This window comes from Cohnella sp. AR92, from assembly GCF_003990975.1.
Taxonomy (GTDB): Bacteria; Bacillota; Bacilli; order Paenibacillales; family Paenibacillaceae; genus Cohnella.
Window position 1 is genome coordinate 1 of sequence record NZ_RZJR01000002.1, and the last position, 461,373, is coordinate 461,373.

Sequence of the window (461,373 nt, forward strand, 5' to 3'; positions counted from 1 at the left end):
TTGTGGAAGATTCCCTACTGCTGCCTCCCGTAGGAGTCTGGGCCGTGTCTCAGTCCCAGTGTGGCCGTTCACCCTCTCAGGTCGGCTACGCATCGTCGCCTTGGTAGGCCGTTACCCCACCAACTAGCTAATGCGCCGCAGGCCCATCCATAAGCCACAGCTTGCACCGTGTTTCCCAGAACCGGGATGCCCCAGTTCTGCGTATCCGGTCTTAGCATTCGTTTCCGAATGTTATCCCGGTCTTATGGGCAGGTTGCCTACGTGTTACTCACCCGTCCGCCGCTAACCTTCTTGAGTAGCAAGCTACTCAAGAAGATCCGCTCGACTTGCATGTATTAGGCACGCCGCCAGCGTTCGTCCTGAGCCAGGATCAAACTCTCCATAAAGGTAAACCTTTTTGAAGAACCTTGAAGGCTCGTTCTGTACTGCTGGTTTGTCTCGCAGAACCGAAGTTCCGCTCGACGATTTATTTCCATTTACGCTCGATGTTCAGTTTTCAAGGAACAAGTTTGTTTCGTTTCTTTCGCGGCCACCGCTCAGCGGCGACTCAAATAATATACCATAGACATTCGACTAAGCGCAACCCCTTTTCGGAAACTTTTTTATCTCTTTTTACTCACTATAAGAAAAGAGCATATATAGCGAAACCGGCCGCCGCCCTGAAAGGCGACAGCCGGTCTCCGATACCGCTGTTACTCAGCGGCGGAATCGCGCATATGCGGGAACAGCAGCACGTCGCGGATGGACGGCGCGTCCGTCAGGAGCATGATCAGACGGTCGATGCCGATGCCAAGGCCGCCGGTCGGCGGCAAGCCGTATTCGAGCGAGCGAATGAAGTCCTCGTCAAGGTCTTGCGCTTCGTCGTTGCCTGCAGCCTTCTCCACCATCTGGGCTTCGAAGCGCTCGCGTTGGTCGATCGGATCGTTCAGCTCGGAGAACGCGTTGGCATGCTCGCGCGCCACGATAAACAGCTCGAACCGATCGGTGAAGCGAGGATCCTCGCTGCTCTTCTTCGCCAACGGAGAGATATCGACAGGATGTCCCGTGACGAATGTCGGCTGAATCAGCGTATGTTCGACGAAAGTCTCGAAGAACGCATTCACGACGTGGCCATAAGTCATGTGCGGCTCGATCGGAACCTTGTGCTCCTTCGCCAGTTGACGGGCTTCCTCGTCGGAAGTCACCTTCGTGAAGTCGACTCCGACCGCCTTCTCGACGAGCGAAGTCATCGATTCGCGGCGCCATGGCGTCGACAGGTCGACCTCTTGGCCTTGGTAGGTAATCTTCGTCGTGCCGAGTACCTCTTGGGCCAGATGGACGATCAGGTTCTCGGTCAACTGCATGATATCCTTGTAATCCGCATAAGCCTCATACAGTTCAAGCAGCGTGAACTCCGGGTTGTGACGAGTCGAGATGCCTTCGTTCCGATAAACGCGGCCGATCTCGTACACCTTCTCCATTCCGCCGACGATCAAGCGCTTCAGGTGAAGCTCGATCGCGATACGCATGTACAGCTGCATGTCCAGAGCGTTGTGGTGCGTGATGAACGGCTTGGCGGCCGCGCCGCCCGCAATCGCATGAAGGGTAGGCGTCTCGACTTCCAGGTAGCCGAGCCCGTCCAAGTAACGGCGCATCGATTGAATGATCTTCGAGCGCGTGATGAACGTCTTCTGAACTTCCGGATTGACGATCAGGTCGACATACCGCTGACGGTAGCGAGTCTCGACGTCCTTGAGTCCATGGAACTTGTCCGGCAGCGGAAGCAGCGACTTGGTCAGAACCTCGAGATCGTCCACCTTAATGGAAGTCTCGCCGGTCCTCGTCTTGAATACGACTCCGGTAACCCCGATGATGTCGCCGATATCCAGAATGCCGAACGCCTTGTACTTATCCTCCGGAACGGAGTCCGCGCGAACGTAGATTTGAATTCTGCCGGTAAGATCCTGAATATGCGCGAACGAAGCCTTGCCCATCGAGCGCTTCTGCATGATACGGCCGGCCATGCGAACCGGAATCGGATTCTCGTCCAGTTCCTCGGCGGACAGCTCCGAGTATTGGGCCAGAATCGGGCCCGCTTCGTGCGTACGCTCGAACTTGGTGCCGAACGGATCGATGCCCAGCTTGCGGAGCTCGTCCAGTTTGTTGCGGCGAATCTGCAGCAGTTCGCTGAGTTCGGCCGTTTCGGTCTGATTCACTTGATCCATGATGGTGATTCCCTCCAACCTAAATAACCTAGCCATGCTTCCATTGTACTACGGATAACCCTGCTTGATCGTGCAAAAAAGCTTCCGGAGGAAGCTTTTTTAATCATCTCGAATTATAAGTTGCCTTCTTATTCGTTCCTAGATGATCCTTGCACGTCACTCGAAGGTGCAGCCGGGGAGTCGGCGCCGCTCCGTATTACTTCTTAATATCGACGATTTTGTATTGAATGATGCCCGCTGGAACGTTGACTTCGACAACTGCGCCCTTCTTCTTGCCGATGATCGTTTTACCTACCGGGCTCTCATTGGAGATTTTATTCTGAAGGGGATCGGATTCCGCCGTGCCGACGATGGTATACTCCACCACGTCACCGAATTCCAGGTCCTCCACGACGACGGTAGACCCGATGCTTACCGTATCCAGGTCGATCTCGTCGTTATTAATGATTCTGGCGTTGCGCAGCATCTTCTCGAGAGTGATGATGCGGCCCTCGATGAAGGCTTGTTCGTTCTTCGCGTCCTCGTATTCCGAGTTCTCGCTGATATCTCCATAGCCGATCGCAACTTTAATCCGTTCGGCTACCTCGCGGCGCTTCACCGATTTAAGATTCTCCAGCTCTTCTTCGAGCCGTTTAAGACCATCTGGTGTCAAAAGGACTTCTTTGTCGCTCATCTCACCGATCTCCTGTCAAAGGTATGATTTCCGTGCGGGAGCACGGATTGGCTGCAACTCCTATTGCGTAGAGGCTGCTGCCGCAACCATGCAATCCGTTGCTACTCAATATATGGCGCTTAACCGTTGACATGACACTTGATTGTACGGACAACAATAAGTCGCGGGTCGCGAATATTGTTAACGATTATATTTCAACCCCACTAAAATGTCAATTAGCGGAAAAGCCGCCAAACGCGGATTTAAGTAGTCTTAATGGACTACGGCTTCCCCTTGCTCAAGGCCATTGGCCGCTTCCGCCGCCAGCGCCTCCACATACTCGTCGAGTCTCTTCGAGACAGCCGCGCGGGTCGTCATCTCCATGATCTCGTTCTTGACTTTGACCGCGTCCGGCAACCCCTTCATGTACCAGGCCAGATGCTTGCGCATCTCGCGCACGGCTTGGCCTTCGCCCTTCAGGTCAATCAAGCGGTCCATGTGCAGCATGGCGATCCGCATCTTCTCGCCGGCATCCGGCTCCGGCAGCATCTCGCCCGTGGTCAGGTAATGAACGGTCCGGTAGAGCATCCACGGATTGCCGAGCGCGCCGCGGCCGATCATGACGCCGTCCACTCCCGTATGCTTGAGCATGCGCTCCGCATCCTCCGGAGAGAAGACGTCGCCGTTGCCGATAACCGGAATCGATACCGACTCCTTGACTTCTTTGATAATATCCCAGTTCGCTTTGCCGGTGTACAGCTGCTCTCGGGTTCTGCCGTGCACGCTGACGGCGGATCCGCCTGCCCGCTCGACGGCGCGGGCATTCTTGATTGCATAGATATGCTCGTCGTCCCAACCGATTCTCATCTTCACGGTGACAGGCTTCTTCGCGGCATCGACCGCATAGGAGACCATCTCATAGATCTTGTTCGGATCCAGCAGCCATCTCGCGCCGGCGTCGCATTTCGTGACTTTAGGCACGGGGCAGCCCATGTTGATGTCGATAATATCGGCATTCGTGTTCTTGTCCACGAATTTGACGGCTTCGACCAAGGATTCCTTATCCCCGCCGAAAATCTGCAAGCTAAGCGGCTTCTCCCGTTCGTCGACGAAGAGCATCTCCAGCGTACGTTTGTTCCCGTGGAGAATCGCCTTGTCGCTGACCATCTCCGCGCACACAAGCCCGCAGCCGAATTCCTTGGCAATTAATCGGAAAGCCGGGTTGCAGACGCCGGCCATAGGCGCCAGTACCACGTTATTCTTCATCTCGATGTCGCCGATCTTCAGCATGGCGGCAACTCCTTCCTCATGGAGCCTCCGTATCCCAGAGCTTCCATGATCGTATTCCATCTTTCCGTCTAGCCTCGTCCGTCACGAGCGCTTCCCAAGGGAAGGCTCCGCTCTCCGGAAGCCAGACATCTTGAAGAGGGACAAGCACGAACGAGCGTTCATGCATGCGAGGATGCGGAAGCGTCAGCTCTCCGGAATCCATCTCCACCCCTTCGTACCGCAACAGGTCCAGATCGACTGCCCTCGGCCCCCATCGGATCGTTCGGACTCGCCCGAGCTCGTTCTCGATCTCCAGCAGCCGATGCAACAACTGCAGGGGGGAGAGCTTTGTTCGGAGCGAGACGGCCATATTCAGGAACGCAGGCTGATCCGTGTACCCGACGGGATCGGTCTCATAGAAGTCGGATACCCGGACGAGCTCGGTCCCATCGGAATTCCCAAGTCGACGGATCGCTTCCCTGAGCGTCGCTTCTCTATCTCCAAGATTGGCGCCAAGCGCCGCATAAGCCACCTGTCTCACGAGCTCAACCCTCTGCGGGAACGACGTTGCCGTCCGCATCCCGAGTTCTTCGAAGCTCCACCGTCACCCCGTCGAAGGTAATCGCGAAGGGCGGGTTCGGCTTTGTTACCGAGACGGTCGCTTCAACGATACTAGTATACGTAGCGAGAACCGCGCTTGCAATGTTTCCGGCAAGAGCCTCGATGAGCTTTACTGGCTGGCCTTCCACAATCTTCTTCACGAGCGCGTAAATGTCGACGTAGCTGACCGTATCCTCCACGTCGTCGCTGGCTGCCGCGCGTGATAGATCCATGCGCAGATCGAGGTCGACGTAGAACTTCTGTCCGAGCTTATTCTCCTCCGGGAATACCCCGTGGTACCCGAAGAACTCCATCCTCTTGAGAATCATCCGATCCATTCTATTCGTCCTCCTTCGCCGCTTGCCTATACGCGATGGCATCGGTCATTCGAGCGGTTCGAACCGCTTGCTTCACGTCATGGACCCGCACGATCTGGCAGCCCTGCATGATGCCGATAGCCGTCGTCGCGTTTGTCCCTTCCACGACATCGTCCGCGGGAAGCCCCAGAGCCGTGCGGATAAAAAGCTTCCGAGAAGTCGCGAGGAGCACCGGATAGCCGAGAGCGGAGATCTTGTCGAGGTGTCCCATCAGTTCCAGGTTCTCCTCATAATCCTTGGCGAAGCCCATGCCGGGATCGAGCCAGATATTCTCGGGCGCTACGCCCGCCGCCCTCGCCCGATCCAAGCTGCCTCGCAGATCGGACAGCACGTCCGACACGTAATCCGTATAATCCCGTTCGCGGCGATTGTGCATCAGGATGACCGGACAGCCGTATTCCGCAGCAACGTCCGCCATCCGGGAATCGTTCTTGAAGCCCCAGATATCGTTCAGGATATGCGCTCCCGCTTCCAGCGCCGCGCGCGCCGTCTCCGGCTTGTACGTGTCGACGCTGATCGGCAGCTTCACGCTCTCCCGAACGGCGCGGATCACCGGAACGATGCGGCGGATCTCCTCTTCGGCCGACACCGGCTCATGGCCCGGACGGGTCGATTCTCCGCCGATGTCGATCAGATCGGCGCCTTCGTCCGCCATCTGTTTGGCCCGTTCGACGGCCGCGTCCAGATTCATGTAGCTGCCCCCGTCGGAGAAGGAATCCGGCGTGATGTTCAGAATCCCCATGACGAGCGTGCGCTTGCCTAGCTCCAGCTTCAAATCTGCGGCAAGATGATACGTTCTCTTGTGAAAAGCAGGTCTCATGCTTCAATCGTTCCTTTCCTTGCGGCCAATCGGTATTCCATCATTAGCTTAGAGGTCCATTTGCCCGGCTTTTCCTCCGTACCTCCGGACAGTCTTCCCCCATCCGCTGCCTCCAGACGGGAGACCGGAACGATCTCCTGTATGGAGCTGGTGACGAAGACCTCCTCCGCCAGCAGAAGTTCATCCCAGGCATAAGCCCCTTCCTCTACGCTCAGACCATACTCAGCGGCCAAGCCCATCACGTATCTTCTCGTTATTCCCGCGAGCGGACCGCAAGCCAAGGAGGGCGTATACAGGGTATCGTTCCGAATCCAGAACACGTTGCTGACCATCCCCTCCACGATATAGCCGGCCGTATTCAGGAATAACCCTTCCGTGCCGGGTTCCGCTCCGCCCGCCGACAGCTCCCGCTTCGCGAGAATATTATTCATATAATGGAAGGATTTCAATCGGGCGTCCGCCTCCGGCTCGCTCCTGCGCAGGGTAAGCAAGCGCAGGGCCTTGCCGCGGCGCGCTTCCGGCTCGTCCGCCGCCTGAGGCTTCGCGTACACGATCTCCCGCGGCTTCGAATAAGGCTCCGTCGGCAGTCCAACCGCGCCGTTGCCCGCGGAGACGGACCAACGAATATAAGCGTCCTGCTCTTGCAGGCCATTCGCTTCGATCAGCCTCTCAACCGAACGCTTCATATGAGAGAGATCCGGCCGATATTCGATTCCGAGAGAGGCGCAGCCTTCCGCCAATCTCTCGGCATGCCATTCCAGCAGCCACGGCTTCCCGCCGTAGGTACGGAAGGTTTCGAACAGGCCCATTCCATAGAGGAAGCCGTGATCGTAGACGGAGATCACGGCTTCCTCGCTGTTCATCAGTTGTCCATCGAGCAGCAGCTTCATGCTCTCATGCCCGATTTGTAGGCCAGGAAGTTGCGAAGGAGGGCGAGTCCGTTATCCGTCATGATCGATTCGGGATGGAATTGGACGCCTTCGACGACATACTCCTTATGCCGAAGCCCCATGATCTCCCCGTCTTCGCTCTCCGCGCTGATCTCCAGGCAATCCGGCAGCGTCTCTCTCTTAACGACGAGAGAGTGGTATCTCGTCGCGGTAAACGGAGATTCGATTCCCGCGAATACCGACTTGCCATCATGCGCGATCTCCGAGGTCTTGCCGTGCATCAGGCGCTCGGCGCGCACGACGTCGCCTCCGAACGCTTGTCCGATCGATTGGTGGCCCAGGCAGACGCCGAAGATGGGGATCTCCCCTTTGAACCGATCGATAAGGCTGAGGCTTACTCCCGCCTCGTTCGGCGTGCACGGTCCGGGGGAGATCAGAATATGATCCGGCTTAAGCGCGGCAATCCCATCCAGATCAATCTCGTCGTTGCGGTACACCTTGATCTCTTCACCAAGCTCCCCCAGGTATTGCACCAGGTTATAGGTGAACGAATCATAGTTATCAATAACCAGAATCATGACGAATCCTCCTCGCGAATCAACCGGGTTCGGCGCTTCCCGCCTCTTCTTGCCTTTTCTCTCCGTACTGCACAGCCTTCCAGAGCGCCTTCGCCTTGTTCAGGCATTCATGGAACTCCCGCTCCGGATCCGAATCGATGACGATGCCTGCTCCTGCTTGAATATGACAGACGCCATCCTGGACAGCTATGGTTCTAATAATAATATTAAATTCCATATTCCCGGCATAGTCAATCCATCCGAGAGAACCGGTGTAAGGCCCTCTCCGAACCGGCTCCAGCTCTTCGATGATCTCCATCGTTCGAATCTTAGGCGCCCCCGTGATCGTTCCTCCCGGGAAGGTCGCCCCGATCAGGTCGAACGCATCCTTGCCGGGAGCCAGGGTCCCTTCGACTTGCGACACCAGATGCATCACATGGGAATAGCGTTCGATCGTAAGGAGTTCGGGGACATGGACGGTGCCGTATTCCGCCACCCTGCCCAGATCGTTGCGCTCCAAGTCCACGAGCATGATGTGCTCGGCTCGTTCCTTCTCGCTGGCCAACAGCTCTTCCGCGAGCCCCCGGTCTTCGTCTTCGGACCTCCCGCGCCTTCTTGTCCCGGCGATCGGCCTGGCGCTCATCTTGTTCCCGTCCAGCTTCACGAGCAGCTCCGGCGAAGCCGACACCAGTTGAAAATCGGGAAAATGCAAGTAGCCCATATAGGGAGAAGGATTGACGAGCCTCAGCCACTCATACAGCTCGGCAGGCTTCGTGCGTACCGGGCGGCTCTGGCGAAGCGAGAGATTCACCTGGAAGACGTCGCCTTGCGAGATATACCTCTGCACGGCGCGGACCGCTTCCTTGAACTGCTCCTTGGTCATCGCCGTCCGGATACCCGCATACGCCTCGATATCCATCTGCAGATCGTCTTCGGCCAGCATTTTCCTCATCGACGCTCTCTCGTCTTGGGCTCCCTCTTCCTTAGCTATCGCATGGAAGGCATCCCACTCCGCCTTCATCTTATCCACAAGCGAGGAGGCTTCCTCATAGAGCTTGTCCAGCTCCGGAGGATAACTCCATGCCGTTTCGGGGATAGGAAGATGAATGGCGCAGAAGAGCTCCGACCGCTCATGGTCGAGGATCCACACCTCGTTCAAGAGGAGGAAGGCATAGTCGGGAAGCCGCAGGTCGTCCGAAGCCAGCTCCGGCAAGCGCTCCAGGGAACGCGCGACATCGTAGCCGAGGAAGCCGGCCGCCCCGCCCGCGAACGGCGGAGCGCCCTCCGCCTTGGGAGCCCGATGATCTCCGATCCAATGACGAAGAACCGAGAGAGGCTTGCCGTTCAGGTTCTCCGTCCTCGCGGCTTCCCGCTTGGGGTAGAACGCCACGCCTGCCTCTCCGCGCCCCCTCACGATGGAATCGGGCCGAATGGCCAGGTAGGTGTATCTTCCTCCCTTGCCGCTCTCCAGAACGATAGCGTGCTCGTCCGCCGCCTCCCAAGCCCGACGCCAGAGAAGAATGCGATCCTCTCCGCGCTCAAGCGGATAACGCTTGATCATCGGAAGGCATGTATATGCCTGATTCCGCGGGACGCTGCGATTATGCTCTCCCCAGCTTCGCCAATGCTCCAACAATGTGACCCTGTATTCCACGCTCGTCCTCCGCTCCATGCCTTTGCCGTTCATAAGGATTGAACTCATTATACCTTATCTTGCCTAGAGCACAACGCCGGGAAAAGGAGCTTTCAGCGATCAGCCCACATTGTCCCCATAGTTATCCACAACTTGTTCACATTATTCACAACCGATTGTTCACATTCTCCTAACAGCGCAAAAATCCCGGTCCGCATCAGCTGCGTACCGGGATTCGGCAGAGTAGTGCACTTATTAGAAAAGATTAGTTCTCGAAATTGAACAGCGGGGTGCTCAGGTAGCGTTCGCCGTTGGACGGAACGATAGCGACAACGCGCTTGCCCGCGCCCAGTTCCTTGGCAACCTTCAGCGCCGCGTAGATAGCCGCGCCGGAGGAGATGCCGACCAGAAGGCCTTCCTTCTTGGCGACCGTGCGAGCGGTCTCGAAGGCTTCTTCGTTCTCGACCGTAAGGACTTGGTCATAGACCTCTCGGTTCAGGATGTCCGGTACGAAGTTCGCGCCGATCCCTTGAATCTTGTGAGGTCCTGGCTTGCCGCCGGACAGAATCGGGGATGCAGCCGGTTCGACCGCAACGATCTTGATGTTCGGGAAGTTCTTCTTCAGAACTTCGCCGGCGCCGGAGATCGTACCGCCCGTGCCGATGCCGGCAACGAACGCGTCCAGCTTGCCGTCGAACGAATTGATCGCTTCCACGATCTCCGGACCCGTCGTCTCGCGGTGGATCTTCAGGTTCGCAGGGTTCTTGAATTGCTGCGGCAGGAAGTAGCCAGGGTTCTCCGCGGCCAGTTCTTCCGCTTTCTTGACGGCGCCGTTCATGCCTTCGGATCCCGGAGTCAGAACGAGTTCCGCGCCGTAAGCGCGAAGCAGGTTGCGACGCTCCAAGCTCATCGTCTCCGGCATGACGAGAATCGCGCGGTAGCCCTTCGCCGCCGCGACGAGCGCCAGGCCGATGCCCGTGTTGCCGCTGGTCGGTTCAACGATCGTATCGCCAGGCTTAAGCTTGCCTTCTTGCTCGGCTACCTCGATCATGCTGATGGCGATCCGGTCCTTTACGCTGGAGCCCGGGTTCTGGTATTCAAGCTTAACGTAGATCTCGGCGCTGCCTTCCGGAACGATGCGGTTCAACCGCACAAGCGGCGTATCGCCGATCAGATCCGTGACGTTCTGCACAATTCTTGCCATGACAGAATTCCCTCCCAGATATGGTGCGGCCAGACGCCGCCCCGCTGCATTATTCCGACTAATTCCCTCGGTATTTATACTACGTTCATCTTAACAAACGCATGGATGGATTGTCAATAGCTGGTCATGCCATTTCGGCCGATTTTGAAGAGGATTCCACCATTCTGGAAAAAAGAGATCAGAAACATCGCTGTTCCTGATCTCCCTAAATTATGACTTCAAGCTCGAGTCCAGAATCTGCGCTCCGTACTTGGCCAGAAGCTGGTTCTCCAGGTCGGACAACGAGATGGAATTCCCCAGCGCCAGCTCGCGATGCGCTTGCTTGCGAGCCTCCTCGGAATCCATCGCCTGAACGACGTTCTTGCCGGTCAACTGAATGAGCTCGATCCCGTTCTCCGTCTCGATCGGCCCGGCGGACTGGCCGATCTCCAGGTTCTCAGCCGTTTGAATCACTTCGGGAGCCACGAACGGATCGTTCGTCTGAACCCAGCCGAGATCGCCCCCGGCGTCCGACGTGAACTCATCGGTGGAATATTCCATCGCGAGCGACTTGAACTCTTCGCCGGCTTCAAGCTTGCCCAGAATACGCTTGGCAAGCTCGCTGTTCGGCACCGCGATGTGAGAGATTCTCAGCTCCGTTCGAGGCCCGAATTCCTCTTCGTGCTCTTCGATATACCGGCTGATCTCTTCGTCGGATACCTTCACCGGCAGAATGGCCAACTGCTCCAGCTTCAGCCGATAGACGACGTCGCCGCGAACCTCCTCCGGGCTCATGCCCAGCTGCTCCCGCATGGAATCGTAGAACTGATCTTCGCTGTCGTACCCTTGGCTCATTCGGCGAAGCTCTGCGGCAATATCGTCTTCCGTAACCTCGATCCCCTGGTCAGCCGCTTCTTGTTCCACCGCTATTCGCAGCATAAGCGTGCGAAGAGTCTGCGCACCGTAGTTGGCCAGCAGTCGATCGATCAGTTGCTGTCGCGTGATCGATGTGCCGCCTATGGCGGCAACCGCTTGATCCAGCCCGTCCGACCCGCCGGAAGCCGCCGTGTTCGTCGCGGCGGGATCCGACGGGGCGGAAGAAGCGTTCCCCTCCGTACAGCCGGCCACTAAGCACATCAGTGTCCAGGAGAGCGCCAGCAGAACGATCGGTCCCATGCGCCGATTCGTCCACCGCATCGTTAGAACATCGCTTTCTTCAGAAGCTCTTCCAGTTCGGCAGCCTCGAAGCGATAATCCTCATTGCAGAAGTGACACTTCACTTCCGCTTGCCCATCCTCGTCGATCAGCTTCTGAAGCTCCTCTTGTCCAAGGCTGATCAGCGTTCTCTCTACTCTGTCCCGAGTGCAGAAGCACTCGAATACCGGTTCAATCGTCTCGTGAATCGTCAGATCGTCTCCGACCAGAAGCTTCAGGATACCGACGGCATCCTTCCCTTGATCCAGCAGCGTCGTTACGTGAGGCATCGATCCTACCGCTTGCTCCAGACGAGCCACTTGGTCGTCCTCGATGCCCGGCATCACCTGAACGATAAAGCCTCCGGCATGCAGAACCGAGTTGTCGGTATCGACCAGGACGCCTAGACCGACGGCAGACGGAGTCTGCTCGGACGCGGCGAAGTAATAGGTGAAATCCTCGGCCAATTCTCCCGAGACGAGAGGGATGCTTCCGCGGTACGGCTCCTTAAGCCCAAGATCCTTCGTGATGTTCAGGTAACCCGTCGTGCCTACAGCCCCGGCTACATCCAGCTTGCCTTGGGCATTGCTTGGCAGATGAACGTGAGGATAATCCACGTATCCTCTCACTTGTCCGCCCGCCGTCGCGTTCACGACGATCTGACCGATCGGCCCGTCTCCTTTGACCTGGACGGTCAGCTTCTCTTCTCCTTTAAGCATGGCCCCCATCATGGCGGCAGCAGTAGCCGTTCTTCCGAGAGCGGCCGTCGCCGTCGGATAGGTGTCGTGGCGGCGCTGCAGCTCGCTGACAAGCGCGGTCGTGCGAGCGGCGAATACCCGAATCGTTCCGTTCCATGCTGTGCCTCGCACCAATTCGTCCTTCAATGCCCTCGGACTCCTTCCATCTTCTATTTTATTTAGGCTTCCTCCGAAGCGCGTACGTTCCGTTCATAGATAATCCGAAGGCCTTCAAGCGTCAGCATCGGATCGACCGCGTCGATTCTCTCCGTCTCCGAAGCAATCATCTCCGCCAGGCCGCCTGTTGCCACCACCTTAGGCGTTATTCCGTATTCCTTGCGGATGCGATTGACGATCCCGTCCACTTGGCCCGCATAGCCGAAAATAATGCCCGACTGCATCGCGGCGACCGTATTTTTGCCAATGACGTGACGCGGTTTCGAAAGTTCGATTCTCGGCAGCTTGGACGCTCTCTGATAGAGAGCTTCGGCGGAGATTCCGATTCCCGGCATGATGACTCCGCCTTGATAGGTGCCCGTCGGATCGATGTAATCGAAGGTCGTCGCCGTGCCGAAGTCAACCACGACAAGCGGGGAGCCGTACTTCTCGATCCCGGCCACCGCGTTGACGATGCGGTCCGCGCCGATCTCCTTCGGATTCTCGTAGCGGATGTTCAGGCCCGTCTTGATTCCCGGCCCGACGACTAGAGCCTCTTGTCCCGCGTATTTCTGGAACAACCGTTCAAGCGTCGGCATCAGAGGCGGCACGACGCAAGACAGGATGACGCCTTCTATCTCCTCGGAAGACACGCCGGCGATCCGGAACAGATTGGTCAGCATGATGCCGTACTCGTCCACCGTGGATGACCGGTTCGTGCTGAGCCTCCAATGCTCCTTCAACGTTCGGCCTTCATACAAGCCGAGCACGATATTGGTATTGCCGACATCGACAACAAGAATCACTGGGCTGCCCCCTTCTTCTCGTTTAGATCCAGACTGATATCGAGCGCCTGGAACGAATGAGTCAAGCCGCCGACGGAGATGACGTTCACGCCGCTCGCCGCGATCTCGCGAACCTTCTCCGCGCGCACGCCTCCGGATGCTTCCAAGAGGACATGCGGAACGAGCTCCCGCACTCGAACCGCCGCGTCCTTCATCGCAGCCGGGCTCATATTATCGAACATAATAATATCCGCGCCGGCTCTCGCCGCCTCCAAAGCTTGCCCGAGAGATTCGGCTTCTACCTCTACCTTCATCGTATGAGGCACTCGGGCTTTGGCTGCCGCAACCGCCTGGGGAATTCCCCCCGCCGCCTTAATGTGATTATCCTTGATCATGACGGCGTCATACAGGCCGAACCGGTGGTTATAGCCTCCCCCGATTCTTACCGCATACTTCTCCAAAGCGCGATGCCCCGGAGTCGTCTTGCGGGTATCCACGATGCGAACCGGGAAGCCTTCCGCCGCATCGACGTAGACGCGGGTCACGGAAGCGATCCCCGAGAGGCGCTGCAGCAGGTTGAGCGCAAGCCGTTCTCCCGTCAGGATGCTGTGCGAGGAGCCTTCCACGACGGCCAGAACCGTTCCTTGCTCCGCCTTATCCCCGTCGCTTACCTTGGCGTCGAAGGTCAGGGTCGGATCCACGGTCTCGAACACCATTCGGGCCAATGGAATGCCGGCGATGATTCCGGATGCCTTCGCATGAATGATCGCTTTGGACTGCTGGCCCTCCGGCACGGTCGCCATCGTCGTGACGTCTCCGTTGCCGATATCCTCCGCGAGCCAGGCTCGAATCTGCCCGCGCACCGCTTCTTTGGCCGGACCGCCGATTCTCCAATCGCTCTCCCGTTCAAACATTGCCCAGCACCTCCTCGCTGATCTCTTTATCTCGTTCCAATATCGTATGCTTCTGCCAGTTGGCGTCATCGCGGTTCGGGAAGTCCTCCCGGTAGTGAGCTCCGCGGCTCTCTTCTCTCGATAACGCGGCCGACGTTGTCAGCAAGGCGCAGGTCAGAAGATTGGCGAATTCCAGCTCCTCCCGGATCTGCAGGGCGGACCGGAATACCGGAACCTGTCGCTTAAGCTCTTCCAGCCCTTTCTCGAGCCCCTTGGCATCCCGGCGGAGTCCGGCATAACGCACCATGACCTTCTGAAGCTTCAAGCGGCGCTCGATGAACGTTCCCATCGGAGGAACGCTGCGGCTCCCTGCGGCATCGATATGCAGTTCTTTCTTAAGAGGAGGCAATTCGTTAATTCTATCCACAATCCGGTGTCCGAATACGAGCGCCTCCGACAAGGAATTGCTCGCCAGACGGTTCGCCCCGTGCACGCCGGTAGACGACACCTCTCCGCAGGCGAACAAGCGCTTGATATTGGTCTCCCCATGAAGGTCGGTTCTTACGCCGCCCATCGTATAGTGAGCTGCCGGAGCAACGGGAATCCAGTCCGTCGTCATGTCCAAGCCATAGCTTAAGCAGGTCTCGTATATCGTCGGAAAACGATGCTTGATCAGCTCGGGGGTCTCATGAGTAATGTCGATGTAAACGAAAGTCGAATTGGTCTCTTCCATCTCGTCGACGATCGCCCTGGCGACCACATCGCGCGGAGCGAGCTCCAGCTGAGGATGGTACTTCTCCATGAAGCGTTCACCGCGTATATTCCGCAGGTAAGCCCCTTCCCCGCGAACGGCCTCGGAGACGAGAAACCGCGGAGCGCCCGGATAACAGAGCGCGGTCGGGTGGAACTGGATGAATTCCATGTCCCGGATGACCGCTCCGGCGCGGTATGCCATGGCGATCCCGTCCCCGGTCGCGACATCGGGATTGGTCGTATACCGATACAGCTGGCCGGTTCCGCCGCTGCATAGAATGACCGCTTTGCCTCGAACCACGACCCTCGAGCCGTCCGGCTTCTGAACGAGCGCGCCGCAGCATTCGCCGTCTTCCGTCAGCAGATCCAGTACGAAATGATCCTCCCACAGCTCGATCTCCGGGGCAGCCTTCGCTTTCATCGCGAGAGCCCGCACGATCTCATAACCGGTTGCGTCGCCATTGGCATGCAGAATCCGGCGCTGGCTGTGCGCCCCTTCCTTCGTGAGAGCAAGCTGGCCGTCTTCCTCATCGAAGATCGTCCCCAGGTTGATCAGCTCTTGCACGCCGTTGGGACCTTCGTGCACTAGCACGTCGACCGACTCCGGATCGCAAAGTCCCACTCCCGCGATCAGAGTGTCCTGGCGATGGAACTCCGGAGAATCGTCCTCCGAGATGACGGCCGCGATGCCGCCCTGGGCATAACGGGTGTTGCTGTCGAACAGCGACTTCTTCGTGATCATGAGAACGCGATTGTTCTTGCTGGCCTTAATCGCGGTGTACAAGCCGGCGATGCCGGCGCCGATAACGACGACGTCTGTCTCTACGGTAGGCAATTCGTCGATATTAAAATCGACAATATAACGTGGAATCATAATAAGGACTCCTAATCAAGCAAAAACGCCTACGGCGTCTTGCATGACGCCGTAGAAGCTTTGCGTTGGTATCAGATGGGATAAGGCGTTCCTAAATGCTACTTTACTAGCAGCATCCGCTCGAGCGACAGTCGGGCTTTATCGGCTACGTCCTGCGGCACGTGAATCTGAGGCTGCATCGTTTCGAGCGCGCGGACGACCTTCTTCAAGTTGTTCACCTTCATGTTCGGGCAGACCAGGAACTTGGACGCGAAGTGGAACGTCTTGTCCGGGCTGTCGAGACGAAGCTGGTAGCCGGTGCCGTCCTCGGTGCCGACGATGAATTCCTTCTGCTTTGATTCGCGGCAATACTTGAGAATTCCCGTCGTGCTTCCGACGAAGTCGGCCATGGCGACGACGTCCGGGCGGCATTCGGGATGAACGACGAATTCCGCGTTCGGGTGCTTGGCGCGCATCTCGACGACGTCCTTCACCGTGAGCATGTCGTGCGTGTTGCAATACCCTTCCCAGATGATCATCTTCTTGTCGGTCTGCTGCTGAACATAGTGACCGAGATTCTTGTCCGGGCACCAGATAATCTCATCCGCGTCCACGGAGTTAACGACCTGTACCGCGTTCGCCGACGTGCAGCAGATATCGGTCTCGGCCTTCACATCCGCCGAAGAGTTGATGTAAGTGACGACCTTCGCATTCGGATGCTTGGCCTTGAGCTCGCGAAGGCCGATCGGGTTCACCATGTCGGCCATCGGACAGCCGGCGCGCTCATCCGGCACGAGCACGGTCTTGTTCGGAGCCAGAATCTTGGCGCTCTCCCCCATGAAGTGCACACCGCAGAACACGATTACGTCCGCATCCGTCGCCGCCGCCTTCTGCGCGAGCAGGAACGAGTCCCCTCGGAAGTCGGCTACCTCTTGAATTTCGTCTCTCTGATAGTAGTGAGCGAGAATGATGGCATTGCGTTCTTTCTTGAGCTGCAGCAACCGCTCCTTCAGCTCGCGGTTCTGCTCTGCTTTTCTTTCCAGAGCCAGTGCTTCCATGTGTGTTAACCCCTCTCCCAAGGCCTATTGGCAATCTCTTGCCCTCTGGTACCCCAATATCGTTACGCTGCAACTTGCGTCAACTTTGTGAATATATGCACAAATAAAGTGGCAAAACGGGCGTCAGACAGCGTTGTTTATCACTAAATTTACACTTGCGCAGAGACGGTGTCAATTGATCTTGTCTAAAAAAAGCGGCGTTATCTCATTCCTCTATCTGCTAGCGCAAAGGAACGCGCAAAGGAAAAACCCCCCGTTCCTTCTGCAAGGAACGGAGGGCTGTGTTGTGAGTCATGATTAGGTCTCGTCGGACCCTTCCCCATCGCGGCGTTGATCCGGTACCGGAGGAACCGGTTCGTCGTCCCGCGTCTGGATGCGGACCCGAACATTGCCAAGCGTATCGACGGTCGGTTCCAGCGTCGTCGGCTCGGAGGAATCGGAGTTCGAACCCTCGCCGCCGCCTTCGATGGAGCCCTTGTCGAGCAGGCGCTTGATTTGTTCCAGCTCGAGGGTCTCTTCCTCGAGCAAGGTCTTCGCGATCAAGTGAACCTCTTCGGTCTTCTCGATCAGAAGCTTCTTAGCTCTGTCGTAGCAGTCGTTGATAATGCGCTGCATCTCTTGATCGATCTCGTAAGCGATCGTATCGGAGTAGTTCTGCTCGTGGCCGAGATCGCGGCCGAGGAACACTTGTCCTTGCGAGCTGCCGAACTGCATCGGTCCGAGCTTGTCGCTCATTCCGTATTCCATGATCATGCTGCGAACGATCCCCGTCGCTTGCTTGAAGTCGCTGTAAGCGCCGGTGCCGATCTCGCCGATGAAGAGCTCTTCCGCTACGCGGCCGGCGAGCAATCCCGTTACCTTGTCGAGAAGCTCTTGCTTCGTCACGAGGGTGCGGTCTTCCTTCGGCAGCATGATGACATATCCGCCGGCGCGGCCGCGCGGAATGATCGTGACCTTATGCACCATGTCGGCATGCTCCAGGAAGTAGCCGACGATCGTATGACCGGTCTCGTGGTAAGCGACGATTCTCTTCTCTCGATCGCTGATCACGCGGCTCTTCTTCTCGGTACCGACGATGACGCGGTCGATCGCTTCGTCGACTTCCTGCATCGCGATATCCTTCTTGTTCTTGCGGGCTGCCAGCAGCGCCGCCTCGTTCAGAAGGTTCTCCAGATCGGCGCCGGTGAAGCCGGTCGTGCGTCTGGCGATCGTATCGAGCTTGACGTCCTTGTTGATCGGCTTGTTGCGAGCATGAACCTTCAGCACCGCTTCGCGGCCCTTCACGTCCGGACGGTCGACCGTGATCTGACGGTCGAAGCGGCCCGGGCGAAGGAGCGCAGGGTCGAGAATGTCCGGGCGGTTCGTTGCGGCAACGATGATGATGCCTTCGTTCGCGCCGAAGCCGTCCATCTCGACGAGCAATTGGTTCAGCGTCTGCTCGCGCTCGTCGTGTCCGCCGCCGAGGCCTGCGCCCCGTTGACGGCCGACCGCGTCGATCTCATCGATGAAGATAATGCAAGGAGCGTTCTTCTTCGCGTTCTCGAACAAGTCGCGAACGCGGGAAGCGCCCACCCCGACGAACATCTCGACGAAGTCCGAGCCGGAGATGCTGAAGAACGGTACGCCTGCTTCGCCGGCTACGGCGCGAGCGAGCAGCGTCTTACCGGTACCCGGAGGACCGACAAGCAGAACGCCCTTCGGAATGCGTGCTCCAAGAGCGGCGAACTTGCGAGGATCCTTGAGGAACTCGACCACCTCGACCAGTTCCTGCTTCTCCTCGTCCGCCCCGGCCACGTCCTCGAACGTAACCCGTTTTTTCTCTTCATTATAAAGTCTCGCTTTGCTCTTGCCGAAGTTCATGACCTTGCCGCCGCCGCCCTGCGCCTGATTGATCAGGAAGAAGAACAGGATGAACATGATCACGAACGGAATGATCGAAGTCAGGAACGTCAGCCAGAAGCTCTGGCCTTTCATCTTCTGGAACTTCACTTGGGCGCCGTGATCAACGGCCGTACTCGTCAGATCCTGAATCGCATAGTCAGCCAGAGGGAACCGTCCGCCAAACGAAGAGCTGTTAGAGTCGGCAGGTTTTTCTTTATAATGACCTGTGATCAGGTAAGAACCGTTGTCGACACGAAGAGTCAGGTCCTTAACGTTGTCTTGGCGCACGATGGCTACAAGCTGGTTGTAATTCAATTCCTCCGTTGTCTCGCCTTTGCTGATAAAGAGCTGTACGAGACCTACGGTCACCAAGAATATGAGCAAATAAAAGCCTGTGTTGCGGATGATCCGATTCATCCCTGACCTCCTCTCGACACGCTTACATCATTTTACCATAGCCTGTCTTGGCACCACAATAGAAGCGGCCGACGTTCAGAATCCTGTCACGGCCGAATCAATTCGTGTAAATCTCTGGCTTAAGAACGCCGACAAACGGAAGATTGCGGTACTTCTCCGAGTAATCAAGGCCGTAGCCGACCACGAACGCGTCCGGAATGGTGAAGCCGGTATAGTCCGCGTTCAGGTCGACCGTTCTGCGGCCCGGCTTATCGAACAGGGCGACGACATGCACGGATTTCGCGTTTCTGCGCTCCAGTACGTCGATCAGATAGCTCAGCGTCAGTCCGCTGTCGATGATGTCCTCGACGATAAGAACGTCGCGCCCTTCGACCGAAGTGTCCAGATCCTTGACGATTCTCACCTCTCCGGAAGAGCGGGTGGAGTTGCCATAGCTCGAGACGGCCATGAAGTCCAGGGCGATCGGCACGGAGATATTCTTAGCCAAGTCCGCCATAAAAATAAAGGCGCCTTTCAGTACGCAAATAACAAGGGGGTTGCGCCCTTGGTAATCGCGGCTGATGGCGGCACCCAATTCCTTTACTTTCGCTTGAATCGTTTCTTCCGAGTAGAGCACTTCTTGAATGTCATTCAGCAATGCGAGGACCTCCCGATCCGATTAATACACGGTATGATAGCAAATCTTCGTTCATGTCGCCATACGGGCGATTAATTCTCCATCTCGATGGAGATCCGCAGCAGCTTCGATTCCTTCCCCTTCTCCGGAAGGGCATGCCTGGAGCGCCTGACCCCCGGGATCCACAGGATGTTCCCCCGGGCATCGGCCAAGAGCGGCACCGCATCCCGCAGGGATCTTGGAATCTTAGCGTCAACGAACATATCTTGCACTTTTTTGGAGCCGTTTAATCCGCTTGGCTCGAATCGGTCTCCCGGCCTCCGGTTGCGCACGGTTAAGGGCAGAAGAAGCTCCGATTCGTCAAAATAGGCTTCTCCGAGGTACTCCGACGGAGAACGGCATGCCGCGATCTCCCGGTGAAAACGAAGCACGGCTCGCGCTTCGGGAATCCGCAACGGCGAATCCGGCTCGCGAACCTGATATTCGAAGTCTCCGGGCGCCTGCGGCCGCGGCCCCATGTAGACTCGGTCGTATTCCCGGACGAGAACCCAGCCGTTCCCCATATCGAGCCTGCCGGTCGCCGCTTGCTCCGAGGCTATCGCGGCAACGGCCTCTGTCACCCCGTCGTAATCGAGGATCTGGGCCTGCGGCTTAGCGTAGTTTAATATTAGTTTAATCAATCTGCGTTGTAAAGCAACGTGGAGGCCGCAGAACCGCCTCCGGTCAAGCGTCCAGCCCTCCCCTGCGCGAGTGACCGACTCCGCGAAAGCCTGTAGGGCTTCCCTCTCCATATAATCGTTATCGACGGCCGCCGTCTCGGACAAGCGAAGCAGAGCTTCCTTGATCTTCGGGTTATACCCTTCGAGAAAGGGCAGCACATCCAGACGAACGGCGTTGCGAAAGTACTTCTTCTTCAGGTTGCTGCTATCCACCGCATATAGAATGCCATTGCGAGACGCATACTTGAGAAGTTCACATTTGGGTATACGCAAGAGCGGCCGAATCAGTTCCAATTCCTTTTCGCTGCGCGAATAGGCAATTCCTGCCAGCCCCTGCAGACCCGTGCCCCTAAGGATTCTCATCAGCACGGTCTCCGCCTGGTCGTCGGCGTGATGGGCGAGCGCGATATAAGCGGCTTCGTGCTTGCGCGCGGCCTCGACCAAGAACCCGTACCTGCGTTCCCGGGACGCTTCCTGCGGATTCATCCCCGACTGCTCGATGTAAGCCGGCATATCGATCGCCGACGATTCGAAGGGGATTCCCCAATCCCGCGCCGTTCGCCGGACAAGCTCCTCCTCCGCATCGGATTCTTCTCCGCGGAACCGGTGATTCACGTGAACGGCAATGACGGAGAAGCCTTCCTTCTCCGAGAGGAGCTTCAAGAGATGAAGCAGGGCCATGGAGTCGGGGCCTCCCGACACGGCCGCCGCGACGGCCGCTCCCGGGCTTCGCCACTTCTCTCCCCGCGTCCAAGCCTCGAACCGGAGCAGAAGCTCATCCATTGTCACCATAGCCCCTTTCCATTACTTTCAATTAAATAACCAAATCGCCATCAAGGACAGGCATAACAGGATAGAAAGCGCGAAGACGCCGGCCATCCACCTCGGTACCAGAGGCGGGGAGGGCGCCTTCGCGCTCTGCACGCCATGCACGGCCGTTCGCCAGGCTTCCGCCGCTTCTTGGGTCGACTCGAACCGGCCGTGCAGCGCTCTCTCGAACCACCCCGTCATCGGCTTCAGGTTCGGATTCGTCTTGACCAGCGCCATCAACTCGCCGGGATCCCGATTCTGCGGCAGCAGCGTTCGGGTCAGATGAAGGAGACGCTTCTCGTCCAGCACGTGGATCCAGAGCACCGCCACGCTGAACCAATCGTAAGACGGATCGGCCGTCCGGCTTCCCGCCGTCCAATAGCCGCGGTCGTAGATCTCGGTGAATTGCCTGACGGCGCGTCCGCTAGCGGTCATCCCGCCGTAATCCACCAGAGCGATCTTCCCATAATCGCTGACGAGGATGTTGTCGTTCTTGACGTCTCCGAAGATCCATCCCGCATCGTGAAGCTCGGCCAGTCTCTTCAGCAGCCGATAGCCGACAATCCCGTACCATTCGGCCCCATGCTTGCGCAAGTAAGTTCGAACGGGGGTTCCCGGCACATACTGCATGACATAGAAAGGCAGCGTGGTTCCGTTCAGAACCGCGTCGTCCACGTCCAGCAAGAACGGAGGCCGCTTCTCGCGATGGTCGAGCGACGCGAGAACGTTGGCCTCCGCCTGCAGATCGGATGCATCCCTGCCTAGCTTGACCGCGCAGAACGACCGGCCGAACGAGGCCAAGTACACCTGTCCGTTCGACCCGACTCCCAGCAGCCTCTCCAGCCTATATTTTCGTCCATTCCATTTGCCCTTCAGGATTGTTCCCGGCGACAGCTGCTTCTCAGACGACGTAGTCACTCCGCATCCCGTCCGTATCCTCTAGCTTCATAAGCGAAGCTGGTTGTCCATCTTCTGTCCTGATCTTACCACAAGTCTCGCGGAAATACTCGATTACGCGCACGAGCGCCGGCCCCGTAGGAGTCGTTCCCTTCATGCGCAGACGGCCGAAGAGCGAGCCGATACGATCGGTCGAAGCCGTCCATGGCGAATCCAGCACGCACATCTCCTGGTCCCCCGGGAAGTGGAATACGGCCGCAAGGCTGTCCCCGGAGCGAGCCTGAAGGCTGAGCGACAAATCCCGGATCGCTTCTTCTACGGCAAGCAGCTTAGGCTTCATGCTGGCGCTCGCATCGATCAATAGAGCGACGCGAAGCGGCGCCGTCTCTCCCATCTCTTCCATAACCTGAACAACTTCCGCGCGCTTAGGCGGCGGGAGCGATTCGACGGAAGAGACCCCGAATACCTCCCTCAGCTCTTGATTGACCGCTTGGCGAATCGTGCCGACGACGGTCTGGCGCGTCATCATCTGCACCGTCTGGGACAGCTGCTTCGAAGAGACGATCCGGCTCATCCCGCCTCCGGCTCTAGCAATCTCCGCGATCTCCGAAGCTCCATATTCGCCAATGCTGCCGTCGTCGATCACTCCCGCCACGTTCACGATAATTCCTTCCTCGTACGCCTGAGCCGCCGCCACGACAGGGCTCGCCCCAACATTGGAGCCTCCGTCGGTAATCAGCAGAATCTGATTCATCAGCCAACACCTCTTTCTCTCCTTTTCTATTAAATCAGTGTCGCCAAGAGAGAAGAGAATTAACCATGATGTCCGCCGAGACCTCTTTTTCCAAGCCGTTGTCACAAAACTTTCGCGTCCGTTGTCTCTATTATCGAACGTTAAAATTCATCCGCGCAGGAGGTATTCGATATGAATACGAGAATGAACCATATGGAAGTCAAACCGGGAGCGTTCAAGACGCTTCTCGCGCTCGAGAGCTTCGCCCATGGCCAAGGAATCGCGCCGGAGCTTTACGAATTGATCAAGATTCGGGCTTCGGAGATCAACGGCTGCGCCTATTGCCTGAACATGCACGTCAAAGACATGATGAAGCTGTCCGGCAGCCTGGAGAGAACGACGCTCGTCTCCGTGTGGAGAGAGGCAACCTGCTATACCGATGCGGAAAAGGCGGCTCTGGAGCTGACCGAGGCGGTTACGAGGATTAGCGAAGCCGGAGTTCCCGACGACCTTTACTCCCGCGTCCGGGAATACTATGACGAGGCGGAGTACATCGATCTGATCATGGCGATCAACGCGATCAATTGCTGGAATCGGATCGCCGTGTCGACGGCAATGTATCCGGAGTGCTTCTGATTTAGAGAATATTTTTATTCGGAAGGGACGAATCGAGAATGGAGAGGCTGGAAGCAAGCATGGCAGACGAAGGGCGCGAGGCGCGGATCGTCAGGTGGTACGGAACGCTGCGCGCGTATTTGTTCTCCATCGCCTATCGAATGCTCGGCTCGGCGACCGACGCCGAGGACGCCATCCAGGACGTATTCGTCAAGCTGCAGAGAATGGAGGACGTGGAGCTCGGGCAGATTCGGCAAGAGAGAGCCTATCTGGCGAAGCTTCTCGTCAACCGCTGCCTGAACTTCCTCAAGTCGGCGGGAAGAAGAAAAGAGGATTACGTGGGAGAATGGCTGCCGCTTCCGATCGTCGATCGGACGGCGCCTTCTCCCGAGGATGCAGCGGAGCGCAAGGAGGACATCTCCTATGCGCTCCTTGTGCTGCTCGAGAAGCTGAACCCGGTCGAGAGGGCGGCGTTCGTCCTGCGGGAGACGATGGACTGCGATTACGCGGAGATCGCCGCCCTGCTCGACAAGAGCGAAGCCAACTGCCGCCAGCTCGTCAGCCGCTCGAAGCGCAAGCTCGAGGCGGAACGCAGGCTGGAAGCGGAGCGCTGCGGAGCGCGCGGGAACGGGAATCAAGAGCTCCCCGCCCCGATTCGCGCGAATCGGCCGCAAGAGCTGGAGCTTGTCCGGCGCTTCCTCGACGCCTTCTCGCGCGGTCAGCCTGAAGAGCTTGCCTCCCTGCTGATGGAGGACACGGTCCTGCTGATGGACGGAGGCGGCCGGGTCCATGCCGCCATCAACCCGATCTATGGCAGGAAGCGCGCCCTCGCCCTGCTCAAAGCCATGTATTCGGTCTCGCTGGCCGGCGCCCGCTTCGAATTCGTCGAAACAAGGGAAGCCGGTCCCGCCATTGCCGCATGGCAGGGAGACCGGTTCGCCGCGATCCTTATGTTCGAATGGGCGCAGGAAGCGCCGAAGACGGGCGAAGAACCGCAGCTTCGCCATCTCTATACCATCTATAACCCCGATAAGCTGAAGCTCCTTCGGCCCGATGTCGCGCCTAAAGCATCCGAAGCACCCGATTCATCGGATACTTCCGGCGTTCAGTCGTAGAACCCCTTTTCCTTGGCATACCGGCCCCAATGAGGTCGCCTTCCGTCGATGTCGGAGAAGCCGTACTCCTCGGACAGGTCCCAGGAGGTCAGAGCTTTCCCGGACTTCTCCGACACGGACGGATCGACGGCGAGCGAAGCGATCGCGCGGCCGACCAGATAAGGCGTCTCCGACATGATAAAGTTCGGATCGAGCTTCGCGCCATCCTCCCAATTCGCCTCGGTCACGCCGAAGTGATCCAGCATCGCTTCGGACCTCAGGAATCCCGGCGTCACGGCGACCGCGGACACTCCGGTGCCCTTCAGGTCGGCCGCCATCGCTTCGGCCAGATGGATGGCCGATACCTTCGCCAGGCTATAGTAGAGATTGCCTCGATACCGGTAATCCCAGCCGTCCGTGACTTCCACGATGAGTCCGCTGCCCTTCGCGATCAGAAGAGGCGCGGCATAGTAGCTCGTGATCATGTGCGTGCTTACGGAACGGTTCTGAATCAGAAGCCCGTTGTTCAAGTCGTGCTCCCAGAACTTCTTGTCCCAGTCCGACAGAGGATCGCCGCCCCAGATATCGTTCACCAGAAGATCGAGGCGGCCTTCCTGTTCCTTCGCTACCCGCCCGAACAGCCGCTTCACCTGCGCTTCGTCCGTATGGTCGACCCGGACCGCGATTCCGACGCCTCCCTTGGCCGTAACCCGCTCCGCCGTCTCCTCGATCGTCTCGGATCTTCCCATGTCGGACAAGCTTCCTCTTATGCTCCGCCCCGTGCAATAGACCGTCGCCCCCGCTTCGCCCAGCGATTCGGCAATCGCGCGGCCCGCTCCGCGAGTCGCTCCCGCCACCACGGCCACTCGCCCTTCCAATGCTCTCGTCTTCATCTCGCATCTCCTTCCGTGATTCAACTCTATAGAATGAATCCAATCTTCATTCAGCATAACCTCTCAAATACGACATCCACTGTCCTATTCGGAATGCTACAATGAGGGAAAGATTCGGATTAAGACCGGAATCAGGGGGAATAAGAGATGAGAGCCGACCGTCTTCTGTCTATCCTGCTTGTCCTTCAGACAAAGGGACGCGCGACGGCGCGCGAGCTCGCTCGGCAGCTGGAGGTATCGGAGCGCACGATCCAGAGGGACATGGATGCCCTCTGCGTCAGCGGGATTCCGCTCCTTGCGGAACGCGGCGCCGGAGGCGGATGGTCGCTGCCGGACGGCTATCGGACTCGGCTGACGGGTCTTACCTCGGAGGAGATCCAAGCGCTGCTGCTGCTGCAGTCGTCCAGCGCCGTCCGGGAGCTGGCTCTGGAGGGACCGAGCAGCTCGGCCCTGGCCAAGCTGTTGTCCGCGCTGCCAGCCGCCAAACGATCGGAAGCGGAGATTATTCGCGAGAGGCTCCATATCGATCTTCAGGGCTGGCATGAGCCGCGCGCCCTTACCCCGCTGCTGCCGATCGTTCAGCAAGCCGTCTGGGAAGGGAGAGCGCTGCGGATCCGGTATGATTCCTCGATGGATAGCAAGCGGGAACGGGATCGGACTGTCTTCCCTTGGGGGCTCGTAGCGAAGCGGAATACCTGGTACTTCGTCGCCGCGGAGGAGGCCGACAGCTCCGCGAAGGAGCTGCGCACCTTCCGCGTCTCCCGCCTCTTGGAGGCGGAGCTCCTCTCTGAGCGGTTCGAAGTCCCCTCCGGCTTCGACCTAGCGGACTGGTGGGGGCGCTCGACCGCAAGCTTCAAGGAGTCTCTGCCGTGGGTCCCTGCCGTCGTCCGAATCGGCAAGGAGAAGTGGAAACGATTCTCCGAGGAAAGGTACGTGCGGGTGAAGAGCATCGCGAACGCGGAAGAGGAGTGGATAGAAGCCGAGGTCGACTTCCACACGCTTGATTCCGCTCATGACCTCCTGCTTGGATACGGGTCCTCAGCCATCGCCCTCCAGCCGCCGGAGCTGAGGGAAGCCATTCAGATCACCCTTGCCGCGCTCGTTCGAACGTATAAGGATCTGCAAACAGACTGAACAGACCGCGAATGGGCGGTCTGTCGGCCAGATCTATTCTTGAAGCAGGCAGAGACGCCCGAGTTGCCGCCTCTTCATCAGACGGCCGCTTCCTGACCCTCTCCTCTCTACTTACGAGCCGTTATGCCGGCTCCTCGTCGCCGATCGGCTGCAGCCGGCCGAATGCCGGGCGCCAATACTCGATTAGCGGACCGTCCGCTCCGTGCACCGGGTCGGTGTCCGGCAGAGGCACTTGCGCGATCTCCGCTATCGCAAGCTTCCTCTCTCCGCTCTCGGACGTCCATAAATTCCATTTCGCTCCGCAAGGATACGCCCCGACCACCCGGAAGTCGGCGCTCGCCGAGATCCTCTTATGGCCTGTTCCCGCAGGGAGCGCCAGCACGTCGCCGGCCCTGATCTCCACGTCGTGCCCGCTCTCGCCGCCAAGCCGCAGGATTGCGGACCCTTGGACGACTCCGAGCGCTTCGTGAACGTTCGTGTGAAAATGATGGTAGTCGTATACGCCTCCGGTCCAGCTATTGCGCCATTCATGCCGATTGAATACGCCCTCTATTCGACTCGTATTGCGCTTGAAGGCTCCCTCGTACAAGATCACCGGCAGCACAGGGTTGTTCGGTGCCGTTATATCCTCTTTAAAACTCATAATAATAACATCCCTCATGCTCATCGGATCTCCCTCCTGTGCGCTAACGCCCTCCTTATATGGAAAATAGGCGGCTCCGCTTGCCTTGATGCGGATAAATAAGGATTCCTCCCTGACAAAATTGTATTACGGCCCTCGGGTCAGAATGCTTCCTTGCCGGCTTTTTATCCCAAGAAACTGTTGCTGCCTGTTCCAAGGCAATCGGCGCCTATGAATCCGCTCTCCGGCCTGTCGTTCGATCCAAGGATGCCTCCGTTCCGCGATACCCGCGATTCCCCGCACTCCCCGTCCGCCGTCCCGAATCCCTGTGAGAGGGCTATGAGAAGACCGTTGATCCCAACTCGATAAAAGACTTCTCCAGCGCTCGTCCATATGCAAGCCCCGCGGCTTGTACACGTTCCTTACCCTAAGCCCGTCCGCCCGCTTTCTCCATGGCTGCATCTTAGCTCACCGTCCTTGGCCGCTCTTGGCGATTGATGCCCGGCCAGCGGAAGGATGCCCATTCCGGCTGGTGACGGGTAATGCGGGTGGCGATCACGGTCATATCGTCGCGGATTCCGCCCCCCGGGTATTGGCGAAGCGCCGTATCCAGCAACCGGTCGGCCAGCTCTTGTGGGTCGTCGGTCGCGATCTCCTGTAGCACTCTCTTGACCCACAGCTCCTTATTGATGGCATGTCCCGGCGCGTCCAGGATTCCGTCCGTCATCATGATCAAGGTGTCGCCCGGCTGCAGGTCCACCTGCAGCACGTCGATCTCGATGTCCTGCAGAATGCCGATCGGCAGATTGCCGGCAGTGACCGGAATAATCTCCTTGCCGCGCTTGATGAAGCTCGGCGATGACCCGATCTTGAGCATCGTCGCTTGGGCAGTGTGAAGATCGATGAGCGCCAGGTCTACCGTCGCGAACATCTCTTCGGGAGAACGCAGCAGCAGAACGGAATTCACCGACTTCACCGCCAATCGTTCGTTGATGCCGGATTGCAGAAGCTGCTCCAGCATATGAAGCGCCGCGCTGCTCTCCATCCTCGCCCTCGAACCGTTCCCCATGCCGTCGCTCAGCGACACGGCGAACTTGCCGCTGCCGAGCTCGATCATGCTGAAGCTGTCTCCCGATAGCCAGCCCCCGTCTTTGGCCGCTCCGGCCACGCCCGTCTCCACCTCGAACGCCTTCGCCGAAGCGAACGTCACCGTTGTCCGGCTGCCTCCAGAAGGGTCGGTCCGTTCGCTCGTCACGGAGATGCTCTCCCCCAAGATGTCGCTGAGCAGCGGAGCGATGATCTTGCGGCTCTCGTCATAGCCGGGCCGGAACGAATGGACGAGCTCGATCTCGATATGTCCCTCCTCCAGGCTGATAATGTCGACGCTGATAATGTTAAGGCCCAGCCGGTCCAGCTCTTCCCGAATCTGCTCGTCATGGCGGACCAGCTCCTTCGCCTCCCGGCGAATCTCCTTGACCAGATCGTCCATGACCTGCGACACGCCGGACAACTGCTCGGCCACGAGCAGTCGGCTGTCCTGCAGCTGCTTGTGCCAATGCAGATCGTGACGGTACAGGTCATACTGCCGCTTCAACACCTCCAATACCTGCGGAGTCTTCACGCAGTGCCGGGTCCAGGATTTCGGAATCTTCGAGGGCGACATATCCGGTTCGGCCTCGATCGCGCCCATCATATCGGTCATGAGCTTGTACGTCTGGAAGAACTGGTTGTCCCAGCATTGGCCGAACCGGTGGCAGTTCTTGCAGTTGTTCTCGTGCACCGCGCTGACGAAGTGATCGAAATCCTGATCCTGGCGGGCCGCGTCTCCGGCGAAGGTGATCTGCCGGAAGCTTCGGGAGAGCTGCCGGAAGACCTCCGAGAACCGCTCGACCCGCTCGGCGGTCAGGTCCCGCACTTTCTTCGCGTAATCCTGCTGATTGCTTGCATAATCTGCGGTACCCGGTACATATCTTGCTATATATTGAACGAGCATGCGCGGAGTCGCGAGCAGCAGGGCGGACGCGGCGACGGTCGCCCATACCGATAACATGGTGTCCTCCGCTCGGCCCGAGTATAGCGCGAGCATGGATGTGCCCAGCAGCATGCCGAACACGGTTGCGGCCTTGCCCCCTTCCCGGATCAGGCCGGCCAGCAAGCCTCCGAAGGCGAGCAGCCCGATCTGTCCGACAAGGCTGAGGTCGGAGAGGCTCAAGACGATTCCCGCCACGACCCCGGTTACGCAGCCCATGAGCGGACCCCCGGCCAGGGCGAACACGAGCACGATGTACCGGGAGAAAACCTGATCGACCCCGACGCCGTAAGCCGTCCAGCCGACGAGTCCCGTCATGGCGGAGGCAAGCAGGATTAGGGCGCCGACCCATTCCTCATGCCGCAGGCCGTTCCGCCGGTTCTTCTTGGAGAAGGCCGGTATGGCGTGCAGCAGCAGCAGGGTCAGCACGGCCGACAGAGCCGCCTCCACCGCCGTCAGCGCGTATGGAAGCCATTCCTTCGAGCCGATCATGACGGTGTGGAACAAGCGGACAAGCAAGGTGGCGGTGAACACCACGACCGGAGCATGGGTGATCTCGGCCCGCTCATACGCTTCCAACCCTCGATAGAGCAAATACACGATGGCCAGCTCCGCGCAGATGACGGCCGTCGACGGATCGGTCGACCAGAAGCTTCCCGCTATCGCGGCCAGCGCCGCCCAAGATGCGTACTCCCTTCGCTTATAGAGGACGACGGCGTAGAAAGCGACGGCGAAGGGAGCCATTCCTTCCAGCATGACGGCTCTTCCCAGCAGGAAGCCGATCAACATGACGCCCAGAAGCCATCTCTTCTGGCTGAACCATTCCATCCAAGCAGCCCCGGTGCCTCTCCAACCCCTTGCTTCGGGGATCTCTCTTCTCTGATTCACCGGTTCTCGTTTTTTTATCCCGAACCAGCTTCTTCTTCTCCTGCCTTTCCCTTCGGCAGGATCTGGCTGCGGACGGGGGACAAACGGAACCACGGACGGCTTGACCATGAAAGCGCACCTCTTCTTCCTTGTTTTGAGTGTGCCTCTTATTATAGGAGCGCCCTTTATGAAAGTTTGTCAGAAGACGTTGGCTGTCCATAAGTTTTTTCCGACAGGTCCCGGCGGATCCGGACGACGCTATTCGGGATCGGCCGCGAACCCTTGCCCGCCAAGGGATAGCCACTCTTTTGCCCTCGTTCGGGGCGGCCTGCCTGACGATTAATCCGCCCGCATTATGTCCGATTCCGACAGCAGAACCCGCACCGCCCCGTTCCCGCGCGCCGATTACGATGCCGGAAGAGCGCGAATGCTCGTCCCCTCCGAATGATCTATTTTTATAAACATGGCGTTCCCAAGCCCCGGCAGGCACAAAAAAAATCCGAGCCCCGCAATGGGCCCGGATGGTGAATCGATCTATATCGAAGGGATACGCGGATTAGGAACGGCGTCCGCCGCGTCCACCCCTCTTGGATTCGGTATTCTTCTTATAGCTGGACAATCTCTCTTCGCTGTCCTTAAGGAACCTGGATAGCTTGTCGTCGAAGGTCGCTCGACCGGCGCCACTCGGTTTGAATGGACGACCGCCTCGATCTCCGCGCGGTCCACGTGGGGGCTGCTGCTGCTGCAGTTCCGGAGGCTTATCCACCGCTTGACGAATGGATAGACCGATCTTGCCGTCCTTGTCCACGTTAATTACTTTGACAGTGACGACGTCATTAATCTTCAGATGCTCATGAACGTCCTTGACATAGCTGTCGGCGATTTCGGAGATATGAACGAGACCAGTAACGCCTCCCGATAAATCTACGAATGCCCCGAAATGCGTAATGCCAGTGACCTTACCCTCCAATTTGGAGCCCACTTCAATGGCCATAAAAACCGATGTTCCTCCCTGAACATAAGTGTGCCGAGCAGATTATAAGTCCGGCTATGCCGATTATAACCGATCGAGAAAAGCAAGGTCAACAGACGTTAGCCCCGGTAAACCTTGACTAGCCGCCCTAATCCGGCCTTACGGCGAGGAATCGCCCATCTGGATCGATTTCTCTCCGGGCAGCCCCATCCCTTGTTCCTTGCGCGCGATCTGACCGATGTACTCCGGGTCTTTGAGCCGCACGATCTCTTGCTTGAGGGCCGTGTTCTTCGCTTGCGTGTCGGACAGCTGCTTCTTCGCTTGGTTCAGCTGCGCATTCCGATCGGAAGCTTGGTTGTATTGCATGAATAACGTGTAGACCGCCCAGCTCATGAACAAGACGACCACGATCAAGAGAAGCTTGAGCCTTCGACGCGCGCCTGCGGATACATTCGATGCGGAAGCCGCTGCCGTATTCGATGCCACTATCCAAGCTACCCCCTCTTGTCCATGTCTGTTCCACGTTATGCTCAGATGCCTATTTTCCGATGTTAGTGCTCCTAGTATAGCATAATTTACTAGTCGAAAATATCCTTCTTGCGTCGCAGTTCCCGGACGAATGTTGTCGATATTAGGGCTTGCGCTTGAACACTTCCCGAATCTGCCTCCATTTGTCGCCCGCTCTGCGCGCTAACCGTACGACAGGCTCCAGCTTCTTGCGGATAGGATTCCATGCGCGGCCCCCCAGTTTGGCGAAGGGCTTGCCGAGCAGCTTGCCCGCCAACCGGAAGATCCACAAGAGCAGCGCGGCAATCACGATAAAGAGCGTCTCCAGAATGCGGGCCAGCAGACGGACGATCCACAGGAACGGCACGATGAGGAGGATGCGGACGGTACGCCATATCGCTTGCAGCACGTTCTGTCCTACGCGGAACAGGAGACGGATCGCCTTGATCACGGTCGAACTGAACAGCCCGAAGTATCCGGTTACTCCGATTCCCAGCCCAAGAAAGACATAGAGCCGAACCTCTCCGTGGTTGCGCTGCAGAAGCTCGTGGAACACGAAGAGAGTAGCCAGGAACCAGTAAACGACATCGAAGCCGGGAATCATCCATCGGCTTACCGAGAACCGGTGGCAGGCTACCCGGTACGCATCGAAGAACACGCCCATGGCGAGTCCGCATAGAAGCATGGCGCCGATCGTATTCCAATGGACAGCCGCATTCACTTGAACAACTTCCCGAACAGCCCCTTGGACTTCACGGCCGTATTCCCGTCCAAGTAAGCCAAGGAGTGAATGAGCCCTTCGATCGTAACCATTCCCTGCTCCAGGCTCAGATTCTTCATGTGGAGGTTCTGCCCTCTCACCGTCAGGAATCCGCATTCGGTCTCCAGCAGAAACTCTTCGTTGTCGAAGCTCTCGACGTTGCTCACGCCGGTAATATCCATAATCTTGCGGTTAAGCATCCGGATCTCCTGCCGCTTCGCGTTCTTCCCTTGCTCCATGGCACGTCCCCTCCTTATGAGACTAGCTTATGGACAGGAACCGCGAATTAGAACGAGAGAGTTGCCGGGAGAGGAAGCCGCCAGTCGCCGGCCGGCAGAACGGCCCTATTCGGCACTGCCGATATGCTTCAACGCCTCTCTGGCGCTTAACCCGGACAGCGTCGTCCCCGCGACGAAGCTCCGAACCGCCGCCGCGTCGGTCTTCGCGTACTCCCGCAGCGCCCAGCCGATCGCCTTGCGAATGAAGAACTCCTTCTCGTGCGCGCACTCGCGGATGAGAGCGAAGAGCCATTCGGCGTCCGTTCTCTCTTTGTAGGTTAATTGGAAGAGAAGGGCCGTTCTCCGGAGCCACTTATTGTCCGATGAGATCCAGGACGGAACGGTTCGCCGCGCCAGCTCCGGATCGTTCCGAAACAGCTGGCCGACCAGCTTGGAGGCGATTATATCCACCGTATCCCACCAGGACTTCGACACGATCAGCTTCTCATAGAGAGAGAGAAACTCGGGAACGGCCTGCTTCCTCTTTTTCTCAAGCAGGACGATCGCCGTATACTGGAATTCCCTCTCGGGAAGCTCCCAAAGCTCGGACGAGACTCGGATCAGCTCGTTGCCGGACGGAGCGCCATTCTCGGATAGAAAGTCGCGGGTGAGGGCCATCCGGACCGGCTGCTTCAAGCCGAGGAAAGGATATTGGTCTCTCATATAGGCTTCCATCGCAGAAGCAGCCTCGGGGTTGGCATGACCCCGGAAGCATTGTTGAAGCCGGTCAACGTATAAGGATGTCTCTGCAGCGTCGACGGCGAAAAGGTTGTTGTTGGCGGCGTTGGCGGTGGTGTTGCTGGTGCTAGTTTCGGTGGTGCTGGCGGCGGTGGCGCTGGGCTCGATGGATTCGGATGCATTCGGCTTCCTTCTCGGCATGGCGTTCTCCTCCTAAGCGTTGAAGACACTTAGCCCCGGCCCGTCTACAAATTCCGATCCTTAGCCGGGTTGCGGCTCCTTCATACGACGCGCGTATCGAACCAAGTCCTCTTTTTGAATATAGGCGATTTTTCGAGTTTAATGAGCTCAGATTTATGAAAATCAGAGATTGTATTCGAAAAATCATATAGAAAAAGACTACTAATCCAAAAAGAGCATGATTGTATGTGATATTTCATATACAATGCTTCAACTAGCCGATTTCTGATGAATTGTATTCGAAAAATCGAATACATTCCCCTGCTAGCCGCTTGCCCCCCTCGCTCCTAGTCTAAAGAGGTTGCCGCCGCCCGTCCCGATAAAAAACCAGCTAATGTTTGTCAAGCTTTGACGTCTTGGTCTTAGGAAAAAACCTTGTTATAATTCTGTACATGCCAAATAACCTCCGTTGGCTCGGAGGATGTTGGTTAAATATGGATTATGCGGTGTAGGGCGTGCCCTTCTTCAAGATGGCGTATATGTGATGCAATAGCTTGTTGGCGCAAGCAATCACCGTCACCTTGTAGGGCTTGCCCTCTTGTCTTTTCTTATCGTAGTACGCTCGTAGCCTTTCGTTCGTACTTCCTCTTATACCGCATTGTACAGCCAAATACAGTGCGCGTCGTAGCCGTTTAGAGCCGCGTTTGGTGATGCGAGTGCTGGACGCTACGAATTGACCTGAACTATGCACACTCGGATCCAGCCCTGCGTAGGCAACTAACTGTTTTGGATCTTCAAACTGCTTTGCATCCCCAATCTCCGCTATTAGCGAAGCAGCTAGCTTATCCCCGATGCCTGGAATCGTCTTTAGCAACTCCACTTCCGGAATCTCCTTCGCCTCTTCTTGGATTCTCATCTCCAGTCGGGTCAACTGTTCTTGTTGAGCAAGCAGGATCTCCACCATAAACAACAATGCTGCCCTTTGAGCGGCGCTTTGCTTCTGAGGGAGCCGCAGGTTTTGGATTTGCCCTACTTTCGATTGAATCCATGCTTTCCCGTGCGAACTGCCTGCTGTTTCGCGCACTACTTCCTCCGTTACGACAGCCCCCTGAAGCATATGAAGGAGCACACGCAACGAAGTCTTGGAAAACAGGTCATGAAACACGCCTTCATATGCCGGGCAAACTTGATCCAATAACGCTCTCGCGTTCAATTTCGACTGCACGAATTGAGCCGTCATAAACTCATGCTGCCTCGTCAAGTGTTGCATCTCTGTTATTCGATCTTCCCAACTTCGGTGAGGCTTTACATCGCCACGATAGTACATCTCAGCCAAATGCCAGGCGTCTGCCGCATCCGTTTTAACTTTGCGTAACTGTGCGCTTTTTGAGCGTTTGGACAACAAGGGATTTAGGATAAAATRCTCAATATTCATCTGCTGCAAATAGGCTACAACCACCCGATGGTAATGTCCGGTTGCTTCCAAAATAACAACGGGCTTGATATCTGTTTGCTCTTCTAACTGACGAATGATATGGTCTAGCCTTTCAAGTCCACCGGCATGTCGAATGGTTTCCGGTTTCCCGTACGCCTCACCACGCTTCGTGAACGCTTGTAATACGCTAAATCCTTTAGCAACATCCAATCCGATAACCGGTTCCATGTCAGCTCCTCCTGATGTGAATCTAGCCGGCAATCCCACGATGGTTCCAAACCCATAGCTTCGCTTGTGATACGAGGTCAATTGCCCCAACCAGCTCAAACATGGTCATTGGAGGTAGTGGGAGAACAGTTTTTAGTACGGGATCGATGTCCCTAAAAGCCCGACGTTCTCCCGGCTACCGCCATCATAGAACGACCACAAAAATAGGCCAACCAGAAATCTCTGGCTGACCTAATAATACGAAAAAGCATGCCAGCAAGGCATGCTTGTCCAATCGAAATCATCGCCCGAGTGTAACGAGCCTATCTTCTCTTGCGGTTATTCTTGATTAGGGTCATTCTCCGGGAATGCCTCAGCCAAGAATAATAGGTCTTCAGGTCCCTAAGCTCCATCGTCTCCGACATCCGGCCCAGGAACGTCACGACGATCATCTTATGGAGAGGATTGCCGAGCAGGTCGACATCTTTCTCCGACACAGCGAACTCGGCGACAAAAATCAGGTCGTCGTCGATCGTGTAGACGTCTTGCTCATTGCGGTAGTAGGAGACGATTCTTCCTTCCTTCAAGCAATCCCACAAATATTGGGCGATATCCGCATAGCCCGTCTTCATGGATTCCACCCGGTCCAGCCATCGGGAGCGAGCATGGTTCGTAATAATGATGTCAACAATCTTCTTGTCGCCTAGAGGAATGTGGAATGGTTCATATGTACCCCAACGCTCCGTTTGCTTGTCTTTCACCGGGTCCCCTCCCTCCCGAGAATAAGCCTAAAGGACTATGTCGATTGTACAAATATAGGAATATAAGAACATTCTACATCACTTTTTCCCGTCGATTCAACAAAAAAATAAATAGCGACCATTCAAGTAATATTCTGGAAATTCATCGTATTCTTGTGTTCCCAGGTAGTAGCCTCCAGCAGTTCCTCGAGCGCGATTCGCAGCTTCCCGAAGCCCGGCTCCCACTCCGCCGAATCCTTCCCCAGCTCTCGAATATTCTCGATTAAAGTCGATTCCAGCTCCTTGGCGGCCGCGAATACCGAGTTCGCCGACAGATTCCCCGAGATCCCCTTAAGCGTATGAAGCATTCGAAGCGCATCTTCCCACTGCCGCTCCTCCAGCTTGCTTCCCAGCCGTTCGGAGAACCCACTATATTCCATGCTAAAGGAACGCAACATATGTCTTAAAATTTGTTCTTTGCCATTGACCCGGATCAAAGCGTCGTCCCAATCGATCTGTCTGGCATGCCTTGTCCAGCGGTCTACCATCGCGAACAGGGCGTCGGACTCGATAGGCTTGGTCAGGAAATCGTTCATTCCGACGCTCAGGCATCGCTGGCGATCCTCCGCGCGGGTATTGGCCGTCATCGCGATAATCGGCAGTCTCCACGTATTCAGCGTGCTGCGAAGCCTCATCGTTGCTTCGTAGCCGTCCAAGCCCGGCATATGAATATCCATGAGCACGAGATCGTAGTTGATCTCTCCCACCATAGCGATAGCCGACAAGCCGTTCGAAGCCACATCCACCTCATAGCCGGCCCCGCTTAACAGCTCATAGGCGATCTGCTGATTGATCAGATGATCCTCGACAAGAAGGATCTTGGGCTTGTCCCCGGGCTCGCGCTTTCTCGGCGCCGACTTATAGGAGTCTTCGGCCTGCTTGCGTTCGGCTTCGATCTCCCTCTTGAAGCTGTCCATGACATCGCGGAGCGCGCGGCGATTGATCGGCTTGATCAGCGTCCGCTCCGGACGGTCGGTCTCGTCCATCCGCAGCCATTCGTTGTGCCCGAGCGGCGTCGTCATCGAGACGATCCGGGCGGTGCCGGCGAGCCGTCTCAGCCGCAGCCAAGTCTCTTCCCCGTACATGTCCGGCATCTCCATGTTGCAGAAAATATAATCGTAGGACGGATTCGCTGTCAAGTCTCTGCTTAATGCCTCAAGCGCGATTTTCCAACTGTCCGCGAACTCCACTTCGGCTTGATAGGAATGCAGCATGCTGCGCAAGGAATCCTGCATCAAGCCGGGCCTCTCGATGCATAGGATTCGCACGGATTCGGCAAGGATCGGCCGGGCCGGTTCTTCCGCCTGCCCGTCGTCTTCTTCCTTCGCGAGCGGGAAGGACAGAACGAAGGAGAATCGGCTTCCTTCCCCTATCCGGCTCTCGACCTCCAAGCGGCCGCCCATCAGCGTAATGATCTCGTCGGAGATTACGAGGCCAAGACCGGTTCCCCCGTACTTGCGGCTGATCGAGCCGTCCGCCTGGACGAAAGGCTGGAACAGATTGGAGAGCTGTTCCTCCGTGATGCCGATTCCCGTGTCCGTAACGGCGAACTCCAACATGACTCGACGATCCTGCAGCTCAAGAAGTTCGACTCGAAAATGAATATATCCTTTGTTCGTGAACTTTATCGCGTTGTTAAGCAGATTGAGCAGCACCTGTTCCAGCCGGAACGGGTCGCCGACGATCCTCCGCGGGAGGGTCTCCGGGATGTCGAAGATCATCTCCAGCTGCCTTGTTCCCAAGAAGTAGCTCAGGGTATCCCCAAGCTTGCGGAACAGCTCGTCCGGCTCGAAGGCGATTCGATCCAGCTCGAACTTGCCCGCTTCGATCTTGGAATAATCGAGAATATCGTTGACGATCCCGAGCAGCACCTCGGAGGAGCTGATGATCTTCTCCATATAATCAAGCTGGTCTTCCGTAAGGGAGGTGCGCTTCATTAATTGGGACAAGCCGACGATTCCGTTGATCGGGGTGCGAATCTCGTGCGTCATCCGGGCGAGGAACAAGCTCTTGAACGCATTCGCTTCCTCGGCCTGCTCCTTCGCCTTGAGCATCTCCGTTTGAATTCTCTTCTCGTTGGTAATATCGCGGAAAAGGCCGATGTAGCCGGTGACGCTTCCCGAGTTGTCCATGATCTTGCTAATGCTGATCAAGACCGGCAGGTTACTGCCGTTCTTGTGACGGTAGATCCTCTCGTCCGTATAGAAATTTCGTCCGCCGATCATGGCGTCTAACAGTTCGGTGGTGGGAGGCACCGTCCTGCCCAGCCTCCCCGAGATCCTCTTGGCTTTCGCCTCGAGATCTTCGACGGAAGAAAGGGTAAGCGGGGTTGCCTTGCCCACGACTTCTTCGGCGGAATAGCCGAGCAGACGCTCCGCGGTCGCGTTGAATTGGGTGATCACGTACTTCGTGTCCGTCACGATGACCCCGTATTCATTCTGCAGGGTGATCGCCTTCAGCGGATCGAAAGAATTGCGGAGCTGCGCCACCATCGTGTTCACGGATTCCGACAGCGCTCCGATCTCGTCTTCCACTTCGATCGGCAGAGGAGCAACGTGGAGATTGCCGGCGGCGACCTCCTCCGTCGTCTTCAGGATATCCTGGATTCGCCGGAAAGGAGGCGAGATCATCAAGAACAGCAAGAAGGACAGAGCCAGCTCCGTCACGAGAGTGATCGCGATAGTGCGAAGGAGCAGATCGTGCAGCGGCTTGAACAGCTTGTCCGTCGACACGTGGTGCGTCAAGCTCCAGTCCGTCCCCGGAACCTTATAGGCGAATACCATGCCCGAGGGAACGTCTAGGCGGGCGCTGTTCTTGCCGCTCAGCAGCGCGACGACCCGCTGCCGCTGCTCGGGCGTCAACGAATCCGACTTCATAGGGGCGTTAATCGTTTCCCCGGACGCATCGAGCAAGGCATACTCGGCGAAGGGAGCGCCGCCTGCATCCGCGATCAGACTGTCCCTCGTGATCTCCGCCAGTAGGTCGTCCAAGCGGAAGGACAGCCATAGAACGCCCTGCACCTTATTCCTGGAATCCTTAACCGGCTGGAACACGTTGATCCGCTTGCTGCCGTCCGCCGCGGGAGGTGCCTTCGATTCCATGAAGCCCGTTAGCCCGAGCTGTGCCTTGCGGAAGAGGGGGTCATCCGACACGTCGAGCGTCCTTCCGTCCGACAGCTTCATTCGCCCGGACAAGTCGCCGTACCCGATGGAATCGATGAGGCCGCCCATTCGGTTCCGCTCCTCGCGGAGGAAGAGCATCCGTTCGAATTCTCCACCGAATCGAACGGTATTGTTCTGCGCGTCGGCTTCGATCAGCTTCAGGAACGAGCGAAGGAGGAGTCCGAGCGCGTCCGCCCGCGTCGCCACCCGAATGCCGGCATTCTCTACCTGGTTGGAGCGGATCGTGGATTCCGCGGATTGATAATAGACCAAACCGCTGGCAAGCGAGGTGACGAGCGTCGTCGCGAGGAGCAGGAGCCAGGTTCGCAGACGCAAAGATTGCAGCATGATCGGCTCTCCCTTCATATAACGTAGCGGCAGGACATGAACAAAGCCCCCTCCGGCCCGACGCGGCCGCTTCCGGGCAGCGATCGAACGATGACGAGGGGGTTAACGGTATCTTATTCCAAATTAAGCTTATAGCCGACTCCCCAGACCGTCTTGATGAACTGGGGTTCCTTCGGGTTCGCTTCCAGCTTCTTGCGCAGATTCGTGATGTGCACGTCGATGGCCCGATCGTTCACGTAGGAATCGATTCCCCGGAGTGTATTGATCAGCTCGTCCCGCGTAAAGACCCTTCCGGGGTATTGGAACAGCAGCCTCATGAGCTCGAACTCCGAGAAAGTCGTATCGATAGGCTGCCCCTGTACGAGAAGAAGTCTCTTCTGCAGGTCCAGGGCGATTCCGTGATCCGGTCTTGCCGGTTCCGCGGCGACGGCAGCCGCAACGGACGCGCGGGCATCGCGGATTTCCGACTCCGCCGCGGTTCCCATGGAAGGCTTGTACCGTCTGACGGCCACTCCGATTCTCGCTTTGAGCTCTTGCATGCTGAACGGCTTGACCATATAATCGTCCGCCCCCGCGTTCAGAGCCCGAACTCTCTCGTTTACCTTCGAATTCATGGAGATTATGATGATCGGCGTATCCGAATAAGCCCTTACTTGCTCGCATAAATCTATTCCATCCATATCGGGAAGCATCAAATCCAACAAGATGACATCGGGGTCGAAGCTTTCGATCGCTTCTATGCCCTCTTGGCCTGTCTCAACTCGGCATACGGAGAACTCCTCATCTGTCAAATACATGGATATCATCTCTCCGATGATCTTCTCATCCTCAATGACAAGAATCTTGGTCAAGAGCAGCACCTCATTAAGCGATTTGTTTCGATTCTTAAAAATTTGCTAACATTTCTCTCATATTTATTATATCGGCAGCGGAAAATGATGTCTACAATGCTCGTTTTATGTATTTCGCTGAGAATATCAGGCTTTAGTCCCATAATTGTTAACAAACTGTGAAGAAACTTCCCTAAAAGAAGCCAAGTATGGAAAGAGACCCTCGCCCGTGGTCAGGCGAGGGTCTCTCTTGTTGGCGTTCCCAGGTAGGAATGAGGCCGGCTTAGAGTCCGTAGAAGCGAGTCTTGTCCGGCACGTTGCGTTCGTATTCCGTCTTGATATCGTTGCGGTAGGAATGCTCGATCTTCTTGACATAGGGCAGCCGCTGAAGGTTCTTCAAGGTCTCCTCCGCCACGTCCGAGTTCACGTAGAGAACGGCGTAGTGCATCTTCCGCGACAGATAGTGAAGAGTGCCGTATTTATCCAGGCCTCTGGCCGCTTTCCAATCGCTGTACCAGACGATGTAGCCTGTCCGGTCGCCGAACATTCTCGTCACGCCGATCTCCGGCGCTTGAGCCGCTTCCTGCTGGACAGGCTCCGTCTCCTGCGCCAATTGAACGTTCTCCTCCGTCATCCGCATCCGCCTCCGCCGCAGGAGCAGGCTCCCCCGCTTCCGCAGCCTTTGGGATTCGGATCGTTGTCCGGCACCTTGATGCTGTCGGAAACGGAACGGGCAATCAATAAGGCTACGTCATGCAGCAGATTATCGACCGACTGCTCCGCTAATTTGAACTTCCTGACCGGTTCGATCTCGTCGAGCCTGGCCTGCACTTCGTAGACCCGCTCCAACGCTTCGTTGTAGCTCGGGTGGAACCGGCCGAACCGTTCGCATTCCGCGAACAGCTCCTTGGCCTTGGCGAATTCGCGAGAAAGCTCCTTTACTCGCTCATCGCTGTCCACCTGGTCTTTGTAATAATGGTATTCCGCCGTTAAAGCGGATTGCTTGATTAATTCTCCCAGCTCATAGGCGCGGGTGTAGAGCGTCGCCATGTCAGCGGCTTCGCTTTCCATAAAGCCATCTGGCGCCAAGGCTTCCGGGAGTTTGTCGGATATTCCGAGCATGGTTGCACCCCCACCTTCTTGCATTGATCGTCAAGGCCGTTCCAGCCTGCGATGCTCCATTTCATCATACCATAACAAGAGTTTCGGTCAACGGTCAAAAGTTGCTTCTACGCAAGCGGCAGCGGCAGCTCCAGACGAATCTCCTTTAAGGCGTCTAGGGAGAGGGAGATCATCTCGTCTCCATCTCCGGTTGGCCGGCCTGGCTCCCCCGCCTGCATCCGGATCCGGCCGGCGATGGTCCAGCTCCCATCTCCCTGCTCCACGCGTTCCGGAAGGAAGGAATAGCCCGGCGGCCCTTCGGGGCCGATCCTTAAGGAAGTTCGCCATGCGAGCGCCTGCTCCGCCATGTCCTTCCGGGTGGAGACGTGGTAGCTTCTGGAATGCGTCAACCAGGCGGCCGGAATAGATGCCAAGCCGGGGAACAATTCTTCCCGCCGGGGCAAGAAGCCGTCGAGCTCGTATTCATCGAGCGGATCGGTTCGATGGAGCCGAAGGAATGGCGGCTCTTCCGTTCGCTCGCCATGCTTGCTGACGCGCGCCGCCGCTCCCGGCTCTTCTACCGGATGAGAACGCCCGCTCAGCCAATCCTCCAGCGCGTTCCGGACGATGGAGGAGACCGGCTCTCCCGTCGCTTGCCCGAGCATCGACGCAAGCCGCTCCAGAGTATAGCCGAACCGCAGCGCCCGCTCGCATGAAGCTCGCGTCAGCCTGTACGTGCTTACCGTATCCAGCGAGATCCGCTCTCCCGTCTCCTCCAGACGCCATCGGATGCCAAAGCCGACCTCGGGAGGAACGATGATCTCCAGGTCGGACTGCAAGTAGACGGCCGCCGTCTCGTCGACAGGACGATCGGCCCGGCCCGGCCTCTTCGGCTGGAGAGAAGGATCGATTGTCCACCTCAGGGCGCGTTCCTCTCCGATCATGCCTTGCTCCAGCCAGCCAAGATCGGTTGCCGCTTGTACCCAGGCGTCCCAAGCCGGCTTGCCGGGATTCGGTCCCGGGATGCGGAAGGAGGAACGGACCTGATTCTCCGAGTACCATCGGAACGGTTCCAGACGGCTTAAACAGATGGCGGCATAATAAAGTTGAGAATCCGCCGACGCATACCGTTCGGCGATGATTCGGTGAAGAAGCGAATCCAGACTCTCCATGGAACCATCGAACCAGTCCAGGCCCGCTCCGTCTCCCGCTTCGATCGAAGACGGGGTTCGATATAGGATGCCCAATTCAAGCCCAAGCTCGATCGCCAGCGCCAACGGGGCCGGCAATAAACTTTCCGCTTCCGGCGGCAGATCGAAGAAAGAACGCAATTCGCCGGCATCGAGACTTATCTCTTCCGCCAACCTACTGGAATGCGTTTTATAAGGAAGACCCTTCGCCGTTAGAGGAAATCCTCGCAAGCGAATGTTCGACCACGTATGAAGCATCCTCCAGGACAGCGGCAGACGCCCCTCGCCCCGGGTAACCTTCAATCGTTCTTCTTCCTCCTGCGTGAACGGGATAAGCTCTTCGTTGAAGAGCAAGGAATGCCATAAGGCAATTCGGTCGGCGGGAATGAAAAGCAGGCGGTCCCCCCAGGATTTGACGGCCCCGAACAGAATCCCATCCGTCCGCAGACGCAGCAGGGCAATCCGAATCTCGGCCCCGGTCCATGCCGGATACAGCTCTTGGCCCGCGGCCGCTTCCGCTTCGGCCTCGCCGAACGGCCGCGCGGCGAACCGCCGCAGCAAGCACCGCAGCAACTCCAGGACGACGGGGGAGGCATTCGCGACCCAGCTTCCCGCCCAGACCTGATCGAAAGCGCTGGCCAAGGGACGCCCGTCCTCCAGTCGGCCGGCAACGAGAGGATGGCCCGAGAGGAGGCTGCGCAGGCCGTCCGGCAGCCTTGCCATAGTCTCGTCGAACTTCACCGATGAGCCTCCTCTTTCCCGTCCGGAGCTTGCTGCTCCATCCAATCGATCTCGTACTCGTATCCTTGCTCTAGTAGGAAACGCTGGCGGCGGCGGGCGAATTCCACTTCGTCCGTCTCGTCGCTGATCAGGGAATAGAAATAAACGCCGGTGCCTTCCCGCTTCGGGCGGAGAATTCGCCCGAGCCGCTGCGCTTCCTCCTGGCGGGAACCGAAGCTGCCCGAGATCTGGATGGCAATGGCCGCGTCGGGCAGATCGATCGCGAAGTTGGCCACCTTCGAAACGGCCAGGACGCTGATCTCTCCGCTGTTGAACCGATCGAACAGCCGCTGCCTCTCAGGCTGGGGAGTGCTCCCCGTGATGACGGGCAGGCTTAATCCCCGGGCTACCGAATTCAATTGGTTCAGGTACTGGCCGATGATAAGCGTAGGCTGCTCGGGATGCCGGTTCAGCAGCCTGCGTACCGCCTCCAGCTTGAGCGGATTCTCCCCGGCGATCCGATGCTTCTGCCGCTTAGGGGCTTCCCGATATTCGGCAACCGCTTCCGGCGCGAGAGGAACTCTGACTTCCAGACAGGACGGCTTCGCGATCCAGCCCTGCTGCTCCATGCTGCGCCACGGCGCGTCGTAGCGCTTCGGTCCGATCAGGGCGAATACGTCGCTTTCTCTCCCGTCCTCCCTCACCAGGGTAGCCGTCAGGCCCAATCGGCGAGTCGCCTGCAGATCGGCCGTCATCCGGAATACCGGAGCCGGAAGGAGATGAACCTCGTCATATATGATCAGGCCCCAATTCCGGTCGACGAACAGCTTCCAATGCGGATACGATCCGTTCTTCGTCTGGCGATGGGTCAGGATCTGATACGTTGCTACCGTAACGGGCTTAACCGCCTTCCTGTCGCCCGTATACTCGCCGATCTCCTCTTCCTTCAAGGAGGTATGGCGCAGCAGCTCGCGAATCCATTGGGACACCGATACCGCGTTCGAGGTCAGGATCAAAGTCTCGCATTGAAGCTTGGCCAAAGCCCCCATGCCCACCCAAGTCTTCCCCGCGCCGCAAGGAAGGACAACGACGCCGCTCCCTCCGGATTGGTTGTTATCCGAGGCGAACGCGTTCACCGCTTCGGCTTGATAGTCCCGCAGACAGACGGGACGGCCGGACTCGTCGCGCTCCAGAAGCGAGACGGGAAGCGCTTCGCCGCTGCGATAGCCCGCCTCGTCCACCACCGGATAGCCGAGCGCGATCAGCTCGCGCTTCAGCCATCCTCTCGCTTCTTGTTTTATCCGGACGGATTGAGGGTCCGGCTGCCCCAGCCAGCAAGCCACCAGGCTGCGATGGCGCATCAGCTCCTTCAGCAGAGCAGGATCGCTTGCGGATAGCTCGAGCTCCGTCCCGTTCGGCCTGAGCTTCAAGCTGCCGTAACGGTTCATGAACAGGCGGATCTCCTTCTCCAGAAGGGACGGGACGCCATAGCGGGCCAGCGAAGACAGCTGCTTCATGACGGAATCCGCCGTCCACCCCGAAGCGGCCGCGTTCCACAGCGAGACGGAAGTGACGCGATACGTGTGCCACTCGCCGGGGCGTTTTTTTAACTCGGCTATCTCTCTTAGCAATTCGCGTGCGGCTTCGCCTTCCGGATGATGATCCTGAAGCATGATCGTCCCGTCGGATTGAATGAGCAGGGGGCGGAATGCCGAAGGCAAGGGCATAGAGGGGATCCTCCTTCGAGAAAGGGTTGTTCTGTCCCCATGATGTCCATTTTCCGCTCGGTTAAGCCGTGCCGGCCGGGACGACGGACGAGACGATAAAAAATCCTCCCCCGAGGGCCCATAAGGCCCCCAAGGGAGGATCAACCGCCAGACGATGCTATTGGATAAACGGAGAAGACGGGGTCTCCGAGCTGGAGATGGAGCTTAACGCCTCTCCGGCTTCATGCACGAATATCTCCCTCATCGCGAGATCGCCCAGCGATACGATGCCGACCAGCTCGCCGTTCTCGACAACCGGAAGCCGGCGAATCTGCTCGGCCGCCATGATCGTTCCGGCCTCGTCTACGGACAGGTGCGGCGAGATCGTCTTCACGTCCTTCGACATCACCGTCGTCACGGACTCCGAACCCGGATTCTTCTCCGCGTAGCCCCGCAGGACCAAATCCCGGTCGGTAATGACTCCTATCAGCTTGCGCCCTTCCAGAACCGGAACGAAGCCGATGTCGTTGTCCCTCATCAGTACCGCGCATTCGAAGATGTTGTCTTTGGACGTGACGGTTTGGCAATCCTTGCTCATAATATCGGAAACTTTGCGCACGGTCGTCCGAGCCCCTTCCCTTATTAGAACGTAACTACGGCTCTAGTATGGCTGAAGGAGCGCGGAGGCATTCGAGTCCCTCTCAGGAATTCAGGTCCGCCGCCGAATCGTCCGCTACGGCGATCAGCATGCGGGCGGCATTCAGCATCGCGCGTTCGTCGATATCGAACTTCGGATGATGGTGCGGATAAGAACTTCCGTCCGCGGCGCCGGCCCCGACGAAGAAGTAACAGCCCGGTACCTTCTGCAGGTAATAGGAGAAGTCCTCTCCGGCCATGACCGGTTCCACCCTCTTCGCCTCTCCGGCGTTGCCCAGCGAATCGGCGACCCGCAGCACCCTCTCGGCTTCGCTGTCGGTATTGACGACCGGCGGATAGCCGAAGACGAATTGGAAGCTCGTCTCCGTCCCGTGCATATCGGAGATGTACCGCACGACTTCCTCCAGCCGGTTGCGCACGAACATCCGGGTCTCTTCGTTGAACGAGCGCACCGTTCCCGCGAGCAGGCAGCGTTCGGCGATCACGTTGTTCGCGGTACCCGCCTGCATGCGCCCGACGGAGATGACGGCGGATTGCAGCGGATCGACGTTGCGGGAGACGATCGTCTGGATCGCGGTTACCATATGCGCTCCGGCTACGACGGCGTCCACGCTCTGGTGCGGCAGCCCTCCATGGCCTCCCTTGCCTTTTACGACGATCTCGAATTCGTCCGGCGACGCCATGAACGGCCCCGGCCTGGTGGCGATTACGCCGTAAGGGAACGGCGACCAGAGATGGACGCCGTAGATCGCGTCGACGCCCTCGAGCGCTCCGTCTTCGATCATGCCGAGCGCGCCTCCCGGCAATACCTCTTCGGCCGGCTGGAACAGGAACACCCTCGTGCCGACCGTCTCTTCCTTGCGTTGGCTGTAATAATAGGCCACCGCCAGCATCTCCGCCATATGCCCGTCATGGCCGCAAGCATGCATCACGCCGGGAACGGTGGACGCGTACTCGACCGTCTTCTCGTCCTGGATCGCCAGCGCGTCGATATCCGTCCGCAGCGCGATCGTTCGGCCGGGACGCCCGCCTTCCAAGCGAGCGACGATTCCCGTTCCGGCGACTCCTCTTCTGACTTGTAAGCCCCATGCTTCGAGCTTCTCGGCGATCCAGTCGGATGTCCGATGCTCCTTGAACGACAATTCGGGGTGGCGATGCAAGTACCGGCGCCATTCAATCATCTCGCCATGCAGCGACTGCATCGTGTCTTCTCTGTTCATCACGGCGTCGCACCTCTCTCGCATTCCTATTTGCATCTATTGTAACAGAAAATCGCGCTCCCCTGAACTCCCGCACGAGGATTCTCCGCCGCTTCCTCCTTTCGATCGACAGAAGCGCTTGCAGAAGCCCATTAAACCGTCTATGATGGAGGGTACATAAGCTTGTTTGCATTTTCCAAAGGAGGAACCTTTATGATTCTCGAAAATACGGGATTGCCTGGAATGAAGAGCGACCTCGCTCATTTGGATCAATCTGGTGAGAAGCTGGGCTTCGTCCGCTGGCAGTGGGAATACCGCCGCGCGACGTATGACTTGAAGCTCGTGGATTCCGCCAGCAGCAATGAATACTTCCTTCGCATCAACACCCGCGCCGTCGAAGGCAAGCTTGAGAATCCGGACGCCATTCTGCAGATCGAGCATGTCTACATCGGCCGCGCGACGTTCCCGCACAGCCTTGAATACGAGAGCCCGGTACCTCCGGCGGTCCTTGACGTTGCCAGCAAGCGAGTTCAGGAATTGAAGCAATTGCTGAGCTAAGCGACCGGACACAGGCAATGAGAAATTCGACGGGAGGCTCCAAAGGCGCTCCAGACTTTTTGTTGTTGATCTTAACGCTACTGCTGGTCGGGTTCGGACTCGTCATGGTGTTCAGCGCCAGCTCCAGCATGACCGTCGTATCCAAGAAATTTGGGTACGACGCTTTGTATTTTACCAAGCGCCAATTCATGTGGGCCGGCTTGGGAACGCTTCTGATGCTCGTTCTCATGAACATTCCTTACACCAAGTACAAGAAGTGGTTCGCGCCGTTTCTTTTCCTGACGACCTTGATGCTGATGATCGTCCCCTTCGTCGCCTCGGATATCAACGGCGCGCACAGCTGGCTTGGCATCGGCGGGCTGGGCATCCAGCCGACCGAGTTCGCGAAGATCGCGGTCATTCTGTACCTGGCGGCGATCATTACCAAGAAAGACGACAAGTTCCGCGAGTTCAAGCGCGGCCTGCTTCCCGTCATGATCGTCATCGGCTTTCTCTGCGGCCTGATCATGCTCCAGCCCGATCTCGGCTCGTGCGTCATCCTTATCCTGTGCGCGGGCAGCATCATCGTGGCCGGCGGCGCCAACCTCAAGCAGCTTGCGATGTCCGCGGCGATCATAATCGGGATCTTCGCCTTGGGGTTCAGCGTGTATCTGCTTACGCATCCGAACTTCGAAGGCGGCTACCGCCTGGCGCGCTTCACCGCTTTCCGGGATCCGTTCGCGGCCAAGGAAGGCTACGGCCTGCAGCTGCTGCGGTCTTTGGAAGCGTTCGGGCACGGCGGACTGACCGGCGCGGGACTTGGCAACAGCGTCCAGAAGCTCTTTTACCTGCCTTATTCTTATAATGATTTTATTTTCTCCGTCATCGCCGAAGAGCTTGGATTTATCGGAACCTCATTATTCCTTCTCTTCTTCGTCCTGTTCCTGTGGCGGGCGCTGATCGTCGCCCTTCGCTGCCCGGACAACTTCGGAACCCTGGTCGGCATCGGCATGGTCTCGCTCATCGGCCTGCAAGCCCTTATCAACATGGGCGGCGTAAGCGGCGCCATCCCGATCACGGGCGTCACGCTTCCGTTCATCAGCTACGGCGGCTCCTCGCTCCTTGCGCTGATGATGGGCATGGGAGTCCTGCTCAGCATCTCCCGGGAATACAACCGCGAGACGCGCGAACCGGCAAGACAAGCCTCCGAACCCAGACAACCGACCCGTTACCAGACGGCTAGGCGATAACGAAAACAAGACGCCTACCCAGCCATTCGGCCGGGAGGCGTCTTGTTTCTGTTGCGCGATCAGCTTCACTCACTTGACCCGATGAACGTCTTCGGCTTCGGCTTCGTCCTTGAAGGCGACCCCTTCGACCTTGACGTTCACTTCGACCACCCGAAGTCCGGTCATATTCTGAACGGCTTCGCGCACGTTATCCTGAAGCCTCATGCCGACTTCGTGAATCGGAATGCCGTACTGGACAACGACTCGAAGATCGATCGCTGCCTCGACCTGTCCGACCTCGACCGAGACTCCCTTCTGGACGTTGCGGCCGCTCAGGCGCTTAGCCAAGCCTTCCGAGATTCCTCCCGACATGGCGGCTACCCCTGGAGTTTCCAGCGCGGCCAAGCCCGCTATCGTGGCGACGACATCGTCGGAGATTCGTACCAAACCTTGCTGCAGCTCATCTGTCATCGGCGGCTCACTCTCCCGAGTATAATATGTATTTATTGTAATGGAATAAGGTTCCGCAAGCAACTCTAGGACATTCCTAACTTGATAGACTTCTACATGTTTTTACTTGAGCATTCCGAATAGGATATAGTAATATTAACCAGAATAACATCAACTTAGGTGCAGTAGAGGTGTCGACAATTGAAGAAGCTTTTCTTTCCCCTGTTGGGGATCACGTTCGTCCTTAGCGCGGTCGCCCATTATGCGAATTGGAACACCACCTTCCAATTCATCGTCGCGGCGATCTGCGTCATTTTCGTCGCCGGTTTCCTCGGACAAGCGACCGAATCGGTCGCCCATTACGCCGGGCAGCGGCTCGGCGGCTTCCTGAATGCCACCTTCGGCAATGCGGCGGAGCTCATCATCGCTATCTTCCTTGTCAAAGAAGGCTTGTTCGATATGGTCAAAGCCAGCTTGACCGGCTCGATCATCGGCAATCTGCTGCTCGTCCTTGGCGCAAGCGCGCTTACGGGCGGATTGAAGTACAAAGAGCAGAAGTTCAACATTCATCTGGCCGGCCAGAATTCGACCCTGATGCTGCTGGCCGTCGTCGCGCTCTTCATTCCGGCCGTATTCGTGAAGTCCGAGCATCTGTCATCCCACGATACGATGACGCTTAGCCTGACGATCGCAGGAGTGCTGATCGTCGCTTACGTCGGTTGGCTGATCTATTCCATGATTACTCACAAGAGCATGCTGGAGGACCATTCCGATACGAGCACGGGCCATGGCGAAGAACCGAAGTGGTCCAAAGGCCGCGCCATTCTCTATCTGATTCTCGCTACGGTCATGGTAGCCTTCGTCAGCGAATGGCTGGTCGGGTCGGTCGAGGTATTCTCCGAGAAGTTCGGCTTCTCCGAGCTGTTCGTCGGCGCCTTCATCGTCGCCATCATCGGGAACGCCGCCGAGCATAGCGCGGCGATCATGCTGGCCATGAAGAACAAGATCGGCGCCGCCGTCGAGATCGCGGTCGGAAGCAGCCTGCAGATCGCCCTCTTCGTCGCCCCCGTGCTGATCTTCGTCAGCCTTTTCTTCGACCAGCACATGAACATCCTGTTCTCGACGATCGAGATCGCGGCGATCGCAGTCGCGGTATTGATTACCTCCTCCGTCTCCCGGGACGGACAGACGACCTGGTACGAAGGCAAGCTGCTGCTGCTCGTCTATGTCGTGCTGGGAGTGGCGTTCTTCTTCGTCTAAGCGAATAACGCCCTGCCGCAAAGCAAAAAGCCTTGGCCTGCAACCCGCAGCCAAGGCTTTATTCTTGTTCCGATCCGTTTCTGTATGTCCGAGAAAGACTTCGTACGATCTATTGCGCCATTGCCTCGTAGAGCAGCGCCAGGTTGCGCTCCAGCTGCATGACCAGCTGCTTGCCAGCGCCTTCATCTAAAAGTCCCGCCCGCACCGCAAAATCAACCGCTCTTGAGAAGCCGTACATCTGAGTGTCCAGTACTTCTTCATACAGCGGGCATTTGCGGGTCGCCAGATTCTCCATCTGAATGGCGATCAGTTTCTCGATTTTGTCCGCATCTTCCTGCAGGAGGCGAAGCGCCTTCTGGTTCAGGTGCACCATGACATCCGATGAAGCCATTCTAACTCCCCCTGTGCCCTAGCTTGCTAAGTATAGCTATCTCCTTCATATTAGACGAAAATAGCCCAGAGCACAAGGACAGGAACCTCTTTCTAGCCCGATCGCTTGCGATAATTGCAGGATTCCGGGAGAAAAACGCGGCATAAGCACCCAAGCTATCGCCGACTTACCATTTATTGGCGGAAACCGAACGTTTCCAAACTCTCCAGCCCAGGCCGGCCAGAAGGAAGAAGACGGCCGCCAATGCCGCATCCTTGTTCACCATGCCAGCGATATCCCGCCAATGCTCCCCGAGCAGTCTCCCGACGAGCAGGAACACGCTTGTCCATAACAAGGCGCCTACCGCCGTGTAGAAGAGGAACGTGCCGTAGGGCCTTTTGCCCGCGCCGTACAGCAATGCCGTCGCATGGCGTACCCCGGGGACGAAGAACCCTAACAACAAAAGCGGATCTCCCCACTTCTCCATCCGCAGGCGAAGCCGTTCCAGCCTGCCGCCGCCCAGCATTCGGCCGACAAAGCCGCCGAACAGGCTCGGCCCTACCTTGCGTCCGAGCCAATAGCTGATCGACATGCCGGTGACGCTTCCTCCGATCGCCGCGATCATCGTCAGGAACAGATGCATCTCCCCGGTAGAGATCAAATAGCCGGAAGCGGTGAGCAGCACTTCGTCCGGAAGCGGCACTCCGACGATGCCAAGCGACATGGCCAGAAACAAGCCTCCGTAAGAATATTGGAACACGAGATTGATCAATGGGTCGGTGATGGTCACGGATGGTTCCCCCGCTCGTGAGATCTGGTTGAAAATGGTAATCGTCAATGGGATAAAACCCCCGTCCATGGCGGACGGGGGCGTTCGTATCATGCCGCATCTTATGCGATTCCCGGCCTCTCAGCCCGTGGGCTGCCGGATCGTTCGTTAGTCTACGACCGTTACGTTAAGGTTGTGCTTAGCGAATACGGTAGACAGCTCCGCCTTGGCTTCTTCCGCATCCGGACCATGAACGTGAAGTTCATACGCATGTCCGCCGACCAAGGTCGTGAAGAGACCGAGAATGCTCTTCACATCGATATACTTGTTCTCGGCTTGAAGCACGATGGAGGAACGATATTTGTTGGCAGTTTGAGATAATTCCACGATTGCTGCGTTATTGTTGGACATGGAAATCCCTCCAGATAATAGGGTGGTCAATTACTTCCCTCATCATACCTTGACTTGCCCAGCCACGCAAGTAGGAAAACGCTTTATTTTAGCGCTTCCGGGTTCAATCCTTCAAGTTCCGGAATCACGAAGATGCCGTCCTTGCGAATCAGCACGTCGTCGAAATAAACTTCGCCGCCGCCGTATTCCGGGCGTTGAATGAGAACGAGGTCCCAGTGGACCGAAGAGCGGTTGCCGTTGTCGCAATCTTCATAGGCTTGGCCCGGCGTGAAGTGCAAGCTGCCCGCGATCTTCTCGTCGAATAGGATGTCCTTCATCGGATGAAGGATATGCGGATTGAAGCCGAGGCTGAACTCCCCGATGTAACGGGCGCCTTCATCGCTGTCCAGCACCGCGTTCAGGCGCTCGGTATCGTTCGCCGTCGCTTCCACGATCTTGCCGTTCTCGAAGCGGAACTTGATGTTCTCGAAGGTAAAGCCGTTATAGAGGCTCGGCGTGTTGTAAGCGATCGTGCCGTTCACGGAATCGCGAATCGGGCAGGAGTACACTTCGCCGTCCGGGATATTGCGTTCGCCGGAGCATTTCTTCGCGCCGATTCCCTTGATCGAGAAGGTCAGGTCGGTACCCGGCGCGACGATGCGCACCTTATCCGTCCGCTTCATCAGATCTTGGAGCGGATCCATGGCCTTGTCCATCTTGCCGTAATCCAGGTTGCATACGTCGAAGTAGAAGTCCTCGAACGCTTCGGTGCTCATGTTCGCCGATTGAGCCATCGAGTCGTTCGGATAGCGGAGAACGACCCACTTCGTGCGCTTGACGCGTTGTTCCATATGGACGGGATGGCGATAGACGCGGTCGTACAGCTTCAGCTTCTCGGCCGGAACGTCGCCCAGATCGTTGAGGTTGTTGCCCGCGCGGATGCCTATGTAGCCCTGCATGCGCTCCATGCGGTTCAGATCGTATTCCGCCATCGTCTTCAATTGCTCTTCCGTCGCGTTCTTCAGGAGAGTGCGGGTCACCGTCTTGTCTTCGATCTCGACGAACGGATGTCCGCCCCGCTTCGTAATTTCTTCGATGAGGCATTTGACAAGCTCTCTCTCCGAACCGATCATATCGATCAGGACATTGTCTCCCGGTTGGACGTTTACCGAATAGCCCGCCAGATTGGCGGCCAGTTTCTGCAAGCGCGAATCGCGCATGAGTCATTCCTCCTAGCATGGTTGTTGCCCGTTCAAGGCTTACTTGGTTGTGGAACCGTTCTTCATTGTATCACTGTCTCGGCCCGGTTGAAAATTCGTCTCCGAAATTCTCTTCTCCGTATAAGAGTTGCCGGATAACGTGTAGGTGAGCAACGACTCCTCGCTAAGCGACTTCGGGAACCAGGTGCGCGGATCGGCTTTCCATCGGCACACCGTGGATACGCTCAGCGTGCCCAACGCTTCGTCCAGTACCCGATTCGCTTGCTCTAGCTTGCTCTTGGCCTGCTCGCCGGCATCCTCGCGCCGTTCCGAGATCAAGCGGCCGGTCTCTAAGGCCACCGTGCTCATCTGGCTCCGCAGCTCCTTCTTGATGCGATCGCGCGCTACGTCCGGATCCAGCTTCATCTCGAGTTCCACCTCGTCGGAGCTTCTCGACACATACTTCAAGTCGGAGCTGCCGGCCTCGATCGCCGATACGAGAGTAAGCGGATGGTTCCAATATGAGGAGGAGGAGGCCGTCGCCGCGGTGCCTTCCCAAACGAGAGCGGACGGCTTATGGCCCGACACCTCGCCGCGGAAGCCGGTTTGGCTCTCCAATCGGCCGCTCGGGTCGTAGGCGGACAGTCGGCCGTCGAAGCCGAATCGGTCCGTGCCGGACAGCGCCGACGCGGACAAGGCGAAAGCCGCCGTAGGGGACAGATTCCCCGCGGCGCAGCCGTTCAAGGCAACGATTCCGATAGCGCATGCCGCCACGCCGACCAATCGGCGCGCAAGCTTCCCTAAATCGCTCATCCGCTTCAACTCCGTTTTCCCCATAGGCTCTTCCAACGGACGCGGACCTATTCAACTCTATCGCATCAAAAAAGCTCCCCCCGGGAAGCATCCTCGAGGAAAGCTTTATTAAACGATAGTTGGTCTTGTCAACCGACCGCCACATTGTTCCGGCCTTTATGCTTCGCCACGTAGAGCGCCATGTCCGCCCGATAGAACAGCGTCTCTACGCTGATCTTGTCATCGGAAGCCGTCCATTCCGAGAGGCCGCAGGAGACCGTCACCTTCGGATTGGTCTCTTCCTCGACCCTCGTTCGAATCCGCTCCGCTACTCTCATCGTCTGCTCCATCGTCAGCTTGGGAAGATAGATCGCGAGCTCCTCGCCGCCCCAGCGGGCCGCGATGTCGCTGTCGCGGATAGCCGAACGGATAATCGAGCTGACCTGGATCAGGATCGCGTCGCCGATCTGGTGACCGAACGTATCGTTTACTTTCTTGAAGTGATCGATGTCGACGAGGATCAGCGTCCCGTAGGCGTCCTGCAGCTGCTTGCGGTAGATCCGTTCGTTCAGGTAATGCCGCGCGTACAAGCCGGTTAAATTATCGGTAATGACCATCCGGCGGACTTCGGCGTGCAGCGACGAATTGGACACCGCAAGCCCGATGTGCGCGGAGAGCACCTGAAGCAGCTTGTAATTGTCATAGGAGAAGTGATTCGGTAGCGAGTGCGTCATCATGACCGCTCCGATCACTTCGCCGTTCAAGAGCAGCGGAGCCGCCAGGAGCGAACGGGAGTGCGTCGCGTCCAACAGATGAGAAGAGACCGGCGTGGCGGAATGGTAATCCGACAGAATGACCGGTTCCTTCGTCGTCAGCATGACACCGCAGAAGCCGTAATCCTTATCGAACAGTTCGTTCTTCAGGTTCGGCACGTTCGTCGACATCACGATGAAGCGGTCGTTGGCGCGATCGAGCTGCAGGATAAAGCAATAGTCCGCCTTAAAAATCGAGAGCAGCTCGGCCGTGGCGAATTGCATCGTGTCCGAAAGCCTCAAGCTGCTGTTAAGCCGATGGGTAAGCTCGTTGATCAGGCGAAGCTCCCCGATCAGCGTATTCGCCTGCTCGTGCAGCTTAGCCTTCTCGAATGCGCTGCCCGCTCCTTCGCTCAGCATCTGCACGAAGCTCAGATCGCTGTCGTCGAAGCTGCTCGCGGACACGTCCAGCAGGAGGACGCCGTAGACGCCTTGCTTGCCGGTGAGGGGAAGCGCCAGCCGCCTGCGCGAGCCTTCCGTCTCTTCCCGGATCTCGCCGTCCATGAACGCCTTCCAGCAGATGTCCATCTCCTGCTGGTGGAACGCCAGCGGCTTCACCTTCTCGTTCGTGCTGCTATAGTCCTGAGAGAGGAACAGGTCGGTCCGGCTCATCGGGTAGACCTTCTCCAGGATATCGATCACTTCCGAGAGCACGCTCTCGACATCGATGTGATCGTACATACGCCGAAGAGCGTCGGAGAGAATCTCCCGACGGTGTTCTTCCTTGTGCTGGGCGGCGTTCGTTTGAAGAAGATCCTTCACGAACAGCAATTCGAATCTATTATAGAGGCAGCTGCGGTAATGCAGCGCCGCCGCTTGCAGCAATTTGAGCTCTCCCGCCTGCGCTGCCCCCGCCGGAAGCAGACAAGCCATGATCGCGCAGGGCAGGCCGGTCGATCTCGTGAAGATCGGCACCGCCAGCGAATCGAAGCCTCGCAGCTGCGCCGATTCATGGTCTTCCGACTTCAGCAGCGTCGGCCGGCAGCTTCGGATCGCTTCGCTTACGGCGTTGACGCCCAGGGAAGGCTCCGTCCAATCGGACGGATAAGGGCTAGCGTTCTCGCTCCGCTGCTTCGCGACCTTCGTTCCATCCGGGTGAATCAAGGCAATCGGATATCCGGAATGCCATGGAAAACCTTCAATCTGACCCTGCCAATCGCTGAAGCTAATGGCGAGCAAGGAATGGATATAAGGGAGATCGGCCTCCGCCAGATCCTGCCTTTGTACCCAAAGCGGAAGCTCGTTAGGAGTTCGGGATGGGGGATTGACTGTATGATTTTGTCGAGTGGGAATTTGATTGTCATCGGTATGAACCATCCCTATCACCCTCCTACCAACTTCTCGCTGCTATATTTACCTTAACTATACAATGAAAGCAGGAATTTTGCACTATATCTGCACGAAAATAGAGGGTCTATAGACGGAATTAAGGTTTAGGCAGTAATGCTTCTTTCCTGAAAACGGTTTCCAGTTCTGGTTGCCGGACTCCCCCTATCCTTTCAACTCCATCTTGACTTCATCTTGTGGAATCGTATAATATAACTTGTTGAATATTGGGCAAACGGTTTGTGTCACCCTCACGGGTGCTCCACCGGCGGGCTGCGGCTGAACATCCCTGCCGGAACTACCTCGAGTGGTTCGGAGACACCCGGCGCAACGATCCCACTTTTCAAAATAACTTTCTTTTTGAAAAAGGAGTCTGCACACACATGGCACGTTATACAGGACCCAAGTTTAAGCTTTCCCGCCGTCTCGGCATTTCCCTTACCGGTAACGGCAAGGATCTGAAGCGTCCGTTCCCTCCGGGACAACACGGCGCTAACCAACGCCGCAAAGTCAGCGGCTACGGCCAACAGCTTCTCGAGAAGCAAAAGCTGCGCCACATGTACGGCATGAACGAGAAGCAATTCCGCAACTTGTTCGACCGCGCATCCAAGATCAAGGGTATCACAGGCGAGAACTTCATGTTCCTGCTCGAGAGCCGTCTTGACAACCTCGTTTACCGTCTTGGCTGGGCGAACTCCCGTCCGGGCGCTCGTCAGTTGGTCTCCCACGGCCACGTGACGGTCAACGGCCAGAAGGTCAACATCGCTTCTTACACGGTTCAACCGGGCGATGTCATCGGTCTGCGCGAACGCAGCCGCGGCCTCAAGGCAATCAAGGAAGCTTCCGAAGCTCGCCATCACATTCCGACGTACCTGGATTACAACGCTGCGTCCATGGAAGGCAAGTATGTTCGTCTTCCTAGCCGCGACGAGCTGTCCCAAGAGATCGACGAGAAGCAAATCGTCGAATTCTACAACCGCTAATCCCTTGTACGCGCAAAAACACCGGATCCGCCTCGCGGCGATCCGGTGTTTTTTGGTTTGCCATGCATTTCCCAAGATTATTCGTCGGTCGATTCCGTCTTCGCTGGAGTCGCGGGCGTCGGCTGCACGGCCGGAGCCGGCGGCTTCTCGATTGTCTGTACGGGGTGACCCTGAGGACGGGCGCGGTTCGTCAGCCCTTGAACGAGCTTGTTCAGGTCGATGCCGGATACGTTCTTCAGCATCTCCGGCGCAGTGGCCATCAGCGAGGTCACGTAGTTGCTGACGCGCGCGGCTCCTTCCCCGTGGCCCGTATCGACGACGGTCAGCTTGTCGATCGACGAGATCGGCCCCGCGACCTTGCCGGCCAGCTCAGGCAGCATCTTCGCGACGATGTCCAGAATGGCCGCTTCCCCGAAGCTCTCGAACGCTTCGGCCAGCTTCTCCTTCGCTTCCGCTTCCGCAAGACCCCTCAGACGGATGATATCCGCCTCGGCCGTCCCTTTGGCCCGCTCCGCGTCGGCGATCGCCAAGCCTTCCAGCCGCTTCTGCTCCGCACTGGCGCGGGCTTCCGCTTCGATCTTGTACTGCAGGGCGTCCGCCTCTAGAATGCGCCTTGCCTTGTCGGCTTCCGCCGCCTGCTCGACCGCATAGCGTTCCGCGTCCGCCTTCTTCTTCACCTCGGAGTCGTATTGCTTCTCCCGGCGAAGGATTTCCTTCGCTTCCAGATCGATCTCCCGTTCCTTCCGGACGAGTTCGACCTTCATCTGTTCTTCCACGACGCTCTGCTTGGAGCGGGCTTCCTGAATGGAGTAAGACTGGTCGGCTTCGGCCTTCGCCTTATCCTGCTCCTTCTTGAAGGACGCCACCTTCAGCTCCTTCTCCTTCGAAGCTTCGGCGATGTTCGTATCCCGCAGAAGCTCCGCTTTCTGCCCTTCTTCTTCCGCCAGCGCTTTCTGGATGCGGGAATCCCGAATCGCTTGCGCTTCGGCGATGTCCGCGTCTCTCTTCACCGCGGCGATCCGCGGCTTGCCGAGCGCTTCGAGGTAACCGTGCTTGTCGCGCACGTCCTTGATCGTGAAGGACACGATCAACAGCCCCATCTTCTTCAGGTCCCTAGCGGCGACGCCCTGGACTTCCTGGGCGAACTTATCGCGGTTCCGGTATACTTCCTCCACCGTCATCGTTCCGAGAATCGCCCGCAGGTGGCCTTCCAGTACTTCTTGGGCTTCGCTTTTGAGCGATTCCGTCGGCTTGCCGAGGAACTGCTCGGCGGCTGTCGCCACGTCCTCGACGGACCCGCCGATCTTGATGATGGCCACCGCGTCGGTCATGACGGGAACGCCTTGCTCGGTATAAACTTCCGGCGTCGTCACGTCCAGCTTGTGCGAGAGCAGCGACAGCTTCTCCGCCTGTTGGAAGATCGGCAGAATGAACGCTCCTCCGCCGCGCACGATCTTTATTTTCCGCCCGGTGTCGTCCACGGCGACGTTCTTGTTCCCCAGGAAGGATCCCGTTACGATCATCGCCTCGTCAGGGGATACGGTCTTGTAACGCGCCCAGAAAGCGAGACCGAGAATCACCAACACGGCCACGACGCCAATGGGTATGTACAAATATTCAGGAACGTTGCTCAAGCTTCTCCCTGCCCTTCTCTTCTATTAATAAGTGCAAAATCTCAATCCATGCGCGAGACGTAAAGCGTTCCTTCTTTGACCTCTACCACGACGACCCGCGTGCCCGCAGGCACTTCCTCCCGGTCGAAGCTGGCCGCTACGTGATTGGAGTAGCTTACTCCCGCCTTCACCAGCACTTCCCCGTAACCGGAGGACGGCAGCGGCGTCAACACCTCCGCGATCATCCCCGTCAGCTCCTGCATGGAATAGCCGGTGGAATTCTCGCTGTTTCTCATCGGTCTAACGTAGATAAAGTACATTCCGGTCGCGATTGCCGCGGCTCCCAGAATGGCCAAGACATAGATCCCCGCCCCGGAGAGCGAAGAGTAGTGATGAAGCAGCAGTCCCATCCCGCCGAAGACGGTAATTCCGCCCGACAGCACGACCGGCTGGAACAAGTGGTGGAAATCGATCGAGAACATGCCGCCGACCGCATCTCCCAAGCCGTCGCCGAAGATCAGCGTGATCAGAGCGACGAGCGCGCCGAACAGCAGACAACACCAGAATAAAACATCCACAGGACTTCCCTCCTTGTACGCAACTTTCTGGCGAAACTCGGCGTCTCATCAATAATACGCTTTCCGGCGGGTTGAAGTTTCTGCTTTACCGCCTAAAATTTAGGTCAATCCGATAAGATCATGCATCCCTTCCGAACCGGAGCAACGAATCGAGGAAGTCAAACGCTGGACAAATATGCTATAATGATTCTGTTTGTTTAAGGAGGCCTCATATGAACGAAACTCATCCAACCCCCAAGTCGCCCGGCGGCCGAGGGTCGGCCTGGTGGCTTGCAGCCCGGCTGTTTATCTATACGATCCTGTGGCTGCTGCTGTTCGGCTTGCTGTCGGGGCTCGTAGCGGTAGGCGCGGCAGGAGGTTATATAGCGGCACTGGTAAAGGACGATCCGGTCCGCTCGCAGAAGCTCATCGAAGAGAAAATCAACGAGAATGCCGTTACCGGCTTTGTGTATTTCCGGGATAACACGCTGGTCGGGCAGCTCCGGACGGAAGAAGACCGCCGTCCCGTCACGTACAACGAGATTCCCAAGTCGGTCATCAACGCCGTCGTGTCGATCGAGGACCGCAACTTCTTCACGCACCCCGGCGTGGATATGAACGGCTTGCTGCGCGCGGTCAAGCAGCAGGTGCTGAACGAGGACGTCCAGACGGGCGGCAGCACGCTGACCCAGCAGCTGGCGCGCCAGGTGTTCCTGACCTTGGACAAGACGACCAGCCGCAAGGCGAAGGAGATCTTCCTCTCCCTTAGGCTCGAGCAGTTCCTGAGCAAGGAAGAGATCATCACCGCGTACCTGAATAAGATCAACTACGGCAACGGATCCTCCGGCTACAACCTGTACGGGATCAAGTCCGCGGCCAAAGGAATTTTCGGGCTCGACCTGAGCCAGATCAATCTCGCTCAAGCGGCTTATCTGGCCGGCCTGCCGCAGCGGCCGTCCGCTTACTCCGCTTTCACCAGCAAAGGCGAATTCAACGAAGCCAACTTCAATCGCGCGTTAAACCGCCAGAAGCTGGTTCTCGAGAAGATGCTGGAGTACGGCAATATCACCCAGGCTGAGTATAACGAGGCATCGGCGTTCGACGTCTACGCATCGCTGGCCAAGCCGACGCAGAAGGCGTACAACACGTATCCTTATTTAATGCTCGAAGCCGAGAGACAGGCCGCTCGCCTCCTCGTTCTGAAGGAGAACCCGACGCTGACGGCGGCGGACCTGGACAAGAAAGAGAACAGCAACCTGATCGAAGACGCTCGTGCCCAGCTTCTCCGCGGAGGGTACAAGGTCACCACGACGATCGACAAGAAGGTTTACGACCTTATGCACGACGTCGCGGAGAACCCGGACAACTTCTCTCCGGACAGCTCCGTCAAGGGCGTGGAGCAGACCGCGGCCGTCATGATGGATCACAAGACCGGCGCCATTCTCGGAATGATCGAAGGCCGCGACTTCCACATCGAGCAGATGAACTTCGCGACTCAGATGACCCGTCAGCCGGGGTCGGCGATGAAGCCGATCGCCGCCTATCTTCCGGCCTTGGAGAAGGGCCTTATCCAGCCGGCTTCCGTGCTGGACGACGCTCCGATCATCCTGAACAACGGCGGCAAGAGCAAGCACATTCCGAAGAACTCGAACGACAAGTATGCCGGTCTCGTCACGGCGAGAACGGCGCTTAATAAGTCGCTTAACATCCCGGCGCTCAAGATCTTCCTGGATAAGGTAACCATCCCGGAAGCATGGAGCTTCGCTCGCGGGCTCGGAATCACCACGCTCGTCGATGCGGACAATCAAGCGCAGACCGGCGTCATCGGCGGCCTTACCTACGGCACGAGCGTCGAGGAGCTGACGAACGCTTACGGCGCCATCGCCAACAAAGGCGTCTTCAACGACGCTTACATGATCGAAGAGATTCGCGACGTGAACAACAATATCGTCTACAAGCATGAAGCGGCGCCTAAACGCGTCGTCAGCGAGCAATCCGCTTACCTGATGACCGACATGCTGCGCACCGTCGTCACGGAAGGAACCGCGACGATGGTCAAAGCGAACTTCAAGAATTACGGCAAGATCCCGATCGTCGGCAAGACGGGCACCACCTCGAACTATTCGGACGTGTGGTTCGAAGGCTTCACGCCGGACATTACGCTTGGCGTCTGGGTCGGTTACGAGAAGCCGATCTACACGTTGTCCGGAGACGGCAGGAACCGCGCGAAGAAGATCTGGGCCAGCGTCATGAACTCCGTCACGGAGGCCAAGCCGGAGCTGTTCCCGACCGCGAAGTTCGAGAAGCCGGACGGCCTCGTGTCCATGACCGTTTCCAGCGTCAGCGGCAAGCTTCCGACCGAGCTCACCCGGGCTGCCGGCAAGCTGACGACGGATCTCTTCAACAAGAAGTACCTTCCGAAGGAAGAGGACGACGCTCTGGTGAAGGTCAAGTACATTACCTACAACGGCGTGAATTATCTTCCTCAAGAAGGAACGCCGGAGGATCTGCTTCGCGAATCGATCATGATCAAGCGCGAGAAGCCTCTGGACGAACTGATGGAGCAAATCCAGCAAGCGCTCGGAAGCGTCGCCGCCGACAAGCGCAAGTCGCTCGCGTTCTATCTGCCGGCGGACTCGAAGGACAGCGCTCCTTCCAAGATCGATCCTCGCGTCGAGGACGGGGCGATTCCATCCGCTCCGGGCAACGTGATCGCGGAGACGCTGGATGGCGGCAAGGTGCGCATCACCTTCACGCCGAGCCCGCAAGCCGACGTCGCCGGATACCGCCTGTACCGTTCGGTCAACGGAGGCGCGTTCCAGAAGGTCGAAGCGTCGGTGTTCGCGGGAGACGAAGCGAAGTTCGTCAACTATGTCTCCGCAAGCAACTCGTATGAGTATTATGTGACGGCCGTCGACGTCGCCAGCAAGGAATCGCCGCGCAGCACGGTCGTATCGGGCGGATCGGATAACGGTTCCGGAGGCGGCATGGTGGATCCGAGCCTTCCGTTCCCAGGCGATAATTCCGGTACGGGCGGCGGATCTTCCGGAGAGACGTCCGGAGGCTCCAATGAGGGTAACCCTTCCGTTCCGGCCAGCCCAACCGCTCCTACGGGCCTTCAGGCCCAGAAGACGGATCTCGGCGTTACGCTGGACTGGTCGTCCAACCCGGCCGGAGAGAAAGTCACGAAGTATGAAGTCTGGTACGCCGCGAGCGAGAACGGGCGCTACAAGCTGCTCGCGACGACGGAGATGACGCACTTCGAGTACGTCACGCTTTCTCCGGGCGGTTGGTACCGCGTTACGGCCGTCAATGGCAGCGGTTCGTCCGATCCGTCTTCGACCGTATCGATTCAATAGCAAAGCCCAAAAAGGCTGATGATCCGGAACAACTCCGTTCATCAGCCTTTTCTCCTGCCTATAAGGAAAGGGCGGAGCCGCGCTACCCGGCGGCTCCGCCCTCTTTCGTCCTTAATCTTCGATCGTCGACAGATCGCCTGTCGGGAGGTTGAGCTCCCATGCTTTGAGCACGCGTCTCATGATCTTGCCGCTTCGCGTCTTCGGCAGCTTGTCGCGGAACTCGATCTCGCGCGGCGCCGCGTGCGCGGATAAGCCGACCTTCACGAACTTGGAGATGTCCGCCTTCAGCTCGTCCGAAGGCTCAAAGCCTTCGCGAAGCGAGATGAACGCCTTGATGATCTCGCCGCGCAGCGGATCCGGCTTGCCGATGACGCCCGCTTCCGCGACGGCCGGATGCTCGACAAGCTTGCTCTCCACTTCGAACGGCCCGACGCGCTCGCCGGACGTGTTGATCACGTCGTCGATTCGGCCTTGGAACCAGAAGTAGCCCTCTTCATCCTTGTAAGCCGAGTCGCCGGACACGTACCAGCCCGGAATCCGGAAGTACTCTTCGTACTTCGCCGGGTTGTTCCAGATCTTGCGCATCATGGACGGCCAAGGAGTCTTCACCGCAAGGTTGCCCATCCGGAACGGAGGCAGCTCGTTGCCTTGATCGTCGATAATCGATGCCTCGATGCCGGGCACCGGACGCCCCATCGAACCCGGCTTGATCTCCATGCCGGGATAATTGCAGATCAGCTGGCCGCCGGTCTCGGTCATCCACCAGGTATCGTGGATGCGCTGGCCGTATACCTTAAGCCCCCACCGCACGACCTCCGGATTGAGCGGCTCGCCGACGCTGAGCACATGCCTGACGCTGGAGAGATCGAACGGCTTGACCGCATCGTCTCCGGCGCCCATCAGCATGCGGAACGCCGTCGGAGCGCTGTACCATACCGTTACCTTGTATTTCTGAAGGGTGTTGTACCAGTCTTGAGGACTGAAGCGGCCGCCGCGGACGACGTTCGTCACCCCGTTGAGCCAAGGGGCGAATACGCCGTACGACGTTCCCGTTACCCAGCCCGGATCGGCGGTACACCAGTATACGTCGCCTTCCTTCAGATCAAGGACGACTCTTCCCGTATAGTAATGTTGGATCATTGCATTCTGAACGTGATAGACGCCCTTCGGCTTGCCCGTCGAACCGGACGTGTAGTGCAGGATCAGCCCGTCCTCGCGCGTCAGCCATTCGATATTGGCTTCGCCCGAGGCATCCGCCATCGCCTTCTTGTAATCGACGATGCCGTTCCCCTCTTGAACATCGTCGCCAAAGACGATCAGATGCTTCAACTCCGGCAGCTCATCTCTCTGAATTCGCGGCAGAAGCACCGAGGACGTCAGGATCGCGACCGCTCCGCTGTCCTGCAGCCGATCCTTGACGGCCGTCTCCATGAACGCTTCGAACAAAGGACCGACGACGGCTCCGACCTTCAGCGCGCCGAGAAGGCCGAAGTACAGCTCCGGCGAACGAGCCATGAAGATGAAAATACGATCGCCTTTGCCCACGCCGAGCTTGCGCAGCACGTTCGCGAAGCGGTTGGACGCTTCCGCCATCTGCGCGTACGTATAGCTCTCATCGCGTTGGCTGTCGCTATAATGCAAGGCGATCCGGTCTCCCTTGCCGTTCTCGACGTGACGATCGATTGCCTCGTAGGCCATGTTGACCTTGCCTGTCTGAGACCAAGAGAAGTTCGCTTCTACGTCCTCCCACTTGAAGTTGCGAAGAGCCTCCTCGTAGGACCCCATGTTGGAAGAAGCAGCCGTTACCGCAAGTTTCTCCTCATGCTGCAATGTCATGTCCTTTCACCATCCCGTTCATTAGCCAGAATAATCATACAAGTATACGCTTACAAAGTTTCGAGAATCGCTCGACTACGTCATTATATCACAGGGATTCCCGATTGGGCACATCGAAACAAGGAGATTATCGGACGAAGAGGGGCATAATCGGCGAAATGGTGTATAATGGCATCATTCAAAGGAGCGATCGCCATGGAGCATATCAAGCGCTATCATCGCCATGTCCGCCAAGGCCGGCACGGTCCGATCGTCATCGAAGGCCCGATTCCTCCCGAACGGCTGCGCGGCTATCATCTCCATTCCGCCCTGGACGCCTTCCGGCGTCCGAAGGAGCAGCATGCGGCGCTGATCGAGATCTCGGAGCTTCCGGAAGGACGGATCATTGCGGCGGTAGACGGCGATACCGTCGTCGGTTACGTGACATTCCATTATCCGGACGAGCTCGAACGCTGGTCAGAAGGCGGCATGGACGACCTGATCGAGCTGGGAGCCATCGAAGTCGCGGACGATTATCGGGGACAAGGCCTCAGCAAAGCGTTGCTGGCAACGGCTTTCGAAGACCGCCAACTGGACAACGCCATCGTCTACACTACCGAGTATTACTGGCATTGGGACCTGGAGAACAGCGGCCTTAGCGTATGGCAGTACCGGGAGATGATGGAGAATCTGATGAAGACCGTCGGCATGGTCTGGTTCGCGACGGACGATCCGGAGATCTGCGCGCACCCCGCCAACTGCCTGATGGTCCGCGTCGGACCGGAGGTGCCTTTGTCGTCCGCGGAGAAGTTTGACAAGGTGCGGTTCCGGCAGCGGTTTATGTATTGATAGTCCCGTTAATTGACCGATTCCCGAAAGGAAGAGATTGCGTTGACATTGCACGCTTCCGGTCCGCTCTGGATCGATTGCTCCAGTTCAAAGCGTTACCGCTTTCATGATGATCATCCCTTCCATCCCATCCGGCTGCGACTGACGGAAGAGCTGCTGGCCGCTTGCGGCGCGCTGAACGAAAGCCACCTGCTCAAGCCCGGTCTTGCCGTTCCTATGGAGGAGCTCCGCGGAATCCACAGGGCCGATTACTTGCAGATCGTACAGGAGCTTAGCGAGGACGAGCCGTCGCAGGAAGCGATCGATCAAGCCGCCCGCTACGGCCTCGAGGCGGACGGCGACACGCCTTACTTCCCGGGGATGCACGAAGCTTCCGCAGCGGTCGTCCAAGGCTCTCTGGCCGCGGCAGAGGCCGTCATGTCCGGGCGGACGCAGCACGCCCTCCATCTCGGTGGAGGACTGCATCACGCTTTCCCGGACCGCGCCTCCGGTTTCTGCGTCTATAACGACGCGGCGGCGGCGATTCGCTGGATGAACAAGCGCTATGGAGCCAAGGTGCTTTATATAGACACCGACGTCCACCACGGCGACGGCGTTCAATGGTGCTTCTATACCGATCCCGACGTCTTCACCTTCTCGATCCACGAGACGGGCAAGTTCCTGTTCCCCGGCACCGGATTCGCAAGCGAGCGAGGCGCCAGCTCCGGCTACGGGACTTGCCTGAACGTCCCCCTGGAGCCTTATACCGAGGACGAATCCTGGCTGGCTTGCTTCTCCGAGTCGCTTGAGCGCATCCTGAAGTCGTTCAAGCCGGACGTTATCGTCAGCCAGCACGGGTGCGATGCTCACGCGCTGGATCCTCTCGCGCATATTCATTGCAGCATGAAAATCTATCGGGAGATCCCGAAGCTGATCCACCGCTTGGCGCATGAGTATACGGAGGGACGCTGGGTCGCGATCGGCGGCGGAGGCTATGAGCACTGGCAGGTCGTGCCCCGCGCATGGGCCCTGCTCTGGCTGGAGATGAGCGACCATCCCTTGCTCGCTCAGATCGACGCCTCTCCCCTGGGAGGCCCGCTTCCCGCCTCTTGGCCGCAGACTGCCTCGACTAGGCGCCCTTCTCCTTCCGAGCTGCCCGCCAATTGGTTGGACGATTCAAGCTCCTGGACGCCGATGCCGCGCCGATCGGAGATTACCGCGAAGAACAAGGAGGTGCTGGAGGTCGCTCTCCAGCACCTGGGTTAACGAGAACGGCCGACTCCGGATCTTCCCGGAATCGGCCGTTTTACATCGGATTATCGACTCCCTTAAGCCGAGAAAGAAAACCTCCGAGCGGAGGTTTAAGGTAGAGTGTAGAATCGGGAGAATGAATCGAGGGAGATTTGCGATCCTTAAATACGCTTTAACATCTCGTTCACGATCTTATAGGAATTGTTGGACGCCGCGACCGTGAATTCCGCGAAGTTGACGGAAGCCGATCCATCCGCCTTATCCGACATCGAGCGGATAATGACGAAGCCGACGCCGTTCATCGCGCACACCTGCGCGACCGCCGCTCCTTCCATCTCGGTGCACGCCCCGCCGAATGTCTCATACAGTTCCTTGACTTTCTCTCTGTCCGCGATGAATTGGTCGCCGGAGAGCACTTTGCCAAGCTTCACCCGTCCAGGCAGCACGGTCTCTCCCGCTTGCTCGGCGATCTCGCTCAGCTTCTCGTCCGACTTCCATTCCGACGTCTCCTGGTACGGAATGACCCCGCGCGGATAACCGAGGGCCGTCACGTCCACGTCGTGCTGCAAGCAGCTGGTGGAGATAACGATATCCCCGATGTTCAGCTCGGGATCGACCGCGCCGGCAACTCCGGTGAAAATGACCGACTTCACGCTGAAGCGGTCAATAAGCACCTGGGTATACACGGCCGCATTGACCTTGCCCACGCCGGATTTGCACAGGACCACCGGCTTATTGTTCAAGCTGCCGGAGAAAAAAACGATCCCCGAACGGTTCATTTCCACCCGGTCTTTCATCTGGCCGTAAAGCAAGTCGATCTCTTCCTGCATCGCGCCTATAATGCCAATCATGTCAAAACCTCCTTAATGGGGACAAAATGCCCTGACGCAGGCTGACAGTCCTCCTGCGCAGGGCATTCTCTCGTTATGGAATAGGTTGTCGCGCTTCGATTCCTTATACCGATGCGACGGACTGGCGAACGATCAACTCGTGAGGAAGAACAACCTTGGCATTCTCCACGGCTTCCTTCTTCATAAGCTTCGTCAGCAAACGCATCGCGACTGCGCCGATGTCGTACATGGGCTGAGCGACCGTCGTCAGCTGCGGGCGCACCATCGATGCCATGCGGATGTTGTCGACGGAGATCACGGAGATATCGGCCGGAACCTTCAGACCCGCATCCTGAACGGCGTGAATGGCGCCGATTGCCATCTCGTCGTTAGCGGCGAAGATCGCCGACGGGCGTTCGGAGAGCCCCAGGAAATATTGGGCTGCTTCCATGCCGGATTCATACTTGTAATTGCCGATGCGAACGAGCTCGTCGTCCACCGGCAGTCCAGCCTGCTCCAGCGCGCGCTTGTAGCCTTGGTAACGGGCATAGCCGTTGGCCGGATCCTGCAGCGTACCGCTGATCATCGCGATGCGGCGATGGCCTTCGGAGAGAAGCTGCTTCACGGCGTCGTACGCGGCGGCCTCATGGTCGATGTCGACGGAAGGGATCGTTCCCTTCTCGTCCGTCGTCGCGCACAGGACAATCGGCACATTCGACGTGTTGAACGCCTGGATGTGTTCGTCGGTCACCGCGCCGCCCATGAAGAGGAGTCCGTCCACTTGCTTCTCGAGCAAGGTGTTGATGACGCGAATCTCCTTGTCTTTGCGCTTGTCCGCGTTGCACAAAATAATATTGTAGTGGTACATGTTCGCGATGTCTTCGATCCCTCTCGCGACTTCCGCGAAGATGGCGTTGGAGATATCGGGAATGACCACGCCTACCGTCGTCGTCTTCTTGCTGGCCAGACCGCGCGCGACCGCATTCGGACGATAGCCGAGACGTTCGATGGCTTCGAACACTTTCTTTCTGGTCTGGGGCTTCACGTTCGGATTGTTGTTGACGACACGGGATACCGTTGCCATCGACACGCCGGCTTCGCGAGCCACATCATATATGGTTACCGTCACGTTACTCGCTCCAATGCTATGAACAACCATTACCCGGCTTGTCCATGGGATAATAAGGTAATAATACGACAATTCCGTAGGTTTCGCAACGCTTACAGCGCTTTAGAACCGAAATATCGACGTTAATTCCGCTCGGGAAGGCGACTTGCGGATCCTTCCGAAGAATCGAAACGATAATGCTGCTTTTCCGAAGGGCGGACTTTCGTTTCTCGATGCTTGCCAGTTGCGTGATTTCAGCCGGGTCCTCGCCTCCATGAAAATAAATTCGATTATTTTCATTGTAGCGGAAATGCCGTCGAATCGCAAAAGAAATAACGGGGCATCGGCCCCGTTTGGTAAAATTACGATATGTATTGTGCGCTAAGCTGAGACAACCGGCTTCTGAGCTCCATCTGCCACGTTTCGTCCCTCAAGGAAGAGGCCACGAGCAGCAGATCCAGAAGCTCATTCGTTCGCTCTTCGATCCTGCGCGCCACCGACGCGGCTTGGATCGGCTCCTTTTGGGCGATCAAGCCCGCAAGAACTCCAGCCCATTCGTGCTTCTCGTCGAAGAAGATCGTCTGCGGTTCGGGCGCGGCTCCCATCCGTCCGACAAGCTGCCCAAGGTCTTCTTTGACCCCGGGGAACACTTCGTTATGAGAGCAGTAATCGCAGGAAAAGACAGGCACGTTCGCAATGCTGACCTTGTGGACGTAAATCACGGTGCGCAAAATCAACTTCATGGTATGACCGCAAGTACAACGTTTCTGCAACAGCGCTCTCTCCTCAATCAACAGAAATGGAAGTTCGGGAAGGCGCCGATCGTAGGCGCCGCCTCGACCATTCTATTCGACCCCCTCGCCGCGGATTCCTTCTTTAGAAGCGACTGTAAATAATGGAACAAGCTCTTAGCGGCAGCGCTTGTCCGGCTGGCGTAGTGTCAAGAAGCGTCATTTGTTAAAATGGGAGAGCAAACAGGAATCGCATGCATGGGTAGAGGAGAAGGAGGTTCCCGTATATGGAACAAAAGAAGAACGTAGTTTGCCTCGTGGACGATGAATTCGAGGATCTGGAGCTCTGGTATCCTGTCTATCGCGCGCGGGAGGAAGGCGCCTCCGTCGTCTTCGCCGGTCCGGAGAAAGGACGCAAGCATATCGGCAAATACGGCGTGCCCGCCGTCGCCGACCTGTCTTACGAAGAGCTGGACGCGAACCGCTTCGACGGCTTGCTCGTGCCGGGTGGCTGGGCTCCCGACAAGATACGGCGCGACAGCCGCGTTCTGGAGTTCGTGCGCCGGATGGATGAAGCCGGCAAGCCGATCGGCCAGATCTGCCACGCCGGATGGGTGCTGATCTCGGCGAAGATTCTGAAGGGGCGCAAGGTGACCTCGACGCCGGGCATCCGGGACGACATGGAGAACGCGGGCGCGGAATGGTTCGACGAAGCCGTCGTCATCGACCGCAACCTGATCTCCTCCCGCCGTCCGCCCGATCTTCCCGAGTACGCCAAAGCGTTCTGCGACGCTCTTTATGAACGGCGATAAGCAGAAGCTGCAAGGAAAAAGAAGGGAACGAGCAGGCACAATCGTGTCCGCCGTTCCCTTCTTTTCTTGAATCAGATCCCCGGAACGATGTTGCCGTGAGCGATGGCTTCTTCCGCGTGGAACCTCTCCAGCCGATCCCGAATCTCCTTCGCGGTCCGATACCGGAAGATCTCTTCCATCAGGAATCGGCTCTCCTGCGCATTCGTCCGCAGCATCGTCTCCTTGACCGGCAGGATCGATTGCGCCGATATGCTGAGCTCGTGAATGCCAAGCCCGAGCCAGATCGGCATCGAGCGGACGTCCCCCGCCATCTCGCCGCAGATATTGACTTGAACGCCGTGCCGCTTCGCCGCGGCGACAACGGTCTTAAGCATTCTCAACACTGCCGGATGGAACGGATCGTACATGTGGCCGATATGCTCGTTCATGCGGTCGACTGCCAGCGTGAACTGGATCAGGTCGTTCGTGCCGATGCTGAAGAAGGACACTTCTTCGGCGAGCAGCTCGGCAATCGCCACCGCCGCGGGCACTTCGATCATGATTCCGGTACGGATGTTCTCCGCGCAAGCGACACCCTCCGCTCGCAGCTCTTTCTTCGCTTCCTGCAGAATGGCATTGGCCTCCCTCACTTCTTCGACGGAAGTAATGAGCGGATACATGACCTGCACGTTGCCGAAGGCCGAGGCCCGCAGAATGGCCCGAAGCTGTACCTTGAACAGGTCTTTGCGGTCCAAGCTGAAGCGAATCGCGCGATAGCCGAGAAACGGATTGTCTTCCTCGGGCATCTCGAAGTAATCAAGCTGTTTATCGCCGCCGATATCGAGCGTTCGGATGATCAGCGGTTTGCCTTGAAGCTTCTCCGCCGCTTGCCGGTAGACCTCGAACTGCTCCTCTTCGGTCGGGAAGCGGCTTCTGTCCATGTACAGGAATTCCGTGCGGAATAGTCCTACTCCTTGCGCGCCGTTACGGATGGCGGCATCGAGCTCCTTGATCGAGCTGATGTTGGCCGCGAGCTCGATCGACATCCCGTCCGGAGTCACCGACGGCACCAAGGCCAGCTGCTGCAGCCTCTCCCGCGTCTCAGTCTCCCTCTTGCGCAGCTCCGAGTAGCGGATAACGGTCTCCGCGTTCGGATTGATGTGAACGTAGCCCGCCCGTCCGTCCACGATGAGCAGGTCGCCCGTCTCGATCGGAGCCGGAAGCTTGCCTTCCACTCCCATGACCAGCGGAATGCCGAATGCCCGGGACATGATCGCGGAATGCGAGGACGGGCTTCCGGCCATCGTCACGATGCCGAGCACCATCTCCGGCTTCAGGTGGATCAGCTGGGAAGGCGTCAATTCCTTTGCCACCAGGATGAACGGCTGCGTGTCCGTCGGCAGCGAGATCTCCGGAACGCCAAGCAGATGCTTCAGCAGGCGATTGCCGACATCCTTGATATCGAGCGCCCGCTCTTTCATATATTCGTCATCCAACAGGTCGAACATCGTGACGAAGTGATCGATCGCTTCCTTGACCGCCACCTCCGCCGCTTTGTACTGCCTCTGGATGATCCCTTTGATCTCGTTCATGAACACGGGGTCGTCGAGAATGGCCAGATGCGCTTCGAAGATTCCCGATTCCCCCGCTCCCACCGTCTCATCCATCTCAAGTTTCAACTTGTGAATTTCGTACTTCGAGCGTTTGACCCCTTCGTACAGCCTTTCGAACTCCAGTGCCAGATCGCCGACGCCAATCATCTGTTCGGGCAGCTCCCACTCCCAGTTCGGAAGAACGAACGCTTTCCCGATTGCTATGCCGTCTGAAGCGGGCAATCCTTGAATCATTGTTCTCCCCCCTTGTCCTCTCTCTCTTTAACGACAACCGACATGACCGCGGCCTGCCCCTTCTTCACGGCGGTAAAAGGAGCAAAACGCCAAGACTTCACGATATCCGAATTGGTGATCACCATCGGGGTCGCGAGCGAACGCGCCTTGCTCTTGAGCGTCTGCAGGTGGAACCGGATAAGCGGCTGTCCCGGGCTGACCTCGTCGCCTTCTTGGACAAGCGCGGTGAACGTGTCCTTGAGCTGGGAGGTATCGATCCCGATATGGAGCAGAACCTCCAGCCCTTCCTTGGTCAGGATTCCGATCGCATGCTTGGTCGGATACAGGTGAATGATCTTCCCGCCCACGGGCGCCACCAATTCGCCTTTATCCGGGATGAAGGCCACCCCTCTGCCGACGAGACGCTGGGAGAAAATAGGGTCGTCCACTTCCTCCAGAGGCATCATTCGGCCTTGAACCGGAGAATGGAACTGAACCTGGTGAACGTCCAATTGCATGAGCTTGAAGATCTCTTCGCGGATGAGCTCCGAGAACGTGCCGAAGACGACCTGGACGTTGCCTCCGCCCAAGTGGATAACGCCGGCGGCGCCCAGATTCCGCAGCGAGTTCGCGTCGACTCGTCGGTCCTCCTCCAAAGTCAGCCGCAGTCTCGTGATGCAGGCTTCCAGCCGAACGATGTTCTCCTTGCCGCCGAGCGCTTGCAGGATAAGCGGAGCACGGTACGGAATGTCCCCCGCCCAATCGTCCAGCCTCGTCGAGTCCTCGCGTCCCGGCGTCGATAGCTGGAACTTGCGAATGCACCAGCGGAAAAGGATATAGTAGAGGACTCCTACCGCAAGGCCCAGCGGGATGATCATCCAGCCTTTCTGCGAAAGCGGGAGGTTGATGACGTATTCGAGCGCTCCCGCCGAGAAGCTGAAGCCGTCCCGGATGCCAAGCTCGTACGTCAGCCACATGACCCCGCCCGAGATGAGAGAATGAAGAATGAACAAGTAAGGGGCAACGAACAGAAACGCGAATTCTACCGGCTCCGTAACCCCCGTCAGGAAGGCGGTCAGCGCCGCTATCCTAAACTGCTTGCTGATCTTCGGCTTCAGATCCTCGCGAGCCTCGTGAATGATCGCGAACGCAATGGCGGGCAGCGCGAACATGATGATCGGGTACAGCCCCGCCATGTATGCCCCCGCCGTCGGATCCCCGGCGAAGAAGCGAGGAAGATCGCCGAAGTACACGTTCCCTTCCGGCGACTGGTATTCTCCTACTTGGAACCAGAAGATATGGTTAACCAAATGATGAAGGCCGAAGGCCACTAATATTCGATGGAGGAAGCCGTACAGGAACACGCCGAAGCCGCCGGCGGAGCCGACGACGGTGCCCGATTCGGCGATCAGGTCCGCGATCGAATGGCCGGCGCGGATCATGGCCCATGCGAATAGGAGCGAGAAGGCCGCCATGAAGATCGGAACGAAACGGGAGCCGCCGAAAAATTGCAGCGACTCCGGGAGCTTCAACGCCTTGAACTTCTCGCTCGCCCATCCGGACACGACGCCGATCACCGCTCCGGCGAACATGGACGGCTGAACCCCGTCCGGATCATACGTATTCGTAATCGCCGCGAATATGACCATTCCCGTCAGCGACGCCATGCCGGCGAACACCGATTGGTTCGACATGCTGAGCGCGATGCCGACCGCGAACACATAGGGAACGTATTGGAAAATCTGCATGCCGGCCGCCAGAAGCATATCGGAGGCTTCGCCCATGCCGAACGAATCCCATGGAAGCCGGGACAGAAGAATAAAGATGGCAGCTGCGGGCAGTACCGTCATCGGCAGCATGAATGCCCGGCCAAGCCTTTGAAGATAGCCCACACCGAACATGAGCCCGAACCCCTCCTTTCTCTTGATGGTACGTCTTAGGGGCTGTTTTTGTCAAAAGAAAACCGTTAGAGCCCTGCCTTACTTAAATGCGCAGAACACCGCGAAGTCGTAAAATTTATAAACGCAATCGGCTTCCGAATAACCCGCTTGCTTCAGCCATTTCACTTGATCCCAGGCATTCGCGTTCCGGTCCAGCTTTCTTCTTGCCCGCGATGCCTCGATGGCGGACTCGGCAAGCCCGCTCGCCGCGATGCTCGCTTCCCATCGGCTGCGATACAGCTCATCGAAGAAAACAGACTCTCCCGCCGCTTGATCCGCGTTTACGAAGCCGCCGCCGTCGTTCGTGATCCCGTGCAGCTTGGCGAACAAGTTCCGCTTCTCTTCGTCGGACAAATGGTGGATCGACAGCGAGGAGACGATCCAATCGAACTTCTCCTCGAACGGATGCTTCGAGTAGTCGCCCATCACGTAGCGGATATTCGCGTCCGTTCCCTTGAACCTCTCGCGAGCCTGTTCCAGCATTTTCTCGCTGAAATCAATCAGCGTGTAGGTCGCGTCCGGCAAGCGCGGAAGCAGGAAGGAGGTCAAGAGGCCGGTACCCGCTCCGACATCCAAGATGGAAAGCGGCTTGCCGGACGACGGGACCAAGGACGCCGCCGTCCCGTAGAAATCGTCGAAGCATGGGATCAGCTGCTTTCTCTCGCGATCGTAGTCTTTGGCTGCGGCATCGAATTGCGTTCTCACCTTATCGTTCATGGCTATTCTTCCCTTCCGTGAGGATTATTTCCCTCAGTGTAACAACCCGGCGGAAGAACGGGAAATATATAAAAACTAACTTCTTAATAGATGCAGACTATAGGAGGATTCAAGAAGAAACGCGGACGCCCCCTGTCCTAGCCGGGAAGCTCGCCGCGCTCTTCAAGTTCGATCTGTCTTACTTGCCGTTCGGCAGCAGAATCGAGTCTTCTACTTTGATGCAACGGTCCATGATAACCTTAAGGCCGCCTCGCCCCGCGATCTCGGCCGCTTCTTCGTTCTCGATGCCGAGCTGCAGCCACAGCGCCTTGGCGCCGATCTCGACCGCCGCTTCGGCGATGGGAGGCGTATGCTCCGGACGACGGAAAACATTGACGATGTCGACCTTCTCCGGAATATCCTGAAGCCTGGCGTAACACTTCTGCCCGAGAATGCTGGCTGCTTTCGGATTCACCGGGATGATCCGGTAGCCTTTCTTCTGCATGGCCTCGGAGACCATGTAAGAAACCTTGGAAGGATCGTCTGACAACCCGACGACCGCTATGATGCCGGCTTGCCGGAGAATCTCCTTGATCTCGTCCCTGGATGGATTCGTGAATGCCATTCGCTTCATCCTCCTATCGCCTAATTCGGCATGAGAGCTTATTTTACCCATTCGACCTGAGCGCCAAGCGACGCCAGATGATCGAAGAAGTTCGGGTAGGACTTCGCAACGTGATGAGCTTCCTTGATGCGGATCGGCTGCTTCGAGCGCAATCCTGCGATCGTCAGCGCCATAATGACCCGGTGATCGTAATGGGCGTCGATCTCGACTCCGCCTTCAAGACCTTCCGGCCGGCCGTGGACGATAATCTCGTCCCGCTTCTCTTCCACGTTCGCTCCGGCTTTGCGCAGCTCGTTCAAATAATCGGTGATGCGGTCGCATTCCTTGTATCGCAGATTCTCGACGTTATAGAAACGCGAGGTTCCTTCCGCGAACACGGCAGCCGCGACCATCGCGAGAACGCCGTCCGTGAACTCGTCTCCGTCGAATTCCCCCGCGACGAGCTTGCCGTTCCCTTGCACATGGACGATGCCGTTCTCGTGCGTCAGGTTCACGTTCATGCTGCGAAGCACGTCGACGACGGCGCGCTCGCCCTGCTTGCTGTCTTCGAGCAAGCGATGTACCGTCACGTCGGAATCGGTAACCGCGGCGGCGGCCAGAATAGCGGCCGAACCCGGATAGTCGCCTTGCACCGTGTAAGTCTGGGCCAGGTATTTCTGGCGTCCCGGTACCTTGTAATGCATGAGATCGTCGGAGGCCTCGACGACGATGCCCGCTTGGCGCATGACCTCGAGCGTCTGTCCGATGACGACCTTCGACTTCAGATCGTTCAGAACCTCGATCTCGCTGTCCTCATCCAGCAGCGGAGCCAGGAACAAGAGAGAGCTCAGGAACTGGGAGCTGACGCTTCCGGACACTTGAATCTTGCCGCCGCGCGGGTTGCCGCCGCGGATCGTGATCGGGAGGCGTCCGTTGTGGTGCTCGACTTCGACGCCCATGCTCTGCAGCGCGACGATCAGGTCGTCATGCGGCCGCTTGCCGAGCGACTGCGGATACGTATTGACGAAGGTGACTTCCGGAAGGAACGATGCAATGGACATCAGGAAACGAAGCACGGCGCCTGCATTGCCTACATTGAGTTGTTTGGCCGGGAAGGGATGTCGTCCGAAGCCCGTGATGACGATCTTCTCATCGTCTTCCTCGATCAGAGCTCCCAGATCGCGAATGCAACGGCGAATCGCATCGCTATCTTCGCTGTGAGCCGGATAGCGGATGGTGCTCGTGCCCTCTGCCAGCGCAGCGACGAGCAGGTAACGCGTCGTGTAATTTTTCGAAGACAATGCTTGAATCTCGCCTTGCAGCTTGCCTGTAGGAGTAACGATCATATCCATTGCGGTAAACGCTCCTTATCCTTGTATAAGAATATAAAGAATAGCTTTATCCATTAGCCGCCTTGCCTATTATCCATCCGAGAGCGAATGCCAGCCAGCCTCCCAGATAAGTCGCCGCCGCGTACTTCGCCAATGTTCGATAACGGCCTTCCGCTTTCATCGTCGCTTTCTGCACGTTCAGCGTCGAGTAGGTGGTCAAGCCGCCCATCACGCCGGGACCAAGCAGCGCGTACAGCTCAGGCCGCACCGCCTTCCATTCCGCGCCGGCCAGAATGCCGATGAAGAACGAACCGGCAAGATTCACCGTCAACGTTGCCGCATGCGGCTTGGCGCGGCGAGCGACCGCCCGCTTGCTTGCCCCGTATCGAAGAAGCGCGCCTACGCTTCCGCCCAGACCGGCCAGACATAGCGCCGTTAAGGAATTCAAGAGCCCCACCGCCTTCCGGCATGCAGGCCCGCCGAGGCGAGCAGCGCGCCTCCCAAAGAGCTGACGAGCAGATAAACAACCGCCGCCGCGTAAGCTTCATTCCTCCACAGCTCCCACAGCTGGGCATTAAAGGCGCTGAACGTCGTGAAGGCTCCCAGAAAACCGGTTCCGAGCGCTTCCCTCCACCATGGGGCAATCCGCTTGATCGCGCACCAGCCGAACAACGTTCCCAGCAGAAGGGAACCGACCAGATTGATCCCCATCGTGGCCCAAGGAAAGCTGGAGCCGCCTCCGTCCGGTATACCCAGCGTAATCCCGTAACGCGAGGCTGCTCCCAGGAAGCCGAAGAAGGCGACGACGAACCATTCTCCCATCTTGCTCAACCTCTCTATGCAGCCATTTGACAGTCGCGTCGGCGTTTCATTATGATTAATCCAGATAGCAGATGAAGGAGTGTTGCCGGAATGAGCTCATACGAAACGACGACAGTAGAACAATTGAAAGCGCGGCTCGAAGCCGGCGAGAAGCTTCACCTTATCGATGTCAGGGAAGACGATGAAGTCGCTTACGGCATGATCGAAGGCGCCCGTCATATCGCGATGGGAGAGATCCCCGACCGTCTAGGCGAGATCCCCCGCGACGAAGAAGTCATCTTCATCTGCCGCAGCGGCAACCGCAGCGGAAGAGTATGCGAATACTTGGCTGCTCAAGGCTTCACCAAGCAGGTCAACATGCTTGGCGGCATGCTGGCTTGGGACAATCAATAAAGCCAAGCTCGTTCGTCGGCCGGATTGCGAATCCCGCCGGCTTCTCCGAGAGGTGTCGATCGTCGCGTTAGCGAGCCCGCATGTCCGCTTTAACGCTCCTGGCAGCGCGTCGATACCCTCTTATTTACATCCCCTGACCCCGCATCCCGCTTTCCTCATTCGCTCCAATTATAATAGCACAATGACTTCCAGGTATAAATGCGGCTTTCTCTCCGTAAGGTGGTATCAGAACCTCTTTCGAAGCAGGTGATGGACAAGATGAAGACGCCTATTGCCGGGATACCCGATCCCCTAGCTGGCCCTCTTCCGTTAACGATCAGACGCATGCTCGACCCTTCGCATCCTCTCTGCCGGGAGGACATCATCTGGACGCTCGATTATATTAAAACAAAAGTGGCCGATGGAGCTCCCGAATGGACGGGGCTCGATCGGCCACGACTGCTTGCGCTATTCACCGCCTACGCCGGATTGGCCATGCATCTGCTGCACCGGCAAAGCTTAGGCGGCGAAGACGCAGAGCATCTGCGTGCCCTTCTTAGGGACACGCTCCCCTGAATTACGCTTCCATCCAGTTGTGGTGGAACGTGCCTTCCTTATCCAGGCGCTTGAACGTATGGGCGCCGAAGTAATCGCGTTGAGCTTGCAGCAGGTTAGCCGGCAGGCGCTCGGAGCGATAGCTGTCGTAATACGCGAGCGCGCTCGCGAACGAAGGCACCGGAATGCCGTAACGTACCGCCGTCGCCACAACGTCGCGCCATGCGTCTTGATAAGACTCGACAACGCCCTTGAAGTATTCGTCCAGAAGCAGGTTGCGAAGGCCCGGATCGCGATCGTAAGCATCCTTGATGTTCTGCAGGAAGCGAGCCCGGATGATGCAGCCGCCGCGGAAGATCATCGCGATGTTGCCGTATTGCAGGTTCCAGTTGTATTCGTCGGAAGCGGCGCGCATCTGCGCGAAGCCTTGCGCATAGGAGCAAATCTTGCTCGCGAACAGCGCCTTGCGCACCTTCTCGATGAATTCCTTCTTGTCCCCATCGAACGCCGTCGTCTTCGGTCCCTTGAGAACCTTGCTTGCCGCTACGCGCTCTTCCTTCATGGCGGACAGGAAGCGGGAGAAGACGGATTCGGTGATGATGGACAGCGGCACGCCCAGATCAAGAGCGCTTTGGCTCGTCCACTTGCCGGTGCCCTTCTGGCCGGCGGAGTCGAGGATAACGTCGACCATTGCCTTGCCCGTCTCCGGATCCTTCTTGGAGAAGATGTCGGTCGTGATCTCGATCAGGTAGCTGTCGAGCTCGCCCTTGTTCCATTCGCCGAAAATCTCGTGAAGCTCGTCCGTCGAAACGCCCAGGACGTCCTTCATCAGCTGGTACGCTTCGCAGATCAACTGCATATCGCCGTACTCGATGCCGTTATGAACCATCTTGACGTAGTGGCCGGCGCCGTCCGGTCCGATGTACGTGCAGCAAGGATCGCCGTTAACCTTCGCGGAGATGCCCGTCAGGATCGGCTCGACGAGCTTGTAAGCCGCTTCCGGACCGCCCGGCATGATCGAAGGTCCCTTAAGGGCTCCTTCTTCGCCGCCGGATACGCCCGTTCCGATAAAGTTGAACCCCTGCTCCGTCAGCTCGCGGCTGCGGCGTTGGGTGTCCGGGAAGTAGGCGTTGCCTCCGTCGATGATGATATCTCCCTTGTCCAGGTGCGGAATGAGCGATTGGATCGTCGCGTCCGTGCCGGAGCCGGCTTGAACCATGATCAGGATCTTGCGCGGCACTTCCAGGGATTGAACGAATTCTTCGACGGAGTAGGTAGGCACGAGGTTCTTGCCTTTGCCTTCCGTGTTGATCAGATCGTCCGTCTTCTCGCGGGAGCGGTTGAATACGGCTACCGTATATCCGCGGCTTTCAATGTTCAAGGCAAGGTTGCGTCCCATGACGGCCATGCCGACAACTCCAATGTTTGCTTTTGACATTTTTCGCTTCATCCTTTGGAACGAGTTTTTTAACGAGGCAGGATCGATTAGCTTTCGTCTAATATCCCCTGTATCGTCTACGCAAAAGCTTCCCCGCCGACGAGGGTCGTCGAAGTCGTTTTTGCTCGCAATATGCCTATTGTACTCTATTTTGCCAGCATAAGAAAACCTTCTTTTTCGATTAGTCGACTGTCGCGAACCGCGTCAGACCGGGCCGAAAAAGAAAAAGCGCTTTCTTTGCTTACCGGTCAAAGCCGATCCCTCTCAGGAATGCCCTGGCCAGCGTAACATGCCCTATCATGCTCGGATGGACGCGGTCCCATGCGATCGCGGCCGGATACAGATGCTCGAGCACCCGATCGAACTCCGCTTGCGTGTCCACGAACGCCGTCCCATGCTTTTCCGCGATGCTCTTGACCGCCTCTCCGTACAAGTCCATCGTCGCTCTCATCGCGTCGGATCGGTTCGGCTCCAGGTAGAAGGGAGTCATCAGCACGATACCTTTGACCTGCGGCTTCGTCGTCTCGACGAGCCGATCCAGCTTCCTCTTGTACTCGTCCAGATAAACGTGCGACTCCGTTATGTAAGGCTGGTCGAATTGTCTCCACACGTCGTTCGTCCCGATCATGATCGACAGCCAGTCCGGCTTCTGGTCCAGGACGTCCGTCTGCCAGCGCGCCTCCAGGTCTCGGACCGTGTTGCCGCTAATGCCCATATTGACGACCCGGATCCCCAGCTCCGGATACGCGGATTGCAGCAAACCGTCGACAACGGCGACATATCCTTTGCCGTATGGACTGAACAGTCCTTCCCCGACAGGCCTCTGGCGTTCGCAATCCGTGATCGAGTCTCCGATAAACAGCAGCTTTTCCCGTTGCTTAAGCTTCACTTGGGCTCTCCCCCTCCTCTTCCGGACAGCTTACATTATATCGAATCCGGTAGGTTCTTCAATAGATCCGGATCTTGCGTCTTCTCGGTCCCCGGAATGTTGTCCTTCGTAGAATGCTAATGGCACCCGATATCCCTTTCGCTCAGCCTCAAACCTCCCATTACATGTAGGGTTTCTAACTTTTATTCCCTTTCCGCCAGGGTGCCGCTATCCCCTTTGATCAGCAAAATTTTCTTGATCAGGAGGTGCCGATTTACCATTTTTTTTGTTGAAAATAGAACACGTGTTCGCTATAATTTGAGTAGAAACGAATGTTCGAACAGAGGCGGCGATCCCATGTCAGTTCCGGCATACGACTCCTTCAGTAAAGAATATTCCTCGGAAGAGACTTGCATCCAAGCGCTATTCGCTGCCAGATGGCCTTCGGGATTCCGTTGTCCGGCTTGCGGCTACAGCGAATTCTATACCGTTTCCACCCGCAGGCTGCCTTTGTATCAATGCGCATCTCCGTGCTGCCGCCATCAAACCTCGATTACAGCCGGTACGATCATGGAAGGGAGCCGTACCCCGCTCACGCGATGGTTTCAAGCACTATTCTGGCTCAGCCAGCCTTCCGGAATCAGTTCTCTCGGCCTGTCGCAGCTTCTTGACGTCACTTACAAAACCGCCTGGCTTATGACTCACAAGATCCGCCATGCGATGAAGCAGGAAGTCGAGCAGCAGCCTCTTACCGGCGAAGTCAGAGTGGAAAGATTCTATTACGGAACTCCGATGTACCTGGACGCGCAGCAGCCGCTTCTTCTTGGGGGCAGCCAAGACGATAGCGGCGATCCGATAGCCATCAAGATTCATCAACCGAACCCGGATCACGTTGACGTAAAGACTTTAAGCATTCAGAGAATAGGCGTGGAGGAGTTTATCGCCAACCATACCCATGCTCATTCTGTCGACGTTAAGAAGCTTTACGAGAAATCGCTGCCCGGCTTTAGCCGAATCAAATTCCGAGTATCGGCCTGGCTTAACCTAACGTTCCGCGGAATCGGCCCCAAGCATCTGCAAGCCTATTTGCATGAGTACGTTTTTCGTTGGAATAAGCAGGGATCCGGCCTCCGCTCCGTATTTGGTCAAACCCTTCAATGGTGCGTCTCGACGAAGGTTCTCATAGGCAAAGAACTGACTCGCCATAAACCGGTGCTTCCGAGGCCGTGGCACGCGTTCAAGAGCAAATCCGCCTGGAAAGGCCGGCATCTGTCCAATTGGTTCGACTCCTGAGGAGGACGCCTTCCGCTTCCCTGGTTTGCTGAGTGAAGGGGATAGCGGGTGCCTTAGCTCATTTCGGGAGAGAGCACTTCCATTCCTAGATTAAAAAAGCGCCCCGAAGGGCGCCGCGATTCACTCATCCAAGCGTTAAGGTGCCTAGAGCTCTAAGAGAAGCATCTCCTTGCGCATGCTCTCCAGCCGAATCTTGCTGTTCTCGACCTCTTCGGACTGGCCTAGCTGCAGCGCCTCATGGAGAACAGCGAGCTCATAATCGATCTCAAGACGAAGAACTCCTGCCCGCAGCTCGGCTCTCTTCGACTTGAAAGCTTGCACCATATCTTCAACGGTTATCTGAGGACGTTTCTGAAAAATGATTCGATGTTCCATGCCTGACACCTCCACGAGACGAATGATTTCTCCAAACATGATGTTCTCGATCAGAATCTGGCGGTCGCGAAATCTCTTGACGATAGCATGACCGCGCGAATCGTTGATCAGCTTCTCGATCCACGTCGCCAGCTTCTCGTCTCTGACGACATAGTCCCCGACCATCTTGTAACGGTTCAAGGAACGCTGGAATCGAAGCTTAAGCAGTTTGCGACCCGTCCGAACAGAGATGAGGAATTGATGCTCGTTCTCGTTCCAATACAAGGAGTACCCTTCCGAGATCAGTTCACGAATCAAATTCTGCAGTTGTCTGCGATCGAAACGAAGCTCCAGGTTGCAATATTCCACCTCATGGCTTCGATTCACGGCCATCCCCCCTCCTGCACAAATCGCATGGCTTGAGCGTTGACCGAATGTTCAGAATATTTAATCTTACCTTTATCTTATACTCCATCTTATGTTCTGGCAACTTGGTTTCTTGACTATTTTCCAGTATAGTGAGGGAAAGCTTTTTTTGAAAAACGAATGAGGTGATTCCATCATGGCAACAATCGCAACCGCCGGCTTCACAGGCTTCGGGGACACCGACTTCGATTCCATGTCGGTTCCCGGGCTCGAAGGTCGAATGGAGGCAATTATCGCGAACGTTAGGCCGAAGCTCCATGCCATCGGCGATTCGCTCACACCGGTGATCGGCAAACTGACCGGACAGGATACATATGCTCATGTGGCCAAACATGCCAGACGTTCGGTCAATCCTCCGGCCGACACTTGGGTAGCTTGGTCTCCCAGCGCAAGAGGCTACAAAGCGTTCCCGCACTTCCAGATTGGAATATGGTCTACCCATCTGTTCATGCAATTCGCCATTATCTATGAATGCCCGAATAAAACCGCTTTCGCCGAGAAAGCGAAAAGAGAGTTAGCTTCCATTCGGGCTTCGATACCGCCTTCTTATATCTGGTCCAAGGACCACATGGTTCCGACGGGCTCGGTTCATTCGGACCTGTCGGACGACGAGCTGGCCGCTCTGTTCGAGAGGCTCGGAAGCATGAAAGCCGCCGAGTTGACGTGCGGCATTCATATCCAGAGAGGCGATCCCCTGCTCTCGAACGGCGAGAAGCTCTTGAACAAAGCCGAATCCGTCTTCGAAACGCTGCTCCCCCTTTACAGAATGGCGCAAGCCTAGAAAGATACAAAGAAGCCCCCGGACCCTATCAGGTCCGGGGGCTTGCTTGTTAGGCCGCAACCGATTGAGACTTCTCTATCCGTTGCCGCTTGGACTTGCGGAAGAACAGAAGCTCGTAGATGCAAGGCACAAGAATCAAGGTGAGCAAGGTAGCGACGACCAGGCCGCCGATGACGACGATGGCGAGGCTCTGGGAGACGATGCTGCTCGATTCGGAGCTGCCGAACACGAGAGGAAGCATGGCGCATACCGTTGCGATAGCCGTCATCAGGATCGGCCGCATCCGGGTGCCGGCTGCCTCCAGAAGCGCTTCGCGAATCGTCATCTTCTCTTCGTTCTGCTTCACGCGGTCGATCAAGACGATCGCGTTGGTGACGACGATGCCGATGAGCATGACGACTCCGAAGATCGCCGTGAAGTCCGGCGAGACTCCCGTTACGATCAAGCCGAGCACGGCGCCGATCGGAACGAACAGAATCGAAGCCAGGATAGCGAGCGGCGCGCGCAGGGTCTTGAAGGTGAACACCATGATCAGGTAGACGATACCGATGGAGACGATCATCATCATGAACAGGCTGGCGAAATCATCCGATTGGTCGGCAGAAGCGCCGCCGATGTTCAGTTTGACTCCTTCCGGAGTCTTCAAGGCATTCAATTCTTTCTTGATGTTCGCGCCGACGGTCGAAAGCTGGCTCGGCTCTACGGTCGCGGTGACTCGGATATAGGTTTTGCCATCCTTGTGGAAGTATTTGGTCGGCGACTCCGCCTTCTCCCACTGAGCAACATCGGAGACCGGCTTCATCCCTCTGTCCGTCGCAACGCTGAGCTTGGAGAGATCGTCAGCGGAGTTCACCTTAAGAACGGGCTCCAGGATTACGTTTAGGGATTGACCTTCAGACTGAATGGCGCCGATCGGAACCGGATTGAGCATTCCTTGAAGCTGGTTGGAGATATCGGCGGACTTCGCCTCCGTCGGATTGACTCTCAGCGTATAAGAGGTCGTCTTCTCGTCTTGATTGCTCTCGACTTTGATAACGTCCTTAATCGGTTTGATCTTGGCGATCACATCGTTTGCGGTGGCCGCCAATTTTTCCTCGTTGTTCCCCGTAATATCCACGAACACCTGAGTTGAGCTTCCGCCGCCGAAGAACGAGCTTGCGCCCACCGTCAGCTCCGCTCCCGGATATTGATCCTTCTGGCCATTGACCGCCTCGATGATCTTGTCGGCGTACTTCCCATCTTTAAGCTTAACCATAAAGGATACCAACGTCGGCGAATTCACATCGCCAAATTGCACGGTGTCGGCGCTGTTGCCCATTCTCATGTAAACCCATTCGCGACCGTTCTGCTGAAGAAGGAACTGTTCAAGCTTCTTGCCGTTCTCCAACACTTGATCAATCGGGGTATCCGGCTTATATCCGAGCGACACATCCACGCTCAAGGCGCTCGAGTTGTCGACCGCTCCCTTCGGCAGGCTGATGTAGGTGCCAATGGAGCCGATTAGAAGAACAAACGCGATCAGCAACGGAATCCACTTGTGCTTTAGATTCCAGTGAAGGAACTTCATGAAACGCTCGGACGGCTTGTGCTCTTTGATTCTGGAGCCCTTCAGCACGCCAGAGCTCATCAGCGGGATAACCGTCAGAGCCACGGCAAGCGAAGACAGCAGCGAGTAAGTGACGGTTAAGGCGAACGGCAGCAGAAAATCTTGCATGGAGCCGCGAAGCAAGCCCATCGGCAGGAACACGGCGACGGTTGTAAGTGTCGATGCCGTAATCGCTCGCGACACCTCGCGAGTAGCGTCGATAATAAGGCCGACGGAGAACGATTCCTTCTGAAGTCTACGGAAGATGTTCTCGATAACGACGATGCTGTCATCCACGAGTCGGCCTACCGCAACGGCTACGCCGCCAAGCGTCAGCACGTTAAGGGAGATGCCGGACAGATCAAGCAGGTACAGAGTCAAGGCAAGCGACAGAGGGATCGATACGATCGTGACGAGGGTCGCTCGGATGTTCCGCATGAACAGCAGGATGACCAACGTCGCGAATAACGCGCCCATCAGCACCTCTCTCATCATGCTGTTTACCGAGTGGACGATCTCATCCGATGTATTCATCAGCATCTGGAGAGAAGCTTGCTTATTCTCTTTGTTCCAATCGTCGATGATCTTCTGGGCATCCTTGCCTACGCTGACGGCATTGGCATTCGCCGCCTTCGAGATAATGATGCTGAGAGCATCCTTGCCGTCAATTCGAGAGATGGTCTCCGTATCGTTAGCAAGTGTAACTTCGGCAACTTCGCCCAACGTAACGCCGTCAGCGACTGGAAGCTTCTTCAAAGTCTCGATGTCCGACAGGTTTGAAGCGACGCCGAGGTTGACGATGGTTCCATTCAATGTCGTCTGTCCGACCGACGAAGAGCCGCTGCGGCCTTGAAGGACCCCGTAAAGCGCTTGTAAAGGCACACCCTTCTCGGTTAGCTTAGCCGTATCCGGAACCACGTGGACAGACGATTTGGATTTGCCCCCCAGTTGCACAGTGCCGGCGCCATCGATCGAACGGAATCGATCCACGAGCTCGCTCTCGGTCGATTCACGGTCCGCGTTGCTCACTCCGTCCGCGAACGTCAGAGCAATATAAGTGACCGGAATCATTGAAGTGTTCAATTGAACGACATAGGGAGGAGAAACACGGTCCGGCAACGGCACAGCGTTAACCGCCTTCTCCACATCCGCTTTGGCCTCCTTCATGTTCGTCTTGGATTCTAAATCCAAGTTGATCTGAGAGAAGTTATCTCCGGATGTCGAGAAAATATTTTTCTTGCCCTTGATTCCCGCCAACGCTTGTTCCAACGGGGTCGTTACTTGGCTAGCCATAGTCGCCGCGTCATAGCCTTGCCCGGTGACGACGACCGTTACCTGAGGGTTATCCGCCTCCGGCATCAATTCCATCGGCAGCTTGAAGTAACTAAACACGCCGAGGCCTAGCACCATGACGACGAGAAGAATAATCGCCGCCTTGTTGCGAAACGCTCCTTGAATAATCGGTTTCACGGTCCGAAAACCCCTTCCACTCCATGTTCTGTATTGGTCATCCTAATCATAATTGGGAGCTGCCAAACTGAAAAACGTCTCCGGACCGGACTTCATCCTAGACTCAGGTCTGAGATGAAATCGGGCTGAAGACGTTCGATGACCGGATGCCTACCTCCTTTATTAGATCAAATTCACAACATACAGCGTCCCGTTCGCGCCTCCGAAGCCGCCTGCGGCCTGTCCGTCGCCCCCCCACTCGCTGCTTGGAACCTCCGTTCCGTACTCTTGAATCCAACGGGTCACTTCCGAGCTGCCGCCTCCGCGGCCGTTGGCGTTGATCAGGAAGTACTTCACTTGTCTGTCCTCGATAAGCTTCTTAAGTTTGTCTACCGTCAGAATCGGGTCGTTGCCCGAGAATCCTCCCATTGCCATCACCGCTTCGCCGGTTTGAAGGATATACGTCTCCGCCGTATCGACGGACGTCGTGCCGAACAGGAACTTCTCTCCTTCGTTGTTCTCTTGAAGATAGCGGACAAGCGCCTCGTTGGCGACGCTTATCCGGTCTCCTCCGCGAGAGCCCTCGATTCCCGCTTCCGGCAGATTGCTGCTCTGGCCGTAGATGATCGGGGTCGCGGACCAATAAAGCGGCGCCGCAAGAAGGACAACGAATGCCGCCAGAGATGCCCGGTAGGCGGCTCTCTCCCGAAGCAATCTGGCGCATAGAAACAAGGTCGGCACGAGTCCGCCCATTCCGAGAAGCACCGGCCAGATTCTTCCCAAGCGATCCGCGTAGGGATTCAGCATGTAGAATTGCAGCGCCGTCGTTCCGGCGATCGCGATCGGGAGAAGCCACTGTCTCCAGTCCGATCCGGATCGGTAGGACGTCCACAGCTCCGTCAAGCCCGCTCCGGCCAAGGCCGCAATCGGCGGGGTCAGCATCACGAGGTAATATTGATGGAAAAAGCCGGCGATGCTGAAGAAGCCCATCACCGGAAGCAGCCACGCCAACCAGAACACGGTTTCCTTGTGCTTAGCCGTGAACGGCTTGCGTCGACGAATGCCGGCGAGGATGCCGACCGCCGAGAGCCCGGCGAAGGGGATGAGCCAGCTCGCCTGCCCGGAGAGCTCGGTCTGGAACAAGCGGAACGGGCCTTTGTCCCCGGTGCCGAATAAACCGCCACCGCCGCCTCCCGGACCGCCGAAGCCGAACGCACCGCCGGGGGCGAATCCCCGCCCCCCGCCGATAGAGAAGCCGCCGGCGGATCCGCGGGCAAGGCGATTGTTGCCGTCCGTTCCCTGTCCGCTGCTCCTTGAATCGGAGAAGCTTGAATTGGAGGAAGTTCTGTCAGAGGCTCCGCTTCCGCTATCCGATGTTTGCCTGCTTAAGAATCCTGCGCCGGCCACTCCTCTCTCGCCGATGCCTCTGTCCCCGGTCAGCCTAGAAACCCCGTTGTAGCCGAATGCCAGCTCCAGCACGGAATTCGTCTGGCTGCTGCCGATATATGGCCGGCTATCCGCCGGAATGCTGTCCACGATGACCGCCCAGGATAAGGAGACGACCAGCAGCGCGACCGTCGCTCCCGACAGCACGGCCAGCTTCTGCTTTCGCTTCGCGCGGAAGGCGATCAGGTAATAGATATAGAAAGCGGGAAGCACCATGTAAGCTTCCATCATCTTCTCATTGAAGCCGACTCCGACGACGGCGAAGGCGCCGACCATCCAGCCCCAGCGGCCCGTGCGCGCTCCCTTGAACAGCATCCAGACGCCGGCCAACAGGGTGAACACGAGCATGCTGTCGATGTTGTTCGTGCGGGAGACGGAAGCCGCAACCGGCATGCACGCCATGGCCAAGGAGGCGATTCGTGCCGCGGTACGGCCGAAGGACGGCTTGACGAGCAGATAGACGAACCCTACCGAGCCCACTCCGGCTAGCGCTTGAGGCAAGATGACGCTCCAGCCGTGCAGGCCGAACAGCTTGGCGCTGAGCGTCTGGATCCAGAACGCGAACGGAGGCTTGTCGACGGTGACGAAGCCTCCCGGGTCCAGCGAAGCATAGAAAAAGTTATGCCAGCTCTGCAGCATGCTGGATACCGCCGCCGTGTAGTAGGCATTCCCATACTCGTCGTTCCAGATGCCGTAGCCATTCAAGAACGCGGCCAGCAGAGCCGCGATCGCCAGCGCCCAATCCGCTCCGATCTTGCGGCGACATTCCGCATTCCCGGGTTCTCCCGCCTGAACAACGTCCATCGCTTCTTTCGCCTCGGTCGAAGCCAACCCTCATCCCCTCCAGCCACTCGGTTCCAAGCTCTAAGGTTTTTCCCCAGCTTAACGACCGAATCTTAAAGCCACCTGAAAAAGCCATGAGGGATGAGTTAACTTTATCCAACATAGGCTACGTATGCGTAAGCGCAAAAAAGCAAGGAACCTGCCGAACGGCAGCACGGTTCCTTGCCTAATGTTTTACTTCTTGGCATCCTGGCCGAACGTTATCCTTGCGCTTGAATATGCGCGCGGTCCGCGCTACGGAAACGGGCCAGAAGGCCGAGCGCGGCGAGCGACAGCGCGCCCGAGAGGACGAACGGCATCCACTCCGTCACGTCGAGGAGAGCGGTTCCGAGAAGCGGCCCCACGATCCGTCCCAAGCTGTCCATCGAGGAGCTCAAGCCGGAGGCCACGCCTTGCTCGACCGTCGTCTTCTGAGTGATCAGCGACGTCACGCAAGGGCGAATGAGCGAGTTGCCGATGCCGAAGATGCACAGGTACACGGTAGCCATGCCCCAATTGTTCGCGGTCAGCAGCAGGAAAAAGCCGACGGCGGAGATCACGAGTCCCGCCGCGATGTAGAAGCTCTCCTGCCCCTTCTTGACCCGGCGTCGCACAACTCCGCCTTGAATAAGCGCTCCCGCCAAGCCGCAGAAGAAGAACATCATCCCGACCTGGCGCGGGGTAACGTCGAATCGGCTCATGCCGTACAACTGCATCGTCGATTCGAGAATGGCCAACGAGAAGGTAACGAAGAAAGCGAGCACGTACAGGTTCTTGAGCGGCCCTTGGAACGCGGTCCAGCGGGATACCCTGGGCCTGCTGCGAATCTCGGCGCGACGCTCGGGAGGAAGCGATTCCGTCAGCTTCGCCCATGCGGCCAGGAATGTGATGAAGGCCAAACCCGAAGCCGCGTAGAACGGAGCCGACAGCGAGACCTCGCTCAGCACGCCTCCGACGAACGGCCCGAAGGTGAAGCCGAGACCGATGCTCATGCCCACGACGGCCATTCCCTTCGTCCGTTCTTCGGCGGTCGTGATGTCCGCTACATAAGCCACGATGCAGGCGGTAACCGCCCCGGAGAACAAGCCGCCGAGGAGGCGGGAGACGTACATGAGAACCAGGTTATCGCCAGCCAAGCCGAACAGAAGGAAACTGAGGCAGAAGCCGAGAATGCCGGTCATGATGATCGGCCTGCGCCCGACCCTGCCCGACAAGCCGCCCCACACCGGAGACAAGAGGAACGAGACGAGCGAGTAGAGCGCGAGCATCAGGCCGGTGTGCCAATTGGCCGACTCCGGGGCGATGTCGGAGACGGCTTGCGGAAGCACGGGAATAATGATGCCGAAGCCGATAAACGTCGTAATGAGCATAAGGGATACGATCGCGAGTTTGCTGCGCAAGAATGATTCTCTCCTTATTAACCGTGAGTTGACATGGTTTACATTCAAATATGGTAGCATAATCCTGGACGCGTTCCAAATGGATGGAGGAGATTCGCCTCAGAACCCGTTATTGCATTCCCCCCCATTTTTGCTATACTCATGCTTGTTCAGTTTACCGTACGTTACGGCATGGAAAGGTAGGAGCTTATCATTGAATCATTCCCGCACTCCCTTATTCGACGCCCTGCGTCGCCATGCGGAGCAACATCCGATACAATTCCACATCCCCGGCCACAAGACAGGCTCAGGCATGGATCCGGAGTTCCGCGAATTCATCGGTCAGAACGTGCTCGATGTCGATCTCATCAACATCGCGCCGCTTGACGACCTTCACCAGCCGGTCAGCGTCATTCTCGAAGCGCAGAAGCTAGCCGCGGATGCGTTCGGCGCGGATGCGACCTTCTTCTCCGTTCAAGGAACGAGCACCGCGATCATGACGATGATCATGTCGGTGTGCGGCCAAGGCGATAAAATCATCGTCCCGCGCAACGTGCATAAGTCGATCCTATCCGCCATTATTTTCTCCGGGGCACGGCCCGTCTTCCTGTCCCCGGCCCGAGACCGCAATCTTGGCATCGACCACGGGATTACGACCCGATCGGTTCGCCGCGCCCTGGAGCGCCATCCGGATGCCGCCGCCGTGCTGGTCATCAACCCGACTTACTTCGGCGTGTGCGCGAACCTGAAGGAGATCGTCGATCTCGTGCACGAATACGACATTCCGGTGCTCGTGGATGAAGCGCACGGCGCGCTGATTCACTTCTCCGACAAGCTCCCGCTCTCCGCCATGAAAGCCGGCGCCGATATGGCCGCGACCAGCGTCCACAAGCTGGGCGGCTCGATGACGCAGAGCTCCATCCTGAACATTCGGTCCGGCCTGGTCAACATCCAACGGGCGCAGACGATCTTCAGCATGCTCACCACGACCTCGACCTCCTACCCGCTGCTCGCCTCGCTCGACACGGCGCGCAGGCAGCTGGCGCTGCACGGCGAGGAATTGGTCGACCGGGCGCTGGAGCTTGCCGAGAAGGCTCGTTCGGCGGTTAACCAGATCGAGGGCTTATACTGCTTCGGCGAAGAGCTTCTGGGCGAAGAAGCCACCTTCGACTACGACCCGACTAAGGTTACCATTCACGTCCGCCATCTGGGCATGACCGGCTACGACGCGGAGAACTGGCTGCGGGAGAAGTACAACATCGAAGTCGAGATGAGCGACATGTACAACATCCTCTGCCTGGTGACGCCGGGCGACGACGAGCAGTCGATCGGCGTGCTGATCGAAGCGCTCACTCGCATGGCCGACGAGTTCCTCCATACCCGCGAGGTGAAGGAATTGGACGTGCGCATTCCGGAGATTCCCCATCTCTCGCTGACTCCGCGGGACGCCTTCTACGGCGAGACGGAGATCGTGCCGCTGTCCGAATCGGCCGGGCGCATCATCGCCGAATTCATCTACGTCTACCCGCCGGGAATCCCGATTCTTCTGCCGGGAGAGGTCATCTCGCAGGAGAATATCGACTACATTGTCGAGCACCTGGAGGTCGGCCTGCCGGTCAAAGGCCCGGAGGATCGCACCGTTCGCAATATCAAGGTCATCGTAGAAGAAACCGCAATTTCGTAAAAAAGAGAACCTAGCAAAGCCCCCGCAGACGCAGCCGACTCGGCTCGTTCGATCGGGGGCTCTTCCGTTCTGGCATCCATTGCCAGGAGGAGCGCTTTAATGCTATCATCTGGATCAAGGGGTGAAGCCGATGAGCCAGAGCGCATTCATCAAGCTTGTCCAAGGATCCGCCGCTTCCACGGTAACCGTAGAAGACATCAAGAGCAGTCTTCGGCATTACCTGGAGCAGACCGAATTGACCGGCCAACAGCTTGGCTGGAGCTATGCGGAAGCCGCGTTCCCCTACACCTTCGAGAGCAGAGCAGGAGAAGAGGACCGCTGGTTCTATCTGAAGGGCAAGAATCCGAAGTACCGCTTTATTCTGTTCGGAACCGCTTCATCTCCGGAAGGGCCGGAAGCCGAAGCTCCCGCTTGCATCCAGGTCGTTCTGCCGGAACAATCCACCCATGGAGACAAGGCCAAGGCGAACGAATACTGCAAGTGGCTGGGCAAGAAGCTCCAGGCGGAGGTCAAGCTGTTCAACGGCCGCACGATCTACTACAACCCGCGCAAGGGCTAGATAAACGCAGCAAGGGCTGATCATCGTCCCTACGGACGTCGATCAGCCCTTCGCTTATTCGCGGGAAATTGCCCGAGAGGATTAGCCCTCTTCTTGAGCGACCAATTCCTCGTATACCTTCATGACTCGTTCCCATTCCGCATCGTCTTCGATGTTCACGAGAACTTCGTCTTCCCCGTCTTCTTCTATGCGGAAGATGACGCCGTCGTCTTCCGGATCATTGCGGTCAAGCAGAACCGCATAGGCTTGATCGCCGCTCTCGAAAGTATACACAAGCACCATCTCATGTTCGTTGCCGTCTTCGTCCGTTACGATAAATACGGCTTCTTCGTCGTGCTCGTGGTTGCAGTTTTCGTCATGAACATGATCGCTCATGGTGAAACCCCCGTTCAGTCAATTGATTTTGCCTACCTCCGTATCCTAACATTTCCTAGTCACCCGGTCAAACGAAAGCGCCCGCTCTGCAAGAGAGTAGGCGCCTGTTCGATTATTTGGCAATAACGGTCTTCTCCGATACGAGCTGCATCGACGAGCTGTCCGTCGGCTTCATCCAGAAACGAACGGTATACTTGCCGCTATATTTGAATTCGTAAGAAATCTCGTCGGAGGTGAACCAGAAGTTGTCCTTATCGCTCGGGAAGTCGTTGTCGCTGCTCGTGCGGCCGTCAATCCACGTGCTGTCGCCGTAAGGGTCGGTAATCGTCACCTTGAAGCTGGAGATGCTCGTCTGGAGATTGTCCACCTGAGCGAACACCTGGAAGTTGAAGCTCTTCTGCTTGGTCACCGAGCCGAACGGCTTGGAGCCCATCATCAGAAACATATGAACGTTAGGCTTATAAATGGATATCTTCTTCGTGCTGTCATCGTAGACAACAATGCCTTGAACCAGGTCTCCAAGCGACTTGGCGGAGACGTATGCGTCCTTGCCGACGATGGCCGTATCGGCATCGGTTACTTCTTGCTTGTTGAAAATGACTTTGACCTTCTGACTGATGGTGTCTGCGAACACGCCCGTGCCGAACGAAAAAGTCAGCACCACGGTCAGGATTAGAAACTTGCGGAAATTCATCCTCAATTCCCTCCGTCGCCCATTTCCTTGTATGCAATTGGTTATACCAAGGGCCGCGGGAAAAGTTGCGGGGAGTTTAAAAAAATTTTAATTTTTCACGAATGCGGCTACGGGCCTGGCCGCCGGAGGCAGCGAAAGGACGCAGGGCACCCCGCAGCCGATCGCTCCGGGAGTAGACATCCGCTTCAAATAATCCATCCCGCGGTGGCAAGGAGTCTTGCACGCGGCGCAGACGTCCGAAGTGACGATTCGCATCTGCGGCCGTTGGCTGTCCGCGGATGTTTTCTTTTTCTTAACGACTTTCTTGCCGGCCGCCGGCTTGTTCATATCGCATTCCCCTCGGTTGAACGAATCTTACTTCCACAGGGTATGCGAAGAGTAGCCCAGGGGTGCTTATTAAGGGCAGTTCTCTCCTGGATAAGGAAGGAATGCTTTTGCAAGGGCAAGAAATATGCTACATTTATGAATAATCATGTCAGGTTTCTACTATTGCGTCTTAGCGGAACCGGGAGGCTGCAGATGGATATTCAGATGATCGGGACAGGCAGCGCGTTCGCCAAAACGTATTACAACAACAACGCCCTTCTTCATTCCGAAGGCCGCACTTTGCTCATAGACTGCGGCATCACCGCCCCAATCGCTCTTCATGAGATGGGGATTCCTATGGATAAGATTGACGGGGTTCTCGTCTCCCATATCCACGGCGACCATATCGGAGGGCTCGAGGAGCTCGCTTTCCAGAACCTCTATGTCTACAATAGAAGGAGAATTCCGCTCTTCATCGCGGAGGACCTTGTCGATCCCTTGTGGAACCGCTCCCTTCGCGGCGCCATGGAGCAAGGCGAATTCCGCCGGCTGTCGGATTATTTCGACGTGAGGACGCTGTCCGCGGGCGTGCCGGAAGAGATCTTGCCCGGTCTTCAAGCCGAGCTGCTCCTGACCGATCATGTGCCGAATAAGAATAGCTATTCCTTCTTGTTTAACGATACGTTCTTCTATTCCGCGGATATGGTGTTCAGTCCCGAGCTGCTGGAACATCTCGTTCGGGATAAGGGCGTCGAGACGATCTTCCACGACTGCCAGCTGCACGAGCCGGGAATGGTTCACGCCTCGCTCCCCGAGCTGTTGACGCTTCCCGAAGACATTCAGTCCCGCATTCGCCTGATGCACTATGGGGACGACCGGAATCGTTTCGAGGGGAAAACCGGGCTGATGAGCTTCGTGGAGCAGCGCCGGGTCTATCCGCTTTGACAGCAATTCGATATGGCTCCTTCCTTCATCCGCGTATATAATGAGAGGACCGTGCTTGGAAAGGTGTTGAAACCGATTGGTCGCGACTTACGTCATTGCAGGCATCATTGCGGTACTATTGATTGTTATGATCTTCTGGGTTACCGGCAAAGCCTACTCCCGCAAATGGGATGAATAAACCGAACAAGCTCCGCGGCGGCGCTAACCGCTTGCGGAGCTTGTTCATGTTCCAGCGCTTTACCATCTGCCCGAATACGAGGGGGAGATCTGGACGTCGGAGGATCGGGAATAGACGTCCCCGATGACGCCATGAGAGCGGTTCCCATAAACATTGGCGATCACATTCTTCTCCCCCGTATCGGAGAAGCGCTGCTGACAAGCGCTAAGGCTAATCACCGCAACGACCGACAGCGCCGCAGCGCCAATTCTCAACCCGAAGCTTCCTTTTCCCGTCTGCATGCATTGGCGCTCCTTGGACATGTTGGAATACAGCCCCATGTTGCCCTTGAACGCGGTCGGTTATTCGCTCCTGCTCCCTCCTAATTCCCATTCTGCTCCCGCTCCTCTTCCCAATCCCGCTTCTGCCAGGTGATTCGCTTGTCGTATCCGATCGTATCCTTCGTTACCAGGGTCCTGACCACCGCGAGCACGATGCCGATCAGAACGAACAACCCGATGAGCCATATCAATAGATACACCGGTTCGTTTTTCATAACCGCTGCCTCCCGTACAGATGTCGTTGTTCATATGTACGCAGGCCATGTCTCTTTCATCCCTTCCAATGCGGAGTTCGGGCGAAAAATTTGGCGTCTATTGTGCAAAAAAAGAACGGCGTTATCTAGTTGACTTCAAGCCTCAGGCTTGGTATTATTCTACTTGTCCGCTTGAGACGTGATCTGGTAGCTCAGCTGGGAGAGCACTACCTTGACAGGGTAGGGGTCACAGGTTCGATCCCTGTCCAGATCACCATCCATCAAACGCAACGAGCCCTTGATCCTTCAAGGGCTCTTCTTTTTTTGCCTGCTCAACGTTTAGTTCGCGCTCCCTTGACCCACAATGGTTGTTGAAGGAGTGGATCAACATGAAACCAAGCAAATTCAACCTCATGAAGCGTCGCTTGCTGGCTGCCGCTCTCGTGATGGCGCTGCCCCTGTCCTCCGTCTCCGTCGCTGCAGCGGCCGACGATGCGGCCGTTCCGCCCGCCTCGCTCCACGAGCGCCATGCTCCGCATGATCTGGAGACGCTTGGCGCCCTTGGCCAGGACGGCAGCAACTCGCTTCTGAAGCTGCTCAAGCTGGATGAAGCGACCTTGCGTTCGCGCCTGAACGCCGGCGAATCGCTTGCCGATATCGCGAAATCGCAAGGCGTGGAGAAGCAGAAAGTCATCGACCTGCTGGTCAAGATGCAGAAAGAACGCGTCGCCGAAGCCGTCAAATCGGGACGCATTACCGCCGACCAGGCTAAGCAAATCAACGAGCGAATCGTTGAACACACGACCCGCATCGTCGAAAGCAACGGCGGAGCTTGGCATGGCCGAGGCCATCAGCATCACTCCAAGCGCCTGGACGAAACGGCCCAAGTGCTCGGCATGAGCTCGGATTCGCTGCTTCAAGAGCTGAAGAACGGCAAGACGATCGCGCAGATCGCCAAGGAAAAGGGAATCTCCGAGGATGCTCTGGTCACCAAGCTGCTCGACAAGGAACGCGCGCGCATCAAAGAGCGCATCCATCGGGTCTGGGGCAAGGCCAACCAAACCAAAAGCGAACAAAAATAAAAAGAGCAATAAATTTGCGAAAACCCTCTTTACTTCTCCGCGAACAGCCGCTATAATAGGTCAAGTCGTCACATTACTTGATCTGGTAGCTCAGCTGGGAGAGCACTACCTTGACAGGGTAGGGGTCACAGGTTCGATCCCTGTCCAGATCACCATCCATAACATCGATAAGCCCTTGGGATCCAAGGGCTTTTTTTATTGCATATGCGTCGTTATGCCGGAGTTCAGGATCGGAACCGAAATCCTTGAGCGCAGTCGTGCAACCTTTTCCGCCCTATCGCGTCTGAGAGGGTAATCGGTTGGATAAATAAAGGATAGAACCTGAAGGAGGAAGTAGAATGGCCATGAAACCTAGGAAGACGGCGAGCGCGATCGCGGCCGTCGCCCTCTCCTGCGTCCTGCTCAGCGGCTCCGCGTTCGCGTTTAGCGATATCGAGGGAGATCCGGGCTCCAAGCAGATCTTGGACCTCCGCGACCGCGGAATCGTGCAGGGAGTCGGCAACAACGCCTTCAAGCCGCAAGCTCCGGTAAACGGAGCGACGGCCTTGACGCTTATCGTCAAAGGATTGGGGCTTAATATCGACAACAAACGGTTCTTCAAAGAGCCGAAGGCCAGCGACTACTTCAGCATCGTGAAGGACAACGCGCCGTATGCCATGACGTTCATCATCGCCAAGGAGAACGGACTCGATATTCCCAAGGATATCGATCCGGCGAAGAAGATCACCCGGGAGCAATTCGCGCACTGGCTGTTCCAAGCGATCTCTACCAAGGGAGATTACGCCTACACCGAGCAATACATGCTCCGCGGGGATGAGGACAAGGTGACTCCGGCCTTCTCCGGCAGCATCCAGAAGCTGCTGATCGCCGGCATCGCCCAGTTGGATAAGAAGCAGAACTTCCGCCCGCAGGACACGATCACCCGCAGCGAAGCGGCGATTCTTCTCGACAACGCGATCCAATTCGTGGAGAAAACGCCGACGGTCGAAACGGAGACGCCTCCCGCTTCCGTGTTGAGCGATGTGAAACTGACTTCCGGCGCGTATTCCAGCGACATCACGAAAGTGACGCTGACCGCCACGGCCCCTCATCCCGGCTACGGCTTCGAGGTAGCCAGCATCGAGTTCCAGGGAGGCAACGCGATCGTGAATTACCGCGCGCTTCCTCCCGATCCCGATAAGATGTACGCCCAGGTGCTGACCGAAGTAACGGCCGTCGCGTACATTCCGGCAAGCTATAAGCCCGTGCTCGGAACGGATGAATGGAATTCGTCGGTCTCCTCCCCTCCATCGGAAGGCGGAGCGAGCGGCTCGACCGGCTTCCCGATCTACGAATAACCATCGAATATTCGCCAACGAGAAAGGCAGTCCCCAGAGCTAGGTAACCCGGCTCTTAGGACTGCCTTTTCTCATTATTCATCAGGAGAGCGCCGGAACGCTCCAATCGATCTCCTGCTGCCCGTTCTCGCGCAGGAACGCGTTCGCCTTCGAGAACGGCTTGCTTCCGAAGAAGCCGTTGTGCGCCGACAGCGGACTCGGATGCGCCGAAGCGAGCACCAGATGGCGGGAGCGGTCGATAAACGCCGCCTTCTCTTGCGCATTCCGCCCCCAAAGGATAAATACCAGCGGGCGTTCTCTCTCGTTGAGCGCGGCGATCACCGCGGTCGTGAACGTCTCCCAGCCAAGCTTCTTGTGGGAGTTGGGGAGTCCGTCCCGGACCGTCAGCACCGCGTTCAGCAGCAGCACGCCTTGCTTCGCCCAGTGCTCCAGGAAGCCGTGGTTCGGAATCGGGTGGCCCAGGTCGCTCAGAATCTCCTTATAGATGTTCTGAAGCGACGGCGGGGTGCGGACCCCCGGAAGCACCGAGAAGCTGAGCCCGTGGGCTTGTCCGGGTCCGTGGTACGGATCCTGCCCCAGGATGACGACCTTCGTCTCCTCGTAGGAGGTCAGGTGCAGCGCCTGGTAAATGTGGTTCATGTTCGGGTGAATCGTCTGTTCGCGGTATTCTTGGGCCAACTGGCTGCGAAGCTGCTTGTAGTAAGGCTTCTCCAGCTCCGGCTGCAGCAGCGGCTCCCAATCGTTACGGAAAATTGCAGTCATAAGGCGAGGTTCCTCCAGCGATAAAAAAGGTTTACAATAGCAATAGTTATCTTCATTATAACAATCAATAGGCAATCGATCATAGGGAGAAAAGAGGGAACCTCGAATGGGCAGCATTTATCTGTACAACAACCGTTTCTTGTCGGCGGAGGAAGTGGCGATCTCGCCGGAAGACAGGGGCTATTATTACGGCGACGGCATCTACGAGGTATTCCGCGTCTACAACGGCCGACTCTTCGAACCCGGTCTTCACTTCGACCGGCTTGAACGCACGGCGGCCGGCCTGCGTCTGAATCTTCCGATGGACCGCTCCGCTCTCCTGGAGAAGCTGGAGGAGCTTGTCCTCCGCAATCGCCTGAACGAAGGAACCCTCTATATTCAGTTCACTCGCGGAGCCGCTCCTCGTTCCCTTCCGTTCCCCAAGGAAGCCGAGCCTTCGCTCATGGCCTATACGACCGAGGTCGCGCGCCCCGTCGCCGCCATGGAAGCCGGCATCCGCGCCAAGACGGTCGAGGACATCCGGTGGCTGCACTGCGACTACAAGACGCTTAATCTGCTCCCTAACGTCCTCGCCAAGCAAGAGGCGGTCGAGGCGGGAACGGACGACGCCATCCTGCATCGCGGCGGCACCGTCACCGAATGCAGCGCCTCCAACATCATGATCGTCCGCGACGGAGTTATCCTGACGCATCCGGCCGACAACCTCATCCTGCACGGCGTCACGCGCGCCGTCGTGCTGCGCCTCGCCCATGCGGCCGAGCTCGCCGTCCTCGAGCGCCCCTTCACGCTCGAGGAGCTGCTCGGCGCGGATGAGGCGTTCATCACCGGCACGACGGTCGAGGTCACTCCCGTCGTCTCCGTCGATGGCCAAGCGATCGGCTCCGGCGCCGCCGGTCCCGTCACCCGCAGGCTGCAGCGGGACTTTGCCGCCGCCATCGGCCTCTAGAGTAGGCGCAACAAGCGAATCCCCCCTGACAGAGCGGTTGTCGTTAGCCGCTCTGTCAGGGGGGATTTTTCCACCTATTCGCGTTTACGGTCGGGGATTAGGATCAGTCCACTTCTATGCTGAACACGACGTAACGGTTGAGATTGTCTTTGTTCTTCTCTTCCTTATCGACCACCCGATAATCGTCCGGCGATTCATCATTCACAACGAAGTAAGAGCGCTCATTGTCGCGGTACAGTTTCTTGGCCAAATCGATCGCATATTGCTTCGTCATCGTGGTTCCCCCACCTTAATCAGGTTAACTTACGTTTTTCTAATTCCACGTAATGGGGACAAATTCCTCTCATTATTCTCATGCCAATATATGACATTGCTTCAGGTCTTAGCTTCAGGCCCACGTTCTCCGCTCGTTAATCTCCAGCTTCCGCTTGAAAGCCTGCTCCAGATCGATGTCCAGCTTGTTCGCCAGATCGAAAATATTCCAGACGACGTCGTACATCTCATAGCCCAGGTTGTCCCTCTTCTCCCTATCCGGATGGAAAGAGACCGTCAGGACTTCCTTCGCGAGCTCTCCGACCTCCGTCATCAAATACAGGACTCGCTGCTCGATCGTGCTGGTATCGAATCCTTTCTCCTTGCTGAATTCCCGTACATAACGTTGAAATTCCGCTGCGTTCATTCTCCCGATTCCTCGCTTTCGATAAGGCTAGCTCTCTTAGATTGTACAGTCGAGATTGCGAGGGTCAATACACTTATTGAATATCGGTCACTTCCCACGTGTTCCCGGCCTTCCTGACCCCCATCGTCAGCCTTCTGCCCAGATGAATATCAACCGGCGACGGGAAGCTGTCGACCCTCGGCTGCTGGTCCTCGTAGGTATAGACCCTGACCGCATATCGGGAGTCCGAATCCGCGCTCTGGATCTCCAGCGACACGACGATTTCGCCTTGCCGCAGAATGGGCTTGCCGATATAGGTATTCGCGTCCAGGAAGCTCTTCATCTCCTCCAGCACCTGGCGCTGCTCCTCATTCGAGAAGGTCATTACCGGCAGAACGGGCTTGAGCTGATTCAGCAATCCGTCGTATTCCTTCAGGTAATTCTCAAGGTTACTCTTCAGCCCGTCGATCACCTCAGCGGAATCGGTTGGCTCTGCAGTCGCTTGACTGAACTCATGAGCGCCGGTATTTCTCTCGTTCTCGTTCTTCTCATCGACGCACCACCGGACAATCCCGACGATCAGAACGGCGCACAGCAAATAGGCGGCGATTCTATAGCTCAAGCTTGTCACTCTCCTAGGTTATCTTCCCAAACGTTACTCTATGTCCGTCGGCTGGTTCTACCTTTCTTCCGAGCTTTCCCAGAAGGAACCTAGCAAGCCTTTCTCATACCCCTTGGCCACGGCCCCGATCCGCGACTTGACGCCGAGTTTCTGATGGATGGACGTCAGGTGGTACTCCACCGTCCTCTGGCTGATGAACAGCTCGGCCGCGATTTCCTTGTTCGTCTTCTCCTCCGCGACCCTTCGAAGGACTTCCCGCTCCATCCGCGTTAATGGCTCCGATTCCGCGCGCCACATCTTCTCCGCTACGAGCGCATGGCCCAGCATGCTCTGTTTGATTGCGTTAATAATCTGCGGGTAGGGGCTTTGCTTGGATAAATACGCATGAACGCCTATCTCATAAGCTTTCTTATAAAATTCGTCATACATGTAACCGGACAACGCGATTATTTTCAAAGAGTGCCCATGCTTCTCCTTTAGCGTCTTCCCCAATTCGAAACCGTTCATTCGCGGCATCGCGATATCCATAACGAGAACATCGGGCGGGTTGTTGTCGATCTCCGCAAGCAGCTCCAACGGATCCCCGAAAGTGCGCAGCACTTCGATATCCGGATCCTGCTCCAGCCGCCTCTTCAACCCATCCAGGACAAGAGGATGGTCATCGAGCAGAATAACGCTAATTCGGGACTGCATAAGCGCGTTCCTCCGTTTCTAGCGGCAGCATCAATTGGACGGATGTTCCCTGGCCGGGCAGCGAATCAATATCCGTCTCCCCGCCTAACTGTCGGATTTGACTATGCAAGGATTGGATTCCGAACCGCTTACCTCCTGTCGGCAATGGCTCGAGTACGCTCGAAACATCGAAGCCGCATCCATTATCCCGAACCCCGCAATAGAGATATCGTTCGTCGTTCCATAAGCGAATCGTCAATCGGGTCGCTCCGGAATGCTTATACGCATTGTTCACCAACTCCCGTACGGCCCGGAACAGGTTCGCCCGGATCAGCTCGTTGCGAGGCTCCCCCTGCCCCAGTTCATAGACGAGCTCGGCTTCGATCCCTACCTTCGCTCTCTGCTTCTCGCTGCGAATCAGCCACTCGATAGCCGGCTTCAAGTCCCCATGATCGAGGATCGGCGGATGAAGATCGTCGCAGAGAGAACGGATGTCGCTCTGAGATTCGTAGATGCATTTTAACCATAGCGCCACTCGTTCCTTGTCCGGCTTCCCGGTATCGATCAGCTCTTCCAAGTCCCGGGAGATAAAGATCAAGTTCTGCAGAAGCCGATCGTGCAGAAAATAAGAAGTTCGAACCCGTTCGGCCTCCTGAGCTTCAAGCAGCGACCTATCAATCCTTCTCTCACGGTAATCGCAAGTTCCGCCAATGCTCATCATATGGACGACGATCAACTCGGCGATTTCGCTCAATCCCTGCCTATCCGCCTCAGACAATTCGGAAGCGCCGGTCCCGATCCCGATATAGCCGAACGTCTCTCTGCCGTCCGATGGGTTCTTCAGCTCCAGTAAGCGATCGAAGCCATGGGAGGAGGCCCATTTCTTCCCTTCCCGCGGCGCCATAATGCCCGATTCTCGAAGCTCTTGTCCAATCGGCTTGTATTTGCCCGTCCCGTGAATAAGGGCAGCCGGGCCATCCTGCCAGATGAGGCATACGTCGCGATCGCCTAACCGCTTGCTGACCCCTTCCGCAAGAAGGGCAAGGAGCTTGCGAGCGTTCCGCTTATCCTCCAAGACAGCGAACAGCGCTCGTCTCTGCCGTTCCAGCTTCTCTCCATGGAGATCCGTCTTGCTCGGATAACGCAGCAAGCCTCTCCGATAGAGGAGCGTAATCGCAAGAAAACCAATAAACGGTAGGTAAAGCGGCAAAGGCCGGACTCTGGCCGATAGAACGAACAAGATGAACACAGCGATGCCGTATAAAACATGCACCGTCAGCCTTGGAAAAGAAAGGCGCATATCGAGCAAACTCCGTTTGACGAGGATATAGGTAAAGAACAGAGAGAGGGGAACAACGGCAATCAGAGCAACCTTCATTGGAAGAATAAATGGCTCATGGAGAAGGATAGGGATCGCATAGAGAAAGGTGTACGGAAGCAAGCTGAGAATCAGGCCCGCGAAGAGAAGGCGAAGCTGACTGCGCTCGATTCGGTCGATTATTCCCCAGCTTCGCCCGGTTATGCCCGCGAGCAGCAGAACGGTCCCCAGCAAAGCCATATTCAGCACATCGGATATCCACTTGGAAACCTCGACTTCAGCAAGAATTAAAGAGGCAATGATAATCGTAAAGGCGATTGTTCCGACCAAATAGACCCTCTTAAGCTTCTTAAACCGGAGAACGGAGGTTCGAAAGAGAAACTGCAAATAGAACGAGAGCAGCAGATACGGAAGCCAAATCGAGCAAAAGGTAAGCAGAAGCAGCGACAGACTGCCTCCCGGGGAATAAATACTGAGGATGACAAGGGCAAGAATATAATTCAAGTTGAAAAAGGAGCGGATGACGACGGACTCCGGCTGTTTTCTGAGGGCATAAATCGCTAAACCCAGAAGCGCAGCCTCCATGGCTAGCGAGAGCGCGGTCCCGGACGATCGGCTGAAGACAGGACGTAAATCGGCGAGCCGGCCGTCAGGCTTGGCGACCGATAAGGAGTCCGCTTTGCGCAGACGGTAGGCTTCGCCTTCAGAGGTCAATTCCGCTTTCGGATCAAGGGCTCGGATACGATCTCCGGGTTGAAGGCGCCAATCGGCGGCAAGACCGCCTTCATCCACCTCTTCTATCAACCAGCTGCCATCCGGCAAGGGCTGCAGGACAACCCCGATATACGGGGATAGAAAAGAATGAATATGGATATAAGCGGCAAGCAAGAAGTATAAAACGAGAGCCGCATAGATGCGCCATCCGTATTTACTCCTTGCGACAAGGCGGAAATCGATAGCCATCGCGTTAGATCACCCCGACCAAGTATAACATTCTTTTGACGGAAAATGGATATCGGCCATGCTCCGGAGAAGCACGGCCGAGCGATTGATAGTCAGAAAGAATGGTTAGGGATAACGGTACAGCATGGCGGCTGCCTCTTGCCGGAGCATGGGGCGCTTGGAGTGGTAATCGTATGCCCCGTCCGCATCCGGAACCACTTCCGGGCCGTAGTAACCGCTAGCCACAATATGGCGTACCCCCTCGAGAGCCCAAGAGTCGGTTTGGCCGATTAATTTAGCTTCGCCGGGCGTCGCTCCAAGCCCCAACCGCAGCAGCCGGGACAAGATGACCGCCGCCGCCTCCCGGGTGATGAAGCGATCCGGCTCGAATGTCCCGTGGGTAGTGCCCGTTATAACGCCCCCCTCGAGAGCGGTCTGAATCTCCGCTGCATAGGGGCTATTCGCGGAATCCTTAAAGATGACCGGTTCCTCCGACAATCGAACACCGAAGGTAGGAATCAGCCAGCCGACGAATTGCGCTCTCGTAATGGGCCGCTCTGGCCTGAAGTTCTCCTGATCCTCCCGTTCCAGCAAGCCCTGCTGCCGCAAATAGAGAATGGATCTCGCATAAGGAGAATCCTGAGGTACATCCGCATAGAGCTTGGCGTCCGGCAGCCTCTCCGACCAACTGTCCGCTTTGTTATATTGAAAGTAAACGATGCGCCCCCGATCGTCCCTTTTGAAAGCGGCCATTCTGCCCGTATCATCAACAAAGAGCAAGTCCTTCAGCTGTTTTAGTTCATGAACGCCATAGGAGTCCGTAACGATAAGCGCGCCGTCGGCCGCTTCGATATCGTAATGCCAGGCCGGCAGCCGCAGATCCCGGTAGATGCCTTCGAGCTCTTCCAATTCGCTCTTGGAGGGGTTCAAATAGACGGGGGCGGCCGCGTCCTGAACGGGGAAGTAATGGTCCATGAAGCTCTGGTACAACAAGCTTCTTATAAGGCGGGCATCCTTCGAGCTGTTCAAAGCGACGAACAATCCCGTTTTCCGCTCCGGCAGCAGCCACTGCTGGGATTGGAAGCCTGACGCCGCACCGCTTTTATCGATGACGTACTGCCCGTTATTGAATGCGGGAAAACTCGATTCGAAGCCGTAGCCTACTCCAGGGATATCCGGATGAATCGAAACGCTGTACCTCTCCATGGCTTGCATGGACGACTCCCGCAAGACTGCCCGGTCGCCAAGCCTGCCCCCATTAAGCTCGGCCAGCATAAACCGCGCCATATCCGCTCCCGTGGACATCAGCCCTCCGTCCGGAGAGTTATAGGGATAGGTCGTATATGGGGCTATTGGCTGCCCCGAGACATCATAAGGAGTCGCCAGTTCGTCCGACAAGTCCGGCGTATACACGAACCGGCTGTTCTCCATGCCAAGCGGCACAAAGATATGCTCCGCCACATAATCCTCGAACTTCTGCCCCGAAGCTTGCTCAACGATGTACCCAAGCAGGTTATAGCCGTAATTGTCATAACGGAACGCTTCTCCCGGCTTGCGAATAACGGTCGGCATGTAATCCTTAACGAAATCGTCAAGCCCGTAGGAAGGACCGGACGGATCGCCCTCATCTTCGGGAATGTCCGTAAAATCAAACCCGCTCGTATGCGTCATCAAGTCTCTTGCCGTTAACGGAGAGCCCGTTCGATTGACGATCTTCATCCCCTTCAGATAGTCGTTCACATCCCGATCCAGGTCCAGCTTCTTCTGCTCCGCCAGCTGCATGACCGCCATGGCGGTGAAGGTCTTGGAGATCGACGCAAGCCGGAATACCGTTCGTTCGGGGTCGACAGGCTTCTTTAAGGCCAGATTCGCATAGCCATAGCCTTTATTCAGCAGCACCTTGCCGTCTTTGACCACCGCGACGGAGGCTCCAGCCAGCGAAGCCTTCACTTCCGGACGCTCAAAGAAGCCGTCCATGAAGGAGGCGACCTCTAGAGGGTCAGAGGGTCCATTAGCTTGTGCGGCAATAGAAGCAGAGGCAGCGGCCGTTGGCGAGGACAAAGCGGATGGCGTTGCGGCATAGGCGCCCGGACCGGACAGACTTAGAGAGAAGAGAATGGCGGACGCCATGATTTTGCTAAGTCCCTTAATTAGCTTGAAGGTCATCGAAGGTCTCCTTTGTTAACCAATATAGAAAAGCTGCTTCCTTGCGAACAAATCGTACCAGATGGACCTTCAAGCTCGAATCCGTATTCGACTGCAGATTTGCGGTGCATGACCGCCAATAATATTGCGGCATCACGCAATCGCGGAACGAGGATCATCGGGATAAGAGATAGCCTTCAAGTCCCATTCCTCCACTAATTGACATTCCATTCCATTTAATGAAGTTTTATCAATGGTTGAAAGGTATAAATTGTTATAATATGTTGCTAGCTTTCATTTTTCGACAAGTATTGGGGGAATCGATTGTGTGGAAGAAGTCAAAGCAGCAGAACGACGCATCTACAAGAAGCAATGCAGCATCGGATTCGGGGCGTTCTCCTGCACTGGATAAATTCTTGACGAGCTTGAACGGTTCGGACAAAGTCGCAAAGCCAAGCCACAGCATTCAAGAACGATACGCGTATTTGAAATTCAACGACAAGTCGATGGCGATCAGCGCAGAGGCGCAAGCCGTTATTGCTCCGCACATGAAGGAGCTATTCGACAAAGTCTTTTTGGAAACGGAACACGAAGGCTTCAGGGGCTTCTATCAAAATCCCGACGGCAGCTGGCTTGCCGACCGTTCCGAAATCGAGGGCTATTTATTTACTAACTTCAGCAACAACTTGAGCGATGAAGTCACTGCCATAACGGAGCAAGCCGCACAAATGTACGTTTACACGAAAGTACAAATCGCTTGGTATACGGCCGTGTGGGATCGGCTTCTTATCGAGGTTCTGCCGATCCTGGCAACCAAGTTCACCGATGCGCAGGTGCTGGCAAGAGTAACGCAAGAGATCATTCGCTTCATAAGCATTCAACGCCAGCTCGTGCTAGAGAAGTTCAAAGCGGCTCTAGACGCGGATAAAGAGAAAGCTCAAGATCAGGTCAAAGAAGAGTTCAAAAACAGCCTCGGCGGAGCCATCGACAGCCTGGCGGCGATGAGCGAAGAAAGCGGCGCCAGCTCGCAGGAGATGCAGGCGCAGATGGAGCAAATTCGCATCAATGCCGACGAGGGCGCCAAGCTGTCCCAGCAATCGAACATCCTGTCGAACAAAGGCAAGGCCCAGCTCGACGATACGGTTGTCTCGATGAGAGAAATCTCCGAGAATACCGCTATGGTCGACGAGAGCGTGAACAACCTGCAGCGAACGGCCGGGAACATCATGGCCCTGTCCGCCACGATTACCGACATCGCGAACCAGACCAATCTGCTGGCGCTCAACGCATCGATCGAAGCGGCGCGAGCCGGCGAGCAGGGGCGCGGATTCGCCGTTGTCGCGCAAGAGGTTCGGAAGCTGGCCGAGGAATCGCGCGTTGCCGCCCAGCAGGTATCGGACCTCGCGACGAACACGTCCAATCAATTCCATGAGGTCGCTTCTCGCGTAAGCAGCATTCAATCTTCGGTGCAGACCTGCAACGAGAGCTTATCGCTCACCGAGGAAGTGTTCGAGAGCATTCTGACGGAAAGCTCCAAGTCGAACGAGCAAATCCAACTCATTCAGCAGGAAGTCGCTCAGATGACCATCGTCGTCGAAGAGATCGCCAAGGTCGCAAGCGAGGTGGCGGAGACGGCCGAGCAATTGAACGGGGCGGTTAAGACATTCTAATCGGAAATTAAAGCAAACAGCTGCCCGTTGGGCAGCTGTTTTAATTCGCGCAGTTAAAATTATCCCTTGCATTTAGAGGATATTTGCTGTAACGTAATCCTCCTGCAAAGATCAAAAACTAGCATAAAGAAAGAGGTATTCGAATGAAAGACATCTGCGAGACTCAGTACGGCGAAGTCATTGTGGTAACGACCCAGAAACCAAACTACACTTGGGAAGTTACCGTAAGTTCGAATGAAATTATTTATTCTCGCTTCTTTTTTGATCAGCATAGCGCCAACCTTGTTCACAAAAAGGTCAAGGAAGAACTTGGCCGCAACAAAACGGTAGCGGTTGAAGAAGAGTTGCGAGAAATTATGAAACGCAGCATTGGAATCAATTATTAAGTCAGCGGACGGAAAGGGACTTGCACTAAGTTGCAGGTTGCCTTTCCGTTTTTGCCTTAACACATCTGATTTTCGAGGTAAAATCTCCGGAAGAATGACTAGATCGCTGACAATTGCGGTTAGAGGCAAGCATACTCGTTTCCCGTTATAGCGCCAGATAATATGTCCTCAGACAAACACCCCGCCGCACAGCCCATTAGCAGCTCTGTTCCCCTGCCTTGCCTTGCGACACAGCCGAATAATAAGAAATAAAAGAAAGGCCGCCGCCCCAACAGTAGGACGACGGCCGATCTCAAACCTCACAAATTGGTGTCGCAAAAAATTTATTAGTTGAAAATGAACGTGTATGATTTGCTAGAGCTGAAATCACTTGCCGAATGGCCATGAACACGGAAATATAAGAGGTCATTCGGTCCAACACCCCAACCAATGTTGGAGCTACCCTCAATTCCTCCAGCACCGGCCTGATTGTAAGAATCCTTGTCTACAGTTCCATCCTTGTGGACCCAAAGCACGTCAATATCAAGATTAACCCCTGATGGGCAAACAAGTACAGGGTAAACAACAACACTCCCGCTGGCATTGGGATTGGCAACAACAAACCAATCACTGTCTGTGGAGGAGTCAATATACCCCGTGTAGACATTACCGGGTAACGAATTCTTTGCAGTAGCCGGACCATCATATACTCCAGTAGTAGCGAATGCCGATTGGGCACCGGCTAACATCATTACACTCAAGCAAACAAGCATCATAGTTCTAAACTTTTTCACTATCACACCTCCACTAGATTTTGTTAATCCGGCCGGATTTAAATATAATTTAGCATTAATTGGGATCTATAAGATACTTATTTTTGTATTATTTAGGGAATTTTTAGGAATATTAATACTCACAGTCTAAGCTGCGGATAACAGCGAGAATGGAAAAGGCGACTGCCGAACCTCCTTGGAGATTGTCAGTCGCCCTCTTGCAGCTATTACCAAATTATTACTAATGTGGTCTCACATCCCGCACCCTTTCCCCTCAGACAGCTCTAGCGAGGCTGATTCGAGCGGTAATAGCAAAGTAATATCACATAAGAAACTCTTTAAGCCGCTCTTAAATAGTCGGTTTTTCTTTTTAAGGAAGGATATAGGATTATTTCGTCGAATAAAGGGTCTTTATACCCATAAATTATACGAGGAGGATGTAAGGTGGAGATCGAAGCTGTACCCGCTCAGGAGTCCTTGCCGATCGTCAAACAGAAGGCGTTAATACAACAGCCGCTATTTATTATCACGCTTCTCCTAGCAATTGTCTCTGTGGCTGGCGTTGGGTTCTTATATCAAAAGAATGGGGATTTGAAAAAGCAATCAGACGCTCAACTGGCCTCATTAGATGACTTGTCTAAGAAAATCGAAGCCTACAGGGCTGACTCAAGCAAACTTTCCAATCTTCAAGAGAAATCAGATGCTCTTTCTAAGGTGGCGTTTCTTGTCTCAGAACAGCACGATATCGAGGGAGCGGTTGTTACTGACGACTTTACTGTCGATAAAGTTTACCTTGGTGTGCAGGATAGTGGGGAATTGAACATCACCATCGACATAAACACGCAACCGCAGATGGCGCTCCATTATACGGGCCAAGGTGCTTTTGACCTAAGTGACCGCGAACTACGTGCGAAAAGTCTTGCTATCATCAACGAGGTCAAGGACAGATATACATCAAATGCGACTGACCAAATGCCAAAGTGGGATGACTCCTCCGTTTACCTAACAATTAAAAATTACGCGATAGGAGATTCAACTTCCGGCGAGTTCAAACTTGTTGGCGAAAAGTAAACAAAACAAAAAAACGCCCACCGACGGAGGCTCCCCTAAGAGTTCCGCCAGTGGGCGGAAAGCCTGCTTATCGCAATAAAAGTCGCGGGCGCTGCCGTCCCTTACGGAATGAACCGTAACGATGCGCTGCGACAGTTCACCTTTGCCGTTTTGGTAAATAACTTCTACACGACGTCCGATAAACTTCTCGATGGTCATATCTGCCTATTCCAATAAGAACGTTCGTTCTTGCAGTATATGCGAACACAAGTTCTCGTTAATAAAAGTTTCCACAATTCCCCATTATGTTGTAAAATAATGTCGACCATGTAATAGCAAATACCCCAGCCGATGGGGAATATTTAGGAGTCTCTTATGAAAAAAAAAGTGTTGATTATGCTCGTTATTGGATCGCTCATGTTGCTATCCGCTGGGATCGGGGCTTATGCCGCATCGAAAATGACCCTAATTGTTAATGGTAAGGTTGCAAGCGCAGAACCAAAGGTCATAAATGGCACTACATACGTTCCTCTTAGAGCAGCGGCAGAATTGTTAAATGCAACTGTAGGGTACGACAAAGGGACAAACACTGTAACAATTACGTCTAAAGCTGATACTTCTAGAAATAACTCTACCGCAGGTGGACCTAATCAGCCGTCTCAATCAGCCAGTCAACTTGGCTTCTCTAGGAAGAATCCGGCGCCGATCGGCACGACTCTTTCTTTTGATCAAAGCGGAATCCTTGAAAAGTATTCAGGGGAAATGACGCTTGAAGAAGTAATTAGAGGTCAAGAAGCGAACGATCTTGTTGCTGATGCTAATATGTTCAATGATGAACCAGATGCTGGTTACGAATATTTGCTGGCTAAAATTCATGTAAAGATAACTAAAAATAATAAATCGGATGCAGCCGTAGACATCAATACAGCGCAATTTACTTTAGTTTCTTCGGATGGCAAAGATTATTCCAGAGGTCTAGTTGTTCCACCAGATCCCGATCTGAATGCAAATCTTTACGAAGGTGCATCTGCGAGCGGTTGGGTAGCGTTCCAAGTTAAAACCACAGATGCAAGTCCTCTAATCACTTTCGGTAGAAAGTATGATGGAACTGGCGGACTTTGGTTCAAACCATAGAGAGTTGATAAAACAAAAAGAGCAGTGAGGTTATCCCTCCTGCTCTTCTTCTTTATATTCGATTAATTCCGATGCATCCGTTATCCCGAGCTCTTTCGCTATCTTATTAAGGTTCTCCACCGACCATGCTTTCGACTTATTCTTCATCATATCGTCGATCGTGTTCCAGCGAATGCCGGTGGCCTCGCTTAACTGCCGGGCATTCAAGCCCTTGGTCCCCATTACCGCGCACAACTTTAATCTAATCATCCGAATCACCTCACCCTAAGTTTACGTGATACCTACAATCGATTCAACTATCTTCGTTGAAATTTAACGGTAATCGTTGTTTAATTATAAGTGTATGGGTGACGAGTTAAGATCTTCCGGAAAGGAGAACAGCGCATGAAGGAGTGGGTTGGGCTCCCAACGGCAATCATCCAACTTATAACAGCGGCCTTACTTTTGGGCCAAAGCCGACTTTTCCTTGCTCGGGAACCTTTAGACTGGTCTCAGGTAGGATGCACAACTCTAGATACAGCTTGAGAAATCGCTTAAGAGATCACTTGATCAATTCCAGTTGTAGCCTCTCCCATCCCGAGCGTCCCAAATTCCGCCCCCTATTTCTGATATTTCAGCCGATTATCCATATTAGTGTTTTATGCAACGCTACTAATATCGCATAAAAAATCTAAATCCTTTATATTAGTTTCCACAATTACCCATTGTGGTGTAAAATAATGTCGATCACGTGAGAGCAAACTCCCCAGCCGATGGGAACTACTTAGGAGAGAACTATGGAAAATTTCATTGATCAAATTAAATCACTGTCTCGCCGTGTTCAGAAGATGAAAGATAATATCCATACGGAGGAAGCAACTAAGACGTCAGTTATTATGCCTTTTTTCCAGTTACTCGGCTATGACATTTTTAACCCAGAGGAATTCGTTCCTGAATTTGTAGCTGATGTAGGCATAAAAAAAGGGGAAAAAGTGGATTACGCAATTCTTCAAAATAATAAACCCGTAATTCTTATCGAAGCGAAATCGATCCAAGAAGAACTTTCGAAACACGATTCTCAGTTATTCCGATATTTTGGTACGACTGTAGCAAAATTCGCAATCTTGACGAATGGCATTATTTATCGATTCTACACCGACCTTGATGAACAAAACAAAATGGATGCAACACCTTTTTTCGAATTTAATTTGTTTGATGTTAAGGACCATCAATTGGTTGAATTGAATAAGTTTCAAAAAGACCAATTTAATGTTGAAAGTATTAATTCAGCGGCAGCTGAACTTAAATATACAAATATGATTAAATCGTTTCTAAAAAAACAATGGGATGTTCCTTCCGATGAATTCGTATCCTTTATCCTCTCGGATGTTTACCCTGGGAAGAAAACCAAACAAGTTATTGAAAAGTTCAATGGGATTGTAAAAAAGTCGTTGAAAGAGTTTGTTAATGACCTATTAAACGATAAGTTGCAGTCAGCCTTAGCAAAAACAAACGATGAACCTGTAGCTGCACATGTAGAAGTGGCCTCAGCATCTGAAATAGCAACAGATCAACCAGAGGTCATCACAACGCCTGAAGAGATTGAAGGCTACATAACAATTAAAGTGTTATTGAAAGATGTCATCGCTCCAGAACGTATACAATATCGCGATAATCTTAGTTACTTCAATATTTTAATAGACAATAGCATCCGAAAGTGGGTTTGCAGACTACATTTGAACTCAGCGAACTGGTCAGCCACATTCAACGATGAGGCATCAACAACAGTAAAGATTTCATCAATTTCTGATCTCATCGACCATAAAGAAAAAATTATCGAAGTCGCAAAGAAGTTTGAATAATTATTGTTCCTTAAAATAAAGAGCAGTGAGATCATTCCTCCTGCTCTTTATTTGTGTATTATTGTTAAATGTTGTTTTAGAGCAAATAATAAACTTGAAACAACATTTCACTCATCTCACCTCTGTTTGTTCTTAACGTTCCACTTCCTCCATTTCCCAAATTTTCCCTTAAGTACTCCACCGTGCCAGTACTCCACTTTAAACTGATCCGCTTCCTTCTTCGCAGGACCTGTCAAATCTGAAGTTGTAATCAGCAAAGTCAACATGCAATTGTGATTCCGCTTGGCTGCCACGAGCTCCCGAACAGTCTGGACGGGGACCAAGTTATGGTCAGCGTAGCATTTTGCCTGCACTGCCGTTCGCTCGCCACGTTTGTCAACAATCACAAGATCCACTCCACCGTCATTCCCGCCAATTCCAACTTCATGAACGACGTAACCCTGATCCCGGAAGTACAGGGCCAGCAAACGCTCAAACTCAGCTCCATTCAGATCATCCAGTGGCCTAGATATAATGACCTCGTCTGGTCTGCATGTTTTCGAACTTCTACTAGTTTTCTGCTCCGATGTTCTAGCTTTCTGCTTAGTTGCATTTGTTGGACGCCGTGTTCTACTCCTTCTCTTCTTCTGCGGCTGTAGTAAGCCTGCAATAACACCAAGTGCTACAATTGCAATAAAAAACAAAATAATTCCCTTCATACACACCCTCACCCTAGCTGTTGTCTTTTCATCTTAAAACATTTGGGTAAATTTTCCTACAAAAAAATTTGTGATAGTTCTCTAACGACATTGAAGGACACCGAAAGGTGCCCTTAAGTAATGGGATATTCTCATTTGCCGTACTCTTAATCCTGTACTTGTTCATCAATTACTACACCAGCCTCTTGAAGAGGCTTGAGCAACGGAAAAAATGCTGGAATAGATGGCAGGCAAGTGCTAACAGAGCAAAAATGCCTCAACCCATATAAAAGTAAAGGGACAAAAAAAACAGGAGGGTGCAGCCCTTCCAGCCCAAAGAAACGTGACAAATCCGCACAGTAATTAGGATGAGTGGGTCAGTGACGAAGCCAGCGCATGTTGTTCCTTCAAATCACTTTCAGCAAAGTTTACAAAACATTTGGTCATTGTAAGGTCTGTATGACCTAAAGTGCGTTGTAGTGCTAAGGCGTTACCCCCGCCCTATAAGAAACCAAGAGCAAATGAGTGCCTAAGATCATAAGGTACGATCATTTTTCCGATTTTCTCAGTATACATTTCAATACGATCTCCCCATGTATGTCGTGTAAGGTCGCTCCCTTCATTCGTACTAAATATCGGTGTTGCCTTCTTCCACTCCTTTGGTCTACTCGCAATGAGCTCACTAATAGCCTCTGCCGTTTGTGGACTTAAATTAAGCGTCCTAGAGACTCCTAGTTTTGGCGCTCTCCGCTCTCACATACATTTATTAGCTCTTGCATTAAAATCATCTGGAATCAACGAGAAGGCCTCTTTTGGGCGGATTCCTGTATCAAGCGAAAGTGTAAGATTAAAGCATAGACCCGTAACCCTGCATAAGTTGACTACCAAAAGCATAAGAAAAATGATTAAAGAACCAACTCACACGTCACTTGTAATCGTCCAAGGTTTGATTACTTATCCCCTGTGCCTACTTCCAGGAAAAAACTGCTCTAATGTTTCTCCCCATATCGTGGGAATATACTCCCTGATCTTCTAAACTTTAGCTCTTGCTATCGTATTGAGTTATCTCGAATTGATAACCTTGACACCCTCTCTATCGCTGTGGGCAGGTACATCGTAGCGAAAGCAGCCGAAAAGTTATGAATACTATGTAATGAAAAAAAGCCCTAATGCGGCGATTAACCACACAGGACTCCTTATGTAACTTGGGTAGATGCTAAACAATACAAAGTACGTAAAAACTAATGGTGCCGAGGACGGGGGTCGAACCCGTACGTAGGTCACCCTACGCAGGATTTTAAGTCCTGTGCGTCTGCCAATTCCGCCACCCCGGCATGTTGATGGTAAAGCTGGACCAAGCTTGGCTCGTTTGGTCAACGAGGTACATAATACCATGAAGTAGCATGCCCCGTCAAACAAAAATAGAGGTTGTCGCTTAGCCGCAGGGCGAAACCGGATTACGCCGGTCCTACTCCGCATATATCCCCCAAAAACAAAAAAAGCCTTGACTCATCAAGGTTCTGGTGGTGGGCCCTGAGGGACTCGAACCCCCGACCAATCGGTTATGAGCCGACAGCTCTAACCACTGAGCTAAGGGCCCTCGTTCTTATGGGTCCTACGAGGAAGTTGGTTGCGGGGGCAGGATTTGAACCTGCGGCCTTCGGGTTATGAGCCCGACGAGCTACCGGGCTGCTCCACCCCGCGTCGTTGTAACTGTCGTTCTTATGGCGACAAGAATTAATATACAACATTGCCAACCTATTCGTCAAGGTATTTTGGCAAATTTCCAACATTAAAAGAGCCGCACCTGCATGGGCGGCTCTTTTTTATTCAATGGTGAGTATACGTTATTCCTTCTCCCGTGCTCCATCCTCGTTCTTCTCCGCCTGCATGGCAGCCTGCTCCGCCTTCGCCATCTCCGCCAGCTTCTGCATCAGGATATGCTGAGGCATATGCATCAGGTGCTCCAACGGCACGTTCAAGTGCTTCGCCAGCTTCACGGCCGTATCCGTGGACAACGGCATTCTTCTCATCCCGCATCGCTCCTTCTTTTAGAACGATACCACAGATGATGCCGCGCAGCCAAGAGCAATAAGGGCCAATGAACAAGCATGAACGCTGAGCGTTCCGTCGGTCTGCTAGTTGCCTCTATCGATGGCCTTCTATCGTTCAGGGGACGTAGCGGACCCCGTACTTGCCTTTGCGCGAACGGTAAACCTCGATCTCTCGCGGCATGTCGATGCCGAACAGCCAGCCGTCATTCTCCATTCGGCGCACGAGACATCCAGCCTGGAACTTGCTGTCGTATAGCCTGGACCAATACACCCATCTCATCTCGTTCCCTCCCCGGATCGTCAGTTGCCTACGGTCTTAGCATATACGGCGGACGAATCGCTTACTCGCTTTTCCTGCACGAATAGGAAAAACCGCCCGAGTCCGGGCGGTTCCTCCTGCCATTCTTATTCGCTTCGTTCCGTCATTCCATTGGCTCCCGATCAGCCGCCAACGGCCATGGAGCTCATAACTCCGTTATTCCCATTGTTCATGGATGGATCCATATACGGAGTCATGTCGATTTCGCCCTTCGGATTTGCCTTGATCTTCTGCAGCAGCTCGTCGCCCTTCTTTTGCCAATCCTCAAGGGCTTCCTTAACGGTCATGTCGCCGTTCAGCGCCTTACGGAATGCCTGATCGCTTAGGTTGTACATAAGATTCATGTTCGGCCGCTCCTTGTACAGCTTCTGCTCGGCTTCGTTGGACTCGTACGGGACCGGCTTCAGCTTGGTGAAGGCTTCCATATTGAACGTCGAGCCTTCTTTCGGCTTGATAAAGTCCTTTAGGGTACTCAGCTCATATTGGCTGCGAGCTTTGAACTTGGCGTTATCCTTGCCGTTCATGAACTTGATGAATTCCCAGGCGTCCTTCTCGTTCGGAGCCGTAGCATTGATTCCGACTAATTGGTTAAGGTACATATTAGCTCCAATGCCCGGCATCTGAGAAAGCTGAGGGTACGTCACGACATCCCAATCGATCGCCTTGTAGTCCTTCATTTTGCTCACGTTCTTATTGAAGGTACTCAGATCGTTCGTTAGATTGTAGTAGCCGATCGTCATCGCCACTCTTCCGGTGAAGAATGGCCTCTGCTCATAAGGATTGTAACGATAAGAGCCGTCCGTCGGCTGCTCGACCTGGAAGTCCTCTTGCTTCGGAATGACGCCGTCTTTATACAGCTTAATCGGCTCGGACCAAGCTTGCTCCCACTGAGGCGTGTTTACTGTCATCTTCTCGCCTTGGATGTCGAACGTCCTTAATTGCAGCGGAGCAACGATATTCTGAACATCATAATAATTAAGTCCATTGTTCCAGTCGTTGAAAGTCAATCCGAAGATCTTTTCCTTCCCTTCTCCGGAGGCGACCTGGCGGGCAAGCGAGAACACCTGCTCCCAAGTCATGTCATCTGTCGGCGGCGAGATTCCTTTATCGCTGAATATCTTCTTGTTGTAGAACAGGGCCGAAGAGGAGAAGGTCGGCGTAAGCCCATAGATCTGACCGTTGCCCCGTTCCCGAATGAAGTCGAGCACCGTCGGCAAGTATTGCTCCAGATCGATCTTGTCGTTCTTGATGAACGGATCCAGCGGCTTCAGCATGTTGTTATCGATGAGCTCTCCCATGTTGGACGTATCCAGCATGATGACATCCACCGGGTTCGAACCCGTCAAGAGCTTCTTGTAGAGCTCCATCGGTTCCGGCTGAGGATTGTTCTTGCGCTCCTCCTCCGTCGCGTATTGCATCTCGGAGTAGTCGTACGCATTCACGATCTCGATGTCGATATTGCTGTGGCCGAGCTCGAACATATCCGTATACTGCTGTCGGAAATAAGACTCTTGGTCGTCGCTCCCGTACAGCACGCCGATTCTCAGCGTGCGGCGATTGTTCGGGTCGTCGGAGTTATCCCCTCCGCTGCAGGCGGCTGCCAGCGGAACCAGCATAGCGGCGCTCAGCACGCCGGCGGTCATTCTTAGCTTCCTTGACTTCTCCATCCTTGACTTCTTCCCCCTCTAATCAATCGAGCATAGGCTTCACGTCGATTCCTCCGCCGCCATATGCGCCGTCGTTCACTCCGTCGATTTGCCCCTTCGGATTCAGCTTGATTTTCTGCAGGAGATCGTTGCCCTTCGTCTCGAACTCGGCAAGCGCCTCCTTGACGGTCTTCTCGTTCTGTATGACCTTGTTGAACTCCGTGCGGGCGAGATCTTGAATCATATACAGATTCGGCCGCTCGTTGTACAGCTGTTGTTCCTCATAGCTGTTCTGGTTCGGGATCGGCTTCGTCGTCGTGAACGCGTCGATGTTGTAGGACATGCCGTCCTTCACCTTGATGAATTCCTTCAGGGCCGGCATCTCGTAGCTGCTGCGGGACTTCAGCTTGCCCCACTCCTTGCCGTTCATGAACTTGACGAACTCCCAAGCGTCGTCCGGATTCGGAGCCTTGGCATTGATCGCGGACAGCGAGCTGAGGGAGGTATAGCCGCTGATTCCCGGGAATTCCGCGAAAGACGGCACCTGCACGACGTCCCAATCCAGCTGTTCCATGCCTTCGAACTTCTGATAGTTCTTGTTGTAGGTCGCGATGTCGTTGATCATGCCGTAGCTGCCGATAACCATCGCCACCTTGCCTCTGAAGAACGCTTGCTGCTGGTACGGGTTGTATCTCGTGTTGTTGTCCATTTGGCCCTGATCGACTTGAAGGTCCTCCGTCGTCGGCATGACATGGTCCTTGTACAGCTGGGTAATCGTCGTCCAAGCGTTCTCCCACTGAGGCGTGTTCACGGTCATCTTCTCGGCGTTGGTATCGTACATGCGCAGTTGCAGAGGCGCCGTGTAGGTCGTCAGCTCTCCATAAGGATCGCTGTAGCCCCACTGGTTGAACGTGAATCCGAAGGTCGCGTCCTTGCCTTCTCCGGACTTGAGCTGCCGGGCCAGGTTGAACACCTGGTCCCACGTCATGTCGGCCGTAGGCGGGCTTACGTTCAGCTTGCTGAACATTTTCTTGTTATAGAAGAGAGCGGAAGGAGAATAGGTCGGGGCGAGCGCGTACAGCTGTCCGTCGCCTTGACTCTTGATACCGTCGATGACGGCCGGAACATAATCGTTCGGGTCTATCTTGCTCTCCTTCATCTTGGCGTCCAGAGGCATCAGAAGGTTATCCCGAACCAAGCTGCCGAGCACCCCGGAATCCATGATCATGACGTCGATCGGATTCGGTCCGGTCATGATCGCTTTCACCTTCTCGATCGGATCGACCGGCTTCGCGTTGGGATCCGGCTCGTCGAACTGCGTCTCCGTATAATCGATCGCCGGAACGATCTCGATATCGATGTTCGGATGCGAGAATTCGAACATGTCGGTGAATTGCTGGCGGAAGTAGGATTCATCCTGGGAGCTTCCGTACATCGTCCCGATCCGCAGCGTTCGGCGGTTGTCCGGATCGTTCTTGTTGTCGCTGCTGCAAGCCGCGAGCACGGGCACGAGCATGGTCAGAGCCGCCCCCGCGGTCATCCATCTGCGTGCATTCGAAATCTTGATCGTCATGCGGTTTCCCCCTCCAATGGTTTCGGCGCGCGAATCCATATCTTCTCTCCATCGAATTCCATGCTTGCTTTGTCTTGAATGCCGAGGCTCTGCAGGTATTCCTTCGGAATCTGCAGCCGGCCGAAGCGGTCGACCACGACATACGCTTCATGCACTTCGCCGAGCTTGCCTCCCGATTCATGAGGCACTTTGGCGTCATCCAGGTTCGGGTTCCGCTTGATGAACTCGGTGCTGGTGAGTCCGTCCCGGATGGCCACGACGCGGTCTACCTTGCCCGCAAGAGACAGATCATGCGTGACGATGACGATCGTCAGCCCGAGCTCGCGGTTGAACCGGCGGAAAATGTCCATGATGATGTCCGATGTGCGAGTGTCGACCGATCCCGTCGGTTCGTCGGCGAGCAGCATCTGCGGCTTGTTCGCGAGCGAGATCGCGATGGCGACGCGCTGCTGTTCGCCGCCCGACAGCTGCGTCAGCTTGTTGTGCATGCGGTCCTTGAGGCCGACCCATTCCAGCAGCTGCTTGGCGTAAGCCCGGTCCGTCTTGCCGGAGAACATCATCGGCATCTCGACGTTCTCCAGAGCGGTCAGGAACGGCAGCAGATTGCGGGCGTTGTTCTGCCAGATGAAGCCGACCGTGTCGCGTTTGTACTTGACCAGGTCGTCTTCGGTCGCCTTGAGCAGGTCCCAAGGCCCGACCTTCACCTGCCCCGCGGAAGGGCGGTCCAAGCCGCCCAGAATGTTCAGCAGCGTCGACTTCCCGCTTCCGCTGTTGCCGATGATCGCCATCATCTCGCCCTGCTGGACCGATAGATTCAAACCTTGAAGGGCGACGACCTCCAGATCGTCCGTTTTGTAGATTTTGACAAGTCCTTCGCATAGGATCATGGGGTTAACGCTCCTCTCCGAGCTTGACGGCCTGATGGACCTTGAGGCGTCTGATGTGCGCGACCAGCATCGCGACTCCGATCGCCATCATGACGCCGACGACCACGTACAGCCGATTCGTATCGACGTTGTCGAAGACGACGCGGAACGGCGGAATCTGGCCGGTCGCGTTGTCGGTCGTCTGCAGGAACGGCAGGAACAGCAGGCTGGTCAGCTTGCCGATTCCGATCCCGAGGCCGATGGACAATCCGGCGGTGAAGAGCTGCTCGAGAAGCAGCATGCCGGTCAATTGCCTGCGCGACAATCCCATCGCTCTCAGGATACCGATCTGCACGATCCGCCCCGAGAGGTTGAAGAACCAGAACAGGATATAGCCCGACAGCGAGACGATGATCGTCACGAGGAATCCAAGGCTCAGAATGCCGAACACGCCGCCTCTGGCCGGGTGCTTGCTCTGCGTGATGAGCTCGCTTCTCGCGTCGCTGATCGAGGCGATCTCGATGCCTTTGTCCTGCAGGATCGGGACAATCGGAGCGATCTTCGCGTCCGGGTCCATCTTCAGCCATACGTCGTATGGAACCATCGGCGCTTCGTCGTAGATGTAATCCAGGTTAGCGATAAGGAACGGCGATTTATCCGGATATTGCGCCGGCCAATAAGGCAGCACCGCCGCGACGATGAAGCGGACCACCTGCTCCTGAACGACCGCCGCGATCTCGTCGCCCGGCTTCAGGTTGTACTTCTCCGCCAAATTGGAGGAGATCAGCGAGTATTCCGCGGACTTGCCCATTAACGCTAGATACTTGTAAGGATTGGCCGGATACAGATCGTCCCGGAACCAAGCGACTTGGGCGAAGTCGACGTTGTCGATGCCGACGATCGTCCCCTGCCCCGCCGTCCGGTCGTTGACCCGTAGGTCCACCTTCGTCTGCAGCACCCTCGCGGCATGCTCGACGCCGGGCAGCGTCCGGAACACCTCGAACGGAGGCTCGTTATACAGAATCTTGGTCGGCCGCGGAGAGCTTCCTCCTTGACCGCCCTGTCCTCCTCCTTGCCCTCCCTGACCGGACTGCCCCGAGGAGCTGAGCTCCGCGTCGCCTTCCCATGACGTCGTGACGACAACGTCGGTCCCGTGTTTGTACAGGATTCTCTCTTCCGAGTTCAGGCCGATCGTCCGCGCCGCCGAGGCGTTGTAGACCCCGAGGCCCAGCGTCAGAATGAGCAGAATCATCAATGGATAATAAGAGCGGGACGAACGGGACAGCTGCGTCAAGGTCAAATAAAGCGGCACGGGCAGGATCTTGCGCCAGAGCATGTTGAACAGCTTAAGCAGCAGCGGGAACAGCCTTAAGAAGAACAGGCCCGCCGCAAAAATGCTAAGCGCCGGCACGAAGAAAAGGAACGGCTGCACGTTGAGCTGGTCCGTCGTCATCCCCGTCTTGAAGGAGACCATCTGGCGCTCGTTGAACAGGTACCAGCCGTATGCCGCTACGCCGAGCAGGGCGAGGTCGACGAACCAGCGCTGCCACTTCGGGGCACGGTCGCTTCTCGCCATGCGGCGCTTGTGGTCGACGATCGTCGTCCGCGTATAGACGATGGCCGGAATGACGGCCGCCCCGATCGCGACCAGCACGGCCGCCGCTCCCGCGAGCATGCTGTCGGTGCTGAAGCCGACCGGGATCGCCTTGCGATTGACGAATTCCAGGAATCCGCTCGCCGAGCCGATGCTCTTCGCCATGAACCAGCCGATGAACGGCCCGGCGATCAGCGAGACGATTCCGAGAAGCACGCCTTCCAATAGGAAAATAAGAAGAATCTGCCGTTTGCCGGCACCCCGGCTTCGCATCACGGCGATGTCGGAGCGCTGCTTATCCAGCGCTTGGCGGGCGTTCATCGTGATGAAGTAGAATACCATCGCGATCATCGGAGCCGCCAGCGTGAACAGCATGGTTTGCAGCTGAAGGCTGTCTCTTCGGAAGTCGCCCAGCATCTTCTCGAAGGAGATGTCCAGATGCGTTCCTTTGAGCTTCTGGTAGACCTCTATGTCGATACGGCCGAGCGTATTCTCGAGCGGAGAGAGCTGGCTGGTCTTGATCTCCCGGAGATCGTAAGCCGCATACCAGCTGGCCATCTGCAACGGGATTCCCTGCTTCGTTATCAGATCCTCCTGCATCGCCGGCTCGGCGATGAACAGGGTCGACATCAAACTCTCCAAGCCTTGGAACCAGTAGTTCCCCGAATCTTCCTTCGGCTTGAAGGAGCCGACGATCTCCACCCTCAGGGTGATGTTCAATCCCCCGTAGATCGGATAGAGCAGCACGTCGCCAACGTGAAGGTCGTTGCGATACATCGCCTCCTCCATCATGACCGCTTGCAGCGTCCCGTCGCCTTCGGCCCGGTCCGCATACCATGCGCCTCCGGACTGCTCGACTTGCTCCTGAAGGCCGCTGAACGAAGCGATCGTCATCTTCCGCGTCCGGCTGGCGTCCACGGCGTTCGGATCCTCCGGCTGCACCTCGGCGCTGCGGAGGGTGAGGCTCTTCTGCGTCGCTTCCCGCGGGAAGCCGATATCCTTCGGGATGTCCTCGCTGATGTACTTGTCGACGTTCTTGAACCCTTCGGGATCGGTCTTGCCGTCCGTCGATTGGTATAGAATGCGCATGGCTCCGGCAGGGAGCCCCTCGCTGTTATCCTGGAGCGATTGAGCGACGACTCGTTTAAGCGCTCCGTCCGCGTACATGGGAATGCTTGTGGTGAACGCCACTGCCATCAACAGGCCGGCCAGCGTACTGAGGGTCAGCCAGCGCGTATTCCACATCTTGCGGAAGAGGAATCGGATAAGTGCCGTCATTCGTTATTGCCCTACGACTTTCATGCCGGGGGTAAGCCCCTGCAGCACTTCGGCGTCCGTGGAAGTCTGCTGGCCGACCTCGATATCCACCTCGCGCTTGCTTCCGTCCGCTTCGACGACTTGAACGTACGTGCGGGCGCCTATCGTATGGAGCGCGGACAGCGGAATGACGATCGCGTTCTCCTTGCGGCTAAGGACGACAGACACCGAGACCGATTGCCCGCGGGCCGCCGTCTTGGGCATATCCTTCACCTCGATCAGCAAGAGCTGATCCAGGTTCTGCGTATTCTGGCCATTTCCGTTCCCGTTCCCGTTGCCATTGCCGTTGCCGTTGTTGTTGCTGCTAGGCTGCGGCAGGCTCTTCACCTTGCCCGTCTTCACGACGCCGCCGTTGAAGTCGACTTGAACCTCCATGCCGATCGTAATCTTGTCGAGAGAGTCTTTGAGATTCGTTCCGACGACCAGCCGGCTCGGATCGACGATAACGCCTAGCGGCTTGTAGGCTTCGATCGAATCGCCTTCCTTCGCGGTGAGCGAGACGACCTGGCCGGAGAACGGCGCGGTCAGCACCGCGTCCGCGATATCCTGCTCCAGGTCGGCGATCGCCTGCTTCTGCTCTTCGAAGGCGATCTGAGCCTCTTCGAATTCGATCGGATTCATCTCATCCTTCTTGCGGAGCGTATCCTTCATGGAGAGCTCCGTCTTTCTCATCGAGAGGCGCTGGTTCCGCAAGGACTTCTTCATGTCCTCCACGTCCAGCTCGGCGATCACCTGACCGGCTTTGACCGTGCCTCCGTTCTCTATGTATAGCTTCTTAATGAACTTGCCGTTCAAGCTTTTCTGCGTCCAATAGATCGACTTCTCCTGAGTCGAATAAAGCCTGGCCGAATCGGATGCCTTCTTCTCGAGCGTCTTCGTCGTTACTTCGTATTCCGGCTTCTTCGAGATCTGAGGAAGCTGAATCGACGACAGATCCTCCTCCACCGGTTCGTTCGGCAGCAGGCCGCAGCCCGCCACCGCGATCGAGAGCGAGAGTACGGCAAGGAGGCCGCCTGCTTTGGTTGCGCCTGATCGTCTCTGGCTTCCCGCCTTACGCGAGAACGCCGTCCGCCATCTCATAGACATGGTCTGCTACCTCCATAATGGTCGTATCGTGTGTGGTCATGCATATCGTGATATTCTCCGCCTTGACGATCTCCTGGAACACCGCCATGACCTGCGCGGCCATCTGGGAATCGAGCTCCGCCGTCGGTTCGTCCGCGAGAAGGAGGCTGGGCCTGTGCGCGATCGCTTTGGCGATGGCGACCCGCTGCTGCTCTCCCCCGGACATCTCGGAAGGGCGGTGGTGCATTCTCTTGCCAAGGCCGACCAGCTCCAGGCAGGAGGTCACTCTAGCCTTCCATTCCGAGCGGGGAGTTCCGGCCATCCGCAGCGACAGCTCCACGTTCTCGTAAGCGGAGAGCAACGGCATCAAAGCGTACGCTTGGAAAATAAAGCCAATATCCTTTCTCCGGATGACGGTCCTCTGATCGTCGTTCCACTCGTGGAACGGCTTGCCGCGGAACCAGATCTGGCCCTCCGTCGGCGTATCGAGACCGCCCATCAGGTTCATAAGCGTCGTCTTGCCCGAGCCCGATCGGCCCTTCAGCATGATGAGCTGCTTCGGGTACAGCGTCAGGTCGATGCCCTTGAGCACCCTCAGCTTCTGATGGCCCACGTCGAAGGAACGCTCCACTCCGCTGACCACCAGCAGCGGTTCTTTGTCGTCTCCCCGCACCGGCTGGTCTTCCTTGCTTGTCCTTGTCTCTCCCAGGCTGCCGCCCGGCTCTTCCCGCTTCTTCGCGCGAGGCTTCCAAGCGAGCATCCGAATTCCCTCCCTTTACCAATTGCCGCTTCACCATTTATAACGAATGAAAGAATCAAAAAGTTACGGCTTTAGGTAGATTTTATGAGAATAATGAGAAGGATTTCGAAATACGCGTGCGAAGGGTCGTCAAACCTCGGATTATCGCCGCGCGGCGCCATCTTTTTTTCGCAGCCTCTTTATAAGGAGGGGTCATTTTGTGTATGATGAAGAAATACAAGTTACGCGTGAGAAAGGTTGGTCGGATTGGAGAACAAAACGGCATCATCTAACAACTTTATCAAGAACATCGTCATAGAAGATCTTGCGGCCGGCCGGGTAACCGAAGTCGTTACGCGCTTCCCTCCGGAACCGAACGGCTATCTTCATATCGGGCACGCCAAGTCGATCTGCCTCAACTTCGAGCTGGCCGACGAATTCAAAGGACGCACGAATCTTCGGTTCGACGACACGAATCCGGTTAAGGAGGATGTCGAATACGTCGAGTCGATCAAGCAGGACGTCAAGTGGCTCGGCTTCGATTGGGACGGCCTGTTCTTCGCTTCCGATTATTTCGGGGAGATGTACGACCGCGCCCTTCTGCTTATCCGCAAGGGACTGGCTTACGTGGACGACCAAACCGCCGATCAGATCCGCGAGACTCGCGGCACGCTGACGGAGCCGGGAACGAACAGCCCGTACCGCGACCGTTCGGCAGAAGAGAACCTTGAGCTGTTCGAACGGATGAAGAACGGGGAATTCGCGGGCGGGGAGAAGGTGCTTCGGGCGAAAATCGACATGTCCTCTCCGAACGTCAACATGCGCGACCCGGTCATCTACCGGATCGTTCACGCCCATCACCACAACACAGGCGACGCTTGGAAAATCTATCCGATGTACGCGTTCGCCCATCCGCTCGAGGACGCGATCGAAGGCGTCACCCACTCGATCTGCACGCTGGAGTTCGAAGACCAACGCCCGTTCTACGATTGGGTCGTCGAACAATGCGAGATGGAAGCGAAGCCTCGTCAGTATGAATTCAACCGCCTGAACATCACCAACACCGTGATGAGCAAGCGCAAGCTGAAGGCGCTTGTCGACGAGAAGGTCGTCGACGGCTGGGACGATCCGCGCATGCCGACGATCTCCGGCCTTCGACGCAAGGGCTACACGCCGGAAGCGATCCGCGCGTTCTGCCGCGAGATCGGCGTGGCGAAGAGCTACGGCGTCGTCGACGAGCGCATGCTCGAGCACTTTATCCGCGAGGACCTGAAGCTGAAGGCGCTGCGCACGATGGCCGTCCTTCGTCCGCTGAAGGTCGTCATCACGAACTACCCGGAAGGCCAAGTCGAGTGGCTGGACGCCGAGAACAATCCGGAGAACGAAGAGATGGGCGTTCGCCAAATCCCGTTCTCGCGCGAGATCTACATCGAGCAGGACGACTTCATGGAGACGCCGCCGCCGAAGTACTTCCGCCTGTTCCCGGGCAATGAAGTCCGCCTGAAGCACGCGTACTTCATCAAGTGCGAGGAGGTCGTGAAGAACGAAGCGGGCGAAGTCGTCGAGCTTCGCTGCACGTACGACCCCGAGACGAAGAGCGGCACCGGCTTCACCGGCCGCAAGGTCAAGGGAACGATCCACTGGGTCGAAGCTTCCCAAGCGGTGCCGACGGAATTCCGCCTGTTCGAGCCGCTGATCAACGACGAGGACGAGAACGAGGATTCCTCCTTCCTGGAGCGCATCAACCCGAACTCGCTTGAGACGCTGCAAGGATTCGTCGAACCCGGCATGAAGGAAGCGGCCGCCCAGGACAAGTTCCAGTTCTTCCGCCACGGCTACTTCAACGTCGATCCGAAGCTCAGCGAGCCCGGCCGTCCGGTGTTCAACCGGATCGTGTCGCTGAAGAGCTCGTTCGAAGTTTCCAAAGCCTAAATAAATAGACAAAAGCTCCATATCCTAACGGCAATGCCGGAGGACATGGAGCTTTTCTTTTCCTTCCAATGAACAATATCGAGCGTTTTGTCGTTATATCTATGTTCTGGCTCAGAACCATTTATCCGAATAAAGAGGTGCGCAAGCATGAAGAACCTGACGAACATTCGATTCCGTTGGCCGCTGCTGGCTCTGGGAGTTCTGCTGCTTATCGCGGGCTGCGGCAACAACGGAGGAGCGTTGCCGAGCACGGATACCTCCTCTCCATCGAATGCTTCTCCGTCGCCATCGCCGTCAACGTCTCCTATAGCCTCTACGGCGCCGTCCGCTTCTCCTTCGGCTTCTCCGGGCGGTTCGGTCCCTTCCGTTTCGCCCGCTCCCCCCGCTTCGCCCCCCGACGTCGACGATCCGGTCGAACGGCAGTTGAAGCGGATGACGCTGGAAGAGAAGATCGGACAGATGATCTTCGCCGGAGTCGACGGAACGACGCTCGGCAAGGACGACCGCGCGACCATCGCCGACGCGAAGGTCGGAGGCATCATCCTGTATTCGCGCAACGTCAGCGATGTCAAAGGCACCGTCTCTCTCCTCAACGCGATCAAGCAAGCCAATAAAGCAAACCCGGTCCCTCTCTTCTTGGGCGTCGATCAGGAAGGAGGCAAGGTCAGCCGCCTTCCTTCCGCTTACGAGAAGATCCCGGCCAACCAAGAGGTAGGAGCCGCCAAGGACGAAGGGCTTGCGGGCGAGATGGGAAGCCTGCTGGCTAGAGAGCTGCTCTCAGCCGGGTTCAATCTCGATTTTGCCCCCGTTCTGGACGTGAACAGCAACCCGAACAACCCCGTCATCGGCCCCCGCTCTTTCGGCAGCTCCGCTAAGCTCGTCTCGCAGCTTGGCATCGCCGAGATGGAAGGCCTACGCGGCGGCGGGGTCATCCCCGTCGCGAAGCATTTCCCGGGACACGGCGATACGTCCGTCGATTCCCACCTGGATTTGCCAGTCGTTAACAAGACGGCCGAGCAGCTCGCCAAGCTGGAATGGATTCCGTTCAAGCAAGCGATCGAGAATCGGGTCGAAGCGATCATGGTCGCCCATATTCTCTATCCGAAGCTGGATCCCGATAAGCCCGCTTCCCTCTCGAAGGAGCTCGTCGGCCATCAGCTTCGCCAGGTGTTGGGCTACGACGGGGTCGTCATGACCGACGATATCACGATGGGTGCTATCGTCAAGCACTACACGCTTCCCGCGGCCGCCGTGGACGCGATTCTGGCCGGCGACGATATCGTGCTTGTCGCCCATGGGCACGACAACATGAAGACGGTCCGCGACTCGCTGCTGGCCGCAGTCAAGGACGGCCGGCTTGACGAGAAGCGGATCGACGAGAGCGTCGTTCGCATTCTTCGGCTGAAGAACGATTATGCGCTCCGGGATAAGAACACGTCCGTGCCTAATCTGACCAAGCTCAATCAAGACATCAAGGCTTGGCGCTCCTCTCTGACGGACTAAGCCTTATTCGAAGCGGAACGATTCGTACTTGACCGCGTTGCGCACGCTCGGCCATACGTCCGGCGACTCGCCTCCGATGTACCAGTAAGCGAAGCCCGTCGCCCCCGACTGCAGCGACTCCCGGATCTTGGCGGTGAGAGAACGGCTCTCCTCCGTCCAGATCCGGTGAGTCGTTTGCCCTTTCTTGTAGGCGTAAACGTATTGCCCCAGCGCAGCATTCCACGACTTGTCTGCGGCGGCTAGCGAGCCGATCAAGGCGTTCTGCTCCGCGATCGTCATCTCCGTCGAAGACACGGCGGATCCGGTCGTCCAGTCGCGGGTGAAGAATGGCAGCGCCATGATCGTTTTACTGGACGGGATCGATTCCAGAAGCGTGTCTAAGCCCGACTTCATCCACGGCAGCGAGGAGACCGAGCCGGCGATTGGCGAACCGCCCCAATGCTCGTCGTATGCCATCAGAACGACATGATCCGCCGCCTCTCCGATGGCTTCGTAATCGAACGCATCCGTCCAATCCGTCCCCAGATCGGGAGAGACGTTGACCGACAGGACCATCTTCGCTTTATGAAGGGCGGTCGCCAACTCTTGGACGAACAAAGTCATGTAATAACGGTCGCCGGCGATCACGTTCTCGAAGTCCAGATTGACCCCGTCAATCCCGTACTTGTCCGCGAGCGCCGCCGTTTGAGCGACGACCTGCTGCCTATTGGCCGTGCTGCTCAGCATCGCGTGGGTCGTCTCCGCATTGAAGCGGTTCCCGAACATGCCCCACACTTTCTTGCCTTTGGACGCCGCCCAGGTCAGCAGGGCGGAGTCGGTATTGTCCGTAATGGAGCCGGCGGAATCGAGGAAAAAGACGCGGGGCGCGAGCGTATTGACCGCCGATTTGCCGATGCTTGCCTTGTATTCCGCCAGCGTCTGGCCGTATTGCCAGCCGATCTGAAGCATGGAGCCGGACGTTGCCGCGAACTGGCTCTCCCATGCCTTATTCAGAACGATCCGGTGGAAAAGAACGGCGATCTCCGCCCGGGTCAGCTTGGAGGTAGGCCGGAAAGCTCCATTCTCGTCTCCTTTGAACAAGCCGGCTTTGACGGCTGCTCCCACGGACGATTGCGCCCAGGAGGAGATGGAGGGAAAGTCGACGAACCCGGAAGCGGAAGAGCTCGCTCCGTTAAGCTTCAGGGCCCGCGCCAGGATGACCGCGGCCTGCTCGCGCGTGATCGTCACGAGAGGCTGATAAGCCGTCGCGCTCGTGCCGGAGACCAGCTCCAGATTCGATGCTGCCTGTACAGCCCCATAGAACCATTGGGAGGACTTCACGTCCTGGAACGCGGCGATCGCGTTATTCGTCTCTTCGAGTCCGAACGCGCGCACGAGAATAGCCGCGAATTCCGCTCGCGTCACCGTCTTGCCGGGCTCGAATAGGCGCTCGCTCGTGCCGCCTACGATTCCTTTGGCGGCTAGCGCCGTAATGTCGTCTCTCGCATAGCTGGAGGAAATATCGTCGAAGGGCAAGGAAGAAGCCGCGTTCGCGGCCGATGGGGCAAGCGGCAGGCTGCCGGCGCCAATAGAGAATGCCGCTAGGATGGGTAGCAGGATGCGGCGAGTACGAGCGAATCTCACGGATGGAACACCTCAATCTAATAGAATGCTGTTATTCTCATCCTATCAAATCGAAGTAGATAGAGTGACCCGCAAGTTTTGGTAATGCCCATAGAGAAGAGCCCCGCGGCGACTGCCGACGGGGCTCTTGCTGTTAGAACCTAGTTGAGGTATTCGCTGTAGTCGCCGCTAAGCATCGCGGTCAGCATGCGGTAGAACTCCCGATAGTCGCTCTCCAGGACGACCTCCGAACGCGAGGTCTCGCCCGCATAGGCCGGCGTATTCTCCGGAGCCGGCCTCGTATCGACCGCGCTGAATCCGCGATTCGCTTCGCTCTGGCATTCGATCTGCACGGGGTAATGCCCCGACTTCAAGATCAATTCGGGCCGAATGCACATCGCGATCGTCACGGAATCGGGATGCGTGACCCCTTCCAGCCCGTTCGCCATGTTGAATTCCAGCGCCTTGCGGTTGACCTGGTGATAGAACTTGGAGATCGGCGTGTCGATCCGCTTCAGCTTCTCCAGGTCCTCTCCCCCGATCAGGGCATAGCGGCAGCAGACGTCCCAGCCGACCATCACGATCGGGAAGCCGGCTTGGAACACCATCTGAGCCGCTTCCGGATCGACGTAGAAATTAAACTCCGCCGTAGAGGTGATGTTCCCCCGGAAGTGGCAGGAACCGCCCATCACCCATACTTTCTTCACCTTGCTGACGATCGTCGGATCCAGCATATAAGCAACGGCGAGGTTGGTCAGCGGGCCGTGCGCCACGATCTCCAGCTCTCCCGGATATTCGTTAAGCAGCCGCACGATCGCATTCGCCGCATGCTCCTTCTCGGCTTGCTGCTTCGGCAGCGGGAAGTTCGTCTCCCCCATTCCGTCCGCGCCATGTACGTAAGCCGCTTGAACAAGCGGACGCAAGAGCGGACGATCGCAGCCTTCGTAGACGGGTACCTCGCCGCTTCTTCCCGCATGCTCTACGGTCGTCAACGCGTTGATCGTGCATTGGCCGACCGGAATATTCCCCATCACCGTCGTGATCGCTTCAACCTTCACTCCAGGCCAGAGCAAGCCGAACAGAATCGACGTGACGTCGTCTCCCGCCGTATCCGTATCAATGATTAATCGCAGCTGTTTGTCCATGTCCATCCTCCGAGGTGCTGTTGTCATCGTTCGCATCTCATCCAGTATATCGGTTCCGACCATGGGCTCGTCAAGTTTCGGGGCGGCGAAACCGCAAAAAACGGCCTCGCCGGTCTGTAGAATCAGACCGTTCGAGACCGTCTCATGCGGTAAACAACAGATCCTCCATTACCGTCAGCAGCCGGGACCTCATCTCCTTGAGCTTCTCGACTTCGAGCGCGATCAGCTCCTCGTCGTCCGAGAATTTCAAGCCTTCTATTCGTCGAAGCTGCTCGTTCATCCGAAGGACTTCCTCGGAATAAGCAAGCTTGCGGTCATAGCTGCGGACGCGGTAGAGCAGATCCGAAGTGGCGTTCCATAGGGTTTCCAGCAGTTGGCTCATGTCGATCTTTCCTTTCCTTGCTTTGCCTGGCATGGCTATCCTTCTATTCTATTCTTCCTCCCGGCCATCGGTTCGAGTCTCGGCCAAAACGGGCGATAGGCCAGCCATAACAAAACAAAGACCGCCACGCCAGGCGGTCCTCGATAGCCTTCAGTATGCTTCTTGCTTAAGCGAGGCAACGAGCTGTTCGCGCAGCTTGCCGTAGTCGCGATGCTTGCGCAGGTCGGCCGCCGTCTCCTCCTCAGAGTACAGCGGATTCGGCATATCGACCGCCACTTTGCCAGGAGAGCCGCTAAGGACGACGATACGCGTCGCCAACAGCAGCGCTTCGTCCACGTCGTGGGTGATGAAGAACACCGCCTGCTGCGAAGCCAGCCAGAGCTGGCGAAGCTGCTGCTGCAGGTTCTCCCGAGTGATCGCGTCCAGCGCCCCGAACGGTTCATCCATCAGGATGAGCCGAGGCGATGCGGCAAGCGTTCGGGCGATGGCCGCCCGCTGCTTCATGCCTCCGGACAACTGGTAGGGCAGCCGATCCGCAGCGTCTCTTAACCCCACTTGACGGATGGCTTCCGCAGCCTTCATCGTTCGATCGGCACGTCCGACTCCCTGCATCCGCAAGCCGAACTCGACGTTCCGCTGAATGGACAGCCAAGGGAACAGATTCGCGTGCTGGAAGACGACCCCGACCTCGGAGTTCGGCGCCGCCTTCTCCTTCCCTAGCACGCGGACGAAGCCTGAAGTCGGCTGCTCGTAGCCCGCGATCAGGCGCAGCAGCGAAGTTTTGCCGCTGCCTGAGGCCCCGAGCACGCAGACGAATTCCCGCTCGCCCAGCTCTAGCTGGACGCCGCTAAGCACTTCTTTGGCTTTCTTGCCTCGTCCGTAGACGAGCGATAGATCCTCGATAGCGACAAGGCGCTCCCCCTCAAGCGAGGGGGAATCGCCGTACGACAGCGCAGGTACGATGGAGCTCATGGCTTCAACCCTATCCTATTCCGAGCGCTTACGGCTTAAGCGAATCTTGACGGATGGCGGCCTCATAATCCTTGAGCTCCGGCACCGACTCGACCAGCTTCTGGTCGGCGAGGAACTGGCCGGTCTCTTGGAGTACCTTCGCGAAGCCGCTGTCCTCCGGCTTGCTTCCGAGGTACTTGGCATCCTGCTGTTCCTTCGACGTCAGCCAGACGAGCTGCTTGGTCTGAGCCAGAGCGTCGGCTTCATCCGTGCTAAGAATCGGAGCGAGGGCCTTGGCCGCTTCCTCCGGCTTGTCGCGGTACAGCTGAACCGCCTCGTCAAGCACGCCGACGTACTGCTTCACGAAGTCGGGATACTCATCGGCGAATTTCGTGCGGACGACGCCGACATCGGCTGTTATGGCGCCCTTCTCGGACAGCTGTTGAGCGGTTACAAGAATGCTTCCGTCGTCGGCGGTCAGCTTCGCGAGCGTCGGGTTCCATACGAACGCGGCGTCGATGTCCTTGCGCTGCCAGGCGGCAAGGATGTCTTGCGGCTGCAAGTCGAGGATCGTCACTTGAGCCGGATCCACGCCTTCCAGCTTCAAAGCGGACAGAAGGCTGAAGTGGGAAGTGGAGCCGAAAGGCGTCGCGACATTCTTGCCGACCAGGTCCTTTACCGATTTGATGTTCGAGCTGTTGCGCACGGCGAGCGACTCGGCGTCGCCGATAATGTCATGCAAGAAGTATACCTGATAACCCAGCTTGTTGGAGATTCCGATCGAGACCGGCACCGAGCCGGCCAAGCCGAGATCGATGCTTCCGGCCGCTACCGCCGTGTTGACGTCGCGTCCGGAATCGAACGGCTTCCAGTTGATCTTGACGTCCGGGAATTTCTGCTCGGCCAGGCCCTTCGCCTTGACCAGCAGCTCGGCGTTCGGAATGACCTGATAGCCGATCGTCACTTCTTTCGGCAGGCTGCCGCTCTCCGACTTGTCTTTGCCGCAAGCCGTCAATGCCAACGTCAGCATAAGCGAGGTAATAATGGCGGTAATCGCGAATCTTTTTCTTTGCTTCATGTTTCGACCACACCCCTATAATGGATATTATTTATTCCTTGCCGTTCCAAGGAACCTGCGTCTTCGCCAGCCAGCGAATGAACAGATCCAGCAGAACCGCAATCAAACCCATAAGCAGAATTCCGACGAATATCACGTCGCTTCGCAGAAACTTGCTGGCGTCAAGCACCATCCAGCCCATGCCGGACACGGCGGCGACCATCTCCGCGGCGACCAGGGTCGTATAGGTCATCCCCATCGCCGTGCGAATGCCGGTGAAGATATCGGGCAGACATGACGGGAAGATCACGAAGAGAAACACTTGCCCGCGGCTCGCGCCGAGCGAACGCGCGGCCAGGATACGGTCCCGCGGAATGCGGGCGACGCCGGCCACGACGGCGATATAAAGCGGAGCGAAGGCCGCGAGGAAAAGCAAGGCGATCTTGGAGGAATCGCCGATGCCGAGCCAGAGGACAAGCAGCGTATAATAAGCCAACGGCGGCAAAGGACGGTAAAATTCGATGAGCGGGTCGATCAGCGCCCGCAGTTTAGGCGAATATCCGCTGGCGAGTCCGAGCGGGACGGCCGTGAACAGCGCTAGAACAAAAGCAAGCGCCAGGCGTTTCAGGCTCTCTCCGATATGCTTGGCGAGCGGACTGCCCTTGTAGCCTTCGCGGCAAATATCGACGAACGCGTCCCACACCCGGTGCGGGGAAGGCACGAACAGCGGATTGACCCAGCCCCAGGCGGTAGAGATCTCCCATAGAGCGAGCAGCAGGGCGACGGACAGCAGCGACAGCCAGCCATTCCAGGAACGGATTCGCATGAGCGGGGCTGCCTCAGTTCCCGCCGGACGGGATATGCTCGTAGGCGACGATCTCTCCGGACTTGCGGGCATAGGGTTTAGTCGATCCTGATTCCGCAGCCGCGCCGTTCCCGCGCTTCAAAGGCAGCAGCGGGAACAACAGCTCGGCGGTGCGGTATGCTTCCTCCAGGTGAGGATAACCGGACAAAATAAACTTCTCGATACCGAGGTTCGCATATTCCCGAAGCCGCTTCGCCACCGTCTCCGGGTCGCCGACCAGAGCCGTTCCGGCGCCGCCGCGAACGAGTCCGATTCCCGCCCACAGGTTCGGCGATACGACCAGGTTGCCTCGGCTTCCGCCATGAAGCTCGGTCATAAGCCGCTGCCCGTGCGAGTCCATCCGCGCGTACACCTGCTGCGCCTTCGCGATCGTGTCGTCGTCCAGATGCCGGATCAGATCGTCGGCGGCGGCCCAGGCTTCCTGCTCCGTCTCGCGGACGATCACGTGAAGCCGGATACCGAACTTGAGCTCACGGCCCTCGGCGGCGGCTCGCTTGCGCACGGCCTCCAGCTTCTTCTCGACTTGGGCCGGCGGTTCCCCCCAAGTCAGATACACATCGCAATGCTTCGCCGCGATGTCGATGCCCTTCGGCGAGGATCCGCCGAAGAAGAGAGGCGGATGCGGGGCTTGCGCGGGCGGGTAGAACACCCGGGCTCCGTTCACGCGCAGATGCTCTCCCTCGAGAGTCACCTCTTCCCCGCTCAGAACCCTTTTCCAAATATCGAGGAATTCATCGGTCAACCCATACCGTTCGTCATGCCCGAGGAAGACTCCGTCCGCTTCAAGCTCCTCGGGATCGCCGCCCGCGACGACGTTGATCAGAAGCCTTCCTTCCGATATCCGGTCGAACGTGGAGGCCATTCGCGCCGCCAGCGTCGGGCTCATCAGCCCGGGCCGCACCGCGACGAGAAACTTCAGCCTGCGGGTCGCCGGAATGAGAGTAGAAGCCGTTACCCAGGAGTCCTCGCAGGACCTCCCGGTCGGAAGCAGCACGCCTTCGTAGCCGAGATCGTCCGCCGCTAAGGCAACCTGGTGCAGATAGGCGGGCGATAATTGGCGTGCGCCTCGGCTCGTGCCGATATGGCGGCCATCGCCGTAGGTCGGAATGAACCAGAACAATTCCATGTCGTTCTCCCCTTTGATTGAATAAAAAAAGATCCAACGTCACGCCGAAGACGCCCATGGGGGAAAAGCGCCTTCGACGGTCGTTGAATCTCCGGTGATCCGGTCGATTCTCTCGATTCGGTTCTATGGACGATCCGTTCTGCAACGGATCTGCTCGGGACTAATCGTAACCAATTATTCCTAGTTTGTCAATCGGATTATTGTATTTTATTGTATGGTGTCCATCCGCCGAATGGCTTCATTAGCTCGCCTCTCCCCTTCGCTCAGGAGCGGAATAGGCTCAGGAACATTTCCTGCCCCGCTGCTTCCCGTCCTTCTGTTCTTCTGTTCTTCTGTTCTTCTGTTCTTCTGTTCTTCTGTTCTTCTGTTCTTCTGTTCTTCTGTTCTTCTGTTCTTCTGTTCCAATCCCATGCGTTTTCCAACTTTCTTACTCGACAGGCTCCTGAGCGAATGGGAGAGGCGGCCTAAGCCGACGAAAAGGCAAAAGCCGCTCTCTCGGAAGAGAACGGCTTCGCTAAGCGAAAATCGATTAAACGCCGAACGCGGAAGGATTCTCGCGCCACGATTGAAGCAAGGCTACGTCCTCTTCGCGGATCGCGCCTGACTCCACGGCTACCTTGATCAGCGCCGAGTAGTTGGACAGCGTGTCGAGCGGAATGTCCTCTGCCGCGAATGCGTCCAAGGCGTTCTGGAACTGGTAGGTGAAAATAGCGACGACGCCCTGCACCTCGCAGCCGGCCTCGCGAACGGCTACCGCTGCCTTCAGCGAGCTGCCTCCCGTGGAGATCAGGTCTTCGATGAGAACGACCTTCTGCCCCGGCGCGTAGTGGCCTTCGATCTGATTCGTCTTGCCATGGCCCTTAGCCTTGTCGCGCACGTACAGCATCGGAAGGTTAAGCTTGTGGGCGACCCATGCGGCGTGCGGAATGCCGCCCGTCGCGATGCCGGCAACGGCCTGGCAGTCCGGGTATTTCTCGCGGATGATCGCCGCGAAGCCTTCCGCGATCAAGTCGCGAATCGCCGGATAAGACATCGTGAGGCGGTTGTCGCAGTAGATCGGGGACTTGATGCCCGACGTCCAGGTGAACGGCTCATGCGGGCGAAGCGCGACGGCGTTAATGCTAAGCAAGCCTCTGGCAATCTCGGCTGGCAGCTGGGCAAGTTCGGTAGTGGACATTAAGAGCACATCTCCTCGATAATTTTATTCAAAGCGGCGGCTGGATCCGGCGCGCCCGTAATCGGGCGGCCGATGACGAGATAGTCCGTGCCGCCGATAACCGCGTCATGCGGAGTCGTGATGCGCTGCTGGTCGCCCGCGTCGGAGCCTTTCGGGCGAATACCCGGGGTAACGGTCAAGAAGTCCGTGCCGCAGGCCGACTTGATCGCGCCAACCTCCAGTGGAGAAGCAACCACGCCGTCGAGACCGGCTTCCTTCGTCAGTCCGGCATAACGGAGAACGGCTTCCTCTACCGTCCCCGGAATGCCGATCTCTCCGTTCAACGTCGCTTGATTCGTGCTGGTCAGCTGCGTGACCGCGATAATAAGCGGTCGGCTCGCGGCCTCTCCTGCGTCCAGCGCCTCCTGCACGCCTTGGGCCGCTCCGCGAAGCATGGCGATGCCTCCTGCCGCGTGGACGTTGAACATATCCACGCCAAGCTTGGCGATGCTGCGGGAGCCGCCTCTTACCGTATTGGGAATGTCGTGAAGCTTAAGATCCAGGAAAATCTTGAAGCCGCGTGCCTTCAGTTCGCGAACGACATCCGCGCCGGCCGCATAGAACAGCTCCAGGCCGACTTTGGCCCAGCAGCCCGCTCCTTGCAGTTGGTCGGCCAGCAGAAGAGCCGCCTTGGCGTCCGGCTTGTCCAGCGCCACCATTACTTTCGCCGCCGCTTGCTCCGGCGATAGCTTCGTCTTCGTCACTTCTTCCCTCTCCTTTGGCGCGCCAATTCGCGTTTGACGTTCTATTCATGCAGAAGCCCGGGCCCCCGCCGCTTTGTTGCAGGGGACCGGGCGTATTGCTCACCTTTACTGAAGAACCGGCATCGGTTCGCTGGAGAAGCGAAGCGTCTGCAGCATGTTGAGCAGAGCGCTCACCGTATCGAGCGAGGTCAAGCAGACCACGCCGTTCTCGACCGCTTCGCGGCGAATCCGGAAGCCGTCGCGCTCCGGAGTCTTGCCCTTCGTCAGCGTGTTGACGACGAATTGCGCTTGGCCGGTGCGGATCAGGTCGAGGATGTTCGGCGTACCTTCGGTCAGCTTGTTCACGCGCTTCACGCGCATGCCCGCTTGTTCAAGCGCGTCAGCCGTGCCGCCGGTTGCCATCAGCTTGAAACCGAGGTTGTAGAAGCCGCGGAGAATCTCGACCGCTTCTTCCTTGTCCTTGTCGGCAACCGTCGCTATGATCGTTCCGGATTGCGGAATTTTCATGCCGGAGCCGATGAGGCCCTTGAACAACGCCTTAGCGAACAGACGGTCGCGGCCCATGACTTCGCCGGTCGACTTCATCTCCGGCGTCAGCGTCGGGTCGACGCGGCGCAGCTTCGCGAAGGAGAACACCGGAACCTTGACGGAGACATGATCGTCTTCCGGCCACAGGCCGTCGTTGTAGCCCAGGTCCTTCAGCTTCACGCCGAGGATCGCTTGAGTAGCCAGGTTCGCCATCGGCACGTTCGTTACCTTGGACAGGAACGGAACCGTACGCGAGGAGCGCGGATTGACTTCGATGACATACACTTGGTCCTGCCAGACGACGAACTGGATGTTGACCAGGCCGATCGTCTTCAGTTCCTTCGCGATGCGCGTCGTGATGTCGATCGCTTGCTTCTTGATGTCATCCGACAGCGTCTGCGGCGGATATACCGCGATCGAGTCGCCGGAGTGAACGCCGGCGCGCTCGATGTGCTCCATGATTCCCGGGATCAGTACCGTTTCGCCGTCGCAGATGGCGTCGACTTCGATCTCCTTGCCCAGCATGTAACGGTCGATCAGAACCGGATGCTCCGGATTGATCTTGACGGCTACCTTCATGTAAGCCAGCAGCTCTTCGTCGGAGTAGACGATCTCCATCGCGCGGCCGCCCAGGACATAAGACGGACGTACAAGCACCGGATAGCCGAGCTCACTTGCCGTGCCGACCGCTTCGTCAACCGAAGTGACCGTGCTGCCCTTAGGCTGGCGGATATCCAGCCTGCGAAGAAGCGCTTCGAATCTCTTGCGGTCTTCGGCTTCGTCGATGCTGTCCAGCGAAGTGCCGAGGATGCGAACGCCTGCCTTGGCGAGCGGGCCGGCCAGGTTGATCGCCGTTTGGCCGCCGAACTGGACGATGACGCCGATCGGCTTCTCTTGCTCGATGACATTCATGACGTCTTCGAAGAAGAGCGGTTCGAAGTACAGGCGGTCCGACGTGTTGAAGTCGGTCGATACCGTCTCCGGGTTGTTGTTTATGATGACCGCTTCATAGCCTGCGTTGCGCAATGCCCATACCGCATGAACGGTCGAGTAGTCGAACTCGATGCCTTGCCCGATCCGGATCGGACCGGAGCCCAGAACGATGACTTTCTCCTTCTTGCTCGGAAGTACTTCATTCTCGGTCTCATAGGTCGAGTAGTAGTAAGGAGTGGAAGCTTCGAACTCGGCCGCGCAAGTGTCGACCATCTTATAGACCGGCTTCAGGCCTTGCTGCAGGCGAAGGGCGCGAACGTCCGCTTCCGCCGTATGAGCCGCGCTTGAACCTTGGCCTTCCTTGCGAAGCTCCGCGATCGCGCGGTCCGTGAAGCCCATGCGCTTCGCTTGGTACAGCGTCTCTTGCGTTAGGCCCGGCTCTCTGCGAATCGTGTCCTCGAAGGCGATGATGCGCTCGATCTTGTCGAGGAACCACCAGTCGATGTTCGTGACGTCCTGAATCTTCTGCAAGCCCCAGCCGCGGCGGAACGCTTCGGCAACGAGGAACAGGCGCTCGTCGTCCGGCTTCGCCAGGCGATTCGTCAGGGTCTCTTCGTCCAGCTCGTTCGCTCCCTTCAGAAGCAGACGGTGGACGCCGATCTCCAAGGAACGAATCGCTTTGTGGATCGATTCTTCGAACGTGCGGCCGATAGCCATGACTTCGCCGGTCGCTTTCATCTGGGTGCCCAGCTTGCGGTTGGCGTCCGTGAACTTATCGAACGGCCAGCGCGGAATCTTACTGACGATGTAGTCCAGCGTCGGCTCGAAGCAAGCGTACGTTTGGCCCGTGACCGGGTTCACGATCTCGTCGAGCGTGTAGCCGACGGCGATCTTCGCCGCCATCTTGGCGATCGGATAGCCCGTTGCCTTCGACGCAAGCGCCGAGGAGCGGCTGACGCGCGGGTTAACTTCGATAACGTAGTATTGGTAGCTCTGCGGATCGAGCGCGAACTGCACGTTGCAGCCGCCTTCGATGTTCAGGGCGCGGATGATCTTCAGGGATGCCGAACGGAGCATTTGGTACTCGCGGTCGGACAGCGTCTGGCTCGGGGCCACGACGATGCTGTCGCCCGTATGGACGCCGACAGGGTCGAGGTTCTCCATGTTGCAGACGACGATACAGTTGTCGTTCGCGTCGCGCATAACCTCGTACTCGACTTCCTTCATGCCGGCGATCGATTTCTCGATAAGGCACTGTCCGATCGGGCTGTAGCGGATGCCGTTCGCAACCGTCTCGCGGAGCTCTTCTTCGTTGCCGACGATGCCGCCGCCGGTTCCGCCCAGCGTGTAAGCCGGACGAACGATAACCGGATAGCCGATCGTGTTCGCGAAGTCGACGGCTCCTTGAACCGTCGTGACGATGTCGCTCTCCGGAACCGGTTGATCCAGCTCGCGCATGAGCTCGCGGAACAGGTCGCGGTCTTCCGCCTTCTCGATCGCGGTCAATTGCGTACCGAGCAGCTTGACTTTCTCTTTCTCGAGGACGCCGGCGCGGGCCAGCTCGACCGCCATGTTCAGACCCGTTTGGCCGCCCAGCGTCGGAAGCAAGCCGTCCGGACGTTCTTGGCGGATGATCTGGGAGACGAACTCCAGGTTGATCGGTTCGATGTAGACCTTGTCGGCCATGTTCGTGTCGGTCATGATCGTGGCCGGGTTGCTGTTGATCAGGACGACTTCAAGTCCTTCTTCCTTCAACGCTTGGCAAGCTTGAGTTCCTGCATAGTCGAATTCCGCCGCTTGTCCGATGACGATCGGGCCGGAGCCAATAACGAGAATCTTCTTGAGGTTTTTATTTTTGGGCATATTGCAGTTCTCCTCTCAGCGACTCTGCCAATTGCGCCTGACGCGGACGCTGCGGGTTGGCGGATTTATGTTCCCGAATCATAGTGATGAAGCGATCGAACAGATAGCTGTTGTCGAAAGGTCCCGGAGCGGCTTCCGGATGGTATTGCACCGTGAACGCCGGGTATTTCTTATGCTTCAGGCCTTCGATGGTCTTATCGTTGTTGTTGATATGCGTGACTTCCAGCTCCGTACCGGCGATCGTGTCTTCCTTAACGGTGTAGCCATGGTTCTGGGACGTGATGAAGCAGCGTCCGGATTCCAGCTCCTTCACCGGATGGTTGCCGCCGCGGTGGCCGAACTTCAGCTTGTCGGTGTCCGCGCCGCAGGCGAGGGCGAACAGCTGGTGGCCAAGGCAGATGCCGAAGATCGGGAATTCGCCGAGCAGCTGGCGGATCGTCTCGACCGCATGGGGAACATCCTTCGGATCCCCGGGGCCGTTCGACAGTTGGATGCCGTCCGGAGACAGGCGGCGAATCTCTTCAGCGGTCGTGTCGTGCGGAACGACGACGACGTCGCAGCCGCGTTGAGTCAGCTCGCGCAGAATGCCGCTCTTCGCGCCGTAGTCGATCAGGACGATGCGCTCGCGGTTGCCGGGGCTGGAGAAGATGCTCTTCGTCGAAGTGCGGGCTACTTGGTCGCGCAGCAACGAGGAGACGGACAGGCGCTCGGCCAGCTCTTCGACGCGTTCGTTGCCCGTCGTCAGAATGCCCTTCATCGTTCCGTGCTGGCGCAGGATTCTCGTCAGCATGCGGGTATCGATCTCGCTGATGCCGATAATGCCGTACTCTTTAAGCAGGTGATCAAGAGTGTATTGAGCGCGCCAGTTGCTTGGCACGTCTTCGTGACGGCGAACGACGAATCCGTGAATGTAAGGCCGGACGGATTCGAAGTCGTCCCGGTTGATTCCATAGTTGCCGATAAGCGGGAACGTCATCGTGACGATCTGTCCGCAATAGGAGGGGTCGGACAATACTTCCTGGTAGCCGGTAATCCCCGTGTTGAATACGACCTCGCCTGTGGAAGCTCCTTCTGCACCGAAACCTTTTCCCGTAAACAGGGTGCCGTCTTCCAACAACAATCTTGCTTGCATCCCGATTCCTCCTCAAGTATATGCGTAGGGCCTGCAGCCGTCCCTTGACTTTACCCTTGCGTAATGCCGTTCTCTTCCGTCCAGACCACTTGGCCGTTCACCATCGTAAGAGCCGGCCATCCATAAAGCTTCCAGCCGGCGAACGGAGTGTTCCGTCCTTGCGTCAGGAACGTCTCGGGATTCACTTCCCGTTCGTTCTCCAGGTCGAGCAGAACCAGATCCGCGGGAGCGCCCGGTTCGAGCTTGCCGCTCGCGAGCCGGAACACTCTCGCCGGATCGCTTGTCATTCGGCGCAGCAGGAATTCCAGCGTCCAGCGTCCCGTCTTGACGAACTTCGTGTAGAGCAGCGGGAACGCCGTCTCGAAGCCGACGATGCCGAACGGAGCGCGTTCCATTCCCTTTGCTTTCTCCTCGGCGCTGTGCGGAGCGTGGTCGGTGACGATGATGTCGATCGTTCCTTCCTCCAGCGCCTTGATGCAGGCTTCCACGTCGCGCGGCGTGCGCAGCGGCGGGTTCATCTTCCAGTTCGCGTCCATCGAATCCGGAATGTCTTCGTCGGAGAGAACCAGATGGTGCGGGCATACTTCCGCGGTAACGTTGACGCCGATCGACTTGCCCAGCTTGATCAGCCGAATCGATTGCTCCGTGCTGACGTGGCAGACATGGTAGTGGACTCCGGTCGCTTCCGACAGCAGAATGTCGCGGCCGACGTGGATCGCTTCGGATTCGTTCGGGATCCCCTTCAATCCGTGCTTGCGGGAGAAGGCCCCTTCCGTTACCGCCGCGCCTACAACGAGCGAGTCGTCTTCGCAGTGGGCAATGACCGGCATATCCAGCGACTTCGCGAGCGTCATCGCGTCCTTCATCATCTGCGCGTTCTGCACGCCGACTCCGTCATCCGTGAAGCCGATCGCGCCGGCTTCCTTGAGCGCGGCGAAATCCGTCAGCTCGCGGCCGAGCTCGTTCTTCGTAATGGCGGCGTAAGGGAGCACGTTGACGACCCCTTCTGTCTCCGCTTTATCCAGAATGAACTTGACCGTGTCGGGAGTGTCCGTCACCGGGCGCGTATTCGGCATGCAGGCGATCGTCGTGAATCCGCCCTTGGCCGCCGAGCGCGTGCCGGAGGCGATCGTTTCCTTGTGCTCGAAGCCGGGTTCTCTCAGATGGACGTGCATATCGATGAATCCCAGGGAGATCAGCTTGCCGGTTGCATCTATGATTTCGCATCCTGCCGTGTCGGGGCTTGCGCTCCCGTTAGCCAGCTCGGCGATTTTGCCGTCAACGACTTTGATGTGCTTGGTTTCGAGAGCGTCGTTCGTTCCACTCGCGAACAGCGCGTTCAGAATCCAGGTTGCCATTGCTTTTAAATCCTCCTCTGACGCATTTGCCTAGTTCGATAGCAGCTATGGCTCTTGTGCATCTTTATACATTTTATTGTATAACTATAACGGCGTTTTGTCACTAAACGAATGAAGAAATTCCGCTAGGAAATTCGAGCCCTCGTTCGCCCTCGCGCCTACCTCGTCCAAAGCAGGCTTCCCTTGTCAGGGATGAATGATGGTCACGCAGTCGGTGTCGTCGAAGTCCCGAAGGCCGACGGCAATCTGTTCCTGGCGGGAGGTCGGGACGTTCTTGCCGACGTAATCCGGCCGGATGGGCAGCTCCCGGTGCCCCCGGTCCACCAGTACCGCCAACTGGATGGCTTGCGGCCTGCCGCAGTCCATGATGGCGTCCATCGCGGCGCGTATCGTTCGTCCGGTGTATAGGACGTCGTCGCATAGAATGACGGTTTTGTCTTTAATGGGAACCGGCAGCTCGCAGCTGTCCGCCCCGATGGAAGCTTCATGCGGGCGATCGTCGCGATAGCGGGTGATGTCGACCACGCCGACCGGCACCGGCTGCCCTTCGATCTCGAGAATCCGTTCGGCGATGCGTTGCGCTACGTAAACGCCTCGCGTGCGAATTCCGGCCAGGATGCAGCCTTCGATTCCTTTATTTCTCTCCAGGATCTCATGAGCGATCCGCGTCAACGCCCGGCGAATGGCCGATTCGTCCATTATGACTCGGGTATCCTGCATCTGCGGGCCTCCTTCTTCGCGACGATATTGGCATAAAAAAAGCTCCCCCCGCGACAGAAGCGCAAGGAGAGCTTAGGTTGAATCCGAACGCAGCTTGGCCAGCTCCCCCTCCTTCCATCCGTTCGAAGGGTCGAGCGTCTTCCGCCAGCATGCGTATTCGAATTAGCCGCGCCACCTTGCCAGTCTCACGGGACTGTCTTAAAGGTACCGTTTCATCAGAAGAATTATCGCACTTTCGACAAGCTCTGTCAACCGCTTATCCTGCTATTCTCCGTTATTCTGCCCAACGGACAAGAAAACCTTGAGCCGCGATTAAACATCGCAGCCCAAGGCTTCCAAGGTTACCCAAATTCAATTTAGAATTCGAACTCGACGTCGGACAGACGGCGCTTGATCTCGTCGATGACGCGGATCTCGTCGGCTTGGTCCTTCGCGATGAACGTGACGGAGAAACGAACGTAGCTGCCCGCATCGTCCCATGGCACGGAGGAGATCAGCTTCTCGCGGATCATGAACTGCGAGAAGTCTTCGCCGGAGTTGAAGCGCTGGCCGCCCTTGATGCCCTTCGGAGCTTCTACGTACAGGAAGAAGGAGCCCTTCGGCTTCTCGGCCTTGAAGCCGAGCTCGTTCAGAGCGCCGACCAGCAGGTTGTGGCGGCGGGAATACTTCTCCGCGATCGCTTCGGTAATCGCCGGATTCGCCAGGCCGTATGCGGCAGCCTTCTGGATCGCGATGAATTGGCCGGAATCGTTGTTGTCCTTCACGTCGCCGAACGCCTTGACGATCAGCGGGTTGCCGGCGATGAAGCCGATCCGCCAGCCGGTCATGTTATACGACTTGGACAGGGAGTGCAGCTCGACGCCCACGTCCTTCGCTCCCGGAACGGACAGGAAGCTGAGCGGCTTTACGCCATCATAAGTCAGGGCAGCATAAGGCGCATCGTGGACGATAACGACATCGTGCTTCTTCGCCCAAGCGATGACTTCGACAAAGAATTCCTTGGTAGCCGTAGCGCCAGTTGGGTTATTCGGATAATTCAGGTAGAACAGCTTCGCGCGTTTCGCGATTTCTTCCGGAATGTCGTTCAGATCCGGCAGGAAGTTGTTCTCCTTCTTCAGCTCGACGTTGAACACTTCTCCGCCGAGGTACTTCGTGTGAGTGCCCATTACCGGATAGCCCGGAATGGTCATGATCGTTACGTCACCCGGATTGATGAAGACGGAAGGCAGCATGGCGAGCGCCGGCTTGGAGCCGATCGTATGCAGAACTTCCGTAGCGGCATCGATGCCGTCAACCGAGAATACTTCCTTCAAGTACTTGGCCGCCGCTTCCTTGAATTCCGGAATGCCGTTATCGGCATAGCCGCGGTTCTCCGGCTTGGACGCTTCTTCGGCAAGCTTAGCCACGATGCCGGCATCCGCCATCTCGTCCGGCTCGCCTACGCCCATGTCGATCAGCTCGACGCCGGGGTTCGCTTGCTTCGCGGCCGCCTTCGCGCGCTTGATTTTCTCGAATTTGTAGATGTTCGTATCCTTGCCGTAGTTCGCGCCGCCGATCCGGTTCGCGAATTGCTGCTGAATATAAGTGGATTGATATTGCTCGACACTCATGGTTCGACACTCCTTTGGAATGGATAATTCCGTTACTGGTACGATAACATTCTCCGTGTCGACAAAGTCCTCAAAACACGGGGGTACGCTATCTAATATGCCTGAACCCGAGTGCCTCCGCCATGTATTTTTCCACCGAATTTTTGCAGGATTTATTGGTCAAGCCGGCAGCGCCCTAGCGGCTGCGCAGCATCTGGAGAGCGAGCTCCATATCTTCCGGCAGCGGGGCTTCGAAGTCGTAGCGCTGTCCGGTGCGCGGATGGTCGAAGCCAAGCTCTCCGGCATGAAGGGCTTGTCCCGTCATTCCGAGCGTACGGCCGCCGCGGCCGCCGTACATCGGGTCTCCGACGAGCGGATGGCCGATATACTTCATGTGCACCCGAATCTGATGCGTTCTTCCCGTCTCCAGGCGAAGGCCCACAAGCGTATAATCCCCGAAGCGTTCCAGAACGTCGAAGTGCGTTACCGAGCGCTTCGAATTCTTGTCGGTTACGGCGAACATCTTGCGGTCGAGCTTGTCCCGGCCGATCGGAGCGTCGATCGTTCCTCTATCATGCGGCACGTTGCCGTACACGAGGGCGATATAGCGGCGCTTTACGCTGTGTTCCTTAAGCTGAGCGGCAAGCGAAGCGTGAGCCAGGTCGTTCTTCGCCGCCATCAGAAGGCCGGACGTATCCTTGTCGATGCGATGCACGATCCCCGGACGCATGACTCCGTTAATGCCGGACAAGTCCTGGCAATGATGAAGGAGCGCGTTCACGACCGTTCCGCTCGAGTGGCCGTACGCCGGGTGAACGACCATCCCCCGGGGCTTGTTGATGACGATGACGTCCGCATCCTCGAATACGATCTCCAGCGGAATGTCCTCCGGCAGAGCTTCAAGGGATTCGGGTTCGGGGAAAATAACCGTGATCTCGTCACCCGCGCTTACCTTGGAGTTAGGCTTCACCTTCACCGATCGTACGGTTACCAGACCGCTGCGGATCCAGTCCTGCACCTGCGAGCGAGAGATCGAAGGGTTGCCGATGGCGTCGGTCACATGCTTGTCAATTCGTTCGCCGGCTTGCTCCTCCTCGACGGTCCAGGTCATGCTCTCTTCCGTATTTTCTTCCGTATCGTTAAACGATTTGTTCTTCGGATTGTTCTCCGTGTTCATGTTTTTTCTTCTCCTGTCTAGCCGTCAAAAGCGAATCCAATATGATTAACCCTACGCCGACGCAGATCGCGACATCGGCCATGTTAAAGATTGGGAACGTGTACGAACCAAAGTTGAATTGCAGAAAATCGACTACCTCTCCGTGAATCGCGCGATCGAGGAAGTTGCCGACCGCTCCGCCAAGCACGGTGGAAAGCGCGTAAAGCATCAGTTTGTTGCCCGAACGGTAGGTACGATGGAGATACCATATAATTACCGCGGCGACTACGACGGTAATCAGAATGAAGAAAACCCGTTTCTCCTGCAGGATCCCGAACGCCGCCCCTCGGTTGCGGATCGAGGTAATGAGGAAGAAATTGCCGATGACGGAGATCTGCTCGTACATCTCGAGGGAATGCTCGATCAGTTTCTTCGTTGCGTAATCCAGAGCGAATACGAGGACTGCCCATAGATAAAAAAACCAAATGCCTACTCGTCTTGATTGCATGCTGTCGGGTCCGCCTTTCAACCTGTTATTCCATCCTGATGATTTTACCATATCGATGAACCGACCGTCCACGCGCATAGGCGCAATCCGCGGAACGGCGCGCTCTAATAATTCCGGCGGGTCCGAGTAAACTATGGGACAGTACTCACCGAAGGGAGCGGAACCGATGACACTCCACATGACGGACGGCAAGCTCCAGTCGCTTCGCCGGAGACTGATCCGGGACAAACAAGAGATCGAACGCAAAATTCGCGATAATTCGCATTTCGGCCTGGAGAATTCCTATCGGGAAGAAACAGGCGAGCTGTCCAGCAACGATAACCATCCGGCCGACGCGGGGACGGAAATGTTCGAGCGGGGCAAAGATATCGCTTTGCTCGAGAACGAAGCCTTCCGTCTAGACCGCATCGATGCCGCCCTTCGCCGCATGGAGACGGGAGAATACGGACGATGCGCGGCTTGCGGGCGGTTCATTCCGGACGAGCGGCTTGAGGCGATGCCGACGGCCATCTTCTGCGTCGATCACGAACCGAGGCAGCAAGAGAAAGAAGGGCGTCCGGTCGAAGAAGACTTCCTGCACCCTCCATTCGGGCGCACGAGCATGGACGATCAACCCGATCAGAACGGCTTCGACGGAGAAGACGCCTGGCAGATCGTCGAATCGTGGGGGAGCTCGAACAGTCCGGCAATGGCGGAAGGCAACAACATCGACGATTATGATTCCATGGCGATCGAATCCGACGAGAATGACGGCTTCGTGGAACCGTTGGAAAGCTTCCTATCCACGGACATCACCGGCCATGACGTGAGCATCGTCCGCAATCGCGCTTACAAGCGGTACCTGGCGGACCAGGAAGGCGACCCCCTGCTTGAGCCCGACGAGCTGGCGGACGATTGGAGATAAGGCGCGGGTCGCATATCGTGCATTAATAGGGATTGATCTCTAGCTGGCGTTGGACGATCCGAACGATATCCGCGATGTAATCGCCGACGACGGGCAGGTTCAGCGCGCCGAGAATCTGAAGCAGCCAGACGATCGTCGCCGCGAAGAAGGTGAACCCGAGCGCGATTCCGACTCCCCGCGACAATCCGGAGATGAAGTTGCGCCAGATCAAGCCCCAAGGGCGCCTCATGAGGTTGACGTATTCCTTCAGCTCCGCTTTCTCCATGTCGATGGCCAGCCGGTCGATGCGGTAAGCGAGCGTCTCCAGCGTTGCTTGAAGGGGAGCCGAGCGGTAGTTCGCCGTCATTCCCGGATCGCGTGAGTCCGATCCCGGATCGGGCGAGTCCGATCCTTGATCCCGTGAGTCCGATCCTTGATCCTGTGAGTCCGATCCCGGATACAGCGAGTTTGTTCCAGGAGCCCTCGAGACCGCCCCGGGACTGACCGCCGATGCCGATCCTACCGCTTGGCCGGGAGTGGAACGGCGGGGACGTCTGAGTTTGCTTCTCCTTCTGGCCAACGTTGCTCGCCTCTCTTCTCCGATGGGATGTATCAGCAATTTAGCCAACCGGAAGCCGATGCAAACCTGCTGAGATGGATAAGCGCGAAAGCGCCGAATATTTCGTTCCGAATAACGGACCGTACGCTAGCCGTCTTCTCCCATTCGCTCAGGAAGATTTGGCTAACCACGCAAAAATAGGACCGCCCTTGAAGCCGACGACGTCGACCCAAGGACGGTCCTGTTCCGTTTCATTCCCTATCCAATCGCGTTCCTCTTATCGGATCGCGATTCCGATCAGCTTATCGCCCGCTTGCACCGATTCGCTGCCTTCCACTTGGCCGAAGCTCACTTCGCTGACGAGCACGTTCTCTCGCAGCACGTTGTCGAACGCCTTCAGCGCCTCTTCCGTCTCGGCGTCGACGTCAAGCACGAGCGATACGCGCTGCTCGATCGGAAGATCGAGCTTCTTGCGAGTGTCCTGGACTGCGCGGATGACTTCGCGAACAAGCCCTTCCTGCTCCAGCTCCGGCGTAATGTCGGTGTTGAGCGCGACGGTCAAGCCGCTGCCCGAAGCCGACGCGAAGCCCGGCTTCGCTTGCTTCTCGACCAGCAGCTCCTCCAGCGTGACGTCGAGCGCCTCGCCTTCCGGAGACGTATAGTTCAAGACGCCGTTCGTTACCACTTCGCGAGCCTCGTCTGCGCTAAGGCCCTTCAGAACGCCTTGGATCGGGCCGACATGCTTGCCGTATTTCTTGCCGGCGACCTTCAGGTTGAGCTTCAGGCTGAAGTCGACGAAGCCGCTGTCGTCGGTGACGATTGTCAGCTGCTTGACGTTGATCTCGTCCTTGACGATCTCCTCGTAGCCGGGAACGTCGAACTCGCCGTTCAAGGACACGAGCAGCTCGGACAGAGGCTGGCGCGTCTTGATGCCGGACTCGTTCCGCACGTTGCGGGCCAGCTCGACGATGTTGCGGGCCGTCTCCATCTCGCGCTCCAGCTTCTCGTCGATCCTGGAAGCGTCGGCCTTCGGATATTCCGCCAGGTGAACGCTCTCGCCGCCGCCCAGGTTGCCGTAGATGTCTTCAGCAACGAACGGGGTGTACGGCGCGATCAGGCGGGAAAGCGTGAGCAGCACCTCGCGAAGCGTCTGGTACGCGAAGATCTTGTCTTCGGTCAGGCCGCTGCCCCAGAAGCGGTCGCGGGAGCGTCTGACGTACCAGTTCGACAGCTCGTCGACGTACTCCTCGATTCCCTTCGCCGGGTTCAGGAAGTCGTTCGCTTCCAGGCCGCGGTTGACGTTCGCGATCAGCGTATTCAGACGGGAGAGGATCCAGCGGTCCAGCTTGTTGGTCGACTCGCCGGCCTTGTGCTCGGAAGGGTCATAGCCGTCGATCGTCGCATACAGAGCGTAGAACGCATGCGTGTTGACGAGAGTATCAATGACCTTCGACTTCGCTTCGCCGACGATTCCCTTGGAGAAACGCTTGCTGTTCCAAGGTACGCTGTCCGCCAGAAGCGCCCAGCGCAGCGCGTCGGTGCCGGATTCGTTGATGATATCCCAGGGATCGACGACGTTGCCCTTGGACTTGCTCATCTTCTGCCCGTTCTCGTCCAGAACGTGTCCCGTCGAGATAACCGACTTGTACGGCGCCTTGCCGTTGTATAGGGTCGAGACGGCCAGCAAGCTGTAGAACCATCCGCGGGTCTGGTCGATGCCTTCGCTGATGAAGTCGGCCGGGTACTGCTCTTCGAACGTCTTCTCGTCGCCGAACGGATGATGATACTGCGCGAACGGCATCGAGCCGCTGTCGAACCAGACGTCGATCACTTCCGGCGTCCGGGTCATCGAGCCTCCGCATTCGCAGCGGAGATGCACTTCGTCCACGTAAGGCTTGTGCAGCTCCAGATCCTCCGGCACGCTGCCGATGGCGAGCGATCTTAGCTCGGCGTGGCTGTGCGGAGCCTTCTCCTTGCCGCAAGTCTCGCAGGTCCAGACGTTAAGCGGAGTTCCCCAATAGCGGTTGCGGCTGATGTTCCAGTCGACCAGGTCCTCCAGGAACTTGCCGAAACGGCCGTCGCGCAGATGCTCGGGGTACCATTTTACCGTTTGGTTGTTCGCGATCAATTGGTCCTTGACAGCGGTCGTGCGGATAAACCAGCTCTCCGTCGCGTAATAGATCAGCGGAGTTTTGCAGCGCCAGCAGAACGGATAGCTGTGCTCGTATTTCTCCTTGTGGTACAGCAGCCCGCGTTCGGACAGCTTCTTCACGATCTCGATATCGACTTCGGGGTCCTTCACGAAGCGGCCGGCCATGTCGGTGATCGCGTCGACGTAACGGCCTTCGCCGTTCACCACCATCAGCATCGGGATGCCGTGCTGGCGAGCGACGCGGTAGTCGTCTTCGCCGTGCGCCGGCGCGATGTGAACGATACCGGTACCGCTGGAGTCGCTGACGTATTCGGCGTCGATGATGCGATAGGCGTTCTCGACGACGATGTACGGGAACAGCGGCTCGTATTCAAGACCGACCAGCTCGCTGCCTTTGACCGTGCCGAGGGTCTCGTATTCGCCCTTGAGCACCTTGTCGGCAAGCGTTCCGGCAAGGATGTAGACTTCTCCGTCCTGCTTGACGCGCACGTATTCGATGTCCGGATGAACGGCAAGCGCCACGTTGCCCGGCAGCGTCCAAGGAGTCGTCGTCCAAGCGAGCGCGAATTCGCCGCTCTTCTTGAGCTTGAACTTCGCCGTTGCCGAGAGGTCCTTGACGTCCTCGTAGCCTTGCGCGACCTCGTGCGAGCTTAGCGTCGTCTGGCAATCCGGACAGTAAGGGCTGACGCGGTGTCCGCGGTACAGCAGGTCCTTGTCGTGGATCGTCGCGAGGATGTTCCATACGCTCTCGATATAGCGGTTGTCGAGCGTGATATAAGGATTGTCGAGATCCGTCCAATAGCCGATCGCAGAGGTCAGCTCTCTCCATTGACGCTCGTATTCGAACACGCTCTCTTTGCACTTTTGGATAAAAGGCTCGACGCCGTAGTTCTCGATCTCCTGCTTGCCGGAGATGCCAAGCTGCTTCTCGACTCCCAGCTCGACCGGCAGCCCGTGCGTGTCCCAGCCTGCCTTGCGGATGACCCGATAGCCGGACATTGTCTTGTAACGGCTCATGAAGTCCTTGATGACGCGTCCGAGCACATGCCCGATATGCGGCTTGCCGTTGGCCGTCGGAGGCCCCTCATAGAAAACGAAGTTCGGAGCTCCCGTGCGGTTCTCGATAGACTTCTTAAAGGTATCTTCCCGGTTCCATTTGTCCAGTACGCGGAGCTCGCGGGCTCGCGCTTTCTCTTTGACGTCTACGCGGTTCATGCTACAAACCATCCTCTCGAAAAAAAATAAAACCCCATCCCTGGCAAAGGGACGAGGTTCGCTCGTGGTACCACCCTTGTTCCGGAGCGCGAGAATCGTTCGATTCCGGGCAGCCGGCACTTGAGAGCGCGGTTCGTGAACCGCGCAGCCCCGTTAACGGAGGGGTAACCGTTCTCGCTTATTAGTCGGCGCCAATCAATCGCCATACTGTTCGGCGAGCCGTCTCGGGGAGGATATACCGCCTTCGCTTCACGCTGGCTCGCACCTTCCGCCAGCTCTCTGGGATCCGCTCATGGGGTACTTGTTCCCGTCAAGGACTTTCCTTATTGCTTGCTTCCCTTCTTTATAACTCGAATCAACCCGTTTGTCAATCGAACCCTGTCTACCATTGAAACCTGCCCCCATCGAACCCTGCCACCATCGAAACCTGTCCGCCTTTATTCGAAGCCTGTCGTTGTCCTGAGCGAATGGGAGAGGTGAGCTAGCGTTTAGTATCGGCAAGAACCTCGCGGAACAACCTCGTTACAGTATGTATCTATTTGCCTAAAAAAATACCGCATGCGGCATACATGCGGATAGAACAAGCGATGCGGATGGACTATTCGATCTCGCGCATGCGAGCGTCGCTGCTCTCAAGAGCTTCCCAGCCGTCTTGGCTTAGCAGCTCCATCTGCGACTCGATCAAAGCGCGGAATCTCGCGCGGTAGATGGCGGCTTGCTTCTTTAGCTCTTCCGCTTCCATGGCGATCTTGCGGGACTTGATCAACGAATCGTTGATGATTCGGTCCGCGTTCTTCTCCGCTTCTTTGACGATGAGCTGCGCTTCCTTCTTGGCGTTGTTCTTGAGCTCGTCCGCAGCCTCTTGGGCGACGATGATCGTCTTGCTCAAGGTCTCTTCGATGTTGGCGAAGTGACCGAGCTTGTCCTGCATGGCGCCAAGCTGGTTCTGCAGCTCTTTGTTCTCGCGGATAATGAGCTCGTAATCCTTGATGATCTGGTCTAGGAATTCATTTACTTCGTCTTCATCGTATCCCCGCAGACGCTTGCCGAATTCCTTGTTATGAATGTCTAATGGAGTAAGTGGCATGAGCGTACCTCCTGTTTCTTAGTCCGAGTGCGATCTTTTCACTCCTTAACGACCATTTCGACGGAAGATGTCAAATTCCTCCTTACTGTCGGACTCGTTTACACAAATTTCCCGATTCTTACCCGAATTCTTCCACTCTTGGAGATTCCCTCGACAGCAAGCACCTTGAACCTGCCGAATCCTTTCATCGAGACGATATCCCCTTCGCGCAGCGATGCCGACGGGTCCTCCGCCGGCTTCCAATTCACGCGGCAGCGCCCCGCCCGGATCGGATCGACGATCTTGGCCCGGCTAAGTCGGAAAGCGTCGCTCGCCACCCCGTCCAGCCGGAGGGACGCGACGGACAGCGACATTTCTTCCAGCTCCGGCTTCACGGCCCTAAGCTGCTCAAGATCGATGACCGAAGCGCGTACCTCGACGCGATGAGCCTGCCTCAGATGACCGGTCAAGAAATCCCCGATCTCCTCCGCGATCAGGACGTGGCATCCGTCCTCGCGGGGATGGATATCGCCGATCTTGTCCCGTTTTATACCAAGACCGAGCAGCGCGCCTAAATAATCGCCGTGGTCTAGCTCCTGAACGCGCCTATCGTCCGAAGCGATATCGAGCACTTTGATCCCCATCGGCTCGTCTTCGATCGGCCGGTAATCGGGGGCGACGACAGCCCGGCGCCGCTCGGCTTCTTCATATCCGCCATCGAGCCGGACAGCGGCATCGGGATGGCGGTTGGCCAAAGTAAATAAAATATGCGCCTGGCGCGGATCGAGAAAGTCGGTACGCCGAACTTGATGAAGTTCGGCAGCCCGCTCGACCCACTCCCAGGCGCGATCGACGAACGATTTCTCATCGGGATGGAAATGTTCGTATATCTCAGCATGCGGCATGCGCAATCGTTCCCTTTCGCTTGTGCATCCGCGTCGTTAGACGAACGCGTTAAGCACGGTCTTAAGCCCGCTGACCAGGAAATCCAAAGCAATCAGAGCAATGATCGGCGAGATATCCAGAATGCCGCCGATAGGCGGAATGAATCGGCGGAAGACCGAGAGATACGGCTCGACGATCTTGCCCAGCAGCTCGCCAACGAAACTATCCTTGACGCTTGGCACCCAAGACATCAGGACGTAGATCAGAATCATGTAGAACTAGATTTGGTACAGGATATCGATAATGCGAAATACTTCAGTCAAAAGGAGGTCACCTCATTTTGGAATAGTCGGCTTCCTCTCCCAGCATCTCCGATATGGTGCCCGAAATTTCCACGGAGTCAGGTGTGCAAAGGAAGATGTTCGGACCCAGCTTCGATATGTGCCCGCCTAGAGCATAGACGGTGCCGCTCAGAAAATCAACTATGCGGATCGCTTGGTCCCGTCTGACGCGCTGAAGGTTTACGACAACGCTTCTGCGGGTCTTCAAGTGATCGGCAATCTCCTGCGCCTCGTCATAAGTACGCGGTTCCGTCAGCACGACGCGGGCATTCTTCTGGGAATGAATACTGACAACATTGTTCCTACTTGATTGTTTACGGGTCTCGAAAGGAGTGGTTTCAACTTCTTGCTCATCCTCGATCCCGTATCTCTCGTCGCGATCGGCCGGGGCTTCGTCTTCTTGAAGTCCCAAATAGTTCAGAAACTTGTTCATTACGCTCATCTGCTGTCCCTCCCCTAATGGCCGATCCCGTTCGATTCGGAATCAGGCTTCTTCTTCCTTGCCAACCAATACGGTTCCCAACCGGACCCAGGTGGCTCCTTCTTCAATCGCGATCTCGAAATCTCCGGACATCCCCATCGACAGCTCGGTGAGCGGCTCCGCGAATGCCCGGCTTTCGTTAAGCTCGTCCCTCAGCAGTCGCAACGCTCGGAACACCGGGCGCGTCTGTTCCGCTTCCAGTTCAAGCGGCGCCATTGTCATCAGGCCGATCGGCCTTACGTGATTCAGCGGACGAATCGCCGCGGCGAATTCACGCACTTCTTCCGGCTGAAGCCCATGCTTGGATTCCTCTCCGGATACGTTCACCTGTATGAAGCAGGGAACGACGATGCCTAATGCGGACGCTCGCTTATGAATCTCCTCCGCCAGCGAGAGGCGGTCAAGCGAATGTATGTAATCGAATCGTCCGACGACATCCTTGACCTTCTTCGTTTGAAGCGAACCGATAAAATGGAAAACGGCTTGTCCATGAAGAAGATTCCACTTCTCCTCCGATGCCGGCCAGCGGTTCTCCCCCAGATGGGCGATTCCGTGAGCGACGGCATTCTGCGTCGTTGCGGCGGATACATACTTCGTAACGGCAACGACTTTTACGTCCTCCCGCTTCCGGCCGCTTCTCTCGCAAGCGTTCCCGATTCGGCTCTCCACCTCATCGATGCGGTCAGCCAACGCCATGGCGATATTCACCTCTTCTTCCCAGCCAGCTCATCATCCGTCCTGTTGCACCGTTCTCCTGGCGATGCGAGAAGAAAATATCGGTGCGGCAGCCAGTGCACCATGTTGTCATTTCGATGCGGCTCGGCAAAATTCCTGCTTTTATCATAAGGTGTCGGTTAAATTCTTTCAAGTTTAGCCTGGCATGCCCTTCTTTGGCATTCGTCACCAAAGGGGAAGCATCGGCTTGATAGATGTCTTCAAGCTCGGCCGCAAGCGGCCTGACGTGCTTCAGGACGGCTTCGTCGACCTCATAACAGCAGGCTCCGATGGATGGGCCGACCGCAGCCATCAAATCTTCCGGCTTGGTTCCGTAATGATTCCGCATGGCTTCGATAGTCGCAGCCGCCACGTTAGCGACCGTTCCCTTCCACCCCGCGTGAGCGAGGCCGAGAGCGTTCGTCGCCGGGTCGTAGAAATATAACGGAACGCAGTCCGCAAAGTACATGGCAAGCAGAATGTCCGGTTCGTTCGTGATCAGCGCGTCCGTGTCCGGAATGGCCGAATCCCGATCCAGCCGTCCTCTTCCGGCATCCGCGGACGTGACCGCATGAACTCGATTGCCGTGAACCTGCTCCGCGCAGGTCCATGCCGCGAAGTTCCACCCCAGCGCTTCCGCCACTAGCTTGCGATTGGCGATAACGTCAGACGCTTCGTCTCCCACATGCAGCGCCGTATTCAGCGCTTGTCGAGGCGGCGCGCTTACTCCGCCGTTCCGGGTAGAGAATCCCGCCGTTATTCCCTCGAACGCTTCCCACTTCGCGAGGTGCAGCAAGCCTGCGTCCGATCCAGGCTTCTCCGTTAGCATGAATGGTTCCATAAGGGATCCCACCTCCCGACACCAAGTGTATCATAGGAAACGCCCCCGCGAAAAGAAAGGAACCGAACGTCAACGTCCGATTCCTTCCATCTCCTCCGCCTTGTACGCTTTGGCGTCATCCAGTCTCACGAGCACGACGTCCGCCCCGATCTTCACGATATTGCGCCAAGGGATGACGACGTCGTTCCCGCCGCCGAACATTCCGAAGAAGCGGCTGACCGTCGGCACGACGATCGAATCGATCCTGCCTTGACGCAAGTCTAGCTCTAGATCGCTCACCTGACCCAACTTTTTGCCGTCCACGATATTGATGACGTCCTTGGTCTGAAAATCGGAAATTTTCATGAGCGTCCCTCGCCTTCCCCGTCGGCGCCTTCACCGGGCGAATGTCCGTATGATTCATTATATGTGCCAAGTCCCGAAAATGTACGGATAAATAAGAAACGAGGCCAGGCAGCTTCTTGCGCCGCTTAGCCCCGTCCTCTTTACGTTTTGACGTGCTTCTGCATTTGTTGGATCGCGGATTTCTCCAGCCTGGATACCTGGGCTTGCGAGATTCCGATCTCGTCCGCCACTTCCATCTGCGTCTTGCCTTCGAAGAATCTCATCGAGAGGATCATCTTCTCCCGTTCGTTAAGCTTCCTCATGGCTTCCCGCAGCGCGATCTCTTCGATCCACTGGATATCCTTGTTCCTCTCGTCGCTTATCTGATCCATGACGAAGATCGGATCGCCGCCATCGTGGTAGATGGGTTCGAATAAGGAGACCGGGTCTTGGATCGCGTCCAAAGCGAAAACGATATCTTCTTTAGGAACGTTCAGCACCTCGGAGATCTCCAGAATCGTCGGTTCCCTGGAATGCTGATTGGTTAGTTGGTCTCGGACCTGCAAAGCTTTGTATGCAATGTCCCTTAAGCTTCTGGATACGCGAATCGGATTGTTGTCGCGAAGGTAACGGCGAATCTCACCGATAATCATCGGTACCGCATACGTCGAGAATCGAACGTTCTGGCCGAGGTCGAAGTTGTCGATGGCTTTCATCAGCCCGATGCAGCCGACCTGGAACAGATCGTCGACGAATTCGCCGCGGTTGTTGAAGCGCTGGATAACGCTAAGCACTAAACGCAAATTGCCGTTGACCAGTTTTTCTCGGGCTTCCAATTCTCCTCGGGTCTGCAGAGCGAGAAACAACTCCCTCATTTCGGCGTTTGTGAGTACAGGCAGCTTGGAGGTGTCTACTCCACAAATCTCCACTTTGTTGCGGGTCAAGGCGATTCCTCCCGGGGAGCAGCGTTAATGTAAAGTATCTCCGCGGCAGGTGTTTTTATTCGATCCGGCTTTTTTATTCCGGTCACACCATTTTGTTGAATTCCTTGCGCAGCCGTTTGATGATTCGTTTCTCCAGCCTGGAGATGTAGGATTGCGAGATGCCGAGCAGATCGGCCACGTCTTTCTGCGTTTTCTCTTCTCCGTCCGCGAGGCCGAATCGTAATTCCATGATCGTTCGTTCGCGGTCGCTTAATTTGTCGAGCGCCTTATGAAGCAGTTTGCGGTCCACCTGCTCCTCTATATTGCGATAAATCGTATCGTTCTCCGTGCCGAGAACATCCGACAGCAGAAGTTCGTTGCCGTCCCAATCGATATTGAGCGGCTCGTCGAAAGAAACCTCCGTGCGGGTTTTGCTGTTGCGCCTTAAATACATAAGAATTTCGTTCTCGATGCAGCGGGATGCGTACGTGGCCAGCTTGATTTTTTTCTCGGGATCGAACGTGTTGACCGCCTTGATCAGCCCGATCGCGCCAATAGACACCAGATCCTCGATGTGAATGCCGGTGTTCTCGAACTTGCGGGCGATGTAGACGACCAAGCGAAGGTTCCGCTCGATCAGCATCGCCCGAATCGCCGCGTCCCCGCTCGGGAGGCGTTCCAGCAAATATTCTTCTTCCTCCCTCGTCAACGGGGGCGGAAGCGCTTCGCTGCCTCCAATATAATAGACTTCCTCGCTCTTCCATCCGAACCGGAATAACAGGCGATAGAACGTCAATTGGGACATCAGCTTCCATTTTACGAGCATTTCATCAGCCTCCTGTCACGCGGGTTGGGAAGGAATTGACGGAGTGGAATCCGTCATTCCCAGGTCAGGATGCACGATTGCGCGATAGGTTCCATCCGGCGAGATAGAGCCTCCATCCATTCCAATGAGTACCCGTCGGTATATTCGTTCCTCCGATGACCCGCTGACGATCGAGACAGAGTCCGGCTTGATCGCCAGCAGCAAGCGTGTCGTTCCGTTCAAGCTGCGATAGGGGACCAGGCGTATCCGCTCCCCCCAAGCAAATCCGTCTTCCCGAAGTCCGTCCAATTCCGCCAGCAATTGATCGGCCGGCTCCTGATGCAAGCGTTCCGCCCATCCGGAAGGAAGCTTATCCTTCCATAAGGAGGCTTCCATCATCATGACCGGTATCCTCGTCAAGGGGTCGTAGAGCCGGTTGCCGGTATCCACCAATCCCCTGCAGCTCCAGCTCTCTCCGTCCACCGTTACGACGACGTCTACGAGCAACGACTCGAGCCGCTGTTGGCGCTCCGTGCTCGCCGATGCTCCCCTGAACATCCAGACGGACAGGGCGAATGTTGCCGCGAAGAGCCCCAATTGCAGCTGCCAGCTGAGAAGCAGGCCTCCGTCCGCCGTAACCGTCATCGCCTTCCAAGGGCTGCCGGATTGTGTCAACAAGAAGGAAGTCCCGATGACGCCGCCAAGCGTCGCAAAATTAACGACATAGAAAGCGACGAACAGCCGTATGAATCGAAGCAAGCCTCCATACCCGAACGCGCATAACAGCATGAGAACGGACACCATAAGCTTTGCCGCGAACGAATAGAGATACGGCACGCTCGCCAGGAACATCATGGCGGCATAAGCCGCTCCCAGCCCCGCCGACAGAGCCACTCTCCGTCTCTTGGGCTGAAGCTTCCTCACCTTTGCCGTCAGAAGAAGAACCGTTCCGTCCACGGCAAGATTCGTGAAGAATACCAAATCCACATAAACAGTCACGAGGGATCGCCATCCTTTGTCGCCCCGGAACCGTGAGCGGTCAAGGCCGGGATGGATGAACCCAGTATAATCCGTTTGATTTTCGGTGTCTGTCTATTCGTGGCGTCCTGACCTTTGTTTTTTTGTCGGAGCATACCTAACAAGCAAAGCCCGAGACTTCCCAGGCGCCCGATTCTCTATTGGCTTCAAACCTATTCCGCGACCCTATTCCCCTCAGTACCCTATTCCCCCAATCCCCCATTTCATCCACTTCACCCACTTCACCCACTTCATCCCTTCTCCCTAATGACGCCCCTTCAGGCGCCTCTCCCCACTCTCACCACTCCCCCATCCCCCCCCACTTCACCCCTTCTCCCTAATGACGCCCCTTAAGGCGCCTCTCCCTTTCGCTCAGGAGTAGTCCAGGCATTCAACAATCACTAGAACCTATCAATAGCGGCTGGATTGCTAATTGGAAAATGATTGCAATTAAACTCGGAAAATGTTACACTTAATATAGGAACAAACGTTCGCTTTTGGGGTGATTCGTGTGGATGATACCTATGATGCTTTTCTTCTGGAATCGGGTGGCGAAGAGGCCTGCTACGACTATTTCTATCAATGCAGGTGGCCGTCTGGCTATCGCTGTCCTTCCTGCGGCCATAAGGACTGTTATATCATTTCTACTAGGAGATTGCCTCTATACGAATGCGTGCACTGCCGCTGCCAAACGTCCGTGACGTCGGGTACTGCATTGGAAGGGACTCGAACCCCCTTGTCGAAATGGCTGTATGCCATGAAGCTCCTAGGCCGCCCAGCCGCCGGCGTCAATGCCGTGCTATTGGGCAAGTTGCTGAAGGTCACTTATAAGACGGCTTACGCCATGCTGGATAAGATTCGACATTGCCTTAGCCTGTTGCCCCCGGAGAAGCTTTCAGGCGAGATTCAAGCTGGAATCTCGGTCATGGGCTGGACGATTGATTCCGGGTATGAATTGACCGAGAAACAGCATCCGATTGCCGTTGGAATCTCCTTGGATGAGAACGGAGAGCCGGATCGCCTCGCGATGATGGTCGTCCCTCGTACTCATATGATGAATTATTCCCTCAAGCCGAGCGGACGTGATCTGTTCCGTGAGACGCATTTCTCCGATGATGCGGACACACTTTCGAATACCATCTATCACAGTCAGTTGCTGACCATCAAGCGTTGTCGCAGCCTGGTCTCTATCTACAAAGCAAGCTACAAGCAAATTAACGGCATTTATCGCGGCGTCCATCCCCGTTCGTTGCCGAAATACCTGGCTGAGTTTACTTTTCGATGGAATGCTGCGGCTAGGAACGGTAACACCGGCAATTGCATCGGCACTAGCATCAGCACTATTACCGCTACTAGCTCTAGTTCCGTCCCCAACACCAGCTCCAGTAACAGCACTAGCTCCAGTACCAACACTAGCTCGAGTAAAAGAACTAGCGTTAGCTCAATTACCTCCGCTAGCATTAGCATCAGCCGGCAGATAGCCCAAGCCTGCATGGCCTATTCTCTGTCGCATCTGGCCGCCGCTTAACTTAGAAACTCGATTTAACGGATACCATCTCCGTTGTACTTGAAACGGAATGAAAATGTTGAAGTCGTACGTTTAGCCATCTCTAAGCAAATGGTGAATGGCAATCGAGGATCCTTCTCCTGAGCCAGCGGGAGAGGCGGCATAATGGGGCAAGTGTTGGATAGGGGGAGATAGTTATGTGTTTTGAAGATAGCGTTAAATAACGAGTCAGAAATGGATTAGGTGTACGTGTGTGGGCGATGTGTGTGGGTGCGGTGTGGGTGCGATGCGGGTGCGATGCGGGTGCGATGTGGGTGCGATGTGGGTGGTGGGTGCGGGTGCGGTGTAGGTGCGGAAGGAATGGAAAGTAAAGTCCGGATGGGTATAAAAAAGCCTACCCCGTAAAGGGATAGGCCCGCTGCTTGATCATTAGGATCAATGAGTTCCGTTCAAAACAAGACTTGGCTTGGCATTAGCGGTCGTTACGAGGACGGTTGCGCAGGAAAGCGGGAATGTCCAGTTGATCGCTGCCAAGGTTGTTGCTGCCGAATGGACGAAGGTTGCTGCCGTTGTTTGCGGTGCGGCCTTCGTGCGGATCCGCTTGAGGAGCCGCATGCTGTTGTCCATGCTGTTGTTGCGGTTGCTGTTGTTGAGGAGCGGCAAATCCGCGGCGAGCTTGGGCTCTGTGCTCGAAGCCGGTCGCGATGACCGTGACTTTGATCTCGTCCTTCAGGCTGTCGTCGATGCTTGCTCCGAAGATCATGTTCACTTCCGGATCGGAAGCGGAGATAACGATCTCGGCCGCTTCGTTGACTTCGAACAAGGACAGGTTCGATCCGCCGGTGATGTTCATGATGATGCCGCGAGCGCCTTCGATGGATGTCTCCAGCAGAGGGCTCATGATCGCTTTCTTGGCGGCTTCCATCGCGCGGTTCTCGCCGCTTGCAACGCCGATACCCATGAGAGCCGAGCCGCGCTCGGTCATGATCGTCTTCACGTCGGCGAAGTCGAGGTTGATCAGGCCAGGAACGGCGATCAGGTCGGAGATCCCTTGCACCGCTTGCTTCAGAACGTTGTCTGCTTCGCGGAATGCCTCCATCATCGGAGTTTTCTTGTCAACGATCTCAAGCAGGCGGTCGTTAGGAATAACGATAAGGGTGTCGACCTTCTCCTTCAGGGCTTCAATGCCTTGGTCGGCTTGCGAGGAACGCTTGCGGCCCTCGAAGGTGAACGGACGGGTTACGACGCCGACCGTCAAAGCTCCGCATTCTTTGGCCAATTCCGCGATAACCGGAGCGGCTCCCGTTCCCGTTCCGCCGCCCATGCCGGCGGTGACGAACACCATGTCGGAACCGCGTAGCGAGTTCATGATCGCTTCTCGGGATTCTTCCGCGGCCTTCTTGCCCACTTCCGGGTTCGCGCCCGCACCGAGACCGCGGGTAAGCTTGTCCCCGATCTGCAGCTTCTGTTCGGACTTCGTAAGGTGAAGAGCTTGAGCGTCGGTGTTGACGGTAATGAACTCGACGCCCTTGACCCCGTTCTCGATCATTCGGTTTACCGCGTTACTGCCGCCGCCACCAACACCGATTACTTTTATTTTAGCGAGCGGTTCCATCTCAAAATCAAATTCCAACATATTCGCATTTCCTCCTCGCATCGCTTTGTAGATCAACTATAAGCGGCGGCTTATATAAATTCCTTGAACATATTCTTGAACCATTCGAACACGCCGGGCTTGGACGACGCAGCTGGGCTGGCAGCCTTGCTCTTCGCGACGCGTTTCGGGCTTGCCGATCCTCCGCGGATGCGAACGTACTTCGTGACGTATTGAATCATGCCCACGCCGCTGCTGTAGGACGGATCGCGTACGCCAATAAAGTCAGGCACCGCGATGCGCACGCTGGACTCAAGCTCGATCTGAGCAAGCCCAAGCACGCCCGGCATCGTAACCGATCCTCCGGTCAAGACATAGCCGTTCACCTTGTCAAGGTAGCCGAGCCTTCTGACTTCTTGACGGATCATATGGAAGATCTCTTGCATGCGGGGCTCGATGATCGCGGACAGGTCCGCTTGGGAGAATTCCTTCTCCGCATTCGTTCCGACTCTCATTACCTTGAAGGTAACGTCGGAAGCGGCATCGTCAATCCTGGCGCATCCGTACTTGAGCTTGATCATCTCTGCGTGTTCGGTCTGAGTCTTTAGTCCATAGCAAATATCGCTCGTGACGTAATCTCCTCCGATAGGAAGAGTAGACACAGCCGCAAGGCTTCCGCCTTCGAAGATAGCGATTGTCGTCGCTCCGGCTCCGATATCGGCCAGAACGGTGCCCATCTGCTTCTCGTCCTTGGTCAACGCCATCATTCCGGAGGCGAGCGACATCAGGATAATGCCGGATGGAGCGATACGCAAGCCTGCTTTCTCTACGCAGCGCATCAAGTTATGTACGGCAGCCTTCGTACCCGTAATAATGGTACATTCAACTTCCAGACGAACTCCGATCATCCCTCGCGGGTCTTGAATTCCCGTCAGTCCGTCTACGAGAAATTGCTTCGGCAGCAGGCCGATGATTTCTCGTTCGGGAGGCAGCGCAACCACCTTGGCCGCTTGCAAAACTCGCTCGATGTCTTCTTCGCCGATCTCTCTGTCTTCGTTAGATACAGCGACGACACCGTGATTGCTCTGTAGCGCAATATGATTGCCGGCAATGCCGACGTAAACTTCATTGATCGTAATTCCGACCATGCGCTCCGCATGGTCAATGGCGCTTCGGATCGATTGAACGGTTTGGTCAATATCCACAATGGCGCCTTTGCGAATTCCGTCCGAATCCGCGGAACCGACGCCAATAATGTTAATGGCCCCGTTGCTGATTTCCCCGATAATCACCCGGACTTTCGACGTGCCGATGTCCAGGCTGACGATGAGGTCGTTGCTACTCAACCGGTGGCACCTCCAATTAGTCGATGAAAAAGCTGGGAAATGGGATGCTTCCTCTACATATTCAACATCTGTGAGGTTTTCCCTCTTTTTTCAACAAAAATTTTCATGTTTCTTGCCCATATTTTTTAAATCCCTCAAAAAGGGAAATGCTCGAAGCAGATACATGAAATTTTAACATTGATTAATCCTCTTGAGTAGGGCCCTTTTCCTTATGTTTACTCGCTTGTTTCGGATTGTGAAGCGGCTGAGGACGCATTTTCTGCCGAATAGGGCAGGTATGTGTCCGCCTCGAGCAGCACGACCCTTCCAGGCTCCCGATTCTCTACGATCTCGCTCAGCAGGGTCATCTTGTCCGCCAAGCGGGAGACGGTCGTAACCACCTCGAACTTCGACCTCGTATAGATCTTGATACGGTCGGGGTACGCATTAGAAGGATCGGGAGAGATCTGCGACAAATCCCTCAAAAGGCTTGACTGCATGCCGCCAAGCACGGCGCAAATGGCCTTCCGACTGGAATCCTCCGCCTTCCACCCCGTCAAGACGGGCTTGTCCGGAAGAACCTGCCCTGCCGGAAGAGGAACCGACAAACCGTTCGCCAAGACAAGAAGCGCGTTGCCTTGACCGTCCAGTTCAAGGGCTACCTCTTTGTACTCCTGCACCGTGATTTCGACCTTGCCGGGAAACTTCTTGACGACTCTCGCTTTCTCGATCGTCGGCAGTTCGCCGATTTTGCGTTCCGATTGTTTGGTATCCGTCGTAAAGAAGGAATCCTTTAGCTGGATTCCCGAGGCCTTAAGAATCTGCTCTTTGGTCGTATGCACGGAAGAGCCGACCTCGATATCGGTAATCTTCGAGAGATCCGAACGGAAGAAAAGAAAGATTCCTAGACATACGAACAGCGCGATGACAATCCAAAGAAGCTTGCGACCGCGCTTCTTCTCTGCGGGTCCCCGCTTCTCCGCGTTATTCAGCTTCAAGGCGGGAATCCGCTCCGACATGAACTGTTCTCCCTTCCATCTCTTAAGTTGCCTGGCTTGTCCGGTTCACCGGTAAAAAGAAACCCCGCCAAAGGAAGTTTCCGCTCCAGCGGGGACTCAATTACCGATGAGAGCCGGTTGTTACTCTTTCGAAGGGCAGGCGCATGATGTCTCCGCCAAGGCCGCTGAACATCTGTTCGATCCGATCGTAGCCGCGGTCGATATGATGAACCTGCTCCACGGTTGTCCGTCCGTCCGCAGCCAGGCCGGCGATGACCAGCGCCGCTCCCGCCCGGAGATCCGACGCTTCGACGGTCGTTCCGTATAGCTGCGGAACTCCCCGAATAAATGCCGTATTGAGATCGAGTCGAATATCCGCCCCCATGCGTCCCAATTCGTCCACATGCTTGAATCGGCCTTCAAAAACCGTTTCCTTGACGACGCTGACTCCATCCGCGATGGAGAGCAGAATCATCAATTGAGCTTGGAGATCGGTCGGAAAAGCCGGATAAGGCGAAGTGACAACCCGATCGACCGACTTGGGACGCGATCTCGCGATGACTCTCATTATATCATTCTCGACGTCGATATGAACACCGGCGCGGCGCATGACATGAATCAGGGATGTCAGGTGTCCCGGCCTTGTGCCCGTTAGCGTTACGTCCCCGCGGGTCGCCGCGGCGGCGACCATCACGGTTCCGGTTACGATGCGATCGGGAATGATCTCGAAGTCGCATCCGCTTAGGGATTCGACGCCTTCAATGCATACGGTATCGGTCCCGGCTCCCGTCACTTTCCCGCCCATGGCGTTCAGGAAACGCTCTAGGTCTTGAATCTCCGGCTCGCGCGCCGCACCGACGATCGTCGTGCGACCCGAAGCCAGAACGGCAGCCAACATAATGTTCTCGGTTGCTCCGACGCTTGGAAAATCGAGAATGATCTCGGCTCCGGTCAACCTTTCCGCCTTGCAAACGATGCGGCTTCCCGTCTCTTGAATCTCGGCTCCGAGCGCTTGAAGCCCGCGAAGATGAAGATCGATCTTGCGTTCTCCGATCGCGCATCCGCCCGGCTGATACACCTCCACTTCGCCGAATCGCGCGAGCAGCGGGCCCATCAGGAAGACGGAGGAGCGCATCAGCCTCATCAGGCTCTCCGGCACATGCGAGGAGAACGCGGCGTTGCTGTCTACGGTGACGACATCTCCGGTGTGATCGGTACGACAACCAAGGTCTTGCAAAATATTCAGCATCACTTCGATATCGAGCAAACGAGGTACGTTGCGAAGCGTTACCGCTCCTTCCGCCAGCATGCTGGCGGCAAGAATCGGCAGGGCGGCATTCTTGGCTCCGTGGATGCGAATGGTGCCCGAAAGCGGCTTACCGCCTTCAATCACCAATTTGTCCAAGGGTTTCACCTCCGGATTACCGCTCACCCATCAGGAGAACCTCCGGCACCAGTCGGATTCCGTATCGGTCTTCCACTGTGCTCTGAACCCGGTGTATGAGGGTGAGAACGTCCTCGGCCTTCGCACCGCCGTGGTTGACGATGAAGTTGGCATGCAGCAAGGATACTTCCGCCGCGCCCTCGCGGGCGCCCTTCAATCCTGCGGCTTCGATCAGCCTCGCGGCATGATCGTTCGGCGGGTTCCGGAACACGCTGCCCGCGCAAGCCATCTGCAACGGCTGCGTACGCCGCCGGCGATCCTTGTAGGTCGCCAGCGCGGCGGCGATCTCTTTGCGGTCGCCGCTCTTCAATTGAAATGAAGCTTCCGTTACGATCCCCCTGCGTTCTTGAAGCTTGGAATGGCGATAGGCGAAGCCCATCTCTTCCTTGCCGCATCTCTCCAACGTCCCGTCTTCCCAGACGATGTCCGCCGACTTAAGGATACATGACACATCCGAGCCGTGCGCGCCGGCGTTCATATAAACGGCTCCTCCGACCGAACCCGGAATTCCTCCCGCGAATTCCAAGCCGGTAAGGCCTTCCTTCCCAGCTACAACGGATAGCTTGACGAAGGAATACGACGCTCCCGCCCTTACAGTCTCTCCATCGAAAACGACGAAGTCGAAACCTCCTCCGAGCTTGATAACCGCTCCCCTCACGCCTTTATCGGAGACGAGAGTGTTGGAGCCGCGCCCGAGCGTCGTCCATGGAACGCCATGACGGTTCAGGATGCGAAGCGACGTCGCTAGCTCTTCCTGGGTTTCGGGAACGATGAAGAGATCCGCAGGTCCTCCGATTTTCCAAGTCGTATGCTTCGCCAGCGGTTCGCCCACTCTGACGTCGCCGACCTGGGCTTGTTCCAGTTCCGCGGCTAACTGCTGCATGATTGCTCCCCCTACCCTAGATAATCCGGCTCGCCGCTGTCGTCCGCACCAGAACCTTAATAGCTCGACAGTCATGATCACGCTGTATCTTATGTCGATAGCCAACAGGTGGTGACAGTCGCCCAGCAGACAAGCATTCGGCTCTGCTATTCCTATGCTTTCTTATTTGACGATTCCTTTGATCTGTTCATAGATGGAAGAAGCGGCCTTCGGCATTCCGAGGCCTCTCGAGGCTTCGGCCATCGCCTGCCGGCGAACGCGGTCCTTCATAATCTCCGACACGTTCTTCAGCAGCTTCTCGCCGGTCAAATCCTTCTCCAGAATCATCACGCCCGCCCCCGCGTCGGCCAAGCTCTCCGCATTGGGCTGCTGGTGATTGTTCGTGACGTTCGGCGAAGGAATCAGGATCGACGGGATGCCAAGAGACGTGATCTCCGCCAACGACGATGCGCCTGCGCGGCTGACGACCAGCGAAGCGGCAGACAGCACCTCGGGCATGTTGTTGATGTAGTTCAGCGCATGCACCCTGCCCTTGACCGCTGCGGGGAGCTCTTCTAATCTAGCACGCGCTTCTTCATAATAACGCTCTCCGGTGACAAAAACAAAATGAACGTCCGGCAGATTGTCCAGCCCGGGCAGCATCTGCAGGATCGCTTCGTTAAGGGCTTTGGCCCCGCGGCTTCCCCCAACCGCCAGGACGAACGGCGTGTTCGCGGGCAGCCCGAGCGACTGGAAGCCGCGGCCGCGGTCCGCTTTGACGACCGTGGACGCGACCGGATTGCCGGCATGCACGACGTTGCGCTTGCCGGAGAAGTGCGGCAAGGAATCCGCGAAGCTGACGGCGACGCCATCGGCGTAACGGCTCAAGAACTTGTTCGTGAGGCCCGGCATGACGTTCTGTTCGTGAATGAGAGTCGGGATTCCCAGACGGGAAGCCGCGTAAACGACCGGACCGCATACATAACCGCCGGTACCGACGACGGCGTCCGGCTTGAATTGACGAAGCAATTGCTTGGATCGTCTCACTCCCTGGAGGAACCGCACGATGGTCTTCACGTTCTCCATCGACAGCGACCGGCGGAAGCCGGTAATGTCGATGCTCTCGAACGGAAGCCCCTGATTCGGAACGATTCGGCTCTCGAGCCCTTTGGTCGTTCCGATGTAAAGCAGCGAAGATCCCGGTTCTTGCTCGGCCACCTCTCGGCCGATCGCAAGCGCCGGATAAATATGTCCACCGGTTCCTCCCCCGGTAAGCACTAGACGCATTCCAAGTCACCTCGAATAACGGGATAAATTAAGCAGGATTCCGAGCGCCGTCAAGAGCAGCGTCAGAGAGGATCCCCCGTAGCTGACAAGCGGAAGGGTAATCCCCGTTACGGGCAGAAGGCCGATGACGACGCCGACATTCATCAGCACCTGGGTGCCGATGATGCCGACGATCCCTGCCGCCAGGAAGCTCCCGAACGGGTCGGAGATCGTAATCGCGGTTCTCATCCCCCGCCAAATCAACAATAAGAATAGGACAAGCAGAAGCGAGCCTCCGATGAAGCCAAGCTCTTCCGCAAGAATCGAGAAGATAAAGTCCGTCTGCGGCTCGGGCAGATAGTTGTACTTCTGACGGCTCATGCCGAGCCCCAGCCCGACGAGCCCGCCGGGCCCGATGGCAAACAGGGATTGAATCGCCTGATAGCCGTCTCCTCTCGGATCCTGCCATGGATCGAGGAACGCCGTGATCCGGGCAAGGCGATAGGGGGCCGAAGCGATGAGGCCGACGAAGCCGGCCAGGCCGATCGCGCCGAGTCCGGCCAGATGGGACACCTTCGCGCCAGCGACGTAGATGACGAGCAGCGAGGCTCCGATCATGACGGCGCCCGTGCCGAGGTCCGGCTGCAGCATGATGAGACCGAAGGCCGTCCCGAGAATCGCGAGCGGCGGAAGCAGTCCCTTCGTGAACGAACCCAGCTCGTTCTGCCGTTCGGACAGCATGCGGGCCAGGAAAAGAATCATGGCCAGCTTCATGAACTCGGACGGCTGGATGCCAAGGCTCCCGATTCCCAGCCAGCTTCGCGCTCCCCCGCGCACGACGCCGATTCCCGGAATCAGCACCATGACGAGAAACGCGAAGCAGACGATCAAACCCGCAGGCGCCCATTTTTTCCATCGGGTGTAGTCGATATTCATCGTGGCGAACATGGCGGCGACGCCGATGCCGGCGAAGATCAGCTGCCTCTTGACGTAGTAGAACTTGTCTCCATAGTCATGAAAGGCCGCGACCGCGCTGGCGCTGTAAACCATGACGACGCCGATGGCCAGAATGCCTAATGTTGCGACGATCATCCAAATGTCGGGGGTGGTGCGGGATTTGACCATGGTACCGGACACCTCACGTGGCGAAGAAGTGGGGACAAGCCCCCTTCTTACAGCGTATGCGCCGATTCCTTAAAAATGCGGCCGCGAACCTCGTACGATGGAAACATGTCCCAGCTTGCGCACGCGGGAGAGAGAAGCACGGTATCTCCCGGCGAAGCCATGGCGGCAGCTTCCTTTACGGCAAGTCGCAGCGTATCGGCGGCATCACCCACAGGTTCGACGACTTTGACCGCCGTTAAACCGGCGGCCTCCGCCACCTTGCGAATCTTCTCTCTCGTCTCGCCGAGAAGAACGATGCCTTGAAGCCGATCCCGGAAAAACGGAAGCAGCTCCATGTAGTCCGAACCGCGGTCCAGTCCGCCCGCGATCAAAATTAGCGGAGCCGGCAGCGAGGACACCGACATCGTCGTCGCGGTCGGGTTCGTCGCCTTCGAGTCGTTGTAATACTTCACGCCGCCGAAGGTGCCGACGAATTCCAGTCGGTGCTCGACGCCGCGGAAGCTCTCGAGCGGCTCCTTCAATCGTTCAGGCTGCGCGCCTGCCGCTAGAGCGATGGCGATCGCCGCGAGCGCGTTGGCTGCGTTATGCCTCCCGGGAATGCCCAGGCGCTCGACTTGAACGATGCGCCGCTCGCTGCCGTCTCCCGGCCGGTAGACGATCCAGCGCTCCGCGGAGGACGCCGCTTCGTTCTCCGACTCGCCGGAGCCCGGCAGCGGGTAAGCCGGAGAGACGAAAACACCCTTCTCCAGCCGGCTCGCGAGAGAGAACGGCAGCTTCGCCGCCCGGAACGTTTCCGACAGCTGGGCGCAGATCGGATCGTCCGCATTGTACACGGCCGTATCCTCCTCCGTCTGGTTGGCGAACAGCTTCGCCTTGGAAGCGACATAGTCGTCCATCGTTCCATGATAATCCAGATGCGTCTCCGCCAAGTTTAGCAAGCAGGCAATGCGCGGCTTGAAATCCGCCGTGCCCTTCAACTGGAAGCTGCTAAGCTCGGCGACGAGCCAGCCATTCGGTTCGATCTCCTCCGCCGCATCGCTAAGCGGCCTTCCGATGTTGCCCGCAACGATCGGGGACAAGCCGGCCGCGGCAAGCAGCTCGCCGGTCCAGGTCGTGGTGGTCGTCTTGCCGTTCGAGCCGGTGATCCCGATAATCGGGGCGCGGCTCAGCCTTCCGGCCACCTCGACCTCCGTGACGATCTCGACGCCCAGCTCGGCCGCGCGCACGAGCGGATCCGCCGAATACGGGATGCCCGGATTCTTGACGAGCAACGCGACATCCTTCGACACCAAATCGGCAGGATGACCCCCGCAAATAACAGAAATGCCCAAAGCCTCGAGTTCCTCGGCTTCGGGGCTTTGCTCCCGCGGCTTGCGATCGTTCACGACAACCTCCGAGCCGATCTTATGGAACAACTTGGCGGCAGCGACTCCGCTGCGCGCCAGTCCCAGGACGACGACTCGGCGGCCTCTGTAATCTTCTAATGGTCTCATGTCTTTATAGCCCCTTGTACAGAATGAAGCCGAGCGCGGCAAGCACCAAGCCGACCGTCCAGAACACCGTCACGACGCGCCACTCGGACCAGCCGGTCAGCTCGAAGTGATGGTGGATGGGGCTCATTTTGAACACCCGTTTGCCTCTCGTCTTGAACGATGCGACCTGAATGATGACGGACAGCATCTCGAGCACGAAGACTCCGCCGATGATGATGAGCAGAAGTTCCGTCTTCGTCAGGATCGCGACGGCCGCCAAGCCGCCGCCGATTCCGAGCGAGCCCGTATCCCCCATGAATACCTTCGCCGGATGCGCGTTGTAAACGAGGAAGCCGAGAACGGCCCCTATCATCGCGGCGGAGAAAATAGCGGATTGGGATTGGGCAGCCTCAAGCGCGATCAGCGTATAGGCCCCGAACGCCAGGGCGCTTGTCCCCGACAGCAAGCCATCCAGTCCGTCCGTAAAGTTAACGGCGTTGCTGGAAGCGAAGAAGATGATAATGACGAGCGCATAATAGCCCCAGCCCAGATCAAGCGAGCCGTCGATACCCGGGAAGCTGATCGCGGTGCTGTGCCCCATCCGATGAAGCAGCACGCAGAAAATAATCGAGAAGAGCAGCTGGCCGAACAGCTTTTGTTTTGCCGTGAGGCCTAGCGAACGTTTCAATACGACTTTGATGTAATCGTCCAAGAAGCCCACGAGCCCGAAGCCCAAGCAGGCGACCAGAATCGCCCAGAAGGCCAGTCCTCCGTCTGCGAACTTCAGGTACGCCAGCGTCAGCGCGAGCAGAATGATGATGCCGCCCATCGTCGGCGTACCGGTTTTCTTCAGATGCGATTGCGGCCCTTCCTCGCGAACGGTCTGCCCGAACTTCATCCGACGGAGAATGGGAATGCAGACCGGACCGAGCAAGACCGCTAGTACGAAGGATACTCCCAGCGTCCATAATGTAGAAGAATAGTCCATGATCTCACCCCACGGCTCCTTTGTGCAACGCGAATACGACTTGCTCCAGCTTCATCCCTCTGGAGGCTTTGACCAGCACCAGATCGTCCGGCTTCAGCTCGGCAAGCAAATCCGCTATCAATTGTTCTTTGTTGTCGTAATGCCTAACCGCGCCAGCGGGATACAGCGGCGATGCTTCCTCGGCGATGCGCCGAGACAACGGGCCGTAAGCTAGAACGGCTTCCGCCTTCCCGCCCGCATAACGCCCGATACCGGCGTGGAACTCCGCTTCGTCCGGGCCCAGCTCCAGCATGTCGCCGAGCACGAGCCAGCGACGGCCCGAGGGACGAAGGCTGCCTACGAGATCGATAGCCGCCCTCATCGAGGTCGGGCTCGCGTTGTAGGCGTCGTTCAGAACGGCCGCTCCGTTCCAGGCGTTCGATCTCTCGATGCGCATCCCCGTCATCGGAGCGGATCTCAGCCCCTCCGCGATGCGCTCGCTGGAGACGCCGAACAGACGGCCGACCGCGATCGCGGCAAGCGCGTTAAGCGCGTTGTGGCGTCCGGGCACCGGAATCGCGTAGACGTAGCCGGGTTCGTCCTGAACGGTGAACTCTCCCCCCGCCTCGCTTGCTTGGGCTTCGCCAAGCCGCAGCCGGCAGCCTTCCCCGGCGCCGAAGGTGATCCGCTGGATATCGCCGCGAACGGGCGATGCGGCCAGTTCCTCCGCCAACAGCGGTTCGTCTCCGTTATAGACGAGAGTGCCGCCGTCCCGCAGGCCCTCCGCGATCTCAAGCTTCGCCCGGGCAATGTTCCGCCGCGAGCCGAGCTGCAGGAGATGGGATTCGCCGATGTTCGTGATGACCGCCGCGTGAGGCTTCGCGATTCCCGTCAGCAGCGAGATCTCGCCGAGTCCGCTCATCCCCATCTCCAGGACGAGCGCCTCCGTATCCGCCGGAGCGCGAAGAATCGTCAGCGGCAGGCCGATATGATTATTGAAGTTGCCTTCCGTCTTCACCACCCGGTAGGTCGTGGCCAGAACGGAAGCAATCAGGTCCTTCGTCGTCGTCTTGCCGTTGCTGCCGGTCACTCCGACAACCTTGGCTCCCAGTCGGTCCAGATAGCCTTCCGCCAGCCGCTGCAGGGCAACGAGCGTGTCGGCAACGAGAATGAGAGGGAGCTTAGTCTCCGGAAGAGGCCGATCCTCCTGCCAGAGCGACGCAACGGCGCCGTCCGCTTCCGCGGCGGCCAAATGGTCGTGCCCGTCGAACCGCTCGCCGACAAGAGGCACGAATAATTGCCCCGGCTGCAGCGTTCTCGTGTCCGTCGACACTCCGCCGGCCAGCCGGTCTCCTGCTTCGAATATTTTCGGAAAGCTGCTAGAACCGCACCAGACGGATACTTCCCGAAGAGTAGCTTGCATCAATTCAATACGCTCCTTATCGCGGCTCCCGCCACGAGACGATCGTCGAAATCATAGGTGACGCCGCCAATCAATTGATAGGTCTCATGGCCTTTCCCCGCTATCAATACTACATCCCCCGGGCTTGCCATTTCAACCGCTTTGTGGATCGCTTTCTCGCGATCGGGCTCCAGCTCATAACGCGCCGGATCCACTCCCGCTTCCGTCAGCCCCGCCTTGATATCGCTCAGGATGGCCAGCGGATCCTCGGTCCTCGGATTGTCGCTCGTCACGAAGATATGGTCCGACCATTCGGCCGCGATCTTGCCCATGATCGGGCGCTTCGTGCGGTCCCGGTCCCCGCCGCAGCCGAACACGCAGATCACTCGTCCGGATGCGATCTCGCGAACCGTCCGCAGGACGTTGTCGAGCCCGTCGGGAGTGTGCGCGTAATCGACGATAGCGGCGAAGCTCTGGCCTTCGTCGACCGCCTCGACGCGTCCCGGAACGCCCGGGGTCGATTCGAGGCTCTTCACGATGTCCGCCAGCGCGATGCCTTCGCAGAGTCCCGCTGCCAGAGCGGCCAACGCGTTATAAACGTTGAACTTGCCGACCAGGCGAAGCTGAACGTCGCAATCTCCTCTAAAGGTATGTAGGCGGAAAGTGGTCCCGCGGGAGGTAATGCGTACATTAGAAGCTCGCACAAGCGCCTCGTTCTCGACGCCGTACGTGACGACTTCCGCCGAGGTCATCTTGGCGTAGCGCTTCGAAACGTCGTCGTCCGCGTTCAGGATCGCGAAGCTGCGGTCCTCCAGAGAATCGGCGTATGCGTTGCCCAGCCTGGAGAAGAACAGCCCCTTGGCGTCGGCATAGGCATCCATCGTTCCGTGATAGTCGAGATGGTCCTGGGTCAGGTTGGTGAAAATCGCCGTGCGGAAGCGCGTCCCTTTGACCCGTCCTTGCTCGAGCGCATGGGAGCTCACTTCCATCACGCAGCGCTCCGTGCCCGCGTCCAGCATGTCCCGGAACGTCTTCTGCAGCTCCAGGATATCCGGAGTCGTGCCGGACATCGGAAAGCTGCTGCCCGCGTACCTCTTCTCGATCGTGCCGATGACGCCGGGCTTCTTGCCCGCATCCGCCAGGATCTTCTCGATCAGGTAAGTCGTCGTCGTCTTGCCGTTCGTTCCCGTGACCCCGATCGGCTTCAGCTTCGCGGACGGATGTCCGAACCAGACATCGGCCAGAATGGCCAGCGCCTGCCTGACGTCCGGAACGATCACTTGGGGAACGTCCAGTTCCAGCCGGCGGGATACGACCAGGGCGATCGCCCCCTGGCTTACCGCTTGCGGCGCAAAGTCATGGCCGTCCACCGTGTGGCCCGGCAAGCAGAAGAACAGCTGCCCCGGCGCCGCCTTGCGGGAGTCAGCCTCGATTCCTTGAACAAGCAGATCATCGTCGCCGACGGTGCTAGATACAAGGAGGTGATTCGTCAATTCGCGCAATCTCATCTTCATTCCGCCTCCTTCGACGCACAAACATTATTCTCATTATCGTCCAACCATTCCCCCACTACAAGGGGAATCGCGCTCATTTCCTGAAAATGAACCTTTTTTAACAGGGGGCACGCTTTTATGAGAAAAGATAGGCGGCTTAATCGCCGCCTTCCGCTCCCAGATAGATTCGGATGACCGAGCCCTTCTCGACGCGGGCGCCCGCTGCCGGGGCCTGGCGGAGCACGGTCTGCCCCTTACCCGAAGAGGACAGCCGGAAGTTCGTGTTCATGTCTTCGTACAGATCGGACACCGTCTTGCCCACGAGATTCGGAACGGTGACGATGGGAGTATCGATATAAGGCTTGATCTCCTTCTCGATCTGTTCCTTTCTCGGCTCGATGCCAAGGTAAGGGAGCGCGTCCGCCATGATGCCCTTGACGACGGGCGCCGCCACGAGTCCGCCGAACTGGATTCCCTGCGGGTTGTCGATCGCCACGTACACGACCAGCTTCGGATCGTCGGCGGGCGCGAAGCCGATGAAGGAGACGATGTGCTCGTTCGGCGAATAGCGGCCGTTCACGACCTTCTGCGCCGTCCCCGTCTTGCCTCCGACCCGATAGCCGTCGAGGAAGGCCGGGCCGCCTGTGCCCTGCGCGACGACGCTTTCCAGCGCCTCCCGCACCTTCTTGGACGTCTCGGGCGAGATCACCTGCCTCACCAGCTCCGGTTGAACCTCTTCCAGCACCTTGTTGGTACCGGGCTGTATCCAATCCTTCGCGACGTGAGGCTTATAGAGCTTGCCTCCGTTGATCGCCGCCGCCACCGCCGTGATCTGCTGGATCGGCGTCACCGACACGCCTTGGCCGAAGGAGGTCGTCGCCAGCTCGACGGGGCCGACCTGGTTCAGCTTGAACAGAATCCCGTTCTCCTCGCCGCCCAGATCGATTCCGGTTCTTTTGCCGAAGCCGAAGTTTTTAATATACTCGAATAGCTTCTCTTTGCCAAGCCTCTGCCCGAGGGTCACGAAGCCCGGGTTGCACGAGTTCTCCACCACCTCGAGGAACGACTGGCTGCCGTGCCCGCCCTTCTTCCAGCAGCGGAGCTTGGCGCCCGCCACGTCGATGTAGCCCGGGTCGTAGAAATGCTCGTTCTTCAGGTCGACCTTGCCCTCCTGCAGCGCGGCGGAGAGCGTGATGATCTTGAAGGTGGACCCGGGCTCGTACGTCATCCAGATCGGCAGATTCCGGTTGTAGACTTCCGGCTTCGCCTCCTGGTACTTGTCCGGCTGGAAGGTCGGCCGGCTCGCCATCCCGAGAATCTCGCCCGTATTCGGATCCATCGCGATCGCCAGGGCGCTGTTCGGCTGGTATTTCAGCATCGCTTGATCGAGCTCCCGCTCGATCATCTGCTGGATCGGCTGGTCGATCGTCAACTGGAGCGTCAGACCGTCCTTCGGCGCCTGGTACTTCTCGGAGGAGCCCGGCATTCCCCTCCCCGCCGCATCCGCGAGATAAGAGATGTTGCCATCCAACCCTTTGAGCAGGCTGTCGTACTTGCTCTCCACGCCGGTAAGCCCGCCGTCGTAGCCGGTAATGCCGAGAATGCTGGACGCAAGCGGCCCGAACGGGTAATAGCGCTTGCTGTCCTCCGCCACCTCGATGCCCGGGAGATTCAGCGCGTTGATCTGCTTCGCCAGCTCGGTCGTGATTTTGCGCCCGCCCGGCGCCAAGCGGACGTTCATCTCTTTCTTGGAGAGAAGCGTGACCAGCTTCTCCTGCGTCATGCCCAATAGCGGAGCCAGCTTCTCCGCCGTGCCGGCCTTGTCCTTCACTTGAACGGGAATCGCGTAAACCGTCGGCGAGCTGATGTCATACGCCAGCCTCACGCCGTTGCGATCGACGATTTCCCCTCGCTTGGCCTCATAGACGATCTGCCGCCTCCAGGAGTCCTCCGCCTTGGCAGACAGCTCGCCGCCGATCCACAGCTGAACATACCCCAATCGGAACAAAAGCGCCGCGAATCCGATCACGATGCCGATCAGCACGATAAACAAGCGCCTGCGCACCGTCACTTGCGATATTTTCTTCAAGCTCTCCCTCCTCACCGGAACGCCCTGCCGCCGCATGGCACGGAATGGGTAGAACAAGCCCATTCCTATTCATTCCAAGCTATTCCGGGAATACAAGCGTTAGAACCTCGGGCCGATGGAAGAAGAGGCTAAGACGGGTGGCGGTCGCTAAGACATGGCGGTGCTATCGAAGATCCTGCTCCCGTCAAACGTTCGATTGTATCTCCTCGCCTCCGCGTCCCCGCTGCTCACTAGCCATTCGGGTAACCTCGCTCCTCTTCGGGGGGAGAGTTAGTCTCGTCTGAGACTATCTCGGCAGCGGGCGAGGCGTTTGCGGCGGAGTTAGTCTCATCTGAGACTATCTCGGCGGTAGGCGGGGTGCGTGAGGCGGAGTTAGTCTCACCTGAGACTATCTCGGCGGTTGGCGGGGTGCGTGAGGCGGAGTTAGTCTCACCTGAGACTATCTCGGCAACGGGCGAGGCGATTGTGGCGGAGTTAGTCTCACCTAAGACTATCTCGGCAACGGGCGAGGCGATTGTGGCGGAGTTAGTCTCATCTGAGACTATCTCGGCGGTTAGGCGCACAGAGCAGAGCAGCCAGCAGAGTTCCGCCCGCTGAGCAAGCGACGGAATACCCGCCCCCTACCAAAATAAATAGCCGCCCCGCAAAGTCGTTTCTGACTTTGCGGGGCGGCATTCACCCCACCTTATCCGGCGCCGGACGGCTCATCCGAGCCTTGGCCTCCGGTATCCTTCCCGGCGTCGCCGCTGCCCGGATCGGAGCCGGAATCGCCTTCCTCGCCGTCGCCTTCCTTCTCGTCCCGCTTGGCGGCAGCGGCCTGAAGCGCCGCGTCCTCTTGTCCCGGCGCCGCGAGCGTCAGCGTCAGCACAAGCTGGCCGTTCGCTTTGCCCGACTCTTGGGCGACCACGTAGCCGTCGCCGCTCGTCAGGCACTTGGCGCCGAGCAGCGAGCACATCTCGAGCGAGTCGCGCAACGACATTCCTTCGAGATTAGGCACGCTGCCGACATTCTTCTCGGTCGCGAGATAGATCCGCTGCGAGGTCGGAATCATGCTGTTCGCCTTCGGGAGCTGCTGAAGGACCTTGCCTCCTTTGCCTAGCACTTCGACATTAAAGCCGCGATTCGCCAGTTCGCTCTTCGCTTGGGCGACCGTCATGCCGGTCACGTCCGGCACATTGGCCGTGACGGCTGCAGGAGCGCCGTCTTCCTCGCCTTTCTTCGAATCTTTCTTGTCGGCCGCGTCATCCAGCTTAGGCTGCACGCCCAGATGGCGAAGCGATTGCTCCATGATCTGCTTGAAGATCGGAGCGGCGACCGAACTTCCTCCCGCCAGCGGAATATCCGGCTGATCGACCAGAACGTAGAGAACGATCTTCGGATCCTCTACCGGCGCGTATCCGATGAACGATACGACGTACTTGTCCGCCGCGTAGCCGCCTTTCGAGGCAACCTGCGCGGTGCCGGTCTTCCCCGCGATCCGGTATCCGGGAATGTACGCGTTGCGTCCGGTACCGATCTCCCGGTCGCTGACGACCTGCTCCAGGTATTGGCCGACGAGGCGGGACGTTTCCTCCGAGATGACCTGGCGGATCACCTTCGGCTCGGTCACCGTCTTCTCCCCCGTCTTCGGGTCGGTGATCGACTTGACCAGATGGGGCTGCATCAGCTTGCCGCCGTTCGCGACGGCCGCGACCGCGGCGACCTGCTGAATCGGCGTGACGGTTACCCCTTGTCCGAACGTGGCCGAAGCGTAGTCCCGGTTCCATGTCAACGTCGTCTTGCCCAGCACTTCGCCTTGAAGTTCGATGCCCGTCTTCGCGCCGAAGCCGAAGCTGTTGATGTATTCGGCGAACTTCTCCTTGCCCAGCATCTCGTAACCTAGCTTAACGAACGCGACGTTACTGGAGCGCTTCAAGCCTTCCAGATACGTGATGGGTCCCCAACCGACGCCGTTATGATCATGGATCGGCTTGTCCCGTTTCGAGATGCTGATGCTTCCCGACTGGTAAGAGGCGTTCGGATTGAATTTGCCTTCCTGAACCGCGGCCGCAAGCGTCATGATCTTGAACGTCGAGCCCGGCTCATAGACGGACTGGATCGCATTGTTCTTAAAGGCGGCCAGGTTGCTGCTGTAATCCCAATAGTTGTTCGGGTCGAACTCGGGCAAGCTCACCATGCCGAGGATATCCATCGTCTTCGGATCCGCCGCGATCGCGGTAACGGAGATCGGACGATCCTTCAAATATTCCTGGCGCAGCGCTTGTTCCATGTAGAATTGGATATCGCTGTCGAGCGTCAGCTGAACGTTCTTGCCGTCCACCGCTTGCTTGATGTCCAGCACTCCGTCTGCCAGCTGCGTGCGAATGCCGTCCTTCTCGTACGTGATATGCCCGGCTTCCCCCCGCAGCTCCTCGTCGAGCGTCTTCTCCAGCCCCATGACGGCCACGCCGTCCTTGTTCTCGTAGCCGAGGATTTGCGACGCGAGGGACCCGTTCGGGTAATAGCGCTTCTGCTCTTCCGTGAAGTAGATGCCGACATTCGACATGCCCGTCAACTCTCGCATCTCCTCGCGGAATGCCATCAAGCGGTCGGCGACCTCTTTATCCATCTTCCAGCCTTCCGGCCGAATCTCGCGCTGATCTAAATAGGTTCCGTCCTTCTTCTTGGCGTCGATAGCCGCGCGGATCTCCGTTTCGGGCTTATCCAGCACCAGATGAAGCTTCGAGACGATCTGGTCCTTCAGCCTCCAGGACGGATGCTTCTCCTCCAGAGCGTTGATCTGCTTCGGACTGACCGCCAGCGTATAAGCGACCGCGTCGGACGCCAGCACCTTACCATTGCGATCCGTCATCGTCCCCCGTTCCTGCGTCAAGGGCTTGCTCGTGATCCAGGTTTGTTTGGCCTGCGACAGCCAGAAATCGCCCTTCACGATCTGTACCCAGAAGATTCTACCGAATAAACCGAGAAAAAGGAGGGTCAGAAACCCTCCTAAAAGCAACGTGCGAATCTTGATTCTCTTGGTCATCCTAATCACCCTTACTCATGCTCACGGCTGCAGAGCCGTCGCGGTTTGACCGTTAGAGGAGGACAGGGTTTCTTGCTGGCTGATCGGCACCATGCCCAATGCCGTCGCCATTTCCCTAATGCGATTAGGGTCCTTCAGCGTGTTGATCTCTTGCTGCAGCACTTTGGTCTGCGCCGCTTCCTCCTCGTACGACGAGGTTGTCGTCTGAATCTCGCGATTCAATTCATAGAGTCCCGCGTAACGATAGACAACGAGACCCGCCACGGCGACGAAAACGACGACCGTCAGCAAGTAGAGAAGCTTCTCGCCCACCGGGATGGTGCGGCGGCGAGGCCGGTTGGAAGGCGGCGTCTTAGGACGCCGCTGGTTAGCCTGCTGCTCCTGTTTCTTGCGTTCCGGGCTAAGTGCCAGGTTGCCATAGTATTGCATCTTTATTTTCCCCCTTGCTTGATCCCGTCCGGGCATTCTCGACTCGCTCTATGTCTTGGTTCTTCTAAGTTCATCCCTAGTCCGCCGCTCGTCAGATCTTCTCGGCGATTCTCAGCTTCGCCGAACGGGCGCGGTTGTTCGCTTCGAGCTCCGCTTCGGAAGGAAGTATCGCTTTGCGAGGCGTGAGCCGCAGCCGGCCGTCTCCGCAGCCGCAGACGCAGACCGGAAAGTCCGGCGGGCAGCGGCAGGTCGCGACTTCCTTCTGGAAAATGGTCTTGCAGATTCGATCCTCCAGCGAGTGGAAGGTGATGACGGAGATCCGTCCTCCGGGCTTGACGCATTCGATCGCTTGCTTAAGCGCATCCTCGAATACTCCAAGCTCGTCGTTCACCGCGATTCGGAGCGCCTGGAAGGAACGCTTCGCCGGATGCGGCCCGGTCCTTCTTGTCGCGGCGGGAATGCCGGCTTTGATCAGCTCGACAAGCTCGCCCGTCTTCTCGATCGGGGCTTTGGCCCTCGCTTGCACGATCTGACGGGCAATCTTGCGGGCGAACTTCTCTTCGCCGTAGTCTCGCAGAATGTTCGCGATCTCCTGCTCGTCCCACTCGTTCACGATCTCCTTGGCCGTTAGGGTCTGGCTGCGATCCATGCGCATGTCCAGATCGGCGTCGTGCTGGTAGCTGAAGCCTCGATCGGCCTCGTCTAGCTGAGGGCTGGAGACGCCAAGATCGAACAGAATGCCGTCGACCTGGGGCACGCCGTTCGTCTCGGGCACCCCCGCTCCCCGCAGCGCTTCGGTCAGATGGCGGAAGTTGCTTCTCACCAAGGTGACGACTTCCTCGTATGGCTGAAGCCGTTGCCGCGCGTGGGTCAAAGCAATCTCGTCCTGATCCAGTCCGATCAGCCTTCCCGGAGGCCGGAGCTTGGAGGCGATCAACTCGCTGTGCCCGGCTCCTCCCAATGTGCAATCGACATAGATGCCGTCCGGCCGGACGCGCAGGCCTTCGACCGCTTCTTCCTTCAGCACGGTAATATGGTGAAAATTCATAGGATCCTCCCGCAACCTCTCGGGGTCGTTCTGATTTGTCTAATTTATAGGCAGCAATGTGTAAACGATGGTCAGCTCCGCCTGCATGGGCGGGGGTTAGAAGTTGAAGTCGAAATCGACCAGCTTCTCGGCAATCTCGTTGAAGGAAGCTTGGGAAGCGTCGTTATAGGCATCCCAAGTCGCCTTGTCCCAGATCTCCACGCGGGTGGAGACTCCGATGACGACGCAATCCTTCTCAAGCTTGGCATAATCTCGCAGGTGGCCGGGCACATTTACCCTTCCCTGTTTGTCCCACTCGCATTCCGAAGCGCCCGAGAAGAAGAAGCGCGTGAAGGCGCGGGCGTCGGACTTCATGAGTGGAAGCTGCTTAAGCTTCTGCTCGAGAGAGTTCCATTCTTCGCGGGGGTAGACGAACAAGCAGTTGTCCAATCCTCGGGTAACAACGAAGTCGGTTCCGAGAGCCTCGCGGAACTTCGCAGGAATGATGATTCTTCCTTTATCATCGATCGTGTGCTGAAATTCCCCTAAAAACATCGGCCCTCTTCACCCCCTCCATCTTCCACCACTTTCCCCCACTTTAAACCACATATGATGAATTATTCGCCCCATAAAATAAAAATCCTGCTTCTTGAGCAGGATTGTCAAAAAAATATTTAAAGGGATTAAAGAATCGAACTTCCGTTCGCCTTTTAGCTGTCTGAATCTGGAGAATCCTTCTGCGGCGCGGCTTCCGGGCTCTGCATATCCGCTTTGGAGTCGGCGTTCGGCTCGTTCAGCAGCTTCCTTCTGGCTTCCGCTCTCTCTTGTCTTCCGGCACGCGAGCGATGCACGCCCCACCAGATCGGCCCGCCGATCACGAGCAGCGCGAGCAGGATGGGCAGAATGGCGGCAAGGAAGGTCAGCAAGCCCTCTCCGATATCGCCCAACGCGTTCGTGCTAGCCTGCATGGCATCCGACAGCTTGTCGCCGAGGCCCTTCTTCTCTTTCTCTCCCGGAACGACGGCGTCCTCCCCGATCGTCTGATAGAGGCGGAGATTGACGGTGGAAAAGGCAACGTTCTGGTCGATATAGCGCATGCGGCCTTTGATCCGCTCGATCTCTTCCTGAACGCTGCCCAGCTCGTTGGAAAATTTCAGCAGATCGTCCGACTTCGTCGCCTTGTCCATAAATGCGAGCAGCCGGGTCTCCACCGCTTGCTTCGCTTCCAGCCGAGCCTGCAGATCCACGTATTCCTCGGACACGTCGTTCCCTTGCAATTTGCGTTCGAATCCGTCGTTCGGGATCTCCGCCAGCCGGTCGATAAAACGGCTGAGGCCGGAGGAAGGAATCTTGATGACGTAGGTGGAGCCGATCTCATGCTCGCTCTTCGTATCGGAGAATTGGACGATATAGCCCCCGCTCTGGAATAGAACGTTGGTGACTGCTTCTTCCGCCTTAGGGAAGCTTTCGGCTTTGAGGACGATGTTCGCCGAGTAGATCATCTTCCGGTTATAACCCGCGTTCGCATCCACGATCGCGCCGATCGACGCTCCCGACGAGAGGTCCGTACCTTGCGAAGAGGATGACGCCGCTTGGGAAGGCGCCGCAGATTCAGCCGGAGCAGCCGCCTGGCTGTCGCGATCCGAGGAGTAGGATGTGGAAGAAGACTTGGCCTCGCTGAATCTTACCGAAGTCGCGTCCTGCAGCGCCTCCCCTTCCCGAGGAGCCGCGCCGGCCATCGGCGCCGCTTGAGCTTGAGCCGACAAGGCTTCGCTCGAAACGGAATCCTTATTATCGGAGGAGCCGGAGCAGCCGGACAGAATGACTGCCCACACGCCTAAAGCCAATACGATTAACAACCCTTTTGCACCGCTGCTGACTCGTCTACTTTTTCTACGCATGAACAGATCCCCCTTATCGATTCTGACCCTTCAGACGAGAGGTTCTGGTTAAATGTTACAGATCTGTAACAAAAAAATCCCCCGGCTCCGGCAAAGGAACCGAGGGATTGCGGTATCGTCTATCAGTGGGAAGCCCAGCTGTCGAGATAAGCTTTCTGCTCATCGCTGAGGGTATCGATGGCGATCCCGAGAGAAGCCAGCTTCGTGCGGGCCACCTGCTCATCCAGTTCGAACGGAACGTTGACGACGCGGCTGCCGATCGCTTCATAGTTCTCGTTCACGTACTTCAAGGACAGGGCTTGCAGCGCGAACGTCATATCCATGATCTCGGCCGGGTGTCCGTCGCCGGCGGCCAGATTGACCAGGCGGCCTTCGGCCAGAACGTAAATCTTGCGGCCGTCCTTAAGCACGTACTCCTCGATGTTCCGGCGCACCGTGCGCTTCGATACCGAGAGAGCCGCCAGCTCGACCAGGTTCACCTCGACATCGAAGTGTCCGGCATTGGACAGGATCGCTCCGTCCTTCATCTGCGCGATATGCTCGCCGGTGATGACGTCCTTGTTGCCGGTCACGGTGACGAAGAATTCGCCGACCTTCGCCGCTTCCGCCATCGGCAGAACCGTGAAGCCGTCCATATAGGCTTCGACGGCTTTGATCGCGTCGACTTCCGTGACGACGACGTTGGCTCCGAGTCCCTTCGCCCGCATCGCAACGCCCTTGCCGCACCAGCCATAGCCGTTAACGACGACGGTCTTGCCCGCCACGACCAGATTGGTCGTCCGGTTGATGCCGTCCCAGACCGATTGGCCGGTGCCGTAACGGTTATCGAACAAATACTTGCAGTAAGCGTCGTTGACCGCGACCATCGGGAACTTCAGGGAGCCTTCCTTATCCATCGCTTTGAGGCGAAGGATGCCGGTGGTCGTCTCTTCGGCTCCGCCGCGAACGTTCGGCAGAAGGTCTTGGCGCTCCGTGTGAAGGATCGTGACCAAGTCGCCGCCGTCGTCGATGATCAGGTCCGGCTTCGTCTCCACCGTCTTCACGAGCAGCTCGTGGTACTCTTCCGGAGTCGGATTGTACTTGGCGAATACCGCGATGCCGTCCTCTACCAGCGCCGCGCAGACGTCGTCCTGCGTCGACAGAGGGTTGCTGCCGGTAATCGCCACTTCGGCGCCGCCGGCTTGAACGACCTTGGCGAGGTAGGCCGTCTTCGCTTCCAAATGAAGCGAGATGGCGACCTTCAGCCCCTTGAACGGCTGCTCGCGCTCGAATTGCTCGCGGATGCGGTTCAGAACCGGCATGTGGGCTTGCGCCCAGTCAATCTTCAGCTTGCCCTCCGGGGCGAGGGACGGATCTCGGATGACGCTCTTCAGGGTAGTCTTCAATCAGGTTGCCTCCTATGATTCGAACGATTAAGGATTGTTCGCTATTCGCTTGCCAGTCGATGTCCGCCCGTTACGTCGAAGGGGACTTCCAGCCAACCCTTCAGCCAATTCGGGCCGAAGCGGTTCAAGAAATGCAAGGTGCTGAGCGCGCGCTCCTGCGGCTTGTCGAGCGGCCAGAGGGAGTCGCGCATCCGGTCCCATTGCTTAAGCGATACGTCATGCTGCTTCGCTACCGTGTCCGCCGCCCGTTTCTCCAGGTAGGCGATCTGCTCGAGAACGCGGCCTTGGTTCGTCGTTCCCAACTCGCCCAAGGCCGGCTCCACTTCGCTCAACGTCTCGAGCAGAGGCGCGTAAAGTCCCATGACGCCGGCGCGGATCTCATCGAAGCGTTCTTCCAGGTTCCAACGATCCTGGTCTTGCAGCCATTCTTCCTTCAAGCGTTCTCCTCTGGTTATGATATCCTCCACGGTCACTCCGTACTTCGCGAGCAGCTTGTCGACTCCAGGCTCCAGGTACGTAAACGACTGTCTCGGGATCAGCAGCGGAAGCTGCAGGGAGAACCGTTCGAACGCCGGCTTCAGCTCGGCCCAGTACGCGATCTCGGAAGGTCCGAGAACGGTGGCCAGCACGGGAAGGGCATATTCCTGCATGAGCGGTCTCGTCAGAGCGTTGTTGCTCAGAAGCTCCGGCTCCTCCTCGGAGAGGTTCAAGAGCTCTTCGCGGGTGTAGGATACCGTCTTCTTCTTGTCGGCGAAGCCGCCCTCTTCCCGGAACAGCAGCAGCCGTCCTTCCTCGGAGTGGACGAACAGGTTAGCGCCATTCGTGGAGGAAGGCGCCTGAAGCGAATAGCCCAGCTCGATGACCGCTTCTTCGCCGTTCCGGAGAGCATGCTCCAGAGCTTCGTTGTCCTCGATCAGCCTGCGGAACATCGGGCCCTCCAGGCGGCGAAGCTGCGGATCGTCGGCGTCGAGCAGCACCAGCCCTTCCGGACCGAACCACTCGGACAGAAGCCTTGCGAAGGATACCGTAAGGGTTGGAGCGTCAGCCGAGAAGCTGCGGATCCGGTCCAGCAGGGCCGGCTTAAACTCCGAGTCCGGCAGCGCGGCCGACAACTGCTCGACCGCGGCGTTCCATTGCTCCCCGGTAAGGGAAGTCCGGCTGACGGAATGCCGCTGGCCCTCCGGACGTTCGAGCCGAACGCGGCGGGGCTTGCTGTCCACCGCGGATACATATAGATGATTCGCTTCGTCGAAGTCGTGATCTTCCCCCGCGATCCAAAACACGGGAACGACCTTGCGGCCGAGCATGCTCTCGGCATATCGCGCCGTCTGAATCACGGAGATCGCCTTATAGGCGATGAGAAGCGCTCCTCCGAAGAGGCCGGCCTGCTGGCCGCCGACAACGGCCAAGCTGCCCGGCTGCGCCAAAGCTTCAATCGAACGGTCAACCGCTTCGTTAGGAAGCAGCTTAGCTTGAAAGTCTCGAAGGACGGAACGGAGCCGGGACTTGTCGATGCGTCCCGCTTCCGTTCGATCCAGATGTTCTACGCGTTTCCGCCAGTCTTCGGCGATAGAGGGATGAGAGCCGAATAGATCTCGTAATCGTGCGTCTCCCTGCCGGTATCGTTCCGCCAGAGCTGGGGAAGACAACCCCTGTAAGGGAGTCAAGTTCATTGCGGAGTCCCCCCGTATAATGTCATGTCCACTAGATTGTACATGAATGGGTTCATTGGCGTCAAAGATAGGTTTGACGGAAGGGTCCGCTTCGCTTGTTATCCGAACTCGGGTGCTATCGCAAGGGATTCTCTCCACTATATACGCCCCCATGATCTTCAAGGTTCGGGCTCCTTCTAGCCTATGCCTGACGCATGCAAAAAAAAGCTATGCCGTATTGGAGGCGCGCCTCCGCTAACGGCATAGCTCTGAATAATCGGATTAGGCGTAATGGCAGCTTGCCCAGTGGCCGTCCGCGACTTGGCGGAACGGAGGAACCTCCGCGGCGCACTTCTCCGTCGCGTACGGGCAGCGCGTGCGGAACGGGCAGCCGCTCGGCGGGTTGATCGGGCTTGGGAGATCCCCCTGCAGCACGATCCGCTCCTTGGTCGCTTCCACTTCCGGATCCGGTACCGGAATCGCGGACAGGAGCGCTTGGGTATACGGATGCTTCGGATTCGCATAGAGCTCCGAGCTCTCCGCCAGCTCGACCATCTTGCCCAAGTACATAACGGCGACCCGGTCGCTGATATGCTTCACCATCGACAGGTCATGGGCGATGAACAGGTACGTGAGCCCCATCGAGCGCTGCAGCTCCTGCAGCAGATTCACGACCTGCGCCTGGATCGAGACGTCCAGCGCCGAGATCGGCTCGTCGCATACGATAAACTTCGGCCCGGCCGCCAGCGAGCGGGCGATCCCGATCCGTTGGCGCTGACCGCCGGAGAATTCGTGAGGATAACGGTTCGCATGCTCGGAACGCAGTCCGACCATCTCGAGCAGCTTCTCGACCTTCATCTTCCGCTCCTTGGAGCTTCCGGCGAGGCCGTGAATATCAAGCGGCTCGGCGATAATGTCCAGGATGCTGAAACGAGGATTCAAGGAAGCGTACGGATCCTGGAAGATCATCGCCATCTCCTGGCGAAGCTTCTTCAGCTCGGAGCCCCTCATCTTATAGATGTTCTTCCCCTGGTAGAGCGTCTCGCCTCCCGTCGGCTCGTAGAGGCGCATGATCGTGCGTCCGGCGGTCGACTTGCCGCAGCCGGATTCGCCGACGACGCCCAGCGTCTCGCCCGCTCCGATCGCCAGCGTCAGGTCGTTGACCGCCTTCAGCGTCTGCCCTCCCCCGACCGGGAAGAACTTGCTCAAGTTGTTGACTTCCACGATCGGCGTCGATTGCTTCTTGATTGCGCTCATGCTTGCACCTCCTTCGCATAAGGGTGATGCAGCCAGCACTTCGCCGTCTGCCCTTCTCCGCCGGCCGGAACGAGATCCGGATCGTGGTTCAGGCACACTTCCATCGCATAGTCGCAACGGGCGCAGAAGGCGCACCCGGCGGGGGGCTGCAGCATGTCCGGCGGCGATCCGTGAATCGGAATGAGCGGTTCGCCTTTCGGCAGATCCAGCCTCGGCATGGAACGAAGCAGGCCCTGGGTATACGGGTGCTGCGGATGACGGAAGATGTCCCACTTGGTCCCCGTCTCCACGACTTGGCCCGCATACATGACGATGACGCGGTCGCAGACGTCGGCTACGACGCCGAGGTCATGCGTAATAAGAATGATGGACGTATCGAATTTATCCTGCAGGCTCTTCATGAGCTGAAGAATTTGCGCTTGAATCGTCACGTCGAGCGCCGTCGTCGGCTCGTCCGCAATCAGCAGGGCCGGATTGCAGGAGAGCGCGATCGCGATCATCGCTCTCTGGCGCATGCCCCCGGAGAACGAGTGCGGATACTGCGAATAGCGGGTCTCCGGATTCGGAATGCCGACCATCCTTAGCAGCTCTAACGCTCGCTCCTTGGCATCCGAGCGGTTCATGCCTTGATGCTTGATCAAGCCTTCCGTAATCTGATGTCCGATCGTCATCGTCGGATTCAGGGACGTCATCGGATCCTGGAAGATCATGCCGATATCCTTGCCGCGGATCGATTCCATCTCTTCTTCGGACAGCTCCAGCAGATTGCGGCCCATGAATTCGATCGAGCCTTGCTTGACATAAGAAGGAGGGCTTGCCAGGAGCCGCATAATGCTCTGTGCCGTTACGCTCTTGCCCGAGCCGGATTCGCCGACGATGGCGATCGCTTCGCCTTTCTTCACCTCGAAGTTGACGCCGCGAACCGCCTGGACTTCTCCGCCCCGCGCCCGGAACGACACGTGCAGATCGTCAACGCGAAGGATAGTATCCATCTCTCCACCTCCCATGAGAATTTATTTTTTAAGCTTGGGGTCGAATGCGTCGCGCAAGCCGTCCCCGAACAGGTTGAAGGCCAGAATCGTCAAGCTGATCAGCGTGGCCGGAATGATCATCTGCCACGGATACAGCGTCCAGCTGGTCAAGGAATCGTTGATCATCGTTCCCCACGAAGCCGCCGGCGACTGCACCCCGAGACCGAGGAAGCTTAGGAAGGCTTCCGAGAAGATCGCGGAAGGAACCGTCAGCGTCAACGTGACGATAATCGGGCCGAGCGTGTTCGGAATCAAATGCTTGAACAGCATCCGGCTTCCGCTTGCTCCCATCGACTTCGCCGCGAGGACGTATTCCTGGTTCTTCAATTGAAGGATCTGCCCGCGGACGATCCAGCTCATATTGATCCAGCCGGTTACGGACAGGGCCAGGATGATGGTCCACATGCTCGGTTCCATGACGACCAGCAGAAGAATAACGACCAGCAGATAAGGAATAGCGTACAGGATCTCGGTAATCTTGTTCATGACCTCGTCGGTCTTGCCGCCGACGTAGCCCATGATGCCGCCGTAAACGACGCCGACGATAAGGTCGATCAGCGCGGCTACGACGCCTACCGTCAAGGAGATCCGCGCCCCCATCCAGATCCGCGAGAAAATATCACGGCCCAGATTATCGGTTCCGAACCAGTAATCCGAATTCGGAGCCTCGTTCGTCCGATCCAGGTTGTTCGTAAAATAATCATGAGGCGTCAGCCACGGACCGATGATCGCCATGATCGTCAGGAGCACGAGGAAGCCCGCTCCCGTCATCGCCACCTTGTTGGTGAGCAAGCGGCGCATGACATCCTTCCATTCCGGCACGCTCTCCCCCGCCAGCATCTCGCCCGGAGGGCGGAAGCTAAGGCGCTTGAACAGCTCGCGGGTCAGGCCGGGCTGCTTGCGTCCGTCGCGATGAGTCGTCATATCGGATGTTCCTTGTTTCTCCATCATGCAGCCCCCTTCCGCGAGCGAAGTCCGATTCGAGGATCAACGAGGCCGTAGACGATGTCCGTCAACAGACGGGCGACCATCAGAATAACCGCATAGAACAAGGTGATCCCCATGATAAGCGTGTAATCCCGGTTGGATACGCTGCCGACGAAGTACTGGCCGAGCCCCGGAATGCCGAAGATTTGCTCCACGACAACCGAGCCGGTGACGACGTTCGCCGTCATCGGTCCCAGATAGGTGACGACCGGGAGAATGCCGTTGCGAAGCGCATGCTTGAAAATAATGACCCGTTTGCGAATGCCCTTGGCTTTGGCCGTCTTGATGTATTCCGCGGACAGCACCTCCAGCATCGTGGAGCGGGTCAGGCGGGCGATATACGCGATCGGAAGAGAAGCGAGCGCGATGATCGGAAGCACGTAATCGAGCGGCCCGTTGAGGCCGGCAACGTGGAACCAGTTCAGCTTCACCCCGAACACGTATTGCAGAAGCGAAGCGACAACGAAGTTAGGTACGCTCACGCCTAGCACCGCCAGAATCATCGCAGCGCTGTCGAGCAGCTTTCTATGATACATGGCCGCAAGAATGCCGAGCCCCACGCCGACCACGACGGAGACGATAATCGAGAGAATCCCGAGGCGAAGGCTGTAGCCGAACGAATCCGCGATGATGCTGGATACGGTCTGGTATTGGCTCTTCATCGACATCCCCAAGTCGAAATGAACGAGGTTCTTCAAATAAGTCACATATTGATCCCATAGGGGTTTATCCAAGCCATAGAAGGACATCAGCTTGGCTTTGATCTCGGGAGGCACCGCCTTCTCCGCCGTGAAAGGATCGCCCGGGATCGCTTTCATCAGGAAGAAAGTCGCTGTCGCCAGGATAAACAACGAGACAAGGACGGAGAATAGTTTCCCGATCCAATAACGCACCACGTAAATTCACTCCTTCCCTTTATTTCTTGATGAACCGACGCGTGCCAAGGAAGCAAAATCGGGATATGACAGGGATTAGCCTGCATACCCCGATATGCGAACGATGGTCGATCGTTATTCCACGGATGCCCGGGTGTAGTCGATCATGCCTTGGTAATCCATGACGATTCCCTTGACGTTCTTCTTGACCATATGAACGCCCGTGTAGTAGTACAGCGGCAGGATGGCCATGTTGTCCTTGACGAGAATATTCTCCGCTTGGCTCATCAATTGCATACGCTCATGCTGATCGCTGGAAGCGTAGGCCTTCTTGACGAGTTCGTCGTATTGCGCGTTCTTGAAGCCGATGTCGTTGTTGCCGCCGGTCGAGGTGAACATATCGATGAACGTCATCGGATCGTTGTAGTCGGCGGACCAGCCGGCGCGCGCGATATCGTAGTTCAGGCTTTGGCGGTTCTTCAGGAACACCTTCCATTCCTGAGTCTCGATCTTGACCTCGACGCCGAGGTTCTTGCGCCACATGTCGACGATCGCTTCCGCGACTTGCTTGTGGCCCGTTCCTTCATTGACCGTCAGGGTAACGGTCGGCATGGAGGAGAGGCCCTTTTCCTTCAGGCCTTGCTCCAGCAGGGCCTTCGCTTGCGCGACATCCGGCTTCAACAGGTCGATATCCGGATATTCTTCGCGGAAGGACTTGTTCTCGCCGGTAATGCTAGGAGGAACGAAACCGAATGCCGGCTGCTGGCCGCCTTTCGTGACCTTCTCGACCAATTGCGTGCGGTCGATCGCCATCGCGAATGCCTTGCGGATGTTGGCGTTATCGAAAGGCGCTTTCGTCGTGTTGAAGTTGTAATAATAGGTGCTGGCCGTCGCTTGGTTGTTGAATTCGTCCGGATTGGAGCCCTTAAGCGTCGCGATTTGCTCCGTTGGGATTTCTCCCGTCGGCGCGCCGGAATAGCTCAGTTGGCCCGTCTTGTACATTTGAAGCTCCGTGGAGGAGTTCGATACCATGACGAAGTGAACCTTGGACAGCTTGATTTCGTCCTTCGCGTAGTAGTTCTCGTTCGGAACGAGGTCGATCTCGTTGCCGTGCTTCCAGGTCGTGATCTTGAACGGTCCGTTCGTGATCATCGTGTTCGCTTCCGCAGCCCATGCCGCGTTATCCTTGGCGGAGCTGTGGACCGGATACGTCGTCCAGAAGGAAGTGATGCTCAGGAAGTAAGGAGTCGGGTTCTCCAGCTGGACGACCAGCGTGTAGTCGTCGGTAGCTTTGACGCCGACCTGCTCCGGATCCGTGATATGGTTCGGGTTGTCGGCAGCGATGTTGTAGTTCTGCGCGTTCTTAACGTAATAGAGCTGGTAAGCGTAAGGGGAAGCCGGATTCTGGTTCGGATCGAGGACCCGCTTCCATGCATATTCGAAGTCGTGCGCGGTAACGGGATCGCCGTTCGACCACTTGGCATCCTTGCGAAGATGGAAGGTATACGTCTTCTGGTCGTCGGAGATATCCCAAGTCTCGGCAACGCCCGGAATGACCTTGCCGGTGGAATCCTTGCGAGTCAAGCCTTCATAGAGACCCGTCAGAACGGTGAACGACACGGAGTCCTGTGCCAGGGCCGGGTCCAGAGTCGGCGGTTCCGAGGACAAGTTCATGTTAAATACCTGATTGCCGGAAGAGCTGTTGTTAGAACCGCATCCAGCTAGCACGGTGCCGATGACAAGCAGCATGGCAAGCGTTAGAAACCAAGATTTGCGCATAGCTTTTTAACCCCTTCTGTCTGAAATGAATAGTAGCTTCCTGATTATATCGCCCGATATTTTTTTATACTACCGGTCATATTTGACTCTTTTAGCAAACCCTTGACTCGATTTCCAACTCTTATTCGCCGCTTCCATTCGCTGCCCGGCCGCCGGTTCCCAGCTTCTTCCTCCGGGCCATGCAAAAAAGCAACCTCCCCGTAGGATAGGTTGCTTCCGGCGTTTCCTTTTTATTCTTTTTGCCGATTTTCCGTGAACATTTGATGACAAGCTCAGGCGGACTTCCCTATGATTCTGCCGGCGATATCCACGATCGTTAGCAGCACGTAGAGGATCGTTGTCAGGAAGAACGTCAGCCGCCAGATCGCCCGTATCAGCTTGCGCGAATCGACGCTGCCTCGCGCCCGGTTCTGCGCATTGCCGAGCAAACCGCCCATGATCAGCATGAACAACAATAGAATGTAAGGGCCGAACGAGGTTCCCAGCCGGTTCAGCAGCATCGAGACGCATCCGATCAGGAAGACCGTCGTCACGTCCATCGACAGCTTGATCGCCTGGTTGCGCTCCTGCCCTCTCCACTTGGCGAAGAAGAAGACGATGAGGAACGGAATAATCGGAACCACAGCTATTGCAGCGTAAATGCTCACCAATGCATTCCAGATTGCGGACACTCATCTCATCTCCTTTTTTATCCGTTGATCGCTCCCACCAAGGCCGTCAGCTTCTCATTCCATGGAGCGCTTGCTCCCATGTCCGCGGCGAGACGGGATACGGCTCCGTTGATGGCTTCGATCTCCGTGAGCCTGCCGTTCCGAACATCCTGAAGCATGGAAGATTCGTTCCGCGCCGTGCGGACGCAGACGTCCACGACTTCCTCCCACAAGCCGTCCCCTGAAGAAAGGCCGTTCGCTTGAAGGATAGGCAATGTCTCCTCGAACAGCGCCCGCATAAGCGCCAGACGAGCTTCCGACTCCAGCAGCTCCCCGTTTCGAACCCGCAGCAAGGCGGTGAGAGGATTGATAACCGAATTGATCAGCAGCTTGCGCAAAATTCGCTCTGACATCTTATTCGACATAAAAATGGAGAATCCTGCCGTTTGGAAGAGGTTTTCTATATCCTTCAACCTATCTTCCGTAGGCATTTTGACATATTCCGTCGAACTTCCTTTGAAAATAGGAGCTTGACCCATCCAAATCTGCCCTTTGCCCGTATGCATCACTTCGGACGGACCCGTACGCAGCGCCCCTTCCGTCGTGACCGCGGCCAATTGGGAAGAACCCGGCAGCGTTGCCGTAAGCCGCTCCAGATGCCCGATTCCGTTGCAGAACGACACGATCTCCGCTCGTTCTCCCGCAGCCTCGCGCAGCTCCCGCAGGAATTCCTCCGTCAGTCCGGTCTGCTTCAGCGCCAGCAGCACGACGAGACTCTCGCGATTCGCGGCAGCTTGGCCGATCGAAACCGCTCGTACGGGGAAATTCCCCAATCGCTCCCCGTTCCCATCCAACAGCGTAATGCCTTGCTTCTCCAGCGTTCGAGCCTGCTCCTCGCTTCTTGTCCAGACAGTCGTCTCGCAGCCTGCGGCGCTCAGCCTGGCGGCCAGCAGCAGGCCCATGGATCCGCCGCCCGCTATGGCAGCCCGCATCCTCTTCGTCTCCATTCAACAAGATCCTCTCGATTTCCGATCGATACGATAGCTTTTGCCAACCATTGCCTACGTCGACCTGCTTTTACCCTATCATAGCTTAACCGATAAACGAAACAAAGACAGGGACCGTTCGCGGTTCCTTGCGGAACTCTTGCGGACTGTCCCTGTCTATGGAACATAAACGCGGCGTCTTGCGGCGTCTATTCGATGCGTTCGAGATTGCCGTTGGCATCCATCTTGAAGCGAGTTTTCTCTTCTTCGGTTTCTTCGGCCAGGAAGGCAAGCCTTCTTGCCCGGTCCATAATCTTGATAAGCGCTTTGTAATCGTCGTTCACGACGCGATAATCGGTCTGGACCTCGCTGACTTCCTTGGAGAGACGATTATTGACTTCCCGAAGCTCCGACAGCTGATCTTCTTTATCCCGCAATTCTTTCTCGAGCGCCTTCACCTGGCGGGACAAATCCTGAACCGAATTCTTCCATTGGCGCAGGTAGCGGATAACCGCTTCCATAGATAACGAATCCGCGGTAACCAATTCGGATTTGGATGAATCCGTGTCCTCTCCGGGGAGCCGGTCCGTGATGGTATTCGCCAGAGTAGAAGCGAGGCCTTGCTTCTTAAGATAATTACGCTTCTGCCGCTGTTGCTTCGCCATTCCGATCGCCTCGTCGTACCGCTTCCGGACGAAGCTGTTCCAACGGAATCCGCATGCCGCGGACGTGCGGGCGATTCGTTGGCCGACCTCTTCGAATGCCGCCAGCTGCGTGCTTCCTTCCCGAATATGTCGAAGCGTTACTTCGGCCAATATTAAATCGTCGTCTGGACTCCATGCGTCCTGTCTGACAGCCGTCATGCGCGCATTCCCTCCTCATCAAAGATGATCTTCAATCGAATTTTTTGGCTTTTTTATTCATTTCTATGCCCGTAGTAGAGTTCATAGAATCTAGCGGTTACTTCTATGTATATCCATTTTCTGTCGCGGTATACCTCCGCGGCGAGGACCTCGGCCGTTACGAATAAAAAGACGAAAAAAAAGGAACCTTGAAGTTATGGACGAAAAGTTTGCCAATTCGTCACTTCTTCCGGTTTACACTTTGCTGGGACAACAGGTATAATATGCATGCATAGGTAAAACGGGGTTAGACAGAGAGGAGATTGCACAATGGCACGCATGTTCCGGGTATTGGGACTCTTTACGCTGCTAATCGCTTTGATGTCCTTCGCGGGCGATATGTGGGAGATGGCTTTGCTTTTCTTCATTCAGTCGGCTGTGTTCTTCTTATTCGGCTACCTGAACTTTACGGAGAAGACCTATATCTATATGTTCTGGGCATATATGGTCATCGCCTTCCTTGGGTTCACTTATTGGAGTGTATTCAAGATGGGACTCCCCGCTTAAACAAGACAAGGCAGAACGCCGGAGCCAAGCGCTCCGGCGTTTTTTTATTGCCATTATTCATGGGTCCTGCGGAAGATTTGAACCTTGAACAGTTCGCTCATCCTATCGCTTAACAGCAGTTGGCGGATCGCGCGGTTCCTTCTTGCGTTCGGATGGAAAGGATCCGCGTTGGCCAGGGGGACCAGCCCATCCAGCAAGCCCGAGTCCGTCAGGAATCGCAGCTGGGTCCCGTACCACAGCTCCTCCCATCCGGCCTCCTTGCCCGCCCTTCGCATTCCCGTAAAGTTCACGTGAGCGGTGATATCCTGTTCGCCCGGAGCCTCGTAGGGGTCGTCGCAAGCCAGATGGTTGCGGTAGCAGACGAGCGTGCCGTTCATTCGATGCGCCGCCGACAGCTCCTCGGATTCATCGCCGTAATCGATGAAGACGGCTATCGCGTCGCCGAAGGAAGAAGACCGCGCGGCGAACCATTCCTCGGCGTCGCGTCCGATCTCGCAGGTCTGTCCTTCCCGCAAGCGGATCCGGTCCCTTTCCATGCTTAGCAGCAGCTCTTCATCCGGTTCCAGCAAGCAGGAGACGAAGCGTCCCGCTCTCAAGTCCCAAGCGACGCCCCATTCCCGCACCATGCCGGCTTTCCGGATAAGCCGATGAACCGGCATCGCATCCAGCAGCTCGTTACCAACCAGAATGACGTTCCGCTCTCTCCATTCGATAGCTTCGGCTTCTTCCGGACTAAGAACGCAAGCCTTCCCTTGCTCGATTGCTTGCTCGAGGCCGCGTTGCGCTTCCTGCCGATGGGCGGGGTTGCCGTCCACGACCGATACTCGCCAACGAGTTGCCCCCTCCCTCTCCCAAGCGGAGAGCAGCTGACCCGCAAGCCTGCCCGTTCCTCCTCCCCAATCCAGTACCTCGACCTCCGAGTCGGAGCCGAAATGCTCGTCCGCCAGCCGGGCCAGACGTGAAGCCAGGCAATCCGCGAATGCTTCTCCTATGTATGAACTCGTATAGAAATCGCCGCTTCTCCCTACCCGAACCTTATCGCTTGAATAATAACCGTATTCGGGCTCGTATAAGCAAGCGGCCATGAAATCCCGGAATCGGATGGCTTTCGCCGGCTTCCCGTTCTCCGTGATCCCCTGCCGCCGCGACGTCCGTATTTTCTCCTTCAGGATGCCGATCAGAGGTAAATCCAGCTTCATCCCTTGTCTCCCCTTCGACATAACAATTGGATAAAAGTGAAACGTATTCCTGCCGAATGATTTATAATAGATCAGAGACATGACCCGCTCCGCTTGTTCATAGAATGGGAGCAGTCTCAAGCATGTCCATTCATGTCCATTCATCGGAAGGAGGTGCCCGTCATGTTGCGCCGCCTCTCTCTCCTCCTCGCCATAGGGCTGATCTTAACCGGTCTATCGGCGCTTCCGGGCGCCAATTCGCCGGTCCGTCCGGCCTATGCGGCTCCCGCCCCTTCCGGCGGGTTCAACGAGGAGACCAAGAAACTGCTGGAGAAGGGGCTTACGGTCGTCGAGATCGACCGGGAGATCGATCGCATCGCCGGGCTGCGGGCCGCTGCGGAGAAGGGCATCGAGCAGACCTCTCAGAAGCTTGCCGAGCAAGAGATTGCGATCGTCGCAAAACGCGAACAGGCCGGACGCGTTCTAAGAACCTATTACATGGGACAGAAGGATGCGATGTGGTCGGCCCTTCTGAATTCCCGTTCTCTCAAGGAACTGCTGGCAACCTGGGAGTTGATGGATCTCTTGTTCCAATCCGACCACAAGACTCTCAAGAGCTATGAGGATGAGTACGAGGATCTGCAGAAAGGCTACCGGACGCTGGAGAGAAACAAGAATGAGCTCTCTCAGGTCGAACAGGAGCTTCGCGCTCAACGCGAACGGATCCAGGCCCTTCAGAGCGAGCTGGATTCCTTGCTGGCCGCGAGCGGCGACGAAGAAGGAATGCGCAAGATGATGGCCGAGATGCAGGCGTACTGGCAGAATGTCGGCTTGTACGAAGTCAAACAAGAGTTCCGAGCCCTGTCGAAAGCGATGTCGAAGCTCCCGGATTGGTTGAAGGAGCACCCGGATGCCCTGAAAACAAGCGGACTGAAAGCAAAACTGACGATAACGGACGCCGAGCTTAACGAATTCCTGCGCAAACAAGATGATCGGCTAAGCCAGATCGCGATCGCTTTCGCCTCGGGACAAATGATTCTCGAAGGAAGCAATGGGGATATCAAAGTGAGAATCGAAGGCCATTATACGATTGAGAACGATCCGAAGAACGCCATCCTTTTCCATGTCGATAAGCTGGTCTTCAACGATCTGGAACTGCCCGATACGACTCGCCAGGATCTCGAGCGGGAGTTCGACCTGGGCTTCTATCCGCAAGAATTCATGTCTTATATCAAGGCCGATTCGGTAGAGCTTACCGACGGCAAGCTAGTCGTCGGACTCAAGCTCGGCAAGTAATCCCGCGGAAGCCTCCCAGCGCGCTCTCCAATCGGGCAGCGTGATGCCGCCCGCGAGCCACTTGAACCATAAGCTCTTTAAGAGAGAGGCGCGGGATGGGATCCCCGGCTCGACGGAGACGGTCGCCTGGTTGGGGAATCGCTGGGCGACCGCCACGGAGACCGGAAGCATATCCTTGCTTCCCTCGTAGAGCGACCGATAAACCGGAAGACGGTCCGTCGCCAAATAATTCTGCCACTGATTGTCCTCGCTCGTCATCTCCGCGATCAAACCGATCGCGGCTTCTTTGTTGTTGGAACCCGAAGAAAGCCCGAAGCTCGTGCCGCCCGGCCAGACGAAAGCGGAATTCCAGGACTCCCGATCGATCTTGAGCGCCGCGGAGGAAGAATCCGGCAGCTCGCGGAACGCCTGCTCCGCCTCGGAGTTGCGAACGATCGCGGCGGCGTAGCGTCCGGCGGCGAAGGCCGGCCAGAAACCGGGGTCCTCGCTCGGCCCGGCCGAAGCGATCCCCGCCTGCTCCTGCGCCAGCAAGGTTAACGCGGCTTCAAGCGGCCGCTCCCCCCATGTCTTGGCATCCGCTTCGAACAGCACGTCTTCTCTCTCTCCCGTTACCGCGCCAAGCCATGCCAACAGAGCATAGGGATCCTTCCGGTCGATCGCGAGCCAATTGCTGACGAGCCCCGCGTCCCTAAGCTTCTGCGGCAGGCTTTGCCACTGTTCGGGCTTTAACGGCAGCTCCATGCCGTCCGTCTCGCTCCTCACCGCTTCCAGGACATTGCGGTTCCATACCAGGACATAAGGGTCGAAGTCCTTCGGCACTCCCCAGAGATACAAGTTCCACTTCACCTGGGAGATGAGGGCATCGAACTGCTCGGACTGGGCTTCGCCGACGAACGCGGTATCCACCGGACTCAGCTTGCCGGATACGGCAAGCAGCCGGATCCATTCGTTCGGAACGAGCACGACATCGGCCTGATCGGCTATGGCAAGCCATTCTTGGTCGGTATCCGCGTCCTCCGGCTCGATCCGGTTCCAATGAATCTCCAGTTCGGGATGACTCTCCTGGTATCTCGCTCCTTGCTTCATCAGCAGTCCATAGCCTTCTTCATCGATGACGGCGGAGACGGTCAATTCGGCCGGCAGAGAATCGGTATCCACCGGCTGGAACACCGGAACGGAATCCGGTTCTTCCGGAACCGCAGTCGGAACCGTACCCGAGGAAGGAGAGGACGCAAGCGGAGAAACGAACAGCACCATTAGGCCGAGCAGCAGGATGACGAGTATCGTTTTGGGGCGCGTATCCGCCTCCTCCCTTCTCTCCTAAAGGTAAAATCTCCGGTTTAAACATTGTCCTTCTAATGATAGCAGTAATGCACGGAATTGTCGCGCAATTCTTTGTAACCGCTTTATGGGGATCAGCCGGAAGCTCCGTCCTCTCTCCCCTCGCGCGGGGAGCTGAACGAGGTCCGAATTTGTTTGAATCCCAGTCGAACCATGGGTTCTCTTAATGACAAATAAACGGCACCAGGATCCCCCTGGTGCCGCTTCTCCCCCTGCTTCCGATCCACCTACAGCCGCTCCGCCGCCAACTGAGCCAGACGAGAACGCTCGCCCTTCTCCAGGGTGACGTGGCCGCTGACGCCCTCTCCCTTGAATTGCTCGATAAGATAAGTGAGTCCGTTGCTCATCGCGTCCAGATAAGGATGATCGATCTGTTCCGGATCCCCGAGCAGGACGATCTTGCTGTTCTCGCCGACGCGCGAGACGATCGTCTTCACCTCGTGCTTGCTCAGGTTCTGCGCTTCGTCGATGATGATGAATTGGCCCGGAATGGACCGCCCCCGAATGTAGGTGAGGGCTTCCACCTGAATGCTGCCGAGTCCCATCAGAATTTTGTCCAGGTCGCCCGACTTCTTCGTGTCGAACAGAAACTCCAGGTTGTCATAGATCGGCTGCATCCACGGCCTCAGCTTCTCTTCTTTCTCGCCGGGCAGATAGCCGATATCCTTGCCCATCGGCACGACCGGACGGGCGATCAGTAGCTTCTTGTACTTGTGCTCGTCTTCTACCTTCATTAATCCCGCCGCCAGCGTCAGCAGCGTCTTGCCGGTTCCCGCGCGCCCGGATAGGGTTACGAGGGGAATCTCGTCGTTAAGCAGCAATTCTAGTGCCATTCGTTGCTGGGCGTTCCTCGCGGTGATCCCCCACACCGGATCGTTGCTCAGATGCAGCGGCTCCAGTCGATGGCCGTCCGGGCTCACTTTGAGCAGCGCCGACTTGGAAGTACCGAGCTCATCCCTCAGGATGACGAACTCGTTCGGCATCAGCTTGACGTTCAAGCCGAGGTGGTTGATGCCAAGGAACCGATAGGTATAAAATTCGTCGATCACCGAAGGGTGCACGTGCAGCGTGAGATGCCCGGCGTACTGGTCGTCCGGGGACGCGGAGCGGTCCGACAAGTAGTCCTCGGTCAAGATGCCCAGAACGTCCGCCTTGACGCGAACGAGAACGTCCTTGCTGACGAGGATGACCGGGCGGGCTTCCGCTTCTTTCTCTTGCTCCTCCATATGATAATTGAGCGCTACCGCCAGGATTCGGTTATCGTTCGTCATCTCGCCGAACAATTCCTGAACCCGGACGAAGCGTCGATGATTCATCTCAACTTTCAACAAGCCGCCGTTCTCCAGAAAAACGCCATTGTGCAGATGGCCATTCTCCCGGATACGATCGAGTTCGCGGGATACGAACCGTGCGTTGCGGCCGATCTCGTCGGCCAGCCGCTTCTTGGAATCGATCTCCTCCAGGACGACGGAAGGAATGACGACCTCGTTGTCCTCGAACGAGAACATCGCATTCGGATCGTGAAGAAGCACGTTGGTATCGAGCACGTAAATTTTTTTCAACGGTGGTCCCTCCCGGGTTCGACGGATTTGGGCGTATGGAGAACTTCTTGAATCATTGACTGCCGACGGGGAACAATGAGATCAGGTCGCTCGATAGCTGTCGAAAGCTCGGATTGCGGTGTCCGTCGCTTTCCCGGCATCCCCTCCAGACAGAATTTACGATAGGACGGTGATTGGATATGAAGCTAACTGCGATTGGCGGCGGAATTGGAACCGGCCTGCTGCTCGCATCGCTAACTTTGGGCACGGCCGCTTGCGGTTCCGCGAAGCAATCGAGTCCGGCGCCGCTGGGCAATCGGGTCAACGTGCAGAGCACGACCAACGGGACTACGGCAGCGATTACCAAGGCGAATGCATCGGAGGTAGCCGCGCACCTGGAGAAGCTGGCGACAGGCGTCAAAGGCGTCAAGGGAGCGAACTGCGTCGTGTTCGGAAAGTACGCGGTCGTCGGCATCGACGTGGAGCCTACGCTTGAACGCTCCAGGGTCGGAACGATTAAATATGCCGTAGCCGAAGCGTTCCGCAAGGATCCTTACGGCATTGACGCCGTCGTTACGGCGGACATCGATATGGCGCAGCGCCTTCGCGAGATTCGAGCCGACGCGAAGAACGGAAGGCCGATCGCCGGTTTCTCCGAAGAGATGGCGGATATTGTCGGCCGTCTGATTCCTCAGATGCCGCGCAGCGTCGTCCCGCCCGCTTCTCCGGACGGAACCGGAACGATTCACAAGCTGCAAGCTCATACGGGAGGCCGTTCCTCCCCATCGAACACCTCCGGAAAATGACAAAAAAGCCCAGTGATCGCTCACTGGGCTTTCGTAATGGCCGCGGAAAGTTGTCCATTCGGACGCTCTGCGGCAATATCGTCATTGCTGATAGCCAAATCCGGATGCGCCGCAAGGCAGACGCCGAGAGTGTCGGCACCTCTCTTCTTGTACGCAAGAAGCTCGGCCGGTCCCTCCATGCTGGAGTTCTCCGGGTGTCGACAAGTCAGATGATAAGGAAGGATCTTCTCCGCTATCGTCATCCGCCAACCTCCCTCCGGACTGATTGGACTCATTATAGCATAGGAAAGTCCGGGATTCCAAGCGGCAATCCGCGGGTTCTCCCTATTCGGCCGCGGCGCTTGCGGAGGCCGCAGGCGCTGCCTTGCGTCCTTCCGGAGTCATTTCTTCGGCTAGAGCCTGTTTCGCTTCTTCCAGCTTCTCTTTGTTCAGATATACATAAGGGCTGTCCCATACTCCTTCGAGCGGGATAAAGCGAACGCTCTCCTTGTTGATATCGTAATACGCTTTGAGCATATTGATGATCTGGTCGCGCGGAATATCGGTCCGCATGTTGTCGCCTACCGCGCCGATGACGTTGCCAAGCTTGGTCACGCCGCCGACGGACTTCATCTTGTCGATAATCGCGGCGAGCACTCGGCTCTGGCGGTCGTTGCGGTCGAAATCGCTCGAAGCCGCCGTCCCGTGATTCGACTTGCGGTACCGCACGAAGCCGAGCGCATCCTCGCCTTTGAGCGTATGATCGCCCTTCTTCAGGTTGATGTCGGTGCCGTCGGCGCTGTCCGTATAACGCATGTCTTGATCGACGTACACCTTTACGCCGCCAAGCGCGTCGATGACGTCGACGAAGCCCTTGAAGTTGATCACCGCCGAGTAGTCGACTTTGATTCCGAACATTTTGCCCAGCATGTCTTTCATCTCGTCGCGGGCGTATGCGTTAGCGTCGTCGCCTTCCTTGCCCAACTCCGATGTCGCTTTATGATGGAACCGGGCATAGAACGCATTGATCTTCCGCGAGGAATAACCTTCAAGCTGAGGATTCGTATCGCGCGGAATCGAGACGACGGTAGCCGTATTCGAATTCGGATTCATGGCGATGACCATGACCACGTCCGTATTCATGCTGCCCGTCGCTTCGCGATAGTCCGTGCCGAGAAGCAGCATCGACAATGGTTTGACCTGCGCCCTTTCTTCGGAAGCGATCGGCTTGGCGCTGCCGGCCGGAAGCGCGACATCGGTCAAAGCTTTGTTCGTTTCGTTCCAGATATAGCCCGCATAAGCAGCCAAGCCTACGATAACGACAATCAAGAATGAGAACAGGAAGAGTAAGAAGCGGCGCGGGCGACGCTTCGGCTTTTTCGGTACGGCCTTCGGGTTGCTTCTGCTCCTAGGAGGCAGCGGTGCGGGATTGCTCATTCATTCACCTCGTGATCCTCGTCGACAGCTCCTTCGGCGGCGCCGTACAGATCGCGAACGAGCTGCTCGGCAGCTTCGCGATCGAACCAGACCGTCTTAGAAGCTTCATTGCGCAGGCGATAGTCGACATATATTTTCGCGGAATCCTTAGAAACGACGGCGAACTCGGCCAGTTCGTGATCTTCGGACAAAATTTGCGCAAAAAAGTGAAGCGACTCCCGTGCCGCCTCGTCTTCGGGGCGAGCCTCGGTCATCAGCTTCATCTGCAGCCAATAGAACAACGTGTCGGTAAGGCGCATGACGAATCCTCCTATTCGTTCCGCCGAAGTCTCCCGAGACTTCCGGCGGGAATACGAATCTGGCATTCCCTCTTGCTCCGATAACCTTTACTGCTGCTTGGACGACTCCTTGCCGGAGCTATCCGCTTGTCCGCCGCGCCATTTGTCATAAAGCTGCCGCATTCTAAGCATCAGCATCATAATGACGGCGACCCCCATGCACTGGATGATCGGCAGCTTGTCGATCTGCAGCACCAGCAGCACGAGGCAGCCGATCGCCATCACGATGTACACAAGAATCTCCTTCAGGATCGGGAGCCTCCCCATCCGGAACACCGCGTTAAAGATATAGATGGTAAATGCGAGAATGATGATGTAAGAGATTAGGCGATGATCCGCGAACCATGCTTGCACAACCAATCCCTCCAGTAGGTGCGGGAAAATCCGGCGTTAAACGCCGGATTCCGCCATTTTGCGTTGCTTCTCCGCCCGTTCGCGTTCGCTCTTGACCAAGATCTTCTTGCGCAAGCGAATCGACTTCGGCGTAATCTCGCAAAGCTCGTCGTCGTTCAGGTACTCAAGCGCTTCTTCCATCGACATCAGACGAGGAGTCTTCAGCTTGACGGTCTCTTCTTTATTTGCGGTACGAATATTGTTGAGCGCCTTTTCCTTACAGATGTTGACGATGATGTCGTTATCCCGGGTGTGCTCGCCAACGAGCATTCCTTCGTAGATTTCGGTACCCGGCTCCAAGAACAGAATGCCGCGGTCTTCAACGCCCATCATGCCATACATCGTCGTAGTTCCGGTCTCGCTCGCGACGAGCACGCCTTGGTGACGTCCGCCAACCTGTCCTCCGACAATTGGACCGTACTTCTCGAACCCGTGGTTCATGACCCCGTAACCGCGAGTCAACGTCAGGAAGTTCGTGCGATAGCCGATCAAACCGCGCGCGGGGATAAGGAATTCCAGGCGAATCTGTCCGTTGCCGTTGTTGATCATGTTGACCATCTCGGCTTTGCGCGTTCCAAGGCTTTCCATCACGTTGCCCATGCTCTCTTCCGGAACATCGATCAGCAGACGTTCGATCGGCTCGCACTTAACGCCGTCGATCTCGCGGATGATAACCTCAGGCTTCGACACTTGAAGCTCGTAGCCCTCGCGGCGCATGTTCTCGATCAGAATGCCAAGGTGAAGCTCGCCGCGGCCGCTGACAATGAAGGCATCCGGGCTGTCCGTCTCTTCGACGCGCAGAGATACGTCGGTCTCCAGTTCCTTGAACAGGCGCTCGCGCAGCTTGCGGGAGGTAACGAACTTGCCTTCGCGTCCGGCGAAAGGGCTGTTGTTAACGAGGAAGCGCATTTGCAGCGTCGGCTCGTCGATCTTCAGAACCGGAAGAGCTTCCGGATTCGCCGGGTCAGCGATCGTCTCGCCGATATTGACATCCTTGATCCCTGCGATGGCAATGATGTCGCCGGCAGCGGCTTCATCCATCTCGACGCGCTTCAGCCCTTGGAAGCCGAACAGCTTCTCGATCCGAGCTTGACGGATCTTGCCTTCGCGGTCCAAGACGGCAACCGGTTGCCCTTGGCGGATCTTGCCGCGATTAACGCGTCCGATCGGAATACGTCCGAGATATTCGTTGTAGTCGAGCAGTGTAACGAGGAACTGCAACGGCTCTTCCGTATTCTCGGTCGGATACGGGATCTTCTCGATGATGGTCTCGTAGAGCGGCTCCATCGTATCGGTCAGGTTGTCCGGCTCGAGGCCGGCGATCCCGTTCAAGCCGGATGCATAGACGACCGGGAATTCCAACTGCTCGTCGTTCGCTTCGAGCTCGATGAACAGCTCGAGCACTTCGTCGATAACTTCGGCGGGGCGCGCAGCAGGACGGTCGATCTTGTTGACGACAACGATCGGAGTCAGTCCCGCTTCCAACGCTTTGCGAAGCACGAACTTCGTCTGCGGCATGCAGCCTTCGAACGCATCGACGACGAGAAGAACGCCGTCAACCATCTTCATGATCCGTTCCACTTCGCCGCCGAAGTCGGCGTGTCCCGGCGTATCGACGATGTTGATCAGGCAATCCTTGTAGTGGACGGCCGTGTTCTTGGCGAGGATCGTAATGCCGCGTTCTCTTTCCAGATCATTCGAATCCATTGCCCGTTCTTGAACTTGCTCATTTTCCCGGAACGTTCCGGATTGGCGGAGCAATTGGTCCACCAGCGTTGTTTTGCCATGGTCAACGTGCGCGATGATGGCGATATTGCGAATGCGATCTCTTGGGTGCATAGTCCCACTCCTATCTTTATATAAAGGGTCGATTCCAAGGAATATCGGCGGTATATCGGCCCTTGGTTACGGAAACAAGAAAACGTCGACGCAAGGTCGACGCTCCACCTACATCCCTTCTATTATACGCCAAACCGCTTATTAATCAAGCGGGTCTCTTCCCGAGCCTTCGATTCAGCGAAAGCGCGGGCGTTTGAGAACCATCCAAGCGCCCGCCGCGATCAGGATCACGGCAAGCAGATAGGCTCCCCATCTCCAGAGCAGCGTCATGAAGAACAGCAGCACCGAGACCGCGATCAATCCGACGGAGACCGCCCACAGCGACTTCGTGCGATCCGGGCCGAACACGTAATATTCATACAGCCCGACTCCGACGCTCAGCACGAAGAACGGCCACAAATAATTCATCGAGTGCCATCCGAACCAATTCCCGATGACGAGCAGGACCGCGATAACCGTCAGAATGCCGGCCGGAATCAGCGTGACCGCCGGAAGCATACGACCGAAATAAAGAACATGCAATAAAATACCCGGGATTAGAATTAACAGCGGCCAGAATACGGAGCCAATGAAGGCGAATACCCCTAGCTTGCCGAGCAGAATGACCAACCCCGCAGCCAGTGCCAGCACCCCTACCGCGGCGGATTGCTTGTTCACGATGTTCCCCCACTTTGTTTGAAGACTGCGAAACGGCGCCTGTTGCCCGCGTAGATGGAACGAGACGGACAGGCTTCTTTTTATCCTTAAGTGTAAAGGAAAACATCTCAAAAAACCAGTTCTTATACCGAAAATTTAGCTGCGCGAAGAGAAGAAAATCGCCCCCCGCGGACAAGGCCTTTAGGACGCGCGTTTCCGGCGGAGCAGCAAGGCGGCCGCTAGCAGAACGGCGACGGCAAGGAAAGGCAGGCTCTCCGCGACGCCTTCCGCGGCTATGGGCAGAATCTTCTTCAGGCCGGGATCTTTGAGCATCATCTCGCCGGAAGCGTAGCCAAGCAGACCGCCTCCGATGTAAACTAAGAAAGGCGCCCGATCAAGCAGGTGAATAATGAAAGAGCTGCCCCAGATAATAATAGGGATGCTCAACGCGATTCCTATGACGAGCAGGACGACATCGCCTTTCGCTACGGCAGCTACGGCCAGTACGTTGTCCAGGCTCATGACGAAGTCCGCCGCGACGATCGTCCATACCGCGCCGCCTATCGTCGATGCCGCTTGCCTCTCTTCCTCATGGCCGCCATGATCAAGGAGCAGCTTAAGCGCGATCGCGAACAGGAAGACGGCTCCGACCGTCTGCATGAAGGGCACGTTAAGCAAAGCCACGGCGGCAAGCGTAAGCCCGACGCGCAGCAAGACGGCGGCGCCGGTTCCCCACCATACGGCCGCTTGCCTCTGGGCCGGCGGGAGCTTGCGCGCGGCCATCGCGATGACAATCGCGTTGTCCCCGCTGAGCAGGAGATTGATTAGCACGATCTCTACGAACACCATGAAGCTCTCGCCTAGTCCCATACTGCACCCCCTAGAATCAGGTGTATGTACAAGCTGCGGTCGTTATGACAATGCGTAATATTTTGAATCCAATTGACGGCGGCGCCGTATTAAACTTGGATAGAGGTATGTCAGAGGAGAGGTCATCATGGATATTTTTAGCTGGGAATTTCTTACGTCATTGCTTACGATCATCTTCATCGATCTCTTGCTTGCGGGCGATAACGCCATCGTCATCGGGCTGTCGGCGAGAAATCTGCCGAAGGAAACCCAGAAGAAAGCAATCTGGCTCGGAACCGGAGGAGCCATCATTATACGGATCGTCGCGACGCTGCTCGTCGTCTACCTCCTCAAGATTCCTTTCCTGCTTGCCATTGGCGGGGTCGTCCTCATGTGGATCGCCTACAAGCTCCTTATCCAGGAGGAGCACCATGAAGAGGTTAAGCCAGGCTCCTCTCTCTGGGTAGCGGTGCGCACGATCGTTATCGCCGACGCCGCCATGGGACTCGATAACGTGATCGCCGTCGCCGGCGCCGCTCACGGGGAGACGCTGCTCGTCGTGCTCGGCTTGCTGATCAGCATTCCCGTCGTCGTCTGGGGCAGCACGCTGTTCGTCGGCCTCCTTAACCGCTTCCCTTGGATCGTGTACATCGGCTCCGCCGTTCTGGCTTATACGGCTTCCAAGATGGTTACCCACGAGCCGAAGCTGCACGGCCTGTTCGACGACAATCCCGTTCTGAAGTATACGTTTATCACCGTCATGGTCGTGATCATCATCGTCGGCGGCCTGTGGACCAATTCGATCAAGGCTCACAAAGCCAAAGTCAAGGCGGCCTCGGCGGGCTCGCTGGCCGGATCGAAACGCAGATAAAGATAAAGTAGAAGGCCTTCCCTTCGTCCTCCGGGACGACAGGGAAGGCCTTCTATCATTTGGATTAGAACCAACGATCCTCGGCTGCCGGTTCGGGCTGCCTCTCCGACTTGCGTACGAGTCGGCCGGCCGGCGTCATGACGATCGTCTCGGTGTTGTTCACCGCTTCGTCGATCATTCGCTTAAGCTCATCTCCCCACGCGGCTTCCGCGCTTTCGACGACCCGCAGGTTCGGATTCGTCGCCGGGGATTTCGGAACGAACAGCGTGCAGCAATCCTCGAACGGAAGGATCGACGTCTCATAGGTTCCGATTTTCTCCGCATAGCGGATGATGTCCAGCTTGTCCATCATGACAAGCGGCCGCAGCAGCGGGATCGAGATCGTGCGGCCGATGACGTTCATGCTGCTCAGCGTCTGGCTGGCGACCTGCCCAAGGCTGTCGCCCGTGACGATCGCGAGCGCGCCGCTGCGTTCCGCCAGCTTCTCCGCGATTCGCAGCATCGCGCGCCGCATGAAGGTGATGATCAGATGTTCATGCCCGCTCTGCGCCATTCGGGTCTGCAGGTCCGTGAAAGGAACGAGATGGAGCTTGATCTTCCCTCCGTAATGGGCGAGCCGCTGCGTTAAGGTGATGACCTTCTCCGTCGCTTGCTCGCTCGTGAACGGGTAGCTGTGGAAGTGGATGGCTTCGATCTCCAGCCCTTTGCGCATGGCCATCCAGCCGGCCACCGGGCTGTCGATCCCTCCGGACAGCATCAGCATCGCCTTGCCGTTCATTCCCAGCGGGAATCCCCCCGCCCCCGGAATCATCGAGGAATACAGAAACACGCCTTGCGGCTGAATGTCGACCTTGAGCTCGACGTCCGGGTGACGGACGTCCACCTTCAGCTCGGGCGTATTGCGCAGCACGTGCGCGCCGACCAGATGGTTCATCTCCTGGGAATCGTGCGGATATTCCTTCCACGCCCGCTTTACCGTAACCTTGAACGTCTTCGGCACCGGCCGCTCCGATTGCATCAGTTGAAGAGCTTTGTCTCGGATATCCTCAAGCTCGTGGCTTGCCCGGAGAACGGGACTGAAGGAGTGCAGGCCGAAAATCTCCTGCAGCTTAGCCGCGACCTCGTCGTAGCTCTCCCCGTTCAATTGGATGTAGACCCGTCCGAAGTTTTTCTCGTACTGCACCGCCTCGAAGGTTCGAAGCGCTTGCTTCAGCTTGAGGAACATCAGGTCCTCGAATTTCTTGCGATTGCGCCCCTTCAGCGTCAATTCGCCATATCGCACCAAGATCAATTCGTAATCCATTACCGGCTCCTCTCCAGCGGCTTGAGCTTAGCGACCGTTGCCTTTAATCTGCGAACCAGCTCGTCCACGTCCTCCGCCTCATGCTCGTCTCCGAAGCTGATGCGCAGGCTGCCGGAAGCGCGATCCGCGTCCATTCCCATCGCCAGCAGCACGCGGCTCGGCTTGAGGCTCTTGGAGGAGCAGGCCGATTGCGTGGAGAGGAACACTCCGTTGCCCTCGAGCATATGAACGAGAACCTCCGGCCTCATCCCGGGATAGGACAGGTTAACGACCTGGGGCGAGACAAGCCGTTCCTCCTCCGGCACGTTAAGCAGGAGCTCCGGAATGCTCCTCGTCTGCTCGATCAATTGCCGCCTTAGAGCGAACATTCTCTCTCTCCTGCCAGCCATGGATTCCATCGTCAAGCGCAGAGCCTGCGACATCCCGACGATTCCCGGCAGGTTGTGCGTGCCTCCGCGGAAGCCGTCCTCTTGCCCGCCGCCTTCCTGCAGAGGCTCCAGTTCGATGCCTTCTCTCTTAAGCAGGAAGCCGACTCCCTTCGGACCGCGGAATTTGTGGGCGGAACCGGAATAGAGATCGATGCCCTTGGCTCCCCACTTCAGCGGAACCTTGCCTACGGCCTGAACGCCGTCAACGTGGAACCGGATCTGAGGATAGCCGGAGAGCAGCTCGGCAATCTCTTCGATCGGCTGGATGACGCCGGTCTCGTTGTTGACGTGCATCACGCTGACCAGCTGGGTATTCGGGCGGATTGCCGCTTCGACGTCCGCCACCGATACTCTGCCCGTTCGGTCGACCGGAAGGAACGTGACCTCGATGCCGAACCTCTCCAGCTGCTTGGCGGTATTGTAGACGGAGGAATGCTCGATCGACGTCGTAATCAGGTGTCTAGGAGCTTTTCTACCCCCGGAGAATAAGATCCCCTTTAGAGCCAGATTGTTGCTCTCGGTGCCTCCCGAAGTGAACAGCACCTCTTCCGGTTTCGCTCCGAGCGATTGCGCTGCCGATGCGCGGGCGCGCTCGACCAGCTTGGCCGCTTCTTGTCCCGACCGGTGGAGGGCTGTCGAATTGGCATAATGAAGCCCCATCAGCTCGCTCACCGTTTGAATGACCTGCTCGTAAGGAGGAGTGGAAGCGCAATGATCGAAATAATAGTTCTTCAAGTGGACTCTCTCCTCTCTGGACATTTATTATATACCCGTTTATGTATGCAAAAAAAGATCAAAGCCGGATTCGCATCCCGCTTTGATCTTATCACAGGTCATTCGCGAATGACCAAATGGGTAAATTTAGATGGACGAGCTCCACAGATTGCGATTGGAGAGCACTTTCCCGATATAGGCCTGCGTCTCGGCCGGCAGCTCGGATAATCGGGAGATCAGCTCCTCGTTCGAAGCGATTCCCAGCCGATCGACGCGTCCCGGTCCCGCGTTGTAGGCGGCCAGCGCGGTCGCTTCGCTGCCGTTGTACTTGCGGAGCAGGTACGAGAGATATCTCGTGCCGCCGTCAATGTTCTGGGCCGGATCGAAGGAATCCGTCACGCCCAGGCCTTGGGCGGTACCGTCCATCAATTGCATAAGTCCTTTCGCTCCGACGGACGATTCCGCATCCCAACGGAACGAAGATTCCGATTGAATGACTCCCTTGATCAGAGCAGGATCGACGCCGTACTGACTGGCTGCCTGCCGAATAAGGCCGTCGTACATCGAAGTGTAGCCCGTATCGTTGACAAGACCGCCTCCCGACAGACCGCCCATTAGCGAGGTCAGGTAGCTTCCGGAAGAGGAGCCGCCGAGTCCGCTTAGTCCAGCCAAGCCGGATAAGCCCGTATAGCCGGATAAGCCCGACAGACCGCCAAGTCCATAGCTGCCAAGACCGCTCAGAGAGCCTAAGCCGCTCAATCCCCCCAGCCCCAACGAGCTCCCCAGGCTGGAATAATCGGCTAACGCATCCGAGGACTCTCCGGAATCCGAAGACAGCATTTGATTCAGCAATTGCGCGAACAGGTCGTCTCCGGTTCCGGCGGAAGACGCATACGAAGTCTTCGTATCGAAAGGATTGACGCCGCTCATAAATTGCGTGAGCAGCAGTTCCTTCATCATCCGAGGGTCCATGGTCACTCTATCCGTCATCGTCGTCTCTCCCGAATCGTCGTTGTACAAGTCTTTCCAATATTGTACAACATTTTTCGGCAGAAAGGATAGCCGGACTTAATGCCTAGTTGTCGAACGATGCCGATCCATAGTCCCAATTATTGCGAATAAATTGGTATTAATTAGTAATTCCTTACTCTTTAGGCTTGAACGTCAAGCAGCATGTCGTCTTCGAGCTCCCGGCAACATCCTGATGCTCCGCGAACCCTTCTTCGGCGAATTCGGCGTCCTCGAACTTTCGCTTCGAATGGGCGTCGATCTCGATCGCGATTCGGCTGGCCGCGCATAAATTCCCTTCCCCCCAGAATGAACAATTGCTTACGCTGCAGGATACGCCATTCGGCATAAAAAACTCACCCCCCGATTCTAGTGTGCGCACCGCTTTGGCTGCGGTATGCGAATCGAGGGGTGGGGGTTGGAGGAAGCCGTCTGTCCCGGCAGGCTCCGTTATTAGGATTTGGCTTGCATTCGTTTGTGCGTCAGGTACTCGCTCTCGTAGTAAGCGAGCTCATCGCGAAGCTCCTCGTAGCTGCGGGAAATCCCGAGCACGACGTCGCGTTCGGCGCGGGACGGCTTGGCGCGGAAGCGAATCGCGTCTTGTCCCGTATAAGCGTAGCGCCCGTCTTCCGAGTAAGCTTCGTTCTTCGGATAGAAGTACGAATTGACGCAATGATGGTAAACCTCATATAGAACCCGCTCAGCGGCGTCGGTATCGAAGTTAGGGCGACGCAGCAGCGCTCCGAGCTTCTCGTAAGCGACTTCGGAGAACACGAGCAGATGGCGAAGATCGGACAGCAGTCCCGCATGCACGTTGACCGAGTCGTCGCTGGCGCCTTCCGTTAGCTGCGGCAGCGCAAAGTTATTAAGGAACGTCTCAAGCTGTTCGATCGCGAATTTTAATTTCTCCCGGCTGAATTCGGCAATCGCCTTCACATTGGCGGTTGGCATGATAAGCTTTCCCCTTTCATTCTCCACAAGCGCGTCATTCGGTTCGTATTCCTCGACTCAATCGAGGGTATGCAAAATGGTCGTCTTGTCCGAGAGACTCTGGGACATGTGACGAAAATCAAAATCATAGTACCACAAATCGCTGGGAAACGGTACTGCCAAGGAAGAAAATAGCCGTATATTTTTGCCCCCGAACTCCAAGCTAACCTTAAGAAGATCATCTTAAGCGATTGTGCAAAAGGAGGAAACGCCCTCGTGCGCCGCAACGCCCTCGTAGGCTTATTATTTACGGCAGGAGTAGCTTTGTTCGTCGTGCCGCTTATCGCGCCACCCAAGACTGTCAAATCCCCCGCTCCCAGCCCGGCGTCGTACCGGTCGGAGCAGCGCATGCTTACGCATTCGAATTCGCCGCAAACGTCGATTCCTAGGCGATTGACGGCTAGGGAGGAAGCCGCTTACAAGAAAACCAGCATCCAACGCGACATGGAAGCCTCGGAGAAGCTGTGCAGGCTGGATTGTACGAGGGACATGAGGAACTTCGTGGCCGAGCACGGGCGAGTTCCCGATTCCAACCGCTCTGCCCACTTGAAGCAGGTCGTTAAGGCCCATCCGCATATGGTTCAAGTGACGTGGGTGCGCAACGGAGTGCGCGTTCAGGAAGGCGAGACATCGGCTTCTCTGCTGAAGATCGCTTCCAAGGACCTTGCGCAAGCGAAGGCCTCCCTCAAGGAAGGCAAGGGCTACGAGTCGCCTTCGTTCCAATATGACGGAATGACTCATTTCGTTATGGCGCACCCGGACGGGGGCAAAAAAGGGGACGGCGTGATCGCGCTGGTCCGTACGGATATCGTGCAGGAGGTGGAACGGCATCAGCGCCGCAACTTGCGGGTCGTTCCGTATCCGGCGGAAGGCCGTTATCGCCTGGAATCGGTCGTTCCCGGCACCAACAAAGATATTACGGTACGGACGGGAGAAGACAACGGCAAGGCGAGCCACTACGCGGTGGACGAGGTCGTGGTCAAGTTCCGCAAGCCGCTTACCGATCGGGAGCTCCTCAAGATGCGCAAGGAACTTAAACTCACGGTCGTGCGCCATCGCGGCCAAACGTACCTGTTCCGTTCGAGCAGCCACAGCATGGACGAGCTGAAGCATTATTTCGCCAAGTGGAATCCGATCTTCGTGGAGCCTCACTACCTCTACCTGACGAACGAGAACGGCATCGCGGGATCGGACGCTGGCAAAGGCCCCGAGGTGATCCCGAACGACACCCTGTACTCGCAGTACCAATGGAATCTGCCGGAGATCGCGACGGAGAAGGGCTGGACCGTAACTCGCGGCAAGGATGATATTGTGGTGGCCGTCGTGGACACGGGCGTGCAGATGGATCATCCCGATCTGCAGGGACGCCTTGTCGAAGGCAAAAACATTATCGATCCCTCCGCGAAGCCGAACGACGACGTCGGACATGGCACCCACGTCGCCGGCATCATCGCCGCCAAGGTCAACAATAACGAAGGCATCGCCGGCATGACCTGGCAGACCAAGATCATGCCCGTCAAGGTACTGGACAGCTCGGGAGCCGGAACGGCCTACTCCGTGGCGGAAGGAATCATCTGGGCGGCCGATCACGGCGCGAACGTCATTAACATGAGCCTCGGCAACTACGCATCCGCCGAGTTCCTCCATGACGCCGTCAAGTACGCTCACGATAAAGGCGTCGTGCTGATCGCGGCCAGCGGCAACGACAATACGGATCAGCCCGGTTATCCGGCGGCCTATCCGGAAGTATTCGCCGTCGCGGCGACGAATCAGGACGAATCGAAAGCCGAATACTCCAACTTCGGGGACTACATCGATGTCGCCGCCCCAGGCACTTCGATCGCCAGCACCTACCCGGGGAGCCGTTATGCCGCTTTGTCGGGCACGTCGATGGCAAGCCCCCATGTCTCCGCTCTTGCCTCTCTTGTCCGGGCAGCCAATCCTTCCCTGACGAATGAGCAAGTCATGGAGCTGCTGCGAAGCACCGCGAAGGATCTCGGAGCCAAGGGCAAGGACGCGGACTTCGGGTATGGGCAGATCGACGTGAATGCGGCCGTGGCGGCCGCTAGCGGCGGAGGCGTCGGCGGAGGCATCGGAGCCGCGCCGAACGCGGAACCGGCCGCAAGCGCGGAAGCGGGAGCGGCCGCCGGATCGCTGCAGCTCTATCCTCAGCGGGTACGGCGCGAGGTGGAGGATCTGCTGCGAAGCCGCCCGTCTCCTTGATCGTGCGAGAACCTGAGAAGGCTGAATAGCCGACTCAGGTTTTTTGTCGTTTTTCATGCTTTTTTAAGCATTTGCTTGTACAATGATAAAAGCTATGTCCATGTGGCAATACATAGAAAGAAGGGAAGAGATCCTCCTTGCAGAAAGCGCAGAGAAAAGCAGAAGAAAGGCAACGAAAGGAACAGCAAAAGAAACAGAAGCAGCGCCAGATGAGAGTCATTATGTGGTCGACGGCCGCCGTTTTTGTCGCTTTAATAGCCATAGTCGTTATTTTCAAGCCGGATCCGAAGCCCGTCGCTTTGAATTATGAAGGAGCGCCGCTGCTCGGCTCCGAGGACGCTCCCGTTAAGCTGGCCGAATTCGGCGACTTCAAGTGCCCGGCTTGCCGTTACTTCACCCTTAGCGTTCTTCCGGAGATTCAAGAGAAATACATCGATACCGGCAAAGTCTCCCTGTCCTTCTTCAACTATCCGATCATCAGCGCCGATTCGACGACGGCTGCGCTCGCCGCCCAATCGGTTTATCATCAGAGCAACGAAGAGTTCTGGAAGTATTACGAGGAACTGTACAACAAGCAGCCCGATGAGAGTATTGCCTGGGCAACGACCGACTACCTGGTCGATCTGGCGAAGTCGCTCGACTTGAAGATCGATTACGACAAGCTGAGAAGCGACATCGAGAACAAAACGTACCAGAGCGAGATCGACGAACAGAACAAGCTTGCGCAGAAAGAACAATTCCCGGGAACTCCCGCCGTGCTGGTCGACGGCAAAAGACTGGACGACAGCGTCTCGCTCGATCCGAAGAAGTTCCTGGAGAGAATCGAGAAAGCCGTTAACGACGCAGCAAAAGAGAACGCTTGACGGAGGAATGGCGCGTGGTCTCCCTAATCCGCAATTATGGGCTCTACATGGCTTGGGTCGTCTCTCTCGCGGCGACCGGAGGAAGCTTGTTTCTCAGCGAAGTGATGCACTACATTCCTTGCGACTTATGCTGGTACCAGAGAATCCTCATGTATCCGCAGGTACTGCTGCTCGGAAGAGCCGCCCTCAAGGAGGATCGGCGAATCATCGGGTACGTCCTGCCGCTTAGCGTCATCGGAGGCTTGTTCTCCCTTTATCATTATGCGGAACAGAAGGTACCGGGCTTCGGCGGTGTCGTCCCTTGCCGATCCGGAGTTCCTTGCAGCAAGGACTACCTGGATTGGTTCGGCATCATCACGATTCCGCTGCTCGCTTTGATCGCTTTCGCGCTGATCACGGCCCTGCTCATCGCGCTGAAAGCGGTAAGCAAGCAAGCAACGCCGGATGAGGAAGAGCTTGAAGATTGATTCCATAAGCAAATGCAAGAACCCCCGCAAGGCCGATGCCTTGCGGGGGTTCTTGCATGCCGGAAAGTTTGCCGTAAGCCGGGTTCTGTACTTCCGGTGGTATCGCGGACCGGGCGGTCCTCCCACGGATGGAAGCGACAATCATCTTTCTAGGCGTACCGTTGCCGGCACGCTCAAGCGACCAACCCGAACGCGCCCCGGGCTAGGGCTGCAGTCTCGAAGACTGCTGCGTTCCTCTTCGGTCTTGCTCCAGATGGGGTTTACCAGGCGCATGGTCACCCATGCCCCTCGTGGTCTCTTACACCACGGTTCCACCCTTGCCTGTTCTCAATCCCCACAAAGTGACGGTAAGCTTCGAAGCTTATTCCGATTACTTTGCGGGGGCCCCAAAACCAGTTCGGGGATGAGTCATCGGCGGTCCATTTCTGTGGCACTATCCTTCGGCTCGCGCCGACTGGACGTTATCCAGCATCCTGCCCTATGGAGCCCGGACTTTCCTCTCGCGGCTCGCGCCGCCAGCGATTGTCTGTCAAACTTTCCGATGCGCAACGTCTAGTATACAAGGATTCGCCGGAGATTACAAACGGCAATGTATTCCGAAAACCCTTATTATCCGGATATTCCGCCTGATCCTTCCACTTTCACCTATCCAAGGAGTTATCTCAAGCGGAATGGCTCCGTGTGGATAGTCGACGCGATAACCTCGGTCTCGTATCCCTGTTCTTGAAGCTTGCCGCGAAGCCATTCCGCCGTCTTCGGCTTCATGATCTTCTCCGCGTTATGCCCCGGATCGACGATAGCGAGTCCCATCACCTCCGCGTCCTGGGCGGTGTGGTAGTCGATATCGCCCGTCACCAGTACGTCGGCTCCCGCGAACTTGGCGTGATGAATGTAACGCGAGCCGGAGCCTCCCAGCACGGCCACCTTGCGGATCGTACGGCTTCCGTCGCCGACTACGCGCACGAACGGTACGTCGAACGCCAGCTTGACCCGCTCGGCGAACTCGTCCAGGCTCTCGGAAGCCGGCAAGGCGCCTACGCGGCCGAGTCCGAAGGTTCTGCCCTTCAGGTCCATCGGGTACAGATCGTAGGCGACTTCCTCGTAAGGATGAGCTTTCAGCATCGCTTGAATAACCGCCTTGCGAACGCTGTCCGGAACGACGGTCTCGATTCTCACCTCTTCGACGGCTTCCCGTTTGCCTTGCTGGCCGATGAAAGGGTTCGTGCCTTCTCTAGGCAGGAACGTTCCCGTCCCCTCCACGTTAAAGCTGCAATCGCTGTAATGGCCGATCCAGCCCGCTCCCGCTCCGAACAAGGCCGCTCTCACCTTGTCGGCGTGATCTTTAGGCACGAATACGGCCAGCTTGGACAGCTTGTCGGTATGGACCTCCTCCAGCACCGCGCGCCCTTCCAGGCCAAGCGCCTCCGCCATCCAATCGTTCATGCCGCCGTCGGCGGTATCCAGATTCGTATGCGCCACGTACACCGCGATGTCGTTCTTCAGCAGGCTTGCCATCAACGCTCCGGCCGGCGTGTCCGTCTGCAGATGCTTGAGCGGACGATAGATCGGAGCGTGGTGGGCGATGATAAGTTCCGCTCCAAGGGAAGCCGCCTCTGCCGCAACCTCGGCATTCACGTCAAGGGCGATCAGTACCTTCTTCACTTCTTTGCGCAGCGAACCGATCTGCAGGCCGATCCGGTCGTCGGGAACGGCGTAATGCTTGGGCGCAAGCTTATCCATGTACTGGATTATCGTTTCTCCTCTGGCAAACATGCGAGCACCTCCCTGATCCTGGCGTTGAGCGTCTCCCATTCCTTCGCTTTCTCGGCCGCTTCCCGGGTGCTCGACTTCCGCAGTTGACCGATAATCTTCTCCCGTTTGGCGAGCTCTTGCTCCCACTTGCCCAGGAATTCCTCCGATGGCGAGCGCAGCAGCAGCGGACCCATCGCGAGCATCAGCTCTTCCGGAACTCGCGGGCAGCAAGGAGACAGATCCGTGCCTCGATAGAGATCCGCGATCCGTTCCGGTGCCTTGCCCTTCTCGGCCCGTTCCGCCAGCAGCAGCGTATAATATTCGCCGTCCTCATACAAGATTCGTTCCTTGGCAAGCACGAAATCATGCCGGTTCAACCAGTTTCTCACCTGATCTTCCGCCACGTGCGGGGAAAGTACCAGCGTCTGCACCGAATCCAGAAGCGAACCGGCATCTTCCAACAGCCGGATCATCAAGCTTCCTCCCATGCCGGCAATGCAGACCGTATCGACTTCTCCCGGTTGAAGCACGGAGAGGCCGTCCCCATTCCGCACGGAGATCGTGTCCTGCAGCCCGGCGGAAGCCACCTGCCTCCGGGCGGCTTCGACCGGCCCCAGATGCACGTCCCCGGCAACCGCGCTGCGGATTCGCCCTGAGCTCGCCAAGTAGACCGGAAGCAGCGCGTGATCGGTCCCGATATCGGCGAAACGGGCTCCGTCGGGAACCCATTCGGCGAGCGCCGTCAAGCGGCGGGATAACTTCAAATTCGATGCATTGGCCTTCGTATCCGTCATTCGTTAAACAACCCATTCCATCCATTTTTTTCTGAACCGATAGAGGATCACGCTAAGAAGCAGCGCCTTCGCAATCCATTCTCCGATAATAAAGCCGCCCTTTATTCCTAATAATGCCGAATAAAGTTCCGGCATAAACCACAGCACGAGAGCCGTCCCGAACAGGACGCCGCCGGCCGACTTGAACTTCGCGTGAGCGAACCAACTGAGCCAGCTGAACAGCAAGGAAGCCGGAAGCCAATAGAGCTGCACCTCGAACCGGGAAGGATCGGAGGTATGCTGCCAGAGCAGGCTTGCGTATAGCGCCACGACCGCCATCCAACCGGCCCAATGCAGCAGCCCGATGCGCAGGCCTATCCCGCATACGATCCAGACGAGAGCGCAGATTCCGGTCAAGATCAAAGGCCCCGGCCCGCCGGTCCATCCGTGAAGCTTAAGCAGGGCGACCCCTGAAGCCAGCAAATAAAGGACTCCGCCTAACGTCAGCAGATAGGCTCGTTTGGGAAGCCGTTCCCTCCACCAAGCGCTTCCTGCGACGAAACCGCTGGTTCCGAGGCCGACGATGGCGATTTGCAATAGGAGGGGAAACACGCTAAAATGAAGTACGATCAAACAAATGCTTACAAATAAACCAAAAACAAGGAACCACTCTTTGCGCGTCGCTTTATTTATTCTTTGAATGGCGGCTCCGACCATATTCTTCGGCTTATCTGCCAAATCATCCAAATATAAATTTTGCAAGAAGTCGCAATATTGCTCGGGAAGCATCTTCCCGCGCCGCCAAGCCTCAATCTCGTTAACGATCAGCTTCTTCTTATCCTCATCCAGCACGGACATCGGGATTGAACGCTCCTCTCGAACAAAAAGACCTCCAACCGTCTAGGTAGAAGGTCTCCAAAACAGGTTAATACCTGTATCGGCTTATTCGAGGAAATCCTTTAGTCGTTTGCTCCGGCTAGGGTGGCGAAGCTTCCGCAGCGCCTTCGCTTCGATCTGGCGAATCCGTTCGCGGGTAACGCCGAACACCTTGCCAACTTCCTCCAGCGTGCGAGTCCGCCCGTCATCGAGGCCGAATCTCAGCCTCAGCACGTTCTCTTCCCGCTCGGTCAACGTATCCAGCACATCTTCCAATTGTTCCTTCAACAGCTCATAAGCCGCGGCGTCAGCCGGCGCCAGCGCCTCTTGGTCTTCGATAAAATCGCCCAGGTGAGAATCGTCTTCTTCGCCGATCGGCGTCTCGAGAGAAACCGGTTCCTGCGCGATCTTCATGATCTCGCGGACCTTATCGACGCTAAGCTCCATTTGCTCGGCGATTTCTTCCGGGGTCGGCTCGCGTCCCAGCTCTTGGAGAAGCTGACGGGATACGCGAATCAGCTTGTTGATCGTCTCGACCATGTGGACCGGAATCCGGATCGTACGCGCTTGGTCGGCAATCGCGCGCGTGATCGCTTGCCGAATCCACCAGGTGGCATACGTACTGAACTTATAGCCCTTCGTATGGTCGAATTTCTCGACAGCCTTAAGAAGACCCATGTTGCCCTCTTGAATAAGGTCGAGGAAGAGCATGCCTCGTCCGACGTATCTCTTGGCGATGCTGACGACCAGGCGGAGGTTCGCTTCCGCCAGGCGCTTCTTGGCCTCTTCGCCGTCGAAGCCGCCGATCTCGATCTTCTTGGCGAGCTCGACTTCGTCGTCCGCCCCTAGCAGCGGAACTCGTCCGATTTCCTTGAGGTACATCCGGACCGGGTCATTGATCTTGATGCCCGGCGGCAACGACAAGTCATCGTCGAAGTTGAATTCATCGTGGCCTTCCTCGTCGCTGTTGCGGTCGTCGTGATCGTTCACGACCTCGATGCCGATATCGGCCAGCTGTTCGAAGAATTCGTCGATTTGATCTGTATCTTGATCGTAAGGAGAGAGCCTCTCCATGATGTCTTTATAGGTCAGGGAACCCTTCTTCTTCCCCTGTTCCATCAATTGGGCTTTAACCTGCTCAAGGGTAAGTTCCGTCTCAAGCCCAGTGTGTTGATCGTTCGCCATTACCGACTCCCTCCTCCCCGGAAAATAAGCAGCCAACTCCTACTTTAACTGTTTCTCCAGGGCGATAATCTCTGTTCCAATTTGTGCCGCAAGCATGATGTCTCCAGCTCGTTCCGCACGGAGCAGCTGTTCCTTAAGGCGGTCGATGTCCCGAGACTTCGATGCCTGGCCGATCGTGCGGATACAATCCTTTAGTACCCTCTCATCGAACGGAGTATCCTCCAACGCGATCGCGCTGGCCAATCTCTCCAATCGATCGTTCTGCAAGAATGCGGTAAACCTGCCGACATCCGGATCATTGCCTTGCGAATAAAAAGTATATAAATAAGCAGCAATTGCTGCGTGATCCTCGATATGAAACCGATCGCCGAGCTCTTCTTGCACGAGATACGCCGTTTCCGCGTCTTGCATCATCCAGGACAAGAGCTGTTTCTCCGCCTGAACGTAAGCAGGCTCAAGCGCCGGGTGCATGGACGAAGTTCTCCTGTCATTCCATACATTATTCCACGATCCGTCCGGAATATCCCCCGAGGTTCCTAATTTCTCTTGCCGACGCACTTCCGATACTTCTTGTTTAAGGGTATCGATCGAGACGTCGAATTCCTGGGCCAGCTCTTTAAGATACATCTCCCGCTCCGTCGGGGATTCGCGCCGTGCAATCAGCTTGACCGCGCTCCGCAGGTAGCGGATCTTCCCCTCTTCTTCTAGGAGTATATGGGATTTCCTTAAATAGATGAGCTGAAATTTAACCGTCGAAACGGCGCCCTCGATGATCTCCCGCATAAACATCTCCGGACCGTTCTCCGAGATGTATTCGTCGGGATCTTTCCCTTTGGGGAGCATTCCTATCCGTACCCGCAAACCCGCTTCCTCAAGGATCGGAATGCTCTTCTGGGCGGCGGCTTGACCGGCGTCGTCGCCGTCATAGCAGACGATCGCTTCGTCGGCGAATCGCCGCAGCACGGCGGCATGCTCGGCGGTAAGCGCCGTGCCCATTGTCGCCACTCCGTTGGCCACTCCGGCCGACCAAGCCTTGATCACATCCACGTAGCCTTCGAACAGCACCACCTGTCTGAGCTTGCGGATGGCCCCGCGCGCCTCGTGTAGCCGATACAAAGTTCGGCTCTTATTAAATATCGGCGTTTCCGGGGAATTCATGTACTTCGGTTGGCCGGCCGACATCAGCCTGCCCGCGAAAGCGATGATCTTGCCGTCCGAGCCGTGAATCGGGAACATGACCCGGTCCCGGAATCGGTCGACGTGACCGTCCCCCTCTTGGCGCTTCAGAAGCAAGCCGCCGCGCTCCATCTCGCCAGGCTCGAAGCCGTTGCGGGCGAGCGCCTGCGTCAGCGTATCCCAGCGCGTCGGCGCATAGCCTAAGCCGAATTCTTCGATCAGCTTGTCCGTAAAGCCGCGAGAGCGAAGATAGTCCATCGCCGGCGCGCCGGCGGCGGTATTGCGAAGAATATAATGATACAGCTTCGACGCGTAAGCGTTGGCTTCGAATAGAGTATCCTTCTCCCGTTGTCTGGGGGATATCTCCTCCGCTTCTTTAGAGAGCGTCCATGTCACCGGAAGACCGGCCTCTTCCGAGAGCCGCTTGACCGCCTCGGGGAATGTCTCGTTCTCCATCTCCATGATGAACTTGATGACATTTCCGCCTTTGCCGCAGCCGTAGCAATGATAGATCTGCTTCTCCGGCGTTACGGTGAAGGATGGCGTCTTCTCCGAATGGAACGGACACAGTCCCTTAAGATACTTCCCTTGCTTGGTCAAATGAACATAGCGACCGACCGTCTCCGCGATGTCGAAGCGTCTTAATACCTCGTCGATCGCCTCTTGCGGGATCATCCCGTTGTTCATTCTTGCCTCACCTTCTTAATACGCGATCCGATCGTGAAGGTGTCGTCTCCACTCCTTCTAACCGTCGGTGCCAAACGTGTTTCTCCTGACCGGCAGGGACAGCTTTTGACACGGCACGTAGTATAATTCGCTAACGATTCGAATTCTCCTGCATTCCTCCAAGGAGAAATGTCAGCTTTTGGCGAAAGCGGCCGCGATCCTCATCCGTGAACGCGCGCGGTCCTTTGGTCCGGGCGCCGCCGCGCCGCATCTTCGCCGACAAATGCCGCTGCGCAAGCAAGCCGTCGATATCCGCTTCGGTGATCTGCCTTCCCCGGGGCGTCAATACCGCCGCGCCGCGGGCCAAGCCGATAGCCGCCAGGCCGTAATCCCCGGTGACCAGAACATCCGTTCGCTTCATCGCGTTCGCGATGTAGAGGTCCGCCGACTGGTCGCTCGAATCGACCGTCACCACATCCACGGACGGCTCGCCGACCAGATGGTGCGCATAGGATGACACCAGAAGCGCCGTCGCCCCGCAACTCCGAACCGTCTCCGCGATCTCCGCCTTAACTGGGCACGCATCCGCGTCCACCACTACCCGATTGCGAAACGGGATCATCCGACATCACCACATATCTGAGCCAAAGTTTGCCGTAATATTATATACGCTAATCTGGATCAAAATCCTGCCTGCGTCCCATTAAATTTTCAAATGATATACCTAATACCCGCCGCTGTCAAGACTTCAGCCACAAATATGTCGAATTTTTGTAAAATGTTCCCTTAAGGCCTATTCAACGAAACAATCAGCCGCCCCGCGGAGGCGGAGGGCTGATTGTTCGAAATTCGCAGGAAACGACGAGAATGCCGATTGTAACCCAGATCGCTGAATTACCGCTGGAAGTGTTCGAGAATAAGGCTTGCCGTCTCTTCTACCGCTTTGTTCGAGACGTCGATGACGACGCAGCCGATCTTCTTCATGATCTGATCCGCGAACTCCAGCTCTTGCTCGATTCGAGCCATCGTCGCGTAAGACGCGGAGTCCGGAAGGCCAAGCGCCTTCAGCCGTTCCTTCCGAATGGCGTTGAGCGCGTCCGTTCGGATCGTCAGGCCGATCACCTTCTTCGGATTCACGAGGAACAGCTCCCTCGGCGGAACCAGCTCCGGAACGAGCGGAACGTTGGCTACCTTGAAGGTTTTGTGCGCCAGCACCATGGACAGAGGCGTCTTCGACGTGCGGGACACCCCGGTCAGCACGATGTCCGCCTTGCCGATGCCGGTGACGTCTCTCGCGTCATCGTACCGCACGGCGAATTCGACCGCTTCGACCTTGCGGAAGTATCCCGCGTCCAGAACGTGGTTCAAGCCGGGCTCGTGGCGGGAAGGCCGCTCGAAGATCCTCTCCATGTTCTCGATCAACGGACCGAGCAGATCGATCGCGGCGATATTCCTGCTCGCCGCTTGTTCGATCATGTAATTGCGCAGGTTCGGGATGACCAGCGTAAACAAGAGGATGCCTCGGTCGCCCGCGGCCATCTCCAGCACCGCGTCAATCGCTTCGCAGGATTGGATGAAGCCGATCCGGCGAATCTGAACGTTAAGCGGATGGAACTGGGCGGCCGCCGCTCGCACGGCAAGCTCCCCGGTATCGCCCGCAGAATCGGAAACCACATAGACGGTGAGGCTGTCCGCGCTCATCCGGCTCACCTCCTATCGATTCAACCTACCCACTTGGAGAAATCGGCGAACGAACGGACGTCGTCCGCGATCAATGCCAGCAGCGACAGCCGGTTGTTCCGGATCGCCTCGTCCTCCGCCATAACCATAACGGCTTCGAAGAAGGCGGAGATCGGGCCGGTCAACGCGGCAAGCGCCTGCAGGCCGTCTCCCAGTCTCGCCTCGACCAAGGCGAGAACGAAGTCGCCATGCGCCCGCTGCCATGCCTCGTACAACGAACCTTCCGCCTCGTTCTCGAACAGGCGAACGTCCACCTGGCGGGATTCCCCGGCCTTGGCTGCCAGATTGGATACCCGGTTGAACGCTTCGACCGTTGGCCGGAACGCTTCCCGGCGCGCTTCCTCCGTCTCCGCCTGAAGCGCCCCCGCTCTCAGAATCGTGCGGCGGACGTCCTCGCAGCCGGCGCTCAGCACGGCGTCGACGACGTCGTAACGAATGTGCTGCTCGGTCAAGACGTTCTTCACGCGAAGCGAGAAGAACTCATTCAGGTCCTTGAGAATATCGAACGCCTCGCGCTTAAGCGGACGAGCTTCCGCTTGCGCCTCGAGCGCCAGCCGGAACAGCTCCGTCAGCGTCAGGTCGAGATCGTGAGCCAGCATCGTCGATACGATGCCCGCCGCTTGACGGCGCAGGGCGTAAGGATCCTGCGAGCCGGTCGGCACGATTCCGATGGAGAAGCAGCCGACGATCGTATCGATCTTGTCGGCGATTCCGACGATCGCTCCCACCAGCGAAGCAGGAGGCGTGTCTCCCGCGTTGCGAGGCGAGTAGTGCTCGTTGATCGCCTTGGCGACCGCCGCGTTCTCTCCAGCCTTCAAGGCATAATCCTCGCCCATGATGCCTTGAAGCTCGGGGAATTCATAGACCATCTGGGTCACGAGGTCGAACTTGCACAGCTCGGCCGTGCGATTGACGTCCGCTTGCGCGGCCGCGTCCGCGCCCAGCCTGCGGGCCAGCTTGTTCGCCACGCTCGCGATCCTCCGTACCTTCTCGGCCACCGTTCCGAGTTCCTCATGATAGACGATATTCTCGAGCTTCGCGAGAAAGTCCGGAATTTGCACCTTTTGGTCCTCTTCATAGAAGAACTTGGCGTCCGACAACCGAGCGCGAAGAACCTTCTCGTTGCCGCGCGCGACCACTTCGATCGAAGCGGAATCGCCGTTGCGCACCGTTACGAAATAAGGCTGAAGCTTGCCCGCCTGGTCCAGGACCGGGAAGTAACGCTGATGCTCCCTCATCGAGGTGATCAGCACTTCCTGAGGAATGTTCAGGAAGGACGGGTCGAAGGAACCGGCAAGCACCGTCGGCGTCTCGACCAGGAAGAGCACTTCTTCAAGCAGGTCATCCTTCACCGCGATTGTCCAGCCGCGCGCTTCAGCCAGCTGGTTGATGCCGTCCAGAATCGCTTTGCGCCGTTCTTCGATGTCCGCGATAACGCTTTGCTCGCGGAGCTTCTCCACATATTGCGCAGGCTCGTCGATTTTTGCGTCCGTCCCGAGGAAGCGATGGCCGCGGGAGATATTGCCGGTCGTTACGCCCGTGATTTCGAACGGAACGACTTCGCTGCCGAACAGCGCCACGAGCCAGCGAATCGGCCGTACGTAGCGAAGCTCGTAAGCGCCCCAGCGCATGTTCTTCGGGAACGTCAGCGACGTGATCAGCGCCGGAAGAGCTTCCGGAAGCAAGCCGGCCGTCTCCACCCCGATGCTGGACTTGTTCGCGTAGACGTATTCCACGCCGGCAAGCTCCTTGAAGAATAGCGCTTCCGGTTCGACTCCCTGGCTTCTGGCGAAGCCGAGCGCCGCTTTGGTCCAGTCTCCGTTCGCGTCCTTCGCGATCTTGCGGGCCGGGCCCTTCACCTCTTCGCTGACGTCCGCTTGCTTCTCCGCAAGCCCCTTCACGAGCACCGCGAACCGGCGCGGAGTCGCATAGGCTTTGACTACCTCGTAACCGAGGCGGCTGTCGTTCAGCCACTTCTCCGTCTTCTCCTTCAATTGGTCGATCGCGCCGCGCACGAAACGGGCCGGCACCTCTTCCAAGCCGATCTCCAACAGCAGGTCCTTAGCCATGTTGCTCCTCTCCTTTCTTCAGCAGCGGGAATCCGAGGCGTTCGCGTTCCTGCAGGAACGTAGCGGCGACCGCGCGGGCCAGATTGCGCACGCGGCCGATGTAGCCGGTGCGTTCGGTGACGCTGATCGCGCCTCTGGCATCCAGAAGATTGAACGCGTGCGAGCATTTCAGCACGTAGTCGTAAGCCGGGAAGACGAGATTCTCGTCCATCGCCCTCTTCGCTTCCGCTTCATAGGTGGAGAACAGCTGGAACAGCATCGGGACGTCCGACACTTCGAACGTATATTTGGAATGCTCGTATTCCGGGTGCTTGAAGACGTCGCCGTAGTTAACCCCTTCGACCCACTCCAGATCGAATACATTCTCTTTATCTTGAATATAAGAAGCGAGACGCTCCATGCCGTAGGTGATCTCCACGGCGACCGGATGGCAGTCGATGCCTCCGACTTGCTGGAAGTAAGTGAACTGCGTGACCTCCATGCCGTCCAGCCACACTTCCCAGCCGAGGCCCCAAGCGCCGAGAGTCGGGGATTCCCAGTTGTCTTCGACGAAGCGGATGTCGTGGTCCAGCGGCTCGATGCCTAGGCGGCGCAGGCTCTCCAGGTAAAGCTCTTGAATGTTATCCGGAGACGGCTTCATGATCACCTGGAACTGGTGATGCTGGTACAGGCGGTTCGGGTTCTCGCCGTAGCGTCCGTCGGCGGGACGGCGGGACGGCTCGACGTACGCGACGTTCCACGGCTCCGGTCCGATCGTGCGCAGGAAGGTCATCGGGTTCATCGTCCCCGCGCCCTTCTCGACGTCGTAAGGCTGGACGACGATGCATTTCTGCTCCGCCCAGAACTGCTGCAGCGTCAAAGTCATTTGTTGAAAGTTCATGTTCCTATCGCTCCTTTTGTCCCTCGAACGGGCTGAATGGCGGGCCTGCGAGGGAGAAGGCGCAAAAAGCTCCCGTCCCTACGTCTGCCCCTGCAGACGTAGGGACGGGAGCATAACGTTCCCGCGGTTCCACCCTACTTGGCTTCGTCCGTCGCTGCCGCTCCTTGAGCAAGGGCGCGGCTGGCATTATGGATCTAAGCCCGCTTTTTCACACCGTATGGATGTCTCTCCGGAGTGCCTTTTCGCCGATCTGTCGCGCCGGGCTTGCACCATCCCCGACTCGCTGCAGCTGCCGACAGGCAACCGGCTACTCTCTCCATCTTCGAGCGCGATTCCATTTGTAAAGCTCATTGTAGCGTAAGCCCCTATGGCCTGTCAAACCCTCAGTCGCCCGCTTGTTCCCGAACGGTCACTTTGACCGGCGAGTATTCCGCGATAACCGTCTGGCCGTGAACCGATACGCTGCCTTCCGGAGAAAGGTCCTTCTCGGTCATGATGCCCAGCGCGATCGTAAAGCGGTTGAACTTGATCGGGACGTTCTTCTCGCGGCGAACCTCGCGGCCGTTCAGATAGAAGACCGCTTCGTCCTTCGCGCGGTTGTAGACGATCTTGTAATCGTTGAATTCGCGAGCCTTGAAGTCCGTATCTTCCTTGAAGACGCAGAAGAACCGGGTCTTATCGGACTTCGGCACTTCGACTCCCGGGAACGGCAGCACGGCGTAGACCGAGGCGTATTTGTCGTTGCCCGCGAAGAAATCGAGAGCGGCGCCCGTCGTGAAGTCGAGCAGGTTCCAGGAGACGTAGCCGTCGTACAGATCGCCGGGAGCCGTCCCCGTCGAGCGGGCGCGGATCGACATCTCGAACGTCACTTCGCCTTCCTCCGGCACTTCCACTTCCTCGACCGAGTAGTACATATGCTTCGCGTTGTCGAGAATCTGGATGCGATCGTGGCCGCGGCTCAGCGGAGCGCGAACATAAAGCGTATTGTTGCGAACGATAACGACGGCGTCGGGCTCGCGGTACTCCCAGATGGAGCCGTCCGGAAGCTGGAAGCCGCCCATTCTCCACACTTTGCCTTCGTCCAGAATCGTATGGAAATCGCCGAAAATTTTCTCCATGACTTTCATCTCCAGTTGTTTATAGAATCAAAGCGCTTAGATAAGCCCTTGGATGACCAGCGAAACGATCACGATAACGCCGAACCGGGAAGCCGTCTTGACCGAAGCTCCCATCAGCGGCGCGTAAGCGATGGACGGGTTCTTGTCTTTGAGCTTGCCGTACACCGAATACAGAGGAAGCGCCGTAAGCAGAGCGACGAGCGAATAGACCGGCACGATGCCCGTCGCGACGCAGGCGATGTGGCTCAAGATCGCCAGAAGCAGCAGCGCGCGCGAGAAACGAAGCGCCCTTTGTTCTCCCCAAACGACGACCAGCGTTCTTTTGCCCGCTTGCCGGTCGGCCTGCCAATGCAGGAAGTGGTGGTTGAACAGCACGAGCGTGGTCAGGATCCCGATCGGAAGCGACAGCAGCAGCGCCCGGTAATCCAGATGGGACGTCTGCACGTAATAAGCGCCGGTGACCGGAAGAACGCCGAATGACAGCAGAATCGCGATCTCGCTGTAGCCCTTGCCCCGATAACCGAAGCGAATCGGAGGCGCGACGTAGAAGTAGGCGATCAAGCCGCCTAGAGCCCCGAAGATAAAAGCCCACCAGCCGCTGATAAAGCTAAGGATAATGCCGCTGAGCGCAGCGACGGCGAACAGGGCCCAGGTAACGAACGCGAACTTCTTCAAGCTCCAAACCTCATTGGTCAGGAAGCCGGAATTCGTCGAGATCGCGTCCTGCATCTCGAAAGCTTCCTTATCCGTGCCGTTCTTGTAATCCCACAGATCGTTGATCATGTTGGAGAAAAGATGCGCGGCCCCGGAACCGAGCAGCGTGAGCAGAAGCAGCCAAACGTTGAATTCGCCGTCCCACACGTAGGCGCCCAAGGCACCCAGAGCGACAGGGATCAGCATCACCGGAATGACTTTGAACCGCGATGCCTTGCGGAATTGTTTTATTTTCTCTCTAATCGTGTCCATCCATTGACCCCTCCCCGATCATAAGATAAGCTTCCTCGGCGTCCGGCGGACGCGCGAAGAAGCTTGCGATTGTTCCTAGCCTAATCGATCCGTACCGTATTCGTGCCGTAACCAGCATAACATACATTCAAGCGGTTTATGTACTGGATATGTTGCGAAACGATGAATCATTCTGCCTGCTCCGGCGGCTCCTGCCTCTCGTTGTCGGACAAGACCGGGCTCTCTCCGGTTAGGCCGTCCGCGATCGACCTGGCTTGCCGCTCTTGCCGTTCGCTTGCCGCCCGCCGGACCGCTTCGGGAATCTCGTCCATCTTCTCCCATTGATCCAGAAAATGAACCGATTTCAGCTTCATGCCGAGATGGTGATCCATCCACCTTCTCATGGCGGTCTTTAACTGCGTTTTGACCGAACCTTTGACATCGGTCTGACCGAGCTGCCGGAGATCGATCGCCGCGAAGATCCGCAGCAGCTTCCACGTCTGCGGCAATAGCTCGAGAGCGCTCGGATCCTGATGCCGACATCGCTCGCACAGCGCGCCTCCCAAATGCGAGCTGAAACGGAAGGAGCCTTCCGTTCGCCCGCATAACGCGCATTCGTTCAAGACGGGCGCGTACCCGACCGCCTGAACGATCTTCATCTCGAAGATGCGAATGACGATCGCTCCGTCCTTCCCTTCGGCAAGCGCCGCTAGGCAAGCTTTGAACTGCTGGTACAGGTAGCCGCTGGCGTCCTCTTCCCCCACGATCCGGTCGCACATCTCGGCGGCGTAAGCCGCGTAAGCCGATCGATCGAGATTCTCTCGAAGCTCGCGGAAAGGCTCAATAATCTCCCCGCTGTTCAAGGACCCCAACTGTCCGGTTTTATAAAATGAAAAATCGCCGTACGTAAACAGCTGAGCGAGGGAGGCGTATCGGCTCTTGGGCTTGCGGGCCCCTTTGACGACGATTCCCTGCTTGCCGTGCGACGGCGTGAATATGGTGATGATCTTGTTGCCTTCCCCGTAATCCGTCCCGCGGATCACGATCCCTTCCATGCGATACAGCATCCGGCCTCTCCTCCGCCATCCCCGCCGTTCGTTCCGCAGAGCGGGGACTTATCAGAAAGGCTTCGCCTTAAGGCGAAGCCGGTTCGCCTTCGGTTTCGCCGAAGGCGGGATCGGGCGCCGCTTCCGATAGGAGGCCGCCTTCCCCAAGACGATTCATTTCTTTATACAGCAAGTACGCTTCGATATCGCCGGTCTGAGTAAACACGTGCCACGTAAAATCCCGCACAACGCCTCATCCTCTCCGCCGGAAATGACTTGCCCGTATTCCGACGTTAGGATGCCTCTATCTCCGCTCGCACATGCTTAACAACTTTAGCCAGCGCTCCTGGCCTACCGATAGCAGATCAGTCGTGGCGGAAACCGAGAGACTTCAGCACGGATTCCCGGTTGCGCCAGTCTTCCTTGACCTTGACCCACAGCTCCAGGAAGATCTTGGAGCCGAGCAGTCGTTCCATGTCTTGCCTTGCCAGCTTGCCGACCTGCTTCAGCATCGCGCCTTGCTTGCCGATCACGATTCCCTTCTGCGAGGGACGCTCGACGTAGATCACGGCCCCGATGTTGACGATTCCGTTGTCGCCCTTGCCCATGCTCTCGATCTCGACCGCGATCGAGTGGGGAATCTCTTCCCGGGTCAGCTGCAGAATCTTCTCGCGGATCAGCTCCGCGCAGACGAATTGCTCCGGGTGATCCGTAATCTGGTCCGCCGGATAGTACATCGGGCCTTCGCCCAGATAGCGGCCGATCTGCTCCAGCAGCGTCGTGACGTTGTTCCCTTGAAGCGCCGAGACCGGCACGATCTCCGTGAACGAATGCAGTTTGGAGTATTTCTCGATGATCGGCAGAAGAGCTTCCGGATGCACTTTGTCGATCTTGTTGAGCACCAGGAAAGTCGGGGTTTTGATTTTCTTAAGCTGCTCGATAATGTACCGGTCTCCGCCGCCAAGCTCTTCGGAGACGTCGGTCAGGAACAGCACCGCGTCGACTTCGCTTAGCGCTCCCTCCGCCGACTTGACCATGTAGTCGCCCAGCTTGGAGTTCGGCTTATGGATGCCCGGAGTATCGAGGAAGACGATCTGCATGTCGTCCGTCGTATAGACGCCGTGAATCTTGTTGCGCGTCGTTTGCGGCTTGTCGGACATAATCGCGATCTTCTGTCCGATTACTTGGTTCATCAGGGTGGACTTGCCGACGTTCGGCCGGCCCACGATGGCGACGAAGCCCGATTTGAACGGGGTCTTCTCATTCTTCTCTGTCATGTCAGTCCTTCTTTCCATATTCCACATCGCTCGGCGTGAAGGCTCCCGGCAGCAGCTCGGCCACCGTCATCACGCGGATGTCTCCATTCATATTGCCCATAATGACCGGCAGGTTCAGTCCTCCCAGCTCCGACAGCACCTGGCGGCAGACCCCGCAAGGGGCGATCGGCTCCGGCGTATCGCCAATGACGGCGATTGCCCGGAAGGAGCCGGCCGCATGGCCGTCCGCGACCGCGCGGAACAGCGCCGTTCTCTCCGCGCAGTTGGATGGGCTGTAAGCGGCATTCTCGATGTTGCAGCCGCGATGCACGTTCCCTTCCGAATCGAGCAAGGCCGCGCCTACTTTAAACTTGGAGTAAGGGACGTACGCTTTCTGCATGGCCGCCTTCGCTTCCTCCAACAATCTCTCTTCCGTCCAACCGTTCCAGCTCATTTTCCCCAATCCACTCCATCCGCTTCCTGATTACTTATGTAATTTAATTCCATTAACCGAACAGCTTCTCCCAGAGCGAAGGACCGAGAACGATGACTCCGATCGCCACGGCATAGACGGAAGAGACCAGCACCGCGCCGGCGGCGGTGTCCTTCGCGATCTTCGCCAGCTCGTTCGAATCCGGCGATGCCAGGTCGACCGTCCGCTCGATCGCGGTGTTGATCAGCTCCGTCACCCATACCGCCGCCGCGGCGGACAGCAGCCAGAGGCAATCCTCCGGCGGCAGCTTCAGCGCGATCGCAAGAAGGATAAGGATGACCGTGGCGATCGCGTGAACGCGCATATGGAATTCGTTCTTCATCGTATAGGCGATTCCCTCGATGGAATGCCGAAACGAATCTTTCTCGCTCTGATTCCACTTGCGTCTCCCGTTCAACGGGACAACCCCGCTTTCGACAAGACCGCCTCCTGCTTGGCGATCATCGTCTTCTCTTCTTCTTCGGTCATATGGTCATAACCCATCAGATGCAGGAAGCCGTGCACGAACAGGAAGCCCAGCTCTCGCTCGGGACTGTGGCCGTACTCCTCCGCTTGCTCGTACATTCTCGGCACCGAGATGACGATATCGCCCAGCATCTCCGCGAACGGGTCGAAGCCGTCCGCTTCCAGGCCGTCGTCTCCGTCGAGCTCGTCCTCTACCGTCTCGTATTCGTCGTCGTAATGAATCTCCGGGTCGCTTCCGCCCGGCTCTCTCATCGGGAAAGAGAGCACGTCGGTCGGCTTGTCGAGCCCGCGATGCTCGCGATTCAGCTCGCGAATGCCTTCGTTATCGGTCAGCGTAAGCGAGACGACCCCCGACTCCACGCCCTCGGCCTCTCCCGCCAGCCGAAGCAGCCGCTCCAGCAGCTCCGTCCAGCCGGCTTCCTTCGCGTCCTGCTCCTGTTCTCTCTCATCGTACCATTCCAAGGTTAAGGTCATGCCCGTTGCTCCTTTGCTTCATGGCGAGTTTTGAGCGCTTTGTCGTCCGGATATTCGATCCGCGAATGGAACATCCCGATCACCGTCTCTTTAAGCGTCTCCGCTATCTTATCCATCTCGCGAATGGTCAGATCGCATTCATTGAATTGCTGATCGTCCAGCCGATCCTTGATGATCTTGGCGATGATGTTCTCCACCTGCTCCACCGTCGGGTGATCCAGCGACCGGACGGCCGCCTCGACGCTGTCGGCGATGCCGACGATCGCCGCTTCCTTGGACTGGGCTTTCGGTCCGGGATAACGGAAGTCGTCCTCTGTCCATTGATTCTCCACTCCTTCGGCTTCCGCCTGCTTGACGGCCTTGAAGTAGAAAAATTTAAGGAAAGTCGTGCCGTGGTGCTGCTCGGCAATGTCGCGAATCGGCTTCGGAATCTTGTGCTGCCGCAGCATCTCCGCCCCGTCCTTCGCATGGGCGATGATGATCGAGGCGCTTACCTTCGGGTCCAGCTTATCATGCGGGTTCGCCCCGCCGTTCTGATTCTCGATGAAGTACATGGGACGCTTCGTCTTGCCGACATCATGATAGAACGAGCCGACCCGGCACAGCAAGCCGTTCGCGCCGACGGACTCCGCCGCCGCCTCGGACAGGTTCCCGACCATCAGGCTGTGGTGATACGTGCCGGGCGTCTCCGTCAGAAGCTTGCGGAGCAGCGGATGGTTCGGGTTCGACAGCTCGACGAGCTTGAGCGCCGACAGAATGCCGAAGCTTAGCTCGAAGAACGGCATCAGGCCGATGACTAGCACCGCGGTAAGCAACCCGCTGACGAGCATGAAGCCGACCGTCTGAAGCATCTGTCCCTGCTCGACATCGGACTCCACGAGCTGCAGGGCGACGACGGCGATGGAACCGAACAAGCCGGCCATCACTCCCGCCTTCAGGATCGAGGATCTCTGGCTGGCGCGATGAATCGCAAGCACCGCTGCGAACGAGACGACCGCCGTCACGAATCCGTAATGGAAGTCGAACACCGACTCTTGTCCCACGTTCAGAATAATGCTCGACAGGCAGGAGAACAGGATCGCGCTGACGATTCCCAAGTGCATGTCCAGAAGCAGCGTCACCAGCATGCTGCCAAGGGCGACGGGCGCCAGATAAGCGATGTACGGCCATCTCTCGCTGTGCGCAAGCGCGACAAGATGCATCATAAGCAGATTCAACGCGAAAATAAGCAGCAGCATCATCCACTGGACATTATTGCGTTTGTACGAGGAGGTCGAGGACGCCGCCGATGGAGCCAGCGATGCCATGAACTCCTGATAGCCTGCCAGTGCGGAAACGAAGAGAAGCGCAAGCAGGAGCACGCCAAGCTGCGGCAGGTAATTCTTCTCTTCCTTGAGCAGGCCTAAGCTGTTCAGCCGGTCGTACAGGTCCTGGGTGATCACCTCTCCGACCTTGACGATCGGATCGCCTTGCTTGATGACGACGGCCGGCGTGTTCTGCTTCGCCTGTACCTTCGCCTCTTCGGTGGCGTCCTTGTCGTAGAACCGGTTCGGAGTGATGACGAAGCGGGCAAGCTCCTGCACGATCTCCCGTTCCGCCCGTTCGGAGAGCGAGCTGGCGTTGACGAGCTCCGGAACGGTGATGCGGGCCGTCTCCGCGTCGGCGATCGTTTCCCCCGATACCTTGCGGACGATCTGCCGGCTTACCGTGCGCATCTCGGAGATCTGCTCGGAGGTCAGCTTCGGAATCTTGTAGAACGTTTCTTCCGGAATGCTGTATTGCTGTTCGGTAACGACGGACTTCATCTCGTCAAGCAGGTTCGCCGAATACATGCCTTGGTTCGAATTCGACTGGATGAAGCTGGAGATATACTCTCCCAGCCTCTCCGGAATCGTCCTGCGATAGATGTCGACCTTGTCCTGCGTCGTGACCTGGTCGTCCTGATTCAACTGGTCGATCCGGACGAGGATCTCGTCGATAAGCAGTTCGTTATGAAGGGCAACGGTGGAGTAGACGGAATCGACCTTCTCCGCCGCTTTCTCCTGCGCTTCCAGCGTAGCTTTCTCGTCGATGATTTGATGCGGCGCCTTGATCTCGTTCTCGCTCTTGCTGCCCAGGGCGATATCGTAAGTCTCCGGGACAAGGCGAGGAGACAGGCTTAGATAAAAAAGCAACACGAACAGAAGCAGCAAGATGATTCTCACTGCTCCGCTGTGTTTCCAGCCCCCTGCCGAAAAGGATGACGGTGTGCCCGCCGGGCCGTTTCGTTTCCGATTCATCCGGCGTTCCTCTCCTTTACGCGTGTTATTCTTGCTGATCCTCATTGTAGGCGAGAATAATCTTCTGAACGAGCGGGTGTCTGACGACGTCCTGCTCGGAGAAGGTCACGATGCCGATCTCCGGAATGTCGCGGAGAATGCGCTGCGCCTCGATCAGGCCGGACTTCTTGCCCTTGGGCAGGTCGATCTGCGTCACGTCGCCGGTAATGACCATGTGCGAGCCGTAGCCCAGCCGGGTCAGGAACATCTTCATCTGCTCGGGCGTCGTGTTCTGCGCCTCGTCGAGAATGACGAACGAGTCGTCGAGCGTTCTGCCGCGCATGTAGGCGAGAGGAGCGATCTCGATCAAGCCCCGTTCCATCGACTTCGCGACCCCGTCCGCTCCGAGCACGTCGTTAAGCGCGTCGTACAGCGGCCTCAGATAAGGGTCGACCTTCTCCTGAAGATCGCCGGGAAGGAAGCCCAGATTCTCGCCGGCCTCGACGGCGGGACGGGTGAGCAGGATGCGCTTCACCTTGCCTGCCTTGAGCGAGGCGACCGCCGATACGACGGCCAGGTAGGTCTTCCCAGTGCCCGCCGGACCGATGCCGAAGACGATGTCCTTCTTGCGGATCGTCGTTACGTAGTGGCGCTGGCCTAGCGTCTTGGGGCTGATCGGCTTGCCTTTGAACGTTGAGGTGATCTCTCCGCCGTATAGGGAGAGCAGCTCGTCCGCCTTCATCTCGCGAGCGAGCTCATAAGCATACCTGACATCCCGCTCGCCGATCGGAAGGCCCGTTCGGATGAGCTGAAGGAGGGTGTCGAACAGCTGCTGAAGCGACCGGACCTCCGATTCAGGACCTTCGATCACGATCTCCGCTTCTCTAGAATGAATAAGCGACTCGGATTCCTCTTGAATGAGCCGCAGGAACTTGTCCTGAGGACCGAATAGAGCCAGCCCTTCCGCCGTATTGCGGAGTGGAATCGCGATGATTTGCTTGGTGTCCGACAAAAAGCCTCATTCCCCCTGCTCGATAGACGTCGGTGGTACGTTGTATTGGATTATTGGACGTTCGAGGGCGATGGATTGTTCCACCTCGAATAGAACATTTATCACCACTTTACCATTCTCCGTTTGTTCATGCAAAAGTTTTTCGGCCTTTATGACCGCTCCTTCGCCGCACTTCGCCAGCAGCTCCTGCCTCGCTTGCGCCAGTCCCGCGCTCTTCGCCTCGGCCTCGGTCATGCTTTCGCGCTGTATGACGACTTCCTTCTCTTTCTCGACGCCGTTCCCCAGCGGCAGCGTCCACCGCCACAGCTTCAGCCTCTTGTATTCCGCGCGGGTATCGGATAGTTCGTAGGTCGGAGCCTTGTACCCGGTTACCTGGAGCGCCCGGTTGCCGATTAGCCAGTATTTTCTCGTAATCTCCTCGCCGGTATAAGCCTTCACTTCCCTTTCGAGCGGAGACGCGATCTTGTATTCATACCACACCAAGCCGCGAACCTCCCCTTTGGAGATGACGGTCTGCGTGCGTTCTCCTTCGCCGACGATGCCGGAGATCAACACGTCGCCCTTGCGCACCCGATCGTTCCGCTTCACCTTGGGACGCCCGTTCTCGGCGACGATCCGCGTGATGACGGCATCCGCGCTCGCGATCAGATCGCGAGGTCCCTGCAGCTTCGAAGGCTCCGGGCGAGTCGATTCGATGACCGTGATGCCCAGCCTGGTGCCTTGCTTCTCGACGCCTACCCAAGTCGCGTTGGGCAGCCGCTGGGCGATGCGGCCGGCCAGATCGGACGTATCCGGCAGCCGGAACGACCATTGAAAAGGACGGACCCCTTCCGCTCGCGCCGCGGCCAGGATCTGTTCCTTCGTGATGGTTGCCGTCCCTTCGGCCTTAACGTCCCAGATCAGCGTGGACATCAGATAAAGCGCCAGAACGAAGCCCAGCATGCCGAACGCGAACGTCTTGCGCCTAGAGAGGCGCGCCATCTGGAAGGGCAGCCCGTGCCGCTCCAGGATGCGGGTTCGGCCTTTGACGGCGCGCAGAAGCGGACGAAGACGGAAATAGTCCGGGATCGCGACATAGAAGACCAGCTTGCGTTCCGCCGCGAAGGACAAGTTCCACAGCTCCAGCCGATTTTTAAGCGCCTCGTTCAAGAATTGTTCGGCGTCTCCCTTGGTCAGCTTGACGCGAACGAAGCCTTTCACATATTGGAACCAGCTGCCTTTCATCGTTCCCACATCCTTTATCGAGATCAGGTTAGGAGCTTGTCCGATAACGCGGCGGACTTCGGCCGCAAGGCCGTCCGGCAGCCTCCGTAGCCGCCCGGAATCCATGTCCGCCCGGCGAGAAGCGAACAAGCCGGCAAGCGGGCGCTTCCGGCGCTGGACTCTTCAACCTGCCGCATGCTTCTTGGCCGAGGTTCCGTCATGTAAACTCCCTTATGGAGACTTGCCGCTGCCCGCATTGAGCTTGACGCCGGTAATTCGCCCTTCTACAAAAACTTCTTCGGCGCCGATGTTGCGGATCACCAGCTCGTTGCCGGTCACTTCCAGCTCCCCCTTCTCCATCGCCAGAAGCAAGGATTCGGAGGAGAAATGGAGAACGCCCCGGTGGTTCTCCACGGTCAGCTGGAGCCCGCCGATCATCGTGATCCGCGGCAAGTCCAGCACGACGTCCTGCGGTAAGTCGAGGATGCGCGCGGTCCAATTGCGCAGCTTGCGGACAACTCGCGGCATGACGCGCCTCCCTCCTTTACCTTACACTTTATGCGGCGTTATTCCGGATCATGCTCCGGCAGGCAGGCGGAAATAGAGGTTCAGGGAGTCAACTTACGTCTTTTCCCACTACGGCTCGCACAAACCTTTCTAATTAATTTCTACGCACCTGGGTCCCTCCTCGCGCCTGTCGTCGCTTCAGTTGAGTCGCGGTTGCTCACCTGCGCCCATCATCCGTCCGTGTACCCGCCCATCTGAGTAATTTCTACGCACCTGGATCCCTCCTCGCGCTTATCGTCGCTTCAGTTGAGTCGCGGTTGCTCACCTGCGCCCATCATCCGTCCGTGTATGCACCAATCTGAGTAATTTTTACGCACCTGGGTCCCTCCTCGCGCCTTTCGTCGCATCAGTTGAGTCGCGGTTGCTCACCTGCGCCCATCATCCGTCCGTGTACCCGCCCATCTGAGTAATTTCTACGCACCTGGGTCCCTCATCGCGCCTTTCGTCGCATCAGTTGAGTCGCGGTTACTCATCTGCATCTACATGGGTATTCGTTTAACAAACGCAAAAAAACAGAGCTTCGTGACAAAGCTCTGTTCAAATGGGAAACACCTTATCAAGCTTGCTTATCTCCGAAAAGGCTTGCGGGCGCGCGGCGGTCCGAGGATCTCGGACCAGACGATCGCCCTAGCGAGGTCTTCGCGCGTCGGATTCAGCTCTCCCGAGGCAGCGGCGTAGACGGGGCCTGCGGGCGCGGCAGCGCCGCCTGCGGCTGCCGGCTGCATGATATCATATGCGCTTGGCTCAGCGCCTACCGGCTGCCTATCCGCATTCGCAGGTTCGCCATATGCGTCCAGCATTCCGCCTGCGGCTGGATAAGCTCCTTCAGGGGAAGATGCGGACGGCCGCGCTGCCTCCTGCCCCGCCGTCTGCTTAGCCGCCTGAGCTGCCGGCCGTTCAGCAGGCGCGGGCTGGCCGGGAAGACCGTATCGCGGCTCCTCGCGAGCGGGGCGAGCCGACTGCGGCCGATGGCCGGGCCGAGCTTCTCCTGGCCCGCGCGGTCGCGGGGAAGGCGTCTGCGGGTATCTCCGCCGTTCCTGCCCGCCTCCGAAATCCGGCATCTGATTCGGGCGTTTGCTTTCTCCGGAGCCTTTGCGGAAAAACATGCCGTAAAGCAAGCCGACGACCACGATCACGAAATAGAAGTTGCTCAGCAGAAACGAGATCAGCTTCTCCATCGCAATCAGCCTTCTTTGCCGTCACCGCGGGCCGGGTCGGACTTGCCGATCGAGCCTCTCATCTGGGTATCCGCCTCGATGTTCTTGAGGTTCATGTAATCCATGACGCCCAGATTGCCGCCCTTGAGCGCTTCCGCCATCGCCAGCGGCACTTCCGATTCGGCTTCGACGACCTTCGCCCTCATCTCGACGACGCGAGCCTTCATCTCCTGCTCTTGGGCAACGGCCATCGCGCGTCGTTCTTCGGCTTTCGCCTGGGCGATGCGCTTGTCGGCTTCGGCTTGCTCCGTCTGCAGATTCGCGCCGATGTTCTTGCCGATGTCTACGTCCATGATATCGATCGACAGAATCTCGAACGCCGTTCCGGCATCAAGCCCCTTGGCCAGAACCGTGCGGGAGATCAGGTCCGGATTCTCGAGCACGTCCTTATGGGAGTTCGCCGAACCGTTCGTGCTGACGATCCCTTCGCCGACGCGGGCGATGATCGTTTCTTCTCCGGCGCCGCCGACAAGCCGGTCGATATTGGCGCGCACCGTTACGCGAGCCTTGACCTTCACTTCGATGCCGTCCTTCGCCACGGCCGACACGACCGGAGTCTCGATGACCCGCGGGTTGACGCTCATCTGCACCGCTTGCAGCACGTCGCGCCCGGCCAGGTCGATCGCCGCGGCACGTTCGAACACCAGCGGAATATTCGCTCTCTGCGCCGCGATCAGCGCGTTTACGACCCGATCCACGTTGCCGCCGGCAAGGAAGTGGCTTTCCAATTGGTTAATGGACAGTCCCAGTCCCGCTTTGGTCGCTTTGATCAGCGGATTCACGATCCGCGAAGGAATGACTCGTCTAAGTCTCATGGCCACAAGCGTGATGATGCTGATTCGCACTCCCGACGCCAAAGCCGAAATCCACAGCATAATCGGGAAGAAGCTCAGGAATACGGTAAAGAGAATAAGCGCGATCGCGATAATGATAAGCAGTTCTACGTTCCAGTCCATCGAATCCCTCCGAATTTTCTATTTCCGTACTCGATAACCTTCGTTACTCCATAACCGAATTACTCCGCCGAATCCTTTTGGACCACGATTCTCGTTCCGTCCGTAGCCATCACCCGGATCCGGGTGCCGGTCTCGATGTAATCGCCGAAGCTGACGACGTCAAGCCGCGTCCCTTCCACTTCGGCCGTTCCCGCCGGACGCAGCGGAGTGAGAGCCACTCCCGTCTTCCCGATCCATTCCTCGCGGCCTTCGTTCGGAACGAACCCCTCTTCCTTCGTCAGCTGCTCGCGAAGCACGAACCGGTTCCAGATGCCCTTCTTGCGGAAAATATACGCGAACGCCGCCACGATAACGGCTGCGATCAATACCGCGATTCCAAGCGACTGCAGAGCATCCCCGGTATCGTAAGCGGCCATCCCGATTCCGCCCGCAATACCGGCGACTCCGAGAACGAAGAGAATGCCGAAGCTCGGCAGGAAGATCTCCAGCAAGAGGAACAGAATGCCTAACAGGAACAGAACGATCGATTCGATACCCGCGAAGCCCGCAATGTATTGTCCGAAGAAATACAAGGCGAAGGCGACGAGCCCCGTGATGCCCGGCGCGCCGAATCCGGGAACGAACACTTCGATGAAAATGCCGGCCAAACCGATGATCAGAAGGAGCGTGGAGATCCCGTCCGAGGTCAGCCAGCGCGACAGCCTTTCGGCGATGGTCGGCTTCACCTCCACCGTTGACCAATGCTCCATTCCCGCCCAGCGGATCGCTTCGTCCGTCGAGCTCAGCACGGCATCCGAATAGCCCACTTGAAGGGCCTCGTTCGCCGTAAGGGACAGAATTTGCCCCCTCTCCTTCGTCCGGCCAAGCTCCTTCAGCTCCACGACGAGATGCGGATCGACCATGCCGACCGCAATCTCCCCTTTGCGACCGTTCTTCTCCGCGGCGGATTGCATCTCGCTCGACCAGAACGACACGATCTTCGGACTCTCCACCGCCTCGCCCGCGGAGTCGACAACCATCGCCGCTCCGATGCTGGAGCCCGGGGTCATCACGATCCGATCCGCGTTCAAGGCGATATAGGCTCCTGCCGATGCCGCCTTCGCCTCGACATAAGCGACGGTAGGAATCTTGGCGGAAGCGATCCGGCTTCCGATCTCTCCGGCGCTCTGCAGGCTTCCTCCCGGCGTATCGATCTTAAGAAGCAGGAGCGCCGCTTTGGCTTCTTCCGCTTCGGTAATCGCGCGATCCAGGAATGCGGCTAGGCCTCTCTCGATCGTCGATTCGACGGGAACGATGTAGACGGTGCCCGAGCCGGAATCCGACGAGATCAGAGCAGGCTTCTGCGGGACCTGTTCCTCGGCGCTTGCCGCTTGCATGCCCCATCCGAAGACAGGCAGCAGGATCAGAAGCGCCAGCGGAAGAAGAAGCGCTTTCAGTCCTCCTCGACCGGGTTCGCCAACGATCGACCTTTTCTTCCGTAACAATCGCACCCCTCCCTCCATATGTAATTTTTCCAACTTTACAAAGTAATACGACTCCGACGCTTGACGGTTCCAACCAATTCAACGCGGATAAAATGGAAAAAGCACTTCCTATCGCTAGGAAGTGCTTCGTTGTTTTCGAGAAATCACTGCAGAAATTGCTGGACGAGCTGATTAACAAGCTTGCCGTCGGCGCGTCCTTTCACCTTCGGCATCAGCGCTCCCATCAACTTCCCCATATCTGCCTTGGAAGAAGCACCGGTCTCTTGAATGGTCTGCGTAACAATAGCTTTGATTTCTTCTTCGGTGAGCTGCTGAGGAAGATATTGAGCGATAATGTCGATTTCTGCGGCTAAGTCGGTGACCAAATCATCACGGCCGGCCTTCTGAAATTCCTGGAGGGAATCTTTGCGTTGTTTGACTTCGCGGCTCAATATGTCGAGCACTTCGTTATCCTCAAGCGGGCGGCGCAAATCGATTTCTTGATTCTTGACCGCCGCACGAACCATTCGAATCGTGGAGAGCCTGAATTTATCCTGTGCTCTCATCGCCTGCTTCATGTCTTCGTTCAAACGTTCCGCGAGACTCATGATGCGGATTCCTCCTAGAACTTGCGTTTGCGTGCGGCTTCGGACTTCTTCTTCCGCTTAACGCTTGGTTTCTCGTAGTGCTTGCGTTTTTTCAGTTCCGCGAGAACGCCATCCTTGGCGATAGAACGCTTGAAGCGGCGGAGTGCAGCGTCGAGTGTTTCATTTTTACGAACTTTTGTTTCGGACACCAGTTATCCCTCCCTCCGGAACAGACCACAACACACGGTAATCAAACTTCATTATAGGCGAAGGAAAGTAGGGGTGTCAACTTTCGCCCATTTCATTTTTCATTCTTCTTCAACTGCATAAGGTTCGAGCGCTCAAGGAAGCGATTCCCGCGGGGACGAAGACCCTTCGCGAAGGACGATTCAAGCGTTCAGAGGACCCAGCTTCTCGCCGCCGAGCACATGGAAGTGAATGTGGAAAACCACTTGTCCGCTGTCCCTGCCGATATTGTTGATCAGACGGTAGCCGTTCTCGGCAAGGCCCGCATCCTGCGCGACTTTCTTGGCCGCCAGCAGAACGCGCCCGAGCAGTTCGGCGTCCTCCGGTTCCGCTTCGTTCATCGAGGGAATGTGCTTCTTCGGGATGACGAGCAGATGGACGGGAGCTTGCGGCTGGATGTCCTTGAATGCGTACACGTATTCGTCCTCGTATACTTTGCTGGAAGGAATCGATCCTTCAATGATTTTGCAGAAAATGCAATCCATCGTCTTAACCTCCATCGGTAATCCATGCCTTCCCTCTTATCATAGCTCAGCGGCTGCAGCGAGTCCAACGTTGCAACGATCTTATGCGGACAGCGATCCGGCAATCGACTTAAGCTTCTGCGCCGCGTCAGCCGCCGGCTTCGTCCATTCGGCTCCGGCCGCCATCTGACGATATCGGTCGTCCTCCGTCGGAATCGAATACTGCTTCAGGATGCCGGATAAGCCGGCGCCGCCTTCCTGCAGCTTGGCCAGAGTCGCCTTCTCCTCCGCCGTCAACGGACCTTCGTGAACGCCGACGCCGGCCAGAGAAGACTGGAGGACAGCGAGCTGCGCTTGAAGCTCTTGCTTCGCCTGTTCCTCATCGTTAGCCGCGTTCACGGCTTTTGTAGACAGCGCGGCGGCGCAGCCGTCTTCGAGGGAGACGAGCTGTCCCGCTTGCGCCATGAGAGGCAGCCGCTCCACGGCCGTCGTCGTTGAGTCCAGCGCCTTGGCCGTGCTCTCCAGCGTATCCGCGAACGCTTGGCACGAAGCGTATTGCTCCGCGAGCCGCTTCCCCTTGTCGGTCGCGGAGGATTGATTGTTAAGCAGCACCTTGGACAACAACAGGACGATCAGGATCGCGAGCCCGGTTATCACGATTAATAGAATAGGAACGGTTAAACTTCTCTTGCCTGACATGTGGTTCTCCTTCCGGGCCGTCTCTCCGAAGCGGCTGGGTACTTTTGCTAGTAAGGATTATAGCGCGTCGCCGCCCGTTGTGCCACCCGTCTTCGCGCGTGATTTGCACAGGTTCCGGACGCTTACCTGACGCGAACGCTGACTCCGCCGTCCACGAAGACGACGTAGCCTTCCTTGACGGGCCGTCCGAGAATGCCTCCGATCGCTTCCGCGTACCGTTCGATCTGGAACCGATGCTTCTCCGCCGCTTCTTCCCAGGAGCCGTTCCACACCTTGTCCGTCTTGTAATCGATCAGGACAAGGCCGTCTTCTTCGGGGAAAAGACAGTCGATGACGCCCTGGATCAGCACCGTGTCGCCGAGTACGCCTTCCCCGGCCGACGGGTAAGCCTCGCGAGCCGGAAGGCCGTAGCTGAACGGCACTTCCCTCCACAGCTTGTCCGCCCGGCACATCCGATCGTAGAGCGGCGAACGGCAGAAGGAGGCGATCGATTCCGCATCGACGGCTTGGCTTTGCTCGGTCGTGATGATCCGCTTCTCGACCAGCTCCGCCAGCAAACGCTCGATATCCGCGGCATCCGTTCCGATCTTGACCGGCAGATGCTGCAGCACAAGGTGAACGACGGAGCCGCGTTCCGCGGCAGTAAGCGTTCGGTTGGACAGGAACTTGGGCCGTCGAAGGCGGTAGGTCATCGCCATCGCTTCCTGCGCGGACGGCTCGTCCGGATTGAGTCGCAGCTCCAGGAGAGCATCCTCTTCCGCCTCGACTCCCCTTCCAGGCTCGCTTGCCAGCGGCTTGCCGGAAGAGGGGTCGGGAATCTCTGCGCCGGTATTCCTGCTGCTGCTCCCGCTCTCGTCTCGTTGCCGCTTGAGAGCCGTGATCGACGTCTTGGCCGCAAGCTGCGTCGCCTCCAGGTGAGGGTCGACCCAAGATAGAGCTTCATAGGCTCGTTCCCCCGCTTCGGAAGCCTCCATGGGGACGGGCTTCAGCGCCAGAACGAGATTCCAAGCGGATTCCTCGCCGTCATCCGGTGCCAGCGGCGGCTCCGGAGACCTCATGAAGTCCGTTGCGGGCAGCACCCGGCAGCTCCATTCCGATGGGTCCGGCGCCCTGCTCGGTTCCTCGCCGCCGGGAAGCTTCCAGGAGCCGGCCGCGATCGTCGCCGCCGGTCCAAGCCAGTCGAGGTAGCGGTTCGCCGCGACGACCGCATGGTCGGGCAGCCCATTCTCCGAAGCCTCGGCCAGCTCGCGCCAGCGGTTCAGCTCTTTCTCGGCATCCTTGGCCGTTCCGATCAGGATCAGCTTCTCCTTCGGCCGCGTAAGCGCCACGTAAAGGACACGCATCTCCTCGGCGAGCATCTCCGCCTGAAGCCGTCGGCGAATCGCGAGCTGCGGGAAGGTCGGGTACGTCACGCGGGTCTCGGGCTCCACCCGCTTCGGACCGAAGCCGAGCTTCTTGTGCTTCAGGAACAGCCCGTTCAGGTCCTGCTTGTTGAAGCCGCGGCCCAAGCCGGCGACGAACACGACCGGGAATTCCAGCCCCTTGCTCTTGTGGATCGAGACGATCCGCACGACGTCCTCTTGCTCCCCGAGCGCGCGCGCGGCGCCGAGATCGGCCCCGGTGTCGCGCATTCTTCCTAGGAATCGGAGGAACCGGAACAAGCCTCTCGAGCTGGAGCTCTGCTCGAACTGCCGCGCCCTGTCGATCAGGGCCCTCAGGTTCGCCTGGCGCTGCACGCCGCCGGGAAGCCCGCCGACGAAGTCGTAATAGCCCGTCTCGCGGTACAGCAGCCAGAGCAGGTCGGCGAGCGCCTCTCTTCTGGCGAAGCTTCTCCACCGCTCGAGGGAGCCCAGAAAATCGCCCAACGCTTGCTTCAGCCGTTCGTCGAGCGATTCGGCCGCAGCCTCGTTGACCGCTGCCCAGAACGTGCCGCGGCGCTCTTGAATGCGGATCTGCGCCAGCAGCTCGGCGGACAGGCCGACGATCGGCGAACGGAGCACGCCGGCGAGCGGAATGTCCTGATCCGGGTTGTCGATCACCTGCAGCAACGAGAGCATGACATCCACTTCCGTCGCGGCGAAGTATCCGGTCGCCAGATCCGCGTAAGCGGGAATTCCCGCCGCCTTCAGTTCCTCCAGCATCGCCGGAGAAAGCGATGTCGCGGCGCGAAGCAGGATGACGATATCCCGGTAGGCGAGCGGGCGGTACAGCTTGTTCTTGCCGTCGTAGACGGCGAACGGTTTCTCGCCCGCGTGCCCCATCAATCGCTTGATCTCGGCCGCAATGCAGCGGGCTTCGAGCTGCACGGTCTCCAGCTCTTCCTCCGTTTGGGCGCTTCCTTCGGAGTCCGCTTCCGCGGGGGACGATTCGGGCGCGTCTTCCTCCGGCGACCCTGCCGATCCAGCCGCGCTCCCGGATTGGAGCAGGATCATCTCGACGGCATACGGAGAAGCGGATCGGGTCGCGCCGCTCTCCGCTTCCGGTTCCTCCAGCGGATACCCTTCGCCGTAGATCAGCTCGGCCCGGCGGTCGTAATCCATCTCCGCGACTTTCTCCCGCATGATGAGCCGGAACACGTGATTGACGGCGTCGACCACCCTTGTGCGGCTGCGGAAGTTGCGCGCCAGGTCGATTCGCAGCCCGCCGAGCTCCTTCTCTCGGTCTATCGCTTCGGGGAATGCGGAGGCGGGAGCATTCGCCTGTTCCGGAGCCGGAGCGTTGTCCGTCCTTGCCGTCCATACCTCGTACCGCTTGTACTTCGCCAGGAACAGCCCGGGCTCCGCGAGGCGGAAGCGGTAGATGCTCTGCTTCACGTCGCCGACCATGAACACGTTGCCGGGCTCTTCCTTCGCGATCAAGGAGACGATCGCTTCCTGCACTTCGTTCGTGTCCTGGTACTCGTCCAGCAGAATCTCCGCGAAGCGCGCTCGATAAGCCAGCGCCGCCGCGGAAGGCACCGTGCGCTCCGGCGTGGATTCCTCGCCTCGGAGCACTCGCAAGGCGTAATGCTCCAAGTCCCCGAAGTCGAGAAGTCCTTTCTCCCTCTTCGCCGCTTCGTACCGGCTTCCGAATTCGATAATGACCTCGGCGAGCTCCGCCATGTCCGGAGCGAGCGATTGCAGCTCCTCGGCATACTGCTCCGGCGTTCGCACGAACCATTCGTCCGCCAGCTTCGTGATCGCCTTCTTCGCCTCGTCCCGAAGTGCCTTGACCCGTTCTTGAAGCACCGGATCGTAACTGTCGCCGCGGCACGGCTTCAGCCGGCCGAAAGAGACCGCGCCGAAGGCCGAATTCCATTGCTCCCAGGGCAAGCCCCGTACCGTCTCCAGCAAGCCCGCCACGATGTCCATGTCGCCGGCCAGCGTCTCCGCGTAGGGAGCCGGTCCCGCCGGCCCCTCCGCGATGTCGCGTCCGCTTCGAAGCAAGGCGAACGCCCCTTCGAGCGATTGTTCGACCGCCTGCGCCATGCTGCGGGCCCAAGCGGAGGAGGCTAGCTCGGAAGCATCCGCGATCCGGAAGGAAGCGGCCGTCTCCCGAAGCCACCATTCCGGCCACGGATGGCTGCGCGCGAACTCATGCAGCTCCAGCACGAGGCCGTGAAGCGGCTCGTCGCTGCGCTCGCCGCCGAACTGATCGGCCAGCCTGGCCAGCGGGCCGCTCTCTCCTTCCCGCTCGTACCGCTCTTCGAATACCGCGTCGAGCGTGTCCATGCGCAGCAGCTCGGCTTCCGTCTCGTTGGCGATGCGGAAGCCGGGATCGAGTCCGATCAGCGGGGCATACTTCTCGATCACTTCCATGCAGAACGAGTGCAGCGTCGTGATCGACGCCCGCGGCAGCAGCGCCAGCTGCCTCTTCAGGTGCGCGGACTCGGGGGTCCGGTCCAGCGCTTCCTCGAGGGCGAGCCGGATCCGCTCCTTCATCTCCGCGGCGGCCGCTTTGGTAAAGGTCGCCACGAGAAGGGAGTCCACGTCGAGCGGACGCTCCTCGTCCGCGATGCGGGAGATGATCCTCTCGACGAGAACGGCCGTCTTGCCGGAACCGGCCGCAGCCGCGACGAGGACGTTCGTCCCGTCCGCCGCGATCGCCGCCCATTGCTCGTCCGTCCAGCGGCTGCCGGCCGGTTTGTTGTAGGTCGCTTCCAATGAAGCCGTTGCCGGACTCATCTCGCCGTCCCTCCTTCTTCTCCGCTTTGTTCAAGCCATTGCCATACCTGCTCCTTGCCGCTCGGCTTCGGCAGCTGCCGGAGCGCATTGCCTTCCATTTGGCCGTCGAATTGGCAGACCGGCCGGAATTCGCACATCTGGCAAGGACTTCGCTTGTCCAAGCGATAAGGAGCGATCGAGACGTCTCCTTCGACGATGCGCTTGCCGATCGTCTTGATGCTCTTCCGGACGGATCGGCGCAGCACTCCCCACTGGCGTTCGTCGGCCACCTGCGAACGGGAGGAGAAGCTCCCGTCCTTCTTGAACTCGACCGGGACGATCGAAGACTTCCCTCCGTCCGACAGGGATTCGTCCATCAGCGAGACGGCGTCTCCGTCGGCGAGCACGAGGCCCTGCATGCGGAACTCTTTCTTCATCGCGAGATCGGCGTCGGCGCGGGACATGCCGTTAAGCGTATGGATAAGCGGGTTGTGCACATGGAAGTAGAGCACTCCCGCCGGGCTTGCCTTAAGCCCAAGCCAATGCGGGGCATGCGTCACGACGACGTCCAGGTAAGTCAGCATCTGCAAGGAGAGCCCGTAGGCGACTTCGTCGAGCTTCAGCTTCACCGCTCCCGACTTGTAATCCATGACGCGCAGCAGCAAGCCGTCCGGGGATTCGGCCGCATCGACGCGGTCGATCCGTCCGGCGATATCCATCCAACGCCCGTCTCCCAGTTCCAGCGAGAGCGGCGGCAGCGGACCCGTCGGCCCGAAGTCGACCTCAAGCCCGACGGGCCGGAACGCCGACCATTTCGCCTGCTCGCCCAACATCGCGGACGCTCTCGAGACGATGTCTCTCAGCTTGCGGGCCATCGCCTGATGCCGATGAGAGGAGAGCAGGATCTGCGATTGCACCTTCGGCAGCAGCCGCTCGACGGCGGCCGCCGCTTCGATCTGCCAGCGAGCCATGTCCTGCGCCGCCGGCCCTTCCGCGAACAGCTTCTCGGTCGTCTGGCGCAGCGCGGCGTGGAACAGCTGCCCGATGTCGGGCGCGTCGACCCGGTACATCCTTCTCTCATGCAGCCGCAGCCCGTGAGAGGAGAAGTGCCGGAACGGACAAGAGACGAACCGTTCCATCCGGGACACGCTCGCCAGCAGCCGATCGCCGTACAGCAGGCGGCTCGTCTCCTTCGTCAGCGGCTCCTCGTCGTTCCGGTAGAGGAGCGACGAGACCAGCTTGCCGAGTCTCGGACGCCATTCGTCACGCTCCTGCAGCCAGCGGTACACCGACCACCAGCCCTGCGCAAGCTCCCCACCCTGCCGCCAGTGCCGTAGCGCGGCGACCAGGTAGGTGAGCGAGCGGCCGGGGTGGGCGGCATGCTCCAGCTGCGCGGCATCCTCTTCCCCGGGAGCCGGCTCGGCGGTCAGCGCCCCGACCGGCAAGCCGGGGAACCGCTTCTTCAGATGGCGGATGATCTCCGAAGGATGCAGCCCTTGGCCTTCCTCGTTCGCCAGCGGATAGCTGATCCATAGATGCCGGGTCGGCGTCGTCAGCGTCCAATAAGTGAGGAATCTCTCGTCCAGCAGCCTTCTCTTGGCTCCGGGGGCCATCTTGACGCCCGTTTCTCCTAACTGCTCTCTCTCTTCCTCCGAGAGCAGCCCGTTCTCGCGAATGGATTGGGGCATCACCCCGTCATTGACGCCGAGCAGATAGAGCACGGCGATCCGATCGGAGCGCGTGCGCTCCGGACTGCCGATCAGAACGCCGTCGAGAGCCGGGGGCACCGCTCCCAGCTTGAGCTGCTCCAGCCCCGCGTCCACCATTCCGACGAACAGCGGAAGGTCCGGGCTCTCGTCGCCCATCATCTCGACCAATTGGTCGAGCAGATCCATGACGCCGTCCCAGAGCGGGCGATGCATACGGGCTCTGCCCGGCTGGCCGGCCGCCTCGTCTTCCGCGCTCCAACGCTCCAAGCGATCGGCCGCCTCCGTCTCCTCCAGCAGCTCGAACAGCGCGGCGCACAGCTCCGTCACCGAAGCCGCCTGCTTGAACCGCTGCTCCATCCGGCGCAGCGGGCCGAGCAGCGCGTCGCGAATCCCGATCAGGCGCTCCAAGCCGGCAGCTCCCCGTCCGTTGTCCTCTTCTTCCAGGTCGGAGCCGCCCAGCGGCCTCCAGACCCGGTCGTCATGCCAGCGCCAGCCTTCGATGCCGGCTGCCAGCGCGTAATTCTCGAGCTTATCCACGTCTTCGCGGGAGACGCCTGCTCCTGCCTGCTGAAGAAGGTCCGTCTTCGCGCAGCGGAACAAGGGATCGGACTTCCAGCCCGACAGGACGGTCTCCAGCGCGGAGCGCACGAATTCGACGAGCGGATGATGGGCGGACGCCGCCTTGCCGTCGAGGAAGTAGGGAATCTCGTAATCGGAGAACACCTGCCCCAGCAGGTCCGCGTAATCCTCGATATTGCGGACGAACACCGCCATGTCCCGCCACCGGAATTCGCCGGACCTTCGGCGCCTCAGCATGTCCCGAGCGACAGCCTCGGCTTCCGCCCGCCGGTTCGCGGCCGCATGGACCGACAGCGCCCCATCCGGGCCGAGCAGCCGGCTGTCTCCGCTCCACTTCAGCCGCTCTTCGTAGCTCAGCTCGAGATGAGCCAGCACCGGGCTGCCCGCGAAACGCGGCAGAACGGGCGAATTCAAGACGACCGGCGGTTCGACCGCGATTCCCGATTGCGCCGCCAGCTCGCACAGGCGAGCGGACGTCGTCGCCGTCGGATGGAACAACTCCAGCTCGCCGGGCCGTTCTCCCGCTTCATATGGGCGATTAAGGCATAGGGCCGCGGATACCCGCTTCGTTCGCCCTAGCAGCGCGCCGATAACCGCATACTCGTTCTCCGTGAAGCCGTGGAAGCCGTCCAGCCATACCTCGGCCTCTTCCAGCATGGGAGCCTTCGCGGCTCCTTCTACCAGCCTCGCCAGCGCGTCCTCTCCGTCCATCCATTTGCCGGACAGCTCTTTCTCCACGTCTTCGTACAGCATCGTCAGGTCGTGAAGCTTGTCCTCCAGCAGGGGAGAATCGCCGCGGCCCGCGCTTTCGGCCGATTCCTGCAGGCGGTTGCTGTCGTTCCCGTATCTCTTCCATTCCGTGAACAGCTCGCCGAGCTTGGACACCAGCCCGTTCGCCGACGCTCCCCCGCGGAACAGCCTCAGCTCCGGCTTGCGGTGCTGCAGGGCCTTATGGATAAGCATCGCTTTGCCATTCTCGTTGATAGAGATATTCGCGAGTCCTCCGGTCTCCTGCATGACGCGAAAAGCCAGCCGGCGAAAGCTCAGCACCTGAACTCGCATGAAGCCACTTAGTCCCTCGGTCGTCGCCATGGCCGATTCCGCCTGGAACGTCGCTTGCTCGGGAACGATCAGAAGGAGAGGCGGCCCTTCCGGGCTCTTCTTCAATTGCGCGCGGATCTCGTCGAGAACGAACCGCGTCTTGCCGCTTCCCGAACGTCCCGTTATCAGCCGAAGCGTCATCTATCACTCTACCTCCCGGTCTCCTCAAAATAGCTGCTCCTATTGTATCACAAACAACCGAATACGCACGCACGTTCGTTTATTTTGGCAAATGCTCCTATCGGCAACATTCTCATGGATGGTTACGTTATTTATAAACCAGGGGCACGAGCGTAACAAATAATTGCGCTAAGAGCCATCCCATATGGAAGGGAAGCGTTTGATTGAAAAGAATAGCGCCTTTTCTCATTCTGTTTCTGGTTTTAACGGGATGTCATCAAGCAGACGATATTCAAAAGGAATTGTCCTTCCTTCCCATCTCGAAGGGGGATGTGTCGAAGGTCAAGCTCTGGGGGAGCGGAGTAGATGGAAGGGAAGCGACAGCGGGAGAAACCCGGAACATTCTTAAATGGCTAAACGGCGTAACCCATTTCGAGAAAGTACTAGATCTTCCAAGCGAAAGCCCAGCCCCGCTTGCATTCGAAGAGAAGGATTTGGAGAGGTTTATCGATGAGCTTGCAGGCCCCTCTTCGAAATAACTCGCATCAAAAAAAGCGGACGCTCTATGCGCCCGCCTTTGGCCCGATGCCGATCCGCTTAAGAAATGTTCAGATAAAACTTCGTTCCGTCCGAGAATTTGAAGATCGCCGCGTCCGACCACAGCTCGACGTTCGTCACGGTTTTCCACTTGCGCCTGAACTCCAGGTCGAGCGTCATTTCTTTCATGCGTTGTTGAAGGAGCTTGCGGCTCTCGAAGCGTTTGGCTCTATTCAACAACGGCACCGTGCGCTGGCCGAAATGCAAAATGTCCGTCATCTTAATTCCCCCTTGGCTGTTGTATCCATTGATACAAGACTACAAGAGAGTCATTAAGAAAGTTACAGGTTTTGGCACTAACATTTTCCTAACAATTGTCGACAAATCGCGCGGTGCCGCTTTTTCCATCCATAATTGTTAAATATTCTTACGGCTTCTCACTTCGAAAATGCCGAATTTCAGGTAGTGGCCTTCTTCTACGCCGCCCAGATGCGGATGGTCCTTGCCCGCTCCGCGCCACTCGATGCAGCGCAGCGTCTTGCCGGCATCCGCCGCCGCGTCGAGGATCGTCTCCATGAACAGATCCGGCCGAACATGGTAGGAGCAGCTAGCCGTTACCAGGTAGCCGCCTTCGTTGATCAGCTTCAGCGCCTGGAGATTGATCTCCTTGTAGCCGCGAATCGCTCCCGGCACCGCTCGCTTCGTCTTGGCGAAAGCCGGAGGGTCCAGAATGACGATATCCCACGTTCTAGCCTCGCCCGTAAGGGGCTTGGACGTATCCGCCTTGCCGCCGCTTCTCGCTTGGCGTTCCTCCTTGCCACTGACTTGCTGGCGCAAATACTCGAACGCGTCGGCCGTTACGAATTCGATGCGGTCGGTGAAGCCGTTGCGCTCCGCATTCCGCTTCGCGGTCTCGATGGCATGCGCCGATACGTCGAGGCAAGTGACCTTCTTGGCGCCGTATTTGCACGCATGCAGCGTGAAGCTGCCCGTATGGGCGAAGCATTCGAGAACGGTCGCCCCGTCCCAATAAGGGAAAGTGACCGGGTTGCCCTTCGAGTTGACGGGAACGAGGCTGACGCCGTTCTCGGTCTCCCTCTCCTCCAGCTTAATGCCGCTGCGCGAACCCCAGCCCTTCACCAGCGGAGCGATGGAGGCGCGGTTCTCCCTCTGGTCGAAGAAGTAGCCGGTTTTCTGGCCGCCTTCGATGTCGACCTCCACCTTCAGCCCGTTCTCCTCGATCACGATCAAACGCGGGCATTCGCCGTAAAGGACGCCCGTGCGTTCCTCCAAGCCTTCCAGCGTCCGCACGCCGACATCGCTGCGCTCGTAGACTCCTTGCGGCTTGAACGCTTCGATCAGCGCCGGAAGCCACTCCTCCCTCGCGACATCCATACCGAGCGTCAGCACCTGAACGACCAGGACATCCTCGAAGCGATCGACGACGAGACCGGGGAGGAAGTCCGCTTCGCCGTATACGACCCGGCACGACTTCTCGGAACCGACGAATCGTGCCCGGTAAGCCGCGCACTGCTCGAACTTCATCTTGAACCAGCCGGCGTCCATCTTCTGAAGCGGCTGATAGGATACGACTCTTACCGTGATCTGGGAGGACGGATTCCAGTATCCCGTCGCCAGGTAATGATTCTTGTGATCGTACACCTCGACGAGGCTGCCCGGAGCCGGTTCGCCTTCCGTCCGGTCGATCTCGTTGGCATAGATCCAGGGATGACCCTGCTCCAGCCGCGGACGGCGGGAACGGTTCAGGACGACGCGCGCCTGGGACAGCGCCGGGGTCGACGGTTGATTCGATGCTTGATCTTGTGATTGATTCGGAGCTTGATTCGGAGCTTGATTCGGAGCTTGATCTTGTGCTTGATTCTGTGCTTGATTAGAGCTCGCCATGGCTAGCTCCCACCTTTCGTATCATGACTTGTCCGTTCTGCTCATATATTTCTGGATAAAACGATCCGGACATGCCGGAACGCATCCTGTGGTGCATCGATTTGACTTATGTAAGCGAGCGTTAGTCGATGTTTTCGACTAATTCGTTCTCGTTCCTGCCTAAGGACAGGGAGTTAGTCGATTTCTTCGACTATTTCGCCCCTGTTCCTGCCTTCGGGCAGGGAGTTAGTCGATTTCTTCGACTATCTCGCCCCTGTTCCTGCCTTCGGGCAGGGAGTTAGTCGATTTCTTCGACTATCCCGCCCCTGTTCCTGCCTTCGGGCAGGGAGTTAGTCGATTTCTACGACTATCTTGCCCCTTCCTGCTTCCGGCGTAGAAAATCGAAGTATTGGGAAGCTCCTGAGGGCGCCCGAGGAGGCCCAAGGGCGAAGTTGCTTAGTAAATCTCGCGAACGCGATGCACTTAGAAAGGAGCTTGCCGCCTCATGCTTATGAATATCGTCGTCGCCTCCACGTTCGGGCTCGCGCTGCTGCTGTTCGGGATGAAGCTGATGGAATCCGCGCTGCGCCAGTGGGCGGGAAGCCGGCTTCCGGAAGTGCTGGGCCGCACGACATCGACGCCGCTGAAGGGCTTCGTCACGGGAACGGTCGCCTCGGCCATGCTGCAGAGCGGAACGGCCGTGACCGTTCTCTCGATCGGGCTCGTGAATGCCGGACTGCTGCCGCTTGGCAATACGCTCGGCATTATCCTCGGCACGAACGTCGGGACGTGCTTCACGACCGAGCTGATGAGTCTCCGCCTGCACGACTACGGATTGCCCGTGCTGCTCGCCGCTCTCGCGATCTGGGTATGGACGGCTCTGGCCGGCGAACTAGAGCTGCTTCCTCGGTTGCCGAGACGCTGGATCGGCCCGTTGCGCTTCGGCGCCGCCGCGTTGGCCGGGTTCGGCCTGCTGCTGATCGGCTTCGCCGTCCTGCAGTCCATCGGCCCGGAGCTTCTTCGCAGCGATACGTTCCTTCGGCTAACAGCCAAAGCGGAAGCCGAGCCGCTCTGGGGCGTGCTGGGCGGAGCCGCGCTGACCGCGGCGGTTCATTCCAGCGCCGCCGTCATCGGCATGTCGATGGGGCTGGCGAACACCGGCGCGCTCACTCCCGAGACGGGAATAGCAATCGTGCTTGGCGCGAACGTCGGGACGTGCTTCACGGGCCTGCTCGCTTCTCTCGGAGGCGGCCGAGGCGGCCGCTTCGTCGCCCTAGCCCAGATCGCCCTTAACATCACGGGAGCGGCCGTCTTCTATCCGTTCATGAAGGAGCTGTTGGAGGTCTCCGCCCGGCTCGCCCCCGGCGACCCGGCGGCGCAGATCGCCCACGGCCAGACAATCTTCAACGTCGCCTGCTCGCTGATCGTTCTGCCTTTCGCCCAGCTTATGTACCGCTATGCGCAATCCCGCTCCGGCAAATCGAGCCAAAGGCCGCCTGCCGCCTGATATAAAACAAATAAGGGGACGGTGGAATATGGAAACAGCCCGTTAGTGTGATATCCCTTTAGTAGGGTATCCCGTCCGTGCGACATCCCGTTCGTGCGATCCCCCGTTACCGACTCCCTATCTCCAGGCTCGACGCCGCCTCATCCCTTATCGGCTTCAATAGCCTTCCGACTCGCTCGCGGCGCCGGTAACGATCGCCGCTCCCGAGCTGGTACCGAGCCGGCTGGCTCCGGCCAGAAGCATCTGGCGCGCCTTGGCCGCGTCCCGAATGCCGCCCGAAGCCTTCACGCCCAAGCGGGAGGAGACGCTCCCCCTCATGAGGCGGATATCGTCCGCGGTCGCCCCGCCGGGCCCGAAGCCCGTCGACGTCTTCACGTAATCCGCTCCGGCGGCTTCGGCGATCCGGCACGCTTCGCGCTTCAGCTCGTCGTTCAGCAGGCCCGTCTCGAGAATCACCTTCACGAGCGCGCCCCCTTGAACGGCTTGCACGACCGCCGATATATCGCGCTCTACCGAGGCCATATCCGCTTCCAGCAGCTTCCCGACGGCCAGCACCATGTCGATCTCCGACGCCCCGTCCTCGACCGCCGCAGCCGCTTCGAACGCTTTCGCGCGCGTCGCGCCCGCTCCCAGCGGGAAGCCGACGACCGAGCAGACCTTCACGTTCGTCCCGCTGAGCTGCTCGCGGCACTGCCGGACCCAGCGGCCGTTGACGCAGACGCTGTAGAAGCCGTATTGCAGCGCTTCCTCGCACAGCTTGGAGAACTCCGCCGAGTTCGCCTCCGCCTTGAGCAGCGTATGGTCAATGAAGGGCGCCAGCGGCATGCCCGGCGTCCAGATCGGGAATCGGCCCGAAACCTCCCCGCGCGAATCGCCGGCGACACCGACTCCAAGTTTCTCCAGCGCCAGGCGGAGCACCTCTTCATTCGTCTCGTAGCCCTCCGCCAGCTGGAGCTGCCAGCTCTCCTGGGGACTGAACCAGTCGACGCCCGAGATCTCCTCTTCCTGGGCATGGAGCGTTCCCGCTTCCGCCTCGACCAAGTAATAATGGACTTCCTTCTGAACGGTCACCCGTTCGGAAGATTCGTATTCATAGCGAATGACGGACAACGGGGCCACGATCTTCCCCTGAATGCCCGTCTCTTCCTGCACTTCGCGAAGCGCCGCCTGCCGCTCGGTTTCCCTTGCTTCCAGCTTGCCCTTCGCCAGCGTAATCTTGCCGAATCGGTCCCGGATCAGCTGCAATTCCAGCTTCCCGTCCCGTTTGCGGTAGACGACGCCGCCCGCCGATATCTCCTTCACCGGCTCTCTCCTCCGATCGGTAGACAGCAGAAAGATTCCATCCCGCACGGAGCTTTATTCAGCATCTTCCGCCGTTATGAAATCTCTCGCCGACAACATGTCTTCTAAGCTTGCATAGCCATCGGCCGCACGTCGCTCAGCACGGCCAGAAGCTCTCCTTGGTTCTCGTTCACGCCGCTGGCGGTCACCCGAACGCTGCACCGCTTGCGGTACATGGATTCGTCGCCGGCGAACTCGACCGACAAATAATTGTCGGAATAGCCGGCGAGCCAGACCGAGCCGTCCTCGCGCTTCGTAACGCGCTCCGGAATGACCTCCAGCACTTGGCCGACCCAGTTGCGGCTGTATTCGGCCTGCAGCTTCTCCGACAGCTCGATCAGCGCATGGACGCGGGCATGCTTGACCTCTTCGTCGACCTGATCGTCCATGCGCGAAGCCGGCGTTCCGGTGCGCTTGGAGTAAGGGAATACATGCATCTCGGAGAAACCGATGCGTTCCATGAAGCGGTAGCCGTTCTCGTACTGCTCTTCCGTCTCACCCGGGAAGCCGACGATCACGTCGGTCGTGATCGCGACGCCCGGCATCGCTTCCTTGATCCGGGCGATCTTCTCTTCGAACTCCGCCGTCGTGTACTTGCGGCGCATTCTCTTCAGGATCGCGTCGTCGCCGGCCTGAAGCGGGATGTGCAGATGGCGGCACATTTTCTTCGAGCTGTTGAGCACCCGGATCATCTCGTCGTCGATCTGGCTCGCTTCGATGGAGCTGATGCGGATTCTCTCCAGCCCTTCGATCCGATCCAAGTCGGCCAGCAGGTTCGCAAGCCGGTACCCTTCCAGATCGTCGCCGTAGCCTCCGGTATGGATGCCGGTCAAGACGATCTCCTGATAGCCTGCCGCCACGAGCTGCCTCGCTTGTTCGAGCACGCTCTCGGGCGCTCGGCTGCGGGACAGGCCGCGGGACCAAGGAATGATGCAGAAGGTGCAGAAGTTGTTGCAGCCTTCCTGGATCTTCAGGAACGCCCTCGTCCGGTCGGCGAAAGCGGGAACGTCCAATTCCTCGAACTGACGCGTCTTCATGATGTTGCGCACCGCGTTGACCGGCTTCCGGTCCCGCTGAATCTCTTCGATGAAGGACATCAGCTTGTCGCGGTCCTGCGTGCCGACGACCAGGTCGACGCCGGGAATCGCCATGATCTCCGCCGGCGACGTCTGCGCATAGCAGCCCGTAACCGCGATAACGGCGTCCGGATTGCGGCGAACGGCCCTGCGGATGATCTGCCGGCTCTTCTTGTCGCCCGTGTTCGTGACGGTGCATGTGTTGATGACGTAAACGTCCGCGGTCGTCGTCTCGAAGTCGACCTGTTCGTAGCCGTCCTTCTTGAACAGCTGCCACATCGCTTCCGTATCGTAGAAGTTAACCTTGCAACCTAGTGTGTAAAATGCCACCGAAGGCATCGTTCTTCAACCTCCCAGTTCCCCGGATTCGTAAGCGATGCAAGCCAGCGCGACGAGCGCGGCGGTCTCCGTGCGCAGAATGCGCCGGCCCAAGCCGACGGCGACCGCTCCCGCTTCGGCAGCCTGCTCCACCTCGCGCGGATCGAAGCCGCCTTCCGGCCCTACGATCAGCAGGACGCTCGGAGCCTTGCCCGAATCCTTGGCGAATCGTTCTTGAAACGAGGCGAGCGCGGTTCGAAGTCCCGTCCCGCGCCTTCCCTCTTCTTCATAGCATATCAATGTCAGATCGAATCGAGCCATGCCGGCGACGAGCGACTTCCACGAGCAGACGGCGGCGACCTCCGGCACGATTCCCCGGTGAGCTTGTTCCGCCGCTTCCTTGGCGATCTTGCGCCACCGTTCCAGCCGTTTCGCTTCCTTGCGCTCGTCGTACTGGACGACCGTCCGCTGGGACAGGAACGGCTGGAAGGAAGCGGCTCCCGCCTCTGTCCCCTTCTGGATGACGGTCTCGAGCTTATCGCCTTTCGGCAGGCTCTGGGCGACCGTCACCCGCCAGCTCATCTCCGCGAGAGACGTCCTCCGTTCGACGATCGCGGCCGAGATTCTTCCTTGCTCGATCGTCTCGATCTTCGCCAGCACCTCGGTGCCCGAGCCGTCGCAGGCGATGAACTCCTCGCCCGGACGGGCTCTCATCACCGCAGCCAGATGGCGGGCGTCTTCTCCTTCGAGATAGACGCTATCCGAACCGACCTGCTCCGGACTGACAAAATAACGCTGCATACCCTTGCTCCTCCAGATGGACGTATCGTTTTCCTACTATTCTTATGAATGGCCTGCCAGCCTTCAGTAACGCCACCCGTACAAGCTCGGGATGATCGAATGGTCCGCATGATGGCCGAAAATCGAGCCCACAAGCTCGTGCATGCCCTCGACGATCGGCAGAGCGAGCGAGAACAGCGGATCGATCGTGACGTCGCGAAGCGGCGGAATGAAGCACAGCAGAATAAAGATGAAAATGCCCCATTGCTCGTTCTGCGCCATTCGAACCCTCAGCTTGACGGACGCGAACTCTTCGACGATTCGATAGCCGTCCAGCGGCGGCAGAGGGATCAAGTTGAACAGGAATAGAATGACGTTGATATGAATCCAGTAAGCCATAAAGATAGAGACGTTCTCCCGCACCGCGTCGGACGGATTCGTCAACGCGCCCATGCTGACGAGAGCATAGATGACGACAAGTCCGAGAAAAGCAAGCAGCAGGTTGCTGACCGGACCGGCCGCGGTGACGAGAACGCTCATCAGCCGCGGCTGGCGGAACCGGCTTCTGCGAACCGGGACGGGCTTCGCCCAACCGAAGCCGGCCAGCAGCAGGAAGATCACGCCGATCCAATCGATGTGGGCCGCCGGATTAAGCGTGACCCGACCCTGCTCGTAAGCGGTCGTGTCCCCGAACTTCCAGGCGGTCCAAGCATGCGCGAATTCGTGTATCGTAAAAGCGGCCAGCATCGTCACGATGACGAAGGGCATGTGCTCCAGAGGATAGGCGAGAAAGTTCATTCTCCATCACCCTTCGGCTTGCCGGATACGAAGGCGATCCAATCCTCCTGGCGGACCCGGTCGATAATCTCGAAGCCTGCGGCCTGCAAGGCGGCCGCTACGTCATCCTCTTTGTTCTTATAAATGCCGCTCGCGATATAGATGCCGCCGGGCTTCAGCACGTCATAGACGTCGCCGATGAACAGCAGGATGATCTCCGCGAGAATGTTCGCCACGACCAGATCGACCGGAGGACGAACGCTTCGCACCTCGCCGCCTTCCTTCGCGCTGTCCTGCAGCACGCCGAGCAGGTCGCTGAGGCGGACTTCGATTCGATCCGAAAGTCCGTTCAGCTTGACGTTCTCCGTCGCGCTCGATACCGCAACCGGATCTAGATCGAGCGCAAGAACTCGATCCGCGCCCAGCTTGATCGCGCCGATGGCCAGAATGCCGGAGCCCGTTCCCACGTCGATGACGTTGTCTCCCGGGTTGATGGCGCCTTCCAGCGTGCGCAAGCAGAGAGCGGTCGTCGGGTGAGTGCCCGTTCCGAACGCCATTCCCGGATCCAGCTCGATAATGAGCTCATCCGGTCTGGCTTCGTACTCCTCCCATGTCGGCTTGATGGTCAACCGCTCGGATACGGCGATCGGCTTGAAGTATTTTTTCCAAGCGTGGGCCCAATCTTCTTCGTCTACCGCGTCGTAGCTTACCTTGTAGTCCCCGGCGTCGTAGCCAAATTCCGGCAATCCCTTGAGGTGCTCGATCATCTCGGAGCTTATGAGCTCCATGTCGGCATCCTCCGAGAAATACCCTTTGATATAGGCATAGCCGGCGGGAATATCGTTCAAGGGCTTGTCGTACCATTGCCCAAGAGAGGTATCTCTCGGCTTGTCCGGAGACCACGATTCCTCGATCGATACCCCGGCCGCTCCCAGCTCGGTCAAATAATAAGCAACCATCTCTTGAGACGGCTCCGTCGCAAACACGGTCATTTCGAACCAACGCAACTTATGTTCCTCCCCGCAAACTCTAAAAAGCGCCTAACGCGCCTGTGATGACCTTCATTATACACGCAACGTTTCCCCGGACGCAAAAAAAAGACGCCGAACGAGGCGCCTGCTTAGGGTTGGGCTTCTATCGATTAGAAATGACTTGCCGTATCGTTCAAAGACTCCGCGGACGCCGCCACCTTGCCGGAAGCGTCTCCGATCTCCTCGATCGCGGCGACCAGCTCGTTCATCCGGGTTCTCGCGCCCGTAATCTCGCCGATGCTGAGCGCCATGGAGCGAACGATCGTCTCGAAGGCTCTCCTCGTCTCCGCGGACATCAGCGTTCCTTCCTCCATCATGCCCTTGATCTCGATAATCCCGTCGATGACCTCGCCGGTCTGGCGGACGGAATCCGTCACGCAAGCCGCGATCATTCGAACGGATTCCCTCGTCTCGTCGGCAAGCTTCTTCACTTCGCCGGCGACGACCGTGAAGCCGCGTCCGTGAACGCCTGCCCGCGCGGCTTCTATGGAAGCGTTCAAAGAGAGGATGTTCGTCTGATTGGCGATCTCCCGGACGAGATCCGTCATGCGGCTGATCGAAGCGGAGGAGCTGCTCAGCTTATTGAGGGCGGCTTCCATCCCCTCCAGCTTTCGATGGATCGCCGCGATGACGCCTTCCAGGTCTTGTATCCTTCGCTTCCCGTCCATCGACATCTCCATGGTCGACTCCGATTTGGAGGCGCTGGTTTCCACCGCTAGGTTCACCTCCTGACTGCTAGCCAGCAGCTCTTGTACGGAGGCGCTCGTTTGCTCGGTCAGAGCGGCGAGCTCCGTGCTGACGCCGAGAATCTGGGTCTTCACCTCGTGCTTGACTCTCTGGTATTGAAGCTCCTTCTGCTGCTGGTATTCTTTCTCGTAGGCCTCCAGCACGAGCTGCTGCTCCAGATTCAGAACTTTCGCGACGGCTCGGCTTGCGGCCGCGTATTCGCGAGGGGCTCCCGGATGCTCGGACAGAACGTCGAGGATAGCTTCCTGCAGCCTCTGGAAGGCGGCAATATACCATTTCGGTTCCAGTCCGATTCGCAGATGCACCTTGGCGATCATCGACCTTTTGCCGACGTAGCCCTCGTCGATCCGACCGTCGAAGATCTCCGCCACGTGCCGGACAAGCGTCGCTGTCAGCCGGTCCATCGTGCTGTGGGAATGAATGATGTCTTGCAGGCTCCCGACCTCCAAGACCGCCTTGTAGAACTCCCCGACGATGCGGGCCGCGTTCTTCTCCACGACCGGCTTCCACCTTCGAAGCGATTCGAGATCGGCAGCGCCGAGACCGATCATCGCCAATTGCTTCCGAAGAACGGGATCCTCAATCCCGATTGGAAGAGGCTCCTCCGGGATCCTGTCCGTTTCGGAGGAAGAGAGCGTATCCTGCGAATCCTCCGGCCTGCCTGCGAACCTCGTCCACCTGCGTTTGAAGCTCGGCATCGGCTTGCTCACTCTGATCTCCCTTTCCTTTTCCAATAGTGGCCTTCGATCGCCGCGGCCTCCAGAGGACGGCTGAACAGGAAGCCTTGCACGAGCTCGCAGCGAAGATTGTTCAAGAAGCCCAATTGGGTCTCGTTCTCGACTCCCTCGGCGACGACGCTCAGGTTCATCTCGTGCGCCAGCTTGACGATGGCGGTGACGATCGGCGATCGAGCGTTCTTGTCCAACAATTGAATGAACGATTTGTCGATCTTAAGCGTATCCACCGGCAAGCTGGCCAAGCGGCCCAGCGAGGAATAGCCGGTCCCGAAATCATCGATGGCGAGACCGATCCCGAGCTCCCTCAGCTCCAGAAGAACGGCAACGACGGAATCGATCTCTTGCATGACCGCGCTCTCCGTCACCTCGAGCTGCAGAAGCTTGGCCGGAACGCCTCTCCTCGCCAGAACGCCGCGGATTCGATCCGTTAGGCTGCTGCGCTGAAGGTGCAAGGCCGAGATGTTCACCGACACGGGGACGAGCTCATAGCCTAGCGCGCTCCATTCGGCCAATTGGGCGGCTACGCGTTCGATGACCCACTCGCCGATCGGAACGATTAGCCCGGTCTCTTCCGCGAGAGGGATGAATTGCCCCGGGGGAAGCAGGCCTCGCTTCGGATGGTTCCAGCGAATCAGCGCTTCGAAGCCTCCGAGCTGCCTGTCGGGAAGCTTGAACTTAGGCTGGTAGTGCAGCACGAATTGCGCTTGCTCCAACGCTTCGCGCAATTCTCCTTCCAACCGGGCTCGTTCCTGCATCGGTTCCAATGCGTCGTTCTCGTAGACGAACCATCGATCCCCTCCTCCCGCCTTGGCCTGATACATCGCATAGTCCGCCAGCTTGATCAAGGAATCCGCATCCGTCTCCGGCGGAGTATTCCGCAGAGGCTTGATTCCGATGCTGAGCGAGATAAGCATGTCCGAGCCCTTCGCCTCCAGAGGCTCCCGGAACGATTCCAGCAAGGCGTCCGCCCATTCGAGCAGCTCGCGCTCCTCCATCGGCTGCTCCAGCAGAACCGTGAATTCGTCTCCTCCGTAACGATAGACGGTTCCGAGCTCGCCGATCCGCTGCTTTAATCTCTCCGCCGCGCTCCTTAACAATTGATCCCCCATGGAATGTCCGTACCGGTCGTTTTTCCATTTAAAGCCGTCCAGGTCGATGAACAGCAAGTGCTTCCCCGCCCGCTCCTCTTCCGGTCGCATCATCAGATGGGAGAGCCGGGCCCGGAACAATCTCCGGTTAGGGAGTCCGGTCAGCATATCGTAATTGGCCAGCCATTCCAGCTTGCGCTCCGTCATCTTGCGGTCCGTAATATCGGAGAAGACGGCAACGTAATTCGTCGGCCGTTTCCGGTCATCCACGATTGCCGAGATCTTGATCCATTCCAGGAAAATCTCGCCGTTCTTCTTGCTGTTCCAGATCTCCCCTTCCCAGAACCCATTGTCCGTCAATTGACTCCACATCGTTCGGTAGAAGGTTTTGTCGTGCATGCCCGATTGCAGAACGTTCGGTTTTCTTCCGATGACATCCTTCTGCTCGTAGCCCGTCATTCGGGTGAAGGAGGAATTCACCCAGACGATGGACGCCTCCCGGTCGGTTACGATAACGCCCTCGCGGATGTTCTCGAGCGCCTTGGACGCCAGCTCCCATCCGCTCGCATCCGGATTTCTAGCCAAGGGATTCACCTCGATTATGGGCCTGCGGCAGAAGAGCGGGAGACGGCAACGCCAACTTCCGTCCGAACCCTTCTCCCCTTCTCCGCGGCGCGCTGGAGATGCGTTGTGAGTATAATCACAGACGCTCTTGTCGATCATTGTCATTATTTTACTAAATCGTGCATTACAGTATCGTTAACAGCCGAACAAGGAAAGGTTGACGCATCGATGAAGCAATCGAATACTTCCGACGGTTCCTCGCTCGACGGTTCTCGCCTCCGTCCCCCGTTTCCCCCGGTGCGCGAGACCGTCGCCCTGATCTCCGGCATGGACGGCGCGCCGAACGTCTGGAACGACTGCCTGCCCTTGCTCCGCGACCATTATCAGCTTCTGTTATTCGATAAGTTCTCCTTGAGCACCAAGCCGACGCCGGAACAGGAGTGGAACGAATGGGGCGCCGATCTGGCGAGCTTCCTGACCGCCTCGAATACCCCGTTAGCCCATCTGGTCGGCTTCGGGACCGGAGCGGAGCTTGCGATCCGGTTCTCCTTGCTTCATCCCGATAAAGTCGCATCCCTCGTGCTGATCTCTTGGGATCCGATTCATGACGCGATCGCAGGCGACCGTCAATCGGCCTTTCCCGTTTACCGGTTCAAGGAAGTGCGGCATCCCGTGCTGATTCTGGCGGGCGACGCCGATCCGACGATGCCGGTCGCGCATCATGGGCCGACGCTAAGCTTCCTTCCCGATTGCACGCTGTTCACGGTTCCGCGTTCCACGCGCAACGTCATCGCCGAGAGGCCCCGCCTGTCCGCGAGATTGATCCTTCACTTTCTCTCGACGCTGAAGGATCGAACTACGCGCGCGATCGAGCATAGGAATGCGCCCGATGCATGGAAAGAGCAGGTGCTTAGCGCGTTCAGGAATGCCGAGCTTAGAAGAGGCTCCAAGCACGAGTTAACCGTTCGGGTCATGGACAACTTCCACGTCTCGATCGACGGCGAACCGATCCGGGAGGGCCTCAGCCAGCGGAACGTCAAGCGGTTGCTGCTCTATCTCGTCTTCCATCGCTCTCCCATGAGGGAGCAGATCTGCGACGAGTTGTGGCCCGAAGCCTCGCCCGACAACGCGCGCAACCTTCTCAGGGTCAGCCTGTCCCACCTTCGCAAGCTGCTAGCCCGCTATTCCGACTATCCGTTCCTACAGACGGATCGCGACAGCATCCGATTGTGCGGGGCCGTTCGCTGCGACCTGCTTGAATACTCGGACCAAATGGCCGATACGCTGTCGGAACGGGATGAGGAGAGGAAGTGCGAGTCTATCGTTCGGCTGCTTCGGCAGACGCCTCGAACGCTGCTGCACGGATTCTATGACGAATGGGTCACCCATCTGAAAATGAAGCTGGAAAACGAGCTGTTGGAGCTGATCGAGTGGATCGACGGTTTTCTGGAGGAGAGAGGGGAATGGGATCGGGCGATTCGGGTGCTCGAGACCGTTGTCGGCTTGTACCCGGAGGAAGAGCGTTTCTATGACAAAGCCGTCGATTATTACGAACGGTTGAACAGGCCGAAGAAAGAGAAAGGCTTGGGCGACCCAATAAAAACGCTTCGCTGCAGCCCGTGAGGGCAGCAGCGAAGCGTTTATCCTTTAATGACACTGGCCTCCTGCTTGGGAGATAACCTTGCGAGCCTTCTCCATCGCTTCGGATGGCACGTCGACGGTTAGGTTGAACGCCGGGTTCTCTTCGCCGGTTGTCGTCCCGAGCTCGTTCGCCGCTTCCATTCGGGAATCGCCGAGCAGCGAGGCGGACAGCTCGCTCAAGCTGGAATCGGCGCCGGACAGCTTGGAGCCGAAGTCGATTCCTCCTGTCGCCCTCTCCATCCGGAAACGATTGGCCCGAAGGGAGGCGAGCTTGCGAACCGCTTCCTCGGCCTGCTCCTGCGTGCTGAAGCTCGCCTGAAGGGATAGCATGTCCACGGGTTAGTCCCCCTCGTAGCTGGCCGCGCGCTTGTCCGCTTCTGCGGCGCGCTTCTGGGCGACGCGGTCTTCCTCGTCCGCGAGCTCGCTGGAGAACTCCACGTCCTCCGCCTTTGCGGTCGGCAAGGAAGAAGAGGCTCCTGCCTCGCCGGAGCTTCCTTGCTGTCGATAAGTGCTTTCCTTCATTCCGATTAGCCTCCTCGAATAGCGGCAGTTCTAACGATGCCGATGATTCGTTAGGTTGCGCCGAAGGAGAGGAAATCATGCATGGAATGGAGAGGTGCGGCAACTTGGGAACTGTAAGCGCCCTGCCTAGCCGGCATGTCTGCATTGCCTGCCTTATAAGGGCATGGAATTTCATAATAAGCGCCTATAAAGAGCATGGAACGGCTGCTTATCGCGCGTAAACGTGGAGTTTAGCTATCATTGACAGTTGCTTTTCTTATCAGTTACTGCTCGGCTCTTGGCTACGACTTACAGCTGTGCCTGAGGCTGCGGCTTACGGCTTCGGCTCGCGGCTGCGGCTGTGACTTGCGGTTTACGGCTCGCGGCTGCGGGTTGCGACTGCATGCGGATTGCGGCTCTGTGTCGTGTCTACCGCTACGGCTTACAGCTGTGGCCTGAGGCTGCGGCTTACGGAACTGACAGCCCTTATTTGATCGAAAAAGGGTCGTTTTGAATTCTTACGGAACTGAGCGACGTTATTTTTATGTTTTAGCCTTGGCAAGTGGCATTATTATAAAAATAAGGGCTGTCAGATCCTTTAAAATCCAAAAGTCGCCAATCCGCGTCTCTAAAGGTCTCAAATATCCGTTACGAATTGTCGTGGAAAGACAGGCTCCGATAAAAAGCCGGATCGCGCCTCGGGCTTCCGCCTAAGGGTCGATCCGGCTTCGATGAGCGTTCGCTCTATTCGCCGCGGAACGCTTTCTTCATGCGATCGAAAATCGATTCATGATGCTCGTTGCTGGCTTCCTCGCCGCTCTTGGCGGCGAATTGGCGCAGCAGTTCCTTCTGCTCGTCGTTCAGCTGCGTCGGGGTAACGACCGTCACCTTGACGTGCTGATCCCCTTGGCCGTAGCCGCGAAGCTTCGGCACGCCTTTGCCCTTCAGGCGGAAGAACGTTCCGGTCTGCGTGCCGCTCGGAATCTTCAGCTTTACCTTCTCCGTCAAGGTCGGGATCTCGATCTCGTCGCCAAGCGCCGCTTGCGCGAACGTCAGCGGAACCTCGCAATAGATGTCGTCCCCTTCCCGTTCGAAGAAATCGTGAGCTTTGACGCGAAGCACCAGATAGAGGTCGCCGTTCGGACCGCCGCGCACGCCCGCTTCGCCCTCTCCGCTTACGCGCAGCTGCGAGCCGTCGTCCACGCCGGCCGGAATCTTCACGTGAATCTTCCGTTGGCGCTTCACTTGGCCGCTGCCGCTGCAGGTCGTGCAGCGCTCGCGGATGATCTTGCCGCGTCCGCCGCAGTTCGAGCAAGCCCGGCGGTTGACGATTCGGCCGAATGGCGTATTCTGCGCCACTTCCTGCTGGCCGGTGCCGTGGCAGACCGAGCAAGTATCGACCTTGGTGCCCGGCTTCGCTCCGTTGCCGTGACAGGTGTCGCACGTCTCGGTGCGCGGAATGGTGATGTCGGTCTCCTTGCCGAAGACGGCTTCCTTGAACTCGATCGTCATCGTGTACTGGAGGTCGTTCCCGCGCTGCGGCGCGTTCGGATCGCGGCGATTGCCGCCTCCCCCGAAGAACATGTCGAAGATGTCCCCGAACCCGCCTCCGAAGTCCGCTCCGCCTCCGCCGCCTCCGAAGCCGGCCATCGGATCCTCATGGCCGTACTGATCGTAACGCGCGCGCTTCTGGTCGTCGCTCAGGACGTCATAGGCTTCCTTGACTTCCTTGAATTTCTGTTCCGCGTCCGCTTCCTTGTTGACATCGGGATGGTATTTACGGGCCAAGCCCCGGTATGATTTCTTAATCTCTTCCGCAGAGGCGTTCCGGCCTACGCCTAGCACCTCGTAAAAATCTTTCTTGTCGGCCACTTCCCCACCTCCATGAGGAAAGTCAAAGCCGGCTTCCCGGCCGTCGAATGCGCCCCCGGTTCCTCATCTGCCTGCAGGCCCGCGGCTTGATCCCGAGCATCATTCGGAATGACAAGCGCGCCCTGCAAGGCTAACGGAAGAGGACCGAGACGGCAAACCGGCTTAAGAAGCTGCTTTGACTTTCGTTATCGATACAAACCGCTTATTTCTTGTCTTCGTCCACGACTTCGTAGTCGGCGTCGACGACATTGTCCTTCTTCGGCGCTGCTCCCGCGTCGGAAGCGGCTTCTGCGCCTGGGGCGCCTTGCGCGGCTTGCGCTTGCTCATAGAGCTTGACGGACAGCTGTTGCACGATCTCCGTCAGGGATTCGGTTGCCGACTTGATCTCGTCGAGGTTCTCGCCTTCCAGCGCCTTCTTGAGAGCTTCCTTGGCCGATTCCGCCTGGGAAATCTCGCCGGCGTCAACCTTGTCGCCGAGATCCTTAATCGTCTTCTCAACCGTATAGATTAGCTGGTCGCCGGAGTTCTTCGCTTCGATCAGCTCGCGGCGCTTCGCGTCTTCGTCGGCATGAAGTTCGGCTTCCTTCTGCATGCGCTCGATCTCTTCTTTGCTGAGGCCGCTGGAAGAAGTGATCGTAATCTTCTGGCTCTTACCCGTTCCTTTGTCGAGAGCGGATACGTTCACGATGCCGTTCGCGTCAAGGTCGAAGGAAACTTCGATCTGCGGAATGCCGCGAGGAGCCGGCGGAATGTCGCTCAGGATGAAGCGGCCGAGCGTCTTGTTGTCCTTCGCCATTGCGCGTTCGCCTTGCAGGACGTGAATCTCTACCTGCGTTTGGTTGTCCGCGTACGTGGAGAACACTTGGGACTTGCTAGTTGGGATCGTCGTGTTGCGGTCGATCATCTTCGTCATGACGCCGCCAGCCGTTTCGATACCGAGGGACAGCGGAGTGACGTCGAGAAGGACAACGTCCTTGACTTCGCCGGTCAGTACGCCCGCTTGGACAGCGGCGCCGAGAGCGACGACTTCGTCCGGGTTAACGCCCTTGTGCGGCTCTTTGCCCGTCAGCTTCTTGATCGCCTCTTGAACGGCAGGAATACGTGTGGAACCGCCGACCAGAACGATCTTGTCGATCTGCGAAGCGGACAAGCCTGCGTCGGACATCGCTTGGCGAGTCGGAGCCATCGTGCGTTCTACCAGGGAAGCGGTCAGTTCGTCGAACTTCGCGCGGGTCAGCGTCAGTTCCAAGTGCTGCGGAACGCCGTCGACCATCGTGATGAACGGAAGGGAGATCGTCGTGGAGACGACGCCGGACAGTTCCTTCTTCGCCTTCTCGGCCGCGTCCTTCAAGCGTTGAACAGCCGCTTTGTCCTTCAGCAGGTCAATGCCGTGTTCTTTCTTGAATTCGCCGGACAGCCATTCCATGATCGCTTGGTCGAAGTCGTCGCCGCCGAGGTGGTTATCGCCGCTCGTTGCTTTTACTTCGAAGAAGCCGTCGCCCAGCTCCAGAATGCTGACGTCGAACGTACCGCCGCCAAGGTCGAAGACGAGGATCGTTTGGTCTTCTTGCTTCTCAAAACCGTAAGCAAGCGCCGCAGCAGTCGGTTCGTTGACGATACGGAGAACCTCGAGACCGGCGATGCTTCCTGCATCCTTGGTCGCTTGGCGCTGGCTGTCGTTAAAGTATGCCGGAACCGTGATGACCGCTTGGGTAACCGGTTGGCCAAGATAAGCTTCAGCATCGGCTTTGAGCTTCTGCAGGATGATTGCGGAGATCTCTTGCGGCGTGTAGTCCTTGCCGTCGATGTGCTCTTTATGGTTCGTTCCCATGTGGCGCTTGATCGAGATGATCGTGCGGTCCGGGTTGGTGATCGCTTGGCGCTTCGCCGTCTCGCCGATCGTGCGCTCGCCGTCTTTCTTGAAGCCGACGACCGAAGGGGTCGTGCGGTTACCTTCCGGATTCGGAATAACGACGGCTTCGCCGCCCTCCATTACCGCTACGCATGAGTTCGTGGTGCCCAAGTCAATGCCGATTACCTTACTCATATTAAACAGCTCCTTCTCGCAATGTGAACGTGAATGTTGATGCTATCGTTACCCGCTGACTTTAACCATCGCGGGGCGAATGACTTTGTCCTTTAGAATGTAACCGGACTGCACGACCTCGACGACGGTGCCTTCCTCGTACTCGTCGGACTCGACTTGCATGATCGCTTGATGGTATTCCGGATCGAAAGGCTGACCGACAGGGTCCATCGCCTTCAGTCCTTCTCCATCCAGCACTTGCCATAGCTGGCGATAAATCATATCGACGCCCTTCGAGAACGATTGGCTGTCGGCGGACTCGCCGCTGGTCGCCAGCGCTCTTCCGAAATTATCGATAACTGGCAGAAGCGATTCGATCAGCTTGACCGAAGCGTATTGAGCCAGTTCTTCCTTTTCTTTAAGCGTACGGCGGCGATAGTTATCGAAGTCCGCCTGTGCGCGCAAATATCGACCGTTCGCTTCTTCCGCTTGCTTGCGGAGCTCCTCGAGGCGAGGATCTTCCTGAATGACGGCCTCAGTCTCGTTCTCTTGCGTAACTTCCGCTTGCTCCTCGGTCGCCTCTTGGACGATCTCCTCGGCAGCGTTCTCGCGTTCTTGTGCCATCTCTTCGTGCTCCTTCATTTCTGGACTGCTCACGCAGGGATCACCTCCTTACCGTACCACTGGACAAGTCGGGCTATACGGGCTTCACTTGTGGCGTTTGGCGTACCATAACGACATATCCTTGGACAAATAATCCAACAGGCTCATCACCTTCACGTAATCCATCCGGGTCGGTCCGAGAATGCCGATCGATCCAAGGGACTGCCCTTCAAAGGAGAAGGTCGCCGTAATCAAGCTGCACTGGTTAATAGCCTCAACCGCATTTTCCGTCCCGATTCTGACCTGAATGCCTTCTGGAACCGAGTTGAAAAGCTGAAGCAGCTTCGGCGTCTCATCCAGCATATCGAGAATATTCTTCACTTTGCCCGTGTCCTGGAACTCCGGCTGGGTCAGAATATTGGTGGCGCCGCTGAGGAACACCCTCGGCTCCGCCCCTTCGGCCAGCGCCGTCTCCAATACGTTGAGGATTTGCTCGCAGCTGTCGACGATTCGGCCAAGCTCCTTGCCGATCTCGCTGTGGAGCACCGACTTCACCTTAACGAACGGAACCCCGCTCAGCTTGTGGTTTAGCATGTTCACGATCTTCTGAATATCGTCCATGCCGATTCCTTCCGGAATGGTCACGGTTCGATGCTCGACGTGCCCGGTGCTCGTCACGATAATCGCGACGGCCGACGACTCGTTGATCGGTACCAGCTGGAAGTGCTTCAGCGTCGCCTGGAACGTCTCCGGTCCAAGGACGATGGAGGTGTAATTGGTCAACTGCGACAGGATCGTCGCGGTGTGGTCAATCACTTCTTCCCACAGGTTCATCTTCTCGGCGAAGAAGCCCCGGATCTTGCGCATGTCTTGCTCGCCGATCCCGCCCAATTGAATCAGGTGGTCGACGTAATAACGATAGCCTTTGATCGAGGGGACGCGGCCCGCGGACGTATGGGGCTGCTCCAGCAATCCCAGCTCCTCCAGGTCGGCCATCTCATTCCGAATCGTAGCCGGACTAAACGTGACATCCGCCCGCTTCGAGATGCTGCGAGAACCAACCGGCTCAGCAGAACGGATATAATCGTCAACGATTGCATTCAAGATCATTCTCTGGCGTTCGGTCAGCATTCTCGCTTTCCCTCCTTCGATTCGTTAGCACTCATACCTGACGAGTGCTAATCGCTACTACAAAAATACCAAACCGTTCCGGTCGTGTCAAGAACGATCCGTACGGTTTGGCTTTTGTCTGCGTAGATAGGGTCTATTATCGGTTAAGAAGCATTGGATTCGTCCAGCATGCGCACGACGGCGATCTCGTCGCAGCATTGCTGCTTGCTGCAGTGCACGCAATCCGTCCATACTTTCTCCGGGAAAATCTCCTTGTCAACCACTTTAAAATCGTTCTTAAGGAAGAAATCGACCGCATAGGTAAGCGCCATGATCTTCGGGATCTTCATCGCGCGCGCTTCCTCGATCAACGCGTTCACGATCATCGTTCCGAGGCCTTTGCCTTTGTAGCCTTCGGCCATGCCGAGCGAACGGATCTCGACCAGATCGGCGCCAAGGCGGAACAAGGAACCGCAGCCGATCAGCTTGCCGCCTTCCTCGGCGACAAAGAAAGAATCGATATGGCGCAGAAGCGCCTCTCTGGATCGCGGAAGCATGATCCCCTTGGCAGCGTATCCTTGGATGAGCTCGTGCAAGGCTTCAACGTCTGCGGGAAGAGCCTTGCGGCACGTTATGGTCATGTTCACGCCTATCCCTTCTTTCTGTCATTCCAAAAATTATCGATGTGAATAAATATACAACACACCGAATTAAAACTCAATAGTGTTTTTTATCAACTTTATTTGGAGGCTATAGCGGGCGTGCTCGTTCGGCTTCCGGAGCCAATTGACTGCACCTCTTTTATGCATAAATGCTTTACAGTAAGTGAGTATTTGTCTGTGGATCGCAAACCATCAGAGCGGATTGGCGCACACTTTACCGTTCCTCTGCACAGGCCACGTTGTCCAACCTTTAATAGAGAGAAAAGCAGCAGCCACTGCGAACGCGCGACGTTGCCGTACAACGTTATCTCGGGTTACCTCAGTGTTTTTGATCGCCGAATGATGACCTACGGCACGATCTCTGGGCACGACAGAACCTTTACTCGCCTTGATATTGCCGTACGGCACTATCCCATGCCTCCATAGCACCTTTACTCGCCTAGATGTTGCCGTACAGCACTATCTCAAGCCTCCGCAGAACCTTTACTCGCCTAGATGTTGCCGTACAGCACTATCTCAAACCTCCATAGGTCCTTTACTCGCCGAGATGTTGCCACACAGCACGATCTCATGCCACCATAGCACCTTTACTCGCCTTGATTTTGCTATGCAGCAATATCTCGGTCACCACACCTCTACCGTTGAATAAATTCGTTTCAACTGATGTCAGCAGACGAGGTACTGTAGCGACGGCGAAATGAGCCTTCATCTTGGCTGCGGTGCGAAGTTAGTCTCGGTTGAGACTATCTCGGCGCTTCAGCTCGGCTGCGGTGCGAAGTTAGTCCCGGTTGAGACTATCTCGGTGCGTCAACTCGGCTACGGTGCGAAGTTAGTCTCGGTTGAGACTATCTCGGCGCTTCAGCTCGGCTGCGGTGCGAAGTTAGTCCCGGTTGAGACTATCTCGGTGCGTCAACTCGGCTACGGTGCGAAGTTAGTCTCGGTTGAGACGATCTCGGCGCTTCAGCTCGGCTATGGTGCGTAGTTAGTCTCGGTTGAGACTATCTCGGCGCTTCAGCTCGGCGACAACTCGGAGTTAGTCTCCGATGAGACGATCTTTCCGCTGATGTGTCGACCCCTCCGCAATCAAGAGCATACCCAAACAGAAAGGCAGCGCAGGGAATCCCCCGCGCTGCCTATAGGCTACGCCAAGAAAGCGCCGAACACTTCGTTGCCCAGCGGAATGCCGCGCTCGGTCAGGCGCCAGCCTGCCGAGTCGCCTTCGCCGAACCGCTCGAGCAGCCCTTGGCCGCTCAGCTTCGCCAGTTCGGCGCCGAAGACGGCCTCCAGTTCCGCGCCGTCGAACTGGCGCTTGAAGTCGGCCTCCCGCACGCCATCCAGCAAGCGCAGGCCGACCATCATGAAGTCTTCCATCGCTTCGCGAACGCTGACTTCGTTCGCATCCTTGCGCGGAAGCCCGGCGGCCGCCGCGTCGATGTAGGCTTGCACGCCCTTGATGTTCATGTGCCGCGTTCCGAGCGCGTAGCCATGAGCGCCGGCGCCGAGACCGTAATACGGCTCGTTGTGCCAATAGGTCGAGTTATGCCGGCTTTCGTGCCCCGGCTTCGCGAAGTTGCTGATCTCATATTGCGTATAGCCCGCCGCGCCCAGCCTATCGCGCAGATGCTGGTACATCTCGACTTCGAGCTCCTCTTCCGGCAGCGGAAGCTCGCCCCGCTCGTACAGCCGATGGAAGAGGGTGTTCTCCTCGACCTTGAGGCTGTACAGCGAGTAATGCGGCAGGTCGAGCTGAAGCGCCGTCGTCACGCTGTCCGCCAGATGCTTAAGCGTCTGACGAGGCAATCCGAACATCAGGTCGATGGACAGATTCGAGAAGCCCGCCTTGCGGGCGTTCTCGATGCTGCGAATGACGTCGTCCGCCTCGTGAATTCGCCCGATCGCCTTCAGCAGCTCGTTGTCGAACGACTGCGCGCCGAAGCTTATCCGGTTGACTCCGCCTTCCCGCATGGCCGTCAGCTTCTCCAGATCGGTCGTTCCCGGGTTCGCCTCCATCGTGAATTCCGCATCCGCCGCAACTTGGAAGTGGCGGGCGACCGAGTCCAGGAATCGCTTCATCTGAACCGGGTTCAGCACCGTCGGCGTTCCGCCTCCGACGAACACCTTGCGGATCGTCTCGGGAGGCAGCGCCTTGACCGTCAGCTCCATCTCCCGTTCCAATGCGTCCAGATAGGCGTCTACAGGCTGCCCTTCTACGACATAAGAATTGAAGTCGCAGTAGAAGCACTTATTCGTGCAAAAGGGGATGTGGATATACAGCGCGCGAGGCGTCCATCCGTGAACCGCCGGCTTCTTAGCGGCGATAATCTCTTCGGACAATCTTTTCCCCTCCTCTCCTTATCGTTCTTCCTCCATATAACAGGGATGAACCGGTCGCCCGGTTCATCCTCGACTAATGCTGCTATTCGTCTATCTTCAGGACCGCCATGAAGGCTTCCTGCGGAACTTCGACGTTGCCGACCTGCTTCATGCGCTTCTTGCCTTCCTTCTGCTTCTCGAGCAGCTTGCGCTTACGCGAGATGTCGCCGCCGTAGCACTTCGCCAATACGTTCTTGCGCATCGCCTTGATCGTCTCGCGCGAGATGATCTTCTGTCCGACCGCCGCTTGAATCGGCACCTCGAACATCTGGCGGGGAATGAGATCCTTGAGCTTCTCGCAGATAATCCGTCCGCGGTTGTAGGCGCGGTCCCGGTGAACGATGAAGCTCAAGGCGTCGACCTGCTCGCCGTTCAGCAGAATGTCCATCTTCACGAGGTTGGACTGCCGGTAGCCGGAGAGCTCGTAGTCGAACGACGCGTAGCCCTTCGTGCTCGACTTCAATTGGTCGAAGAAGTCGTAGACGATCTCGGCGAGCGGAATATCGTACTTCAGCGTGACCCGGTTCGTGTCCAGGTACTGCATGTCGATGAATTCGCCGCGCTTGCCTTGGCAGAGCTCCATGATCGCTCCGACGTAATCCTTCGGCACGATGATCGAAGCCTTGACGTACGGCTCTTCGACGAAGTCCAGCTTGCTCGAATCCGGATACTCGGAAGGGTTCGAGATATCGTGCTGCTCTCCGTTCGTGAGCGTTACCTTATAGATAACGCTCGGTGCCGTCGTGATCAGCGGGATGTTGAACTCGCGTTCGATCCGCTCCTGAATGACGTCCATATGGAGCATGCCGAGGAAGCCGCAGCGGAAGCCGAAGCCGAGCGCCTGGGACGTCTCGGGCTCGAACCGCAAGGATGCGTCGTTCAGCTCCAGCTTCTCCAGAGCGTCGCGCAGGTCGTTGTAATCCGAAGAATCGATCGGATACAAGCCGCAGAACACCATCGGGTTGATCCGCTTGTAGCCGGACAGCGGCGTAGCGGTCGGATTCTTCGCGTTCGTGACGGTATCGCCCACCCGGGTGTCCTTCACGTTCTTGATCGAAGCGGTCACGTAGCCGACATCGCCCGGCCCGAGCATATCGACGGCGGTAGCCCGCGGCTTGAACGTGCCGACCTCGACCACGTCGAACGTGGCGCCCGTCGCCATGAACTTGATCGGCGTGCCGGGACGGATATGACCGTCGATGACCCGGATGTAGCAGACGACTCCCTTGTACGCGTCATAATGCGAGTCGAAGATCAGCGCCTTCAATGGCGCGTCGATATCTCCTTGAGGGGCGGGAATCTTGTGGACGACCTGCTCCAGAATCTCCTTGATCCCGATGCCGTTCTTGGCGGAAGCGAGCACCGCTTCGCTCGCGTCGAGGCCGATGACGTCCTCTACTTCTTGCTTTACCCGTTCCGGCTCCGCGCTCGGCAGGTCGATCTTGTTGATGACCGGCAGGATCTCCAGGTTGTTGTCCAGCGCCAGGTAGACGTTCGCCAGCGTCTGGGCTTCGATGCCTTGGGCGGCGTCGACGATCAGAAGAGCGCCTTCGCAGGCCGCAAGGCTTCGGGATACCTCGTACGTGAAGTCGACGTGTCCGGGCGTATCGATCAGGTGAAGCGTATACGTCTCGCCGTTATCGGCTTTGTATTGAAGCCGGACCGCCTGAAGCTTGATCGTGATGCCGCGCTCCCGTTCCAGATCCATCGAGTCCAGGATTTGATCCTGCATCTCGCGGGAGGTCAGCGTCCCCGTATATTCCAGAATGCGGTCGGCCAATGTTGATTTGCCATGGTCGATATGCGCGATAATGCAAAAATTACGAATATGGCTCTGCTTGCGTTCTGTATCTGCCATGAGTACCTCCACCGAAAACTCCATCATGTGGCTATCCAATCTATTATAGCAATGGATTCGCCGGTCATCAATCGGTGCTTCCGCATCTGCTGCCGCGTCGGCACCGGCTACGCTTCCGGAGGCGTCTCGATCCGCTGCCCTTGGATATGCCGCTTGCTCATCTTCTTGCGAAGCTTCCGGCGTTCCACCGACTCGAACACGATATCCAAATCGTATTGGTCCGGGTAGAGCTGAGCGCTGTCGATGTAAGGCTTGACGCGCTTCCGGTTGATCCGGATCTTCTGGCCGCGAACTTGGACGACCAGATGACCGCGTTCATCCGCCAGTTTGTAGACGACGCCGGAAGCGTTCAGGCTGGCGATCCAGACGACATCTCCAATCCTGAGAGTAGGTTCTTCGTTCCCCCGTTCAACATCGGCTTCCTTAACCTTGCTCTTCTTGACACGCGCCTCCCCCTCCGCAACGGAGAGATCGGCCCCTTCGAACAAGGCCTCCTCATCCGGCTTGCCTCTGCCGGACTGCAGCCTTTCCGCAATCTCGCGGGCCCGAAGGATAATGTTGTTCTCCACTCCGAGCTTCCTTGCGATGACGAACGCATAGCTGTCCCCCGCTTCCCCCATGTCGAGCCGATAAAGCGGGCGAAGCGTCTCCTCGTCGAACGCCATTCTTGCGTTGCGGAAGCCGGGCGTGACCTTGGCGAATTGCTTGATCTCGTTAAAATGAGTCGTGGCCAGCACGACGCTTCCCCGGCGATGGAGCTCTTCCAGCACCGCGATCGACAAGCCGACCCCTTCGCCCGGATCGGTCCCCGTCGCCAGCTCGTCGAGCAGAACGAGCGAAGAACGGGAAGCCGTCTTCAGGATGTCTATTAGGTTGGTCAGATGCGCCGAAAAGGTGCTGAGCGAGCGGTCCAGGTTCTGGTCGTCTCCGATATCCGCTTCGACCCGGCGGAAGACGGACAGCCTGCTGCCTTCTTCCGCCGGAACGAGCAGCCCCGTCTGGGCCATCAGGGTCAGCAGCCCGACCGTCTTCAGGGAAAGCGTCTTGCCCCCCGTATTCGGGCCGGTAATAAGCAGCGACCGATAGTCGGCTCCTACCGTCAACGTCAGCGGAACGGCATTCGCTCCGAGGAAAGGATGCCGGGCTCCTCTCAGCTCGATGATCCCTTCCTCATTCAGTTGAACGGGACGCCCGTCGATCGCCAGAGCCCACTTCGCTTTCGCGATCAACAGGTCGTAGTGGCCGACCGTCTCAATATTAATAGAAAGCTCTTGCCGGCAGCTCTCCGCCTCTTCCGTCAACGCGGCCAGAATGCGAAGCTCCTCTCGGTTCTCTTCCGAACGAAGCAGCCCGAGCTCTTGCTGCAGCACGCCGGCTTCTTCCGGCTCGACGAACACCGTCTGGCCGCTGGACGACTCGTCAAGCACCGTTCCCCGAATAAACTTGCGGTACTCCTTCTTAATCGGAAGCACGAATCTGCCGTTGCGCTGGCTGACCAGCCTCTCCTGCAGATGCGAGGAATGCTTCGTCATGATGGCCTCCAGCTTGCGATGCAGCTTGTCTTCCGCGATGCGGATCCGCTTGCGGATCTTGCCGAGCTCCGCGCTGGCCCCGTCGACGATGCGGCCGCGGTCGACGCTGGCCTCGATGGCGCGAAGCAGCTCCTTAAGCTCATACATGGAAGCCGAGTATGAAGCGACCGTAGACGCTTCATACGACTTCGACTCCATAAACTTCTTTAACTGGCCGCAGCTGCGAATGAATTGGGCGACGAAGCCCAACTGCTGTTCGGATAGAATATATCCGGTTCCGAGCAGCGCCATCGTCTCCTCCATGCCTTCCAGCGACGGCAGCGGCGGCTGCGCGCCTCTGGACAGCAGCTTTCTCGCTTCCTCTGTCTCCGCCATTCGGGCTTGGATCAGCGCCAGGTCGTCGGAAGGCTTCAGACGATCGGCAAGCTCCCTGCCGGGATAAGTCGCGATGTATTGCCTCACGGTCTCCAAAGCTCGGTGATACTCTAACTTCATTAGGGAATGCTCTCTCATGGGACGATCCTCCATCTTTTCCTCGGATTAAAAAGCAAAAAAGCCGCGGCATCGCCAGATCGGCGAAGCGCGCGGCCCTATCCGCAACCATCGGGAGATGCGCTCAAACAAGCCTCATACGGCCGTATGAAAGCGCAAAAAACCGTGTCCGAATGAGCACGGTTTCGTCCCGAACGTTGCCTTAACGGCAGGAGCGAGCTAGACCGGTTCTTCACTGGCAATCAGAACCGTCATCGCGGCATAGGAAATCAGACTGCGGGATGCAGACAAGAAATTCCTAATCGGATGAACGGTTTATCCAATTGATCAGTTCAGAACCAGTACCAACATCAAAATTGCCCCTTTAGTTAAGCAGATAAGGCTATTGTAGATATTCCCACCGCGAATGTCAATCCGCATAACGCCCGGGCATAACGCTCGGAGAGCTTTACTCCGTCGTCTTGCTGAACAGGTTCACGAGGAAGTGAATCCCGCCTCTGGAGACGCTCTGCAAGGCATCCGCGGTCTTCCCCGCCAATTGGTCGACCATCGGAGTGTGATCGAGCCTCGGAATCGCCGCCTCCGTCCCCTCTTGGCCGGCATCCGCTTTTTTCGCGTCATCCTTGCTCTCCTCATAGGAGATTCCCCGAGGCTCGTTGCCGTATCTTCCGCTCTCCGGATCGTCCCGGACGGTCCCGCTCACGGCGGAGCCGCCGTTATCGAGCGGACCGTATACCTCATGGATTCCGCTGCTCGCCAGCTCCATGCCGAACATGACGGCAAACAAAATCGCTCCCGCGACGACCAACAGCTTGATCAGATCCTTGCTCACCGCAAGCCCTCCTTTAGTTTGCCGCCTTATCGGCATGGCCGCTTACCTGAACCGCGTCCTGCTTCTCCCAATAAATCTCGGAGATGACCTTCGCCAGCGCGTCGGCCGTGCGATAGCATTCCTCCAGCGTGTTGTCCACGCCGCCGATCTCGATCAGCACGCTGTCCGGCGATACCGATTGGTTGTACTCCCCATTGACGCCGACGCCGGTCTTGCTGTTCTTGCCCAAGATCCCTCGGGAGAGCGTCGGATAATCCTTCTCCAGCGCCTCGTTAATCTTATTGGCGAATGCCTCGTTCTTCTTCCAATTCGGATTGCGCAGCCCAATGACGAAGAACACCTGCGCGTAGTCTTTGCCCTTGATCGTCGTCGTTGTCTTCCCGCGCTTCTGGTCGTCGCGATGGATATCGAAGAACATCTGCAGCCCCTTGTTAACGGCCATCGCTTCCTTCACGGTTGCTAGAGAGTATTTATAAGAAAAATTGTAATTGTAATCCTTCACGGCGGTCATGTAATCCGCTTCGGAGTGCGCGGCGCCTACTCCCAGCTTCTCCAGCTGGCTCGCGAGCCTCTCGCCGACCTTCGTGACGTTCGTCGTTCCCGATTCGGCCAGCTTGGCTCCGTCTTTGAGCTCTGGATAGTAGGATTCCCGATTGTGCGAATGATAGACAAAGACGACTTTGCGTTCGGCGGCGTTGTCCGTAACGGGGGTTTTTGTCCCTTCGTCCGGCGCTCCCGATTCGGCGGGGTTCGGGGAGGGCGTTGCCGGAGGATTCTCCTCGCTGGCAGCGGGAGCATCGGGATCGCCGCCCTCCTTCGGGTCCGATTCGACGCCCGGGGCGTCTTCTACCGCAATCTCGGGATCGTGATCGATCAGATCGTCATCGGCATGGCCTCCCGACCCCGGGCGCAGCAGCACCATTTTATCCTGGTCGATTCCCGGCATTCCCAGCTCCAGCAAGCTCTTCGGGTCGTCCGGATTCAGATCGGTCAGGAAACGGACCAGGAAGGAAGCCGTCCGCTGAGCGGAGAAAGAGGAGCCTTCTTCCTGTTTCGCCATGTGCGGCAGCTCCATGCCTAGCAGCGAGGAGAACAGATTGCTGGATAAGGAAGCCGCCAAGCCCTTCATGGACTGCACGGGGCTCGAAGCCAGAGAATTCTGGGCGATTCCGCCGAGCCCGAGGAGAAGGAAGACGATCATCGAACCGAAGCTTAGATAAAGGAAGGCTTTGCCGGTTGCAAGAATGCGGCGGGGACTGCGGCCAGGACGTTTGCGGCGGACGACGACGATTCTTCTCATGATTGCCTCCCCAGAATCCCGGTGACAGGAGTCTCTCTATCATTTCTCTTGCTAGTGAAGTGTATGAGAGAAAGCAATCTGATAGAACGGGATACGGGGACTTATGCCAAAAAACGCACCCCCTAAGCCGGATAAATCGGCTTAAGGGGTGCGCTATTCAGGTCATTCTATTCAGTCAAGCTATACGTTCGATCTTAGTAGCCCAGAGCCTTCTTGGCGTCTGCCCACTTCTTGTTCAGGCTGTCGAATGCCTTCTGAAGATCCTTGGCCGTGATCAGCTCTTGGTCGACGGAGCCGGTGCCGATCGCGATCTCAGCCTTGTTCATGATTTCGTTGTACTTAGGATCGGTAGCTTCGCTCTCGATATAAGTCGGGCTGAAGGAGTTGAACTCGGCCAGCTGAGAGCTTTCCGGAGTTTGGCTCTTCACGATCGGCATCATGCCGGAGTCTGCTTGGTAGCCGGATTCCTTCACGAAGAAATCAACCCAAGCCGTAGCCAGTTCCTTGTTCTTGCTGTCCTTGCTTACGCCGATGTAGTAGTCGCCGCCCAGCGGAGCGTTGTACTTGCCGCTGTTGTCGTAAGGAAGCGGGAAGAAGCCGATATCTTCGCTAGCCGCGCCAGCTCCGATAACCTGAGGGATAACCCAGTTGCCGAGGAAGTACATGCCGGCCTTGCCGGTTGCGACTTCGCCCTTGGACATCTCCCAGTTGTTCGTCGACAGGTCCTTCTCCACCCAGCCCTTCTCAACGAAGGTGCGAGCGATGCTGATCAGCTTGCCCCAAGGGCCGTCTACCGTGAACGGAGCGTCGCTGGACAGAAGCGTGTCGGTCCACTTCGCGTTGCCGGCTACATAAGCATAGGAGTTCTCGCCCCAGTTAGTTACAGGCCATTGTGCGCCGTAGTTCAGGTACAGAGGAGTGATGCCTGCATCCTTCAGCTTCTGAGCGTCTGCATACAGCTCATCGAGCGTCGTCGGCACTTTGTCGATGCCGGCCGCAGCGAACGCCTTCTTGTTGTACACGATCCCTTGCGTGTTGACTCCTGTCGTGATGCCGTAACGCTTGCCGCCGTTAGCCATGTAGTCCGGGAAGTATACGTCGTCGAACATCGAATCCGGAAGCGGCTCGTAGTACTTGGACAGCTCGCTAGTCGCAAGGCCGGAATCGATCAGGTTGACGTCGCCCGCTTCGCCGGTCGTCAAACGCAGCTTGATATCGGTCGCATAGTTGGTAAGGCCTTCGAACTCGACCTTCGCGTTCGGATACTTCTCTTTGAACTTAGCGGCATACTTATCCATCGTGCCGTCGTTAACAAGGTCCGTGCGGTGAGTCAGTACCTTGATCGTGCCTTTCAGGTCGGAAGCGGCTGCGCCGTCGGAAGATGCCGAAGCGGAAGCGGATGGAGATGCGGATTGGGATGCGGACGGAGATGCGGAACCACCGTTGTTATTGTTGTTGTTGCCGCAAGCCGCAAGAGCGGAAGACAGCAAAATCAGGGACATGACAGTTAAAGCACTCTTTTTCATCTTAAACTCTACCCCCAGAATGTATTGTGCGAATTCGTCGCTTTCACCCGTCAGGATGAAAGTTTGACATCGCTTACATTTCTCAATTATAAGCATTCTGATGTTACTTAACAGGCAACGGTTTTGTTTTTATTGTCATCAATTATGATAACAAACAATTAATTTTAGTTTACAACCCCCTGCAATCAAGCGAATTATCGCCTGCGCAGGGGGTTGTTAGCTGGTTTTACGATTGAATTAAAGGTAAATGGTGCAGATTGTTAGTTTAATTGCCAAACAAATCAATCAGCCTTGGCGCTTCAAGAACGCGTACTCGGGACGGTTCATGAGCTCGAGGTTGCTCGCGATCAGCTTCGAACGGGTCTCGACGCTCGCGCGGGAACGAAGGCCGTCTTCCGGCGTGTTCGTAACGTAATCGACGAGCTTGTCGACGGTCGTGGAAGCCACGTGAAGGCGAGTATCGGAAGAAGCATAATAAATATAGACTTCGCCGTTCTCGCGCGCGATCAGACCGTTGGTGAACACGACGTTCGACACGTCGCCGATTCGTTCGATTCCCTCCGGAGCGATCAGATGACCGGCAGGCGAGTGCGTGACCTTGCTCGGATCGTTCAGATCGGTCATGAACGCGTAGATGACGTAACGGAGGCCGGCCGCCGTATTGCGAACGCCGTGAGCGACATGGAGCCAACCCTTAGGCGTCTTGATCGGAGCGGCGCCTTGTCCGTTCTTGACTTCCTTGATCGTGTGGTAAACCTTCTCGTCGACGATGGATTCATGAGGCACGACAGCCGGGTTCATGCTCTCGGACAATCCCCAGCCGATGCCGCCGCCTGCGCCCGTATCGATGAAGCCGTCCTGCGGGCGAGTGTAGAACCCGTACTTGCCGTAGACGAACTCCGGATGAAGGACGACGTTGCGCTGCTGCGGGGACGGAGTCTTCAAGTCCGGGAGGCGTTCCCATGTCTTCAGGTCCTTCGTGCGAACGATCCCGCCTTGCGCGGTCGCGCTGGACGTATCGCCCTTCGGCGCGCTCGGATCCTTGCGTTCGGAGCAGAACAGGCCGTAGATATAGCCGTCCTCATGCTTGACGAGACGCATGTCGTAGACGTTGATGTCCGGGTCTTCCGTCTCCGGAAGAAGCACCGGATAGTCCCAGAAGCGGAAGCCTTCCGTCGGGGAGTCGCTCTCCGCCACGGCGAAGAAGGACTTGCGGTCGACGCCTTCCACCCGGACCATCAGGTAGAACTTGCCGTCCAGCTCGATGGCGCCCGCATTGAAAGCGGCGTTGACGCCGATTCGTTCCATCAGGTGCGGATTGGTCTCCGGGTTGAGATCATAGCGCCAGTACAGCGGCGCATGCTCGGCGGTGACGACAGGGTTCTCGTGACGATAATAGATTCCGTTGCCCGGCACGATCGCCGGATTCGGGCGGTTGATCAGTAGTTCTTGTTTCTCCGCAAGGCTCTTCAATTGCTCCATCCAGTTGCTCATCTCATTATCCCTCTTCTCTTAGAAATTAATCCGATCCAACGCTTCGAAGCAAGCGCGGCTATTATGATAAGGGCACTTCCACGCCCCGACCTTCGGCTGTTCGTCCGAGCGAACGGGCTCTCCCGTGCGCGTCACTTGCCAGTGCCACTCCCCGCCCTCGCGGTCGCTGACGAACTCGGTGATGAAGGACCAACTCTTCTTGGCGGCGTCCAGATAGATAGATTCGCCGGAGAGCTGATAGGCGTTCAGGAAGCCGACCATCGCTTCGGCTTGCGGCCACCAATCCTTCGTATCGTCCAAATGGCTGTCGCCGTCGTACTCGTTGAAGACGCCGCCGTCCTTGTCCACGCCTTGCTCCAGGGTCGCGCGCGCCATCTGCAGCGCGGCTTCCTTCACGCGTGGGAGAAGCGCCTCGTCGCCGAGCACTTCCGCCGCTTCCCAGAGCAGCCAGCTTCCCTCGATGTCGTGGCCGTACGAGACATGGGGCGCCTTGGAATGCCATTCGTCATCGAAGAAGAGCAGGAAGTGATTCGTGCCGGAATCGATGATTTTGTCCAAGTGAACTTCGATGAGCTCCTTCAGCTTCGCTCGCAAGCCTTCCGGCTTCCATACGCGATAGAGGTTGGTATAAGCCTCCAGGACGTGAAGATGCGTGTTCATCGATTTGCGTTCGTTCAAATCCTTGCCGCTGAGGGACAGCTCGCTCGTCTCGGTCCAGTCGCGCGCAAGCGCTTCGACGTACCCGAGATGAACCGGATCGTAGGCATGCTTCTCGAGCAGCTTATAGATCTCGCCGGCCCATGCCAGAGCCTCCTTGTCGCCCGTCGCGCGAACGAATTCGGCAAGGGCGTAGATGACGAAGGCTTGGCCGTAGACTTGCTTCTTGTCCGAGACGGCATGGCCCTTCACGTCGATCATCCAATAGAGGCCGCCGAACTTCTCGTCCCAGAATCTCGAGCGCAGCGTCTCGTAGGCGCGCTTCGCCATCTCCAGATAAGCTTCCTCTTTGTAGGTCCGGTAAGCGGAAGCGAACGTCCACAGAATGCGGGCATGAAGCACCAAGCCCTTATCCGCGTCTTCCAGCACCTCTCCGTTATGACGAATCTCGCCGACGAAGCCGAAGTGCTTGCGGTCGACCGTATTCTTCATCCAATAGCCAAGAATGTTGTCCTTGAGCTCGGACGTCAGCTGTTCGCGCCATTGCGCCGTAGTCAGGTCGCTCATTGTTTCCTCTCCTTACTTGCCTTGCAGGCTCAGATAATGGTCCCGAACGACGGCTGCCGCTTGCTTGCCGTACATGCAGTAATCGTCATTCGCCGCCGCGTCGGAGACGTCATACAGCTTCGCCGGCCAATCCCAGAGCATAAAGCCGCGCATCCAGTCGCGCTTGGCCGTCTCCGCGAACATGTCTTCGTAATATAGCTTCTGCGCTTCCTCGGACGGTCCGCCCGGCAGCGACCAGTCGTTCGGACGGTTCGGAGAGCCTTCGCGGCTCGGACAGCCGGCTTCCATGAAGAAGAACGGCTTGTTCCATCTCTTTACGACCTCTTCGATTCGGTCCAGCTGCTGCGGCCATTCTCCGATCGGATAGTATCCGCTCGAGGAGATGATATCAACCGCGTCCCACCAGCTAACGTAGCCTTCCTGGTATTTGTCGCAGTTATAAGTGACCAGGCCGCCGTAGATCGGGCGAACCTCGGAGATGAGCTGCCTCCATTCGGTCTCCCGCTTGTCCGTCTGTACCATCTCGCAGCCGACGCAGTACATCTCGCAGCCCTCTTCTTGGGCGATAACCGCATAGTGCTTGATGAATTCTCCGTAAGACGCGAACCATTCTCTCCAGCTCGGCTCCCCGGGAATCTCGTTATCGAAAAACCCGATATGAGCCCGCCAAGTGCCGTTCGCGCAGTTGACGACCGGCTTGAGGCATACCTTCAGCCCCAGCGACTTGGCCTTGCGAATCGCCGAACGGACTTCCTCATCCGTTACGGTCGGCTCCTCGCGAAACGGAATCGTCGTCGATTGAGGATGCTCCTGCTCGGCGGCAAGGGCGATCGCCACCCAGTTCACGCCGAGCTTCGCCATCTCCTCCATCGAATGATCGGCGGCTTCGCCCGTCCAGGTTCCGCGGACACCGGTCCAGCCCCAAGTCATTCCGCATACGGTCTCGTTCCACGTTTGCATGTGCTCACTCCTGTTCTCTGTATTCTGTAAACCTAAATAGTTGTTATTGTTATTAAATTGTTTCTTTAATTCAATAACATCTCACCTTTTGAATTGTATCACCCTAAGGAAAGAAGTCAATAACAAGGAATCCCGTTATGGCCGTTCCCGCATAAGAAAAAGCCCGAAGTTCCCGATATCGGGTATCTTCGAGCTTTGTACGTTCCATGGGCTTCCGCTGCAGGATGGGATTGCCTAACTTTTTTAGCAGCTCATTCGCCCTTCAAGCCGGACAACGTGACTCCCCTCACGAACAAATCCTGCGCCGCGAGGAAGACGATCAGGATCGGCAGTATCGTAATGACGGTTGCCGCCATCAGCGCCGGCCAGTCGGTGGAATACAGCCCCTGCATGTTCGCAAGCCCCAAAGTCAACGTCATCTTGTTCATCGAGCTTAGGAAGATGAGAGGATTCATGAAGTCGTTCCACGTTCCGAGCATGATGAAAATGCCGAGAGTCGCGAGAGCGGGCTTGGACAGGGGGACGAAAATTCGCCAGAAGATCCCGAACGGCGTGCAGCCGTCGATCTTCGCCGCTTCCTCCAGCGACACCGGGATCGTCGAGAAAAACTGCCGCAGCAGGAACGTCCCGAAAGCCGAGACGATTCCCGGAAGGATCAGCGACCAATGGGTATCCAGCAGGCCGTATTCCTTCATCAGCAGGAAGGTCGGGATCATCGTGACCTGCGCCGGAACCATGAGCGTCGCCAGATAGACTCCGAACAGCCCGTCGCGAAACTTGAAGCGGAGCCGCGCGAACACGAATCCGGCCATCGCGCTCGTCAACAGCTGCAGGACGACGACGATGACGGTAATCTTGAGGGTATTGAAGAAGAATCGGTAGAACGGGAATCTCTGCGTCATATGCTCGTAATTCGCGAACTTAAGCGATTCTCCCAGCCATTTCGGCGGATAAGTGAACACTTCGTTCATATCCTTGAGCGATGTGCTGATGGACCATAAGAAGGGAAAGAGCATTAAGAACGATCCGACGATCAGCACGATGTGCGCCGCCGGCTTCAACCAAATCCGCGGTTTCACGGTCTCTCGCCTCCTAGTAGATGCTCCATTTTCGCTGACGCCAGAACTGAATGAACGTCACGATCAGGACGATAAAGAACAGTACGTAAGCCATCGCGCTCGCATAGCCCATTCGGAAGTACTGGAACGCGTTCTGGAACACGTAATAGACGAGAACGGAGGTCGAACGCGCCGGTCCGCCTTGGGTCATCAGATAAGCCATATCGAACACCTGGAAGGAGTTGATGATGGACATGACCGTCACGAAAAAAGTAGTCGGGGACAGGAGCGGCACCGTGATGCGGGCGAACTTCGAGTACCACCGGGCTCCGTCGATATCGGCCGCCTCGTAGTAGCTCTCCGAGATGGACTGCAGCCCCGCGAGGAATAGGAGCATGTTGAAGCCGAGGCTCTTCCAGATGCTCGTTATGATGACGGCCGGCATCGCCCACTTCGGACTCGTCAGCCAGGCGGGCCCGTCGATGCCGAACCAGGATAAGGCATAGTTAAGCAAACCGAATTCCGGGTTGTAAATCCACTGCCAGATGACCGACACCGCCACCATGGAGGAGATGACCGGAATGAAGAACGCGGCCCGGTAGAAGCGGATGAACCTCAGCTTCTGGTTCAAGAACACCGCCAGAAGGAGCGAGAGGACGATGCCGATCGGCACGCTTACGAGCGTGAAGTAGAACGTGTTCCCGAGTACCTTATGGAACACCGGGTCGGACGCCAGCTCCTTGTAATTGTCGAAGCCGTTGAAGCGGAAATCGTCGGTCAGGTTCCAATCGGAGAAGCTGATCGCGAACGTGGCCAGAACAGGCGCAAGCAGGAACAGCAGGAAGCCCAGCACGTTGGGCAGAAGCATAAGGAAAGCCCAGAAGCCGTCCTTGTACGCTAATGACTTCAATGGTCTCATCGTCTCACCCCGGAAGTTGGGGCCTCGGAAGGGACGGCCGATCTTGCCCGCTTGCCTCCCGAGGCCGCCCTTGTCTATTTACTTAGGCAGATTGCTTAGGTCCTTGTTCACGGTCGTCTCGATGCTCGCGGCCGTCTCGTCCAGCGATTTGCTGCTCAGGAAGTATCCGTCCAGCGCCGCCGTCGTATCTTCTTGGATCTTCTGGCTGCTGAGCAGGGCGTAAGGATAGGTCTTGGAAGAAGTGAAGTAAGGGATCAGATCCTTGAAGCCTTCCGGATGGACGCCTTCGGTGAGCCACTTCGCGATGCCTTCGTCGGTGTACAGCGACTTGTGGTTCGGCAGCCAGAGGCCGGCCTTGACGTTCATCAGCTGATATTCCTCGGAGGACAGGAATTGAATGAGCTTCCAGGCTTCTTCCGGGTGCTTCGTGTTCGCCGAGGCCACGTGCAGGTGAGCTTGGCCGTGCGTAACCGCGTTCTTGAACTTAGGCAGCACGCCGACGCCGACCTTGAAGTTCATGTTGGCCAGCTCTTGCAGCGACCACGAGCCGTCGACGAGCATCGCGATCTTGCCGGTCTGGAGCATCTGCGTCGCGCTCATGCCGCTGTTCGTGAGCAGCTTGCCTTCCGGCGCGACGCCGTCGACCTTGCGGAGATCGGAGATCTTCTGCAGCACTTCCTTGACCTCCGGCGTATTCGCCGTCGACTTGGTCAGGTCGTCGGAGAACCAGTTGCCCCCGTTGCTCATGATCTCGGCGATCGTCATGTAGTAATTTTCCAACCCGTAAACGCCGTATTGGTCGACCTTGTCGCCGTTCTTGACCGTAAGCTTCTTGGCGACGTCGACGAATTCGTCCCACGTCCATGCCTTCGTCGGGTCGCTCGGCGGGTAGGCTACCTTGGCCTTGTCGAACAGGTCTTTGTTGTAATAGAGAACCGGGGCGACGATACAGGACTCGACGCCGTAATACTTGCCGTTCACCGTGCTGAGCTGAACCGCCGAATCGATCAGGTCGTCCGCAAGCCCGCTGGAATCCACCTTGCCCGTAATGTCGAGCAGGCTTTTGCGGGAGACGAAGTCATGATAGTAGTCGCTCTGGAGGAAGAAGACGTCCGGGGCTTCGTTGCCCAGCACGAGAGTCTGCATCTTGGCGACGTACTGCGTGCCGCCGGGAATCGTCGTGTATTCGACTTTGATATTCGGGTTCTCCCGCATGAACATGTCGAGACCCTTCTTGACGCTCTCGGTCTCCAGCGGACTGACTTCCCAGCCCATGAACTTCAGCGTCACCTGCTCCGCTTTCTTGTCTCCGCCGTTCGAGGCCGAAGACGACGAATCCGCCGGCTTGGAGCTTGACGCGTTGCTTCCGGAGCTGCCGCCATTGCTGCCGCAGGCCGAGACCAGCAAGGCCAGGCTAAGGGGAACCGCCAGTGTGGCCAACCTCTTCTGCATACCAAAGACCCTCCATTGATCGATATCGATGTCAGCGCCGAAAGCGCTTGATAAGAAGCGCTTTCATTCGCCGCAACATCACTATACCGAAACAAAGGAGGGCCGAAATTGAAGCCTTTTTGGATTCCTGGACTATTTTTGGACGAATAAACCGCTCACCTGCTTCGCGATGTCATCCAAAGCATCCTGCGCCGTCTTCTCCCCTTGCCAGACGGGAAGCAGCCCTTCCGTCACCGCCGGGTAGATGTCGGCCTGGTTGCGCAGGTAATAGCCGACTCCGGGCATGCCGTTCTCGAGCAGCTGCCTCATCATCGCGTCCTTGAACCCCGGGGGATGCGCGGCGGGATTCGCGTTTACCCATTCGGCCGCGAGTTCGGGGTCGGTATACCACTTCTTCAGCACCGGCATCCACAAGCCGTCGGCGTACAGGTTGATCGCTTTGCTCGGATCGGACAGCCACTTGTACAAGAGCCACGCCTCCTGCGGATGCTTCGAGGAGCTGAACAGCACGGTCGCCCCGCTGAGCCCGACCGTGATGCTCCTCTTCAGCTTCGGCAGGACGCCGATATCGTAGTCGACCTTGGCTTTGCCGAGGTCGAGGTTGGTCCATTGGCCGTCCACGATCATGGCGGCCAGTCCGGATTGCAGGGCGATGCTCATCGCCGGGAGGGACTTGGACTCATAGGGGGACGGAGCGACGTGATACACGTTGACGAGCTCCGCCAGCTTCTGGATCGCTTCCGCGGCTTCCGGCTCGTTCAGCGTGAAGCGGGTCCCGTCCGAGCTGACCCAATCGCCGCCGTTGCCGAAAATAAAATTGTTCAGAGGCTCCGACCACGTCTCGAACATCACGCCGTACCGCGCGATATGGTTCTTGTCGAAGCCCGGATCGAGCGCGTTCCGGCCGCTTCGGTCCAAGGTCAGCTTCCGGGCTTCATGGATGAATCGATCCCAATCCCAAGCTTCTTCCGCTCTCGCGGGCGGAGGCAATACTCCCGCTTCCTCCAGCAGATCCTTGCGGTAGTAGAGCCCGAAGCTCTCGGCCGCCGTGCTGATCCCCCACGCGAAGCCGGGGGAGGACTTGTACCAGAGGTAATCCAGGAAGTCTTCCTTCTTCAGCTCTTTGTCCCGCTCCAGCAGCTCGTAGAGATTCAGGAACTTGCCCTGCCGGGCGAACGCCTCGCCGAGCTCGGTCGTCATATACCCGATGTCGGGCTCCTCGTTGGAAGCGGACATCGCCATGATCTTCGTATTGTAGTCGGAGTTGGGCAACTGAATCGGGTCGACTGCGATCCACGGGTATTCCTTCGTGAAGCGCGCCAGCGCGTTCTCGATCGCTTTTTTCTCCTCGACCGATCCCCAGTACGTGAAGCGAAGCGTCACTCGATCCTGCTCGGCCTGCCGAGGCAGCGCTGCCGTCCGTCCGGCTTCCCATCTCCATAGGATCAGACCAAAGGCTAGTGCGACAACGGTTAGAAGGGCGATTCCTGCCCGGAATCGGTTACGCCGTCTCGCCATGTCCGGACACCTCCTTCGGGGACATAGGCGGGAGCAGGACGGTAACGGTCGTTCCCCGGTCCTTGGAGGAGCGGATGGCAATCCCGTAAGGCTCCCCGTACAGCAGCCTAATTCTTCGGTTCACGTTGGACACCCCTACATGATGCTTCCCGTTCATGATCGAATCCAGCTTGCTCTCTTCCATCCCTTGTCCATTGTCTTCAATCTGGAACAGGCGCCCATCATCCGTTCTCCGGCAGCGAATGAACAGCTTATTGCCGGAGCCGATCCGCTTAAACCCATGGACGAACGCATTCTCCACGAACGGCTGCAGGAAGAACTTGGGGACTTCATCTCCTAGTAAATCGTCTTCAATATCGTATTCCACTTGGAGCGTGCCGTCGTATCTTTTGCTCATGATCGTCACGTAACTCTGCAGATACGTCAGGTCATCGCTGAATCGGACGACGGCGGCATCGTTCTTAACCATGTACTTAAGCATGTTGGACAGGCTGATGACGATCTCGCTGATCTCTTCTTCCCCCTTCTCCAGCGACATCAAGCTGACCATATTCAGCGTGTTGTACATGAAGTGAGGATCCAATTGCAGGTTGAGCGCTTTGATCTGGGCTTCCTTCTCGCGGATCTGCGTCTCGTAATTTTCCTGAATGAGCTTGCGGATGTTCTCGTTCATGTCATTGAACTTCTTCATCAGCACCTTGAACTCATAGCTCCCGCTCTCCCGGAATCTCGTCTCGAACCGTCCTTCCCCCGTATTCACGATCGCCCGGATCATCCGCGTTATCGGCTGGGTGATGATCTGCGACAGGAACAGCGACAAAGAGATGAACAGCAGGGTGATAATCCCCGCCGAGATCGCCATGCTCTTGACGTATTGCTTGACGACCGGTCCCAGCAGCTCGCTGGGCGGAATGAGGGCGATGCTCATCCAACCGGTAATCTCCGAGCGCGAGAACGCCGCCACTTGCTTGCGGCCGCCGATCTCGAGCATCCGGACGCCGTTCTTCTGGCTCATGAGCTCGCCAAGCTGCGGCAGATCGACCTTCTCGGTCAGCTTCGAGCGATCCGTGTGGGACACGATCCGGCCTTGGCCGTCCACCACCATATAGGTGCCGCCGCTTACCGGAAGGCTGCCCTCGAACACCTTGGAGAAGAGCGTGTCCTTGAAGTTCAGAATCAGGACCGGCTTGTCCTGCAGATCCGAATAGGCTTTGAATTTGCCCTTGGAGTAGGTACCTTGAATCGTCGTCACCGCGGAGAAAAGATACCGATAATCGTAGTCCGCGCCCTGAAGATAAGAAACATGGTACATCTCGGCGAAGTCGTAAGTCGGCAGCCACTGGATCCGGCCTCCTTCCTGCCTGGCCAGACGGCTGATCTCGGTCTCGCCGAACGTGCCGATCGGGATGAAGTTCTTCGCGTGCTCGCTGTTCGCCGAAGAGGAGGTGCCGAAGACGAAGTACGAGGTCGCGACCTGCACGGAATACAAGTCCTGGGACTGGGCGAAGTACTTGTCCAGAATCCCCTTGATGCGCAGATCGGCGGCGAGCACCTCCGTCTTGTCGTCCGGGTTCAGATGGGAGAAAATCTCGTAGAAATCCGGGTCCTGCGTAAAGCCGTAGATCATCTCCCGAATGCGGGAGAACTTGGCGTCGATCAGCTCGTTGTTCTTCAGCACGATCGTATTGACGTCTTTCTTCGCCATCTCGAGCACCGTGTCCCGATTCAGGCGATAATCGCTGAAGCTTAGGATCAGGGCCGTGACGGCCAGCAGGAGGATATACGTAAGCAGCAGCTTCGTATGAAGCTTGCTGTCGGCGAATGAGCGAAGCAGCTTCTTCATCGTTCGGCGGCCTTCCCGCTCGACCGCATCTGGCGGTACGCATTCGGCGAGAAGCCGGTCATCCGCTTGAACATCCTGTTGAAGTAAGTGGAATTCCGGAAGCCGACGCGCTCCGAGATGTCCGAGATCTTATCGTCGGATCGCTCGAGCAGCCTCTCGGCCTGCCGGATTCTCAGATCGAGCAGGTAATCGGAGAAGTTGACCCCCGTCTTCTGTTTGAACAGCGTGCTGAAGTAGGACGGGTTAAAATGATACATCTGCGCGACGGCGTCCAGGGAGAGATCCTCCATGTAATGCTCCTGAAGATAGGATTGGCAGCGCAGAAGAAGCAAGCCGTTCTTGTCTTGCCTCGCTCTGGCCGAAAGCTCAAGCAGGCTCTCGATGAATTTCTTGAAGCGGGAGCGCAGCTCTTGATAACTGGCGCAGGTATCGAATTCCGCCCGAATGCTTGCGGCGTCGGACAACCGGTCGGCCTCCTCCGGCGCCAAGCGATGCAAGTCGTCCGCCACTTGGTCGGCGAGCCGGCTTAGCTGCTCGGAGAGCGAGGCCGGATCCGGATACGAGGCCGTCTCCTGCCGGTGGATTTGAAACAGCTCGTTCGCGATCGCCATCGCCTTCGCGCGCTCGATGGCGCGGACGGCCGTCGACAACGGCTCCGCCAGCTCGCGCAGCCTAGGGATTCCGCCGCTTGCGAAGGGGCGGATGTCGGTGCCCCAGACGATCGCTTCATGCTCCAGGTAGAAGCGGTGCTTCAACGCCAGAACCGAGTTCTCGTAGGCGCCGGCGAGCGAGGAACCAAGCTGCGGCTGCATGGCGCTGACGCCGAGGATGGCGTGCTCCATACCGCCGCCCCGCAGCTTCTCGAACAAGCGGCTGACGCGGCTGATCGTCTCCGAGGGGCGGGCGGCGAACGGCCGATCCAGCCAGACGAGCGAGACGATTCTTCGCTTCGACGAATCGAGGAAGCAGACCGTGTGCCCGAGCGACTTCGCGAGCAGGCTCCAGTTCTCCTTCGCTTCGAGGAGCTGCTGGTTGTCCGCGGCGTTCGTCCCGACGGTCCGGGCGGCTCCTTCTTGGGCCATTGGCACGTTCGATTGCGGAAGCTCGATGCTCATGACGAGGCCCGGACCGTCCGCGGGGACGGTCTTCATCAGCTCCCGCTTCTGGCTGTCGTCGATGGTCCCGCCGATCCAGGCATTCCAGAGCTGCTCCTGATAAACGGATTCGGAGAGGTGAAGCGTATGCTCCTTGGCGAACAGGTTCTCCAGCTTGCCGATGACCCGCTCGATATCGCCAAGGCCGATCGGCTTCACCAGGTACTCGACGACCTGAAGCTTGATGGCGCGCTGGGCATAGTCGAACTGGCCGTAGCCGCTAATCAGCACGGTCTTGATGCGGTTGCTCCGCTCCGCTATCCGCTCGATCAGCGTAAGCCCGTCGACGTCGGGCATCCGTATATCGGTCAGCACCGCGTCGACCGGCTCCCGCTTGATCAAGCCCCACGCCGATTCCGCATCCGTCGCTTCAAGCACGCGGTATTCCGGCCATCTCCTGTTAATGATGGCCGACAAAGACTTGACCTGGCGCGGCTCGTCGTCAACGATCAAAAGCGTCCTCAACTCTATCTCCCCCATCTCGGAAAGCGCTGTCAACTAATAATATAAGCGCAATTCCCTACGCTAGGGGATAACTATTTTTCGATTTCTGCACTATTTTTGGATTGTGCGGCGGCCACGTAGCGCCTCAACTCGCCCGGATGTTGCCGTACGGCACTATCTCCGCACCCCGCACCGCCTCTACTCGCCGAGATGTTGCCGTACGACACTATCCCGAGGTAACTCGGCAGCTCTTCCCTCTCTTCGGCAGGAATTAGTCTCCGATGAGACTTATTCAGCAGCGCGCCTCCTCCCGCGAAGGGAATTAGTCTCCAGCGAGTCTAACTCGGCAGCTCCTCCCTCTCTTCGGCAGGAATTAGTCTCCGATGAGACTTATTCAGCAGCGCGCCTCCCCCCGCGACCGGAATTAGTCTACACACCCCCAAAACCGCCGTTTTAAAAAGTAATATTGGTTAAGAAGCTGGTTCGGCAAGACTTCGGCGTACCCGAGTTCTTGCTGCCGCCTTACGCTTTGTTTAACAATGAGATGCTCACGACGTTTATCAAAAATCTTGGCCATGATTTGTTCAGCGGTTCGTGCTGCAATCCCGGGTATCGTATCGATCCGGTCCAGGTCATATGCCGAGCCTCTAGTTTTCCGAATAGCAACGAATCTCGTGAACGACGGCGGAAGGCGATCCGTTAATCGCCAGGAACGAGACGCGCAGCCGGTTCGTTCGCGCCTTCTTCGGAAGAACGTGCCGGACGTGCCGTTGATATTGGTCGTTTACTCGCAATGCTTCCCGCCACTTTCCTTCCTCCCAAATCTCGATTGCGTACTCCCCCGGACATTCCGGTTCACGGAAGAAAGCCGGGTACCGGTTGTAATCTTGAAGCAGATGCCCCGGGAAGGTCAGCTCGACGACGCCTACCGTTACGGGCTCGTTCCAGGCGAGCTCCAGCCACTGCTCCGACACGGGGAGTTCCGGATCGGATCGCCACATGTTCGCCGCGCGGTACGGCCGGGATGCCCCGCTTGCAGCGGAGGCGGCGGAATAGACGGACTGAGCGGGCTCGACGCGGAATGCGAAGGAGCGTCCGTCATCCCGGCTGCGCAGCTTTCCAGAATCGATCTCGTAAGCCGAAGGCTGGCCGGGCGCGAGCCGCTCGGACAGATGCCAACGGACCGACGACGACGAGGTTAAGTCCAACCGTACGTATCCTTCCGTCCGGCGTTCGTCTGCGGACACGTCGACCGGCCATTCGATCCAACCGGTATAGCCTGGCGGGACGATGAATTCCCCCCGGCGCAAAGGCGGTAAATCCTTCGGAGTCCGGTAATCCCAAATGTGGCCGACGGGCACCAGCTCCGCCATTACCGTCCATTCGATCCCCGAATCGTTCGACAAATAGACCTTTAATGAGCGAAGCTCTCCCTTCGTGGCGATCCATTGGCTCCTGCGCACGTGAAGAGAAACGGATTCGCTTCCGTCCGGTTCGCCCGATCCGTCCGACAACTGCTCGCTGCTCGCGGATAGGACGGCCTTCCTCGCCAAGTCCTTCTCGTCCCGATGCTCCACGTTCGGCAGGAAGCAGCCATCCCGCAGCAGAAGCTGCTGCACTTCGCCGATCGCGAGTTCCGGCACGTCCGGTACGGCGATCCCCCTTCTGAGGGCGACGGCCGCGGCGGTTCCCGCCGCTTGCCCCATGAGCGCGGTCGTCGCCATGACGCGAACCGTGCCGAGAGCCGCATGGGTGACGCTGACGTTGCGACCCGCCATCAGCAGGTTATCGATATCCTTGGCGATCAGAATACGCAGAGGAATGCCGTACGGCCCGCAGATCTCGCTCGCCCCGGGCAGCTCGCTCGTCGGAGCCAGCAGACCGCCCGCGACGTGCAAGTCGACGTACCAGCCGCCGAAGGCGACCTCGTCTGGGAATACGGTGCCTCGCAGCGGATCGTGCTCCGTCATGAGGTAACGGCCCACAATCCGACGGCTCTCCCGCTTGCCCGGCACTTGCCCGATCCAATCGAGCGCGTACGTGGAAGCGAGCTTCTTCGTATTCGGGTCTTTGTTCTTGATCCAATCCCAGATGCCGAACACATGCCTAGTCAGCTCGTGGCGAATAAGCTCTGCGTCGCGGATCGTGTCCCATGGGGCGCTCAGCTCGATCCACCAGTAACCGGCCCGAATATCGTAAGGCTTTCGGTTATGGGCATAAAAAAAAGCGGGATCGTCGTAGACCGCCGCCCATTCGGGCGCCCGATACGGCACGGGACGTCCCGTGTCCTTAGCGCGGAAATGAATCGTGCTTCCCATTGTCTCGCCGCTTGCCCGTTCCGGCGCGTGCGGCTCCCCGAACTCGTGCCTGCTCTCGGTTCCCATTCGCCATTCGTTGCCGGCGAGAGCGGCCACGATCCCGTCTCCCGTGCAATCGACGAACGTCTTCGCCCAGAATTCGAGCTCGGTCTCCGCTGCCCCGACCCGCCCGACGACGGCTTCGATCGTTCTTCCGGACGCGTCCATCTTAACGGAGAAGATCGTCGTGTTTAGGTACAGGCTGAGCCCTGGCGTCCGAACGGCCAGAGAGTACAGCGTCAAATCCCACAGGCTGTTCGTCCAGCCATTGTTGACGAACTGCTCGTGGTTGATCGCCCGATCCTCCGCCATCGCTTCGCTCAGAATGCCGGTCTCCCGGGCATACGCGTGGAAGCGCGCCGCCCCGTGGGGCGTCACCCTTACCTCGGAGGAGCTGTTCCCTCCGAGCACCGGCCGATCGTGGACAAGCGCCGTCCTCGCCCCGTGCCGGGCGGCCGCCACCGCGGCGCACAGACCGGCCAGTCCGCCGCCGCAGACGACCAGGTCGTATTCCAATCGTTCCTTCCTCATCTCGCTTCTTCCCCTTCTTCCCGACGGCCGAACCGGCTCTCTCGCCGAAGAACGGCTTCGGCCAGCTCGACCGATTGAACCGCCGAAGCGGCGTCGTGCTCCGGCCTCGTTCCCGCTCTCAGATGATCCAAGAATGATGCGTTCTCCGCGTAGAACCCGTTCACTATGTCGTCCTCCGCACCGTCCTCGTCGCCGAGCCATCTCTCGATCCGCTCGTTGCCGCGATACCGCTCCGCTTCCCCCGGCGAATCTCCCGATGTCCAGAAAGGCAGCCGCGCGAGCAGAGTCTCGTCCTCCGACATCAGAACGGCTCTCTCCATGACGGCTCCCGATACCGGAAAATAATTCAGGGCGAACGTTACGCCCCCTTCAAGCTCGCCAGCCAGAGACACGTTCACGACGTTGCCGCCAAGATGCGCAAGCGGTCGATAGGCGATGCGGACAGTGCGATAATCGGAGCCTGCCCAATATCGGATCGCGTCGATGCCGTGGATTAACGTAACGGACGCATCTTCCGAATCGGTTCGGCCGACCCGGTATATATCGTACTGAACATGGTGCAGACCACCCTCTCGGCGCCGCGCGCCCGACCACTCGCGAACCCGACGGGACAGCGGCATGAAGCGCCGGTTAAAGGCGACCTGGTTCGGAACGCTGCTTCCGTCCTCTCGCGAAGCGGCGCGGACGATGCCGAGCGTCTCCGTCCGCGACAAGCCGGGCGGCTTCTCCATCAGCACCGGGTATCCGCGCTCGAGGAGACCGATGGCAACCTTTGCGACCAGAGGAGCCGGGACGGCCAGAACGATCGCATCCGGCTGCTCCCGACGCAGCGCTTCCTCCAGGTCTCCATACGAGCGCCGGAAGCCGAACCGCTCCGCGAAGAGACCCGCTATTCCGGCGTCAAGGTCCGCGCAGGCGGCGAGCTCGACGTCGAGATGGGCGGCGGCGTATCGCCTGAGCGCGGGCCCATGGCCGCGGCGGGAGATGCCTCCGCACCCGACGAGCAGAACGCGCAGGCTCATGGCGCCGCACCACCCGTCTTCGCGAGCAAGCCGCTCAGCACGGGAAGCTCCCGCGGCAAGTGGACGTCCGCCGGCTCCCAGCCGTACCATTCGCCGCTTAGATAACCCTCGTAGGCGCCTGCGCGAAGCAGGTCGAGGATGCGGGAGTGGTCGACGACGCCCAAACCGATCGGGCGATAGTCCGGGTGGCGTCCCGAACCGTTGGACTCCGGCGCTCCCGGCGATCGGGGAGCCCCGTCATGCACGTGAACGTGCCGGATCCACGGTGCCAGAGCGGCGTATGCCGCATCGGGCGAAGCCCCGCCCTCCAGCTGCGTATGCAAGACATCCCATAGTACTCCGACATGGTCGTCGCTAATGGCCTCCAGAACGCCGGCCATCACGCGCGGATCCGACCAGTCGTCATGCGTCTCGAGCAGCAGAACGACGCCTGACCTTCGGGCGGACGGCGCGAGCGACCGCAGCGAATCGACGACGGAACGCTTCGATTCCGCCAAGCTTCCGCCGGGCGGTATTCGTCCGCAGAAGACGCGAACGCAGGGAATGCCGAGATCCTCGGCCAACCGGACGTAAGCTTCCGTCTCGGCGACATGCGTCTCCGCGTCGGCCGCGTCGGAGAAGCGGCAGGAAACGCTTAGGCAGCGCAGGGCGACTCCCGCCCGATCCGCCTGCTTCTTAAGTTGCTTTCTCCGTTCGAAGCCCGCGGCCAATTCGGCGCCATGGCCGTGGCCGATTCCGGCACGAAGTTCCAGTCCTTCGCAGCCGTAGCGGCGGGCGGCGACGAGAAGCTCTTCCAGCGTCCATTCGGGAGCGGATGCGGAATGCAGGGCGATTTTCATAACGAGGAACCTCCTTCAAGTAATCGTCTCCCCCTTCAAGTTCGCTTGCGGAACTGCTGGGGAGAGACGCCCGTCTTCTTCTTGAATTGATTGCAGAAGTACGCGCTGCTATTGAAGCCGCTTATTCTCGCGATCTGCGAGATCGGCATGTCCGTCGTCGTCAGCAGCAGGCATGCCTCGCGCACTCTTCGTGCCATCACGTATTGGGTAAGGGTGTTGCCCGTCTCTTCCTTGAACAGATGCGAGGCGTAGAAGGGGGACAGATGAAGGCTTCGAGCCAGCCGCTCGAGGGAGAAGTCCTCCCGGTAATGGTCTTCGATCCAACTCATCATCCTCTCGATATGCCGGCCTTCGCGCAGCGCGGAATTCCGTTCCTCTTCCCCTGCGCCTCTCGTTCCGAGCTTCCGAAGCTGGCGTAGCAGATCGAGCAGGAACAAGCCGAACTCCTCCTGCTGCGCGAAGACGGCCGCTCCGCGAAGCCTCTCGTCTAGTTCGCGGCACATCGCGTCGAACGCAGAGCGCCGCTCGGGATCCAGGACATAGATCGAAGCGTCCGCCGTTCCTCGCCACAACTGCTGGTAGAAGCCATGCAATGCGGGGAACGGGGAGACGAACCGCTCGAACGCGTACGGATCGAATACGATCGGCGTGCGGACGTACGTCGTCTCCATCTTGTAGTGATGCAACTGGTAAGGCTGGCAGACGACAAGCGTCCCCGGCCTGACCGCGTGCAATTTGCCCTCGACGATAACCTGGCCCGTTCCTTCCGCGACGAACACCATCTCGATCCCTTGGTGAGCGTTCACGATCTCCCATCCGTTCTCCTTCGTCACATGTTGGTATAAGAAAAGAAAGCCGCGCTCCTCGAACCGGGGAATCGGATTCACGAGGCGGCTCACGGCTCCTGCCCTCGTCCGCCGAGACGCTCTGCCAGCCAGTCGAACGACCGGGCGCCGGAGATCTCGTGCTTGCCTTCGAAGACGTGCGTATCGAAGCTCTCCCCGGCGCCATGCTCGCGATAGATGCGCCGCAGCCGGGTCTCCGCCGCCCGCACCCCTGCGAGCGGGAAGAGCGGGTCATCCCGACCCGCTTCGAGAAATACGGCCCGAGGCGCGATCAGCCCAATCAAGTCGGGCATATCGCCGAGCTCCGCGATGCCGGGAACGTAGTCGCATAGGCAGTGCTGGCGGGAGAAATAGTAGCTGTCGCCGTACGTGTTCGGATAGCCGCTTAGCACGCTGGCGCGCAGTCTCTCGTCCAGCGCGGCGGCCAGATAGCCGACGAACGCCCCGCCGGACAAGCCCATGGCGCCGACGCCGCCGGGCTTAACCTCGTCTCTCGACAATGCATAGTCGACCGCCCGAATCGCTTCGAACGTCCGAATGCCCGCCAGCGTCCCTCCGAGATGGATCAAGTAAGACGACAGCTTATAGCAGGACGACTTGCGCAGGTCCTCGGGGGTCTCGTCGAGCGAGGCGTCTTCCTCAAGACGCCGGTCGCCGAACCCGATCAGCTCCGGCACGATCGCGACGAAGCCCCTTCGCGCGAGCGAGAGGGCGAAGTGCTTGTGGATGCCCTCCCCCTCCTCGCGCTCCGAGCCGTCCGGACCGAGGCCGACCAGCTCCCGGCTGCCGTAGCCGTGGCCGTGTAAGGCGAGCACGGCGGGAAGCGGTCCTTGCGGCCGCTTCGGGATAAGAACGTAGACCGGCATCCGAAGACCGCCGAGCGTGCCGATCTCGACCCGCTCGCGGATGTGGTCGCCCCGGTCGATCCGCTCGAGCAGCTTCGGCACAAGCGCATCGGGCTTCGCCACGTCGATCCTAAGAATCTTGCTAAGCCTCGCTCTCCTGTCTTGAATGGCCTCTTCGTTCTCCCAATCCAGCGAATCCGAGATTCGCTTCGCCCGTTCCGCCCAATCGTTCACGAAGGCGTTAACCGAACCGCGCGTGCTCATCGCTCTCTCATCTCCTCGTCTCGTCCAAGTGAATTGCCCGGCTCCGCAAGCCGCCCGAAGGCGCCTTCTGCTTCTTCTACTGCCGCATTCTCGCCCTCGTCTTCGACTCTAGCTTCGGCCCTGGCTTCGGTCAGCCCAAGATGGCTTCGCAGCGTATCCGTCTCGTAATCGGCTCGGAACAGCCCTCTCGAGCGCAAGATCGGAAGGACGAGCTCGACGAAGTCGCTGAGACTGTTCGGATCGTCTCCGCCGACGACGAAGCCGTCCGCAGCCCCCGATTCGAAATAAATCTGCAGGGCGTCCGCGATCGCTTCCGGAGTGCCGACGAACGGCGTCGGCGGTGACATCCAACGGTAAGCCGCTTGCCTGAGCGTGAGCCTTAGCTCCCTCGCTTCCCGCTTAATCCGGTCCGTTGCGCTCTGGTAGCTCTTCCGGCCAAGATCGCCGAGATCCGGGAACGGAGCGTCGGGCGGGTACACGGTGAAGTCGTGATCGTCGAAAAACTGAGCCAAGTACCGAAGGGCGTGCTCGAGTCCGACGAGAGCGTCGAGCCGCTCGCGCTTCCGCACGGCCTCCTCCCGCGTCGGCGCGATCGTGACGTTGACCGCAGGGAAGACGAGCGGTCCCCCATCGGTTCTTCCCAGCTCGCCCGTCCGGGTATGGATGGCTTCGTACAGCCGCTTCGCTTCTTCGAGCGGACGGTACGCGGTCATGACGGCATCGGCGTGCAGGGCGGCGAAGGCGATGCCGTCTTCCGACGAGCCGGCCTGGAAGACGACGGGATGTGCGGTCCCGTCTTCCGTCCAACATCTCCGCGCCGCCCTCATGAATTCGCCGGCCAGCCGATAGCGCTCGCCGTGTTCGGGATGCTCGGGCGGGCGTCCGGCCCTGCCGAAGTTCGCCGCGGCTCCAGCCATGCCGGTCGTAACCGCGTTCCAGCCCGCCCGCTCGCCGCTCAGCCGCTGGAGCGAACCGAGCTGCCTCGCGGTCGCGCTCGGTTCGTTATACGTCGTCGACAGCGTCCCGACGAGACCGATGCGCTCCGTAACGGGTGCCAGAGCGGCCAGCAGCGTCACCGGCTCAAGATGATTGAGAAAATGCGGGGTCGACCGCTCGTGGATATGCAGCACGTCCGCGACGAATACGAAGTCCATCTTACCTTCCTCGGCCTTCTTCGCTTGTCGGGCGTACGCTTGAATATCGATGCTGGCGTCGGCGGGCATCTCGGGATGGCGCCAGCCTCCGTAACCGCCTCCGACTCCGTGGAGAAGGGCTCCCAGCCTCATCTGTCTTCTTCTGCCGTTCATGACGCTCCTCCTGTTCCGTTGCGCCCTGCAGCTCCTGACGGAATTTTCCGCCGAACTTCCCCACTGTCACGTCCCCGCGAGCGCCCGTTCGTTCCATGCCGTCTCCGCGAACCGTCCGAGGAATTGCCGCACGCGCTCGTTCCGGCAGGCGCCGAACATCTGCTCCGGCGTCCCCTGCTCCGCGATTTCTCCCCCTTCGAGAAACAGAATTCGATCCCCGACCTCGCGGGCGAACTTCATCTCGTGAGTCGCGACGACGAGAGTCATGCCTTGGCGGGTCAGCGCCTTCATGACTTGCAGCACTTCGCCAACCAGCTCGGGATCAAGCGCGGACGTCGGCTCGTCGAAAAGCAGTACTGCCGGGTCCATGGCGAGCGCGCGGGCGATGCCGACTCGCTGCTGCTGCCCGCCGGACAGACGGCCCGGGTAACAGTCGAGGAACGCCCCCAGGCCGACTTGGCGAAGCAGTTGCTCCGCCCGGCTTCTCGCTTCCGCCTTGGGCATCCTTTTGACGACGACGAGCCCTTCCATGACGTTCTCCAGCGCCGTCCGGTGCGGGAACAGCTGATGGCTCTGGAACACCATCCCGGTCTGTCTGCGGTAAGCGATCCACTCCTTCTGGTTCCGCTTCGTAGCGGGGCCGAACGCCAGCCGGCGCTCGCCCAGCTCGATCGTCCCGGCGCTCGGAATCTCCAGCAGGTTCATGCAATTCAGCAGCGTCGACTTCCCCGAGCCCGACGGGCCGATCAGAATGGTCGTCGTTCCCCTTTCGATGGTTAGGTCGATGCCCTTTAGCACTTCGCGGCCCCCGAAAGACTTACCGATTCCGGCCAGCTTCAGCATGGACGCCACTCCCCTCTCATAGCTCATAGCGGCGGAAGCGCCGCTCCAGAACTCGTTGCCCGTACGCGAGAACGGTGCTTATGGCAAGGTAATACAGCCCTGCGCTCACATAGAGCAGCATCGGCTCGAACGTCGTGGCGGCGATCTGCTTCGCGACCCCGAACAGGTCTTGAAGCGTCACGAGAGCTGCCAGCGACGACGTCTTCAACAGGCCGATGAATTGATTGCCGAGAGGCGGCAAGCTGACCCGGACGGCCTGGGGCATAACGATCCGGCGGAACGCCTGCCACCCTGTCATGCCGAGCGAGTAGCCTGCTCTCCACTGTCCGCGCGGCACCGAGTCGATGGCCGATCGGACGATCTCCGAGCCGTACGCGCCTTCGGCGATCGTGAACGCGAGTACGACGGTCGGGAAGGCTGGAAGAACGATGCCGACATTGGGCAGCCCGTAGAAAATCAAGTAGAGCTGCACGAGCACCGGCGTTCCTCGGATGATCCAGACATAGAACCGCGCCGGGTAACGAAGCGTTCTTCGCCGCGAGCGGGCGGCCAAGGCGACCGCCAGCGCGACAGGAAGCGCGAGCGCGAAGGAGACGATCGTCAAGGGCAGCGTATATCTCAACGTCCCTTGCAGCATGGGCCACAGCGAATGCAGGAAGATCTCCCACAGCCTGGCCGCCCGATCCGGATTCATGAAGCTTCATTCTCCTTTACGAAGTCAAGTCTTGGCCGAACCATTCGACCGACAGCTTCTTGTACGTGCCGTCTTCCTTCGTCTCCTGCAGCGCCCGGTTGAACGCTTCGATCAACGTGCCGTCCCCTCCCTTAACGAGAGGAAGCGCGACCTGTTCCTGGTCCTTGAGCTGATCGACCGATTTGATCTTCAAGTCCGGCCGGTTCTTCTTCAGATCGAGATAATACAAGTTGTTGAAAATAATCGCGTCGACCCGCTTCGTCGTCAGAAGCTCCAGCGCTTCGCCCTCCGGCACGAGTACCGCGCCCTTCGATTCGGCCAGCTTGCCGTAGATGCTCGTATTCGAGCCGTACACCTTCTTGCCCTTCAGGTCGTTGAAGGAGCGAATGTCGTTCGTCCCTTCGAGCACGATCAGCGTCGGGTAGGAGATCAGGTAAGGGTTCGTAAAATCGTACTTCTTCTTCCGCTCTTCCGTAACCCCGATCTGGTGAATCGAATCGAACCGCCCCGCGTCGAGCCCGGCGAGCATGCCTTCCCATTCGGTCTCAACGAACTTCACGTTCACGCCGCCGATCCGCTTGAACACTTCCTTGAGAAGTTCAACGTCGAAGCCGGTCAAGTCGCGGCTCCCCGTCTCCGGGTGGAAGGCGTACGGCGGATACGTACCGGTCGTGGCGACGATGAACTCGCCCTTCTCCTTCAACCGATCCAGATCGCTCTTCGCGGAAGTCGAAGCGGCAGCCGAAACTCCGCCGCCCAAGCCCGTGCTGCTTCCCGAAGCACCGCCGCTGCCGGCGGCATCGTTCTTCCCATTGCCGCACGCCGTTACCGCGACGGCCAATATAATGGCCGCTAGGGCCGTTGTCCATTTCTTCATCGTGGATCTAACCTCCGTAGGATAAAAGTGTATGATATTGCGGTCCGATCCCGGTCGTGGCGATCGGTTTGAGCGTTCTCGGCGCGCCTTGCCGCGACGGAGGGCAGCCTTCGGAGGTCCGATGGTGCGGGATTCGCCATCCGTTTGAGCCATCATATTACCTGTTATCCAAGTTGTAAAGTAGGATATAATGAGATCGCAATATCGTTCAATTAGTTCACAATCCGCTGATACGAAGACGAGGTACATTGGATTAAACGCACGGTTATCTTCATCTTCTTCCAGTTAGGAGGGCATGCGAATGCAACACCCGCTCCCGCGAACAATCGGCGAAGCCGCGGCCGCTTACCGATCCCGGCAGCTGTCGCCGATTGAGCTTACCCGAACTCTGTTAAATCGCATCGAAGCGTTGGATCCGCTGCTTCATACGTTCCGGCACATCACGGCGGAGCTGGCGCTCCAAGCCGCCCGCCGGGCGGAAGAGGAGCTTCGAGGCGGCAAGGACCGCGGACCGCTTCACGGCATTCCCGTGACACTGAAGGACAATATGGCTTATGCGGGAACGGCGTTGACGAACGGCTCCTCGCTCGCGTTCTCCGGTCGCCCGGCGGCGCATTCGGACATCGCCCGCAAGCTGACGGACGCCGGAGCCGTCATCCTCGGCCTCACCCATATGCACGAATTCGCCTACGGGCCTCATCGCCCGGATATGGAGGCCGTGCGCAATCCATGGCGTCCGGACCGGATCCCCGGAGGCTCCAGCTCGGGCGCGGCGGCGGGGCTGGCCGCCGGCTTCGCGCTCGGAGCCGTCGGAACGGATACCGCGGGCTCGGTCCGGGTACCGGCCAGCTTCTGCGGCGTCGTCGGCTTCAAGCCGACGCAAGGCCTAATAAGCCTGCATGGAACGACGCCGCTCGCCCCTTCGCTCGACCATGCGGGCGTGCTCGCCCGGTTCGCCGCGGATGCGGAACTGTTGGTACAGGCGTTAGCCGTCGACCCGGGACGTCTGCCTTCCGCCGCAAGTCGCGCTCTCGCCGCCGCTTCGATCGCGGATGGCAAGACGCCGCTGGCCGGCCTTCGTGTCGGCGTGCTCGAAGACTTGTTCGGGGAACCGACAGAAGAGCGGACGGCCGCCGTAGCGCGGGAGGCGCTCGCCGTACTTGCGGAGGCGGGAGCCAAGCTCGTCCCCGTCCGCTTCGAATGGAGCGTATCCGAGATGAAGGAAGCGGCTTGGACGATTCTGCATGCCGAAGCGGCCCGGGAGCTAACGAAGCTCGGATCCGGCCGGCGCGCGATGTTCGGCCCCGGCTTGGCCGCCAATCTGGCACGCGCCGAAGCCTTGCCTCCGAAGAAGGTCGAAGAAGCGATGAGATGGAGGGGATGGATGTGTAAGAGAATGAAGGGAGCATGGAGCGAGACGGACGTTTGGGTTGGTCCGACGTGTCCTTGGCCCGCCAGGCGGATCGGCTCCCCTGCCCATCCGGGAGGAGCCGTGAACGGGGAATACGCGCCGTTCGCCAATCTGTGGGGGCTGCCTGCGCTCTCCTTCCCCGCGGGCTTCTCGGAAGACGGGCTTCCGATCGGCGTACAGATCGTCGGACCGCTGGGGGCGGATTCGCTCGTTTTGGCCGTCGGGAAATGGTATGAGAAGCTCACCGGGAGACAAGTCGCCGAACCGGACGACTCATTATGGGGGATGGAGCTCTCGCATCCTGACGGGAGGCAATAAGATGGATTGGATGGATCTCCACTCGCTGCTGGCCGTCGCCCGCGAGAAGAGCATTACCCGTGCGTCGGTGCGCGTTCACTTGACCCAATCGACGCTGACGACTAGAATCCGCAAGCTCGAAGACGAGCTGGGCGCCAAGCTTCTCGTGCGCAGTCCGAGCGGCGTCCGTCTCACCGATCTCGGAAGCCGAGTCCTCTACCATGCGATCCGAGCGAAGAGAGAGATGGGGGCGATGCTCGCGGGTACCGGCGAATCCGGCGAATCGGCTGAATCGCGCCAAGCTTCGACGGACGGGATGCCGACCGCCTTCAAGATCGGGGCGGCTTCTTTGATCTCGCCCGCTTTTCTCGATCCGCTGCTTCGGGAGCTGCGCTTGGCGTTCCCGGGCTTCAGATACGACCTTATGGCGGAGCAGCCCGAGCTAATTGCGGAATCGATCGTCTTGGACGACGTTCAGCTAGGAGTCGTCCCCCGTTCCTCCGCCGCCGTGCAGGGGGTCCTATCCGTTCCGCTCTATGAAGAAGAGATGGTCTTGGTCATCCCGTCCGGCGGCCCCCCGCTCGCTCCGGACGATCCGAAGACGCCGCGGGAGTTGCTCGGCCGAACCTTCGTCACCTTCTATGAGTGCGTATCGGTCCGCACTTCCATCGACGCTTTCGTTGCCGCCTGGCTGGGAGGAATGCCGGAGGACATACGGCGGACGAACGATGTTGGCTATTTGCTTCGAATGGTCGCATCCGGTACCGGCTTCGCCATCGTCCCCCGCTCCCTCGTTTACGGGCTTGAGACGCCGCCCGGTTGCCGTCTCTACCGGCTCTCCCGTCCCGGATCGCCTGAACAAGACGTCTGTCTTGTCTATGCGGAAGCCTCGCCTTATGCCGCCCGTCTGCGAGCCGTTGCCGAGCGGCTGACCGTCCGCTACCGTTCCGATCGGACTCCGGCGGCAGCGGTCAATTGACGTTCGTCCCTTCGGCTCGAACGGCGGATGAAGCACGGAACGATAACGCGACGAGCGGCAGAGCGGCCGCCACCACGGCGGCACCGATTCCTCCGAGCGCATTTAAGGGGGCCGCTTCGATGACGATTCCGCCGAGCGCGGCTCCCAACGCGATGCCCAGATGGATGACGGAGCTGTTCAGGCTGATGAGGAATCCGGACGAACGGGAATCAAGCGAGGCGAAGCGGACTTGAAGCACCGGAAGTGTCATCCACGCGGAGCATGCCCATGCGCCCGCGATGAGCGCGCTCCAAGGCCGCTGTCCCGCTACGGACAGCAACAGCAGAGCCGCGGCATGAAGCGCGATCGTCCACGTTAACGTTTTCGACGTTCCCCATCGATCCGCGGCGACGCCGCATACGCCGAACAGAAGCAGCACGGAGCCGATCTGTCCACCCGGGACTTGCGAGCGCGTCTGTAAAAACGGGGATATATACGTATAAACCGTCGAATAACCGGTAATCCAGAGCAGCGACGAGCCCAAGGCGGAGACGGCGCGGCCGTTCAGCGCCCTCGCCAGACGCTGTCCGCGCGGGAGCTCGTCCGCGCTTCCGACGGATGGCGTCGCTTCGCTCGCGGCCTTCGCCGTCATACGGACGGCCAGAGCGACGACGAGAGCCAGCGCCGCGAGCAAAGCGAAGTTCGCGCGCCAGCCGAACGCATGACCGACGGCGACGCCGAGCGGAACGCCCAGCACCATCGAGCCGCTCGTGCCCAGCAGAATCGTTCCGACGGCCCTCCCCTTCTTCTCCGGCGGGACGAGAGACGTCCCGACATGCAGCGAGACAACCGTGTAGATGCCGGCGCTCAGCGCCAGTACGATGCGGGAGAGCAGCAGCAGCGCATAATCATGGCTGACGAAGGCAACCAGGCAACCGGCGGCGAACGTTACGAGCGAGCCGGCCAGAAGCTTCGTCCGATTCACGCGCGCGGTCAGCGCGGTCAAGACGGGCGAGCCGATCGCGAAGGCGAATGAATAAACGGCGACGAGCTGTCCGGCGGCCGCTAAGGATACGTTGAGATCGGCGGCGAGCGTGTCGAGCAAGCCCGCGATGACGAGCTCCGACGTTCCGACCAGAAACGCCCCGGCCGCGATCCAGTAGATGGCAATGTTTTTCATAATAGAATGACTCCTCCTCGATCCCGACGGGCGGGTTCATTGACATCATCATAGAGGACGGAAGCTTGACACCCGTAATCGAAACTTTCAATGACATGCCTAATAACCCGCATAGAGCGGGGCTCTAACGGGACGATTCCGCGATTCAGCACGATTTAGTCTCCAATGAGGCTAACCCTGCGACGCTCCCCACCATACGGCACGCTGAGGGGAATAGTCTCCGACGAGACTAGCTCGGCAACGAGCGCTCCCGCCTACGCGACCAAAATTCCAATCCGAGTCATCGGAACAAAAAAAGCAACCCCATTAAGGAGTTGCTGATGTGCTTATGTTCCTGATGTGCTTATGTTCCTGATGTGCTTATGCTGCTGATGTGCTTATTTTGCCGTATTCGCCGCTTGGTCCGCAGCTGCCGCAGCCGGAGCGGTCGACTCCCGCATGATGAAATCCCCGGAGAGGAGAATCTTCTCCTTCGGGCTTTCCGGATGCTCGATGCGCCAGAGAAGCGTCTCGACGGCGCGCTGCCCTAGGGCTTCCTTGTTGACGTGGACCGTGCTCAGCGTCGGAGAAGACAGGGCGGCATCCTCGATGTTGTCGAAGCCCGTCACCGTGCAGTCCTCCGGAATGCGAACGCCCATCCTCATGAGCACCGTCATCACGCACAGGGCGATGGAGTCGTTCGCGCAGACGAAGGAGGTCGGGAGCTTATTCTCCTCCTTGAGCTTGGAGATAATCGCTTCCAGCGTCTCCGTCATCTCCGAGCGATTGTCGCCCTCGAAGCTCAGAAGCTCCGGCGATTGGTCCATCTCGACGTTCATCTCTTCCATCATCGAGCGGTAGCCGAGCCAGCGATCGGAGAAGCTCTTCGAGTAGCGCACGTTGCCGACGAATTGCAGCCGCTGGTGGCCGTTGCCTAACAAGTAGTTTGTCACCCGCCGCATGCATTCGAAGTTGTTCATGAACAGCGAATCGGAAGGAATAAGCGGATCCTCGTGATCCACCATGACGAACGGGATCCCCAGGTTGCGAAGCTCGAGCAGCAGCTGGTTCGAGATAAGCCCCACGCCGATCAAGCCCAGAACGCCGTCCGGATTGATGAGCTTGGCGAAATTGTCCGTGATATGCTCCGTCACGATCATGATGCCGAGCTGGTGCGCTTCGAGACCGTTCGAGATGCCGTCGATGATCCTTCCCCAGTAGAAGGAATGCCGATTCTGATACCTCACGTTAGGAATAAGAACGATGATCGTGTCCCGCTGGGACTGCTTGACGGATTCCGCTCCGGAGCGAGAGCCTCCCGCCTTCACCTTCTTCTGGACGAAATAGCCCAGCTGCGTGGCGGCTCCGATGATTCGCTCCCGCGTATCCGCGCTTACGCCGGATTTGCCCGCAAGCGCCTTGGATACGGCGAATTTGGAGACGCCGACATGATCCGCGATTTGCTGCATCGTAACTTTTCTGGACATAGAATGAGCCGGCCCTTTCCCTCGCGTGTCGATTATCGATAACAAATTATCTGTTATCATAACATAATCGAATCCGTTAGGGAATAGCCGGCTCGGCCGCGCCATGGAGCAAGCACTCATCGCTCATGGCGCCGCGTGCTGCTTATTTAACTGCGCCGTTCGTAACGCCCGCGAAAATAAAGCGCTGCATGAACAGGAAGATCAAAACGGTCGGGATGAAGATGATCAAGATGCCCGCCGAGATGACGTTCAACTGAGCGGCGTTCGGTCCGATGAAGGAGTAGATCGCCGTGGACACGACCTTCAATTCCTTGCTCGGCATATACAGATACGCCGTGTAGAAGTCGTTGTAGATGTTGATCGTCTTCATGATGATCAGCGTCGCCGTCGCCGGAGCGAGCAGCGGGAAGATGATCGAGCGGTAGATCTTGAACAGGGATGCCCCTTCGATCATGGCGCTCTCGTCGAGATCCCTCGGGATGCTGTTGACGAATTGCAGGTAGATGACGATCTGCAGAACGTCCGCGCCCAGATAGAGAAGGATCGGAGCCGCCATGGAGTCGTAAGCGCCGAGGTACTTGATGACGCTGAACGTTGCGACTTGGGTCGTGATCATCGGAATGATCTGCGCGACCAGGTACATGCCCAGGATCGGCTTCTTCAGCTTGAAGTCGAAGCGGCCCAGCGCATAAGCGACCATCGTTCCGAACATGACGTTGCCGGCAACGGAGATCAGGAGAATGATAAAGATGTTCTTGAAGCCCAGCCCCAGCTGTCCGACATCGAACACCCTCTTGAAGTTGTCGAAGTTAAACCAGTCGTTAGGCAAGCTCATGCCCGATTGATAATACTCGACTTGCGTCTTGAAGGCGCCGATCACGACGGAATAGATCGGGAAGAATACGATAAACGTTGCGAGCAATAGGAAGATATACTTGGCGACTGTCCAGGCTTTGTTCGTACGTTCCATCTTATTTGCCCTCCCGGAACAGCAGTTTGCGTTGAACGATGATGACGAGAGCGACGATGAGCAGCAGCGTGACGGACATAGCCGATGCGAGGCCGGCTTTCTGGAACTTGAACGCCATATCCACGGTCGTGGAGACGAACGTATTCGTTCCGTTCGCGCCTAGCATCATGATATAAGGAATGTCGAACGCTTCGAGCGCGCCGGTGAGCGTCAGGATCATCATCAGCTCGATAACGGAACGGATGCTTGGCACCGTGATGTAACGGAATGCTTGCCAGCCCGTCGCGCCGTCGATCTTGGCCGCTTCGTATACGTCGGCCGGAATCGATTGCAGGGCGCCGATGAAGATAACCATGCTCAGACCGAAGTATTTCCAGAGGGAAATAAACGCCAGCGCGAAGTTAACGATATGCGGATTGCCGAGCCAAGATTGTTCCAGGGAAGAAAGGCCGACGGCGTCCAGGAAAATGTTCAACGAGCCGTATTCGGCATGGTAAACGTTCTTGAACATGATGACGATGGCGACGCTGTGCAGAACGTACGGAAGGAACAGGATCGCGCGGAACACGTTCCGTCCCTTCAGCTTGCTCGACAGGATGACCGCGAAGAACAGAGCCAGCGCAGTCTGCAGCAAACCGCCGACGAAGTAGTAAGCGTTGTTCTTGAACGCCCCGAAGATATCCGGGCGCGTAAAGATTTCCTTGTAATTGTCGAAGCCTACCCAATTCATGTCCCAGCCGAGACCCGTCCAGTCCGTGAAGCTGTAGTACACGAGGGATAATGCCGGATAGTACGAGAACGTCAAAGAGAGCAGTACCGGAATGGTCAAGAAACCGAACAAGATCAGGTACCGTTGAGCTTTGTAACTTAGGTTGAACATAGACACCCCTGCTTCCGTTTCGGATAAATAATTTCTTGTAAAACACAGGAAATCGCTTACAGTAATTATATCCGAATTCGTTATTCATTTTAAGGTTCTATGTTTGTTTTAATTGTCTTCGATTTGGATAACTATAGCCTAACTCGATCTCTGTATTCTTTGGGAGTGAATCCGGTTACCTTTTTGAAAACCTTGTTGAAATAAGCGGGATCCGGGTATCCGACCTGCTCTCCTACCTCATAGGTCTTCATGGAAGGGTTGCGCGTCAGCACCTCTTTGGCCTTGTCGATGCGCACCGAAATGACGTAATCGGTAATCGTCTCCCCCGTCTCCGTCTTGAATAGTTTGCTCAGATAGCTCGGGGTTAAATAGACGATATCCGCCAGTCGCTGAAGCTCCATCTCTTCCGTATAGTGCTGCTGGATAAACGATTTGACCGTCTCGATCGCCCGATTCTCCTGGCGCACGTTCTTCAGCTCCTGGAGCTGCTCGCCGACCGCTTGCTGCAGAGCCGAGCGGTAGGACCTCCAATCCGCGAACAAGGACGGAGCCAGCTTGATCTGCTTCTCCGATAGGTCCACCGCTTCCGCTTGCCTCTCGCTCATCTCTTCCGCAATGAGCTGGAATAGACGGGAGCTTCCCTCCGACAAGGTTCTCCAAGACGGACGATTGCGGTGAAGCTCTTCGAGCCAATCTTCGACGACGGCTTCCGCGCGCGGGATGTCCAGCACCTGCAGCGCCGGTCTCATGTCCTTGTCCAGCAATTTAACCGGATTATAGCCGTCATCGCCGTCTTTTCTCATCGAAGCATGGTCCATGGCGGCGCGCGAGCCGTTCTCGTACCAGCCGAACTGAACGCATTCTTCCGCTTGGAGATAAGCATCCCTCAGCTTCATTGCGCCCTGATGGATGCCGCTAAGCCCAATCCTCACGAGCAGCGACGCCGGGAATTTGCGCATCAGCGTGAGCCCCAGTTCCTTCACCGTGTCGGAATGGTCGTGCTCCCCGATCGATGCCAGAATGACCGTTTGTTTGGGCTCCCAGGACATCAACCGATGCTCCCGGCTCCAATGGCCGAGATAGTTCTCCATCTGATCAACCGAAATTTCCGGCTCCGTGCGGACGACGAGCACGGCGAAATGCTGGCGAAACAAGCTGGTTTGCCCCAGATCCCGGGTCGCCCCCTGAATCATGTGCTCCGGAAGCTGGCTAACGTCGTTGCGCAGCAGAAGCCGGATATGCTCGTCGATCGCGACCGCTTTGCGGTATCTCTCCAGCTCCAAGTTCTTCATGACCCGATGAAGCAGATCGGCCAGTTCCTTCTGGTCGACCGGCTTCAGAAGATAATCTTCGACTCCTTGCCGGATAGCCTGTCTCGCGAAGCTAAAATCGTTAAATCCGCTGACGATGGCGAACTTGATCTTCGGCTTGCGCTGCTGCACCTTCTCGATCAGTTGAAGGCCGTCCATCTGCGGCATCTTGATATCCGTGACGATCAGGTCGATCGGCAATTGGCCGAGCTGATTGAGCAGCTCTTGGCCGCTCGAGAAGCAGCCGACCACTTGGAACGCTTCTCCCGTCTGCTCGATCAGCTTGGCCAGCCCAAGCCGTATTCTCTCCTCGTCGTCCACGACCGCGATATGCATCATCTTCCTTTTCCCCCTTCGTCCTTGCTCTCCCCCGGCATTCGAACGATTACCGTCGTCCCCGCTCCCTGTTCGCTCAAGATAGTCAAGCCGTATTTTTCCCCGTATCGGAGCTTTAATCTCTCGTTGATATTCCGCAGGCCGATCCCGCGACCGTCCCACTCCGTCGGCGGTTCGCGCAAGGAGCTCCTCAATTGCTGAAGCCGCTCCTCCGCCATTCCGACGCCGTCGTCATGGACCAGGAACTGCCGGTCCGGACCGTCCGCCCGGTACTCGATCCGGATGCTCATATGGCCTCTGCCCTCATCGTACCCGTGATAAATGGCGTTCTCGACGATCGGCTGGAAGAGAAGCTTCATGACCTGCATCGACTTGGTCTCCTCCTCCGGAGGAAGCTCGACGGTGAAGCGTTCGGCCCCATACCGGTAATTGAGAAGCTCGATGTACATCGTCAGGTGCTCCCATTCCTGAGCGATCGGAACGGTGTCCGACCCGGCATGGATGCTGTAGCGGAGCAGCTTGCCGAGCAATTGCGCCATATCCCCGACTTCGGCATCGTCGTTCAACACGGCGGTCATGCGAATCGATTCCAGCGTGTTGTAGATGAAGTGCGGATTGATCTGATGCTGCAGCGACAGCAGCTCCGCCTCCTTCTTGCGCTGTTCGATCGCGTAGATATCCGAGATCAGCGTTTTGATCCGGTCGATCATTCGGTTGAAGGCGCTGCCGACGAGCCCCACCTCATCCCGCCTGACGACGGGGAAGCTGACGTCCATGTTGCCGTTCTGCACCTCTTTCATCATCCTTACGAGCGACCTTAGCGGCCGAGTGATCGCGAAAACGATGACGAGCGAGATCAGCAGAGCGAAGCTCATGATGACAATGGCGGCGGCCAGGGTAAAGTTGCGGGTCCTTACCGCGTCCTTCTGAAGGTGGCTCTCCGGGATCGTAATGAGCACCCTCCAGCCCGTCGCTTCCGACTGCTTATATATAGTAAGAACATGTTCGCCGTTCAACGTGGCATGGAAGCTTCCTTGGTCTCCCCGCGCCATGGCCAGAAGATCGCTGCTCGGCAGCGTCTGCGCCAGGAATTTCATCTCGCTGTCATAGATGACCTTACCCTCTTGATCCACGATGAGCGTCGTTCCCAACGTCGTCTTGTCGAGGTCCTTGACGATATTCTCGATAACGCCGATGCTGGCGTCGACGGCGATCATGCCAAGCTTCTCGTAATTGGCGGAATCGATGATCTCCCTTACGACGGTGAACACGTACTCCTTGCCCACGACCGGCTGGGACACCTCTTGGGTGCTGACCAGGACGGGAGCTCCGTACGCGGCGTCCGCCCGCTTGTTCCATTCCGGATAGACCGACTTGAGATCGGGGCGAATGTTCAGGTTCTTCGCGGCGTAATAAGGATTGCCGTAGTTGTCGAACAGGTAAACCGTGTTGGTGCCGCTCTTGATATTGTTCAGAAAATAAATGCTGCTGCCGATCTTCTTCTGGATGTTGATAATTTGCTGCTGCTCGCTGGGGAGGATCGTCTCCGAGTCCACGTTCTTGGCGCTGACGCCCCCGTAGTACCGGTTCGACATCTTGAGTCCGTCTTTGATCTCCCCGATATAGGAAGGAATGATGGAGATCTTCTTCATGTCGAACAGATAATCGTCCAGCTTGTCCATCATCTTGTCCGTCAATTGGGACGCGTAGTTGATCGTATTGTCTTCAATCGAGCTCGAATAGCTCCGCGCGGAGAGGAAGCTGAGGCCGCCGATCGGGAGAATGATCAAGAATAGAAACACGATCAGGAGCTTGCCTTCCATTCGACTGGCGGGCCTAAGCTGCTTCGGCCAACGCATGTTCCATCTTCTCATCCCGTGGCTCCTTCTCTACCCCAATGGCAATAGACGGCCCGTTAGCCGCCTAAGCGATGATCTGCATAGTCAACATAGACAAACGTATTAGCTGCAAGTTTCATTATACTCACAACTAATTATCCTAACAAACAGTACTTTTAGTCTCCCTCATTAAGGTCTATTGGGAAAATCGAACAAAGCCCGCGGCGCGCAAGCAGCCTCCTTCCGGAAGGGAAGGAAGCTGCGCGATGCATTCATCGTGTTTGCTCAGTGGGTATATGCCGCGACATTGTCCGTATCGACCGCTTCGTGAAGGGCCGCGTTAAGTCCGCTGGCGATGACGTTCGCGGTATCTTCCATGAACTTGTCGATCTCCTTCGGCGTCACGAGCAGATTCTGGCCGAGCGGGTCGAGCACTTCCTTCACCAACTGCAGCCGCTCGGTGCCTTCCATCCCCCCGAACACGCCGAACAGCTTGTCGGTATTGGGCGTATGCTTCTTCATATGCTCGAACACCATGTCCATCGTGTTGTTGACGATCGTCGACGCGTACACGACCGTCGGAACGCCGATCGCGATGCAAGGGACTCCCAGAATCTCTTGGGTCAGCCCTTTGCGCTTGTTGCCGATGCCCGAGCCCGGATGAATGCCGGTATCGGCGATCTGAATCGTCGTATTCACTCTCTCGAGCGATCGGGCGGCCAAAGCGTCGATGGCGATGACGAGGGAGGGCTTCGCTTTCTCCACGATGCCTTGAACGATATCGCTTGATTCGATCCCCGTCGTTCCGAGCACTCCCGGCGCCACCGCGCTGACCGGCCGATAGCCTTCTCCGACCTGGTCCGGCATCAGCTCGAAGAACTGCCTCGTGACCATGATATTCTCCACGACAAGCGGACCCAGAGCATCCGGGGTGACGTTCCAGTTGCCCAGCCCGACGATGAACACGCTCGCCTTCTTGTCGATGCCCACGCGGCTCAGGAAGCTCTCGAACTCCTTCGCGAACGTGGTCGCCACCCGATCCTGGAGGTCGGAGTCGCCGTTGCGCAGCTGCGGAACCTCCAAGGTCACGTAATGGCCCTTCATCTTGCCGATGGCCTTCGCGCCCTCATCCGTCTGTATATGCATTCGGGTTACGGAGATGCCGCCGGACTTCTCGTTCTCCGACCAGACGCCCGGGATCTGGCTATCCGGAGAACCCGCAAGCTCCCGGGCCTCCACGGCCAAATCGATCTGCACTTCGTACTCGCTTAAATCCAATTCGTGCTCGCTCATCGTACCTCTCCTGTTCTGTCGCGGGATTCCTGCGGGAGCAAGCTTTTCGTCGCTGTCGCGCCCTTGAACCTGCCAGCTGTATAGCTTGCGTTTTGCCCCCCTCCATGATAGAATGTTACAAGTTGTTTGGAGAAATACTTGTTGCTTTGCCAGGAGGTGAAATCAATGCCGAACATTAAATCCGCTATCAAACGGACGAAGACGAACGACAAGCGTCGTCTGCGCAACGCTTCCCAGAAGTCCGCGCTTCGCACGGCTGTCAAGCAAGCTGACGTAGCTGTTGTAGGAACGGACGTAAACGTTGCTAAAGAAGCGCTTCAACTCGCTCAGAAGAAGCTGGACAAAGCGGTTACCAAAGGCCTTATTCATAAGAATGCGGCTGCCCGCAAGAAGTCCCGTCTGGCTAAGAAGTTGAACGCGTTGTCTTCCCAAGCCTAAGGCTTAATAACCGTCCAACCAAGCAAAAACGCCTTCGGCGTCCTTCCGGCGCTGAAGCAGCTTTGCGGAGGTTATTCACAAATGGATAAGCGTGAAACTTATAAATTTTGAATAACTGAATAAAGGGTTGACTATGGTTGCGAGTTCTCGTTCCCAGGGTCAACCTTTTTTTATTGTTTAGATGGGTGTTTCGCCGCGATGTTGCCTTACGGTACTATCTTCCTGCGCGCGCAGCATCGACAAAGGGCAAGCCGTCCGCTTGCCCCTAGTCCAGCCTTCATTCAATTCCCGCCCGCCGAGCCGGTCTTCAGCAGGAACAGCTCCAGCCCGAGCGTCTTCTCGACGCGGCCGGTCTTCATCTCGTAGTCGAGCTCCGCCAATCTCTCCAGAACGGACGACAGCCTCTCCATGGAGAAGCCCTTCGCTTGATCGGCCGTCACCTTCGCCGCGTACGGGTGCAGCCCCAGCTGTCCCGACATCTGCTGCGGCGTGTATCCCTGCTTGCCGAGCTCCTTCACGAACAGCATGTTCCTGAATTGCCGGACGAGCAGAGCGACCAGCTTGATCGGCTCTTCCTTCTGCTTGAGCAGATCGTAATACAGCGCCAACGCTCGGTCGGTGCGCAGCGCCGCGATCTCCTCGGTCAGCTTGAACACGCTCTGCTCCGTTCCGGCCGGCACCAGCGTCTCGACCGACTCCCGAGTCACGGTTCCGTATTCGCCGGCATACAGGCACAGCTTGTCCGCTTCCTTGGCGAGCGCGCCCATGTCGGGACCGATCCTTCGCAGCAGCTCCTCCACGGCAGCCGGCTCGGCCTTGCGCCCTTGGGCTTCCACCCGCTTCGCCAGCCATTGCATCAGCTCTTCGGCCGGCAGAGGCGAGAACGCGATGACCGACTCTTTCTCCTTCGCCAGCTTCACGAGCTTCTTCCGTTCATCCAGCTTCTCAGCCGGCACGATGAACACCAACACGGTGCTCTCCATCGGCTGCTTCATGTACTCCAGCAGCCTCTCGGTACGATGCTCGATCTTCGCCGACTCGCGGCCGGTTCCGAACACGACGCTGTCCCTGACCAGGACCAGCTTGCACGGCACGAGAAACGGCATCGTCTCCGACTCGTCGATAATCTCGTCCAGCGGGCTCTCCGCCGTGCTGAAGCGGATAACGCCCAGATCCCGATTCTCCGCTTCCATCAGCTTAGCGGTAAGCTTCTCCGTGAACTCCTGCACCAGGTAGGATTCCGTCCCGTAGCATATGTAATAAGGCTTGATCCTGCCTTCCTTGATCTCTCGCAGCGCTTTCCTGGCTTCCATCGTATGCTTCCCCCATCCTGCAAGCAAGCCGTTGCCTGCGTTATTCAAAGTCTATCAAATGTGCGGGCCGAGCCGCAACCGTCTTAACGCCAGGATTGCCTCCGCGGGGATAAAGCCGAAGAGACTGCCTCTTCCGGTTCGTTGGCGAACCCTCCGAGACAGTCTCTTCGCATGTGGACATCTATGTCAACGTCCGCCGGCCGGCCCATGGAACCGTGCGCGAACGACCGCGACCTTGCGTCCAAGAACAAGAACGTTCTGCCGAACGCCTTCTGCTTCATCGATGCATCATACGCGGCTTGCGCGAGAAACGTTCCTCGGCGCTTGTCGTCAACCGCGATTATCCCAATCCAATCGCGTCACTTCGGCGAATCGGCCGCCAAGCTCTCGATGTTCGTCGAGGCCTTCCACATCATGTCCGTGACCTTGCCCTCCGCATCCTTCCAGGAATAATGAAGAACGCTGGAATCCTCTTCCCAATAGATGCTGCTCAGCGTTTCGCTGCTGTGGACGGCGCTCTGGAAGATCAAGCTGCCATCCTCGTAAGAGTATACGCTCACTCTCTGTTCTCCCGCCGTCGCCTTGTACTTCTGGTCCGGCGAGATCCAAGATAGAGCGGAGCTCGGCATGACGAACGCGTTGGCGGCCGTATTCTGATCGTATTCAGAACCGCTCGCGATGGCGTCGCCGGTTCCCGCGATACCCTGGCTAATCTTCATGTCCTTGGCCTTATCATCGGCGGAAGGAACCGCATCGGCTGTCGGCGAAGATTCTTCGCCGGAATCTTCGGAAGAACGGGATGTAAGACTGAGCGAGTACTCCTGTTCCGTCGATTCCCCGCGACCGTCGCCGGACGAATCCGGAACTGGCGTCTCCCCTCCCGTCTCTCCGTTCTTCTTGGCTTCGGAGAAGGTGACATCGACCTTATTCGGAGCGACAAGCGGCGTCGTTGTCGGAGGTAGCTCGCTGGCCTTGTCGTTGGCCTTGTCGTCGGCCATACTCCGCGCGGCAGCCTCCGGCGACGATGCCGGAGCCGCCGATTCCATCGACTTCGAAGCCTGCGACATCAAGGACGGACTGGCCGAATCATGGTTATCCGAGGAACCGTTAAACAGCGAAGGCGCAGCCACGATCGCAATGCCGGCGACGAGGCCCGCCGCGATCGCTCCGGCCAGCTTCCGCAGCGGGCCCCGGTTCCGTCGCCGCGAAGATGCGGCTTCCGAAGGCGATCCATCCGAAGGGGCGACAGAGTCAGCTTCCGCTTGCGCGGCCCGCGCAGCCCGATTCTCGGAGTCGATCTCGTCCAATCTTGGCAGGATAGAATCGACCAGGCTGAAGGGAGGCGTCACTCTCGGCAGCTCGGCGAGATTCCTCGACAAGAGCGTCAGACGGTCGAACAGAGCCGCGCAGTCCGGGCATGTTCGAATGTGATCGTTCATTAGCATGGTCTCTTGCGAATCGAGATCGTTGTCGATCGAGCGCTGTATTAGTTCCATTCCTTCATCGCAAGTCATCCCCGGACACCTCCTTTCTGGTAATCTCGCAGCAGCGACTGAAGCTGCTGCCTGGCTCGGAATAAATAGGATTTGACGGTGTTTAGAGGCAAATTCAAGGAATCGGCGATCTCGTTGTAGGAGAAGTCCTGCATGTATCTAAGGATGATAACCGTCCGGTGGTGCTCCGGCAGCTTGCCGATCGCTTCGCGGATCTCCTCCGACGCGTAAGACGACATAACCTCCGCCTCGACGTTGTCGATCGACTCGAAGACGAGCTCGTGCTCGTCGATGGACACCGACGGACGAATGCGGCGGAACTTGTCGATGCACAGATTCGTGACGATCCGCTGAACCCACGTTCGGAATTGGGCCTTCTCTTCATAAGTATGAATCTTGGTATAAATTTTAATCAATGCTTCCTGAGAAGCATCAAGCGCATCTTGTTCGTTGCCCAGCAAATAATAGGCGGTGCGATACACCTGATTCTCGATTCCGCGGAGCAGCTCCACAAGGGCGTCGCGATCGCCGGCTTGCGCAGCTTTGATAAGTTCCAGCTCCACCACAGAAGATCCTCCCCTCTGCACTTCCCTTAACGCAAATGCGCGTCGAAAGGTTGCACCAAGCCCCTTGTTAACATAAGGAAATTTGGCGGCATGCTTGTTAATGCTCCTAACAGTCTAGCAAAAAAAGGAGCGTTTGTCTTTTCGCAAAATAGTCTCTCAACTTAGAGGCAGGCTACGGCTCCGCATCGGCTCGTTTGGTCCTGCGGCTAAGCTCCCCCTTGGGTGTCATGCGGTATTGTATCTCCCCGTTCCGATCCGTCCGAAAATACCGGATGCCCAGCGAATTCAAACGTTCCAGCACGACGGAATGCGGGTGTCCATACAGGTTGTTGCGCCCGGCGGAGATGATAGCCTCTTGCGGCCGCCATGCCCTTAGCCACGGTTCGGTGGTGGAAGATTTGCTTCCGTGATGCCCGGCCTTCAGCACGTCTACGGCCTTCGCCGATTCGGTCGATGCGAGCAGCTCCTCTTCCCCTTGCGCCTCCAGGTCGCCCGGAAGCAGGAAGGTTCTCCCGTACAGCGTCAACAACAGGACGATGCTTCGATCGTTCTGCTCCTTCACGTTCGGGATCGCAGCGTCCTCGCCCTGTCTTGGATAGAGCGCTTGAAGCGAAGCGGTGCGGTCCCAGCTCCAGCTCATGCCTTCGTGAATCGCGAAGATGGGGATTCCTTTATCGCTTGCAAGCTTGAAGAGCTTCCGAACGGTCTCATCCTGTTTGACCGAACCGTTGATCAGCAGCCGTCTGACCGGAAAAGCATCCAAGATCGCAGCGGCGCCCCCGATATGGTCCTGGTCCAAGTGGCTTAAGGCGAGCCAATCCAAGCTGCGGACCCCGCGCTGCTTGAGCAGCGGAACAAGCGTCTTCTGCCCGACCTCATAAGGGTCGCGCCTAAGCCGCCACTCTTCTTTCCGGCCGAACTGCACCGTTCCTCCGGCGTCGACAAGGCCGTATTTGCCCGTTCCCGAACGAATAAGAATGGAATCCCCCTGTCCGACGTCGAGAAACTGAACCCTAGCTTCTCCGTCCAGGAAGGCCGGCCGCATTCCCCAAACGATCCATAACCCCCATAGGATAACAAGCAGTGGCAGCACCCGGTATCGGCGAGAAGCCGAGCTCCCTTCAACCGCCGTCGGATGGGGATGTATGTCCGCTAACGGCAGGGTGTCTCCGTCGGTTCGCGGTCCGGAAGGAATGCCCAATCGTACGGCATCCGCCCGCATCGCGGCGATCAGTCCGGATGCTTCCTTCTTATATGTATATAAACGATGGAGAAGGCCGAAAGTCGCGCCGATCAGCGCATAAGCGGAGATTACCCAACCGATCGGCTGCTGCGGCCAGTAGGTTTGAAGCCGGTTGAAGCCCTCCGTCCAATCGATGGCAAGACTCGTCAGCGAGTTGCACCACGACGCGATCCCCGCCGCAGCCTTGCCAAGCGGATACCACATGCCGCCAAGCGCCAGAGAAGCCATTCCCAGGGGCATGACGACGAAGCTGATGAACGGGACGAGAATCAGGTTAGCCGGCAGCGAGAGAAGATGGAATTGATGAAAATAATACACGGAGATCGGAAAAGAAGTAACGGTAGCGGTCAGAGAAACGGCGAGACCCCCGCGCAGGGACTTCCAGCGGATCAGCGGCCCAAGCCAATCGTTCGCGACCGGAACGTACAGCAGCAAGCCCGCCGTGACCACGAAGCTGAGCTGGAAGCTGACGTTCTCGACGACCCGCGGCTCCAGCGCCATCATGGCCAGCGCCGCCGCGGACAGGATGTGCAAGCCGTCCTTGAGCCGGTTGCGCCTGGCCATATAAAGGGCCAGCATCGCCATCAAGCATGCTCTGACCGCGGAAGGCGACGCTCCCGTAAGCAGCATATAGAGAGGCAGCGCCGCGATAGCCAGCTCCTGCGCCCGTTCTCTCGGCAGCCTTAGCAGAGCCCCTAGCTGGAGCAGAAGATAAACCACGACGCCGACATGCAGTCCCGATATCGCCAGCACATGGGTGAGCCCCAGCCGGGAGAAGTCCGCGTATTGCTCGGGATCCAGATCGTCCTCGATGCCGAGCACCAGCCCTTTCATGTACCCTCGGTCCGTCCCCTCGTAGAGCCGGTCCATGATTCGGCCCAGCCCGCTCCTCCAATCATCCGCCCAGCGCTGGGGCAGCAGCCGCCAGGGAGGATCGGAAGGCAGCGTTCGTACCGAGGCCGCCCCCTCCGCCGATAACGTGTAAGCGATGCCCAGCCCGTTCAAGTAGTCCCGATAGTCGAAGCCGCCGAAGTTCCCGGCATCCGCCGGAAGCTTCAGCTCGCCGCTGATCTCCGCCTCGTCCCCTCTTCTCCAAGATGCGGCGACGCTTTGCTCCTCCTGCTCCTCCAGCCAGACGCGCACCAGAAGCTTCTCGCGAACCGGGATGGGCTGCGAGCGGTTCACCTCCGCCGCCTGATCCGTCTCCCGACCTTCCCTCCCGACTGTCCCTTCTTCCGCCGCTCCCTTCGATCCGAGGGACCGCTCCCCGACAGCCTCCCCGTTCGCGAGAACGATCGAGGCGGCTTTGAATTCGAACGTCACGACCTCGCCGTCTACGGACGCCGGCTCCGCCAGCCTTCCCCGCACGACGGCCTGCAGCCCGTCTTCGGCGTAAGGGCCGGCAAGCCGAGCGATCTCGGACCGGCTCCCCGCATCCGCCCATGCCCGCTCTCCGGCCGCCAACGACACCGCCGCCGCGCAAGCTGCGGCGACGCGCCATGCCGACGGAACCGCCAGCGCGTATGCCGCTAGAAGCAGCAACGCTCCGAGAACGGCCAAGACAACGGACCGCTCCGGAAACAGCGACAGCGTCGAAGCGCCGAAGGTCCAGCATGCCGTGAAGGCCACCAACGGCCGTCTGCTCATGAACAGCTCTCCTCTCGCCTAAGCTAACAAAAAAAGAACCCCGCCGCCCTAAGGCGACGAGGTTCTTCCTCATCCCGATCTTCTTCATTCCAACTAAGCTCAAACTGCCGTTAAATCCTGCACCTCGGTATCCGGAGGAGGCGCATAGCCGTCAATCTGGCGGAAGAGAATGCCTCGCTGCTGCATCAAAGCCGTTACCTTCCCCTGGTCCTTCGGATAGGCCCGATGGTAGACGATCTCTTTGATTCCGCTGTTCGCCAGCATGTTCGAGCACGTCCAGCAAGGCTGATCCGTGACATAGACCGTCGAGCCCTCCCGATCGATTCGATCGGTGAAGAGCAGCAGGTTCTGTTCCGCATGAATCGTACGAATGCAGCGCTGCTTCTTGATGAAGCCGGCCGCTTCGCCGCCTGCCGGAGGCGCCTCGTACTCTTCCACGATCATGCAGCCGTCCTCGGAGCAATCCGGCACACCCATCGGCGCGCCGTTATACGCCGTCCCGAGCAGCTTCTTGCCCTGCACGAGCACCGCGCCGACATGCCTGCGGGGACAGCGGGAACGAGTCGAAGCCATAAAGGCGATATCCATGAAGTAAGTATCCCAATCTTTGCGCAGGGTCTGTGCCATCGCCTTCCCAACCTCCAATTGCCGTCTAGATAGGCTGTCAAGCCCAGGGCGCGAGAGCGCGCCGTCTCCTCTAGGATACCGCGTTCCGTTACGCTTGGCTAGCCGCCAGCGCTTGACCCAGGTCGTACAGGATGTCGTCGATGCCTTCCGTGCCGATCGACAGGCGGATAAGGCCCGGCGTGACGCCGGCCGCTAGCTGCTCTTCCGCCGAGAGCTGTTGGTGAGTCGTGCTCGCCGGATGAATGACCAGAGACTTGGAATCGCCGACGTTCGCCAGATGCGAGAACAGCTCTACCGAGTTGATGAGCTTCTTGCCCGCTTCGATTCCGCCCTTGATCTCGAACGTCAGAATCGCGCCCTGCCCCTTCGGCAGATACTTGCGAGCCAGCTCGTAGGATGGATGGCTAGACAATCCGGGATAGCTTACCCACTCGACGGCAGGATGCTCCTCCAAGAACTTCGCGACCGCCAGCGCGTTGCTGCTGTGGCGCTCCATCCGCAGGTGCAGCGTCTCTAGCCCTTGCAGGAACAGGAACGAGTTGAACGGGGACAGCGCCGCGCCCATGTCGCGCAGCAATTGCACGCGCATCTTGATGATATAAGCGACCGGACCGACCGCGTCGGTATAGACGACCCCGTGGTAGCTCGGGTCGGGAGTCGTGAGGCCCGGGAACTTGCCGCTCGCCTTCCAGTCGAACTTGCCGCCGTCGACGACGACCCCGCCGATCGAGGTTCCATGTCCGCCGATGAACTTGGTGGCGGAGTGGACGACGATGTCGGCTCCGAAGTCGATCGGACGGGTCAGGTACGGAGTCGAGAAGGTGCTGTCGACGATCAGAGGAACCCCATGCTCGTGAGCGATGTCCGCGACGGCTTGAATGTCGAGAACGTCACCCTTCGGATTGCCGATCGTCTCGGCATAGAGAGCCTTGGTCTTGTCCGTAATCGCGGCGCGGAAGTTCTCCGGATTGGACGCATCGACGAACTTGACGGTGATGCCCAGCTTCTGAAGCGTAATCGCGAACAGGTTATAAGTACCGCCGTACAACGTGGAGGACGAGACGATCTCGTCGCCCGCTTGCGCGATATTAAGAATGGAATACGTAATGGCAGCTTGTCCCGAGGAGACGGCCAGAGCCGCGGCTCCGCCTTCCAGCGCGGCGATTCTTTGTTCGAATACGTCCGACGTCGGATTCATGATTCGAGTATAAATGTTGCCGAATTGCTTCAGAGCGAACAGATCGGCCGCATGGTCCGTGTCGCGGAATCCGTAGGAGCTCGTCTGGTAAATCGGAACCGCTCTCGATAGAGTCGTCGGATCAATCTGCTGACCCGCATGTACGGCAAGCGTTTCCAAAGATAATTCACGATCCTTAGCCATCGTTTGTATCCTCCCATACCTCACCCAAAATGTTAATTCTTACCCATTGTCTCACATTTTTATCCAAGTGAAAAGATAGGAATTAAAAAGTCGTCCTATATCGTCACTTGGTCGCGGATCGCGGCGAGCAATTTCGGCCCTATCCCCTTCACTTGCAGCAGCTCTTCCACGCTTCGGAAAGCCCCATGCTCGTTGCGGTAGGCAACGATCGCTTGCGCCTTGGAAGGACCGATTCCCTTGAGCGCGTCCAACTGATCCGCCGTCGCCGCGTTCAGATTCAGAAGTCCGCCGGAGGAAGCGACGGTCCCCGAAGTCGGATCATTGGCTGGCGACGGGGAAAAGGAGGCCGATGCATCGGCGGGTGCGGCAGATTCCGGAGGGACCGCCGGCGAAGCCGGGGAAGACTCCTTGCCTGCGGATTCCGACGGCAATGGGGACGGCAATGCAGCCCCATTCGCTCGTTCGAGCGCTTCGGCAACCTGCCCGTTCACGGGAGTCCAGCCGGGGACAGCCGCCTCCTTCTGCGGCTGCAAGAACGCCCAGCCTAACATCGCCGCTCCCGCCAACGCCAAAGCTCCTGCGGCTATTCCTCTTCGATTCCGAGTCGAATGCTTGCTCATTTTCTTTTTAACCCTCCTTAAGGATCCTTTTCCGGAAAAACGTCATGTCGGTCAAGCCATCCCTCATAGAATGTGAAGAAGTTGAAGCTTAAGGGGAGGGGACGAAGATGAGGGTCGGCTTCATCGGCGCTGGCAGCATGGGCAGCATGCTGACGGGTTCTTTCATCCGCTCCGGGGCGCTTCGCCCGTCGGACATTATCCTGTCTACCCGTACCTTGTCCAAAGCGAATGCGCTCGCGAACCGGTACCCCGGCATCCAGATCGCCCCTTCCAATGCGAGTGCGGTTCTAGGTTCGGATCTTGTTTTCCTGTGCGTGAAGCCCTTGGACTTCCGTTCCGTGCTGCAGGAGATCGCTCCTTCCTTGCAGCCATGGCAGATCGTCGTCTCGATTACGAGCCCGGTCCGGCTCGAAGCCCTGGAACGGCTCATTCCGTCCAAGGCGGCCAAGATCATTCCGAGCATCGTGAACGAGACGCTGGCGGGCTCCTCGCTCGTCATGTTCGGAAGCCGGCTGGAGGAGCGCGACCGCGCTCTGCTCTTCCGCTTGTTCTCGGCCATCAGCCGTCCCGTTCAGATCGCCGAGGAAGACGTGCGCGTCGCTTCGGACATCGCCAGCTGCGGACCCGCCTTCATGGCCAATCTGCTGGAGCAATTCATCGAAGCAGCCGTCTCCACGACGGGCGTCTCCCGCGAGACTGCGACCGTGCTGGCCCGAGACATGCTTCTCGGCACGGCCCGATTGCTGCAGAACGCCGGTTGTTCCCCGGCCGAGCTGCAGAAGCGGGTATCCGTCCCGGGAGGAATTACCGCGGTCGCTCTGGAAGAGCTGAAGGACGCCACGAACGGCGCCTTCCTGCGGGTGCTCCAAGCGACTCACGCCAAGTTCGCAGAGGATCTGGAGAAGGTCGACGCGTCTCTTAACGACAGTCAGGATCAACCGTAAAGATGACAAAAGGGGCGCGCCTCTCCATGAGAGAGGCCGCCCCTTATCAGTTAGTTGGCTACAATGTTGACGAGCTTGCCTTTGACGGCTATGACTTTGCGAATGGTCTTGCCGGAGATCAGCGATTGCACCTTCTCCAGGGAGAGGGCTTGCTCTTGCAGGCCCGCTTCATCGAGGTCGGCCGCAACCATCACGCGTTCGGCGATCTTGCCGTTCACCTGTACGACGATCTCGACTTCCGCGTCCACGGTCAGCGCCGGATCGTATTCCGGCCATGGAACGTAGCTGATCGAGCCCTTGTTCCCGAGACGCTCCCACAGCTCTTCCGCGATATGCGGGGCGGTAGGGGACAGCATCTGCACGAAGTGTTCCATCGCCTGCTTCGGAAGAACGTCGGTCTTGTAAGCTTCGTTGATGAAGATCATCATCTGGCTGATCGCCGTGTTGAAGCGCAAGCCTTCGTAATCCTCGGTAATCTTCTTGATCGTCTTGTGCCAAGTGCGGCGGAATGCCTCGTCGCCCGGCACGTCCTGGATCTTCTCGTTCAAGCTGCCGTTATCGTCCACGAACAATCTCCAGACGCGGCCGAGGAAGCGGTACATCCCTTCGACTCCGTTGGTGTTCCATGGCTTCGTCGCTTCCAGAGGACCCATGAACATCTCGTACAAGCGAAGCGTATCCGCGCCGAATTCGTTCACGATGTCGTCCGGGTTGATGACGTTGCCGCGGGACTTCGACATCTTCTCGTTGTTCGTGCCGAGAATCATCCCTTGGTTGACGAGCTTGTGGAACGGTTCCTTCGTCGAGACGACGCCGATATCGTACAGAACCTTGTGCCAGAAGCGGGCGTAGAGCAAGTGAAGCACCGCATGCTCGGCGCCGCCGATGTACAGGTCGACCGGCAGCCACTGCTTCTGCTTCTCGAAGGAGACGATCTCCTTGTCGTTCTTCGGATCGATGTACCGCAGGTAGTACCAAGAGCTTCCCGCCCATTGCGGCATGGTGTTCGTCTCGCGGCGAGCCTTGCGGCCGTCCTTGCCGACGTAGTTCACCCATTCGGTCGCGTTCGCGAGCGGGGACTCGCCCGTGCCCGACGGCTCGATTCTCTCCATCTCCGGCAGCAGGAGCGGAAGCTCCTCTTCCGGCACGGTCTCCATCGTGCCGTCCTCGAAGTGCAGCACCGGAATCGGCTCGCCCCAATACCGCTGGCGGCTGAACAGCCAGTCGCGCAGTCGGTAGGTTACCTTGCCTTGGCCCTTGCCGTTCTCTTCCAAGTAGGAGATCATCTTCGCGATCGCATCCGGAGTGGACAGGCCGTTCAGGAAGCCGGAATTGACATGCTCGCCGTCGCCGGTGAACGCCGCTTCCTTGACGTTGCCGCCGCTGACGACTTCGACGATGTTCAGGCCGAACTTCGTCGCGAACTCCCAGTCGCGCTCGTCATGCGCGGGGACCGCCATGATCGCGCCGGTGCCGTAGCCGCCGAGGACGTAGTCGGCGATCCAGATCGGCAGCTTCTCGCCGTTAACCGGGTTAACCGCATATGCGCCGGTGAAGACGCCGGTCTTCTCCTTGGCCAGCTCCGTACGCTCCAGGTCGCTCTTGCGCGACGCGAGCTCGATGTATTCCTCTACCGCCGCCTTCTGCCCGGCCGTCGTAATGGCGGATACCAGGTCATGCTCCGGCGCCAGTACGCAGTAGGTCGCACCGTACAGCGTATCCGGACGGGTCGTGAACACGGTCAGCGACTGGCCCGCATGGCCCTCGATGTCGAAGCGGACTTCCGCGCCCGTCGACTTGCCGATCCAGTTGCGCTGCATGTCCTTGATGCTCTCCGACCAGTCGAGCTCCTCCAGGTCGTTCAGCAGGCGCTCCGCGTACTCGGTGATCTTGAGCATCCATTGGCGCATCGGCCGGCGAACGACCGGATGGCCGCCGCGCTCGCTCTTGCCGTCGATGACTTCTTCGTTCGCCAGCGTCGTGCCGAGCGCTTCGCACCAGTTGACCGGCACTTCGGCGATGTAGGCGAGGCCCTTCTTATACAATTGGATAAAAATCCACTGCGTCCACTTGTAATAGTCAGGATCGGTCGTGCTGATCTCGTGGTCCCAATCGTACGAGAAGCCGAGCGACTTGATCTGGCGGCGGAAGTTGTCGATATTGATCTTCGTGAACTCGGCCGGATGACGCCCCGTCTGGATCGCGTATTGCTCGGCCGGCAGGCCGAACGCGTCCCAGCCCATCGGATGCAGCACGTTGAAGCCGCGCATCCGCTTGAAGCGGCTCACGATGTCCGTCGCCGTGTAGCCTTCCGGATGGCCGACGTGAAGACCCGCTCCGGACGGATACGGGAACATGTCGAGCGCGTAGAATTTCGGTTTGCCCGCATCGTCGGTCGTGCGGAAGGTCTTGTTCTCGTCCCAGTAGCCCTGCCACTTGGGTTCGATGCTCTGCGGCTTATAGCCGTGCGGATTGTCTTGCGCCATTGTCGTAAACCCCTCTCTAACAGTCGAAAAAACGTCTTAAGCGGCTCCGGGAGCCGCCAAAACTCGCATAGAAACAAAAAACCTCCCGCCCCAGCGCCGAATTCACGCTAGGGACGAGAGGATTATTCCCGTGGTACCACCCTAGTTGACGGCTGCCCTGCTTGGGCATCCCGTCCACTCTTCCTTCGTAACGAGAAGGCGACGCCGCGCTTGCCGCCGAATGCGGGTTACGCGCGGTGGCTCCAAGGCGAGTTCGCGGCTACCGCCAACCGGCTCGCACCGAAGCGCCGGCTCTCTGAATGACGGATAACGACTACTGTTCCTTTTCCCAGCCAAATAAATATGCCCTGATTATAGCCAAACGGTCCAAACGATGTCAAGCGCGCGGCCCGATTCCGTTCCAGAACAGGTCGACGATCAGCTTGGACAGCTCTTCGCCGTCCGTCTCCTCCGACAGGTCTTCTTCCCGGTTCCCCAGCATCAGCAGCGCGGCGAACGAATGGGCGAGCACCATCGGGCTGAGCGGAGACGCGATCTCCTTATCCCGAAGCGCCTGCTCGAAAAATTCCGCCAACGCCTGATGGATGCCGGATTCCGCCTCCCGAATCCGATCGTGCTGCTCCTGGGACAAGGAGGAGAGCGCCTCGCGCATCATGGTCTCGAATTCGACATGGGTGGACGACATCTTCACCCGCGCCAGGGTCGTCAGCCGGGTTCTATAATCGACCTCTTCCTTGAGAATCCTCGCCGTGCTGACTCGAATCCGTCCCATCATCTCCGAGATCGCTTCCGTAAACAGCTGGGCCTTGTTCGAGAAGTAATAGTAGACCGAAGCTTTGGTCACGCCCGCTTTCTCCGCGATCTGGTTGATCGAGACGGGCTCATAGCCGAATTCCAGGAACATTTGGGCCGCCGAGTTCAGCACCGTTTCCCGCATGGGGAAGGCTTGGTCGGCGACCTTGGGGCGTCCCGGGGATCTCTTGGGCTTCGTCTTGTTCATATTCCGAATATCCTCTCTAAGCAATCATCAAACCTTCCAAACATCATACCGCAAAAATTTTGTTCGAGCTACGTTTGATAATTAACCTTCCGGTATATATAATTAACGGTAACCGAGTCCATTATACACTAAAAAAAGAAGCGGGGAGAGAAAAACGATGCAAGAAAGCAGCTTTCTAGGAAGATGGGTCGCGGGCAAGAGGAGCCGATGGATCACGCTATTGGCGTGGATCGTCGCGGTGGCGCTTCTGAACGTCCTGCTGCCCGCGGTCGGCGGCCAAGAGAAGAATAACGCCCCCAATCTGAGCGATTCGAAGCCTTCCGTTCAAGCGGACGCGATCACGGAGAAGGAATTCCCGAGCGGCGCGGACATTCCGGCCTTGTTCGTCTGGCATCGGGAAGGCGGTCTGACGGACGACGATCTGGGGAAAATCCAACTATTATCCGAGAAGCTGACTTCGGAGCCGGCGCCTCACCAGACGACCGTCCCTCCGCTTCATCGGATGCCGCTGCAGGCGCTTAAAGCGCAGCTCTCGGAGGACGGCAGCACGCTCGTGTCTCCGGTCCTGTTCGACAAGACGGCCGATACGGACCAGTTAGGCGAAGGCTTGGACAAGATCAAAGCGGAGGCCGCATCCTTGTTCGGCGCCGATCCGTTCGAAGCCGCGACCGGCTCCTCCGATCTCAGCGCCAGAGTAAGCGGTCCGGTCGGCATTCAAGTCGATGCGACCGGGCTTTTCAAGAATGCGGACTTCGCCCTGATGGCGGCGACCGTCCTGCTAGTGCTCGTGCTTCTGCTGCTCATCTACCGCTCTCCGATCCTGGCCTTTATTCCGCTGATCGCCGTAGGCTTCGCTTATGGCGCGGTTAGCCCGATACTGGGCTGGATGGCCAGCGAAGGGTGGATCACCGTCGATTCCCAGGGGATCTCTATCATGACGGTATTGCTTTTCGGCGCGGGGACGGATTATTGCCTCTTCCTCATCGCCCGGTTCCGCCAGCTGCTGAAGACCGAACCGAACAAGTTCGCCGCGCTCCGCCGCGCCATTACGGATTCTTCCGGTGCGATCGCGATGAGCGGCTTCACGGTCGTGCTTGCCCTATTCGCGCTGCTGCTTGCGGAATATGGCGCCTATCATCGCTTCGCCGCCCCGTTCAGCATCGCGATTCTGATCATGGGCGTCGCATCTCTTACGCTGGTGCCGGCCCTGCTCGCCATTTTCGGACGCGCGTCCTTCTGGCCGATCATTCCGCGCACGAAGGAGCAGCAGGCCGAACGCGCCGCCAGCCGCGGCAAACCGGCTCCGGCCGCCGAGAAGGCTCCGCGCAACCGCGTCGGTTCGCTCGTCGTCCGCCGTCCGTGGACGATCGTCGTCGTGTGCGTGGTCGTGCTCGGCGTGCTGGCGGGAACGAGCTCGCAGGTCAAATTCACCTATGACATCCTCTCTTCGTTTCCGAAGGATATGGAGTCCCGCGAAGGCTTCGCGCTGATCGGCGAGAAGTTCAGCCCCGGGGAGCTCGCTCCCGCGAAGGTGATTGTCGATTCGCAGGGCAAAGACGTCTCCGGCCTGGCCGAATCGCTGAAGTCGCTCGATTATATCAGCTCGGTCGCAGAACCGCAGGTTGGCTCGAGCAACCCGAACATTCTGATGTATGAAGTGCAGTTCGCCATGAATCCTTACTCGCTCGAAGCGATGGGACATATCCCGGATCTTCGCGAGACGGCGCAGAGCGCGTTGACATCGGCGGGAGTCGCCGATGCGGCGGGCAGCGTCTGGATCGGCGGGCAAACGGCCGAGCAGCATGACAACAAGGTTACGGGGGATCGCGATACGAAGGTCATCATCCCCGTCGTCATCGGTCTCATCACCCTGCTGCTCCTGCTGTACCTGCGTTCGGTCGTGGCGACCGCGTACCTCGTGCTGACGGTTATCCTGTCCTACTTCTCGGCCCTCGGACTCGGCTGGCTCGTTCTCCATTACTTGATGGGAGCGGACGCCATCCAAGGAGCCATCCCGCTGTACGCGTTCGTCTTCCTCGTGGCGCTTGGGGAGGACTACAACATCTTCATGATCTCGAGCATCTGGCAGAAGCGCAAGGTCATGCCGCTGAAGCAGGCGATCAAGGAAGGCGTCGGCGAGACCGGCTCGGTCATCACGTCCGCCGGCTTGATCCTCGCGGGTACGTTCGCCGTGCTCGGCACGCTGCCGATCCAGGTGCTCGTGCAGTTCGGCACCGTGACCGCCATCGGCGTGCTGCTCGATACGTTCGTCGTGCGGCCGTTCCTCGTGCCGGCGATCACGACCCTGCTCGGCCGCCGCGCCTTCTGGCCGGGGCGGTATGAGCCGGTGGAAGAGCGCAAGAGTGCCCGCGCGGAATAAAAGGTGTAAGCAAAGGAGCACGCCCGGGGGGCGTGCTCCTTTTGTGCCTGCACCTTTTGCTTTGGCACCTCAACTAGCGATCAAGTGAGTAACCATTACCCATTTCCGAGCTCCATCCCGCGTTCGGCGAGATATTTGAGTAACTATTACCCATTTCCGAGCTCCATCCCGCATTCGGCGAGATATTTGAGTAACCATTACCCATTTCCGAGCTTCTTCCCGCGTTCGGCGAGATATTTGAGTAACCATTACCCATTTCCGAGCTTCTTCCCGCATCCGGCGAGATATTTGAGTAACCATTACCCAATTCCGAGCGCCCTCCCGCATGTAGCGAGATATTTGAGTAACCATTACCCATTTCGGGGCATCATCCGGCATGTAGCGAGATATTTGAGTAACCGTTACCCATTTCCGAGCTTCTTCCCGCATCTGGCGAGATATTTGAGTAACCGTTACCCATTTCCGAGCTTCTTCCCGCGTTCGGCGAGATATTTGAGTAACCGTTACCCTTTTCCGAGCTCCTCCATCCCGCATCTGGCGAGTTATTTGAGTAACCATTACCCATTTCCGAGCTTCTTCCCGCATCCGGCGAGATATTTGAGTAACCATTACCCAATTCCGAGCGCCCTCCCGCATGTAGCGAGATATTTGAGTAACCATTACCCATTTCGGGGCATCATCCGGCGTTTGGCGAGAAAAAGGAGTAACTAATCCTCAATAGGCTCCTTGCGACATACCTTCCTACGGCTTCCTCGCCACGAAGAACAGGCGCTCGGACTCTTCGGTCGGGGCGGCCCACTTGAAGTCCGCGAACCGGTGGAGCAGCTCGAAGCCCGCGGCGGTCAACTGCTCGGCGAGCCAATCGGGGTCGTACGCGCGCTGGACGTGGGACTCTTCGAAGCGGTAGTACAAGCCGGAGTTCGCGCTGCCCGGCGCCGATTCCTCGCGCACGAAGAAGGTCAGGTCGTGTTCGATCTCCATTCGCTCCGGATCGTAATCGCACACCCACAGGTAGGCGACGTCCTTCTCGTCCAGCACGAACGGCTGCTCCTCCGCGTAGCGCTCGAGCTGGGACGGAGCATGAACGTCGAACAGGAACAGCCCTCCCGGCGCCAGCCCTTCGTAGGTATGGCGGAACGCGGAGACGACATCTTCCGGCTCGGTCAAGTAGTTGATGCTGTCGCAGAAGCTGATGACCGCGTCGGCCGGCTCGGGCAGCTCCCAATCCCTCATGTCCTGCTGCAGCCAGCGGATGCCGCCTTTCTCTCCAATTAGTCCCCGTCCTCCCGCTTCCCACTTGTTGCGGGCGATGGACAGCATGTCCGAAGAGAGGTCGATTCCGAACACCTGGAACCCCGACTTCGCCAGAGGAATCGCCAAATTGCCCGTCCCGCAGCCCAAGTCCACGATCGTGGCCGGCATCCCGTACCGGTCCCAGCAGCGCCGGGCGAAGCTCAACCATTCCGGGTAAGGCATCTCTTCCATCAACCGATCGTATACCGCCGCGAATTGCCGGTAGGATCTCATCGCGTCTCCTCCTCCGTATGCGTTCTCTTCTTTATCCTCATAAAAAAAGCGTCCGAAGACGCTTGATTAGCCGATATTGCTCAACTTGCGCAATTGTCGATACATTCTTTAAACGGCCTTACGGCTTGTCCGATGCAGGCGCTGACGCCTTGTCATCCCCGGAAGAGCCGTCCGCCCCGACCAGCTTGGTCCAATTGCCCTGCTGGGTGACGAGCCCTTCCTTCATCAGCTTGCCCATGGCGCGCTTGAACGCCGACTTGCTGATGCCGAAGCGCCGCTGAATCGTCTCCGCCGGCGTCTCGTCGCTGTAAGGCATCGCGCCGCCCGGACGCTCCTTCAGGAACGCCAGCAGCTTGTCCGAATCCTCGATACGCCCTTTCTCCTTGGAGGAACGCATCGACAGCGTCACGCGGCCGTCGTCTTTGACTTGCGTGACCCTTGCGAGCACCTTCTCGCCGAGACGAAGCGGCCTCGTCATCGAAGCCGTCGGGATGTAACCGAGCGCGCCGAAGCCGATGACGCCGCCGTCCACGAGCACGAAGACGCCGTCGCGGAACGTGTCCGTCACCCAGACGATCTTCTCTTCGTGGTGCCAGGAGCTCGGAGCGCGGAAGACCGCCGCTTCGTAGTCTTCGATCCTCGCCAAGCGAGCGAGCATCCGGCCTTCCTTGTCGTGCTTCATCACGACATGAAGCTCGTCGCCTTCCTGCGGCCACAGTTCCTTCTTCTCCGGCAGCTCCTTGATGGGCAGCAGCAGCTGACGGCCGATTCCGATCTCAAGGAAGCAGCCGAATCGCGGATTAAAGTCCGCCATTTTCAGCCGGCCCATCTGGCCATACGTGAGAAACGGCTCTCTCGTCGTCGCGGTCAGCCTTCCCTTGTCATCGTGGAACAAGAAGACGGGCACCTCGTCCCCGGCTTCCGGCCTGGCGCCGAGAATCTCGCCGTACGGCAGCAGCACCTCGGGGCCTTCCGTATCCGGCTCCGCCAGGAACCAGCCGTATGGCGGCACTTCGCGGCGCGCGAGGAGCGACGTGATCGTTCCCGCAGCGAGCGTCATGCGAGCGACACAGCCTTCGCGTCGGACCAGAGACGCTCCAGATGGTAATACTCGCGTTCGTCGCGGTGGAAGACATGGGCGACAACGTCGCCCATGTCGATCAGCACCCAGCGGGCCGTGTCCATGCCTTCAAGGCGCACTCTGGCGCCGAGCTCTTCCGCTTTCTTGCGGATCTCGTTGGCGATCGCCACCACCTGAGTATCCGAATTGCCGTGGCAGATCAGGAAATAATCGGCCACCAGCGAGATTCCTTGCAGATTCAAGCCAACCAGATCGTGCGCCTTCTTGTCTTCCGCGGCGAGCACGACGGCTTGCAATAATTTGTCGGACGATAATGCCATCTAATAGCCTCCTTAAACTTTAACCCTCTATCGTTCCATGCGCCGCTCGGCGGCCCTCCGGAGAGAACCCGATCCGGACGCTTCGTTTCGCTTTCGCGTCGTTCACTTTGATTACTTGCCCCGGACGGATAACAGCAGGTCGTTCCGGGCCAGTACCGTGAGCGGGAATATGCGCTTGCCCCGTTCAACGAGCAGTTGGATCGTTCCGTCGAACCCGGCGACCAGCGCCTCTTCCAGATTATTCTGCGCGAGCTCGCGAATTCGATTCACTCCCGGAAAATCGCGTCCGGGCTCGATGTAATCCGCCAGGCAAACGATCTTGTCGAGCAGCGTCATTCGTTCCCGGCCCGAGGTGTGATAGCGGATCGCGTCCAGAACCTCTTCGTCGTCGATCCCGTGCTCCCGCTGAACGACCCAGGCGCCGACATGGGCATGCCAGAGCTCCTTGTCGTGCTCCAGCAGCTCCTTCGGCAGCTCCTCTTCGCGAATGATTCGCTCCATCCGATCGATTGCCCAAGCCTTCGTATAATCGTGAAGAAGCGCCGCGAGCCATGCTTTGTCCTTGTCCCCGCCGAATCTCTCCGCCAGCTCGACGGCCGTATCGACGACTCCCTGAACGTGACGCCATCTCTTGTCCGGCATCTGGCTTCGGGTCGCCTCGATCAAAGCTTCACGATTCATACAACCCATTCCTCTCGATGTAATCTTGCACCGCGGAAGGGACGAGATAGCGAATCGATCTTCCGCTCCTCCTGCGCTCCCGGATGTCCGTCGAGGAGATGCCGATCGGCGGCATCGGCGCGGCCAGAAGCTTGCTCCGCAGAAACTCCGGAAGGCTCGATTCCTCGCTCTCCTCCCCTTGCCTGCTCAAGCAGACGAAGAAAATTCGTTCGGCGAGCTCCTCGATCCGGCGCCAATTCGGCAGATCGTTCATCATGTCGGTTCCGACGATCCAGTGGAACTCCCGCTCCGGGTCTCGCTCCTGAAGAGCGATGACGGTATCGATCGTATAAGAGACGCCGCCCCGCTCCAGCTCCTGGGCCTCGACCCGGAACCCCGGACGGCCCGCTATCGCGGCTTCCGCCATATCGCGGCGCTCGCGGGCGGCGGCTCCCGGCTGAGGCTTGTGGGGAGGAGTATTGGTCGGAATGAACCATACCTCCTCCAGCCCTGCCGCCTCCATCGCCGACTCCGCCGCGATCAGATGCCCGATGTGAATGGGATCGAACGTTCCTCCCATCAGACCCGTGCGAATCCTGCGGCCCCCTGAAGGTGTATTCATGTCGGAGTTCAACCTCGCAATCAGCGCGGAAGTTCGATCTGCTTGTTGTCCTTGGATTCCTTGTACAGCACGATCGTCTTGCCGATGACCTGAACCAGCTCGGCTCCGGAACGCTTCGAGAGCTCTTCGGCCACTTCGTAGCGATCGTCATCGTTATTGTTCAGGATATTCACCTTGATGAGCTCGCGGACTTCCAGAGCTTCCTCGATATGGCGGATCAGATGGTCGTTCGTTCCGCCTTTCCCTACCTGGAAGATCGGATCGAGATGATGCGCTTGCGAACGGAGAAATCTTTTTTGCTTGCCTGTTAGCATAAGTTGTACCTGCTTTCCTTATCGGTCTTCATGAACGGGCCGGCACGGCTTCGCCGAACGATTCCAATACGGCGCTGCGCATCGCGGCCGCCGGCGCGGGCTTCCCGGTCCAATATTCGAAGGCATACGCCCCTTGGTAAACAAACATGCCTAAGCCGCCGTGAATGCGGCAGCCTCTCTTCTCGGCTCCCTTCAGGAATGCCGTCGTGAGAGGATTGTAGATCAGGTCGCTGGCGACGGCCCCGGGGCGGAGCCACTCCGGATCGATCGGCGTCGCGTCCACGTTCGGCGACATGCCCACGGAGGTCGTGTTGATGACGACGTCCGCGCCGGCGCACAGCTGCTGGACCGATTCCCACGGAGCAGCCGACACGACGGAATCGGAACCGAACGAGTCCGCCAGCTCCTTCGCGCGTTCCGCCGTGCGGTTCGTCAGAAGAATCGCTTCCGGATTCTCGCGGGCGAGCGCCCAGACGATGCCGCGGGCGGCCCCGCCGCAGCCGAGCACGACGATTCTCTTGCCCGCGAGCTCCGGCTCCGCTTCTTCCTTCAGCGAACGGACGTAGCCGATGCCGTCGGTATTGTAGCCGATCAATCGGCCGGATTCGTTCACGATCGTATTGACCGCCCCGATGGCGCGGGCTCCCTCGTCGATCTCGTCCAGAAACTTCATGACTTCGATCTTGTGGGGAATCGTGACGTTCAGTCCGCGGAAGCCTAGCGCGCGAATGCCCGCGATCGCCTCTTCCAGACGATCCGGCGCGACGTGGAAGGCTCCGTAAGCGCCGTTGATTCCAGCTTCCTGCATCGCTCTATTCAGCATGACAGGGGATTTGGAGTGGCGAACCGGATCCCCGATCACCCCGTAGAGCACGGTATGACTGTCCATGGCTTCCATTCCCCTTTTTTACAGCATCGAATCCCTAAGCATAACCTTGACGCCCTTCGGCGCATGGACCTCAAGAAGGGCTCCGGACTTGCCGTTCACCTTGATCCAGCCCATGCCCGAGACGAAGACGTCGACCGCAGAGCCCGGTTGGACCCGCAGCGAATGCTTCGTCCAAGGAGGAACGCTCTCCAGTCCTTCCCGCGAAGGAGGGGCCAGCATAACGCCGCGATGCTCCTCGTAGAGCGCGTCCGCCTTCTCCAGCTTCGTCCGATGGATCGGAAGGCTGCTGGAGACGTAAGCGGTGAACGATTGGTGATCGCCTTCCACGAAGTCGAACCGAACGATGCCCCCGAAGAAAAGCGTCTGTTTGGCGTCAAGCTGATAAGTCGCCGGTTTGAGCGGCTTGTCCGGCATGACCGCGTGCAGGGTCTCTCTCGGAACGACCTCGGATAGACGGGTACGATAGACGATTCCCGGCGTGTCGATAATGCTGCGTCCGTCCTCGAGAGGAATATGGACGGCATCGAGAGTCGTGCCCGGGTAACGGGAAACGGTCAGCTCGCGCTCCAGGTCGCTGTAATCCGAGATCAACCGGTTGACCAGCGTGCTTTTGCCTACATTGGTCGCGCCGATGACATAGACGTCCCGTTTGCCCCGAAGATCCGCGATCGTCTCGACCACTCTCTCGAAACCGATGTTCCGTCTTGCGCTGCACAGAAGGACGCCGACGACCTTAAGTCCGTTCGCGCGAGCTTCCTTCTGCACCCAATTGCGGAGCCGGTTCCAGTTGGTCACCTTAGGCAGCAGGTCGATCTTGTTCACCACGAGCAGCACCGGATTCGAGCCTACGAATCTCTGAAGCCCGGATATCAGGCTGCCCTCGAAGTCGAACAGGTCGACGATATGCACGACAAGGCTGTCCGTCGAAGCGATTCCTCCGAGCAAACGTAAGAAATCGTCCTGGTCGATAGCGACGGACGATGCGTCATTGTAATTCTTGATGCGGAAGCAGCGTTGGCAGATGATCGGCTCGCGGCCTCTCGCCGATTCGGGCACAAATCCCGGGCGGCTGGGCTCGATGGTCTGCAGGGCGATCCCGCAGCCTGCGCAACGGCTGTTCTCCATTAACGATTCGGTCAAATTCAGCGTTCCTCCTTCTCCGGCCACAAGCCGCGCTTGCGAAGCCGGGACAGGGCGATTTTCTCGATCTTGCGGTTGATCTGGGTTCCAAATCCCTCTTCTGCCGGGGCGATCGGCGTCACGAGAATCGTATGCAGCCCCATGCGGCGGCCTCCGAGAATATCGGTCAGCATCTGGTCGCCTACGACGACCGCCTGCCCGGCATTCAGCTTAAGCAGCGAGAGCGCCTTGCGGAATGCCTTCCCGAACGGCTTGCGGGCGGCCGGGATAAACGGAATGCCGAGCGGCTTCGAGAAAACGGACACCCGGGATTCATTGTTATTGGATAGAACGACGACTCGGAAGCCCTCCCGCTTGACGAGTTCCAGCCAAGCAGTCAGCTCCGGGGTCGCATTCGCCGTCTTCGCGCTGACGAGCGTGTTGTCCAGATCCGTAATGATCCCGCTGACCCCTCGCTTCTTCAAAGCTTGCAAGTCGATATCGAACACGGTACTTACGATCTGATCCGGCAGCAATCGTTGGAACATTCCCGAATAATCCCCTGTCTCTTACGAAATGATGAACAAAATATACCACACCCCGTGAATCCTTGCAAAAAGCGGGAAAGCCGGCTTACGCAATCGGCTCTCCCGCAAGGGTTCAAATCATCCATTTTCTAGCTTCATTCGGTTGCGAATCATAGGGCCTTGCGAATTCTCTCCGTCAACCTCGAGAATTCCCGGTACGTTTCTTCCTCGCCTTGCCCGGATCCGTAGCGTGCGCCTTCGAACTGAATAAGCGCCCCTTCGAATTCCGGCTTCAGAGAGCCGAAGCGCCCTCCCCATTGGTGGAAGGTCTCCCGCAGCGTCTCGTGCTTGCTGCGCTTGAAGCCTCTGCGCTGCATGAAGCGCACCAGGCTCTCCATCTCCTTCACGATTCGCTGATTCGGCGTCGCGCCGAGATGCCGGAGCTGCCGAATGGCGCGGCCCACGCCTCCTCTGCGGCGCAGGATCAGATAGATAGCGGCTAGAAGGACAACGGCGACGACGGCGCCAACGCTCCAGAGGATGGCCGAGACATTCATGCCGCCTCCTTGCGCGTTCGGCTGCTCCAGCGGCTCCGCCGTTGCTTCGACCACCGTTTGGGTCGCTTCCGGCGTTACTTCCTTAGGCACGGGCACCGGGATCGAGAAGCCGGACGTCGGCTCGAAGGACACCCAGCCGTACCCTTCGAAATAAGCTTCCGCCCAGGAATGGGCATCGGCATTCCGAACCGTGTAGGTGCCCGCACCGTCCGGATTGAAATTGCGGTTCCCGTACCGCTCTTCCTGTTGAGCGGCCGGGTTCACGCCCGAGGTATATCCCTTTACCCAGCGGGTAGGTATGCCAAGCGTTCGGGCCATCACGACGAACGAGGTAGAATAATAATCGCAATAGCCTTCCTGGATCTCGAACAGGAACGCGTCGACCACGTCCTTGCTCTTCTGCTTCGACAGGTCCGGCGTATTGGTATACGGATAAGTCGTTCGCAGATACTGCTCCAGCGACTTCAGGCGATCGTAGTCGTTCGTCGCGGAAGCGGTCACCGATTGCGCCAGCTCCCGTACTCTCTGAGGCAAGGAATCCGGGAGTTGAAGATAGGCGTCCCGCGGAATACCCGACCCGGAGCCCGAGGCGGCGGAGAGCGTCCGCAGGCGTTCTTCGTCCAGCTCCTGCACCTCGGAGACGATCGTATAGCTCTCGACGGACGCCGGCCTCTGGAAGCGAAGCTCCCTCTCGTCCGGATTCCAGAACAGCTGCGCGTTCCGGGAGCTGTTCAATTCGACGAGCTGAGACGCGGGGGAGGCCGAGAAGAGAACCGCCAGCCTGTCCTTGCGCAGCATCGTGACCGTCTGCTCGATCTTGCGAGTCCCGGCTTCGCTTCCCAGCTCGGGAACGAGCGGCAGCTTAGCGGCGTTCTCGCCGGCGAAGACTTGTTCGCTCGTCTGCCCCTTGCGATCGGACCATCCTTTGCCCGTATAGACGGCTTTGGTCTCTCCGCGCAGGTAAGACTTCAGGTTGGTCGCCACCTCCATGACCGGAGAGTAGTCGTATTGGAAGCCTCCGCCGATCTGGGTGTCGTTGCGCCCGTAACCCGACTTCGAGGACATTTGCCCGCCGGAAGAGGAGATGAAGTTGCTGAGTTCTCCCCCTTCTCCCGCGAAGCTCGGAACCTCCTTGTCCTGCGACCGCAGCCACATCGAATACGGATCCTCCAGCAGCACCGGCGCCCTCGGCATCCAGCTCCCGACGACAACCAGGAGACCGATAACGAGCAGCGCGGGCAGCACCAGCTCGAACGGCCGCTCCGCCATGGCGGTCCAACTGTCGTAATGCTTCTCCCGAAGCATGCGAAGATGAAGGACGACCAGCCAGCCTAAGCCGGCCGCTACCGACCAAAGAATGCTGCGCCACAGCTCGAACGGAAAGAAGGAGTCGATGATGGCTAACGTCGTCACGGCCGCAACCATAACGATAATGGCTTTTCCTTTGGTGGCCGTCCAATAGGCCAAGACATGGCACATGAGCAAGGTAAGAGCCGCAAGCTCGATGACGGGATGCATCTGCTCGATATTAAACGTCAGGAAGCTTCGCAAGCTCTCCCAATCCCGCGTTGCCGGCCAGCTCTGCCAATCGGCGTCGGCAAACAGGAACGTCGAGCCCAGAGCTCCGACGGCTTGAATCAGAATGCGCACCCATAAGATGCGGGTGAAGAGCAGCTCCGTGACTCCGTAAATCCCGAGCGCCGCATAGATCACATGGAAGGTCTCCGGCCACCAATAGTCCTGGAAAGGCTGGATCAGCTGGAGGACCAGAATGAGCGCGAAGATCCGATGGAGCCTCTCCAGCACCAGCCTTCGCCAGAGAACGTTCTCCTTCGGCCGGGCTTCGGCCAAAGCTATGCTCATGCGGTTCCCACCTCCAGTGCCTGCTGAAGCTCTTCCAGATTCGTCACGTTGCTGAAGCTCCATCCTCTGGACTGGAACATCCGTCCCCAGCTATGCAAGCGATTCGCTTCATCGGATCCTTTGGGCGCGGGAGCGGATGCAATGCGGATATGGCTCGCCGCTTGCCGCCGCGCTGCCAGCGCGGTCAACGCCTTCGCCGAGCCGTCATCGGTCTCGGGCGAGATCAGGACGAGGCAGGCTCCCAGCTCGAATCTCTGAGACGCTTCATAGATCGCCTTGTCGTAACGCTCGGTACCGTCCGCTTCCGCATCGATAAGATGATTCGTTACTTCCATGCGGGTGACAACGGCATGGTTCGCACCATAGTAGACTCGTTCCGCTCCGGCCGAGACGAGACCGACCGGCATGTTCTTGCGGAAGGCAAAATCGAGAAGCGAAGCGGCTACGGATACCGCCAGCTCGAACTGCTCGTTCGAAGAGTACGATGCCGCTCGGCGATCAAGAACGACCACCAGGCGAGGCAGAGCCTCTCTCTCATACTCCTTGGACTTCCACTCTCCCGTGCGCGCCGTCGCGTTCCAATGAATGCGCGACATCCGGTCGCCGTGGATATATTCTCTCACCCCGTCGATCTGGGTGGTCTCGCGCGACCAAGCCGATGTGGCTCGCTGCTCCGCGGTTCCGGTTCTCGCGATCCGCACGAAGCGCCAGTCCCGGATGTTCGCGATTCGCGGACTGACCTGGATCTCCTGAGGCTCCAGGAACGAGCCCTTGTGCTCGAACAAGCCGAAGATGTCTCGGGTAGAGCATTCCGTGGAATGAAAATGATAGCGTCCTCGTTTAAGAGGGGCCGTCTCGTACACCAAAGCTCCCCTTCTCTTATAGTCGGGGACGAAGCTAAGCTCGTAATTCTGAAGCTCCTGGCTGGACTGCCTTGTCAATCGTTCCCTCACGATGACATAAGGAAGCGGCCAGAAGCCGGGAACGTGAACCGACAGCTTTAACCGAAGCCGGGAGCCGGCCGGAATGACGGCGCTCAGATCCGCCGCCGATTCCAGCGAACGGGTTCCCTGAACGTGCCCGATCCCGCTCCAGCGTCCCAGCAAGAGGTAAAGACCGAGGGCGTTAAGGATGACGAACAGCATCAAGGAAGTCTTGCCTCCCTGGAATAGAAGAAAGAGAAGAGAGGCCGCATACAGGGCGACGGCGAGCCCTCCGAACCGGGCCTTCGACATCTTCTTCATTCTTAACGCTCCATTCCGACGGGAACCGGAATCTGCCGGATGACGGCCTGAAGCACGCTTCCCGCGGTGGCGCCCTGCATCCGGGCCTCCGAGCGGAGATGCAGGCGATGTCCCAGCACGAGCGGAGCAACCGTCTTCACGTCGTCGGGAAGGACGAAGGTTCTGCGCTGCAGCAGCGCATAGGCTCTCGAGCACGCCGCCAGGGCGACGCCGGCGCGAGGGCTCGCTCCGAGCAGCACGGACGAGTGCGTCCTCGTCCCGCGCGTCAACGCGAGCAGGTAATCGACCACGCTCGAGTCCATATGCACGCCTTCGGCGACTCGTTGAATATCGACGATGTCTTCGACCGACGCCACGGCCTCCAGGCTGTCCGCGGAGCGATGGGCGCTCGGTTCCGTCAGCAGGCGCTTCTCGGACGCCTCGTCCGGATACCCGATCGAGATCTTCATGATGAACCGGTCCAGCTGCGCTTCGGGCAGCGAATAAGTTCCGTCGAATTCGATCGGGTTCTGCGTCGCGAAGAGCGAGAACGGCTTGGGAAGCGGATAGGTGACTCCGTCAACCGATACGTGCCGCTCCTCCATGGCTTCGAGCAGCGCGGACTGCGTCTTCGTCGTCGCGCGGTTGATCTCGTCCGCCAGCACGACATTGGCCATGATCGGCCCGGGACGGAAAATAAATTGCTCTTGCTTGGGATGATAGATAGAAACGCCGGTTATATCGGTAGGCAATAGATCCGGGTTGCACTGAATGCGATGAAAGTCTCCTCCGACCGACCTGGCGAGCGCTTTGACCATCTGGGTTTTGCCGGTGCCCGGCACGTCTTCGATCAGAACGTGGCCGCCAGCGGCAAGCGCGGTGAGTATCCATGTAATCTCGTCTTTCTTGCCGAAGATACAAGATTCCATATTACGTTTAATTAATTCCAAAATATTAATCGCTTGTTGATGCTCCATGCCTGTCTCCTCCTATGGAATCTTGAGACTGTAAAAGGCCAATATAACACAAAACGAACTTAACTTATTATACCTGATTTTGGAGAAGACCGTAAATTTTGAGTTCCTACAAATAATAATAGAGAAAAAGCCAAACCGCATAACGGCAGGCTTTTTCGGACCTTAAGGTAAATTTTAGGAATTTCGACAAGCCTGAAGTCATCCCTTCGGCTTCACGACCAAGGCGGCCAGGAAGGAGAAAATAATGGCTGCCGATATCCCCGCGCTCGTCACTTCGAAGATGCCGGTCAGCACCCCGATCCATCCGTCTTTCCGGAGCTCGGTCAGCGCGCCGTGCACGAGAGCGTTGCCGAAGCTCGTGATCGGAACGGTCGCTCCCGCTCCCGCGAAGTTGATCAGCGGCTCATATAAGCCGAGCCCGTCCAAGACCGCCCCCAAGACGACCAAGAGAGACATGGTATGCGCGGGAGTCAGCTTCGCGACATCGAACAGCAGCTGACCGATAATGCAGATTCCTCCTCCTACGAGGAATGCCCATAAGTATTGCATGTACGCCACTCCTTCTTGCTAATATCCTTACGCTTCAATGGAAACGGCATGCGCGATGCACGGGATGGATTCGCCTTGCTGGAACGACAAAGGGCTCAGCAGCGCCCCGGTCGCGGCGACGAGAATGCGCTTAAGCTCCCCCTTCTCCATCCGCTTCAGCAGATACCCGTACGTGACGACCGCCGAGCACGCGCAGCCGCTTCCGCCCGCTTGTACTTTCTGTTTCGCGACGTCGTAAACAAGCAGGCCGCAATCCCGGAACGTCGTCTGCTCAAGCGGAACGCCGTTGCGCATCAGGAGTTCCTTGGCGATCGGGCTTCCGACTCCGGCCAGATCCCCGGTCACGATCAAATCGTAGTAACCGGGCTCCCTTCCGGTATCCTGCAGATGAGCCTGTATCGTATCGACGGCGGCCGGAGCCATCGCCGCTCCCATATTGAACGGGTCCTTGATGCCCAGATCGATCACTTTGCCGATCGTGGCCGCCGTAACCCGCGGCCCCTCGCCGGTTCGGGCGACGACGGCCGCCCCCGCTCCGGTCACGGTATATTGGGCGGTCGGAGGCTTCTGCGAGCCGTACTCGGTCGGGTAGCGGAACTGCTTCTCTACGGTGCAGTTGTGGCTGCTCGTTGCCGCCAGCACCCGCTCTCCCGCCCCGGAGGCCACCATCAGCGAAGCCAGGGCCAGCGTCTCCATCGAGGTCGAGCAAGCGCCGAACACGCCGATGTACGGCGTTCCGAGCGTTCGCGCCGCGAACGTGCTGCTGATGATCTGGTTAAGCAGATCTCCGCCGACGAAGTATTCGATATCCTGCTTCTTCAGCTTGGCCTTGCTGACGGCAATGTCCGCCGCCTGCTCCAGAAGCAGGCGTTCGGCTTTCTCCCAGGACGGCTGCTGAAGCTCCATGTCGGGATGGACTAGATCGAAATCGGCCGCCAGCGGACCCTCTCCTTCGTCCGGGCCGACGACCGTGCCGGTGGCGAGTATGACGGGAGGGTTCGGGAACACCCAGGTGCGTTCTCCTTGCTTCATGCCCTCATCTCCCTACTCCGCCGAACAGCCAATGCGCGATCCCGATGAAGAAAGCCGCCACGACGCCGAACACGATAACCGAACCGGCGAGCTTGAACATATTCGTGCCTACGCCCAGCACAAGCCCCTCGCTTCGATGCTCGATCGCCGCGGAACACATCGAATTGGCGAAGCCGGTAACCGGTACGGCCGTTCCCGCCCCCGCCCACTGGGCGATTTTGTCATACACCCCGATCGAAGTCAGAATAACGGACAGCAGAATCATGATCGCCACCGTCGGGTTCCCCGCCCTAGTCGGCGACATGTTGAATGCCGCTTGGAAAAACGACTGCACCCCTTGGCCGATCAAGCAGATCACGCCCCCGACCAGGAATGCCCGCAGACAGTTCTTCAGGACCGATCGAGCCGGCTCCCGGTTCTTGGCGAATTGCTTGTACTCCTTGGCGGACATCGACATTGGTTTATAGGAAATGGATTTGCCGGCTTCCTTGGTAGCCATATGGACCATATCCCTCCTTCCGGAACAATAGGAGCAACAAGGATAGTATTTGCCGAGGGAAGAACGTCTATGATTGCCAAAAATGGCCTTTGAGGGGGTTCGGAAAAACAGGCGGACGGGTGGAGTTGGAGCTAAGCGCGCGGAAATAAGGTTCCATCCGAGTCCAAGCCGCAAAAATCAAAGCGCTTGCAGGCTTCCGGCCGCATATTATGTAGAAGGAAACGGTTAAATCCACCTGGGATTGGACACACTGGTAGCTAAGGAGGGGATTGACATGCTTGACCCGGAACTTCTTAGAGCCGAGGGCGAGAAGTATTTCTCCAAGGACTTGCTGCAGGAGCTGGCAGGCCTCAAAGATCGGCTTCAACTCACCGAGCTGGAGCTTGGACATATTCAGAACCTGGCCCAGTGGGCGTACCACAGCGGCTTCAACACGGGACTCAGCTGCGGACGACAGCTTTCTTTTAATGATAGAATGAAAGTTCAATAAAAACGATCGCTCGCGCTATCCGTTCTCTTAAGAGGACGGATTTTTGCTTATTGCGCGCGCTTCTCGACCTGCCAAGAACCGGCCAAGACAATAAGAAATGCTTGACACCGGGCGTACAGGCACGGATGGGCTCCTACCCACATAGAATGGTAATGTTTCCTCATGCGCTCGCGACCAACTAGCCGGAGGTGGCCTACCCGTGCCTGGATTTTTTACCGCCGTAGCCCTGTTCATCAAGCAGCTCAGCCTGCTCGTGTCGTACGTCAAGAACAATGCGTTCCCGCAGCCCCTGACCGACGAAGAGGAAGCCCTGCACCTGCAGCGGATGGCGGAAGGCAATCCTCATTCCCGCAACCTGCTGATCGAACACAATCTTCGTCTGGTTGCCCATATCGTCAAGAAATTCGACAACACCGGCGAAGACCTGGAGGATCTGATCAGCATCGGAACGATCGGCCTGATCAAGGCCATCGAGAGCTTCCAGCCGAACAAGGGAACGAAGCTGGCGACGTTCGCCGCCCGTTGTATCGAGAACGAGATCCTGATGCATCTGCGTTCTCTTAAGAAGACTCGCAAGGACGTATCTTTGCATGATCCCATTGGTACGGATAAGGAAGGCAACGAAATTACCCTGCAGGACATCCTCGGAACCGAGCCGGACGAAGTCGTCGAGAAGGTGCAGCTGAAGATCGAGAAAAGCAAAATTTATCGCAACCTCGACATTCTGGACGAACGGGAGCAAGAGGTGATCCGAGGCCGGTTCGGCCTGGACGGCGGCGGCGACGAACGGACTCAGCGCGAAATCGCGCGGGAGCTGGGGATCAGCCGCAGCTATGTGTCGCGGATCGAGAAGCGGGCTCTCATGAAGCTTTATCATGAGTTTTATAAGGCGAAGCGGTAGTGAAAAGGAGCCACCGGCTTAGCCGGTGGCTTTTATGCCAGTAAAAAACGGGCGGCATCAGCCGACCCGTCCTTCGTATTTCTCGATATAGGCGGCGATCTCGTCAAGCAGCGAAGCCTTTGCGTAGGTCATGGCGCGGGCGGCGCCATACTTCGGATAACCTTCTTCGGGGTCAGGTCGTCCGAATACGTACGAATCCAAGTCATGAACGATTCGGTGAGCGTAAATGAAACCTTGAACATCGTGCTTTTGCCGCGCAATCGTCAAAAGCGTCGCAACGTCGCGCAAGTCTTGAGCGGCTTTCTCGTCCCCTACTACGTCCGCCGCGTGAAGGTAGACATCGGGCATATACGCCAACGTTGCGCTATCAAGACCCTTCCACGTTCCTTCAACGTTGTACTTATTGAACGAATAGCCTTGTTGATACGAATTGACGACCTCGTTCAATTTAAGATGCGCTTTGCCTAACGCGATAACTGCTTCTTTCTTAGTCGAAATGGCGCTTGTAAGCGCCTTGTCGCGGTCAGCTTGCGGAAGCAAGGAAATATTCGTTTCCTTCCCGTCGTACATGACCCGTTGCGCGTTAATGCTCGATTCCGGACGAAGAAGTTCGAATTTGAAGCGGGTTAGTTCGAAGTTGTTCGCGGCATCCCTATCCACTTTTTCGACCGATTCCGCCTTCGTTTCCGCCTTTACGCTTTGCGTATTAAGAATGTTATCCAAGTACGAAATCCCCGAATAAACGACCGTTCCGAAAATGGCAAAGGCGGACGTTGCGCCGATCGCGATTGCTAGCCATTTCTTCATGTGAATTATTGCGCCCCCTTTGTCCGTCCTTGTTCATCAGGCGAGTCTTTTCGCTTCCGATAGAGCGATAATTCTAGTATATCGAGGTTTGTCCTGCAACGGAACCTAACATTTTTAAAAATTGCCTATAGCTTAATGCGTCCCCAAGGAGCGAATGCCTTAGGGGCTTATTTTGTTTATAATGATAGGGTGGCGTTAGAACGGGAGGATGAACCGATTGGCTCTGATTGCAGGGTTGTTGCGGAAGTACCAGAAGTGGATTAAGATCCTTATTCCATTCGCGATCTTTGCGGTGATCTATCTTCAAGCTCGCGACGTCATGCGCGGGATAAGGCCGGAAGTCGCGGCGCATCTTCTGCTTCGATTGAACGGGATGGATCACATCCGCCTTCTGGCCGCCAGCGTGATCGCAATCTCCCTGATGAGCGGTTACGATGTGATCCTGACCCGCATGGCCGGACATCGCTTTCGGTTCTCCACCTTATGGAGAGTAGGCTGGATCGCCAACAGCTTCAACAATATGATGGGCTTCGCCGGCCTGACCGGTTCGAGCCTACGCCTCATGCTCTATCGCAAGCGGGGACTGCCTTCGGAGAAGCTTGTGCCGAAGCTGATCTTCCTCTCGGCTTCCATGCTGACGGGACTGTCCGTATTGTCCGTATTCACCTTGCTCGATTCTTCTCCGGTTCGGAGCGAGTTCCCCTTGCTCCTTATTGCCTCGGTCGCCATAGTCTTCTACCTGCCGGTTCTTGCCGGAACCCTGCGGATTCCGTGGATCAGCCGGCGATTGGGACTGGACGAGAAAGTCGGCTGGCTGTACATCGGAGGTACCGTTCTCGTCTCGATCCTGGAGTGGACCGCGGCGGCCTGGGTGTTCTGGAACGTCTGCGGCATGCTGCATATAGGACTATCCTTGCGCGAACTGGCCGGACTGTTCGGGCTCGCGGCCGCGGCCGGAGTCATCAGCATGCTTCCGGGCGGGGCAGGCTCCTTCGATATCGTCATGCTGGCGGGATTGCAAACCTACGGCGTCGATGCCGACAGGGCGTTAGCCGTTCTTCTGCTGTACCGGATCTTCTATTACTTCATCCCCTTCCTCTTCGGCTTGATGCTGGCGTCCTTCGAATGGCTGCCTCAGCGGGAAGCCAAGCCGGAGGTGCTGCTTAAACCCGTCTGGAACAAGTGGAGGCTGTTCTGGAACTGGCCGGGCAAGCTGGTGTTGATGGGCGTGGCAGGCAATACGGCGCTCGCCGCCCTTGTTTTCAGCAGCGGATTCATCCTGCTCATGTCGGCGGCGCTCCCCTCCATCCTTGATCGTTCTCAATTCCTGCATCATTGGTTCACCCTGCATACGATGAAGGTGTCCCACCACTTCACCGTACTGGTCGGTCTTCTGCTGATCGTCCTGTCCAACGGCATCCGCAGGCAGGTCCGAAGAGCGTATTACGCCACTCTGGTGCTGCTCGCGGCCGGCGTTGCCTTCTCTCTGGCGAAGGGCTTGAACGTGGAGGAAGCGGCTTTTCTCGTCACGGTCTTTATCTTCTTATGGATGTCCAAAGATCGGTTCCGGAGAAAAGACATCGAGTTTACCCGCAAAACCCTCTACGGCCTGCTGTTCACCACGATTGCGATGACTTTCCTATACATCCTGGTAGGGTTGAATACGACGCCGGATTCCTCCCGCTGGTTTACTCATCACCATCTTCCTTACCGGTATCTGATCGATAAGCACGAGCATTGGCGCGCCGGGATTATCGCCCTGTTCACGACTTGGCTATCTATCTTCGCGTGGCTGCTTCTCCGTCCCGGCAAGCCCGTCGCACCGCTGCCCGACGGCCTTCAGATGCTTACGCTGCGGGAATGGCTGAACAAGCATCACGGGAATTTTGTCACGCATCTGTTGTTCCTTGGGGACAAAAGCCTGTTCTGGACTCAAGACGGCAAGGCGCTGATTGCATACCGCCGCACGGGAAGGACTCTCGTCGCGTTGGGCGATCCGATCGGGGAGCGGGATTCCGTCCGCCAAGCCGTTCTTGAATTCCGGCAATATGCCGACAGTCACGCTTGCAAGCCGGTCTTCTATCAAGTACGCCCGGAGAATCTGCCCCTCTATCACGAGAACGGGTTCCGATTCTTTAAGCTCGGGGAAGAAGGCGTTACGGACGTGCGGAGCTTCCAACTGACCGGCCGCAGCAAGTCGGATTTGAGGGCGGTCAAGAACCGCTACGAACGGGAGGGATATACGTTCGAGATTGCCGAGCCCCCGTTCTCTTCTCTGTTGATGGATCAGCTTCGGGGCATCTCGGACGAATGGCTCGAAGGAAGGCCGGAGAAAGGCTTCTCGTTGGGATGGTTTAAGGAGTCCTACCTGCAGTTGACGGGGATTGCCTTGCTTCGCGATCCGACCGGGCGAATCCTGGCGTTCGCGAATCTAATGCCAAGCTATGACGATCGGCAGTCCGTCTCCATCGACTTGATGCGATACCGGCACGATTCGCCTAACGGCATCATGGATTGCCTGTTCCTTCACCTGTTGGAGTGGTCGAAGTCGCAAGGGTTCTCCCGCTTCAACCTGGGAATGGCCCCCTTGGCGAACGTCGGCGAATCCGCCTTCTCCCACCGGTCGGAGCGCTTGGCCCACGAGATCTATCGAAGAGCCAACCGGTGGTATCGCTTCGCGGGCATCCGCCGGTATAAAGACAAATTCGACCCGCAGTGGGAGCCGCGATTCCTCGCGTATCCGGGAGGCGCCTCCCTTCCGTTCCTGATCTGGCGCATTACGCGAATGATCGCGAAGATCCCTTCTACTCGGGAATAACCCCATCCTCATGGATGAGGTCGAGGAATCAGCAGCACCCGGTTGTCCTGCCGAGCTTCGCGCTCCAGGCCGCCGGGTGTTTTGTTGGTCAGATGTTCGTCCATGAAGGCAGAGACGTAACTCAGCACGGTTCGGTGAATTTTCTGCGACCCCGGCGCTTTGGCTCGCCATTGCAGGATCGGCGTGAACAGATAAGAGTCCGAGAAGCTGGAGTGGCGCGCGTCTCGAACCAGCAAGGTCTGTCCGCCTTCGGCCATCGCTTCGTCCCTCCTCCGGCCGAACTTTTCCACCCAGCGTTCATAATCCGATCTCGATATTCCCTCGTCCGCCAACTGCCGATTATTCGGCTTGGGCAGACCCAGCCCCTTAAGATAAGCATCGGTACACATCCATAAGAAAGACTGGTCCGCAGACAGCGGCTTTGCCCCATCCCCGTAGAACGAACCGTCCAAGCTGATCCCCGCCTTGAACCTCTTGTCTTGGCGAAGCGCAGCCAGCGCGTTGTCTCCCCCGAAGGAATGGCCGATCACCCCCGCCTGCTCCAGATTGAGCCGATGACGGAACCGTCCTCCGGAGGCTCCCGCATTCAGCTTCCCGAGCTGGTCCAGAACGAAGCTGTCGTCCTTCGACCACACGTTATCGATGATCTCATCCCAAGCTGGAAGATTGAACTCCGGAGGAGAAGCTCCCATGGCCTCTACCCTTCCGTCGGGGAAGACGGCCGCAGGCGTGCCGTACGTATGTTCAACCGCAGCCACTACATACCCTCTGCTCGCCAGCCCCGTCTCCAGGTAGTGGTAAGCAAACCGGAGTCCGGGCCAGCCGTGGGACAGGACAATAACCGGGTATTCTCTAGTGCCTTCCGGCAGATCGGCGTCCTCGTAAGTGAATGTCTTCGCGAGATTCAGATAGCTGAGCAGGGTGGAAGGAAGATGCCAGCGTTGCTGCGCATATCGGCTTAGCTCGGGCAGCTCCGGAATGTAATCGGCCTGTTTCTTCGCTTGGCTTGCGCGCGCAGGGTACCAGAGCTGGACGTTGATCTCCCGGTACGGGTTCGTCTTCCCCGGGGTTTGCTCCATCCGGCTGCGGTCGACCCAGTGATAGATAACCGTTCCGACTGGATAGGGTCCGGGAGGAACCTCTAATTGCGGCACGGGCAGCAGGTAGGGCAGCATCCAGCTAGCCAGCAGGAAGACGATTACGAACACCCATCCCGCCCTACGATGTCTCCGAGAGGACAGAACGGGCGGCTTCGATTTGCCCAGGGCAGCGTCCAGTACGGCCCAGAGGACAAAAAGATACGCCGGCCCCATCTGCCAACGACCGCCTTCCACGGCCAGATGGATCGCCAGAGGAACCGGCAAGAGCCAGCAAACCGTGCGCAACAGCTTACTGCTGCGTCTTGGCAAGAAGCAAACGACCGTCTGCATCGCCAGAAGAACAACTTCCCATTCTCTCATGCCGCCTCCGGGAAACGAAGTCATGTCCTGCTACATCCACTATATGGCATTGCCCGCCGGCTATACCTGCCCTGTTCCTGCCGTGTCCTTACCGAATCGGAGTCCCGTTCGGAACATGAACGTCCGGCGCTAGCAGCACGACGTCGCCTTCGCCTGGTACGCCGCCCACGACAAGCACCTCGGATTTGAAGCCCGCGATTCGTCTCGGCGGGAAATTGACGACGGCGACGACCTGACGGCCGATGAGCTGATCGGGCGTGTAGCGCCGCGTTATTTGGGCTGAGGACATCTTAACGCCGATGTCCCCGAAGTCGATGCGAAGCTTGATCGCCGGCTTCCGCGCTTCGGGGAACGGCTCCGCCTCCAGAATGGTGCCGATCCGCATGTCCAGCTTCTCGAAATCTTCGATGGTAACCATTTATTGCATGCCTCCAGTTGAGTCATTAGGGAATTTTTAACGGGATCTAGCAGCGATAGGCCCTTTGTTCCCGTTATCTAAATAATAGATTTCAGGCTCATCTTTATCTAGCTATAATTTGGATCACAAGAGTGCGAATCTTGTCTGTTATTGTTACAATAGGAAGAAAAGATTCCCACTTCGAAAGGAGAGAAAGGTGACCTCACCGTTCTCATGAAATCGCCGACCAAAGGAATATTGCTTCTCCTTGCCGCCATTCTTATCCTGTCCGGACTGCCCGCGCCGGTCAAAGCCGCCCAAACTCCGTATTTGACGGGGATTTGGACGGACGGCGGCCGCCTGTTCCCGTCCTTCCAATCCGACGTTACGGAATACGATTTATTTCTGCCGAGCGGCAGAACCTCCTTCACTTCGGCAGGAATGTTCCCGGAGGAGGCCGGTTTCTCGTTGTCCTATTCGTTCAATAACGAAAACTATGTCGATGCCGCATGGTGGGTAGCGTTTGGCAATCTCCCGGTGAGCGTAGGTGAGAATAGCTTAAAGCTTAAAATAACGGCAACGGACAACTCGGAGACCGTCTATACGGTGCATGTTCATGTGCCGACAACGAGCGATTCGCGCCTGAGAGACTTGCAGGCTTCGGCGGGAACGCTGACTCCGGCATTCTCGGAAACGGAGAACTCCTATTCGTTGACCGTCCCCTACTCGACCTCCTCCACTACGTTTACGGCAAGCCTGTGGGACTCGCTGGCCAGCATGACGTTAGGGAATGCAAGCCTCCCCAACGACATGTCTTCCGACCCATTCCCTTTGGCAGTGGGTACCAATATCTTCACCCTTGCAACGACCTCTAAGGACGCGAGTTCGTACTCAATCTATATCGTAACCATCATCCGCACTTTGTCCAGCGATGCCTCGCTTAGCGACCTGTCGATCAACGGTTCGACCGTATCCGGCTTCGATCCCAATTCGCTCCATTACACCGTTAACGTTCCGTATCGGACGACCAGCGTCTCCGTCGCCGGCACGCCGGCCGATTCCAACGCGAATAACGTGGAAGTGACGGGCGGCGACGATCTTAAGGTCGGCTCCAACACCGTCACGGTTGTCGTTACGGCGCAGGATGGCAGCACAACCAAGACCTATACCGTAACCATCGTCCGAGCAGCGGCGGCGAGCGATGCCTCGCTTAGCGACCTGACGATTGACGGTTCTACCGTTGCCGACTTTGATTCGAACACCTTCGATTACAAGATTAGCGTTCCTTATCGGACGACCAGCGTCTCCGTCGCCGGCACTCCGGCCGATTCCAACGCGAAGAAGGTAGAGGTGACCGGAGGCGCTAATCTCCAGGTCGGCTCCAACACCGTCACGGTTGTCGTTACGGCGCAGGATGGTTCTACCCAGCTTACCTATACCGTACATGTAAACCGAGCCGGCCCTAGCTACTCGCCTAGCCCGGCTCCGCAGCCCGCTCCTCCCGCTGCTTCCCTTAGGATCGGCAATCAGTACATCCCCAATGTTCTATCCGCCTCATGGGAAGAGGGTACCGATGGGAAAATCCTGAATTTGCAGCTGCGCGGCGAACACCTCGCTTCTCTGCTGACTTCGCCGGGAACGACACTCGAGCTCGCTATCGAATCGCCGACGGACCGGATTCGCCTTCAGGTGGATCGGGAGGCCTTGCTGGCGCTTCGCAAATCGGAGAGCATTCTCCTTGTTCGCGGCGATGGAGGCGAGATTCGGCTTCCCATGAAGCTGATGATCATAGACGAGGAACAGGCGACAAGCTTTAACTTGTCGATCGCCGGTTTGAAGAAGCCCGCCTCGACGCCAGCCGGAATCGACCTCCTTGCCGATCCGATCGCTATCGAATTGACGCAGACCGTCGGGAAGGAGAACAAGAAGGTATCGTCCGCAGCCTATATCGAGATTGCTCTTCCAATTCCGGCAGGAATCTCTTCGGGTAAGCTTGTAACGGCCGTCGCTCTTGAGGAGGATGGTTCCTTCACCCCTCGTCCGACTCGAACCGTTGGCCCGTCGGTACGATTCAGCAGCTTGGGAACGGGAACGTTCGCCCTCGCTTCCGGGCAGACCGAATTCGGGGATACAGCCGGCCATTGGGCGGAGCCGGTCATAGAGGAGATGGCTTCCCGGCTCCTTATTAACGGTTACGATAACGGGAGCTTCGCTCCGAACGCCTCGGTCACCCGCGCGGAATTCGTCTCGATCCTGGCGAGAGGGTTAGGCCTGACCGCCACCCCATCCGTTCAGTCGTTCACCGATGTCGAGTCGACGGATTGGTATAGCAAATCCGTTCAGGCAGCGGTCGAACAAGGAATCGTTGACGGCTACGAAGACGGGAGATTCGGACCGACGGATGAGGTAACTAGAGAAGAAGCGTTCACGATGCTGGCTCGCGCTCTTCGGCTTACGGGTCTGACTTCCCGAGAATCGTCTGGATTATCCGTGTTGGACGCCTTCGCCGACCGGGATGAGCTATCGGCATGGTCTCGCGAATCCATCGCAACGCTAATCTCCGCCGGACTCGTGAAGGGTATCTCCGGTAGCCTTGAGCCTCATCAAACGATGACGCGAGCCGAGATGGCCGTTCTTATTCAACGTTTACTGCAGCAATCAGGCCTTATTTAATCCGATTATTCCAAATGGCGGTGCAGGGAAGCTTCCCTGCGCCGCCATTTTGCCTAACAAGGTCCAGTCCCCCGCTTGGACCCTAGTCCAGTTCAGAACCGTCCTCCCGTTCGATCCCTTCGCCTGCTAGATTTGTTACTCTTTGGTCAACAGCCGATGCGAGAAGCGCGGCGCCTTCCGAAGAGAGCGAGGGAACCCTCCATGAGTGGTCCATCCGTCCGATTGAACAAGGCACAACCCGATAAAAATCTATACGTCCTGCTGACCGACACCGGGACCTTATTCACCACATTGATCAAGAACGTGACATCCGCCCCTTACAACCATGCCTCGCTGGCGATGGACGCGGAGCTGAACCACCTGTTCAGCTTCGGCCGCCGGATCCCGACCAATCCGTTGTCGGCGGGCTTCGTCGAAGAGGACGTCTACGAGGGGACGTTCAGCCATTACCCGAACACGCGCTGCGCGCTGCTCAAGCTGCGAGTTAACGAAGATCAATGCGCCGAAGCTTGGCGGACGATCCGGTCCTTCCAACAGAACCGGCAAGCTTACCGGTATAACCTGCTCGGCTTGTTCGGTGTGATGTTCCAATACGAGCTTCGCCGCAAGAACGCTTTTTTCTGCTCCCAGTTCGTCGCCGAGGCCTTAACCCGCGCCGGCCTCGCGCTTTGGGACCGGCCATCGGCTCTCGTCACGCCCGACGACTTCCTGCGGCACGGCTCGTTCGAGCTGATCTACGAAGGAATGCTGTACGACTACCCCCTCCTTGACGGAGACCGCGTTCCCCTCGTCCCAAGCTTCGATCGTGCTTCGTTCGCCGGCGACAAGCGCTTGATTGTCTGACTCAACCTTTGTATCCTATCTGTAATATGGTTGAAAAGGAGATTCGCCAATGTCCCTCACGTTCGCCCCCATCCATACCGACGAGCAAATCGCTCTAGCCGCGAAGCTGGCAGACGAGATTTGGAACGAGCACTACTCCGTCCTACTGAGCAAGCAGCAGATCGACTACATGCTGGAACGCTTCCAGTCTCCCGACGCTATCGAGGAGCAGATACGACGCAAGGACTATTCTTATTACTTCATGGAATCCGGCGGCGAGCCCATCGGCTACCTGGCGGTCAAGCCCGAAGACGGCAAGCTGTTCCTGAGCAAGTTCTACCTGCTTAAGGCACATCGGGGCAAAGGGTTCGCTAGCCGAGCCATCGAGTTTCTGGAGATGCTGTGCGGCGAGGGCGGCCTTGAAGCGATCTGGCTGACGGTCAACCGCGACAACCAAGGGTCGATCGCCGTCTACGAGAAGAAGGGCTTCCGCACCGTCCGCACGCAGGTCGCCGACATCGGCAACGGCTTCGTCATGGACGATTACGTGATGGAGAAGGCCGTCGCTAACGCAAGCCCAAAAGCCCGCTAAGCGCGGGCGGGCTTCTGAGCATGATGAACTTCAAGCAGATCTATTCGAGCGTAAAGAATCCTCTCTGAATCGAATCCGGGAAAGCGAACTTCTTGACCGAGCCGCCGAAGGCCACGGTCATCAAGTCGCCGTCGATGGCGATCACCTTCCCCTCACCGAAAGCTTTGTGTACCAGGCGAGAGCCGACCTGCACGCCGGAGCAGTCGACTTCGGCGGCGGCAGCCGTCTCCGTTGCGGCCTCCGTCGCGCGGACGGCGGGGCTGGCCGTCGGCGCCGCTGCCTTCGGCGAAGGAACGGAAGCCGCAACCGGCGGCTTTGCCAGCTTCGCCGTCTCGGCTCCGCTTGCCGGCCGGGACTGCCTCGCCGCAGGCGCCGCGGACGTCGCCGCTCTCGGCGGAGATACCGGCGACGGCCTGCCGGAAGGGGCCGCCATCGAGCTCTGCTGCAGCGTATGCATGTAATCGTAGTTGCTGATGACCGTATTGAACAAGCCGATGTCTTCCCCTTCGTGCTTGTCGATGCCGGTATAGTTCAAGCTCGAATCCTCGTACCGCTTGAACTTGAAGATGGCGTCGTTCATGACCGACTCGTTGAACACTCCCAAGGAGACCAGCAGGTCGAAGTCCTTGACGTCGAGCCCCGTTACCGTCTTGAACAGCCCCGGCTCCAGCTGCGTGATGACGTCCTTGAGCGAACGCTCGCGGTAATCCGTAAGGTACATGAACACCGGCACGCGGGCCGCGAACTTGATGAGCTTCTCCTGGATCTGCTTCCGCTTGGACTTCATGTCCTTCTCGTCTTGGGTCAGCTGCTGCTTCTCCTTCGGAGTGAGCTCGTCCTTGTTCTCCTTCTTGGCCTTCTTCACCGCATCCGACTTGTTGATGATCGTCTCGATGTCGGCATTCAGGCTGCGGAAGCCTTCGATCTTCATTAGGGCATCCATCGCGTCCTCGTTGGCCATCAACCGGAGCAGGGTCTCATTGTTGACGTTGACCAGCAGCGCGGATTCCCAGCGGCGGGCGAGCAGCGTGGCGGACGTTCCGGCCAAGGCGATATCGAGCACGTCCCCGGCGCTGATCGAGGTCATCGCGCTGCCGTCGTAAGCCAGAACGGGCAGGAAGCTGATGAATTCCTCGACCTTAGCCTCCGGGTTGCTCTCGTTCACGTTCAGGCGGCAGCTGTAGTCGGCAATCTGCTTTAGCGCCCGGTCGAGCGCGAAGTCGAACACGTAGCATTCCCGCTTCATGATCTCCCGCTTGCCGGCTTCCGTTTCGACCTCCCAAGGGCTCTGCACGCGGAACGCCGCCTGGAAGTACGATTCCGGGCTGGACAGGTTGCGCAGCATGAAGATCCCCGTCCACGGCTTCACCGTCACGCCCGTCGTCAGCTTGCCGCAGGAGAGCGTGATCGTCTTGCTCTCCAGCGGGTCGTCCATCGAATCGAGGACGGGCTTCAGCGCGTCCAAGCCGATGCCGGCTCCCGCTCCCGCGCATACGTTGATTCGATAGTCGTGATAGAACGTATTCTGCTTCTGCAGCAGCAGATTGCGCATCGCGAAGCAGGAAGCCACGTTCGGCAGGAACCACAGCGTATGCGAGAGAATGTTCAGAAGCCGCGTATCGGAGAATGGCATCGCCGGCTTCTTCGCTCCCAGCTTAAGCTCATCCACCGTCGTCTCCAGATAAGAACCTCTAATGAGATCCAGCCACTTTTGAACTTCATTTTCATAGAGGAACCGCGCTTCGTCCCCTTTGCCCTTCGCCGAGAAAAAGACGTTCAGGTCGAACTCGTTGAACTCCCCCTGCACGGCGATCTCGCGAATGCTGTCCGGAATCTTGTACGTCATCATGACCATTCTCGGAAGCGACTCGTAAGGATTGTCCGGCCCCGTCCAATTCTCCTTGGCGCGCTGCTCGTCGGAGTACGTCCAGTTGTAGATCTGCTCCTCGATGAACTCGCCGGAATTCATCGCGCGGAACGGCGTGCCGGACAGGAACAGATAGTGCGCCGTCTTGATCGGAAGGAAGGTCTCGTTGTAGGCGTTCGGCTCCTCGTCCTTCTTGTACTTCTCGATATCGAGCGTATCGTACTCGTCCTCGTCCTCCGACTCGAACAGCTTCTTGGCGTTCTCCCGCCAGGCGCCGAAGTGATATTCGTCGAAGATCACGAGCTCCCAATCCGTCGAATGGACCCACTCGTTCTTCGCTTTGATGCCGCCGGTCTCCCGGTTCACGCCCAGGAAGTCCTGGAAGGAGCCGAAGCACACCATCGGCTTGCCCGGGTCGGCTTCCTCATGGGTTATCCCGCCGCGGCCGATAAACTGCCAGCCCTCGAAGTCCGCATGGGACAGCAGGTCCTCGCTCCAGGCGCTCTCCACGGCAGGCTTGAACGTGAGGATCAGCACTCTGGCCATTCCCATCCGCTTCGCCAGCTGATAGGACGCGAAGGTTTTGCCGAAGCGCATCTTGGCGTTCCACAGGAACTTCGGAGCGCGATCCGGGCTGTCGGCGCGGGCGGATTCGAAGTAGGCCATCGTTTTGCGGATGGCTTCCTCCTGTTCCGGACGCAAGCCGAAGCTGCGGGTGCGGTTCTCTTCATTGGCGCTTCTCCGCTTGACCGCCAGGTAGGCTGCCCGCAGATCCTCCACCGTGCATTGGAACCACTCGCCGTCCGGATTCCGGAAGCCTCTCTTGCGCAGAAAACGATGAACGTCGCGGTCGGTGAACGAGGAACCGTCCGAATGCATCGCGGATTCCTTGAACACGATGCGGTACGGCTTCGCCCCCGGACGAACCGTCGGGTACTGCTGGGCCACCCGCCTCTCCACGTCGACGGCCGTGTAGCCCACCTTCAGCAGCCCCTTGTACAAGGGATTGCTGTCCTCGTAGGCATAGATCATCGGCTTCGATTCCGGGCGCTGGGGGAAGAAGGACTCATTCACTTCGGTCACCCGCATTCATCGCGCGAATGGTGCTCTCGATCGTCTGTCGCTCTTCTTCGCTCAGTTGATATTTGTCGTATAGCTTCTCGTCCGTCCAGGCTTCCCGGAAGTCCTCGTTAGGCACGAAGCGGAAGCAGTCGCGGGTCACGTTCACGGACGAGATCGCCGCGCGCAGCAGGTACCGCGGGAACTTGAGGCGCATGAAGTCCGAGAAGTGCAGCGCCTCTTCCTCCGTATCGAACGCCGAGATGACCAGATAAGACTCCGTATTGACTTCCCCCGGGTAGATGATGCGGTTGTCGGTGATGACCTTATAGCCGTCCGCCGGGTTCACGTCCAGCTCCCCGTTGCTCGGAACAAGACGGCCGATGGTGATCTTGTACTTGTCGATCAAGTCGGCATTCCGCTTGACCTCGTCCCGTCTCACGTACCCCGTCCCCGCGCTGCTGATCAGGCTGATGGAGCCATGGAACGGAGCGTCCAGCCCGCGGTCCTTCGTGGAGAAGCCGAACGGATTCCGGGGATACGTGTGCTGCTCCAGGAAGTCGGTCGTGCTCGCCAGAATCTTATGAATGATGGAGATGGCCGTATTGTCGCGGACGAAGATCGGGAACTCGTTCAGCGGACGGGTCGCGGTGATCTCGTTGTTCGCGGACCGGTTCGTCACCGTGCAATCTCCCTCGTAGTTCTTGTCCCAAAGGAAGTAGCAGACTCCTCCCGCGATGTCTACGCCCGAGAAGCAGTCCTTACTGGAAGCGTAATCGACCAGATGGCTGATGTGATTATCGCTCAGCATCTCCGCCCGGAATTCGTCCAGCCCCTTGCCGCCCGCATACCAACGGGAAGGAATGATCATCGATAGGTATCGGGGATTCAGCTTCTTGGCCTGTTGAACGAAGTGATGGTACAGCGGCTTCGCGCTGACGCCGTTGCCCCCGTCGCTCAATTGGTAGGGGGGATTGCCGATAATCACGTCGAATTTCATCTGGAAAATCTCCTCTGGTCTAGTCGTATGGATAAATTCATAAGCGTGGGACTCGAGGCCGTCCGCTCGTTCGTATTCGGTCTGGGAAGCGCCGCAATAGACGCAAGTTCCGCCGCGCCACTCGTGGAGAGGCCGCTTGAACCGGATGTTGCCTTCCACATTGTCGAACTGCGCCACCGAGTAGATGCTGTTCGGGTACTTGGAGCAATAGACGCTTCGCCGCGAGAGCAGCGAGGTCAGCTCGGTGATCGCGATGCCGTACAGCTGCTTCTTGAAAATATGGTCGATCCGCTCCTGCAGATCCGGAATGGACTCTTCCAGGCCGACGAGCAGCCGCTTGGCGATCTCGCGCAGGAATACGCCCGACTTGCTTCCCGGGTCCAGGAAGGTGACGCTCTTGTCGCTCCACAGCTCGGCCGGCAGCATGTCCAGCATTTGGTTCACGACCTCCGGCGGCGTAAACACCTCGTCGTTGGACAGATTCGCCAGACAGCTCAGCACATCCGGATTGTACGCGATCGAATAGAAGGATTTACTCATTCTCCTGGAGTCTCCTGTAGTGGATTAATGGGAACTCTTGAATCGGCGTCGGGATAAAAGCGTTCGTCTCGTCGTCGTACACCATGTTGGAGTCATAGATCGAGATCAGGTCCGTCGGGTCGCCCATCAGCTCGTCCAGGCGGAAGTCCCGGCGCTTCATCATCGCTCCCGTGATCAACGACCATTCGGAGAAGATGATAGGCTCTCCGTCTGCCGCCTTCAGCGTCAGCGCATCCCCGCACAGAATATTGCGCTTCAGCAGGAACCGCACCGTCTCCCGGCAGCTCTCGTTCGCTTCTTTCTTGCATATGGCCGTATACTCTTTATCGAAAATCCCGAACAGCCGCTCGCGGCACTCGTTCACGTTGTCCTGCAGCAGATCCACCCCGTAGATGCTGGTGACGGCCACGACGGCGTATTTCTCGTATTCGGAAGGGCTTCTCTGGTAGCGTTCCTTGACCATCTTCAGCTTGCGGCGCAGAATCTCGGCAAGAAAATTGCCGTCCCCGCACGCCGGCTCCAGGAATCGGCTGTCGATCCGATCGGTCTCCTGCTTCATCAAATCCAGCATCGCGTTGACCTCTCGATCGGATGTGAAGACCTCTCCGTGCTCGACTACTCTCTTCTTGGACTTGATCTGTTTGTTGCTCACGATGTTCCTCCGGTAAAGATCCTATTTGTCTTCTATTGTAGCAGAATTCGGGGGAACATGCGGAGGAACGTCGACCGCTGAATCTATGGAAAAGATCTCGAGATCCATCCACAAATTCACTTTTCGCGCTCCCACAGAGACTTAGCCGCACGCAATCTTTTGATCAAATTGTCCCAAGCTTCATGTTCGTTATCAAAAACGACTTCCGAACCCGTCACGACGCTTGCTCTCTCGTCCGTAGCATAAACCGTCCACGAACCTTCTATCTCGATCATTCCGACTTCATATTCTCTATGATATCTTTTCTCGTTGAGATTATAGTTCCGCAAGCCTTCTTCTTGTATCAGGCGGATCGCTTCTTCTCTTGTCATTTTGCGACGATGCCTCCAATAGGCTTTTAATGGGATATTCTCCCTTATTATTTTGATTCGACAAATTGTGGGACTAATCCTGTTTGAATGCAAACCCTCTGTTTCGATGTGCTAAAGCATAGAATAGAGTAATAGTTACCTAAAATAAGTAAACAAAGGATAATCGATGTAAAAACATGTGCATTGTGATACATGTCGTAACCATCTAAAATGAAAGCGCAATCATAATTCGTTTGCGTGACAAGTCCCGAATACGATGCGGTTCAGCCGTGGGCGCACCGGATCGAAAAAAAGGAGGATTCTCATTGATGGCTAAACGATTTGGCAGAATGCTCGCGTTCCTCTGTTGCTTGGTAATGGTGGCTTCGCTAATGCCTGCCGGCTTTGCCGCCGCCACTGACAACATCGAGAGCGCAGTGGCGAATGAAACGCCGACCGCCATGTTCGGAACTCCCGAACTCGGGTCAGACGACCCCCTGTGGGCCTTGACAATGGAACATCTCATCAACAAAAGCACGGTGCCCAACGACCCCAGACCCCATGCCACGGGCACAGCCAGAATTCTTTGGGACAACGACTACCTGTATGCCCGCGTAGTTGTGAAGGACAGCAATCTATATCAGGGAGCCGGCGGAGATTACCAGTACGACAGCCTGGAGTTTTATGTCGGCAACGGATCCGGAGGCTCAAACCAATGGCGTGTCAGCGCGACGGGCGTGTTCTCAGGGCAGTCCGCTCCGGGCAGGGCCGCGTGGACCCAGATCACGGATACAGGATATATCGTGGAGATGAGAATACCCAAAGGAGCCTTGACCTTACAGGAAGGCAAGCTTACCTTTGAGGTCTATATCAATAATTCGACGGAAAAGGGCGGTGACCGCTATGAAGTCGTTTCCTCTTTCGGAGTTCCGGACGCGGCGTATTCCAGCGATGCTTCATTTAGAGACAGCCTGCGGCTCATATCTGCCAATGAAGTAGACACCAGATTCTCCATCACCGCCACGGCGGGACCGGGCGGCAAAATAACGCCGAACTCACCCGGCGATGTTCTGAGACTAGATAAGGGCTCAAGCAAAGAATTTACGTTTACGCCCGATCACGGCAAAATTGTGGATACCGTAACGGTAGACGGCGAGGCCGTGACTCTATCCGCTGACACTTATACCTTTCTAAACGTTGATGCTGATCATACCATTCACGTGACATTCAAGAACGATCCGGACGCGGAACTGTTTCCCTTTATCGTATGGAATGACAACTTTGCCCGTGGCGAGTACACGACGGCTGTCATCATTGACTTAGGCGAAGGGAAGGCGGCGTTAGGCTCCGAGCTTAATCCGGGCTTGTTTACCGTCTCGGCTAGGAACACGACCCTAAACGGCGACTCGGTGACCTTTGAAGGGACGCGCAAAATCACAAGGGTATACGCCAATGACGAACCGAAGGTACGCGGTTATCTGGGGACGGCAAGCCATTCACCGGATTATCAGGACGGACTGTCAAGCGGCCGTTACATCGTCGTTGAGTTTGAGTTTTATTCCGAGAGCGGCGGCAATACAACGCTGGATGGCAGCAGTAACTCGACAAAGCAGGTTTACAGCATCGTCCAGAACGGCGAGCTCGTACTAACAGATGGGAGTTCGCTTCGTAATGCGGTTTTTGAACAGGAGAAGGTTGTGAATCCGATCCTTGACCAGTTTACAACCTCCACGAGCGATTCGGTCAATCGCGCGCTCTACCTTCACAAGGATGAGAACGGTGAAGTGTCGCAAGGATTGCCGCTGTATGTCTATACCCACGGCAGGTCGCGCGGCGGCACAAACGCCGCAACGGACCCCAAGGCGGCCATGAAATCCGCCAACGGCTCGGTCGCTCTAATGAAGAAAATGGAGGAAAATCCCGAGAAATACGCCAGCCATATCCTGAATATCTCCTATAATGGCGTATCTACTCCCTCCACAGCCAATGTTAAGAAGGTTATAGACGACCTGGTTGCCAGCGGCGCAGTAGACCCTAACCGTATTTACGTTGCGGGCTTCTCATGGGGCGGCCTCTATACGAACAGCTTAGTTAACGACAACCCCGGCTTCTTCGCGGCCGCCGCACCTATGTCCCCGGTAAGCGGATCACCGAACGCGAGCACCAACGCCGCTCACACCGAACTGGCCTATTGGATGTTTATCAATGCTAATAACGTTGGCATATACCAGACTAACCTCACTAACTTCATAAACACCAATATGCCGAAAATGGTCAACGCGAGGGCTTCGCGCTTTGAGAGCAATGAGGCTCTTACGTGGCCCTACAATCAATTCGATCAACCGAGTCAGAGGCCGAATCCGGCCAACACACCTGCGATGCCTGATTATATAGCGCACGAGGTTGAAGCTGCGGTTCTTTACAACCAGATAACGATGGGGACTTGGAGCATAGCTCCCACGGCGCAGTCCTCTAACTTGCCGGCTTGGAACAATGACTACACAGACGTCTTTGATTGGATGTTCGCGCAGAGAAAAACACCTCCTGTAACGACGGATAACGCCCCAACCGGGTGGCAGACCCATCCCGTGAACGTAGTCCTCCAAGCGACCGATGCAGGCAGCGGAGTTGCTTCCACGTCTTACAGCTTGGACGGAGGAGACTATACCGCCGGAAATTCCGTGTCGATTACTTCGGAGGGGACCCACACTCTTCGTTACTACAGCGTGGACCGGGCAGGCAACAAGGAAGCGGTCAAGGAGAAGATCATTCGGATCGATCTGACAGCCCCCGTGATTACGTTGCCTGACATCTCAAAGCTTCTGATTAGTGATGCTCTGAACTATCCGATTGCGGCATCCGATGCAACTAGCGGCGTGGATTCGGTATCCGTCACTGTGGATGGAAAGCCTGCCCCCCAATTAATTACAGCAAAACCATTGAGTCTATCGATCGGTGTACATTCCATCGTCGTGACAGCAAGCGATAAGGCGGGAAATTCCGTTACGGTCACACGTCAGATAACCGTTTATATGGATATCGCGCACCTGGACTCGTTGTTCCAATCAGGCAGTGACAACGGCTTCATTACGAAACCTAATCTGCTAAACAGCCTTTTAGCGAAGGTGAAGCAGGTGCAAGCGGCCGGCAACGACGCCAAGAAAACAAGCAATGCCCTGAACGCCCTTAGCAATGAAGTAAGTGCCCAGATGGGGAAAGGACTGGAGTCCGGTTATGCGGCTTTAGTGCAAAGTATCCTTAAGTCCTTAGGCAACAAATAAGCTAGGGCAGCAGTGCCACGTTGCAGCAAAAGCCCGCATGCGGTAATCGCATACGGGCTTTTTTGCATAGATATTGAGAAGGGGAACGCAAATCTTTGGGTGCAGGATTTAGTCGAAATGGTTGTTGACCTGACGAACTGCTCCAGCGCCATGTACTCGAACGCTTCTGGGCATTACCGCATTCAGTACTAAACACATGACAGTAGCATAGGGCTTTGGTCTATGCCTGCTTCATTATCACTTGGACGCCACTGTGGCTTAAGACTCCGAAATCCAAATTCGAATGTAGATGAACGAAATCCGCCTCCGACGAGAAAAGATTTCGTATAATCGCAGGATGTGCAATTAACCTTGTACCCTACTCCCATAGCCTCGCCCTCCGTTTCCTGAGTTTTTTTGAAACTCGGTCGTAAGCTGAAAAAGCTCTAGTTCGCTCAATCCAATTCTCAGAAGAGGTTTACTATCTATTAGACAAGGTTAAAGGCAACCTAACGATTTACTATGCCTAATGGGAACTATGAAACGTTTGTCAAGAACAATTCAGAAATGAATAACAAAAACCTCATATACCAATTCCTTCAAGAAAGGTTTTGGTTATGAACCATCAATATGGCCGACTCCACATGCTCCGTATGAGGGGTACAGTGCATTTTTTATGGTCTGTTATAATGGATTAATCACGATAATTGCTCTTATTTGATGGTATCTTCTCAATAAGTATGACCTATCGTGTAGTATCTGCAATAACTATTACCTTCCCGTTATGAGTGCTGGTTCTTAATATCGCGTAGATTTTTTAACACCAAAATAGCACCATCGCAAATTAACATTACGGTCTATTATCAGTTAAAAATCTATTTCGAGTTCTTCCTCAACTTCAAGTTGGTTTTCTAAAGCCATCTGAGTATATATCTCAATTGTTGGATCATTTATAGCTTCAAATGATACAGCTAAAGCATACGGCACACTTGCATTAATATCCTTATTCCAACCTAAGTGGCCTATTACCGCTACACAAAATTTTTCTCCAAGATCATAAGACTTAACAATCGCCCAATCCTTTTGGACCGTTCCACTATTCCGATGAAACCCTTTTACTTCCCCATGATTTCCTTGCTTTCCAATAAACCATTTAATTTTAGAACTACTTTCTTCGAATTCATCTTCGTCTGAACCAACGTCAGCAGAAGCTATTTCCAGCATTCTTGAAGCAAAGGAAGTTGATGATTCATCCAGCTTTGAGTATTCCCACTCTAACCAAGTCGAAAGGTACCTTTGACGATTCCTTCTTGTGCGCCTTGGCTGTGCCTTGTAAGACAAAGTAACATCAATACGAATATCATGTGAATTTCCTGGTCTTCTTAACTCTTCAGGAATATTAACTTCATAAATATGCACTTGTTTTCCTTTAATTTGAATATCACCAGTAGTTATTAAAGTTATCCTGTTAGGGGAATTTTCAGTTGCACGTATAACGTCTGGAATACCATAACCAATGTGTCTAATTACATTATTTTTATCGCCCCTGCTACTCGCCCAACTAGGCCATCTCGCCGATTGTATTAATAATGCTCTGTAAAGTAATGTAGATTCATTTGGAAATGATTGTTGAATATGGGCTAGGATACTAGAAACTTTAGGAGTAGAAAACGATGTTCCTACTTTATCCTTTCTCACGGCAGCTCCCCCGTTTAATGTGGAGCTAATAAGTTCTGGACTTAAATCATCCCGCTGTAAAATGTTACTTGGGTTTCCATTATCGAAGGCGTAACATCCGCCAAATTCTACAACTTCTGGTTTAATTGAATTCCATATTCCCGGACCAGTACAAGAAAACGATGAGGGTTCTTTTTCTTTTGAAAAAGATGTGTACAACCCAACCAATTCAGATAAACCTATTGAACCAACTGTTATTGCCTGAAGACTTTGAGACGGACTTGCTATTCTACTCGATGGTTCAAGTAGATAATCAGGGTATATACGACCATTCTGAACATGTTCACTGATACTTAATCGTATTAATGATCTGTATTGAGAACTTTTTGGTAAATTTCCTGCTGAAACAACAAATAGTATATCTTTTTCCCAGGATAATTGATCGAGTTGTGCTGCCCAAGCACTCATATGGACTATTCTAGACGGATGGTTACTATTTATCGAATGATTATAAATTCTTGTATTTTTATCACCATAATAAAAGTGATCTACAATTTCTCTAACAACTTTTGGCGGAAATAACCTAGCAGGCATACTATTATTTCCATCCAGGATTCTCGCATTTTGTATCCAGCAATGCAATTCAACATTTCCTTGCTTTGGAACTTGTCTTGGATATAAAATTGCTCCAGCTACAGATGTACCATGACCCCCATTTTGAACGTAATCCGCTACATCTGTAGAACTACCAATCCAACTTCTAGACGTGCTATCATCCAACGCTGATTTAAGAAAAGGATGCCTTTCCTGAATTCCACTATCAATAACGCATACTGCCGGTGCATCTTCTAAGGGTTCTTTGAATGTTAAATTACCTGAGACTACTTCTTCTTGATAATTTTCCGAATTATCAAACTCAATACTGTCTGCTTCCGAAATATCAAAAACGTATGGGTAATTTTCGACTATATCAATCAAGCCTTTAGCGTTTATACGTATTTTTAGTGTAAAACAATCAGGTAAGCTTGACTCAGAATTATGTTCCCCTTCCATATACCCTGATAAATCCTCACCACCATAGAAATTAACTACTTTCATCAACTGAGAATATCTTATATCTGCCAAGTCATCCCATTTTTGATAAATGGCCTCCCTCTTTATAGCCCACTTTTCTACAGCTTTAAGATAATCCTCTTCTGCTTTATAACTCTTTTTACGTTTACTTGGATGTTCAGGGACATCATCCATCCCCATACATGCAACGCCAACTTCTACAACAAAAATTTGGTTCGGTTTAAACGGCCATTCTTTCCTTAATTCTTCTGATAATATTCTATCGAACCTCCAGGAAATACCGTTTATGATGTTCCACAGTCCTGCAACATCATGCTGACTTCCCGCAGCAAATTTATTTATTTTTTCTGCCAGAGTCCCTAAGGATATGTCAGAAGAGGAACCAATTATAAACCCATCTTCAAATTCACCAATAACCTCTATACCATAGGCCCTAAGTTTTTCTAATGAAAAATCTCTTGTATCTAATTGCAAAAAAATAGACAACGCACCAGGCATTTCTGGCAGGTTGTCTTGATGTCTCTTTTCTGTGCTGTGTAACCAATCCTGGGTGATTAAGTGTCGTGAATTTTCTAAGTTTATATAATGATTGTTCCTATTTAGAAGATTATCTGCTGTTTGCTGCTTTTTTGGTATTTTTCTAGGCTTCGCCTTCTTTTGAGGCGCATTTTTTACAAGTGATAATTTAATATGCTGGAATGGATTTGACATGTCTTCTTAGTTAACTCCTCTATTTTCTGTGATAGCTGACAGTAGCACTTTTTGAGTTACTAATTCGGATGAATCAAGTATTACTTTTTTTGCCGCATCACCTGCTGCTCTTACTATTTGAGCAGCTGAGAATCCTTCAGCTTCCTTCAATAAAATGCTCCAATCAAAGAATTCAGTTTTCATACCCGAAAGCGTTACAACAATAATCTGTTTCAATTCCTCAGGACCAGGCTTAGGAATTTCGATACTATCGTCAAATCGTCTCCATATCGCGGCGTCAATTTGATCATTCAAGTTGGTTGCAGCAACTAAAAGTCCGGGCGACTCATACTCATCCAGCAATTGCAAAAAACTGTTTACTACGCGCTTAATTTCTCCAACATCTTGGTCCATTGTTCTTGATTTCGCTATTGAATCGAATTCATCAAAAAACAAAATACAAGGAGAATGAGCAGTTGTATCAAAAATAGAACGAAGATTAGAAGCTGTTTCGCCGAGATATGAAGAAATTAAGGAATCGAATCTTACCTTTATCAATGGCAAGCCAGTTCTCCAAGCTAATCTTTGCGCCCCTAATGTCTTCCCACAGCCTGGAGGCCCAAAAAGCAATATTTTTTTCCTTGGAGTAAATCCATACAATGCTAAACGTTCTCTAGCCGCGTATTCTTTTTCAATTCTTATAAACTTCTCTTCAACCTTATTAGGCAATACCATGTCATGCTGAAGCTTATCACTTGGTATATATGTTGCAAGGGGAGTTTCATATCTCTTGCTTTTTGGTAATACTGACATTGAATTAGCATTCATTTCAAAAGTTGCTTCTGGCTTTATTGTTCGGCCGTTAGCTAGCATTGCGTTTGACAGTTCTTTAGCTAACTGTGTATGCCCTTTTTTTAGTTCGTCATCAATAATTGCTTGGGCTATCTTTTGAAGATCGTCGTTACTGCCGATGTTAATTGCTTTGAACAGACGTTTAAGCAATGTTCCGTTCAAGTACTCTCCTCCTTTCCAAAAAATATTCTAAATTTATAATATAATTTATATGATCACGCAACCTGGGGCAATCCCCTTTATTTACCTATTCGGGCGGTCTTAATTTAAGTTTGAACGTCACCTTCGTCAACCGTTACAATTCTAAACATAATACATATTCGACAGAAAACGCTTAATTCCTTGTATACACACTAGTTATTACCAGAAGTTAGTTCCTCAAACGCTTAACACAAAAAGCCTCACATTCCCCTAATACAGCCAGCAAGTAACGGCCCCAGGGGGCGCGCTACCAGGTTCGGGTACTTCCCCGGTAAATACCGCTGCGCTAGTACCCGGTCGATAATCAGAATAGCCTATAAGGCGCTGCGTAAGTGCTTCGTTTCCGTCTGCTGTCCTACCGGGCCAACCAGTTAGCCTACCAGGTTCGCAACTTCTAGCTGTATAAGCTGTACCACGAAGCGGTTGCCGCTTAACTTTCTGTCTTCCCATACTATCGTAGCGGCTTGGCCGCCTACTTGGCCCCCAGCTGTAAACCGCATTTGAACCGCCCCTTCTTTGTACCGCCATTTCGAAAATTACAGATAATGGGTATTCGAGATAAGTCTAGCGCCTTACGTTCGCCCTAATGTACGCTTATCTAAAAAGGGGTATTTGACAATGGACAACTATGAACTATTGTAGAAGAAAACAGGGTTTGAAATAAGTCGGCAAGAATTCGAAGCCGGGGTAACATTCATGAATGGTAAGATGGAAGGACACCCAGCTTTAATTACAGCTTTACGGGAAACAAGCCTGGGCGGTTGCAGCGCCCTATATAAAGAGAGCTACCGAAAGGCAGCTTATCCATAATACCAGTTCCATAAATTCCGAAGAACAGGACAAATAAGCAAAAGTCGCGTAGCGGGGCTGTATCCCGTTCTATGCGGCTTTGATTTTACCAGTTGCTACGTCGTTTGCATATGGTGAACATACATATCTACCGTATGAGAACAGGTGGAAGTTGGTCGGACTCTGTGCTGGTTGATCAAAACCCTTGATATATAAGGGTTTTGTCGATGACTTATTGTACTATCGGTTTGATTGTTATTGGTTGTTGACGATGATCGTCAATAAGCCGTAAAGGTTCTACACAAAACAAAAATCCTCCGTTGGCTTGTTAGAGCAAGTCACGAAAAAGAGTTTTACTATCTGAGTTTTGTGTGCCGATAAGATACTACAAGTAGATTTTTGTTATCCAACTCGCTCACTTCCCAACATTAAAAGACTCTTTTTTGGGATGACGTTTTTTTACAGGTTCACTTTCGTTAATCTTGTTATCCTAAGTTTCTATTAACAACTTCAACGAACTTCCTTCTGTGGGGTCATTAGTACCAAGTAGACCACGAAAGGCACGGGCAAGAATCGCTTTTTTCATCCCTTCGATTTGATCAATGACATCAACAAGCTCTTTTATTTCATGTTCCTTAGAAAATAACTTATCAAGAATTAGAACTACTTCTTGCTGTTCAGGTATTGTTGGAATTGGCACTTTTAGTCTGGAAAGCTCTTTTTGGTTTATTTTTGGAAGAACTGATCTTGAACCAGCGGAGGATGCTTGCTCTAAGAATGCATCAGATAACATATAGTACCATAAATATTTAGTATCCTCTTTTGCTTCTATGGGATACATATCTGCACTACACAATCCATCAAAATCTACAAGCACTACTTTTGATAAATAAGGTCGTATCTTTGAATATAAAATTTGACCCTTATAGAATTTATGTTTTCCACTAGTTACTCCATCTTCTTTTATGGTGCGGTATTCTAATAATCTACCTGTTCTGCGTTCAATATTGTCTGGTGCAATATGCGGGCTATCCATGAATTCACTTGGATCAACTAAATTGCTTTTAATATCTGCTACTTGATCAAATGTCTTTTCTGACCAAGTATCCTTTCCAATGCCATGCTCTTCCCGCCATTTCCCAGTGAGCTCACCTGTAAAGGCTTTGTGAAGGATAGCGGCTTTACGTGTTTCAAAGCTATCTAAAGCACTTTGTGCCAGTTCCTCTGCCTGATCGAGCTTTGTAAACAGGCTTTCAATTCGGTCAACGATACGTTGTTGTTCTACGATTGAAGGAACAGGGATTGGGATCTTATTCATATTGTCTTGTGTCATTTTGGGTTGAGCACTACCAGTAACATAAGGAATAAGATCAATTGAGTTAATGTAGTAACATAAATAATCTAAGCTCATAATACTGCTCATTCCTAATACGTGTGCATGGTTGTTTACCCAGTACTTACCTTCAGCAATAAACGCTATTGGCTTACTCCTAGTAACAAGATTTGCTCCATCTTCTCCAATTAAAAGAAGTCGTTCATCGAATATGAAATCTTCAACCTTGTCAATTACTCCAGAAGCGCCGTAATAATCATACTTCTTCTCCATAGTTCCTCTTTGTGTCGTAGAAAGTGGAACTCTCTTAGAATCATAGTTAATAGTTATAGCCTTTAGCCTCGTCCAAATCCAATTCTCGGGCACCCCATACGGCTGTTCATCCTCAGGCAACAATGCCTGTTTCAACAACTCATCTGCCGATAAACTTTGCTTCTTACCCCTAGTCATTAGCGAATAACCTCCAATGACTTAAGTTCCTTCACGACGCTGAGGATCAAATCGACGGCTTCTTCAAGTTGCGCTACGACTTCTTCTCCACTTTCGATTGGATCTGGAAGATCATTGTAGTCCAATACGCTTTCATCACGAATAAGCCCTAGATCAAGGCTGTTGTTCTTCTCACGAATTTGCTCACGTTTGAACACATTCCAACGCTCATCCTGTACCTTGTGACGGTCTTCCGCAGTGTAAGCCGAAACAAACGCATCAAAATGTTCTGTCTTAAGCGGATTTGTCTTACCGAATGAAGGCATGTTGGTGCGCAAATCATAGATCCATACTTCTTTTGTATTGTCCTTATCGGACTTGCCGCGCGTAAAGAAGAGCACATTGGTCTTAACGCCCTGTGCGTAGAAGATACCAGTAGGCAGACGCAAGATCGTATGCAAATTACACTTGTCCATCAAGTCGTTACGAATGGATGCGCCATCACCGTCAGCAAACAACACGTTATCTGGAAGCACGACCGCCGCGCGGGCTTCATTGTTTGCCTTCAAGCTGCGATAAATATGCTGCAAGAAGTTCAACTGCTTATTCGACGTAGGATAGGTGAAGTCATCACGCGTTGCACGTTCACCGCCTTTTTTCGTGCCGAATGGCGGATTCGTGAGGACAACATCAAAGTCCTTCATTGTCTTCCCTTGATTAGACAACGTATCTCCAAGAGTAATAGGGCCTTCGATATCGTGTAGCATCGCATTCATCAAGGCCAATCGATGGGTTTCATGGACAAGCTCTGAGCCAGAAAAAGCAAATAACCGTTGGAAATCCTGATCCTCGAGATTTAGATCAAACAGATTGTTTGTATTATCCTTCACATAGCGATCCGCTGCGATCATGAAACCGAATGTGCCGCATGCAGGGTCATTACAGCGTTCGCCTGGTTGTGGATTAACAAGCTTCGTCATCACGTCGATCAAGACGCGTGGAGTGAAGTACTGGCCAGCACCAGACTTTTTCTCGTTTGCATTTTTCTCAAGTAAGCCCTCATACAGGTTGCCAAGACCTTCTTCTTTAGCCGAATACCAATCGAGCGCGTCAATCGAAGTAATGAGCTTCTCCAGGTTCTTCGGCTCATCGATATTCGAAGAAGCACCTGCATAAATCTCACGTACTCGACCATTGGTATCCTCGCCTAAGTGGTTGAGCAGCTCCTTATAGAATTTCTTAAGCTCAATGCCCTTTGGCTTAAGGAGTTGATCCCAACGGTATTGCTCTGGGATTTGCTCTTCTGTCTCGGTTTCTTTGGCCATCTTCAAGAACAGGATATAGGTAAGCTCCGTTACATATTGATGATACGTGATGCCGTCATCTCGGAGAACGTTACATAAGTTCCATAGTTTAGAAACGATCTCTTGGTTGTTCAAGCTGATTGTCCCCCGTCTTCAAATAAGTACTGATTCAACTCTGTAATAATGGTATCGAGTTGATCGTGGAATATCTTATTCATGCGATTATAGCCGCCTTGATTCTTGAATGCACCCGTGTTAAATAGATCACAGTCCAACAACGGCTCGTGCAACAATACCGTTTCAATTCTTCCAAGCCAATCCAGCTCCATTTTACTAAAGGAGTGCTTCTGCTTCAGTTTGGTAATCGCATGTTTCGTGCGTTCTGCTCGGCTAACGAGTGCAGATCCTAGCGCTTCCTTGCGAATAAAGCTAATGATGTCTGCTGTAATGTCCTCATTAGACAGCTGCTTCCATGCAGAATTCAACTGCTGTTCTGAAAACCCTTCGCGGTCCAACTCCAATCGCAGGCTCTTCAAGCTTTCCCGCGTAAGATCGCTTGGCTTAGTACAAACCACTTGGAGAGCGGCGATTTTGTTCATGTTGTTTGTAATGAATGCTTTGAACTCATCCAAGTAATCCCTTGGTTTTAAGCCTTTTCCATAACCACGATCATGAGAGACAAGCTCATCCTCTTTATTCGAAATCACCACAGCTCTTGGCCTACCTTTGCCGCCTTCATTCATGATATCAAACACTTTCCGATGTTCAAGTACGTAGGCTTTGGCTTGCTCTACTGGCATGTGTTTGACTTTCTCGATGAACTGGTCAGGCGTATCACCTTGCGCAATGTCTCTGAAATGAGCCATTACATCTTTCGTCATGTTCCGCTTCTTACGCTGCAGCTTGGCCACAATGAGATCAATTTGGTTTTGCAGCTGCTTCTCGGTCGGCAGAACATCAAGTCCATCCAGCAAATCATCAAATGAGGTAGAAGGTTGGATCACGACCTGTTTCATCGTATTAACATCCTCAAGCGATTCATATACGCCAACAGGATCGTAAATTTCAAAATGCGTCTTGCCGATCTCAGAGCAGAGACGGGTAGCACGACCCATCATCTGTTCAAAAAGGATACGTGACTTGGCCCTCCGCATAAACACAAGGGTAGTAATTTTAGGTACATCAATGCCTGTCGTTAAGAGATCAACCGTAACGACGATATTGGGATAGCGTTCATTCTTAAAGCGTTTGATCGCTTCCATGACTTTCTTAGGATTCCCACCGCCGATACTGCCTGTGATCTTCATGACCGCATCGTTGTCTACATCGTATGGCTCATAAATCTCTTTAAGCAGCTTCACGATAACATCGGCATGGCTATCATCAACGGCAAAAATCAGCGTCTTCGCGTCGCCTTCAGGATTTATGTCCTGAGCAATCTCAGCCAATACAGTGCGATTGAAATTCTCCGTGATAACCTGGCGGTTAAACTTCTCCACATCGAATTTTAACTCATCATCTAGCTCGCCACTATTTGTAATTTCTCCCGTTACAGGATCGTAAATCGGGACGACTTCACCTTTCTGATAGGTGATTCCATTTTTACTTAGTTTGGTGACAATCGTATGCGGCGCTTCATGGTCAACAAGATAGCCTTCTACTACTGCACGACGATACGTGTAATTGAACACAGGCTGACCAAAAATCTTCGTCGTTTGAATCGCTGGCGTTGCCGTCAAGCCAATTTTGACCGCATTGAAGTAGTCGATTACCGCGCTATACTTACTCATGTAATCTTCCTGATTACGATATAGCAGCTCATCGTCACTCATGTCCTTGTCTAAGATGTAGCCGCGATGCGCTTCATCTACGATAATAAGGTCATAGTCAGAAACAGCAGGAATGGTTTCACCCTCATTATAGAGTACACGTTTGACCAAGCTTTGTACCGTAGCGACATGCACCTTGGTCTCTCTATCAATGTCTTTGTCGTTGAGCTCCTTGATGTTGTAAATGTTATCTAGTGTCAAGAGTTCTTCGATTTTGACTTCCTTGAACACATCCTGCGCCTGTTCTCCAAGTGAAGTGCGGTCAACAAGGAACAAGATGCGCTGGAAACGACCAGATTTCAAGAAACGATACAACATCCCCAAAATCGTTCGCGTCTTACCTGTTCCCGTAGCCATCGATAGAAGTACTTTGTCCTGTCCATTGATAATGGCTTTTTCAGCTGCATCAATCGCTTCAATCTGGTATTCCCGAAGGTTGAGGCCATCTGGGTCACGCAGCAAATCATAAGGTATTGCACTCAGGGATTGATCGGCCATATCCGTATCTTTATTCAACAACTCTACAATGCCATCTGGACTCATCCATCCTTGAAGGGCTTTGGAGATATTCGATTGTTTACGTACATCGAGGAACCAGATCCCCGATTTTGTCTCAAGCTGCTTCAAGTACTTCCGACCATTTGTTGCAAATACAAAAGGTACTTTATACTGACTCCAATTACCCACTTGATAAGCTGCATGTTCTTCACTTACGGATTGTGCATATTCCTTGCACTGGTTATCGATTACGGATGGAATATCGGTGTACTGACGCTTCGCTTCAATAATACCAACCATTTGAAGCCCAACGAATAAAGCGTAATCGGCATAACCAGATTTACCGTTGGAGTTGCGTGTCGGCCATTCAGCGATGGCAATGTTACGACCTTTTTGCGGTCGAGTGCCTTTCGAATATCGTAAATGAACCGTATCTGCTTCCCATCCAACCTTACGTAACTGCTCGTCGATAATGTATCTCGTCTGCTCCTCAGAAAGTTGAAGCTGCTGGGCTGCACGACTTCCTCTTGAGGTACGTTCCTCAATGGTCATAGTTTGGGCAACTTTGGCTTTTTCAGCAAGCTGCGTCAGCTCTTCAATCTTGGCCTCTTTCTCGCGAAGAATGGCTTCGTAATCAACCTTCGCTTGAGACTTCTCAAGAGGCAATACAAAACGTTCGGGACTATATTGCCAATCACCATACGTTTGCATAAACCAAATGCATAGCTCATGGGTCATGCCCATTAAAACTTTACATTGTTCAAGCGAATCGTAGTTCGCATGAACAGCTTTATTCCGAGCCATGCGTAAGCTGTATAAGATATCGTCAATCTCGCGTGGTAGCAGTCCATTCCCCTTTAAAAGCTTAATACGATTAGCATGCGTATTGTCGTAACTTGGAGGTTGGATGCCATCGAACTGCATCATGAGATTGACGATCGTTTCGCCCAGTAATCCCAATTTGATTAAGCATGAATTTGGGTCCGAATATAGATATTCTTCTGCGGTTGCACCGATTTGAGCCAGTATCGGAAAGGTGCGTTCTAAGAATATAAAATTGTATTCCACTCTGATCCTCCTCATGCACAGATAAGTTGCATTTATCGGTTATCACATAGAACTAGAGCGATATGTCTTAAGCACTATTCCTATTTCGCTATAATGACTACAAGTTCCTTCAAACAGGAGAAGTGGAAAGTTATTACACTAGAATTATCCGAATACTTCCATCCCCCCCTACCATTCGACAATCCCCATCCTTCCCCTTTATTCCGACTTCATTCCCCCTCCTTGACGCCCCCCGCCCCGCCCCTCACAATAGGTAGAACTATACTGCTAGAGTAGGTGCTTGCCCGTGAGAAAAATAGCCGTGCTGATGATAGACGATGAGATTCTGGCCATGGAGCACATGAAGCGACTGGTCGATTGGGAGGCGCTTGGCTTCGAGGTGGCGGATTGCGTCACCAATCCGAAGAAAGCGCTATCAATTGCGGCGGAGCTCAAGCCGCAGTTGATTATCGCGGATATCCGCATGCCGATCATGAACGGCCTGGAGCTCGCCAAGCTTGTCCTGAAGGCAGGCCTGAATCCGCGGATCGTGCTGCTGACCTCCCATAAAGAATTCGAGTACGCCAAGGAAGCGATGAAGCTCGGAATCTCCGATTATTGGGTGAAGCACGAGATCGATTCGGCCAGCCTGACGCAGGAGCTTCTCCGTCTGCGCGAGGAGATGCGCAGCGCGTCCGATCTTCAGGACGCCGTTCGCCGCCAGCTTCTCGGAGACCTGCTGACCCGGGGAACGATCTCTCCCGAGCAGTGGAAGACGATCGCCGGATCGAAGGCCGATGGCGAGACGCTAAGGCTTGTCGCGCTGCGCGCCGATAAGCCATTCCCCGTTCTTGCCGAAGCCAACTCGCAGAAGGCACTCCCCATTCCAACCGACTTGTACCCTCTCCTCGACTTCGAGGACGAGTTCCTCTCCCACATCGGTTTCGTCGCCATCGGCGAAACGCTCTGCGTCGTCCTGCAAGAAGGCGGCGTCAGCGCCGGGCGCAAGCGGGAGCGGCTGCTTGCGGCGACCGAGCAGCTTCGGGAACGATTCCAGCAAGCAAACAACCGCCCGGCATGCGCGGTCGTCTCTGCCGAGCTTCGGGATTGGAGATCGCTTCCCGAGCAGTACGCGGAAGCTTCCCGATGGCTGGAGCGATCCGTCTTCTTCGGCAAGCGGTACACGGTCTTCCTGGAGAACGAGCCCTTCCCCTCGGACGGCAATAAGCTCCTCTGGGAGCCTTCCGTTGCCGACTTGGAGCAAGCCGCCAGAGCGCGAGACAACGCCGCTATCGGCCCTATCCTAACGTCCTTATTCGCTCTGGCTATCCAAGAGCAGGACCCTGTCGGCCTTGCCGAGTGCTGCCGCCAGCTGGCGATTCTCTTGAATCGCCTACGCGCCGTTTCCGGACTCGACTCCTTGGACCGCATGCAGCGGAACGAGCGGCTCGCCGATCCTTCTTCTTGGACTCGCGTAGAAGGAATCCGCGATTGGTTCCTGCAGCAATTCGAGCAGATTCTAGCCGAACAAATGTCGTCTCCCTCCTATTCCCGCAAGGTCAGGCAAGCGCTGGATTACATTCGCGACCATTACGCCGAGGAATTGACGGCCGACGCGATCGCGGAGAAGCTTGGCATCAGCCGGGACCATCTGCGTCATCTGTTCAAGGAGGAGACCGGCCAGACCGTCCTCGACACGCTGACCCAAGTCCGCATGGAGCAAGCCAAGAAGCTCCTAAGGGACGGCAGTCTCAGAATCTACGAGATCGCGGAGCGAGTCGGCTACCGGAACAGCCAGTACTTCAGCCAGGTGTTCCGCAAGCAGGTCGGCATGACCCCGCTGGAATACGTCGAGAGGCGGGAATCGCGGCCATGAGAGTCAAGATTCGAACCAAGATCATCGCCAGCACGCTGCTCGTGATCTCCGTGTCGCTGCTCCTTAGCGGCTTCCTCACCTACGATTACGCGACGGGCATCATTCGCGACCAGTCGATCAAGGACAGCAAGACGAAGCTGGCACAGATCTCCTCCCAGCTGAAGAGATTGCAGGATCAGGTCATCAAGACGGCGGAATATATCGTCTCGGACGAGGAGATCCGCGGACTTGTCTACGATCCTCCCAACCGCAGCTATGAAGAGAACTACTTCCGCAAGGCGACGGTCCAGGAGAAGCTGAAGCGGTTCACCGCGCTGAACGACTTCATCCTGAACGCGATGATCGTCCGGCCGGACGGCGAGACGTTCTCCAACAACTCCGGCTATGAGGACTACTTCGCGGACTATCTGAAGCAGCCGTGGTTCGAGAAGCAGAAGACGATGCGAAGCGGCTTCTCGGAGCCCCACCCTTTCTTCTTCCTGAGCGGCAACCGGCAGACGGTCAGCTACGTGCTGAAGTACCGCCCGATCGGCATGAACGAGACGAGCGACAGCTACCTGATCCTCGACTTCGCTTATTCCGAGATCGACGAGGCGTTCGCGCAGAGCTCCGGCGACTTCGCGCAGATCGAGCTGATCTCCGGCTCGGGCGGCGTTCTATTCCGCTCGCCGGCGGAACGGTCGGCCGAGCAGGACGCCTTCCTGAAGCAGGCCGTCGACGAAGGCAATTACTACCTCGAGGACCGAGACCGGATCGTTCTCGTCAACGATTCGATGGCCCAAGGCTGGATGCAGATCGCGATGCTGTCCAAGTCCGCTTTGTTCGCCAAGATCGGCAATATTTTCTACTACTACATCGCCATGATCGGTATCGGCTTCCTGATCAGTCTCGTGATCATGCTGCCGATCATTCTCAACATGACCAAGCCGTTGTCCCGGCTGACGAACGCCATGAAGCGCGTCTCCGTCGGGGATCTTCAGACCAGCGTCGCGATTCGCAGCCGAGACGAGCTCGAGATTCTCGGGAACGGATTTAACCGAATGGTCGCAGATCTGCGCATGAACATGGAGAGCTCGATCCGCAGCGAGGAGCTGAAGCGGAGAATGCAGATCGACCTGCTGATGGCGCAGATCAATCCGCATTTTATCTACAACACGCTGAACACGGTCATTTACCTCTGCCATGCGGAACGCAACCGGCAGGCGATCGAGATGACCCAAGCGCTGATCGCCATCCTTCAGGACACGGTTAAAACCGGAGAAGGAGCCGTATTCGCCTCCTTGGAAGAAGAGCGCCGGATCGTCGATCGGTATGCGGACATCCAGCAGACGCGCTATCCCGGCACCTTCGAGCTTCACTGGCAGATCGAGGCGGGCTTGAGCGACGCCGTCATTCCGCGCATGATCCTTCAGCCGCTTGTCGAGAACGCGATTATTCACGGCCTCTTCCCGGCCGATCGCGAGGACGGCCGCATCACGATCCGTGCTTATCTGGGCACGCCCTATCTGCTGGTCCTCGAGGTCGAAGACAACGGCGCGGGCCTCCAAACGGCAGACGAGCACGATAACGAGCAAGAGGTCGGATCCAACGACGTTCCCGAACTCGACTCCGCATCGGACAAGACCGGCAACGGGGAACGCACCCGGGGGATCGGGCTTGCGAACGTTCGCGAGCGGATCCGTTACCATTACGGGGAGTCGTACGGGCTCGCGATCGGCAACGCGGACGCCCAAGGGGCTCTCGTCACGATCCGGATTCCGTACCGCCCCGGCAATCTTGCTTAGAATTCAAACGTCGACCGCCGGATTTTATACAAAATAACCGTTTTGGCTCGTTTTGCCCGCGCGAAAGCGCTGTTACGATTATAGATAGAAAGCGCTTTCCACATAGAAGAGGAGGGTTTCACTTGGCACAAGTCACCATGAAAAAATGGGTATCCGCCGCTTCCGCGACCGTCGTGCTCGCCGGTCTGCTCACCGCCTGCGGCGGCAATAACAACAACGGCAATTCGGCGGCTTCCCCGTCGTCGCCCGCGGCATCCGGAACGGCAAGCAGCTCCGCAAGCGCGAATCCGGCGGACCTGAAGGGAACCGTCAAGATCTGGGACTGGGATGAGACGTTCCAGAAGGGAATGATTCCGGAATTCAACAAGAAGTACCCGAACATCAAGGTCGAAGTGACGGTCGTCAACCCGAACGATTACCTGCAGAAGCTGCAGAGCGGCATCGCTTCCGGCTCGGACGTTCCGGATATCATCCTCGGCGAGATGGCCTACCGCGGCAAGCTGTTCGATCTCGACGTGCTCGATAATTTGGAAGCGGCTCCATACAACTTCAACCGCAGCGAGCTGCTCGACTACCTCCCTCCGCTGCTCAGCAACCCGAAGGGCGAGCTGGTCGGGGTCGACCAAGCGATTACGCCGGCAGGCTTGGCCTTCCGCCGCGACCTCGCGAAGGAATACCTCGGCACCGACGATCCGGCCGAGCTGGAGAAGCTGCTGTCGGATTGGAACGCCTTCATCGAGAAGGGCAAGGAAGTCAAGGACAAGAGCGGCGGCAAGGTGCTCATGTTCCCGGGACTCGGCGACGCCTTCCTCGTGCTGCGCGGCCAGAACGCGGACTCTTACATCGACGGCAAGAACATCAACCTGACCGGGAAAATGCAAAAACCGGTCGAGACGCTGTTCAAGATGCGCGACGCGGGCATTCTCGGCAAGAACGAGCTGTGGACGCCGGCCTGGGCTTCCTCGATGGCGAAGGGAGAGTTCCTGTTCTACCCGATGGCGCCGTGGGGACCGAAGTGGCACATCTCCGCCAACGACACGGAAGGCAAGGGCCGTTGGGGCCTCGTCAAGGCGCCGGAAGGCAGCTTCACGCGCGGCGGCACCTCGGTCAGCATCTACAAGGACAGCAAGGTGAAGGAAGCGGCTTGGGCGTACATTCAGTTCGCTTATCTGTCCGACGACGGCGGCCTGTTCAACTTCAAGACGTTCGGCAACATGCCGGGAGTCAAGTCGTTCTACGAGAAGAATCCGCAGGTGCTGACGGAAGCGGGAGCTTACGACGAGTTCTTCGGCGGCCAGAACCTAGCGAAGTACTTCATGGAGAACATCGCTCCGGGAGTCAAGGGCGAGCCGCAGACGAAGTACGACTCCATCGTGGACGGCGTGTTCAACTCCTTGTACCCGCTCTGGACGAAGGACACGTCGATCGACGCGAGCTCGGCGCTTAAGAAGTTCGTTACCGAAGTACAGAACAAGGCTTCCGACGCCACCGTGAAATAAAGCATAAAGAAGAGGGATGCCGATGCAAGCGAAGCAAACCGCCCGGACATCTTCCGGCGCATTCGGCGGACGGAGATGGGGGCCACGCGTGTGGCCCTATCTTTTCGCCCTGCCGTTCGTGCTGGCGTACGCGGCTTTTCAACTCTACCCTGTCGTCTATTCCTTTATCCTAAGCCTTCATGATTGGAACGGCATCGGGGCCAAGACGTATATCGGCTTCCGGAATTACGTCGACCTGGTGACGAAGGATCCGCTGTTCTTCAAGTCGCTCTCGAACACGCTGATCATGATGCTGATGTCCATTCCGGCCACCTTGATCATCGGGGTGCTGCTCGCCTACTGGACGTTCCAGCTGAACAAGGGGCGCAAGCTGTTCCAGACGGTCAACTTCCTCCCCTACATCACGACTCCCGTCGCGATCGGCTTTATTTTCTCCTACCTGTTCGATTGGCAGACCGGTCTCATCAACCTCGTGCTCGTCAAGTTCGGCTGGGTGAATGAGGGCATCTACTGGCTCCAAGGGGAATGGACGTCCCGCATGATCATCTCCCTGATGGTCGTCTGGCGCAATCTGGGCTACTTCATGGTCATCTACATCGCGGGCATGACGGCGATTCCGCAGGACGTATACGAAGCTGCGAAAATCGACGGCTCGACCGGCTTCCACACGTTTACCCGAATCACGATGCCGCTATTGCGCAACATTACCGTTTTCCTCGTGGTCACCTCCGTTATTAATGGGCTGCAGCTGTTCGACGAGCCTAAGCTGCTGTACGGCGGCTGGTCCGGCTCGGCGCAGGTCGGCGGTCCCGACAACACGGCGCTCACGGTCATCTGGAAGTTCGTCGACGATTCGTTCATCTCCAACACGAGATTCGGCTACTCGTCCGCGATCGCTTACTCGCTGTTCGTCCTGATCGTCCTGTTCTCCATCATCAGCTACAAAATCACCGCGCCGAAGGAGGACAGACGATGAGAGCGTTAAAGTGGATCTGCCTGATCGTCCTGTCGGTGCTGTCGCTCTTCCCGTTCTACATCATGCTGGTGATGGGAACGCATTACAACGAAGACCTGTTCAAGGGCATCCCGCTCCTCCCGGGCTCCTATGCCGCCGAGAACCTGAAGACGGTATTCGAATCCAACTTCGCCCGCGTCTACGGCAACAGCCTGCTCGTCTCGGTCGGCGGCGTCGTCCTCGCTCTATTAACGAGCACGATGATCGGCTACGCGGTCGCCAAGTTCGACTTCCGCGGCCGCCGGGCGCTGCAATGGTTCGTCGTCGTGACGATGATGGTTCCGACGCAGGTCGGCCTTATCGGGTACATCATCGAGATGCGCCAGCTCGGCTTCGGCAACACGCTGTGGCCGGTCATCCTGACCTGGGCGGCGTTCCCGTTCGGAGCGTTCTTCATGATCCAGTTCATGCGCGATTCCGTTCCGAACGACCTGCTCGAGTGTGCGCGGATCGACGGCTGCTCGGAGCCCGGCATCCTGCTGAGGGTCGTGCTGCCGATCATTAAGCCGGGGCTCGCCACGCTGTCCACGCTCGTTTTCATCTGGTCGTGGAACAACTACCTGCTCCCGCTCGTGACGATCAATAATTCGCACTGGTACACGCTGCCCGTGTTCATCTCGAACCTCGGCATCGTCCACCGCACGGACTACGCCGCCCGGATGGCCGCGCTCGCCATGACGACGGTCCCGCTGCTGATCCTGTTCCTGCTCGGCTCCCGCACCTTCATGAAGGGCATGACTGCAGGCGCGGTGAAAGGGTAAGAGTCATACGTTTAAAGGTTCTTGACGTCATCGACGGCAAGGAAAAGCCGATGAAGCTTCTGCTTAAGAGCAGCGGCCTCATCGGCTTTTTGGGTGTCTTCTTGGCCGGTCATAGCCCTTTATCGGCTTGCTTCTCCCGTTCTGTGCTCTTCTTTTGGATAAAATCCAAATCCTTCGTAAGATCCAACAGCTTCGCTCGTTCTCTCCTATTGAGTTCTTCCAATGTTAGACTCTCCGGCCGAAAGACAGCATGGAGCACGGATTTCTTCTTTTTCATCAAAATCACTCCATCTCTTCATTCTCCTATCTTGATCCTATTCCGGAACAAAAAGAAAAAGCCCACCGATTAGGTGGACTCCTTGTTTATTAGGAATTAGCTAACATTTTGTATGCTTTCTTAAGAGCGGCTTCTTCTTCTAGATTGCGGACGAGTTCTCTCTGCTTGGCCAATTGCGCTTTAACTTCAACGATTAACACTTCCGTATCTTCCGAATCGGTTTGTCGAATTACTAGGAAATCATGCTTCCACTTCTCTAACCGCGCTCGTTCCATTTCATTAAGTTGAAGCAGGGTTGTAAGTTCAGACTTCGGCATGATCATCGACTCCTTTCCGGGCAGGAAGATAATTCATTTGGAAGAGATGTTTTAATAGCGCTTCGATTAATCGCGAGAAATCTCTTGTCCTAATTATATCATGGATCCTATCGTCTTCAACATGCAGATTGAATATCCACCAGTGCCCCTGAATCCTCACACGGTATGCGGCGTCATAACAGGCTGGCCTGTCGCGAATGGGACTAACGATATTATTCTTGCTATCCTTGAATAGTCGGATCATTGAAGTTCCCGCAAAGCTTCTATCATATAAATCAACGATTTCGGGTGCCTCTCCTATTCCGCTCTTGCTGTCCAACAAGAACTTGCGATCGCCCGCTAACTTATAAAGACTATACCCGCTGCCCAAGAATCGAAGATCTCCCAGATCTAAGCTTACCGGAGACAAGGTTCCCTCGAGGAAACCCAGAGACCATAGAAAGCACTTCGTTAAGATCTCGTTGCGAGTTAGCGAACCATCAAGAGCGGCGACGATCTCCTGAATTCTATTCTGCAATTTTTCGTTATCGGTCTCCAAGGCAATCGTCTTCTCTACCAACCGTTCCGTCATATTTAAGGTTTCTTTGGATGTCATAATGCGGCCTTGTTCCACTAATAAATAATCCCGTTCTAACTTCTCGTAAAATTCTTGATGCGTAAATCCGCTATTCGTTATGTAAGTAAGAAAAGTATTGTACTCGATGGGGCGTTTATTCTGGTAGGCGTTAATATTAAAGAAAGGATCGCCCGGACTTATAAACCTGCTGCTGTAATTGATATAGCTATATAGAATGCCGATCAGCGGGAGCCCGATTGAAAAATAGATCTTTAATGCAGTCGATGCCGCGTCGCCTGGAATGAAGTGAATTCCTATCCCGGCTAGAGTACCCGTCAAACCGTTTAGAACAAACGTAAGTTTAGCGAGCAGCGCATCCTTCTTTTCATTAATAGGAGCCTTGAATTTGAGGATACCGCCGATAATTGATCGCCATACCAGCTTGCCTTTCCACTTCTTCTCCTTATCGGGGGCTGTTTGCATTCGGATATACTCGTCCCTCAGAGGCCTTAACAGCTTATCCAAATCGGCGGAAACCCTCTTATATGTACGCAAATCTTGGAAAGCTTCTAATTGCATCCGGTCCACCTTCTGTATCGATAGTTATTCCGTCTAACAATATTCGATTTTTTACAACAAATTCCTGCCCTTACGAGAAACTCCTTTTGCCACACGCAAAAAAAGAACAGCCCCGATTCGGAACCGTTCTCCCTTGTTTCGATAAGGAAACCATATTCACGCCTTACTTCTGAGAGTGAGCTTCTACCGAAGACAGAGCCTCATCCGTGATCCTCGCAATGTCGATCGGAGACTTGGACCCTTCGCTCACCATGTCGGGCAGGATACGGTCCAGAAAATAATCCACGCAGTGCAGCTTGATCCCCTTGATCTTGATGAGAGCCGTGCGATACATGATCACGAATTCCTTCTCGGCGTTGCCGCGCTGCAGCTCGCCGAACGCCTCGTAGATCTGGTCCAGCTTATCGGCGACCTCAAGGATAAGCCCTTCGACCGTATCGTCCTTCCCTTCGCGCAGCTGCCGGCGGAAGATGGCCTTGAACTCCTCCGGGATGTTCTCGTCGATGAAGTGGGCGACCATCCCCTCCTCCACCTGCTGAAGCATCGCCCGAAGCTCAAGCGAGTAATGCTTCACGGGCGTCTTGATGTCTCCGATGAAGATCTCTCCGTAATCATGGCTGCTCGTGATCTCGTACAGCTTCTTCCAATCCACGGCGACGCCGTTGCTCTCCTCGATATCCGCGAGCGTCTTCGCATATTGCACGACCTTCCACGAATGAGCCGAGACGCTGTGCTCTTGGAACTTGAACTTGCCCGGGCAGCGGATGATGCGCTCCAGATCGTTCAGCGATTGAAAGTACGTGTGGATGCCCATAAGCCGATTCCCTTTCTTCGTTGGAGTGGAAGTTGAATAAGTTGCCGTAAGAAAAGGATACGCTCCGATTGTTAAGGGACGATAAACAGATGCTGGCCGCGGACCCCCTGGATCACTTCGTTGCGTCGGCCCCGCCCTGCTTCGATTCCTTCAATTGATAATAGAGAGATCCATCCGGCTGAAGCTCGGCATAATAGACCTTCTCCGGGGCAACTCCCGACAACTTCTTGCTCAGCCACTGGCGGCTCAAGCCGAGCTCCCTCAGGTTCCTCTCGACGACTCTCCCGTCGCAGACGATCTCCGACGGCATATATTGGGACTTCAAGCTCGGAATAGCCAGGTCTTGCTTCGTCGGCGTCTCCAGTTCCGGCTTCTTCAGCACGCTAAGCTGGCCGTTCGGTTCGAGCACCGCATAATCGACGCCCGTGATCTTGAAGACTCCGTGCTCCCGCAGCAGCATGCTCAGATCGTCGAGATTCAGCCTCGTGCGCTTCATGGCCTCCTCCGACAGCCTCCCGTGCTTGATGATGACGGTCGGCTGGTCGTCGACCACGACTCGCACTTTCACGGATCGAAGGCTTAGATAACCGACGGCGATCGCAAGCAGAGACCACCAGACGATGCTGATCAATCCATTGAAGTACGGGACTTCCTTCTGACTGGCGATGTTGCCCGCGATGTTGCCGATCGTGACCCCCGTAATGTAATTAAAAAAAGTTAAATGGCTCATTTGCTTCTTACCCAGGATCCGCGTCATGATCAGCAAGACGGCGAACACTCCGGTGGTCCGCAGCGTAATCTCCAGCCAATCGACGTCTCCCATATTCCAACCTCCCTGCCGTCAATCGAAGTCTGGCCCATCTTGTTATCTCCACTTGGAGTTGCCATTATTCTCCTTGGGAATAACGGGGAATGGACGAGGAGAACTTAATCCTTCGATTTGGATTCCGATAAGAAGAGGTGCTGAATGAGTGCTGTAACCTATCAAGGACCGAATAAGGTTGAAGTGACGAAGGTGCCGGACGCTGCCATCGAGAAGAGAGATGATATCGTGGTCAGAATGACGAGCACGGCCATCTGCGGCTCGGATCTTCATCTGTATAAGGGGAATTTCCCTCTGCCGCACGGTTATGTGATCGGCCATGAGCCGATGGGAGGCGGAGCGGATGCGGTCATCGACTGCGTCGGGATGGACGGGAAGAAAACGCCGCTTGAATACATCGAGCAGAAGCTGAAGCTGCAAGGCGGGATGCTCGGTCCGATCCAGTTCTCGACCAAAGCCGTGCGCAAATTCGGAACCGTACAGCTAACGGGGGTATACGGCGGCAATTACAATCTTTTCCCGCTTGGGGCCTTCTTCTCCAGAAACATAACGCTGAGAATGGGACAAGCCCCGGTCATTCACTACATGCCGGAGCTGTTCCGCAAGATCATGGACGGCGAGTTCGACCCGAAGGCGATCGTCACCCACCGCCTTCCCCTTGGCGAAGCCAGTCACGCCTATTCGATCTTTAACGGGCGCGAGGACAATTGCATCAAGGTCGTATTGAAGCCCTGAACGCTTTGAACGCCCTGAACAACTTGAACTTGAACGTCTAACCCATACGATCCTTATCGGGCCAGAATGAATCGATTCCACTTCCGCTGCCATTCGACGTCGTTCCAGAACGGATGATGAGGCGCGCAGTTCGAGCACAGCGTCATCCCCCAGAAGCCGAGGGACATGCCCTTGCGGAGGCAATATTCCGCGATGTACTTACCCACCGGGCCTTCCTCGAACCCCGCATGGAGCGGCGTGTAGCCGACATAGCCTTCGCCGATGACGATCGGCAAACGCTGGCGGCGGTTCCAGACGGCCACTTCCTCGAAGCGGTCGTCCGCCTTCTGCAGCATGGCGAGCTTGTGGTCCGCATAGCGGTCATACAGGAACAGATCCCACTTGTCCGGATCCGCCCAATCGTGCAGGTAGATCAGCTTCATCCCGACCGGGTTGCCCTCCATCCGCCATTCCTGGCCCGGGGGCAGCGTCCATCGTTCGAACGGGGGAGCGTCTTCCCGAAGCAAGGATTGCACGAACGGGTTGGGAAAAGGAACGCTGTCGTCGTCGAGTCCCGCACTTGCCATCAGCTCATTGAGCACGCCCTTGATATAGAGGTGATAATGGCCGACCTGCAGGTTGCGGGCGACGAAAGCTTTCGGGTAAGCTTCGTTCAGCGTGTAACTCGCGGTCATGAGAATATCGGGATGGCTCTCCCTCAGGTACCCGACCGCTTCCTCGATATAGGGCTGCATGGCCTCGACCAGCCCAGGCGTGTCGTTCCCGGCAATGCCTTGGGCGGTTCCGACGGCCGTCAGCTGTCCGAACTCGACCTCGTTATGCAGCTCGGCGTAGACGATCCGATCGCCATGGCCGGCGGCTTTGACGAAGCGGATGAGCTGGTCCATCGACCTTGCGATCGCCATGAAACGCTCCTCTGGAGGAATCGCCGCCAACTCGTCGCGCAGCTTGGGCTCCGCGAGGAAGCTCGGGCTCTGCTGGTACTCCCAGGAGGAGAGCATGATGTAGCAACCATGCTCCTTCGCCTGGCGGAACAGCTCCAGCAGATGGGCGTGCCCGTCCAGCTCGGCGCCGCCTCGGCAGTTGTACCAGCGGGTGCGCTGGCCGACCTCGCCGAGATTGCCCAGCTTCAGCGGTCCCGGCCGCTTGCCTTCCGCCGTGAACAGCAGGTACGGCATCGCGCAGATCCGGATGGTGTTGTAGCCCCGGTCGACCGCTTCCCGGAATCGGGCGCCGAGATCGTGGTACGGCTCTCCCGGCAGCGTCATCGTGTACCAGGAGAAGTCCCACATGGTGATGGTCAGTTTGCGCGGCAGATGGTCGGGGATCCTCTCGCTCGCTTCCGTTGTCATACGCTATCCGTCCCTTCCCTATCGGCTTGATGTAGAATCGCTCCTTGATGGTTCGGCTCCAGCTCCAGCACCTGAGCGAAGCAGCCATCCGCTTCCTCCTGACGCTGCAGGCCGAGTAACCCGAGCGCCTTCATATAGAAGCAATGAATCCGGTTGCGCAGGTTGAGGTCGTCTTCGAACACGAGGAAGTCGGGCAGCGAGACGGCGAAGTAATCCACCTTCACGTCGTCGAACCGGTGTTTCTCCGCGTAATCGATCAGCTTGTTGAACCGGCGGCGCGCTTCCTTGATATTGCCGAGCTTGAGCCAGGCCAAGCCTTGGTAATAGATCATGTCCGGCGGCTGGTCGTTGTAGTACATCGCGCTGGCCGGTTCTTCCAGCCCTTGGGACGCTCGGCTGAACGCGCGGAACGCTTCATCCGTTCTTCCCAGCTTCTCATAAGCGCAGCCCAAATAGTACCAGATGTTGTTCTCCTGCGCGCCCTCCAGCTTGCCCTCGCCGAGATTCGCCGGATAGACGAGCGCTTCCTGCAGTCTCCGAACGGCTTCGTTCCACTCGCCATCCCCGAGAGCCGCCTTCGCCAGCTCCACTTGAGCGAGAACGTACTGTCCAGTCGCTTTGCCTTCGCCGCCCTCCCACGGGTGGAAAATCCGTCCCGCCAGCAGGCTCAGAGCCGACTCGTGCCGCTTAAGCGTGTTCTGAAGCGTGACATACTCAAGATAGAGATCGTCCCGCTTCTCCACGATCGGCCGATGACGCTCCAGGAACGCCAGCCGCCGTTCCGGCTGCACCCTTCTCTTCTTGTACAGCTGGTCCAATTCATAGAGAACCCGAGCATCGGCCGGGTTCAGCGCGAAGGCTTGCTCCAGGGACGCTTCCGCCCGTTCCGGCTGACCCAGCTTGTTGTAATAGGCGAGCGCGAGGTTGCGATGGACGACCGGCAGGCTGTCGTCGATCGTCCGGGAAACCTCCCAGCTCGCGACGGCGTCAAGCGGACGCTTCTTGTCGTACAGCAGATTGCCCAAGTAATAAGGCGCGCGCGAATCCGCAGGGTTGCGGCGAGCGGCAAACTCCAGCGCGTCCATCTCGAACAGGCGGTTCGGGAAGCAGTAATCCGGCGATGCCGCGGCCGCGTCGGCCCAAGCCGCCTTCGCTTCCTCCGCTTGCCCGGCCTTGTGCAAGCAATACGCCCTTGCATAATGAACCATCGGATAAGCCTTCGCCTTCGCCGGGGCTTCCTCAAGCAGGGTTGCGGCTTCCTCGTAGCGTCCAGCCGCCGCATAGTCCTCGGCCAGCGCCAAGTAATTATGCGCGTCTCCTCTAAGCAGAGCTTCCCATTGCTCGCGAGCCATCGAAGCTTCCGCTCCCCTGCCGAGCGCCTCCAGGGCCAGCGCCTTCTCCCGATGGGCGCCGAAGTCGGCGATATCCAGCGCGAGCGTCTCCTCGCACGCTCGCAGCGCCTCTTCGAGCCGCCCCAGCTTGCGAAGCAAGGTCGCCTTCAGGTGACGCGTCTTGTAATTGCGGGAGTTCCGCACCAGTGACCGTTCCGCCAGCTCCAGCGCCTCCGGATACTCTCCTCTTCCGGCAGCGATCTGCGCCAACGAAAGATAGCCCGCATCCTGCCATGCCGCCGACCAGACCGACTTGTAGAAGGCGGCGAACGCTTCCTCCAGCCGGTCCTGATGCTTCAGCGACAAGCCTAGCTGATAGTACGCCTCCCCGTCGTACGGGTTCGGATTGCGCCAGGTCACCCGCTTGACGGCGCGGCGGAAGTGCTTCTCGCTCTCCGCATACAAGCCTCGGCGAAGTAGCAGCGTGCCGTACGCCACATTGATGCGCGCGTCGTCCTCGTCCCTGAGCAGCCCTTCCAGATAGTAATCTTCCGGCTCGAAGGTCGCATGCCGATATTGCTCCAGATGCAGCCCGGCCAGGTACAGCTCCTCGTTCGTCTTCAATTCCTTCGGCTCCGGCAATGGGGAAGCGGCATCCGGAATCGGCTCCTCTACCGGCCGCTTCGGCTGATAGCCGATCAACTCCCGGCCGTCCGCATCCTTGACCGACAGCCTGAGCTCGTAGTCCTGAACCCCTTCCGGCAGCTTGACTTCGCACCGATAAGCTGCGTCCGGCGCCAGGTCGACACGCTCTTGCGCATAAACCGCGTTCGGCCCGCTTAATTCAATCGAAGCCCCCGCAACCCGCGAAGTCGCGTATACCGACACCCCCGCCGTTCCCGTCTCCCCGTTGATCTCCAGGTTGACCGCCGCGTCGACGGACGCGTTCTTGACGACGCCGATGTCCTTGTACGGCATGAAGTACTGCGTGAACGACTTCTCTTCGTATGGCTGAAGCCACGTAAAATCCGGCTGATTGTCGGTGAACACGCCGGTCATCAGCTCGATGTACGGCCCGTCCTCGTCCGTCAGGTTGCGGTCCCAAGCCTGGCCGAACTCCCCGTTGCCCCAGGTCCACTGCTTCTTGCCCGGCGAGACATGGTGGTTCGCCACGTGCAGAAGGCCGGCCTTCTTGGCATGGTCGTAGCCGCCGACGAAGTTGTAATCCGACTTGTACGCCATGTACGACGTCGGAACCGGGATGTTCTTGTAACGCGAGATGTCGACGCCCGCGGAATAATCCATCTTGTAATAAGTGCCCGTCGCGATCGGGAACCGCGACACGTCCCGCTTCCCGTGATCGAACACGGCCGTCACGTCCGGAGGGAACACCGATTGCGTATGGTCGTTCACCGCGACCGCCGGGTTCGCCCACCAGAGGAACGTCTGCGGCTCATCGGTGCGGTTGTACAATTGCGCGTTGATCTCCAGATAGGCCCGCCCCGGATATAGCGTGAACCCGGTCGTTACCTTCGTGCCGTACATCCGGTCGATCTCGCTCACCCACGCCGTCGCGCTTCCGTCGTCCTTTTCCGCGAATGTGCATTCAACCGGTCCGTACGTATTCGGGCGATGGTGCTGAGGCCAGTTGAACTCGATGCCGCCCGAGATCCAGGGCCCCGCCAGGCCGACGAGCGCCGGCTTGATCACCTGATTGTAGTAGACGAAGTCATAATCGTTCGTCTTGTCGACGGCCCGATAGATACGCCCGCCTAGCTCCGGCATGATCTCGATCCGCACGTACTCGTTCTCCAGATAGACGATCCGATAATCCTGAGGCTTCTTCTCGTCTTCGATCTTATCGATGACCGGATGCGGATACACCCGGCCCGAGCTTCCTTGATAGACGCGTTTCTCCAGGAACATCGGGTTCTTGTCCGGCTGGCCCACCCCGTAAGTCGGGATCGATACGACCGCTTCCCAGACGCGCGCTCTCTCCTTGCCGCTCATGCTCATCACTCCCAGGCTCTTGTAATCGCTTTAATCTATCTCCAGCTTACAAGTCCCAAAGGGCTCCGACAATTGACAATCAACGGATAATGATGGATTATATTCGTATTTCAATTCGATTTACAGGAGTCGGTCCCCATGGAGAAAAAAGCGACAGGATTCGCATCGGAGAAGCTGTACGTGCTGCCTTCCTACCTGGAGGATGAACGAAAGTCGCATCCGCTCACGTCCGACGCCTATATCACCGATATCGGGAGCTTCCCCGCGGCCCGCTATCATTATCGCGAGAGGCCGCAGGGCTGCGATTCGCATATCTTCATCTATTGCGCGAGCGGCCAAGGCTGGGTGCAAACGGAGGGCAACGCTGCGGAAAAGGTGGCGGCGGGGAGCTTCGCGTTCATTCCGATGGGGACGCCCCATGCGTACGGAGCGGACGAGGCGGATCCCTGGACGATCTACTGGTTCCACCTGAAGGGAGACGGGGCCCGGCACTTCGTCGAGCTGCTGAAGTCCTACCCCTCGCCGATCTCTCTTCCCGCTCCCGATGAACGCAAGCTGCTGGAGCTTTTCCATGAATGCTACGAGCTTCTCGTATCCCGGGCCTATTCCGCGGTCCATCAGGCTCAGGTGTCCCAATGCGTTCGGTACCTGCTCTGCTTGGTCGCCTCCGCCGCTTCCCGCCGAGAGGACGTCCGCTCGCAGGGCCATGTCGACCGGGCGATCCGGTACATGAACGACCGGTTGGAGGAATTCTTGACGCTCGACGAGCTCAGCCGCCAGGTTCGGCTCTCGAAGGCGCATCTGATCGCGATCTTCAAGCGGGAGACCGGGTGCGCCCCGATCGACTACTACCTGCGCCTCAAGATGCAGCGGGCCGGCCAATACCTGGACTTGACGGACAACACGATCAAGGAAGTCGGGGCCGCGGTCGGCTTCAAGGATCCGTATTACTTCTCCCGGCTGTTCAAGCGGATTATCGGACAAGCTCCTTCGGAGTATCGGAATCGGCTGAAGGGGTGATGTTCCCCATCCACACATTAAGGGATGAGCTTAACCGGCTCGCATCTTGAAAGCCTTGCTCGTACAAGGCGGTCAGCTTGACCGGATCGCGCTCCATGCGACCGACCGTGAGGGGCTGGCTCGGCCGGATGACGAAGACGCTGCCGCGCTTCTCCTGCTCGGCGATATAGTCGAGGGTGTCGTTATACGTCCGGTGCCGGTTCAGCATCGTCTCGACGAAGCGAGGATATCGCCGGTACGCGCGGCGCAGCAGCCAAGCGTTGCTCGCCGGCGACTTGCGGTAATCGGCGTTGCGCGTCAGGATGATGACGTTGCGGGCGTTGCCTTCGGCTTCCGACCGGCGAAGCGGAATCGGATCGGAGATGCCTCCGTCCAGAAGCTTCTTGCCCTCATACTCGACGATCGGTGCGATGAACGGCAGAGAGCTGGATGCCCGTAGCACCTTTAGCACATCGATTCCGGGGGAACTCTTGCGATAGTAGACCGGCTGCCCGGTCAGGCAGTCGGTCGTCCCGACGACAAGCTCCTCGGTGCTGCGCCCGAACGTCTCGAAGTCGAACGGAACGAGCGTATTCGGGATCTCGTCGAATATAAAATCCATCCCGAACAGCTGCCGCTTGCGGATCAGGTTCTTCCAGGACAGATAGCGCGGATCCGAGACGTAATCGATGTTCACGATCCGATTCCGCCCCCGCTGGCGGGACAGGTAGCTGGCCGCCATGCAAGCGCCGGCCGATACGCCGATCGTGTAGGGGAAGATCAAGTCCTGCTCCGCGAAATAATCCAGCACGCCGGCCGTATACACGCCGCGCATGCCTCCTCCTTCCAGCACCAACCCGATGGACGACATGGACTAAGCCTCCTTGTTCCGATTCTCGTTTATTCGACTATCGTCATTGTAGTCATTGTAGTCATCGTTCATCGGGCTCGTCAATTTTGCAGCCTTAAGATCGTCGTCGCGGCTCCCCCTGTCGTTTGACTTTCGGGCGGAAGAGTCGGATGATGATCGTAATATTCGCAACGCTTATCGAAAGGGTGATCCCCATGAGAATAGGAATTCTCGATCAAGCCCCGATCGCCAAGGGCAACACGGCGACCGGCGCGCTTCAGAACGCGGTAGAGACCGCCAAGCTGGCGGACGAACTGGGTTACCACCGCATGTGGATGGCCGAGCACCATAACCTTCGCACCCTCGCGAGCAGCGCTCCCGAGATCACCGCCTCGTTCCTGGCGGCGAAGACGAGCCGCCTTCGCATCGGCACCGGCGGCGTCATGATGATGCACTACGCTCCGTATAAAGTGGCGGAAGTGTTCAAGACGCTGAGCGCCCTCGCTCCCGGCCGCATCGACTTCGGCGCGGGGCGCGCGCCGGGCGGCGATCATCGCTCGACCCAAGCGCTGGCGGTCGGACGCCCTTACATCCCGACGGACCTCTATGATAAGTTCCATACGATCTTGTCTCTGATCGGCGAGTCGCCGATCGAAGATTCGCTGCACGACGACATCGTCGCGACGCCCGCCGACATCGTGCTGCCGGAGGCGTGGCTGCTGGGCTCGACCGGCAACAGCGCCATTCGGACCGGCCGGCTCGGCGTCGGATACTCGTTCGCGCAATTTTTCAACGGGGAGATGTCCAAGGAGATCTTCGACGCCTACCGGTCGAACTTCATGCCGTCGGCGTTCATGGAGAAGCCGGTCATCAGCGTCACGTACTCGGTCTCCGTCGCGGAGACGAGAGAGGAAGCCGAATACATCGCGCTGCCCGTCGACCTCGGGCGCCTCTTCCTGATGAAGGGCCGTATCCAGCAGCCTCTCGCTCCCGAGGAAGCCCGGGATTATCCGCTCAGCGAGGTCGACCGCTCGTTCATTGAGTCCAACCGGGAGCGCGGCCTCCATCTCGTCGGCACCGCTGCCGACATCGCCGATCAGCTGCGGGCCGATCAGGAGCAATACGGCTTCGACGAAGTCATGTTCTCCGCGTCGGCTCCGAGCCAGGAGATTCGCTTGAATCAGCTTCGCTTGCTGGCCAAAGAGCTTCTGTAATCCCGATTGGAGGTCTCCTACCATGTCGAACACAAAGCTGACAACCGCCATCCTTCTATCTCTATTGATCCTAAGCGGGTGTCAATCGAACACCCAAGCGAGCAACGCCAGCCCTGCCGCCGCGACGCCAGCAACCGAGACGCCTGCCGCCACGCCGTCCCCCGCCCCGAGCGAGGAAGCGCTCCCCTCCGATTCCAATTCATCCTCCGATGCCTACATGGGAATCAAGCGGGCCGATGTCCATCGCGCCGACGGCTTCACGGAACTCTTCGAGATTGAGGATACATCGTCCTCATCCTTCGAGCCCCTCCTCAAAACAATCGGAAGCGTCTATTTCGTCGCTCAGCGGGGCGGAGCCGGAATCAACGAATCCGGGGAGGATCGCCATATCGTAAAGGCAAGCGAGCTCCCGATCCTGTCGACGAGCAAGGAAGCGCAGTCGGACCTGAAGTCGGCTTACATCCGCTTGGAATGCGCTCCCTCTATTCCGGAAGCCGGAACAAACGACATGGGGCATAGGGATATCCTCCTCTATCAGGACCCGGACCGCTTGGACAACGCTTATCTGGCCGTGCAGAATCCGGAGAACGCGGACGTATGGACGCAATTCGACATGCCCGGTTACGGTACTTGGCTAAGCAAGGAGCTTGATCTTGTCCTTCGCGCGGGATTCGGCTTTTAACGGGCGCTTCGATGGCTACACTATTCCTATCCTGTCGCAGCCTATCTTGGCTCGTATTCACATTCCCAGAACCATTCGACAACCCATCAGGAGGAACCGGCCATGCGCCTCTTCACCGCCATCCCTATCCCGCAAGACGTCATCGTTCCGCTTAACCAGTGGGTTCAAGCCCGCAAGGATGAGCTGGCTTTTCGCAAGTGGACGCACCCGCAGGATTATCACATCACGCTTCAGTTCCTCGGCGAGGTTGCCGAGGAACGGGTAGACGAGCTGAATGCCGCGTTGGAGCATATCCTGTTCACTCCGCTGTCCCTTGGCTTGAACGGAGGAGGAACGTTCGGGGCTCCTCGGGCGCCGAGCGTGCTGTACGCCGGGCTGCGCGGCGAATTGGAGAGGCTGGCCATGCTGCAAGCGGCCATCGTCCGCGCGACGGAGCCGCTTGGCTTCGCCGCGGAGAAGCGCCCTTACTCTCCTCATCTCACGTTAGCACGCCGTTTCGCCTCCGAAGACGGATCCGCTTTTCCCCGCGGCCTGTTGGACACCATGCCATCCGATCTCGCCTGGACGGCGGACCGGTTCGTGCTGATGAAGACTCACCTGAATGCCTCGCCTATGTACGAGAGGATTCGCGAATATCAGTAGCACTCCCTGAACCAAAGGGATAAGGTACTGTTTCCTCGCGGAATCATTTACTTTTCTCGGCCAGCCCGATATAGTTCTGACTATAACGAATGGTTTGGTGGGATTAGAAATGGGCTTGTTGATCACCGTTTCTCTGTTTGTCCTAGCGGGACTGGCGGAGATCGGCGGCGGGTATTTGGTCTGGCTCTGGCTTCGCGAAGGCAAGCCTATGGGATATGGAATCATCGGCGCTGTCGTGCTGGTCGTATATGGAATCATCCCGACGTTCCAGAGCTTCCCGTCCTTCGGGCGGGTTTATGCGGCATACGGCGGCGTCTTCATCCTTCTCGCCGTGCTGTGGGGGTGGCTAGTCGATAAGCGGACGCCCGATCTGTACGATTGGGTCGGCACCGCCGTCTGCCTGATCGGAGTGGGGATTATCCTCTGGGCGCCTCGCAGTTAACGCGATGTCGTCCCTAACCACCGGCTTCAGCCGGCGATTTGCACGCTAACTGATGGCTGGCATAGCGGGCAGCTAGCTTATCAGGCGGCCGATACTAGCCTAATGAGTGTAGGTTAACGGCTAACGGAATTTTCAGCCGCTTAAAGCTCGAAATATAGCCTTTTTGAAATCTAACGGAAATATGCGACGCTTAGAATGTGCTTTTACCTCGACGAGCGTGATTTTTGTCTCCTAAGGGGCTGTAATTTCCTTTAGAATCCAGAAGCCGTCAATCAGCGCCTGTAAGGGTCTCAAATTTCCGTTAAAAATCAAGTGAGTTGAAGCGAAGGATCGCTGAATGCGCGCCGAATGGGAGTTTCATAAACTTTCCTGCCCCCAACCGCCTCCCCCCCTACCCTACCTTTAGGGGAACCTAAGCTTTCCTGCACCCTGCCCCCTACTCTGCCTTTTGGGGAACCTAATCTTTCCTGCACCCTGCCCCCTACTCTGCCTTTTGGGGAACCTAAGCTTTCCTGCCCCCTGCCCCCGCCGAATGGGGTTTCCATGGGAGTTTCCATGGGATTTAGGTTGGGGCTGCTCCTGCAAGAAGGACTCCTGCCGCAGAGACAGGAGTCCTTCCTACTTACCTACCTATTTTCCTCGATACTAATCCGCTTACTCCGCCAGGTCCCACTCGTTCACGTTGTTGAAGGTCCCGAGATTAAGCGGCTTCCCGACGAGCACGTTCTTGGATACCGCTTGAAGACGCTTCTCCGAATAGATGCTGATCGTCGGAAGATCGTCGTGCAGAATCTGCTGCAGCTGGTTGTAGATCTCGTGCCTCTTGGCGGTGTCCGGCTCGGTGGCGCCTTGCGCGATCAGCTCATCCGCCTTCGGGTTGTTATAGAGAAGGAAGTTGTTGGCATTGTCGCTCTTGAACAGCGAGAAGTAGTTGCTAGGCTCGACGTAGTAGTCGCGATTGAAGATCGTCAGGTCATACTCTCGTTTGTCTATCTTCTGGATAAGCGTGCCGAAGTCGAACTTCTGCACGTCTACCTTGAAGCCGACATCCTTCAGGTTCTGCACGAGAATATCGGCCGCTTGCTCGCGAACCTTGTTCCCGACCGGAATGAGGAAGCGAAGCGCCTTCTTCGTATCGTAGCCCGATTCCTTCAGAAGAGCCTTGGCTTTGTCCGGATCGTACGTAATTAGCTGAATGCCCTTATTGTAGTAAGGATTGTCGCTCGGAACGCTCCCGTCGATGACTTCCGCCTGTCCCTTGAGCAGCTGATCCACGATCAGTTGGCGATTGAGGGCATACGCGATCGCTTGCCTTACTTTGACGTCGGACAACGTCTTGTTGTTGAAGAAGAGCTCCGCCGGCTCGGACGGACCGCTGGAATCCACATTGACGTTCGACAGGGCCTTCACCTTGTCGTATTCCGTGATCGGAATCAAGCCGACAGGCAGCGAATTCAGCTGGATGCCCCCGGTCTGAAGCTCCGCCACCAGGTTGGTCGCCGGCAGCACCTTCACGTAAATTTTGTCTAGCTTCGCGACCGGACGGTAATAGTTATCGTTGCGTACGACCTCCGTATACTGGTCCTTGGCGAAATTCGCGAGCTTGAACGCCCCGATCGTCACCTCCGGCTTCTGGAAGTAGGGATTCGTGGCTAGCTGCTCGGGAGCAACGTCCTTAAGGACGTGTTCGGGCAGAAAATACACCTTTGTCGCGAAAGTCTCCTTAAAGATATTTGGATCGATCGGCGTTTTCGTCTTCACTTCGAATGTATGGTCATCCACGATTTTCAATCCGGAGATGTCGGTTTGGCCTTCCTCCAGCTTCCCGGCATCGTTCGTGCCCTCGATGAAGTTCAAGCGGAAGCTGCTCTCCACCTTCGGATTGAGCGCCGTCTTCAGCGTGAACAGCACGTCGGCCGTCGTGAACGGCTGGCCGTCGTTCCACTTGGCGTTCGCGTTCAGCTTCACGACGTAAGTCTGATTGTCCTGCGTCTCGACGGAGTCCGCCAGCTTGGGCAGGAATTCATAAGAGGTGTTGATATCCAGCAGCGAGTCGTTGATAAGCGCCAGTACCGTATCCGAGGCGGAATCGCCTTGGTCGTTGATCTGGTTGAGGGTAAGCGGGGAATTGACGATGCCGATCGTGACGACCTTCTCTTTGGCTGGCGACGTCTCCGGCGATGCGGACGGGGAGTTCGACGCCGAAGCCGTGCTTGCGCTCGGCGATGAGGTCGCTCCCTCTTGGCTGCCGTTCGAATTGTTGGAGCCGCATGCCGCCAAGATGACCAGCATGGACGCAAGCAGAGCCCCCAGAATAACGCGTAAGGATGATTTCATTTTTCTCCTCCTAGATTGTTTTTGTCGTTATGACGTTTTTGCTTCTATGAAAAGGTTGCAAGCAACCGTCTCATTCCTTCGGATCGAGCGCATCCCTTAACCCGTCCCCGACGAAGTTGATCGCCAGAACGGTAATCAGAAGCATGGAGCCTGCCGGAACCCAGAGCCACGGCTGATCGGTCAGCACGGTGAGGGATTGGGCGTCGGACAGCATGTTGCCCCAGCTGGCGGTTGGGGGAGGAACCCCCATGCCCAGGAAGCTTAGGCCGGCTTCGCTTAGAATGGCGTTGGCGATGCCGAACGTCGCGTTGACGATGATCGGCCCCATCGCGTTCGGCAGCAGGTGGCGGAAGACGATTCGCGGCGCGCTGAGGCCCAGCGCCCTGCCCGCCTTCACGTAATCCAACTGCTTGAGCGACAGCACGCTGCTTCGGACCAGCCTGGCGACGGTCGGCCATGAGAAAAGAGCGAGCACGCAGATGATGGTCTGAAGGCTGGCTCCCAGAGCGCTGACGACGACGAGTATCACCATCAGGAACGGGAATGCCATGAACATATCGGTTATTCGCATGACGATCATGTCCAGCCATCCGCCGACGTAGGCGGAGACAAGGCCGATAAGAGTCCCGAGCGAAACGTAGATCGCCACGGTCGAGAACCCGACAAGGAGGGAGACGCGAGACGCCATGATCAGCCGGCTCCATACGTCCCGCCCGACTTGATCCGTCCCCAGCCAATGCTCGCCGGACGGAGGAGCCGAGAAGAACGCGGTAACGGCGTAAGGGGAATGCGGGATCAACAGCGGCGCCAGCAGGGCGACCAGAATAAGGAACAGCGTTATGGCGAGGCCGATCACCGCCGGTTTGTTCCTGGCGAATCGTGCCGACACCTGCTTAAAGTAACTTTCCGCGGACTCCTGAACGACTTCCGCGTCCGGATCGGCGTTGTTGGCGGGACTAGGCCAGCTAAGCTCGGTTGCGTTCAACGGACCACCCCGTTTCAACTGTATTTGATTCGCGGATCGGCAATCGAATAGAGAATGTCGATGAGCAGGTTCGTCGCCAGAACGACCACGGCGGCAACGAGATTCAGAGCCATCAGGATCGGATAGTCTCTCGAGAGAATGGATTGCATCGTCAGCTGGCCAATGCCCGGCCATTGGAAAATCTGCTCGATGAGGATGCTTCCTCCCAAGAGCAGAGGGATCTCCATGCCGAATACCGTAATGATGGGCAGGAGCGCGTTGCGCAGGGCGTGCTTGTTCGTCACGATAAATTCGCGGACTCCCTTCGCCCTCGCCGTCCGGAGATAGTCCTGCTTCAGAACGTCGAGCATGCTCGCCCGGACGTATCGGATCTTCTTGCCGACGACCGCCACCGCGAGGACTCCGGCAGGCAGTACCAGATGATAGAGCGTATCCAGCGCTCCTCCGCTTCCGGTCAGATCCTTCATCCCGCCCGTAGGAAGCAGCTTAAGCTTCAGGGCGAACAAGTAGATCACCCCGAGTCCTAGGAAAAATTGGGGGATCGACGTTCCGATAAACGACAGGCCGGTCATCAGGTAATCGAATTTGCTGTTGTGCTTGACGGCGCTGAACACCCCGATCGGAATGGCGATCAGCAGCCCGGCGGCCAGCGCGGTGAAGGCGAGAAGCAGAGTCGGACCGAGCCGGTCCCCGATCATCTTCGACACCGGAGCATAGGAGCTGAAGGAATAGCCGAAGTCTCCGTGCAGCAGGTTCCTCAGCCATTGCCAGTATTGCTCGTAGAAGGGGCTGTTCAGGCCGAGCATCTCCTTCTTCGCTTCCAGCAGCTCCGGCGGCGTATTGGGATCGATGAACATGTCGACCGGGTTCCCCGGAGCAAGCTTGATGATGATAAAATTGATAACGGTCACGCCGAGCAACACCGGAATGGAGATCAGCAGGCGCCTTATGATATAGGGTAGAATATCGTTTCCTCCTTCCCGTCGTTTAATCGAGCGGATAGTGACAAGCGACGGAATGGGAACCGCCGGTCAATGGCGGCTCTTCTTGCCTGCATCTTGCCTGCGCGTATGGACAGCGCGTATGGAAGCGGCAGCCCGATGGCGGATTCGCCGGACTCGGCATCTCCCCTTCGATTACGATCCGATCCCGGGCGCGCTGCCTCGGATCCGGAATCGGGTTCGCGTTCAGCAGAATTCTCGTATACGGATGCTTCGGAGCTTCGAACAAGCTTCTCGTGTCCCCGAGTTCGACGATTTTCCCGAGATACATGACGGCGATCCGGTCGCTGATATAGCGAACGGCGTCCAGCCCGTGGGCGACGAACACGTACGTCAGCTTCAGTTCTTGCTGAAGATCCTTGAGCAGGTTCAGAATCTGCGCCTGAATCGACATGTCGAGCGCGGATACCGGCTCATCGCAGACGATCAGCTCCGGCTGCAGCGAGAGCGCCCGGGCGATGCCGATTCGCTGCCGCTGGCCCCCCGAGAATTCGTGGGGATACCTCGAACGGCTCGAGCGAGGCAGGCCGACCATGTCGAGCAGCCGATCCACCCTCTGAGGAACGGTCCTCCTGTCCGCGGCTCCATGAGCGAGCAGCGGTTCTGTCAGAATCTCATTCACCCTCATGCGAGGATTCAGCGAAGAATACGGATCTTGGAAAATCATCTGCAGCTTCCTGCGAAGCGGCCTCATCCGCCGCTCCGAATATCGGGTAATGTCCTCCTGCCCGAACCGGATTGTCCCTTCGCGCGGCTCCTCCAGCCGGATGATCGTTCTTCCGAACGAGGATTTGCCGCAGCCCGACTCCCCGACCAGCCCGATCGTTTCTCCCGGGTAGATATCGAGAGTGACATCGTCGACCGCCTTTACCTGGCCGACCGTCCGGCCTAGAACTCCCCGCCGAATCGGGTAATAGGTCTTCAAACGTTCGATCCTCAGCAGAGGAGCTCGCGCGGGTTCAGCGCCAATAGGGGTCAAGGTCTTCATCGTTCGGCCTCCTCGGCTCCTGCCGCTAACGGAAGATTTCCTCTGAATGCAACCGGACATCTCACTTTATGGCTTCCTCCTATGCTCTCCAGCTCCGGCTCGCCGCGCTTGCAAGCCTCTTCCGCATGAGGACAGCGGGGGTGGAACCGGCAGCCGGCCGGAAGGTGCCGCAAGGAAGGAACGCTTCCCGGAATGGCCTCTAATCTTCCCGGATGATCGGCCAGCGTCGATGGCAAGGAACGAAGCAGGCCTTGCGTATAAGGGTGCCGCGGATTCTCGAAGATTGAATAGACATCCGCCTCCTCCACGATCTGGCCCGCGTACATGACGATGACCCGGTCCGCCATCTCGGCGACGACGCCAAGATCGTGGGTGATGAGCAGGATCGCCATTCCGTTTCTCTCCTGCAATTGCTTAAGCAGCTCCAGAATTTGCGCCTGGATGGTCACATCCAGCGCCGTCGTCGGTTCGTCCGCGATGAGAAGGCTCGGCTGGCAAGCCAGCGCCATCGCGATAACGACCCGCTGCCGCATTCCTCCCGACAGCGCATGCGGATAATCGTTATAGACGGCTTCGGGACGGGCGATGCCGACGTCGCGAAGCACCTCGACCGCACGCGATTTAGCGGCTCTTCCTCTCAAGTCGGTATGCAGCTTGATCGCTTCGACCAGCTGGCTGCCGATCGGGAACACGGGATTAAGCGAAGTCATCGGTTCCTGGAAGATCATCGAGATCTCCTTGCCGCGAATCCGCCTTAGCCGCTCCTCGGACAGGGAAGCGAGGTTCTCGCCTTTAAGCCGGACATCCCCTTCCCTGATTCGGCCATTGTCTCCAAGCAGACGGAGAATGGATAAGGAGGTTACGCTCTTGCCGCTCCCCGATTCGCCGACGATGCAGACCGTCTCTCCGGCTTGAACGGCCAGAGAGATTCCATCGACGGGAACGACCTCCCCGTTCCGGGTCTGGAACGATACCGAGAGCCCCTCCACCTCGAGCAGCAGCCCGTCATCCGTTCGCTCTTGGATTCGACTCATCTCGTCACCGCAACGGGCTCGGGAGCATTCACTTCGGGCGGAATGGCTGCCGCGTAAGTTCTGCCTTTTCTCGCCTTATCGAACTCGTCTTTGGCCTGTCCCAATGCCTCTCCTCCGTCGGTGAGCAGCTCATACCCCGCCAAGGCGAGCAGCTTGGCGGCATAATGCATTCCTTTGAGCCCGATGGGGGAACCGAAAGCCGCCGTCGCTTGCCAAGTATGGAGCTGTACCCCGGCAGGCGCGCACGTCGTCATGATCGAGCCGGTCGGGACGATCCAGGAGACGTCGCCCAGATCGGTCGAGCCTCCCCCGGAAGAACCCGCGAGCTTGAAGAAGGCGGCGCCGGACGGAAGCCATCCCTCTTCGGCCAGACCGAGGTTCTCATGAAGCTGGACGGCTTGCTTGAGCGCCTCCGGATCAAGCGTCCGAACCAAGGCCTCGGCCCAGTCCCGTTCCTCGTCCGTGAACGCAAGGGCGCTTGCCTCTTCCGTTTGCTTCAACAGCAGCTTGCTCAGCGAATCGTTAGGCAGCACATCGTAGGCTCCGGCTTTGATCTCCCATTCGACCTCCGTCTCGGTCATCAGCGCCGCGCCCTGCGCGACCTTGGCCAATCGCCCGAATATTCCGTCTACTTGGTTCCGATCGGCCCCTCGAACGTAATACCAGACGCTTGCGCGTTCCGGCACGATGTTCGGCGCCACTCCGCCGTCGGTGATGGAGTAGTGAATCCGGACGCCGTCGGGGACATGCTCCCGCAAATAATTCGCGCCGATATTCGTGAGCTCTACCGCATCAAGGGCGCTTCTCCCCAAGTGAGGCGCGATTCCCGCGTGAGCCGTTCGCCCTTTGAACCGGAACTCGACGGAAGTAAGCGCCGAGGTGCTCGCCGACAGCGCCAGGTTTGCGGTGCCGGGATGCCAAGTCAACGCGCAATCGAGATCGTCGAACGCCCCATCTCGAGCCATGAATGTCTTGCCGGACAGCACTTCCTCCGCGGGGCAGCCATAATAACGAATCGTTCCCGGCAGCCCTTCCTCCCGCAGCCGGTTCTTTAGCGCGACAGCCGCTTCCACGCCGGCCGTGCCAAGAAGATGATGACCGCAGCCGTGCCCCGCTCCTTGGCCGGCGATCGGCTCCTGCCGCGTGCTGACCTTCTGCGAAAGCCCGGGAAGGGCATCGAATTCGCCCAGGATTCCGATGACGGGGCAGCCGGAGCCGAACTCCGCGATGAAGGCCGTCGCGATCCCGCCGACCTTCTCGCGAATGCGGAACCCCGCCTCCCTCAGCACCGCGGTTTGAGCCTTCGCCGCGAAGGTCTCCCGATAAGCCAGCTCCGGATTCTCCCATATGCTCTTAGCCAAGCTCTCGAACGCAGGCTTGTGCTCGTCGATCCAACGCTCCAAAATGGATTTGCTCATGTCCGCCCCCCAATACTTGATTTATCTTATCTAAATAATCGGAATAATGGTTGTGATCAATCTACCATTGCCAAATGATAACAGTCAATCCAGTCCGTGATAGATTATTTCTATTCTCTTATGCGGATTTTGAATAAGAAAGCCGCCCTAACGATAAGGCGGCAAAGTGAATCTATGTATGTTTAATATCAGGCTTTGACGACAGGGAATCTCAACACCGTTCTCTGCTTTGCCCGCTCGGTCTTCCGGGGATCCGACAAGTAGATCTCCCGATGAAGTTTACTCGTACGAAGATAGCCCTGCTCGGCGCAGAACGCTTCCATGCGAGCGAAGCTCGCCGGCTCCTCGTCAAAGCTTCCCTTATGCATCATCTGACAGCATAATCCCTCTTCGGCGTATTCAAACCGAATGGTCTCCAGGAACGGATTCGATTTTTTCCTTTTGGACTGGTCCAGAAATCGTTCGAAGATCTCTACCGTCACAAAATAGGGCTGGCGGATCATGATCGTATATTTAAAGTTGCTCTTGTCCGTTGCCGGCTTCGAACGGTCAACCAGGTCCCATTCGCCTTCGAGAGGAAACACCGTATATTCATAGTATCCTGCCGGCACGTTATCGCTTTTGTGAGACATTCTCACCGCATAGCTCATCGTGTACAACGCTTCTACAGCCATCGAGTATTCCTCGCCGTTCGGGTCCCCGGAACCGCTGACCATAAAGAAGGGGATCCTCGGCACTTCCACGATTTCCGGCACCGTCTTCGGCATATAAAGCTGCTTATAGTCTCTTTTATAATCTATCTTTTGACTCACAACTAACCTCCTCAGATACTAGGGCATTAACCCAATTTTAGAACATGCGTTCTTAATATACAACATTTTTTACTGCGATATCCAAAATAATAAGGGGCTGTCTCAAAAGTAAGTTCTATCTCACTTTTAGAACAGCTCGTTTAAGTAAAATGGGTTATTTTTGAAAAATAGCAGTGCCAGGGAGGCTATCCCTGCGCTGCTATTTTACGTTTTCGATTAATGGCTGCTTTCTTGAGCAGATTATGGGCAAGCGAAAGCCACCCGACCTCTAGGTTCACCTTCGGCAAGCCGCGAAGCAGGAAGCGCCGGAATCCCCGGTTGTTCTTGATCTGTCCAAACACACTCTCCGGCTCGATCATCCGCTTGACCGAGAGCGCATAGCCTTCCTCGCTTCGGAGCTTCTCTCGAACCCGTTGTTTGTATTCCTGATACTTCAGGCTTACGCTTATCTCACGATCTCCTTGAGCTTTCGTACAAGCACTCTTTAACGGACAGCCTTCGCAGCCCTCGCTGCGATAATGTCTCTTCCGGAGCTCATATCCACTATCCGTCGTCTCCTTGCTTTCGTAGCGGAAGTGTAGCTTCCGTCCCCCTGCACAACTCCAGTAATCTTCTTCTGCATGGTACTGCCAGTTATCCAGCTTGCTGATATCCTTCTGCCATGCTCTTGACTTCTCTTTATGGTAGGTGCCGTATTTGACCAACGCTTCGAGCTGTTCTTCTTCAAGGTAGGCGTAGTTCTCTTCTCCGCCGTATCCGGCATCCGCAATGATCGTTCCTGACAGTTTTCCAAGTGAGGCTTTGACCTTATCCAGGTGAGGCTTTAAGCAACGAGTATCCGTCGGACGTTGATGCAGGCTATAACCGATAATGAACTGCTCTTCCGTCCCGATTTGCACGTTGTAGCCCGGCTTGAGCTGGCCGTTTCGCATGTGATCCTCTTTCATGCGCATGAACGTCGCATCCGGATCGGTCTTGCTGAAGCTGTTTCGATCGCCGAGTATCTCTCGCTGCTTCTCMTATTTCTGGAGRCGCGGAAGGAGGTCTTTGCGGAGCACCCGTACCGTCTTCTTGAGGGGTTTGTTCTTTGGTTTATCTTGAAGCTTAGTCTCCAGCTTCTGAACAGCCGCGGCCAGCTTCTCGCTTGTCATCTGCGCCGCTTCACCTAGSTCGAGAAGATCTTCTCCCGCATGYTCTTGCTCGTCTTGGCGCTCGGACTCTGCAATAGCCTTGAATAAGGTTTGGACCTTCTCTTGAAGCTTCGCCTGTTGCTTGACGACAGCCTTGCCCCAGACAAACGTATAGCGATTTGCGTTAGCCTCGATCTTGGTGCCGTCAACGAAGTAATGGTCTAGCTTGACGTAGCCAGATTCGACAAGGAACTGAAGAACGGCGGTGAAGACGGTCTCGAGAACAGACTTCATGCGCTCAGAGCGGAACCGGTTAATGGTACGGAAATCTGGCCGTTGTCTGCCGGCGATCCACATGAACATGACGTTCTCGCGGACGGCTTTGGCGATTTGGCGAGAGGAGTARATACGCTGGGTGTAGGCGTAAATAATGACTTTGGTAAGCATCTTGGGGTGRTAGCTGTCTCGTCCGCCGCCAGGATATGCGGAAGCAAAGATCTTGTCGTCCAGACGATTRACCGCCTCGTTGACGACACGGACAAGGTGATGAGGAGGGATGTCTTCCTCGAGGTCCATTGGCAGGCAAAGTTGGTCCATGGTATARTGAATGTACAAAGAAACCGTTCCTTTCGTAAGTGGTTGGGTGGTACCTCCATTTTACCAAAGAACGGTTTCTTTGCGTTTTGAAGTTATGCATTTTCTTAAAAAAGCGATACAAAAAAGAGGGCATGTGTCTCCTGGAGGAGCGGAGCGTTTGCTTTTGCCGACGTGAAATCCCCTTGTAACGGGGTTACCAAATCCGATTTCACGGCGGCACCAGCAACCGGAAGGAGACACATCCCTCCAAATACTAAATCGCTAACTAAAAGACAAGGGCTGTCCCTAAGTTGGACTTTTGGGACAGCCCCTTCGTTTCGCCGCATATGCTTACTTCTTCACCGATAGCGCCTTCGCTTGCGTGAACTGGAGCAGGTAGTCGTGGCCTCCGGCCTTGGAATCGGTGCCCGACATGTTGAAGCCGCCGAACGGATGGGCGCCGACCAAGGCGCCGGTGCACTTGCGGTTCACGTACAGGTTGCCGCAGTGCATCGTGTCCAGGGCTTCCTCGATTCGGGCTTCATCCCTCGAGAAGAAAGAGCCGGTGAGGCCGAACTCCGTGTCGTTGTAGAGCGCGATCGCCTCGCGCCAATCCTTGGCCTTGCCGATCGCGAGCACCGGGCCGAAAATTTCTTCCTGCATGATGCGCGCCTTGCCGTCCACGTCGGCGAAGACGGTCGGCTGAATGTAGTAACCGTTGCCTTCCGCTTTGCCTCCGCCGACTAGAAGCCTTCCTTCGCTTTTGCCTATCTCGATATAATCAAGGATTCTGCGAAACGAGGTTTCGTCGATTACCGGTCCCGCCGCGTAATTCTCCTCCGGCAAGCCGATGGCGAGCCGCTTGGTCAGCGCCGCGACCTTCTCGACCACTTGGTCGTAGACGGCTTCGACGATGAACGCCCGGGAGCCCGCGGAGCACTTCTGCCCTTGGAAGCCGAACGCCGACGCAACGATCGCTTGCGCCGCCGCGTCCAGGTCGGCCGTCTCGTCGACGACGATGCCGTCCTTGCCGCCCATCTCCGCCACGAGCCGCTTGATCCAGATCTGGCCGGGAGCCGTCTCCGCCGCCAGCCGGCTGATATGAAGGCCCACTTCCTTCGAACCGGTGAAGCTGACGAAGCGGGTTCGCGGATGGCCCGTCAGATAATCCCCGACTTCGGCTCCGCTTCCGGGGAGGTAATTGATGACGCCGGGCGGCAGCCCGATCTCTTCCATCAGCTCGACGAACATGTGCGCGATGACCGGCGTCGTCGATGCCGGCTTCAGCACCACCGTATTGCCGGAGACGACCGCCGCGCTCGTCATGCCGACGCAGATCGCGAGCGGGAAATTCCAGGGCGGGATCACGATGCCGACGCCCAGCGGAATGTAGCGCAGCTTGTTATCTTCGCCGGCCACCGCCGTCAGCGGCTGCGCCTCGTTAATCCGGCTCAGGCGAATCATCTCTCGGGCATAGTATTCGAGGAAGTCGATCGCTTCCGCCGTATCGGCGTCCGCTTCGGCGTAGTTCTTGCCCGATTCCAGGATCATCGTTGCTGAGAATTCATGCTTGCGCTCGCGCAACCGCTTCGCGGCCTTGAACAGATATTCCGCGCGGTCGGCCGCCGGCACCTTCTTCCAAGTCTCGAATGCCGCCAGCGCCGCTTGCATCGCTTTCTCGGCCAACTCCCGGTTCGCCTTGCTGACGTAACCGACGACCTCGTCCAGATTGCCGGGATTCCGCGATTGGATCTTGGCTTCCGTGTAAATCTTCTCCGCTCCGATATGCAGCGGATATTCGGCGTTCAACGCTTCCTTCGCCTTGGCAATCGCCTTCTCCATCGCTATCCGGTTCTCTTCCAGCTTAAAATCGACGAACGGTTCGTTGGCAAAAGGACTTCTATTCGTAACTATGCTCATCCTCCGCATCTCCTCTCCCTATAAGCTTATTCGGGCGGATCGGCACAGTTGCTCAGCCGCGTTCCGATTTGCCGTCTCCCGCAGGTTTCGGGGAACCGGAAGCGGAGCGCCGTTGGCGGCCTGCGAAACCTGATGCTTGTAAAACGGAGGAAGAGGAGAATCGCCGATTGCGGTTAAACCCGTAACGGAACGGAGAGCCCTTATTTCGCCCAAAAAACGAGAATTCTATTTTTAACGGAACGGAGAGCCCTTATTTCGGGATTTCACCCTATAAAAGCGCGTAAAAACAGAAATAAAGGTCACCTAGTTCCGTTAGAAATCGGATAGCCGCTTTTTCGAGCTATTAAGGGCCGTGAGTTCCGTTAGAATCTTCAGACGAATAGAAACAGGGTCTGTCTCATAAGTCATGGACTTATGGAACAGACCCTGTTCTCCCCTTCGAATCAGCTCACCCGGAATCTCGTATAGCTGCAGCCCTCGGCCGATTTCTTGACCTCCAGAACGGCGGGGATCGCCTGCTTCAGCTCCTGGACGTGGGAGATGATGCCGATCATGCGTCCGGTCTGCTGAAGCTCGATCAGCGTGTCTATCGCTTTGTTCAGCGATTCCTCGTCGAGCGAGCCGAAGCCTTCGTCGATAAACATCGTCTCCAGCGAGATGCCGCCTTCGTAGGACTGGATAACGTCGGCCATGCCGAGCGCCAGGCAGAGGGAAGCGTTGAACTTCTCGCCCCCCGACAGCGTCTTCACGTCGCGATACTGCCCCGTGTAGTTGTCGAACACGTCGAGGCCGAGGCCGCTCTGCTTGCCGTGCTTCTCGCGCCGGTCGCTGCGGGCCAGGTAGAACTGGCCTCCCGAGATCGTCTCCAGCCGCAGATTCGCCGCCTGAAGGATCCGGTCCAGGAACTCGACCAGCAGGTACCGTTCGAAGGAGATCTTGAACTTGTTCTCCCCGCGGACGACGTCGTAGAGATCCTTCACGAGTTGGAACTCTTTCTCCGCCTGCCGGTACCCGCTTTCCGCCTGAACGATTCTCTCTTTGCCTTCAAGCGCTTTGTCGTGATGGTCCTGCGCCTGCGCCAGCGACTGCCGGGTGAGCTCCAGCTGCGCTTCCATCCGCTCGTTCTCTTCCGCGAGTGCCGCCAGATCGGCTCGCGCTTTATCCTTAAGCTGCGCTTCCAACTCCTCGACCTGCTTGCGGATCGCCGCCAGATCGGCATCGAAGCGCTCGATCTCGCGCTTCAGCTCCTCCCGGGCCGAGTCCGACAGCTTCGCCTGCCGGTACTCCTCCTCGGACGCGAAGCCCGCCGACCGCACCTCGGCGCGGAAGTCCGCGCTCGCCTGCTCCAGGCGCGTTCTCGCCTCGGCCAACTGCTTGTCCGCTCCGGCTTGATTCGCCGCCGCGGCGGCCTGCCGCTCCCGAGCCGCCTGGAACTGCTCTTGGGCCGCGCGCCAAGCCGCTTCCAGCTTGAGCTTCTCCGCTTCCGTCTCCGCCAGCTTCTTCTCCAGCGCCGCAAGCGAGCGGATCTCCTCCGGCACGCTGTTCAGCGCCTGCTCATAGAGCGCTTGCTCCGTCGCGAAGGCCGTAGCCAGCCGATGGTGAGCGGCCGCTTTCTCTTCCTTTTCTCTAACCGCGTTCTCTAGTGCCCGCTCCGTCTGCTCCAGCTGCCGCTTCAGCTCAAGCGCCGCGGCCTGATCCGCTCGCAGCCTCGCCACTTCGGCGCTGAGCTTCTTGCCCGCCTCGACCAGAGCCAGATAGTCGCGTTCGATGCCCTCGAGGCCGCTCGAGTAGCCCAGCTCGGCCGCCTCCCGCTCCTTCGCGCGCAGCTGCGCCTCCAGATGCTCCCGCTTCGCCTTGGCTGCCAGATAGGCCGTCTCCAACGCCGATCGCCGGCTCCTTTGCTCCTCTAGCCTTTCTCTTGAAGGCGTATCTTCGGCCACGACCGCCTTATGGGGATGCGCCGCGCTGCCGCAGACGGGACATGGCATGCCGTCGTGAAGATGTCCGGCCAGCAAGCCGGCCTGCCCTTCCAGCCATGCGGCTTCCAGCCGCGCGTACTCCCGAGCGGCGGCGTCGAACATCCCTTGCTGCTCCCGCTCCTCCTTGCCGGTCGCGCTCAGCTCTCTCGCCAATTGAAGATTCTCCTGGAGCACCTTGACGTCCGTCCGCATCCGGTTCAGCTGCTCGTCCAGCTCCGGAAGCGCGACGATCTGGCCGTCCAACGCCCGAACGCGTTCCGCCAATCCTCGCTTCTCTTCTTGCAGAGACGCGGCCCGAGAGTCTATCGCCTTCAGCTCGTCATGGGCTTGAAGCGCCATTCGGCTCGCCCGGTCCACCTGTGCCTTGCGAGTATCCAGCTCGCGAACGACCGGCAGATCCCGATTCATCCTCTCGAGTTCCCGAACGAGTCGCTCCCGCAGCTCCCCCTTGCTCTCTTCGGCGCGATAGGCCTCTTCCTTCCGGCGGTAATCCTCTTCCGCACTCTCCTTGGCGACTTTCGCTTCCTGCAGCTGAAGCTCCTTCGTCCGGGCCTCCTCCGCCGCGAACGCGACATGCTTCTCCTGCACCTGAAGCGGCAGCGTCTTCTCGGCGAGCTTCAGCCGTTCCCGCTTCCGCCCGACCTCGGGGATCTCCGTCTCCAGGCGGTCCCGTTCGGTCCTCTTCCGATCCAGCTCGTCGAACTGAGCATTCAGGGACGCCGCCAGGTGGAGCTTCTCCACCAGCTCCTTCTGCCGTTTGGTCTCCTCGTCCAGCTTCGCTCTGCGAGAGAGCTTCTCCTCCGCATAATAAGAGATCTCGCTCTCTAACGCTTCGAGCACCTGATAGGCGTTGTAATGCTCCTCGGCCAGCACCCGATGGAGCTCGGAGCCTTCCCTCTCTTCCAAGGCGAGCCGAAGGTTGACCGTCAGCATGTCCAAGTCGCGCTTGGCGAGCTCGCAGGCGGCCTGCGCCGTCCTTCTCCGGTCGTTGAGAATCTCGGCCACGTTCTTGAAGAGGTGCGTTCGGAAAATTTTCCGCAGAATCTCCTCTTTGTTCTCCGTGTCGGACGTGAGCAGCTTGCGGAATTCGCCCTGGGGAAGCATCACGATCTGGCTGAACTGCTCCTTCGTGAGCCCGATCAGGCTCTGCATTCTCTCGTTGATCTGCCGGACCATGTACCGGTCCACCATCATTTTCTCCTGGCCGCCGGTCGTCTCCACGAACTCGTACCTCTCGCCCGTCGCGTTCTTGTTGCCTTCCTTGACGTGGGACAGCTGCCTCAGAATGCGATAGGTACGCTTCTTCAGCTCGAACTCGAACTCGACCGCCGTATGGACGTCATCCTCCGCGAACTGGCTGCGCAGGTTCTTCGAATCGCTGCGGTCCTCCCCGCTCGCTTCTCCGTAGATCGCGAAGCAGATCGCGTCGAAGATCGAAGTTTTGCCCGCGCCGGTATTGCCGGAGACGAGGAACAGACGGTGGCCGTTCAGCTCGGAGAAATCGATCGTCTCCTTGTCCTTATACGGCCCGAACGCCGTCATGGTCAGCTTGATGGGCTTCATTCCGTTCACCGTCCTCTCGATCGATCTCCCTCAGCACCTGCAGGAACAGCTGCTCCGTCTCCTCGGAAGCTTCCGCGTCCTTGGCATCCCGATAGAAGGAGCGGAACAGCGACAGCATGTCCATGCCCGCTTTGCCGCCGCCGGAAGCCAGCTCCGCCTGCCCGTTCAGATGCTGCAGCACCGAGCTCTGGCCGACATGCATCGCATTCGGGTAGACGGCGCGCACTCGCTCCATCGGCGAGAGCACCGGCAGCTCGTCGAGCAGCTTCACGTAGACGTAATCCTCGTTTCTCTCATGCCGCTCGATCTCCGCCATATAGCCTTCGACGGTGCGCATGTCGCGGCGCGGCTCCAGCAGCCTTTTCTCCACCGTCGCCGTCCCGTTCGCGTCCAGCTCCACGATCAGGTATCCCTTGCGGTGCTTCTCCTCGGAGATCGAATATTTGAGCGGCGAGCCGGAATAGCGTATCGTCTCGTCGCCGACATGATGCGCCTGGTGCAGATGCCCAAGCGCCGTGTAGTTAAAATCCTTGAAATGCGCCGAGCTAACGTGCTCCGCTCCCCCGATCGCCAGCGGCCGCTCCGAATCGCTCGTGTTCGGCTCCGCCTCGCCGCCCTTCGTGACGAACGCATGGCCGACGAAGACGTTCCTCGTTCCCGGCTTTATCGTCTCTTTGATCTTCGCAATGACCGCACTCATCGCATCGTCGTAGGAGCCGATGTCCTCCTCTTGAAGCGCCTGGCGGACCGTCGCCGGGTCGGCGAACGGAACGAGATAGAACTGCACGGGACCATGCTCGTCGCTTAACGTGACCGGCTCGAACGGCGGCGCGAATTCCCCTGCGATATGTAAGCCCGCCGCCCGCATGATGCCGCTGCCGAAGTTCAGCCGGCTCGGGCTGTCATGGTTCCCGGAGACGGCCAGCACCGGCGTCTTCAGGTCGAGCACGATCGTCTTCAGCACCCTGTCGAGCAGCTGCACCGCGTCCGTCGGCGGCACGGCGCGGTCGTACAAGTCTCCGGCGACGATGACCGCGTCCGGCTTCTCCGTCTCGATGTCCCGCAGCAATTGCCGCAGGACATGCTCCTGGTCCTCCGTCATATAGACGTTCTGCACCAGCTTGCCCAAGTGCCAATCGGCCGTATGGAACAGCTTCAACCAACCCACTCCTTTTTTTTCCGACAACCTAGTATCTATTACGTTATTATAGCAAGTTTGAACGTCCGCCGCTTCTTCCGCTATTAGGCAATTAATAGATTCCCCATTCAAAAAAAAGCCCCCCTCGGGTCGCCCGCGGAATCCGCGAACGATGGCCGAAGCGAGGCTTGGCTGTGTTCCAAAATCGATCGTTACCCTATGGACATTAACGTTGAGTTACTTCTTATCGACCTGAAGCAGTGTGACCTGCTGGATCGAATACGTATCGCGGATCGATTCCTCGGTGATGACGTTCAGCTTGACCAGGCTGCCGATCTTGGACGAGTCCGGCTTGGAGAGCAGCCGCCACACCTCCGGATCGGGAAGCGCCTCGTACAGCTTGCCGCCGTCGTATTCCTTGCGTTCCTGCAGGACGAGCCTTGCTTGATACCCGCCCGCCTCGAACTCGGACAGGCTCTGCTCGCTGCAATAGTTCAGGATGGAAGCCCTCAGCTCGGACAGCTCTTGCTCGATCTCTTTATTCTTCTGCTTGAGTTGATAGTACCGCTTCAGAATCTTGTCCATACTCTTCACCCTCCTCGATACAACATGTGTATGTGGAAGAAGCGAGATTAAGACAAAGACAATAACCCTGCCGATGATAGGGCGGAATCGGGATTCGCCCCCGTACCGTCAAGCTAGCCAATGATCCTTGCGGAGGAACGCCCCATTTTGTTGACAATAAAATAAGGGGTCGCTATACTAGCTGTAATCTACTCATATCCTTGCGAGGATGGAGATCAGTAGCGGCGTTGTCCCTGTTCCAGAAAGTCAGGGGTCGATGGGACCTGACACACACAGCGGCCGCGAATTACGCCTCCGGAGCACTTGGGTAATGCCAAGCGGAAGAAGCGAACGATATCTCGCTGAAGCGGCACAAGCAGTCCGATAACGGCTGTCGGTGCAATCTGGGTGGTACCGCGGTTAAACAATCGTCCCTACGTCTACGATAGACGAGGGGCGTTTTTTTATTTTCTTAGGAAAAAGGGGATGCAAGCATGAACATTATCGACGAACTCGAGTGGCGCGACGCCATCAACCAGCAATCCGACGAGGAAGGGCTTCGCAAGCTGACTAACGAGAAGGCCGTGTCGCTCTATTGCGGCGTCGACCCGACCGGCGACAGCATGCATGTCGGGCACCTGATCCCGTTCATCGTGCTGAAGAGATTCCAGTTGGCGGGCCATCGCCCCGTCATCCTGATCGGCGGCGCGACCGGCACGATCGGCGATCCGAGCGGACGCACGACCGAGCGCTCGCTGCAGACGATGGAGCAGATTCAAGCGAACGTCGAAGCGCTCACGGCGCAGATGAAGAAGCTGTTCGTCACCGATAACGACGCCAGCCAGGTTCGCCTGGTCAACAACTACGACTGGACTCACAAGATCAACGTCATCGAGTTCCTGCGCGATTACGGCAAGAACTTCAGCATCAACACGATGCTCGCCAAGGACGTCGTGGCCAGCCGCCTCGACAGCGGCATCTCCTTCACCGAGTTCTCCTACCAGATCCTGCAGTCGCTCGACTACCTGCACCTGTTCCAGAACGAGGACGTCCAGCTTCAGATCGGAGGCTCCGACCAATGGGGCAACATCACGAGCGGCCTTGACCTCATTCGCAAGAAGGAAGGTCCGGAAGCCCAGGCGTTCGCCCTGACGATCCCGCTCATGCTGAAGGCGGACGGCACCAAGTTCGGCAAGTCGGCCGGCGGCGCCGTCTGGCTCGACCCGAACAAGACGACGCCTTACGAGTTCTACCAGTTCTGGGCGAACACGGACGACCGCGACGTCGTGAAGTACCTGAAGTACTTTACCTTCCTGAGCAAGGAAGAGATCGAAGCCCTGGCGGCGAAGGTGGAGACCGAGCCGCACAAGCGCGAAGCCCAGAAGGCCCTGGCCGAAGAGATGACCCGCTTCGTTCACGGCGAAGAAGCGCTTGAGCAAGCGAAGAGAATCACGGCCGCGCTGTTCAGCGGAGACATCCGCTCCCTCTCGGCGGACGAGATCGAGCAAGGCTTCAAGGAGATGCCGACCTTCACCGCAGGCACGGAGCCGAAGAACATCGTGGAATGGCTCGTCGATGTCGGCATCGTACCTTCGAAGCGCCAGGCCCGCGAAGACCTGACCGCCGGAGCGATCTACCTGAACGGCGACCGCGTCACCGATCTGGAGCTGGAAGTTACGCCGGAGCATGCGATCGGCGGGCGCTTCATCATCATCCGCAAAGGCAAGAAAAAATACAGCCTCGTCAAGCTCGGCTAAGCTGACAAAAATCGGGCAGAAGCTTATAATAACGAAAGCACGTTTTTATGCGGGCTTCGAGAAGCGTTGACGATAAGGTGTGACCGTCTTGACTTATATTGTTTATGACCTGGAAATGACCGTACGCCGCAAGAAAGGCCAAGTTGCCGAGATCATCGAGATCGGGGCGGCCAAGGTAAAAGTTCTGGAAGGCGTTCCGACGATCGTCGATACGTTCCAGACGTTCGTGCGGCCGGTCGTCGTCCCCCAGCTGTCCGAGGATACCACTTCCTTCACGGGCATTACGCAGGATGACGTTGCCGGCGCGAGCACGCTCCGCGATGCGATTCGCGGCTTCGTGGAATGGATTGGGCCGGAGGAATATTACCTGTGCGCCTGGGGGCCGGACGACCATCGCCAGCTTGTCCAGGAATGCCGGGAGCAGAAGATCGAGACCGGCTGGATCCTGAACCATAACAATCTGCAGAAAATGCTGTCCAAGACGTTCAAGCTGGAGAAGCACCAGCAGATGGGACTGAAGAACGCGCTGGAGATGCTGGAGATTCCGTTCGTCGGCTCCCATCACCGCGCGATGGACGACGCGGTCAATACGGCGCAGATTCTCGTAAAGCTGTTCGACCAGCTTCAATTCCGGCGCAACAAGCTGTCGGAGGAGCCCAAGCTGGAATCGGAGATCGTCTACAAGACCGATCACTACGAGAATTTGCCCTTCGCCGCGCTGGCCAAGCTTTTCCCGGACGAACGCAAAAGCTCCAAGCCCTGAATGGGCTTGGAGCTTTTTGGTTGTTGGGCACGACGGCTGAAGAGGTCATTGGTTCAACCGCCTTCCGTCGAACCGGTTTGCTATGAGCATGGATGCCGCTAAGAGGACGGTTCCGACCGCGAGCAGCCACCCCTTCTCGTCATAGCTTCCCTCCGACATCGAGAATAGCTTTAACGGCCCCAGATGCTTGCCCCCCGACATCAGATTATACGTGTAGTACATAAGAGGCAGCATATAACCGATAGCGATCTGTCCGGTCAAGCTATAGAAAAGCAGCCCTATCGCGCCCAAGCAATAAGCGCTGGCGAAGGTTCCTCCCGCATACGGAAGCCAAGGAAATTCACCGCCGGCTCGCAGCAGAAGGAGAACATAAACCGCGAGGAAAACAGCAAGCGACAGGACAGCCAGGAAGAGGCGGGTCAACCGGACCGCGGCGAGCGGCGTCTTCTTGGAAGCGAGAACTTCGCGCACGGCCGGATGCTGCTCCGCCTGGAACAGCGGAGTCAGCAGCGCGATGCCGATCAGCGAGACGAACTTCTCCAGCGGCTCGGCTGCTTCGGCGCCGACCCGATTGGCCATGCCGAACAGCATGGGGGATATCATCAGAAGCAGCGCCGCGATTCCAAGTGAAGGGGCTTGGTTATTGCGCAGATTGGCTCCGGCCAGGTAACCGTATTTTCTTATAAAAGCCGCGAACATTCAGCTTCCCCCTCCTTTTCCTCTCGTAGATCCATGCCGTTGCGAGTACCAGCAGTAGCGACAGGAGCGTGTACCCGATCCGGTTCGCGGCAAGCGTGCCGAGATGATCGAGGAATTGCTGCGAATTGCCCGCCGTATTATGCCGCAACGCGAGATCCCAGCCGTATCCGCCATCGATATGCTTGATGCCTTGGTTCAGCCCGACGAACCAGCCAATTCCTTGGACCGCCACCGCGATCGGCGTCTCGGTCAGCTCGGTCAGAAACATTCCGATCGCCGTTGTCGCCAGCAAGGTCGGCAGCAGCCAGCCGAAGGAGTATTTAAAGAATGCAAATCGATCGATCTCGCTCCAGCCATACTGCGTTCCGGACAAATAGGTCGCGTATGCAGCCAACAGAAGGACAGGCAGGAACAAGGCGATAATAAGAGCCAGATAGCGGCTTCCTACGATACGGATGGATGCGGCGCTTCGGACGTCGAGCAGCTCCTTCATGCCGGCGCGGCGATCTTTCATCCCGAACGCTACGGCTACGAACACAGGCACGAAGGCGAGCATAACGCCAAGGTAGTCGCTGAACAGCCGAGCATCGGCTCCGCTAAAGCGGTCCTTCTCCACAATCAGATTGTAGTCGGATAGCGCCTCTTCATAGGTTCTCGGAACGTTACCGAACGTGGACAGAGAGCCGCTTGCATAGGAAGTGCCGCCGCCGATCAGCTTGTCCGCTTGATCCATCCGCTGCTTGAAACGGGAGAAATCTTGAGCCTTTTGAGCTTTGGCAATCTCGGCAAGAAGCTCGCCAATCCGGTCCTGCTCCCGCTCGCTTAGCTTCACATTCTTGTAGAAGCCGAGCGGATAAGCGGCGTACGAGTTGGCCGCATATTCGGCTTCCAACGACTGACGGGCGCCCTGCATGATGATTGATGGTTCGTTCGAGCTTCTCATCCCGTAGCTGTCGGCTCCCGGCTTCGGCGGATCGATTCGATCGAATTGAGCGCCGACCTGCGAATAGAGGAAGCCGACCAAGAAAATCACGTAGAGGATATAAGTGACGCTGAACCATCCTTTCTTAAGCTCCAGTCGAAGCATCGTCACCGCACCTCCCCTGGCAAGTGAACCGAAGCGCCCTTTTCCCGCATGAGCAGCATGTACGCATCTTCCATATTCGGCACGCAGGGCACCGCTCCCGCGATCGGAGGGGCGTCTGCGACCAAGCGGACCTGGACCCGATTCCCGGATGCCAGCATCCCCGTCACGGTATGCTTCTTCTTCAAGCTGTCCAGCTCTTGACGGTCGACCTCCGCTATATAAACTTTCCCCTCCGCCGAAGCCGTAAGTTGGGCCGTGGTTCCCTGATACAGAAGCCTGCCGCTCTCCAATACGGCGATGTTCTCGCAGGCTGCTTCGATATCCCCGACGATATGGGTGGAGAGGATAACGATCCTCTCTTCCGCGAGCTCGGCCAGCAGATGACGGAACCGAATTCTCTCCTCCGGATCCAAGCCCGCCGTCGGCTCGTCTACGATAAGAACCTTCGGATCGTGAAGGATCGCCTGGGCGATGCCCAGCCTTCTTCTCATCCCTCCGGACAACGCTTTAACCTTGGTCCGGTGATGCCTGTCCAGATTCACCCGCTCCAGAAGGCGGGGAATTCTCTCCTTGCGCGCCGAACGATCCAGACCCGAGAGAGCGCCGAGGTAATCCATGGCGGCGTAGACGCTCATTCGAGGGTACATCGAGAAGTCTTGCGGAAGGTAACCGATCAACCCGCGGACCTCGCTTGCGTTCTCGATCGGAATGCCGCATACGTTAAGGCGCCCGCCGCTCTTCGGAAGCAGCGTCGCTAACGTTCTCATCAGCGTCGTTTTCCCCGCGCCGTTCGGGCCAAGCAGCCCAAACATGCCTTGCCCTATCGTTAAAGTGATCTCGCTTAGCGCTTTCTTGCGCCCGTAATGCTTGATTAATTCGAGAATCTCGATCGACAGCTTGTCCTTCATAAGAAAAACCCTCCTTTAAGCTTACAAGGAGAGTGTACCGAGAGAATATCAACTATCTATCTACTTCTCTGCTTCTAGGGGCTAGGAACGAGGCGACAACGATTGCTCCGCCCGTATCGGCATTAGCCAGCTGCAGCTTGCCGCCATGCTTCTCGCAGAGCAGCCTGGCGATATGCAAGCCCATTCCGAAGTGCCCTCCCTGCTCCCGTTCGCCCTGATAGAAAGGAGAAGCGGCCATCCTGAGCGCTTCCTCCGAGAACCCGTCGCCGTCATCCTGCACCTTCAAGGTCAATAGGCCTTGCTCCCAGCCCAGCTCCACGGCTATCTTCGCTCGGGCATATCGGATCGCATTGCCTATCAGATTGTCCGCGACGCGAAGGAGGACATCGAGATCCGCTTGGACCGATCGGGGAGCGTTGCCGGCATGCACGAAGACGGCGATCGAACGGTTATGGGCTTGCTCGAGCGCGTTCGAGACCGAGCGAAGCGCCTCTCCGATCTTCTCCAAGCTTTGGGTGGAGGGATGAATGGCGATATCCTCAAGCTTCTGAATGGCGCTCATGGAATCGACATAGCTCTGAATCCGCGCGGCATGGCCGGCGATCGATCCGATCACTTCGAGCAGTTTCTCTTCTTTTACTCTCCCCTGCGGCACGTATTTGTTCAGGAAGTCGGTATAGCCGCGAAGCACCGTAAGCGGGGTTCGAAGATCGTGGGAGAATGCGGCGTTGAGCTGCTTGCGCTCCTCCATCGTTCTCCACATCTCGCGATAATGCCCTTCAAGCGAATCGCGCATGCTGTCCAGCGAAGCGCACAATCTCCCCATCTCGTCTCGGGATTCGTAATCAAGCGAGAAGTCAAGCTCTCTATGCGCAATCTTCTCCGCCGACTTCTCGATGAGCTCGATCGGCTTCTTCAGTTTATGACGGTAGATGAGCATAGCGGCCAAAAGAATGAATCCTCCATAGAAAACGGGAATGACGAGCAGTTGAGCGACGTTGATTCCTTTGAGCAGCAGGCCGTCTTTTCTTGAGAATTCGACGCCTTCCTTCTGCTCCTGAAGGCCGATGAGGATTCTCCTGCCCTGCTCGTCGGTAAAGTAGCTCTCCTCCGCCGAGTAATAGTTCGAATAAATATGGGCCTGCCAATGCTCGAGACGGTTCATGGCGATCCCGCTCAGCAGAGTAGCAAGCAGCATGAACGCGACGGTATAGGCTGCTATCGTATGTCGGATCGACAGGTCCTTCCACTTCCGCTTCAGCCGACCCATTTGTACCCGACTCCCCATACGGTCGCGATATAAGTTCTGTCGCTAATAACGCCAAGCTTCGCGCGGATGCGGCGAATATGCTCGGCCACGACGGAGCTGTCCCCTTCGCTGTCGTAACCCCAGAGCCGCTCGTAAATCCGTTCCTTGTCGAAGATCTGGCCCGTGTTCGTCGAGAGAAGCTCGATAATATCGAACTCCTTCTTCGCCAAGGCAAGAAATTCGCCCTTCGCGGATACCGTCCTCTCGCTGTAATCGATGGTCAGATCGCCGGTAAAGCTTACTCTCGTTCGGCTTCGCTGGCGTTGCTCCCTTCTTAGATGGGCGTCTACTCGGGCTCCCAGCTCATCGAGGGAGAACGGCTTCACGATATAATCGTCCCCCCCTGCCCGCAATCCGTCGATCCTGTCGGCCTCTTCCACTTTGGCCGTAAGGAACAGAATCGGGCAGGCCACGTGATCGCGGATCGCCCCGCACACCGATAGGCCGTCCCGTCCCGGCAGGTTGATATCCAGAAGGATGAGATCCGGCTGGCGGGCCGCCTGCTTCATCGCTTCCTCGCCGTCCGCCGCGGTCATCACCGTATAACCGTTCATCTCGAAATAGTCCTTCAGAAGCCTGACGATATCGGCTTCGTCATCCACGATCAATAATTGGCCTCGCATGGCATTCACCTCTCAGATGAACCTATCGGACGCGGATCAACTTTTTATCAACTTTTTATCAACTTTTTATCAACTTTGTTCTAGGATTCCTTCCCGACTGCACAAAAAAACTTCTCGACCGAGCGCGAAGCTCGCATCGAGAAGTCGGGCAGGCTTATCCTCCCTTCAGCAGCCGAACGGGGGAAGCGCCGAATAAAACCAAGCGGGCGGCATCCCATACCTCTTGCATGGCGCGTTGAACCTGCCACGTGCGGTTACCGACCAGCATAGCGACCAGGCCGTGCCTTGCGGTTCTAGCGAGCGCCAGCTTAACCTCGCCGCGGTCGTCCGCCAGCAAGCCGCTCTCCTCAAGCTGTGCCGTCATCGCGGCGATCGCCGGTCCGTCCAAGCGATCCGAGAAGATCGATAGGGATCCTAGGTGCGTCTTTGTTCCGAAGCAGCCCGGAGCCTTCAAATCCATCTGACCGGGCAGCCATCGCTGTCGCTGATGATGGATCAGCTCGCCTTGATACCGTACGCTCAGGCTCGTCTCGCAGCGATCGAAGCCGAAGACCTCTCCTCTGGCTATACGCCCCGGGCAGAACAGGTCCGCAAGCATGCAGACGCTCTCCGGTTCAAGCTCGACCTGCGTATCGCAGCGATACTTCGCCCCCCGGAAGAGCATCACCGGTTCCGGTAGCCATTCCAGCACCGCTCCCCTCCCCAGACGGAAACGCTGCTCCGCCCGGGCATCGGAATCCGGGCATGGATGCACCCGCGTATAAGCTTGATTGGTCGCATAGAGACGGGCACCCGCTCCGACCGTCCAATCGTAGAAGTAACGGTCTCCGTCCAGAAGCCCGGGGGAGACATCCATCTGGACGACGGCTAGCTGCGGCCCCGCCTCGTCGCGAAGGGCGAACGTCTTCGCGATCTTGAGCGGAGCGGTATGGTAACGGCTCGTCAGCTCCGGCTTGCCGGCGACGAGCGAGACGGCCGCCGCCAGCTCCGCGCGAACCTTAAGAAGGCTCGTTTCTCCTGCCTCTGCCCGATCGGCTTCAACCGGCGGTCGCATGACGTCCCGCTTCGCGCTCTACCCAGGATACGACTTCTTCGAGACCGTCTCCCCCTTGCAGGTTCGTAAAGACGAACGGCTTCTCGCCGCGCATGCGGCGCGAATCCTGCTCCATGACCTGCAAGCTGGCGCCGACGAAGGGAGCCAGGTCGATCTTGTTGATGATTAGCAGGTCGGATCGGCTGATGCCGGGTCCGCCTTTGCGCGGAATCTTCTCGCCTTGAGCGACGTCGATGATATAGATGAAACGGTCCACGAGCTCCGGGCTGAACGCGGCCGCCAGGTTATCCCCGCCGCTCTCGATCAGGATGAGCTCCAGATGAGGGAATCTCAGCTCCAGCTCCTCCACCGCTTCGAAGTTCATGGACGCGTCCTCCCGAATCGCGGTGTGCGGGCAGCCTCCGGTTTCGACGCCGATAATCCGCTCCAGCGGCAGGCACCCGGTCGCGTTCAGGATGCGGGCGTCTTCTTTCGTATAGATGTCGTTGGTGATGACCGCCAGATCCAGTCGTTCCTTCAGCTCGAACGCCAGCCTCTCCACCAGCTTCGTCTTGCCGGAGCCGACCGGTCCGCCGATGCCGATCCGCATCGGGCGCCCGCCGGCGAATGCCGGGGTCTCCCACTCCGGATGCTCATGATCGTGGCCCGTGCGATGGAACCGAAGCTCTCGGCTCACCTCGCCGCATGTACCTCCGTTCACGCGGTCGATATGATGCAGGCGTTCCTGACGATTGAACATATTCATCGACTAATCCCTCCCATTGGATTAATTGAAGAGCATTCGAATATGGCCGGGCGGCTTGGGTTGCCTCGCTCCGGCGCTCCGTAACCCGACGATAACGGGTTACAGCCCAGCTAAGCGGCTATCCCGCCTACGGCGCTCTCCCTTACGACATAAATAATCGCGAATACAGCCGCTCATGGCGGATCATCGCCATCTCGGCGAGCGGCATGGCGCCGTAAGCCTCCTCCGGGTCCATCCCGCGCGCTTCTTGCCAAGCTTCCGCAATCGAAGGAAGCGTCCGGGACAGAATGCGCTGCGCTTCCTGCTGCCCCATCGCCATTAAGCGCAGGGCCGCATTGACGCAGGTCTGGGCGCACATGTACAAATAGCCTTCGGCTGCCCGATCGAGCGGCACTCCAAGCTTTAAGCAGATCCATCCGTACACGAGCGGATGCGTCCCTAGCGAACGCCTCTCGCTTACGGCCTGCCGCAAGTCCTCCAGCGGCAGCTCGGGCCACAAAGCCGGGGCCAGCTTGAGCAGCCGCCTGCCCGTCTTCTCGATCCCTTCCCGCGTCTCGATGCCGAGGCGCTGGAGGTGGACGAGCCGCTCGACTCGGCACGCGTACTCAAGGCTTTCGGCGAATTCGGCGCTCGCGGGAAGTTCCTGCCTTCCCGGCTTCTCCGGCTTGCCGTAAGCCGCCTTGATGACCATCGCGTCCGAGACGGCCCAGCTCTGCCGAAGCATCCCGGCCAGATAACGGTGCAAATCCGCGCCGGTCCGGATCTCCCCCTTCTGCACCAATGTCTCCAAGCCGTACGAATGGGCGAAGCTTCCGATCGGAAGCGCGGAATCCAGCATTTGCTGAAGGGATAACCACGAATAAGAGGATGTTGTCACCGTATATGCTGCCTCCCTCCCACGAGCATCCGCCCATTTCTCAGAATAGAAAATACCTCTGCGCCATCGGCAGCGTCTTGGCAGGCTCGCAAACCGCCGGCACTCCGTCTACCGTCACCTTATACGTCTCCGGATCGACCTCGATCTTCGGCGTCGCGTCGTTGTGAACCATATCCTTCTTGCCGATTCCTCGGCAGCGGCGCACCGGCTCGACCCTCTTGGCGAGGCCAAGTCGCTCCGCGATGCCGCCGTCGTAAGCCGCCTGGGAGACGAAGGTAATCGAGCTCTGGGAGAGCGAACGGCCGAAGGAAGCGAACATCGGCCTGCCGAACACCGGCTGCGGAGTCGGGATGGACGCGTTCGGGTCGCCCATCTGAGCGAAGGCGATACTGCCCCCTTTGAGCACCAGATCCGGCTTCACGCCGAAGAAGGCCGGGGACCAGACGGTCAAGTCCGCCCACTTGCCGGGCTCGACGGAGCCGACCAGATGGGAGATGCCGTGGGCGATGGCGGGGTTGATCGTATATTTCGCGATGTAACGCTTTATCCTAGCGTTATCGCCATCCTCGTCGTCGCCGGTCAGCGGTCCGCGCTGGGCTTTCATTTTGTCGGCCGTCTGCCAGGTGCGGAGGATGACTTCGCCGACCCTTCCCATCGCCTGGGAGTCCGAGCTGATGATGCTGAAAGCGCCGATATCGTGCAGGATGTCCTCGGCGGCGATCGTCTCGGGCCGGATGCGGGAGTCGGCGAACGCGACGTCCTCGGGGATGCGGCTGTCCAGGTGATGGCAAACCATAAGCATATCCAGATGTTCTTCGATGGTGTTGACCGTGAACGGCCGGGTAGGATTCGTGGAGGAAGGAATGACGTTCGGTTCGGAGGCCGCCTTGATGATGTCCGGAGCGTGTCCGCCCCCCGCGCCTTCCGTGTGGTAAGTATGGATGGTCCGGCCGCCGATCGCGCGGAGCGTATCTTCGACGAAGCCGGCTTCGTTAAGCGTATCGGTATGAATGGCGACTTGCACGTCGTATCGGTCTGCCGCCTGGAGGCAAGCGTCGATCGCGGCGGGAGTTGTGCCCCAATCCTCGTGCAGCTTCAAGCCGATCGCCCCCGCCTCGATCTGCTCGATCAGCGGAGGAAGGGAACTGGCGTTGCCCTTGCCGAGAAAACCGAGGTTCATGGGAAAAGCCTCCGCCGCCTCCAGCATCCGCCGAAGGTGCCAGGATCCCGGCGTGCAGGTCGTCGCGTTCGTGCCCGTCGCCGGCCCGGTGCCGCCTCCGATCATGGTCGTGACGCCCGAGGAGAGCGCCGTTTCGATCTGCTGGGGAGCGATGAAGTGAATGTGCGCGTCGATCCCGCCGGCCGTGACGATTCTGCCTTCGCCGGCGATAATCTCGGTGCTTGCGCCGATGATCAGGTTCGGGTCGACGCCGTCCATGATGTCGGGGTTGCCCGCTTTGCCGATTCCGGCGATACGGCCGTCCTTCAACCCGATGTCGGCTTTGACGATTCCCCAATGGTCGATGAGCAGCGCGTTCGTGATGAGCGTGTCCAGCACTCCATCGTCCCGGACCGCCCGGCTTGCCTGCCCCATTCCGTCCCGAACGACCTTGCCGCCGCCGAACTTGTTCTCGTCGCCGTAGACGGTGTAATCCTTCTCGACCTTCGCCCATAGGTCCGTATCCGCGAGCCGGACCGCGTCTCCGGTCGTCGGGCCGAACATGCCGGCATATCGGCTTCGTTCGATTCTCATGCCCGCGGCCTCCCTTCGAGGGATTGCCAGGCCCTTAGCCGTTCGATCGTTTCGGGCGAAGGCTTGCCCGCTTCCGCGAAGCCATCCGACAGCCCGTTCAAGCCGTAAGCCAGCTTCGCGCCGCCGAGCTCGGTCAGCCGCACCGGCTTCTCTTCTCCCGGCTCGAAGCGAACGGCGGTGCCCGCCGGAATGTCCAGCCGTCTGCCGTAAGCCGCTTCCCGATCGAAGATCAGCGCGCGATTCGCCTCGAAGAAGTGATAATGGGACCCGACCTGGATCGGACGGTCTCCCGTGTTGCTCACCGGCAGCTCGATGGATACGCGTCCCGCATTCAGTTCAATGTCTCCGGCCCTCGTTCGGTATTCCCCGGGTATCATAAGCGTCCCCCCTCAAGGTATCGGTTGGTGAACGGTGACCAGCTTCGTCCCATCCGGAAAAGTCGCCTCGACCTGTACCTCGTGAATCATCTCGGGAACGCCTTCCATGACCTGCTCGCGCTTCAGAAGCCTCGTCCCGTAAGCCATCAGCTCGGCGACGGTTCTGCCGTCCCTCGCTCCTTCGAGGATCTCCGACGTGATGAAGGCCACGCACTCGGGGTAGTTCAGCTTGACGCCGCGATCCAGCCGCCTGCGCGCCAAATCCGCGGCCACGGTGATCAGAAGCTTCTCTTTCTCTCTCTCCGTAAGGTTCATCCCACTCCTCCTTCTCCCATTTGCAACCATTATAGGTAACAAAAGTAGAGAAGTAAACGAAAGCTTTCCCCGCGATTCGGACCGTCCCGGAGCCGAAAATTTACTATTGCCAAAAAAATCACAGAATCGACGCGTTATCCGGAGTTTGACGCGGTTTCCGTCGTTTACAGCCGTCATTTCGTGCGGAATCCGCCCAAACTACCTGCTCATCCCATATGGCATGTACTCCTCATAATATGTTAGAATTATTCCTAAATATATCTGCGTCTCTACTCGATTGGAGGACTATCGTTATGCCCGCACCCAAAAAAATGCGATCCGATATGATCAAGAAGGGGTTTGACCGCGCCCCTCACCGCAGCTTGCTTCGCGCTGCCGGCGTCAAAGAAGAAGACTTCGGCAAGCCGTTCATCGCTGTCTGCAACTCGTACCTCGATATCGTTCCCGGACACGTCCACCTTCAAGAATTCGGCAAGATCGTCAAGGAAGCCATTCGCGAAGCCGGCGGCGTTCCGTTCGAATTCAACACGATCGGCGTAGACGACGGCATCGCAATGGGCCACATTGGCATGCGCTATTCCCTCGCCAGCCGCGAGATCATCGCCGACTCCGTCGAGACGATGGTTAACGCTCACTGGTTCGACGGCATGGTCTGTATCCCGAACTGCGACAAGATCACTCCCGGAATGATGATGGCCGCGCTTCGCATCAACATCCCGACGCTCTTCGTCAGCGGCGGCCCGATGAAGGCCGGACGCACGAAGGACGGCCGCGCCATCTCGCTGACTTCCGTCTTCGAAGGCGTCGGCGCCTACATGACCGGCAAGATCGACGAGCAAAGCCTGACCGAGCTTGAGCAATTCGGCTGTCCGACTTGCGGCTCCTGCTCCGGCATGTTCACCGCGAACTCCATGAACTGCCTGGCCGAAGTGCTCGGCCTCGCTCTCCCGGGCAACGGAACGATCCTTGCGGTCGCGCCGGAACGCCGCGAATTCGTTCGTCAATCGGCTAAGCAGCTGATGGAACTGATCAAAGCGGACATCAAGCCTCGCGACATCGTCACGAAGGCTTCGATCGACAATGCGTTCGCGCTCGACATGGCGATGGGCGGCTCGACGAACACCGTTCTCCACACGCTTGCTCTCGCTCACGAAGCGGACATCGAATACCCGATCGAACGCATCAACGAAGTGGCGAAGCGCGTTCCTTACCTGTCCAAGCTCGCTCCGGCCTCCGATCACCACATCGAGGACCTGCACCTGGCAGGCGGCGTCAGCGCCATCATCAACGAGCTGTTCAAGAAGGAAGGCGCGCTGAACGGCGACGTTCTGACCGTAACGGGCAAGACGCTCCGCGAGAACGTAGCCGGCTGCGAGATCCAAGATCACAGCGTCATCCGTCCGATCGACGATCCGCACTCCAAGGAAGGCGGCCTGTCCGTCCTGTTCGGCAACCTGGCTCCGGGCGGTTCGATCATCAAGGTCGGCGCGGTCGACAAGTCCGTCGGCGGCTACCACCGCGGACCGGCGATCTGCTTCGACTCCCAGGAGGAAGTGCTCCAAGGCCTCGCCGAAGGCAAGGTTAAGGAAGGCCACGTCGTCGTTATCCGCTACGAAGGACCGAAGGGCGGCCCCGGCATGCCGGAGATGCTCGCTCCTACGTCCCAGATCGTCGGCATGGGCCTCGGCACGAAGGTCGGCTTGATCACGGACGGCCGCTTCTCCGGCGCGTCCCGCGGCATCTCGATCGGCCACGTCTCCCCGGAAGCGGCCGAAGGCGGTCCGATCGCCTTCGTCGAAGACGGCGACATGATCGAGCTCGACATGAACAACCGCACGATCACCCTCGAAGTGAGCGACGAAGAACTGGAACGCCGTCGCGCCAACTGGAAGGGCTTCGAGCCGAAGATCAAGCGCGGCTACCTCGCCCGCTACTCCGCGATGGTGACCAACGCCAGCCGCGGCGGCGTCATGAAGATGTAAGCAGCCGCTTGCGACCGACCGGACAAATAGAATGGAACGACAAAAGGGACGAAGCCGAGATCATTCTCCGCTTCGTCCCTTTCTTTTTAAACGGCGATGCGCTTATTGCTCAAGCACCTTCTCAAACTGGCCGAACCATTCCCCCCAGCCATATCTGGCGCCTTCCAGCCCTTGAGTATGGGAGAAGCCCGATTGCTCGAGGTGAAGATTGACCTTCCCGTCCCCCAGAACCTGCAGCGTCCAAGTGACCGTTTGCTGTTCCCCTCCGCTCGCCCAGATATAGGACAACCGATTGGGTTCGTCCACGGTCAGCACTTCTCCGTCAACGATTCCGTCCCACCATTCGGACGGCTGATGGCGGAACTGGAAACGATGTCCTGCGACGGGCTTAAAGTCATTCACCGCGATCCACCCGGCAAGCTTGCCGGAATCGGTTAAGGCAGACCAGGCCTTCTCGATCGACGTCGCGAATGAGAAATCCATGGATAAAGTGAAACTCATTCTTCTTCCTCCTCTAATAGTTCGTTTAAGCGATGCAGATTCGTCTCCCAGAACTTGCTGTAAGACTCCGTCCACTCCAGAATTTCTCTGAGCGGTGAAGCATTCAGCCGAAATCGCGTTTCTCTGCCGGCTTTGCGGTCAAGCACCAGTCCCGCCTCTTTAAGGATGGTCAGATGCTTGGATAGCGCCGTACGGCCTATCGCAAACTGCGCGGTCAACTCATGCAGCGGGATCTCCTCGGCCTCTGCCAACAGACGGATCAGCCGACGCCGGGTCGGATCCGCGATCGCGTCGAACACATCCCGCAACGGGTTATCCTCGCCCATAACCCCCCTCCAAAAATTGAACTCCCATCCAAACCCCTTGCATCTGAGCCCGAACCAAGCTGAGCCAAACGCCAACTATGCGGGCCCAAATCCATCTAAACCCAATCCAGTCGAATCCATTTGGCCACCATATGGTGTCGGTTTGATTATATGACACCTTACGGTGTCCTGTCAATGCTGATAAGGAAGCATTACCGGCAAGATCAAGATCATCGCCATCGCTTTTCCGGACGCGCCGCACTATTCCTTGCCCTTATTCGCAGGCCCGCACGCCAACAACCGATTTGCTAATCATCAAGTCGCCGTCCTTTCCGCAATCCGTTATCCGCTGGCGGCTATCCTCCTTCCGCAATCGGCTAATCCGCTGATCGGCTTTATTCGCTATCGTCTATCACCGCTATTGTCTATCACCGCTATCGGCTGTTCTGCTATTGGCTATCCGCATCCGCTAATCCGTTGATCGGCTTGCCCTTTCTCAGCTGGCGGCTAACGGAAGTGAGAGCCCTTATTTGTTCGAAATTGAGGTGTTTTAAATTCTAACGGAAGTGAGCGACGCTTAAATTCGTCATTTGGCCTCGAAGTGAGGTTTATTGTCAGAATAAGGGCCGTGGCTTCCGTTAAAATCCAAAAGGCTTCAATCTGCGCCTCTAAGGGTCTCAGATTTCCGTTAAAAGTTTATCGCGAATAAGAAGCGGTTAGCCCATCATTGATTATGAGCAAGAATATTGATAAGCTTGCCGAACGGGTCGCGGACAAAGAATCGTCGAACGCCCCAAGGCTCGTCAGCAGGCCCATATTCGATGGGAAATCCGGCTTTCTTCATGCCTTCTAGAGCCGCGTCGGCATCATCGACTTCAATCGATAGATCGGGAGTAGGCGTTTCCGAGCCGCCTTGCGAGGCGAAGCTGATTTGAATATTCATCTCTTCGTTCAGACCATAAGTTCTAATCCACCCATGGTCCATCATCAATTCGAGGCCGAGCACATCTTGATAGAAGCTTTTAGCCGCCGTGATCTCTTTCGTATGGACATTGGCGACGATTCGTTTGACCTTCATTCCAATCCCCCCAGGCATAACCAGATTGTCCTTCAAGTTAGAAAACATTCGACGCCTAAGCGCGAATTCTTGCGTCCCCCTAACCGATCATAGAAAATAAAATCCGCCCATAAAAAAGAACCTCCAACATGACCAGACGGCCAAGGAGGTTCTCCATGCTCGTTCACCCTACTCGTTATCCTTACTCGTTAACCTTACTCGTTAACCTTACTCGTTAACCTTACTCATTCCCGTTACTCTTTTACCTTACTCGTTCACCTTACTCGTTCACCTTACTCATTCCCGTTACTCTTTCGCTTTACTCGTTCCCGTTACTCGTCCCCTGACTACCGCTATTCCCTTGCCGAGACGGCAGGCCTCTTGGAGTGATACGCTTCGGAGACCTCGGCGGGCTTGCCGTTCTCCCAAGCCAGAACCCTCTCCCGAGGCATGACGATGATGCGGGGCTCCAGCTTCTCCTCGTGCTTGCGGACCCTTCCGCCGCCTTCGGGATGGATGATCGACATGAGCAGTTTCAGATACCAGTTGGTCATCTTGGAGAAAAGGCCGTCCGGCAGCGCGAACGTCTCGAAGCCAAGCCCGTCGGCGCCGCGGTTGATCGTGGAGATGCCGTAGGTCCCTTTGATCTCCCCGGCCAGGTCGATCCTCTTGATCTCGCGAGCCACGTCCGGCAATGCTTTCTGCACTTCGCGAATAATCTTGATCGCGATCTGAACCGAGGACTTCGCGTTCATGCCGAGCTCGAACATTCTCTCGTTGTTGAAGTGCATCTCCAGCAGCTTATCCCCGCGCTTCAGGCGGCCGCCGTCCTGCAGCTGAAGCTCGTCGCCGTTATAGCGGATGATCCGATAGTGCATGAAGTCGCCGCTTGCGATCGGCTTCAAACGGAACACGAGGTGGAAGAGCTTCTCCCAGAGCATGAAGAGCGACACCACGATTTTCTTGAGAAAACCAAGCTTGCGCCCGTTCCCCTCTCCATGCTTCCCCTTCTCCTTCGCGCGTTGTTCCTTCTCCTCGTCCTTCATCGTCTCCGTGATCTCCATCAGTTCGCCGATTCCGACGTAACGGAGGCCCATGCGGTCTCCGTCCTCCAGAATGCGGGCGAGCGCGGCGATCATGTTAGCGGGGGCGTTCTCGTCGGCGCCGAAGGTCCGGCCGCAGTCGTGCAGCACGAACACTTCCCCGGGAGCAAGCTGCCTTCTCATCTTGTGATAAAGCTTGCCGACGCCGGCCTTCTCCTTCCAATCCCCGAACATCCCCGACCAGAGCACGATCTGGTAATGCCGCAGCTGCCGGTAGTCGAACAGGTTCAGGATCCCCCAAGGAGGCCGATAATAGATGGGACGCCGTCCCGTGATCTCGAAGAGGACGTCGGAGGTGCGCTGCACCTGCTTCTTCACCGTTCGCGGGCTCATGATCCAGTTGCTGCGGTGCACGTAATTGTGAATGCCGAGAGAATGCCCCTCCTCGTACATTCGGCGAATGATCTCCGGATTGTTCTCCGCGTTCTCTCCGACGACGAAGAAAGTTGCCTTGGCATCGTGTTTTTTCAGCAAATCAAGCAGTTGGGGCGTATAAACGGGATCGGGTCCGTCGTCGAAGGTGATGGCGATCTCCTTCTCGGCCTTCCCGCGGCGAAAGACGCGGAACCCGAACACTCGGCTGATAAATCCAGGAATAAAGTCGTAAAGAGTCACGAGCGACAAAAGCCACCAAATCAATCTGTCCATTTCTTCTCACCATTTAACCGTTCTTTATAATTAGCGAGCCCTTAGGTTCGACTCTTATTTTATCATAGGCGGCCGAAATAGACATGCCGGCGGGCATTCTTTTTTGGATTCGTGTACAATGGATGATGATTGATTGTTATTATGCGGCAAGGGTGGTTGTTTCCGGATGCTCTCTTTGTACAAAAAATATTGGCGGACGGCGTTCGACATCGGGGTTCTGGCGTTTACCGTCTGGCTCGTCATGTTCATCTTCAGTTACCTGTATCACCTCGCCACTCCCGTGTTCCTCTCTTTTGTCGTCTTTTTCTGCATCGAACCGTTGGCCAAGAGGCTTCATCGGATCGGAATCCGCAAGGCCATCGCATCGGGCATCAGCGTCCTGCTGTTTACATTGATTCTGCTTGGAGCGCTGGCCGGCATCGGCTTTATTTTCTATCACCAGGTCGATCAGTTGATCGACAAGCTGCCGCAATACCAGAAGGGAATCACCGAACAGATCGACTACCTGACGCAGGAGCTTCAGAAGCATACGGACAAGCTGCCGAGCGACATGACCGATAAGGCCAAGGAAGCGATCGATTGGGTCACGAAGTTCGGCACCGATATGGCCGTCGACTTCCTGACCTGGCTCGTGTCGTTCTTCAAGTCCTTCTCCTCGTTCCTAGTCAACTTCGGCATCGCGATCATTCTCGCCTATTTCCTAAGCGTAGAGATCGACAGCTGGCGCAAGTTCGCGAACGATCGCTTCCCGAAGACGCTGAAGACGGCTTTCTCTTTCCTGCGGTTCAATGTCTTCCGCGGGATCGGCGCTTACTTCTCCGCCCAAGCGAAGCTGATCTCCATCACGTTCATCGTGATCTTCCTGTCGCTCCTGCTGCTTCGCGTGAATAATGCGTTCGCGATCTCCCTGATCGCCGGGATCTTCGACGTGCTTCCTCTGCTCGGGGTGAGCACCCTGTTCATTCCGTGGATTATCTATCTGCTCGTGTTCGGCGACATGACGCTGGCCATCTGGCTGATCGTTCTGCTTCTCGCCGTGACGCTGACCCGGCAGTTCCTGGAACCGCGGATTACCGGCAACACCGTCGGCGTCTCCGCCTTCACGATGCTCGCCTTCATGATGGTCAGCTTATCCCTCTTCGGCGTGATCGGGCTCATCATCGCTCCGATCCTGATGATCCTGCTCAAGGCGCTGTACGACCAAGGCTACCTGCAGCGCTGGATTCATCTCCCGCACGAGGAATTTATCGTTTCCCCGCTGGACCCGCATTCCGGAGCCGACGGAGACGATCCGGCTCCGTCGCCGGATGAAGCTGCCGCCGCTCCCAAGAAGCGCTGGCGCCGGTCGGACAAGCCTTCGGACGAGTAAGCCGCTAATCGTACGCGCATAGCATAAGGGATGCCGACAAGTCGCTTAGACTTTGGAGGCATCCCTTTTGTCCTTCGGTTCGCGCAGCCGGTCCATGATCTCGCCGAACAGCTCGGAGGCGCGATTGCGCGCGCCCGCCGGCTGATTCTCGATCAGGACGGCGACCGCGTAGCGGGCCTTTCCCTCGGCGGGCCCATAGCCGACGAACCAATGATCGTTGTGCGAGGAGGCCGAGTCGCCCAGCTCGGCGGTCCCCGACTTCCCCGCCAGCGGCCATTCCTCGCCCGCGAGCGAGTGCTCGGCGGTGCCTTCCAGCACGACGGAGCGCATCGCATGCCGGAGTATCGAAGCCGTCTTCGCCTTGATCGTCCCGTAGGCGGACGGCGAGGCTTGCGTCGGAAGGGCCGCCAGCAGCCCCCCGTCCGCGTAGCGAAGCTCGCTTACGATCCGGGGAGCGAGCACCTGCCCTTCATGCAGCAGCGTGACGGCCAGGTTGGCGGCTTGCAGCGGGGTGATGCGCACGTCGCGCTGCCCAATGCCGGTTCCGGTGCGCACGCCCCCGTCCTTCCCCGCTTCAACATTCTTGAAGATGGTCCCCGCTTCTTCCTCGGGCAGCAGACGCAGCGCCCCTCCGTTCAGGAAGCTGTCGGCATGCCACCCGATCTGCCTGCCCAAGCCCAGCCGGTCGGCCGTCTTCTGCAGCATGGCCGGATGAAGACGCTCCGCGAGCGCTGCGAAGACGACATTGCACGACTCGGCATAAGCTTGCTCCAGCGTCAGCACGCCGTGCCCTTCTTCCCTCCAGCATTTGAGCCCATAGCGGCCGTAATGGCCCTGGCATCGGAAGCGCTCCGAGAGGTTCGTCACGCCCGCTTCCAGCGCCGCCGCCAGCGTTACCGTCTTGAACACCGAGCCCGGCGGAACGGCGATCAGCGCATGGTTCCGCTCGTCGCTTCCCTTCTCGCCGATCCTTGTCGGGTCGTAAGCGGGATAAGACAGCATGGCGAGCACGTCGGCGTTGCCGGCATCCAGCACGACGACCGCCCCTTGCCGAATCCCGTGCTTCTCCATGACCGCCTGCGCGGCTTGCTGTATGCGGGAATCGATCGTGGTCTTCACCTGCAGCGGATAATGCGGATTGTCCGGCGCCTGGACCCGCAGGCCGAGACCTTGAAGCGGCCTTCTCGCCGCGTCCGTCACCACGATCGCTTCCGTTCTGCCGACGCCCTGGATCCACCGATCAAGCGACAGCTCCAGCCCCGCTCCGCCGATCGAATCTCGCAGCCGCAGCTTGCGCTTGCTCAAGGCATCGCCGTAGAGCGCCTTCATCCTCTCCGGATTCTGCGACACGTAACCGATCGCATGGAGCGCCGACAGCGAGTCCGACGTCGGATAGCGGTTGCGGTAGGGCAGCACCATGACGCCGGTCAGCCTCAACTGCCCGGCTTCCTTCGCTTGAGCGTCCGTCAGCGCATAGGCGCGCTTGCCGTCCTTGCCGCGCCAGACGTCCGCGGCGCGGAGGCCGTTCAGCCACGCCTCCAGTTTCCCTTTATCCTGCTTGAGAATCGCCGCAAGCTTCCCAATCTCCTCTTCCGAGCCCCTCGGCATCCCGCCGGAGGGGAATGCCGCCAGCGCCCGGACCGTCTCCCCCGTCAGGAAGGCTCCGCCACGATCCAGGAACTGGGCCCGCCCCGTATCGAGCTCCAGGTTGTCCGCCCGCTGCAGCGCGGCGCTCCGCTCGAGCGCCGGCGCGGCCGGCTGTTCCCGGCCGGCGCGAAGTTGAATCCAAGCGAGACGCAGCTCCACCACGCAGAATGCAATGGAGATCGCCAGCAGAACATGAAGCAGCCGCACCGCAATCCGCCTATTCACGTTAGCCCTCTTTTCCGCAAGTCTGTTAATGGTCAGTATTTCCATATCCGGCTTCTCTTAGGCGATTGCTCGGGGTTAAACGCGCCAATAGATGCTTATTGCTAAATCCGTTTATCCACGGTAGAATTCTATAGGTTATTCCGCCGCCGCAACTAGACTCGTTCGACCGCAACACAGGAATACCAGGAAGGAAATTACCGTTGAAACCAGCCACACCCTCCGCGCCGCCTATCTCGCCTTGGATTCCGCTGCTGATCGGCATGATCGCCATCTCCTTCGCGCCCATCCTCGTCCGATACTCGGATGCCCCTGTCTCGGTGCAGGGAATGTACCGCATGCTGTTTACCGTCTTGATCATGCTGCCGTTCGGAGCGAAGCAGGGCAAAGCCTTGCGGGAGATCTCCCGCAAAGACTGGCTGCTGCTCATCCTGGCCGGCTTTTTCCTGGCGCTGCACTTTCTGCTCTGGATGGCTTCGCTGAACTATACCTCCATCGCCAGCTCGACGATCATTCTCTCTCTGGAGCCGGTTCTCGTCATGGTCGGCGCTTATTTTGTTTTCCGGGAGCGTTCCGCTAGGAGAGCGATGCTGGGCATGCTTCTGGCCATCATCGGCGTCGTCTTCGTCGGCTCCGGGGATTCCGGGGTATCCAGCGATGCTCTGCTCGGCGATCTGCTCTCGTTCCTCGGGACGCTGGCCATCGTCGTCAACATGCTTATCGCGAAGCGGCTCATGGCTCGAAACCCGTCTTATTTGTACAGCTTGATCGCCTTCGCGATCACGTTCCTGTTCTTCCTCGCCTATAATCTGGTCACGGACACGCCCATGCTGGACTATCCGGGCCGCGAATGGCTGCTGTTCGTGCTTCTGGCTATCGTTCCGACGGTGTTCGGGCATATGGTGTTCAACTGGCTGCTCCAATACGTGAAGACGACGACCATCTCGATGTCCGTGCTCGCCGAGCCGGTCGGCTCCTCGATCCTCGGAATCTTCCTCTTCAAGGAGTATCTCGGAACCGCCCAGCTGCTCGGCGGCTTCTGCGTCATCGTCGGGCTTGTTCTTTATATGCGTTCGGAGCAGAGCGCTTCGGCGTTGAAGGCGGAAGCGGCAGCTTCGGCATAACGGCTTCAAAGGAAAAGGCAAAGAAAAAGGGTGTCTCCTCGTCATCTTCGATGACGGTGGAGACACCCTTTCTGTTATGCGATTCGATATTTCGCGGGAACTAACTCCCTTATTCCGTCATCTCTTTACCCATTAAGCCACCGTGAACCGGGACAGCGATTCCTTAAGCTCCTTGGATACCTGCTCCAAGCGGTTCGAGAGCTGAACGAGACCTTCGCTCACGTTAAGCTGCTCGTTGCTAAGCGAAGCGACCTGCTCCGAGGTTGCCGAGGATTGCTGCGCCACGGCGCTCACGTTCGTCATGGCGAGCGACAGCGTCGTTTGAGACTCTTCCAGGTGGTTGATCGTCTCGGTGGCGGAATCCAGCTTCTCGACGAATCCGCTCATCTGGGACTGGACGTTGTGGAAGATCTGGTTCGCGTCGCGGACCGATTCGATCTGCGCCTGGAAGAGCGGGTACGCATCCGAGAGCACCGATACCGTCTCGTCGATCTCGCGCTGGATCGTCTGCACGACTTCTCCGACGACTCCGATGGAATGCCGGGACTGGTCGGCCAGCTTCCGGATCTCGTCGGCGACGACCATGAAGCCCTTGCCGGCCGCTCCCGCTCTCGCCGCTTCGATCGTCGCGTTGAGGGACAGGATGTTCGTCTGCTTCGTCAGGTTGCCCAGCACGTCCAGAATCTTGCGAATCGAGCCCGTGCTGTCCTTAAGCTTGTCGACCTTCTCGACCATGGAACGGGTCATTTCTTCGGTCTGGCTTGTCTTGTCCATTAGAGCCGACATATACTCCGTACCCTTGCGGCTTGCTTCTTCGACTTCCGCCGCGGAGCGGCCCATCTCGCTGTTCGCCTTGATGACGGATTGGACTCGCGCTCCGATCTGGCCGGTCATATCGCTTCCGCGCTCGGACTCGACCGCCAGGTTCGTCGCTCCCGAAGCGATCTCTTCGGTCGCGACCGCGATCTCCTTCGCGGAGCCGGCCGTCTTGTTCGAAGCGTCCGTCAGCGAAGCCGAGGTCGCCAGCACTTCCGCCGCGGATGACGTCGTCTGCACGACGAGGCCCGTGATCTGTTCCATCATCCGGTTGAAGCTGTCGGCCACCTGGCCGATCTCGTCCTTGCGCTTCAGGTCCGAGCGGACCGTCAGATTGCCGCGTTCCCCTTCGTTCATCAGGGTGCGAAGCTTGCCGAGCGGACGGCCGACCGACCAGACGATCAGCAAGCCGATCGCGACCGCGATCAAGCCGGATACGATACTCATGATGATCGTCAGCGTCCGGATGGCGCCTGCGGAGGCCACAAGCGTGCTCACCGGGATGTCCCCGACGATCTTCCAGTTGTTAACGGAACTGTCGGCGGCAACGGTCAGGTATTCCTTCTTGCCGATGCGGATTTTGTCCGAGCCTTTCTCTCCCGGGAGTTCGAACATATACGGCTGCCCGAGCTCGCTCTTGTCGGACGAATAGACGACGGTGCCGTCATCCGCGATAATATAAGCGTTGCTGTCTTGCCCGAATTTGACGGAATCGAGAATCTGCTTCATCGAGTTGAGGGAAATCTCCAGGACGAGCAAGTAAGGCTTCTTGCCGTTGCCGACGTTCAGCAAAGCCCGTCCGACGGCTATTGTCTCCGAAGTGAGGGATCCGGTAATCCCTTTGTTCATCGTCGGAACCCAGACCACCTTGCCGGAGGCTTCCAGCATCTTCTGCATGAAGGCGGGAGGGTTGTTCTTGACATCCGGAAGCCCGCCGGCAGAGGCGGCGCCGATGACATCCTGGTCCGCGCTCGTCGGGATCAGATAAATTCCCGTCAGCATGTTATCCGAGAGCAGGACGGAGGACAGCTTCTGGGAGATCGTCCTCTGGCTGTCGAACTTCTCGTAATCGTCCGTGGACGTGACGGCGTTGTTCAGCAACGAGAGAAACTCCGAGTCGGAGAGGAACTCCATCGTTTTGCGTTCGTAGCTGTTCAGCAGGAGGTCTACGCGCCCCGAGGTCTGAATCGCCGTCTCCAGGCTCGCCTCGGAGATCTTCGTCTGGATGACGGACTTGGACTTGTTGTACGAGAAGAGGCCAAGCGAGACCACGCAAAGCAAGATTCCGCAGAAAATAAGAATAAATAACTTCATTCCCACCGACCGAACGGGGTTGGAGAACTTCGTGTCTTTGATTTGTTCGTTCACGCGGCGAGCGAAACCGCTTACTTTTTGTGAATTGACATTCCTCTTCGCTGCGTTCATTCGATCTCGCCATGTTGTTTTCTTCATCTGTTGTAACCCCTCCGGCTCAAAATGACGAATAGACTGCAAATGCCGCTTCGGCGTCCTTGGACGTCAAAGAAGCTTTACGGAGACGATACAGACAAGGAAAAGCGATAACCTTATGTAATCCTGTACCGTTGCAAAAAAAAGACTTGTCAGATATTCCCTCTATAAAGATACAATCTTTGTCCCGATCTGACAACGATTAATCTTCTATTGGGAATTTCGACAAGTCCGATTCAATATCCTGTTAGGTTATTTCGGATTTTGTTATTTTAGAGAATCTTACGAAAGGGATTGGATTATTTTACAAAACGCGTTTGCGCATCAAATCCAAGCGTCTGACGGGCTGCTCCGTATGCAGCTTGATCGTCTGCAGCGGGTGGCGGGCCACCTCCAGCACATTGCCTTCTTCGTCCCTCAATTCGCCGAGCTTCTGCTTGAAGCTTCTTCCCCCCGGACCGAAGAACTCGATCTCCATTCCCGGACGGAACGGGCTTCTCTGCTGAATCGTCGCGATTCCCGTGCTTTCGTCGTAATCTAGCACGAGCGCCGCGAAATCATAAGGAGCCGGCTTCTCTTCCGGTTCGTAGATATGCTCCTCGGCCCCCGGAGTGGAATAGAAGAAGCCCGTGTTCAGCGGCCGGTTCGCCGCCTTGCCGATCTCCTCCGCCCAAGCGGGATCCAATACGTATTGCTCCGGATCGGCCATATAGCTGTCGATCGCTTGACGGTATGCGTTCACGACGGAAGCGACGTAATGGATGCTCTTCATGCGCCCTTCGATCTTGAAGCTGTCCACCCCGGCCTCGATCAGATCCGGAATGTGCTTGATCATGCACAAGTCCTTGCTTCCCATCGTGAACAGGTTGTTCCCCTCTTCCAGGACGGACTCTCCGCCTTCGTGCAAATCGTACTTCCAGCGGCACGACTGGCAGCAGCCTCCCCGGTTCGAATCCCGATCCGTGAAGTGATTGGACAGCACGCACCGTCCGGATACCGACGAGCACATCGCGCCATGGATAAACGCCTCGATCTCGATGTCGACCCGATCCTTCATCTCGCGGATCTCCGCAAGCGTCGCTTCGCGGGCCAGAACGACCCGCGGCAAGCCTTCTTCCTTCCAGAACTGGACAGCCTGCCAGTTCATCGTCGACTGCTGGGTGCTAAGGTGCACCTCCAGGCCCGGCGCCGCGCGCTGCGCCGTCTCGATGATGACGGGATCGGCCGCGATGATCGCCGAGATTCCGACCGATTCCAACTGGCGAAGGTATTCCTCGATACCTTCGAGATCTTCCTGATGCGCGTAGATGTTCGTCGCGACGAACACCTTCGCTCCATAGCGGGACGCGAACTCGACGCCCTCGCGCATCTCCTCCAAGCTGAAGTTGCCCGCATTCGAGCGAAGCCCATACTTCTGGCCGCCGATATAAACGGCATCCGCTCCGTAATGAACGGCGATCTTCAGCTTCTCCAGGCTTCCTGCCGGCGCAAGCAGCTCGGGCTTGTCCAGCCGGTATCTCCTGCCCGCTCCGCCCGTCGCCTTCTTCTCCAGCCCAACGCTCATTCCATTCGCTCCTCCTTTGCTTACTTAACCTCTTGCCGTTAACCGTTAATAGACCTGTTCCTTGTATAAGAAGCCGAAGCTCAGCTCGCGGTCCGACGGCTGCTGGTCCTGCAGCGCCTCCAGCCATTCCTCGCGGCACTCGTATCCTTCCGGATCCTGCTCCCAAGCTTCGATCGCCTGGCGATACGTCTTGATGGCCGTCAAGTTGTAATCTTCCGGCTTTAGCAGCGTCTCGATGTAGAAGCTGTCCACTCCCGCGTTCAACAGCTCCGCCAGCGGCTCCAGCAAGGCGATATCGTCCGCGCTCATGACATGGGTGCCGTTGCCGTCCTCATACACCGGCAGCTTCTCGTCCGGGCGCTCCGCCTCGACCAGATACCGGCCTTGGTCGGGACCTTGCTCGATACGCGCTTCTCTTCCCAGATGGTCCATATAGCTCTGCAGCAGATTGCGCTGCGAATGATAGATGTTCGTCATGCCGTGAACCTGCACTTGGATCTCCATCTCGGACTTGCCCTTAAGGTCCAGGATCTCCTCTTCGTTCAGCTCCCTGGCCAGCACGGACCGAACGGCTCCCCTCCGGCCCCAATAGGCGGAAGAAGCCGAATTCGTCCCGGTCATCTCCGCGTTCCAATGCAAGACAAGCTCCGGAGCCGCCTCCCTTACGTTCAACAGCACGGCGGGATCGCTGAAGACGACCGCGTCCGCCTTCGCTTCCGCAAGCGTCTTCAGGTAGCCTGGCAGAGCAGGGAGCTCCTCGTTGCGAAACAGCTTATTGACGGAGACGTATGCCTTGGCGCCAAGACGATGCGCGAAGGCGATCGCTTCGGCGATCTCCTCCTCCCGAATGTCCCCGGGGAGTCTCATGCCGAAGCGGGCTTCGCCGATCAGCACGGCATTCGCTCCCGCTTCGATATATCGTTCCATCTGCCCGATCGAGCCGGCTGCGACAAGCAATTCCTTTCTCATAGCGGTTATCGTCCACCTCCGTTAATCATGACGACCCGGCGACCGCTCCTGACGACTCCTGCTGGAGGTAGGATCACGTTCGCCGGGCCGCTGGCAGCGAGTCTTATTTCTTCGCGTTCTGCTCGCTGGCTTGAATGTTCTTCTGATGCTGTTTATAGGTGACGGCGAACAGATGCTGATTCGTGCCGTCCTTCTTCGTTACGTAATACAAGTAATCCGTATCGGCCGGGTAAAGCACCGCTTGGATCGACTTGACGCTCGGGCTCGCGATCGGGCCCGGCGGCAAGCCCGGATTGAGATAGGTATTATAAGGACTCTTGACCTTCAGATCGTCCGTGGTCAGCTTCTCCTTCTGCTTATCCAGCAAATACTGGATCGTCGCATCGATCTGGAGAGGCATCTTCTTGTCGAGACGATTCTTGATGACGCTGGCGACGATCGGTCTCTCCTCGTCGATGACGACCTCGCGTTCGACGAGCGACGCCATCGTCAGCAGCTGGTGAACCGTCAGGCCGCGCTCTTCCATCACCGACTGCCAATCCTCCGGCAGGCTGTCGAGCTTGCGGTCCAGCTCCGATGCCATGCGGTTGATGATATCCGCTGCCGTCGAGCCTTTCTTCATCTCGTAGGTCTCCGGGAACAGATAGCCTTCCAGCGGATAACGAAGGTCCGCATCGTTCGGAATCTGCTTGATGTACGTGGAGCCGGTAATCGCCTTCGGGTTCTTCAGCGCGTCGAGGAAAGCCTGCTTGTCCACGTAACCGTCCTTGGAGAGCCGATCCGCGATTTGCACGACGGTGAAGCCTTCCGGAATGGTGAACTTGATCGCGGCGGCCGCGACCGCGTCGCCCGAGTTGAGCTTCGCGACGATCTGCTCGCGAGTCATGCCTGGAGTCATGTCGTATTCCCCGGCTTGGAAGCGTGAGCCCTCGTTCTTATATTTAAGCCAAATGCTAAACAAGAATGAGTTCTTGATGAGGCCTTGATCCTTCAGTTCTTCGGACACTTCGCTCGCTCTCATCCCCTTCGCGATCGTCACCCGAACGGGCGTGTCGGAAGCGGACGGCGTGCGCAATCCGTTCCACAGGTAGAACAGGACGGAAGCTCCCGCGATCAGGACAAGGCCGAGCGCGATAAAGAACGACCACAAGAGCGGCCGCGGCTTTTTGCGCCTTCTTTGTCCTCCGGATTCCGGAGGAGCCTTCTTCCCCTTCTGCCCGTTCTCCCCGGTCTCCTCGCTATCCGCCGAATCGGACACGGAAGCGGCAGCCTTCGGCTTCCTCCCGCGCCCTTCCTCCTCCGCTGCGGACAAGAATTCCCGCGGGTAACCGACATCCGGGCGATTCGTCTCCGTTCCCGGAGAAGGAACCGATCGCTTCTCGAAGCTCCCCGTCGGGGACTCCTCGACCCTCGCGGTCTCCCGAAGAAGCTCGTTCGCCCGGTCGAGCCCGCCTCGAATCGGCTTCGTGTCCTCCGCATCGGGTTCCTTGTTATCCTGACGTTGGTCAGAGTAGACCGATCTCCAGCCTTCCGGAGCTCCGTCGTGCTCTTTGCTCATTCCCTTCCCTCCTGCCGCCTCTGTCGCGAAAAAGAGCGGTTGCCCGCTCTTCTTCTAACCTGTCGTGCATGCGCCCGGTGCTCGGGCATTCGGCTTGTCCGGCCCTAAGGCGGCGATCCCCTTGGAATCGCCGGCTTAAGGGCGGTCGTCGCTGCCGAATTGAAGATCGTCGTACGCTTCGGAGACGTTCTCCCATTCCTCGTCGTCCTCGACGGACTCCAATTGAGGCGCGTTATCGCTTCCATGAACGATACGGAGAATCTCGATGTCCCCGTCCTTGCGCATCGCTTCGGACTGAAGAACGGCGTAGCTTCGCCCTTCCAGGGCAAGCTCGGCCAGCAGCGTCCATTCGACGGACGCCCCATCCTCGCCTTCGAGTTCGATCTTGTTGCCGTAAATCTCCTTCAGCGAAGGTCCTCCTCCGCTCGGCGTCTTGGCCTCGCTCATTCCTTGACCTCCATCCGATCCCGCGTTCGCTTATCGGTCGTCTTCATCGCCGAATTCGGCCGTCAGCGTGTTGAACGTCTCTTCCACCATGTCCCATTCCTCTTGATCCTCGATCGGGAACAGCTGGATCTCGTCGTTCTCTTCCTCGTAGCGGAAAGCCAGAACTTCCTGCTCTTCGTCCTCGTCGTCTGCCGGAACGATCATCATGTACTTGCGGTTGGTGCCGTCATCCGGCTCGAACTTCATGATAACCTCGAACGCTTCGTCATTGCCGTCCTCGTCCGGGATATAGATAATTTCCGCTTCTTCCTCGCGGTTGTATTCGTCTGCCATTCGAAGCTCACCTCGTCTTGGAATCTAAATAATTCTGCAGCAGGATCGCCGCAGCCATCTTGTCGACGACCAGCTTGCGCTTGGCGCGGCTCACGTCCGCTTCCAACAGCGTTCGCGTGGCGGCGACGGTCGTCAGCCGCTCATCCCACATCACGACAGGGATGCCCAGCGTCTGACGCAGTTCCTCCGCGAAGGCCTGGCATATCTCCCCGCGGGGGCCTATCGTTCCGTTCATGTTCTTGGGCAAGCCGACGACGATCGTGTCGACCTCGTTCTCGCTTGCCAGATGGCGAATCCGGGCGATCTCGTCGCCTTCTTTCTTCCTGTCGATAACCTCGACGCCTTGGGCCGTCCATCCGAAGGCGTCGCTGACGGCAACCCCGATCCGCCTGTCCCCGTAATCCAATCCCATGATTCTCGGCATCAGCGGTGTTGCTCCAGGTAGAAACGAACCAGCTCTTCGATCAGCTCGTCTCTCTCTTTTTTCCGAATCAGGCTGCGTGCGTTGTTATGGCGGGGAATGTATGCCGGATCACCGGAGAGAAGATAGCCTACGATCTGGTTGATGGGATGGTACTCCTTCTCCACCAACGCGTCGTACACAGACAGAAAGATATCTTTGGAGGACACCTCTTCCGGGTCGGGAACGACGTCGAATTTCACCGTCTTATCCATATAATTCTTGTCCGATGAGCTCATCTCCAGCACCTCGCTTTCTCGATACAATCCATCATAACACATTCTCCGACGGACAGGAAATGGAAGCGCGAAAGCGGCCTGACCGATCCCAAAGCAGTACCCTCATAAATTGTTGAAAAAACGCGCAGCAAGGAGCAACGAAGGCGGAACGCAGCTGGAACGAGTATGCGCAGTCGATCGAGGCAAGTCAAGTCCTTCCCTCGCTAGCGTCTCATTGCCCACGGGACACAAGAGCCAGTGTTACTTCGATTTTCGAAGTAGCTTTGTACCCGGTGCCCCTCTGGAGCCGCTGTTACTTCGATTTTCTAAGTAACGCAATCGCCTCCGGCGTCCAAGGACGCCGAAGGCGATTCGCAACCATTCTTAGCCGTTCAATTGGCCGAGCACGAGCGAAGGCGCCGCTTCCAGCGCTTCTCCCAGCTTGGACGGGTCTTTGCCGCCCGCTTGAGCGAGCTCCGGCTTGCCTCCGCCTCCGCCGCCGCAGATCGCCGCGAGCTCCTTGATCAGCTTGCCCGCATGCAGGCCCTTGGACAGCAGATCGGGCGTCACGGCAACGACAAGCTGAACCTTGTCGCCGTCGACCGCGCCGAGCGCGAGCACCGCGGAGCCCAGCTTCGCCTTCAGCTCGTCGGCTACGCCGCGAAGCGCGTCCATGCCGGACGCGTTCACTTGCGCCGCCAGCAGCTTGACGCCGCCGACATCCTTCGCGGAGCCGGCCAGGTCGGCCGCTTCCAGGCGGCTCAGCTTGCCTTGCAGCGACTCGGCGTCGCGCTGCGCTTGGCGCAGCTCGCCTTGGAGCGATTCGACGCGCTTCGGCACGTCGGCGACGGTGCTCTTCAGCAGGGAAGCCGCGGAACGCAGCAGGCCCAGCTGGTCATCGAGATAAGCGTACGCATGGCGGCCGGTTACCGCTTCGATCCGGCGCACGCCGGAGCCGATGCCTCCTTCGCTTACGAGCTTGAACAGGCCGATCTGCGCGGTGTTCCGCACATGGCAGCCGCCGCACAGCTCCAGGCTGTAGTCGCCGACGCGCACGACGCGAACGATGTCGCCGTACTTCTCGCCGAACAGCGCCATCGCGCCCATCGCCTTCGCTTCCGCGATCGGCTTCAGGCTGATGTCCACGTCCGTTCCGAGCCAGATCTGCTCGTTGACGCGGCGCTCGATGTCGGCCAGCTCCTCCTGCGTAATGGAACCGAAATGAGAGAAGTCGAAGCGCAGGCGGTCCGGCTCGACGAGCGAACCCGCTTGGTTGACGTGCCCGCCGAGCACTTCCTTGAGCGCCTTGTGCAGCAAGTGGGTCGCCGTATGGTTTCGAATGATGTCTCCGCGGTCCGCCGCGTTGACGGTTGCCGTCACGACGTCGCCGACCTTCAGCGCGCCGGCCGTTACCGTCACGTGATGAACCGGCTGGCCGAGCGGAGCCTTGCTCATGCCGTTCACGGCGACAGTCGTGCCGCCTGCGCCGACGAGGACGCCGGTGTCGCTCACCTGGCCGCCGCTCTCGGAGTAGAACGGCGTGCGGTCCAGAACGACGGCGACGGTCTCGTCCGTGCCTGCCGCATCCACGAATTGCTCGCCCGATACGATCGCGACGACGCGAGCTTCCGCGGTCAGGCTGTCATAGCCGATGAATTCGCTCTTCTCGCTCAGCTCGGAGAGAGCGCCCCCTTGCACCTTCATGCTGTCCGTCTCCTGACGGGCGGCGCGGGCGCGTTCGCGCTGCTCTTCCATCGAAGCGTCGAAGCCTTCGCGGTCGACCGTCATGCCCTGTTCGGCCGCATAATCCTCCGTCAGATCGAACGGGAAGCCGTACGTGTCGTACAGCTTGAACGCGTCCGGGCCGGAGATCCGGTTGACGCCTTCCGCTCTTGCCTTGCCTACGAGATCGGCGAGAATCGTGAGACCGTCGCTCAGCGTCTCATGGAACCGCTCTTCTTCGGTGCGGATAACCTTCTCGATGAATTCGCGTTTCTCGACGACTTCCGGGTAGTACGTGCCCATGATGTCGCCGACCGTCGGGGTCAGCTCCCACAGGAACGGACGGTCGATGCCGATGACCTTGCCGTAACGAACGGCGCGGCGCAGCAGGCGGCGAATAATGTAGCCGCGGCCTTCGTTCGAAGGCAGAACGCCGTCGCCTACGGCGAACGCCACCGTGCGGATATGGTCGGCGATGACCTTTAGCGCCACGTCGTGCTCGGCGTTGTCCTTGTAGTTGATGCCGGCGATGCGGGCCGCATGGCCGATGATCGGCTGGAACAGGTCCGTGTCGAAGTTCGAATCGACGTCCTGGACGATCGACGCGAAGCGCTCCAGGCCGGCGCCGGTATCGATGTTCTTGTTCGGCAGCGGCGTGTAGCTGCCGTCCTTGTTATGGTTGAACTGCGAGAACACGAGGTTCCAAACTTCGAGGAAGCGCTCGTTCTCGCCGCCCGGCGTGCACTCGGGATCGGACAGATCGCCGTACTTGTCGCCGCGGTCGTAGAAGATCTCGGTGCAAGGGCCGCATGGGCCTTCGCCGATATCCCAGAAGTTGTCCTCCAGCTTCACGATGCGCTCGGCCGGAAGGCCGATCTTCTCGTTCCAGAAGCGGAAAGCTTCCTCGTCCTCCGGATACACCGTGACGGACAGACGATCCGGATCGAAGCCGATCCATTCCGGTCCGGTCAGGAACTCCCAAGCCCAGGTGATCGCTTCTTCCTTGAAGTAGTCGCCGATCGAGAAGTTGCCCAGCATCTCGAAGAACGTGTGGTGGCGGCGAGTCTTGCCCACGTTCTCGATGTCGTTCGTGCGGATGCACTTCTGCGAGTTGGTGATGCGCGGGTTCTCCGGCTTCACGCGCCCGTCGAAGTATGGCTTCAGCGGAGCCATGCCGGCATTGATCCACAGAAGGGACGGGTCATTGTGCGGCACGAGCGACGCGCTCGGCTCTACGTGATGTTGCTTGCTGGCAAAAAACTGAAGCCATTTCTCGCGGATTTCCGCGGCCTTCATCGGTTTCATTCGAGATAACCTCCACCTTATATCGGATAGAAAATAAAAAACGCCCCTGAAAATCAGGGACGAATCATTCGCGGTACCACCCTGGTTATTGCGCGCGTGCTATCGGCGCAATCGCCTTAGAAGGGCGTTAACGGGCCCACCCGTCGTTGTATCGAGCTCCAAGACCGGCTTCCCTCGTCCTTCGCAAGGAAGATTCTTGCAGCCACGTTTTTTCCCGGCCAGGATGGCCTCCAACGAAAAACCAAGGGAAAATAACGCCGAATCTTCTCTCTGTCTTGCGGTCTACGACGTACTCTTGTCTTGTCTTAGCTTTGGTCCTATAAACAAATCTGAATTGATTATAGACAAGCGGTTTCCCTAAAGTCAAACGTTTTTCTCCCATCCGGGTCAAACGGTTCTTCGCCTTACGTAATAAGCGAACAGATGCTGCACGATCACCTTCATCGCCGCATAGAACGGAACCGCCAGAATGAGGCCGACCACCCCCGCGAGCTCCCCGCCGACCAGCAGGACGAAAATAATCGTCAGCGGGTGCACGTGCATCGACCGGCCGACCACCTGCGGGCTGATGATGTTGCTCTCCACGAATTGGCACGCCGTATTCACGACCGCCGCAAGCAGCGCCATTTTCCAAGAGATCGTCAGAGCCATCAGGACCGCGGGCAAAGCGCCGAAGAACGGGCCCAGGTACGGAATGATATCGAACAGCGCCACGAAAAAAGCCATCAGAAGCGGATACGGCATCCCGATGAGCAGGTAGCCGACGTAAGCCAGAATCGCGATGCACACCGATACGAGCAGCTGACCGCGAATATAGCTTCCCAGCGCTTCGTCGATCTCCTTCAGCAAGCGGGACATCCCCTGCCGCTTCTCGCGAGGCACGTACTTGAAGACCGTCCGCTCGATCACCTGCATGTCCTTGAGAATGTAGAAAGCGAGGAAGGGAACGATCATCAGGATAAAAAAGACGTTGACCACCGCTCCGATATTGTTCGCGAAAGAGGCCGTCCGTTCGGAGATCCGCTTCTCTACGCCGGCAACCGCGCGGTTAATGCCGCTCCTGACGCTCTCGGGGAACGATTCGTTGTTGTTCAAGTGATCCATCATGCTCTGAGCCTTCATGGTGAGCTCGGGCACGTGCTCGTTCAGCTCTTGAACCTGGCTGGCGAACATCGGCGTTACGTTGACGAAGACGACCGTGACGGAACAGACGAATACCGTGTAGATGAGCAGCACCGCCGCCGTTCTCGGGACCTTGCGCCCGTGCAGAAGGCCGACGACCGGATTGAGCACGTAGGCAATGATCATGGCGATGAGGAACGGAGCGAGCACGGCTTTGAGAAAATCGTAAAGATGGACGAGCAGCGGACGGACGAGAATGAGCAGATAGAGTGCGACAAGCGCCAGGATGACGCAGACCAGCGCCGCGAACAGCCGGCTTTGGGCTAACCGGTTCAACAGTGTCCCCCCGAATCGTTCGGCCTCCGGCCTTTTTGCTATTCAGTATGGGTACTTGTTCCGGACCGTAAACCTGAGCAACGCGAAAAACGGGGACGAATAGCCGCGTATCGGCCTCGCCCCCGTTCTTGTTGCCCTGCTATTCCATGCTCGATCCCATTCAAGGATCAGGCTTGCAATCCGTTCGCTTGCACCTGGCTTGGGATGGACTCGCTGAAGAACAAGTCGTCAAGCGAGCTCAAGGTTCCGTCTTCTTCCACTTGGAAGACCGACATTTTATCTCCGTTCACCGTCAATTCAATAAAACAGCTCCAGCAATAGAACTGGTGCGAACCAATCTTGCCGATATCCTTGGAGTTGCAGTTCGGGCATCTCATCATCGATTATCACCTAATCTTTCCGTATTAGGGATCCCTCTCCAGGATCCGCTCACACGAAGCGGGAACCAGGATGGCGTCTTCGCCCAGAGTAACGCCCTCGGGTCCGTTCGGCAAAAGCAGCTTTCGCCGACCCTCGAACACATCCGCGAGAAATCCGTCCGTCAATTCGTAACCTATTATTTGTGTACCCTCAGTCTTGCGAAAATAAACATCCGACACGCGGCCGAGCTCTTGTCCATCATCCGTGTAAACGGGCAACTCTTTGAGTTGGACCACGCCGGTATGGAAGGAACGCAGCAGTTCTTTTGCTCTTATGGTTATAATCGCTTGCCGGCTGCGGATGAAGACGGCGTCTTCGCCGCATCTTGTCACGTCCGGCCAATTCACGATTCTTACGGCTCGTCTGAACCAAACCTGAGAGTCAAGTACGATGCAGGAGAGCTGCCAGAACTCGTCGAAACCGACATCCCGAATGCGCCCGGCTTTCTTGCCGTCAGCCAGAAACACGGGCAATCCGATCAGTTGTTGCACGTTTCTTATTGGAAGTCACCCCGCCTAACGAGGCGCCTGTTATCTTTTACGCAAACGCTTCGTAATGGTTGCAATGATTTTTGCGGTTTTTTCCGCTTCCGCACTATTATTGCCCATTCCAAAGCTAAATCGGATCGCCGATTGAGAAAAATGAGTCTCAAGACCCATGGCAAGCAGCACGTGCGAAGGCTGTAGGGAGCCGGCCGTGCAAGCCGAACCGGCAGATGCCGCCACCCCCGCCAGATCGAGGTTCATCAGCATCGTCTCGTTCGAGATTCCGGGGAAGCTCAAGTTGACGATATGAGGCAATCTTGCCCCCTCTTCCGTCGCGCCGTTGATCCGGAAGGAGTCCGCGCCCAGCTCTTCCTCCAGAGCGGAGAGAAGCTTCGACCGGATTCGCTCCAGTTCCCGCCCTCGTTCTTCCAGATCGGCATATGCGAGCTCGGCCGCCTTAGCGAATGCCGCGATGCCGGCGACGTTCTCCGTTCCCGCGCGGCGGCTCTTCTCCTGGGAGCCCCCGACGGCGGTCGGTTCGAACGGGGTGCCTCTGCGAACGTACAGGACTCCCACTCCCTGCGGCCCTCCGATCTTGTGGGCGGACAAGCTGAGGAGATCGATCGGCAGCTCTTGCAGGAAGAGGCGTTCGTGACCGAACGCTTGAACGGCATCGACGTGCATGACGGCTCCGCGCTCCCTCGCCAATCGGCCGATCTCTTCGATCGGCTGCAGCGTACCGACTTCGTTGTTGCCGTACATGACGCTGACGACGGCGGTGTCGGGACCGATCGCTTCTTCCGCGGCGGACAGCAGCACTCGCCCAGTGCCGTCGACGGGCAGAACCGTAAGCTTGAAGCCTTCGGCCTCAAGCTTGCTGCATGCGTTCAACACGGCGTGGTGCTCGATGGCGGACGTCACGATGCGGTCTCTCCCGGTGCGCTGGCGCTGGGCGTGAGCCGCTCCGTACAGGGCGGCGTTGTCGCTCTCCGTGCCGCCGCCGGTGAAGACGAGCTCTCCGGGATCGCAGCCCAGAAGGCGGGCGATCGAATCCCGCGAAGCGGTGAGCGCCGCTCTGGCCGCGCGCCCTTCGGCGTGCAGGCTCGAGGGATTGCGAGGTCCCTTCGCGGCCTCTTCCGCATAAGCCTTGATCGCTTCCGGATGCATCGGAGTCGTCGCGGCGTGATCGAAATAGATCATCGGCATCTTGCTTCTCTTCTTTCTTCTTGCAGCCTTCTAGGAGGATGACTTAGATGTAGAACATATAGCTGTCTTGAGTCTCTTCTTCCTTGTAGTTGATGAGATCGAACAGCGTCGTGGAATCCATGACGTTCGCGATGCTGTCGCGAATGCGCAGCCACAGGTCGCGCTTCGCCGGATCGTCTTCTTCCGTGAAGTCGACCGGGCTGATCGGCCCTTCCAGAATGCGGATGACATCGCCCGCGGTAATGCCTTCCGGCTCCTTGGACAGGATGTAGCCGCCGTAGGCTCCGCGAATGCTCTTCACCAAGCCGGCGTTGCGCAAAGGCGCGATCAATTGCTCCAGATAGTGTTCGGAGAGTCCGTTCTTCTCCGCGATGCTCTTCAGGGAGATGGGACCCTCGCCGAATTTGGCCGCAAGCTCCATCATGATCGTCAAGCCGTAACGGCCCTTCGTCGAAATTTTCATACCTCGCACCTCTTCTCGTCAACTGCGAATCGAAAGTTTAACGTGTTTATCTACGCTTATGCGGAATCATTCATCGGATGTAAGAAATGGGGGAGTATCCCCATATCAGATATATGTTATCATAACATTAAGCATTGTGGGCAGAAAAAGACAATGTATTCATGTCAATTGCATTACAAAACGGTTACTCGCCCCTCTCCGGATGAGAATAAAGCCGGATTATGCTACAATGTAGCTTGCCCGAGGGGAGCATTCCCGGGTTTTATGGCTCAAGGAGATGATCTTGCAGATGGATAATCGTTTCGCCGATCCCGCTTCGACTCGCGTCGTCGTCGGCATGTCGGGCGGCGTTGACTCCTCCGTGACGGCGCTCCTGCTGAAGCAGCAGGGCTTCGACGTCATCGGCGTATTTATGAAGAATTGGGACGATACCGACGAATTCGGCGTATGCACCGCCGACCAGGACGCCGAAGACGTCCGGCGCGTGTGCGACCAGATCGGAATCCCTTATTATACGGTTAATTTCGAGAACGAGTATTACGACAAAGTATTCGAATACTTCCTCGAGGAATACAGGCGCGGAAGAACGCCGAATCCCGATGTCATGTGCAACCGGGAGATCAAGTTCGGCGAATTCCTGCAGAAGGCGATGGATCTCGGGGCCGACGTGATCGCGACCGGCCATTACGCGCGCGTCGAGCTTGCGGACGGGGAATACCGCCTGCTGCGAGGAGTCGACGGCAATAAGGATCAGACTTACTTCCTTCATGCGCTCGACCAGTCCCAGCTGTCCAAGGCGATGTTCCCGATCGGCCATCTGCCGAAGCCAGAGGTTCGCCGCATCGCGGAGGAAGCCGGTCTCTACACCGCCAAGAAGAAGGACAGCACCGGAATCTGCTTCATCGGCGAGCGGAACTTCAAGGAGTTCCTCGGCAATTACCTGCCGGCCAAGTCCGGCAGCATGGTCGACATCCGCACCGGCGAGGTCAAAGGCAAGCACGACGGCCTCATGTATTACACCCTCGGCCAACGCCAAGGCCTCGGCATCGGCGGTTCCGGCACGGGCGAGCCTTGGTTCGTCGCCGACAAGGACCTGGAGAACAACATCCTCTACGTGGTGCAAGGCGACGCGCATCCGAGCCTCTATTCGGAAGGGCTGACGGCCGGCTCCGTCAACTGGATCGGAACCGACAAGCCTGCCCCCGGCCAGCCGGTCCGCTGCGCCGCGAAATTCCGCTACCGCCAGCCCGATCAAGGGGTGACGCTGATTCCCGAAGCGGACCGAACCACCTATAAGGTCGTGTTCGACGTCCCTCAGAAGGCCATCACCCCCGGGCAAGCCGTCGTCTTCTACGACGGGGACGCGTGCTTGGGGGGCGGCACGATCGAAGCGGTTCACCGCGCCGCCGCACCCGCAACGTCCTGATCTCGCCGAATCGCCCCGCTGCCTGATTGCAGCGGGGCGATTCCGCAGAGAAAGAGCGCAACGAAGAACCTCCGGCGGATGCCGGAGGTCTTGTGGCGCTCTTTCGTGATATGCGATAAGTCTTCGCTTAAAGCGAGACTTACAGTTTCACCACGTTCGATGCTTGCGGTCCACGGTTGCCTTGCGTGATTTCGAACTCAACCGCTTGACCCTCTTCCAAGGTCTTGAAGCCTTCGCCTTGGATGGCAGAGAAGTGAACGAATACGTCGTTGCCGTTGTCTACGGAGATGAAGCCGTAGCCTTTCTCTGCGTTAAACCACTTAACTGTTCCTCTCAAATGAAAAACCTCCTAAAATCTCGCCGTCGGTCGGCGAATGACATTATTATAACTGATTCATTGTCAAGACGCAATATGTGAACGTTTTGTTCCACGTTCGAATCCGCAAGTCCCGCGAGGACAAGAAATCGGCGTCGCGTAGCGAATTACAGCGCTTTCGGCAAGTTCTCCGAATGGCGTCGAACACCCCCGTTTTCTCCCAATATAATCCCTATTATTGGGTATATATCCCAATGTAAACGTTCTTTTGGCTGCCTCTCTCCGCTAGGTTCCGTCCGAAGAACCATAGTCCCTTTTTCCTACGCCAATGTCGGTCCCTCCCGGGCTTTGTTTGATTTCTGATGCCATCTCTTCTATGATTAAGGAAAAAACGCCCTGTGGCTGCCTATGGAGGCCGATCGATTCATGTTCGCCAAACACGTTATCTACAAGCACGACAACTACAATATGCTGACCGTCGAGGTTCAAGGCAAGACTCTCGTGGTCCGCGAGATCTCCGATCAATGGGGAGAAGAATGCCATAAGTTCCTCAGTCGTCCGGAGCTGATGAATTGGGCGGAGAGGCGCTTCACGGCCGGCGATTTCCCCGGAGGAGAAGCGCAGCTTCAGGAGACTCTTCAAGCCCTTCGTTCCATATAATAGTCCTGTATCCTTAGGAGGTCGCCTGTCGCTTGGAAGCCAATCTTATCTTCGCGCTAGCCTCGTTCGTGCTTGCCGCCGTCCTGATCTGGCAACGCGAGGTCATTCCTCAGAAGCTTAGACGCGGAATGGCGATTATCTCGCTCGCGCTCGTCGCTTTCGCCTTCTTCCTGATCGTTTATTCCTTCTTTACCGCGGGGAGTTAAGCTCTCCTCCTCCCTTATATTTGCAGACCGCAAGGACATACTAGAACGGCAACCTTTACCAATAACCGGGAGGGCCGTTCATGAAGCCGTATGTCCTGTCGTCCGCCGCCGCATTGGCGGCTTTGTCTTTATGGTGCACCGCCGCGGAGCCGAGCGCGAAGGCCCAGCCGCAGCTTATGCCTTCCGCTCATGCGAAGCCCCGCGATTCTATAATTCAGAGGAGGTCATCTGACATGAACCAACTACCTAAGCGAAGCGAGACGGACGCCGCCTATCATTGGCGCCTGGAGGATCTGTATGCTTCCCAAGCCGAATGGGATGCCGAGTACGAGAAGGCCCGCAAGCAGATCGGCGAGGTCGCCGCATTCGAAGGCCGATTGAAGGATGCCGCCTCCATCAACCGCTGCTTCGAGCTCGAAGACGCCATCTCCCTGTATGCGGAGCGTCTGTACGTTTACGCGAACATGCATCACCACGAGGACATGGCCGAAGGCAAGTACCAGTCTCTCGCCGAGAAGACGAAGCGGCTTAGCGTGGAAGTGAACGAGGCGCTCTCGTTTATCACTCCCGAGATCCTGTCCCTAAGCGAAGAGGAACTGAAGAAGCTGATTCAGGATCCTTCGTTGAAGCCTACATACAAGCGCACTCTCGAGGAGATGCTGCGCCAGAAGCCCCACGTTCTGTCCAAGAACGAGGAAGCCCTGCTCGCCCAAGTCGGCAACATCTCCCAGTCGGCAAGCACGATCTTCGGCATGCTGAACAACGCCGACCTGAAGTTCCCGAAGGTGAAGAACGAGAAAGGCGAAGAAGTCGAGCTGACTCACGGACGCTACATCCAGTTCCTGGAGAGCCGCAATCCGGAAGTGCGCCGCGACGCCTTCAAAGCGGTCTACGAAACGTACGGCAAGCTGCGCAACACTCTCGCCGCCACTCTCAACGCCAACGTCACCAAGAATATTTTCTACGCGAATGCCCGCAGCTACCCTTCGGCTCTGGAGATGTCGCTGTTCGGGGACAACATCCCGCAGAGCGTGTACGACAACCTGATCTCCACGATCCACGACCATCTGCCGCTGATGCATCGCTACATGGCGCTTCGCAAGAAGCTGCTGAAGGTCGACGAGCTTCATATGTACGACTTGTTCGCGCCGCTGGTCGACGAGTTCGATATGGACATCACCTACGATCAAGCGAAGAAGACCGTTTACGACAGCCTCGCTCCGCTGGGCGACGATTACCGCAACGTCCTGCAAGAGGGCTTCGACAAGGGCTGGATCGACGTCTACGAGAACGAAGGCAAGCGCAGCGGTGCCTACAGCTGGGGAGCCTTCGGCACGCATCCTTACGTGCTGCTGAACCATAAGGACAACCTGAACAGCATGTTCACCCTTGCGCATGAGATGGGCCATGCGATGCACTCCTACTATTCGGACGGCAACAACGAATACCGCGACGCTCAGTACCCGATCTTCCTAGCCGAAGTCGCTTCTACCTTGAACGAAGCGCTCCTGATGGATTATCTGCTGGCCAAGTCGACCGATCCGAAGGAGAAAATGTACCTGCTCACGTATTACGCGGATCAATTCCGGACGACGGTGTTCCGCCAAACGATGTTCGCGGAGTTCGAGAAGATCGTGCACGCGCGGACCGAGAGCGGCGAATCGCTTACTCCTCAGGACTTGTGCGATATCTATTACGACCTGAACGTGAAGTACTACGGGGACGGCATGGTCATCGACAAGGACATCGAGATGGAATGGGCGCGAATTCCTCACTTCTATACCAGCTTCTACGTATACAAGTACGCGACGGGCTTCTCCGCCGCGGCCAGCTTCTCCAAGCAGATCCTGGAGGAAGGCAAGCCGGCGGTCGATCGCTACCTCGGCTTCCTGAAGAGCGGCGGCAGCGACTACCCGATCAACATCCTGAAGAAAGCCGGCGTCGACATGTCCACTCCGGAGCCGGTCGCCCAGGCGATGAGCGTCTTCGAGGACTTGATCGAGCAGATGGAGAAGCTGACGGCTAACCAAAGCTGAACGACCATCGTTTAATCGAAACGCATCCTCCTCCGGTTGCCCTGGAGCGAGGATGCGTTTTTGATGTGCGATAAAATTTGATACGGAATGATAAAAATGGCAGGATTCATCCGCATTCCTAACGAATGATGTGTTTCAGTACGTTTGAAGGAGTGCATGGAGATTGCTCAAATCGGAATTGTCCTCGGATCAGCTGCTAACGATTATTTTCGATTATATGGCCAAAATCTCCAGCGAGAAATCATTGGATCGAGTACTAGTGCGGATGGCGGACATGGGGCGGGAGATGATCGTCGCGGACCGCTGCGCGGTCTGGCTTATCGACGAGAGCAAGCGGGAGCTGTATACGACCGTCGCCCACGGGGTACAGGAGATTCGGATCCCGATAGGCAGCGGCGTCGTCGGCCATGCGATCGCAACCGGGGAGCCGATCATCATCGATGACGCGTACGCCGATCCCCGGCACAACGCCGATAACGATCGTCTGACCGGCTACGCGACCAAGTCGATCATTACGATTCCCTTCCGCAACAACGACGGAAGCGTCATCGGAGCTTATCAAGCCGTCAACAAGCTGACGGAAGCCGGCATCTTCTCGGAACGGGATCTGGAACTGCTGTCTCTGGCGGCCTCCTACGCCGGCATGTCCCTGGAATCGGTCATGCTGCATCAGGAGATCGTCGACACGCAGAGGGAGATTATCTCGACGATGGGCGAGATCGGCGAGCTTCATTCCAGGGAGACCGCCAACCACGTGAGACGTGTCGCCGAGTATTCTTACGTTCTTGCGCTGCGACTCGGGCTGCCGGAGCAGGAAGCGGACAAGCTTCGAACCGTCTCCCCCATGCACGATATCGGCAAGATCGCGATTCCCGACTCGGTTCTGAACAAGCCGGGCCGCCTGACGGCAGAAGAGTACGAATTGATGAAGTCTCATACCAAGATCGGCCACCAGCTGCTGCGAGGGTCACGGCGCGAGCTTCTGCTTGCCGCCTCCATCGTCGCGGAGCAGCACCATGAGAAATGGGACGGCAGCGGCTACCCGAACGGGCTTAAGGGCGAACGGATCCACGTCTACGGCCGGATTACCGCCGTCGCCGACGTATTCGACGCGCTCAGCGTCGAGCGGGTGTACAAGCCGGCGTGGCCGCTTCACCGGATCGAGCAGCTGTTCCGGGAAGAACGGGGCCGTCACTTCGACCCCGCCGTCGTGGACGCCTTCTTCGACAGCCTGCCTCAATTGCTTGAGATTCGCCATCGCTTGGCGGACGACGAGCCAGGGGACCGGCGCTGACGCCGCTTCCTGTCCGCTTGATGCGGGGACGGCAAGATTTTCTCGCTATAATGAATGCTTAAGCCCTGGGCTATGTTAAAATAAGGTGTTCCCCTATTTTGAACTTAGGGTCAGAAATTATATCGAACGAATCGGAGGCAGATACAATGGCTATTACGGAGAAGCAATTGAATCAATACGCGGAGCTGATCGTAAGCATCGGGGTCAAGCTTCAGAAGGGCCAGAAGCTCGTCGTGAACGCGACGACGGAAGCGGTCGAGCTCGTGCGCGCCATCACCCGCAAGGCGTACGAAGCGGGAGCGTTCTCGGTCAAGGTGAACTGGAGCGACGACGTCGTCAGCCGCACGCGCTACGAGCTCGCCCCGGACGAAGCGTTCCTCGAAGAGCCGAAGTGGTACGCGGCGGAGATGGAAGAGCTCGCGGAGAACAACTTGGCGGTTGTCAGCGTCGTGTCCTCGGACCCCGATCTGCTCAAGGGAATCGCGCACGACCGCATCGTCAACCATCAGAAGACGTACGGGAAGACGCTTGCTAAATACCGCCAATACATGATGGCGAACAAGTTCAGCTGGTGCGTCGTCGCCGCGCCTTCGAAGGCCTGGGCCGCGAAGGTGTTCCCGGACGCTCCCGAAGCCGAGCAAGTCGACAAGTTGTGGGACGCGATCCTGAGCAGCGTTCGCGTGAACCTCGAGAATCCGGTCGCCGCTTGGGAGGAGCATATCCGCAAGCTGAACGAGAAGTCTCACTACTTGAACAAGAAGCAGTTCAAGAAGCTTCACTATGTCGCTCCGGGCACCGACCTGACGATCGAGCTGCCGGAAGGCCATCTCTGGCTTGCCGCGGACAGCGACAACGAAGCCGGAGTTCCCTTCGTCGCCAACCTTCCGACGGAAGAGGTGTTCACGGCTCCGCTGGCCAACGGCGTTAACGGCTACGTCTCCAGCACGAAGCCGCTCAGCTACGGAGGCAACCTGATCGACGGCTTCAAGCTTACGTTCGAGAACGGGCGCATCATCGGCGTGGAAGCCGAGACGGGCGAGGAGACGCTGAAGAACCTCGTCGAGATGGACGAAGGCTCCCATTACCTCGGCGAAGTGGCGCTCGTGCCCCACTTCTCTCCGATCTCCCAATCCGGCATTCTGTTCTACAACACGCTGTTCGACGAGAACGCTTCGAATCACCTGGCGATCGGCAGCGCCTACGCCTTCAACCTGCAAGGCGGCACGAAGATGTCCCAAGAGGAGCTCAAGGAGAAGGGGCTCAATCAGAGCATGACTCACGTCGACTTCATGATCGGCTCCGACAAGATGGACATCTACGGCGTCACCGTGGACGGCGAAGAGATTCAAATCTTCCGCCAAGGCGATTGGGCGATCTAATCAAGCTTAGGGGCGGATGGAATCAAAAAAGGCGACAGAATCTCGCGCCAGACCGCCAATCGATCCTCTAGGCCTCGGAATTTAGGAGTAGGTACCGGGCTGGAAGAAGGCAAGCGAAGCACCGTCCGGCTCCGAAGCTCCGGAGTGTCGCCGTATTGCTTCAACAGCTCGGTATGAGACTTGCTGCCGTTGCAGGCGATAACCTGAATGTTCGGGTAGCGGCGAAGCAAGCCCGGTACCTCGTTGGGCACCGCGTTGCGGATATCGCTGTCCAGGCTTCCCGGCCGATTGCAAGCCTCGATCACGTCCCACATGGCAATTCCATGGCGCCTGGCGAAAGCCAGGCGTTCTTCGTATTCGGTCTCGGCCGCCCGCTCCGCCCCTTCCCCCAACAGCTCGAACAGCAGCCTCCAGAAGAAGTTGCGGGGGTTGCCGTAATATTGGTTCATCTCGAGCGATCGGACGCCCGGCATGCTCCCCAAGAAGAGAATGCGGGACTGTTCATCCGCGATGGGCGGGAACGAATGGACGATCGGGGACTTCTCCATCGACTGAGCCTCCTGGGCGCGTTGTGGTTCCCTTATTGTCTCATTCCGCCGCCGTCAGAGCAAACGGTCAAGGCCATAACGGCTCCGTCCCGGAACCGTTATGGCCTTGACCGTTTGCTCCACTTAACCCTTCAAGCTGCCGGCCGTTAGTCCCTCGATGATTTTTCTCTGCAAGAAAGCGTACAGAATAAGCACCGGCACGACGCTGAATACGATTCCCGTGCAGACGAGAGCATAGTTCGTCTGGAACGCGTCGCGGAATTGCACCATTCCCGACGGCAGCGTCCGGAGCGCGTCTTTGCTGATAAAGAAGAAACTCAGAAGGTATTCGTTCCAATTGCCCAGGAAATTAACGATAAATACGGTAACCAGAGCCGGCACGGTCAGCGGCAGAATGATCTGGAAGAACATGCGGAATACGTTCATGCCGTCCACGACGGCCGCTTCTTCCAACTCCTGCGGAATGGACTTCATGAAAGCCGAGATCAGCAGAATGCTGAACGGCAACGCGCCGGCCGTGTAAGGCAGGAAGAGCGACCAGTGCGTATCCAGAATGCCAAGCTTCTGTACGAGGAGGTACTGGGCAATGAACAGAACGTTGCCCGGAATCAGCATTCCGATCAATACGAACTGGTAGATCCCGTTGCTCGTCCGTCGGAACTTCATGCGGGTGATCGCGTATGAAGTGGCCGCGGAGAGCAGAACCCCGACAACGGCGGCGGAGAACGCCAGGTACAAGCTATTGAAAAAGTAAACGTTGATCTTGGCTTTGACCCAGGCTTCCTTGTAATTTCCGAACTCCCAGGTTTTCGGCAGGCCGAACGGATGGGTCGCAATCTCCGTGTTGTTCACCTTGAGCGAAGAGAACAGAATGAACACGAACGGCAGGAGAATAATGACGACATAGGCGATCATGACGATATGAGGGATTGATTTGCGCAGGGTAACCGCCATCAGTATTCCACCTTTTCCTGTCTTCTTACGATAAGAATCTGATAGAGTGCCGTTAGAATGAGAGCGAATATGAAGATAATGATAGACAATGCGGTTCCGTAGCCGTAATCGCCGAACTTGATGGCCTTATTCACCATGTAGGACGCCATAACTTCCGTCGAGCCTACGGGGCCGCCACCCGTCATGACGAGGACGATATCGACGACTCTCAGAGCTCCGGCAATCGAAAGCATGATGACGACGTTAATAATCGGCTTGATCAGCGGCACCGTTAGGTACCAGGCCCGTTGCACTCCCGTTGCCCCGTCGATCATGGCCGCTTCGTCGATGTCTCTCGGAATGGACAGAATAGCCGCCAGAATAAGAACGATATAGAAGCCCATCCATTGCCAAGCGTTCGTAATCAGGATGGACACCAGAGCCCACTTCGTATCGGCAAGGAAGTAAATAGGATCCATACCGAACGTTTTCAGGATGTTATTGATAAGACCCACGTCGGGATCGTAAATATATCCCCACAGAATCCCGATGACCGAGGTCGATAGAATGGACGGCATGAAGACCGTCGTCTTGTAGAAGCCTTGGAATCTCTTCATTTGGCTGATTAGCAGCGAGAAAACGACGATCAGCGGAACTTGCACGCCGCAAGAGAAGAGGAGAATGTACACGTTGTTCAAGATCGAATTGCGGAAGTCGGCGTCTTTGAATGCGTTCACGAAGTTATCGAAGCCGATGTAATCCTTCGTGTTCAGTCCGTTCCAGTTCGTGAAG

At 57.4% G+C, this 461,373-nt stretch carries 401 protein-coding genes, 5 tRNA genes, 1 rRNA gene, 1 other RNA gene, 1 pseudogene and 2 other annotated features (1 of these 411 only partly in view); of the genes and pseudogenes, 77 read left to right on the forward strand and 332 right to left on the reverse strand.

The genetic code is table 11. The annotated features are described in order from the left end of the window. The 22 genes from ELR57_RS02385 to ELR57_RS02490 form a co-directional block, all read right to left on the reverse strand. Positions 1-386, reverse strand: a 16S ribosomal RNA gene (locus ELR57_RS02385); the annotation flags it as partial. A gap of 306 nt (positions 387-692) precedes the next feature. Next, on the reverse strand, positions 693-2,204 hold the full coding sequence (gene lysS, locus ELR57_RS02390) for a lysine--tRNA ligase (RefSeq protein WP_192896504.1): 1,512 nt from the start codon (positions 2,202-2,204) through the stop codon (positions 693-695). A gap of 196 nt (positions 2,205-2,400) precedes the next feature. Continuing rightward, positions 2,401-2,877, reverse strand: coding sequence for a transcription elongation factor GreA (gene greA, locus ELR57_RS02395; protein WP_126956915.1), 477 nt, complete (start codon positions 2,875-2,877; stop codon positions 2,401-2,403). Positions 2,878-3,129: 252 nt separating this feature from the next. Continuing rightward, positions 3,130-4,146, reverse strand: a complete 1,017-nt coding sequence (dusB, locus tag ELR57_RS02400; RefSeq protein WP_126956917.1) for a tRNA dihydrouridine synthase DusB — start codon at positions 4,144-4,146, stop codon at positions 3,130-3,132. A 16-nt stretch (positions 4,147-4,162) separates the two neighbouring features. After that, positions 4,163-4,666 carry a 2-amino-4-hydroxy-6-hydroxymethyldihydropteridine diphosphokinase gene (folK, locus tag ELR57_RS02405; protein ID WP_370452181.1) on the reverse strand — a complete coding sequence of 168 codons (504 nt, stop codon included), beginning with the start codon at positions 4,664-4,666 and terminating at the stop codon, positions 4,163-4,165. Between the two features lie 4 nt (positions 4,667-4,670). Beyond that, positions 4,671-5,063: a dihydroneopterin aldolase gene (gene folB / locus ELR57_RS02410; protein ID WP_126956921.1), complete on the reverse strand. Its 393-nt coding sequence runs from the start codon at positions 5,061-5,063 to the stop codon at positions 4,671-4,673. A gap of 1 nt (position 5,064) precedes the next feature. Next, entirely contained in the window at positions 5,065-5,922 is an 858-nt protein-coding gene (gene folP, locus ELR57_RS02415; RefSeq protein ID WP_126956923.1) for a dihydropteroate synthase, read from the reverse strand. Next, entirely contained in the window at positions 5,919-6,812 is an 894-nt protein-coding gene (pabC, locus tag ELR57_RS02420) for an aminodeoxychorismate lyase (RefSeq protein WP_126956925.1), read from the reverse strand. The genes folP and pabC overlap by 4 nt, the downstream gene beginning before the upstream one ends. After that, entirely contained in the window at positions 6,809-7,390 is a 582-nt protein-coding gene (gene pabA / locus ELR57_RS02425; protein WP_126956927.1) for an aminodeoxychorismate/anthranilate synthase component II, read from the reverse strand. The genes pabC and pabA overlap by 4 nt, the downstream gene beginning before the upstream one ends. A gap of 19 nt (positions 7,391-7,409) precedes the next feature. Next, positions 7,410-9,071, reverse strand: coding sequence for an anthranilate synthase component I family protein (locus ELR57_RS02430; RefSeq protein WP_238162377.1), 1,662 nt, complete (start codon positions 9,069-9,071; stop codon positions 7,410-7,412). Between the two features lie 196 nt (positions 9,072-9,267). Then, on the reverse strand, positions 9,268-10,206 hold the full coding sequence (gene cysK / locus ELR57_RS02435; protein ID WP_126956929.1) for a cysteine synthase A: 939 nt from the start codon (positions 10,204-10,206) through the stop codon (positions 9,268-9,270). 210 nt (positions 10,207-10,416) lie between these two features. After that, positions 10,417-11,361, reverse strand: a complete 945-nt coding sequence (locus ELR57_RS02440) for a peptidylprolyl isomerase (protein ID WP_158629902.1) — start codon at positions 11,359-11,361, stop codon at positions 10,417-10,419. A gap of 23 nt (positions 11,362-11,384) precedes the next feature. Then, positions 11,385-12,263, reverse strand: coding sequence for an Hsp33 family molecular chaperone HslO (gene hslO / locus ELR57_RS02445; RefSeq protein ID WP_126956933.1), 879 nt, complete (start codon positions 12,261-12,263; stop codon positions 11,385-11,387). 32 nt (positions 12,264-12,295) lie between these two features. Continuing rightward, the gene (locus ELR57_RS02450) at positions 12,296-13,078 is read right to left on the reverse strand and encodes a type III pantothenate kinase (protein ID WP_126956935.1); all 783 of its coding nucleotides are present in this window, start codon (positions 13,076-13,078) and stop codon (positions 12,296-12,298) included. Then, positions 13,075-13,971: a carboxylating nicotinate-nucleotide diphosphorylase gene (gene nadC, locus ELR57_RS02455; RefSeq protein ID WP_126956937.1), complete on the reverse strand. Its 897-nt coding sequence runs from the start codon at positions 13,969-13,971 to the stop codon at positions 13,075-13,077. The genes ELR57_RS02450 and nadC overlap by 4 nt, the downstream gene beginning before the upstream one ends. Next, the gene (gene nadB / locus ELR57_RS02460) at positions 13,964-15,577 is read right to left on the reverse strand and encodes an L-aspartate oxidase (protein ID WP_126956939.1); all 1,614 of its coding nucleotides are present in this window, start codon (positions 15,575-15,577) and stop codon (positions 13,964-13,966) included. The genes nadC and nadB overlap by 8 nt, the downstream gene beginning before the upstream one ends. Positions 15,578-15,675: 98 nt before the next feature. Beyond that, positions 15,676-16,614 (reverse strand): quinolinate synthase NadA, encoded by a 939-nt coding sequence (nadA, locus tag ELR57_RS02465; protein ID WP_126956941.1) that lies wholly within the window; start codon positions 16,612-16,614, stop codon positions 15,676-15,678. A 297-nt stretch (positions 16,615-16,911) separates the two neighbouring features. Further along, positions 16,912-18,912, reverse strand: coding sequence for an ATP-dependent zinc metalloprotease FtsH (gene ftsH / locus ELR57_RS02470; protein ID WP_126956943.1), 2,001 nt, complete (start codon positions 18,910-18,912; stop codon positions 16,912-16,914). A 97-nt stretch (positions 18,913-19,009) separates the two neighbouring features. Beyond that, a complete protein-coding gene (hpt, locus tag ELR57_RS02475) occupies positions 19,010-19,549 on the reverse strand; it encodes a hypoxanthine phosphoribosyltransferase (protein ID WP_126956945.1) in 540 nt (179 codons plus the stop codon). Positions 19,550-19,620: 71 nt separating this feature from the next. After that, positions 19,621-21,030 carry a tRNA lysidine(34) synthetase TilS gene (tilS, locus tag ELR57_RS02480; protein WP_158629903.1) on the reverse strand — a complete coding sequence of 470 codons (1,410 nt, stop codon included), beginning with the start codon at positions 21,028-21,030 and terminating at the stop codon, positions 19,621-19,623. 27 nt (positions 21,031-21,057) lie between these two features. Then, positions 21,058-21,975, reverse strand: a complete 918-nt coding sequence (locus ELR57_RS02485) for a serine/threonine protein kinase (RefSeq protein ID WP_192896505.1) — start codon at positions 21,973-21,975, stop codon at positions 21,058-21,060. Then, a complete protein-coding gene (locus ELR57_RS02490) occupies positions 21,959-22,708 on the reverse strand; it encodes a hypothetical protein (RefSeq protein ID WP_126956949.1) in 750 nt (249 codons plus the stop codon). Before ELR57_RS02490 ends, ELR57_RS02485 begins: the two co-directional genes overlap by 17 nt. Before the next feature lie 171 nt (positions 22,709-22,879). Here ELR57_RS02490 and ELR57_RS02495 point away from each other — a divergent pair, with 171 nt between their 5' ends. Further along, positions 22,880-23,323 carry a carboxymuconolactone decarboxylase family protein gene (locus tag ELR57_RS02495; RefSeq protein WP_126956951.1) on the forward strand — a complete coding sequence of 148 codons (444 nt, stop codon included), beginning with the start codon at positions 22,880-22,882 and terminating at the stop codon, positions 23,321-23,323. Positions 23,324-23,361: 38 nt separating this feature from the next. Then, on the forward strand, positions 23,362-24,417 hold the full coding sequence (locus ELR57_RS02500; protein WP_126956953.1) for a sigma-70 family RNA polymerase sigma factor: 1,056 nt from the start codon (positions 23,362-23,364) through the stop codon (positions 24,415-24,417). Here ELR57_RS02500 and ELR57_RS02505 read toward each other — a convergent pair. Then, positions 24,408-25,289 carry an SDR family oxidoreductase gene (locus ELR57_RS02505; protein WP_126956955.1) on the reverse strand — a complete coding sequence of 294 codons (882 nt, stop codon included), beginning with the start codon at positions 25,287-25,289 and terminating at the stop codon, positions 24,408-24,410. The two genes, ELR57_RS02500 and ELR57_RS02505, sit on opposite strands and share 10 nt — an antisense overlap. Positions 25,290-25,436: 147 nt before the next feature. Between ELR57_RS02505 and ELR57_RS02510 the strand changes: the two genes are divergently transcribed. Continuing rightward, entirely contained in the window at positions 25,437-26,423 is a 987-nt protein-coding gene (locus ELR57_RS02510; RefSeq protein WP_126956957.1) for a helix-turn-helix transcriptional regulator, read from the forward strand. A gap of 121 nt (positions 26,424-26,544) precedes the next feature. Here ELR57_RS02510 and ELR57_RS02515 read toward each other — a convergent pair whose 3' ends face one another. The 17 genes from ELR57_RS02515 to ELR57_RS02595 form a co-directional block, all read right to left on the reverse strand. Next, positions 26,545-27,066: a hypothetical protein gene (locus ELR57_RS02515; RefSeq protein WP_238162378.1), complete on the reverse strand. Its 522-nt coding sequence runs from the start codon at positions 27,064-27,066 to the stop codon at positions 26,545-26,547. Between the two features lie 442 nt (positions 27,067-27,508). Then, positions 27,509-30,070, reverse strand: a complete 2,562-nt coding sequence (gene spoIIE, locus ELR57_RS02520; RefSeq protein WP_126956961.1) for a stage II sporulation protein E — start codon at positions 30,068-30,070, stop codon at positions 27,509-27,511. 427 nt (positions 30,071-30,497) lie between these two features. Further along, complete coding sequence (locus ELR57_RS02525) at positions 30,498-30,935, reverse strand: S1 domain-containing RNA-binding protein (protein WP_126956963.1); 438 nt, start codon at positions 30,933-30,935, stop codon at positions 30,498-30,500. A gap of 138 nt (positions 30,936-31,073) precedes the next feature. Continuing rightward, positions 31,074-31,400: an FtsB family cell division protein gene (locus ELR57_RS02530; protein ID WP_126956965.1), complete on the reverse strand. Its 327-nt coding sequence runs from the start codon at positions 31,398-31,400 to the stop codon at positions 31,074-31,076. A 145-nt stretch (positions 31,401-31,545) separates the two neighbouring features. Beyond that, the gene (gene yabQ, locus ELR57_RS02535) at positions 31,546-32,142 is read right to left on the reverse strand and encodes a spore cortex biosynthesis protein YabQ (RefSeq protein ID WP_126956967.1); all 597 of its coding nucleotides are present in this window, start codon (positions 32,140-32,142) and stop codon (positions 31,546-31,548) included. Continuing rightward, positions 32,139-32,420 carry a sporulation protein YabP gene (yabP, locus tag ELR57_RS02540; RefSeq protein WP_126956969.1) on the reverse strand — a complete coding sequence of 94 codons (282 nt, stop codon included), beginning with the start codon at positions 32,418-32,420 and terminating at the stop codon, positions 32,139-32,141. The genes yabQ and yabP overlap by 4 nt, the downstream gene beginning before the upstream one ends. 105 nt (positions 32,421-32,525) lie before the next feature. Further along, positions 32,526-33,338, reverse strand: a complete 813-nt coding sequence (locus ELR57_RS02545; RefSeq protein WP_126956971.1) for a DNA alkylation repair protein — start codon at positions 33,336-33,338, stop codon at positions 32,526-32,528. Between the two features lie 478 nt (positions 33,339-33,816). Beyond that, positions 33,817-34,980 carry an IS110 family RNA-guided transposase gene (locus ELR57_RS02550; protein WP_126956973.1) on the reverse strand — a complete coding sequence of 388 codons (1,164 nt, stop codon included), beginning with the start codon at positions 34,978-34,980 and terminating at the stop codon, positions 33,817-33,819. 302 nt (positions 34,981-35,282) lie between these two features. After that, positions 35,283-35,720: a hypothetical protein gene (locus ELR57_RS02555; RefSeq protein ID WP_126956975.1), complete on the reverse strand. Its 438-nt coding sequence runs from the start codon at positions 35,718-35,720 to the stop codon at positions 35,283-35,285. Between the two features lie 122 nt (positions 35,721-35,842). Beyond that, a complete protein-coding gene (locus tag ELR57_RS02560) occupies positions 35,843-39,268 on the reverse strand; it encodes a response regulator (protein ID WP_158629904.1) in 3,426 nt (1,141 codons plus the stop codon). 113 nt (positions 39,269-39,381) lie between these two features. Next, on the reverse strand, positions 39,382-40,128 hold the full coding sequence (locus ELR57_RS02565; RefSeq protein WP_370452182.1) for a response regulator transcription factor: 747 nt from the start codon (positions 40,126-40,128) through the stop codon (positions 39,382-39,384). A gap of 253 nt (positions 40,129-40,381) precedes the next feature. Continuing rightward, positions 40,382-40,645 carry a YlbG family protein gene (locus tag ELR57_RS02570; RefSeq protein ID WP_126957793.1) on the reverse strand — a complete coding sequence of 88 codons (264 nt, stop codon included), beginning with the start codon at positions 40,643-40,645 and terminating at the stop codon, positions 40,382-40,384. A gap of 83 nt (positions 40,646-40,728) precedes the next feature. Next, positions 40,729-41,220 carry a YlbF/YmcA family competence regulator gene (locus ELR57_RS02575; RefSeq protein ID WP_126956981.1) on the reverse strand — a complete coding sequence of 164 codons (492 nt, stop codon included), beginning with the start codon at positions 41,218-41,220 and terminating at the stop codon, positions 40,729-40,731. A gap of 107 nt (positions 41,221-41,327) precedes the next feature. Further along, on the reverse strand, positions 41,328-43,130 hold the full coding sequence (locus tag ELR57_RS02580; RefSeq protein ID WP_126956983.1) for a hypothetical protein: 1,803 nt from the start codon (positions 43,128-43,130) through the stop codon (positions 41,328-41,330). After that, positions 43,127-44,836: a DNA repair helicase XPB gene (locus ELR57_RS02585; RefSeq protein WP_126956985.1), complete on the reverse strand. Its 1,710-nt coding sequence runs from the start codon at positions 44,834-44,836 to the stop codon at positions 43,127-43,129. The genes ELR57_RS02580 and ELR57_RS02585 overlap by 4 nt, the downstream gene beginning before the upstream one ends. Before the next feature lie 157 nt (positions 44,837-44,993). Continuing rightward, entirely contained in the window at positions 44,994-45,434 is a 441-nt protein-coding gene (locus tag ELR57_RS02590; protein ID WP_126956987.1) for a CBS domain-containing protein, read from the reverse strand. An 82-nt stretch (positions 45,435-45,516) separates the two neighbouring features. Further along, complete coding sequence (locus ELR57_RS02595; RefSeq protein WP_126957795.1) at positions 45,517-46,692, reverse strand: M20 metallopeptidase family protein; 1,176 nt, start codon at positions 46,690-46,692, stop codon at positions 45,517-45,519. Between the two features lie 192 nt (positions 46,693-46,884). On the opposite strand from ELR57_RS02595, the gene ELR57_RS02600 reads away from it, so the two are divergent. Both ELR57_RS02600 and ftsW read left to right on the forward strand, forming a co-directional pair. Then, complete coding sequence (locus ELR57_RS02600; RefSeq protein ID WP_126956989.1) at positions 46,885-47,229, forward strand: YugN family protein; 345 nt, start codon at positions 46,885-46,887, stop codon at positions 47,227-47,229. 17 nt (positions 47,230-47,246) lie between these two features. Beyond that, a complete protein-coding gene (gene ftsW, locus ELR57_RS02605; RefSeq protein ID WP_126956991.1) occupies positions 47,247-48,458 on the forward strand; it encodes a putative lipid II flippase FtsW in 1,212 nt (403 codons plus the stop codon). Positions 48,459-48,527: 69 nt separating this feature from the next. Here ftsW and ELR57_RS02610 read toward each other — a convergent pair whose 3' ends face one another. Then, on the reverse strand, positions 48,528-48,908 hold the full coding sequence (locus ELR57_RS02610; protein WP_126956993.1) for an Asp23/Gls24 family envelope stress response protein: 381 nt from the start codon (positions 48,906-48,908) through the stop codon (positions 48,528-48,530). 180 nt (positions 48,909-49,088) lie between these two features. Between ELR57_RS02610 and cax the strand changes: the two genes are divergently transcribed. After that, positions 49,089-50,147, forward strand: a complete 1,059-nt coding sequence (gene cax, locus ELR57_RS02615; protein ID WP_126956995.1) for a calcium/proton exchanger — start codon at positions 49,089-49,091, stop codon at positions 50,145-50,147. Between the two features lie 109 nt (positions 50,148-50,256). On the opposite strand, the gene ELR57_RS02620 is transcribed toward cax, so the two are convergent. The 6 genes from ELR57_RS02620 to ELR57_RS02645 form a co-directional block, all read right to left on the reverse strand. Beyond that, complete coding sequence (locus ELR57_RS02620; RefSeq protein ID WP_126956997.1) at positions 50,257-50,538, reverse strand: Fpa/YlaN family protein; 282 nt, start codon at positions 50,536-50,538, stop codon at positions 50,257-50,259. A gap of 166 nt (positions 50,539-50,704) precedes the next feature. Further along, complete coding sequence (locus ELR57_RS02625; RefSeq protein ID WP_158629905.1) at positions 50,705-51,355, reverse strand: DedA family protein; 651 nt, start codon at positions 51,353-51,355, stop codon at positions 50,705-50,707. Positions 51,356-51,454: 99 nt separating this feature from the next. Next, positions 51,455-51,697: an HPr family phosphocarrier protein gene (locus tag ELR57_RS02630; protein ID WP_126957001.1), complete on the reverse strand. Its 243-nt coding sequence runs from the start codon at positions 51,695-51,697 to the stop codon at positions 51,455-51,457. Between the two features lie 83 nt (positions 51,698-51,780). Beyond that, complete coding sequence (locus tag ELR57_RS02635) at positions 51,781-52,896, reverse strand: aminopeptidase (protein WP_126957003.1); 1,116 nt, start codon at positions 52,894-52,896, stop codon at positions 51,781-51,783. A gap of 39 nt (positions 52,897-52,935) precedes the next feature. Continuing rightward, positions 52,936-53,688 carry a hypothetical protein gene (locus ELR57_RS02640; RefSeq protein ID WP_126957005.1) on the reverse strand — a complete coding sequence of 251 codons (753 nt, stop codon included), beginning with the start codon at positions 53,686-53,688 and terminating at the stop codon, positions 52,936-52,938. Between the two features lie 128 nt (positions 53,689-53,816). Next, entirely contained in the window at positions 53,817-55,796 is a 1,980-nt protein-coding gene (locus tag ELR57_RS02645) for a sensor domain-containing diguanylate cyclase (protein ID WP_126957007.1), read from the reverse strand. A gap of 392 nt (positions 55,797-56,188) precedes the next feature. Here ELR57_RS02645 and rpsD point away from each other — a divergent pair, with 392 nt between their 5' ends. After that, positions 56,189-56,788, forward strand: a complete 600-nt coding sequence (rpsD, locus tag ELR57_RS02650) for a 30S ribosomal protein S4 (protein ID WP_126957009.1) — start codon at positions 56,189-56,191, stop codon at positions 56,786-56,788. 77 nt (positions 56,789-56,865) lie between these two features. Here rpsD and ELR57_RS02655 read toward each other — a convergent pair whose 3' ends face one another. Then, positions 56,866-58,422 (reverse strand): flotillin lipid rafts scaffold protein FloT, encoded by a 1,557-nt coding sequence (locus tag ELR57_RS02655; protein ID WP_192896506.1) that lies wholly within the window; start codon positions 58,420-58,422, stop codon positions 56,866-56,868. 41 nt (positions 58,423-58,463) lie between these two features. Beyond that, the gene (locus ELR57_RS02660) at positions 58,464-58,979 is read right to left on the reverse strand and encodes an NfeD family membrane protein (RefSeq protein ID WP_126957011.1); all 516 of its coding nucleotides are present in this window, start codon (positions 58,977-58,979) and stop codon (positions 58,464-58,466) included. A gap of 212 nt (positions 58,980-59,191) precedes the next feature. Between ELR57_RS02660 and ELR57_RS02665 the strand changes: the two genes are divergently transcribed. After that, positions 59,192-62,317, forward strand: a complete 3,126-nt coding sequence (locus ELR57_RS02665; protein ID WP_126957013.1) for a penicillin-binding protein 1A — start codon at positions 59,192-59,194, stop codon at positions 62,315-62,317. 111 nt (positions 62,318-62,428) lie between these two features. On the opposite strand, the gene acsA is transcribed toward ELR57_RS02665, so the two are convergent. After that, on the reverse strand, positions 62,429-64,153 hold the full coding sequence (gene acsA, locus ELR57_RS02670) for an acetate--CoA ligase (RefSeq protein WP_126957015.1): 1,725 nt from the start codon (positions 64,151-64,153) through the stop codon (positions 62,429-62,431). A 195-nt stretch (positions 64,154-64,348) separates the two neighbouring features. Here acsA and ELR57_RS02675 point away from each other — a divergent pair, with 195 nt between their 5' ends. Continuing rightward, positions 64,349-64,981, forward strand: a complete 633-nt coding sequence (locus tag ELR57_RS02675; protein ID WP_126957017.1) for a GNAT family N-acetyltransferase — start codon at positions 64,349-64,351, stop codon at positions 64,979-64,981. Between the two features lie 42 nt (positions 64,982-65,023). Beyond that, on the forward strand, positions 65,024-66,226 hold the full coding sequence (locus ELR57_RS02680) for an acetoin utilization protein AcuC (protein WP_126957019.1): 1,203 nt from the start codon (positions 65,024-65,026) through the stop codon (positions 66,224-66,226). A gap of 146 nt (positions 66,227-66,372) precedes the next feature. Here the strand turns inward: ELR57_RS02680 and ELR57_RS02685 are convergent, their stop codons facing one another. The 3 genes from ELR57_RS02685 to ELR57_RS02695 form a co-directional block, all read right to left on the reverse strand. Next, positions 66,373-67,062 carry a 5'-methylthioadenosine/adenosylhomocysteine nucleosidase gene (locus tag ELR57_RS02685; protein ID WP_126957021.1) on the reverse strand — a complete coding sequence of 230 codons (690 nt, stop codon included), beginning with the start codon at positions 67,060-67,062 and terminating at the stop codon, positions 66,373-66,375. A 103-nt stretch (positions 67,063-67,165) separates the two neighbouring features. Beyond that, positions 67,166-68,170: a catabolite control protein A gene (gene ccpA, locus ELR57_RS02690; protein ID WP_126957023.1), complete on the reverse strand. Its 1,005-nt coding sequence runs from the start codon at positions 68,168-68,170 to the stop codon at positions 67,166-67,168. 341 nt (positions 68,171-68,511) lie between these two features. Further along, positions 68,512-68,892: a hypothetical protein gene (locus tag ELR57_RS02695; protein ID WP_238162379.1), complete on the reverse strand. Its 381-nt coding sequence runs from the start codon at positions 68,890-68,892 to the stop codon at positions 68,512-68,514. Between the two features lie 275 nt (positions 68,893-69,167). On the opposite strand from ELR57_RS02695, the gene ELR57_RS02700 reads away from it, so the two are divergent. Further along, positions 69,168-69,692, forward strand: a complete 525-nt coding sequence (locus ELR57_RS02700; RefSeq protein WP_126957027.1) for a type 1 glutamine amidotransferase domain-containing protein — start codon at positions 69,168-69,170, stop codon at positions 69,690-69,692. 71 nt (positions 69,693-69,763) lie between these two features. On the opposite strand, the gene ptsP is transcribed toward ELR57_RS02700, so the two are convergent. The 7 genes from ptsP to ELR57_RS02735 form a co-directional block, all read right to left on the reverse strand. Continuing rightward, a complete protein-coding gene (ptsP, locus tag ELR57_RS02705) occupies positions 69,764-71,518 on the reverse strand; it encodes a phosphoenolpyruvate--protein phosphotransferase (protein ID WP_126957029.1) in 1,755 nt (584 codons plus the stop codon). Further along, on the reverse strand, positions 71,515-73,398 hold the full coding sequence (locus ELR57_RS02710) for a glucose PTS transporter subunit IIA (protein ID WP_126957031.1): 1,884 nt from the start codon (positions 73,396-73,398) through the stop codon (positions 71,515-71,517). Before ELR57_RS02710 ends, ptsP begins: the two co-directional genes overlap by 4 nt. 78 nt (positions 73,399-73,476) lie before the next feature. Further along, positions 73,477-74,154, reverse strand: a complete 678-nt coding sequence (locus tag ELR57_RS02715; protein WP_126957033.1) for a class I SAM-dependent methyltransferase — start codon at positions 74,152-74,154, stop codon at positions 73,477-73,479. Between the two features lie 178 nt (positions 74,155-74,332). Then, positions 74,333-74,758: a CoA-binding protein gene (locus ELR57_RS02720; RefSeq protein ID WP_126957035.1), complete on the reverse strand. Its 426-nt coding sequence runs from the start codon at positions 74,756-74,758 to the stop codon at positions 74,333-74,335. 38 nt (positions 74,759-74,796) lie between these two features. After that, complete coding sequence (gene aroA / locus ELR57_RS02725) at positions 74,797-76,089, reverse strand: 3-phosphoshikimate 1-carboxyvinyltransferase (protein ID WP_126957037.1); 1,293 nt, start codon at positions 76,087-76,089, stop codon at positions 74,797-74,799. A gap of 46 nt (positions 76,090-76,135) precedes the next feature. Further along, positions 76,136-76,516 carry a fluoride efflux transporter FluC gene (locus ELR57_RS02730; RefSeq protein ID WP_158629906.1) on the reverse strand — a complete coding sequence of 127 codons (381 nt, stop codon included), beginning with the start codon at positions 76,514-76,516 and terminating at the stop codon, positions 76,136-76,138. Beyond that, positions 76,513-76,890 carry a fluoride efflux transporter FluC gene (locus tag ELR57_RS02735; RefSeq protein WP_126957041.1) on the reverse strand — a complete coding sequence of 126 codons (378 nt, stop codon included), beginning with the start codon at positions 76,888-76,890 and terminating at the stop codon, positions 76,513-76,515. The genes ELR57_RS02730 and ELR57_RS02735 overlap by 4 nt, the downstream gene beginning before the upstream one ends. A 90-nt stretch (positions 76,891-76,980) precedes the next feature. Here ELR57_RS02735 and ELR57_RS02740 point away from each other — a divergent pair, with 90 nt between their 5' ends. Continuing rightward, complete coding sequence (locus ELR57_RS02740; protein ID WP_126957043.1) at positions 76,981-77,283, forward strand: rhodanese-like domain-containing protein; 303 nt, start codon at positions 76,981-76,983, stop codon at positions 77,281-77,283. Between the two features lie 258 nt (positions 77,284-77,541). Further along, positions 77,542-77,838 (forward strand): hypothetical protein, encoded by a 297-nt coding sequence (locus ELR57_RS02745; protein WP_126957045.1) that lies wholly within the window; start codon positions 77,542-77,544, stop codon positions 77,836-77,838. A gap of 1 nt (position 77,839) precedes the next feature. Here the strand turns inward: ELR57_RS02745 and gndA are convergent, their stop codons facing one another. Both gndA and ELR57_RS02755 read right to left on the reverse strand, forming a co-directional pair. Continuing rightward, a complete protein-coding gene (gene gndA / locus ELR57_RS02750; RefSeq protein WP_126957047.1) occupies positions 77,840-79,255 on the reverse strand; it encodes an NADP-dependent phosphogluconate dehydrogenase in 1,416 nt (471 codons plus the stop codon). Between the two features lie 241 nt (positions 79,256-79,496). Next, entirely contained in the window at positions 79,497-80,144 is a 648-nt protein-coding gene (locus tag ELR57_RS02755; RefSeq protein WP_126957049.1) for an SGNH/GDSL hydrolase family protein, read from the reverse strand. A gap of 336 nt (positions 80,145-80,480) precedes the next feature. Here ELR57_RS02755 and ELR57_RS02760 point away from each other — a divergent pair, with 336 nt between their 5' ends. Continuing rightward, positions 80,481-81,416, forward strand: a complete 936-nt coding sequence (locus ELR57_RS02760) for a transposase (RefSeq protein WP_126957051.1) — start codon at positions 80,481-80,483, stop codon at positions 81,414-81,416. Positions 81,417-81,560: 144 nt separating this feature from the next. Here ELR57_RS02760 and ELR57_RS02765 read toward each other — a convergent pair whose 3' ends face one another. Further along, the gene (locus ELR57_RS02765) at positions 81,561-82,157 is read right to left on the reverse strand and encodes a hypothetical protein (protein ID WP_126957053.1); all 597 of its coding nucleotides are present in this window, start codon (positions 82,155-82,157) and stop codon (positions 81,561-81,563) included. A 175-nt stretch (positions 82,158-82,332) separates the two neighbouring features. Between ELR57_RS02765 and ELR57_RS02770 the strand changes: the two genes are divergently transcribed. Continuing rightward, positions 82,333-82,977, forward strand: a complete 645-nt coding sequence (locus ELR57_RS02770) for a YktB family protein (protein WP_126957055.1) — start codon at positions 82,333-82,335, stop codon at positions 82,975-82,977. 49 nt (positions 82,978-83,026) lie between these two features. On the opposite strand, the gene ELR57_RS02775 is transcribed toward ELR57_RS02770, so the two are convergent. From ELR57_RS02775 to ELR57_RS02785, 3 genes are all read right to left on the reverse strand, one after another. After that, positions 83,027-86,032, reverse strand: coding sequence for an efflux RND transporter permease subunit (locus ELR57_RS02775; RefSeq protein WP_126957057.1), 3,006 nt, complete (start codon positions 86,030-86,032; stop codon positions 83,027-83,029). A gap of 162 nt (positions 86,033-86,194) precedes the next feature. After that, positions 86,195-88,288 carry a glycosyltransferase family 39 protein gene (locus tag ELR57_RS02780; RefSeq protein ID WP_370452184.1) on the reverse strand — a complete coding sequence of 698 codons (2,094 nt, stop codon included), beginning with the start codon at positions 88,286-88,288 and terminating at the stop codon, positions 86,195-86,197. Between the two features lie 212 nt (positions 88,289-88,500). Next, positions 88,501-89,679 carry an MFS transporter gene (locus ELR57_RS02785; RefSeq protein ID WP_126957059.1) on the reverse strand — a complete coding sequence of 393 codons (1,179 nt, stop codon included), beginning with the start codon at positions 89,677-89,679 and terminating at the stop codon, positions 88,501-88,503. 193 nt (positions 89,680-89,872) lie between these two features. On the opposite strand from ELR57_RS02785, the gene ELR57_RS02790 reads away from it, so the two are divergent. Together ELR57_RS02790 and ELR57_RS02795 are read left to right on the forward strand one after the other, a co-directional pair. Beyond that, positions 89,873-91,342: an aminotransferase class I/II-fold pyridoxal phosphate-dependent enzyme gene (locus ELR57_RS02790; RefSeq protein WP_158629907.1), complete on the forward strand. Its 1,470-nt coding sequence runs from the start codon at positions 89,873-89,875 to the stop codon at positions 91,340-91,342. A gap of 130 nt (positions 91,343-91,472) precedes the next feature. Next, positions 91,473-91,901, forward strand: a complete 429-nt coding sequence (locus ELR57_RS02795) for a DUF1885 family protein (RefSeq protein WP_126957063.1) — start codon at positions 91,473-91,475, stop codon at positions 91,899-91,901. An 81-nt stretch (positions 91,902-91,982) separates the two neighbouring features. Here the strand turns inward: ELR57_RS02795 and ELR57_RS02800 are convergent, their stop codons facing one another. The 3 genes from ELR57_RS02800 to ELR57_RS02810 all read right to left on the reverse strand — a co-directional run bounded on the left by ELR57_RS02800 (position 91,983) and on the right by ELR57_RS02810 (position 93,297). Then, a complete protein-coding gene (locus ELR57_RS02800) occupies positions 91,983-92,276 on the reverse strand; it encodes a DUF1292 domain-containing protein (protein ID WP_126957065.1) in 294 nt (97 codons plus the stop codon). 112 nt (positions 92,277-92,388) lie between these two features. Next, on the reverse strand, positions 92,389-92,970 hold the full coding sequence (locus ELR57_RS02805; protein WP_126957067.1) for a copper amine oxidase: 582 nt from the start codon (positions 92,968-92,970) through the stop codon (positions 92,389-92,391). A gap of 87 nt (positions 92,971-93,057) precedes the next feature. Next, complete coding sequence (locus ELR57_RS02810) at positions 93,058-93,297, reverse strand: hypothetical protein (protein WP_126957069.1); 240 nt, start codon at positions 93,295-93,297, stop codon at positions 93,058-93,060. 186 nt (positions 93,298-93,483) lie between these two features. On the opposite strand from ELR57_RS02810, the gene ELR57_RS02815 reads away from it, so the two are divergent. Beyond that, the gene (locus ELR57_RS02815) at positions 93,484-94,221 is read left to right on the forward strand and encodes an MBL fold metallo-hydrolase (protein ID WP_126957801.1); all 738 of its coding nucleotides are present in this window, start codon (positions 93,484-93,486) and stop codon (positions 94,219-94,221) included. Positions 94,222-94,458: 237 nt separating this feature from the next. Here the strand turns inward: ELR57_RS02815 and ELR57_RS02820 are convergent, their stop codons facing one another. Both ELR57_RS02820 and ELR57_RS27775 read right to left on the reverse strand, forming a co-directional pair. Continuing rightward, a complete protein-coding gene (locus tag ELR57_RS02820) occupies positions 94,459-94,680 on the reverse strand; it encodes a hypothetical protein (protein ID WP_126957071.1) in 222 nt (73 codons plus the stop codon). 80 nt (positions 94,681-94,760) lie between these two features. Then, positions 94,761-94,934 carry a hypothetical protein gene (locus tag ELR57_RS27775; RefSeq protein WP_158629908.1) on the reverse strand — a complete coding sequence of 58 codons (174 nt, stop codon included), beginning with the start codon at positions 94,932-94,934 and terminating at the stop codon, positions 94,761-94,763. Between the two features lie 180 nt (positions 94,935-95,114). Here ELR57_RS27775 and ELR57_RS02825 point away from each other — a divergent pair. The 4 genes from ELR57_RS02825 (at position 95,115) to ELR57_RS02840 (ending at position 97,332) form a co-directional block, all read left to right on the forward strand. Beyond that, a tRNA-Val gene (locus ELR57_RS02825) sits at positions 95,115-95,190 on the forward strand. 112 nt (positions 95,191-95,302) lie between these two features. Further along, on the forward strand, positions 95,303-95,995 hold the full coding sequence (locus tag ELR57_RS02830) for a hypothetical protein (RefSeq protein WP_126957073.1): 693 nt from the start codon (positions 95,303-95,305) through the stop codon (positions 95,993-95,995). Between the two features lie 79 nt (positions 95,996-96,074). Next, positions 96,075-96,150: transfer RNA gene (locus ELR57_RS02835), tRNA-Val, on the forward strand. Positions 96,151-96,333: 183 nt separating this feature from the next. Beyond that, positions 96,334-97,332: an S-layer homology domain-containing protein gene (locus ELR57_RS02840; RefSeq protein ID WP_126957075.1), complete on the forward strand. Its 999-nt coding sequence runs from the start codon at positions 96,334-96,336 to the stop codon at positions 97,330-97,332. 81 nt (positions 97,333-97,413) lie between these two features. Here ELR57_RS02840 and ELR57_RS02845 read toward each other — a convergent pair whose 3' ends face one another. After that, positions 97,414-98,094 (reverse strand): uracil-DNA glycosylase, encoded by a 681-nt coding sequence (locus ELR57_RS02845; protein ID WP_126957077.1) that lies wholly within the window; start codon positions 98,092-98,094, stop codon positions 97,414-97,416. 106 nt (positions 98,095-98,200) lie between these two features. Between ELR57_RS02845 and dat the strand changes: the two genes are divergently transcribed. After that, positions 98,201-99,040, forward strand: a complete 840-nt coding sequence (dat, locus tag ELR57_RS02850) for a D-amino-acid transaminase (protein WP_126957079.1) — start codon at positions 98,201-98,203, stop codon at positions 99,038-99,040. A gap of 103 nt (positions 99,041-99,143) precedes the next feature. Here the strand turns inward: dat and ELR57_RS27780 are convergent, their stop codons facing one another. From ELR57_RS27780 to ELR57_RS02875, 6 genes are all read right to left on the reverse strand, one after another. Beyond that, on the reverse strand, positions 99,144-99,314 hold the full coding sequence (locus ELR57_RS27780) for a hypothetical protein (RefSeq protein ID WP_158629909.1): 171 nt from the start codon (positions 99,312-99,314) through the stop codon (positions 99,144-99,146). Between the two features lie 114 nt (positions 99,315-99,428). Continuing rightward, a complete protein-coding gene (locus tag ELR57_RS02855; RefSeq protein ID WP_126957081.1) occupies positions 99,429-99,719 on the reverse strand; it encodes a MazG nucleotide pyrophosphohydrolase domain-containing protein in 291 nt (96 codons plus the stop codon). Positions 99,720-99,792: 73 nt separating this feature from the next. Further along, on the reverse strand, positions 99,793-100,320 hold the full coding sequence (locus tag ELR57_RS02860; protein WP_126957083.1) for a hypothetical protein: 528 nt from the start codon (positions 100,318-100,320) through the stop codon (positions 99,793-99,795). Positions 100,321-100,377: 57 nt separating this feature from the next. Then, positions 100,378-101,013, reverse strand: a complete 636-nt coding sequence (locus ELR57_RS02865; RefSeq protein WP_126957085.1) for a response regulator transcription factor — start codon at positions 101,011-101,013, stop codon at positions 100,378-100,380. After that, complete coding sequence (locus ELR57_RS02870; RefSeq protein WP_126957087.1) at positions 100,997-103,273, reverse strand: sensor histidine kinase; 2,277 nt, start codon at positions 103,271-103,273, stop codon at positions 100,997-100,999. Before ELR57_RS02870 ends, ELR57_RS02865 begins: the two co-directional genes overlap by 17 nt. A gap of 105 nt (positions 103,274-103,378) precedes the next feature. Further along, on the reverse strand, positions 103,379-105,418 hold the full coding sequence (locus ELR57_RS02875; RefSeq protein WP_126957089.1) for a serine hydrolase domain-containing protein: 2,040 nt from the start codon (positions 105,416-105,418) through the stop codon (positions 103,379-103,381). Positions 105,419-105,723: 305 nt separating this feature from the next. Between ELR57_RS02875 and ELR57_RS02880 the strand changes: the two genes are divergently transcribed. Continuing rightward, positions 105,724-107,067, forward strand: a complete 1,344-nt coding sequence (locus tag ELR57_RS02880; RefSeq protein ID WP_158629910.1) for a methyl-accepting chemotaxis protein — start codon at positions 105,724-105,726, stop codon at positions 107,065-107,067. Positions 107,068-107,210: 143 nt separating this feature from the next. Beyond that, positions 107,211-107,453: a hypothetical protein gene (locus tag ELR57_RS02885; RefSeq protein WP_126957093.1), complete on the forward strand. Its 243-nt coding sequence runs from the start codon at positions 107,211-107,213 to the stop codon at positions 107,451-107,453. A gap of 326 nt (positions 107,454-107,779) precedes the next feature. Here the strand turns inward: ELR57_RS02885 and ELR57_RS02890 are convergent, their stop codons facing one another. After that, the gene (locus tag ELR57_RS02890) at positions 107,780-108,226 is read right to left on the reverse strand and encodes a hypothetical protein (protein WP_126957095.1); all 447 of its coding nucleotides are present in this window, start codon (positions 108,224-108,226) and stop codon (positions 107,780-107,782) included. A gap of 423 nt (positions 108,227-108,649) precedes the next feature. Here ELR57_RS02890 and ELR57_RS02895 point away from each other — a divergent pair, with 423 nt between their 5' ends. Then, on the forward strand, positions 108,650-109,276 hold the full coding sequence (locus ELR57_RS02895; RefSeq protein ID WP_126957097.1) for a hypothetical protein: 627 nt from the start codon (positions 108,650-108,652) through the stop codon (positions 109,274-109,276). Here the strand turns inward: ELR57_RS02895 and ELR57_RS02900 are convergent. Beyond that, complete coding sequence (locus tag ELR57_RS02900) at positions 109,238-109,474, reverse strand: hypothetical protein (RefSeq protein WP_126957099.1); 237 nt, start codon at positions 109,472-109,474, stop codon at positions 109,238-109,240. The two genes, ELR57_RS02895 and ELR57_RS02900, sit on opposite strands and share 39 nt — an antisense overlap. A 156-nt stretch (positions 109,475-109,630) precedes the next feature. Here ELR57_RS02900 and ELR57_RS02905 point away from each other — a divergent pair, with 156 nt between their 5' ends. Next, positions 109,631-110,389, forward strand: coding sequence for a stalk domain-containing protein (locus ELR57_RS02905; protein ID WP_126957101.1), 759 nt, complete (start codon positions 109,631-109,633; stop codon positions 110,387-110,389). A 30-nt stretch (positions 110,390-110,419) separates the two neighbouring features. Here ELR57_RS02905 and ELR57_RS02910 read toward each other — a convergent pair whose 3' ends face one another. Beyond that, positions 110,420-110,638, reverse strand: a complete 219-nt coding sequence (locus ELR57_RS02910; protein WP_126957103.1) for a helix-turn-helix domain-containing protein — start codon at positions 110,636-110,638, stop codon at positions 110,420-110,422. 527 nt (positions 110,639-111,165) lie between these two features. Here ELR57_RS02910 and ELR57_RS02915 point away from each other — a divergent pair. Beyond that, positions 111,166-112,230 (forward strand): type I restriction endonuclease, encoded by a 1,065-nt coding sequence (locus ELR57_RS02915; protein ID WP_126957105.1) that lies wholly within the window; start codon positions 111,166-111,168, stop codon positions 112,228-112,230. Positions 112,231-112,346: 116 nt separating this feature from the next. Here the strand turns inward: ELR57_RS02915 and ELR57_RS02920 are convergent, their stop codons facing one another. From ELR57_RS02920 to ELR57_RS02975, 12 genes are all read right to left on the reverse strand, one after another. Beyond that, positions 112,347-112,928 (reverse strand): restriction endonuclease, encoded by a 582-nt coding sequence (locus tag ELR57_RS02920; protein WP_126957106.1) that lies wholly within the window; start codon positions 112,926-112,928, stop codon positions 112,347-112,349. 1,224 nt (positions 112,929-114,152) lie between these two features. Next, positions 114,153-114,241, reverse strand: a tRNA-Leu gene (locus ELR57_RS02930). Positions 114,242-114,431: 190 nt separating this feature from the next. Continuing rightward, positions 114,432-114,507 (reverse strand) — tRNA-Ile (locus ELR57_RS02935). A gap of 27 nt (positions 114,508-114,534) precedes the next feature. Next, positions 114,535-114,611: transfer RNA gene (locus ELR57_RS02940), tRNA-Met, on the reverse strand. Positions 114,612-114,754: 143 nt separating this feature from the next. Next, entirely contained in the window at positions 114,755-114,940 is a 186-nt protein-coding gene (locus ELR57_RS02945) for a YycC family protein (RefSeq protein WP_126957108.1), read from the reverse strand. Between the two features lie 136 nt (positions 114,941-115,076). Further along, the gene (locus tag ELR57_RS28015) at positions 115,077-115,241 is read right to left on the reverse strand and encodes a hypothetical protein (RefSeq protein WP_192896507.1); all 165 of its coding nucleotides are present in this window, start codon (positions 115,239-115,241) and stop codon (positions 115,077-115,079) included. A 161-nt stretch (positions 115,242-115,402) separates the two neighbouring features. Continuing rightward, positions 115,403-116,947, reverse strand: a complete 1,545-nt coding sequence (locus ELR57_RS02950) for an ABC transporter substrate-binding protein (RefSeq protein WP_126957110.1) — start codon at positions 116,945-116,947, stop codon at positions 115,403-115,405. A 22-nt stretch (positions 116,948-116,969) separates the two neighbouring features. Beyond that, positions 116,970-118,499 carry an ABC transporter substrate-binding protein gene (locus ELR57_RS02955; RefSeq protein ID WP_158629911.1) on the reverse strand — a complete coding sequence of 510 codons (1,530 nt, stop codon included), beginning with the start codon at positions 118,497-118,499 and terminating at the stop codon, positions 116,970-116,972. Further along, positions 118,496-119,386 (reverse strand): ABC transporter ATP-binding protein, encoded by an 891-nt coding sequence (locus ELR57_RS02960; RefSeq protein WP_126957114.1) that lies wholly within the window; start codon positions 119,384-119,386, stop codon positions 118,496-118,498. The genes ELR57_RS02955 and ELR57_RS02960 overlap by 4 nt, the downstream gene beginning before the upstream one ends. A gap of 4 nt (positions 119,387-119,390) precedes the next feature. Continuing rightward, the gene (locus ELR57_RS02965) at positions 119,391-122,237 is read right to left on the reverse strand and encodes an ABC transporter permease (protein ID WP_126957116.1); all 2,847 of its coding nucleotides are present in this window, start codon (positions 122,235-122,237) and stop codon (positions 119,391-119,393) included. Between the two features lie 3 nt (positions 122,238-122,240). Beyond that, positions 122,241-123,362, reverse strand: a complete 1,122-nt coding sequence (locus ELR57_RS02970; RefSeq protein ID WP_238162380.1) for an efflux RND transporter periplasmic adaptor subunit — start codon at positions 123,360-123,362, stop codon at positions 122,241-122,243. Next, positions 123,328-124,101, reverse strand: coding sequence for an ABC transporter ATP-binding protein (locus tag ELR57_RS02975; protein ID WP_126957118.1), 774 nt, complete (start codon positions 124,099-124,101; stop codon positions 123,328-123,330). Before ELR57_RS02975 ends, ELR57_RS02970 begins: the two co-directional genes overlap by 35 nt. A 246-nt stretch (positions 124,102-124,347) precedes the next feature. Between ELR57_RS02975 and ELR57_RS02980 the strand changes: the two genes are divergently transcribed. Together ELR57_RS02980 and nagZ are read left to right on the forward strand one after the other, a co-directional pair. Then, a complete protein-coding gene (locus ELR57_RS02980; protein ID WP_192896508.1) occupies positions 124,348-126,012 on the forward strand; it encodes a glutamine--tRNA ligase/YqeY domain fusion protein in 1,665 nt (554 codons plus the stop codon). Between the two features lie 147 nt (positions 126,013-126,159). Continuing rightward, positions 126,160-127,515 (forward strand): beta-N-acetylhexosaminidase, encoded by a 1,356-nt coding sequence (nagZ, locus tag ELR57_RS02985; RefSeq protein WP_126957122.1) that lies wholly within the window; start codon positions 126,160-126,162, stop codon positions 127,513-127,515. A 3-nt stretch (positions 127,516-127,518) separates the two neighbouring features. On the opposite strand, the gene ELR57_RS02990 is transcribed toward nagZ, so the two are convergent. The 16 genes from ELR57_RS02990 to lspA form a co-directional block, all read right to left on the reverse strand. Further along, positions 127,519-129,138: an S-layer homology domain-containing protein gene (locus ELR57_RS02990; protein ID WP_126957124.1), complete on the reverse strand. Its 1,620-nt coding sequence runs from the start codon at positions 129,136-129,138 to the stop codon at positions 127,519-127,521. A gap of 140 nt (positions 129,139-129,278) precedes the next feature. Beyond that, positions 129,279-130,262 carry a nucleoside hydrolase gene (locus tag ELR57_RS02995; protein WP_158629912.1) on the reverse strand — a complete coding sequence of 328 codons (984 nt, stop codon included), beginning with the start codon at positions 130,260-130,262 and terminating at the stop codon, positions 129,279-129,281. A gap of 142 nt (positions 130,263-130,404) precedes the next feature. Further along, positions 130,405-130,644: a hypothetical protein gene (locus ELR57_RS03000; protein WP_126957128.1), complete on the reverse strand. Its 240-nt coding sequence runs from the start codon at positions 130,642-130,644 to the stop codon at positions 130,405-130,407. A gap of 150 nt (positions 130,645-130,794) precedes the next feature. After that, positions 130,795-131,616 carry an ABC transporter ATP-binding protein gene (locus ELR57_RS03005; RefSeq protein ID WP_126957130.1) on the reverse strand — a complete coding sequence of 274 codons (822 nt, stop codon included), beginning with the start codon at positions 131,614-131,616 and terminating at the stop codon, positions 130,795-130,797. Between the two features lie 28 nt (positions 131,617-131,644). Then, positions 131,645-132,673 (reverse strand): taurine ABC transporter substrate-binding protein, encoded by a 1,029-nt coding sequence (locus ELR57_RS03010; RefSeq protein ID WP_126957132.1) that lies wholly within the window; start codon positions 132,671-132,673, stop codon positions 131,645-131,647. Between the two features lie 31 nt (positions 132,674-132,704). Next, positions 132,705-133,478, reverse strand: a complete 774-nt coding sequence (locus ELR57_RS03015) for an ABC transporter permease (protein ID WP_126957134.1) — start codon at positions 133,476-133,478, stop codon at positions 132,705-132,707. Positions 133,479-133,491: 13 nt separating this feature from the next. After that, positions 133,492-134,643, reverse strand: a complete 1,152-nt coding sequence (ssuD, locus tag ELR57_RS03020) for an FMNH2-dependent alkanesulfonate monooxygenase (protein WP_126957136.1) — start codon at positions 134,641-134,643, stop codon at positions 133,492-133,494. A 529-nt stretch (positions 134,644-135,172) separates the two neighbouring features. Beyond that, complete coding sequence (pyrE, locus tag ELR57_RS03030; RefSeq protein WP_126957141.1) at positions 135,173-135,820, reverse strand: orotate phosphoribosyltransferase; 648 nt, start codon at positions 135,818-135,820, stop codon at positions 135,173-135,175. After that, a complete protein-coding gene (gene pyrF, locus ELR57_RS03035) occupies positions 135,820-136,563 on the reverse strand; it encodes an orotidine-5'-phosphate decarboxylase (RefSeq protein ID WP_255414927.1) in 744 nt (247 codons plus the stop codon). The genes pyrE and pyrF overlap by 1 nt, the downstream gene beginning before the upstream one ends. Before the next feature lie 105 nt (positions 136,564-136,668). Beyond that, positions 136,669-139,887 carry a carbamoyl-phosphate synthase large subunit gene (gene carB / locus ELR57_RS03040; protein ID WP_126957143.1) on the reverse strand — a complete coding sequence of 1,073 codons (3,219 nt, stop codon included), beginning with the start codon at positions 139,885-139,887 and terminating at the stop codon, positions 136,669-136,671. Continuing rightward, complete coding sequence (locus tag ELR57_RS03045) at positions 139,874-141,019, reverse strand: carbamoyl phosphate synthase small subunit (protein ID WP_126957145.1); 1,146 nt, start codon at positions 141,017-141,019, stop codon at positions 139,874-139,876. The genes carB and ELR57_RS03045 overlap by 14 nt, the downstream gene beginning before the upstream one ends. Positions 141,020-141,069: 50 nt before the next feature. Beyond that, positions 141,070-142,377 carry a dihydroorotase gene (locus tag ELR57_RS03050; protein WP_126957147.1) on the reverse strand — a complete coding sequence of 436 codons (1,308 nt, stop codon included), beginning with the start codon at positions 142,375-142,377 and terminating at the stop codon, positions 141,070-141,072. A 186-nt stretch (positions 142,378-142,563) separates the two neighbouring features. Next, a complete protein-coding gene (pyrR, locus tag ELR57_RS03055) occupies positions 142,564-143,097 on the reverse strand; it encodes a bifunctional pyr operon transcriptional regulator/uracil phosphoribosyltransferase PyrR (protein ID WP_126957149.1) in 534 nt (177 codons plus the stop codon). Positions 143,098-143,453: 356 nt separating this feature from the next. Beyond that, on the reverse strand, positions 143,454-144,707 hold the full coding sequence (locus tag ELR57_RS03060; protein ID WP_126957150.1) for an LL-diaminopimelate aminotransferase: 1,254 nt from the start codon (positions 144,705-144,707) through the stop codon (positions 143,454-143,456). Positions 144,708-144,882: 175 nt separating this feature from the next. Next, positions 144,883-145,863: an RluA family pseudouridine synthase gene (locus ELR57_RS03065; RefSeq protein ID WP_126957151.1), complete on the reverse strand. Its 981-nt coding sequence runs from the start codon at positions 145,861-145,863 to the stop codon at positions 144,883-144,885. Further along, on the reverse strand, positions 145,826-146,350 hold the full coding sequence (gene lspA, locus ELR57_RS03070) for a signal peptidase II (RefSeq protein WP_126957153.1): 525 nt from the start codon (positions 146,348-146,350) through the stop codon (positions 145,826-145,828). Before lspA ends, ELR57_RS03065 begins: the two co-directional genes overlap by 38 nt. A gap of 166 nt (positions 146,351-146,516) precedes the next feature. On the opposite strand from lspA, the gene ELR57_RS03075 reads away from it, so the two are divergent. After that, the gene (locus ELR57_RS03075; protein ID WP_126957154.1) at positions 146,517-147,254 is read left to right on the forward strand and encodes a TraR/DksA C4-type zinc finger protein; all 738 of its coding nucleotides are present in this window, start codon (positions 146,517-146,519) and stop codon (positions 147,252-147,254) included. A gap of 22 nt (positions 147,255-147,276) precedes the next feature. Here the strand turns inward: ELR57_RS03075 and ELR57_RS03080 are convergent, their stop codons facing one another. The 12 genes from ELR57_RS03080 to spoIIGA form a co-directional block, all read right to left on the reverse strand. After that, the gene (locus tag ELR57_RS03080) at positions 147,277-147,600 is read right to left on the reverse strand and encodes a DUF5665 domain-containing protein (protein ID WP_126957156.1); all 324 of its coding nucleotides are present in this window, start codon (positions 147,598-147,600) and stop codon (positions 147,277-147,279) included. A gap of 469 nt (positions 147,601-148,069) precedes the next feature. Further along, positions 148,070-151,159, reverse strand: coding sequence for an isoleucine--tRNA ligase (gene ileS / locus ELR57_RS03085; protein ID WP_126957158.1), 3,090 nt, complete (start codon positions 151,157-151,159; stop codon positions 148,070-148,072). A 44-nt stretch (positions 151,160-151,203) separates the two neighbouring features. Beyond that, positions 151,204-151,482 (reverse strand) — a binding site (T-box leader). Between the two features lie 275 nt (positions 151,483-151,757). Then, complete coding sequence (locus tag ELR57_RS03090) at positions 151,758-152,246, reverse strand: DivIVA domain-containing protein (protein ID WP_126957160.1); 489 nt, start codon at positions 152,244-152,246, stop codon at positions 151,758-151,760. Between the two features lie 98 nt (positions 152,247-152,344). Beyond that, positions 152,345-153,130: a YlmH family RNA-binding protein gene (locus ELR57_RS03095; RefSeq protein ID WP_126957162.1), complete on the reverse strand. Its 786-nt coding sequence runs from the start codon at positions 153,128-153,130 to the stop codon at positions 152,345-152,347. A gap of 36 nt (positions 153,131-153,166) precedes the next feature. Next, a complete protein-coding gene (locus ELR57_RS03100; RefSeq protein ID WP_126957164.1) occupies positions 153,167-153,382 on the reverse strand; it encodes a YggT family protein in 216 nt (71 codons plus the stop codon). Positions 153,383-153,440: 58 nt separating this feature from the next. Next, entirely contained in the window at positions 153,441-153,893 is a 453-nt protein-coding gene (locus ELR57_RS03105) for a cell division protein SepF (protein ID WP_126957166.1), read from the reverse strand. Positions 153,894-153,935: 42 nt separating this feature from the next. Continuing rightward, positions 153,936-154,628 carry a YggS family pyridoxal phosphate-dependent enzyme gene (locus tag ELR57_RS03110; protein WP_126957168.1) on the reverse strand — a complete coding sequence of 231 codons (693 nt, stop codon included), beginning with the start codon at positions 154,626-154,628 and terminating at the stop codon, positions 153,936-153,938. Beyond that, positions 154,615-155,487, reverse strand: coding sequence for a peptidoglycan editing factor PgeF (gene pgeF / locus ELR57_RS03115; protein WP_126957170.1), 873 nt, complete (start codon positions 155,485-155,487; stop codon positions 154,615-154,617). The genes ELR57_RS03110 and pgeF overlap by 14 nt, the downstream gene beginning before the upstream one ends. A 69-nt stretch (positions 155,488-155,556) precedes the next feature. After that, on the reverse strand, positions 155,557-155,832 hold the full coding sequence (locus tag ELR57_RS03120) for a YlmC/YmxH family sporulation protein (protein WP_126957172.1): 276 nt from the start codon (positions 155,830-155,832) through the stop codon (positions 155,557-155,559). 140 nt (positions 155,833-155,972) lie between these two features. After that, positions 155,973-156,755 (reverse strand): RNA polymerase sporulation sigma factor SigG, encoded by a 783-nt coding sequence (sigG, locus tag ELR57_RS03125; RefSeq protein ID WP_126957174.1) that lies wholly within the window; start codon positions 156,753-156,755, stop codon positions 155,973-155,975. 82 nt (positions 156,756-156,837) lie between these two features. Beyond that, the gene (gene sigE, locus ELR57_RS03130) at positions 156,838-157,560 is read right to left on the reverse strand and encodes an RNA polymerase sporulation sigma factor SigE (protein ID WP_126957176.1); all 723 of its coding nucleotides are present in this window, start codon (positions 157,558-157,560) and stop codon (positions 156,838-156,840) included. Between the two features lie 15 nt (positions 157,561-157,575). After that, the gene (spoIIGA, locus tag ELR57_RS03135) at positions 157,576-158,538 is read right to left on the reverse strand and encodes a sigma-E processing peptidase SpoIIGA (protein WP_158629913.1); all 963 of its coding nucleotides are present in this window, start codon (positions 158,536-158,538) and stop codon (positions 157,576-157,578) included. A gap of 529 nt (positions 158,539-159,067) precedes the next feature. On the opposite strand from spoIIGA, the pseudogene ELR57_RS28565 reads away from it, so the two are divergent. Together ELR57_RS28565 and ELR57_RS03140 are read left to right on the forward strand one after the other, a co-directional pair. Beyond that, positions 159,068-159,232 (forward strand): annotated as a pseudogene (locus tag ELR57_RS28565) (transposase); the annotation flags it as partial. Positions 159,233-159,292: 60 nt separating this feature from the next. Then, positions 159,293-160,084: a hypothetical protein gene (locus ELR57_RS03140; protein ID WP_238162381.1), complete on the forward strand. Its 792-nt coding sequence runs from the start codon at positions 159,293-159,295 to the stop codon at positions 160,082-160,084. Between the two features lie 451 nt (positions 160,085-160,535). Here the strand turns inward: ELR57_RS03140 and ftsZ are convergent, their stop codons facing one another. The 27 genes from ftsZ to ELR57_RS03275 form a co-directional block, all read right to left on the reverse strand. Continuing rightward, positions 160,536-161,699 carry a cell division protein FtsZ gene (gene ftsZ, locus ELR57_RS03145; RefSeq protein ID WP_126957182.1) on the reverse strand — a complete coding sequence of 388 codons (1,164 nt, stop codon included), beginning with the start codon at positions 161,697-161,699 and terminating at the stop codon, positions 160,536-160,538. A gap of 50 nt (positions 161,700-161,749) precedes the next feature. Beyond that, entirely contained in the window at positions 161,750-163,003 is a 1,254-nt protein-coding gene (gene ftsA, locus ELR57_RS03150; RefSeq protein WP_126957184.1) for a cell division protein FtsA, read from the reverse strand. A gap of 215 nt (positions 163,004-163,218) precedes the next feature. After that, the gene (locus ELR57_RS03155; RefSeq protein ID WP_126957186.1) at positions 163,219-164,001 is read right to left on the reverse strand and encodes a cell division protein FtsQ/DivIB; all 783 of its coding nucleotides are present in this window, start codon (positions 163,999-164,001) and stop codon (positions 163,219-163,221) included. Between the two features lie 100 nt (positions 164,002-164,101). Next, positions 164,102-165,385, reverse strand: coding sequence for a UDP-N-acetylglucosamine 1-carboxyvinyltransferase (gene murA / locus ELR57_RS03160; RefSeq protein WP_126957188.1), 1,284 nt, complete (start codon positions 165,383-165,385; stop codon positions 164,102-164,104). A 16-nt stretch (positions 165,386-165,401) separates the two neighbouring features. Beyond that, the gene (gene murB / locus ELR57_RS03165) at positions 165,402-166,307 is read right to left on the reverse strand and encodes a UDP-N-acetylmuramate dehydrogenase (protein WP_126957190.1); all 906 of its coding nucleotides are present in this window, start codon (positions 166,305-166,307) and stop codon (positions 165,402-165,404) included. 162 nt (positions 166,308-166,469) lie between these two features. Then, positions 166,470-167,573: an undecaprenyldiphospho-muramoylpentapeptide beta-N-acetylglucosaminyltransferase gene (murG, locus tag ELR57_RS03170; protein WP_126957192.1), complete on the reverse strand. Its 1,104-nt coding sequence runs from the start codon at positions 167,571-167,573 to the stop codon at positions 166,470-166,472. Positions 167,574-167,579: 6 nt separating this feature from the next. Next, positions 167,580-168,677, reverse strand: coding sequence for a stage V sporulation protein E (gene spoVE / locus ELR57_RS03175; RefSeq protein ID WP_126957194.1), 1,098 nt, complete (start codon positions 168,675-168,677; stop codon positions 167,580-167,582). A gap of 47 nt (positions 168,678-168,724) precedes the next feature. Continuing rightward, the gene (gene murD / locus ELR57_RS03180) at positions 168,725-170,170 is read right to left on the reverse strand and encodes a UDP-N-acetylmuramoyl-L-alanine--D-glutamate ligase (RefSeq protein ID WP_126957196.1); all 1,446 of its coding nucleotides are present in this window, start codon (positions 170,168-170,170) and stop codon (positions 168,725-168,727) included. A 4-nt stretch (positions 170,171-170,174) separates the two neighbouring features. Then, positions 170,175-171,137 carry a phospho-N-acetylmuramoyl-pentapeptide-transferase gene (gene mraY, locus ELR57_RS03185; RefSeq protein WP_126957198.1) on the reverse strand — a complete coding sequence of 321 codons (963 nt, stop codon included), beginning with the start codon at positions 171,135-171,137 and terminating at the stop codon, positions 170,175-170,177. A gap of 4 nt (positions 171,138-171,141) precedes the next feature. Next, entirely contained in the window at positions 171,142-172,542 is a 1,401-nt protein-coding gene (locus ELR57_RS03190; RefSeq protein WP_126957201.1) for a UDP-N-acetylmuramoyl-tripeptide--D-alanyl-D-alanine ligase, read from the reverse strand. Then, the gene (locus tag ELR57_RS03195) at positions 172,539-174,026 is read right to left on the reverse strand and encodes a UDP-N-acetylmuramoyl-L-alanyl-D-glutamate--2,6-diaminopimelate ligase (protein WP_126957203.1); all 1,488 of its coding nucleotides are present in this window, start codon (positions 174,024-174,026) and stop codon (positions 172,539-172,541) included. Before ELR57_RS03195 ends, ELR57_RS03190 begins: the two co-directional genes overlap by 4 nt. A gap of 142 nt (positions 174,027-174,168) precedes the next feature. Next, positions 174,169-176,100 (reverse strand): stage V sporulation protein D, encoded by a 1,932-nt coding sequence (locus tag ELR57_RS03200; RefSeq protein ID WP_238162382.1) that lies wholly within the window; start codon positions 176,098-176,100, stop codon positions 174,169-174,171. Positions 176,101-176,785: 685 nt separating this feature from the next. Beyond that, positions 176,786-179,125: a penicillin-binding transpeptidase domain-containing protein gene (locus ELR57_RS03205; RefSeq protein WP_126957205.1), complete on the reverse strand. Its 2,340-nt coding sequence runs from the start codon at positions 179,123-179,125 to the stop codon at positions 176,786-176,788. Between the two features lie 21 nt (positions 179,126-179,146). Next, on the reverse strand, positions 179,147-179,554 hold the full coding sequence (gene ftsL, locus ELR57_RS03210; RefSeq protein ID WP_158629915.1) for a cell division protein FtsL: 408 nt from the start codon (positions 179,552-179,554) through the stop codon (positions 179,147-179,149). Positions 179,555-179,645: 91 nt separating this feature from the next. Further along, on the reverse strand, positions 179,646-180,602 hold the full coding sequence (gene rsmH, locus ELR57_RS03215; RefSeq protein ID WP_126957209.1) for a 16S rRNA (cytosine(1402)-N(4))-methyltransferase RsmH: 957 nt from the start codon (positions 180,600-180,602) through the stop codon (positions 179,646-179,648). A 96-nt stretch (positions 180,603-180,698) separates the two neighbouring features. Beyond that, positions 180,699-181,136: a division/cell wall cluster transcriptional repressor MraZ gene (mraZ, locus tag ELR57_RS03220; RefSeq protein WP_126957211.1), complete on the reverse strand. Its 438-nt coding sequence runs from the start codon at positions 181,134-181,136 to the stop codon at positions 180,699-180,701. 155 nt (positions 181,137-181,291) lie between these two features. Next, positions 181,292-182,482: a DUF4349 domain-containing protein gene (locus ELR57_RS03225; protein ID WP_126957213.1), complete on the reverse strand. Its 1,191-nt coding sequence runs from the start codon at positions 182,480-182,482 to the stop codon at positions 181,292-181,294. 122 nt (positions 182,483-182,604) lie between these two features. After that, the gene (locus ELR57_RS03230) at positions 182,605-183,867 is read right to left on the reverse strand and encodes an adenosylhomocysteinase (RefSeq protein ID WP_126957214.1); all 1,263 of its coding nucleotides are present in this window, start codon (positions 183,865-183,867) and stop codon (positions 182,605-182,607) included. 41 nt (positions 183,868-183,908) lie between these two features. Beyond that, on the reverse strand, positions 183,909-185,540 hold the full coding sequence (gene bshC, locus ELR57_RS03235) for a bacillithiol biosynthesis cysteine-adding enzyme BshC (RefSeq protein WP_158629916.1): 1,632 nt from the start codon (positions 185,538-185,540) through the stop codon (positions 183,909-183,911). A gap of 261 nt (positions 185,541-185,801) precedes the next feature. Continuing rightward, the gene (locus tag ELR57_RS03240) at positions 185,802-186,776 is read right to left on the reverse strand and encodes an ABC transporter ATP-binding protein (protein ID WP_126957218.1); all 975 of its coding nucleotides are present in this window, start codon (positions 186,774-186,776) and stop codon (positions 185,802-185,804) included. Further along, positions 186,773-187,768, reverse strand: a complete 996-nt coding sequence (locus ELR57_RS03245; RefSeq protein WP_126957220.1) for an ABC transporter ATP-binding protein — start codon at positions 187,766-187,768, stop codon at positions 186,773-186,775. The genes ELR57_RS03240 and ELR57_RS03245 overlap by 4 nt, the downstream gene beginning before the upstream one ends. A 21-nt stretch (positions 187,769-187,789) precedes the next feature. Then, positions 187,790-188,755 (reverse strand): ABC transporter permease, encoded by a 966-nt coding sequence (locus ELR57_RS03250; protein ID WP_370452193.1) that lies wholly within the window; start codon positions 188,753-188,755, stop codon positions 187,790-187,792. After that, the gene (locus tag ELR57_RS03255) at positions 188,755-189,690 is read right to left on the reverse strand and encodes an ABC transporter permease (RefSeq protein WP_126957222.1); all 936 of its coding nucleotides are present in this window, start codon (positions 189,688-189,690) and stop codon (positions 188,755-188,757) included. Before ELR57_RS03255 ends, ELR57_RS03250 begins: the two co-directional genes overlap by 1 nt. 114 nt (positions 189,691-189,804) lie before the next feature. Next, entirely contained in the window at positions 189,805-191,448 is a 1,644-nt protein-coding gene (locus ELR57_RS03260; protein ID WP_126957224.1) for a peptide ABC transporter substrate-binding protein, read from the reverse strand. Positions 191,449-191,720: 272 nt separating this feature from the next. Then, on the reverse strand, positions 191,721-192,119 hold the full coding sequence (locus ELR57_RS03265) for a DUF3397 domain-containing protein (RefSeq protein ID WP_126957226.1): 399 nt from the start codon (positions 192,117-192,119) through the stop codon (positions 191,721-191,723). A gap of 17 nt (positions 192,120-192,136) precedes the next feature. After that, positions 192,137-193,105, reverse strand: coding sequence for a ketopantoate reductase family protein (locus ELR57_RS03270; protein WP_126957228.1), 969 nt, complete (start codon positions 193,103-193,105; stop codon positions 192,137-192,139). A 188-nt stretch (positions 193,106-193,293) separates the two neighbouring features. Next, positions 193,294-193,947 carry an RsfA family transcriptional regulator gene (locus ELR57_RS03275; RefSeq protein ID WP_126957230.1) on the reverse strand — a complete coding sequence of 218 codons (654 nt, stop codon included), beginning with the start codon at positions 193,945-193,947 and terminating at the stop codon, positions 193,294-193,296. A 309-nt stretch (positions 193,948-194,256) separates the two neighbouring features. Here ELR57_RS03275 and ELR57_RS03280 point away from each other — a divergent pair, with 309 nt between their 5' ends. Then, entirely contained in the window at positions 194,257-194,493 is a 237-nt protein-coding gene (locus ELR57_RS03280; RefSeq protein WP_126957232.1) for a DUF2626 family protein, read from the forward strand. Between the two features lie 53 nt (positions 194,494-194,546). Here the strand turns inward: ELR57_RS03280 and ELR57_RS03285 are convergent, their stop codons facing one another. Further along, positions 194,547-195,692 (reverse strand): class I SAM-dependent methyltransferase, encoded by a 1,146-nt coding sequence (locus tag ELR57_RS03285; RefSeq protein WP_158629917.1) that lies wholly within the window; start codon positions 195,690-195,692, stop codon positions 194,547-194,549. Between the two features lie 162 nt (positions 195,693-195,854). Between ELR57_RS03285 and ELR57_RS03290 the strand changes: the two genes are divergently transcribed. Further along, entirely contained in the window at positions 195,855-196,967 is a 1,113-nt protein-coding gene (locus ELR57_RS03290) for a coiled-coil domain-containing protein (RefSeq protein ID WP_126957236.1), read from the forward strand. On the opposite strand, the gene ELR57_RS03295 is transcribed toward ELR57_RS03290, so the two are convergent. Both ELR57_RS03295 and ELR57_RS03300 read right to left on the reverse strand, forming a co-directional pair. Then, positions 196,938-198,224, reverse strand: coding sequence for an extracellular solute-binding protein (locus tag ELR57_RS03295; protein WP_126957238.1), 1,287 nt, complete (start codon positions 198,222-198,224; stop codon positions 196,938-196,940). The two genes, ELR57_RS03290 and ELR57_RS03295, sit on opposite strands and share 30 nt — an antisense overlap. A gap of 311 nt (positions 198,225-198,535) precedes the next feature. After that, positions 198,536-199,870 carry a PhoH family protein gene (locus ELR57_RS03300; RefSeq protein WP_126957240.1) on the reverse strand — a complete coding sequence of 445 codons (1,335 nt, stop codon included), beginning with the start codon at positions 199,868-199,870 and terminating at the stop codon, positions 198,536-198,538. A 179-nt stretch (positions 199,871-200,049) separates the two neighbouring features. Here ELR57_RS03300 and ELR57_RS03305 point away from each other — a divergent pair, with 179 nt between their 5' ends. Then, a complete protein-coding gene (locus ELR57_RS03305) occupies positions 200,050-200,655 on the forward strand; it encodes a YhcN/YlaJ family sporulation lipoprotein (protein WP_126957242.1) in 606 nt (201 codons plus the stop codon). A 20-nt stretch (positions 200,656-200,675) separates the two neighbouring features. Here the strand turns inward: ELR57_RS03305 and ELR57_RS03310 are convergent, their stop codons facing one another. The 7 genes from ELR57_RS03310 to ELR57_RS03340 form a co-directional block, all read right to left on the reverse strand. Continuing rightward, positions 200,676-200,897 (reverse strand): hypothetical protein, encoded by a 222-nt coding sequence (locus ELR57_RS03310; RefSeq protein ID WP_126957244.1) that lies wholly within the window; start codon positions 200,895-200,897, stop codon positions 200,676-200,678. A gap of 82 nt (positions 200,898-200,979) precedes the next feature. Further along, a complete protein-coding gene (locus ELR57_RS03315; RefSeq protein ID WP_126957246.1) occupies positions 200,980-202,071 on the reverse strand; it encodes an LCP family protein in 1,092 nt (363 codons plus the stop codon). Then, positions 202,068-202,370 carry a hypothetical protein gene (locus tag ELR57_RS03320; RefSeq protein WP_126957248.1) on the reverse strand — a complete coding sequence of 101 codons (303 nt, stop codon included), beginning with the start codon at positions 202,368-202,370 and terminating at the stop codon, positions 202,068-202,070. Before ELR57_RS03320 ends, ELR57_RS03315 begins: the two co-directional genes overlap by 4 nt. Before the next feature lie 87 nt (positions 202,371-202,457). After that, the gene (locus tag ELR57_RS03325; protein WP_126957250.1) at positions 202,458-202,763 is read right to left on the reverse strand and encodes a YlaH-like family protein; all 306 of its coding nucleotides are present in this window, start codon (positions 202,761-202,763) and stop codon (positions 202,458-202,460) included. Between the two features lie 36 nt (positions 202,764-202,799). After that, positions 202,800-204,641, reverse strand: coding sequence for a translational GTPase TypA (typA, locus tag ELR57_RS03330; RefSeq protein ID WP_126957252.1), 1,842 nt, complete (start codon positions 204,639-204,641; stop codon positions 202,800-202,802). A 174-nt stretch (positions 204,642-204,815) separates the two neighbouring features. Continuing rightward, positions 204,816-205,298: a hypothetical protein gene (locus ELR57_RS03335; RefSeq protein ID WP_370452194.1), complete on the reverse strand. Its 483-nt coding sequence runs from the start codon at positions 205,296-205,298 to the stop codon at positions 204,816-204,818. Between the two features lie 180 nt (positions 205,299-205,478). Next, positions 205,479-206,147: a TerC family protein gene (locus ELR57_RS03340; RefSeq protein WP_126957254.1), complete on the reverse strand. Its 669-nt coding sequence runs from the start codon at positions 206,145-206,147 to the stop codon at positions 205,479-205,481. 127 nt (positions 206,148-206,274) lie between these two features. On the opposite strand from ELR57_RS03340, the gene ELR57_RS03345 reads away from it, so the two are divergent. Then, positions 206,275-206,997, forward strand: a complete 723-nt coding sequence (locus tag ELR57_RS03345; protein ID WP_126957256.1) for a TerC family protein — start codon at positions 206,275-206,277, stop codon at positions 206,995-206,997. A 64-nt stretch (positions 206,998-207,061) separates the two neighbouring features. On the opposite strand, the gene thiI is transcribed toward ELR57_RS03345, so the two are convergent. From thiI to ELR57_RS03370, 5 genes are all read right to left on the reverse strand, one after another. Further along, on the reverse strand, positions 207,062-208,300 hold the full coding sequence (gene thiI, locus ELR57_RS03350; RefSeq protein WP_126957258.1) for a tRNA uracil 4-sulfurtransferase ThiI: 1,239 nt from the start codon (positions 208,298-208,300) through the stop codon (positions 207,062-207,064). Next, positions 208,300-209,463: a cysteine desulfurase family protein gene (locus tag ELR57_RS03355; RefSeq protein WP_238162383.1), complete on the reverse strand. Its 1,164-nt coding sequence runs from the start codon at positions 209,461-209,463 to the stop codon at positions 208,300-208,302. Before ELR57_RS03355 ends, thiI begins: the two co-directional genes overlap by 1 nt. 126 nt (positions 209,464-209,589) lie before the next feature. Beyond that, entirely contained in the window at positions 209,590-210,432 is an 843-nt protein-coding gene (locus ELR57_RS03360) for a lytic transglycosylase domain-containing protein (protein WP_238162384.1), read from the reverse strand. 154 nt (positions 210,433-210,586) lie between these two features. Continuing rightward, a complete protein-coding gene (locus tag ELR57_RS03365) occupies positions 210,587-210,799 on the reverse strand; it encodes a DUF1540 domain-containing protein (RefSeq protein ID WP_126957262.1) in 213 nt (70 codons plus the stop codon). Between the two features lie 104 nt (positions 210,800-210,903). Continuing rightward, positions 210,904-211,401, reverse strand: coding sequence for a DUF3907 family protein (locus tag ELR57_RS03370; RefSeq protein WP_126957264.1), 498 nt, complete (start codon positions 211,399-211,401; stop codon positions 210,904-210,906). 255 nt (positions 211,402-211,656) lie between these two features. Between ELR57_RS03370 and ELR57_RS03375 the strand changes: the two genes are divergently transcribed. The 3 genes from ELR57_RS03375 (at position 211,657) to ELR57_RS03385 (ending at position 214,993) form a co-directional block, all read left to right on the forward strand. Further along, positions 211,657-213,663, forward strand: coding sequence for a S8 family peptidase (locus ELR57_RS03375; RefSeq protein ID WP_238162385.1), 2,007 nt, complete (start codon positions 211,657-211,659; stop codon positions 213,661-213,663). A 209-nt stretch (positions 213,664-213,872) separates the two neighbouring features. Then, positions 213,873-214,526 carry a DsbA family protein gene (locus tag ELR57_RS03380; protein WP_126957266.1) on the forward strand — a complete coding sequence of 218 codons (654 nt, stop codon included), beginning with the start codon at positions 213,873-213,875 and terminating at the stop codon, positions 214,524-214,526. 14 nt (positions 214,527-214,540) lie between these two features. Beyond that, positions 214,541-214,993, forward strand: a complete 453-nt coding sequence (locus ELR57_RS03385; protein ID WP_370452195.1) for a disulfide oxidoreductase — start codon at positions 214,541-214,543, stop codon at positions 214,991-214,993. Between the two features lie 59 nt (positions 214,994-215,052). Here ELR57_RS03385 and rnpB read toward each other — a convergent pair. The 32 genes from rnpB to addB all read right to left on the reverse strand — a co-directional run bounded on the left by rnpB (position 215,053) and on the right by addB (position 250,251). Further along, positions 215,053-215,531: RNase P RNA component class A (gene rnpB, locus ELR57_RS03390), an RNA gene on the reverse strand. A 119-nt stretch (positions 215,532-215,650) separates the two neighbouring features. After that, on the reverse strand, positions 215,651-216,766 hold the full coding sequence (locus ELR57_RS03395; RefSeq protein WP_126957268.1) for a Nif3-like dinuclear metal center hexameric protein: 1,116 nt from the start codon (positions 216,764-216,766) through the stop codon (positions 215,651-215,653). Beyond that, on the reverse strand, positions 216,742-217,539 hold the full coding sequence (locus ELR57_RS03400) for a tRNA (adenine(22)-N(1))-methyltransferase (protein WP_126957270.1): 798 nt from the start codon (positions 217,537-217,539) through the stop codon (positions 216,742-216,744). Before ELR57_RS03400 ends, ELR57_RS03395 begins: the two co-directional genes overlap by 25 nt. Positions 217,540-217,542: 3 nt before the next feature. After that, positions 217,543-218,376: a hypothetical protein gene (locus ELR57_RS03405; protein WP_126957272.1), complete on the reverse strand. Its 834-nt coding sequence runs from the start codon at positions 218,374-218,376 to the stop codon at positions 217,543-217,545. Between the two features lie 84 nt (positions 218,377-218,460). After that, positions 218,461-219,579, reverse strand: coding sequence for an RNA polymerase sigma factor RpoD (gene rpoD / locus ELR57_RS03410; RefSeq protein ID WP_126957274.1), 1,119 nt, complete (start codon positions 219,577-219,579; stop codon positions 218,461-218,463). Positions 219,580-219,618: 39 nt separating this feature from the next. Then, entirely contained in the window at positions 219,619-221,442 is a 1,824-nt protein-coding gene (gene dnaG, locus ELR57_RS03415; RefSeq protein WP_126957276.1) for a DNA primase, read from the reverse strand. A 130-nt stretch (positions 221,443-221,572) separates the two neighbouring features. Next, positions 221,573-222,043 carry a YaiI/YqxD family protein gene (locus ELR57_RS03420; protein ID WP_126957278.1) on the reverse strand — a complete coding sequence of 157 codons (471 nt, stop codon included), beginning with the start codon at positions 222,041-222,043 and terminating at the stop codon, positions 221,573-221,575. Positions 222,044-222,315: 272 nt separating this feature from the next. Next, the gene (locus ELR57_RS03425; protein ID WP_126957280.1) at positions 222,316-223,122 is read right to left on the reverse strand and encodes a pyruvate, water dikinase regulatory protein; all 807 of its coding nucleotides are present in this window, start codon (positions 223,120-223,122) and stop codon (positions 222,316-222,318) included. Between the two features lie 20 nt (positions 223,123-223,142). Further along, positions 223,143-225,230 carry a glycine--tRNA ligase subunit beta gene (gene glyS, locus ELR57_RS03430; protein ID WP_126957282.1) on the reverse strand — a complete coding sequence of 696 codons (2,088 nt, stop codon included), beginning with the start codon at positions 225,228-225,230 and terminating at the stop codon, positions 223,143-223,145. Further along, on the reverse strand, positions 225,223-226,110 hold the full coding sequence (glyQ, locus tag ELR57_RS03435) for a glycine--tRNA ligase subunit alpha (RefSeq protein WP_126957284.1): 888 nt from the start codon (positions 226,108-226,110) through the stop codon (positions 225,223-225,225). Before glyQ ends, glyS begins: the two co-directional genes overlap by 8 nt. Before the next feature lie 383 nt (positions 226,111-226,493). Further along, on the reverse strand, positions 226,494-227,228 hold the full coding sequence (locus ELR57_RS03440; RefSeq protein ID WP_126957286.1) for a DUF6081 family protein: 735 nt from the start codon (positions 227,226-227,228) through the stop codon (positions 226,494-226,496). A gap of 36 nt (positions 227,229-227,264) precedes the next feature. Continuing rightward, positions 227,265-228,194 carry a prenyltransferase gene (locus tag ELR57_RS03445; protein WP_126957288.1) on the reverse strand — a complete coding sequence of 310 codons (930 nt, stop codon included), beginning with the start codon at positions 228,192-228,194 and terminating at the stop codon, positions 227,265-227,267. 167 nt (positions 228,195-228,361) lie between these two features. Next, positions 228,362-229,240, reverse strand: coding sequence for a DNA repair protein RecO (gene recO, locus ELR57_RS03450; RefSeq protein WP_126957290.1), 879 nt, complete (start codon positions 229,238-229,240; stop codon positions 228,362-228,364). Positions 229,241-229,307: 67 nt separating this feature from the next. Further along, positions 229,308-229,466 (reverse strand): YqzL family protein, encoded by a 159-nt coding sequence (locus ELR57_RS03455; protein WP_126957292.1) that lies wholly within the window; start codon positions 229,464-229,466, stop codon positions 229,308-229,310. A 118-nt stretch (positions 229,467-229,584) separates the two neighbouring features. Further along, a complete protein-coding gene (gene era, locus ELR57_RS03460) occupies positions 229,585-230,496 on the reverse strand; it encodes a GTPase Era (protein WP_126957294.1) in 912 nt (303 codons plus the stop codon). Between the two features lies 1 nt (position 230,497). Next, a complete protein-coding gene (locus ELR57_RS03465; protein WP_126957296.1) occupies positions 230,498-230,929 on the reverse strand; it encodes a cytidine deaminase in 432 nt (143 codons plus the stop codon). 52 nt (positions 230,930-230,981) lie between these two features. Continuing rightward, a complete protein-coding gene (locus tag ELR57_RS03470; RefSeq protein WP_238162386.1) occupies positions 230,982-231,365 on the reverse strand; it encodes a diacylglycerol kinase family protein in 384 nt (127 codons plus the stop codon). Then, positions 231,362-231,907 (reverse strand): rRNA maturation RNase YbeY, encoded by a 546-nt coding sequence (gene ybeY / locus ELR57_RS03475; RefSeq protein WP_126957298.1) that lies wholly within the window; start codon positions 231,905-231,907, stop codon positions 231,362-231,364. Before ybeY ends, ELR57_RS03470 begins: the two co-directional genes overlap by 4 nt. Further along, positions 231,904-234,186 (reverse strand): HD family phosphohydrolase, encoded by a 2,283-nt coding sequence (locus ELR57_RS03480; RefSeq protein ID WP_126957300.1) that lies wholly within the window; start codon positions 234,184-234,186, stop codon positions 231,904-231,906. The genes ybeY and ELR57_RS03480 overlap by 4 nt, the downstream gene beginning before the upstream one ends. Before the next feature lie 25 nt (positions 234,187-234,211). Beyond that, positions 234,212-235,177 (reverse strand): PhoH family protein, encoded by a 966-nt coding sequence (locus ELR57_RS03485; RefSeq protein WP_126957302.1) that lies wholly within the window; start codon positions 235,175-235,177, stop codon positions 234,212-234,214. A 6-nt stretch (positions 235,178-235,183) separates the two neighbouring features. Continuing rightward, positions 235,184-236,401: a sporulation protein YqfD gene (yqfD, locus tag ELR57_RS03490; RefSeq protein WP_158629918.1), complete on the reverse strand. Its 1,218-nt coding sequence runs from the start codon at positions 236,399-236,401 to the stop codon at positions 235,184-235,186. 23 nt (positions 236,402-236,424) lie between these two features. Next, a complete protein-coding gene (locus ELR57_RS27785) occupies positions 236,425-236,601 on the reverse strand; it encodes a hypothetical protein (protein ID WP_158629919.1) in 177 nt (58 codons plus the stop codon). A gap of 10 nt (positions 236,602-236,611) precedes the next feature. Continuing rightward, the gene (gene yqfC, locus ELR57_RS03495) at positions 236,612-236,908 is read right to left on the reverse strand and encodes a sporulation protein YqfC (protein WP_126957306.1); all 297 of its coding nucleotides are present in this window, start codon (positions 236,906-236,908) and stop codon (positions 236,612-236,614) included. A 605-nt stretch (positions 236,909-237,513) separates the two neighbouring features. Continuing rightward, positions 237,514-238,125, reverse strand: coding sequence for a hypothetical protein (locus tag ELR57_RS03500; RefSeq protein ID WP_126957309.1), 612 nt, complete (start codon positions 238,123-238,125; stop codon positions 237,514-237,516). A gap of 5 nt (positions 238,126-238,130) precedes the next feature. Then, positions 238,131-239,120: a flotillin-like protein FloA gene (gene floA / locus ELR57_RS03505; RefSeq protein ID WP_126957311.1), complete on the reverse strand. Its 990-nt coding sequence runs from the start codon at positions 239,118-239,120 to the stop codon at positions 238,131-238,133. Between the two features lie 59 nt (positions 239,121-239,179). Next, positions 239,180-240,604 (reverse strand): NfeD family protein, encoded by a 1,425-nt coding sequence (locus tag ELR57_RS03510; protein ID WP_238162387.1) that lies wholly within the window; start codon positions 240,602-240,604, stop codon positions 239,180-239,182. A gap of 143 nt (positions 240,605-240,747) precedes the next feature. After that, positions 240,748-241,191 (reverse strand): GatB/YqeY domain-containing protein, encoded by a 444-nt coding sequence (locus ELR57_RS03515; RefSeq protein ID WP_126957315.1) that lies wholly within the window; start codon positions 241,189-241,191, stop codon positions 240,748-240,750. A gap of 14 nt (positions 241,192-241,205) precedes the next feature. Next, positions 241,206-241,379: a 30S ribosomal protein S21 gene (gene rpsU / locus ELR57_RS03520; protein ID WP_080840534.1), complete on the reverse strand. Its 174-nt coding sequence runs from the start codon at positions 241,377-241,379 to the stop codon at positions 241,206-241,208. A gap of 180 nt (positions 241,380-241,559) precedes the next feature. Next, positions 241,560-241,901: a histidine triad nucleotide-binding protein gene (locus ELR57_RS03525; RefSeq protein ID WP_126957317.1), complete on the reverse strand. Its 342-nt coding sequence runs from the start codon at positions 241,899-241,901 to the stop codon at positions 241,560-241,562. Between the two features lie 81 nt (positions 241,902-241,982). Next, complete coding sequence (locus ELR57_RS03530; protein ID WP_126957318.1) at positions 241,983-242,579, reverse strand: hypothetical protein; 597 nt, start codon at positions 242,577-242,579, stop codon at positions 241,983-241,985. 122 nt (positions 242,580-242,701) lie between these two features. Next, complete coding sequence (locus ELR57_RS03535) at positions 242,702-246,742, reverse strand: UvrD-helicase domain-containing protein (RefSeq protein ID WP_126957320.1); 4,041 nt, start codon at positions 246,740-246,742, stop codon at positions 242,702-242,704. Further along, positions 246,739-250,251: a helicase-exonuclease AddAB subunit AddB gene (gene addB, locus ELR57_RS03540; protein WP_126957322.1), complete on the reverse strand. Its 3,513-nt coding sequence runs from the start codon at positions 250,249-250,251 to the stop codon at positions 246,739-246,741. The genes ELR57_RS03535 and addB overlap by 4 nt, the downstream gene beginning before the upstream one ends. 203 nt (positions 250,252-250,454) lie before the next feature. On the opposite strand from addB, the gene ELR57_RS03545 reads away from it, so the two are divergent. Next, the gene (locus ELR57_RS03545; protein WP_126957324.1) at positions 250,455-250,769 is read left to right on the forward strand and encodes a hypothetical protein; all 315 of its coding nucleotides are present in this window, start codon (positions 250,455-250,457) and stop codon (positions 250,767-250,769) included. A gap of 58 nt (positions 250,770-250,827) precedes the next feature. On the opposite strand, the gene ELR57_RS03550 is transcribed toward ELR57_RS03545, so the two are convergent. After that, positions 250,828-251,046: a hypothetical protein gene (locus ELR57_RS03550; RefSeq protein ID WP_126957326.1), complete on the reverse strand. Its 219-nt coding sequence runs from the start codon at positions 251,044-251,046 to the stop codon at positions 250,828-250,830. 138 nt (positions 251,047-251,184) lie between these two features. Then, positions 251,185-252,672, reverse strand: a complete 1,488-nt coding sequence (locus ELR57_RS03555; protein ID WP_126957328.1) for a class I SAM-dependent rRNA methyltransferase — start codon at positions 252,670-252,672, stop codon at positions 251,185-251,187. Between the two features lie 484 nt (positions 252,673-253,156). Here ELR57_RS03555 and ELR57_RS03560 point away from each other — a divergent pair, with 484 nt between their 5' ends. Next, on the forward strand, positions 253,157-254,158 hold the full coding sequence (locus tag ELR57_RS03560) for a Na/Pi cotransporter family protein (protein WP_126957330.1): 1,002 nt from the start codon (positions 253,157-253,159) through the stop codon (positions 254,156-254,158). A gap of 156 nt (positions 254,159-254,314) precedes the next feature. On the opposite strand, the gene deoC is transcribed toward ELR57_RS03560, so the two are convergent. The 7 genes from deoC to ELR57_RS03595 form a co-directional block, all read right to left on the reverse strand. Then, complete coding sequence (deoC, locus tag ELR57_RS28570) at positions 254,315-255,460, reverse strand: deoxyribose-phosphate aldolase (protein WP_126957332.1); 1,146 nt, start codon at positions 255,458-255,460, stop codon at positions 254,315-254,317. Positions 255,461-255,564: 104 nt separating this feature from the next. Then, a complete protein-coding gene (gene mtaB, locus ELR57_RS03570) occupies positions 255,565-256,914 on the reverse strand; it encodes a tRNA (N(6)-L-threonylcarbamoyladenosine(37)-C(2))-methylthiotransferase MtaB (RefSeq protein WP_126957334.1) in 1,350 nt (449 codons plus the stop codon). Positions 256,915-256,920: 6 nt separating this feature from the next. Beyond that, entirely contained in the window at positions 256,921-257,694 is a 774-nt protein-coding gene (locus ELR57_RS03575) for a 16S rRNA (uracil(1498)-N(3))-methyltransferase (RefSeq protein WP_126957336.1), read from the reverse strand. A 63-nt stretch (positions 257,695-257,757) separates the two neighbouring features. Continuing rightward, a complete protein-coding gene (locus tag ELR57_RS03580; RefSeq protein WP_126957338.1) occupies positions 257,758-258,471 on the reverse strand; it encodes a site-2 protease family protein in 714 nt (237 codons plus the stop codon). Further along, positions 258,468-259,457, reverse strand: coding sequence for a 50S ribosomal protein L11 methyltransferase (gene prmA, locus ELR57_RS03585; RefSeq protein WP_126957340.1), 990 nt, complete (start codon positions 259,455-259,457; stop codon positions 258,468-258,470). Before prmA ends, ELR57_RS03580 begins: the two co-directional genes overlap by 4 nt. Before the next feature lie 134 nt (positions 259,458-259,591). Continuing rightward, on the reverse strand, positions 259,592-260,938 hold the full coding sequence (locus ELR57_RS03590; protein WP_126957342.1) for a globin-coupled sensor protein: 1,347 nt from the start codon (positions 260,936-260,938) through the stop codon (positions 259,592-259,594). Further along, positions 260,935-262,638, reverse strand: a complete 1,704-nt coding sequence (locus ELR57_RS03595) for a putative bifunctional diguanylate cyclase/phosphodiesterase (protein ID WP_158629920.1) — start codon at positions 262,636-262,638, stop codon at positions 260,935-260,937. The genes ELR57_RS03590 and ELR57_RS03595 overlap by 4 nt, the downstream gene beginning before the upstream one ends. A 207-nt stretch (positions 262,639-262,845) precedes the next feature. On the opposite strand from ELR57_RS03595, the gene ELR57_RS03600 reads away from it, so the two are divergent. Then, complete coding sequence (locus ELR57_RS03600; protein ID WP_126957346.1) at positions 262,846-264,240, forward strand: alpha/beta hydrolase; 1,395 nt, start codon at positions 262,846-262,848, stop codon at positions 264,238-264,240. 24 nt (positions 264,241-264,264) lie between these two features. On the opposite strand, the gene ELR57_RS03605 is transcribed toward ELR57_RS03600, so the two are convergent. From ELR57_RS03605 to ELR57_RS03755, 31 genes are all read right to left on the reverse strand, one after another. Further along, positions 264,265-264,594 carry a hypothetical protein gene (locus tag ELR57_RS03605; protein WP_126957348.1) on the reverse strand — a complete coding sequence of 110 codons (330 nt, stop codon included), beginning with the start codon at positions 264,592-264,594 and terminating at the stop codon, positions 264,265-264,267. 3 nt (positions 264,595-264,597) lie between these two features. Beyond that, positions 264,598-264,780, reverse strand: coding sequence for a YfhD family protein (locus tag ELR57_RS03610; protein ID WP_126957350.1), 183 nt, complete (start codon positions 264,778-264,780; stop codon positions 264,598-264,600). A 723-nt stretch (positions 264,781-265,503) separates the two neighbouring features. Then, positions 265,504-266,631: a molecular chaperone DnaJ gene (gene dnaJ, locus ELR57_RS03615; protein WP_126957352.1), complete on the reverse strand. Its 1,128-nt coding sequence runs from the start codon at positions 266,629-266,631 to the stop codon at positions 265,504-265,506. Between the two features lie 202 nt (positions 266,632-266,833). Beyond that, complete coding sequence (dnaK, locus tag ELR57_RS03620) at positions 266,834-268,678, reverse strand: molecular chaperone DnaK (protein ID WP_126957354.1); 1,845 nt, start codon at positions 268,676-268,678, stop codon at positions 266,834-266,836. Between the two features lie 48 nt (positions 268,679-268,726). Beyond that, on the reverse strand, positions 268,727-269,299 hold the full coding sequence (gene grpE, locus ELR57_RS03625) for a nucleotide exchange factor GrpE (RefSeq protein ID WP_192896518.1): 573 nt from the start codon (positions 269,297-269,299) through the stop codon (positions 268,727-268,729). A gap of 66 nt (positions 269,300-269,365) precedes the next feature. After that, a complete protein-coding gene (gene hrcA / locus ELR57_RS03630; RefSeq protein WP_126957356.1) occupies positions 269,366-270,391 on the reverse strand; it encodes a heat-inducible transcriptional repressor HrcA in 1,026 nt (341 codons plus the stop codon). Positions 270,392-270,534: 143 nt separating this feature from the next. Beyond that, positions 270,535-271,011 (reverse strand): N-acetyltransferase, encoded by a 477-nt coding sequence (locus ELR57_RS03635; protein ID WP_126957822.1) that lies wholly within the window; start codon positions 271,009-271,011, stop codon positions 270,535-270,537. Between the two features lie 1,161 nt (positions 271,012-272,172). Continuing rightward, positions 272,173-273,366 (reverse strand): radical SAM family heme chaperone HemW, encoded by a 1,194-nt coding sequence (gene hemW / locus ELR57_RS03640; protein WP_238162388.1) that lies wholly within the window; start codon positions 273,364-273,366, stop codon positions 272,173-272,175. Positions 273,367-273,448: 82 nt separating this feature from the next. Beyond that, entirely contained in the window at positions 273,449-275,263 is a 1,815-nt protein-coding gene (lepA, locus tag ELR57_RS03645) for a translation elongation factor 4 (protein WP_126957358.1), read from the reverse strand. A gap of 107 nt (positions 275,264-275,370) precedes the next feature. Beyond that, positions 275,371-277,308 (reverse strand): endonuclease MutS2, encoded by a 1,938-nt coding sequence (locus ELR57_RS03650; protein WP_126957360.1) that lies wholly within the window; start codon positions 277,306-277,308, stop codon positions 275,371-275,373. A 427-nt stretch (positions 277,309-277,735) separates the two neighbouring features. Continuing rightward, entirely contained in the window at positions 277,736-278,119 is a 384-nt protein-coding gene (locus ELR57_RS03655) for a DUF3679 domain-containing protein (RefSeq protein WP_126957362.1), read from the reverse strand. Between the two features lie 13 nt (positions 278,120-278,132). Next, entirely contained in the window at positions 278,133-279,419 is a 1,287-nt protein-coding gene (gene spoIIP, locus ELR57_RS03660) for a stage II sporulation protein P (RefSeq protein WP_126957364.1), read from the reverse strand. 194 nt (positions 279,420-279,613) lie between these two features. Beyond that, complete coding sequence (locus tag ELR57_RS03665; protein WP_238162389.1) at positions 279,614-280,921, reverse strand: ABC transporter substrate-binding protein; 1,308 nt, start codon at positions 280,919-280,921, stop codon at positions 279,614-279,616. Positions 280,922-281,230: 309 nt separating this feature from the next. Continuing rightward, complete coding sequence (locus ELR57_RS03670) at positions 281,231-282,439, reverse strand: glycoside hydrolase family 130 protein (RefSeq protein ID WP_126957368.1); 1,209 nt, start codon at positions 282,437-282,439, stop codon at positions 281,231-281,233. Between the two features lie 18 nt (positions 282,440-282,457). Beyond that, complete coding sequence (locus ELR57_RS03675) at positions 282,458-283,663, reverse strand: AGE family epimerase/isomerase (RefSeq protein WP_126957370.1); 1,206 nt, start codon at positions 283,661-283,663, stop codon at positions 282,458-282,460. 12 nt (positions 283,664-283,675) lie between these two features. Continuing rightward, positions 283,676-284,623, reverse strand: a complete 948-nt coding sequence (locus ELR57_RS03680; RefSeq protein WP_126957372.1) for a glycoside hydrolase family 113 — start codon at positions 284,621-284,623, stop codon at positions 283,676-283,678. 251 nt (positions 284,624-284,874) lie between these two features. After that, positions 284,875-285,702, reverse strand: a complete 828-nt coding sequence (locus tag ELR57_RS03685) for a carbohydrate ABC transporter permease (RefSeq protein WP_238162390.1) — start codon at positions 285,700-285,702, stop codon at positions 284,875-284,877. Positions 285,703-285,715: 13 nt separating this feature from the next. Further along, the gene (locus ELR57_RS03690) at positions 285,716-286,600 is read right to left on the reverse strand and encodes a carbohydrate ABC transporter permease (protein ID WP_126957374.1); all 885 of its coding nucleotides are present in this window, start codon (positions 286,598-286,600) and stop codon (positions 285,716-285,718) included. A gap of 78 nt (positions 286,601-286,678) precedes the next feature. Then, positions 286,679-288,052 carry an ABC transporter substrate-binding protein gene (locus tag ELR57_RS03695; RefSeq protein WP_126957376.1) on the reverse strand — a complete coding sequence of 458 codons (1,374 nt, stop codon included), beginning with the start codon at positions 288,050-288,052 and terminating at the stop codon, positions 286,679-286,681. A gap of 132 nt (positions 288,053-288,184) precedes the next feature. Beyond that, positions 288,185-289,570, reverse strand: coding sequence for an ABC transporter substrate-binding protein (locus tag ELR57_RS03700; protein ID WP_126957378.1), 1,386 nt, complete (start codon positions 289,568-289,570; stop codon positions 288,185-288,187). After that, complete coding sequence (locus ELR57_RS03705) at positions 289,554-291,413, reverse strand: sensor histidine kinase (protein ID WP_126957380.1); 1,860 nt, start codon at positions 291,411-291,413, stop codon at positions 289,554-289,556. The genes ELR57_RS03700 and ELR57_RS03705 overlap by 17 nt, the downstream gene beginning before the upstream one ends. Then, a complete protein-coding gene (locus tag ELR57_RS03710; RefSeq protein WP_158629921.1) occupies positions 291,410-293,032 on the reverse strand; it encodes a response regulator in 1,623 nt (540 codons plus the stop codon). Before ELR57_RS03710 ends, ELR57_RS03705 begins: the two co-directional genes overlap by 4 nt. A 626-nt stretch (positions 293,033-293,658) precedes the next feature. Continuing rightward, positions 293,659-295,899 (reverse strand): FAD-dependent oxidoreductase, encoded by a 2,241-nt coding sequence (locus tag ELR57_RS03715; protein WP_126957384.1) that lies wholly within the window; start codon positions 295,897-295,899, stop codon positions 293,659-293,661. Beyond that, positions 295,896-296,921: a Gfo/Idh/MocA family protein gene (locus ELR57_RS03720; protein ID WP_158629922.1), complete on the reverse strand. Its 1,026-nt coding sequence runs from the start codon at positions 296,919-296,921 to the stop codon at positions 295,896-295,898. Before ELR57_RS03720 ends, ELR57_RS03715 begins: the two co-directional genes overlap by 4 nt. Next, positions 296,918-297,760 carry a sugar phosphate isomerase/epimerase family protein gene (locus tag ELR57_RS03725; protein ID WP_126957388.1) on the reverse strand — a complete coding sequence of 281 codons (843 nt, stop codon included), beginning with the start codon at positions 297,758-297,760 and terminating at the stop codon, positions 296,918-296,920. Before ELR57_RS03725 ends, ELR57_RS03720 begins: the two co-directional genes overlap by 4 nt. Positions 297,761-297,795: 35 nt before the next feature. After that, complete coding sequence (locus tag ELR57_RS03730; protein ID WP_126957390.1) at positions 297,796-298,659, reverse strand: AraC family transcriptional regulator; 864 nt, start codon at positions 298,657-298,659, stop codon at positions 297,796-297,798. Continuing rightward, complete coding sequence (locus tag ELR57_RS03735; RefSeq protein WP_126957392.1) at positions 298,656-299,714, reverse strand: dienelactone hydrolase family protein; 1,059 nt, start codon at positions 299,712-299,714, stop codon at positions 298,656-298,658. The genes ELR57_RS03730 and ELR57_RS03735 overlap by 4 nt, the downstream gene beginning before the upstream one ends. Further along, positions 299,711-301,021, reverse strand: a complete 1,311-nt coding sequence (locus ELR57_RS03740) for an LLM class flavin-dependent oxidoreductase (RefSeq protein WP_126957394.1) — start codon at positions 301,019-301,021, stop codon at positions 299,711-299,713. The genes ELR57_RS03735 and ELR57_RS03740 overlap by 4 nt, the downstream gene beginning before the upstream one ends. 66 nt (positions 301,022-301,087) lie before the next feature. Further along, complete coding sequence (locus tag ELR57_RS03745) at positions 301,088-301,864, reverse strand: amino acid ABC transporter ATP-binding protein (RefSeq protein ID WP_126957396.1); 777 nt, start codon at positions 301,862-301,864, stop codon at positions 301,088-301,090. Between the two features lie 16 nt (positions 301,865-301,880). Further along, a complete protein-coding gene (locus tag ELR57_RS03750; protein ID WP_126957398.1) occupies positions 301,881-302,558 on the reverse strand; it encodes an amino acid ABC transporter permease in 678 nt (225 codons plus the stop codon). A gap of 16 nt (positions 302,559-302,574) precedes the next feature. Further along, on the reverse strand, positions 302,575-303,435 hold the full coding sequence (locus ELR57_RS03755; RefSeq protein ID WP_126957400.1) for a transporter substrate-binding domain-containing protein: 861 nt from the start codon (positions 303,433-303,435) through the stop codon (positions 302,575-302,577). 301 nt (positions 303,436-303,736) lie between these two features. Here ELR57_RS03755 and ELR57_RS03760 point away from each other — a divergent pair, with 301 nt between their 5' ends. Continuing rightward, the gene (locus ELR57_RS03760; protein ID WP_158629923.1) at positions 303,737-305,164 is read left to right on the forward strand and encodes an amidase; all 1,428 of its coding nucleotides are present in this window, start codon (positions 303,737-303,739) and stop codon (positions 305,162-305,164) included. 1 nt (position 305,165) lies between these two features. Beyond that, positions 305,166-306,122, forward strand: coding sequence for a LysR family transcriptional regulator (locus ELR57_RS03765; protein WP_158629924.1), 957 nt, complete (start codon positions 305,166-305,168; stop codon positions 306,120-306,122). Here the strand turns inward: ELR57_RS03765 and ELR57_RS03770 are convergent. The 7 genes from ELR57_RS03770 to gpr all read right to left on the reverse strand — a co-directional run bounded on the left by ELR57_RS03770 (position 306,115) and on the right by gpr (position 315,374). Beyond that, positions 306,115-307,281 (reverse strand): MFS transporter, encoded by a 1,167-nt coding sequence (locus ELR57_RS03770; protein ID WP_126957406.1) that lies wholly within the window; start codon positions 307,279-307,281, stop codon positions 306,115-306,117. The two genes, ELR57_RS03765 and ELR57_RS03770, sit on opposite strands and share 8 nt — an antisense overlap. Before the next feature lie 377 nt (positions 307,282-307,658). Beyond that, positions 307,659-308,747: a LacI family DNA-binding transcriptional regulator gene (locus ELR57_RS03775; protein ID WP_126957408.1), complete on the reverse strand. Its 1,089-nt coding sequence runs from the start codon at positions 308,745-308,747 to the stop codon at positions 307,659-307,661. Positions 308,748-308,889: 142 nt separating this feature from the next. Then, a complete protein-coding gene (locus tag ELR57_RS03780; RefSeq protein ID WP_126957410.1) occupies positions 308,890-309,717 on the reverse strand; it encodes a carbohydrate ABC transporter permease in 828 nt (275 codons plus the stop codon). A gap of 1 nt (position 309,718) precedes the next feature. Then, positions 309,719-310,597 carry a carbohydrate ABC transporter permease gene (locus ELR57_RS03785; protein ID WP_126957412.1) on the reverse strand — a complete coding sequence of 293 codons (879 nt, stop codon included), beginning with the start codon at positions 310,595-310,597 and terminating at the stop codon, positions 309,719-309,721. A gap of 131 nt (positions 310,598-310,728) precedes the next feature. Further along, positions 310,729-312,246, reverse strand: coding sequence for a response regulator (locus ELR57_RS03790; protein ID WP_126957414.1), 1,518 nt, complete (start codon positions 312,244-312,246; stop codon positions 310,729-310,731). Further along, complete coding sequence (locus ELR57_RS03795) at positions 312,243-314,117, reverse strand: cache domain-containing sensor histidine kinase (RefSeq protein WP_126957416.1); 1,875 nt, start codon at positions 314,115-314,117, stop codon at positions 312,243-312,245. The genes ELR57_RS03790 and ELR57_RS03795 overlap by 4 nt, the downstream gene beginning before the upstream one ends. Before the next feature lie 249 nt (positions 314,118-314,366). Further along, positions 314,367-315,374: a GPR endopeptidase gene (gene gpr / locus ELR57_RS03800; protein WP_126957418.1), complete on the reverse strand. Its 1,008-nt coding sequence runs from the start codon at positions 315,372-315,374 to the stop codon at positions 314,367-314,369. 165 nt (positions 315,375-315,539) lie between these two features. On the opposite strand from gpr, the gene rpsT reads away from it, so the two are divergent. Next, a complete protein-coding gene (gene rpsT, locus ELR57_RS03805) occupies positions 315,540-315,812 on the forward strand; it encodes a 30S ribosomal protein S20 (protein ID WP_126957420.1) in 273 nt (90 codons plus the stop codon). Positions 315,813-316,093: 281 nt separating this feature from the next. Here rpsT and holA read toward each other — a convergent pair whose 3' ends face one another. From holA to ELR57_RS03840, 7 genes are all read right to left on the reverse strand, one after another. Beyond that, positions 316,094-317,125, reverse strand: coding sequence for a DNA polymerase III subunit delta (holA, locus tag ELR57_RS03810; RefSeq protein WP_126957422.1), 1,032 nt, complete (start codon positions 317,123-317,125; stop codon positions 316,094-316,096). Positions 317,126-317,484: 359 nt separating this feature from the next. Further along, positions 317,485-318,639, reverse strand: a complete 1,155-nt coding sequence (locus ELR57_RS03815; protein WP_126957424.1) for an anti-sigma factor family protein — start codon at positions 318,637-318,639, stop codon at positions 317,485-317,487. Further along, positions 318,636-319,184 (reverse strand): RNA polymerase sigma factor, encoded by a 549-nt coding sequence (locus ELR57_RS03820; protein ID WP_126957426.1) that lies wholly within the window; start codon positions 319,182-319,184, stop codon positions 318,636-318,638. Before ELR57_RS03820 ends, ELR57_RS03815 begins: the two co-directional genes overlap by 4 nt. Before the next feature lie 172 nt (positions 319,185-319,356). Then, positions 319,357-322,074 (reverse strand): ComEC/Rec2 family competence protein, encoded by a 2,718-nt coding sequence (locus ELR57_RS03825; RefSeq protein ID WP_126957428.1) that lies wholly within the window; start codon positions 322,072-322,074, stop codon positions 319,357-319,359. 99 nt (positions 322,075-322,173) lie between these two features. Continuing rightward, on the reverse strand, positions 322,174-322,701 hold the full coding sequence (locus ELR57_RS03830; protein WP_126957430.1) for a deoxycytidylate deaminase: 528 nt from the start codon (positions 322,699-322,701) through the stop codon (positions 322,174-322,176). Between the two features lie 88 nt (positions 322,702-322,789). Further along, complete coding sequence (locus ELR57_RS03835) at positions 322,790-324,082, reverse strand: homocysteine synthase (RefSeq protein WP_126957432.1); 1,293 nt, start codon at positions 324,080-324,082, stop codon at positions 322,790-322,792. A 95-nt stretch (positions 324,083-324,177) separates the two neighbouring features. After that, the gene (locus ELR57_RS03840) at positions 324,178-324,702 is read right to left on the reverse strand and encodes a ComEA family DNA-binding protein (RefSeq protein ID WP_126957434.1); all 525 of its coding nucleotides are present in this window, start codon (positions 324,700-324,702) and stop codon (positions 324,178-324,180) included. Positions 324,703-324,809: 107 nt separating this feature from the next. On the opposite strand from ELR57_RS03840, the gene comER reads away from it, so the two are divergent. Continuing rightward, the gene (comER, locus tag ELR57_RS03845) at positions 324,810-325,646 is read left to right on the forward strand and encodes a late competence protein ComER (RefSeq protein ID WP_126957436.1); all 837 of its coding nucleotides are present in this window, start codon (positions 324,810-324,812) and stop codon (positions 325,644-325,646) included. 50 nt (positions 325,647-325,696) lie between these two features. Here comER and leuS read toward each other — a convergent pair whose 3' ends face one another. Next, positions 325,697-328,132, reverse strand: a complete 2,436-nt coding sequence (gene leuS / locus ELR57_RS03850) for a leucine--tRNA ligase (protein ID WP_126957438.1) — start codon at positions 328,130-328,132, stop codon at positions 325,697-325,699. Between the two features lie 106 nt (positions 328,133-328,238). After that, positions 328,239-328,471: a binding site (T-box leader), on the reverse strand. A gap of 37 nt (positions 328,472-328,508) precedes the next feature. After that, entirely contained in the window at positions 328,509-329,132 is a 624-nt protein-coding gene (locus ELR57_RS03855) for a TetR/AcrR family transcriptional regulator (RefSeq protein WP_126957440.1), read from the reverse strand. Between the two features lie 157 nt (positions 329,133-329,289). On the opposite strand from ELR57_RS03855, the gene ELR57_RS03860 reads away from it, so the two are divergent. After that, entirely contained in the window at positions 329,290-331,512 is a 2,223-nt protein-coding gene (locus ELR57_RS03860) for an MMPL family transporter (RefSeq protein WP_126957442.1), read from the forward strand. Between the two features lie 741 nt (positions 331,513-332,253). On the opposite strand, the gene ELR57_RS03865 is transcribed toward ELR57_RS03860, so the two are convergent. The 15 genes from ELR57_RS03865 to spoVAC form a co-directional block, all read right to left on the reverse strand. Next, positions 332,254-333,039: a class I SAM-dependent DNA methyltransferase gene (locus ELR57_RS03865; RefSeq protein WP_126957444.1), complete on the reverse strand. Its 786-nt coding sequence runs from the start codon at positions 333,037-333,039 to the stop codon at positions 332,254-332,256. A 118-nt stretch (positions 333,040-333,157) separates the two neighbouring features. Beyond that, entirely contained in the window at positions 333,158-334,099 is a 942-nt protein-coding gene (locus ELR57_RS03870) for a CvfB family protein (protein ID WP_126957446.1), read from the reverse strand. Continuing rightward, the gene (rsfS, locus tag ELR57_RS03875) at positions 334,096-334,440 is read right to left on the reverse strand and encodes a ribosome silencing factor (RefSeq protein ID WP_126957448.1); all 345 of its coding nucleotides are present in this window, start codon (positions 334,438-334,440) and stop codon (positions 334,096-334,098) included. Before rsfS ends, ELR57_RS03870 begins: the two co-directional genes overlap by 4 nt. A 111-nt stretch (positions 334,441-334,551) precedes the next feature. Continuing rightward, positions 334,552-335,121, reverse strand: a complete 570-nt coding sequence (gene yqeK / locus ELR57_RS03880) for a bis(5'-nucleosyl)-tetraphosphatase (symmetrical) YqeK (RefSeq protein ID WP_126957450.1) — start codon at positions 335,119-335,121, stop codon at positions 334,552-334,554. Further along, positions 335,111-335,695 (reverse strand): nicotinate-nucleotide adenylyltransferase, encoded by a 585-nt coding sequence (nadD, locus tag ELR57_RS03885; protein WP_126957828.1) that lies wholly within the window; start codon positions 335,693-335,695, stop codon positions 335,111-335,113. The genes yqeK and nadD overlap by 11 nt, the downstream gene beginning before the upstream one ends. A 47-nt stretch (positions 335,696-335,742) precedes the next feature. Beyond that, positions 335,743-336,036 carry a ribosome assembly RNA-binding protein YhbY gene (gene yhbY / locus ELR57_RS03890; protein WP_126957452.1) on the reverse strand — a complete coding sequence of 98 codons (294 nt, stop codon included), beginning with the start codon at positions 336,034-336,036 and terminating at the stop codon, positions 335,743-335,745. 28 nt (positions 336,037-336,064) lie between these two features. Further along, on the reverse strand, positions 336,065-336,925 hold the full coding sequence (gene aroE / locus ELR57_RS03895; RefSeq protein WP_126957454.1) for a shikimate dehydrogenase: 861 nt from the start codon (positions 336,923-336,925) through the stop codon (positions 336,065-336,067). Positions 336,926-336,943: 18 nt separating this feature from the next. Continuing rightward, the gene (yqeH, locus tag ELR57_RS03900; RefSeq protein ID WP_126957830.1) at positions 336,944-338,050 is read right to left on the reverse strand and encodes a ribosome biogenesis GTPase YqeH; all 1,107 of its coding nucleotides are present in this window, start codon (positions 338,048-338,050) and stop codon (positions 336,944-336,946) included. Positions 338,051-338,067: 17 nt separating this feature from the next. Further along, positions 338,068-338,592, reverse strand: coding sequence for a YqeG family HAD IIIA-type phosphatase (locus ELR57_RS03905; RefSeq protein ID WP_126957456.1), 525 nt, complete (start codon positions 338,590-338,592; stop codon positions 338,068-338,070). Between the two features lie 149 nt (positions 338,593-338,741). Next, positions 338,742-340,991: a DUF4129 domain-containing transglutaminase family protein gene (locus ELR57_RS03910; RefSeq protein ID WP_158629925.1), complete on the reverse strand. Its 2,250-nt coding sequence runs from the start codon at positions 340,989-340,991 to the stop codon at positions 338,742-338,744. After that, entirely contained in the window at positions 340,988-342,235 is a 1,248-nt protein-coding gene (locus ELR57_RS03915) for a DUF58 domain-containing protein (protein ID WP_126957460.1), read from the reverse strand. Before ELR57_RS03915 ends, ELR57_RS03910 begins: the two co-directional genes overlap by 4 nt. Positions 342,236-342,237: 2 nt before the next feature. Then, a complete protein-coding gene (locus tag ELR57_RS03920) occupies positions 342,238-343,191 on the reverse strand; it encodes an AAA family ATPase (protein ID WP_126957462.1) in 954 nt (317 codons plus the stop codon). A 198-nt stretch (positions 343,192-343,389) separates the two neighbouring features. Continuing rightward, on the reverse strand, positions 343,390-343,740 hold the full coding sequence (gene spoVAE, locus ELR57_RS03925) for a stage V sporulation protein AE (protein ID WP_126957464.1): 351 nt from the start codon (positions 343,738-343,740) through the stop codon (positions 343,390-343,392). A gap of 27 nt (positions 343,741-343,767) precedes the next feature. Then, positions 343,768-344,772, reverse strand: a complete 1,005-nt coding sequence (gene spoVAD, locus ELR57_RS03930; protein WP_126957466.1) for a stage V sporulation protein AD — start codon at positions 344,770-344,772, stop codon at positions 343,768-343,770. Positions 344,773-344,776: 4 nt separating this feature from the next. Continuing rightward, positions 344,777-345,271, reverse strand: coding sequence for a stage V sporulation protein AC (gene spoVAC, locus ELR57_RS03935; protein WP_126957468.1), 495 nt, complete (start codon positions 345,269-345,271; stop codon positions 344,777-344,779). A 274-nt stretch (positions 345,272-345,545) separates the two neighbouring features. Here spoVAC and ELR57_RS03940 point away from each other — a divergent pair, with 274 nt between their 5' ends. Together ELR57_RS03940 and sigK are read left to right on the forward strand one after the other, a co-directional pair. Then, entirely contained in the window at positions 345,546-345,761 is a 216-nt protein-coding gene (locus ELR57_RS03940) for a hypothetical protein (protein ID WP_126957470.1), read from the forward strand. A gap of 199 nt (positions 345,762-345,960) precedes the next feature. Next, on the forward strand, positions 345,961-346,662 hold the full coding sequence (gene sigK, locus ELR57_RS03945) for an RNA polymerase sporulation sigma factor SigK (protein WP_126957472.1): 702 nt from the start codon (positions 345,961-345,963) through the stop codon (positions 346,660-346,662). 57 nt (positions 346,663-346,719) lie between these two features. On the opposite strand, the gene ELR57_RS03950 is transcribed toward sigK, so the two are convergent. Beyond that, positions 346,720-347,469, reverse strand: a complete 750-nt coding sequence (locus tag ELR57_RS03950; protein WP_126957474.1) for a hypothetical protein — start codon at positions 347,467-347,469, stop codon at positions 346,720-346,722. 217 nt (positions 347,470-347,686) lie between these two features. Here ELR57_RS03950 and mprF point away from each other — a divergent pair, with 217 nt between their 5' ends. Continuing rightward, complete coding sequence (gene mprF, locus ELR57_RS03955) at positions 347,687-350,287, forward strand: bifunctional lysylphosphatidylglycerol flippase/synthetase MprF (RefSeq protein ID WP_158629926.1); 2,601 nt, start codon at positions 347,687-347,689, stop codon at positions 350,285-350,287. Between the two features lie 8 nt (positions 350,288-350,295). On the opposite strand, the gene ELR57_RS03960 is transcribed toward mprF, so the two are convergent. Then, positions 350,296-351,771 (reverse strand): alpha/beta hydrolase family protein, encoded by a 1,476-nt coding sequence (locus ELR57_RS03960; protein ID WP_126957478.1) that lies wholly within the window; start codon positions 351,769-351,771, stop codon positions 350,296-350,298. Between the two features lie 64 nt (positions 351,772-351,835). Then, positions 351,836-352,165, reverse strand: a complete 330-nt coding sequence (gene csaA, locus ELR57_RS03965) for a chaperone CsaA (protein WP_126957480.1) — start codon at positions 352,163-352,165, stop codon at positions 351,836-351,838. A gap of 213 nt (positions 352,166-352,378) precedes the next feature. Between csaA and ELR57_RS03970 the strand changes: the two genes are divergently transcribed. From ELR57_RS03970 to ELR57_RS03980, 3 genes are all read left to right on the forward strand, one after another. Continuing rightward, positions 352,379-354,817 carry a cadherin-like beta sandwich domain-containing protein gene (locus tag ELR57_RS03970; protein WP_126957482.1) on the forward strand — a complete coding sequence of 813 codons (2,439 nt, stop codon included), beginning with the start codon at positions 352,379-352,381 and terminating at the stop codon, positions 354,815-354,817. A gap of 201 nt (positions 354,818-355,018) precedes the next feature. Then, positions 355,019-355,660: a C40 family peptidase gene (locus ELR57_RS03975; RefSeq protein ID WP_126957484.1), complete on the forward strand. Its 642-nt coding sequence runs from the start codon at positions 355,019-355,021 to the stop codon at positions 355,658-355,660. A gap of 49 nt (positions 355,661-355,709) precedes the next feature. Then, entirely contained in the window at positions 355,710-356,231 is a 522-nt protein-coding gene (locus ELR57_RS03980; protein ID WP_126957486.1) for a GNAT family N-acetyltransferase, read from the forward strand. A gap of 40 nt (positions 356,232-356,271) precedes the next feature. On the opposite strand, the gene ELR57_RS03985 is transcribed toward ELR57_RS03980, so the two are convergent. The 4 genes from ELR57_RS03985 to ELR57_RS04000 all read right to left on the reverse strand — a co-directional run bounded on the left by ELR57_RS03985 (position 356,272) and on the right by ELR57_RS04000 (position 361,720). Further along, complete coding sequence (locus tag ELR57_RS03985; RefSeq protein WP_202866397.1) at positions 356,272-359,181, reverse strand: GIY-YIG nuclease family protein; 2,910 nt, start codon at positions 359,179-359,181, stop codon at positions 356,272-356,274. Then, positions 359,165-360,697, reverse strand: coding sequence for an Eco57I restriction-modification methylase domain-containing protein (locus ELR57_RS03990; RefSeq protein ID WP_126957490.1), 1,533 nt, complete (start codon positions 360,695-360,697; stop codon positions 359,165-359,167). The genes ELR57_RS03985 and ELR57_RS03990 overlap by 17 nt, the downstream gene beginning before the upstream one ends. Continuing rightward, positions 360,690-361,349: an SAM-dependent DNA methyltransferase gene (locus ELR57_RS03995; RefSeq protein ID WP_126957492.1), complete on the reverse strand. Its 660-nt coding sequence runs from the start codon at positions 361,347-361,349 to the stop codon at positions 360,690-360,692. The genes ELR57_RS03990 and ELR57_RS03995 overlap by 8 nt, the downstream gene beginning before the upstream one ends. 116 nt (positions 361,350-361,465) lie before the next feature. Beyond that, the gene (locus tag ELR57_RS04000; protein ID WP_126957494.1) at positions 361,466-361,720 is read right to left on the reverse strand and encodes an Imm59 family immunity protein; all 255 of its coding nucleotides are present in this window, start codon (positions 361,718-361,720) and stop codon (positions 361,466-361,468) included. A 308-nt stretch (positions 361,721-362,028) separates the two neighbouring features. Here ELR57_RS04000 and ELR57_RS04005 point away from each other — a divergent pair, with 308 nt between their 5' ends. Beyond that, positions 362,029-364,980 (forward strand): OmpL47-type beta-barrel domain-containing protein, encoded by a 2,952-nt coding sequence (locus ELR57_RS04005; protein ID WP_238162391.1) that lies wholly within the window; start codon positions 362,029-362,031, stop codon positions 364,978-364,980. 846 nt (positions 364,981-365,826) lie between these two features. Here the strand turns inward: ELR57_RS04005 and ELR57_RS04010 are convergent. The 5 genes from ELR57_RS04010 to hsdR all read right to left on the reverse strand — a co-directional run bounded on the left by ELR57_RS04010 (position 365,827) and on the right by hsdR (position 376,703). Continuing rightward, positions 365,827-368,421: a S8 family peptidase gene (locus ELR57_RS04010; RefSeq protein ID WP_202866398.1), complete on the reverse strand. Its 2,595-nt coding sequence runs from the start codon at positions 368,419-368,421 to the stop codon at positions 365,827-365,829. Positions 368,422-368,427: 6 nt separating this feature from the next. Then, the gene (locus tag ELR57_RS04015; protein WP_126957496.1) at positions 368,428-369,414 is read right to left on the reverse strand and encodes an AAA family ATPase; all 987 of its coding nucleotides are present in this window, start codon (positions 369,412-369,414) and stop codon (positions 368,428-368,430) included. Positions 369,415-370,732: 1,318 nt separating this feature from the next. Beyond that, entirely contained in the window at positions 370,733-372,025 is a 1,293-nt protein-coding gene (locus ELR57_RS04020; protein ID WP_126957498.1) for a restriction endonuclease subunit S, read from the reverse strand. Then, positions 372,025-373,443 (reverse strand): type I restriction-modification system subunit M, encoded by a 1,419-nt coding sequence (locus ELR57_RS04025; protein ID WP_126957500.1) that lies wholly within the window; start codon positions 373,441-373,443, stop codon positions 372,025-372,027. Before ELR57_RS04025 ends, ELR57_RS04020 begins: the two co-directional genes overlap by 1 nt. Continuing rightward, the gene (gene hsdR / locus ELR57_RS04030) at positions 373,440-376,703 is read right to left on the reverse strand and encodes a type I restriction-modification system endonuclease (RefSeq protein WP_126957502.1); all 3,264 of its coding nucleotides are present in this window, start codon (positions 376,701-376,703) and stop codon (positions 373,440-373,442) included. The genes ELR57_RS04025 and hsdR overlap by 4 nt, the downstream gene beginning before the upstream one ends. Before the next feature lie 286 nt (positions 376,704-376,989). Between hsdR and ELR57_RS04035 the strand changes: the two genes are divergently transcribed. The 5 genes from ELR57_RS04035 (at position 376,990) to ELR57_RS04055 (ending at position 383,617) form a co-directional block, all read left to right on the forward strand. After that, the gene (locus ELR57_RS04035; protein WP_126957504.1) at positions 376,990-378,558 is read left to right on the forward strand and encodes a helix-turn-helix domain-containing protein; all 1,569 of its coding nucleotides are present in this window, start codon (positions 376,990-376,992) and stop codon (positions 378,556-378,558) included. Further along, positions 378,555-380,342 carry a sensor histidine kinase gene (locus ELR57_RS04040; protein ID WP_126957506.1) on the forward strand — a complete coding sequence of 596 codons (1,788 nt, stop codon included), beginning with the start codon at positions 378,555-378,557 and terminating at the stop codon, positions 380,340-380,342. Before ELR57_RS04035 ends, ELR57_RS04040 begins: the two co-directional genes overlap by 4 nt. 122 nt (positions 380,343-380,464) lie before the next feature. After that, complete coding sequence (locus ELR57_RS04045) at positions 380,465-381,841, forward strand: ABC transporter substrate-binding protein (RefSeq protein ID WP_238162392.1); 1,377 nt, start codon at positions 380,465-380,467, stop codon at positions 381,839-381,841. 22 nt (positions 381,842-381,863) lie between these two features. Beyond that, the gene (locus ELR57_RS04050) at positions 381,864-382,817 is read left to right on the forward strand and encodes a carbohydrate ABC transporter permease (RefSeq protein ID WP_126957508.1); all 954 of its coding nucleotides are present in this window, start codon (positions 381,864-381,866) and stop codon (positions 382,815-382,817) included. Then, positions 382,814-383,617 carry a carbohydrate ABC transporter permease gene (locus tag ELR57_RS04055; protein ID WP_126957510.1) on the forward strand — a complete coding sequence of 268 codons (804 nt, stop codon included), beginning with the start codon at positions 382,814-382,816 and terminating at the stop codon, positions 383,615-383,617. The genes ELR57_RS04050 and ELR57_RS04055 overlap by 4 nt, the downstream gene beginning before the upstream one ends. A gap of 109 nt (positions 383,618-383,726) precedes the next feature. Here the strand turns inward: ELR57_RS04055 and ELR57_RS27790 are convergent, their stop codons facing one another. The 5 genes from ELR57_RS27790 to ELR57_RS04075 form a co-directional block, all read right to left on the reverse strand. Continuing rightward, on the reverse strand, positions 383,727-383,894 hold the full coding sequence (locus ELR57_RS27790; RefSeq protein ID WP_158629927.1) for a hypothetical protein: 168 nt from the start codon (positions 383,892-383,894) through the stop codon (positions 383,727-383,729). Positions 383,895-383,983: 89 nt separating this feature from the next. Further along, the gene (locus ELR57_RS04060) at positions 383,984-384,211 is read right to left on the reverse strand and encodes a hypothetical protein (protein WP_126957512.1); all 228 of its coding nucleotides are present in this window, start codon (positions 384,209-384,211) and stop codon (positions 383,984-383,986) included. After that, positions 384,198-385,346 carry a hypothetical protein gene (locus ELR57_RS04065; RefSeq protein ID WP_126957514.1) on the reverse strand — a complete coding sequence of 383 codons (1,149 nt, stop codon included), beginning with the start codon at positions 385,344-385,346 and terminating at the stop codon, positions 384,198-384,200. The genes ELR57_RS04060 and ELR57_RS04065 overlap by 14 nt, the downstream gene beginning before the upstream one ends. Positions 385,347-385,509: 163 nt before the next feature. Continuing rightward, positions 385,510-386,160, reverse strand: coding sequence for a YfbR-like 5'-deoxynucleotidase (locus ELR57_RS04070; RefSeq protein WP_126957516.1), 651 nt, complete (start codon positions 386,158-386,160; stop codon positions 385,510-385,512). Between the two features lie 112 nt (positions 386,161-386,272). Further along, positions 386,273-386,983 (reverse strand): DUF421 domain-containing protein, encoded by a 711-nt coding sequence (locus ELR57_RS04075; protein ID WP_126957518.1) that lies wholly within the window; start codon positions 386,981-386,983, stop codon positions 386,273-386,275. A gap of 144 nt (positions 386,984-387,127) precedes the next feature. Between ELR57_RS04075 and ELR57_RS04080 the strand changes: the two genes are divergently transcribed. After that, complete coding sequence (locus ELR57_RS04080; protein ID WP_126957520.1) at positions 387,128-387,718, forward strand: alcohol dehydrogenase catalytic domain-containing protein; 591 nt, start codon at positions 387,128-387,130, stop codon at positions 387,716-387,718. A gap of 53 nt (positions 387,719-387,771) precedes the next feature. Here ELR57_RS04080 and ELR57_RS04085 read toward each other — a convergent pair whose 3' ends face one another. Together ELR57_RS04085 and ELR57_RS04090 are read right to left on the reverse strand one after the other, a co-directional pair. Further along, positions 387,772-389,070 (reverse strand): cellulase-like family protein, encoded by a 1,299-nt coding sequence (locus ELR57_RS04085; protein WP_126957522.1) that lies wholly within the window; start codon positions 389,068-389,070, stop codon positions 387,772-387,774. Next, positions 389,067-392,417 (reverse strand): tetratricopeptide repeat protein, encoded by a 3,351-nt coding sequence (locus ELR57_RS04090; RefSeq protein ID WP_126957524.1) that lies wholly within the window; start codon positions 392,415-392,417, stop codon positions 389,067-389,069. Before ELR57_RS04090 ends, ELR57_RS04085 begins: the two co-directional genes overlap by 4 nt. Before the next feature lie 132 nt (positions 392,418-392,549). Between ELR57_RS04090 and ELR57_RS04095 the strand changes: the two genes are divergently transcribed. Next, positions 392,550-393,431, forward strand: coding sequence for an AraC family transcriptional regulator (locus ELR57_RS04095; RefSeq protein ID WP_126957527.1), 882 nt, complete (start codon positions 392,550-392,552; stop codon positions 393,429-393,431). Here ELR57_RS04095 and ELR57_RS04100 read toward each other — a convergent pair. Then, positions 393,385-394,281, reverse strand: a complete 897-nt coding sequence (locus ELR57_RS04100; protein WP_126957529.1) for a patatin-like phospholipase family protein — start codon at positions 394,279-394,281, stop codon at positions 393,385-393,387. The genes ELR57_RS04095 and ELR57_RS04100 overlap by 47 nt on opposite strands. Positions 394,282-394,475: 194 nt before the next feature. Here ELR57_RS04100 and ELR57_RS04105 point away from each other — a divergent pair, with 194 nt between their 5' ends. The 4 genes from ELR57_RS04105 to ELR57_RS04120 all read left to right on the forward strand — a co-directional run bounded on the left by ELR57_RS04105 (position 394,476) and on the right by ELR57_RS04120 (position 397,240). After that, complete coding sequence (locus ELR57_RS04105) at positions 394,476-395,474, forward strand: LLM class flavin-dependent oxidoreductase (RefSeq protein ID WP_126957531.1); 999 nt, start codon at positions 394,476-394,478, stop codon at positions 395,472-395,474. 22 nt (positions 395,475-395,496) lie between these two features. Beyond that, positions 395,497-396,156 carry a hypothetical protein gene (locus ELR57_RS04110; protein ID WP_126957534.1) on the forward strand — a complete coding sequence of 220 codons (660 nt, stop codon included), beginning with the start codon at positions 395,497-395,499 and terminating at the stop codon, positions 396,154-396,156. Between the two features lie 102 nt (positions 396,157-396,258). Then, positions 396,259-396,798: an RNA 2',3'-cyclic phosphodiesterase gene (thpR, locus tag ELR57_RS04115; RefSeq protein ID WP_126957536.1), complete on the forward strand. Its 540-nt coding sequence runs from the start codon at positions 396,259-396,261 to the stop codon at positions 396,796-396,798. Positions 396,799-396,907: 109 nt separating this feature from the next. Next, the gene (locus ELR57_RS04120) at positions 396,908-397,240 is read left to right on the forward strand and encodes a YnfA family protein (protein ID WP_126957538.1); all 333 of its coding nucleotides are present in this window, start codon (positions 396,908-396,910) and stop codon (positions 397,238-397,240) included. A 654-nt stretch (positions 397,241-397,894) separates the two neighbouring features. On the opposite strand, the gene ELR57_RS04125 is transcribed toward ELR57_RS04120, so the two are convergent. The 12 genes from ELR57_RS04125 to ELR57_RS04180 form a co-directional block, all read right to left on the reverse strand. Continuing rightward, positions 397,895-399,577, reverse strand: coding sequence for an ABC transporter substrate-binding protein (locus ELR57_RS04125; RefSeq protein ID WP_238162393.1), 1,683 nt, complete (start codon positions 399,575-399,577; stop codon positions 397,895-397,897). A gap of 70 nt (positions 399,578-399,647) precedes the next feature. Continuing rightward, a complete protein-coding gene (gene opp4C, locus ELR57_RS04130) occupies positions 399,648-400,562 on the reverse strand; it encodes an oligopeptide ABC transporter permease (protein ID WP_126957541.1) in 915 nt (304 codons plus the stop codon). Positions 400,563-400,576: 14 nt separating this feature from the next. Next, on the reverse strand, positions 400,577-401,527 hold the full coding sequence (locus ELR57_RS04135; protein WP_192896519.1) for an ABC transporter permease: 951 nt from the start codon (positions 401,525-401,527) through the stop codon (positions 400,577-400,579). Between the two features lie 22 nt (positions 401,528-401,549). After that, a complete protein-coding gene (locus tag ELR57_RS04140; protein ID WP_126957543.1) occupies positions 401,550-402,551 on the reverse strand; it encodes an ABC transporter ATP-binding protein in 1,002 nt (333 codons plus the stop codon). Continuing rightward, positions 402,548-403,585: an ABC transporter ATP-binding protein gene (locus tag ELR57_RS04145; RefSeq protein ID WP_126957545.1), complete on the reverse strand. Its 1,038-nt coding sequence runs from the start codon at positions 403,583-403,585 to the stop codon at positions 402,548-402,550. The genes ELR57_RS04140 and ELR57_RS04145 overlap by 4 nt, the downstream gene beginning before the upstream one ends. Further along, entirely contained in the window at positions 403,582-405,003 is a 1,422-nt protein-coding gene (locus ELR57_RS04150; protein WP_126957547.1) for an amidohydrolase, read from the reverse strand. Before ELR57_RS04150 ends, ELR57_RS04145 begins: the two co-directional genes overlap by 4 nt. A gap of 188 nt (positions 405,004-405,191) precedes the next feature. Beyond that, positions 405,192-405,815, reverse strand: coding sequence for a GyrI-like domain-containing protein (locus tag ELR57_RS04155; RefSeq protein WP_202866399.1), 624 nt, complete (start codon positions 405,813-405,815; stop codon positions 405,192-405,194). A gap of 185 nt (positions 405,816-406,000) precedes the next feature. Continuing rightward, positions 406,001-407,560, reverse strand: a complete 1,560-nt coding sequence (locus ELR57_RS04160) for an IS1182 family transposase (protein ID WP_126957549.1) — start codon at positions 407,558-407,560, stop codon at positions 406,001-406,003. A gap of 312 nt (positions 407,561-407,872) precedes the next feature. Then, entirely contained in the window at positions 407,873-409,441 is a 1,569-nt protein-coding gene (gene pruA, locus ELR57_RS04165) for an L-glutamate gamma-semialdehyde dehydrogenase (RefSeq protein WP_126957551.1), read from the reverse strand. A gap of 443 nt (positions 409,442-409,884) precedes the next feature. Then, positions 409,885-412,983 (reverse strand): SbcC/MukB-like Walker B domain-containing protein, encoded by a 3,099-nt coding sequence (locus ELR57_RS04170; protein WP_126957553.1) that lies wholly within the window; start codon positions 412,981-412,983, stop codon positions 409,885-409,887. After that, a complete protein-coding gene (locus ELR57_RS04175) occupies positions 412,940-414,142 on the reverse strand; it encodes an exonuclease SbcCD subunit D (protein WP_126957555.1) in 1,203 nt (400 codons plus the stop codon). Before ELR57_RS04175 ends, ELR57_RS04170 begins: the two co-directional genes overlap by 44 nt. 216 nt (positions 414,143-414,358) lie before the next feature. Next, a complete protein-coding gene (locus ELR57_RS04180) occupies positions 414,359-414,706 on the reverse strand; it encodes a hypothetical protein (RefSeq protein ID WP_126957557.1) in 348 nt (115 codons plus the stop codon). 473 nt (positions 414,707-415,179) lie between these two features. On the opposite strand from ELR57_RS04180, the gene tyrS reads away from it, so the two are divergent. Together tyrS and ELR57_RS04190 are read left to right on the forward strand one after the other, a co-directional pair. Further along, complete coding sequence (tyrS, locus tag ELR57_RS04185; protein ID WP_126957559.1) at positions 415,180-416,442, forward strand: tyrosine--tRNA ligase; 1,263 nt, start codon at positions 415,180-415,182, stop codon at positions 416,440-416,442. An 88-nt stretch (positions 416,443-416,530) separates the two neighbouring features. Beyond that, positions 416,531-417,205: a 3'-5' exonuclease gene (locus ELR57_RS04190; protein ID WP_126957561.1), complete on the forward strand. Its 675-nt coding sequence runs from the start codon at positions 416,531-416,533 to the stop codon at positions 417,203-417,205. A 45-nt stretch (positions 417,206-417,250) separates the two neighbouring features. Here the strand turns inward: ELR57_RS04190 and ELR57_RS04195 are convergent, their stop codons facing one another. The 11 genes from ELR57_RS04195 to ELR57_RS04245 all read right to left on the reverse strand — a co-directional run bounded on the left by ELR57_RS04195 (position 417,251) and on the right by ELR57_RS04245 (position 426,952). Then, positions 417,251-417,904, reverse strand: coding sequence for a hypothetical protein (locus ELR57_RS04195; RefSeq protein WP_126957563.1), 654 nt, complete (start codon positions 417,902-417,904; stop codon positions 417,251-417,253). Continuing rightward, entirely contained in the window at positions 417,846-418,991 is a 1,146-nt protein-coding gene (locus ELR57_RS04200) for an ABC transporter permease (protein WP_126957565.1), read from the reverse strand. Before ELR57_RS04200 ends, ELR57_RS04195 begins: the two co-directional genes overlap by 59 nt. A gap of 2 nt (positions 418,992-418,993) precedes the next feature. Beyond that, the gene (locus tag ELR57_RS04205; protein ID WP_126957566.1) at positions 418,994-419,899 is read right to left on the reverse strand and encodes an ABC transporter ATP-binding protein; all 906 of its coding nucleotides are present in this window, start codon (positions 419,897-419,899) and stop codon (positions 418,994-418,996) included. 52 nt (positions 419,900-419,951) lie between these two features. Beyond that, positions 419,952-421,169, reverse strand: coding sequence for a HAMP domain-containing sensor histidine kinase (locus ELR57_RS04210; RefSeq protein ID WP_158629928.1), 1,218 nt, complete (start codon positions 421,167-421,169; stop codon positions 419,952-419,954). After that, on the reverse strand, positions 421,157-421,831 hold the full coding sequence (locus tag ELR57_RS04215) for a response regulator transcription factor (RefSeq protein WP_126957570.1): 675 nt from the start codon (positions 421,829-421,831) through the stop codon (positions 421,157-421,159). The genes ELR57_RS04210 and ELR57_RS04215 overlap by 13 nt, the downstream gene beginning before the upstream one ends. Before the next feature lie 154 nt (positions 421,832-421,985). Further along, positions 421,986-422,885 carry an urease accessory protein UreD gene (locus tag ELR57_RS04220; protein WP_126957572.1) on the reverse strand — a complete coding sequence of 300 codons (900 nt, stop codon included), beginning with the start codon at positions 422,883-422,885 and terminating at the stop codon, positions 421,986-421,988. After that, positions 422,869-423,630, reverse strand: coding sequence for an urease accessory protein UreG (gene ureG, locus ELR57_RS04225; RefSeq protein ID WP_238162394.1), 762 nt, complete (start codon positions 423,628-423,630; stop codon positions 422,869-422,871). The genes ELR57_RS04220 and ureG overlap by 17 nt, the downstream gene beginning before the upstream one ends. 142 nt (positions 423,631-423,772) lie before the next feature. Further along, entirely contained in the window at positions 423,773-424,507 is a 735-nt protein-coding gene (locus ELR57_RS04230; protein WP_238162395.1) for an urease accessory protein UreF, read from the reverse strand. Positions 424,508-424,547: 40 nt separating this feature from the next. Further along, positions 424,548-426,260, reverse strand: a complete 1,713-nt coding sequence (gene ureC, locus ELR57_RS04235) for an urease subunit alpha (RefSeq protein WP_126957574.1) — start codon at positions 426,258-426,260, stop codon at positions 424,548-424,550. After that, positions 426,257-426,637, reverse strand: coding sequence for an urease subunit beta (locus tag ELR57_RS04240; RefSeq protein ID WP_126957576.1), 381 nt, complete (start codon positions 426,635-426,637; stop codon positions 426,257-426,259). Before ELR57_RS04240 ends, ureC begins: the two co-directional genes overlap by 4 nt. Before the next feature lie 12 nt (positions 426,638-426,649). Continuing rightward, positions 426,650-426,952 carry an urease subunit gamma gene (locus ELR57_RS04245; RefSeq protein ID WP_126957578.1) on the reverse strand — a complete coding sequence of 101 codons (303 nt, stop codon included), beginning with the start codon at positions 426,950-426,952 and terminating at the stop codon, positions 426,650-426,652. A 293-nt stretch (positions 426,953-427,245) separates the two neighbouring features. Between ELR57_RS04245 and ilvD the strand changes: the two genes are divergently transcribed. Next, positions 427,246-428,934, forward strand: a complete 1,689-nt coding sequence (ilvD, locus tag ELR57_RS04250) for a dihydroxy-acid dehydratase (RefSeq protein ID WP_192896509.1) — start codon at positions 427,246-427,248, stop codon at positions 428,932-428,934. Between the two features lie 102 nt (positions 428,935-429,036). Here the strand turns inward: ilvD and ELR57_RS04255 are convergent, their stop codons facing one another. From ELR57_RS04255 to ELR57_RS04270, 4 genes are all read right to left on the reverse strand, one after another. Beyond that, entirely contained in the window at positions 429,037-429,435 is a 399-nt protein-coding gene (locus ELR57_RS04255; protein ID WP_126957580.1) for an SRPBCC family protein, read from the reverse strand. Then, positions 429,432-429,761, reverse strand: a complete 330-nt coding sequence (locus tag ELR57_RS04260; protein ID WP_126957582.1) for an ArsR/SmtB family transcription factor — start codon at positions 429,759-429,761, stop codon at positions 429,432-429,434. Before ELR57_RS04260 ends, ELR57_RS04255 begins: the two co-directional genes overlap by 4 nt. A 703-nt stretch (positions 429,762-430,464) precedes the next feature. Next, complete coding sequence (locus ELR57_RS04265) at positions 430,465-430,818, reverse strand: VOC family protein (protein WP_126957584.1); 354 nt, start codon at positions 430,816-430,818, stop codon at positions 430,465-430,467. A 332-nt stretch (positions 430,819-431,150) separates the two neighbouring features. After that, a complete protein-coding gene (locus tag ELR57_RS04270; protein ID WP_126957586.1) occupies positions 431,151-432,548 on the reverse strand; it encodes a polysaccharide deacetylase family protein in 1,398 nt (465 codons plus the stop codon). Positions 432,549-432,714: 166 nt separating this feature from the next. Here ELR57_RS04270 and ELR57_RS04275 point away from each other — a divergent pair, with 166 nt between their 5' ends. After that, the gene (locus ELR57_RS04275; RefSeq protein ID WP_126957588.1) at positions 432,715-433,917 is read left to right on the forward strand and encodes an AI-2E family transporter; all 1,203 of its coding nucleotides are present in this window, start codon (positions 432,715-432,717) and stop codon (positions 433,915-433,917) included. A gap of 45 nt (positions 433,918-433,962) precedes the next feature. On the opposite strand, the gene ELR57_RS04280 is transcribed toward ELR57_RS04275, so the two are convergent. Next, positions 433,963-435,789 carry a peptidoglycan D,D-transpeptidase FtsI family protein gene (locus tag ELR57_RS04280; RefSeq protein WP_126957590.1) on the reverse strand — a complete coding sequence of 609 codons (1,827 nt, stop codon included), beginning with the start codon at positions 435,787-435,789 and terminating at the stop codon, positions 433,963-433,965. A gap of 200 nt (positions 435,790-435,989) precedes the next feature. On the opposite strand from ELR57_RS04280, the gene ELR57_RS04285 reads away from it, so the two are divergent. Then, a complete protein-coding gene (locus ELR57_RS04285) occupies positions 435,990-436,910 on the forward strand; it encodes a DMT family transporter (RefSeq protein ID WP_238162396.1) in 921 nt (306 codons plus the stop codon). A gap of 132 nt (positions 436,911-437,042) precedes the next feature. On the opposite strand, the gene ELR57_RS04290 is transcribed toward ELR57_RS04285, so the two are convergent. The 14 genes from ELR57_RS04290 to cymR form a co-directional block, all read right to left on the reverse strand. Continuing rightward, complete coding sequence (locus ELR57_RS04290; RefSeq protein ID WP_238162397.1) at positions 437,043-439,178, reverse strand: methyl-accepting chemotaxis protein; 2,136 nt, start codon at positions 439,176-439,178, stop codon at positions 437,043-437,045. Positions 439,179-439,479: 301 nt separating this feature from the next. Continuing rightward, positions 439,480-440,739 (reverse strand): peptidase U32 family protein, encoded by a 1,260-nt coding sequence (locus ELR57_RS04295; protein WP_126957592.1) that lies wholly within the window; start codon positions 440,737-440,739, stop codon positions 439,480-439,482. 45 nt (positions 440,740-440,784) lie between these two features. Further along, positions 440,785-441,708, reverse strand: coding sequence for a peptidase U32 family protein (locus ELR57_RS04300; protein ID WP_126957594.1), 924 nt, complete (start codon positions 441,706-441,708; stop codon positions 440,785-440,787). A gap of 103 nt (positions 441,709-441,811) precedes the next feature. After that, the gene (gene mltG / locus ELR57_RS04305) at positions 441,812-443,266 is read right to left on the reverse strand and encodes an endolytic transglycosylase MltG (protein ID WP_126957596.1); all 1,455 of its coding nucleotides are present in this window, start codon (positions 443,264-443,266) and stop codon (positions 441,812-441,814) included. Between the two features lie 135 nt (positions 443,267-443,401). Further along, entirely contained in the window at positions 443,402-443,713 is a 312-nt protein-coding gene (locus tag ELR57_RS04310; RefSeq protein WP_126957598.1) for a DUF1292 domain-containing protein, read from the reverse strand. Between the two features lie 30 nt (positions 443,714-443,743). Then, positions 443,744-444,046, reverse strand: coding sequence for a DUF1292 domain-containing protein (locus tag ELR57_RS04315; protein ID WP_126957600.1), 303 nt, complete (start codon positions 444,044-444,046; stop codon positions 443,744-443,746). 7 nt (positions 444,047-444,053) lie between these two features. Beyond that, positions 444,054-444,470, reverse strand: a complete 417-nt coding sequence (ruvX, locus tag ELR57_RS04320; RefSeq protein WP_126957602.1) for a Holliday junction resolvase RuvX — start codon at positions 444,468-444,470, stop codon at positions 444,054-444,056. Beyond that, positions 444,470-444,745, reverse strand: a complete 276-nt coding sequence (locus tag ELR57_RS04325; protein WP_192896510.1) for an IreB family regulatory phosphoprotein — start codon at positions 444,743-444,745, stop codon at positions 444,470-444,472. The genes ruvX and ELR57_RS04325 overlap by 1 nt, the downstream gene beginning before the upstream one ends. Positions 444,746-445,108: 363 nt before the next feature. After that, a complete protein-coding gene (alaS, locus tag ELR57_RS04330; protein ID WP_126957854.1) occupies positions 445,109-447,742 on the reverse strand; it encodes an alanine--tRNA ligase in 2,634 nt (877 codons plus the stop codon). Between the two features lie 396 nt (positions 447,743-448,138). Then, positions 448,139-449,209: an AI-2E family transporter gene (locus tag ELR57_RS04335; RefSeq protein WP_126957604.1), complete on the reverse strand. Its 1,071-nt coding sequence runs from the start codon at positions 449,207-449,209 to the stop codon at positions 448,139-448,141. A 167-nt stretch (positions 449,210-449,376) separates the two neighbouring features. After that, positions 449,377-449,589: a hypothetical protein gene (locus ELR57_RS04340; RefSeq protein ID WP_126957606.1), complete on the reverse strand. Its 213-nt coding sequence runs from the start codon at positions 449,587-449,589 to the stop codon at positions 449,377-449,379. Between the two features lie 24 nt (positions 449,590-449,613). Next, positions 449,614-450,120 carry a PRC-barrel domain-containing protein gene (locus ELR57_RS04345; protein WP_238162398.1) on the reverse strand — a complete coding sequence of 169 codons (507 nt, stop codon included), beginning with the start codon at positions 450,118-450,120 and terminating at the stop codon, positions 449,614-449,616. Positions 450,121-450,159: 39 nt separating this feature from the next. Then, a complete protein-coding gene (locus ELR57_RS04350; RefSeq protein ID WP_126957610.1) occupies positions 450,160-451,320 on the reverse strand; it encodes a cysteine desulfurase family protein in 1,161 nt (386 codons plus the stop codon). 43 nt (positions 451,321-451,363) lie between these two features. After that, positions 451,364-451,783: a cysteine metabolism transcriptional regulator CymR gene (gene cymR / locus ELR57_RS04355; protein WP_126957612.1), complete on the reverse strand. Its 420-nt coding sequence runs from the start codon at positions 451,781-451,783 to the stop codon at positions 451,364-451,366. 289 nt (positions 451,784-452,072) lie between these two features. On the opposite strand from cymR, the gene mnmA reads away from it, so the two are divergent. After that, positions 452,073-453,209 (forward strand): tRNA 2-thiouridine(34) synthase MnmA, encoded by a 1,137-nt coding sequence (gene mnmA, locus ELR57_RS04360; protein WP_126957614.1) that lies wholly within the window; start codon positions 452,073-452,075, stop codon positions 453,207-453,209. 139 nt (positions 453,210-453,348) lie between these two features. On the opposite strand, the gene ELR57_RS04365 is transcribed toward mnmA, so the two are convergent. Beyond that, the gene (locus ELR57_RS04365) at positions 453,349-453,546 is read right to left on the reverse strand and encodes a cold shock domain-containing protein (protein ID WP_126957616.1); all 198 of its coding nucleotides are present in this window, start codon (positions 453,544-453,546) and stop codon (positions 453,349-453,351) included. Between the two features lie 405 nt (positions 453,547-453,951). Between ELR57_RS04365 and ELR57_RS04370 the strand changes: the two genes are divergently transcribed. The 5 genes from ELR57_RS04370 (at position 453,952) to ELR57_RS04385 (ending at position 459,100) form a co-directional block, all read left to right on the forward strand. Further along, complete coding sequence (locus ELR57_RS04370; RefSeq protein ID WP_126957618.1) at positions 453,952-454,185, forward strand: hypothetical protein; 234 nt, start codon at positions 453,952-453,954, stop codon at positions 454,183-454,185. 32 nt (positions 454,186-454,217) lie between these two features. Continuing rightward, on the forward strand, positions 454,218-454,391 hold the full coding sequence (locus tag ELR57_RS28020; RefSeq protein WP_192896512.1) for a hypothetical protein: 174 nt from the start codon (positions 454,218-454,220) through the stop codon (positions 454,389-454,391). Positions 454,392-454,624: 233 nt separating this feature from the next. After that, positions 454,625-456,427: an oligoendopeptidase F gene (pepF, locus tag ELR57_RS04375; RefSeq protein WP_126957620.1), complete on the forward strand. Its 1,803-nt coding sequence runs from the start codon at positions 454,625-454,627 to the stop codon at positions 456,425-456,427. A gap of 163 nt (positions 456,428-456,590) precedes the next feature. Next, a complete protein-coding gene (locus ELR57_RS04380; protein WP_238162399.1) occupies positions 456,591-457,721 on the forward strand; it encodes an HD domain-containing phosphohydrolase in 1,131 nt (376 codons plus the stop codon). Positions 457,722-457,867: 146 nt separating this feature from the next. After that, positions 457,868-459,100, forward strand: a complete 1,233-nt coding sequence (locus ELR57_RS04385) for an aminopeptidase (RefSeq protein WP_126957622.1) — start codon at positions 457,868-457,870, stop codon at positions 459,098-459,100. Here the strand turns inward: ELR57_RS04385 and ELR57_RS04390 are convergent. From ELR57_RS04390 to ELR57_RS04400, 3 genes are all read right to left on the reverse strand, one after another. Then, positions 459,097-459,648 carry a DNA-deoxyinosine glycosylase gene (locus ELR57_RS04390; protein ID WP_126957624.1) on the reverse strand — a complete coding sequence of 184 codons (552 nt, stop codon included), beginning with the start codon at positions 459,646-459,648 and terminating at the stop codon, positions 459,097-459,099. The genes ELR57_RS04385 and ELR57_RS04390 overlap by 4 nt on opposite strands. Before the next feature lie 123 nt (positions 459,649-459,771). Further along, positions 459,772-460,602: a carbohydrate ABC transporter permease gene (locus ELR57_RS04395; protein WP_126957626.1), complete on the reverse strand. Its 831-nt coding sequence runs from the start codon at positions 460,600-460,602 to the stop codon at positions 459,772-459,774. Continuing rightward, positions 460,602-461,373, reverse strand: the 3' portion of a protein-coding gene (locus tag ELR57_RS04400) for a carbohydrate ABC transporter permease (RefSeq protein WP_126957628.1). It continues 110 nt past the right edge of the window; the window shows 772 of its 882 coding nt (coding positions 111-882); the start codon falls outside the window, past its right edge; its stop codon occupies positions 460,602-460,604. The genes ELR57_RS04395 and ELR57_RS04400 overlap by 1 nt, the downstream gene beginning before the upstream one ends.

Excerpts from the sequence above, each read along its gene's own strand:
- lysS (WP_192896504.1), bottom strand. The coding sequence starts at position 2,204 with ATGGATCAAGTGAATCAGACCGAAACGGCCGAACTCAGCGAACTGCTG.
- greA (WP_126956915.1), bottom strand. The coding sequence starts at position 2,877 with ATGAGCGACAAAGAAGTCCTTTTGACACCAGATGGTCTTAAACGGCTC.
- dusB (WP_126956917.1), bottom strand. The coding sequence starts at position 4,146 with ATGCTGAAGATCGGCGACATCGAGATGAAGAATAACGTGGTACTGGCG.
- folB (WP_126956921.1), bottom strand. The coding sequence starts at position 5,063 with ATGGATCGGATGATTCTCAAGAGGATGGAGTTCTTCGGGTACCACGGG.
- folP (WP_126956923.1), bottom strand. The coding sequence starts at position 5,922 with ATGAGACCTGCTTTTCACAAGAGAACGTATCATCTTGCCGCAGATTTG.
- pabC (WP_126956925.1), bottom strand. The coding sequence starts at position 6,812 with ATGAAGCTGCTGCTCGATGGACAACTGATGAACAGCGAGGAAGCCGTG.
- pabA (WP_126956927.1), bottom strand. The coding sequence starts at position 7,390 with ATGATTCTGGTTATTGATAACTATGATTCGTTCACCTATAACCTGGTG.
- ELR57_RS02430 (WP_238162377.1), bottom strand. The coding sequence starts at position 9,071 with ATGAGTTCAATCCTTATGAACGGCAAAGGCATGGAGCGGAGGACGAGC.
- cysK (WP_126956929.1), bottom strand. The coding sequence starts at position 10,206 with ATGGCAAGAATTGTGCAGAACGTCACGGATCTGATCGGCGATACGCCG.
- ELR57_RS02440 (WP_158629902.1), bottom strand. The coding sequence starts at position 11,361 with ATGGGACCGATCGTTCTGCTGGCGCTCTCCTGGACACTGATGTGCTTA.
- nadC (WP_126956937.1), bottom strand. The coding sequence starts at position 13,971 with ATGTTTGAACGGGAGAGCGATTGGAGAATCGGCGGTCCGGCCAAAGAA.
- nadB (WP_126956939.1), bottom strand. The coding sequence starts at position 15,577 with ATGATTCCACGTTATATTGTCGATTTTAATATCGACGAATTGCCTACC.
- nadA (WP_126956941.1), bottom strand. The coding sequence starts at position 16,614 with ATGGAAGCACTGGCTCTGGAAAGAAAAGCAGAGCAGAACCGCGAGCTG.
- ftsH (WP_126956943.1), bottom strand. The coding sequence starts at position 18,912 with ATGAATCGGATCATCCGCAACACAGGCTTTTATTTGCTCATATTCTTG.
- tilS (WP_158629903.1), bottom strand. The coding sequence starts at position 21,030 with ATGGATGAGCTTCTGCTCCGGTTCGAGGCTTGGACGCGGGGAGAGAAG.
- ELR57_RS02490 (WP_126956949.1), bottom strand. The coding sequence starts at position 22,708 with ATGAATCAGATTCTGCTGATTACCGACGGAGGCTCCAATGTTGGGGCG.
- ELR57_RS02495 (WP_126956951.1), top strand. The coding sequence starts at position 22,880 with ATGAATACGAGAATGAACCATATGGAAGTCAAACCGGGAGCGTTCAAG.
- ELR57_RS02500 (WP_126956953.1), top strand. The coding sequence starts at position 23,362 with ATGGAGAGGCTGGAAGCAAGCATGGCAGACGAAGGGCGCGAGGCGCGG.
- ELR57_RS02505 (WP_126956955.1), bottom strand. The coding sequence starts at position 25,289 with ATGAAGACGAGAGCATTGGAAGGGCGAGTGGCCGTGGTGGCGGGAGCG.
- ELR57_RS02510 (WP_126956957.1), top strand. The coding sequence starts at position 25,437 with ATGAGAGCCGACCGTCTTCTGTCTATCCTGCTTGTCCTTCAGACAAAG.
- ELR57_RS02515 (WP_238162378.1), bottom strand. The coding sequence starts at position 27,066 with ATGAGTTTTAAAGAGGATATAACGGCACCGAACAACCCTGTGCTGCCG.
- spoIIE (WP_126956961.1), bottom strand. The coding sequence starts at position 30,070 with ATGGTCAAGCCGTCCGTGGTTCCGTTTGTCCCCCGTCCGCAGCCAGAT.
- ELR57_RS02525 (WP_126956963.1), bottom strand. The coding sequence starts at position 30,935 with ATGGCCATTGAAGTGGGCTCCAAATTGGAGGGTAAGGTCACTGGCATT.
- yabP (WP_126956969.1), bottom strand. The coding sequence starts at position 32,420 with ATGGAGCAAGGGAAGAACGCGAAGCGGCAGGAGATCCGGATGCTTAAC.
- ELR57_RS02545 (WP_126956971.1), bottom strand. The coding sequence starts at position 33,338 with ATGCCGAGAAGGAAGCCGAATGCATCCGAATCCATCGAGCCCAGCGCC.
- ELR57_RS02560 (WP_158629904.1), bottom strand. The coding sequence starts at position 39,268 with ATGCTGCAATCTTTGCGTCTGCGAACCTGGCTCCTGCTCCTCGCGACG.
- ELR57_RS02570 (WP_126957793.1), bottom strand. The coding sequence starts at position 40,645 with ATGTTCGGCGACCGGACAGGCTACATCGTCTGGTACAGCGATTGGAAA.
- ELR57_RS02575 (WP_126956981.1), bottom strand. The coding sequence starts at position 41,220 with ATGCTCGGAATATCCGACAAACTCCCGGAAGCCTTGGCGCCAGATGGC.
- ELR57_RS02585 (WP_126956985.1), bottom strand. The coding sequence starts at position 44,836 with ATGCCCTTGCCTTCGGCATTCCGCCCCCTGCTCATTCAATCCGACGGG.
- ELR57_RS02595 (WP_126957795.1), bottom strand. The coding sequence starts at position 46,692 with ATGAACAGAGAAGACACGATGCAGTCGCTGCATGGCGAGATGATTGAA.
- ELR57_RS02600 (WP_126956989.1), top strand. The coding sequence starts at position 46,885 with ATGATTCTCGAAAATACGGGATTGCCTGGAATGAAGAGCGACCTCGCT.
- ftsW (WP_126956991.1), top strand. The coding sequence starts at position 47,247 with ATGAGAAATTCGACGGGAGGCTCCAAAGGCGCTCCAGACTTTTTGTTG.
- ELR57_RS02610 (WP_126956993.1), bottom strand. The coding sequence starts at position 48,908 with ATGACAGATGAGCTGCAGCAAGGTTTGGTACGAATCTCCGACGATGTC.
- ELR57_RS02620 (WP_126956997.1), bottom strand. The coding sequence starts at position 50,538 with ATGGCTTCATCGGATGTCATGGTGCACCTGAACCAGAAGGCGCTTCGC.
- ELR57_RS02630 (WP_126957001.1), bottom strand. The coding sequence starts at position 51,697 with ATGTCCAACAATAACGCAGCAATCGTGGAATTATCTCAAACTGCCAAC.
- ELR57_RS02635 (WP_126957003.1), bottom strand. The coding sequence starts at position 52,896 with ATGCGCGATTCGCGCTTGCAGAAACTGGCCGCCAATCTGGCGGGCTAT.
- ELR57_RS02640 (WP_126957005.1), bottom strand. The coding sequence starts at position 53,688 with ATGAGCGATTTAGGGAAGCTTGCGCGCCGATTGGTCGGCGTGGCGGCA.
- ELR57_RS02645 (WP_126957007.1), bottom strand. The coding sequence starts at position 55,796 with ATGGTTCATACCGATGACAATCAAATTCCCACTCGACAAAATCATACA.
- rpsD (WP_126957009.1), top strand. The coding sequence starts at position 56,189 with ATGGCACGTTATACAGGACCCAAGTTTAAGCTTTCCCGCCGTCTCGGC.
- ELR57_RS02665 (WP_126957013.1), top strand. The coding sequence starts at position 59,192 with ATGAACGAAACTCATCCAACCCCCAAGTCGCCCGGCGGCCGAGGGTCG.
- acsA (WP_126957015.1), bottom strand. The coding sequence starts at position 64,153 with ATGACATTGCAGCATGAGGAGAAACTTGCGGTAACGGCTGCTTCTTCC.
- ELR57_RS02675 (WP_126957017.1), top strand. The coding sequence starts at position 64,349 with ATGGAGCATATCAAGCGCTATCATCGCCATGTCCGCCAAGGCCGGCAC.
- ELR57_RS02685 (WP_126957021.1), bottom strand. The coding sequence starts at position 67,062 with ATGATTGGCATTATAGGCGCGATGCAGGAAGAGATCGACTTGCTTTAC.
- ELR57_RS02695 (WP_238162379.1), bottom strand. The coding sequence starts at position 68,892 with ATGAAGTTGATTTTGCGCACCGTGATTTACGTCCACAAGGTCAGCATT.
- ELR57_RS02700 (WP_126957027.1), top strand. The coding sequence starts at position 69,168 with ATGGAACAAAAGAAGAACGTAGTTTGCCTCGTGGACGATGAATTCGAG.
- ptsP (WP_126957029.1), bottom strand. The coding sequence starts at position 71,518 with ATGATTCAAGGATTGCCCGCTTCAGACGGCATAGCAATCGGGAAAGCG.
- ELR57_RS02710 (WP_126957031.1), bottom strand. The coding sequence starts at position 73,398 with ATGTTCGGTGTGGGCTATCTTCAAAGGCTTGGCCGGGCATTCATGCTG.
- ELR57_RS02715 (WP_126957033.1), bottom strand. The coding sequence starts at position 74,154 with ATGAACGATAAGGTGAGAACGCAATTCGATGCCGCAGCCAAAGACTAC.
- ELR57_RS02720 (WP_126957035.1), bottom strand. The coding sequence starts at position 74,758 with ATGGCATTCACGAATCCATCCAGGGACGAGATCAAGGAGATTCTCCGG.
- aroA (WP_126957037.1), bottom strand. The coding sequence starts at position 76,089 with ATGGATATGATCGTTACTCCTACAGGCAAGCTGCAAGGCGAGATTCAA.
- ELR57_RS02735 (WP_126957041.1), bottom strand. The coding sequence starts at position 76,890 with ATGGGAGAATGGTTCGTCGTCGCCTTCTTCGGCTTCCTGGGAGCAGCC.
- ELR57_RS02740 (WP_126957043.1), top strand. The coding sequence starts at position 76,981 with ATGAGCTCATACGAAACGACGACAGTAGAACAATTGAAAGCGCGGCTC.
- ELR57_RS02745 (WP_126957045.1), top strand. The coding sequence starts at position 77,542 with ATGAAGACGCCTATTGCCGGGATACCCGATCCCCTAGCTGGCCCTCTT.
- gndA (WP_126957047.1), bottom strand. The coding sequence starts at position 79,255 with ATGTCAAAAGCAAACATTGGAGTTGTCGGCATGGCCGTCATGGGACGC.
- ELR57_RS02760 (WP_126957051.1), top strand. The coding sequence starts at position 80,481 with ATGTCAGTTCCGGCATACGACTCCTTCAGTAAAGAATATTCCTCGGAA.
- ELR57_RS02770 (WP_126957055.1), top strand. The coding sequence starts at position 82,333 with ATGGCAACAATCGCAACCGCCGGCTTCACAGGCTTCGGGGACACCGAC.
- ELR57_RS02795 (WP_126957063.1), top strand. The coding sequence starts at position 91,473 with ATGAGCCAGAGCGCATTCATCAAGCTTGTCCAAGGATCCGCCGCTTCC.
- ELR57_RS02800 (WP_126957065.1), bottom strand. The coding sequence starts at position 92,276 with ATGAGCGATCATGTTCATGACGAAAACTGCAACCACGAGCACGACGAA.
- ELR57_RS02805 (WP_126957067.1), bottom strand. The coding sequence starts at position 92,970 with ATGAATTTCCGCAAGTTTCTAATCCTGACCGTGGTGCTGACTTTTTCG.
- ELR57_RS02810 (WP_126957069.1), bottom strand. The coding sequence starts at position 93,297 with ATGAACAAGCCGGCGGCCGGCAAGAAAGTCGTTAAGAAAAAGAAAACA.
- ELR57_RS02820 (WP_126957071.1), bottom strand. The coding sequence starts at position 94,680 with ATGCAGACGGGAAAAGGAAGCTTCGGGTTGAGAATTGGCGCTGCGGCG.
- ELR57_RS27775 (WP_158629908.1), bottom strand. The coding sequence starts at position 94,934 with ATGAAAAACGAACCGGTGTATCTATTGATATGGCTCATCGGGTTGTTC.
- ELR57_RS02830 (WP_126957073.1), top strand. The coding sequence starts at position 95,303 with ATGAAACCAAGCAAATTCAACCTCATGAAGCGTCGCTTGCTGGCTGCC.
- ELR57_RS02840 (WP_126957075.1), top strand. The coding sequence starts at position 96,334 with ATGGCCATGAAACCTAGGAAGACGGCGAGCGCGATCGCGGCCGTCGCC.
- ELR57_RS02845 (WP_126957077.1), bottom strand. The coding sequence starts at position 98,094 with ATGACTGCAATTTTCCGTAACGATTGGGAGCCGCTGCTGCAGCCGGAG.
- dat (WP_126957079.1), top strand. The coding sequence starts at position 98,201 with ATGGGCAGCATTTATCTGTACAACAACCGTTTCTTGTCGGCGGAGGAA.
- ELR57_RS27780 (WP_158629909.1), bottom strand. The coding sequence starts at position 99,314 with ATGACGAAGCAATATGCGATCGATTTGGCCAAGAAACTGTACCGCGAC.
- ELR57_RS02855 (WP_126957081.1), bottom strand. The coding sequence starts at position 99,719 with ATGAACGCAGCGGAATTTCAACGTTATGTACGGGAATTCAGCAAGGAG.
- ELR57_RS02865 (WP_126957085.1), bottom strand. The coding sequence starts at position 101,013 with ATGCAGTCCCGAATTAGCGTTATTCTGCTCGATGACCATCCTCTTGTC.
- ELR57_RS02870 (WP_126957087.1), bottom strand. The coding sequence starts at position 103,273 with ATGGCTATCGATTTCCGCCTTGTCGCAAGGAGTAAATACGGATGGCGC.
- ELR57_RS02875 (WP_126957089.1), bottom strand. The coding sequence starts at position 105,418 with ATGACCTTCAAGCTAATTAAGGGACTTAGCAAAATCATGGCGTCCGCC.
- ELR57_RS02885 (WP_126957093.1), top strand. The coding sequence starts at position 107,211 with ATGAAAGACATCTGCGAGACTCAGTACGGCGAAGTCATTGTGGTAACG.
- ELR57_RS02900 (WP_126957099.1), bottom strand. The coding sequence starts at position 109,474 with ATGACCATCGAGAAGTTTATCGGACGTCGTGTAGAAGTTATTTACCAA.
- ELR57_RS02905 (WP_126957101.1), top strand. The coding sequence starts at position 109,631 with ATGAAAAAAAAAGTGTTGATTATGCTCGTTATTGGATCGCTCATGTTG.
- ELR57_RS02910 (WP_126957103.1), bottom strand. The coding sequence starts at position 110,638 with ATGATTAGATTAAAGTTGTGCGCGGTAATGGGGACCAAGGGCTTGAAT.
- ELR57_RS02915 (WP_126957105.1), top strand. The coding sequence starts at position 111,166 with ATGGAAAATTTCATTGATCAAATTAAATCACTGTCTCGCCGTGTTCAG.
- ELR57_RS02920 (WP_126957106.1), bottom strand. The coding sequence starts at position 112,928 with ATGAAGGGAATTATTTTGTTTTTTATTGCAATTGTAGCACTTGGTGTT.
- ELR57_RS02945 (WP_126957108.1), bottom strand. The coding sequence starts at position 114,940 with ATGAGAAGAATGCCGTTGTCCACGGATACGGCCGTGAAGCTGGCGAAG.
- ELR57_RS28015 (WP_192896507.1), bottom strand. The coding sequence starts at position 115,241 with ATGAGATGGGTGTATTGGTCCAGGCTATACGACAGCAAGTTCCAGGCT.
- ELR57_RS02950 (WP_126957110.1), bottom strand. The coding sequence starts at position 116,947 with ATGGAGAAGTCAAGGAAGCTAAGAATGACCGCCGGCGTGCTGAGCGCC.
- ELR57_RS02955 (WP_158629911.1), bottom strand. The coding sequence starts at position 118,499 with ATGACGATCAAGATTTCGAATGCACGCAGATGGATGACCGCGGGGGCG.
- ELR57_RS02960 (WP_126957114.1), bottom strand. The coding sequence starts at position 119,386 with ATGATCCTATGCGAAGGACTTGTCAAAATCTACAAAACGGACGATCTG.
- ELR57_RS02965 (WP_126957116.1), bottom strand. The coding sequence starts at position 122,237 with ATGACGGCACTTATCCGATTCCTCTTCCGCAAGATGTGGAATACGCGC.
- ELR57_RS02970 (WP_238162380.1), bottom strand. The coding sequence starts at position 123,362 with ATGTCTATGAGATGGCGGACGGCGTTCTCGCGTAAGGCGGGAAGCCAG.
- ELR57_RS02975 (WP_126957118.1), bottom strand. The coding sequence starts at position 124,101 with ATGCTCGCTTGGAAGCCTCGCGCGAAGAAGCGGGAAGAGCCGGGCGGC.
- nagZ (WP_126957122.1), top strand. The coding sequence starts at position 126,160 with ATGAAGAACCTGACGAACATTCGATTCCGTTGGCCGCTGCTGGCTCTG.
- ELR57_RS02995 (WP_158629912.1), bottom strand. The coding sequence starts at position 130,262 with ATGGACAAACAGCTGCGATTAATCATTGATACGGATACGGCGGGAGAC.
- ELR57_RS03000 (WP_126957128.1), bottom strand. The coding sequence starts at position 130,644 with ATGAGCCAACTGCTGGAAACCCTATGGAACGCCACTTCGGATCTGCTC.
- ELR57_RS03005 (WP_126957130.1), bottom strand. The coding sequence starts at position 131,616 with ATGAGCTCCATCGTACCTGCGCTGTCGTACGGCGATTCCCCCTCGCTT.
- ELR57_RS03010 (WP_126957132.1), bottom strand. The coding sequence starts at position 132,673 with ATGAAGCAAAGAAAAAGATTCGCGATTACCGCCATTATTACCTCGCTT.
- ELR57_RS03015 (WP_126957134.1), bottom strand. The coding sequence starts at position 133,478 with ATGCGAATCCGTTCCTGGAATGGCTGGCTGTCGCTGCTGTCCGTCGCC.
- ssuD (WP_126957136.1), bottom strand. The coding sequence starts at position 134,643 with ATGGAATTGTTCTGGTTCATTCCGACCTACGGCGATGGCCGCCATATC.
- pyrE (WP_126957141.1), bottom strand. The coding sequence starts at position 135,820 with ATGTCCACTACCGAACTTGCCCAGCTGCCAGCCGAGATTGCCAGAGGC.
- carB (WP_126957143.1), bottom strand. The coding sequence starts at position 139,887 with ATGCCCAAAAATAAAAACCTCAAGAAGATTCTCGTTATTGGCTCCGGC.
- ELR57_RS03045 (WP_126957145.1), bottom strand. The coding sequence starts at position 141,019 with ATGCAAGCAAGATTGTTGTTGGAAGACGGCACCCTGTTTACGGGAAAA.
- ELR57_RS03050 (WP_126957147.1), bottom strand. The coding sequence starts at position 142,377 with ATGGCAACCTGGATTCTGAACGCGCTGTTCGCGAGTGGAACGAACGAC.
- pyrR (WP_126957149.1), bottom strand. The coding sequence starts at position 143,097 with ATGCAGGATACCCGAGTCATAATGGACGAATCGGCCATTCGCCGGGCG.
- ELR57_RS03060 (WP_126957150.1), bottom strand. The coding sequence starts at position 144,707 with ATGAGTGTCGAGCAATATCAATCCACTTATATTCAGCAGCAATTCGCG.
- ELR57_RS03065 (WP_126957151.1), bottom strand. The coding sequence starts at position 145,863 with ATGAACACGGAGAACAATCCGAAGAACAAATCGTTTAACGATACGGAA.
- lspA (WP_126957153.1), bottom strand. The coding sequence starts at position 146,350 with ATGCAATCAAGACGAGTAGGCATTTGGTTTTTTTATCTATGGGCAGTC.
- ELR57_RS03075 (WP_126957154.1), top strand. The coding sequence starts at position 146,517 with ATGACACTCCACATGACGGACGGCAAGCTCCAGTCGCTTCGCCGGAGA.
- ELR57_RS03080 (WP_126957156.1), bottom strand. The coding sequence starts at position 147,600 with ATGACGGCGAACTACCGCTCGGCTCCCCTTCAAGCAACGCTGGAGACG.
- ileS (WP_126957158.1), bottom strand. The coding sequence starts at position 151,159 with ATGAACCGCGTAGACGTCAAAGAGAAAGCGCGAGCCCGCGAGCTCCGC.
- ELR57_RS03090 (WP_126957160.1), bottom strand. The coding sequence starts at position 152,246 with ATGCCACTTACTCCATTAGACATTCATAACAAGGAATTCGGCAAGCGT.
- ELR57_RS03095 (WP_126957162.1), bottom strand. The coding sequence starts at position 153,130 with ATGCCGCATGCTGAGATATACGAACATTTCCATCCCGATGAGAAATCG.
- ELR57_RS03100 (WP_126957164.1), bottom strand. The coding sequence starts at position 153,382 with ATGATTCTGATCTACGTCCTGATGTCTTGGGTGCCAAGCGTCAAGGAT.
- ELR57_RS03105 (WP_126957166.1), bottom strand. The coding sequence starts at position 153,893 with ATGAGCGTAATGAACAAGTTTCTGAACTATTTGGGACTTCAAGAAGAC.
- ELR57_RS03110 (WP_126957168.1), bottom strand. The coding sequence starts at position 154,628 with ATGGCGTTGGCTGACCGCATCGATGAGGTGGAGAGCCGAATCGGGAAC.
- pgeF (WP_126957170.1), bottom strand. The coding sequence starts at position 155,487 with ATGGAACCATTCATGCTAACGGAGAAGCCTGGATCGGACGCAGGCTTG.
- ELR57_RS03120 (WP_126957172.1), bottom strand. The coding sequence starts at position 155,832 with ATGAAAATTTCCGATTTTCAGACCAAGGACGTCATCAATATCGTGGAC.
- sigE (WP_126957176.1), bottom strand. The coding sequence starts at position 157,560 with ATGCTCGTAAAATGGAAGCTGATGTCCCAATTGACGTTCTATCGCCTG.
- ftsZ (WP_126957182.1), bottom strand. The coding sequence starts at position 161,699 with ATGTTGGAATTTGATTTTGAGATGGAACCGCTCGCTAAAATAAAAGTA.
- ELR57_RS03155 (WP_126957186.1), bottom strand. The coding sequence starts at position 164,001 with ATGTCGGAGCGGATTCCCGCCTTGAAGCTGAATAACGCGGAGAAGCGG.
- murB (WP_126957190.1), bottom strand. The coding sequence starts at position 166,307 with ATGCAGCAGTTAGCCGCGGAACTGGAACAAGCCCAGGTCGGCGACGTC.
- murG (WP_126957192.1), bottom strand. The coding sequence starts at position 167,573 with ATGCGTCTAGTGCTTACCGGGGGAGGAACCGGTGGACATATTTATCCG.
- spoVE (WP_126957194.1), bottom strand. The coding sequence starts at position 168,677 with ATGGTCAAATCCCGCACCACCCCCGACATTTGGATGATCGTCGCAACA.
- murD (WP_126957196.1), bottom strand. The coding sequence starts at position 170,170 with ATGAGACCATTAGAAGATTACAGAGGCCGCCGAGTCGTCGTCCTGGGA.
- mraY (WP_126957198.1), bottom strand. The coding sequence starts at position 171,137 with ATGGACTATTCTTCTACATTATGGACGCTGGGAGTATCCTTCGTACTA.
- ELR57_RS03195 (WP_126957203.1), bottom strand. The coding sequence starts at position 174,026 with ATGAGATTGCGCGAATTGACGAATCACCTCCTTGTATCTAGCACCGTC.
- ELR57_RS03205 (WP_126957205.1), bottom strand. The coding sequence starts at position 179,125 with ATGACCAAGAGAATCAAGATTCGCACGTTGCTTTTAGGAGGGTTTCTG.
- ftsL (WP_158629915.1), bottom strand. The coding sequence starts at position 179,554 with ATGCAATACTATGGCAACCTGGCACTTAGCCCGGAACGCAAGAAACAG.
- rsmH (WP_126957209.1), bottom strand. The coding sequence starts at position 180,602 with ATGAATTTTCACCATATTACCGTGCTGAAGGAAGAAGCGGTCGAAGGC.
- mraZ (WP_126957211.1), bottom strand. The coding sequence starts at position 181,136 with ATGTTTTTAGGGGAATTTCAGCACACGATCGATGATAAAGGAAGAATC.
- ELR57_RS03225 (WP_126957213.1), bottom strand. The coding sequence starts at position 182,482 with ATGCGTAGAAAAAGTAGACGAGTCAGCAGCGGTGCAAAAGGGTTGTTA.
- bshC (WP_158629916.1), bottom strand. The coding sequence starts at position 185,540 with ATGAACTTGACTCCCTTACAGGGGTTGTCTTCCCCAGCTCTGGCGGAA.
- ELR57_RS03240 (WP_126957218.1), bottom strand. The coding sequence starts at position 186,776 with ATGAGCGCAATCAAGAAGCAATCGACGCCGATCGTGGAAGTCAACAAC.
- ELR57_RS03245 (WP_126957220.1), bottom strand. The coding sequence starts at position 187,768 with ATGGATACTATCCTTCGCGTTGACGATCTGCACGTGTCGTTCCGGGCG.
- ELR57_RS03250 (WP_370452193.1), bottom strand. The coding sequence starts at position 188,755 with ATGGAGAAACAAGGAACATCCGATATGACGACTCATCGCGACGGACGC.
- ELR57_RS03260 (WP_126957224.1), bottom strand. The coding sequence starts at position 191,448 with ATGCGCAAATCTTGGTTTCTAACGCTTGCCATGCTGCTTGTCATCGGC.
- ELR57_RS03270 (WP_126957228.1), bottom strand. The coding sequence starts at position 193,105 with ATGGAGACGAAGAGGATGCGGGCTGCCATAGCGGGCGGCGGATCCATG.
- ELR57_RS03275 (WP_126957230.1), bottom strand. The coding sequence starts at position 193,947 with ATGACGGCTGTCAGACAGGACGCATGGAGTCCAGACGACGATTTAATA.
- ELR57_RS03280 (WP_126957232.1), top strand. The coding sequence starts at position 194,257 with ATGGCACGCATGTTCCGGGTATTGGGACTCTTTACGCTGCTAATCGCT.
- ELR57_RS03285 (WP_158629917.1), bottom strand. The coding sequence starts at position 195,692 with ATGAAGCTGGATTTACCTCTGATCGGCATCCTGAAGGAGAAAATACGG.
- ELR57_RS03290 (WP_126957236.1), top strand. The coding sequence starts at position 195,855 with ATGTTGCGCCGCCTCTCTCTCCTCCTCGCCATAGGGCTGATCTTAACC.
- ELR57_RS03295 (WP_126957238.1), bottom strand. The coding sequence starts at position 198,224 with ATGGTGCTGTTCGTTTCTCCGCTTGCGTCCTCTCCTTCCTCGGGTACG.
- ELR57_RS03305 (WP_126957242.1), top strand. The coding sequence starts at position 200,050 with ATGAAGCTAACTGCGATTGGCGGCGGAATTGGAACCGGCCTGCTGCTC.
- ELR57_RS03310 (WP_126957244.1), bottom strand. The coding sequence starts at position 200,897 with ATGACGATAGCGGAGAAGATCCTTCCTTATCATCTGACTTGTCGACAC.
- ELR57_RS03315 (WP_126957246.1), bottom strand. The coding sequence starts at position 202,071 with ATGAGCAATCCCGCACCGCTGCCTCCTAGGAGCAGAAGCAACCCGAAG.
- ELR57_RS03320 (WP_126957248.1), bottom strand. The coding sequence starts at position 202,370 with ATGCGCCTTACCGACACGTTGTTCTATTGGCTGCAGATGAAGCTGATG.
- typA (WP_126957252.1), bottom strand. The coding sequence starts at position 204,641 with ATGCACCCAAGAGATCGCATTCGCAATATCGCCATCATCGCGCACGTT.
- ELR57_RS03340 (WP_126957254.1), bottom strand. The coding sequence starts at position 206,147 with ATGGGACTAGGCGAGAGCTTCATGGTGTTCGTAGAGATCGTGCTAATC.
- ELR57_RS03345 (WP_126957256.1), top strand. The coding sequence starts at position 206,275 with ATGGATATTTTTAGCTGGGAATTTCTTACGTCATTGCTTACGATCATC.
- thiI (WP_126957258.1), bottom strand. The coding sequence starts at position 208,300 with ATGGATTACGAATTGATCTTGGTGCGATATGGCGAATTGACGCTGAAG.
- ELR57_RS03360 (WP_238162384.1), bottom strand. The coding sequence starts at position 210,432 with ATGACGGATAGAGTGACCATGGACCCTCGGATGATGAAGGAACTGCTG.
- ELR57_RS03365 (WP_126957262.1), bottom strand. The coding sequence starts at position 210,799 with ATGCCGAATGGCGTATCCTGCAGCGTAAGCAATTGTTCATTCTGGGGG.
- ELR57_RS03370 (WP_126957264.1), bottom strand. The coding sequence starts at position 211,401 with ATGCCAACCGCCAATGTGAAGGCGATTGCCGAATTCAGCCGGGAGAAA.
- ELR57_RS03380 (WP_126957266.1), top strand. The coding sequence starts at position 213,873 with ATGAGAGTCATTATGTGGTCGACGGCCGCCGTTTTTGTCGCTTTAATA.
- ELR57_RS03395 (WP_126957268.1), bottom strand. The coding sequence starts at position 216,766 with ATGTTTGCCAGAGGAGAAACGATAATCCAGTACATGGATAAGCTTGCG.
- ELR57_RS03400 (WP_126957270.1), bottom strand. The coding sequence starts at position 217,539 with ATGACGGATACGAAGGCCAATGCATCGAATTTGAAGTTATCCCGCCGC.
- ELR57_RS03405 (WP_126957272.1), bottom strand. The coding sequence starts at position 218,376 with ATGTCCGTGCTGGATGAGGATAAGAAGAAGCTGATCGTTAACGAGATT.
- rpoD (WP_126957274.1), bottom strand. The coding sequence starts at position 219,579 with ATGGCGAACGATCAACACACTGGGCTTGAGACGGAACTTACCCTTGAG.
- dnaG (WP_126957276.1), bottom strand. The coding sequence starts at position 221,442 with ATGAACAACGGGATGATCCCGCAAGAGGCGATCGACGAGGTATTAAGA.
- ELR57_RS03420 (WP_126957278.1), bottom strand. The coding sequence starts at position 222,043 with ATGATCCCGTTTCGCAATCGGGTAGTGGTGGACGCGGATGCGTGCCCA.
- ELR57_RS03425 (WP_126957280.1), bottom strand. The coding sequence starts at position 223,122 with ATGAGCGCGGACAGCCTCACCGTCTATGTGGTTTCCGATTCTGCGGGC.
- glyS (WP_126957282.1), bottom strand. The coding sequence starts at position 225,230 with ATGGCTAAGGACCTGCTGTTGGAGATCGGCTTGGAAGAGGTGCCGGCC.
- glyQ (WP_126957284.1), bottom strand. The coding sequence starts at position 226,110 with ATGAACTTTCAACAAATGACTTTGACGCTGCAGCAGTTCTGGGCGGAG.
- ELR57_RS03440 (WP_126957286.1), bottom strand. The coding sequence starts at position 227,228 with ATGGAGAAAATTTTCGGCGATTTCCATACGATTCTGGACGAAGGCAAA.
- ELR57_RS03445 (WP_126957288.1), bottom strand. The coding sequence starts at position 228,194 with ATGGACACGATTAGAGAGAAAATAAAACAATTCCGCAAGGCATCGCGG.
- recO (WP_126957290.1), bottom strand. The coding sequence starts at position 229,240 with ATGCTGTATCGCATGGAAGGGATCGTGATCCGCGGGACGGATTACGGG.
- era (WP_126957294.1), bottom strand. The coding sequence starts at position 230,496 with ATGACAGAGAAGAATGAGAAGACCCCGTTCAAATCGGGCTTCGTCGCC.
- ELR57_RS03465 (WP_126957296.1), bottom strand. The coding sequence starts at position 230,929 with ATGAGCTGGAACGGTTGGACGGAAGAGAGATTGTTGGAGGAAGCGAAG.
- ybeY (WP_126957298.1), bottom strand. The coding sequence starts at position 231,907 with ATGACCTTAACCTTGGAATGGTACGATGAGAGAGAACAGGAGCAGGAC.
- ELR57_RS03480 (WP_126957300.1), bottom strand. The coding sequence starts at position 234,186 with ATGAATCGGAAACGAAACGGCCCGGCGGGCACACCGTCATCCTTTTCG.
- yqfD (WP_158629918.1), bottom strand. The coding sequence starts at position 236,401 with ATGAAAGGCAGCTGGTTCCAATATGTGAAAGGCTTCGTTCGCGTCAAG.
- ELR57_RS27785 (WP_158629919.1), bottom strand. The coding sequence starts at position 236,601 with ATGACGGAACCTCGGCCAAGAAGCATGCGGCAGGTTGAAGAGTCCAGC.
- yqfC (WP_126957306.1), bottom strand. The coding sequence starts at position 236,908 with ATGCCGCGAGTTGTCCGCAAGCTGCGCAATTGGACCGCGCGCATCCTC.
- ELR57_RS03500 (WP_126957309.1), bottom strand. The coding sequence starts at position 238,125 with ATGGAGAAGCTGATCTCGTTTCTGCTGAGCAACTTCTATTTCGTGATC.
- floA (WP_126957311.1), bottom strand. The coding sequence starts at position 239,120 with ATGGACTGGAACGTAGAACTGCTTATCATTATCGCGATCGCGCTTATT.
- ELR57_RS03515 (WP_126957315.1), bottom strand. The coding sequence starts at position 241,191 with ATGAGTCTCGCGGAACGTTTGAACGAAGACATGAAGCAGGCGATGAGA.
- ELR57_RS03525 (WP_126957317.1), bottom strand. The coding sequence starts at position 241,901 with ATGGATTGCATTTTCTGCAAAATCATTGAAGGATCGATTCCTTCCAGC.
- ELR57_RS03530 (WP_126957318.1), bottom strand. The coding sequence starts at position 242,579 with ATGTCAGGCAAGAGAAGTTTAACCGTTCCTATTCTATTAATCGTGATA.
- ELR57_RS03535 (WP_126957320.1), bottom strand. The coding sequence starts at position 246,742 with ATGAGTCCGGCAACGGCTTCATTGGAAGCGACCTACAACAAACCGGCC.
- addB (WP_126957322.1), bottom strand. The coding sequence starts at position 250,251 with ATGACGCTTCGGCTGATAACGGGACGTTCGGGAAGCGGCAAGACGCGG.
- ELR57_RS03550 (WP_126957326.1), bottom strand. The coding sequence starts at position 251,046 with ATGACGGACATTTTGCATTTCGGCCAGCGCACGGTGCCGTTGTTGAAT.
- ELR57_RS03555 (WP_126957328.1), bottom strand. The coding sequence starts at position 252,672 with ATGGCGAGCTCTAATCAAGCACAGAATCAAGCACAAGATCAAGCTCCG.
- ELR57_RS03560 (WP_126957330.1), top strand. The coding sequence starts at position 253,157 with ATGCTTATGAATATCGTCGTCGCCTCCACGTTCGGGCTCGCGCTGCTG.
- mtaB (WP_126957334.1), bottom strand. The coding sequence starts at position 256,914 with ATGCCTTCGGTGGCATTTTACACACTAGGTTGCAAGGTTAACTTCTAC.
- ELR57_RS03575 (WP_126957336.1), bottom strand. The coding sequence starts at position 257,694 with ATGCAGCGTTATTTTGTCAGTCCGGAGCAGGTCGGTTCGGATAGCGTC.
- ELR57_RS03580 (WP_126957338.1), bottom strand. The coding sequence starts at position 258,471 with ATGAACTTTCTCGCCTATCCTCTGGAGCACATGCCCTTCGTCATCGTG.
- ELR57_RS03600 (WP_126957346.1), top strand. The coding sequence starts at position 262,846 with ATGAAGCAATCGAATACTTCCGACGGTTCCTCGCTCGACGGTTCTCGC.
- ELR57_RS03610 (WP_126957350.1), bottom strand. The coding sequence starts at position 264,780 with ATGAAGGAAAGCACTTATCGACAGCAAGGAAGCTCCGGCGAGGCAGGA.
- dnaK (WP_126957354.1), bottom strand. The coding sequence starts at position 268,678 with ATGAGTAAGGTAATCGGCATTGACTTGGGCACCACGAACTCATGCGTA.
- grpE (WP_192896518.1), bottom strand. The coding sequence starts at position 269,299 with ATGAAGGAGCACGAAGAGATGGCACAAGAACGCGAGAACGCTGCCGAG.
- hrcA (WP_126957356.1), bottom strand. The coding sequence starts at position 270,391 with ATGCTGACCGAACGCCAGAGAATGATCTTGAATGCAATCGTTGACGAT.
- ELR57_RS03635 (WP_126957822.1), bottom strand. The coding sequence starts at position 271,011 with ATGACCATAACGTGCCGCAAGGCTCTTCCCGCAGACGTTGAAGCCTTG.
- lepA (WP_126957358.1), bottom strand. The coding sequence starts at position 275,263 with ATGGCAGATACAGAACGCAAGCAGAGCCATATTCGTAATTTTTGCATT.
- ELR57_RS03650 (WP_126957360.1), bottom strand. The coding sequence starts at position 277,308 with ATGAGAGAGCATTCCCTAATGAAGTTAGAGTATCACCGAGCTTTGGAG.
- spoIIP (WP_126957364.1), bottom strand. The coding sequence starts at position 279,419 with ATGAGAAGAATCGTCGTCGTCCGCCGCAAACGTCCTGGCCGCAGTCCC.
- ELR57_RS03665 (WP_238162389.1), bottom strand. The coding sequence starts at position 280,921 with ATGTCCCTGATTTTGCTGTCTTCCGCTCTTGCGGCTTGCGGCAACAAC.
- ELR57_RS03670 (WP_126957368.1), bottom strand. The coding sequence starts at position 282,439 with ATGAGCAACTGGATGGAGCAATTGAAGAGCCTTGCGGAGAAACAAGAA.
- ELR57_RS03675 (WP_126957370.1), bottom strand. The coding sequence starts at position 283,663 with ATGAGCGACCTGACTACGGCGCAATGGCGCGAACAGCTGACGTCCGAG.
- ELR57_RS03680 (WP_126957372.1), bottom strand. The coding sequence starts at position 284,623 with ATGCAAACGTGGAACGAGACCGTATGCGGAATGACTTGGGGCTGGACC.
- ELR57_RS03690 (WP_126957374.1), bottom strand. The coding sequence starts at position 286,600 with ATGAGACCATTGAAGTCATTAGCGTACAAGGACGGCTTCTGGGCTTTC.
- ELR57_RS03695 (WP_126957376.1), bottom strand. The coding sequence starts at position 288,052 with ATGCAGAAGAGGTTGGCCACACTGGCGGTTCCCCTTAGCCTGGCCTTG.
- ELR57_RS03700 (WP_126957378.1), bottom strand. The coding sequence starts at position 289,570 with ATGGCGAGACGGCGTAACCGATTCCGGGCAGGAATCGCCCTTCTAACC.
- ELR57_RS03705 (WP_126957380.1), bottom strand. The coding sequence starts at position 291,413 with ATGAAGAAGCTGCTTCGCTCATTCGCCGACAGCAAGCTTCATACGAAG.
- ELR57_RS03715 (WP_126957384.1), bottom strand. The coding sequence starts at position 295,899 with ATGAGGAAGGAACGATTGGAATACGACCTGGTCGTCTGCGGCGGCGGA.
- ELR57_RS03720 (WP_158629922.1), bottom strand. The coding sequence starts at position 296,921 with ATGAGCCTGCGCGTTCTGCTCGTCGGGTGCGGAGGCATCTCCCGCCGC.
- ELR57_RS03725 (WP_126957388.1), bottom strand. The coding sequence starts at position 297,760 with ATGAAAATCGCCCTGCATTCCGCATCCGCTCCCGAATGGACGCTGGAA.
- ELR57_RS03735 (WP_126957392.1), bottom strand. The coding sequence starts at position 299,714 with ATGAGCACGCGCGGTTCGGTTAACGCCTTCGTGAACGATTGGGCGGAA.
- ELR57_RS03740 (WP_126957394.1), bottom strand. The coding sequence starts at position 301,021 with ATGAACGGCAGAAGAAGACAGATGAGGCTGGGAGCCCTTCTCCACGGA.
- ELR57_RS03745 (WP_126957396.1), bottom strand. The coding sequence starts at position 301,864 with ATGCTGAAGCTGGCCGGAATCGGTAAGTCTTTCGGGGGCCGCGAAGTG.
- ELR57_RS03750 (WP_126957398.1), bottom strand. The coding sequence starts at position 302,558 with ATGAATCCGGATCGGGCGGCCAGGCTGTGGGAGATCTTCCTGCATTCG.
- ELR57_RS03755 (WP_126957400.1), bottom strand. The coding sequence starts at position 303,435 with ATGAAGAAATGGACAACGGCCCTAGCGGCCATTATATTGGCCGTCGCG.
- ELR57_RS03760 (WP_158629923.1), top strand. The coding sequence starts at position 303,737 with ATGCAACACCCGCTCCCGCGAACAATCGGCGAAGCCGCGGCCGCTTAC.
- ELR57_RS03765 (WP_158629924.1), top strand. The coding sequence starts at position 305,166 with ATGGATTGGATGGATCTCCACTCGCTGCTGGCCGTCGCCCGCGAGAAG.
- ELR57_RS03770 (WP_126957406.1), bottom strand. The coding sequence starts at position 307,281 with ATGAAAAACATTGCCATCTACTGGATCGCGGCCGGGGCGTTTCTGGTC.
- ELR57_RS03775 (WP_126957408.1), bottom strand. The coding sequence starts at position 308,747 with ATGTCCAGAAAAGTTACGATGCAGCAAATCGCGGATCATGTCGGCGTC.
- ELR57_RS03780 (WP_126957410.1), bottom strand. The coding sequence starts at position 309,717 with ATGGAACGTACGAACAAAGCCTGGACAGTCGCCAAGTATATCTTCCTA.
- ELR57_RS03785 (WP_126957412.1), bottom strand. The coding sequence starts at position 310,597 with ATGTTCAACCTAAGTTACAAAGCTCAACGGTACCTGATCTTGTTCGGT.
- ELR57_RS03790 (WP_126957414.1), bottom strand. The coding sequence starts at position 312,246 with ATGATGCATATCGCGGTCGTGGACGACGAGGAGAGAATACGGCTTGGG.
- ELR57_RS03795 (WP_126957416.1), bottom strand. The coding sequence starts at position 314,117 with ATGAGAAGATGGAACATGCGTTGGCCGAAGCAGCTTAGGCCCGCCAGT.
- gpr (WP_126957418.1), bottom strand. The coding sequence starts at position 315,374 with ATGAGCGAGCACGAATTGGATTTAAGCGAGTACGAAGTGCAGATCGAT.
- rpsT (WP_126957420.1), top strand. The coding sequence starts at position 315,540 with ATGCCGAACATTAAATCCGCTATCAAACGGACGAAGACGAACGACAAG.
- holA (WP_126957422.1), bottom strand. The coding sequence starts at position 317,125 with ATGGAAGCCAGGAAAGCGCTGCGAGAGATCAAGGAAGGCAGGATCAAG.
- ELR57_RS03815 (WP_126957424.1), bottom strand. The coding sequence starts at position 318,639 with ATGACTTGCGATGAAGGAATGGAACTAATACAGCGCTCGATCGACAAC.
- ELR57_RS03825 (WP_126957428.1), bottom strand. The coding sequence starts at position 322,074 with ATGAGCAGACGGCCGTTGGTGGCCTTCACGGCATGCTGGACCTTCGGC.
- ELR57_RS03830 (WP_126957430.1), bottom strand. The coding sequence starts at position 322,701 with ATGGCACAGACCCTGCGCAAAGATTGGGATACTTACTTCATGGATATC.
- ELR57_RS03835 (WP_126957432.1), bottom strand. The coding sequence starts at position 324,082 with ATGGCTAAGGATCGTGAATTATCTTTGGAAACGCTTGCCGTACATGCG.
- ELR57_RS03840 (WP_126957434.1), bottom strand. The coding sequence starts at position 324,702 with ATGAGCAAGCATTCGACTCGGAATCGAAGAGGAATAGCCGCAGGAGCT.
- comER (WP_126957436.1), top strand. The coding sequence starts at position 324,810 with ATGAGGGTCGGCTTCATCGGCGCTGGCAGCATGGGCAGCATGCTGACG.
- leuS (WP_126957438.1), bottom strand. The coding sequence starts at position 328,132 with ATGGCGCAAGACAATCCGCACGGCTATAAGCCGCAGAGCATCGAACCC.
- ELR57_RS03855 (WP_126957440.1), bottom strand. The coding sequence starts at position 329,132 with ATGAACAAGACGAAGCCCAAGAGATCCCCGGGACGCCCCAAGGTCGCC.
- ELR57_RS03860 (WP_126957442.1), top strand. The coding sequence starts at position 329,290 with ATGCAAGAAAGCAGCTTTCTAGGAAGATGGGTCGCGGGCAAGAGGAGC.
- ELR57_RS03865 (WP_126957444.1), bottom strand. The coding sequence starts at position 333,039 with ATGAGATCCTACCGGCAATTCGCGGCGGTATACGATCGGTTGATGGAA.
- ELR57_RS03870 (WP_126957446.1), bottom strand. The coding sequence starts at position 334,099 with ATGACGCTCGCTGCGGGAACGATCACGTCGCTCCTCGCGCGCCGCGAA.
- rsfS (WP_126957448.1), bottom strand. The coding sequence starts at position 334,440 with ATGGCATTATCGTCCGACAAATTATTGCAAGCCGTCGTGCTCGCCGCG.
- yqeK (WP_126957450.1), bottom strand. The coding sequence starts at position 335,121 with ATGAATCGTGAAGCTTTGATCGAGGCGACCCGAAGCCAGATGCCGGAC.
- yhbY (WP_126957452.1), bottom strand. The coding sequence starts at position 336,036 with ATGCTAACAGGCAAGCAAAAAAGATTTCTCCGTTCGCAAGCGCATCAT.
- aroE (WP_126957454.1), bottom strand. The coding sequence starts at position 336,925 with ATGGACAGTCATACCGTGCTCTACGGGGTGATCGGGGATCCGGTTCGC.
- yqeH (WP_126957830.1), bottom strand. The coding sequence starts at position 338,050 with ATGGAGAACAGCCGTTGCGCAGGCTGCGGGATCGCCCTGCAGACCATC.
- ELR57_RS03905 (WP_126957456.1), bottom strand. The coding sequence starts at position 338,592 with ATGTTCCAACGATTGCTGCCGGATCAGATCGTAAGTACCGTGTTCGAT.
- ELR57_RS03910 (WP_158629925.1), bottom strand. The coding sequence starts at position 340,991 with ATGAGCATAGCTTTGGCCGAAGCCCGGCCGAAGGAGAACGTTCTCTGG.
- ELR57_RS03915 (WP_126957460.1), bottom strand. The coding sequence starts at position 342,235 with ATGAAGAAGATGTCGAAGGCCCGGTTCGGAGGGCTCGCCGTCGCCCTG.
- ELR57_RS03920 (WP_126957462.1), bottom strand. The coding sequence starts at position 343,191 with ATGGAGCATCAACAAGCGATTAATATTTTGGAATTAATTAAACGTAAT.
- spoVAE (WP_126957464.1), bottom strand. The coding sequence starts at position 343,740 with ATGCAATACTTATGGGCATTCCTCGTAGGAGGAGGAATCTGCATTATC.
- spoVAD (WP_126957466.1), bottom strand. The coding sequence starts at position 344,772 with ATGAAGCAAGGAGAACGCACCTGGGTGTTCCCGAACCCTCCCGTCATA.
- spoVAC (WP_126957468.1), bottom strand. The coding sequence starts at position 345,271 with ATGGCTACCAAGGAAGCCGGCAAATCCATTTCCTATAAACCAATGTCG.
- ELR57_RS03940 (WP_126957470.1), top strand. The coding sequence starts at position 345,546 with ATGCTTGACCCGGAACTTCTTAGAGCCGAGGGCGAGAAGTATTTCTCC.
- ELR57_RS03950 (WP_126957474.1), bottom strand. The coding sequence starts at position 347,469 with ATGAAGAAATGGCTAGCAATCGCGATCGGCGCAACGTCCGCCTTTGCC.
- ELR57_RS03960 (WP_126957478.1), bottom strand. The coding sequence starts at position 351,771 with ATGACTTCGTTTCCCGGAGGCGGCATGAGAGAATGGGAAGTTGTTCTT.
- csaA (WP_126957480.1), bottom strand. The coding sequence starts at position 352,165 with ATGGTTACCATCGAAGATTTCGAGAAGCTGGACATGCGGATCGGCACC.
- ELR57_RS03970 (WP_126957482.1), top strand. The coding sequence starts at position 352,379 with ATGAAATCGCCGACCAAAGGAATATTGCTTCTCCTTGCCGCCATTCTT.
- ELR57_RS03975 (WP_126957484.1), top strand. The coding sequence starts at position 355,019 with ATGAGTGGTCCATCCGTCCGATTGAACAAGGCACAACCCGATAAAAAT.
- ELR57_RS03980 (WP_126957486.1), top strand. The coding sequence starts at position 355,710 with ATGTCCCTCACGTTCGCCCCCATCCATACCGACGAGCAAATCGCTCTA.
- ELR57_RS03990 (WP_126957490.1), bottom strand. The coding sequence starts at position 360,697 with ATGAGTAAATCCTTCTATTCGATCGCGTACAATCCGGATGTGCTGAGC.
- ELR57_RS04000 (WP_126957494.1), bottom strand. The coding sequence starts at position 361,720 with ATGACAAGAGAAGAAGCGATCCGCCTGATACAAGAAGAAGGCTTGCGG.
- ELR57_RS04005 (WP_238162391.1), top strand. The coding sequence starts at position 362,029 with ATGGCTAAACGATTTGGCAGAATGCTCGCGTTCCTCTGTTGCTTGGTA.
- ELR57_RS04010 (WP_202866398.1), bottom strand. The coding sequence starts at position 368,421 with ATGTCAAATCCATTCCAGCATATTAAATTATCACTTGTAAAAAATGCG.
- ELR57_RS04020 (WP_126957498.1), bottom strand. The coding sequence starts at position 372,025 with ATGACTAGGGGTAAGAAGCAAAGTTTATCGGCAGATGAGTTGTTGAAA.
- ELR57_RS04040 (WP_126957506.1), top strand. The coding sequence starts at position 378,555 with ATGAGAGTCAAGATTCGAACCAAGATCATCGCCAGCACGCTGCTCGTG.
- ELR57_RS04050 (WP_126957508.1), top strand. The coding sequence starts at position 381,864 with ATGCAAGCGAAGCAAACCGCCCGGACATCTTCCGGCGCATTCGGCGGA.
- ELR57_RS04055 (WP_126957510.1), top strand. The coding sequence starts at position 382,814 with ATGAGAGCGTTAAAGTGGATCTGCCTGATCGTCCTGTCGGTGCTGTCG.
- ELR57_RS27790 (WP_158629927.1), bottom strand. The coding sequence starts at position 383,894 with ATGAAAAAGAAGAAATCCGTGCTCCATGCTGTCTTTCGGCCGGAGAGT.
- ELR57_RS04060 (WP_126957512.1), bottom strand. The coding sequence starts at position 384,211 with ATGCCGAAGTCTGAACTTACAACCCTGCTTCAACTTAATGAAATGGAA.
- ELR57_RS04065 (WP_126957514.1), bottom strand. The coding sequence starts at position 385,346 with ATGCAATTAGAAGCTTTCCAAGATTTGCGTACATATAAGAGGGTTTCC.
- ELR57_RS04070 (WP_126957516.1), bottom strand. The coding sequence starts at position 386,160 with ATGGGCATCCACACGTACTTTCAATCGCTGAACGATCTGGAGCGCATC.
- ELR57_RS04075 (WP_126957518.1), bottom strand. The coding sequence starts at position 386,983 with ATGGGAGACGTCGATTGGCTGGAGATTACGCTGCGGACCACCGGAGTG.
- ELR57_RS04080 (WP_126957520.1), top strand. The coding sequence starts at position 387,128 with ATGAGTGCTGTAACCTATCAAGGACCGAATAAGGTTGAAGTGACGAAG.
- ELR57_RS04085 (WP_126957522.1), bottom strand. The coding sequence starts at position 389,070 with ATGACAACGGAAGCGAGCGAGAGGATCCCCGACCATCTGCCGCGCAAA.
- ELR57_RS04090 (WP_126957524.1), bottom strand. The coding sequence starts at position 392,417 with ATGAGCATGAGCGGCAAGGAGAGAGCGCGCGTCTGGGAAGCGGTCGTA.
- ELR57_RS04095 (WP_126957527.1), top strand. The coding sequence starts at position 392,550 with ATGGAGAAAAAAGCGACAGGATTCGCATCGGAGAAGCTGTACGTGCTG.
- ELR57_RS04100 (WP_126957529.1), bottom strand. The coding sequence starts at position 394,281 with ATGTCGTCCATCGGGTTGGTGCTGGAAGGAGGAGGCATGCGCGGCGTG.
- ELR57_RS04105 (WP_126957531.1), top strand. The coding sequence starts at position 394,476 with ATGAGAATAGGAATTCTCGATCAAGCCCCGATCGCCAAGGGCAACACG.
- ELR57_RS04110 (WP_126957534.1), top strand. The coding sequence starts at position 395,497 with ATGTCGAACACAAAGCTGACAACCGCCATCCTTCTATCTCTATTGATC.
- thpR (WP_126957536.1), top strand. The coding sequence starts at position 396,259 with ATGCGCCTCTTCACCGCCATCCCTATCCCGCAAGACGTCATCGTTCCG.
- ELR57_RS04120 (WP_126957538.1), top strand. The coding sequence starts at position 396,908 with ATGGGCTTGTTGATCACCGTTTCTCTGTTTGTCCTAGCGGGACTGGCG.
- ELR57_RS04125 (WP_238162393.1), bottom strand. The coding sequence starts at position 399,577 with ATGAAATCATCCTTACGCGTTATTCTGGGGGCTCTGCTTGCGTCCATG.
- ELR57_RS04140 (WP_126957543.1), bottom strand. The coding sequence starts at position 402,551 with ATGAAGACCTTGACCCCTATTGGCGCTGAACCCGCGCGAGCTCCTCTG.
- ELR57_RS04145 (WP_126957545.1), bottom strand. The coding sequence starts at position 403,585 with ATGAGTCGAATCCAAGAGCGAACGGATGACGGGCTGCTGCTCGAGGTG.
- ELR57_RS04150 (WP_126957547.1), bottom strand. The coding sequence starts at position 405,003 with ATGAGCAAATCCATTTTGGAGCGTTGGATCGACGAGCACAAGCCTGCG.
- pruA (WP_126957551.1), bottom strand. The coding sequence starts at position 409,441 with ATGAGCATAGTTACGAATAGAAGTCCTTTTGCCAACGAACCGTTCGTC.
- ELR57_RS04170 (WP_126957553.1), bottom strand. The coding sequence starts at position 412,983 with ATGAAGCCCATCAAGCTGACCATGACGGCGTTCGGGCCGTATAAGGAC.
- ELR57_RS04180 (WP_126957557.1), bottom strand. The coding sequence starts at position 414,706 with ATGGACAAGATTCTGAAGCGGTACTATCAACTCAAGCAGAAGAATAAA.
- tyrS (WP_126957559.1), top strand. The coding sequence starts at position 415,180 with ATGAACATTATCGACGAACTCGAGTGGCGCGACGCCATCAACCAGCAA.
- ELR57_RS04195 (WP_126957563.1), bottom strand. The coding sequence starts at position 417,904 with ATGTTCGCGGCTTTTATAAGAAAATACGGTTACCTGGCCGGAGCCAAT.
- ELR57_RS04200 (WP_126957565.1), bottom strand. The coding sequence starts at position 418,991 with ATGCTTCGACTGGAGCTTAAGAAAGGATGGTTCAGCGTCACTTATATC.
- ELR57_RS04205 (WP_126957566.1), bottom strand. The coding sequence starts at position 419,899 with ATGAAGGACAAGCTGTCGATCGAGATTCTCGAATTAATCAAGCATTAC.
- ELR57_RS04210 (WP_158629928.1), bottom strand. The coding sequence starts at position 421,169 with ATGGGTCGGCTGAAGCGGAAGTGGAAGGACCTGTCGATCCGACATACG.
- ELR57_RS04215 (WP_126957570.1), bottom strand. The coding sequence starts at position 421,831 with ATGCGAGGCCAATTATTGATCGTGGATGACGAAGCCGATATCGTCAGG.
- ELR57_RS04220 (WP_126957572.1), bottom strand. The coding sequence starts at position 422,885 with ATGCGACCGCCGGTTGAAGCCGATCGGGCAGAGGCAGGAGAAACGAGC.
- ureG (WP_238162394.1), bottom strand. The coding sequence starts at position 423,630 with ATGAATATGTTCAATCGTCAGGAACGCCTGCATCATATCGACCGCGTG.
- ureC (WP_126957574.1), bottom strand. The coding sequence starts at position 426,260 with ATGAGAATCGAACGAAGCCGATATGCCGGCATGTTCGGCCCGACGACC.
- ELR57_RS04240 (WP_126957576.1), bottom strand. The coding sequence starts at position 426,637 with ATGATACCCGGGGAATACCGAACGAGGGCCGGAGACATTGAACTGAAT.
- ELR57_RS04245 (WP_126957578.1), bottom strand. The coding sequence starts at position 426,952 with ATGAACCTTACGGAGAGAGAGAAAGAGAAGCTTCTGATCACCGTGGCC.
- ilvD (WP_192896509.1), top strand. The coding sequence starts at position 427,246 with ATGCCCGCACCCAAAAAAATGCGATCCGATATGATCAAGAAGGGGTTT.
- ELR57_RS04255 (WP_126957580.1), bottom strand. The coding sequence starts at position 429,435 with ATGAGTTTCACTTTATCCATGGATTTCTCATTCGCGACGTCGATCGAG.
- ELR57_RS04260 (WP_126957582.1), bottom strand. The coding sequence starts at position 429,761 with ATGGGCGAGGATAACCCGTTGCGGGATGTGTTCGACGCGATCGCGGAT.
- ELR57_RS04265 (WP_126957584.1), bottom strand. The coding sequence starts at position 430,818 with ATGAAGGTCAAACGAATCGTCGCCAATGTCCATACGAAAGAGATCACG.
- ELR57_RS04270 (WP_126957586.1), bottom strand. The coding sequence starts at position 432,548 with ATGGACAGATTGATTTGGTGGCTTTTGTCGCTCGTGACTCTTTACGAC.
- ELR57_RS04275 (WP_126957588.1), top strand. The coding sequence starts at position 432,715 with ATGCTCTCTTTGTACAAAAAATATTGGCGGACGGCGTTCGACATCGGG.
- ELR57_RS04290 (WP_238162397.1), bottom strand. The coding sequence starts at position 439,178 with ATGAAGAAAACAACATGGCGAGATCGAATGAACGCAGCGAAGAGGAAT.
- ELR57_RS04295 (WP_126957592.1), bottom strand. The coding sequence starts at position 440,739 with ATGAGCGTTGGGCTGGAGAAGAAGGCGACGGGCGGAGCGGGCAGGAGA.
- ELR57_RS04300 (WP_126957594.1), bottom strand. The coding sequence starts at position 441,708 with ATGAGAAAGGAATTGCTTGTCGCAGCCGGCTCGATCGGGCAGATGGAA.
- mltG (WP_126957596.1), bottom strand. The coding sequence starts at position 443,266 with ATGAGCAAAGAGCACGACGGAGCTCCGGAAGGCTGGAGATCGGTCTAC.
- ELR57_RS04310 (WP_126957598.1), bottom strand. The coding sequence starts at position 443,713 with ATGAGCGAGGCCAAGACGCCGAGCGGAGGAGGACCTTCGCTGAAGGAG.
- ELR57_RS04315 (WP_126957600.1), bottom strand. The coding sequence starts at position 444,046 with ATGGCAGACGAATACAACCGCGAGGAAGAAGCGGAAATTATCTATATC.
- ruvX (WP_126957602.1), bottom strand. The coding sequence starts at position 444,470 with ATGCCGAGAATCATGGGATTGGATTACGGGGACAGGCGGATCGGGGTT.
- ELR57_RS04325 (WP_192896510.1), bottom strand. The coding sequence starts at position 444,745 with ATGAGCTCATCGGACAAGAATTATATGGATAAGACGGTGAAATTCGAC.
- alaS (WP_126957854.1), bottom strand. The coding sequence starts at position 447,742 with ATGAAGGCCGCGGAAATCCGCGAGAAATGGCTTCAGTTTTTTGCCAGC.
- ELR57_RS04340 (WP_126957606.1), bottom strand. The coding sequence starts at position 449,589 with ATGATGAGATGCCCGAACTGCAACTCCAAGGATATCGGCAAGATTGGT.
- ELR57_RS04350 (WP_126957610.1), bottom strand. The coding sequence starts at position 451,320 with ATGCCGATGATCTATTTCGATCACGCCGCGACGACTCCGATGCATCCG.
- cymR (WP_126957612.1), bottom strand. The coding sequence starts at position 451,783 with ATGAAAATTTCGACGAAGGGCCGTTACGGCTTGACGATCATGATGGAG.
- mnmA (WP_126957614.1), top strand. The coding sequence starts at position 452,073 with ATGGATAATCGTTTCGCCGATCCCGCTTCGACTCGCGTCGTCGTCGGC.
- ELR57_RS04370 (WP_126957618.1), top strand. The coding sequence starts at position 453,952 with ATGTTCGCCAAACACGTTATCTACAAGCACGACAACTACAATATGCTG.
- pepF (WP_126957620.1), top strand. The coding sequence starts at position 454,625 with ATGAACCAACTACCTAAGCGAAGCGAGACGGACGCCGCCTATCATTGG.
- ELR57_RS04385 (WP_126957622.1), top strand. The coding sequence starts at position 457,868 with ATGGCTATTACGGAGAAGCAATTGAATCAATACGCGGAGCTGATCGTA.
- ELR57_RS04390 (WP_126957624.1), bottom strand. The coding sequence starts at position 459,648 with ATGGAGAAGTCCCCGATCGTCCATTCGTTCCCGCCCATCGCGGATGAA.
- ELR57_RS04395 (WP_126957626.1), bottom strand. The coding sequence starts at position 460,602 with ATGGCGGTTACCCTGCGCAAATCAATCCCTCATATCGTCATGATCGCC.